The sequence below is a fragment of the Streptomyces sp. NPDC021093 genome (genome assembly GCF_044333135.1).
Classification (GTDB): domain Bacteria; phylum Actinomycetota; class Actinomycetes; order Streptomycetales; family Streptomycetaceae; genus Streptomyces.
Window position 1 is genome coordinate 57,672 of record NZ_JBIRQJ010000004.1, and the last position, 452,124, is coordinate 509,795.

Annotated in this window: 410 protein-coding genes, 10 tRNA genes, 1 other RNA gene, 7 pseudogenes and 1 riboswitch (2 of these 429 running past the window's edge); of the genes and pseudogenes, 230 read left to right on the top strand and 198 right to left on the bottom strand. The window is 70.3% G+C overall.

The features are described 5' to 3' along the window. From ACH4SP_RS12735 to ACH4SP_RS12745, 3 genes are all read left to right on the top strand, one after another. Positions 1-152: the 3' portion of a sensor histidine kinase gene (locus ACH4SP_RS12735; protein WP_398413757.1), read on the top strand. The gene continues 1,204 nt to the left of window position 1, outside the view; the window shows 152 of its 1,356 coding nt (coding positions 1,205-1,356); the start codon falls outside the window, past its left edge; its stop codon occupies positions 150-152. Beyond that, complete coding sequence (locus ACH4SP_RS12740) at positions 149-760, top strand: response regulator (RefSeq protein WP_398413759.1); 612 nt, start codon at positions 149-151, stop codon at positions 758-760. The genes ACH4SP_RS12735 and ACH4SP_RS12740 overlap by 4 nt, the downstream gene beginning before the upstream one ends. Positions 761-783: 23 nt before the next feature. After that, positions 784-859, top strand: a tRNA-Gly gene (locus tag ACH4SP_RS12745). Positions 860-911: 52 nt separating this feature from the next. Here the strand turns inward: ACH4SP_RS12745 and ACH4SP_RS12750 are convergent. From ACH4SP_RS12750 to ffs, 6 genes are all read right to left on the bottom strand, one after another. After that, complete coding sequence (locus ACH4SP_RS12750) at positions 912-1,826, bottom strand: phosphoribosylaminoimidazolesuccinocarboxamide synthase (protein WP_398413762.1); 915 nt, start codon at positions 1,824-1,826, stop codon at positions 912-914. A 165-nt stretch (positions 1,827-1,991) separates the two neighbouring features. Further along, a complete protein-coding gene (locus ACH4SP_RS12755; protein ID WP_398413764.1) occupies positions 1,992-3,470 on the bottom strand; it encodes a N,N-dimethylformamidase beta subunit family domain-containing protein in 1,479 nt (492 codons plus the stop codon). A gap of 286 nt (positions 3,471-3,756) precedes the next feature. Then, positions 3,757-5,634 (bottom strand): hypothetical protein, encoded by a 1,878-nt coding sequence (locus ACH4SP_RS12760; protein ID WP_398415041.1) that lies wholly within the window; start codon positions 5,632-5,634, stop codon positions 3,757-3,759. 567 nt (positions 5,635-6,201) lie between these two features. Beyond that, complete coding sequence (gene purD / locus ACH4SP_RS12765) at positions 6,202-7,467, bottom strand: phosphoribosylamine--glycine ligase (RefSeq protein ID WP_398413766.1); 1,266 nt, start codon at positions 7,465-7,467, stop codon at positions 6,202-6,204. Between the two features lie 842 nt (positions 7,468-8,309). Next, positions 8,310-10,610 carry a DNA polymerase III subunit gamma and tau gene (locus ACH4SP_RS12770; RefSeq protein ID WP_398413769.1) on the bottom strand — a complete coding sequence of 767 codons (2,301 nt, stop codon included), beginning with the start codon at positions 10,608-10,610 and terminating at the stop codon, positions 8,310-8,312. Positions 10,611-10,710: 100 nt separating this feature from the next. Further along, positions 10,711-10,807, bottom strand: an RNA gene (gene ffs / locus ACH4SP_RS12775) — signal recognition particle sRNA small type. Between the two features lie 131 nt (positions 10,808-10,938). Between ffs and ACH4SP_RS12780 the strand changes: the two genes are divergently transcribed. Continuing rightward, positions 10,939-11,023, top strand: a tRNA-Ser gene (locus ACH4SP_RS12780). 73 nt (positions 11,024-11,096) lie between these two features. Here the strand turns inward: ACH4SP_RS12780 and ACH4SP_RS12785 are convergent. Further along, on the bottom strand, positions 11,097-12,068 hold the full coding sequence (locus ACH4SP_RS12785) for a GlxA family transcriptional regulator (RefSeq protein ID WP_398413772.1): 972 nt from the start codon (positions 12,066-12,068) through the stop codon (positions 11,097-11,099). Between the two features lie 71 nt (positions 12,069-12,139). Here ACH4SP_RS12785 and ACH4SP_RS12790 point away from each other — a divergent pair, with 71 nt between their 5' ends. Then, positions 12,140-13,093, top strand: a complete 954-nt coding sequence (locus tag ACH4SP_RS12790) for an NADP-dependent oxidoreductase (RefSeq protein ID WP_398413774.1) — start codon at positions 12,140-12,142, stop codon at positions 13,091-13,093. Positions 13,094-13,281: 188 nt separating this feature from the next. Here the strand turns inward: ACH4SP_RS12790 and ACH4SP_RS12795 are convergent, their stop codons facing one another. Further along, positions 13,282-13,860, bottom strand: coding sequence for a TetR/AcrR family transcriptional regulator (locus ACH4SP_RS12795; protein ID WP_398413776.1), 579 nt, complete (start codon positions 13,858-13,860; stop codon positions 13,282-13,284). Positions 13,861-14,063: 203 nt separating this feature from the next. Between ACH4SP_RS12795 and ACH4SP_RS12800 the strand changes: the two genes are divergently transcribed. Together ACH4SP_RS12800 and ACH4SP_RS12805 are read left to right on the top strand one after the other, a co-directional pair. Further along, positions 14,064-15,281 carry a Cmx/CmrA family chloramphenicol efflux MFS transporter gene (locus ACH4SP_RS12800; protein WP_398413778.1) on the top strand — a complete coding sequence of 406 codons (1,218 nt, stop codon included), beginning with the start codon at positions 14,064-14,066 and terminating at the stop codon, positions 15,279-15,281. Positions 15,282-15,514: 233 nt separating this feature from the next. Then, positions 15,515-16,234 (top strand): sensor domain-containing protein, encoded by a 720-nt coding sequence (locus tag ACH4SP_RS12805; protein WP_398413780.1) that lies wholly within the window; start codon positions 15,515-15,517, stop codon positions 16,232-16,234. 157 nt (positions 16,235-16,391) lie between these two features. Here the strand turns inward: ACH4SP_RS12805 and ACH4SP_RS12810 are convergent, their stop codons facing one another. After that, positions 16,392-17,777 (bottom strand): LPXTG cell wall anchor domain-containing protein, encoded by a 1,386-nt coding sequence (locus ACH4SP_RS12810; RefSeq protein WP_398413783.1) that lies wholly within the window; start codon positions 17,775-17,777, stop codon positions 16,392-16,394. Positions 17,778-18,053: 276 nt separating this feature from the next. Continuing rightward, complete coding sequence (locus ACH4SP_RS12815) at positions 18,054-18,968, bottom strand: LysR family transcriptional regulator (RefSeq protein WP_398413785.1); 915 nt, start codon at positions 18,966-18,968, stop codon at positions 18,054-18,056. A gap of 166 nt (positions 18,969-19,134) precedes the next feature. Here ACH4SP_RS12815 and ACH4SP_RS12820 point away from each other — a divergent pair, with 166 nt between their 5' ends. Further along, positions 19,135-20,637, top strand: coding sequence for an MFS transporter (locus tag ACH4SP_RS12820; protein WP_398415043.1), 1,503 nt, complete (start codon positions 19,135-19,137; stop codon positions 20,635-20,637). On the opposite strand, the gene ACH4SP_RS12825 is transcribed toward ACH4SP_RS12820, so the two are convergent. Further along, on the bottom strand, positions 20,543-21,334 hold the full coding sequence (locus ACH4SP_RS12825) for an aquaporin (protein WP_398413787.1): 792 nt from the start codon (positions 21,332-21,334) through the stop codon (positions 20,543-20,545). The genes ACH4SP_RS12820 and ACH4SP_RS12825 overlap by 95 nt on opposite strands. Before the next feature lie 86 nt (positions 21,335-21,420). Between ACH4SP_RS12825 and ACH4SP_RS12830 the strand changes: the two genes are divergently transcribed. After that, entirely contained in the window at positions 21,421-22,125 is a 705-nt protein-coding gene (locus ACH4SP_RS12830) for a TetR/AcrR family transcriptional regulator (protein ID WP_398413789.1), read from the top strand. A gap of 246 nt (positions 22,126-22,371) precedes the next feature. After that, positions 22,372-23,907 carry a M28 family metallopeptidase gene (locus ACH4SP_RS12835; RefSeq protein WP_398415045.1) on the top strand — a complete coding sequence of 512 codons (1,536 nt, stop codon included), beginning with the start codon at positions 22,372-22,374 and terminating at the stop codon, positions 23,905-23,907. A 113-nt stretch (positions 23,908-24,020) separates the two neighbouring features. Here ACH4SP_RS12835 and ACH4SP_RS12840 read toward each other — a convergent pair whose 3' ends face one another. The 3 genes from ACH4SP_RS12840 to ACH4SP_RS12850 all read right to left on the bottom strand — a co-directional run bounded on the left by ACH4SP_RS12840 (position 24,021) and on the right by ACH4SP_RS12850 (position 25,924). Then, positions 24,021-24,368 (bottom strand): DoxX family protein, encoded by a 348-nt coding sequence (locus ACH4SP_RS12840; RefSeq protein ID WP_398413791.1) that lies wholly within the window; start codon positions 24,366-24,368, stop codon positions 24,021-24,023. Between the two features lie 211 nt (positions 24,369-24,579). Then, positions 24,580-25,029 (bottom strand): DUF6083 domain-containing protein, encoded by a 450-nt coding sequence (locus tag ACH4SP_RS12845; protein WP_398413794.1) that lies wholly within the window; start codon positions 25,027-25,029, stop codon positions 24,580-24,582. A gap of 94 nt (positions 25,030-25,123) precedes the next feature. Next, positions 25,124-25,924, bottom strand: coding sequence for a PIG-L deacetylase family protein (locus ACH4SP_RS12850; protein WP_398413796.1), 801 nt, complete (start codon positions 25,922-25,924; stop codon positions 25,124-25,126). A gap of 75 nt (positions 25,925-25,999) precedes the next feature. Between ACH4SP_RS12850 and sigJ the strand changes: the two genes are divergently transcribed. The 3 genes from sigJ (at position 26,000) to ACH4SP_RS12865 (ending at position 28,823) form a co-directional block, all read left to right on the top strand. Next, complete coding sequence (gene sigJ, locus ACH4SP_RS12855; RefSeq protein ID WP_398413798.1) at positions 26,000-26,887, top strand: RNA polymerase sigma factor SigJ; 888 nt, start codon at positions 26,000-26,002, stop codon at positions 26,885-26,887. Positions 26,888-26,965: 78 nt separating this feature from the next. Next, complete coding sequence (locus ACH4SP_RS12860; RefSeq protein WP_398413800.1) at positions 26,966-28,057, top strand: NAD(P)/FAD-dependent oxidoreductase; 1,092 nt, start codon at positions 26,966-26,968, stop codon at positions 28,055-28,057. A 235-nt stretch (positions 28,058-28,292) separates the two neighbouring features. Beyond that, complete coding sequence (locus ACH4SP_RS12865; RefSeq protein WP_398413802.1) at positions 28,293-28,823, top strand: hypothetical protein; 531 nt, start codon at positions 28,293-28,295, stop codon at positions 28,821-28,823. Here the strand turns inward: ACH4SP_RS12865 and cynR are convergent. Then, complete coding sequence (gene cynR / locus ACH4SP_RS12870; RefSeq protein WP_398413804.1) at positions 28,820-29,770, bottom strand: transcriptional regulator CynR; 951 nt, start codon at positions 29,768-29,770, stop codon at positions 28,820-28,822. The genes ACH4SP_RS12865 and cynR overlap by 4 nt on opposite strands. 204 nt (positions 29,771-29,974) lie before the next feature. Here cynR and ACH4SP_RS12875 point away from each other — a divergent pair, with 204 nt between their 5' ends. The 3 genes from ACH4SP_RS12875 (at position 29,975) to ACH4SP_RS12885 (ending at position 31,718) form a co-directional block, all read left to right on the top strand. Continuing rightward, positions 29,975-30,613, top strand: coding sequence for a carbonic anhydrase (locus ACH4SP_RS12875; RefSeq protein ID WP_398415047.1), 639 nt, complete (start codon positions 29,975-29,977; stop codon positions 30,611-30,613). Positions 30,614-30,651: 38 nt separating this feature from the next. Next, complete coding sequence (gene cynS / locus ACH4SP_RS12880) at positions 30,652-31,134, top strand: cyanase (protein WP_362422837.1); 483 nt, start codon at positions 30,652-30,654, stop codon at positions 31,132-31,134. A gap of 86 nt (positions 31,135-31,220) precedes the next feature. Then, positions 31,221-31,718: a nucleoside deaminase gene (locus ACH4SP_RS12885; RefSeq protein WP_398413807.1), complete on the top strand. Its 498-nt coding sequence runs from the start codon at positions 31,221-31,223 to the stop codon at positions 31,716-31,718. A gap of 226 nt (positions 31,719-31,944) precedes the next feature. On the opposite strand, the gene ACH4SP_RS12890 is transcribed toward ACH4SP_RS12885, so the two are convergent. After that, the gene (locus tag ACH4SP_RS12890) at positions 31,945-32,430 is read right to left on the bottom strand and encodes a VOC family protein (protein ID WP_398413809.1); all 486 of its coding nucleotides are present in this window, start codon (positions 32,428-32,430) and stop codon (positions 31,945-31,947) included. Positions 32,431-32,503: 73 nt separating this feature from the next. Beyond that, a complete protein-coding gene (locus tag ACH4SP_RS12895) occupies positions 32,504-34,063 on the bottom strand; it encodes a helicase HerA-like domain-containing protein (protein ID WP_398413811.1) in 1,560 nt (519 codons plus the stop codon). Between the two features lie 88 nt (positions 34,064-34,151). On the opposite strand from ACH4SP_RS12895, the gene ACH4SP_RS12900 reads away from it, so the two are divergent. Beyond that, entirely contained in the window at positions 34,152-34,448 is a 297-nt protein-coding gene (locus tag ACH4SP_RS12900; protein ID WP_398413813.1) for a type II toxin-antitoxin system VapB family antitoxin, read from the top strand. Positions 34,449-34,600: 152 nt separating this feature from the next. After that, a complete protein-coding gene (locus ACH4SP_RS12905; protein WP_398413815.1) occupies positions 34,601-35,242 on the top strand; it encodes a LytR C-terminal domain-containing protein in 642 nt (213 codons plus the stop codon). Positions 35,243-35,301: 59 nt separating this feature from the next. Here the strand turns inward: ACH4SP_RS12905 and upp are convergent, their stop codons facing one another. Then, on the bottom strand, positions 35,302-35,937 hold the full coding sequence (upp, locus tag ACH4SP_RS12910) for a uracil phosphoribosyltransferase (protein ID WP_383760158.1): 636 nt from the start codon (positions 35,935-35,937) through the stop codon (positions 35,302-35,304). Between the two features lie 120 nt (positions 35,938-36,057). Here upp and ACH4SP_RS12915 point away from each other — a divergent pair, with 120 nt between their 5' ends. The 9 genes from ACH4SP_RS12915 (at position 36,058) to ACH4SP_RS12955 (ending at position 41,837) form a co-directional block, all read left to right on the top strand. Next, a complete protein-coding gene (locus ACH4SP_RS12915; RefSeq protein ID WP_398413818.1) occupies positions 36,058-36,273 on the top strand; it encodes a hypothetical protein in 216 nt (71 codons plus the stop codon). Positions 36,274-36,440: 167 nt separating this feature from the next. Beyond that, positions 36,441-37,007: a hypothetical protein gene (locus ACH4SP_RS12920; protein WP_398413820.1), complete on the top strand. Its 567-nt coding sequence runs from the start codon at positions 36,441-36,443 to the stop codon at positions 37,005-37,007. Positions 37,008-37,063: 56 nt separating this feature from the next. Continuing rightward, positions 37,064-37,492: a tRNA adenosine(34) deaminase TadA gene (gene tadA, locus ACH4SP_RS12925; protein ID WP_398413822.1), complete on the top strand. Its 429-nt coding sequence runs from the start codon at positions 37,064-37,066 to the stop codon at positions 37,490-37,492. 93 nt (positions 37,493-37,585) lie between these two features. Then, positions 37,586-37,675: transfer RNA gene (locus ACH4SP_RS12930), tRNA-Ser, on the top strand. A 521-nt stretch (positions 37,676-38,196) separates the two neighbouring features. Further along, complete coding sequence (locus ACH4SP_RS12935; RefSeq protein ID WP_398413824.1) at positions 38,197-38,358, top strand: hypothetical protein; 162 nt, start codon at positions 38,197-38,199, stop codon at positions 38,356-38,358. Between the two features lie 49 nt (positions 38,359-38,407). Continuing rightward, positions 38,408-38,701, top strand: coding sequence for a Dabb family protein (locus ACH4SP_RS12940; protein WP_398413826.1), 294 nt, complete (start codon positions 38,408-38,410; stop codon positions 38,699-38,701). 222 nt (positions 38,702-38,923) lie between these two features. Next, positions 38,924-39,898 carry a SigB/SigF/SigG family RNA polymerase sigma factor gene (locus ACH4SP_RS12945; RefSeq protein ID WP_398415049.1) on the top strand — a complete coding sequence of 325 codons (975 nt, stop codon included), beginning with the start codon at positions 38,924-38,926 and terminating at the stop codon, positions 39,896-39,898. Between the two features lie 223 nt (positions 39,899-40,121). Next, a complete protein-coding gene (locus ACH4SP_RS12950; RefSeq protein WP_398413828.1) occupies positions 40,122-41,033 on the top strand; it encodes an RNA polymerase sigma factor SigF in 912 nt (303 codons plus the stop codon). 57 nt (positions 41,034-41,090) lie between these two features. Further along, a complete protein-coding gene (locus tag ACH4SP_RS12955; protein ID WP_398413830.1) occupies positions 41,091-41,837 on the top strand; it encodes a hypothetical protein in 747 nt (248 codons plus the stop codon). Positions 41,838-41,874: 37 nt separating this feature from the next. Here the strand turns inward: ACH4SP_RS12955 and ACH4SP_RS12960 are convergent, their stop codons facing one another. Then, on the bottom strand, positions 41,875-42,096 hold the full coding sequence (locus tag ACH4SP_RS12960; RefSeq protein WP_398413832.1) for a hypothetical protein: 222 nt from the start codon (positions 42,094-42,096) through the stop codon (positions 41,875-41,877). Positions 42,097-42,317: 221 nt separating this feature from the next. Here ACH4SP_RS12960 and ACH4SP_RS12965 point away from each other — a divergent pair, with 221 nt between their 5' ends. The 3 genes from ACH4SP_RS12965 (at position 42,318) to ACH4SP_RS12975 (ending at position 46,302) form a co-directional block, all read left to right on the top strand. After that, positions 42,318-42,857, top strand: a complete 540-nt coding sequence (locus tag ACH4SP_RS12965) for a MarR family winged helix-turn-helix transcriptional regulator (protein WP_398413834.1) — start codon at positions 42,318-42,320, stop codon at positions 42,855-42,857. Between the two features lie 15 nt (positions 42,858-42,872). Then, positions 42,873-45,347 carry an MFS transporter gene (locus tag ACH4SP_RS12970; protein WP_398413836.1) on the top strand — a complete coding sequence of 825 codons (2,475 nt, stop codon included), beginning with the start codon at positions 42,873-42,875 and terminating at the stop codon, positions 45,345-45,347. Positions 45,348-45,486: 139 nt separating this feature from the next. Then, entirely contained in the window at positions 45,487-46,302 is an 816-nt protein-coding gene (locus ACH4SP_RS12975) for a YceI family protein (protein ID WP_398413838.1), read from the top strand. A gap of 81 nt (positions 46,303-46,383) precedes the next feature. Here ACH4SP_RS12975 and ACH4SP_RS12980 read toward each other — a convergent pair whose 3' ends face one another. From ACH4SP_RS12980 to ACH4SP_RS12995, 4 genes are all read right to left on the bottom strand, one after another. Further along, entirely contained in the window at positions 46,384-47,229 is an 846-nt protein-coding gene (locus tag ACH4SP_RS12980) for a TetR/AcrR family transcriptional regulator (protein WP_398413841.1), read from the bottom strand. Positions 47,230-47,310: 81 nt separating this feature from the next. After that, positions 47,311-48,912, bottom strand: coding sequence for an MFS transporter (locus ACH4SP_RS12985; RefSeq protein ID WP_398413843.1), 1,602 nt, complete (start codon positions 48,910-48,912; stop codon positions 47,311-47,313). A 73-nt stretch (positions 48,913-48,985) separates the two neighbouring features. After that, a complete protein-coding gene (locus ACH4SP_RS12990) occupies positions 48,986-51,151 on the bottom strand; it encodes an ArnT family glycosyltransferase (RefSeq protein WP_398413845.1) in 2,166 nt (721 codons plus the stop codon). 7 nt (positions 51,152-51,158) lie between these two features. Further along, a complete protein-coding gene (locus ACH4SP_RS12995; RefSeq protein ID WP_398413848.1) occupies positions 51,159-52,490 on the bottom strand; it encodes a glycosyltransferase in 1,332 nt (443 codons plus the stop codon). A gap of 284 nt (positions 52,491-52,774) precedes the next feature. Between ACH4SP_RS12995 and ACH4SP_RS13000 the strand changes: the two genes are divergently transcribed. Then, positions 52,775-53,098, top strand: coding sequence for a hypothetical protein (locus ACH4SP_RS13000; RefSeq protein ID WP_398413850.1), 324 nt, complete (start codon positions 52,775-52,777; stop codon positions 53,096-53,098). Between the two features lie 42 nt (positions 53,099-53,140). On the opposite strand, the gene ACH4SP_RS13005 is transcribed toward ACH4SP_RS13000, so the two are convergent. Both ACH4SP_RS13005 and ACH4SP_RS13010 read right to left on the bottom strand, forming a co-directional pair. Further along, positions 53,141-54,970: a sensor histidine kinase gene (locus ACH4SP_RS13005; protein ID WP_398413853.1), complete on the bottom strand. Its 1,830-nt coding sequence runs from the start codon at positions 54,968-54,970 to the stop codon at positions 53,141-53,143. Beyond that, on the bottom strand, positions 54,963-55,784 hold the full coding sequence (locus tag ACH4SP_RS13010) for a response regulator transcription factor (protein WP_398413856.1): 822 nt from the start codon (positions 55,782-55,784) through the stop codon (positions 54,963-54,965). The genes ACH4SP_RS13005 and ACH4SP_RS13010 overlap by 8 nt, the downstream gene beginning before the upstream one ends. 257 nt (positions 55,785-56,041) lie before the next feature. Between ACH4SP_RS13010 and ACH4SP_RS13015 the strand changes: the two genes are divergently transcribed. Next, positions 56,042-56,941 (top strand): LLM class F420-dependent oxidoreductase, encoded by a 900-nt coding sequence (locus ACH4SP_RS13015; protein ID WP_398413858.1) that lies wholly within the window; start codon positions 56,042-56,044, stop codon positions 56,939-56,941. 33 nt (positions 56,942-56,974) lie between these two features. Here ACH4SP_RS13015 and ACH4SP_RS13020 read toward each other — a convergent pair whose 3' ends face one another. From ACH4SP_RS13020 to ACH4SP_RS13045, 6 genes are all read right to left on the bottom strand, one after another. Then, the gene (locus tag ACH4SP_RS13020) at positions 56,975-57,886 is read right to left on the bottom strand and encodes an amidohydrolase family protein (protein WP_398413860.1); all 912 of its coding nucleotides are present in this window, start codon (positions 57,884-57,886) and stop codon (positions 56,975-56,977) included. A 235-nt stretch (positions 57,887-58,121) separates the two neighbouring features. Continuing rightward, positions 58,122-59,105 carry a Bro-N domain-containing protein gene (locus ACH4SP_RS13025; protein WP_398413863.1) on the bottom strand — a complete coding sequence of 328 codons (984 nt, stop codon included), beginning with the start codon at positions 59,103-59,105 and terminating at the stop codon, positions 58,122-58,124. A gap of 133 nt (positions 59,106-59,238) precedes the next feature. Then, the gene (locus ACH4SP_RS13030; RefSeq protein WP_398413865.1) at positions 59,239-60,228 is read right to left on the bottom strand and encodes a DUF2797 domain-containing protein; all 990 of its coding nucleotides are present in this window, start codon (positions 60,226-60,228) and stop codon (positions 59,239-59,241) included. 59 nt (positions 60,229-60,287) lie between these two features. After that, positions 60,288-60,995 (bottom strand): chitinase, encoded by a 708-nt coding sequence (locus ACH4SP_RS13035; protein WP_398415051.1) that lies wholly within the window; start codon positions 60,993-60,995, stop codon positions 60,288-60,290. Positions 60,996-61,187: 192 nt separating this feature from the next. Continuing rightward, positions 61,188-61,793, bottom strand: a complete 606-nt coding sequence (locus ACH4SP_RS13040) for a hypothetical protein (RefSeq protein ID WP_398413867.1) — start codon at positions 61,791-61,793, stop codon at positions 61,188-61,190. Then, complete coding sequence (locus ACH4SP_RS13045; RefSeq protein ID WP_398413869.1) at positions 61,786-62,535, bottom strand: hypothetical protein; 750 nt, start codon at positions 62,533-62,535, stop codon at positions 61,786-61,788. The genes ACH4SP_RS13040 and ACH4SP_RS13045 overlap by 8 nt, the downstream gene beginning before the upstream one ends. 200 nt (positions 62,536-62,735) lie before the next feature. Between ACH4SP_RS13045 and ACH4SP_RS13050 the strand changes: the two genes are divergently transcribed. Together ACH4SP_RS13050 and ACH4SP_RS13055 are read left to right on the top strand one after the other, a co-directional pair. Further along, complete coding sequence (locus ACH4SP_RS13050) at positions 62,736-64,019, top strand: sensor histidine kinase (RefSeq protein WP_398413872.1); 1,284 nt, start codon at positions 62,736-62,738, stop codon at positions 64,017-64,019. Continuing rightward, positions 64,016-64,675, top strand: coding sequence for a response regulator (locus tag ACH4SP_RS13055; protein WP_398413874.1), 660 nt, complete (start codon positions 64,016-64,018; stop codon positions 64,673-64,675). The genes ACH4SP_RS13050 and ACH4SP_RS13055 overlap by 4 nt, the downstream gene beginning before the upstream one ends. Before the next feature lie 40 nt (positions 64,676-64,715). Here ACH4SP_RS13055 and ACH4SP_RS13060 read toward each other — a convergent pair. Both ACH4SP_RS13060 and ACH4SP_RS13065 read right to left on the bottom strand, forming a co-directional pair. Beyond that, positions 64,716-64,788 (bottom strand) — tRNA-Arg (locus tag ACH4SP_RS13060). A gap of 217 nt (positions 64,789-65,005) precedes the next feature. Next, positions 65,006-65,099 (bottom strand) — tRNA-Ser (locus ACH4SP_RS13065). A 509-nt stretch (positions 65,100-65,608) separates the two neighbouring features. On the opposite strand from ACH4SP_RS13065, the gene ACH4SP_RS13070 reads away from it, so the two are divergent. Then, entirely contained in the window at positions 65,609-70,000 is a 4,392-nt protein-coding gene (locus tag ACH4SP_RS13070) for a PAS domain-containing protein (RefSeq protein WP_398413877.1), read from the top strand. 168 nt (positions 70,001-70,168) lie between these two features. Here the strand turns inward: ACH4SP_RS13070 and ACH4SP_RS13075 are convergent, their stop codons facing one another. From ACH4SP_RS13075 to ACH4SP_RS13115, 9 genes are all read right to left on the bottom strand, one after another. Continuing rightward, positions 70,169-71,815: a long-chain fatty acid--CoA ligase gene (locus ACH4SP_RS13075; RefSeq protein ID WP_398413879.1), complete on the bottom strand. Its 1,647-nt coding sequence runs from the start codon at positions 71,813-71,815 to the stop codon at positions 70,169-70,171. A 167-nt stretch (positions 71,816-71,982) separates the two neighbouring features. Further along, positions 71,983-72,585, bottom strand: coding sequence for a SigE family RNA polymerase sigma factor (locus tag ACH4SP_RS13080; RefSeq protein WP_398413882.1), 603 nt, complete (start codon positions 72,583-72,585; stop codon positions 71,983-71,985). A 245-nt stretch (positions 72,586-72,830) separates the two neighbouring features. Next, on the bottom strand, positions 72,831-73,784 hold the full coding sequence (locus ACH4SP_RS13085) for a DUF1906 domain-containing protein (protein ID WP_398413887.1): 954 nt from the start codon (positions 73,782-73,784) through the stop codon (positions 72,831-72,833). 53 nt (positions 73,785-73,837) lie between these two features. Then, on the bottom strand, positions 73,838-75,004 hold the full coding sequence (locus ACH4SP_RS13090) for a lipid-transfer protein (RefSeq protein ID WP_398413889.1): 1,167 nt from the start codon (positions 75,002-75,004) through the stop codon (positions 73,838-73,840). Then, positions 75,001-75,426, bottom strand: coding sequence for a MaoC/PaaZ C-terminal domain-containing protein (locus ACH4SP_RS13095; RefSeq protein ID WP_398413892.1), 426 nt, complete (start codon positions 75,424-75,426; stop codon positions 75,001-75,003). The genes ACH4SP_RS13090 and ACH4SP_RS13095 overlap by 4 nt, the downstream gene beginning before the upstream one ends. Continuing rightward, entirely contained in the window at positions 75,423-76,547 is a 1,125-nt protein-coding gene (locus ACH4SP_RS13100; RefSeq protein ID WP_398413895.1) for an acyl-CoA dehydrogenase family protein, read from the bottom strand. The genes ACH4SP_RS13095 and ACH4SP_RS13100 overlap by 4 nt, the downstream gene beginning before the upstream one ends. Next, the gene (locus tag ACH4SP_RS13105; protein ID WP_398413897.1) at positions 76,528-77,640 is read right to left on the bottom strand and encodes a bifunctional MaoC family dehydratase N-terminal/OB-fold nucleic acid binding domain-containing protein; all 1,113 of its coding nucleotides are present in this window, start codon (positions 77,638-77,640) and stop codon (positions 76,528-76,530) included. Before ACH4SP_RS13105 ends, ACH4SP_RS13100 begins: the two co-directional genes overlap by 20 nt. An 8-nt stretch (positions 77,641-77,648) precedes the next feature. Beyond that, a complete protein-coding gene (locus tag ACH4SP_RS13110; RefSeq protein ID WP_398413899.1) occupies positions 77,649-78,875 on the bottom strand; it encodes an acyl-CoA dehydrogenase family protein in 1,227 nt (408 codons plus the stop codon). A gap of 217 nt (positions 78,876-79,092) precedes the next feature. After that, positions 79,093-79,404: a hypothetical protein gene (locus tag ACH4SP_RS13115; protein WP_398413901.1), complete on the bottom strand. Its 312-nt coding sequence runs from the start codon at positions 79,402-79,404 to the stop codon at positions 79,093-79,095. 316 nt (positions 79,405-79,720) lie between these two features. Between ACH4SP_RS13115 and ACH4SP_RS13120 the strand changes: the two genes are divergently transcribed. Next, the gene (locus tag ACH4SP_RS13120; RefSeq protein ID WP_398413904.1) at positions 79,721-80,689 is read left to right on the top strand and encodes a bifunctional DNA primase/polymerase; all 969 of its coding nucleotides are present in this window, start codon (positions 79,721-79,723) and stop codon (positions 80,687-80,689) included. Between the two features lie 83 nt (positions 80,690-80,772). Here ACH4SP_RS13120 and ACH4SP_RS13125 read toward each other — a convergent pair. Together ACH4SP_RS13125 and ACH4SP_RS13130 are read right to left on the bottom strand one after the other, a co-directional pair. Beyond that, positions 80,773-80,859: transfer RNA gene (locus ACH4SP_RS13125), tRNA-Ser, on the bottom strand. A 1,034-nt stretch (positions 80,860-81,893) separates the two neighbouring features. Further along, on the bottom strand, positions 81,894-83,555 hold the full coding sequence (locus ACH4SP_RS13130; protein WP_398413906.1) for a S1C family serine protease: 1,662 nt from the start codon (positions 83,553-83,555) through the stop codon (positions 81,894-81,896). 320 nt (positions 83,556-83,875) lie between these two features. Here ACH4SP_RS13130 and ACH4SP_RS13135 point away from each other — a divergent pair, with 320 nt between their 5' ends. The 3 genes from ACH4SP_RS13135 (at position 83,876) to ACH4SP_RS13145 (ending at position 86,529) form a co-directional block, all read left to right on the top strand. After that, on the top strand, positions 83,876-84,697 hold the full coding sequence (locus tag ACH4SP_RS13135; protein ID WP_398413908.1) for a glycerophosphodiester phosphodiesterase: 822 nt from the start codon (positions 83,876-83,878) through the stop codon (positions 84,695-84,697). A 73-nt stretch (positions 84,698-84,770) separates the two neighbouring features. After that, complete coding sequence (locus ACH4SP_RS13140) at positions 84,771-85,376, top strand: ATP-binding protein (protein ID WP_398413910.1); 606 nt, start codon at positions 84,771-84,773, stop codon at positions 85,374-85,376. Positions 85,377-85,560: 184 nt separating this feature from the next. Continuing rightward, a complete protein-coding gene (locus ACH4SP_RS13145) occupies positions 85,561-86,529 on the top strand; it encodes a DUF5926 family protein (protein WP_398413912.1) in 969 nt (322 codons plus the stop codon). 200 nt (positions 86,530-86,729) lie between these two features. On the opposite strand, the gene ACH4SP_RS13150 is transcribed toward ACH4SP_RS13145, so the two are convergent. Together ACH4SP_RS13150 and ACH4SP_RS13155 are read right to left on the bottom strand one after the other, a co-directional pair. Next, positions 86,730-87,341 (bottom strand): hypothetical protein, encoded by a 612-nt coding sequence (locus tag ACH4SP_RS13150; RefSeq protein WP_398413915.1) that lies wholly within the window; start codon positions 87,339-87,341, stop codon positions 86,730-86,732. A 173-nt stretch (positions 87,342-87,514) separates the two neighbouring features. After that, positions 87,515-88,201, bottom strand: a complete 687-nt coding sequence (locus ACH4SP_RS13155) for a bifunctional DNA primase/polymerase (RefSeq protein WP_398413917.1) — start codon at positions 88,199-88,201, stop codon at positions 87,515-87,517. A gap of 469 nt (positions 88,202-88,670) precedes the next feature. On the opposite strand from ACH4SP_RS13155, the gene ACH4SP_RS13160 reads away from it, so the two are divergent. Both ACH4SP_RS13160 and ACH4SP_RS13165 read left to right on the top strand, forming a co-directional pair. Beyond that, a complete protein-coding gene (locus ACH4SP_RS13160; protein WP_398415054.1) occupies positions 88,671-90,146 on the top strand; it encodes a PP2C family protein-serine/threonine phosphatase in 1,476 nt (491 codons plus the stop codon). Between the two features lie 142 nt (positions 90,147-90,288). Then, positions 90,289-91,773, top strand: coding sequence for an aminopeptidase P family protein (locus tag ACH4SP_RS13165; protein ID WP_398413920.1), 1,485 nt, complete (start codon positions 90,289-90,291; stop codon positions 91,771-91,773). Between the two features lie 110 nt (positions 91,774-91,883). On the opposite strand, the gene ACH4SP_RS13170 is transcribed toward ACH4SP_RS13165, so the two are convergent. Then, positions 91,884-92,339: an ATP-binding protein gene (locus ACH4SP_RS13170; protein WP_398413923.1), complete on the bottom strand. Its 456-nt coding sequence runs from the start codon at positions 92,337-92,339 to the stop codon at positions 91,884-91,886. 250 nt (positions 92,340-92,589) lie between these two features. Between ACH4SP_RS13170 and ACH4SP_RS13175 the strand changes: the two genes are divergently transcribed. From ACH4SP_RS13175 to ACH4SP_RS13225, 11 genes are all read left to right on the top strand, one after another. Continuing rightward, entirely contained in the window at positions 92,590-93,447 is an 858-nt protein-coding gene (locus ACH4SP_RS13175) for a hypothetical protein (protein WP_398413925.1), read from the top strand. Positions 93,448-93,626: 179 nt separating this feature from the next. Continuing rightward, positions 93,627-94,379 (top strand): YcnI family protein, encoded by a 753-nt coding sequence (locus ACH4SP_RS13180; protein WP_398413927.1) that lies wholly within the window; start codon positions 93,627-93,629, stop codon positions 94,377-94,379. 38 nt (positions 94,380-94,417) lie between these two features. Then, on the top strand, positions 94,418-95,086 hold the full coding sequence (locus ACH4SP_RS13185; RefSeq protein ID WP_398415056.1) for an SCO family protein: 669 nt from the start codon (positions 94,418-94,420) through the stop codon (positions 95,084-95,086). Then, a complete protein-coding gene (locus tag ACH4SP_RS13190; RefSeq protein ID WP_398413929.1) occupies positions 95,083-95,643 on the top strand; it encodes a copper chaperone PCu(A)C in 561 nt (186 codons plus the stop codon). Before ACH4SP_RS13185 ends, ACH4SP_RS13190 begins: the two co-directional genes overlap by 4 nt. Before the next feature lie 17 nt (positions 95,644-95,660). Continuing rightward, a complete protein-coding gene (locus tag ACH4SP_RS13195; protein ID WP_398413931.1) occupies positions 95,661-97,937 on the top strand; it encodes a copper resistance CopC/CopD family protein in 2,277 nt (758 codons plus the stop codon). A 5-nt stretch (positions 97,938-97,942) separates the two neighbouring features. Beyond that, entirely contained in the window at positions 97,943-99,313 is a 1,371-nt protein-coding gene (gene efeB, locus ACH4SP_RS13200) for an iron uptake transporter deferrochelatase/peroxidase subunit (protein WP_398413934.1), read from the top strand. Between the two features lie 227 nt (positions 99,314-99,540). Continuing rightward, the gene (gene pheA / locus ACH4SP_RS13205) at positions 99,541-100,476 is read left to right on the top strand and encodes a prephenate dehydratase (protein ID WP_398413936.1); all 936 of its coding nucleotides are present in this window, start codon (positions 99,541-99,543) and stop codon (positions 100,474-100,476) included. Positions 100,477-101,028: 552 nt separating this feature from the next. Then, complete coding sequence (gene serS / locus ACH4SP_RS13210; protein WP_398413938.1) at positions 101,029-102,306, top strand: serine--tRNA ligase; 1,278 nt, start codon at positions 101,029-101,031, stop codon at positions 102,304-102,306. After that, the gene (locus ACH4SP_RS13215; RefSeq protein WP_398413940.1) at positions 102,303-103,142 is read left to right on the top strand and encodes an HAD family hydrolase; all 840 of its coding nucleotides are present in this window, start codon (positions 102,303-102,305) and stop codon (positions 103,140-103,142) included. Before serS ends, ACH4SP_RS13215 begins: the two co-directional genes overlap by 4 nt. A gap of 244 nt (positions 103,143-103,386) precedes the next feature. Beyond that, positions 103,387-104,061 (top strand): FadR/GntR family transcriptional regulator, encoded by a 675-nt coding sequence (locus tag ACH4SP_RS13220; protein WP_398413943.1) that lies wholly within the window; start codon positions 103,387-103,389, stop codon positions 104,059-104,061. A 95-nt stretch (positions 104,062-104,156) separates the two neighbouring features. Then, a complete protein-coding gene (locus ACH4SP_RS13225; protein ID WP_398413945.1) occupies positions 104,157-105,428 on the top strand; it encodes a CynX/NimT family MFS transporter in 1,272 nt (423 codons plus the stop codon). Positions 105,429-105,546: 118 nt separating this feature from the next. On the opposite strand, the gene ACH4SP_RS13230 is transcribed toward ACH4SP_RS13225, so the two are convergent. From ACH4SP_RS13230 to ACH4SP_RS13245, 4 genes are read right to left on the bottom strand one after another with little or no spacing between them, the layout of a single operon-like run. After that, positions 105,547-106,266 carry an ABC transporter permease gene (locus tag ACH4SP_RS13230; protein ID WP_398413948.1) on the bottom strand — a complete coding sequence of 240 codons (720 nt, stop codon included), beginning with the start codon at positions 106,264-106,266 and terminating at the stop codon, positions 105,547-105,549. Positions 106,267-106,281: 15 nt separating this feature from the next. Further along, a complete protein-coding gene (locus ACH4SP_RS13235; protein ID WP_398413951.1) occupies positions 106,282-107,193 on the bottom strand; it encodes an ABC transporter ATP-binding protein in 912 nt (303 codons plus the stop codon). Beyond that, positions 107,190-108,101, bottom strand: coding sequence for an ABC transporter permease (locus ACH4SP_RS13240; RefSeq protein ID WP_398413954.1), 912 nt, complete (start codon positions 108,099-108,101; stop codon positions 107,190-107,192). Before ACH4SP_RS13240 ends, ACH4SP_RS13235 begins: the two co-directional genes overlap by 4 nt. Continuing rightward, positions 108,091-109,125: an ABC transporter ATP-binding protein gene (locus tag ACH4SP_RS13245; protein WP_398415059.1), complete on the bottom strand. Its 1,035-nt coding sequence runs from the start codon at positions 109,123-109,125 to the stop codon at positions 108,091-108,093. Before ACH4SP_RS13245 ends, ACH4SP_RS13240 begins: the two co-directional genes overlap by 11 nt. 301 nt (positions 109,126-109,426) lie before the next feature. Here ACH4SP_RS13245 and ACH4SP_RS13250 point away from each other — a divergent pair, with 301 nt between their 5' ends. From ACH4SP_RS13250 to ACH4SP_RS13280, 7 genes are all read left to right on the top strand, one after another. Next, positions 109,427-110,293 (top strand): M24 family metallopeptidase, encoded by an 867-nt coding sequence (locus ACH4SP_RS13250; RefSeq protein ID WP_398413956.1) that lies wholly within the window; start codon positions 109,427-109,429, stop codon positions 110,291-110,293. Between the two features lie 2 nt (positions 110,294-110,295). After that, a complete protein-coding gene (locus tag ACH4SP_RS13255; RefSeq protein ID WP_398415061.1) occupies positions 110,296-112,074 on the top strand; it encodes an SDR family oxidoreductase in 1,779 nt (592 codons plus the stop codon). Between the two features lie 80 nt (positions 112,075-112,154). Further along, on the top strand, positions 112,155-113,042 hold the full coding sequence (locus tag ACH4SP_RS13260) for a metal-dependent hydrolase (RefSeq protein WP_398415062.1): 888 nt from the start codon (positions 112,155-112,157) through the stop codon (positions 113,040-113,042). 145 nt (positions 113,043-113,187) lie between these two features. Beyond that, a complete protein-coding gene (locus tag ACH4SP_RS13265) occupies positions 113,188-114,132 on the top strand; it encodes a MerR family transcriptional regulator (RefSeq protein WP_398413958.1) in 945 nt (314 codons plus the stop codon). Positions 114,133-114,267: 135 nt separating this feature from the next. Then, complete coding sequence (locus ACH4SP_RS13270; protein ID WP_398413960.1) at positions 114,268-114,834, top strand: RNA 2'-phosphotransferase; 567 nt, start codon at positions 114,268-114,270, stop codon at positions 114,832-114,834. A 22-nt stretch (positions 114,835-114,856) separates the two neighbouring features. Next, complete coding sequence (locus tag ACH4SP_RS13275) at positions 114,857-115,762, top strand: LLM class flavin-dependent oxidoreductase (protein WP_398413963.1); 906 nt, start codon at positions 114,857-114,859, stop codon at positions 115,760-115,762. Positions 115,763-115,938: 176 nt separating this feature from the next. Beyond that, positions 115,939-116,832 (top strand): HAD family hydrolase, encoded by an 894-nt coding sequence (locus ACH4SP_RS13280; protein WP_398413965.1) that lies wholly within the window; start codon positions 115,939-115,941, stop codon positions 116,830-116,832. Positions 116,833-117,012: 180 nt separating this feature from the next. Here ACH4SP_RS13280 and ACH4SP_RS13285 read toward each other — a convergent pair whose 3' ends face one another. From ACH4SP_RS13285 to hisC, 5 genes are all read right to left on the bottom strand, one after another. Next, positions 117,013-118,731 carry a GAF domain-containing protein gene (locus ACH4SP_RS13285; protein WP_398413968.1) on the bottom strand — a complete coding sequence of 573 codons (1,719 nt, stop codon included), beginning with the start codon at positions 118,729-118,731 and terminating at the stop codon, positions 117,013-117,015. 105 nt (positions 118,732-118,836) lie between these two features. Then, a complete protein-coding gene (gene cydD / locus ACH4SP_RS13290; RefSeq protein ID WP_398413970.1) occupies positions 118,837-122,355 on the bottom strand; it encodes a thiol reductant ABC exporter subunit CydD in 3,519 nt (1,172 codons plus the stop codon). 44 nt (positions 122,356-122,399) lie between these two features. After that, entirely contained in the window at positions 122,400-123,401 is a 1,002-nt protein-coding gene (cydB, locus tag ACH4SP_RS13295) for a cytochrome d ubiquinol oxidase subunit II (RefSeq protein WP_398413972.1), read from the bottom strand. A 16-nt stretch (positions 123,402-123,417) separates the two neighbouring features. Continuing rightward, a complete protein-coding gene (locus ACH4SP_RS13300) occupies positions 123,418-124,926 on the bottom strand; it encodes a cytochrome ubiquinol oxidase subunit I (protein ID WP_398413974.1) in 1,509 nt (502 codons plus the stop codon). 244 nt (positions 124,927-125,170) lie between these two features. After that, positions 125,171-126,277, bottom strand: coding sequence for a histidinol-phosphate transaminase (gene hisC / locus ACH4SP_RS13305; RefSeq protein ID WP_398413975.1), 1,107 nt, complete (start codon positions 126,275-126,277; stop codon positions 125,171-125,173). Between the two features lie 369 nt (positions 126,278-126,646). On the opposite strand from hisC, the gene ACH4SP_RS13310 reads away from it, so the two are divergent. From ACH4SP_RS13310 to ACH4SP_RS13320, 3 genes are all read left to right on the top strand, one after another. Next, positions 126,647-127,768, top strand: a complete 1,122-nt coding sequence (locus tag ACH4SP_RS13310; protein WP_398413978.1) for a LacI family DNA-binding transcriptional regulator — start codon at positions 126,647-126,649, stop codon at positions 127,766-127,768. 217 nt (positions 127,769-127,985) lie between these two features. Then, on the top strand, positions 127,986-129,191 hold the full coding sequence (locus ACH4SP_RS13315; protein ID WP_398413981.1) for a metallophosphoesterase: 1,206 nt from the start codon (positions 127,986-127,988) through the stop codon (positions 129,189-129,191). A 181-nt stretch (positions 129,192-129,372) separates the two neighbouring features. Then, a complete protein-coding gene (locus ACH4SP_RS13320) occupies positions 129,373-130,209 on the top strand; it encodes a hypothetical protein (protein ID WP_398413983.1) in 837 nt (278 codons plus the stop codon). A 124-nt stretch (positions 130,210-130,333) separates the two neighbouring features. On the opposite strand, the gene thiC is transcribed toward ACH4SP_RS13320, so the two are convergent. Next, positions 130,334-132,100, bottom strand: coding sequence for a phosphomethylpyrimidine synthase ThiC (thiC, locus tag ACH4SP_RS13325; RefSeq protein ID WP_398413985.1), 1,767 nt, complete (start codon positions 132,098-132,100; stop codon positions 130,334-130,336). Further along, a riboswitch (TPP riboswitch) is annotated at positions 132,093-132,228 on the bottom strand. It overlaps the preceding gene by 8 nt. Before the next feature lie 95 nt (positions 132,229-132,323). Between thiC and ACH4SP_RS13330 the strand changes: the two genes are divergently transcribed. After that, on the top strand, positions 132,324-133,655 hold the full coding sequence (locus ACH4SP_RS13330) for a YibE/F family protein (RefSeq protein WP_398415064.1): 1,332 nt from the start codon (positions 132,324-132,326) through the stop codon (positions 133,653-133,655). Between the two features lie 135 nt (positions 133,656-133,790). On the opposite strand, the gene ACH4SP_RS13335 is transcribed toward ACH4SP_RS13330, so the two are convergent. The 4 genes from ACH4SP_RS13335 to ACH4SP_RS13350 all read right to left on the bottom strand — a co-directional run bounded on the left by ACH4SP_RS13335 (position 133,791) and on the right by ACH4SP_RS13350 (position 136,152). Next, positions 133,791-134,225, bottom strand: coding sequence for an SsgA family sporulation/cell division regulator (locus ACH4SP_RS13335; protein ID WP_398413987.1), 435 nt, complete (start codon positions 134,223-134,225; stop codon positions 133,791-133,793). A 99-nt stretch (positions 134,226-134,324) separates the two neighbouring features. Next, on the bottom strand, positions 134,325-135,173 hold the full coding sequence (locus ACH4SP_RS13340; RefSeq protein ID WP_398413989.1) for an IclR family transcriptional regulator: 849 nt from the start codon (positions 135,171-135,173) through the stop codon (positions 134,325-134,327). A gap of 161 nt (positions 135,174-135,334) precedes the next feature. Next, positions 135,335-135,562, bottom strand: coding sequence for a DUF5326 family protein (locus tag ACH4SP_RS13345; RefSeq protein ID WP_398413992.1), 228 nt, complete (start codon positions 135,560-135,562; stop codon positions 135,335-135,337). Between the two features lie 272 nt (positions 135,563-135,834). Continuing rightward, the gene (locus ACH4SP_RS13350) at positions 135,835-136,152 is read right to left on the bottom strand and encodes a cupin domain-containing protein (protein ID WP_362413358.1); all 318 of its coding nucleotides are present in this window, start codon (positions 136,150-136,152) and stop codon (positions 135,835-135,837) included. A gap of 90 nt (positions 136,153-136,242) precedes the next feature. Between ACH4SP_RS13350 and ACH4SP_RS13355 the strand changes: the two genes are divergently transcribed. The 4 genes from ACH4SP_RS13355 (at position 136,243) to ACH4SP_RS13370 (ending at position 139,516) form a co-directional block, all read left to right on the top strand. Continuing rightward, positions 136,243-136,623 (top strand): phage holin family protein, encoded by a 381-nt coding sequence (locus ACH4SP_RS13355; RefSeq protein ID WP_398413995.1) that lies wholly within the window; start codon positions 136,243-136,245, stop codon positions 136,621-136,623. A gap of 5 nt (positions 136,624-136,628) precedes the next feature. After that, the gene (locus ACH4SP_RS13360) at positions 136,629-137,798 is read left to right on the top strand and encodes a cystathionine gamma-lyase (protein WP_398413998.1); all 1,170 of its coding nucleotides are present in this window, start codon (positions 136,629-136,631) and stop codon (positions 137,796-137,798) included. 282 nt (positions 137,799-138,080) lie between these two features. Next, the gene (locus ACH4SP_RS13365) at positions 138,081-138,977 is read left to right on the top strand and encodes a LysR family transcriptional regulator (protein ID WP_398414000.1); all 897 of its coding nucleotides are present in this window, start codon (positions 138,081-138,083) and stop codon (positions 138,975-138,977) included. A gap of 59 nt (positions 138,978-139,036) precedes the next feature. After that, on the top strand, positions 139,037-139,516 hold the full coding sequence (locus tag ACH4SP_RS13370; protein WP_398414002.1) for an NUDIX domain-containing protein: 480 nt from the start codon (positions 139,037-139,039) through the stop codon (positions 139,514-139,516). Here the strand turns inward: ACH4SP_RS13370 and ACH4SP_RS13375 are convergent. Continuing rightward, a complete protein-coding gene (locus tag ACH4SP_RS13375; protein ID WP_398414004.1) occupies positions 139,513-140,769 on the bottom strand; it encodes a globin domain-containing protein in 1,257 nt (418 codons plus the stop codon). The two genes, ACH4SP_RS13370 and ACH4SP_RS13375, sit on opposite strands and share 4 nt — an antisense overlap. Before the next feature lie 424 nt (positions 140,770-141,193). On the opposite strand from ACH4SP_RS13375, the gene ACH4SP_RS13380 reads away from it, so the two are divergent. From ACH4SP_RS13380 to ACH4SP_RS13390, 3 genes are all read left to right on the top strand, one after another. After that, positions 141,194-142,075 (top strand): GNAT family N-acetyltransferase, encoded by an 882-nt coding sequence (locus tag ACH4SP_RS13380; protein WP_398414007.1) that lies wholly within the window; start codon positions 141,194-141,196, stop codon positions 142,073-142,075. 298 nt (positions 142,076-142,373) lie between these two features. Beyond that, positions 142,374-142,832: a MarR family winged helix-turn-helix transcriptional regulator gene (locus ACH4SP_RS13385; protein ID WP_398414009.1), complete on the top strand. Its 459-nt coding sequence runs from the start codon at positions 142,374-142,376 to the stop codon at positions 142,830-142,832. 18 nt (positions 142,833-142,850) lie between these two features. Continuing rightward, on the top strand, positions 142,851-143,408 hold the full coding sequence (locus ACH4SP_RS13390; protein WP_398414012.1) for a GNAT family N-acetyltransferase: 558 nt from the start codon (positions 142,851-142,853) through the stop codon (positions 143,406-143,408). A 127-nt stretch (positions 143,409-143,535) separates the two neighbouring features. Here ACH4SP_RS13390 and ACH4SP_RS13395 read toward each other — a convergent pair whose 3' ends face one another. The 4 genes from ACH4SP_RS13395 to ACH4SP_RS13410 all read right to left on the bottom strand — a co-directional run bounded on the left by ACH4SP_RS13395 (position 143,536) and on the right by ACH4SP_RS13410 (position 147,787). Then, positions 143,536-144,960, bottom strand: coding sequence for a serine hydrolase domain-containing protein (locus ACH4SP_RS13395; RefSeq protein WP_398414014.1), 1,425 nt, complete (start codon positions 144,958-144,960; stop codon positions 143,536-143,538). 132 nt (positions 144,961-145,092) lie between these two features. Continuing rightward, on the bottom strand, positions 145,093-145,764 hold the full coding sequence (locus ACH4SP_RS13400) for a hypothetical protein (protein WP_398414015.1): 672 nt from the start codon (positions 145,762-145,764) through the stop codon (positions 145,093-145,095). Continuing rightward, positions 145,754-147,067, bottom strand: a complete 1,314-nt coding sequence (locus tag ACH4SP_RS13405; protein WP_398414017.1) for a MerR family transcriptional regulator — start codon at positions 147,065-147,067, stop codon at positions 145,754-145,756. The genes ACH4SP_RS13400 and ACH4SP_RS13405 overlap by 11 nt, the downstream gene beginning before the upstream one ends. A 123-nt stretch (positions 147,068-147,190) precedes the next feature. After that, the gene (locus ACH4SP_RS13410) at positions 147,191-147,787 is read right to left on the bottom strand and encodes a dihydrofolate reductase family protein (RefSeq protein WP_398414019.1); all 597 of its coding nucleotides are present in this window, start codon (positions 147,785-147,787) and stop codon (positions 147,191-147,193) included. 900 nt (positions 147,788-148,687) lie between these two features. On the opposite strand from ACH4SP_RS13410, the gene ACH4SP_RS13415 reads away from it, so the two are divergent. Together ACH4SP_RS13415 and ACH4SP_RS13420 are read left to right on the top strand one after the other, a co-directional pair. Further along, complete coding sequence (locus tag ACH4SP_RS13415) at positions 148,688-149,056, top strand: hypothetical protein (RefSeq protein ID WP_398414022.1); 369 nt, start codon at positions 148,688-148,690, stop codon at positions 149,054-149,056. After that, complete coding sequence (locus ACH4SP_RS13420) at positions 149,056-150,006, top strand: radical SAM/SPASM domain-containing protein (protein ID WP_398414024.1); 951 nt, start codon at positions 149,056-149,058, stop codon at positions 150,004-150,006. Before ACH4SP_RS13415 ends, ACH4SP_RS13420 begins: the two co-directional genes overlap by 1 nt. A 158-nt stretch (positions 150,007-150,164) precedes the next feature. Here the strand turns inward: ACH4SP_RS13420 and ACH4SP_RS13425 are convergent, their stop codons facing one another. The 6 genes from ACH4SP_RS13425 to dnaB all read right to left on the bottom strand — a co-directional run bounded on the left by ACH4SP_RS13425 (position 150,165) and on the right by dnaB (position 158,912). After that, the gene (locus ACH4SP_RS13425; RefSeq protein ID WP_398415066.1) at positions 150,165-150,542 is read right to left on the bottom strand and encodes a LysR family transcriptional regulator; all 378 of its coding nucleotides are present in this window, start codon (positions 150,540-150,542) and stop codon (positions 150,165-150,167) included. Between the two features lie 156 nt (positions 150,543-150,698). After that, the gene (locus ACH4SP_RS13430; RefSeq protein WP_398414027.1) at positions 150,699-153,308 is read right to left on the bottom strand and encodes a TniQ family protein; all 2,610 of its coding nucleotides are present in this window, start codon (positions 153,306-153,308) and stop codon (positions 150,699-150,701) included. Beyond that, complete coding sequence (locus tag ACH4SP_RS13435) at positions 153,305-154,420, bottom strand: AAA family ATPase (RefSeq protein ID WP_398414029.1); 1,116 nt, start codon at positions 154,418-154,420, stop codon at positions 153,305-153,307. The genes ACH4SP_RS13430 and ACH4SP_RS13435 overlap by 4 nt, the downstream gene beginning before the upstream one ends. Further along, positions 154,417-156,549, bottom strand: a complete 2,133-nt coding sequence (locus ACH4SP_RS13440) for a helix-turn-helix domain-containing protein (protein ID WP_398414032.1) — start codon at positions 156,547-156,549, stop codon at positions 154,417-154,419. The genes ACH4SP_RS13435 and ACH4SP_RS13440 overlap by 4 nt, the downstream gene beginning before the upstream one ends. Continuing rightward, on the bottom strand, positions 156,546-157,253 hold the full coding sequence (locus ACH4SP_RS13445) for a TnsA-like heteromeric transposase endonuclease subunit (RefSeq protein ID WP_398414034.1): 708 nt from the start codon (positions 157,251-157,253) through the stop codon (positions 156,546-156,548). Before ACH4SP_RS13445 ends, ACH4SP_RS13440 begins: the two co-directional genes overlap by 4 nt. A 195-nt stretch (positions 157,254-157,448) precedes the next feature. Then, complete coding sequence (dnaB, locus tag ACH4SP_RS13450) at positions 157,449-158,912, bottom strand: replicative DNA helicase (RefSeq protein WP_398415068.1); 1,464 nt, start codon at positions 158,910-158,912, stop codon at positions 157,449-157,451. Between the two features lie 490 nt (positions 158,913-159,402). On the opposite strand from dnaB, the gene ACH4SP_RS13455 reads away from it, so the two are divergent. After that, positions 159,403-160,740, top strand: a complete 1,338-nt coding sequence (locus ACH4SP_RS13455; RefSeq protein ID WP_398414036.1) for an MATE family efflux transporter — start codon at positions 159,403-159,405, stop codon at positions 160,738-160,740. A gap of 161 nt (positions 160,741-160,901) precedes the next feature. Here the strand turns inward: ACH4SP_RS13455 and rplI are convergent, their stop codons facing one another. From rplI to rpsF, 4 genes are all read right to left on the bottom strand, one after another. Further along, a complete protein-coding gene (gene rplI, locus ACH4SP_RS13460; RefSeq protein WP_398414038.1) occupies positions 160,902-161,348 on the bottom strand; it encodes a 50S ribosomal protein L9 in 447 nt (148 codons plus the stop codon). Positions 161,349-161,366: 18 nt separating this feature from the next. Beyond that, a complete protein-coding gene (gene rpsR / locus ACH4SP_RS13465) occupies positions 161,367-161,603 on the bottom strand; it encodes a 30S ribosomal protein S18 (RefSeq protein ID WP_003967857.1) in 237 nt (78 codons plus the stop codon). A 43-nt stretch (positions 161,604-161,646) separates the two neighbouring features. Further along, positions 161,647-162,246, bottom strand: a complete 600-nt coding sequence (locus ACH4SP_RS13470; RefSeq protein ID WP_398414041.1) for a single-stranded DNA-binding protein — start codon at positions 162,244-162,246, stop codon at positions 161,647-161,649. Between the two features lie 87 nt (positions 162,247-162,333). Next, positions 162,334-162,624: a 30S ribosomal protein S6 gene (rpsF, locus tag ACH4SP_RS13475; protein WP_055610618.1), complete on the bottom strand. Its 291-nt coding sequence runs from the start codon at positions 162,622-162,624 to the stop codon at positions 162,334-162,336. Between the two features lie 266 nt (positions 162,625-162,890). On the opposite strand from rpsF, the gene ACH4SP_RS13480 reads away from it, so the two are divergent. From ACH4SP_RS13480 to ACH4SP_RS13490, 3 genes are all read left to right on the top strand, one after another. After that, positions 162,891-163,205 (top strand): hypothetical protein, encoded by a 315-nt coding sequence (locus tag ACH4SP_RS13480; protein ID WP_398414044.1) that lies wholly within the window; start codon positions 162,891-162,893, stop codon positions 163,203-163,205. Between the two features lie 120 nt (positions 163,206-163,325). After that, a complete protein-coding gene (locus ACH4SP_RS13485) occupies positions 163,326-164,447 on the top strand; it encodes a lipid II:glycine glycyltransferase FemX (RefSeq protein ID WP_398414046.1) in 1,122 nt (373 codons plus the stop codon). A 95-nt stretch (positions 164,448-164,542) separates the two neighbouring features. Then, on the top strand, positions 164,543-165,574 hold the full coding sequence (locus tag ACH4SP_RS13490; protein ID WP_398414048.1) for an alanine racemase: 1,032 nt from the start codon (positions 164,543-164,545) through the stop codon (positions 165,572-165,574). Positions 165,575-165,744: 170 nt separating this feature from the next. On the opposite strand, the gene ACH4SP_RS13495 is transcribed toward ACH4SP_RS13490, so the two are convergent. Together ACH4SP_RS13495 and ACH4SP_RS13500 are read right to left on the bottom strand one after the other, a co-directional pair. Then, the gene (locus ACH4SP_RS13495) at positions 165,745-167,229 is read right to left on the bottom strand and encodes a glycosyltransferase family 87 protein (RefSeq protein WP_398414050.1); all 1,485 of its coding nucleotides are present in this window, start codon (positions 167,227-167,229) and stop codon (positions 165,745-165,747) included. A 311-nt stretch (positions 167,230-167,540) separates the two neighbouring features. Beyond that, positions 167,541-170,252 (bottom strand): transglycosylase domain-containing protein, encoded by a 2,712-nt coding sequence (locus ACH4SP_RS13500; protein WP_398414052.1) that lies wholly within the window; start codon positions 170,250-170,252, stop codon positions 167,541-167,543. Between the two features lie 389 nt (positions 170,253-170,641). Between ACH4SP_RS13500 and ACH4SP_RS13505 the strand changes: the two genes are divergently transcribed. From ACH4SP_RS13505 to ACH4SP_RS13515, 3 genes are all read left to right on the top strand, one after another. After that, positions 170,642-171,376 (top strand): helix-turn-helix transcriptional regulator, encoded by a 735-nt coding sequence (locus ACH4SP_RS13505; RefSeq protein WP_398414054.1) that lies wholly within the window; start codon positions 170,642-170,644, stop codon positions 171,374-171,376. A gap of 49 nt (positions 171,377-171,425) precedes the next feature. Beyond that, a complete protein-coding gene (locus tag ACH4SP_RS13510) occupies positions 171,426-172,508 on the top strand; it encodes an inositol-3-phosphate synthase (protein ID WP_398414056.1) in 1,083 nt (360 codons plus the stop codon). Positions 172,509-172,597: 89 nt separating this feature from the next. After that, the gene (locus tag ACH4SP_RS13515) at positions 172,598-173,893 is read left to right on the top strand and encodes an MFS transporter (RefSeq protein ID WP_398414058.1); all 1,296 of its coding nucleotides are present in this window, start codon (positions 172,598-172,600) and stop codon (positions 173,891-173,893) included. A gap of 75 nt (positions 173,894-173,968) precedes the next feature. Here the strand turns inward: ACH4SP_RS13515 and ACH4SP_RS13520 are convergent, their stop codons facing one another. Continuing rightward, positions 173,969-175,435 carry a CCA tRNA nucleotidyltransferase gene (locus ACH4SP_RS13520; RefSeq protein ID WP_398414060.1) on the bottom strand — a complete coding sequence of 489 codons (1,467 nt, stop codon included), beginning with the start codon at positions 175,433-175,435 and terminating at the stop codon, positions 173,969-173,971. A 182-nt stretch (positions 175,436-175,617) separates the two neighbouring features. On the opposite strand from ACH4SP_RS13520, the gene ACH4SP_RS13525 reads away from it, so the two are divergent. The 7 genes from ACH4SP_RS13525 to trxA all read left to right on the top strand — a co-directional run bounded on the left by ACH4SP_RS13525 (position 175,618) and on the right by trxA (position 185,121). Then, positions 175,618-177,927, top strand: coding sequence for a DUF6049 family protein (locus tag ACH4SP_RS13525; RefSeq protein ID WP_398414062.1), 2,310 nt, complete (start codon positions 175,618-175,620; stop codon positions 177,925-177,927). Positions 177,928-177,971: 44 nt separating this feature from the next. Beyond that, positions 177,972-180,122 carry a murein biosynthesis integral membrane protein MurJ gene (gene murJ / locus ACH4SP_RS13530; RefSeq protein WP_398414064.1) on the top strand — a complete coding sequence of 717 codons (2,151 nt, stop codon included), beginning with the start codon at positions 177,972-177,974 and terminating at the stop codon, positions 180,120-180,122. Between the two features lie 120 nt (positions 180,123-180,242). Beyond that, the gene (locus tag ACH4SP_RS13535; protein WP_398414067.1) at positions 180,243-181,988 is read left to right on the top strand and encodes a protein kinase family protein; all 1,746 of its coding nucleotides are present in this window, start codon (positions 180,243-180,245) and stop codon (positions 181,986-181,988) included. A gap of 31 nt (positions 181,989-182,019) precedes the next feature. Next, on the top strand, positions 182,020-182,724 hold the full coding sequence (sigM, locus tag ACH4SP_RS13540) for an RNA polymerase sigma factor SigM (RefSeq protein ID WP_398414070.1): 705 nt from the start codon (positions 182,020-182,022) through the stop codon (positions 182,722-182,724). Further along, a complete protein-coding gene (locus ACH4SP_RS13545) occupies positions 182,721-183,641 on the top strand; it encodes a hypothetical protein (protein WP_398414072.1) in 921 nt (306 codons plus the stop codon). Before sigM ends, ACH4SP_RS13545 begins: the two co-directional genes overlap by 4 nt. 125 nt (positions 183,642-183,766) lie before the next feature. Then, positions 183,767-184,741 (top strand): thioredoxin-disulfide reductase, encoded by a 975-nt coding sequence (gene trxB / locus ACH4SP_RS13550; RefSeq protein WP_398414074.1) that lies wholly within the window; start codon positions 183,767-183,769, stop codon positions 184,739-184,741. Positions 184,742-184,785: 44 nt separating this feature from the next. Further along, positions 184,786-185,121: a thioredoxin gene (gene trxA, locus ACH4SP_RS13555; RefSeq protein WP_398414077.1), complete on the top strand. Its 336-nt coding sequence runs from the start codon at positions 184,786-184,788 to the stop codon at positions 185,119-185,121. A gap of 70 nt (positions 185,122-185,191) precedes the next feature. On the opposite strand, the gene ACH4SP_RS13560 is transcribed toward trxA, so the two are convergent. The 9 genes from ACH4SP_RS13560 to rpmH form a co-directional block, all read right to left on the bottom strand. Next, positions 185,192-185,809, bottom strand: a complete 618-nt coding sequence (locus ACH4SP_RS13560) for a GNAT family N-acetyltransferase (RefSeq protein WP_398414080.1) — start codon at positions 185,807-185,809, stop codon at positions 185,192-185,194. 303 nt (positions 185,810-186,112) lie between these two features. Then, complete coding sequence (locus tag ACH4SP_RS13565) at positions 186,113-187,228, bottom strand: ParB/RepB/Spo0J family partition protein (RefSeq protein WP_398414082.1); 1,116 nt, start codon at positions 187,226-187,228, stop codon at positions 186,113-186,115. Continuing rightward, positions 187,225-188,301, bottom strand: a complete 1,077-nt coding sequence (locus ACH4SP_RS13570) for a ParA family protein (RefSeq protein ID WP_398414085.1) — start codon at positions 188,299-188,301, stop codon at positions 187,225-187,227. Before ACH4SP_RS13570 ends, ACH4SP_RS13565 begins: the two co-directional genes overlap by 4 nt. 251 nt (positions 188,302-188,552) lie before the next feature. Further along, the gene (gene rsmG / locus ACH4SP_RS13575; RefSeq protein ID WP_398414088.1) at positions 188,553-189,272 is read right to left on the bottom strand and encodes a 16S rRNA (guanine(527)-N(7))-methyltransferase RsmG; all 720 of its coding nucleotides are present in this window, start codon (positions 189,270-189,272) and stop codon (positions 188,553-188,555) included. A gap of 99 nt (positions 189,273-189,371) precedes the next feature. After that, on the bottom strand, positions 189,372-189,890 hold the full coding sequence (locus ACH4SP_RS13580; protein ID WP_398414089.1) for a protein jag: 519 nt from the start codon (positions 189,888-189,890) through the stop codon (positions 189,372-189,374). A 14-nt stretch (positions 189,891-189,904) separates the two neighbouring features. After that, entirely contained in the window at positions 189,905-191,164 is a 1,260-nt protein-coding gene (yidC, locus tag ACH4SP_RS13585) for a membrane protein insertase YidC (RefSeq protein ID WP_398414090.1), read from the bottom strand. 3 nt (positions 191,165-191,167) lie between these two features. Continuing rightward, positions 191,168-191,527: a membrane protein insertion efficiency factor YidD gene (gene yidD / locus ACH4SP_RS13590; protein ID WP_398414092.1), complete on the bottom strand. Its 360-nt coding sequence runs from the start codon at positions 191,525-191,527 to the stop codon at positions 191,168-191,170. Then, positions 191,524-191,925: a ribonuclease P protein component gene (gene rnpA, locus ACH4SP_RS13595; protein ID WP_398414093.1), complete on the bottom strand. Its 402-nt coding sequence runs from the start codon at positions 191,923-191,925 to the stop codon at positions 191,524-191,526. The genes yidD and rnpA overlap by 4 nt, the downstream gene beginning before the upstream one ends. A gap of 18 nt (positions 191,926-191,943) precedes the next feature. Next, positions 191,944-192,081: a 50S ribosomal protein L34 gene (gene rpmH / locus ACH4SP_RS13600; RefSeq protein ID WP_015797593.1), complete on the bottom strand. Its 138-nt coding sequence runs from the start codon at positions 192,079-192,081 to the stop codon at positions 191,944-191,946. 396 nt (positions 192,082-192,477) lie between these two features. On the opposite strand from rpmH, the pseudogene ACH4SP_RS13605 reads away from it, so the two are divergent. The 13 genes and pseudogenes from ACH4SP_RS13605 to ACH4SP_RS13665 form a co-directional block, all read left to right on the top strand. Next, a pseudogene (locus ACH4SP_RS13605) lies at positions 192,478-192,810 on the top strand (chromosomal replication initiator protein DnaA); the annotation flags it as partial. Positions 192,811-192,897: 87 nt separating this feature from the next. Then, a pseudogene (dnaA, locus tag ACH4SP_RS13610) lies at positions 192,898-194,322 on the top strand (chromosomal replication initiator protein DnaA); the annotation flags it as partial. 931 nt (positions 194,323-195,253) lie between these two features. Beyond that, positions 195,254-196,384, top strand: a complete 1,131-nt coding sequence (gene dnaN, locus ACH4SP_RS13615; protein ID WP_398414096.1) for a DNA polymerase III subunit beta — start codon at positions 195,254-195,256, stop codon at positions 196,382-196,384. 132 nt (positions 196,385-196,516) lie between these two features. Beyond that, positions 196,517-197,398 (top strand): phosphogluconate dehydrogenase (NAD(+)-dependent, decarboxylating), encoded by an 882-nt coding sequence (gnd, locus tag ACH4SP_RS13620; protein WP_398414098.1) that lies wholly within the window; start codon positions 196,517-196,519, stop codon positions 197,396-197,398. 63 nt (positions 197,399-197,461) lie between these two features. Beyond that, positions 197,462-198,583: a DNA replication/repair protein RecF gene (recF, locus tag ACH4SP_RS13625; protein WP_398414102.1), complete on the top strand. Its 1,122-nt coding sequence runs from the start codon at positions 197,462-197,464 to the stop codon at positions 198,581-198,583. 11 nt (positions 198,584-198,594) lie between these two features. Beyond that, positions 198,595-199,164, top strand: coding sequence for a DUF721 domain-containing protein (locus tag ACH4SP_RS13630; RefSeq protein ID WP_398415070.1), 570 nt, complete (start codon positions 198,595-198,597; stop codon positions 199,162-199,164). A gap of 352 nt (positions 199,165-199,516) precedes the next feature. Continuing rightward, a complete protein-coding gene (gene gyrB, locus ACH4SP_RS13635; protein ID WP_398414104.1) occupies positions 199,517-201,637 on the top strand; it encodes a DNA topoisomerase (ATP-hydrolyzing) subunit B in 2,121 nt (706 codons plus the stop codon). 42 nt (positions 201,638-201,679) lie between these two features. Beyond that, positions 201,680-204,295 (top strand): DNA gyrase subunit A, encoded by a 2,616-nt coding sequence (gene gyrA, locus ACH4SP_RS13640; RefSeq protein ID WP_398414106.1) that lies wholly within the window; start codon positions 201,680-201,682, stop codon positions 204,293-204,295. 93 nt (positions 204,296-204,388) lie between these two features. Further along, entirely contained in the window at positions 204,389-205,048 is a 660-nt protein-coding gene (locus tag ACH4SP_RS13645) for a DUF3566 domain-containing protein (RefSeq protein ID WP_398414108.1), read from the top strand. 84 nt (positions 205,049-205,132) lie between these two features. Next, a tRNA-Ile gene (locus ACH4SP_RS13650) sits at positions 205,133-205,206 on the top strand. 158 nt (positions 205,207-205,364) lie between these two features. After that, positions 205,365-205,499 carry a DLW-39 family protein gene (locus tag ACH4SP_RS13655; RefSeq protein WP_003958712.1) on the top strand — a complete coding sequence of 45 codons (135 nt, stop codon included), beginning with the start codon at positions 205,365-205,367 and terminating at the stop codon, positions 205,497-205,499. Between the two features lie 595 nt (positions 205,500-206,094). Then, a complete protein-coding gene (locus ACH4SP_RS13660) occupies positions 206,095-206,736 on the top strand; it encodes a hypothetical protein (RefSeq protein ID WP_398414110.1) in 642 nt (213 codons plus the stop codon). Further along, positions 206,736-208,109, top strand: a complete 1,374-nt coding sequence (locus ACH4SP_RS13665) for a hypothetical protein (RefSeq protein ID WP_398414112.1) — start codon at positions 206,736-206,738, stop codon at positions 208,107-208,109. Before ACH4SP_RS13660 ends, ACH4SP_RS13665 begins: the two co-directional genes overlap by 1 nt. A gap of 99 nt (positions 208,110-208,208) precedes the next feature. On the opposite strand, the gene ACH4SP_RS13670 is transcribed toward ACH4SP_RS13665, so the two are convergent. Together ACH4SP_RS13670 and ACH4SP_RS13675 are read right to left on the bottom strand one after the other, a co-directional pair. Further along, positions 208,209-209,708 carry a protein kinase gene (locus tag ACH4SP_RS13670; protein ID WP_398414114.1) on the bottom strand — a complete coding sequence of 500 codons (1,500 nt, stop codon included), beginning with the start codon at positions 209,706-209,708 and terminating at the stop codon, positions 208,209-208,211. A gap of 58 nt (positions 209,709-209,766) precedes the next feature. Continuing rightward, positions 209,767-210,315, bottom strand: a complete 549-nt coding sequence (locus ACH4SP_RS13675) for a DNA-binding protein (RefSeq protein ID WP_398414116.1) — start codon at positions 210,313-210,315, stop codon at positions 209,767-209,769. 160 nt (positions 210,316-210,475) lie between these two features. Between ACH4SP_RS13675 and ACH4SP_RS13680 the strand changes: the two genes are divergently transcribed. Beyond that, positions 210,476-210,548, top strand: a tRNA-Ala gene (locus ACH4SP_RS13680). Between the two features lie 74 nt (positions 210,549-210,622). Here the strand turns inward: ACH4SP_RS13680 and ACH4SP_RS13685 are convergent. Next, on the bottom strand, positions 210,623-211,333 hold the full coding sequence (locus ACH4SP_RS13685; protein WP_398414118.1) for a DUF5324 family protein: 711 nt from the start codon (positions 211,331-211,333) through the stop codon (positions 210,623-210,625). Positions 211,334-211,643: 310 nt separating this feature from the next. Here ACH4SP_RS13685 and ACH4SP_RS13690 point away from each other — a divergent pair, with 310 nt between their 5' ends. Continuing rightward, positions 211,644-212,174, top strand: coding sequence for a peptidylprolyl isomerase (locus ACH4SP_RS13690; RefSeq protein ID WP_398414120.1), 531 nt, complete (start codon positions 211,644-211,646; stop codon positions 212,172-212,174). A 19-nt stretch (positions 212,175-212,193) separates the two neighbouring features. Beyond that, a complete protein-coding gene (locus tag ACH4SP_RS13695) occupies positions 212,194-213,108 on the top strand; it encodes a rhomboid family intramembrane serine protease (RefSeq protein WP_398414122.1) in 915 nt (304 codons plus the stop codon). Positions 213,109-213,419: 311 nt separating this feature from the next. On the opposite strand, the gene crgA is transcribed toward ACH4SP_RS13695, so the two are convergent. Next, on the bottom strand, positions 213,420-213,677 hold the full coding sequence (crgA, locus tag ACH4SP_RS13700) for a cell division protein CrgA (RefSeq protein ID WP_362413041.1): 258 nt from the start codon (positions 213,675-213,677) through the stop codon (positions 213,420-213,422). A 147-nt stretch (positions 213,678-213,824) separates the two neighbouring features. Here crgA and ACH4SP_RS13705 point away from each other — a divergent pair, with 147 nt between their 5' ends. The 6 genes from ACH4SP_RS13705 (at position 213,825) to ACH4SP_RS13730 (ending at position 218,557) form a co-directional block, all read left to right on the top strand. Next, positions 213,825-214,634 carry a DUF881 domain-containing protein gene (locus tag ACH4SP_RS13705; RefSeq protein WP_398414124.1) on the top strand — a complete coding sequence of 270 codons (810 nt, stop codon included), beginning with the start codon at positions 213,825-213,827 and terminating at the stop codon, positions 214,632-214,634. 37 nt (positions 214,635-214,671) lie between these two features. Further along, complete coding sequence (locus tag ACH4SP_RS13710; protein WP_398414125.1) at positions 214,672-215,388, top strand: class E sortase; 717 nt, start codon at positions 214,672-214,674, stop codon at positions 215,386-215,388. Between the two features lie 57 nt (positions 215,389-215,445). After that, positions 215,446-215,625: a hypothetical protein gene (locus tag ACH4SP_RS13715; RefSeq protein ID WP_398414127.1), complete on the top strand. Its 180-nt coding sequence runs from the start codon at positions 215,446-215,448 to the stop codon at positions 215,623-215,625. After that, positions 215,622-216,266 carry an aminodeoxychorismate/anthranilate synthase component II gene (locus tag ACH4SP_RS13720; protein ID WP_398414129.1) on the top strand — a complete coding sequence of 215 codons (645 nt, stop codon included), beginning with the start codon at positions 215,622-215,624 and terminating at the stop codon, positions 216,264-216,266. The genes ACH4SP_RS13715 and ACH4SP_RS13720 overlap by 4 nt, the downstream gene beginning before the upstream one ends. Then, positions 216,263-217,723 (top strand): class E sortase, encoded by a 1,461-nt coding sequence (locus tag ACH4SP_RS13725; RefSeq protein ID WP_398414131.1) that lies wholly within the window; start codon positions 216,263-216,265, stop codon positions 217,721-217,723. The genes ACH4SP_RS13720 and ACH4SP_RS13725 overlap by 4 nt, the downstream gene beginning before the upstream one ends. A gap of 96 nt (positions 217,724-217,819) precedes the next feature. Then, positions 217,820-218,557: a class E sortase gene (locus ACH4SP_RS13730; protein ID WP_398414132.1), complete on the top strand. Its 738-nt coding sequence runs from the start codon at positions 217,820-217,822 to the stop codon at positions 218,555-218,557. Between the two features lie 129 nt (positions 218,558-218,686). Here the strand turns inward: ACH4SP_RS13730 and pknB are convergent, their stop codons facing one another. From pknB to ACH4SP_RS13760, 6 genes are all read right to left on the bottom strand, one after another. Then, complete coding sequence (gene pknB / locus ACH4SP_RS13735) at positions 218,687-220,696, bottom strand: Stk1 family PASTA domain-containing Ser/Thr kinase (RefSeq protein ID WP_398414134.1); 2,010 nt, start codon at positions 220,694-220,696, stop codon at positions 218,687-218,689. A gap of 233 nt (positions 220,697-220,929) precedes the next feature. Then, entirely contained in the window at positions 220,930-222,390 is a 1,461-nt protein-coding gene (locus ACH4SP_RS13740; RefSeq protein WP_398414136.1) for a peptidoglycan D,D-transpeptidase FtsI family protein, read from the bottom strand. Further along, positions 222,387-223,799: an FtsW/RodA/SpoVE family cell cycle protein gene (locus ACH4SP_RS13745; RefSeq protein WP_398414138.1), complete on the bottom strand. Its 1,413-nt coding sequence runs from the start codon at positions 223,797-223,799 to the stop codon at positions 222,387-222,389. Before ACH4SP_RS13745 ends, ACH4SP_RS13740 begins: the two co-directional genes overlap by 4 nt. Positions 223,800-223,814: 15 nt before the next feature. Then, positions 223,815-225,323, bottom strand: a complete 1,509-nt coding sequence (locus ACH4SP_RS13750; protein ID WP_398414140.1) for a Stp1/IreP family PP2C-type Ser/Thr phosphatase — start codon at positions 225,321-225,323, stop codon at positions 223,815-223,817. A gap of 150 nt (positions 225,324-225,473) precedes the next feature. Then, positions 225,474-225,995, bottom strand: a complete 522-nt coding sequence (locus ACH4SP_RS13755) for an FHA domain-containing protein (RefSeq protein ID WP_398414142.1) — start codon at positions 225,993-225,995, stop codon at positions 225,474-225,476. Between the two features lie 10 nt (positions 225,996-226,005). After that, complete coding sequence (locus tag ACH4SP_RS13760) at positions 226,006-226,860, bottom strand: FhaA domain-containing protein (RefSeq protein ID WP_398414144.1); 855 nt, start codon at positions 226,858-226,860, stop codon at positions 226,006-226,008. Between the two features lie 310 nt (positions 226,861-227,170). On the opposite strand from ACH4SP_RS13760, the gene ACH4SP_RS13765 reads away from it, so the two are divergent. Next, positions 227,171-227,253, top strand: a tRNA-Leu gene (locus ACH4SP_RS13765). Between the two features lie 122 nt (positions 227,254-227,375). After that, complete coding sequence (locus ACH4SP_RS13770) at positions 227,376-229,082, top strand: glycosyltransferase (RefSeq protein ID WP_398414146.1); 1,707 nt, start codon at positions 227,376-227,378, stop codon at positions 229,080-229,082. Between the two features lie 122 nt (positions 229,083-229,204). On the opposite strand, the gene ACH4SP_RS13775 is transcribed toward ACH4SP_RS13770, so the two are convergent. Continuing rightward, positions 229,205-229,678 (bottom strand): MarR family winged helix-turn-helix transcriptional regulator, encoded by a 474-nt coding sequence (locus ACH4SP_RS13775; protein WP_398414148.1) that lies wholly within the window; start codon positions 229,676-229,678, stop codon positions 229,205-229,207. A gap of 98 nt (positions 229,679-229,776) precedes the next feature. On the opposite strand from ACH4SP_RS13775, the gene ACH4SP_RS13780 reads away from it, so the two are divergent. The 4 genes from ACH4SP_RS13780 (at position 229,777) to ACH4SP_RS13795 (ending at position 233,968) form a co-directional block, all read left to right on the top strand. Then, positions 229,777-230,934, top strand: coding sequence for a hypothetical protein (locus ACH4SP_RS13780; RefSeq protein ID WP_398414150.1), 1,158 nt, complete (start codon positions 229,777-229,779; stop codon positions 230,932-230,934). A gap of 190 nt (positions 230,935-231,124) precedes the next feature. Beyond that, positions 231,125-232,597: a DUF2252 domain-containing protein gene (locus ACH4SP_RS13785; RefSeq protein WP_398414152.1), complete on the top strand. Its 1,473-nt coding sequence runs from the start codon at positions 231,125-231,127 to the stop codon at positions 232,595-232,597. A 100-nt stretch (positions 232,598-232,697) separates the two neighbouring features. After that, positions 232,698-233,540 carry a hypothetical protein gene (locus ACH4SP_RS13790; protein WP_398414154.1) on the top strand — a complete coding sequence of 281 codons (843 nt, stop codon included), beginning with the start codon at positions 232,698-232,700 and terminating at the stop codon, positions 233,538-233,540. Positions 233,541-233,623: 83 nt separating this feature from the next. Then, on the top strand, positions 233,624-233,968 hold the full coding sequence (locus ACH4SP_RS13795) for a rhodanese-like domain-containing protein (RefSeq protein ID WP_398414156.1): 345 nt from the start codon (positions 233,624-233,626) through the stop codon (positions 233,966-233,968). Positions 233,969-233,999: 31 nt separating this feature from the next. Here ACH4SP_RS13795 and ACH4SP_RS13800 read toward each other — a convergent pair whose 3' ends face one another. The 6 genes from ACH4SP_RS13800 to paaA all read right to left on the bottom strand — a co-directional run bounded on the left by ACH4SP_RS13800 (position 234,000) and on the right by paaA (position 238,940). Beyond that, positions 234,000-235,136, bottom strand: coding sequence for an acyl-CoA dehydrogenase family protein (locus tag ACH4SP_RS13800; RefSeq protein WP_398414158.1), 1,137 nt, complete (start codon positions 235,134-235,136; stop codon positions 234,000-234,002). Positions 235,137-235,322: 186 nt separating this feature from the next. Next, positions 235,323-236,387 (bottom strand): 2Fe-2S iron-sulfur cluster-binding protein, encoded by a 1,065-nt coding sequence (locus ACH4SP_RS13805; RefSeq protein WP_398414160.1) that lies wholly within the window; start codon positions 236,385-236,387, stop codon positions 235,323-235,325. Beyond that, positions 236,388-236,930, bottom strand: coding sequence for a 1,2-phenylacetyl-CoA epoxidase subunit PaaD (paaD, locus tag ACH4SP_RS13810; RefSeq protein ID WP_398414163.1), 543 nt, complete (start codon positions 236,928-236,930; stop codon positions 236,388-236,390). After that, complete coding sequence (gene paaC, locus ACH4SP_RS13815; RefSeq protein WP_398414166.1) at positions 236,924-237,649, bottom strand: 1,2-phenylacetyl-CoA epoxidase subunit PaaC; 726 nt, start codon at positions 237,647-237,649, stop codon at positions 236,924-236,926. The genes paaD and paaC overlap by 7 nt, the downstream gene beginning before the upstream one ends. After that, positions 237,646-237,945, bottom strand: coding sequence for a 1,2-phenylacetyl-CoA epoxidase subunit PaaB (gene paaB / locus ACH4SP_RS13820; RefSeq protein ID WP_398414167.1), 300 nt, complete (start codon positions 237,943-237,945; stop codon positions 237,646-237,648). Before paaB ends, paaC begins: the two co-directional genes overlap by 4 nt. After that, positions 237,942-238,940, bottom strand: a complete 999-nt coding sequence (paaA, locus tag ACH4SP_RS13825) for a 1,2-phenylacetyl-CoA epoxidase subunit PaaA (protein WP_398414168.1) — start codon at positions 238,938-238,940, stop codon at positions 237,942-237,944. Before paaA ends, paaB begins: the two co-directional genes overlap by 4 nt. Before the next feature lie 121 nt (positions 238,941-239,061). On the opposite strand from paaA, the gene ACH4SP_RS13830 reads away from it, so the two are divergent. The 4 genes from ACH4SP_RS13830 to ACH4SP_RS13845 all read left to right on the top strand — a co-directional run bounded on the left by ACH4SP_RS13830 (position 239,062) and on the right by ACH4SP_RS13845 (position 242,841). Beyond that, positions 239,062-239,736, top strand: a complete 675-nt coding sequence (locus ACH4SP_RS13830) for a DUF5819 family protein (RefSeq protein WP_398414170.1) — start codon at positions 239,062-239,064, stop codon at positions 239,734-239,736. Between the two features lie 107 nt (positions 239,737-239,843). Beyond that, positions 239,844-241,067: an HTTM domain-containing protein gene (locus ACH4SP_RS13835; RefSeq protein ID WP_398415071.1), complete on the top strand. Its 1,224-nt coding sequence runs from the start codon at positions 239,844-239,846 to the stop codon at positions 241,065-241,067. A gap of 52 nt (positions 241,068-241,119) precedes the next feature. Then, positions 241,120-241,797, top strand: a complete 678-nt coding sequence (locus ACH4SP_RS13840) for a TrmH family RNA methyltransferase (RefSeq protein ID WP_398415073.1) — start codon at positions 241,120-241,122, stop codon at positions 241,795-241,797. Positions 241,798-242,034: 237 nt separating this feature from the next. Next, positions 242,035-242,841 (top strand): hypothetical protein, encoded by an 807-nt coding sequence (locus tag ACH4SP_RS13845; protein WP_398414172.1) that lies wholly within the window; start codon positions 242,035-242,037, stop codon positions 242,839-242,841. 79 nt (positions 242,842-242,920) lie between these two features. Here ACH4SP_RS13845 and paaN read toward each other — a convergent pair whose 3' ends face one another. After that, on the bottom strand, positions 242,921-244,624 hold the full coding sequence (gene paaN / locus ACH4SP_RS13850; RefSeq protein WP_398414174.1) for a phenylacetic acid degradation protein PaaN: 1,704 nt from the start codon (positions 244,622-244,624) through the stop codon (positions 242,921-242,923). A 137-nt stretch (positions 244,625-244,761) separates the two neighbouring features. Here paaN and ACH4SP_RS13855 point away from each other — a divergent pair, with 137 nt between their 5' ends. Then, positions 244,762-246,288: a 3-hydroxyacyl-CoA dehydrogenase gene (locus tag ACH4SP_RS13855; protein WP_398414176.1), complete on the top strand. Its 1,527-nt coding sequence runs from the start codon at positions 244,762-244,764 to the stop codon at positions 246,286-246,288. Next, a complete protein-coding gene (locus tag ACH4SP_RS13860; RefSeq protein ID WP_398414178.1) occupies positions 246,285-246,893 on the top strand; it encodes a TetR/AcrR family transcriptional regulator in 609 nt (202 codons plus the stop codon). Before ACH4SP_RS13855 ends, ACH4SP_RS13860 begins: the two co-directional genes overlap by 4 nt. Positions 246,894-246,933: 40 nt before the next feature. Here the strand turns inward: ACH4SP_RS13860 and ACH4SP_RS13865 are convergent, their stop codons facing one another. After that, positions 246,934-247,491: an Lrp/AsnC family transcriptional regulator gene (locus ACH4SP_RS13865; RefSeq protein ID WP_398414180.1), complete on the bottom strand. Its 558-nt coding sequence runs from the start codon at positions 247,489-247,491 to the stop codon at positions 246,934-246,936. Between the two features lie 197 nt (positions 247,492-247,688). On the opposite strand from ACH4SP_RS13865, the gene pdhA (ACH4SP_RS13870) reads away from it, so the two are divergent. From pdhA (ACH4SP_RS13870) to ACH4SP_RS13900, 7 genes are all read left to right on the top strand, one after another. Next, positions 247,689-248,828: a pyruvate dehydrogenase (acetyl-transferring) E1 component subunit alpha gene (gene pdhA, locus ACH4SP_RS13870; protein WP_398414182.1), complete on the top strand. Its 1,140-nt coding sequence runs from the start codon at positions 247,689-247,691 to the stop codon at positions 248,826-248,828. Continuing rightward, on the top strand, positions 248,825-249,856 hold the full coding sequence (locus tag ACH4SP_RS13875; protein WP_398414184.1) for an alpha-ketoacid dehydrogenase subunit beta: 1,032 nt from the start codon (positions 248,825-248,827) through the stop codon (positions 249,854-249,856). Before pdhA (ACH4SP_RS13870) ends, ACH4SP_RS13875 begins: the two co-directional genes overlap by 4 nt. 17 nt (positions 249,857-249,873) lie before the next feature. Then, a complete protein-coding gene (locus ACH4SP_RS13880) occupies positions 249,874-251,376 on the top strand; it encodes a dihydrolipoamide acetyltransferase family protein (protein ID WP_398415075.1) in 1,503 nt (500 codons plus the stop codon). Positions 251,377-251,455: 79 nt separating this feature from the next. Further along, on the top strand, positions 251,456-252,361 hold the full coding sequence (locus tag ACH4SP_RS13885) for an NTP transferase domain-containing protein (protein ID WP_398414186.1): 906 nt from the start codon (positions 251,456-251,458) through the stop codon (positions 252,359-252,361). Next, the gene (locus ACH4SP_RS13890; RefSeq protein WP_398414189.1) at positions 252,358-253,830 is read left to right on the top strand and encodes a molybdopterin molybdotransferase MoeA; all 1,473 of its coding nucleotides are present in this window, start codon (positions 252,358-252,360) and stop codon (positions 253,828-253,830) included. Before ACH4SP_RS13885 ends, ACH4SP_RS13890 begins: the two co-directional genes overlap by 4 nt. A 31-nt stretch (positions 253,831-253,861) precedes the next feature. Continuing rightward, positions 253,862-254,968 (top strand): potassium channel family protein, encoded by a 1,107-nt coding sequence (locus tag ACH4SP_RS13895; protein ID WP_398414191.1) that lies wholly within the window; start codon positions 253,862-253,864, stop codon positions 254,966-254,968. An 88-nt stretch (positions 254,969-255,056) separates the two neighbouring features. Then, a complete protein-coding gene (locus ACH4SP_RS13900) occupies positions 255,057-256,037 on the top strand; it encodes an NAD(P)H-quinone oxidoreductase (RefSeq protein WP_398414194.1) in 981 nt (326 codons plus the stop codon). Between the two features lie 165 nt (positions 256,038-256,202). Here the strand turns inward: ACH4SP_RS13900 and ACH4SP_RS13905 are convergent, their stop codons facing one another. The 6 genes from ACH4SP_RS13905 to ACH4SP_RS13930 form a co-directional block, all read right to left on the bottom strand. After that, positions 256,203-256,742 (bottom strand): bacterial proteasome activator family protein, encoded by a 540-nt coding sequence (locus tag ACH4SP_RS13905; protein ID WP_398414196.1) that lies wholly within the window; start codon positions 256,740-256,742, stop codon positions 256,203-256,205. 99 nt (positions 256,743-256,841) lie between these two features. Further along, the gene (locus tag ACH4SP_RS13910) at positions 256,842-259,727 is read right to left on the bottom strand and encodes an FtsX-like permease family protein (RefSeq protein ID WP_398414198.1); all 2,886 of its coding nucleotides are present in this window, start codon (positions 259,725-259,727) and stop codon (positions 256,842-256,844) included. Beyond that, positions 259,724-260,533, bottom strand: coding sequence for an ABC transporter ATP-binding protein (locus ACH4SP_RS13915; RefSeq protein ID WP_398414200.1), 810 nt, complete (start codon positions 260,531-260,533; stop codon positions 259,724-259,726). Before ACH4SP_RS13915 ends, ACH4SP_RS13910 begins: the two co-directional genes overlap by 4 nt. 70 nt (positions 260,534-260,603) lie before the next feature. Continuing rightward, entirely contained in the window at positions 260,604-261,305 is a 702-nt protein-coding gene (locus ACH4SP_RS13920) for a PadR family transcriptional regulator (protein ID WP_398414203.1), read from the bottom strand. 83 nt (positions 261,306-261,388) lie between these two features. After that, a complete protein-coding gene (locus ACH4SP_RS13925) occupies positions 261,389-261,706 on the bottom strand; it encodes a hypothetical protein (RefSeq protein ID WP_398414205.1) in 318 nt (105 codons plus the stop codon). Between the two features lie 478 nt (positions 261,707-262,184). Continuing rightward, the gene (locus ACH4SP_RS13930; protein WP_398414207.1) at positions 262,185-263,804 is read right to left on the bottom strand and encodes a protein kinase; all 1,620 of its coding nucleotides are present in this window, start codon (positions 263,802-263,804) and stop codon (positions 262,185-262,187) included. A gap of 397 nt (positions 263,805-264,201) precedes the next feature. On the opposite strand from ACH4SP_RS13930, the gene ACH4SP_RS13935 reads away from it, so the two are divergent. Next, a complete protein-coding gene (locus ACH4SP_RS13935) occupies positions 264,202-265,881 on the top strand; it encodes a protein kinase (RefSeq protein ID WP_398414209.1) in 1,680 nt (559 codons plus the stop codon). 24 nt (positions 265,882-265,905) lie between these two features. Here ACH4SP_RS13935 and ACH4SP_RS13940 read toward each other — a convergent pair whose 3' ends face one another. From ACH4SP_RS13940 to ACH4SP_RS13950, 3 genes are all read right to left on the bottom strand, one after another. Beyond that, a complete protein-coding gene (locus tag ACH4SP_RS13940; RefSeq protein ID WP_398414212.1) occupies positions 265,906-266,955 on the bottom strand; it encodes a phosphotransferase in 1,050 nt (349 codons plus the stop codon). Between the two features lie 35 nt (positions 266,956-266,990). Next, a complete protein-coding gene (locus ACH4SP_RS13945; protein WP_398414214.1) occupies positions 266,991-267,410 on the bottom strand; it encodes a pyridoxamine 5'-phosphate oxidase family protein in 420 nt (139 codons plus the stop codon). A gap of 151 nt (positions 267,411-267,561) precedes the next feature. Further along, positions 267,562-268,224, bottom strand: a complete 663-nt coding sequence (locus ACH4SP_RS13950) for a response regulator (protein ID WP_398414217.1) — start codon at positions 268,222-268,224, stop codon at positions 267,562-267,564. Positions 268,225-268,550: 326 nt separating this feature from the next. Here ACH4SP_RS13950 and pdhA (ACH4SP_RS13955) point away from each other — a divergent pair, with 326 nt between their 5' ends. Genes pdhA (ACH4SP_RS13955) through ACH4SP_RS13965 form a run of 3 tightly spaced genes read left to right on the top strand, consistent with a single transcriptional unit; the run spans position 268,551 to position 272,177 of the window. After that, a complete protein-coding gene (pdhA, locus tag ACH4SP_RS13955) occupies positions 268,551-269,714 on the top strand; it encodes a pyruvate dehydrogenase (acetyl-transferring) E1 component subunit alpha (protein WP_398414218.1) in 1,164 nt (387 codons plus the stop codon). Positions 269,715-269,717: 3 nt separating this feature from the next. Beyond that, positions 269,718-270,698 carry an alpha-ketoacid dehydrogenase subunit beta gene (locus tag ACH4SP_RS13960; protein WP_398414220.1) on the top strand — a complete coding sequence of 327 codons (981 nt, stop codon included), beginning with the start codon at positions 269,718-269,720 and terminating at the stop codon, positions 270,696-270,698. 12 nt (positions 270,699-270,710) lie between these two features. Next, positions 270,711-272,177, top strand: a complete 1,467-nt coding sequence (locus ACH4SP_RS13965) for a dihydrolipoamide acetyltransferase family protein (RefSeq protein ID WP_398414222.1) — start codon at positions 270,711-270,713, stop codon at positions 272,175-272,177. 72 nt (positions 272,178-272,249) lie between these two features. Here the strand turns inward: ACH4SP_RS13965 and ACH4SP_RS13970 are convergent, their stop codons facing one another. Next, the gene (locus tag ACH4SP_RS13970; protein WP_398414224.1) at positions 272,250-272,447 is read right to left on the bottom strand and encodes a hypothetical protein; all 198 of its coding nucleotides are present in this window, start codon (positions 272,445-272,447) and stop codon (positions 272,250-272,252) included. Between the two features lie 255 nt (positions 272,448-272,702). On the opposite strand from ACH4SP_RS13970, the gene ACH4SP_RS13975 reads away from it, so the two are divergent. From ACH4SP_RS13975 to ACH4SP_RS13985, 3 genes are all read left to right on the top strand, one after another. Next, a complete protein-coding gene (locus ACH4SP_RS13975; protein WP_398414225.1) occupies positions 272,703-273,176 on the top strand; it encodes a hypothetical protein in 474 nt (157 codons plus the stop codon). A 107-nt stretch (positions 273,177-273,283) separates the two neighbouring features. Beyond that, positions 273,284-273,925, top strand: coding sequence for a GntR family transcriptional regulator (locus tag ACH4SP_RS13980; RefSeq protein WP_398414227.1), 642 nt, complete (start codon positions 273,284-273,286; stop codon positions 273,923-273,925). After that, complete coding sequence (locus ACH4SP_RS13985; RefSeq protein ID WP_398414230.1) at positions 273,922-275,229, top strand: nitrate/nitrite transporter; 1,308 nt, start codon at positions 273,922-273,924, stop codon at positions 275,227-275,229. The genes ACH4SP_RS13980 and ACH4SP_RS13985 overlap by 4 nt, the downstream gene beginning before the upstream one ends. Positions 275,230-275,277: 48 nt before the next feature. Here ACH4SP_RS13985 and ACH4SP_RS13990 read toward each other — a convergent pair whose 3' ends face one another. Continuing rightward, on the bottom strand, positions 275,278-276,108 hold the full coding sequence (locus ACH4SP_RS13990) for a maleylpyruvate isomerase family mycothiol-dependent enzyme (protein WP_398414232.1): 831 nt from the start codon (positions 276,106-276,108) through the stop codon (positions 275,278-275,280). Between the two features lie 191 nt (positions 276,109-276,299). Between ACH4SP_RS13990 and ACH4SP_RS13995 the strand changes: the two genes are divergently transcribed. Beyond that, positions 276,300-277,097 carry a carbon-nitrogen family hydrolase gene (locus ACH4SP_RS13995; RefSeq protein ID WP_398414234.1) on the top strand — a complete coding sequence of 266 codons (798 nt, stop codon included), beginning with the start codon at positions 276,300-276,302 and terminating at the stop codon, positions 277,095-277,097. A 107-nt stretch (positions 277,098-277,204) separates the two neighbouring features. Here ACH4SP_RS13995 and ACH4SP_RS14000 read toward each other — a convergent pair whose 3' ends face one another. From ACH4SP_RS14000 to ACH4SP_RS14015, 4 genes are all read right to left on the bottom strand, one after another. Continuing rightward, on the bottom strand, positions 277,205-277,699 hold the full coding sequence (locus ACH4SP_RS14000) for an LURP-one-related/scramblase family protein (protein ID WP_398414236.1): 495 nt from the start codon (positions 277,697-277,699) through the stop codon (positions 277,205-277,207). Positions 277,700-277,730: 31 nt separating this feature from the next. Further along, positions 277,731-278,351: an NADPH-dependent F420 reductase gene (locus ACH4SP_RS14005; protein WP_398414238.1), complete on the bottom strand. Its 621-nt coding sequence runs from the start codon at positions 278,349-278,351 to the stop codon at positions 277,731-277,733. A 94-nt stretch (positions 278,352-278,445) separates the two neighbouring features. Further along, positions 278,446-279,333: a GNAT family N-acetyltransferase gene (locus ACH4SP_RS14010; RefSeq protein WP_398414240.1), complete on the bottom strand. Its 888-nt coding sequence runs from the start codon at positions 279,331-279,333 to the stop codon at positions 278,446-278,448. Positions 279,334-279,374: 41 nt separating this feature from the next. Further along, on the bottom strand, positions 279,375-279,899 hold the full coding sequence (locus ACH4SP_RS14015; RefSeq protein WP_398414243.1) for a GNAT family N-acetyltransferase: 525 nt from the start codon (positions 279,897-279,899) through the stop codon (positions 279,375-279,377). 749 nt (positions 279,900-280,648) lie between these two features. On the opposite strand from ACH4SP_RS14015, the gene ACH4SP_RS14020 reads away from it, so the two are divergent. The 5 genes from ACH4SP_RS14020 (at position 280,649) to ACH4SP_RS14040 (ending at position 286,205) form a co-directional block, all read left to right on the top strand. Further along, positions 280,649-281,173, top strand: coding sequence for a hypothetical protein (locus tag ACH4SP_RS14020; RefSeq protein WP_398414245.1), 525 nt, complete (start codon positions 280,649-280,651; stop codon positions 281,171-281,173). Between the two features lie 80 nt (positions 281,174-281,253). Beyond that, a complete protein-coding gene (locus ACH4SP_RS14025) occupies positions 281,254-282,099 on the top strand; it encodes a DUF4097 family beta strand repeat-containing protein (RefSeq protein WP_398414247.1) in 846 nt (281 codons plus the stop codon). Positions 282,100-282,332: 233 nt separating this feature from the next. Then, positions 282,333-283,493, top strand: a complete 1,161-nt coding sequence (locus ACH4SP_RS14030) for an ATP-binding cassette domain-containing protein (protein WP_398414249.1) — start codon at positions 282,333-282,335, stop codon at positions 283,491-283,493. Then, positions 283,490-284,281 (top strand): ABC transporter permease, encoded by a 792-nt coding sequence (locus ACH4SP_RS14035; RefSeq protein ID WP_398414252.1) that lies wholly within the window; start codon positions 283,490-283,492, stop codon positions 284,279-284,281. The genes ACH4SP_RS14030 and ACH4SP_RS14035 overlap by 4 nt, the downstream gene beginning before the upstream one ends. An 85-nt stretch (positions 284,282-284,366) precedes the next feature. Beyond that, complete coding sequence (locus tag ACH4SP_RS14040) at positions 284,367-286,205, top strand: NHL domain-containing thioredoxin family protein (protein WP_398414255.1); 1,839 nt, start codon at positions 284,367-284,369, stop codon at positions 286,203-286,205. A 70-nt stretch (positions 286,206-286,275) separates the two neighbouring features. On the opposite strand, the gene ACH4SP_RS14045 is transcribed toward ACH4SP_RS14040, so the two are convergent. From ACH4SP_RS14045 to ACH4SP_RS14065, 5 genes are all read right to left on the bottom strand, one after another. After that, positions 286,276-289,806 (bottom strand): BTAD domain-containing putative transcriptional regulator, encoded by a 3,531-nt coding sequence (locus ACH4SP_RS14045; protein ID WP_398414258.1) that lies wholly within the window; start codon positions 289,804-289,806, stop codon positions 286,276-286,278. Positions 289,807-289,918: 112 nt separating this feature from the next. Continuing rightward, positions 289,919-290,146 (bottom strand): DUF6458 family protein, encoded by a 228-nt coding sequence (locus ACH4SP_RS14050; protein WP_398414260.1) that lies wholly within the window; start codon positions 290,144-290,146, stop codon positions 289,919-289,921. Positions 290,147-290,293: 147 nt separating this feature from the next. Beyond that, positions 290,294-291,586 (bottom strand): M18 family aminopeptidase, encoded by a 1,293-nt coding sequence (locus tag ACH4SP_RS14055; protein WP_398414262.1) that lies wholly within the window; start codon positions 291,584-291,586, stop codon positions 290,294-290,296. Positions 291,587-291,711: 125 nt separating this feature from the next. Next, positions 291,712-292,434: a hypothetical protein gene (locus tag ACH4SP_RS14060; protein ID WP_398414264.1), complete on the bottom strand. Its 723-nt coding sequence runs from the start codon at positions 292,432-292,434 to the stop codon at positions 291,712-291,714. A gap of 89 nt (positions 292,435-292,523) precedes the next feature. Continuing rightward, a complete protein-coding gene (locus ACH4SP_RS14065; protein ID WP_398414266.1) occupies positions 292,524-294,350 on the bottom strand; it encodes an acyl-CoA dehydrogenase in 1,827 nt (608 codons plus the stop codon). 289 nt (positions 294,351-294,639) lie between these two features. Between ACH4SP_RS14065 and ACH4SP_RS14070 the strand changes: the two genes are divergently transcribed. From ACH4SP_RS14070 to ACH4SP_RS14085, 4 genes are all read left to right on the top strand, one after another. After that, entirely contained in the window at positions 294,640-295,131 is a 492-nt protein-coding gene (locus ACH4SP_RS14070; RefSeq protein WP_398414268.1) for a hypothetical protein, read from the top strand. Positions 295,132-295,364: 233 nt separating this feature from the next. Continuing rightward, on the top strand, positions 295,365-295,859 hold the full coding sequence (locus ACH4SP_RS14075) for an SseB family protein (protein ID WP_398414271.1): 495 nt from the start codon (positions 295,365-295,367) through the stop codon (positions 295,857-295,859). 118 nt (positions 295,860-295,977) lie between these two features. Continuing rightward, positions 295,978-296,934 (top strand): pirin family protein, encoded by a 957-nt coding sequence (locus ACH4SP_RS14080; protein ID WP_398414273.1) that lies wholly within the window; start codon positions 295,978-295,980, stop codon positions 296,932-296,934. A gap of 881 nt (positions 296,935-297,815) precedes the next feature. Next, positions 297,816-298,958, top strand: coding sequence for an AI-2E family transporter (locus tag ACH4SP_RS14085; protein WP_398414275.1), 1,143 nt, complete (start codon positions 297,816-297,818; stop codon positions 298,956-298,958). Here ACH4SP_RS14085 and ACH4SP_RS14090 read toward each other — a convergent pair. After that, on the bottom strand, positions 298,919-301,024 hold the full coding sequence (locus ACH4SP_RS14090; protein WP_398414277.1) for a SpoIIE family protein phosphatase: 2,106 nt from the start codon (positions 301,022-301,024) through the stop codon (positions 298,919-298,921). The two genes, ACH4SP_RS14085 and ACH4SP_RS14090, sit on opposite strands and share 40 nt — an antisense overlap. A gap of 243 nt (positions 301,025-301,267) precedes the next feature. Here ACH4SP_RS14090 and aspS point away from each other — a divergent pair, with 243 nt between their 5' ends. The 3 genes from aspS to ACH4SP_RS14105 all read left to right on the top strand — a co-directional run bounded on the left by aspS (position 301,268) and on the right by ACH4SP_RS14105 (position 303,753). Then, entirely contained in the window at positions 301,268-303,034 is a 1,767-nt protein-coding gene (aspS, locus tag ACH4SP_RS14095; RefSeq protein WP_398414280.1) for an aspartate--tRNA ligase, read from the top strand. 102 nt (positions 303,035-303,136) lie between these two features. Then, positions 303,137-303,364: a FitA-like ribbon-helix-helix domain-containing protein gene (locus ACH4SP_RS14100; RefSeq protein ID WP_398414283.1), complete on the top strand. Its 228-nt coding sequence runs from the start codon at positions 303,137-303,139 to the stop codon at positions 303,362-303,364. Next, positions 303,361-303,753, top strand: a complete 393-nt coding sequence (locus tag ACH4SP_RS14105; protein WP_398414286.1) for a type II toxin-antitoxin system VapC family toxin — start codon at positions 303,361-303,363, stop codon at positions 303,751-303,753. The genes ACH4SP_RS14100 and ACH4SP_RS14105 overlap by 4 nt, the downstream gene beginning before the upstream one ends. Positions 303,754-303,763: 10 nt before the next feature. Here ACH4SP_RS14105 and ACH4SP_RS14110 read toward each other — a convergent pair whose 3' ends face one another. The 3 genes from ACH4SP_RS14110 to ACH4SP_RS14120 form a co-directional block, all read right to left on the bottom strand. After that, complete coding sequence (locus ACH4SP_RS14110) at positions 303,764-305,686, bottom strand: serine/threonine-protein kinase (protein WP_398414288.1); 1,923 nt, start codon at positions 305,684-305,686, stop codon at positions 303,764-303,766. A 171-nt stretch (positions 305,687-305,857) separates the two neighbouring features. Beyond that, positions 305,858-307,468, bottom strand: coding sequence for a methionine--tRNA ligase (metG, locus tag ACH4SP_RS14115; RefSeq protein ID WP_398414290.1), 1,611 nt, complete (start codon positions 307,466-307,468; stop codon positions 305,858-305,860). 95 nt (positions 307,469-307,563) lie between these two features. Next, positions 307,564-309,147, bottom strand: coding sequence for a VWA domain-containing protein (locus ACH4SP_RS14120; RefSeq protein ID WP_398414292.1), 1,584 nt, complete (start codon positions 309,145-309,147; stop codon positions 307,564-307,566). A 291-nt stretch (positions 309,148-309,438) separates the two neighbouring features. Here ACH4SP_RS14120 and ACH4SP_RS14125 point away from each other — a divergent pair, with 291 nt between their 5' ends. Then, on the top strand, positions 309,439-309,786 hold the full coding sequence (locus ACH4SP_RS14125; protein WP_398414294.1) for a DUF6344 domain-containing protein: 348 nt from the start codon (positions 309,439-309,441) through the stop codon (positions 309,784-309,786). A gap of 113 nt (positions 309,787-309,899) precedes the next feature. Here the strand turns inward: ACH4SP_RS14125 and ACH4SP_RS14130 are convergent, their stop codons facing one another. Next, positions 309,900-310,709: a TetR/AcrR family transcriptional regulator gene (locus ACH4SP_RS14130; protein ID WP_398414296.1), complete on the bottom strand. Its 810-nt coding sequence runs from the start codon at positions 310,707-310,709 to the stop codon at positions 309,900-309,902. A 179-nt stretch (positions 310,710-310,888) separates the two neighbouring features. Here ACH4SP_RS14130 and ACH4SP_RS14135 point away from each other — a divergent pair, with 179 nt between their 5' ends. From ACH4SP_RS14135 to ACH4SP_RS14145, 3 genes are all read left to right on the top strand, one after another. Next, entirely contained in the window at positions 310,889-312,511 is a 1,623-nt protein-coding gene (locus ACH4SP_RS14135) for an MFS transporter (protein WP_398414298.1), read from the top strand. A 173-nt stretch (positions 312,512-312,684) separates the two neighbouring features. Then, the gene (locus tag ACH4SP_RS14140) at positions 312,685-314,769 is read left to right on the top strand and encodes a PhoX family protein (RefSeq protein WP_398414300.1); all 2,085 of its coding nucleotides are present in this window, start codon (positions 312,685-312,687) and stop codon (positions 314,767-314,769) included. A 175-nt stretch (positions 314,770-314,944) separates the two neighbouring features. Beyond that, positions 314,945-315,373: a hypothetical protein gene (locus ACH4SP_RS14145; RefSeq protein WP_398414302.1), complete on the top strand. Its 429-nt coding sequence runs from the start codon at positions 314,945-314,947 to the stop codon at positions 315,371-315,373. Between the two features lie 13 nt (positions 315,374-315,386). On the opposite strand, the gene ACH4SP_RS14150 is transcribed toward ACH4SP_RS14145, so the two are convergent. The 6 genes from ACH4SP_RS14150 to ACH4SP_RS14175 all read right to left on the bottom strand — a co-directional run bounded on the left by ACH4SP_RS14150 (position 315,387) and on the right by ACH4SP_RS14175 (position 322,331). Continuing rightward, the gene (locus ACH4SP_RS14150; protein WP_398414304.1) at positions 315,387-317,039 is read right to left on the bottom strand and encodes an alpha/beta hydrolase; all 1,653 of its coding nucleotides are present in this window, start codon (positions 317,037-317,039) and stop codon (positions 315,387-315,389) included. A gap of 322 nt (positions 317,040-317,361) precedes the next feature. Further along, positions 317,362-319,158, bottom strand: coding sequence for an FUSC family protein (locus ACH4SP_RS14155; RefSeq protein WP_398414307.1), 1,797 nt, complete (start codon positions 319,156-319,158; stop codon positions 317,362-317,364). A 278-nt stretch (positions 319,159-319,436) separates the two neighbouring features. Beyond that, positions 319,437-319,682, bottom strand: a complete 246-nt coding sequence (locus ACH4SP_RS14160; protein ID WP_398414309.1) for a DUF2630 family protein — start codon at positions 319,680-319,682, stop codon at positions 319,437-319,439. Positions 319,683-319,780: 98 nt separating this feature from the next. After that, positions 319,781-320,824 carry an endonuclease/exonuclease/phosphatase family protein gene (locus ACH4SP_RS14165; protein WP_398414312.1) on the bottom strand — a complete coding sequence of 348 codons (1,044 nt, stop codon included), beginning with the start codon at positions 320,822-320,824 and terminating at the stop codon, positions 319,781-319,783. Between the two features lie 83 nt (positions 320,825-320,907). Next, positions 320,908-321,420 (bottom strand): hypothetical protein, encoded by a 513-nt coding sequence (locus ACH4SP_RS14170; protein ID WP_398414314.1) that lies wholly within the window; start codon positions 321,418-321,420, stop codon positions 320,908-320,910. Between the two features lie 5 nt (positions 321,421-321,425). Beyond that, positions 321,426-322,331 carry a hypothetical protein gene (locus tag ACH4SP_RS14175; RefSeq protein WP_398414316.1) on the bottom strand — a complete coding sequence of 302 codons (906 nt, stop codon included), beginning with the start codon at positions 322,329-322,331 and terminating at the stop codon, positions 321,426-321,428. A 200-nt stretch (positions 322,332-322,531) separates the two neighbouring features. Between ACH4SP_RS14175 and ACH4SP_RS14180 the strand changes: the two genes are divergently transcribed. The 3 genes from ACH4SP_RS14180 (at position 322,532) to ACH4SP_RS14190 (ending at position 324,988) form a co-directional block, all read left to right on the top strand. After that, positions 322,532-322,963, top strand: coding sequence for a hypothetical protein (locus ACH4SP_RS14180; protein ID WP_398414318.1), 432 nt, complete (start codon positions 322,532-322,534; stop codon positions 322,961-322,963). Between the two features lie 166 nt (positions 322,964-323,129). Continuing rightward, positions 323,130-324,122 carry an ATP-binding cassette domain-containing protein gene (locus tag ACH4SP_RS14185; RefSeq protein WP_398414320.1) on the top strand — a complete coding sequence of 331 codons (993 nt, stop codon included), beginning with the start codon at positions 323,130-323,132 and terminating at the stop codon, positions 324,120-324,122. Next, positions 324,119-324,988, top strand: a complete 870-nt coding sequence (locus ACH4SP_RS14190) for an ABC transporter permease (RefSeq protein WP_398414323.1) — start codon at positions 324,119-324,121, stop codon at positions 324,986-324,988. Before ACH4SP_RS14185 ends, ACH4SP_RS14190 begins: the two co-directional genes overlap by 4 nt. A 4-nt stretch (positions 324,989-324,992) precedes the next feature. On the opposite strand, the gene ACH4SP_RS14195 is transcribed toward ACH4SP_RS14190, so the two are convergent. Both ACH4SP_RS14195 and ACH4SP_RS14200 read right to left on the bottom strand, forming a co-directional pair. Then, positions 324,993-325,397 (bottom strand): hypothetical protein, encoded by a 405-nt coding sequence (locus tag ACH4SP_RS14195; RefSeq protein ID WP_398414325.1) that lies wholly within the window; start codon positions 325,395-325,397, stop codon positions 324,993-324,995. A gap of 11 nt (positions 325,398-325,408) precedes the next feature. Next, the gene (locus tag ACH4SP_RS14200; protein WP_398414327.1) at positions 325,409-326,320 is read right to left on the bottom strand and encodes a hypothetical protein; all 912 of its coding nucleotides are present in this window, start codon (positions 326,318-326,320) and stop codon (positions 325,409-325,411) included. A 366-nt stretch (positions 326,321-326,686) separates the two neighbouring features. Between ACH4SP_RS14200 and ACH4SP_RS14205 the strand changes: the two genes are divergently transcribed. From ACH4SP_RS14205 to ACH4SP_RS14230, 6 genes and pseudogenes are all read left to right on the top strand, one after another. Then, on the top strand, positions 326,687-326,974 hold the full coding sequence (locus tag ACH4SP_RS14205) for a hypothetical protein (protein WP_398414329.1): 288 nt from the start codon (positions 326,687-326,689) through the stop codon (positions 326,972-326,974). Then, complete coding sequence (locus tag ACH4SP_RS14210; protein WP_398414330.1) at positions 326,946-327,470, top strand: DUF6879 family protein; 525 nt, start codon at positions 326,946-326,948, stop codon at positions 327,468-327,470. The genes ACH4SP_RS14205 and ACH4SP_RS14210 overlap by 29 nt, the downstream gene beginning before the upstream one ends. Positions 327,471-327,485: 15 nt before the next feature. Continuing rightward, positions 327,486-328,334 carry a helix-turn-helix domain-containing protein gene (locus ACH4SP_RS14215; RefSeq protein ID WP_398414332.1) on the top strand — a complete coding sequence of 283 codons (849 nt, stop codon included), beginning with the start codon at positions 327,486-327,488 and terminating at the stop codon, positions 328,332-328,334. An 87-nt stretch (positions 328,335-328,421) separates the two neighbouring features. Beyond that, positions 328,422-328,631 carry a hypothetical protein gene (locus ACH4SP_RS14220; protein ID WP_398414334.1) on the top strand — a complete coding sequence of 70 codons (210 nt, stop codon included), beginning with the start codon at positions 328,422-328,424 and terminating at the stop codon, positions 328,629-328,631. Then, positions 328,628-328,909 carry a hypothetical protein gene (locus tag ACH4SP_RS14225; protein ID WP_398414336.1) on the top strand — a complete coding sequence of 94 codons (282 nt, stop codon included), beginning with the start codon at positions 328,628-328,630 and terminating at the stop codon, positions 328,907-328,909. Before ACH4SP_RS14220 ends, ACH4SP_RS14225 begins: the two co-directional genes overlap by 4 nt. Before the next feature lie 27 nt (positions 328,910-328,936). Then, positions 328,937-329,131, top strand: a pseudogene (locus tag ACH4SP_RS14230) (NUDIX domain-containing protein); the annotation flags it as partial. Between the two features lie 28 nt (positions 329,132-329,159). Here the strand turns inward: ACH4SP_RS14230 and ACH4SP_RS14235 are convergent. Together ACH4SP_RS14235 and ACH4SP_RS14240 are read right to left on the bottom strand one after the other, a co-directional pair. Then, entirely contained in the window at positions 329,160-331,277 is a 2,118-nt protein-coding gene (locus ACH4SP_RS14235) for an ATP-binding protein (protein WP_398414337.1), read from the bottom strand. A gap of 104 nt (positions 331,278-331,381) precedes the next feature. Continuing rightward, positions 331,382-332,308, bottom strand: coding sequence for a PP2C family protein-serine/threonine phosphatase (locus ACH4SP_RS14240; protein ID WP_398414339.1), 927 nt, complete (start codon positions 332,306-332,308; stop codon positions 331,382-331,384). 588 nt (positions 332,309-332,896) lie between these two features. Between ACH4SP_RS14240 and ACH4SP_RS14245 the strand changes: the two genes are divergently transcribed. From ACH4SP_RS14245 to ACH4SP_RS14255, 3 genes are read left to right on the top strand one after another with little or no spacing between them, the layout of a single operon-like run. Further along, positions 332,897-333,208: a hypothetical protein gene (locus ACH4SP_RS14245; RefSeq protein WP_398414341.1), complete on the top strand. Its 312-nt coding sequence runs from the start codon at positions 332,897-332,899 to the stop codon at positions 333,206-333,208. Between the two features lie 43 nt (positions 333,209-333,251). Then, complete coding sequence (locus tag ACH4SP_RS14250; protein ID WP_398414343.1) at positions 333,252-333,593, top strand: ArsR/SmtB family transcription factor; 342 nt, start codon at positions 333,252-333,254, stop codon at positions 333,591-333,593. Between the two features lie 10 nt (positions 333,594-333,603). Further along, positions 333,604-334,305, top strand: coding sequence for a cation transporter (locus tag ACH4SP_RS14255; RefSeq protein WP_398414345.1), 702 nt, complete (start codon positions 333,604-333,606; stop codon positions 334,303-334,305). Positions 334,306-334,525: 220 nt separating this feature from the next. On the opposite strand, the gene ACH4SP_RS14260 is transcribed toward ACH4SP_RS14255, so the two are convergent. From ACH4SP_RS14260 to ACH4SP_RS14270, 3 genes are read right to left on the bottom strand one after another with little or no spacing between them, the layout of a single operon-like run. Continuing rightward, the gene (locus ACH4SP_RS14260) at positions 334,526-334,948 is read right to left on the bottom strand and encodes a universal stress protein (protein WP_398414347.1); all 423 of its coding nucleotides are present in this window, start codon (positions 334,946-334,948) and stop codon (positions 334,526-334,528) included. A gap of 54 nt (positions 334,949-335,002) precedes the next feature. Next, a complete protein-coding gene (locus ACH4SP_RS14265) occupies positions 335,003-335,626 on the bottom strand; it encodes an FMN reductase (protein ID WP_398414349.1) in 624 nt (207 codons plus the stop codon). Then, a complete protein-coding gene (locus tag ACH4SP_RS14270) occupies positions 335,623-336,759 on the bottom strand; it encodes an LLM class flavin-dependent oxidoreductase (RefSeq protein WP_398415076.1) in 1,137 nt (378 codons plus the stop codon). The genes ACH4SP_RS14265 and ACH4SP_RS14270 overlap by 4 nt, the downstream gene beginning before the upstream one ends. A gap of 227 nt (positions 336,760-336,986) precedes the next feature. On the opposite strand from ACH4SP_RS14270, the gene ACH4SP_RS14275 reads away from it, so the two are divergent. The 4 genes from ACH4SP_RS14275 (at position 336,987) to ACH4SP_RS14290 (ending at position 341,272) form a co-directional block, all read left to right on the top strand. Continuing rightward, the gene (locus ACH4SP_RS14275; protein ID WP_398414351.1) at positions 336,987-337,643 is read left to right on the top strand and encodes a hypothetical protein; all 657 of its coding nucleotides are present in this window, start codon (positions 336,987-336,989) and stop codon (positions 337,641-337,643) included. Continuing rightward, entirely contained in the window at positions 337,630-338,838 is a 1,209-nt protein-coding gene (locus ACH4SP_RS14280; protein ID WP_398414353.1) for a hypothetical protein, read from the top strand. Before ACH4SP_RS14275 ends, ACH4SP_RS14280 begins: the two co-directional genes overlap by 14 nt. Positions 338,839-339,287: 449 nt before the next feature. Next, positions 339,288-339,995: an ABC transporter ATP-binding protein gene (locus tag ACH4SP_RS14285; RefSeq protein ID WP_398415078.1), complete on the top strand. Its 708-nt coding sequence runs from the start codon at positions 339,288-339,290 to the stop codon at positions 339,993-339,995. Beyond that, on the top strand, positions 339,992-341,272 hold the full coding sequence (locus tag ACH4SP_RS14290) for an ABC transporter permease (protein WP_398414355.1): 1,281 nt from the start codon (positions 339,992-339,994) through the stop codon (positions 341,270-341,272). The genes ACH4SP_RS14285 and ACH4SP_RS14290 overlap by 4 nt, the downstream gene beginning before the upstream one ends. A 116-nt stretch (positions 341,273-341,388) precedes the next feature. Here ACH4SP_RS14290 and ACH4SP_RS14295 read toward each other — a convergent pair whose 3' ends face one another. Next, a complete protein-coding gene (locus ACH4SP_RS14295) occupies positions 341,389-341,922 on the bottom strand; it encodes a DinB family protein (RefSeq protein WP_398414357.1) in 534 nt (177 codons plus the stop codon). A 134-nt stretch (positions 341,923-342,056) separates the two neighbouring features. Here ACH4SP_RS14295 and ACH4SP_RS14300 point away from each other — a divergent pair, with 134 nt between their 5' ends. Next, on the top strand, positions 342,057-342,281 hold the full coding sequence (locus ACH4SP_RS14300) for a hypothetical protein (RefSeq protein WP_398414359.1): 225 nt from the start codon (positions 342,057-342,059) through the stop codon (positions 342,279-342,281). A 25-nt stretch (positions 342,282-342,306) separates the two neighbouring features. On the opposite strand, the gene ACH4SP_RS14305 is transcribed toward ACH4SP_RS14300, so the two are convergent. Both ACH4SP_RS14305 and ACH4SP_RS14310 read right to left on the bottom strand, forming a co-directional pair. After that, positions 342,307-343,050, bottom strand: coding sequence for an ANTAR domain-containing protein (locus ACH4SP_RS14305; protein WP_398414361.1), 744 nt, complete (start codon positions 343,048-343,050; stop codon positions 342,307-342,309). Between the two features lie 87 nt (positions 343,051-343,137). Beyond that, positions 343,138-343,707, bottom strand: coding sequence for an ANTAR domain-containing protein (locus ACH4SP_RS14310; protein ID WP_398414363.1), 570 nt, complete (start codon positions 343,705-343,707; stop codon positions 343,138-343,140). A 373-nt stretch (positions 343,708-344,080) separates the two neighbouring features. Here ACH4SP_RS14310 and ACH4SP_RS14315 point away from each other — a divergent pair, with 373 nt between their 5' ends. Together ACH4SP_RS14315 and ACH4SP_RS14320 are read left to right on the top strand one after the other, a co-directional pair. Continuing rightward, entirely contained in the window at positions 344,081-344,482 is a 402-nt protein-coding gene (locus ACH4SP_RS14315; protein ID WP_398414365.1) for a DUF1801 domain-containing protein, read from the top strand. A 98-nt stretch (positions 344,483-344,580) separates the two neighbouring features. Beyond that, complete coding sequence (locus ACH4SP_RS14320; protein WP_398414367.1) at positions 344,581-345,318, top strand: class I SAM-dependent methyltransferase; 738 nt, start codon at positions 344,581-344,583, stop codon at positions 345,316-345,318. On the opposite strand, the gene ACH4SP_RS14325 is transcribed toward ACH4SP_RS14320, so the two are convergent. Next, positions 345,270-345,719 (bottom strand): nuclear transport factor 2 family protein, encoded by a 450-nt coding sequence (locus ACH4SP_RS14325; RefSeq protein ID WP_398414369.1) that lies wholly within the window; start codon positions 345,717-345,719, stop codon positions 345,270-345,272. The genes ACH4SP_RS14320 and ACH4SP_RS14325 overlap by 49 nt on opposite strands. A 108-nt stretch (positions 345,720-345,827) precedes the next feature. Here ACH4SP_RS14325 and ACH4SP_RS14330 point away from each other — a divergent pair, with 108 nt between their 5' ends. Further along, entirely contained in the window at positions 345,828-346,193 is a 366-nt protein-coding gene (locus ACH4SP_RS14330; RefSeq protein WP_398414371.1) for an iron chaperone, read from the top strand. Between the two features lie 57 nt (positions 346,194-346,250). Here ACH4SP_RS14330 and ACH4SP_RS14335 read toward each other — a convergent pair whose 3' ends face one another. Further along, complete coding sequence (locus ACH4SP_RS14335) at positions 346,251-347,210, bottom strand: helix-turn-helix transcriptional regulator (RefSeq protein WP_398414373.1); 960 nt, start codon at positions 347,208-347,210, stop codon at positions 346,251-346,253. 130 nt (positions 347,211-347,340) lie between these two features. Between ACH4SP_RS14335 and ACH4SP_RS14340 the strand changes: the two genes are divergently transcribed. Then, positions 347,341-347,727: a VOC family protein gene (locus ACH4SP_RS14340; protein WP_398414375.1), complete on the top strand. Its 387-nt coding sequence runs from the start codon at positions 347,341-347,343 to the stop codon at positions 347,725-347,727. Between the two features lie 41 nt (positions 347,728-347,768). On the opposite strand, the gene ACH4SP_RS14345 is transcribed toward ACH4SP_RS14340, so the two are convergent. Together ACH4SP_RS14345 and ACH4SP_RS14350 are read right to left on the bottom strand one after the other, a co-directional pair. Further along, the gene (locus tag ACH4SP_RS14345) at positions 347,769-348,290 is read right to left on the bottom strand and encodes a GNAT family N-acetyltransferase (protein WP_398414377.1); all 522 of its coding nucleotides are present in this window, start codon (positions 348,288-348,290) and stop codon (positions 347,769-347,771) included. A 249-nt stretch (positions 348,291-348,539) separates the two neighbouring features. Beyond that, positions 348,540-348,917, bottom strand: coding sequence for a VOC family protein (locus tag ACH4SP_RS14350; RefSeq protein WP_398414380.1), 378 nt, complete (start codon positions 348,915-348,917; stop codon positions 348,540-348,542). Between the two features lie 159 nt (positions 348,918-349,076). On the opposite strand from ACH4SP_RS14350, the gene ACH4SP_RS14355 reads away from it, so the two are divergent. From ACH4SP_RS14355 to ACH4SP_RS14365, 3 genes are all read left to right on the top strand, one after another. After that, positions 349,077-350,216, top strand: a complete 1,140-nt coding sequence (locus ACH4SP_RS14355) for a M23 family metallopeptidase (protein WP_398414382.1) — start codon at positions 349,077-349,079, stop codon at positions 350,214-350,216. Between the two features lie 30 nt (positions 350,217-350,246). Then, positions 350,247-350,819 carry a GNAT family N-acetyltransferase gene (locus ACH4SP_RS14360; protein ID WP_398414384.1) on the top strand — a complete coding sequence of 191 codons (573 nt, stop codon included), beginning with the start codon at positions 350,247-350,249 and terminating at the stop codon, positions 350,817-350,819. A gap of 260 nt (positions 350,820-351,079) precedes the next feature. Further along, the gene (locus ACH4SP_RS14365; protein ID WP_398415080.1) at positions 351,080-351,682 is read left to right on the top strand and encodes a CatB-related O-acetyltransferase; all 603 of its coding nucleotides are present in this window, start codon (positions 351,080-351,082) and stop codon (positions 351,680-351,682) included. Positions 351,683-351,770: 88 nt separating this feature from the next. Here the strand turns inward: ACH4SP_RS14365 and ACH4SP_RS14370 are convergent, their stop codons facing one another. The 6 genes from ACH4SP_RS14370 to ACH4SP_RS14395 form a co-directional block, all read right to left on the bottom strand. Continuing rightward, positions 351,771-352,226 carry a tellurite resistance TerB family protein gene (locus ACH4SP_RS14370; protein WP_398414386.1) on the bottom strand — a complete coding sequence of 152 codons (456 nt, stop codon included), beginning with the start codon at positions 352,224-352,226 and terminating at the stop codon, positions 351,771-351,773. 245 nt (positions 352,227-352,471) lie between these two features. Further along, positions 352,472-353,227: a hypothetical protein gene (locus tag ACH4SP_RS14375; protein WP_398414389.1), complete on the bottom strand. Its 756-nt coding sequence runs from the start codon at positions 353,225-353,227 to the stop codon at positions 352,472-352,474. 274 nt (positions 353,228-353,501) lie between these two features. Next, on the bottom strand, positions 353,502-354,830 hold the full coding sequence (locus ACH4SP_RS14380; RefSeq protein WP_398414391.1) for a cation:proton antiporter: 1,329 nt from the start codon (positions 354,828-354,830) through the stop codon (positions 353,502-353,504). A gap of 14 nt (positions 354,831-354,844) precedes the next feature. Next, complete coding sequence (locus ACH4SP_RS14385; RefSeq protein WP_398414393.1) at positions 354,845-355,342, bottom strand: cation:proton antiporter regulatory subunit; 498 nt, start codon at positions 355,340-355,342, stop codon at positions 354,845-354,847. A 230-nt stretch (positions 355,343-355,572) separates the two neighbouring features. Further along, the gene (locus ACH4SP_RS14390; protein ID WP_398414395.1) at positions 355,573-355,830 is read right to left on the bottom strand and encodes a Rho termination factor N-terminal domain-containing protein; all 258 of its coding nucleotides are present in this window, start codon (positions 355,828-355,830) and stop codon (positions 355,573-355,575) included. A gap of 40 nt (positions 355,831-355,870) precedes the next feature. Next, complete coding sequence (locus tag ACH4SP_RS14395) at positions 355,871-356,293, bottom strand: ATP-binding protein (protein WP_398414397.1); 423 nt, start codon at positions 356,291-356,293, stop codon at positions 355,871-355,873. A 248-nt stretch (positions 356,294-356,541) separates the two neighbouring features. Here ACH4SP_RS14395 and ACH4SP_RS14400 point away from each other — a divergent pair, with 248 nt between their 5' ends. Next, a complete protein-coding gene (locus tag ACH4SP_RS14400; RefSeq protein WP_398414399.1) occupies positions 356,542-356,745 on the top strand; it encodes a hypothetical protein in 204 nt (67 codons plus the stop codon). Here ACH4SP_RS14400 and ACH4SP_RS14405 read toward each other — a convergent pair. Continuing rightward, on the bottom strand, positions 356,718-359,207 hold the full coding sequence (locus ACH4SP_RS14405) for an ATP-binding protein (RefSeq protein ID WP_398414401.1): 2,490 nt from the start codon (positions 359,205-359,207) through the stop codon (positions 356,718-356,720). The two genes, ACH4SP_RS14400 and ACH4SP_RS14405, sit on opposite strands and share 28 nt — an antisense overlap. Positions 359,208-359,277: 70 nt before the next feature. Then, complete coding sequence (locus tag ACH4SP_RS14410; RefSeq protein WP_398414403.1) at positions 359,278-361,722, bottom strand: ATP-binding protein; 2,445 nt, start codon at positions 361,720-361,722, stop codon at positions 359,278-359,280. Between the two features lie 351 nt (positions 361,723-362,073). On the opposite strand from ACH4SP_RS14410, the gene ACH4SP_RS14415 reads away from it, so the two are divergent. Together ACH4SP_RS14415 and ACH4SP_RS14420 are read left to right on the top strand one after the other, a co-directional pair. Next, a complete protein-coding gene (locus tag ACH4SP_RS14415; RefSeq protein WP_398414405.1) occupies positions 362,074-363,270 on the top strand; it encodes a YsnF/AvaK domain-containing protein in 1,197 nt (398 codons plus the stop codon). Positions 363,271-364,115: 845 nt separating this feature from the next. Then, positions 364,116-365,624 (top strand): alpha/beta hydrolase, encoded by a 1,509-nt coding sequence (locus ACH4SP_RS14420; protein WP_398414408.1) that lies wholly within the window; start codon positions 364,116-364,118, stop codon positions 365,622-365,624. Positions 365,625-365,709: 85 nt separating this feature from the next. On the opposite strand, the gene ACH4SP_RS14425 is transcribed toward ACH4SP_RS14420, so the two are convergent. The 5 genes from ACH4SP_RS14425 to ACH4SP_RS14445 form a co-directional block, all read right to left on the bottom strand. Continuing rightward, a complete protein-coding gene (locus tag ACH4SP_RS14425; RefSeq protein WP_398414410.1) occupies positions 365,710-366,246 on the bottom strand; it encodes a hypothetical protein in 537 nt (178 codons plus the stop codon). 187 nt (positions 366,247-366,433) lie between these two features. Continuing rightward, positions 366,434-367,294, bottom strand: a complete 861-nt coding sequence (locus ACH4SP_RS14430) for a sulfurtransferase (protein WP_398414412.1) — start codon at positions 367,292-367,294, stop codon at positions 366,434-366,436. A gap of 8 nt (positions 367,295-367,302) precedes the next feature. After that, complete coding sequence (locus ACH4SP_RS14435) at positions 367,303-367,746, bottom strand: cytidine deaminase family protein (RefSeq protein WP_398414414.1); 444 nt, start codon at positions 367,744-367,746, stop codon at positions 367,303-367,305. A 57-nt stretch (positions 367,747-367,803) separates the two neighbouring features. Continuing rightward, the gene (locus ACH4SP_RS14440) at positions 367,804-368,469 is read right to left on the bottom strand and encodes a permease prefix domain 1-containing protein (RefSeq protein WP_398414416.1); all 666 of its coding nucleotides are present in this window, start codon (positions 368,467-368,469) and stop codon (positions 367,804-367,806) included. Then, a complete protein-coding gene (locus ACH4SP_RS14445) occupies positions 368,466-368,840 on the bottom strand; it encodes a PadR family transcriptional regulator (RefSeq protein WP_398414417.1) in 375 nt (124 codons plus the stop codon). Before ACH4SP_RS14445 ends, ACH4SP_RS14440 begins: the two co-directional genes overlap by 4 nt. Positions 368,841-368,946: 106 nt before the next feature. Here ACH4SP_RS14445 and ACH4SP_RS14450 point away from each other — a divergent pair, with 106 nt between their 5' ends. Continuing rightward, a complete protein-coding gene (locus tag ACH4SP_RS14450; RefSeq protein WP_398414419.1) occupies positions 368,947-369,501 on the top strand; it encodes a hypothetical protein in 555 nt (184 codons plus the stop codon). Positions 369,502-369,663: 162 nt separating this feature from the next. On the opposite strand, the gene ACH4SP_RS14455 is transcribed toward ACH4SP_RS14450, so the two are convergent. The 4 genes from ACH4SP_RS14455 to ACH4SP_RS14470 all read right to left on the bottom strand — a co-directional run bounded on the left by ACH4SP_RS14455 (position 369,664) and on the right by ACH4SP_RS14470 (position 372,545). Beyond that, the gene (locus ACH4SP_RS14455; protein WP_398414421.1) at positions 369,664-369,858 is read right to left on the bottom strand and encodes a hypothetical protein; all 195 of its coding nucleotides are present in this window, start codon (positions 369,856-369,858) and stop codon (positions 369,664-369,666) included. Positions 369,859-369,861: 3 nt separating this feature from the next. Then, positions 369,862-370,242, bottom strand: coding sequence for a hypothetical protein (locus ACH4SP_RS14460; protein WP_398414423.1), 381 nt, complete (start codon positions 370,240-370,242; stop codon positions 369,862-369,864). A gap of 18 nt (positions 370,243-370,260) precedes the next feature. After that, on the bottom strand, positions 370,261-371,163 hold the full coding sequence (locus ACH4SP_RS14465; RefSeq protein ID WP_398414425.1) for a LysR family transcriptional regulator: 903 nt from the start codon (positions 371,161-371,163) through the stop codon (positions 370,261-370,263). 71 nt (positions 371,164-371,234) lie between these two features. Then, positions 371,235-372,545 (bottom strand): MFS transporter, encoded by a 1,311-nt coding sequence (locus tag ACH4SP_RS14470; RefSeq protein WP_398414427.1) that lies wholly within the window; start codon positions 372,543-372,545, stop codon positions 371,235-371,237. A 306-nt stretch (positions 372,546-372,851) separates the two neighbouring features. On the opposite strand from ACH4SP_RS14470, the gene ACH4SP_RS14475 reads away from it, so the two are divergent. The 3 genes from ACH4SP_RS14475 to ACH4SP_RS14485 all read left to right on the top strand — a co-directional run bounded on the left by ACH4SP_RS14475 (position 372,852) and on the right by ACH4SP_RS14485 (position 381,373). Continuing rightward, the gene (locus ACH4SP_RS14475) at positions 372,852-373,505 is read left to right on the top strand and encodes a DUF2975 domain-containing protein (RefSeq protein ID WP_398414429.1); all 654 of its coding nucleotides are present in this window, start codon (positions 372,852-372,854) and stop codon (positions 373,503-373,505) included. Between the two features lie 145 nt (positions 373,506-373,650). Next, complete coding sequence (locus ACH4SP_RS14480; RefSeq protein ID WP_398414432.1) at positions 373,651-374,031, top strand: hypothetical protein; 381 nt, start codon at positions 373,651-373,653, stop codon at positions 374,029-374,031. Positions 374,032-374,434: 403 nt separating this feature from the next. Continuing rightward, a complete protein-coding gene (locus ACH4SP_RS14485; protein WP_398414434.1) occupies positions 374,435-381,373 on the top strand; it encodes a GEVED domain-containing protein in 6,939 nt (2,312 codons plus the stop codon). 207 nt (positions 381,374-381,580) lie between these two features. On the opposite strand, the gene ACH4SP_RS14490 is transcribed toward ACH4SP_RS14485, so the two are convergent. Next, complete coding sequence (locus tag ACH4SP_RS14490) at positions 381,581-382,429, bottom strand: PIG-L family deacetylase (protein ID WP_398414436.1); 849 nt, start codon at positions 382,427-382,429, stop codon at positions 381,581-381,583. A gap of 534 nt (positions 382,430-382,963) precedes the next feature. Between ACH4SP_RS14490 and ACH4SP_RS14495 the strand changes: the two are divergent. From ACH4SP_RS14495 to ACH4SP_RS14540, 10 genes and pseudogenes are all read left to right on the top strand, one after another. Next, a pseudogene (locus ACH4SP_RS14495) lies at positions 382,964-383,196 on the top strand (transposase); the annotation flags it as partial. A gap of 286 nt (positions 383,197-383,482) precedes the next feature. Continuing rightward, on the top strand, positions 383,483-384,499 hold the full coding sequence (locus tag ACH4SP_RS14500) for a helix-turn-helix domain-containing protein (protein WP_398414438.1): 1,017 nt from the start codon (positions 383,483-383,485) through the stop codon (positions 384,497-384,499). Between the two features lie 152 nt (positions 384,500-384,651). After that, the gene (locus ACH4SP_RS14505; protein WP_398414440.1) at positions 384,652-385,104 is read left to right on the top strand and encodes a flavin reductase family protein; all 453 of its coding nucleotides are present in this window, start codon (positions 384,652-384,654) and stop codon (positions 385,102-385,104) included. Between the two features lie 246 nt (positions 385,105-385,350). Continuing rightward, complete coding sequence (locus ACH4SP_RS14510) at positions 385,351-386,676, top strand: aminotransferase class V-fold PLP-dependent enzyme (RefSeq protein WP_398414442.1); 1,326 nt, start codon at positions 385,351-385,353, stop codon at positions 386,674-386,676. 11 nt (positions 386,677-386,687) lie between these two features. After that, positions 386,688-387,092, top strand: coding sequence for a MerR family transcriptional regulator (locus ACH4SP_RS14515; RefSeq protein ID WP_398414444.1), 405 nt, complete (start codon positions 386,688-386,690; stop codon positions 387,090-387,092). A gap of 137 nt (positions 387,093-387,229) precedes the next feature. Further along, positions 387,230-388,450, top strand: coding sequence for an MFS transporter (locus tag ACH4SP_RS14520; protein ID WP_398414446.1), 1,221 nt, complete (start codon positions 387,230-387,232; stop codon positions 388,448-388,450). Between the two features lie 301 nt (positions 388,451-388,751). Next, positions 388,752-390,254, top strand: coding sequence for an FAD-binding oxidoreductase (locus ACH4SP_RS14525; protein ID WP_398414448.1), 1,503 nt, complete (start codon positions 388,752-388,754; stop codon positions 390,252-390,254). 16 nt (positions 390,255-390,270) lie between these two features. After that, positions 390,271-391,551 (top strand): GNAT family N-acetyltransferase, encoded by a 1,281-nt coding sequence (locus ACH4SP_RS14530; protein ID WP_398414450.1) that lies wholly within the window; start codon positions 390,271-390,273, stop codon positions 391,549-391,551. Between the two features lie 95 nt (positions 391,552-391,646). Continuing rightward, the gene (locus ACH4SP_RS14535; RefSeq protein WP_398414452.1) at positions 391,647-392,879 is read left to right on the top strand and encodes an acyl-CoA dehydrogenase family protein; all 1,233 of its coding nucleotides are present in this window, start codon (positions 391,647-391,649) and stop codon (positions 392,877-392,879) included. 5 nt (positions 392,880-392,884) lie between these two features. After that, positions 392,885-394,426, top strand: a complete 1,542-nt coding sequence (locus ACH4SP_RS14540; protein WP_398415082.1) for an amino acid permease — start codon at positions 392,885-392,887, stop codon at positions 394,424-394,426. Positions 394,427-394,505: 79 nt separating this feature from the next. Here ACH4SP_RS14540 and ACH4SP_RS14545 read toward each other — a convergent pair whose 3' ends face one another. Continuing rightward, positions 394,506-394,796, bottom strand: coding sequence for a hypothetical protein (locus tag ACH4SP_RS14545; protein ID WP_398414454.1), 291 nt, complete (start codon positions 394,794-394,796; stop codon positions 394,506-394,508). 56 nt (positions 394,797-394,852) lie between these two features. Between ACH4SP_RS14545 and ACH4SP_RS14550 the strand changes: the two are divergent. The 4 genes and pseudogenes from ACH4SP_RS14550 to ACH4SP_RS14565 form a co-directional block, all read left to right on the top strand. Continuing rightward, positions 394,853-395,059, top strand: a pseudogene (locus tag ACH4SP_RS14550) (site-specific integrase); the annotation flags it as partial. 700 nt (positions 395,060-395,759) lie between these two features. Beyond that, on the top strand, positions 395,760-397,388 hold the full coding sequence (locus tag ACH4SP_RS14555; RefSeq protein WP_398414456.1) for a hypothetical protein: 1,629 nt from the start codon (positions 395,760-395,762) through the stop codon (positions 397,386-397,388). Next, a complete protein-coding gene (locus ACH4SP_RS14560; protein ID WP_398414458.1) occupies positions 397,389-397,784 on the top strand; it encodes a hypothetical protein in 396 nt (131 codons plus the stop codon). It begins immediately after the preceding gene. A 1,517-nt stretch (positions 397,785-399,301) separates the two neighbouring features. Next, complete coding sequence (locus ACH4SP_RS14565) at positions 399,302-400,345, top strand: phosphotransferase (protein WP_398414460.1); 1,044 nt, start codon at positions 399,302-399,304, stop codon at positions 400,343-400,345. On the opposite strand, the gene ACH4SP_RS14570 is transcribed toward ACH4SP_RS14565, so the two are convergent. The 11 genes from ACH4SP_RS14570 to ACH4SP_RS14620 all read right to left on the bottom strand — a co-directional run bounded on the left by ACH4SP_RS14570 (position 400,315) and on the right by ACH4SP_RS14620 (position 408,313). Beyond that, positions 400,315-401,373, bottom strand: a complete 1,059-nt coding sequence (locus ACH4SP_RS14570) for a glycosyltransferase (RefSeq protein WP_398414462.1) — start codon at positions 401,371-401,373, stop codon at positions 400,315-400,317. The two genes, ACH4SP_RS14565 and ACH4SP_RS14570, sit on opposite strands and share 31 nt — an antisense overlap. 7 nt (positions 401,374-401,380) lie before the next feature. After that, positions 401,381-401,995, bottom strand: coding sequence for a dTMP kinase (locus tag ACH4SP_RS14575; protein ID WP_398414463.1), 615 nt, complete (start codon positions 401,993-401,995; stop codon positions 401,381-401,383). Then, complete coding sequence (locus tag ACH4SP_RS14580; protein WP_398414465.1) at positions 401,992-402,906, bottom strand: PIG-L family deacetylase; 915 nt, start codon at positions 402,904-402,906, stop codon at positions 401,992-401,994. The genes ACH4SP_RS14575 and ACH4SP_RS14580 overlap by 4 nt, the downstream gene beginning before the upstream one ends. 14 nt (positions 402,907-402,920) lie before the next feature. Next, complete coding sequence (locus ACH4SP_RS14585; RefSeq protein WP_398414467.1) at positions 402,921-403,652, bottom strand: glycosyltransferase; 732 nt, start codon at positions 403,650-403,652, stop codon at positions 402,921-402,923. Beyond that, positions 403,649-404,536 (bottom strand): phosphotransferase family protein, encoded by an 888-nt coding sequence (locus ACH4SP_RS14590; RefSeq protein WP_398414469.1) that lies wholly within the window; start codon positions 404,534-404,536, stop codon positions 403,649-403,651. The genes ACH4SP_RS14585 and ACH4SP_RS14590 overlap by 4 nt, the downstream gene beginning before the upstream one ends. A gap of 32 nt (positions 404,537-404,568) precedes the next feature. Beyond that, entirely contained in the window at positions 404,569-405,456 is an 888-nt protein-coding gene (locus ACH4SP_RS14595) for a glycosyltransferase family 8 protein (protein ID WP_398414471.1), read from the bottom strand. 50 nt (positions 405,457-405,506) lie between these two features. Further along, positions 405,507-405,716, bottom strand: coding sequence for a hypothetical protein (locus tag ACH4SP_RS14600; protein WP_398414473.1), 210 nt, complete (start codon positions 405,714-405,716; stop codon positions 405,507-405,509). Continuing rightward, on the bottom strand, positions 405,713-406,156 hold the full coding sequence (locus ACH4SP_RS14605; RefSeq protein WP_398414475.1) for a hypothetical protein: 444 nt from the start codon (positions 406,154-406,156) through the stop codon (positions 405,713-405,715). The genes ACH4SP_RS14600 and ACH4SP_RS14605 overlap by 4 nt, the downstream gene beginning before the upstream one ends. A gap of 181 nt (positions 406,157-406,337) precedes the next feature. Then, the gene (locus tag ACH4SP_RS14610; RefSeq protein WP_398414477.1) at positions 406,338-406,643 is read right to left on the bottom strand and encodes a hypothetical protein; all 306 of its coding nucleotides are present in this window, start codon (positions 406,641-406,643) and stop codon (positions 406,338-406,340) included. Beyond that, complete coding sequence (locus tag ACH4SP_RS14615; protein ID WP_398414478.1) at positions 406,640-407,542, bottom strand: helix-turn-helix domain-containing protein; 903 nt, start codon at positions 407,540-407,542, stop codon at positions 406,640-406,642. The genes ACH4SP_RS14610 and ACH4SP_RS14615 overlap by 4 nt, the downstream gene beginning before the upstream one ends. Positions 407,543-407,650: 108 nt before the next feature. Then, a complete protein-coding gene (locus ACH4SP_RS14620; RefSeq protein WP_398414480.1) occupies positions 407,651-408,313 on the bottom strand; it encodes an HAD-IA family hydrolase in 663 nt (220 codons plus the stop codon). Between the two features lie 307 nt (positions 408,314-408,620). On the opposite strand from ACH4SP_RS14620, the pseudogene ACH4SP_RS14625 reads away from it, so the two are divergent. After that, positions 408,621-409,443 (top strand): annotated as a pseudogene (locus ACH4SP_RS14625) (DUF317 domain-containing protein). Positions 409,444-409,660: 217 nt separating this feature from the next. Here ACH4SP_RS14625 and ACH4SP_RS14630 read toward each other — a convergent pair. The 5 genes and pseudogenes from ACH4SP_RS14630 to ACH4SP_RS14650 form a co-directional block, all read right to left on the bottom strand. Then, positions 409,661-410,050 carry a hypothetical protein gene (locus ACH4SP_RS14630; RefSeq protein ID WP_398414481.1) on the bottom strand — a complete coding sequence of 130 codons (390 nt, stop codon included), beginning with the start codon at positions 410,048-410,050 and terminating at the stop codon, positions 409,661-409,663. A gap of 97 nt (positions 410,051-410,147) precedes the next feature. After that, on the bottom strand, positions 410,148-411,842 hold the full coding sequence (locus ACH4SP_RS14635) for a relaxase/mobilization nuclease domain-containing protein (RefSeq protein ID WP_398414483.1): 1,695 nt from the start codon (positions 411,840-411,842) through the stop codon (positions 410,148-410,150). Positions 411,843-411,846: 4 nt separating this feature from the next. Next, a complete protein-coding gene (mobC, locus tag ACH4SP_RS14640) occupies positions 411,847-412,125 on the bottom strand; it encodes a plasmid mobilization relaxosome protein MobC (protein WP_398415084.1) in 279 nt (92 codons plus the stop codon). A gap of 971 nt (positions 412,126-413,096) precedes the next feature. After that, a pseudogene (locus tag ACH4SP_RS14645) lies at positions 413,097-413,854 on the bottom strand (hypothetical protein). Between the two features lie 5 nt (positions 413,855-413,859). Further along, positions 413,860-414,702 (bottom strand): helix-turn-helix domain-containing protein, encoded by an 843-nt coding sequence (locus tag ACH4SP_RS14650; RefSeq protein ID WP_398414485.1) that lies wholly within the window; start codon positions 414,700-414,702, stop codon positions 413,860-413,862. A gap of 860 nt (positions 414,703-415,562) precedes the next feature. Here ACH4SP_RS14650 and ACH4SP_RS14655 point away from each other — a divergent pair. Both ACH4SP_RS14655 and ACH4SP_RS14660 read left to right on the top strand, forming a co-directional pair. Next, positions 415,563-415,784: an excisionase family DNA-binding protein gene (locus tag ACH4SP_RS14655; RefSeq protein WP_398414487.1), complete on the top strand. Its 222-nt coding sequence runs from the start codon at positions 415,563-415,565 to the stop codon at positions 415,782-415,784. Beyond that, on the top strand, positions 415,784-416,995 hold the full coding sequence (locus ACH4SP_RS14660) for a tyrosine-type recombinase/integrase (RefSeq protein WP_398414488.1): 1,212 nt from the start codon (positions 415,784-415,786) through the stop codon (positions 416,993-416,995). The genes ACH4SP_RS14655 and ACH4SP_RS14660 overlap by 1 nt, the downstream gene beginning before the upstream one ends. Before the next feature lie 43 nt (positions 416,996-417,038). Here ACH4SP_RS14660 and ACH4SP_RS14665 read toward each other — a convergent pair whose 3' ends face one another. Then, positions 417,039-417,452 (bottom strand): arsenate reductase ArsC, encoded by a 414-nt coding sequence (locus ACH4SP_RS14665; protein ID WP_398414491.1) that lies wholly within the window; start codon positions 417,450-417,452, stop codon positions 417,039-417,041. Positions 417,453-417,527: 75 nt separating this feature from the next. Here ACH4SP_RS14665 and ACH4SP_RS14670 point away from each other — a divergent pair, with 75 nt between their 5' ends. The 3 genes from ACH4SP_RS14670 to ACH4SP_RS14680 all read left to right on the top strand — a co-directional run bounded on the left by ACH4SP_RS14670 (position 417,528) and on the right by ACH4SP_RS14680 (position 420,355). Next, the gene (locus ACH4SP_RS14670) at positions 417,528-417,833 is read left to right on the top strand and encodes an ArsR/SmtB family transcription factor (RefSeq protein ID WP_398414493.1); all 306 of its coding nucleotides are present in this window, start codon (positions 417,528-417,530) and stop codon (positions 417,831-417,833) included. After that, the gene (gene arsB / locus ACH4SP_RS14675) at positions 417,833-418,918 is read left to right on the top strand and encodes an ACR3 family arsenite efflux transporter (RefSeq protein WP_398414495.1); all 1,086 of its coding nucleotides are present in this window, start codon (positions 417,833-417,835) and stop codon (positions 418,916-418,918) included. The genes ACH4SP_RS14670 and arsB overlap by 1 nt, the downstream gene beginning before the upstream one ends. A gap of 114 nt (positions 418,919-419,032) precedes the next feature. Further along, positions 419,033-420,355, top strand: a complete 1,323-nt coding sequence (locus tag ACH4SP_RS14680) for a hypothetical protein (protein ID WP_398414497.1) — start codon at positions 419,033-419,035, stop codon at positions 420,353-420,355. Between the two features lie 17 nt (positions 420,356-420,372). Here the strand turns inward: ACH4SP_RS14680 and ACH4SP_RS14685 are convergent, their stop codons facing one another. Together ACH4SP_RS14685 and ACH4SP_RS14690 are read right to left on the bottom strand one after the other, a co-directional pair. Continuing rightward, entirely contained in the window at positions 420,373-420,864 is a 492-nt protein-coding gene (locus tag ACH4SP_RS14685; protein ID WP_398414499.1) for a GNAT family N-acetyltransferase, read from the bottom strand. After that, positions 420,861-421,223 (bottom strand): ArsR/SmtB family transcription factor, encoded by a 363-nt coding sequence (locus tag ACH4SP_RS14690; protein ID WP_398414501.1) that lies wholly within the window; start codon positions 421,221-421,223, stop codon positions 420,861-420,863. Before ACH4SP_RS14690 ends, ACH4SP_RS14685 begins: the two co-directional genes overlap by 4 nt. Positions 421,224-421,338: 115 nt before the next feature. Here ACH4SP_RS14690 and ACH4SP_RS14695 point away from each other — a divergent pair, with 115 nt between their 5' ends. Continuing rightward, a complete protein-coding gene (locus ACH4SP_RS14695; protein WP_398414503.1) occupies positions 421,339-422,739 on the top strand; it encodes an FAD-dependent oxidoreductase in 1,401 nt (466 codons plus the stop codon). A gap of 141 nt (positions 422,740-422,880) precedes the next feature. Here ACH4SP_RS14695 and ACH4SP_RS14700 read toward each other — a convergent pair. Beyond that, positions 422,881-422,954 (bottom strand) — tRNA-Gly (locus ACH4SP_RS14700). A gap of 414 nt (positions 422,955-423,368) precedes the next feature. Here ACH4SP_RS14700 and dcd point away from each other — a divergent pair. Together dcd and ACH4SP_RS14710 are read left to right on the top strand one after the other, a co-directional pair. Beyond that, complete coding sequence (dcd, locus tag ACH4SP_RS14705) at positions 423,369-423,944, top strand: dCTP deaminase (protein ID WP_398414505.1); 576 nt, start codon at positions 423,369-423,371, stop codon at positions 423,942-423,944. Positions 423,945-423,952: 8 nt separating this feature from the next. Further along, complete coding sequence (locus tag ACH4SP_RS14710) at positions 423,953-424,456, top strand: phosphoribosyltransferase (RefSeq protein WP_398414507.1); 504 nt, start codon at positions 423,953-423,955, stop codon at positions 424,454-424,456. 113 nt (positions 424,457-424,569) lie between these two features. Here ACH4SP_RS14710 and ACH4SP_RS14715 read toward each other — a convergent pair whose 3' ends face one another. The 3 genes from ACH4SP_RS14715 to ACH4SP_RS14725 all read right to left on the bottom strand — a co-directional run bounded on the left by ACH4SP_RS14715 (position 424,570) and on the right by ACH4SP_RS14725 (position 428,917). Continuing rightward, complete coding sequence (locus ACH4SP_RS14715; protein ID WP_398414509.1) at positions 424,570-425,571, bottom strand: Yip1 family protein; 1,002 nt, start codon at positions 425,569-425,571, stop codon at positions 424,570-424,572. 269 nt (positions 425,572-425,840) lie between these two features. Beyond that, positions 425,841-428,108 carry a (Fe-S)-binding protein gene (locus ACH4SP_RS14720; RefSeq protein ID WP_398414510.1) on the bottom strand — a complete coding sequence of 756 codons (2,268 nt, stop codon included), beginning with the start codon at positions 428,106-428,108 and terminating at the stop codon, positions 425,841-425,843. Positions 428,109-428,350: 242 nt separating this feature from the next. Further along, positions 428,351-428,917 (bottom strand): sugar transferase, encoded by a 567-nt coding sequence (locus ACH4SP_RS14725; RefSeq protein WP_398414512.1) that lies wholly within the window; start codon positions 428,915-428,917, stop codon positions 428,351-428,353. 147 nt (positions 428,918-429,064) lie between these two features. Here ACH4SP_RS14725 and ACH4SP_RS14730 point away from each other — a divergent pair, with 147 nt between their 5' ends. From ACH4SP_RS14730 to ACH4SP_RS14755, 6 genes are all read left to right on the top strand, one after another. Then, a complete protein-coding gene (locus ACH4SP_RS14730) occupies positions 429,065-429,217 on the top strand; it encodes a hypothetical protein (protein WP_398414514.1) in 153 nt (50 codons plus the stop codon). A 13-nt stretch (positions 429,218-429,230) separates the two neighbouring features. Beyond that, complete coding sequence (locus ACH4SP_RS14735; RefSeq protein ID WP_398414516.1) at positions 429,231-430,379, top strand: LCP family protein; 1,149 nt, start codon at positions 429,231-429,233, stop codon at positions 430,377-430,379. Between the two features lie 209 nt (positions 430,380-430,588). Then, entirely contained in the window at positions 430,589-432,448 is a 1,860-nt protein-coding gene (gene dnaK / locus ACH4SP_RS14740) for a molecular chaperone DnaK (RefSeq protein ID WP_398414518.1), read from the top strand. Then, positions 432,448-433,104 carry a nucleotide exchange factor GrpE gene (gene grpE / locus ACH4SP_RS14745; RefSeq protein ID WP_398414521.1) on the top strand — a complete coding sequence of 219 codons (657 nt, stop codon included), beginning with the start codon at positions 432,448-432,450 and terminating at the stop codon, positions 433,102-433,104. The genes dnaK and grpE overlap by 1 nt, the downstream gene beginning before the upstream one ends. A gap of 35 nt (positions 433,105-433,139) precedes the next feature. After that, on the top strand, positions 433,140-434,318 hold the full coding sequence (dnaJ, locus tag ACH4SP_RS14750; RefSeq protein WP_398414522.1) for a molecular chaperone DnaJ: 1,179 nt from the start codon (positions 433,140-433,142) through the stop codon (positions 434,316-434,318). A gap of 7 nt (positions 434,319-434,325) precedes the next feature. Further along, complete coding sequence (locus ACH4SP_RS14755) at positions 434,326-434,775, top strand: heat shock protein transcriptional repressor HspR (protein WP_398414525.1); 450 nt, start codon at positions 434,326-434,328, stop codon at positions 434,773-434,775. 59 nt (positions 434,776-434,834) lie between these two features. On the opposite strand, the gene ACH4SP_RS14760 is transcribed toward ACH4SP_RS14755, so the two are convergent. Both ACH4SP_RS14760 and ACH4SP_RS14765 read right to left on the bottom strand, forming a co-directional pair. Continuing rightward, positions 434,835-435,026 (bottom strand): DUF397 domain-containing protein, encoded by a 192-nt coding sequence (locus ACH4SP_RS14760; RefSeq protein ID WP_398414527.1) that lies wholly within the window; start codon positions 435,024-435,026, stop codon positions 434,835-434,837. 10 nt (positions 435,027-435,036) lie between these two features. Next, positions 435,037-435,918 carry a helix-turn-helix domain-containing protein gene (locus ACH4SP_RS14765; RefSeq protein WP_398414529.1) on the bottom strand — a complete coding sequence of 294 codons (882 nt, stop codon included), beginning with the start codon at positions 435,916-435,918 and terminating at the stop codon, positions 435,037-435,039. 245 nt (positions 435,919-436,163) lie between these two features. On the opposite strand from ACH4SP_RS14765, the gene ACH4SP_RS14770 reads away from it, so the two are divergent. Both ACH4SP_RS14770 and ACH4SP_RS14775 read left to right on the top strand, forming a co-directional pair. Continuing rightward, entirely contained in the window at positions 436,164-436,574 is a 411-nt protein-coding gene (locus ACH4SP_RS14770; protein ID WP_398414531.1) for an ATP-binding protein, read from the top strand. Positions 436,575-436,638: 64 nt separating this feature from the next. Next, positions 436,639-437,271, top strand: coding sequence for a hypothetical protein (locus ACH4SP_RS14775; protein WP_398414533.1), 633 nt, complete (start codon positions 436,639-436,641; stop codon positions 437,269-437,271). On the opposite strand, the gene ACH4SP_RS14780 is transcribed toward ACH4SP_RS14775, so the two are convergent. Then, the gene (locus ACH4SP_RS14780) at positions 437,252-437,848 is read right to left on the bottom strand and encodes a hypothetical protein (RefSeq protein WP_398414535.1); all 597 of its coding nucleotides are present in this window, start codon (positions 437,846-437,848) and stop codon (positions 437,252-437,254) included. The two genes, ACH4SP_RS14775 and ACH4SP_RS14780, sit on opposite strands and share 20 nt — an antisense overlap. Positions 437,849-437,987: 139 nt before the next feature. Next, positions 437,988-438,125, bottom strand: a complete 138-nt coding sequence (locus ACH4SP_RS14785) for a hypothetical protein (RefSeq protein ID WP_398414537.1) — start codon at positions 438,123-438,125, stop codon at positions 437,988-437,990. A 956-nt stretch (positions 438,126-439,081) separates the two neighbouring features. Between ACH4SP_RS14785 and ACH4SP_RS14790 the strand changes: the two genes are divergently transcribed. The 17 genes from ACH4SP_RS14790 to ACH4SP_RS14870 form a co-directional block, all read left to right on the top strand. Beyond that, a complete protein-coding gene (locus tag ACH4SP_RS14790) occupies positions 439,082-440,437 on the top strand; it encodes a YcaO-like family protein (protein WP_398414539.1) in 1,356 nt (451 codons plus the stop codon). An 8-nt stretch (positions 440,438-440,445) separates the two neighbouring features. Further along, positions 440,446-441,075, top strand: a complete 630-nt coding sequence (locus ACH4SP_RS14795) for a TOMM precursor leader peptide-binding protein (protein WP_398414542.1) — start codon at positions 440,446-440,448, stop codon at positions 441,073-441,075. Further along, positions 441,072-442,739, top strand: a complete 1,668-nt coding sequence (locus ACH4SP_RS14800; RefSeq protein WP_398414544.1) for a hypothetical protein — start codon at positions 441,072-441,074, stop codon at positions 442,737-442,739. The genes ACH4SP_RS14795 and ACH4SP_RS14800 overlap by 4 nt, the downstream gene beginning before the upstream one ends. Then, positions 442,736-443,533 (top strand): nitroreductase family protein, encoded by a 798-nt coding sequence (locus ACH4SP_RS14805; RefSeq protein ID WP_398414546.1) that lies wholly within the window; start codon positions 442,736-442,738, stop codon positions 443,531-443,533. Before ACH4SP_RS14800 ends, ACH4SP_RS14805 begins: the two co-directional genes overlap by 4 nt. Continuing rightward, entirely contained in the window at positions 443,530-443,715 is a 186-nt protein-coding gene (locus tag ACH4SP_RS14810; RefSeq protein ID WP_398414548.1) for a thiocillin family RiPP, read from the top strand. Before ACH4SP_RS14805 ends, ACH4SP_RS14810 begins: the two co-directional genes overlap by 4 nt. A gap of 32 nt (positions 443,716-443,747) precedes the next feature. Beyond that, positions 443,748-443,921 carry a thiocillin family RiPP gene (locus tag ACH4SP_RS14815; protein WP_398414550.1) on the top strand — a complete coding sequence of 58 codons (174 nt, stop codon included), beginning with the start codon at positions 443,748-443,750 and terminating at the stop codon, positions 443,919-443,921. Positions 443,922-443,997: 76 nt separating this feature from the next. Then, the gene (locus ACH4SP_RS14820; protein ID WP_398414553.1) at positions 443,998-444,171 is read left to right on the top strand and encodes a thiocillin family RiPP; all 174 of its coding nucleotides are present in this window, start codon (positions 443,998-444,000) and stop codon (positions 444,169-444,171) included. Positions 444,172-444,337: 166 nt separating this feature from the next. After that, on the top strand, positions 444,338-444,511 hold the full coding sequence (locus ACH4SP_RS14825) for a thiocillin family RiPP (protein WP_398414555.1): 174 nt from the start codon (positions 444,338-444,340) through the stop codon (positions 444,509-444,511). Between the two features lie 43 nt (positions 444,512-444,554). Further along, entirely contained in the window at positions 444,555-444,734 is a 180-nt protein-coding gene (locus tag ACH4SP_RS14830) for a thiocillin family RiPP (RefSeq protein WP_398414557.1), read from the top strand. Between the two features lie 67 nt (positions 444,735-444,801). Continuing rightward, positions 444,802-444,984, top strand: coding sequence for a thiocillin family RiPP (locus tag ACH4SP_RS14835; protein WP_398414559.1), 183 nt, complete (start codon positions 444,802-444,804; stop codon positions 444,982-444,984). A gap of 255 nt (positions 444,985-445,239) precedes the next feature. Next, the gene (locus ACH4SP_RS14840) at positions 445,240-446,295 is read left to right on the top strand and encodes a hypothetical protein (RefSeq protein ID WP_398414561.1); all 1,056 of its coding nucleotides are present in this window, start codon (positions 445,240-445,242) and stop codon (positions 446,293-446,295) included. Further along, positions 446,292-448,775, top strand: a complete 2,484-nt coding sequence (locus ACH4SP_RS14845; protein WP_398414563.1) for a hypothetical protein — start codon at positions 446,292-446,294, stop codon at positions 448,773-448,775. The genes ACH4SP_RS14840 and ACH4SP_RS14845 overlap by 4 nt, the downstream gene beginning before the upstream one ends. Beyond that, positions 448,772-449,656 carry a lantibiotic dehydratase C-terminal domain-containing protein gene (locus ACH4SP_RS14850; protein WP_398414565.1) on the top strand — a complete coding sequence of 295 codons (885 nt, stop codon included), beginning with the start codon at positions 448,772-448,774 and terminating at the stop codon, positions 449,654-449,656. Before ACH4SP_RS14845 ends, ACH4SP_RS14850 begins: the two co-directional genes overlap by 4 nt. 133 nt (positions 449,657-449,789) lie before the next feature. Then, positions 449,790-450,809, top strand: coding sequence for an ABC transporter ATP-binding protein (locus ACH4SP_RS14855; protein WP_398414567.1), 1,020 nt, complete (start codon positions 449,790-449,792; stop codon positions 450,807-450,809). Further along, the gene (locus ACH4SP_RS14860; RefSeq protein ID WP_398414569.1) at positions 450,809-451,567 is read left to right on the top strand and encodes an ABC transporter permease; all 759 of its coding nucleotides are present in this window, start codon (positions 450,809-450,811) and stop codon (positions 451,565-451,567) included. The genes ACH4SP_RS14855 and ACH4SP_RS14860 overlap by 1 nt, the downstream gene beginning before the upstream one ends. A gap of 50 nt (positions 451,568-451,617) precedes the next feature. Beyond that, positions 451,618-452,055 carry a hypothetical protein gene (locus tag ACH4SP_RS14865; protein WP_398414572.1) on the top strand — a complete coding sequence of 146 codons (438 nt, stop codon included), beginning with the start codon at positions 451,618-451,620 and terminating at the stop codon, positions 452,053-452,055. Continuing rightward, positions 452,052-452,124: the 5' portion of a winged helix-turn-helix domain-containing protein gene (locus tag ACH4SP_RS14870; RefSeq protein ID WP_398414573.1), read on the top strand. Its footprint extends 260 nt past the window's final position; the window shows 73 of its 333 coding nt (coding positions 1-73); its start codon is at positions 452,052-452,054; its stop codon lies beyond the right edge, outside the window. The genes ACH4SP_RS14865 and ACH4SP_RS14870 overlap by 4 nt, the downstream gene beginning before the upstream one ends.

Consider the following 452,124-nt stretch of genomic DNA (forward strand, 5'->3'; position numbering starts at 1 on the left):
CGCTGACGGCTCCTGACGGCCCCGCATCACGTACCCGTACGGAAAAGGAAGTCGAGGGCATGGCCCAGGAATCGAGTACGCCCGCCACAGGCGGCGCGGCGAGGCTCTCCAGGCGGTTCAGCCGCTCCGGCGCGGGGGCGGGTGCCGCATGAGCGCCGTACGCGTTCTGCTCGCCGACGACGAGCACCTCATCCGGGGGGCGCTGGCCGCGCTGCTCGCACTGGAGGACGACCTGGAGGTGGTGGCCGAGGCGGCCACCGGGCCCGAGGCGCTCGCCATGGCGCTCCAGCACCGGCCCGACGTGGCGGTGCTGGATCTTCAGATGCCGGGTCTCGACGGTGTGGCGGTGGCCACATCCCTGCGGACCGGGCTGCCCGACTGCCGGACCATGATCGTGACCAGTCACGGGCTGCCGGGACACCTCAAGCGGGCGCTCGCCGCGGGCGTGCGCGGCTTCGTGCCGAAGACCGTCAGCGCCCAGCGGCTGGCCGAGATCATCCGTACCGTACAAGCCGGAAACCGGTATGTGGACCCGGAGTTGGCGGCCGACGCGATCGCGGCCGGGGACTCGCCGCTGACCGTCCGCGAGGCCGAGGTGCTGGAGCTGGCGGCACACGGGGCGCCCATCGCGGAGATCGCCGAGCGGGCCGCGCTGAGCCAGGGAACCGTACGGAACTACCTGTCGTCGGCCGCCTCGAAGCTGGGGGCGGAGAACCGTCATGCGGCAGTGCGTCTCGCACGGGAGCGGGGTTGGGTATAGTTGGCCTCGCGCCACGGCGCAACGCGGACGTAGCTCAGTTGGTAGAGCGCAACCTTGCCAAGGTTGAGGTCGCCAGTTCGAACCTGGTCGTCCGCTCCAGATAGCCAGAAGGCCCCGGTCATTGCGACCGGGGCCTTCTGCGTACGTACCGCTAGGACCAGCTCTGGCCGGTCAGGCGCTCGTACGCCTCGATGTACTTGGCGCGGGAGGCGTCCACGATCTCCTGCGGGAGCGGGGGCGGCGGGCTCGAAGACCTGGGGTCCCAGCCGGAGGTGTCCGAGGTCAGCCAGTTCCGGATGAACTGCTTGTCGAAGGACTGCTGCACCCGGCCCGGCTCCCAGTCGTCGGCCGGCCAGAAGCGCGAGGAGTCCGGGGTGAGGACCTCGTCGGCGATGACGAGGCGGTCCTCACCGCCCTCCACCGTCTCGTACCCGAACTCGAACTTGGTGTCGGCGAGGATGATGCCCCGGTCGCGGGCGATGTCCCGGGCCCGGCCGTACACCGCGAGGGTCGTCTGGCGGAGCTGGGCGGCGGTGTCCGCTCCGACTTCGCGGGCCACCTCCTCGTAGCTCACGTTCTCGTCGTGGTCGCCGACGGCGGCCTTGGTGGCGGGCGTGAAGATCGGTGCGGGCAGCTCCGAGCCGTTGACCAGGCCCTCGGGCAGGGCGAGGCCGCAGACCGTACGGGACTCCTGGTACTCGACCAGGCCCGATCCGGTCAGATAGCCGCGGGCCACGCACTCGACGGGGACCATGCGCAGCGACTTGCAGACCAGGGTGCGGCCGGCCCAGTCGGCCGGGGCGCCCGCGGGCAGGTCGGTCGACAGGACGTGGTTGGGGACGAGGTCCGCGAGCTGGTCGAACCACCACAGCGAGAGCTGGGTGAGGACTCGGCCCTTGTCGGGGATGTCGGTGGGCAGCACCCAGTCGAAGGCGCTGGTGCGGTCGCTGGCGACCATCACGAGGTCGCCCGCCTCGTTCTGGTACAGGTCGCGCACCTTGCCGGTGTGCAGATGCACCAGGCCCGGCACCTGCTGGGGCTCGGGCTTTACTACGAATCCGGACACGGTTCCTCCCCGTGGTTGTTGCCAATCGGTCTTGATTCTCCCGTACGCGCGGGGGAAGCCCCCGGTCAGGGTGGACGGGGCGCGCGGAACGGTTCCGTACGGATGTGCTTCGGTGCCGGTGCTCGTACGTCCGGCCGGGGTCAGGTGCCCTTCGTCCGGCCGGGGTCAGGTGCCCTTGGCGATGCGGTCCAGGAGGTTCGCCGTCGCCTTCTGGACGCGGGGGTCGACGTGCCCGGGGCGGTCCAGTGCCGGGGACCACGCGAAGGTCCCTGACGCGAAGACTAGGGCGCCGCTGGGGGCCCGGTACAGGGACGTCTCCTGGTGGCGCAGGGCACCCTCGCCGTCCCGGTACGGGGAGTGGGCGAGGAGGATGCGGCCCCGGTGCTCGGGCAGCGCGGTGCGCGGGAAGTAGCGGTCGGCCTCGCCCGCGACCAGGCCCTCGATCTCGTCGCCCTCGCCGGCCCCGGTGCCCTCCCACAGCCAGTGCTCGGCGTTCCGCACGACGAGGGAGCTCGGCTCGGGGACTCTTCCCGCGTACTGGATTCCCATCAGCTGCTGCTCGGGGCGGCCCGCCTCGCGCCACAGGGCGGTCTTGCCTGGGCCGCGGCGCTTGAGGCAGGAGAGGAAGCGGTCGGGGACGCCGGAGGGGGCGGGGGCCAGCTCGACCTGCCAGTACATGGTGTTCGCCGACAGGAAGACGAGGGAGGTGCCCTGGTCGCGGGCGCGCTCGGCGGCCCTGCGCATGGGGACGGACCAGTACTCGTCGTGGCCGGGGAAGATCAGGCCGCGGTAGCGGGAGGTGTCGATGCGGCCGGCGTGCAGGTCGCGGGCGTCCGCGTAGGCCAGGTCGTAGCCGTAGCGCTCGGCCCAGCGGATGAAGTCGTAGGCGTGCCCGACGTGCAGGGGCAGGCCCTGGCCCGCGTACGGGCGGTCGAAGGAGACGGTGGTGGCGGCGTCCTCCTCGCCGAGCAGCCGGCCGCGCTCGTCCCACGCGTGGTAGAGGCTGGCGCCGGTGCGACCGTCCTCCGGGTAGAGGTTGTACGCCTGCCAGGTGATGTCCGGGAGCAGCAGCAGGTAGTCGGCGGCGCGGTCGTCGCGGACCGTGAAGGGGACGTGCGTGCGGTGGCCGTCGGCGCTGGTCAGCACGGCGACGTAGGCGCCGAGGCTCCAGTACTCGGGGATCTGGAGGCGCCAGGACTGCCACCAGTGGTGGCAGGAGACCGTGCGGTCGGCGGCCAGCGGGGCGGGCTGGACGATGCCGGAGAGGCGGGGGCTGGTGTCGACCTTGAGGGCGCCGGCGCCGCTGTAGTGGCCGATCCGGTAGACGTACGCGGAGAACTCCTGCGGCGGGTTGACCGTGACGTGGAAGTCGACGGAGCCGCCGGGCGAGACGGAGCCCGACGAGGTGAAGCCTTTGATCTGGCAGTTCACGTCGTCGGCCGCGCGGGGGCCCGAGGTGCGGCGGGGCGGCGGGACCTTGGCACCGGTGGCCGGATCCAGCTCCGCGTACCAGGGGACGACCGTGCCGTCCGCGTCGAGGTACTGGTCGCCGCCGCGCAGCCAGGGCAGCGGGCCCTGGCCGAAGGGGTCCGAGACGGCGTGCGCGAGCGCCCCCGATTCCCAGCGAATCTGCTCCGCCCCCACGTCACATCCCTCCCTCGGCCCCCCGAGCCCTCAGCGGTCGTCCGGACCGACAGTGGTGCGTCGGCTGTCAGCTCCAGGACCCCAGCACATCACATAACGCACGCACTCCGTCACCGTTCGTCGCGAATTGGCGTGAAACGGAACCCCTTACTCCGTTCGTGGGACCTGTCGGCGGTTCTGCGCGGGACCTGTCGGTGGCTCTGCGGGGGACCGTCGGTGGCCCTGCGCCGGGGACTTGTCGGCGGTTCCGCGCGGGACCCTGCCGACGGCTCCGCGTACACCCCGTTCACACCAGCCGTACGGGCTTCTCCGGCCGTACGCCGGTGTCGGCGAGCCAGCCGCGCAGCGGGCCCGGGTCGCCGTCCTCGACGAGGCTGAGGACGGGGCCCGTGAGGTCGTTGCGACGCTTGCCCTCGACGAGCAGGGTGGGGCCGTCCAGCCAGTCCAGGCCCGGGGCGGCGCCCGCGGTGTCGACGGCGGCGCAGCAGACCATCGCGGTGACGTGGTCGGCGAGCAGGTCGCGGCCGGTGCGGGGCGGCTGGATGGGGAAGACCGGCAGCGGGTCGCCGCCCCAGGAGCCGCCGTCCTGGAACTCCTGGCCGTCGCCGAGGACGACCGGCGCGGGCGGCGCGGCCGCCGCTTCCTCGCGGGCCGCCTCGGCGGTGATCCCGGCGGCGAGGGCGTCGGTGCGCTCCTCGTCGCTGCGGCCGTCGTCGGGGCCGGGGGCGCCGGTGTGGGTGACGGTCTCGGCGGCGAGGTGGTCCATGACGCGGGCCAGGGTGGGGCCCGTACGGTCGCCGCCGGAGCGGCGGACACCGAGGGTGTCGAGGACGCGGTGCAGCCGGGCGGCCTCCGTACGCCACTTCCGGTCGACGACCTCCTCCGGATACGCCTGCCAGTCGACCGGGGACCAGTCGGGGCCCGGGGTGGCGGGGCCGCCGTGGAAGAGGCGGGCGGCCAGCAGGGAGGTGGCCTCGTCGACGGCGCCCGGCTCCTCCAGGAGGTCGCAGGCGGGGCGCTCGCCGAGCCGGGAGGCGAACTCGTCGGCGAGGCGGTCGCGGCGGGAGAGCTCGGTGAGGGCGGAGACCACTCCGGCGTCGAGCCGGGAGGGCCAGCGGCCCATCCGCCAAGCGGGCAGCGCGACCCGGGTCAGCAGCCGGTCCCAGCCCGCATAGGCGAGGCCGACCTGATCCTGGGCGACGATCCGCAGCCCGTAGTCCACGGCCTGGGCGCGCTCGGACGCGGCGGCGGCGACGCCCCGCTCCAGCTGCGTGATGTGCTCGCGGCAGGCCGCGAGGAGGATCCGGGAGATCCGGCCGAGGGGCGCCAGCGCGATCCGCCGCACCACTCCCCCCGGGCCCCGGGCCGGCTTGACGGCGACCGCGACGGCCGCGTCCAGGCCCCGTACGAAACGGCGGGCGGCGGCTATGTCGGGGTGCGCGGAGGGGCCCGTACCGGCGACGACCGGGGCGAGGACGGCGCGCAGCTCGGCGACGCGCATCCACCACAGGAAGGGCGAGCCGATCACCAGGACCGGGGCGGTGGGGGCGGATGCGGGCCCGGACACGGACCCGGAGGCCGTGGACCCGGAGGCTGTGGACCCGGGGGCTGTGGACCCGGAGGCTGTGACCCCGGACGCCGTGACCCCGGACGCCGGGGCGCCGGGACCGGAGGCCGGGGCGGTGGGCCCGCTGCGTATGGACTCGGCCGGCCGGGACCGCGCATCGGCGCGCCGGGGCTTCGGGCGGCCCGCCGCGCGCACGGCGGCGTGCGAGCGGTCCTCCAGCCAGCTGTCGCAGTCCGGGGTCAGGGCTATCGCGGACGGCGCGGGAACGTCGAGCCGCTCGGCCAGGTCCCGCACGAGGCGGTAGAGATCGGGGGCGGAGGCCTCGGAGAGCTCCACCGTGGGCGTCACGGCGGGCCGGGCCCGCGTCACGACAACGGCGACCGTCAGGCCGACCAGCAGCGTCACGAGCGCGACACCGGACACCGCCCAGCGCGCCACGTCCCAGCCCGCGCCCGCGAGCCGCCCGGACACTCCGCCGACCAGCAGCACGACGGCCACGGCCGCCGGCAGCAGGGCCAGCGCCAACGCCCGGCTGCGCACCCGCAGCACGGCGAGCGCACGCTCCCGCGCGGCTTGCGCCCCCTGCTCCGTACCCAGGACACCCGAGGCACGCGACGCACTCGAACCACCGGAACCTGAAGAACCGGGCCGAGAATCGGGGCCAGTGGAACTGGCACCGGAATCAGACACACCGGACACGACCGGATTCACCCCCTCTGCCCTGATCGCCCTGCTGGCTCTTCCCTGGGGTACTCACTCCCCCACTGTGGCACCCGCCACTGACATCGCAATGTCGGTGGGCCAAGTGCCGGAACGCTTGCGCGGCACCCTAGTTGGGGCTTCGGCACGAGTCATCCGGATGGGCGAGCCGTCACCCGATGGAATGGCTTTGGGTAAAGGTGCTGGCTTCCGGGGCGAAGCCGGGATTCGGGTACGAGGCCGGGCGCGGAGCCGGGTCCGGGTTCGGATTCGGGTACGGCTTCGGGTACGGAGCCGGGACGCGCGCCCGGGTACGCGGCGGGGCGCACGCCCGAGCACGCGCGGGCCCGGTACGGGTCCTGGCATCGGGCCTGGCACGGAACCGGGCGCGGGGGCACGCGCCCGGACACGTTTCAGCCGGGACCCGGTCGGGCCCCGGCTGAAACGTGTCCCGCTCAGTCCCGCTCAGTCCTGCGCAGCGTCCCGTGCGGCCTGCGCCGCGATGTCCGTACGGTGCTGCGAACCGTCGAGCCGGATCCGCTCCACCGCGCGGTACGCCCGCTCGCGCGCCTGGGTCAGGTCGGCGCCCGTGGCGGTCACCGACAGCACCCGCCCACCGGCGCTCAGCACGGCGCCGGAACCGTCCCGCTTGGTGCCCGCGTGGAGGACGAACGCCTCGGGGGCGTCCTGGGCCGCCACGTCGGCGAGGCCCTCGATGGGGTCGCCGGTGCGGGGCGTACCGGGGTAGTTGTGCGAGGCGATGACGACGGTGACGGCCGCGTCGTCGCGCCAGGCCAGCGGCGGCTGGACGTCCAGCGTGCCGTTGGCGGCGCCGAGCAGGACGCCCGCGAGGGGGGTGCGGAGCCGGGCCAGTACGACCTGGGTCTCGGGGTCGCCGAAGCGGGCGTTGAACTCGATGACCCGCACGCCGCGGCTCGTGATCGCAAGGCCCGCGTACAGCAGCCCGGAGAACGGCGTGCCACGGCGCCGCAGCTCGTCGACGGTCGGCTGGAGCACGGACTCCATGACCTCGTCGACGAGCTTGGGGTCGGCCCACGGCAGCGGCGAATAGGCGCCCATGCCACCGGTGTTGGGGCCCTCGTCGCCGTCGAGCGCACGCTTGAAGTCCTGCGCGGGCTGCAACGGCAGCACGGTCACTCCGTCGGTGATCGCAAAGAGCGACACCTCGGGACCGTCCAGGAACTCCTCGATGACGACGCGCTCGCAGGCCAGCGCGTGCGCCCGCGCCTGGGCCACGTCGTCCGTCACGACGACGCCCTTGCCGGCCGCCAGCCCGTCGTCCTTGACGACGTACGGGGCGCCGAAGGCGGCGAGCGCGGAGTCGATCTCCTCCGGCGTCGTGCACACGTAGCTGCGCGCGGTGGGCACCCCGGCCGCCGCCATCACGTCCTTGGCGAACGCCTTGGACCCTTCCAGCTCGGCGGCCTCCTTCGAGGGGCCGAAGACCGGAATCCCGGCCTCCCGCACGGCGTCGGCGACGCCCGCGACGAGCGGGGCCTCCGGGCCGACGACGACGAGACCGGCGCCGAGTTCGGTGGCGAGGCGCGCCACGGCGGCCCCGTCGAGGGCATCGACCGGGTACAGCTCCGCCACTTCCGCAATGCCGGCGTTGCCGGGGGCGCAGTAGAGGGCGGTGACGTCGGGGTCGAGGGACAGAGAGCGGCACAGGGCGTGTTCGCGGGCGCCGCCGCCGATGACGAGGACCTTCACGGAGTGCAGCCTAGGGCCTGCGAGGGGGACGAAGTCGCACGGGGTTGGAGTTACCGCCCATGGGGGTGCGGGGACGGGCTTGTTGTTTGCTACGACGGGGGTGGGGTCGCCGACTGCGAGAGGGGCGGGGCGATGGCTGCAGCGAGGGGCAGGGCGATGGCTGCGGCGCCGGTGGGTCGGTGCCCTGGTCAGGGGCTGCACGGGCCTGAACGAGGGCCGTACGGGACCGCATGGGACATGCGTCGCCCTGGGGTCGCATGGGACCGCACGGGAGCTGCGTCGCCCTGGGACCGCGTGGGACCGCGTGGGACCGCACGGGAGCTTGCTGTCGCCCTGGGGTCGCCCGACTCCCTGCGTCGACCCCCTGCGTCGGCCGTCGGCCGTGCATGGGCCTGGGCCCGGTTGTGTGGAAGCCCGCGTCGGCCTCGGGCGGATCGGCGGAGGCCCCGCGCCAGCCTCGGAGCTGGATGCGTGGAGGCTCCGCGTCGACCTCGGGCGGTTCCACGGAGGCCCCGCGTCGGCCTCGGGCAGTTCGGCGGAGGCTCTGCGTCAGCCCTGTGCCGCACAGGGCCAGCCGTACGACGGTTCTGCGTCGTTCTCGGGCCTGGCCGTGCGCAGGTACAGGGCCGGTTCTCAGGCTTGGCCCGTCGTCCCCAGGCCGCCCGGCTCAGTCCCGCGCAGGCCCCGCTCAGTCCCGCGCAGGCCCGCGTCAGCCTTGGCCGATCGGGCTCCGGCTGCCCCGGCCCTGCGTGGGTCCAGGCCACTCAGGACCGGCCCGAGACGCCCCGCGCCGGCCTCCCGGCTCGCTGCTCCCGGCTCCCGGGCCCACGGGCCCGGCCCCGTCACTCGTTGACGAACTCCTCGACCACCGTCGCGCCCAGCTCGCGCACGATCAGGTCGTGACCGGACAGCGCCGAGTCGACCAGGTCCGGATCGTCGTCCTCCGGTACGTCGTCCTCGGCGGAGACCGGCGGGCGCTCCTGGACGGCGCTGTGCTGCGGCGCAGCGGCGGGCGGCGGCGTGGGTGCCTGGTACTGCCCCTGCAGAGGCTGCGCGGCCGGCTGCTGCTGCGCAGCCTGCTGAGGCGCCGACTGCGGTACGGGAGCGCCGGCCTGCGGTGCCGCTGCCTGCGGCGGACGCGGGGCGGCCGGGGCCGCGGGGGCGCTGCCGCCGAAGCCGCCACCGCCACCGCCACCGAAGCCGCCACCGCCGCCTCCGTACCCTCCGGGAGGACCGGCGGGCGGCATTCCGCCGCCCCCTCCCCCACCACTCGCGTCGACGACGGACTCGATCCGCCACTGCACCTGGAAGGACTCGGCGAGGACCTGCTTGAGGACGTCCTCGCTGCCGCTGCTCGCGAAGTTGTCGCGGGCACCGGCGTTGATGAAGCCGACCTGGAGGGTGGTCCCGTCGAAGCCGACGACCTGGGCGTTCTGACTGAGCAGGATCCAGGTGAAGCGGCGCTTGTTCTTCACGGCCTCCAGGATCCCGGGCCACATGTTCCGCACCTGGGCGGCGCCCTGTGAAGCGGCGGCGCTGGGCGCCGCCTGGGCGGGGGCCGCACCGGCCGGTGCGGACGGTGCGGCCGCCGGAGCCTGGGCCTGGGGCGCGACGGGCTCGGGCCGTCCCTGTCCCGGCGCGGAGGCGGTCGGCCATCCGCCGGGCCGCCGCGCGGGGGCGGCGGCGGGCGGCGGAGCAGCGGGCGCCGGGGCCTCGGGTGCGGGTGCGGGAGCCACGGGGGCGGCAGCCTGCGCCGGCGCCACCGGAGCCTGGGCGTCCGGAGCCTGGGCCATCGGGACCTGGGGCATCGGCGCGTGAGCTGCCGGAGCCATCGGCGCGGGAGCACCCGCACCACCGCCTCCCGGCGCCCCCGGCACTCCCTGCCCTCCGGGTGCCCCCTGCATCCCGTGCGCCTCGGGTCCAGGCACGTACCCCATGGCGGGCATCCCCGGCATGGCCCCGCCGGGGACGAACCCGCCCCCGGCGCCGGTCCGCTCCAGCCGGTCCAGCCGCGCCTGCACGGACCGCTCGTCGTCGAACGCGGCGGGCAGCAGCACCCGCGCGCAGATCAGCTCCAGCTGCAGCCGCGGCGAGGTGGCCCCGCGCATCTCCGTAAGCCCGGAGTTGACCAGATCGGCGGCCCGGCTCAGCTCAGCGGCCCCGAAGACGGACGCCTGCGCCTGCATCCGCTCCACGACGTCGGCGGGGGCGTCGATCAGCCCCTTCTCCCCGGCATCGGGCACGGCCGCCAGGATCACCAGGTCCCGCAGTCGCTCCAGCAGGTCCGCCACGAACCGCCGCGGATCGTTGCCCCCTTCGATGACCCGGTCCACGACCTCGAAGGCCGCCGCCCCGTCCCCCGCCGCGAACGCGTCCACCACGGAGTCCAGCAGCGACCCGTCCGTGTACCCGAGAAGCGCGGTGGCCATGGCATACGTCACACCGTCGTCGGCCGCCCCGGCCAGCAGCTGGTCCATCACGGACATCGAGTCACGCACTGACCCGGCCCCCGCCCGGACGACCAGCGGCAGCACGCCGTCCTCGACCGAGGCGTTCTCCTTGCCGCACACCTCGCCGAGGTAGTCCCGCAGCGTCCCCGGCGGCACCAGCCGGAACGGGTAGTGGTGCGTACGCGACCGGATGGTCCCGATGACCTTCTCGGGCTCGGTCGTCGCAAAGATGAACTTCAGGTGCTCCGGCGGCTCCTCGACCACCTTCAGCAGGGCGTTGAAGCCCGCCGAGGTGACCATGTGCGCCTCGTCGATGATGTAGATCTTGTACCGGCTGCCGGCCGGCCCGAAGAAGGCCTTCTCCCGCAGGTCACGCGCGTCATCCACACCACCGTGCGAAGCGGCGTCGATCTCGATCACGTCGATCGACCCGCGCCCGTTCCTCGCCAGGTCCTGGCAGGACTGGCACTCGCCGCAGGGCGTGGGCGTCGGCCCCTGCTCACAGTTCAGACAGCGCGCCAGAATCCGCGCGCTGGTCGTCTTTCCACAACCCCGCGGCCCGCTGAACAGGTACGCGTGGTTGACCCGGTTGTTCCGCAGGGCCTGCATCAGCGGGGCAGTGACATGCTCCTGCCCGATGACCTCGGCGAACGACTCGGGGCGATAGCGGCGGTACAGCGCAAGGGACGACACACATACGAGGTTATCGGGACCCACTGACAACCAGTCCCGCCCCGAGCCCCGGGACACCCCACCGAAACCGCGGAACCCCTGACGGAAAGCCCCCGGGGAACGCAAAGACCCCCCACGCACCCGCCAGAGCCAACCTACCCTTGCTGCCTTCCGGCCCTGGGGGAGTTCAGTCAGATAGCGCCACGTGAGGGGCTGAAGCCCACCCTAGCCGATCCCCTGCCCCAAAAACGACCCGGTCCCACCTGCGGATCCCTCCGGACGCCCGTCCCGACCCCCTCCCCGGGAACGCGGTCGCAAGCACTCCCCAACGTCTTGTATTGTTTGCGGCGGAGGATTCGCCTAGTGGCCTAGGGCGCACGCTTGGAAAGCGTGTTGGGGGCAACCCCTCACGAGTTCGAATCTCGTATCCTCCGCAGGCAGAAGGCCCGGACCGTGTGAACGGTTCGGGCCTTCGTCTTTTCCCGTCCATGTCGCCCGGCGGGAGGGTCAGTCGCCGTCCGCGGCTTGAAAGGTGCGGCGGTACGCCTGTGGTGAGACGCCGATCGCGGTGTGCAGGTGCTGGCGCAGCGAGGCGGCCGTCGCGAATCCCACCTGTCCGGCGATCTGCTCGACGGGCAGGTCGCTGGACTCCAGCAGCTCCCGTGCCCGGGCGACGCGTTGGCGGGTCAGCCACCGTCCCGGGCTGATCCCCACCTCGTCCCGGAACCGGCGGGCGAAGGTACGCAGGCTCATCCGGGCATGCCCGGCGAGGTCGGTCAGCGTCAGGGGCTCGGCCAGCCGTCCGAGCGCCCAGTCCCGCGTCGCCGCGGTCCCGGTCTCGGACGGCGCGGGTACCGGCTGCTCGATGTACTGCGCCTGCCCGCCTTCCCGCCACGGCGGGACCACGCACCGCCGCGCGACCCGGTTCGCCAGCTCGCTGCCGTGGTCCTTGCGTACGAGGTGGAGGCACACGTCCACGCCGGACGCGGCCCCGGCCGAGGTGAGGACGTCGCCGTCGTCGACGAAGAGCACGTCGGGGTCGAGTGCCACCCGCGGGTACAGCTCGCGGAACCGGTCCGCCAGGCTCCAGTGCGTCGTGGCCGGGCGGCCGTCGAGCAGCCCGGCCGCGGCGAGAGTGAAGGCGCCGGTGCAGATGGAGACGGTGCGGGCGGTGGCCGGGATCAGCGCGAGGGCGTCGGTGACCGCCGCCGGGAGCTCCGCCGTGGTGGGTGGCGGACCGTACGGCGGGATGATCACCGTGTCGGCGGTGCGCAGCGCCTCCGGCCCCTGTCTGGTGTTGATCTCGAAGTCGGCGCAGGTGCGTACCGGGCGGCCGTCGACGGTGCAGGTGACGACCTCGTAGTGGTCGTCCGCCGTGCCGAAGACGCGCTGGGGGATGCCGAGTTCGAAGGGGTAGACCCCGTCGAGGGCCAGGACGACGACGCGGTGCACCGGCCGGACGCGGCGTTCGGTTGCCATGGCACGATTCTATCGGTTAATGGCATTCAGGCCACTGCTGCCGGGCGCGGGCGGGCGGCAGGCTGAGGTCCATGAACGACATCACCACCATGCGCGCGATCAGCCAGGACGTCCTCGGCGGCCCCGAGGTGCTCAAGGAGGTCCGGTTGCCGCGACCGACTCCCGGGCCCGGCGAGGTACTCGTCCGGGTACACGCGGCCGGGGTCAACCCGACCGACTGGAAGCACCGTTCCATGGCCGGGCTCATGCTCGGCGAGCCGCCGTTCGTCCTCGGCTGGGACGTCTCCGGGGTCGTCGAGGAGGCCGGGCTCGGCGTCACTCTCTTCAAGCCCGGCGACGAGGTCTTCGGCATGCTGCCCTACCCCTACGGGCACGGTTCGCACGCCGAGTACGCCACAGGACCCGCCCGCGCCTTCGCCCCCAAACCCGCCGGCATCGACCATGTGCAGGCCGGCGCCCTGCCGCTGGCCGCACTCACCGCCTGGCAGGCGATCGTCGACACCGCGCACGTCCGGGCCGGGCAGCGGGTGCTGATCCACGCGGCGGCCGGCGGCGTCGGCCACCTCGCCGTACAGATCGCCAAGACCCTCGGTGCGTACGTCATCGGCACCGCGAGCGCACCCAAACACGACTTCGTACGCGGCCTCGGCGCCGACGAGGTCATCGACTACCGCAGCACGGACGTCACCGAGGCCGTCCGCGACGCCGACGTCGTCGTGGACGCCCAGGGCAGCGAGCACGCCGTCCGCTCACTGCGCAGCCTGCGCCCGGGCGGCCTCCTGGTGTCCCTGCGCCCCGACGGGCACCCGGCACTGGCCGCGGAGGCGGACCGGCTCGGCGTGCGCGCCCAGGCCATGCTGGTCGAAGACGATCACGCCGGGATGCTGGCCGTCGCCCGGCTCGCGGCCGACGGCCGACTGCGCGCCGAGATCGCCGGCACGTTCGAGCTGGCGGATGCGGCGAAGGCACACGCTCTCGGCGCCACGGGCCGCACCGCGGGGAAGCTGGTACTGACCGTCCGGTGAAGAGGGCAAGCGGTCGCCGGGGGTGGGACGCCTCGGGCAAGCGGTCGCCTGGTGGGACGCCTCGGGCGACCGCCCGCCGCACGCCTCCCACGGAGCTCGCGGTCGGCGCTGAGCCCCGAGCCGCACGCCTCCCACGGAACTCGCGGTCGGCGCCGAGCCCGGGCCGCGCGCCACTCCGCCGGATCCGCTCAGAAGGTGGACAGCATGCCGTCCACCACGTTCAGCAGGGCCTGCCGGTCGCGGCGGACCCTGGCGAGCACCCGCAGGCCGTAGTAGCCGCTCAGCACTTGACCCGCCAAGGTCCGGGCGTCATGCGCCTCGGTGATCTCGCCGGTCCGCTGTCCGCCGGTGATGGCTTCGCACAGAGTCTCCTCGACGGCGGTGAAGTGCCGCAGCACCTCCTCCTTCACCGCGGGGTCCGAACTGGCCTTCTCGACGGAGGCGTTGATGGCGAAGCACCCCGGGGTCTCAGGGTCCGCGAGATCGGCGTCGATCGCCCGGACGATCATTTCCCGGAGTCGGCTCTTGACCGGTCCCGGCCCCTGCAGGAGAGCGGCCTGCTCCACCCTGGTGGTGTCGTAGTAGTGGCGCAGGGCTCGCAGATACAACTGCCGTTTGTCTCCGAAGGCGTTGTACAGACTCGACTGGCCCAGGCCGGTGCACGCGGCCAGGTCGCGGGTGGATGTCTCCTCGTAACCCTGCCGCCAGAACGTGTCCATGGCAGCCGCGAGCGCGTGCGTCTCGTCGAACTTTCTGGGCCTGGCCATGCTCACACCCTAGATGTTTTAGAGCGTTCGCACAAAAACCTGCCACGAGGCCCCAGCACCTCGGCAACCGGCGCCACCGCCAGGAGAGTTCGAGGCGGCGCGGCAGCCTTGAATAGTTTTGAATCATGCGCTCCAAAACCGTGTTAGCGTCGCCCCCTGACCGTCGGTACCCGCTCTCATCACCCCACGACTGGAGGCGCTCCATGCCCCTGGCCATCTACGTACTCGGCCTGGGAATCTTCACCCAGGGCACGTCGGAGTTCATGCTGTCCGGACTGCTCCCCCACATGGCCCACGACCTCGGCGTCTCCATTCCTGACGCCGGTCTGCTCATCTCTGCCTTCGCGATCGGAATGGTGGTCGGCGCGCCGCTCCTGGCCGTTGCGACCCTCAAGTGGCCTCGCCGCACAGCCCTGGCGGTCCTCCAAGCGGTCTTCATCGCCGCCCACGTCGCCGGAGCCCTGGCGCCCGGTTACGGGGTGCTCTTCGCCACCCGCGTCATCAGCGCCCTCGCCTACGCCGGCTTCTGGGCCGTTGCCGTCGCCACCGCCGTCGCGCTCGTTCCGGCCCACGCCAAGGGCAAGGCCGTCGCCGTCGTCGCCTCCGGCCTGACCCTCGCCACCATCGTCGGTGTGCCCGCCGGGTCGTTGCTCAGCCAGTTCTCCGGCTGGCGCGCCGCCTTCTGGGGCGTCGCGGCCCTCACCCTGGTGAGTCTGCTGTGCTCCCTGTTCGCCGTCCCCGGAGGCAAGGGTGCCGCAGACGAACAGCGCACGATCCGCAGCGAACTGAAGGCCATGGCCCGCCCGCAGCTCTGGCTGTCCTACGCCGTGACCGCCTTCGCCTTCGGCGCGGTCATCGTCACCTTCAGCTACCTCGCCACGCTGCTCACCGATGTCACCGGCCTGTCCGAAGGCTGGGTGCCCGTCCTCCTGGCCCTCTTCGGCGTGGGCGGCCTGATCGGGATGGCCATCGGCGGCAAGGTCGCCGGGACCCATCCGATCCGCACGCTCGTCCTGGGTACCGGAATCCTGGTACTGGCCTCTGTGCTCCTGGCCCTTACGGCGAGGAACACGGTGGTCACCGTCCTCCTGGTCTTCGTCCTCGGCCTGGTCGGCTACGTCACCAATCCCGTCCTGCAGTCGCGAGTGTTCGTCGTGGCACCCGGCGCGCCCACCCTCGTCGGCGCGACCAACACCTCTGCCTTCAATGTCGGAAACACGCTGGCTCCCGCCCTCGGCGGCACGGCCATCAGCGCCGGCCTCGGCTACGCCTCCGTCGCATGGGTGGGGGCCGCCCTCGGCGCCGTCGCGCTCCTCGGCTCCCTCTGGGCAGGCCACCTCCAATACCGCGGCCGTCGCTCCAGCGGCATCGTCGCCCAGGGTGCCGTGCACCAGGAAGAGCCGGCCACGACCCGCGTCTGAGGGAGGAGAACGCGGCGCTGCGCGGAGAGGACGCCGAGTTGCGGCAGGAGCCGGAACCGCACCGCCCGTCGGGGGGCTAGCACCACCCCCGATCGGCTGGGCCGCCCCATGCCGTCGGGCGGGCGTTTCCGGGATCGTTTGATCCATCAGCTGCTCCGGCAGCCACTCCGCCAGACACTCCGTCAGCACGGAACGTTGCGAGACGTCCCCACCGCGATGATTCGAGGCCCGCCATGACCGCCGTCACCACCGCCCCGCTCTCCTACCGCTACGACAGCGACGCCGGTTCCGCGCCCGCCGCGCCCCGGGTCGGCTTTCTGCGGGGGCCGTTCGCCGCCGCCACGTACCGGGAGATCGGGTACACGCTCACCTCGCTTCCGGTGGCGGTCGGCGGGTTCGTGTTCGCCGTCGCGATGTTCTCGACGGGTGCCGCGCTCGTCGTCACCGTCCTCGGGCTTCCGGTGCTGGCCGCGATGCTGGCCGGGGCGCGGGGGCTGGGGGCGGCGGAGCGGGTGCGGGCGCGGCACGGGCTCGGGCTCGACGTGGCGGACCCCGGGCCGCTGGCCGCTTCGGAGCGGGGCGGCTTCTGGGGTGCGATGCACCGGCGCCTCTCGGACGTGAAGGGGTGGCAGGCGCTGCTGTTCCAGTTCGTGATGTTCCCGTGGCGGGTGTTCAGCTTCGTGACGACGGTGGTCTTCCTGGCCGTGGGCTGGGCGGTCGCGCTGCTGCCCGCGTACAACTGGGTCTTCCCGCGGTACGTGGACGGCTGGAGCGGCTACCGCGTCTACGACTACACCGCCGGCGGCGTCCACCACACGTACGACATCTCCTCGCCCCTCCAGGTCGCCGCGGTGTCGCTGCTCGGCCTGCTGATCGTCTTCCTCACGCCGAAGCTGGTGCGGGCCCTGACGAACGTGGACCGGGCGGCGGTGCGGGGGCTGCTCGGGAAGTGAGTTACGGGGGCAGGGGTGGAGGGGTCCGGGCCGCGGGGATGCGGTCCGGGCCCCTCCGTGCGTGCGGGGAGCGGGCGCACGAGAGGCGGGGAGGGCCGGTTCTCCGGTCCTCCCCGCCTCCTTCCGTCCTGCCAGGGGCTACTGCCCCTTACCGGCGTCAGCCCTGCTGGTCCGCCTTCCGGCGGCGCACGACGAAGACCGCGCCCGCGCCGAGCACGATCGCCGCACCCGCCGCGAGGGCGAGCTGCGAGGTGCCGTCGGCGCCGGTCGAGGCGAGGTTCCCTGCGTCGGTGCTCACCGGGACCGTGGACGTGCCGCCCTGCGGGGTCGGGACCTGGGTGTTGCCCTTGACCGGGGTGGACGTGGCGTCGTCGACCTTGCCGGGCTTGCTGCCCGCGGCGAGGATCGAGAAGGAGTACTCCTTCAGCTCGTTGCCGCCGCAGGAACCGTTCTCGTTCCAGTAGTCACCGGCGACGAAGGCGATGCCGTCGGCGGCCGGGGCCTTCTTGTCGACCGTCAGCCGCAGCTTCAGGTCGGCGGACTTGCCGGCCTTCAGATTGGTGACGGTGCCCGCGTACTGGGCCTCCCCGACGTCCTTCCAGTCGGAGGAACCGGCGCCTGCGGACTGCAGGTGCAGCAGGTTGCCGATGTCGTTGTAGTCGCTCTTGCTGCCGCCGTAGACCACGGCGAACGGCTTGACCTCGTCGAAGTCCTTCCGCGTGGTGTTGGTGACGCGGAGGGTGAAGTTCACCGTCGTACCGGCGACGACCTTGGACGGCAGGCCGACCAGCGTGGAGCTGAGCGACGCGTCGACCTTGCACTCCTCGTCGACGGGCGGCTTCGTCGGGTCCGGCGTCGGCGGCTTGGTCGGGTCCGTCGGGTCCGGGCTCGGCGTCGGCGGCTTCGTCGGGTCGGGCTTGCCCGCCTCGGCCTTGGCGTCGGCGAGTGCCTTGTCCGCGGCCGTCTTCACGGCCAGGGCCTTGTCGGCGGTGGTACGGGCGACGTGGATCCGTCGCGACGCGGCGACCCGCGCGTCGTCCGCGGCCGTGTCGGCCTCGGTGTACGCCTTGTCTGCGGCCGTCTTGGCGTCCGCCGCCTTGACGGCTTCCTCCTGCGCGGTCTTGAGCGCCTGCTGGAGGGGGGCCTTGTCGGCGTCGGTGGCGTCCGTCGGCAGCGCGTCGAGGGCCGCCTGCGCCTCGGTGACCTTCTTGTCCGCGGCGGTCTTGGCGTCCGCGGCGTCCTTGGCCGCCTTCTTCGCCTCGGCCGCCTTCACCAGGTAGGGCATGTCCGGGTTGTTGAGCTCGGCGAGCGCCGCCGCGACGATGACGTCCCGGTCGGCGACAGCGTCGTCGTACGCCTTCTTCGCGTCGGCGGCGGCCTTTTCGAGCTTCTCCAGCTCGGCCGGGGTGGGCTTGGCCTTCTGGCCCTGTGCCTGCCCGGCCGTCGGCGCTTCCGCCGCGAAAGCGGGCGCGGCCGCGAGGAATACGACGGGCGTGGTGACCGCAGCGGCCACAGCCGTCGCGAGAATGCGGCGAATCTTCAACTGAAGCCCTTTTCTGGGTAAGGGAGATGAGAGAAAGAGAAAGCGGAAGAATGCGAAGAGCGGGCGCCGCTGCGGGGTTCTGCTCACGCGGGCGGCAGCAGGCAAGATCGTACGACTGGAATTCCGGCCGGAGAAGGGGAATTACCGTCCGGTACGGAAAGCCGGTCAGAGTGCGGCGGAACGAATGCCGCCAAGATGGACAGTTGCCCACGGCCCCGGAGTTTTCTCTGTGAGGTGTTTCACAGCCCGGGGAGCGGGAGGGGGGACGGGCCGCGCTCAGATCGCGCGCGCGACCTCCTGCGCCGCGCGGGCGACCTCCTGCGCCGCCCGTACGAAGGTCCGCAGTGCGCCCGTCTCGTCGCCCGCCCGCCACACCAGCCCGTGCCCGACCGGCTCCGCGTCCGCGAAGGGCACGAAGCAGATGCCGGGGCGCGCGTAGTACGTCGCCGTGTGCGCGGCGGCCAGCAGCGCGCCCCTTCCGGCCGCCACCAGCACCAACGCCTCCTGCATATTGGTCACCGCGGGGCCGCGCGCGATGGCCAGGCCGCCGGGCGTACGGCTCGGCGCGAGGTACTCCTGCCAGTAGTCCGGCAGTTCGCCGAGCGCCGGCAGGAGGGGCACTCCGGCCAGGTCCTCCAGGGAGAGCGAGGCGCGCGCGGAGAGCGGGTGCCCGGAGCCGATCGCCAGCACCCTCTGCTCGGTGAGGAGCGGGGCCGCGCTCGTCCCCAGATCGGCTTCCCTGGCCGGGAATTCCGTCAGTTGTACGTCGAATTCGCCGCTGCGCAACTGTCCGTACGGGTCGGCGAGCGGCACGTCGCAGATTTCCAACGCCAATTGGGGGTGACTGATCCGCAGCGCGTCTGCCGTCTTCATGACGATTTCCCCGGCCAGTGGATTGGAGAATCCGACGTTCAGGGTCGCGTCGATCCCGCGGGCGGTCTCGACCGCCCTGGCGAGGGCCTCGCCGATCGCCCGGTGGTGCGGTTCCAGGTCGCCGCGCAGCTGTCGGCCGAGCGCGGTGAGCCCGACCCTGCGGCTCGTACGGACGAAGAGCGGTGCGCCGACGCGCCGCTCCAGACGGCTGATCAGCTGGCTGACGCGGGCGCGGGAGAGGTGCATGCGGTCGGCGGTGCGGCCGAAGTGCAGTTCCTCGGCGAGAAGGAGGAAGCATTCGAGTTCGTCGCGTTCCATGGGTTTCTCCTGCGCTCGGCGGGGCGGATCAGCGGATCGACGGGCCCGTCCGATCGGTAAGCCCAGTTGAACGAACGTTGCTTTCTTCGGCATTGTTCCTGGTCTGCGCCCCGCCGAAGGTGAACGAGTGACCACTTCACCCGCTCTCCGAACCAATTCCCTCTCCATGTCCACCCGCCAGTGGGGCGTTCTGCTCGTCCTGTGCGGAGCGATCTTCCTCGAAGGCATCGACATCGCCATGCTCAATGTGGCGCTGCCCTCGATCCGGGCCGATCTGGGGCTCTCCACCGGCCAACTGCAGTGGGTGATGAGCGCGTACGTCCTCGGCTACGGCGGCTTCATGCTGCTCGGCGGACGGGCCGCCGACCTCTTCGGGCGGCGCCGGATGTTCGTGCTGTGGCTCGGTGTCTTCCTGCTGTTCTCCGGGCTCGGCGGACTCGCCACCGAAGGCTGGATGCTGGTCGCCGCCCGCTTCGTGACCGGGATCGCGGCGGCCTTCATGACCCCGGCGGGGCTCTCCATCATCACCACCGGGTTCGCCGAGGGGCCGCAGCGCAACAAGGCGCTGCTCTTCTACTCCGGCACCGCGGCGGGCGGCTTCTCCATCGGGCTCGTCGTGGGCGGGCTGCTCACGGTGCTCGGCTGGCGCTGGGTGTTCTTCGCACCCGTCGTGCTGTCGGCGCTGATCCTGGTGGCCGCGCTCGCGCTCGTACCGAAGACGCCCCGTCCGGAGCACCCGGGCCGGGGAGCGGGGCAGCGCCTCGACCTCGCGGGCGGGGTCACCGTGACCGCCGGGATCGTGACGCTGGTGCTCGGGGTGGAGCGCGCCGCGCACACCACCCCCGGCTGGACCGCGGCCACGCTCGGCGCGGGACTGGCCCTCCTCGCGGGCTTCGTCGTGATCGAGCGGCGGGTGGAGCGGGCGGGCGGCACCCCCGTCGTACGTCTTGGCATCTTCCGCTCGGGGAAGGGCGCGCTGGTCCGCGTCAATCTCTCCGGGCTGCTCCTGGCGGCCGGCTTCTTCGGATTCCAGTTCCTGGCCGTGCTCTACCTCCAGGAGCTGCGCGGCTGGTCCACGCTGGAGACCAGCTTCGCGATGCTCGTCGTCGGACTGGACGCGGTGCTTTCGCCGACGCTCACCCCGCGGCTGGTGGCGCGGTTCGGCAACGCCCGGGTGATCTTCGGCGGGGTGCTGGCGGCGGCTCTCGCGTACGCGCTGTTCCTGCCGGTGGCCGCGGACTGGACGTACCTGGCGATGTTCCCGAGCATGCTGCTGCTCGGGCTGGCGTTCTCGCTGACGTACGGGCCGATGACGATCGTGGCGACCGAGGGCGTCGACGAGGCGGAGCAGGGGATGGCGGGCGGGCTCTTCTACACGTCGTTCCAGTTCGGCGCCGCGCTCGGCCTTTCGACGGCCACGGCGGTCAATGTGGCCGCCACGAGCGGCAGTTCACCGGCCGAACTGCTCGACGGGTACCACGCGGCCTTGTGGGTGCCGCTCGGTGCGGCGGTGCTGGGGGCGGCCGTGGGCGCCTTCGGACTCCGCAACCGTACGGGGCGGGAAGCCGGCCGCGTCATCCCGCCGTCGCCTGCGGGAGCTCCGGCCGGGCACGATGCTCCGGCAGCGCACAGTGCTCCGGCAGCGCACGGCGCCTCCGCCGCCCGCTGATCAGATACGCCCCCGCCGCGAGCAGCGCACCGAGCACCGGGGCCACCAGGTACGTGGCCAGGTGCGCGGTGTGCCCGGAGAGCAGGGCCGGGCCGAACTGGCGGGCCGGGTTGACCGAGCCTCCGGTGACGGGGCCGAGCCCGACGATCGCCGCCGCGACGCTGCCGCCCATGAGGAGGGGCAGCGCGCGGGCGAGGCGCGGGACCCCCGGTGCGTACGCCGCGAGCAGCGTCATCGCCGCCATCGCGGCGGCCTCAAGGGCCGGTACGGCCGCCCCGCCCCAGGCCCCGTGCCACGCCTCGCCGGGAGCCACGGCGGCGGCGTCCGCGGCCGGACCCCACACCGCGCGCCCCAGGAACGTACCGAGTGCGGAACCCACCAACTGGGCGGCCACAAAAGGGAGTACGGCCCGGCCGGGGAACGCGCGCAGCGCCCACAGGCCGACGGTGACCGCCGGATTGAGGTGTCCGGCGGTCACCCGCTGGAGGGCGGGCGACATCACAAGGGCGATCACCGCACCGACGACGAGCGCGACCGCCGTCAGCCGGAGGGTGGGGTCGGGCACGGCCGCCACCGCCGGGGAATCGGCGACCAGCAACCAGCGGACGGCGGTGACGACGAGAAGGAGGAGGGCGGCGGTGAGGACCAATTCCCAGCAGGCCTGGCGCAGTGTGAACGCGCCGTGTTGAGTTGCCACCCGAGGAGTGAAGCGGATGACTATCCGGTTGGCAAGAGCCATGTCGAGAGAAGTGGATAACTGTCCGGTTCGGGTACGCTCCCGCCATGCGCGAGCCCGAGAGCGATCCCGCCCCCGCCACTCGTCCCGCCCCCACCACTCGTCCTGACCCCACCACTCGTCCCGCCCCCGCAGGTCACCCCGCCCTCCCGCGGGCCGACCGGCCCCCCGCCGAGCGCGCCGACGCCGCCCGCAACCGGCGCAGGATCCTCGACGCCGCCGCCCGGATCGTGGCCGACAAGGGCCCCGACTCCCTCACCATGAACGCGGTCGCGCACGCCAGCGGCATCGGTGTCGGCACCGTCTACCGGCGCTTCGGGGACGTACAGAAGCTGCTGTACGCACTCCTCGACGACCGGGAGCAGCAGTTCCAGGAGGCCTTCATGAGCGGCCCGCCGCCGCTCGGCCCCGACGCGCTGCCCGCACCGCCGACCCCGCCGGCCGTCCGGCTGCGCGCCTTCCTGTACGCGCTCGCCGACCGGGTCGCCGAGCAGCAGGAAATCCTGCTGGCCGCGGAGAGCGCATCGCCGCGCGGCCGGTACAACGGCGCCCCGTACCTGACGCTGCACACCCATGCCGCGATGCTGGTCGGGCAGGTCCAGCCGCGGGCGAACGCCGCCCTGGTGGCGCACCTGCTGCTCGCGACGCTCTCCCCGAGCCTGATCCAGCACCTGCACGAGAGCCGCGGGGTGACGGCGGCACAGATCAAGGACGGCCTCGACCAGCTCCTGTCGCTGCGGCTGGATCTCTGACTGCGGACCGGCAGCCCCCGTTTGTGTGTGCCCCCACGTGCCCCAACTGGGGTCGCACACAGTCCGAGTGACACAAGAGCGCCATTCGGCCGACCTCGCGCGCCTGCACGGGAGCCAGCCAGCAGAATCCCAGGGTGAGTTGTGGCACAGGCATTCCCAGACGCCCCCGAAGTCGCTAGCTTCCCCTCACATTTTGTTCGCATCGAGAGGACTCCTGTGAACGCTTCATCCCGCAGTCGCAGAGCCGTGGCCGCCGTCGCGTCCCTGGCGATCGCCACGCCGCTCCTGCTCGCCGCCGCCTCCCCGGCCACCGCACAGCGCAGCGGCTCCGACCCGGCGAAGGATGCCGCCAAGCTCGCGAAGAAGCTGGTGGCGGACTCGTCGGGGGAGGGCGCGTACCAGCACCTGAAGCAGTTCCAGGCGATAGCGGACTCGGCGGGCGGCCACCGTGCCGCGGGCTCGCTGGGCCACGACGCCTCGGGGGCGTACGTCTTCGGCCTGCTCAAGAAGGCGGGCTACGACGTCCACTACGAGAAGTTCGACTTCACGTACATCGAGACGCAGGCGGAGAAGCTGACCGTCGACACCCCGGCGCCCCGCACCGTCGACATCATCGCGATGTCGTACACGAAGTCCACTCCGGTCGGTGGCCTGAAGGCGTCGGTCGCGCACGTCCCCGTCGACGCGACCACCGGCTGCGAGGCCGGTGACTACGCGGCCGGGTTCACCGGCAAGATCGCCCTGATGAAGCGCGGCGGCTGCTCGTTCGCACAGAAGCAGGCCACCGCGGCGACGGCGGGCGCGGTCGGCGCGATCGTCTACAACAACGAACCCGGCACCCTCAACGGAACCCTCGGCACCCCAGCCGACGCCAAGCTCCCCACCGGCGGCATCACCCAGGCCGACGGTGAAGCGCTGGCCGCCGACATCGCCAAGGGCCCGGTCACGGTCACCCTGGACATCCGCCAGATCCAGCAGGTGAAGACCACCCGCAACGTCATCGCCGAGACCAAGGGCGGCAACGCGGACCGGACCGTCATGCTGGGCGCGCACCTGGACTCGGTCACCGACGGCCCCGGCATCAACGACAACGCGTCGGGCTCGGCGGGCCTGATCGAGGTCGCCCTCAAGCTCGCGAAGGCGACGAAGGACGGCAAGAAGCCCGCCAACAAGGTGCGTTTCGCCTGGTGGTCGGCGGAGGAGCTGGGCCTGCTCGGCGCCGAGGACTACGTCGCCAAGCTCACCCCGGAACAGCGCAAGAAGGTCGCGCTCTACCTGAACTTCGACATGATCGCCTCGCCGAACTTCGGCCAGTTCGTGTACGACGGCGACGACTCGGACAACACCGGTTCGGGCCCGGGTCCTGAAGGCTCCGCCCAACTCGAAAAGGGCATCAACGACTTCCTCGACAGCAAGAACTTCCCGCACGAGGGCACCGACTTCAGCGGGCGCTCCGACTACGGTCCGTTCATCGAGGTCGGCATCCCGTCCGGCGGCACCTTCACCGGCGCCGAGGGCGTCAAGACCCCTGCCCAGGCCGCCAAGTTCGGCGGTGAGGCGGGCGTCGCCTACGACAAGTGCTACCACTCGAAGTGCGACGACCTCAGCAACATCAACAAGAAGGCGCTCGACATCAACGTCGACGTCATCGCGCACGCGGTCGGCACCTACGCGCACGACCTGAGCTCCCTCTCCAAGCCGGTTGTCCCGAAGCCGACGACCGGCGGTGACAGCGGCAGCGGCGGCCACGGGGGTCCCGGCCACGACGCGCTGAGCAGCTAAGCAACTGAGCAGCCGAACGACCGAGCGCCGGACCGGCTGAACAGCTGGAGCTGAAGCAGCTGATCCGCCCGTGGCTCGCAGGGCGGGTGGGGGTGTGTCCCCACCCGCCCCGCTCAGGCCGCCAGCCCCAGCACCAGGGCCCCGACCACCGGCGCCGCGTACACCAGCGGGAACGGGATGTGCGCGTACCAGCGGGCCCGGACCACCGTGACGACCGCCCCGGCGAAGTACAGGACGAGCGCGACCTGGGCCGCGATCCCGACCGCCGGCACCGCAAGCCCCACCAGCAGGCCGACCGCGCCCGCCGCCTTGGCCGCGGCCAGCCGGGGCAGCCATGCCTGCGGGACGCCGTAGTCCTTGATCGGCTCCACGGCCCACTTGGCACCGAGGGCGGCCGAACCGGCCGAGAAGCCGACCATGACAGCGGCGACGACGGTCACGACAACGTAGGTGGTCGACATGGCGGGGGCTCCTCATCAGGCGTGCTCCGCAGCGGACTCGGTCCCGCTCCGGCCGGGCCGCTCGGCCCGTACACCCCTATGACTCGCCGCCCCGCGGAAGTGTGACCGCCCGGCGCGAAAAACTTTTGCGAGCCCCGCACCGGCCTCGCAGACCCCGCACCGCCCCCTGCGCCACCGCCGCCGAAGCCCCCGCCACCTGCGCCACCACCCCCTACGCCACCGCCGCCGAAGCCCCCGCCGACCTCGCCGGGCACCGGTCGAAGTGGCTGATCCGGCAGGTGTCCGCCGGTATCGCCGAACCCAGATTGACGGCCGTCCCGTCACCCGCGATCCGCCACCGCTTGCCCGCCGGAACGGAACCCACGACCCGCTCCCCCGGCTCGATCAGAATCCACTTCCCGCGCACCGTCCGGTGCCACTCGGCCGCCGCCCCGCACCGCTTGCACGACGTGCCCCCGGAGGTGCGCGGATCGGGCACGGCCCGCAACTGCCGTGCCGCGGAGCCGATTTCGATCGCGGTGCTCGCCAGCACCTCGGCCAGCAGCACCGGCTCGCGCCCACCGTCGGCCCGCTCGCACGCCGCACACACGGCCCGCCCCAGCGCCGGACGCCACCTGCCCTGCGGCCCGCCGCACGCCTCACACCCGTACGAAGAAATCATGACCCCCACCCGCAAACCACGTCGTTTACAGCTGACGTGAAGAATGCTTCCACAGGGGTCTGACAATCAGTCCTGACAGCAGCAACTCCGCAGGTCAGGACCGGTCCACCGGCACCCCGCCCGGTGCCCCGCCCAGCTCCACGAACCACTCCCGTCCCAGCAGCGCCCCGAACACCCCCGTCGGCATCCGCACCAGCGCCCGGAACGCCCCCGCGCTGCGCCCCGTGCCCCACACCTGCGACCGGTGCGCGGCCAGTGCCGCCTGCTTCCGGGCCGCGTAGCGGCGGGCGTCGACGGCGTGGGTGACGGCGGCGCGCGGGGTGTACTCGACGCGAAGCCGCGCGGTACGGAAGCCGCGGGGCGAGCGCAGCAGGGCCGTCAGCCGGAGCAGCCTGATCGGTGCGGTGCGCGGGATCGCCGTCGCCAGCACCCTTGCCACCCCGGCCAGTTCGGCAGCGGCCCGGCCCACCCCGTGCGCCCTTACGTGATCCCGGTGGCCGTAGCCGCCGCCCTCGTCGTGGATCAGCAGCAGGTCCGCGCGCTCCTCCCGGAGGATCGCGGCCAGGCGCTCGGCGGCCTCCTGGGCCGGGGCCCGCACGAACCGCTGCCGGTCCGGCGGGTCCGGGTACAGGTCCTTGCCGTGGCCGCTGTCCGCGTATCCCAGGTGCGCGACCCGGGACGCACCCAACGCCGCCCCGCTCGCGCGGAGTTCGGCCAGCCGCGGCGCCTCCTCCCGTACCGAACCCCTCACCTCCCCCCGTACGGAACCCATCTCCCCGTCCGTCGCGGACACCAGCACCACCCGGTGCCCCTCCGCCGCCGCGCGGGCCAGCGTGCCCCCCGCGTGCAGGACCTCGTCGTCGGGGTGGGCGAAGAACGCTACGAGTGTGGCCATGGGGTCCATCCTGGCAAAGCCGCCCCGCCCCTTACCCTCATGAGGACCAGCCCCGCAGACCCGGGAGTGCGAACCATGGCGGACCAGGCCCAGTTCGAGCAGCACCGCAGCCACCTGCACGCGGTCGCCTACCGCATCACCGGGTCCGTCTCCGACGCCGACGACGCCGTGCAGGAGGCCTGGCTGCGCTGGCACGCGCTCGACGACGGGACCGCCGCCAACCCCCGTGCGTACCTCACCACCACCGTCAGCCGCATCTGCTACGACCAGCTGACCTCCGCCCGCGCCCGCCGCGAGCGGTACGTCGGGCCGTGGCTGCCCGAGCCGCTGGTCACCACCCCGGCCGCCGACGGACCCGAGGAGCGCGCCACCCTCGACGAGTCCGTCAGCACCGCCATGCTCACCGTGATGGAGAGCCTCACCCCGGCCGAGCGCACCGCCTTCGTACTGCACGACGTCTTCGACGTGCCGTTCCCGGAGATCGCCGGCGCACTGGACAAGTCCCCCGCTTCCGTACGGCAGTTGGCGTCACAGGCGCGCAAGCACGTACGGGACGCGAAGCCGCGCCGGTCCGTCGCGCGCGCCGAGCACCGGCGGGCCGTGGACACCTTCCTCGCCGCCGTCACCGGGGGCGGCGACCTCGACGCGCTGCTCAGCGTCCTGGACCCGCAGGCCGTCTGGCGTTCCGACGGCGGCGGCCTCGTCACCGCGGCCCGCAAGCCGATCTTCGGCGCGGACAGGGTCGCGATGGTCGCCCAGCGGCTCTACCGCGCGTTCGACCCGGCGACCATGCGCCTGCTGACGTACGACGTGAACGGAGCGCCCGGACTCGTCCTGGACGGCCCCGTGATCGGCCAGCAGGGCGTGCTGGCCTTCACCGTCGGCGAGAACGGCCTGATCACCGGCATCGACGTCGTCGTGAACCCGGAGAAGCTCCGCCACCTGGACTTCCACGCGCTCTAGCCCGGGGGCCCGCACCCCGTCACGAGCCCTGTGACGGGCATCACCTCACACTTCCCGCCGCCGCGTCGTCCCCCGTACATGAACACCTTCGAGCAGGCCCAGCAGCGCATCGTCGTCATCGGCGCCGGATACTCCGGCCTCATGGCCGCCCTCCGGCTGTCCCCGCACGCCCAGGTCACCCTCCTGGACCCCGTCGGCCACCTCACCGAGCGCGTCCGGCTCCACGAGGTCGCCGCCGGGCGCCCCGAGTCCGAGGTCACCCACCCCCTCAACGCCCGCTTCCTGCGCCACACCCGCATCACGCACCACACCGGCCGCGCCGTCTCCCTCGACCCCGCCGCGCGCACCGTCACCACCGACACCGGCCTGGTCCTCCCGTACGACCGCCTGGTGTACGCCCTCGGCTCCACCACCCGCCTCCCCGACCGCTCCGAACGCCTCTTCACCGCCGAGTCCGCCCCGGCCCTGCACAAGCGGCTCCTCGACGGGCCCGGCCGACTGGCCGTCGTCGGCGGCGGGTTGACGGGCATCGAGATGGCCGCCGAACTCGCCGAGCGGCACGGCCGCGACTGGCAGGTCCGGCTGCTGACCTCGGACACGCTCGCCCCCGGCCTCTCCGTGAAGGGCCGCGCCCACCTCCGTACGACGCTCGCCTCGCTCGGCGTACGCGTCGAGGAGGGCCACCGCATCAGCGACCCGGACACGGTGGACGCCGACGCCGTCGTCTGGTCGGCGTCGATGGTCCCGAACACCGGCCTCGCCGCCGACGCAGGACTCGCCCTCAACTCCGTCGGCCGCATCGACGTCGACGCCGCGCACCGCTCCGTCTCGCACCCGGAGATCTACGTCGCGGGAGACGCGGGCGGCACCCACCGGATGTCCTGCCAGGCCGCACTGCCCATGGGGTCGCGGATCGCGACGTCGATCATCGCGGAGGGACGCGGAAAGGGACCGGTCGCCCACCCCGTCTCGTTCGTCCTCCAGTGCGTCAGCCTCGGCAGGCGCAACGGGCTCGTGCAGTCGGTCCGCAGCGACGACTCGCCCCGCGAACTCGTCCTCACCGGGCGGCCCGCCGCCTTCGTGAAGGAGCAGATCTGCGCCTCCACCGTCAAGACGATGTCCTTCGCGGCCCGCAGGCCGGGGGCGATCCCGCTGCAGCCGGGCTTCTGACCGGGGCATGCGCGGACGACGGCGTACGCGCGAGGACGGCGTACGCGCGAGGACGGCGTACGCGCGAAGACGGCGTACGCGCGAAGGAGGACATGCATCCACCCAAAGGGGCATACCAAAGTCACAACGGCCCCACCCATCGGCTGATGGCCGCCCTCCCACCAGTGGCTAGGCTTGAAACCCCAGCGGGCACCCGATGTGCCCTTCCACGGGGCAAGCCCACGGGGGAGCCGAGATGAGCCACAACCACCCACCGAATCCGACGGTGTTGGGGTACTCCCGCACCCGGCTCCTGCGCATCCTGGTCGGCTTCCCGGCCGTCGGACTCGGCATCGGCTTCCTGCTGCCCGCGCTCGCCCGCTGGACGGACAGCTCGGCGGCCGGACCGCTGCGCAAGGTGTTCGCCGCGCTCGGGAGCCTGGACCAGCCCTGGCAGATCGCGCTGTGCGCGCTCGCGGCCACCGCGCTCGGAGTGCTCGCCGCCTACGTCGCCGTCGCCGACTCGACGCGGGTGACCGTCACGGACGCCTCGCTCGGCATCGAGCCGCGCGACGGCAAGAAGGCCAAGGCCCTGGCACGGGCGGACGTGGCGGACGTGTACCTCGACGGCCGGGACCTCGTGGTCCTCGACGCGGCGGGCCGGCAGCTGGCCCGCACCCCGCGCCAGGCCTCCCGGCACGCACTCGCCCAGGCGTTCCGCGCGCACGACTACCCGTGGCACGACTCCCGGCCGGGCGCTTCCACCCGCACGCCGGTGGCCGCTTAGGCGCCTGCCCGCACTCCGGGGGCTGCCGCACCGCCGTCCCGCACGCCGGTGGCCGCGTAGCCGCTCTCCCGTACCCACTCCACCAGCCGTTCCTCGAACGCCCGCGCCGCCGCGCTCCGGTACGCCGACTCCCGGCGCAGCAGCGCGGCCGTCCGCACGGGCAGCGCCGGCTCGACGGGGACGCGCCGCAGCCGGTCGTCATCGGCGGCGATGGGCGCCGGGAGCACGGTCGCCAGACCGCCCCTGCCGACGACCTCGACCAGGACGCTGAGCGAGTTCGCCTCGACCGCGATGCCGGGGCGGACCCCCTGCCCCTCGAAGTACGCGTCGACGTGCCGACGGGTCGCGAAGTCCCCGCTCAGCAGGGCGAGTCGATGAGCGGCGAGCGACTTCAGCGGGACCACGTCCAGCTCCGCGCACGGATGGTCCACCCCCACCACCAGCCCCAGCGCCTCCTCGAACAGCGCCGTCGCCGCGACCCCCGCCGTGTGCTCGCCCTCGAATCCGATCCCCAGATCGAGCCGGTCGTCGAGCAGTTCGGCCTCGATGCGCGCCTGCGTCATCTCCCGTACGTCGAGCGAGATCCCGGGGTGGCGCGCACAGAAGTCCGCCACCAGCGGACCCGCCAGATACGTCGTGAACGTCGGGGTCATCGCCACCCGCAGCGTCCCCCGCGACAGGTCCCCCACGTCCAGGACCGCCCGCTCGCCGGCCGCCAGGTCCTGCAGCGCCCGGCGCGCGTACGCCGCGTACGCCTCGCCCGCGTCGGTGAGCCGCACCGAGCGCCCGGAGCGGTCGAGCAGCTGCACCTTCAGCGCCCGCTCCAACTGTTTGACCTGCTGTGACAGCGTCGGCTGCGAGATGTGCAGGGCCTCGGCCGCACGCGTGAAGTTCGCGTGCTCGGCGACGGCGAGCAGATAGCGGAGATGCCGCAGTTCCAGAGCCATGGCCTCGACTATAGATGCCATCTATCACTTACAGCGACAGCAACTCTTGGACTCTATAGGTCCAGCTCATGCATGGTGGAGCACATCGGACAACAGCCCGATGAAACGGTCGAAAGACCCGAGCCAGTCGCAAGGAGTGATCCCATGAGTGACCCTGTGAGCGATCCCGTGAGCGATCCCGTGAGTGACCCCATGAGCGACCCCATGGAGGAGATCGCCGCCGGATTCCAGCGCTTCCGGCGCGAGGCCTTCCCGCCCAGAGCGGAGCTCTTCCAGCGGCTGGCCACCACCCACACCCCGAACGCCCTGTTCATCGGCTGTTCGGACGCCCGGGTCGTCCCCGAGCTGATCACCCAGCGCGAGCCGGGCGAGCTGTTCGTCATCCGTACGGCCGGGAACCTCGTCCCGCCGTACGGCCAGGGCGCGGACGGCGTCGCCGCCAGCATCGAGTACGCGGTGAACGCCCTCGGCGTCGCCGACATCATCGTCTGCGGCCACTCCGCCTGCGGCGCGATGACCGCACTCGCCACCGGCACCGACATGTCGGGGCTCCCCGCCACCGCCACCTGGCTGCGGCACGCGGACGCCTCCAAGGCGCTGCTGGACGCCGCCCCCACCGCGCCGGACACCGCCGCACCCGGCACCGGTGACCGCGTCACGGCCCTGGTCCGCCAGAACGTCCTCGCCCAGCTCACCAATCTGCGCACCCACCCCTCGGTGGCCCGCGCACTGGCCCACCACGAGGTCACCCTGCACGGCTGGGTCTACGACATCGGCTCGGGCCGCATCGAGACCCTCGACGCCACGACGGGGGCGGCGACCCCGCTGACCGCGGGCGTCTGACACCCCCTCCCCACCCCACGTACGAAGGAAGAGAAACCATGAACAACCTCCACGCCCAGGCCGACCAGAACTCCCGCCAGCAGCTCACCGTCGCCGCCATCGAGGCCAAGACCCGCCGTGACCTGTCCTGGAAGGAGATCGCCGAGCCGACGGGCCTGTCTGTCGCCTTCGTGACCGCCGCGCTCCTCGGCCAGCACCCGCTGCCTGCCGACGCCGCCCGTACGGTCGCAGGCCTGCTCGGCCTCGATGACGACGCCGTGCTGCTGCTCCAGACCGTTCCGATGCGCGGCAGCATCGTCGGCAACGGCGGCATCCCCACCGACCCGACCATCTACCGCTTCTACGAGATGCTCCAGGTCTACGGCACGACCCTGAAGGCCCTGGTCCACGAGGAGTTCGGCGACGGCATCATCTCGGCGATCAACTTCAAGCTGGACGTGAAGAAGGTCGCCGACCCCGAGGGCGGCGAGCGCGCGGTCATCACGCTGGACGGCAAGTACCTCCCGACCAAGCCCTTCTGACCGTCCACCGGGGCGGACCGTTTCACGTGAAACAGTCCGCCCCGGCCCCTCTTGGTACGCCCCAACTCCCCTGGAAGGAAACGCACATGGACTTCGCCCGGCGCACCATCGACCTCGCCCGCGCCAACGTCGCCGAGGGCGGCCGCCCGTTCGCCACCGTCATCGTCCGGGACGGCGAAATCGTCGCCGAGAGCGGCAACAAGGTCGCGCAGACCGGTGATCCCACGGCCCACGCCGAGATCCTCGCCATTCGCGAGGCGTGCACGAAGCTCGGCACCGAGCACCTCACGGACTGCACGATCTACGTCCTCGCCCACCCGTGCCCGATGTGTCTCGGCTCCCTCTACTACTGCTCGCCGGCCGAGGTCGTCTTCCTGACCACTCGCGATGCGTACGAGCCGCACTACGTGGACGACCGGAAGTACTTCGAACTCGGCACGTTCTACGAGGAGTTCGCGAAGCCGTGGCAGGACCGCCGGCTGCCCATGCGGCACGATGCCAGGGAGGCGGCGGTCGACGTCTACCGCGACTGGCAGGCACGCAACGGGGGCGAGCGGCGGGTCCCGGGGACGCCGACGGCCTGAGCGGGAGATGGGGCGGGGCGTGGGGGCGGGGCACACCCGTGCGGGTAGGTGGTCTTCGTGCGGGCGCATCGTGGCTGATCGCGCAGTTCCCCGCGCCCCTGAGTTGCTCTCCTTTAGCCCCCTTGAGCGTTACCGCCGTGCTCGAACGAAGTTGAGAGCTTGGGGGAGGGTGGGCAAGGGGGCGGCCCTCCACTCGGAGCCCCTCCCCCCGACCGCACGCCCCGTCCTACTCCCCCGCGTGCGCCCTCCGTACCGCCGCGATGTCGATCTTCTTCATCTCGTACATCGCCCGTGTCGCCCGCGCCGCCTTCTCCTGGTCCGGGTCGCCGATCAGATCGATCAGTTCCACCGGGGCCACCTGCCACGACACCCCGTACTTGTCCTTCAGCCAGCCGCACTGGCTCTCCTCGCCGCCGTCCTCCGTCAGCCGGGCCCAGTAGTGGTCGACCTCCGCCTGGTCCGTGCAGTCGATCTGGAAGGACACCGCCTCGCTGAACCGGAACATCGGCCCGCCGTTCAGCGCGACGAACCGCTGCCCGTTGATCTCGAACTCGACGGTCACGACCGACCCGGCAGGCCCCGGACCTGCCTCGTTGTAGCGCAGGGTCCGCCCGCGCGACCCGTCCTTGAAGACCGACAGATAGAAGTCCGCCGCTTCCTCCGCCTTGTCGTCGAACCACAGACACGTGGTGAAACCTCGCGCGATGCTCATCCCGTACTCCTCACCAGAAGTGAATCCGGAAGTGAATCCGTCTGTCTGTTAAGACTGCCGTCGGGCCGGAAACTCACCGGCGCCGGCGCGAAGTCCCGAAGATGGACCGGCTGATCTCCCGTCCCAGCTGCGTCCCGATCGACCGCGCGAGCGACTTGAACATCCCGCTCCCCACCACCTGCTCCACCAGCGACGGATCGTCCCGCACCGGGGCGGCGGCCTCCGGAGCAGCCGGGGCCGAGGCCGGGGCCGCGGCCGCCGGGGCCTGGAGCTTCTCGTACGCCGATTCCCTGTCGATCGCCTGCGCGTAACGCCCGTACAGCAGCGACGACTTGACCGCCCGGTCCAGCGCCTCGTCCCCCACGGGGCCCATCAGCGACTGCGGCGCCCGCAGCCGTGTCGCCGCCACCGGCGTCGGCGCACCCTGCTCGCTCAGTACGGTGATCACCGCCTCGCCCGTCCCGAGCCCGGTCAGCACCTCCTCCAGGTCGTACGGCGAGTTCGGGAAGGTCCGCACCGTCGCCTTGAGCGCCTTCGCGTCGTCCGGTGTGAAGGCCCGCAGCGCGTGCTGCACGCGGTTGCCGAGCTGGGCGAGCACGTCCGCGGGGACGTCCTTGGGGGTCTGGGTCACGAAGAAGACGCCGACGCCCTTGGAACGGATCAGCCGGACCGTCTGCGTGATCGACTCCAGGAACGCCTTCGACGCCCCGTTGAAGAGGAGGTGTGCCTCGTCGAAGAAGAAGACGAGCTTGGGCCGGTCCAGGTCGCCGACCTCGGGGAGCCCCTGGAAGAGGTCCGCGAGCAGCCACATCAGGAAGGTGGAGAAGAGCTGCGGACTGCGCTGCACGGCGGCCAGTTCGAGGACCGAGACCAGGCCCCGCCCGTCCGGCGCCTGCCGCAGCAGCTCGCTCGTGTCGAACTCCGGCTCCCCGAAGAACTCCCCCGCCCCCTGCTGCTCGAAGGCCGTCAGCGCCCGCAGGATCACCCCGGCCGTCACCGTCGACAGGCCGCCGATCCCCTTCAGCTCCGGCTTGCCCACGTCGGAGGTGAGGAAGGCGACGACCGCGCGCAGGTCCTTCAGGTCCACCAGCTCCAGACCCTTGGAGTCCGCGTAGTGGAAGATCAGCCCGAGCGACTGCTCCTGCGTCTGATTGAGCTGGAGCACCTTCGACAGCAGTACCGGGCCGAAGCTGGTGACCGTCGCCCGCAGCGGGATCCCGGGCCCGATCCCGCCCAGCGCGTAGAACTCGCACGGATGGCCGGTTCCGGCCCACTCCTGCCCGACGGCCGCAGCCCGCTCCCGTACCTTCTCGTTCTCCTCGCCCGGCGCCGAGATCCCGGACACGTCGCCCTTGATGTCGGCGAGGAAGACGGGCACGCCCTGCGCCGACAGCTGCTCGGCGATCAGCTGCAGCGTCTTCGTCTTCCCGGTGCCCGTCGCGCCCGCGACGAGCCCGTGCCGGTTCAGCATGGTGAGCGGGATCCGGATCTGCGCCTCGGGCAGACAGACCCCGCCCCAGAGCAGCGCACCGAGCTCCAGGGTGGGCCCGGTGAAGGCATATCCAGCCGCGATAGTCGTCGCCTCGGCACCCAAAGCACTGTCCGTGTCACCGGAGGGGGTACTTCCGCTCATCGTTTGCTCCCGTTCTGGTGCTGAATACGACCTTTGCATCCCTCCCTCATGGCTGCGCCCGGAGCACCTTCCCCGGTAGGCTTTCCGTGTGATCTTCAAGCGCATCGGAAACGGCCGGCCGTATCCCGACCACGGCCGGGAAAGCACCCGGCAGTGGGCGGATGTCGCGCCGCGCCCGGTCCGCCTCGATCAGCTCGTCACCACCAAGGGCCAGCTGGATCTGGAGACCCTCCTCGCCGAGGACTCCACCTTCTACGGAGACCTCTTCGCGCACGTCGTGAAGTGGCAGGGCGACCTCTACCTGGAGGACGGGCTGCACCGCGCCGTCCGCGCCGCGCTCCAGCAGCGCCAGGTGCTGCACGCCCGCGTCCTCGAACTGGTCTGACCCGATCGGGTCAGACCCGAACTGGGCCGATCCACAAGGGACTTCCCGGCCACGTGGCAGTCGGGTGTCCCATTGGCCCTTTTGGGTCGGTGATTGACCCATTCGTTGATCATTTAGTACGCATTCCCTCCGGACCGCACTACGCTGCGCCCATGAGCATGCTGACTCCCCCCGGCATGGGCGGAAAGTACCGCATTACGGGTAACGCCTATCCCCGGATGCGCCGTCCCCACCGCCGCCGCAGGATCGCCCTCCTGGCAGTGGCGGCCGTCGTCGCGCTCAGCCTGGCCGGCTGGGGAACGATGCAGCTCATCGACGTTTTCACCGGCGGTGAGAAGAAGGCCGTGGCCGGCGCCAAGCAGCCCGACTGCAAGCCCGCCGCGACCACCCCCGCGATCCCGGCGAAGAACGCGAAGAGCCTCCCCAAACCGGCCGCGGTCAAGGTCGTCGTCTACAACGCGACCGGCCGCAGCGGCCTCGCCAAGCAGGTCGCGAACGAGCTGGCGAAGCGCGGCTTCAAGATCGTGCGGTTCGAGAACGCGCCGAAGGAGTACGACAAGAAGGTCAAGGGAACCGGCCTGCTGATCGGCGCCCCCAAGTCCCTCGAAGCGCAACTTCCGGTCCTCGGCACCCAGTTGAAGGGCGCCGAGAAGAAGGCCGACTCCCGCGGCGGGGAGGAGGTCGACCTGGTCATCGGCAACGCCTTCAAGTCCCTGGACGCGAAGAAGGACGCGGACCAGGCCCTGGTCGCCCTGACCAGGCCCGCGCCCGCGCCCTCCGGCAGCAAGTGCTGAACGCGCGTCGCCGCGCGCAGGAAGCACGTAGAACGCGCGTAGGACGCGCGTAGGGGGAACTAGTCGGCGGTGCCGTACATCCGGTCGCCCGCGTCGCCGAGCCCCGGCACGATGTAGCCGTTCTCGTTCAGCCGCTCGTCGACCGAGGCCGTCACGACGGTCACCGGCGTCCCCGCCAGCTCGCGCTCCATGACCTCCACGCCCTCCGGCGCGGCGAGCAGCACGACCGCGGTGACGTCGTCCGCACCGCGCTTGATGAGCTCCTGGATGGCCGCGACGAGCGTGCCGCCGGTCGCCAGCATCGGGTCGAGGACGTACACCTGGCGGCCGGAGAGGTCCTCGGGCATCCGGGTCGCGTACGTCTCCGCCTGGAGGGTCTCCTCGTTGCGGATCATGCCGAGGAAGCCGACTTCGGCGGTCGGCAGCAGCCGAACCATGCCGTCGAGCATGCCCAGACCGGCCCGCAGGATCGGGACGACCAGGGGGCGCGGGTAGGACAGCTTGACGCCCGTGGTCGGGGTGACCGGCGTCTCGATGTCGACCTGCTCGGTGCGCACGTCCCGGGTGGCCTCGTACGCGAGCAGGGTGACCAGCTCGTCCGCGAGGCGCCGGAAGGTAGGGGAATCGGTGCGCTTGTCGCGCAGCGTGGTGAGTTTGTGCGCCACCAACGGGTGGTCGACGACGTGTATCCGCATGTTTCCACAGTAACCGGGCGTGCCGGACGCGTGCCCGTCGCGGCCCCCGCTCGCATCATCCCGGCGACCGGAGGGAAGGTGAACACGTACCAACCACGCCTCATCAGGACGGTGCGGTCCATGACGCAGCAGCAGCCGGAACAGGACACCGCCCGCGCCGGGCAGGAGCCGGAACAGCAGCGGGCGCAGGAGAGCGACGCGGCCCGCAGACGGCGACGCGCCCAGTTCCTGCGCGAACTGAACGAGGCCAAGGAGCTGCGCGACCGCGTCCAGCCGAGGCGGGCCCGAGCGGCCAGAATGCGCCAGCAGATGCGGATGCGCACCTTTCGCTGGTAGCCCTGCGACCCCCTCGTACACCCCCGCGCACGCCTCACCCACCGGACTGATGCACGACGCAAGCACAGAAGACCTCTCGCTCGGCCGCGGTTTCTGCCACGATTCCGATTGGGCGGGGCCGTCTGAGCGCCGCTGAATCGTCACCTCTGACCAGTGGGAGAGTCACGGTGTACTTCGCCGCACTGCTCGCGCGCACCGAAGACGGATGGGAAGCGAGCGACACGGAGCTCGACGACGTGGAGTCCTTGTCGGACCTCGTCGAACTGGCCCGCGAGGGCTCGGCCGACGACGACATGGTCCTCGTCTTCATCGAGCAGGAGGACGCCTGGTTCGGCGTCGTCCGCGTGGAGGAACTGGAGGACCCCCGGATCTACGTCTCCGACGCAGCCGCCGCGGCCCGTTCCTCGTACGGAGAGATCCTCACCAACGAACTGCTCGGCACCGACGGGGAAGACCTCGCCGCCGACCTGGACTCGCTGGACCTCGACGGCACCGAGGACGGCGAGAGCGACCCGCCGGACCCCGGAGTCTCCGGGGCCGCGGAGTCCGAAGCCGAAGAAACCGCCCTCGTCCCCGCACAGGCGGGTCCCGTTCCGACGGGCCCCGTCGGGGACCGGCAGATCCTGGCCGACCTGGGCATGACGGAGAAGGAGCTCCTCGCGCTCGACGGCGATGCCCTGTCGGACATCGCCGATGCGCTGGGGGCCGCGGAGATCCTGGAGGCCGTGCGCTAGTGCAGGAGGTTTCACCAGTTCCGTACGACCCCGTCCGGGATCCGTGGCGTACGGCCATGACGCATGCCCTGGCCGAGGCGGCAGCGGCGGCGGAGGCCGGCGACGTGCCGGTCGGCGCCGTTCTGCTGTCCCCGGCCGGGGAGGTGCTCGCCACCGGGCACAACGAGCGCGAGCTGCACGGCGACCCGACGGCCCACGCCGAGGTGCTGGCGATCCGCCGGGGCGCCGAGCGGCTCGGCGAGTGGCGGCTGCGGGGCTGCACCCTGGTGGTCACCCTGGAGCCGTGCACGATGTGCGCGGGCGCGATCGTCCAGTCCCGCGTGGAGCGGGTCGTGTACGGGGCGCGCGACGAGAAGGCCGGCGCGGCGGGCTCGCTCTGGGACCTCGTACGGGACAGGCGGCTCAACCACCGGCCCGAGGTGATCGCGGGCGTACGGGAGGACGAGTGCGCGGCGCAGCTGACGGCGTTCTTCCGCGACCGGTGACGGGACCGGTGACGCGACCAGTCACGGAACCGGCGACGGGAGCTGCGGTTATCGGTTTCCGAGCACTGCCTCCGGTGGGCTAGACTCTGTCTCGGTAGCGTGTCCGAGTGGCCTAAGGAGCACGCCTCGAAAGCGTGTGATGGTGCAAGCTATCCGTGGGTTCAAATCCCACCGCTACCGCCATCGAAGAAAGCCCCTCCGGGAGACCGGAGGGGCTTTCTTCATGCCCGCGATGCCCGCAATACCTGCGATGCCCGCGATGCCCGCGCACGAGAAGCCGACGGGCCGCAGAAAGCCAGCAGCCCCGGCCTTGGGGGAGGCCGGGGCTGCTGGTGGTTCAGGTGGATGAGGACGGGGGAAGCGGCATCGGGGGGACAAGCCGCTTCCCCCGATGAGAACGGTCCTCAAAGTCCGGCCGCAGTCAGGGGAGTGAGCGGCGCGGACCCCGCAGTGAGGTCCCGTTCCTCGCCCGGTGGATTCCTGCCAGATCCCTCCGGGCTCATGGACAATCCTGCGCCCCGTACAACCAGGACATCCCCGCCGAAAGGCCCGCAAGGGCAGGTCGTTGGTCCTTAAAGCATGAGTGAAGAACTGCGGAGTTCTCCGAAAGGTGTCGGTGAGTGCCCGCGTTCCGCCACTTGAGTTGCAGGTCGTACGGTTAGACTCTCGCGACTGATCGGCGGACCACAGGGGAGGGTCTGGGCGTGGACATCAAGAAGGCCATTCTGTACATCTTGATCGTTTTCGTGCTGTACACGATCATCGTCTCCCCCGAGAAGGCCGCCAACATGGTCGGGCTAGGCTTCCAGGGCCTGTCCGACGCGGCCCAGGGCATCGGCACGTTCATGACCAACCTCGTGAAGTAGCACCGTCCGCCGGACAAGTGGCCGCTCCTCATCCCCCAAGGAGTGCCCCGTGATCCGCCATCTGGTCCTCTTCAAGCTCAACGAAGGCGTCTCCCGCGACGAAGAGCGCGTGCAGGCCGGCGTCAAGGCGTTCGCCGAACTCGAAGGCCTCGTTCCGGAGCTGGAGTTCTGGGAGTGCGCCTGGAACATCACGGACCGCCCCATCGCGTACGACTTCGCCATCAACTCGGCCGTCGCGGACGCCGATGCGCTGAAGCGCTACATCGAGCACCCGGCCCACCAGGCCGCCGCAGGACAGTGGCGCGAGTTCGCCACCTGGGTCATCGCGGACTACCCCTTCTAGTCCGCCCACCGCGTCCCGGCACCCCCGGAGCGCACCGAGGAAACGCCCGGCCCCGCATCTCATCGATGCGGGGTTTTTGCATGCCTATGCCCCAACTTGCCCTCAACACGGCGTTATACGGTGCTTGCACACAGTGCACATGTCTTGTGATGCTATGACCGCTTTTGACGGATGAGTTAAGCGAAGTGTCCAGGTAGCGACCGAAAAAGGGGTGGCGTGACTGTGCCGGCCAGTACTGCTCCGCAAGCGCCGCCCCACCAGGGGACCTCCCCCGAAGCGGCACCCGCCCCCGGGACACCGCCCCGGGCCGCCTCCGGGACGCCCCTCCGGTCCGACCCCGGGGCGCCGCTCCGGTCCGAATCCGGGACGCCGCTCCAGGAGACCCCGCTCGTCGAGACCCCCGAGCGGATCCCCGGCACCCCCGCCGCCCGCACCCGGGGCGCCGACACCCGGGCCCTCACCCAGGTGCTGTTCGGTCAGCTCAAGGGCCTGACCCCGGGCTGCGGGGAGCACTCCCGGGTACGGGCCGCCCTCATCGAGGCCAACCTCCCCCTCGTCCGGTACGCCGCCGCCCGCTTCCGGTCCCGCAACGAGCCGATGGAGGACGTCGTCCAGGTCGGCACCATCGGGCTGATCAACGCGATCGACCGCTTCGACCCGGACCGCGGCGTCCAGTTCCCCACCTTCGCGATGCCGACCGTCGTCGGCGAGATCAAGCGGTACTTCCGCGACAACGTCCGCACCGTGCACGTGCCCCGCCGCCTCCACGAGCTGTGGGTGCAGGTCAACGGCGCCACCGAGGACCTCACCACCGCCCACGGCCGGTCCCCCACGACCGTCGAGATCGCCGAGCGCCTCAAGATCACCGAGGAGGAGGTGCTCGCCTGCATCGAGGCGGGGCGCAGCTACCACGCGACCTCCCTCGAAGCCGCCCAGGAGGGCGACGGCCTGCCGGGCCTGCTCGACCGCCTCGGCTACGAGGACCCGGCCCTCGCCGGGGTCGAGCACCGGGACCTCGTCAGGCACCTCCTCGTACAGCTCCCCGAGCGCGAGCAGCGGATCCTGATGCTGCGCTACTACAGCAATCTGACGCAGTCCCAGATCAGCGCGGAGCTGGGCGTCTCCCAGATGCATGTGTCACGGCTGCTGGCCAGGAGCTTCGCACGGCTGCGATCCGCAAATCGGATCGAGGCGTAACCCTCACGGGTAGAACCAGCTGGAACCTGCGGGGGGCAGAAAAGCCGCAGACCCCCTCTTTCCTGCATGTATTTGTCGACTTGGCGCTACAGCGTGTTGCCGACATGTGACATTCTGCTGGAACCGCGTTTGCCGCAGCTCCGCCTCCGGTATTCAGGTGGAGGCTGCTTCCTCCGACGGGAAGCGTCTGCCGCTACCGTCCGCGACCCTAAGAGGGGGTGGCATGTCCGTAGAACAGGGCAGTTCGAAGGTGCTCATCAAGGATGCGCCCGACATGCTCGACCGTGCTCCGGCGATCCCTGCGATTCCGGTCCAGTCGGTGCCCGACCAGGCGCCGTCCGCCTCGGCGCCGCCGATCGTCACCCAGCCGGAAGCACTCGACACCCGCACGCTGTCCCGCTCCCTGTTCCTGCGGCTCGCCGTCCTCGACAAGGACAGCCCGGAACGCACTTACGTCCGCGACACCCTCATCGAGCTCAACCTGCCGCTCGTGCGGTACGCCGCGGCCCGCTTCCGGTCGCGCAACGAGCCGATGGAGGACATCGTCCAGGTCGGCACCATCGGCCTGATCAAGGCGATCGACCGCTTCGACTGCCAACGCGGCGTGGAGTTCCCGACGTTCGCGATGCCGACGGTCGTCGGTGAGATCAAACGCTTCTTCCGCGACACGTCCTGGTCGGTCCGGGTGCCGCGCCGCCTTCAGGAGCTGCGTCTCGCCCTCACCAAGGCCAGCGACGAGCTCGCCCAGAAGCTGGACCGCTCGCCCACCGTGCCCGAACTCGCCGCCGTACTGGGCGTGTCCGAGGACGACGTGGTCGACGGCCTCGCGGTCGGCAACGCGTACACGGCCTCCTCGCTGGACTCCCCGTCCGCCGAGGACGACGGCGGCGAGGGCTCCCTCGCGGACCGCCTCGGGTACGAGGACACCGCCCTGGAGGGCGTCGAGTACCGCGAGTCGCTGAAGCCTCTGCTGGCCAAACTCCCGCCGCGCGAGCGCCAGATCATCATGCTGCGGTTCTTCGCGAACATGACGCAGTCGCAGATCGGCGAGGAGGTCGGCATCTCCCAGATGCACGTCTCCCGGCTCCTCACCCGCACCCTCTCGCAGCTCAGGGAAGGGCTGATCGCCGACTAGCACCTCAACCACCTTCCCACCCTGGTTATTTGACGGAGCGTCAGCCAGACTGGCGCGATGCGACGTCAGGGTGTGGCAGTAGGGTCCTGTGCGGTCGCGCTGTGCCTGGGCGGCCTGCTGGCCGTCGGTGGTGACGGCGGGTCCGACAAGGGATTCGTCGCGGTGGGTGCGGCCGGAGCGGGGCCCGAGGGGGCGCCGACGAAGGCCGTACCGCCGGAGGGAAGGGTCGAGCTGGTGCCGCTCGACCCGACGGCGTCCGACTCGCCGTCGGCGCGCAGTGCGCCGGACCCCTCAACGCCGGGCTCCGGCGGGCAGAGCGCCGACACCGCCCAGCGTCCGGGGAACGCTCCCGCGGGCCGTCACAGCGGCAGCAGCAGTGGTACGCCCGGCCCTGGACGCACCACCCGGCCGCCGGAATCGACACCCCCGCGGTCCGGGCCCTCGCAGCCCGAGCCCCCGCAGCCCGGGACGTCCCGGCCCGAGCCCCGGCCGCCCTCGCCCGCCGCGCTCACGGTGGGCTCGCCGGTGCGCGCCGATGCGGACCGGCGGTGGTGCGAGAAGGTGACCGTCGCGCTGCGCAACTCCGGTGGAACCGCGGTGCGTTCGGGGACCGTCACGTTCGCGACGCACATCATCGGCGCGCTCGGGATCGACTGGGGGACGCGTATGTCGTCCCAGCCGCTGCCCGGACCCATCGGGCCGGGAGCGGCCAGGAGCGTGGCGTACACCGTCTGTGTGGATGCCTGGCGGGTGCCGCTGGGAATGCACGTGGAGACCCGGCGGACCACCGCCACCTGGAAGTAGCGGACGTGAAGACGGAAGAACGTAAGGAAGAAGAGGGTCAGCCGAGGGCGAGCCAGGCCACCGCGGCCAGCACGACCACGACGGCGACGACGGCGACGATCAGCCCGGTCTTCGGGCCCGAGGCCTGTGCGGCCGGCTGCGAGCGGCCCTGCTGCGCGGGCTCCTCGTCCACGAACGCGCGGAACATCTGGGTGCTGCCCGCCGGGTCGTAGCTGCCCTCGGGACCTTGGCCCTGGGGGGCGTGGGGGTTGTGTGCCATGCGCGAGACCCTAGCGAAGGTGGGCCCCTCGGCGACACCCCAAGCGCCCATATGTCCTGAGCTGCGGCTTTACACGCCCCGGCGGGGTCCTTGACCGGCCGATCAGGGAGCCTTTTGGATTCCTTTGCCCCAGAGGCCCGAAATTAACTTGTCTGAAGCAACCATCTACTCATATGGTTGCCCTAAGCAACAAGATACGGATGAAGATTCAAGGAGGTGCCGTGGCCGCACAGAGCCAGTACGAGGAACTGGCCCGCCAGCTCAGCGCCTTCGGAGCGGTGAAGCGAGGGCTGGCCCGCATCCTGCCCCTGGAGTGCCCACCCGCTTCCGCCGCCGTCCTCACCCTGCTCGACCGGAACGGCGAGATGCGGCTCAGCCGGCTCGCCGAGCTGATGGCCATCGACATGTCGGTGACCAGCCGGCACGTCGCCCATGTCGCCGAACGAGGCTGGATCGACCGCTCGCCCGACCCGGACGACAAGCGGTCCCGGATCCTCCGCCTCACTCCGGCCGGCAAGTCCGTCCTGGACGAGCTCTCCCGGCACACCACCGAGTTCCTCGCCGACACCCTCGGCGACTGGTCCGACGAAGAGGTCGGACAGCTCAACGCGATGCTCGCCCGCCTGCGGAGCAGCTTCGGCGACTGCCGTTCCTGGACGCCGGTGCCGCTCGACTGCACCGCACTCACCGCTCCGGGCGGCGCGCCCAGCACCTCGGACGCCGCACCCACGACTTCCGCGATACCCGCAACACCTGCGTAAAGGACAAGGATTCCATTGGCTACGACCACACCGACCGGTGTGCGGGGCGGCCACGCCAAGCACGGGGCGCCCGCCCCTGCCTCCGACAGTGCCGCACCGATGACACACCGCCAGATCATGGAAGCCCTCGCGGGCCTCCTGCTCGGCATGTTCGTCGCGATGCTGTCGTCGACGATCGTGTCGAACGCCCTCCCCGAGATCATCCGCGACCTCGACGGCACCCAGAGCGCTTACACCTGGGTCGTCACCGCCGCCATGCTGTCGATGGCGGTCACCACCCCCATCTGGGGCAAGCTGGCCGACCTGTTCAGCAAGAAGCTGCTGGTCCAGATATCCCTGGTGATCTTCGTGATCGGCTCGGCGCTGGCCGGCCTCTCGCAGGACACCGGGACCCTGATCGCCTTCCGGGTCATCCAGGGCATCGGCACCGGCGGTCTGGTGGCGCTCTCCCAGATCGTGATCGCCGCGATGATCCCGCCGCGCGAGCGCGGCCGCTACTCCGGCTACATCGGCGCCACCTTCGCGGTCGCCACCGTCGGCGGCCCGCTGCTCGGCGGCGTCATCACCGACACCTCGTGGCTCGGCTGGCGCTGGTGCTTCTACGTGGGCGTGCCGTTCGCGGCCATCGCCCTGGTCATCCTGCAGAAGACCCTGAAGCTCCCGGTCGTCAGGCGCAAGGTCAAGATCGACTGGTTCGGCGCGTTCTTCCTGGCCGCATCGGCGTCGCTGCTGATGATCTGGGTGACCCTCGCGGGCAAGAACTACGACTGGATCTCCTGGCAGACCTATCTGATGGTCGGCGGGTCGATCGTGCTCGGCGCGATCTTCATCCTGGTCGAGTCCAAGGTCGCCGAGCCGCTGATCCCGCTGCGCTTCTTCCGCAACCGCACCATCGCGCTCACCGCGGCGGCGAGCCTGTTCGTCGGTGTCGCGATGTTCGGCTCGACGGTCTTCATGAGCCAGTACTTCCAGCTCGCCCGGGACAAGTCGCCGACGATGTCCGGCGTCATGACCATCCCGATGATCGCGGGCCTGTTCATCTCGTCCACGGTCTCCGGCGCGGTCATCACCAAGACCGGACGCTGGAAGGGCTTCCTGGTCGGCGGCGGCGTCGGCCTGGTCGCAGGCCTCGGGCTGCTCTCCACCATGGCGTACGACACCGACTACTGGCAGGTCGCCGTCTACATGGCGGTCCTCGGCCTCGGCCTCGGCATGATGATGCAGAACCTGGTGCTCGCCTCGCAGAACCAGGTCAAGCCGCAGGACCTCGGCGCGGCCAGCTCGCTGATCACCTTCACCCGCACCCTGGGCGGCACGCTCGGCGTCTCCGCACTCGGCGCGGTCCTCTCCACCCGGATCACGCACTACGTCGAAGAGGGCCTGGCGAAGGCGCACATCCAGCTGCCGCCCGGCGGCGGCTCCGGCGACGGCATCCCGGACATGGACAAGCTGCCTGCCCCGATCCGGACCGTCATGGAGAGCGCGTACGGCGACGGCATCGCGGACCTGTTCCTCTACGCCGCCCCGATCGCCCTGGTCGGTCTGATCATGGTGCTGTTCGTCAAGGAGGTCGCCCTGAAGACCTCGCACGACGGTGAGATCCCCACCGGACCGGCCCAGGCCGAGACGCCGGTGGAGAGCGCGGCCGATGGCCTCGCGGGAGTCACCGCCGGCATCGCCGAGGAGGCACCCGTGACCCAGCCGCTGCCGGTCGGCCCGCCCACCGGACGCACCCTGCACGGCTCGGTCCGTACCGCCGAAGGCACCTCGGTACGCGGCGCGGCGGTCACGCTGATCTCCCTCGCGGGACGTCAGCTCGGCCGTGCGGTGGCCCAGAACGACGGGCGCTACGCCCTGGACGCTCCGGCCGCGGGCTCGTACGTCCTGATCGCCTCGTCCGACGGCTTCCAGCCGCAGGCGTCGACGGTCACCGTCGGGGACGAACCCGTCGCGTACGACATCCTGCTCTCGGGCACCAGCGGCCTCAGCGGCGCGGTGCGCAGCGCGGCCGACGGGACGGGTGTCGCGGACGCGATGGTCATCGTGACCGACGTGCGCGGCGACGTCCTCGCCACCGGCAAGTCCGGTGACAGCGGCGAGTTCGTCTTCGGCGAGCTGGTCCCGGGCTCCGTGACCATCGCGGTCAACGCGGCCGGGTTCCGCCCGATGGCGCTCCCCGTGGAGATCGGCGGCCAGGGCGTCACCCGCGTCGAGGCGGTCCTCCAGGCGGGCGCCCTGGTCCAGGGGACGGTACGGGCGGGTGCCGCACGGCGGCCGCTGCCGGACGCACGCGTCACGCTCATGGACGCGGCCGGGAACGTGGTCTCCACCTCGACCACCGGTGACGACGGCGCGTACGCCTTCACCGACCTGGACGCGGGCGAGTACACGGTCATCGCGACCGGCTACCCGCCGGTGGCGGGCAACCTCACGGTGGCGGGGCGCGGCGTGGACGCGCACGACATCGAACTCGCCCACCCGGGCGAGTAGTCCAGACCTCCGGCACGGGGCGCTCTCCGAGCGGAGGAGCGCCCCGGAGCCGGGGACACAGGGGGCGGCAGGCAGGGGACGGCCTGCCGCCCCCTGCTTTTGTTTCGTACGTACGAGGAAGAAGCAGGCAGGTATCGGTATGGGACTTCGCGCACAGGTACGGACCCGGGACGGCTGGGCCGTGCAGCACGCCGTGGTGACCGTCACCGACATGACGGGCGCCCAGGTGCTGCGGGCCGCGGCGGACGGGGACGGGGCCGTGGTGGACGCGGCGACGCTGGCACCCGGCCCGTACACGGTCATCGTGACCGCCGTCGGATACGCACCCGTCGCCTCGACCGCGCTGGTCACGGCGGCCGGCCGGATCGACGCGGGCAACGTGGTGCTGACCCGGCAGGGCGGGGTGGAGCTGCCGCCGCCCGGCGTGTGGACGATCGACCCCGTCCACTCGTCGGTGGGCGCGGTCGCCCAGCACCTGGGGATCTCCAGCGTGCGCGGCCGGTTCGACGAGTTCGGCGGGCGGATCGAGATCGCGGAGGACGTGGAGAAGTCGCGGGTGGAGGCGGTCATCTCGTCGTCGTCCGTCGACACGGGGAACGGGATGCGGGACGGGCACCTGAAGTCGGCCGACTTCCTGGACGTCGAGAGGTACCCGGAGATCACCTACCGGAGCTCGGGGCTGGTCCCGGCCGGGCCCGACCGGTGGACGGTGAAGGGCGAGCTGTCGCTGCACGGAGTGGTGCGGGAGGTGGACCTGGACCTGAGCTACCTCGGTACGGGACCCGACCCGTGGGGCGGCGTACGGGCCGCCTTCCGCGCGACGGCGGACCTGCGGCGCGACGACTTCGCGATGAACTACAACCAGGTGGTGCAGGCGGGCATCTCGGCGATCGGCGCGACGCTGAGGGTGGAGCTGGATGTGCAGGCGGTGCAGGGGGAGCTGCCGCAGGGGTAGTTGCCCGGGGGTGCGGGGGCAGGTGGGGATGGTGGTCGTCGTGCGGGTGCGTCGTGGCTGGTCGCGCAGTTCCCCGCGCCCCTAAATGCCTGCCCCCTGGCCCTCTTGGGCAGCGGGGCCACCCTCCCCGCCCATCGCCTCGATTCCCGCTACCAGTACGTCGAGGGCCACCTCGAAGTCCCGGCCGTACATCTCCGCCACCGTGCCGCCGCCCCGTGCCTCCATCACTTCCGACGCCCTGCGGAACAGTTCGGACGACTCGATCTCCCCGGCGATCATTCCCATCGCCTGCTGGTAGAACGCGTCCGTGGACATCCCCAGCTCCGCCGCCCGCCGGTAGAACTGCCCCTCGCTGTTGGCGTATCCGTACACGAACTGGAAGACGGCGGCGAGCGATCCGCCCTGCCGTTCCAGCGGCACCCCGCTCTTGGCGATCAGGCCGAGTGAGGCGGTGGAGAAGCGCATCATGTTCGGCCCGATGTTGAGGAAGCGGCTCATCAGCGGGGCCGCCCAGGGGTGGCCGATCAGCATCTCCCGGTAGCTCTGGGCGAGTTGGCGCAGCTGGTCGCGCCAGTCGGAGTCGTCGCCCGGGTCGGGCAGCGTCAGTTCGCCGGTCACCCGGTCCAGGGCGAGTTCGAGGAGGTCGTCCTTGGTGGCGACGTACCAGTAGACGGACATCGCCGTGACGTTCAGCTCGGCGGCCAGGCGGCGCATCGAGAACTTGGTGAGGCCCTCCGCGTCGAGCAGCTCGACGGTCACGGCGGTGATCTTCTCCCGGTCGAGCGCGGGGGCGGCGGGATCGGCCTTGCGGCCCCCGCCGGCGCCGCCACGTCCCGTACCGCTCCCGCCCCCGCTCCGCGGCGTCTTCGCGTCCAGCCACACACTGCTCTGTCCAGGCTTCTTGACGCGGTCGGCCGCGGGCACCATGGGACACACTCCTCGGTTCTGCTCCGTCGGGCGGGACGGACCGTGTTGTTCCGGTTCGTCCCGCCGATGGTATGCCGAGGACTACTCGGGCGGTACGGGTGCGGAGGGCGCACTCCGCCGGTCAGAGAGCTCCTCCGCGCCCTCCCCCGCGCTCCGGCCCGCGCCCTGCTCCATGCCCTGCACCGCCGCGTCGTGCGCCTCCGCCCGCTTGAGCAACAGCGCCGCCAGCAGTCCGCCCGCGAGCACCGCCGCCGACCCCACCAGCTGGCTGGTCTCCAGGCCCGAGGCGAACGCGTCCCGGATGCGCCCGCGCTCCTGCGTACTGCCCGCCGCCGCCAGCGCGGCGGGCAGCGACACCGCACCGGCCGCGGCCGGAACGAGCGCGGCGAAGCGGGAGTTGAGCACCGCGCCGAGCACCGCGACCCCGAGCCCGTTGCCGAACTCGGCGACCGTGCCGTTGACCCCGGCGCCGACCCCGGCCTTCTCCGGCGGGATCGCGCTCATCAGGGCGTTGGCCATGGCCGGGCCCGCCAGCGCGGCGCCCACGCCGATCAGCACGAGTCCCGCCAGCATTCCCTGGTAGCCACCGCCCCCGAGGACGGCGATCGCCGCGAGTCCCGCGGCCACGCACGCCATGCCGAGCGCGATGGTCCGCGGCGTGCCCCACTTGGCCAGCAGCCGCGCGCCCACGCCCGCCAGGTTCAGTACGACGACGGTGACGGCCAGCGGCGCGGTCCGCAGCCCGGCCTCCAACGGCCCGTACCCGAGGACGAATTGGAGGTGCTGGGTCAGCAGGTACAGCGATCCCGTCATGCCGAACGCGACCAGGATCGAGCCCGCGACCGCCCCCACGAAGCGCTGGTTGCGGAAGAAGTGCATGTCGAGCATGGGGTACGGAACCCGCAGCTCCCACCGGACGAAAGCGGCCAGCGCGACGACCCCGACCGCCCCCGAGACCAGCACCTGTCCCGACGACCAGCCGTGCTCGGGCCCGGTGATGATCACGTACACCACCGCGGTCATGCCGACGGTGGACAGCAGCGCACCCAGCAGATCGGGCCGGTCACCGGCCGGATTCTTCGATTCCGGTACGAGCGCGAGGACCGCCACCAGTGCGAGCAGCGCGACCGGGATGTTGAGCAGGAAGATCGCGCCCCACCAGAAGTGGTCGAGCATGAACCCGCCGATCAGCGGCCCGCTCGCGAAGCCGAGCATGGCGACGGTGGTCCAGATCCCGATCGCCTTGACCCGCTCGGAGTCGTCGAAGATCTGGACGACGACGGCGAGGGTGGTCGTCATCAGCAGTGCGCCGCCGATGCCCATGCCGGCTCGCGCGGCGATCAACTGGCCCGCGCTCTGGGCGAGTCCGGCCGCCAGCGAGCCGATGCCGAACAGCGCGAGACCGGTGGCGAGCAGCTTCTTGCGCCCGTACCGGTCGGCGGAGCTGCCCGCGGTGAGCAGCAGTCCGGACTGGACGAGCGCGTACGCGTTGATCATCCACTGGATGTCGGTGCTGGACGCCTTGAGCTCGGTGGTGAGGGAGGGGATCGCGACGTTCAGGACGGTGTTGTCGAGCAGCACGGTGAGCTGGGCGAGGCAGATGACCCCGAGGATCAGCCAGCGCTGCGGGTGGCCGCCCCCCTGTCGATCGGGCGGCTTGTTCGCGGCGGTCGGCGCCTTCATGGGAATGCTCCTCTACGGTGTAAAGCTATTTGCTCTACACCGTAGAGGAGCTGCTCGCGCATCGTAAAGCGGATTAGCGGGAGAGGGGCTCCGTCAGGTCGTAGAGGGTGGTCCCGCCTGCGGAAACCTTGGTGAAATTGGCTTCGACCCAGGTGCTGATGGAGCTGCTGACAGAGGTGGCGCTCCCGCCGCCGGGGCCGGCGGCTCGGCCTACTCCCTCTGTGCTGTTGCCCCGGGCGCCGTTGCCCCGGGCGCCGCCTCCGTCGCCGCTCGCGAGGAAGTAGTGGATCTTCCCTTCGCGTACGTACGTCTGGAACGCGGCCAGGGTCGGCGACGGGTCGCTGCCGTTGAAGCCGCCGATGGCCATGACGGGCTCGCGGGTGGCGAGTTGATAACTGGCGGCGTTCTGGGAGCCGATGGCGGCAGCCGCCCAGGTGTAGTCGTCGGCGTGCGCGGTGAGGAGGGCCTGGACGGCGGGGTCGACGTGCTGGCCGTCGAGGAGGCCGTTCATGGGGGCACCCGTGCCTCCGCCGGTACCGGTGCCCCCGCCGCGCTCGGGGATGCCGTGCTGCCCGGTGGGCGGGGCTTGCCCGGCGGGCGGGGCCTGGCCGGTGGGCGGGGCCTGGCCGCCCTGGCCCGCACTGCCCCCCGGTGGCCCGTTCCCGTCGCCCAGCCACAGGCCCCGGCCCTCGCCGCCCGCGAAGCGCATGCCGCCCGGACCGCCCGGACCGCCCGGCCCGCCCATGCCTCCCCGGGTCGACGGGCCGGCCGTCACGATCGAGCCCGTGTGACCGGTGCCGACCGTCTGCGCCGCGTACGCCGCCGGGCCCGCGAGGGCGGTGGCGAGGCCCAGACCGGCCGCGCCCACGGCGACGTACCGCACCGTCCTCCGTTCCACGAACCGGCCGGGCAGCAGGCCCACGGCGAGCAGCCCGAGTGCGGCCAGTGCGCCCGCGACGAGCAACACCCCGCCCAGCCAAGGGAGATGGCCGGGAGTGCGGCCGAGCAGGACGTACGCCCAGTAGGCCGTCACGCCGACCGTCGCGGCCAGCGTCAGCGCCGCGGCCGGGGTGCGCCGCTCCTCCCAGAGGACGCTCGCGCCCATGCCGACGAGTGCGGCGACGTACGGGGCGAGCGCCACCGTGTAGTACTCGTGGAAGATCCCCGCCATGAAGCTGAAGACGGCGGCGGTCATGAGCAGCGCCCCGCCCCAGGCGAGGAAGGCGGCGCGCGCGGTGTCGGTGCGGCGGGCCCGCCATGTCACCACGAGCCCGGCGACGAGCAGGATCAGCGCGGCGGGCAGCAGCCAGGAGATCTGGCCGCCCACGCTCGTACCGAACATCCGGAAGATCCCGGACTCGCCCCACATGCCGCCGCCACCGCCGCGCGGGCCGCCGCCGCCGACGCTCCCGGCTTCGTCGCCGTTGATCCGGCCGAGGCCGTTGTAGCCGAAGGTGAGCTCCAGGAAGGAGTTGCTCTGGGAGCCGCCGACGTACGGGCGCGAGGAGGCGGGCCACAGCTCGACGAGGGCCACCCACCAACCGGCGGAGACGATCAACGCGACGCCTGACAGGGCGAGTTGTCCGATGCGTCGCCGAATCGCCGTGGGCGCGCAGACCGCGTACAGCACGGCCAGCGGCGGCAGGATCAGGAACGCCTGGAGGGTCTTGGTCAGGAACGCGAGGCCGACCGCGACGCCCGCCCACACCAGCCACTTCGTCCGCGCGTCCTCCAGCGCGCGCAGCACGCAGTACACGGTGACGGTCATCAGCAGGGCGAGCAGTGCGTCCGGGTTGTTGAAGCGGAACATCAGCGCGGCGACGGGGGTGAGGGCCAGGACCGCACCGGCGAGGAGTCCGGCGCCGTACGAGAAGCGACGGCGGACAGCCGCGTACAGGACGGCGACCGTACCGACCCCCATCAGCACCTCGGGCACCAGGATCTGCCACGACCCGAGCCCGAAGAGCCGGACGGACAGCGCCATCGGCCAGAGGGCGGCCGGGGGCTTGTCGACGGTGATGGAGTTCGCGGCGTCGGACGAGCCGAAGAAGAAGGCCTTCCAGCTCTCGGAACCGGCCTGGACGGCGGCGGAGTAGAAGGAGTTGGCGTAGCCGGAGGAGGAGAGGTTCCAGAGGTAGAGGGCGGCGGTGGCGAGGAGCAGAACGGCGAGCCCCGGCCGCACTCGGCGGCGCAGCGCGGTCACTCGGCGGCGCAGCGCGGTCAACTGTGGGTGTTTCACGGTGTGTTCAGTTCCTCTCGGAGGCGTTCCCGGCTCGGGAGCCGTCCGGGGTCGGGCGCGCCGCCTCGGGGAAGACCCAGGCGCGCAGCAGCAGGAAGCGCAGGACGGTGGCGGCGAGGTTGGCCGCCACGAGGACGGCGAGCTCGCTGTGCGGCGATGGCGACCCGGTCGCGGCACCGAGCGCCGCAAGAGAGCCGCTGGTCAGGGCAAGTCCCATGGCGAAGACCACGAGCCCCTGCGCCTGCTGCCTGACCGCACGACGGCGCCCGCGCACCCGGAAGGTGAAGCGGCGGTTGGCGGCGGTGTTGGCGAGGGCGGACACCAACAGAGCGGCCACATTGGCGAGTTGAGGACCGACGCCCGTGCGCGCGGCCGCGTAGAGACCGAGATAGAGCAGGGTGCTCAGCGCCCCCACACAGCAGAACCCGATGAGCTGGCGCGCCAACCCCCTTGGCACGGCGGCGATTTCACGGTCCCTCGGGTCGTCCCCGAAGGGCCGGGCCAGCCGGTCGAGCGGCAGCGCGCCGACGGCCAGCGCCCGCCCCACCCGCCAGACCCCCTTGAGGTCTTCGACGGCGGTACGGAGGATCCGTACGCTCGACTCGGGGTCGTCGACCCAGTCGACCGGCACCTCGTGGATCCGCAGTCCGGCCCGCTCGGCCAGCACCAGCAGCTCCGTGTCGAAGAACCACCCGGTGTCCTCGACCATCGGCAGCAGCCGCCGCGCCACGTCCGCGCGGATCGCCTTGAACCCGCACTGGGCGTCGCTGAAGCGCGCGGCCAGCGAGGACCTCAGGATGAGGTTGTACGTACGGGAAACGAACTCCCGCCGCGGCCCGCGCACCACGCGCGCGCCGCCCGCGAGCCGGGTGCCGATCGCGAGGTCGGAGTGCCCGGACACGAGCGGCGCGACCAGCGGCAGCAGCGCGTTCAGATCCGTCGACAGGTCCACGTCCATGTAGGCGAGCACGGGCGCGTCCGACGCCTCCCACACCGCCCGCAGCGCCCTCCCCCGCCCCTTCTCCCCCATCCGCACCCAGGCGACCCCGGGCAGCTCGCGGGCGAGGCGGGCGGCGACGGCGGCGGTCCCGTCGGTACTGGCGTTGTCCGCGACGGTGATCCGGAAGGGGTACGGAAACGACCCCGCGAGGTGCGCCCGGACCCGCCGCACACACGGCTCCAGGTCCCGCTCCTCGTTGTGCACGGGAATGACGACGTCGAGCAGCGGCGTCCCGTCGGCCGTGGCACCCATGGGATGCCGGGCGGGCAGCACTGGCTGCTCGGGCAGCGCCGACTGTGCGGGCAGCTCCCGGGGCGAACTTCTCGTGACTGGCCTCATGGAGGAAGAGGCTGGTCAAGGCTGCTGTCGTGAGCGTGTGTTGGGGCTGTGGGCGGGCTGTGAGTCTCGGATCCTCATGTGTCATGTGGGGTCCGTGGCCGGGTCCGTGGCGGGATCCGTGGCGGCGTCCGTGGCGGGAAAGCGATCGCTCGATGGGGTGGTCGGGGTGTCGGGGCGTGTGGCGAGGGGGAGGTTGCGCGAGGACCTGTGGGACCGAACGGCGATCGTCGGTACGGACGCATCGCGACAGCGGGCGGGCTCTCGCCCGCCGGGAGGATTCACACATGCGCGCACTCGCACGCCTCGGACGCGTCACGCTCACCGCCGCCGCCACGCTCGCCCTGGTCACCGGCCTGTCGACCGGCGCCCAGGCAGCCACCGGCGACTTCACCTACACCAACGTGCACGGAGACGACTTCGTGAACGACAACCCCGAGAACGGCGAGTGCTTCCTCCTCATCGGGGGCGCCGTGCACGCCGTCAACTCCACGGACACCCGGGCCACCGTGTACCTCGACCGAGGCTGCGAGGAGGGGCCCTCCGAGCTGGCGCCCGGCACAGCCCGGGACTTCGGCGACCCCCTCCCGCACAGCGTCATGTTCGGCTGACCCAACTCCCCGGACGGCCCGGCCGCGCACACTCGTCGGCCCTCACTCCACCGGCAACTCCACCGGCAGCCGCACTGGCAGCCGCACCGGCAGCCACACCGAGAACACTGTGCGGCCCGGCACGCTCTCCACGGCCACCTTCCCGCCGTGCGCCTCCACGACCGCCCGCACGATCGCCAGCCCCAGCCCCGTTGATGACGGGGACGCGGGTGACGCGTTCGCTGCGGTGCGGGCCGCCGCACCCGATTCCGCCGGCACCCTCGCCCGTGACACGTCCCCTCGCGCGAACCGCTCGAACACCCGCCCCACCAGCTCCGGAGCGACCCCGGGCCCGTCGTCCCGCACCTCGACGAGGGCCCAGCCCGCCGAACCTGCCTGACCTGCCGAACCTGCCTGACCTGCCTGACCTGCCTGACCTGCCTGACCTGCCTGACCTGCCGAGCAACCCTCCGGACCCACGGCCTCCCCCCGCACCCGCACCCGCGCCGTGACCCGTGTCCCCGCCGGCGTGTGCGTGCGCGCGTTGGCCAGCAGGTTGACCAGCACCTGCTGGAGGCGGGCCGGGTCACCTCGTACGACCACGGGCTCGTCCGGCAGCTCCAGCCGCCACACGTGCTCCTGCCCGGCGGCCCGCGCATCGCTCACCGCGTCCACCACCAGCGGTACGAGATCGGTGCTCTCCCAGGAGAGCGATGCTCCGGAACTGGCGCCCGGACGGACCTCCGCCCCCGCGTCCAGCCGCGCCAGCAGCAACAGGTCCTCCACCAGCCCCGTCATCCGCGTCGCCTCCGACTCGATCCGCCCCAGCGCATGCCGCGTGTCGGGCCCGGCGGCCACCGCCTCCCGGCCCCTGCGCGTCAGCTCCGCATAGCCCCGTATCGAAGCGAGCGGCGTCCGCAGCTCATGGCTCGCGTCGGCGACGAAGCGCCGTACCCGCGTCTCGCTCTCCTGCCGGGCCGCCAGCGCCGAACCGACGTGCCCGAGCATCCGGTTGAGCGCCGCCCCGACCTGCCCGACCTCGGTACGCGCATCCGCCTGTGCCTGCGGTACGCGCTCGTGGAGCGCCACTTCGCCCCGGTCCAGCGGCAGTTCGGACACCCTGGTCGCGGTCGCGGCGATCCGCCGCAGCGGGCGCAGGGCGGCGCCCACCAGCGCGTTCCCCGCGAGCCCCGCGGCCACCAGCGCGGCGAGCGTCACGCACACCACGACGACCACGAGCGTACGTACGGTCTCCTGCACGCCCTCCAGCGGAAACCCGAGCGCGACGTCCGCCCGCTGGCCGTCGGCGTCCGTCCCGGTCCCGGTCCCGGTCAACCCGTAGCCCAGTCCCGGCCCCGGTCCCGGCCCAGAGCCAGGCCCAGAGCCAGGCCCAGAGCCAGGCCCCGGTCCCGGTCCCGGTCCCAGCACCGGCCCGTTCCGCGCGATCACCCGGTACTCGCCGAGCCCCGGCACCGTCACCGTGTGCGGCTTGCCGTCCCGGGCCACGCCCGCCAGCGCCTTCACCTGGGCGGCGTCCAACCGCTTCAGGTGCGCATCGAGCCGCGTGCCCCCCGCGTCCACGCTCCGGGCCCCCGCCCCGTCCCGCAGCCCGACGGTGTCGAGCGGTTGTCCGGGCGCGGCCACGAACTGCAGCCCCCGCCCGTGCTCCCGGTCCAGCGCCGCGTTCAACTGCTCGTCCACCTGGTGCTCCAGGTACGAGTGCAGGGCGACGGACGTCACCACCCCGATCACCGCCGCGACCACCGCGATCAGCGCGACGCAGGACACCACGAGCCGGGCCCGCAGCGACAGCCTCCGCCCGCGCCGGAAGGCCGGCCCGCGCCCGAGCACCCGTCCGAGCGCCCGTCCGAGGCGCCGTACCACCTCACCCACCCGGTTTGATCAGATAACCGGCCCCGCGCCGCGTGTGGATCATCGGCGTACGCCCAGCGTCGATCTTCTTCCGCAGATACGAGATGTAGAGCTCGACCACGTTGGCCTGGCCCCCGAAGTCGTAGTTCCACACCCGGTCGAGGATCTGCGCCTTGCTGAGCACCCGCTTCGGGTTGCGCATCAGAAACCTCAGCAGCTCGAACTCGGTCGCGGTGAGCCGCACCTCGTCCTCGCCCCGCCACACCTCGTGGCTGTCCTCGTCGAGCCGCAGGTCGCCCACCGTCAGCTCCGAATCGGGCCGGGCCACCTGCCCCCGGCCGCCGGTCCGCCGGATCAGCCCGCGCAGCCGCGCCACGACCTCCTCCAGGCTGAACGGCTTGGTCACGTAGTCGTCGCCACCGGCCGTGAGCCCGGCGATCCGGTCCTCCACCGCGTCCCGCGCCGTCAGGAACAGCACCGGCACATCGGGCAGGTACTCCCGTACCCGCCGCAGCACGGACAGCCCGTCCATGTCCGGAAGCATCACGTCCAGTACGACGGCGTCCGGCCGGAAGTCGCGCGCGGTACGCACCGCGGTCGCCCCGTCCCCGGCGCTGCGGGTCTGCCAGCCCTCGTACCGCAGCGCCATGCACAGCAGCTCGGAGAGCGGCGCCTCGTCGTCCACCACCAGCACCCGTACGTCACCGCTGCTGTCGAACCCGCTGGGGGTACTGGTTCGAGTGCTGCTGCGGGTACTGCCGCGTGTACCGCCGCGAGTACCGCCTTGGATACCGCTGTGGGTCTCGCCCGCCCGGGGTGCATTCGCTGTCCGCATACGGTCACCCTGACCGGGACCGGTGAGAGCACTCTTTCCCGTTCCTGTGAATCTGCTGAGAAGTCGACGTGGCCGGCGCACCCGGACGAGAAGCCGGGCCGCACGGACGGGAAACCGGGGCCGCACGGACGAGAAGCCGGGCCGCACCCGGCCGGGAAGCCGACCCGCACCCGTACGGGAAGCCGGGCCGCGCGGAGCGGAAACCCACACGTCCCGGATTCGCGGAATAGCCCCGCCGACCTCCCCGTTGCCCCCACATGACTTCCGACTCACCTGCCTCCCACACCTCCCGCCACACCCGTACGTACGGCCGCCTCGGCATCTGGAGCGCCGCCCTCCGCCCCACCACTCCCGAGGGCCGCCTGGAACTGACCGATGCGGTCACAGAGTTGGAGGACCTCGGTTACGGCACGGTGTGGACCGGTGGCAGCCCGTCCCTGGACGACGCCGCCCCGCTCCTTGAGGCGACGAGCCGGATCAAGGTCGCGACGGGCATCCTCAGCATCTGGGAGCACACGGCGGAGTCGGTCGCCGCGCAGATCGCCGAGTTCGAGACCCGGCACCCCGGCCGTTTCCTGCTCGGGCTCGGCGTCAGCCACGACGCGCTGGCCCCGCAGTACGCCCGCCCGTACTCGGCGATGGTCGCCTACCTGGACGCGCTCGACGAGGCTCCGCAGCCCCTCCCCGCCGAGCGCCGGATCCTGGCCGCCCTCGGCCCGAAGATGCTGAAGCTGGCCTCGTCCCGCGCGGCCGGCGCCCACCCGTACCTCGTCACGCCGGAGCACACGGCCCAGGCGCGCGAGGCGCTCGGCCCGGACGCGTTCCTCGCCCCTGAGCTCACGGTCGTCCTCGACCCGGACCTGGACCGGGCCCGCACGGTCGCCCGTACGATGCTCGGCTTCTACCTCCCGCTCCCCAACTACACCAACAACCTCCTCCGCCTCGGCTTCACCGAGGCCGACTTCGAGAACAACGGCAGCGACCGCCTCCTCGACGCCCTCTTCGCACTGGGCGACGAGGACCGCGTACGGGCGAAGGCGGAGGAGTTCTACGCGGCGGGCGCCGACCACCTGGCGCTTCAGGCCCTGACCACGGACGACCGGCACGAGGCCCTTCCCCGCGCCGAATGGCGGGCCCTGGCCAAGGCGCTGCTCTGAGAGCTTCGAGGAATCGACCAACGGCCCCGGGGATCAGCTCAGCCCGAACAGCCGGGCCCCGTTCTCGTAACAGACCGCCCGCAGCCATTCCTCGCCCAGCTGGAGCCGCTCCAGCGACTCCAGCTGGTGCAGGTAGCCGTACGGGATGTTGGGGAAGTCGCTCCCCAGCAGCACCCGGTCTCCCAGGTCCCGCAGCCGCCCCAACTCCCGCGGGGGGAACGGCGAAATCCGCTCGCTGAAGTCCGTGAACGACATCGTCGTGTCGAGCCGCACCTCCCCGTACCGCTCCGCCAGGTCCAGGAAGTCGGCGTACTCGGGCATCCCCATGTGCGCCACGATCAGCCGCAGCCGGGGATGCCTCTCCAGCAGCTCCCCGACCGGCCCAGGACCGGTGAACTTCCCGGGCATCGGCCCGGACCCGCAGTGCATCACCACTGGAATCCCGGCCTCCGCCAGCAGCCCCCACACCGGCTCCAGCAGCGGGTCATTGGGGTCGTACGCCCCCACCTGCACATGCGACTTGAAGACCCGGGTCCCACCCTCCACGGCCCGCCGCACATACCCCTCGACCCCCGCCTCCGGGAAGAAGGTCGCCGTCCGCAAGCAGCCTTCCGTACGCGCCACGAAATCCTCCCCCCACCCGTTCAGCCACTCCGCCATCCCGGGCTTGTGCGGATAGAGCATCGAGGTGAACCCCACCACCCCGAACTCCCGCAGCAGCGCGACCCGTTCCTCTTCCTCGTACCGGTACGTGATCGGCCACTCGACCCCGGGCATCGGCCCTTCGGCATCGATCCCGACGGCATCGAAGTACGCCCACACCTTCTCCAGCACCCGCTCGGGCATGAAGTGCGTATGCACATCCACCAGCCCCGGAACCCCGAGCCGCCCCCAGAACGCCCGCACCTGCGCCGCTTCATCTGCTGCTGCTGCCGTCGTCGTCATGTCCGGCACGGTACGTGCGCGACACAAATACCTGAAGTTGCAAGTTATCCACAGGGGTTGACCTGCGATCTTGCGCAACGTGTCTGCTGAGCAGACACGTTTATCAAGATCACGAGGACGAGAGCGTGCTTCAGAAGCACACTCTCGTCCTCGTCCCACAACAAGTCCGGTACGGTACGACAGGGCCCGAAGCCGCAACTTCGATTTGCGGCTTCGGGCCCGTTTCTCGCACTGCCTACACGAGCACGTAAACCGGCGCACCGTCCTGCGCACAGCCAACTTGCCGGATGCACTGATGCTTGATCAGCATCCTCAGACAGGCATGCACACGAGCCGTCGAGAGCCCCGTACGCGCCGCGATCTCTTCGAGCCTGTACCGCGCCTCACCGCCGATGAGCGCAGGCGCGATGTACGCCGCCACCGCGTGGACGTCTTCGGTGACCACCAACTTCCGTCGCCGCCACACATCGAGAAGCTCCTGCGGCGTAACCCCCGGCTCCCGCTCAGCTTCCTGCCTCTGCTCACCGAGAGAACCCAGCGTCTGCGCAATCTGATGCAGCGCGTCCGCCATGGACTGCTGGGCCCGGCAGGTCTCCTCCTGAGCCCGCGCGATCTCCGTCAGCAGCTCATTGGTCCGACGCGCATGCCCGACACTCTCCGCCTGCATGGCCACCAGCGCCTCGTCGGCCCGAAGGTTCCGCTCCTCCAGCCGCACGATCGCGTCGATGACCTCGGGCGGCATGACGTACGCCGTCCCACCGCTCGGTGCAGGCTGCATCGGCGCCGGTTCGAGAGAGTACGAACCGTCTCGCTGGATGGTCGCGATAACTTCCACGACCCAGTTCCTAAACGGCTCTGCCTCCCGCTTCGTGCACCCGTTGACAAGCTGGATCAAACCTCGAAGATTCACCATCCTCATCGATCTTTTGAGCCCGTGACCTGCAATCTTGCGTGAACCGTCGAGTGGTTCGACGGTTTGCGCAAGATCGCCGAGCGTAGTTGCGTAGTCTTTCGACACCGCATAGAGCAGTGCATCCCTGGTGTTCGTGTATCCCAGATTGGCTGCCACATCGACCGCCGGGAACCAGTGTGTCCCATCCGGCAACGTCACCCTCCGCACCCGCGCACCAGTCGCCGCGTACACGAAGTCACCAATGTCGATCGCGTCCTGCCGCTGCACCGTCGCCTCTTCCGACGGCCCGTTCTCCTGCTCGTACATCGAGCATCACCTCCACCCGGAAGCTGACACATCCGTCAAGCCAACTGGCGTGAAACCAGCCGAAGTTCACCCGATAGGCGACAGGAACCTCTCATTCCGCCCCAGCAACTCCCGCACCCCAACCAGCCCCCCCTCAGAACAACCCCTCCTGCACCCCCGTCTCCCTCTCCTTCTCCACGCCCTTCACCGGCACCGTCACCCCACCCCCCACATCCCCCCGCTCCAACCGCCACCCCGCCAACAACCGACTGTCCACAACCACAACCCCCGCAGCCCCTACCGCCCCCGCACCCACCACCTCCAGATGCAGATCCGGCCCCGCCACAGCCACCACCCGCCCCGCCACACTCCCTCCACTCACCAGCTCACGCACCACACCCACCACGTCCGCCGCCCCCGCCAACCCCGCCGGCCCCTCCAACCCGAACACCCCCGCATGATCGACCACCTCGCACCCGACCACCCCCAACGCCTCCGGCCACCCCGTCAGCCCCACCGCCCGCGCATGCAACTCCCGCACCTCCGCCGCCCGTTTCTCCGCCACCGGCAGCGCCGCCCGTACCGCACGCTTCTTCGCGTACGAGATCCGGTCGGGCACTCCCAGCCCCGCCCGCAGCAACTCCTCGCAGCGCCGCGCCGCCATCAGCGGCCCCCGCCCGAGCCAGCTGAACGTCACCGCCCCCTGCTCCAGCAGCCGCGCCGGCCCCCGGTCCTCCCGGGTGATCCCCACCTTGACCATCCCCGGCCCGAACCACGCCAGGTACACGGCATACGGGCGCGGATCGTCAGCCATCGTGTCGGCCGCCACCGACCTCGACCGGTCCAGCCGCGCGCAGTCCGCACACTGCGCCTGCGTGGCCCGCCCCGCCACCGCCGCCGCGTACGGGCACGGATTGCCCCGCACCCCCACGCACCGCCGCTCCCCGACCACCCGGAAGCCGATCCCCCGCCCGTACGCGTTCCCACCGCCGCCCGCCACTGGCCCGTACGACAACGGACTGACCGGCCCGCCGACCGGCCCGGCCCCGCCGGAACCCGCCCCCGGCTCCCACCGCAGCCCGGGCACGCCGCCCGCCCAGCTCACCCCCGCACTACGCCACTGCCGCGCCCGTTCCCTCTCCATACCGCCAGTGTGGCCCCCACCACTGACAACGCCCCCGAAGCAGCCCGCACCCCGCTCCCTCAGCAGCTCACGCCCCGCCCCGGCCGCGCATGCAGCACCCGTACGAACTCCCGGTACAGCCCCACCCGGTGCGCCACCTGCTCCGGCTTCCCGCCCCCGCACTCGGGCCCGTTCAGACTCCGGATCGTCTCGCCGAAGCCCTTCCCCCGCACCATCGCCTGATGTCCGGTGTACTCGCCCATCCCCTGCTGGGTGTTCCAGTACCAAAGGGCCGTCATCCAGGCCACCTCGGGATCCTGCTCCACCAGCCACGGGTTGTTCAGCAGGTCGATCCCCAGGGCGTCGCCCGCCGCCTTGTAGTTGAAGTTCCAGCTCAGCATGATCGCCCCGCGCCCGTAGTAGGCAGCGCGTCCCGCCGGGCATCCGTACGGCCGGGTGTCGTCGCAGAAGACCGGATACGTGTCCGTGTTCTGCGCCACCACGTAGAACAGCCCGCCCGTCTCATGGCTCACGTTCGCCAGGAACGCCGCCGCCTCCCGCCGCCGCGTCTCCCTGCTCCCGGTCCGCGCGAACCCCGGATACGCCTTGGTCGCCTCGACCAGCCCCTCGTACGTGAAGAACGAGTTCCGCTTCGGGAACATCCGCTCGAACTGCGCCTCCCCGACCACGAACCCCCGACCCGGCCCCGCCCTTGACCCCAGCCCCGGCCGCCCGCGCTCCGCCGCTCCTGCCTGCCCCGGCAGCACCACGAACATCACTCCGCACATCGCCAGCAGCCACACCAGCCCGGCCCGTACCCGTACTCGTACCCGTCGCCTCGACACGGCCAGATCACTCCTCGAAAACGAAGGGAGAGCAGAAAAGGTCCAGACCATTGTGCGGAACATGCCAAACATACGGAAGGGGTACGACGAGAAGCCCCCTCCCGGCCCCTCGCCGCACCCGCACCCGCACCCGCACTACCCCCGCGCCACTTCCTCCCCAGCGCCCCGCCGCCTGCGCCTCCAGTACGCCACCGTCACCACCGCCAGCAGCGGCCCCCACAGCAGCAGCGGCGCGTAGCAGGCCGTCATCACGACCGCCTTGCCCCCGCTCGGCGCCCCCTGAGTCGACATCTCGGCGTCCCACGAGAAGGCCATGGACCACGTCACCACCGTCACCGCGGCCGCTCCCAGCCCGCCTGCCGCCGCAGCCGCCACCGCCGGAATCCGCCGCCCGCCCAGCCACGGCACCCACTCCGGCAGCATCTCTCCCCAACGCCGCACCAGCCCCAGCGTCAACAGCGCCAACGCCTCCGCGAACAGGCTCAGTCCGACCAGATAGAAGGACTCGACCCCGGGGAAGAACTCCGGGTCCAGCACCCCGTCCCGGAACCCCGAGTCCCACCCAAGCGCGATCGCCACCCGCCACAGCCCGGACGGCAGCACCGCCAGCACCGCGCCGTGCGCCGCCCACCGCACCCCGCGCGACACCCGCGGCTGCGTCTCCCGGCCGCCCACGCCGGCCTGCCCATTCCGTACGTGCGGTACGTACGCCCTCTCCGCCGCACTCGACCCGCTAGCCACGACGCTGCACCCCCGCCGCACCCTGCGCTCCGGCCACTCCTTGACCGCCCTTGGCCCCCTGCCCGCCCTGAGCCCGCTGCGCCCCCCGCGCGCCCGGGAACTTCGCCAACTCCGCGTGCACGACCCGGAATCCACCCTTGAGCACCGTGGTGAACGGCGCCGGTGCCATGCAGGTCCCCACCCGCGAGATGGTCACGTTCCCCTTCTCGTCGAGGGTCTCGGTGTCGATGTTCGCCGCACCCCACGAGAACCCGACCCGGTCCGGCTCCCCCTTGCCGCCCTGCTGCACGCTGATGCCGATCCGCGTACCGCGCGGCATCGCCGGGGTGTCGGCATCGACGACAGCGGTGAGAGTGGCCGTACGGCCACTGGTGACCAGGCAGTCCACCGTCGCCTCGGCCGCCACCGGCTTGCTCCCGGCCGGCGCCGCGTGGCTGAACCTCACCACCCCTTCCGCATCGGTGGCCATCCCGCTCGGAATGCCCGGCACCGGCTTGCTGAAGGGAACCGACCGCGCATGCACGCTGAAGCGGATGTCGTCCTGCAACGACTCGATGTAGGCCGCCCGCGCCGCCCCGTTCACACTCGCCCTGCCACCCTCCGCACCCACAAGGGCACCGGCCGCCGCTGGGGCACTTGCCGCCTCAGAGGACCCGGCCGCCACAGCTCCGCCCGGCGCCGCCACCCCCATCGCCCCGACCAGCACAACCCCTGCCACCCCGGCCGCAACCACAGCTCTCATCACCACGAACTCCCTTGTCCCTGCGGCCTCTTGCCGCTCTCCTGCTGTTCTCCTGCCTGCCCCTCCAATCTCCTCCGCCGCCCCGCCCGTTCCTATCCGCCGATCGGCACAGATCCCGAGGTCAGAGCGCGGTCCGCCCCCTCACTCCCTCTGCCGATCGGCAGAGGGATCCGCCGTGCCCCTCCCCGTACGCTGACCGCATGGGGGACACCTTCGATCACACAACAAGCCTGCTGGGTACAGGGATTGACGCCGCAGCCGTACTGCTGGCAGCAATCGCTCTCGTACGCACGGGACGGCCGCTGGCCCGCCTCCGCGTCACGGCCGCACCGGACACGTCCGGCACGTCCGGCCCACCCGGCACGTCCTCCGCCCCCGTCCCCGCCCCACGCGCCTCCGTACCGGATCCGTCCGTACTCACCGCCATGTGCGCGGCCCTCTCCCTCCTCTCCTCCTTCGCCCTCGCCTCTCCTGGACCGGAAGCAGAAGCCGGTTCGCTCTGGAAACTGGTGACAACGGCCCTGCTCCTGCCCCTGATCGCGGCCGTCGCCCGCTGGTCACGCCCGCGGGAGATGCGCCCCACCGTGGCCCTGGCAGCCCTGGCGATCGCCCTGTGGCCGCTCCCTCTGGCCGACATCTCCTCCGTACTCGAAGGCGCCGGCATCGCGGCCTTCTGGCTGCTCCCCGCCCTGGCCGCCCTCGCGTTCGGCAGCCACTTCCGGCGCCAGGAGAAGCTCCGCCGGCGCGCGGTCACCGAGGCCCGCCACGACCAGCGGCGTCAGCTCTCGCGGGACCTGCACGACTTCGTGGCCCACGACATCAGCGGCATCGTCGTCCAGGCCCAGGCGGCCCGCTTCGTCGCGGCCACCGACCCCACCCAGGCCGTACTCGCCCTGGAACGCATCGAGAAGGCCGGCCTGAACGCCCTGTCCGCCATGGACCGCACCCTGGACATGCTCGACCCCACGCCCCGCCCGGCAGGCGCCACCGCCCCTCTCCCCACCGTCGCCCAGCTCCCCGCCCTCACCGCCGACTTCACCGCGGCAGGGCCCACCCCGGCACACCTCCACATGCCCCAGGACCTCCCCGAATCCCTGCCCAGAGAGACGGGCGCGGCCGCGTACCGGATAGCCGTCGAGGCCCTCACCAACGTCCGGCGGCACGCCCCGTCCGCCACCCGCGCGGACATCACCCTCACCCGGGGCCCCTGCACCCTCGAACTGCGCATCACCAACGACACCGGCCCCCACCGCGTCGCCCGCCCCCTCCGCCCCAGAGCCCGCCCGCACCGGCACGGCGGCCGAGGCATCCCCGCCCTCACCGAACTCACCCGCGCCCTCGGCGGCACCCTCACCACGGGCCCCCACCCCGTCGACCACCCCACCGGCTGGCACCTCACAGCCGTACTCCCCCTAACCCCCCTGCAACCCCAGACAGCCCAGACAGCCCAGACGCCTCAAGCACCCCACCCGGAGCACAAGTGATCCGCATCCTGCTCGCCGACGACCAGGCCGACATCCGCACGGGCTTCCGCCTGATCCTCGACTCCCAGCCGGACATGACGGTGATCGCGGAGGCCGCCGACGGCACCACCGCCGTCGACCTGGCCCGTTCGCTCCGCCCCGACCTGGTCCTGGCCGACATCCGCATGCCGGGCCTGGACGGCCTGGAAGTCACCCGCCGACTGACCGGCCCGGACGCGGTGGACCCCATCCCCGTACTCGTCATCACCACGTTCGACCACGACGACTACGTACGTACGGCACTGCGCGACGGCGCCTGCGGCTTCCTCCTGAAGCGCTCGGGACCCGCTCTTCTGATCGAGGGCGTACGCGCCGCCATGTCAGGCGACGTCCTGATCAGCCCCCAGATCACCGTCCGCCTCCTCCAGTCCCTCACCCCGCCCCCGCCCGAGGCCCCCGCACCCACGCCCAGCCGGCCGTCCCCGCTCACCCCCCGCGAGGAAGAAATAGCCCGCCTGGTCGCCGAAGGCCTCACCAACGCGGAGATCGCCGCCCGCCTCTTCATCACCCCGGGCACGGCCAAGACCCACATCGCCAACATCCAGTCGAAGCTCAAGGCCCGCAACCGCGTCGGCATCGCCGCCTGGACCTGGCAGTCCGGCTCCACCCGCACATGAAAGAAGCCCCCCGGACGATGTCCGGGGGGCTTCTCGGCTGTGCACTCGGCAGGATTCGAACCTGCAACCTTCTGATCCGTAGTCAGATGCTCTATCCGTTAAGCTACGAGTGCTTGTCGCTGTGCTTCCGGGCCGTTTTCCGCCCCGTCGGCGTTGCAAGAAGAACATTACATGACCTGCGCCGTCATGCGAAATCCATTGCGTTCACCCGGCCCCACCTGCGCAAACACCCCCAGGAACCGCCCCGGCGGCAACTCCGGCAGCAGCCCTGGGAACGACATCCGGGAACGACCGAAGCCCCGGTCCTGGTGGACCGGGGCTTCGACGTGCTGGCGGAGGCGGAGGGATTTGAACCCTCGATGGGCTTTAAGACCCAAACCGCATTAGCAGTGCGGCGCCATAGACCGGACTAGGCGACGCCTCCAGCACGACCCACGTACGCCATCGCCTGCGCGATCGCGAGTAGGTGCGTTGCAGATGATGGCACAGCATTGCGCGGTGTCACCAATCGCACCCCACGGTACTAGGCGACCGGGCGCCAGGGCAAAGCACTTCGGCAGACGACTTCGGCGGCTGATTTCCACCGAGGACTTCCGTGCGCGACCTCGCGGCATCCGCACGGGACCCGGAGATCCACTCCGCACCGGTCCAAGATCCACCCCTGTCGCCGGGCCAAGATCCACTCCTTGTCGCACGAAGATCCACTCCTTGTCGCACGAAGATCCGTACCGGACGGCGTGAAGATCTGCTTCCTGGGCAGGCACAGCTCCACAGCAGCTCCCCCTCTCATCCGCCGTCACGCCCGTATTCCCAGCCTTTAGACTCCTTCCAGTGACAACGCGCGGCCCGAGGGGAAAATTGGGGCCGCCGGAGGGTCGCCGACCGGGCGGGATCGCCTGGGCAAGGTGCAGTAATCAGGGAGGAACCGTCGTTGTGAGCAGCAGGCCATCCCGAGGCGCTGCTCGCCTCGCAGCGATACTCGACGCGCTCCCCGACGGGCTGCTGCTCGTCAATTGCAACGGAACCGTCGTCAACGCCAACACCATCGCCCTGGAGACCTTCGAGACCCCGGGCACCGCGCTCGTCGGGCGCGGGCTGCTCGACCTGCTGCCGGAGTTCGACTCCAAGCTGATCCCGGGATCGATGCGCCGTCCCGACAACGCGGACGCCCAGGGGCGCACCAAGCCGACCCGGATGACCGCGCGGCGCACCGACGGGAGCGCGTTCCCCGTCGAGGTGACCAGCGCGAACCTCGCGGACGGGCGGGACGCCTTCTCGGTGGACCGGCCGGCCGGTGCCACTTCACTGACCGGGGACGAGCTCCTGATGCTCGTCGTACGGGACCTGTCGGGCACCGTCGACACCGAGGCCGAGCTGGCCCGTTCGCAGCGGCAGACCGAGATGATCCTGCGCGCCGCGTCCGAGGGCGTGGTGGGCACCGACAACGACGGACGGATCGTCCTCGCGAACCCGGCCGCCGCGCAGATACTGGGATTCCGGGCCAGCGACCTGGGCGGCAAGGAGCTGCACGCGCTCGCCGTGCACTCGCGGGCCGACGGGACGCCGTTCCCGTACGAGGAGTCGCCGCTCGCCGACACCCTGAAGTCCGGGCGCAAGCACCGGGTGCGCGGGCAGGTGCTGTGGGCGAAGAACGGCAAGCAGGTGCCGGTCGACCTGACGACCGCTCCCGTGCGCGACGGGGAGCAGCTGGTGGGCGCGGTGATGACGTTCACCGACCGCCGGCCCTACGAGGAGCAGATCGCCCAGCACGCCGAGGAGCTGGACCGGCAGGTCGCCCAGCATGCCGAGGAGATCGCCCAGCGCACCGAGGAACTGGACGCGACGCGTGAGCGGTACGACGCGGAGGCCGCGCTCGGCCGGGAGCGGTTCGAGGAACTGGCCGGGCAGCACGCCCAGTTGAGCGCCGTCCTGGGCGGCTCGCTGCGCGGCCCGCTGGAGGAGCTGCGCGGCGAGCTCGGCACGCTGGCCGCCGACCCGGCAGGACAGCTGTGGCCCGAGGCCAACCAGGTGCTGCACCACCTGGCCGCCGGGTACGCACGGATGACGACGCTCGTCGACAACGTGCTGGGCTTCCAGCGTCTTGTCGCCGGGACCGAGCCGCTGGTCAAGACGAACGTGCTGGTGGACGGGGTCGTCGCGGCGGCCGTCGAGGGTGCGGTCGAGCTGATCGGTCCCGGGCGCGCCCAGTTCGCCGTGCACGCGCCGCCGATCGAGGCCGAGGTGGACGGCGGGCGGCTGGCGACGGCGCTCGCGCACCTGGTGGCGGACGTGGCGGGGGTGGACTCCACCGGCAAGGCTCCGGCCGCTGCGGCGGGCGGGGGTTACGTCGACTCGACGATCGTGGTGGCCGCCGCGCAGCGCGGCGAGGTCGTGCGCTTCGAGGTGCGCGGGCCGTACGCGGGCGGCGACCCGGTGCACGAGCCGATCGTGCGCGGCATCGTCGCAGCGCACGGCGGCGTGCTGCAGACGCACGAGGTGCCGGGCATGAGCGGCAGCGCGTACGTCCTGGAGGTGCCGTTGGGGGCGGGCTCGGGGGCTTCGGCGCCTGCTCCGGCCTCGGCTCAGGCTTCGGCTCCTGCTCCGGCTCCGGCCTCGGCTCCGGCTCAGGCCCCTGCCGCCCAGGACGTCCCCCAGGATTCCGCCCGGGATTCCGCTCCGAGCGCCGGTGGTGCCGGGAACGGTCCCGGTGCGACGGCCGCGGTGCCTGCCCAGCAGGGCAGCGGACGGCGGGCCAGGCGGGCCTCGACCGACGCGTTCCTCGACGCGGACGGAAGCGACGGCCGCACCGGCGGGAACTCCGGTGAGCCCGGTGCGGAGGCGGAGACCGCCGCCTCGCAGGCCGCTCCGAGCGGACGGCGGCGCGCACGGCGCGGGCCGGCCGACGAGCACCAGCAGCAGGAACTGATCCCGGCACAGGGCACGGGCGAGGGATCCGGCGGCACGGGCGGCGGTACGGGCCGCAGGCGCGGGCGGCCCAGCCCGGCCGAGGGACCGGGGAGCGGCGGCGGAAATCCGTCGGCGCCCACCGGTGACGCCGGTACGGGCGCAGCCGCGGGCGCAGCCGCAAGTGCGAGCACGGGTACGGGCCGGGGTACGGGCGCGGGCTCAGCCGGTCACGCCGGTGACGGTCGGGCTCTGGCGCTGCCCGCACCCGCGAAGCCGTCCGGCGGTCCGGCGGAGGGTTCCGTGGTGACGGCCGAGGAGGGCGCGGCCGGACGTGCGGCGCTGAGGGACACCGTGCCTCCGCAGGGAGTGCCCCAGGTAGTGCCCCCGACCCAGGGCGTTCCTCCGCAGGGACTTCCCGCGCAGGCCGCCGAGACGCAGGCCCCTGCGGGCCGCCGCGACGGCGGCGCGATGCCCGCACTGCCTCCCGCGAGCCCGAGCGCGAGCGTGGGCCATGCAGGTCAAGCAGGCCAAGCAGCCCAAGCAGGCCCATCGAACCGGACGGGCCATGCGGGCCAGGACGTTCCCGCCGACCCGGCCGGTGCGCCGGTGCCGGGGAGCGGCAGCAGCCAGGCAGGACAGACCGGCCAGGCGGCCCAGGCGGCCCAGTCCGGTGTCTCGTACGGCCGACGGCCGCCGGGCGTCGAGGCATCCGCCATGCCGGGCACCGGAATTCCCCCCGCAGGCACTGGCAACGGCCCCGCGAGCAGCGGTGATCCGTCCGCCGACGACACCTCAGGGCACGGCCAGGTGTTCGCCACCGCGGGCGCCGCACAGGGCCAGAGCCAGTCCCAGGGCCAATCCCAGGGCCAGTCCCCGAGCCAGGGCGGCCAGCCCGGCGTGGGCACCGGCGCCCCCGGCGGCCGTCGGGCCCGACGGGCGCTGGCCACCGCTCCGGCCGCCGAGGCGGAGAGCGCGCGCAGCCCGTTCGCGCTGCCGCCCGCCGAGGCGGACCGTAACCCCGGCCGCTCCGGCGACGTACCGGCCCAGGCGCCCAACGAGCAGGCGGCGCACGGCGGCTGGCCCACGCCCACCGCCAAGGTCGCCAATCCGGAGCCGCAGCCACTGCCGCAGCCCCAGGCACAGCCGTACACCCCGTCCCAGCCGCAGCCGTTGCCGCTCCCGCAGCCCTCCGAGTCAACGCACTCGACCCAGGGCCGCGCCTTCAGCGTCCGTACGCTCGGGCAGGGCATGCCGTTCGCGCAGCAGATCGCACAGCAGCAGAACCAGACGCTCGGCTCCGGCCGCCGCCGCAGGCTGGCCACGCCGTCGGAGGCGGAGCGCCCGGCAGCAGCGGCGATCGCGCCCCCGGCCGAGCCCGGCGCCCGCCCGCACCCGCAGGGCAGCCCCCCGCAGGACCCGGCCGGTGCTCGGCCGGGCGCGCAGACAGGCGCGTACGCGAGCGGCGGTGCGTACGAGAGCGGCGCGGGCGGCACCCCGCCCTCCGGCACCGCACCCGCGGGTGCCGCATCCACCGGCCCGGACGCACCGCAGCTCATCCCGACGGCCTCCGAAGGGCGTGCGTACGCCATAGAGGCCCCCGACGAGGGCAGCGAGGGTCCTGAGCCGCTGGACGGTCCCGGCGGGGCCGTAGAGGTCGCCAACCGGCCCGTCCCGCGGCCCGTGGACGACGAGCTGCCCCCGGAGCCGCTGGACAACCCGCGCAGGCTGCTGGTGTGGCCCGCCCCGGACACCTCCACGGAGCAGGCGCTCAGCGACCGGGGCTACCGGCCGGTGATCGTGCACTCCCGCGACGAGGTCGACGCGCAGATCGCCGCCTTCCCGGCCGCGCTGTTCGTGGACCCGCTGACCGGGCCGATCACGCGTACCGCGCTCCAGTCGCTGCGTCAGGCGGCCGTGGCCGCCGAGGTCCCGGTGCTGGTCACGGCGGGTCTGGGGCAGGCGACCCGGGAGGCGGCCTACGGCGCGGACCCGGCCGTCCTCCTCAAGGCGCTCGCCCCGCGCGACAGCGAGCAGCACCCGCCCCGGGTCCTGCTCATCGAGGAGCACGAAGAGATCGCGCTCGCCCTGACCGACACCCTGGAGCGGCGCGGCATGCAGGTCGCGCGTGCCGCGACCGACACGGAGGCGGTCAACCTCGCCACCCAGATGCGGCCGAACCTGGTCGTCATGGATCTGATGCTGGTGCGCCGCCGCCGGGCGGGCATCGTCGACTGGCTGCGCGCCAACGGGCAGTTGAACCGCACCCCGCTGGTCGTCTACACCTCCGCGGGTCTCGACCAGGCGCAGCTGCCCCGGCTGTCCTCGGGCGAGACGGTCCTCTTCCTCGCGGAGCGGTCCACGAGCAACGAGGTGCAGGGCCGGATCGTGGACCTGCTGGCGAAGATCGGCACCAACTGATCCATCGGTACCAACTGATCCACGTGTGCGGGTGTTTCACGTGAAACACCCGCACACGGCGAAGGGGTCTGTTTCGAAGGGGCCTGTTTCACGTGAAACAGGCCCCTTCGCCGTCCGTACTGCCGCCCACAGGCGCGTGACGTCCCGCTAGAGCTGCGTGACGTCCCGCTACAGCTGCGTGACGTCCAGCTCGCCGTCCGCGTAGCTCTTGCGGATCACCTTCTTGTCGAACTTGCCGACGCTCGTCTTCGGCACCGCAGGGACCAGCGCCCAGCGCTCCGGCAGCTGCCACTTGGCCACGCTCTGCGCGAGGAAGTCACGCAGGTCGGCGTACGAGGCGGTGGCGCCCTCCTTGAGGACGACGGTGGCCAGCGGGCGCTCGCCCCACCTGTCGTCCGGGACGGCCACGACCGCCGCCTCGGCGACCTCGGGGTGGGCCATCAGCGCGTTCTCCAGGTCGACGCTGGAGATCCACTCACCACCGGACTTGATGACGTCCTTGGCCCGGTCGGTGAGGGTCAGGAAGCCGTCCGGGCTGATCACGCCGACGTCGCCGGTCTTCAGCCAGCCGTCCGCGCTGAACTTGTCGTCGGGGCGGAAGTCCTCGCCGTTCGCGCCGCCGTAGTAGGCGCCCCCGATCCACGGGCCGCGCACCTCCAGCTCACCGGCCGACTCGCCGTCCCACGGCAGCGCCTCGCCCGCCGGGCCGCTCAGCCGGGCCTCGACGCCCGCCGGGAGACGGCCCTGCGTGACGCGGTAGGGCCACTCCTCCTCGGCGGTGAGCCCGGCCGGCGGGTGCGCCATCGTGCCGAGCGGCGAGGTCTCCGTCATGCCCCAGGCGTGGCAGAGCCGGACGCCCAGCCGGTCGTACGCCTCCATGAGGGCCGGCGGACAGGCCGCACCGCCGATGGTCACCTCTCGCATCGAGGTGAGGTCGCGCGGGTTGGCGGTGACCTCGGCGAGCAGGCCCTGCCAGATGGTGGGGACGGCGGCGGCGTGCGTGGGGCGCTCGCGCTCGATCATCTCGGCGAGCGGGGCGGGCTGCAGGAAGCGGTCGGGCATCAGCATGTTGATGCCCGTCATGAAGGTGGCGTGCGGCAGGCCCCAGGCGTTCACGTGGAACTGGGGCACCACGACCAGGGTGGTGTCCTTGTCGGTCAGCCCCATCGACTCGGCCATGTTGACCTGCATGGAGTGCAGGTAGATGGAGCGGTGGGAGTACGCGACGCCCTTGGGGTCGCCGGTGGTGCCGGAGGTGTAGCAGAGGGCGGCGGCGGAACGCTCGTCGACGTCCGGCCAGTCGAAGGTCGTCGGGCGGTCCGCGAGCAGCTCCTCGTACTCGTGGACGCGCGGCGTGCAGCCGTCGAGCAGCGTCCGGTCGCCGGGGCCGACCACGACCACGTGCTCAAGGGTCGGCAGGTGCGGGAGGAGCGGGGCGAGCAGCGGGAGGAGGCTGCCGTTGGCGATGACCACGCGGTCGGCGGCGTGGTTGACGATCCAGATCAGCTGCTCGGCCGGAAGCCGCAGGTTGAGGGTGTGGAGCACGGCGCCCATGGAGGGGATCGCGAAGTACGCCTCGACGTGGGCCGAGTTGTTCCACATGAGCGTCGCCACCCGCTGGTCGCCGACGACCCCGAGCTCGTCGCGCAGGGCGTTCGCGAGGCGGGTGGCGCGCTCACCGATCTCCGCGAAACTGCGGCGTTCCGGCTCCGCCTCCCCGGTCCACGTCGTGACCTGCGACTTTCCATGGATGGTCATCCCGTGCTTCAGGATGCGGGTCACGGTCAGCGATACGTCCTGCATGGTGCTGAGCACGGCGTCCTCCCGGTGGGCGCGCGAAAAGGCACAAAGGGCACGGGGAAGCGAATGTCACCCGTGCGTGTGCCGCCGATTCTGCGCGCGTACCCGGCGGTATGTCACTACCTGGAGGTAACCAAAAGAAAGGCAGAATTCGCGAGTTCGCGGCGGTCAGCAGGCCGGGATCAACGGACCGGGGTCAGCTCCGGGTCCTCGCGCAGCTTGCCCAGCGCACGGGAGACCGCGCTCTTGACCGTACCGACGGAGACGCCGAGGACCTCGGCGGTCTGCACCTCGCTCAGGTCTTCGTAGTACCTGAGGACGACCATGGCGCGCTGCCGGTCGGGGAGCTTCATGACCGCGCGCCACATCGCGTCGTGCAGCACCTGCTGCTCGGCGGGGTCCGGGGCGGGCGCGGTGGAGCCGGTGCTCGGCTCGGGCAGCTCCTCGCAGGCGAACTCGTCGACCTTGCGCTTGCGCCACTGGGAGGTGCGGGTGTTGACCAGCGCCCGGCGCACGTAGCCGTCCAGGGCACGGTGGTCCTCGATGCGCTCCCAGGCGACGTACGTCTTGGTCAGCGCGGTCTGCAGCAGGTCCTCGGCGTCGCACGGGTTCGCGGTCAGCGAGCGCGCGGTGCGCAGCAGGACGGGCCCGCGGGCCCGGACGTAGCTGGAGAACGACGGGTAGCCGGTGAAGGAGGAGGCGTGCCCGGTACGTCCGGGGCTCACGGTGTGCCCGGCGTGCCCGGTGGCGGCCTTCGATGCGCTGGTGCAGACAGGCGTGGTCATGTGTTCCACGCTATGAGCGGGGACCGCTCAGGGGATCGGCCCCAGGTCCCGAAGGCATGTCCGCCTCAGGTTGTAGGGGTGGGGCAGGCCCCACCTCCTGAAGGTGGAGGGGGGCCCTGGGGATGTCAGGGTCGGGCCTCACCCTCGCAGGGCCCCACCCTCGCAGGGCCTCACCCCCACAGACCTTGGCTCCCCGGCCCTGGCTCCCTGACCTGGCGCCCCTGCCCCCTCCCGCTCCCCGGCCCTCACTCCCAGGTGCGGGCCACCAGGGCGTCGACCCGGTTGCGGTCGATATTCAGGCGGTGCCCGCCCCGCGTCTCCTTGACGTTGCCCGCGTACTGGTGGACGCGACGGTGCGGCGCCCAGGCGCGGGGGTGCAGCGAGGGCTCTCCCGCGACCGACGGCTTCTTTCCCCAGCGGGCGAACCAGAGAACCGTCGGCAGGTCACCGACCCCCGCCTTCCTGGCCCGTTCCAGGTGGCTGATGCCGGAGTCGGCGCTGCTGTAGTAGCCGGGGAAGTAGCGGTGCTTGCGGACCTCACGGTTCCAGGCGCGGACGAAGCTCAGGGTGCGCTCGGCACAGCCGCGGTTGCCGATGTCGTACGCCTCCATGTCGAGGTAGAGCGTGCTGCCGGGGATCATGCCGTGCCACTTGGCCCGCCGCACCGCGTCCTGTCCCTCGGCGGTGCCCTGCCGCCACGGGGCGCTGCCGATGGCGTACCCGCGCTTGTGCTTCACCTCCACGCAGGGCGCCTGGGAGCCGACGTAGACCGGGAGCAGGAACCAGCCCATCCGGTCGACCGACTTGATCCACTGCCTGTTGAGGTTCTTCTGCCGGGGGCAGCCGCGCGCCCGGCCGCCGAAGTAGACGCCGACGGCCCGGTACGGGGAGGCCCGGCGCCAGGCCCTCATGGTGGCCAGGGAGGGGGCCTCGCAGGTGTCGAAGGCCCAGCCCTTGAAGTGCACGGGCCGGCCGGAATACGGCTTCGCCTCCGCGGGCCGCGCGGACGGAGCGGGCCGGGAAGAGGGAGCGGGCTGTCCGGACAGAGCGGGCCGCGCGGACGGAGCCGGCCGGGCCGCAGCCGGCCCGGGTGCGGGCAGCACCGTCGTGGCGAGGAGGGCGAAGAGCACCGTTGCCGGCCCGAGCAGCCGACCCGGAGGGCATTTTCGTACGTACGCAGAACCAAAGAATCTGTACATATGGTGAGTTAACGGTCATTCAGCCGCCGAGTCCACGACTCACGCCGGGCCGGTCAGCAATCCGCACCCAGGATCAACCCGGATGTGGGAACGCCGGTGCCCGCCGTCACCAGCGTCCGGGCCGCACCCGGCACCTGGTTCACCGACGTGCCGCGCACCTGCCGGACGGCCTCCGCGATCCCGTTCATCCCGTGCAGGTACGCCTCGCCGAGCTGCCCCCCGTGCGTATTGAGCGGCAGCGCGTCCGCCGCCACGAACCCGGCCGCCTCGCCCGGCGCGCAGAACCCGAACTCCTCCAGCTGCATCAGCACGAACGGGGTGAAGTGGTCGTAGAGGATCCCCACGTCGATGTCGGACGGCGCGAGCCCGGACGACTGCCACAACTGACGCGCCACCACTCCCATTTCCGGCAGGCCCGCCAGGGTGTCCCGGTAGAAGCTGGTCATCTGCTCCTGCCCGCGCCCGGCGCCCTGAGCCGCGGCGACGATCACCGCGGGCGGCTGTGCGAGGTCCCTGGCCCGCTCGGCGGAGGTCACCACGATCGCCTGACCGCCGTCGGTCTCCTGACAGCAGTCGAGCAGCCGCAGCGGCTCCACGATCCATCGCGAGGCGGCATGGTCGGCGAGCGTGATCGGCTTCTCGTAGAAGTACGCGGCCGGATTGCGCGCCGCGTGCCGCCGGTCGGTGACGGCGACGTGCCCGAACGCCTCCGGGGTCAGCCCGTACGTGTGCAGATAGCGCTGCGCCGCCATCGCCACCCACGACGCGGGCGTGAGCAGCCCGAACGGCAGCGCCCAGCCGAGCGCGGCCCCCTCCGCGGACGGCTCCCGCCGCTGCACCCCGGAACCGAACCGCCGCCCCGAACGTTCATTGAACGCCCGGTAACAGACGACGACTTCGGCCACCCCCGCCGCCACCGCCAGCGCCGCCTGCTGCACGGTGGCGCAGGCCGCACCGCCGCCGTAGTGGATCCGGGAGAAGAAGGACAGCTCGCCGATCCCGGCCGCCTGCGCGACGGTGATCTCGGGGCTGGTGTCCATGGTGAAGGTGACCATGCCGTCGACGTCGGCGGGGGTGAGCCCGGCGTCGTCGAGGGCCGCGTGCACCGCCTCCACGGCCAGCTTCAGTTCGCTGCGCCCGGAGTCCTTGGAGAACTCGGTCGCCCCGATCCCCGCGACGGCGGCCCTCCCGCCGAGGCTGTCGGCCCTGCGGATGCTCATACGGACCCCTCCCGGGCAGCGACCGGCCCGTCGGAGGCTGCGGGCCCGACCCGCACCGTGCCGGTGACGTGGTGGCCGATGCCGTTGGTGCCGACGACACGGACCTCCGCCGTGCCCGCGGCCTCGTCCGCCTCCGTGACCGTGCCCCGCAACACCATCGTGTCTCCGGGGTAGTTGGGCGCGCCCAGCCGGATCCGTACCGCACGCAGCCGAACCTCCGGGCCGAGGCTGTCCGTCACGTACCTCCCCACCAGGCCGTTCGTCGTCAGGATGTTCATGAAGATGTCCGGCGACCCCTTCTCCCGTGCGGCCTCGGCGTCGTGGTGCACGTCCTGGTAGTCGCGGGAGGCGACGGCCCCGGCCACGATCAGGGTGCGGGTCACCGCTATCTCCAGCGGCGGCAGTTCCTCTCCGGCCTTCATGCCCCGGTCCCCTCCTCCATCAGCAAGTCGCCCAGTTCCTCCAGCACTTGGCCGCCGCCTCCCAGATATGCGTCGAGCTGCCGCCCCCACAGGAAGTGCCGGTGCACCGGGTACTCCACATCGGCCCCCACGCCGCCGTGCAGATGCTGTCCTGCGTGCACCACCCGCCGGCCCGCCTCCGACGCCCACCAGGCGGCGGTGAGCGCATGCGTCGCATGGGGCAGGGCCTGGTCGTACCGCCAGGCCGCCTCGTACGCGGTGACCCGGATCGCCTCGGTGTCCATGTGCGCGTCGGCGGCACGCAGTTGGACCGCCTGCTTGGTGGACAGCGGCCGCCCGAACTGCTCGCGCTCCGAGGTGTACGCCACGGCCCGCGCCACCGATCCCGCGCACACCCCGGCCTGCAGCCCGGCGAAGGCGATCCGCGCCGCGCCCCTGATCCGCTCGTACGCCTCGGGGCCAGGGCCGCCCAGCCGTTCGCCCCGTGCCCCGCTCAGCGTGAGCCGCCCCGCCGACCAGGGCGCGGTGGTCCCGACCGGGTCGACGGCGACCCCCGCACTCCCCGTCCGTACGATCCACAGCCCCCGGTCGGCGTCCGGCACCACCACATGGGTGGCGTCCAGCAACCACGGCACCACGGGCACGGTCCCGGAGAGCACGGCCTCGCAAGGCACGGCCTTGGAAGGCCCACTCCCGGAAGGCACGGCCCCGGAAGACGTACTCCCGTGCGAGTTTTCTCCCGTAGCCACCCGAACGGGTCCGGCGCCGGTGGCTGAAAACGCACCTACCGCCACCACGGAGCCGTTTCGCAGCCCAGGCCCCATCGTTTCCCGCTGCTTTTCCGTCCCGTACGCGCTCAACGCGAGCAGCCCGCAGACAGCCGTGGCCGCGAAGGGCACCTGGGCGGTGGTGCGTCCCTGTTCCTCCAGCAGCAGCACCAGGCCCAGCAGACCGATCTCCTCGACCGCTTCGAGCAGTCCCGCCTCGCCCAGCCACTTCCACAGTTCGGCGTCCGTGCCCGTACCGACCGCCGTCAGCCGCTCGTGCGTCGACAGATCGCCGAAGATCCGCGCCGCCAGGTCCCGCGCGGCCTGCTGCTCCTCAGTCGGTGTGAAGTCCATCCGCCTCACCTCCGTCCGTGAACGGCCGGAACACCGGAAGCTCCAACTCCGCGTCGAAGCGGTGGAACTCCGCCCGCACCCCCATCCCGATCCGCACCTCGTCGGGCGCCACCCCGACCACGTTGCTGATCATCCGCACGCCCTCCGCCAGCTCGACCAGCGCCACCGCATAAGGAGGGTCGAAGGCCGGGAACGCCGGATGGTGCATCACCACGTACGAGAAGACCGTCCCCTCGCCGCTCGCCTCGACGGTGTCCCACCGTGCGCAGCCGCACGCGTTGCACCCCGGCAGCCACGGGAACCGCAGCGTCCCGCACTCCTCGCACCGCTGGATCAGCAGCCGGTGCGCGGAAACACCTGCCCAGAAACCGGAGTTGTCCCGGTTGACCACCGGCCGGGGCCGCAGCGCGGGCTTCTCCTGCTTTGCTTTCCGGTCCGCAGCCTCCCGGTCCGCAGCCACCTGGTGCACTGCCCCCCGGTCCGCAGCCACCTGGTGCACTGCCCCCCGGTCCGCAGCCACCTGGTGCACTGCCCCCCGGTCCGCAGCCGGCTGGTGCACTGCCGCCCGGTCCGCCGGCGCCGCTTTCCGTTGGGCGGGCGCGTACTTGAGAATCCGGAAGCGGTGCGTCCCCGCCAACTCCCCCGCCCCGTACACATCCATCCGCGTCGTGACGAAGTACCCGCTGCCCAGCTTCGTCGTCTTCCGCTCCGACACCGACTCGATGACCGCGTCGAAGGTGATCCGGTCCCCCGGCCGCAGGTCCCGTACGTACTCCTGCTCGCAGTCGGTCGCCACCACCGACGTGCAGCCCGCGCCGTCGAGCAGCGCGAACAGGCCTTCGTACGCCGACGAACGGTCGGTGTGCCCGGACAGCCCGCCCATCGTCCAGGCCTGGAGCATCGTCGGCGGAGCTATCGCCTCCGGCCCCGTGTACGCCGGGTTGCCGTCCCCCGTCGCCTCGCACCAGTGCCTGATCATCGGCTCGTTGACCAGGTCCTTGCCCACTCCCGAGGTGGCCGCCGCCTGCCCCTCGTACTCCTTCAAACGCACCAGCAGTCCGTCGAGTTCCCCGGTCCCGGGCTGTTCTCTCACCGCTTCCCTCACCGCTTCCCCCTCCTCATCCCGAGCCGCATCGTCGCGACGATCTCCCGCTGCACCTCGCTGACCCCGCCACCGAACGTGTTGATCTGCGCCGCCCGGTTCATCCGCTCCAGCTCCCCGTCCCCGAACACCCCCGGCGACCCGCCCCTCACCACTCCGGCGTCGCCCACGACCTCCTGGCACATCTGGTACACCGCGACGGCGTTCTCGGTTCCCACGAACTTCACGCCGCTCGCGTCGCCGGGTGCCAGCGCGCCCGCGCCCACGTCCCCGACCAGCCGCCAGTTCAGCAGCCGCACCATCGAGAGCCGGGCGTGCGCCTCGGCCAGCCGGGCCCGTACCCATGCCCTGTCACCAGGCCTTTCGCCCGTACCGGGGTCCGGAGTGCGGGCGTACGCCAGCGCCTCGGCACAGGCGTCCTCGGCCTGCATCCCGATCGCGGCGAGAGCGACGCGCTCGTGGTTGAGCTGGTTAGTGATCAGCCCCCAGCCGCCGTTCTCCTCCCCCACGAGGTTCCCCGCGGGCACCCGGATCCCGTCGTAGTACGTGGCGGTGGTGGTCAGCCCGCCCACCGTCTCGATCGGCGTCCACGAGAAGCCGGGGGCGTCCGCCGGCACCAGGACGATCGAGATGCCCTGGTGCTTGGGGGCCTCAGGATCGGTCCGGCAGGCGAGCCAGATCCAGTCCGCGTTCTGGGCGTTGCTGGTGAAGACCTTCTGCCCGTCGATCAGCCAGTCGCCGTCGCTGCCACCCTCTTCGGTGCCACCCTCCGCACTGACGCCCTCTTCGTTCCCGCCCGCCGCACTCCGGCCCGCCCGAACGGCCCGGGTACGCAGCGCCGCCAGGTCCGTGCCGGCCTCCGGCTCGCTGTACCCGATGGCGAAGACGAGTTCACCGCGCAGGATCCGCGGCAGGAAGAAGTCCTTCTGCTCCTGGGTCCCGTACTTCATCAGGGTCGGGCCGACGGTGTTGAGCGTGACCATCGAGACGGGGGCGCCCGCCCGGTACGCCTCGTCGAAGAAGACGAACTGCTCGTCGGGGCCGCGCCCCTGGCCCCCGTACTCGACGGGCCAGCCGATCCCGAGCATCCCGTCGGCGCCGATCCGTCGCAGCAGGACCCGCTGTGCCTCCGGTTCGCCCGGCGACCCTTCCGGCATCACATCGCGGAAGTACGAACGGAGTTCGGCGCGCAGCCGCTGCTGGCGCCCGGTCGGTGCGAGGTGCACGGCGATGCCCTCCGGCGGGTCGTCCGGACGTACGGAAGGAAGGTGAGAAGGAAGGTACGACGGAATGTTTCTGACTGTCCGTCAGATACTCCTGCCCTGTCAAGGTCACCGACGCACCCCGCTCCGCACGCGGAAATGCCTGTGCGGCGGCGCCGAAGCACCGCCGCACAGGCATTCATTCACCCCGCAGCACAGACCCCCATCAGGCCGCGCAGTACTACCAGAGCTCGGTGAAGTTCACCGCGACGTTCTCGTTGCCCTGCTGGATGGAGGTGAAGCCGGAGCCGTTCACGCTGGCGGTGTTGTTCTGGTTCGAGGCGCCCGCACCGGTTGCCACCTGCTGCGTGGTGGTGGAGTTGCCGTTGTTGGTGCCGCCCACGCCGGTGCCGCTCTGCGTGGCCACGGTCGCGTTCGATCCGTCGTCCGCGAAGGAACCGTTGTCCGCGGCGGCAACACCCGTGAAGAGGGCGGCAGCGAGGGGAAGCGCGGCGACAGCGGCGATGACGCGGGCGTTACGGATGCTTGCCATGTCAATTCCTCCAGGAACTGTTAAATACGGCTGGTTCCGAGGAAGTTGGCCGACTGCCTCGGTGGTGGTGACGACGTCGCTGCATCAGAATCACCTACCGAATCCCCGGCGAACCACCCACAGCCCACTTATTCGCTCGCAAGCGTGAGGTTTTGTCGATAAACCCCCAACCTCACCCCAAAAGCCCCATGGAACGGCCAAATGGCCCATGGAACCCAGCGGCCGCCCAGTGACCCCATACGAGGAATCGTTCCGGCAGCTTTTCGGCCAACTTTCCCCGCTTCCCTTATTCGAACATTCGTACGACTATGGAGTCATGGCCACTCCAGACCGGCTCACCGCCACCCTGGCCCTCGCACACGCCCTCTCCGCAGCGGAGCGCGGGCTCCCCGTCATCCCCCTGTCGCGTACGAAACTCCCGGCCCTGCGCTCCCCGCACCACGACGAGCGCACAGCCGCAGGCCCGCACGGCACCCGGCCCGACCCGCCCGCCCTGCCGACCCCATCCGCCCTGCCGACCCCGTCCGACCCTCCTGCCCAACCCGCCCCGCCGTGCCGCGGCGAGTGCGGCCTCCCCGGCCACGGCGTCCACGACGCGTCAACCGATCCGGCCGTCGTCCGCGCCCTGTTCGCCGCCGCCCCCTGGGCCACCGGCTACGGCATCGCCTGCGGCCGGCCCCCGCACCACCTGATCGGCATCGACCTGGACCCCAGGCCGGACACCGACCCCGACGCGGCTCTCCAACGCCTGGCCCGCACACACCTGTTCACGGTCCCGCCGACGGTCACCGTCCTGACCCCCTCCGGCGGCCGCCACCTCTGGCTCACCGGCCCGGCGGGCGTCACCGTCCCCAACTCGGCGAGCCGCCTCGCCCCCGGCATCGACGTCCGGGGCGCCGGCGGCTACCTGGTCGGCCCCGGCTCCCTCACCTCCCACGGGGTCTACCGTCTGGCCCCCGGCACCGCCCACCTCCCGGCGGCCCCCTGTCCGCCCGCGCTCCTCACCCTCCTGACCCCCCGCCCCCGCGGCCACCGCAGGCCCCCACCACCGCCGTTACCCGGTGCGGACCGGGGCCGCGGCCTCGTCGAATTCGTCCGCACCGCCCGGGAGGGCCAGCGCAACACCCGCCTCTTCTGGGCCGCCTGTCGCGCGCACGAGAACGGAATCGGCGAGCTCCTCACCGACGCCCTCATAGAGGCGGCGCTCCAGACGGGCCTCACCCTCCAGGAAGCCCGCTCCGCCATCGCCTCGGCGGCCCGCCTCACCACGGGCACGCGCGCGTAACGCCCCACGCGCACGCGTACCCGAGCGCCCGCATGCGAAAGGGACGCCCGGAAAGATCCGGACGCCCCTTCGGCGTACTCCCGCGGTGGGTGTGGGATTTGAACCCACGGTGACATCGCTGCCACGACGGTTTTCAAGACCGTTCCCTTAGGCCGCTCGGGCAACCCACCTCGGCCCCGCCGACCTGCGGCGGAGCGCCTACAGCGTACCGGCTGCGACGGTCGGGGGCGGCCGTCAGCCCACCCCTGGTCCACCAACCCCCGAACCCGCCCGTCCCGATGACGCCGGAAGAGGGGCTCCTGAAGCCTCGTCGACAGAGGTCACCAAGATCAACTTTTCGCCATGATTCGCCACCCCCACACCCTCCCACCTGGACCTCTTTGCCTCCCCATTACGTTAACGCTCGCTAACTGAGCCCAGAAACCCAGCCAGTACGGGGCACCCGTTCGAGTCGTCCCGCTACATTGACTGGCATCGCGCGACTGCAGCTCATCGGTCGTCCAAGACCGTCGCGAAGTTGCGCGGCTCCCTTGTGGCGAAGGCCTGGCCCCGGTTGCCCCCGGAGCCAGGCCAGTCACACGGGCGTGGGCCCGGTCGAGCACACGACGGCCGGGCCCACATCAGGAGCCCTTCCGACCGGGTCTGCCCCTCCTGCGCGGTCAGCGCACGAACGGCACAATGCAGCCCGCAATCGTTCCAGCCACAGCGAGGGCGTCCAGGGCTAATCGAATCCACCACTGGTGACGCCGAAACCATCTCGGTACTTCAGGCTGGTCCATCAACTCACCTCCTGTCTCTCTCAGTCCCCCCTGCTTCTCGCGGAAGCAGAAGGGGCGTGGAGAGGCAGGACCGAGTCTTCGTAGCGGAGGCTATCGCGTAGTCGTGACGCCCCCCGGCGGCTTCGGCTATTCGCCAGGGTTCGCCACACAGGCGAATCAATGGCCCTACACTTCTGCGCGCGAGTGGACACATGAGTCGTCCCCGGCCACCAACACACCGCACGCAACGGCAACTTCTGGTCCGGTACCGGTCCGGTACCGGTTCGCCCCTTTGTCCGCACCCTGGTCCGCACGCCCTGGTCCGCACGCCCGGATCAGCGTCGGTCGAGCAGTGATCCGAAGCGGGACAGGGATCAGAAAGAGGCGGGGTGCCGGACCTGGTCCGGCACCCCGCCTCGTCCCGCCTCAGCGGACGGCCGCGCCGCTCAGCTGTCGCCCTCGCGCGCCTGCAGGGTCACTTCCGCCGTGGACTGCTTGCCGGCGCGCGTGTAGGTCAGCTTGACCTTGTCGCCGGGCTTGTGGGTCCAGATCTCGCTGATCAGGGTCGGGCCGCTGTCGATGACCCGGTCCCCCAACTTCGTGATGACATCACCGGGCTTGAGGCCGGCCGCCGCTGCCGGGCCGCCGGGGGACACCGCGGGGGTGTTGCCGGTGCCCTGGTCGGCGATCCTGGCGCCGTTGCCCTTCTCGGCCATCCCGACCGTCGCGCCGATCATCGGGTAGACCGGCTTGCCCGTCTTGATGAGCTGCTGGGCGACCGTCTTGGCCTGGTTGATCGGGATCGCGAAACCGAGGCCGATGGAACCGGACTGGCCACCACCGCCACCGCCGAAACCGCCGCCGGGCACGGACTGGATCGCCGAGTTGATGCCGATGACCGCGCCGCGCGAATCGAGCAGCGGGCCGCCGGAGTTGCCCGGGTTGATGGAGGCGTCGGTCTGCAGGGCGCTCATGTACGACGCCTTGCTGCCCTGGCCGTCGCCCGAGGCGACCGGGCGGTCCTTGGCGCTGACGATGCCGGTGGTCACGGTGTTGGAGAGACCGAAGGGGGCGCCGATGGCGATCGTCGAGTCGCCGACCACGACCTTGTCCGAGTCGCCCAGCGGGAGGGGGTTGAGGTCGCCGGCGTTCTTCAGCTTGATGACGGCGACGTCGTAACCCTGTGCCCGGCCGACGACCTCCGCGGCGTACTTCTTGCCGTTGGAGAATGTGACGGACAGCTCGCCGCCCTCGGCCGCCGAGGAGACCACGTGGTTGTTGGTGAGGATGTGGCCCTGCTTGTCGTAGACGAAGCCGGTGCCGGTACCGCCCTCGCCGCTGCCGCTCTGCGCGTCGATCGTCACGACGGAGGGGAGCGCCTTGCCCGCCACGCCCGCGACGCTGCCCGGATCGCGCTTGAAGTCCTGCGGGTTGCCCGCGGCGGAGATGGTGGTGGAGCCGCCGGGGGAGTTGGCCTCGCGGTTCGCCGCCCAGTAGCCGACGCCGCTGCCCACTCCGCCCGCGACCAGCGCGGCGACCAGAACGGCGGCGATCAGCCCGCCGCGTCCCTTGCGCTTGGGGCTCGGGGCATCGGCGGCCGGGGGAGCACCCCAGGGGTCGCCACCGCCACTGTTGCCACCGCCACTGTTGCCCGGGGCGCCGTGACCGTATCCGTGGGCGCCGCCACTGTTGCCGTACGAGGGGAACGTCGGCGGAGGCGGCGGCCAGGCCGCGGCGGGAGCCTCGGCGGGGTACGGGGCGGAGGCGTGCGGAGCTGGGGCGTGCGGGACAGCAGTGTGCGGAGCTGCGGCCTGCGGAGCCGCGGCCTGCGGCGCTGGAGCGTGCTGGGCGACAGGCTGCGCGGCGCCAGGAGCGGGGACGGGAGCAGGGGCAGGAGCAGGAGCCGCAGGGGCAGACGCGTCCGCGGGGGCGCCCGCAGAGGCAGGAGCGGCCGCAGGCATCGGCGCAGGCGCCTGCGGGGTCGCCTGCGGGGTCGCCGGAAGCTCCGCCGTGGGCTCCGGGGTACCCGGCTCCGCCACCGGAGCGGGAGGCGGCGGCGGTGCGGACGGGGCGGCCGGTACCGCAGTGCCCTCGTTCTCGGTGCTCACAGCTCTCTCCTCGGTTCCACGTCGTCCTGGGTCTGCATTGTCTGGTGTCGGGATTGCCCGGTTCCGTTGTCCCGCTGTGCAAGTGTGTGCCGTCAGCTTTTCCCACGGCACGTCAGAGCACTGTAAGCGGGACCTGTGCGTCCGCTCGCCATCCTTTATTCCGGACCAATGGGACGCATCCCGGGGCCTCCTCAAAGAGGCCGATCGGCCGCCGAACCGTCGGCGTTCAGCCACTGTTCGGCCGTCGGACCGGCCCCGGCGGCCCTCCGCTCCGCACTGCTTCGCGTACACCTGCCCCGGGTCGGTGACACCATGTCGCGGTGACCCACGCACGACAGCAGACCATCCAGGTAGTCGCCCACCGCGGAGCCTCCGAGGAGGAACCCGAGCACACCCTGGCCGCGTACCAGAAGGCCATCGAGGACGGGGCGGACGCCCTGGAGTGCGATGTGCGCCTGACCGCCGACGGCCATCTCGTCTGTGTGCACGACCGTCGGGTGAACCGCACGTCGAACGGCCGCGGCGCCGTCTCCGCCCTCGAACTGGCCGATCTCGCCGCCCTCGACTTCGGCTCCTGGAAGGGGAGCGAGGAGAGCATCGAGCGCCCGGACCGGGACCCGGGACGCGGCGAACTCACCTCCGTACTGACCCTGGAGCGGCTCCTGGAGCTGGTGGCGGACGCCGGCCGTCCGCTCCAGCTGGCCATCGAGACCAAACACCCCACCCGGTGGGCGGGCCAGGTCGAGGAGAAGCTCCTGGCGATGCTGAAGCGGTTCGGCCTCGACGGTGCGCCGAAGGAGCCCGACGCGCCCGCGCCGGTACGGATCATGAGCTTCTCTGCCCGTTCGCTGCACCGGGTGAGCCTCGCCGCGCCGGCCATCCCCACGGTCTACCTGATGCAGTTCGTGACGCCCCGGCTGCGTGACGGACGGCTCCCGGCAGGCGCCCGGATCGCGGGCCCCGGCATGCGGATCGTGCGCAATCACCCCGGCTACATCGCCCGGCTGCACCGCGCGGGCCACCGGGTGCACGTCTGGACGGTGAACGAGCCGGAGGACGTCGAACTGTGCGTACGCCTCGGAGTGGAAGCAATCATCACCAACCGCCCGAAACAGGTACTCGCCCAACTCGACCGCGCCTAACCCTCCTCCTCACTGCGCGAGACCCATTACTGGGAGTGCACCGGCGCATCCGTACCGTATTCGATCGTTACGAGTGCATCACTGGCCAACGCTTGGCCGGTTTCCGGTCCAGGCCATTGGGGAATTCACACGGTGGCGTGGGGCGAAGGAGGTCTCGGGGGTGGCGTTGATGGAGGCACAGGAGGTGCCCACGTCGTCGTGCATGGCCATTCCGCATGGCCCTGCCGGCGTGGGGGCGGCCAGACACCAGATGCGTGCGGAGTTGCGCACAAAAGGGGTGTCCGATTCGGTCGTTGATGATGCAGTTCTGATCCTTTCCGAACTACTCAGCAATGCCTGCCGGCACGGCAGGCCACTGGGCACGGCAGCGGAGGTGGGCGACGGCGACGTCCGAGCGGCATGGGGCGTCGATCCGACAGGCCGGCTGACGGTGGAAGTGACGGACGGCGGCGGTCCGACCCGCCCGGTTCCGGCCACTCCCTCGGTCACCGCACGGGGCGGCCGCGGGCTGAACATCATCAGCGCGCTCGCCCAGGACTGGGGCGTACGGGACGACAGGGCGTCCGGCGAGGTGACGGTCTGGGTGGTGCTCGACGGAGGCCACCGGCACAGCGACTTCGCTACGCGCGTCGCCCCACCGTCGCTCGACTTCGCCGTCCCCCTCGACGAACTGGGCTGACGTACGAAGCCGGGCCGGCATACGGACACGGAGTCGCTGACGTACGGACGCGGACGCCCTCACATACGGACACAGAGGCGTCGGCGTACGTACGACAGGGAGCGCGTACGCATCCGGAGAGGTCCGCTCCCCATTGCGGCTAGGCTCGCGCCGACACCGCACTGCCGCAAGGGGAGAAGCACGCATGGCCAAGAAGCGCCCGCAGACCAAGGCCGCCAAGCCGCAGACCGCCAGCAACGAGCCCGTGCCGGTGGTCGGGGCGCGCGAGCCCTGCCCGTGCGGCTCCGGCCGCCGCTACAAGGCGTGCCACGGCCGCGCCGCGTCGCACGCCGTGACCGAGCTGGTCCAGCGCCCCTTCGAGGGCCTGGCCGGCGAGTGCGACTGGGTCGCCCTGCGCGAGCTGGTCCCGGCCGCGACCGTCGAGCTGAAGCTCAAGGGCGGGCTGCCCGACGGCGTCCCCTCCATCACGCTCGCGACCGTCCTGCCGATGGCCTGGCCGGCGCTGCGCCGCGAGGACGGTTCCGTGCTCCTCGGCCTGCAGAACGACACCCCGTCCGGCGACCTGAGCCGCGATCTCGCCGACACCCTCAAGAGGGCGCTGTCCGCCGAGCCCGGCAACCCGGTCGCCGCCGACAAGGCGCCCGCCGACGGACCGCGCCTCCAGGACCTGCTCGACCCCGACGCCGCGTTCGCGCCGGACGTGCACACGGGCTTCGAGTTCTGGGTGCCGGACAGCGCCAACGCCGACGCCGAGGTCACCGCCTCGCTGGAGCGCGCCAACTCCGCCGCCATCCCGACCGTACGGCTGACGGGCGTGGACGCCGCCTACTGGTGCGAGACCCCGGAGAAGAACCACCTGCGGTGGGCCATGCCGCACCCCGAGGAGAAGCTCCTCGACGCACTGGCCCGGCTGCAGGCCTCGGGCAACGCCTCGCTCGGCGACGACACCCGCCTCGTCGGCTCGTTCCGCGCACACGGAATCATCGTCCCGGTCTGGGACCTGCCGAGCGCGATGACGGCCGAGGAGTGCGAGAAGCCGGCCGCCGAGTTCGCCGAGCGGCTCGCCGCCGCGCTCGCCGCCGACGCGCCGCTGACGGCCGAGGAACGGCGCGCACGCGGCGGCCTCACCAACCGCCAGGTGACCCTCAGCTGAGTGCCGCCGTTGCACGTCGCACAACGGGACGGAGGGGACATGGTGACTCCGGTCACAACTCCCCGTACTGACGGGTAAATCCCTGTCTGAATACACGAGATCGAATTTGCGAACAGCAGATCTCTTGTTACCGTTCTAGGAGCCCGGTCGCTGGTGCATCCCCCGTCGCCAGCGATCGGGCCTTTCACTTTCCCGCCCCGTCAACGGGCAGCGGGGGCGGCCGAGTTGCTTCCGGACCGCAACAGCAGCGGACCGTCGTCCGGACCTGCGAATTCCGAAACCGCCGTGTACTTCCACGGCTCAGCCTTCTGCGGCTCGGCCTTCCCCTGCCCGGCACTCCCCGCGCCCCCCGGTTCGTGCGGCGTCTCGCACGAACCCGGCTCGTCGCCCGCGCCCACCGAGCAGTGCATCCGTACGGTGCGCCCGGCGGGGGCCATGAGCGTGAGCACGGCGACCAATTCTTCCCCCGTCGCGTTCCGGTAGTACGTACGCGCCCAGGTGTCGCTCCCCTCCGCCAGTACGCACGTCTGCGCCTCCACGCCCTCGGGAGAGGCCACCTCCGGGCCGCACTGCGCGTGCGCACGCCCCGGCAGCCCGGCCCGCTGCTCCGCCACGTGTCCCGGAGCCACGCGTCCCGGAGTTTGTCCGGACAAAGCTTCCCCGCGCTGCCGTGCCTTCTGATCGTCCGTTACGGAGGCGAGCACGCCCTCCACGGGATCGGCGCCCTCCCCTTCCGAACCCGCGGGCCCTGCCGACGCCACCGCCAGCGGCAGCAGAACGGTGAACACCACGACGGCCGAAAGCCCGATCATGCGGATATTCAAGGGGAGCCCCCACCTGTCAACTGCCGGAAATTCGTGACGGTGGGCCGAAGATATCGACGGATGGCGCGCGCCTTGTCGGCCGCGCGCCCAATTCCGCTGAACTCCCGCCGTCTCACACCCTTACGAGTGAGGCGCGTACCCGGTCGCCTGCCGACGGCGCGTCAGTACGCGAGCCTGCTCCCGCCGCCCGGAGCACCGCTGCTCGCCGTCACCAGGGCGTCCAGCACCGTCTCCACGTCCGGCAGCCACGGCCGCCCGTCCCGGCCGACGGCGGGCTCCCGCTCCCACCGCACCGGTCCCGCACCGGTCTGCGAGGCGGGCAGCACCAGATAGCCGCCGTCCCCGTGGAACCTCAAAGAGGAGGGGACGTGGTCCTTCGCGTACAGCAGCTCGCCGAGCCGCTCCAGGGAGTACGGGTCCACCAGCAGCGACCACCGGGTGGGCGTCGCCACGACCGGACCCAGCCGCACCCCCATCCGGTCCAGCGCCACCAGCGCCCGCGCGCCGGCCAGCGCCGGGAGGCTGAGCGCACAGGGGGCGCGGCCCCCGGTGGCCAGCACGACCGGCGCGTCCGGGCGCTTCTCCCACCACCAGCGCACCATGCGCGCGTCCGTGGTGGCCGCCAGCAGGCCGGGGTCGAAGGGGTGCGCGCCGGGCACCACGCACTCGGGGTCGGGGCAGGCACAGCCCTGGGCCGCACCGCCGCGGCCACCGTCCAGGGCCAGCCCCACGCCCGGGATGACCGGCCACTGCCACGCGGTGGCGCAGGTCAGCGCCGTACCGGGTGGGGCGGGCCGCTCACTTCGCCGGAACCGGAGCCTGCGTCGCCTTCCGGGGATCTCGCGCATGGGCGCTCGTTCCTTTCCGTTGAACGCCGAGGTCCACATCGCACCATGTGTGCATCACTTCACTGCGCGTGCATAGAAACTGAACAGACTGACACTGAACAGACTGCGGTACGGCAACCCCTTGGGGGACCGAGCGCGGAGCTGGCGGGGGGTGGCGCGCACGAGGCGCTTACCCGTCCCGTGGGACGTCGCCAGAGCTTCCGGTGGTGCTTTCGCTGTGCTTCCCCACCGCTCGGGGACCGTGCCGGGCCCACAGCGGATAGGACGCTCGCGCCCGCCGCCGGGTTCCAGGTCGACGGCGGCACGGCCGCAGTCCCCCGGTCATCACGGAGTCAGATACCCAGCACGGCTGATATGACGCGCTGTCGAGCGGCCTCAGTCGACCGCAAATGTCTGCCGGTGAGTGCATTTTCGCGCCAAGTTGGCTTTCCTCTGTTTCCTCAGGGACACCATGAATCCCGGGATGACAATGCTGGACATCGCCTTACATCTGCGTGTAGATGTGGATCCATTGATAGCGGCGCAGAATGACATGGGGGTTTGCGATGCTATTGAGCGAAACGCACCAGGCGGAAAGCCGGCTGACATGAGCGCCCCGAACGTGCCGAAAGTGGCTGGAATCGATCCTCTGGTTCCACCCCCAGCGCAGACTTCCGCGCCCGCGGGAGCAGTGATCCAGGACCGGCTGGCCGGCTGGGTCTCCGACCTGACAACCCTTCACGAACTCACCGAACGCCTGGTGGGCACCGGTGCACTCGACGAGGCGCTGCACGAAGTGGTGCGCGCCGGCGCCGCTCTCGTCGGCGCCCGCCGCGGCCTCGCCGCCCTGGAACCGGCCGACGGCCTCGGCCCCACCAGCACCGTGGGCCTCGGCCTCGCACACGCCGATCTCGGCCACATCGAAACGGTGCCGCGCGGCTCGACCCCCTACGGCCGCATCCTCGACGGAACCGCCGGGACCGGCCCGGACGCGGAGACCGGGGGCTCCAGCCCCGACCTGCTGCACGAGGAGGGTCTGGACCCGCTGCACCGCGAGGTCGCCGCCCGCCTCGGCTACGCCGCCAGCTACGCACTCGCGCTGACCGGCCGCTCGGGCCGGCTGGGCGCGGTCGTGTGGCTCTACGACGAACCCGCCGAGCCCGTCGAGCGCCAGCGCCACCTGGTCGGCCTCTACATCCGGTACGCCGCCGAGCACCTGTCCCGGCTGCTGGAGCTGGAGCGGGCACGCGCGCGCGTGGCGACGCTCACCGAGGAACTGCTGCCCAGCCGGCTGCCCCGGGTCCCCGGCGTGCAGCTGGCGGTGCGGCACCGCGCGGGGCCGCACGGCGGCGGCGACTGGTACGACGCGCTGGCGCTGCCCGAGGGGGCGCTCGGGCTGGTCGTCGGCTCGGTCACCGGGTCGGGCCCCAGTGCGACCGCCGCGATGGGGCGGCTGCGGGCGAGCCTGCGGGCGTACGCCGTCATAGAGGGTGAGGACCCGGTCGCCGTACTGTCCGACCTGGAGCTGCTGATGCGGCTGACCGAGCCGGCCCGCTCGGCCACCGCCCTGCTGGCCTACTGCGAACCGGCCAAGCGGAAGATCGTGCTCGCCGGGGCGGGGCACAGCCCGCCGCTGATCGTCGGCGAGCGGCGCACCGAGTACGCGGAGACGTCGCTGTCGGCGCCGCTGAACATGCTGTCGTGCTGGGAGGCGCCCAGCGTGGAGATCAGCCCGAACCCGGGCGAGACCGTGCTGCTCTACACCGACGGGCTGCTGCACCGTACCGGCGACCCCATGGACCGGGCCTTCGCCCGGCTGCACGCGGCGGCGGCCGGGGTGCCCAAGTCGATCCGCGACGACCCGGGCGCGATCGCCGACCACGTCCTGCGGACGGTGTTCCCCGAAGGGCTGGACGAGGCGGGCCCCGCGGAGGACATCGTGCTGCTCGCGGCGCGCTTCGACTGAGGTCCCGGGGCGCCCCGGACCCGGCCGGAGAATGATTTCTCACAGTTATCCACAGGCTGGGGAGCACCGGTCCGCACGGACATACGATGGAGGGCCAGGAGGCGGGAAACCCCTGGCCCTGTGTCGTATGAGGAGACGTGTCGTGTCTGAGGAGCTCAAGCCGGAGACCCCGGAAATCGTGGACGGCGAAGCCGAAACCACCGAGGAAGAGCCCATCAAGCAGCGCAAGAACGGGCTGTACCCGGGTGTGTCCGACGAGCTCGCCGAGAACATGAAGTCCGGCTGGGCCGACACCGAGCTGCACGGCCTGGAGCCGATCGCGCAGGCGCAGCACACCGCCGCCCGCCGCGCCGCGCTCTCCGCGCGCTTCCCCGGCGAGCGCCTGGTGATCCCCGCGGGCAACCTCAAGACCCGCTCCAACGACACCGAGTACGCCTTCCGCGCCTCCACCGAGTACGCGTACCTGACCGGTGACCAGACCCAGGACGGCGTCCTGGTCCTGGAGCCCACCGAGTCCGGGCACGACGCGACGATCTACCTGCTGCCCCGCTCCAACCGGGAGAACGGCGAGTTCTGGCTCGACGGCCAGGGCGAGCTGTGGGTCGGCCGCAGGCACTCCCTCACCGAGGCCGAGCAGATCCTGGGCCTGCCCGCCAAGGACGTCCGCGAGCTGCCCGAGGCGCTGCGCGAGGCCACCGGCCGGGTGCGCAACGTCCGGGGGCACGACGCCGGCATCGAGGCCGCCCTCGCCGACAAGGCCACCGCCGAGACCGACGCCGAGCTGCGCGTCTACCTCTCCGAGGCCCGCGTGGTGAAGGACGAGTTCGAGATCGGCGAGCTGCAGAAGGCCGTCGACTCCACCGTGCGCGGCTTCGAGGACGTCGTGAAGATCCTCGACAAGGCCGAGGCCACCTCCGAGCGCTACCTGGAGGGCACCTTCTTCCTGCGCGCCCGCGTCGAGGGCAACGACATCGGCTACGGCTCGATCTGCGCCGCAGGCCCGCACGCCACCACCCTGCACTGGGTGCGCAACGACGGCGACGTCCGCTCCGGCGACCTGCTGCTGCTCGACGCCGGCGTGGAGACCCACACCCTCTACACCGCCGACGTCACGCGCACGCTGCCGATCAACGGCACGTTCTCGCCGCTCCAGAAGAAGATCTACGACGCGGTGTACGAGGCCCAGGAGGCCGGCATCGCGGCGGTCAAGCCCGGCGCCGCCTACCGCGACTTCCACGACGCCTCGCAGCGCGTGCTCGCCGAGAAGCTCGTCGAGTGGGGCCTCGTCGAGGGCCCGGTCGAGAAGGTCCTGGAGCTGGGCCTGCAGCGCCGCTGGACCCTGCACGGCACCGGCCACATGCTCGGCCTGGACGTCCACGACTGCGCCGCCGCGCGCACCGAGGCGTACGTCAACGGCACCCTGGAGCCGGGCGTCTGCCTGACCGTCGAGCCCGGCCTGTACTTCCAGGCGGACGACCTGTCCGTGCCGGAGGAGTACCGGGGCATCGGCGTCCGCATCGAGGACGACATCCTGGTCACCGAGGACGGCAACCGGAACCTGTCGGCCGCGCTGCCGCGCCGCTCCGACGAGGTCGAGGCGTGGATGGCCGCGACCAAGGCCAAGTAGGGCCGTACGCCCAGGGGTTGCACCCGTGCCATGGGTACGCCCGTGCCATGGGGTGCGCCCGCGAGGTGTTCCCGTGGGTTCGGTTCAGGGGGCGCGTTGCCCGGGGTCCGTCAGGACGCCTGGAGCAGCGCGCCCTCGCGCCATTTCAGGATCTTGTCGAAGCTCACCACCGCGCCCCGGCCCGGCCGGTTCCGGAAGTGCACGTGGTCGGCGAGCTGCTCGATCAGGCGGAGCCCCCGGCCGTTCTCGCGGGTGTGCGCCACGGGCTGCGCGGCGCGGCCGCGACGCCGCCCGGAAGGAAAGCCGGGGCCCGAGTCGGTGACCTCGATCCGGCACTTCTCGCCGTCCAGGTACGCCGTCACCCGGTACTCCGCGGAGTACGGGCCCGAGGTGTGGTCGCCGCCGTGCTCGACCGCGTTCGCACAGGCCTCGCTGAGCGCGACCGACAGGTCGTAGGAAATGTCCGGGTCGACACCCGCGGTCTCCATGGCACTGAGCAGAAGACGGCGGGCGAGCGGAACGCTCGCGGCTTCCCGCCGCAAGTGGAGTGACCACCAGATGCTCATGCTCCAGCCTCCTGGCTGCGGCTCGACATACGAGTACGTATTGCCGCAAGTGGCGGTCCGTAAGCCAGTCACGGGTGTGAGAGCGCTCATTCGGCGGATGTACGCACTCTGCACGCCGGTGTATACGGGACCGCGTTCCGACCGGCCGCGGGCCGTGCCGGTGGCCCGCCCCGGGTCACGTAACGGACCATAGGGAGCTTCCGGACCTGCCGGGTCCGGTACGGGGTCGCAGTGCGATGATGGCTCCGCCATGTCACAGCCGGTCGCCTCGCGCGACGCACACAGCCGGGTCGCACAGCGACTCGCCAGGGCCGCGGTCTTCGCCGCGGTCTGCGTCGTGCTGTCCGCGACCGGGCACGTGCTGGGCTCCACGGCGACCGTGCCGTGGTGGACGCTGGCCGTGGCCTTCACCGTGGTGTTCGCGCTGGCCGCACCGCTGGCCGGGCGGACGCGTTCGCTGCCGTCGATCACCTTCGCGTTGACCGCGGGTCAGCTCGGTCTGCACGCCCTGTTCGGACTCGGCCAGAACCACGCGGCCGCCCCGACGGGCGGCGACCAGGGCCCGCTGGGCCCGCTCGCCGCCAACCTCATGTGCGGCGGCGGTACCGGACTCGACGAGGCCCAGGCACGCGAAGTCCTGGCCACGGCGGGACTCGGCCCGGCACCCGGCGCACACCCGGGGCACGGCCTGCCCCCGTCGTACGACGCCTACGGCGATCTCGGTACGGGCGGCGGACAGGGCGGCGCCGGCACGGCAGCCGACTGTCTGCACTCGCTGGTCCCCAACCTCCCCATGCTCCTCGGCCACGTGCTCGCGGCACTCGCCACCGGCTGGCTGCTGCGCCACGGCGACCTCGCGCTGCGGCGGCTCGGCCGGCTCTCCGCGTACGGCGCGGAGGAAGTCGCGGCGGGGGCACTCGTACGGTCGCTGCGCGCCGCGCTCACGCTGGTGCACGCCCTGCTGTCGGGGCTCCTGGGAGTCCCCTCGGGCGGGCCGCGCACGGTGCCCGCCGCCTTCCGCACCCCGGTGCGGCTGGAGGGGCGGGCGCTGCAGCACTCGGTGAGCAGGCGCGGGCCGCCCTCGTCGGCGTACGCCCTCATCGCCTGACGCGGCCCCCCTCGTACTCGTACGACAGAGACTCGTACGGCGCTCGTACAGCCACGCTCGTACAGCGCTCGTACCTCCAGAGACTCGTACGGCAGGACAGGAGCGGGTCGCGGATCCGGTGCGCCTCAAAGAGGTGCGCCCCTCACCCGATTCGCTTCTGACTTGTGGGGTTCACAGCCATGACCGCAATCCGTCGTACCACCCGTCTGTCCCGTCTCGCCGCCGTCGGTGTCGCCTCCACGGCGTCCGTGCTGCTGCTCGCCGGGCCCGCCTTCGCGCACGTCAGCGTGCAGCCCGTCGGCCCGGCCGCCAAGGGCGGCTACGCCACCGTCAACATCAAGGTCCCCAACGAGCGCGACAACGCCTCGACCGTGAAGCTCGAAGTGACCTTCCCGGTCAAGGACCACCCGCTCACCTCCGTGATGCCGCAGCCCATCCCCGGCTGGACCGTGCAGGTCGAGAAGGCCAGGCTCGACAAGCCGCTGAAGGTGCACGGCAAGGAGATCAAGGAAGCCGTCGAGAAGATCACCTGGACCGGCGGCAAGGTCGGCCCCGGTGAGTTCCAGCAGTTCCCGCTCTCGCTCGGCCAGCTCCCCGAGGACGCCGACAAGCTCGTGCTGAAGGCCGTTCAGACGTACGACAACAAGGAAGTCGTGCGCTGGATCGAGGAGCCCAAGGAGGGCCAGCCGGAGCCGAAGACCCCGGCGCCCGTCCTCAAGCTGACCGCGCCCGCGAGCGACGGGCACGGCGCTCCGGCCGCCGACGACAAGGCGGCCTCGGCCGCCAAGGGCGGCGACAGCGACAAGAAGACCACCGCTGCCGCGGCCGACAGCAGTGACACCACCGCCCGGGTGCTCGGCATCGTAGGCATCATCGTGGGTGTCGCGGGTGTGGCCTTCGGTGTTCTCGCCGGCCGCCGCCGCGCCGCCTGACCCACCCTTCCTCAAGCTCCAGGATTTCCATGCGTTCCATGCGTAAGAAGAAGAACGTGCTGGTCGCGGCGGCTCTCGTCGCCGCGGCCGCGCTGACCCTGTCCGCGTGCGGCGGCAGTGACACCCCGGCCAAGAGCGGCAACCAGCCGCTCGTCGAGGCCCCGCCGACCAAGACGAAGGCCGCGACGGTCCTCGACCGTCCGTACACCAAGCCGAACCTGGTCCTCAAGGACACGAACGGCAAGGAGTACGACCTGCGGGAGGCCACCAAGGGCAAGCCGACGCTCATCTACTTCGGCTACACCCACTGCCCCGACGTGTGCCCGCTGACGATGAGCAACATCGCGGCCGCCTACAAGAAGCTCCCCAAGGCCGATCAGGAGAAGCTCCGGGTCGTCTTCGTCACCACCGACCCGGAACGGGACACTCCGAAGGAACTCGGCAAGTGGCTCAAGGGCTCGGGCAACGCGGACTTCATCGGGCTGACCGGTGACTTCCCGACCATCCAGGCCGGGGCACGACAGCTGGGCGTCAGCATCGAGCCCTCCACCACGGACAAGGACGGCAACGTCACGTCCATGCACACCAAGCAGGTCATCGCGTTCTCGCCGAAGAACGACTCCGGCTACCTGCTGTACACCGACCAGGCATCCGCCGACGACTACACCGCCGATCTCCCGAAGATCGTCAAGGGAGAAACCCCGTGAACCGCCGCACCATCCGCACCGCCCGCACCGCTCGCACTGCCCGCACCACCCGCCTCACGTCCCTCGCCGTCATAGCCCTCGCGGGCTCGCTCGCGCTCACCGGCTGCAACGGCGAGTCGGCGGACAAGGCCGACAAGACCGCCGCCGCGAAGACGACGGCTCCGGCTGCGGACAGCAAGCCGAAGCTCGAAGTCACCGGCGCCTTCATGCCGGAACCCGCCATGGCCGACATGGCCGGCGGCTTCCTCACCGTCAAGAACAGCGGCGCGGTCGCGGACAGGCTGACGTCCGTCACCGCCACCGGCTTCTCGGGCAAGGCGGAGATCCACGAGACGACGAAGGACGGAAAAATGCAGGAGGTGAAGTCCTTCGACGTGCCCGCGGGCGGCAAGCTCGACCTCAAGCGCGGCGGCAGCCACATCATGTTCCTCGACGTGAAGAAGAAGCCGAAGAAGGGCGACAAGGTCGCCATCGAGCTGCACTTCGAGAAGGCCGGCACCGTCAAGGTCGACATGCCGGTGGAGGCCGCCACCCACAACCCGCAGCAGCACCACTGAGGGGCTGAGACCACACCATGACGGACACCGCCCCGCGCTTCGGGACCCCGCCGGCCTGCACCGCCGTCGGGCCCCCGGCGACCGCCGCGGTTGCCGGGGCTCCGGCGACCAGCACGGTTGCCGGGGCTCCGGCGACCAGCACGGTTGCCGGGGCTCCTGCGACCACCGCAGCAGTACGTGTGCTGCTCGTGGCCGTCGCCCTGTTCGGCGCGCTGCTCGCGGGCATCGGCCCTGCCGCCGCGCACGCCGCGCTCACCGACAGCAACCCGAAGGACGGGGCGGTGCTCCCCACCGCCCCCAAGGACGTCACCCTCAACTTCTCCGAGCAGATCTCGCTCGGCGAGGACGCCATCCGCGTCCTCGACCCGTCGGGCAAGCGCGCCGACACCGGCGAGGTCCTCGACCTGTGCAGCGGAGACGCCATCAAGTACGGCGTCGCGCTGCACAGCGGCCTGCCCGACGGCACCTACACCGTCGCCTGGCAGGCCGTCTCCGCCGACAGCCACCCCATCTCGGGCGCCCAGACCTTCTCCATCGGCGCCCCGTCGAAGAGCAGCGTCGCCCTGCCCGACCAGGAGGCCGGGGGCGGCGCGGTCGGCGTGCTCTACGGCATCGCCAGGTACGCCGCCTACGCCGGTTTCATCGTGCTCGTCGGCGGTGCGGCCTTCGTACTGGCCTGCTGGCGGCGGGGTGCGGCCGAGCGGCCGATGCAGCGGCTGGTGGTGCGCGGCTGGCTGGTGCTGGCCGCGGCGACGCTGTTGATGCTGCTGCTGCGGGCCCCGTACACGGGGTCGGGACAGCTGTCGGGAATCTTCGACCTGGCCGCGCTCAAGGCCGTACTGACCACCAAGACCGGTGCGGCGCTGGTGTCGCGGCTGCTGCTGCTCGGCGCGGCCGCGCTGTTCGTGGCCGTCCTGTTCGGGGCGTACGCGAAGAAGACCGGTGCCGTCGGTGATGACGGCGGCCACGGCAACGGCGACGGTGATGACGGCGACGACGAGGACTCCTCGCGGAAGGACCTCACCTTCGGCCTCGCCCTCGGCGGCGGGGTCGTCGCGGCGGGCATCGCCGCCACCTGGGCCATGTCCGAACACGCCTCGACGGGCATCCAGCCGGGCCTCGCGATGCCCGTGGACGTGCTCCACATGCTGGCGGTCGCCGCCTGGCTGGGCGGCCTGGCCGCGCTGCTGGTCGCCCTCTACCGGTCGCCCGCCCTGGAACGCACGGCGGTACGGAACTTCTCCCGCCTCGCCTTCGGATCGGTCGCCGTGCTCGTCGTGACCGGGGTCTACCAGTCCTGGCGACAGGTCGGCTCCTGGAAGGCACTCGTCGACACGGCGTACGGGCAGCTGCTGCTCGCGAAGATCGCGCTGGTCGCGGTCATGGTCGCCGGTGCCTGGTTCTCGCGCCGGTGGACCGGGCGGATGGCGGAGGGCCCGGCCCCGGAGGCCGAGGCCGAGGCCGTACTGGACGCACGGGAGGCCCGGGGCGCACGACAGGCTCGGGACGCCCGGGAAGCTCGGGGAGCACGGGGAGGGCGGCAAGCACGGGGAGGGCGGCAAGCCGGGGACACCCGGGAGGCTCCGGCCCGGGGCGCGAGGACGAAGCAGCAGACACAGCCCGAGCCGGTGACCGTGCCGGCCTATCCCGGCTCTGGCTCGGGCTCGGGCTCGGGCTCGGGCTCCGGCTCCGGCTCCGGCTCCGATCCCACCCCTGACCCCGCGCGCGCCGCCCAGCTCGCCCGGCAGCAGGCCGCGATGAGCACCGCCCGCGCCAAGCGGGTCCGCGACGCCGACCCGGAGCGGTCCGGACTGCGCCGGTCCGTCCTCCTGGAGGCCGGGGTCGCAGTCGTACTGCTCGCCGTCACCACCGTCCTGACCAGCACCGAACCCGGTCGTACGGAACTCAAGGAGGCGGGCCGCGGCAACACCGCCGCCCCCGCCGTACCGAACCGCCCCGTCGATCTGAACATGCCCTTCGACACCGGCGGCGAGGGCGGCAAGGGCACCATCCGTCTGCAGATCACCCCCGGCCGCACCGGCAGCAACGCACTGCACGTCTGGGCGAACTCGCCGGACAACAAGCCGGTGGACGCCCCCGAGCTGAAGGTCGACCTCACCAACGAGGACAAGCAGATCGGCCCGCTGCCCGCGGTGCCCGACAAGCTCGCTCCCGGACACTGGAGTGCGAGCGGCGTGCAGATCCCGATGGCCGGAACGTGGAAGATCGAAGTGACGATCCGGACCTCCGACATCGACCAAGTGACCGTGAACCAGAACGTCAAGATCGGCTGACCGGCGTGACCGACACCCCTTCCTCTCCCAAGAAGTCCCTCAAGAAGTCCCCCAAGAACTCGCGCACGAACTCTTCCGGGAACCCGCCCGAGAGCTCGCCCGCGAACCCGACCGCGAACTCTTCCGAGACGCCCCCCGGCATCTCGCGGCGCCGGCTGATGGGTACCGCGGGCGCGGCCGGAGCCGCCGGGCTCGTCCTGGGCGCGGCGGGCGGTGCGGGCGCCGCTTCCGCACTCCGGGGGGACTCGGCCGACGGCCCCGGCCCGCTGACCTCCGTCGGAACGACCGAGGAGATGTTTCACGGGAAACATCAGGCCGGAATCACCACTCCGCTTCAGGCCCGCGGCCATCTGATCGCCTTCGACCTGGCCCCCGGGGCAGGCCGCAAGGAGGCCATGGCGCTGCTGCGCCGCTGGTCGGAGGTGGCGAAGCAGCTGATGGCGGGCAGGTCGCTGGCGGGTGCCGACACCGGGGTCGCGTACGACGCGGGGCCGTCCTCCCTCACCGTCACCTTCGGCTTCGGCCGGACCTTCTTCGACCGTACGGGCCTGACCTCGAAGCGCCCGGTGGAGCTGGACCCGCTGCCGGACTTCTCCTCCGACCAACTCGACGCCCGCCGCAGCAACGGCGATCTGTGGGTACAGATCGGCTCCGACGACGCCCTGGTCGCCTTCCACGCGCTGCGCGCCGTGCAGCAGGAGGCGGGCGAGGCAGCCCGGGTGCGCTGGCAGATGAACGGCTTCAACCGTTCGCCCGGCGCGACCGCCGCCCCGATGACGGCCCGCAATCTGATGGGCCAGGTGGACGGAACGGGCAACCCGAAGCCCTCCGAGCCCGACTTCGAGAAGCGGCTCTTCGTACCGGAGACCGGCGGCCCGGCGGGTCAGGAGTGGATGGCGGGCGGCTCGTACGCCGTCGTACGACGCATCCGCATGCTCCTCGACGACTGGGAGAAGCTGCCGCGGGGCGATCAGGAGGCGGTCATCGGGCGGCACAAGAAGGACGGCGCCCCGCTGACCGGCGGCGACGAGTTCACCGAGCCCGAACTCCAGAAGGTGGGGACGAACGGCAAGCTGATCATCGCCTCCGACGCACACTCCCGGATCTCGGCGCCCGAGCAGAACGGGGGCGCGGCGATGCTGCGGCGCCCGTTCTCGTACCACGACGGCATCTCGGCGGACGGGGTGCCGGACGCGGGGCTGCTGTTCATCTGCTGGCAGGCGGACCCGATGCGCGGGTTCGTGCCGGTGCAGCGGAAGCTCGACCGGGGGGACGCGCTGTCGAAGTTCATCCGGCACGAGTCGAGCGGGCTGTTCGCGGTACCGGGCGGGCCGCGCGAGGGCGAGTACGTGGGACAGCGCTTGCTGGAGGGGTGAGGCTCCCGGGGCGGGAGCCCCCGGGAGGCGGAAGGCCCCGGGGGGGGCGGAAGGCCCCGGGGGGGGCGGAAGGCCCGGGGGGGGCGGAAGGCCCGGGGGCGGGGACTTGAGCCTCACGGTGGCCGGGGCTCGGACCTCGGGGCGGCCGGGGCTCGGGTGCCCGCAGGGGCGGGTGGTGACCGTGAGACAGCTGCGCCGTGTCCCATACGGCCCATTAGGGTGACCGCATGTCAGCGACGCGCTACGCCTACCTTGGCCCCGAAGGCACCTTCACCGAGGTCGCCCTCCGTACGCTCCCCGAGGCCGCCACCCGTGAGCTCGCCCCGATGCTGTCGGTGCCGGCCGCACTGGACGCCGTACGCAACGGAGAGGCTGCGGCCGCACTCGTCCCGATCGAGAACTCCGTGGAGGGCGGCATCACCGCCACCCTCGACGCGCTGACCTCGGGCGAGCCGCTGATGATCTACCGCGAGGTGCTGCTGTCGATCCGCTTCGCGCTGCTGGTACGCCCGGGAACGAAGCTCACCGACATCAAGACGGTGACCGCACACCCGGCCGCCCAGCCGCAGGTCCGCAACTGGATCAAGGCCAATCTGCCGGACGTGATGTGGGAGTCGGCCGCCTCGAACGCGGACGGGGCCAGGCTGGTGCAGGAGGGGCGGTACGACGCCGCTTTCGCGGGCGAGTTCGCGGCGGCGACGTACGGGCTGGAGCCGCTGGTCACCGACATCCACGACGCGGTGAACGCGCAGACGCGCTTCGTGCTGGTGGGCCGCCCGGCGCGGCCGGCGGCGCCGACCGGGGCGGACAAGACGTCGGTGGTGATCTGGATGGGTCCCGACCACCCGGGTGCACTGCTCGAACTGCTCCAGGAGTTCGCCGTACGGGGCGTGAACCTCATGCTCATCCAGTCGCGGCCGACAGGTGCGGGAATCGGGAACTACTGCTTCGCGGTGGACGCGGAAGGTCACATCTCGGACCGACGGGTGGGCGAGGCCCTGATGGGACTGAAGCGGATCGCGCCGAAGGTGCGGTTCCTGGGGTCGTACCCGAGGGCCGGGGTGGCGGTGGAGGACGTGCCCGAGCTGCGGCACGGGACGTCAGACCGGGAGTTCACGGAGGCTTCGGACTGGCTGGCGCGGTGCCAGGACGGGCGGGCCTGAGAATCGGCCCCGGCCGGACCGGGATCCGGGGACGGCCGGCCCGACAGCGGGGACCGGCCGGGCCTGAGGACAACTCCAAAGTTATCCACAGGGTGCGGTTGCTACCTGGGGACAAGTCGACAACACAACGCGACATGGTCGACAAATCGGCCCAGTGAGTGCTCTTCCTTCCACAGGTCGACAGGCCCGACCGTGTCACCCCAATTGACTTGATCAACTCTTTAGGGGGAGCAATTCCCACTCGAATGAGCGCGTGGGGGGTGTTTAGGGAGGGAATCCATTGCCCCGGATGCCCCTTTCGGAGCGATCCATTCCGGCATCCACAGATCTTTCGCACACCCTGTGGATAACTTGACGGAGCCCCACCCTCCTGTGGACAAGGCGCAACCCAACTCCCCCTCCGCGCAAGGGAAAAGAGCCGTGATGCCCGATTCCGCACCACGGTCTCACCGAATCCCCATTACGGGCAATACGGGCAAATAGCGCACTGCGGAAATAGTGCTCACCAATATCAAGGTGAGGGGCGCAGGCAGGCACCGGTAGCCTGGTGGGGTGATTGACCTTCGCCTGCTCCGTGAGGACCCCGACCGTGTTCGCGCCTCCCAGCGCGCCCGTGGAGAGGACGTCGCGCTCGTCGACGCCCTGCTCTCCGCCGACGAGCGGCGCAGGTCGTCCGCCGTCCGCTTCGACGAGCTCCGCAACGAGCAGAAGACGCTCGGCAAGCTGATCCCCAAGGCCACCGGCGACGAGAAGGCCGAGCTGCTGAAGCGCACCGGCGAGCTCTCGGCCGCCGTGAAGGCCGCGGACGCGGAGCAGAACGAGGCGGCAGAAGAGGCACAGCGCCTGCTGCTCCAGCTCGGCAACATCGTCCACGAGGACGTTCCGGTCGGCGGCGAGGAGGACTTCGTCCTCCTGGAGACGCACGGCACGATCCGCGACTTCGCCGCCGAGGGCTTCGAGCCCAAGGACCACCTGGAGCTCGGCGAGGCGCTGGGCGCCATCGACGTCGAGCGCGGCGCGAAGGTCTCCGGCTCGCGCTTCTACTACCTCACCGGTGTCGGCGCACTCCTCGAACTGGCCCTGGTCAACGCGGCGATCGCGCAGGCCACCGAGGCCGGCTTCATCCCGATGCTGACTCCCGCGCTGGTCCGCCCGCGCGCCATGGAGGGCACCGGCTTCCTCGGCCAGGCCGCGGAGAACGTGTACCACCTGGAGAAGGACGACTACTACCTCGTCGGCACCTCCGAGGTCCCCCTCGCCGCGTACCACATGGACGAGATCATCGACGCGGACAAGCTGCCGCTGCGCTACGCGGGCTTCTCCCCCTGCTTCCGCCGCGAGGCCGGGACGTACGGCAAGGACACCCGCGGCATCTTCCGGGTGCACCAGTTCGACAAGGTCGAGATGTTCTCCTACGTGAACCCGGAGGACGCGGAGGCCGAGCACACGCGTCTGCTGGAGTGGGAGAAGCAGTGGCTGACCGCCCTTGAGCTGCCGTTCCAGGTGATCGACGTGGCGACCGGCGACCTCGGGTCCTCGGCGTCGCGGAAGTTCGACTGCGAGGCCTGGATCCCGACGCAGGGCAAGTACCGCGAGCTGACCTCGGCGTCGAACTGCAACAGCTTCCAGGCGCGGAGGCTCTCGGTCCGGATGCGCGACGGCAAGAAGGTCCAGCCCCTCGCCACGCTGAACGGCACGCTCTGCGCGGTCCCGCGCACGATCGTGGCGATCCTGGAGAACCACCAGCTGCCGGACGGTTCGGTGCGGGTCCCCGAGATCCTGCGTCCGTACCTGGGCGGCCGCGAGGTCCTGGAGCCGATCGCCAAGTGAGCACTGCCGCCCCTGCCGGTTCGGACGCCCCCGCTCCGTTCCCGTACAAGCTGATCGCGACCGATCTCGACGGCACGCTGCTGCGTGACGACCAGACGGTGTCGCAGCGCACGCGTGACGCACTCGACGCGGCCTGCGCGGCGGGCGCCGCGCACATCGTGGTGACCGGCCGGTCCGTCGCCTGGACCAAGCACATCTTCGAGGACCTCGGATACGAGGGACTCGCGGTGTGCGGGCAGGGCGCGCAGGTCTACCACGCGGGCGAGCGGCGGCTGCTGACCTCGGTGACGCTGGACCGGCAGCTCGCCGGTCTGGCGCTCTCCAAGATCGAGGCGGAGATCGGTCCGCTGGCGCTGGCCGCCAGCCGGGACGGGATGGACGGAGAGGTGCTGATGGGACCCGGCTACCGGGTGCACGAGGGCCCGCTGCCGTACGTTCCGTTCGAGGACCCCGCCGAGGTGTGGGCTGCTCCGCTGACCAAGCTGTACATCCAGCACCCGGGTCTGTCCGACGACGCTCTCGCCCAGGTCGCCCGGGCGACGGTCGGGAACCTGGTGGACGTGGTCATGGCCGGCGAGGGGGTCGTGGAGATCCTGCCGCTGGGGCTGAGCAAGGCGACCGGTCTGTCGCTGGCCGCGCGCCGGTTGAAGCTGAAGGCATCGGACACGATCGCCTTCGGTGACATGCCGAACGACATCCCGATGTTCGGCTGGTCGGCACACGGTGTGGCCATGGCGAACGCGCACGACGAGCTGAAGGCCGTCGCCCACGAGATCACCGCGTCCAACGAGGACGACGGGATCGCCGTGGTGCTGGAGAACCTGCTCAAGCGCTGAGTTCTTGGGAGGCGGGGGCGGGGACGGCGCTTCAGCGCTGACCCCGCCCCCACTCGTTTCCCGGGCCGTCCCGGCCCCACCCGGCCCAACCTGAGCCAACCCGGACCAGCCCGGACCCTGCCGAGGCTGAAGCCTCGGCCCACCCTCGCCCATTTACAGGGTGCGTACATCTACTTGTCCATTCAGTTGTAGGATGACTGGGCAACCGGGTGAATCATTCTTTGCGAGAGTGGGCGGCGACGCGATGGCACTTCAGGCGGCGGGGCGGAAGTCCCTGGTGGACTCGATCGTGGAACAGCTCCGCGACCAGCTCACCGACGGCGAGTGGTCCGTCGGCGACCGGATCCCCACCGAGCACGTCCTCGCCGAGCAGCTCGGCGTCGGGCGCAACACCGTCCGCGAGGCAGTACGCGTGCTGGTGCACGCCGGACTGCTGGAGTCACGGCAGGGCAACGGCACGTTCGTCCGCTCGACCGCCGACCCCGCGGCTGTCCTGCGCGGCATGCAGCACGCCGACGTCCTCGACGTACTGGAACTGCGCGTGGCCCTGGAGGCGGAGGCCGCCCGGCTCGCCGCCGTACGCCGCGACGAGGACGACCTGCGTGCTCTGCGGGCGGCCCTGGCCGAGCTGCACGAACAGGGCGACCGGGCCGCCGACGCCGACCTCGCCTTCCACCGGGGCATCGTCGAGGCCACCCACAACGCGGCCTTCAGCGAGGTCTACCGCTTCTTCTCCGCCCAGGTGCACGAGTCCCTGGTCACCTCGCTCGGCGACCACGAGATGCCGCCCATCGACCTGGCCGCGCACGCCGCCCTGGTCGATGCCGTCGAGAGCGGCGACCCGGCGGCGGCGGAACAGGCCGCGCGGGCACTCCTCCAGGTGCCGATCGACGTGATCCGCAGCCTCGTCGGACGCTGAACTCCTCCTTCCCCCACCCAGTTGTCACCCCCTCCTGCTTCGAACCGACTCGAACCACTTCGAACCGACTCGAACCGCTTTGAAAGGTGCTTGCCTTGTCACGCCCGGATGCCGATCAACTCCTGCTGGACGCCGAGGCCGACGTCCGGCCCACTCCCCAAGGGGTCGCCGCGCGGCGGGCGTTGCTGGCGCATCCGGTTCTGCTCATGGTCGGCATCGTGCTGGCCTCGCTCAACATGCGGGCGGCACTCGCGAGCGTGTCCCCACTGGTGGGCGAGATCAGCGACAGCTTCGGCCTGTCGTCGACGGCCACCAGCCTGGTGACGTCCGTGCCGGTGCTCTTCCTCGGCGTCGGCGCGATGATCGCCCCCTGGCTGGGCCGGCGGTTCGGCACCGAACTGGTGCTGTTCGGCGCCCTGTTGCTGCTCGGTGCGGGCATCCTGGTCCGGATCGTGCCCTCGACGGCGGCGCTGTACGGCGGCGGTCTGCTGATCGGTGTCGCGATATCCCTCCTCAATGTGCTGATGCCCGGCCTGATCAAGCGGGACTTCCCCGACAGGGCCGCGTCGATGACGTCGGTCTACACGGGCTCGATGATCGCCGGTGCCACCGTCGTGGCTGCCACCTCGGTGCCGTTGGAAAAGGCCTTCGGCGGTAGCTGGGAGGCGTCGCTGGCGTTCTGGTCGCTGCTGGCCGCCGTCGCCGCGGTGGCCTGGCTGCCTCAGGTGCTGATCTCCCGCGGCCGTACCGGACACGAGGTACGGGTCGCCCCGGCCGCCGCCGCGGGAACCGCCCCGAAGAGCCTCTGGCGCTCGGCGCTGGCCTGGCAGGTCACTCTCTTCATGGGCCTCCAGTCGCTGTGGTCGTACGTCCTGATCGCCTGGATGCCGACGATCTTCACGGATCACGGGATGAGCCGCTCCACGGCCGGCGTCATCTTCGCGTTCAACAATCTGATCCAGGTCGCGGGCGCCTTCGCCGTACCGCTGCTGGCCGGGCGGATGCGCAGTCAGCGTCCGCTGGTCGCTCTCGTCGCCTCTCTCGTCGCGGCCGGCTATGTCGGCCTGATGGTGGCCCCGGTGTCCGGGGCCTGGCTGTGGTCGGCGATCCTCGGCGTCGGCCAGGGCGGCGCCGTGGGTCTCGCACTGACGCTGATCGTGCTGCGCAGCGGAGATGCGGCGACGGCGGCGCGGCTCTCCGGGATGGCGCAGACGATCGGCTATCTGCTGGCCGCCGTGGGCCCGCTGGCGGCGGGCGCCGTGTACCAGATGACCGGCAGCTGGACGGTGCCGATCGCCCTGATGCTGGGCGTGTGCACGGCGGCTCTGGTGGTGGGTCTCTTCGCGGCCAGGGACCGGAAGGTCTGACTTTCCAGATGTCAAGGTCCAGAGGCTCAGGGCCTGTTCGGTGAAACGGGAGCGCCCCCGGTTCGTATGTGAAATACGAACCGGGGGCGTTTCCCGTTCCCGAAAGAGCCGCTTTCGGCTATTCGTCACCCGCAAGAGTGAGCGAGCGCAGCTTCTGGCCCGCGTACCAGGTGGCGAGGCCGGTGACCGCGACCAGCAGGATCACCGCCGTGGGAAGCCCGACGTCCGAGGTGATCGTGCCGTTCGTGCCGATCCTCTCGGCCAGGGAGAGGGCCCACTGCTGGATGCTGAGGGTCCGCGCCCCGGGCACCAGGCTGCCGAACAGGGCCTCCCACACCAGCGCGTACACCAGGCCGAAGACGACCGCGTGCCGTGAGACGGTGCCCAGGAGCAGGAAGACCGCGCTGTAGGCGACGGAGGCGACGAGGGCCGCGATCGTGTAGGCGATCGCGATCTGGCCGCCGTTGCCGTTGAGGATGAGGCCGGCGATGAAGGTGGGGATCGCGGAGAAGGCCATGGTGACGGCGATGGCGACGATCAGCTTGGTGGAGATGATCGTGGGCCGCTTCACCGGCTTGGACAGCAGATAGACGATGGAGCCGTCGTCGATCTCGGGGCCGATCGCGCCCGTACCGGCGATGACGCCGATCAGCGGGACCATCGTGGCGAGCGCGAAGCCGCCCAGGACGTTGGCGGCGACGCCGTCGTCCACGCCGACGAGCACCCGCACCGCGACCGCGATGACGATGAGCAGGGCGGGCAGGACGAAGAGGATGGCTGCCCGGCGGCGGCCGAGGAGGGCCCGGTAGGTGAGCCGGGCGACGGTGGGTTCGTACATCGCAGCAAGCTCCTTTCAGGCCGTGACGAGGTAGGAGAAGACCGATTCGAGGGACTCGTCGGAGGGCTGCACCGTGAACAGGCGGATGCCGTGCGCGCGGGCGACCTTCGGGAGCAGCTCGGTGAAGCGGCCGAAGTCGACGGCCTGGATGCGCAGCGCCCGTTCCGTGTAGTCGACTTCGATGCCGGCCGTGGACGGGTCCGCGATGAGGGCGGCTGCCAGGGCCCGGTCGTCGCCTGACCGTACGAGATAGCGGTGCGGGCGGTCCGTCATCAGCCGGCGGATCTTGCGGAAGTCGCCCGAGGCGGCGTGCCGCCCGGCGACGATCACCTCGATGTGCGAGGCGAGCTGCTCGACCTCCTCCAGGATGTGCGAGGAGAACAGCACGGTGCGTCCCTCGTCGCCCATCCGCCGCAGCAGGTCCATCAGCTGCATGCGCTGGCGCGGGTCCATGCCGTTGAACGGCTCGTCGAGCAGCAGGACCGACGGGTTGTGGACCAGGGCGGACGCCATCTTCACGCGCTGGCGCATGCCCTTGCTGTACGTGGCGATCTTGCGGTCCTGGGCGTACTCCATCTCGACCGTGGCGAGCGCGTGCTGGGCCGCCCGGTCGTCCAGGCCGTGCAGTTCGGCGTTGGCGACGACGAATTCGCGGCCGGTGAGGAAGTCGTACATCGCTTCCCGCTCGGGGACGACACCGATCTCCTTGTAGACGCTCTCGTTGCGCCAGATCTGCTTGCCGTCGAGGGTGACGGTGCCGTTGGAGGGGGCGAGGAAGCCGCCCATCATGTTGATCAGGGTGGACTTTCCGGCGCCGTTGGGGCCGAGGAGGCCGGTGACGCCCGGGCCGATGGTCATGGTCACGTCGTTGACTGCGACCACGTTCCCGAACCAGCGGGAGGCTTTGGTGATCTCGATGGTCGTCACAGTCCGACCTTCCGGTAGCGGCGCATCAGGACGGCGTACGAGCCGGCCACGAGCGCGAGGACGACCAGCAGATAGACCACGCCCGCTCCGGCGCCGGGGCCGGTTCCGCCGGGGAAGGCGGAGGTGGCGCCGAGGAAGGCGGTCTGAACGCCGTCGATGAGGGTGATGGGCGAGAACAGGCCGAGCCATTCGACCGCGCCCGTCGCCTCCTGGGTGTCGGCGATGGCCTGGACGGTCGAGACCGCACCGTACGAAATGGTCAGCAGGGCAATGACGGCAGCGACGCCGAAGCCGCGGCGCGGGGTCAGTGCGGCCATCACCAGGCCGAGCCCGGCGAACAGGACGGACAACAGTGCCACGGACACCAGCCCCTGGCCGAAGCCCTTGGTCTGGTCTCCGAAGTCGAACTCGGCGAGGAGCGCGCCCACATAGAGGATCACCAGTGGGGCCGCGGTCAGGACGAACAGCGCGGAGGCCATCGCACCGAACTTGGCGAGGACGTAGTCCCTGCGTTCGATCGGCCGGGAGAAGTACAGCGGCACCGACTTGAAGCGCAGGTCGCGCGAGACGGTCTGGGGGGCCTGCGCCGCCAGATAGAGACTGATGACGGGCTGGAGGAAGATCGCGAACGCCGTGTAGGACACCGGCAGTTTGGTCATGGCGCCTGCGGGCGCGGCCACCGCGACCGCGACGATGATCGCCGCGACCAGGACCATCACGCCGAACAGGATCATCGGCAGCACCTTGGACTTGGCGCTGCGGCCCAGTCCGTACGCCCCGCGCAGGGACTGCGAGTAGAGCGACCGGCGGGCGTACGCGCGGCCGAGGCGGGGGCCGTCGTACTTGCGGTAGCCGATGTTGTGGATGCGCGTCGGGTCGGCGCCCGGCGGCGTGAGTTCAGTTGCCATCGTGGCCGCCTCCCTTCTGCATTTCGGCCCGCTGGGCGCCCCGGGGGGTGCCTGCGGGAGGTGCGTTTCCTGCTCCGGATGCTGCTCCGGACGGCTCCAGGGCCGCGTCGGCGGACTGCTCGGTGTGGAAGACCTCGGCGATGTGGTGGCGGCGCTGTTCCATCCGCACCAGGCCGATGCCCAGGTCGGCGACCGTGTCGCGGACCAGGTCGTACGTGGCGTCGCCCTCGCCCTCGACGAGGAGGATGTGGCCGGCACCGGGCAGGCCCTGCTCCTCGGCGGCGTGCAGCTTGGCGCCCGCCGCGGTGAGCGCCTCGCGCAGCGCGCGCGTGCCGTCGGGGTGGGCGTCGGAGTCGGTGACCTCGACCGCAAGGGTCGTGGTGGTCTGGGTGAAGTCACTGGTCGAACTGGACCGCAGCAGCGCTCCGCCGTCGATGACGACGACGTGGTCGCAGGTGCGCTCCAGCTCGCCCAGGAGGTGCGAGGTGACCAGGACCGAGATCCCGAAGTCGGTGTACACGCGGCGGATCAGGCCGAGCATCTCGTCGCGGCCGACCGGGTCGAGGCCGTTGGTGGGCTCGTCCAGGAGGACCAGCTGCGGGTCGTGGACCAGGGCCTGGGCCAGCTTCACCCGCTGCTTCATGCCCGTCGAGTAGCCGCCGATGGGGCGGTAGCGCTCCTCATAGAGGCCGACGTGGCGCAGGGTGTCGGCGGTCCGCTCGCGGGCGGCGGTCGGGGGGAGCCCGGACATGCGCGCCATGTGGACGACGAACTCGGTGGCCGAGACGTCCGGCGGCAGGCAGTCGTGCTCGGGCATGTACCCGACGCGCTCGCGGATCTCGGCGCCGCTGGTGGCCACATCGAGGCCGAGCACCGCTGCCCGGCCCTCCGTGGCGGGGTTCAGACCCAGCAGAATCTTGATCAACGTGGACTTGCCGGCTCCGTTGGCACCCACCAGGCCCGTTACTCCGGGCCCGATGTCCAGGGAGAGCCGGTCGAGTGCGGTCACCCGGGGGTACCGCATGCTCAGGGATTCGGTCGCGATCACATTGGTCACAACTTCGAAGGTAGTGGCGCGGGCCACATCAGACGTCAGCCCTGGCGGTTGTTCCTGCCTCCCTCTCTGGTCGTACGGACCCGTAGGGGGCAGCAGTACCAGGGGTTGAGGGGATGACCGACGAGGGGCCCCGGGTCGACCCACGGGTTGATTGTGCGGAGTTATCCACAGGTCCGTGTGCACACCCCTTGACGTAGCCGCCGGGCATTGTCACATTCATCAGTGTCAAGTTACGGACGCGTACCGCTACACGGGACGGACGGGTGGCATGACCTCAGCAATCTCAGAAGTCTCCAGCACGCAGGGCGAATCGACCGCGGAACTGCGGGGGTTCAGAGAAGTGCAGCGCCTGGCCTACGAGTGCGCCGAGGCCGTCTCCGCGCAGCTCAAGCCGGGAGTGACGGAGCGCGAGGCGGCCCGGATGCAGCGGGTGTGGTTGCACGAGCGCGGGGTGCGCGACTGGTTCCACCTGCCGTTCGCGTGGTTCGGGGACCGTACGGCGTTCACCGGCTTCCGGATACCGCTCCAGTTCTTCCCGACGAACCGGAAGCTGGAGGCCGGCATGCCGTTCATCCTCGACATGGCGCCCGTCCACAAGGGCTTCACCGCGGACATCGGGTACTCCGGCTGCCTGGGCCTCAACCCCGTGCACAACAGGCTGCTGGCCGACCTGGAGGGCCACCGCGCGCTGATCCTGGAACAGGTGCGTGAGAAACGCACGCTGCGGGAGATCTACGAGAACGTCGAGCAGCTGATGGTCCGGCAGGGATACGCCAACCGGCACCGCGCCTACCCGTTCGGCGTGATCGCCCACAAGGTCGACCGGGTGAAGGAACGGCGCTGGTCACCACATGTGTTCGGGTTCGGCACGCAGTCGCTGAAGGGACTGGCGGGCGACGCGCTGCACGGGCACCGGGACGGCTGGTCGCCGCTGTGGAGCCCGTACAAGTTCTCCGACCACCCGCCGCAGCCGGGCCTGTGGGCGGTGGAACCGCACCTCGGTTTCCGGGGTACGGGCGCGAAGTTCGAGGAGATCCTGGTCGTCACCGACTCCCGTGATCCCGAGCAGAGCGCGTTCTGGCTGGACGACGACCTGCCGCACGTGCGGCGCTGGGCCGAGGAGAAGGCGGCATGACGATGGGGACGACCGGACTCGAAGGGGCGCGCGAGCGCCGGGTGCGGACCGGCGGGATCGAGCTGTGCGTCGCGGAGCTGGGCGATGCGGCGCAGCCGACCGTACTGCTGGTGCACGGCTACCCCGACAGCAAAGAGGTGTGGACCGAGGTCGCGACACGGCTGGCGGAGCGCTTCCACGTGGTGCTGTACGACGTGCGCGGGCACGGCAGGTCTTCGGCGCCCAAGCCGCTGCGCGGCGGCTTCACGCTGGAGAAGCTGACCGACGACTTCCTCGCGGTCGCGGACGCGGTCAGCCCGGACCGGCCGGTGCACCTGGTGGGACACGACTGGGGCTCCGTGCAGGGCTGGGAGTTCGCCACCGTCAAGCGCACGCAGGGGCGGATCGCGTCCTTCACGTCCATGTCCGGACCCTCGCTGGACCACTTCGGGCACTGGATCAAGAAGCGGATGTCCCGGCCGACCCCGCGCCGCGCCGCCCAGCTCCTCGGCCAGGGCGCCAAGTCCTGGTACGTGTACATGCTGCACACCCCCGTGCTGCCGGAACTGGCCTGGCGGGGGCCGCTCGGCAAGCAGTGGCCGAAGATCCTCCAGCGGATGGAGAAGGTTCCGGCCGGCGGGTACCCGACGTCGTCGCTGCCGCAGGACGCGGCGCACGGCGCCTGGCTCTACCGCGACAACGTCCGCGCCCGGCTGCGCAGGCCGCGCGCGGACGCGTACGCCCACGCGCCCGTCCAGCTGATCACGCCGACCGGCGACATCTTCCTCTCGGAGCGGCTATACGACGAGCTGGAGCTGTGGGCACCGCAGCTGGTGCGCCGCACCCTTCCGGCCAAGCACTGGGTGCCGCGCACCCGGCCGGACCAACTTGCCTCCTGGATCGCCGAATTCGTGACGGCGAACGAGGACAGCGCCGCCGGGGTGGCGCCGCGCGAATCGGTGGCGACCGGGAAGTACGCCGACCGTTTCGGCGGACAGCTGGTCCTGGTGACCGGTGCGGCCAGCGGCATCGGGCGGGCAACCGCCTTCGCGTTCGCCGAATCGGGGGCGCGGATCGTGGCCGTGGACCGGGATGCCGAAGGCGCGTCCCGGACCGCCGAACTGGCCCGGCTGATAGGGGCGCCGGACGCCTGGCCCGAGGTCGTCGACGTCAGTGACGCGCAGGCCATGGAGAAGCTGGCGGAGAAGGTCGCCGCCGACTACGGCATCGTGGACGTACTGGTCAACAACGCCGGGATCGGCATGTCCGGCTCCTTCATGAACACCTCGGCCGAGGACTGGAAGAAGGTCCTGGACGTCAATCTGTGGGGCGTCATCCACGGCTGCCGCACCTTCGGCAAGCAGATGGCCGAGCGCGGTCAGGGCGGCCACATCGTCAACACCGCGTCCGCCGCCGCGTACCAGCCCTCCAAGGCACTGCCCGCGTACAGCACGTCGAAGGCGGCGGTGCTCATGCTCAGCGAGTGCCTGCGCGCCGAGCTGGCGGGCCAGGGCATCGGCGTCAGCGCGATCTGCCCCGGCCTGGTCAACACCAACATCACCGCCACCTCGCGCTTCACCGGGGTGTCGGAGGAAGAAGAGAAGCGCAAGCAGAAGCGGTCGTCGCGGCTGTACGGGCTGCGCAACTACCCGCCGGAGAAGGTCGCCGAGGCCGTCCTGCGCGCGGTGGTGAAGAACCAGGCCGTCGTCCCGGTGACGCCGGAGGCGCGCGGCGCCCACCTCATGTCCCGCTTCACGCCGAAGGCGCTGCGTGCGATCGCCCGATTGGAGCCGCCGCTGTGAGCACCGACCCCGAGACCGGCTACGAGAACGGCTCCGAACCCGGCGGTAAAACCGGCTACGGGACCGAGGCCGGCTACGTTATCGCCCCCCGCCGGGTCTCCTTCGACTGGCACGAAACGCCGCTGCACTGGATACCGGACGAACCGACCGCCACGCACGTGATCAATGTGCTGCATCTGCTGCTGCCGGCCGGTGAGCGCTGGTTCGTGAAGGTGTTCAAGGAGGCGCTGCCACTGGTCCGCGACCCGGAACTCCTCAAGCAGGTGAAGGGGTTCATGGGCCAGGAAGCCACGCACAGCGTGCAGCACAGCTACGTCCTGGACCACCTGGCCGACCAGGACCTGGACACCAGTGCGTACACCGGGCACGTCGACTTCCTCTTCGAGAAACTCCTCGGCGAGACGCCGCCGTTGGGGGCTCCGATACCCACCCAGGAGTGGCTTCGCTTCCGGCTCTCGGTCGTCGCCGCGATCGAGCAGTTCACGGCGGTGCTCGGCGACTGGGTGCTGCATGCGGAGGGCCTGGACCGGGCGGATCCCGATCCGGTGATGCTCGACCTGCTGCGCTGGCACGGTGCGGAGGAGGTCGAACACCGGGCGGTGGCCTTCGACATGTACCAGCACTGCGGCGGCGAGGGCCTGCCCCGGTACGCCCGCCGGATCGAGGGCATGGTGGTGGTCGCACCGGTGATGCTGTGGCTCTGGGCGTGGGGTGCTTCGTACCTCGTACGGCACGACCCGCAGCTCGCGGGACGGCTGCGCTATTCGCTGCGGGAGCACAACAGGGCGGTCGCCAAGGGGCTCCTGCCGACCTGGCGGGATCTGGGTGCGGCGATACCCCGGTACTTCCGGCGGTCGTACCATCCCTCGCAGGAAGGCTCGCTGCGCAAGGCCGTCGAGTATCTGTCGACCTCGCCGGCGGCGCGTGCTGCGGCGGGGGCGGTGGGCAGGGCGGCGCTGCGGTCCTGAACCGGCCGACACGGCTGACGCCCGGGGGACACGGCTGACGCCGGGGGACACGGGTCCACGCTGGCCGGCACCGGTCCGCACCGGCGCTGGCCGACGCCAGCCCGACGCCGACCGACACCGGTCCACGCCGGAGAAGGAAGTGATCATGTCCGGACAGCAGGCGGAGGCCGAGTACCGCATCGAGGACCTGGCGCACCGCAGCGGTGCCACGGTCCGTACGATCCGCGCCTACCAGGACCGGGGCCTGCTTCCCCGGCCCGAGCGGCGCGGCCGGGCCAATGTGTACGGGGACACCCACCTGGCCCGGCTGCGGCAGATCGCCGACCTCCTGGACCGCGGCTACACCCTGGCCAGCATCAAGGAGCTGCTGGAGGCGTGGGACGCGGGCCGGGGTCTGGGCGGGGTGCTCGGGCTGGTCGCCGAGGTGGGCGGGCCCTGGACCGACGAGGAGTCGACCCGGATCACGCGGGCCGAGCTGGACGAGCGGTTCGGCGGCCGACCCGACGACGCGGCGGTGGCGGAGGCGGTCGAACTGGGCGTGCTGGAAAGGGTTCCGGGCTGCGACGACGAGTTCCTGGTGCCGTCGCCGCAGGAGCTGGCGGTGGCCGCCGAGCTGTACGCGGCGGGGGTGCCGCTCAAGGCGATCTCGGGACACCTGTGGGAACTGCGTGGGCAGGTGGAGCACATAGCGGCCCGATTCCTGGAGTTCACCACCGAGCACGTCTTCGCCCGCTACCTCGGACACCGGCCGCCGACGGACTCGGACGCGGCGGAGGCGGCTGCGCTCGTACGGCGCCTGCGTCCGCTCGCACAGCAGAGCGTGGATGCCGAACTTGCCCGGGCCATGAGGCTGTTCGCCACCCGGCACCTGCAGCAGCACCTCGGTTCGGCGCCCGCCCCGGAACCCGGCGACCAGTCCCGCACACTCGCCCTTCCGGCGGGAACGATTGCCGCAGTCCAGGCGTTGGTTGGGGCAGAGAACGCTGCGGCATTCGTCGCAGCGGCCACAGAACGAGAGCTCCAGGCAAGGACCTTGGACTCGCTCACCTCAAGACAACTCAATCGTGCGAATGTTGACAAACTATCCTAAAACGGACGCAAGTTATCCACAGATCCTTCATTTCCGCTGTGGAAAAGACCAGTTGGCTGTGGATTACTTCGAACTGCCGGGCTGCCAGGCCGAATTCAGGTGCGGTCGTCGCCTCTCTTCGGAGATTCTGACCGGATGAATGAGCACCGCATCATCAAGGTGTCGAAGTACCTCTCGAAGCATCTGCGGCACCAGCCCGAGCGCATCGGTCTCACCCTCGACGACCACGGCTGGGTGGAAGTCGAGACGCTGATCCGGGCCGCCGCCGAGCACGGCTTCCGTCTCACCCGCGCCGAGCTGGACCACGTCGTCGCCACCAACGACAAGAAGCGCTTCGCGGTTCGGAACGACGACCCGCTGCGCGGCACCCTGATCCGCGCCAGCCAGGGGCACACGGTGACGGGCATCGACCTGGCCCTTCCTCCGTCCGAACCCCCCGGCTACCTCTTCCACGGCACCCACCCCCGGGCCGTGGAAGCGATCCGCACCGAGGGCCTGCGCCCCATGAACCGGCACGACGTCCACCTGTCGCCCGACCGGGAGACCGCCACCCGTGTCGGGGCCCGCCGGGGCCGGCCGGTGGTGCTGTCCGTGGACGCCGGGGCGATGCACCGCGCCGGACATGTCTTCCGGGTCAGCGCCAACGGGGTCTGGCTCACGGCACACGTACCGGCCGGGTTTCTGCGCTTCCCGGGGACGTAAGCAGGCCCCGTACAGTCGGATCATGCGTCTGAGCACTGTGATTCTGCCGATCCGCCGCTGGCACGAGGGCGGCAAGGAGGTGTGGCAGCGGGCCGAGGAACTCGGTTTCCACACCGCGTACACCTACGACCACCTGTCGTGGCGGGTGCCGTTCCGGGAGGGCCCCTGGTTCGGAGCGCTGCCCACGCTGACGGCCGCCGCGTCCGCCACCGAGCGGCTCCGGCTGGGCACGCTGGTGACCTCGCCGAACTTCCGGCACCCGGTGACCCTGGCCAAGGAGCTGATCTCTCTCGACGACATCAGCGGCGGGCGGGTCACCCTGGGTATCGGCGCGGGCAGTGCGGGCGGCTTCGACTCGACGGCGCTCCTGCCCGAAGGGGCGCAGCCGTGGACACCCCGGGAGCGGGCGGACCGGTTCGCCGAGTTCGTACCGCTGCTGGACCGGCTGCTGAGCGAGGAAGCCGTGTCGTACGACGGCAAGTTCTGGTCGGCGGGGGACGTACGGAACATCCCCGGGTGCGTACAGCGGCCGCGGCTGCCGTTCGCGGTGGCGGCGACGGGGCCGCGCGGGCTGAAGCTCGCCGCGAAGCACGGACAGGCGTGGGTGACCACCGGTGACCCCAAGCTCTTCGAGAACGGCACCCCGGACGAGTCCCTGGAGGCCATCCGGGGGCAGATCACGAAGCTCGGTGCGGCGTGCGAGGCGATCGGTCGGGACGAGGGGGAGTTGGGCAAGACCCTGCTGACCGGGTTCACGCCGGACCGGCCGCTGGAGTCCCTCGACGCGTTCGTGGACTTCGCGGGGCGCCATGCGGAGCTGGGCTTCGACGAGATCGTGCTGCACTGGCCGATCGCGGACACGCAGTTCGCGGCGGACGAGAAGGTGTTCGAGCAGATCGCGGGGGAGGGGCTCGCACAGCTGGGGTGACTGGGCTGGGCAGGGACAGGCGGTGGCGGACCAGCGGTCCCGCTCCCGCCCTGCCCCTGCCCCTGCCCCTGCCCCTGCCCCTGCCCCTGCCCCTGCGGAGCCTGCCGCTCCGGATGTGTGCCCTCAGATGTGCACCCTTTCGCACGTCCGTGCGTTTCATGCGAGAGGATGAAACGGTGACCTCAGCTACCGCCCCCCGCCCCCGCCCGGCCGACGGCGCCGGTACCGGCCCCGGCGCAGCCGCGCCCACTCCCGTGCGCCTGATCGCCACCGACCTGGACGGCACCCTGCTGCGCGACGACAAGTCCGTCTCGCCGCGCACCGTCGCCGCCCTCGCCGCCGCCGAAGCAGCCGGCATCGAGGTCTTCTTCGTGACCGGCCGGCCCGCCCGCTGGATGGACGTGGTCAGCGCACACGTGCACGGCCACGGCCTGGCGATCTGCGCCAACGGTGCCGCCGTCGTCGACCTGCACGCGGGCGGCGAGCTGATCGAGGTCCGCCCCCTGGAGAGAGCCGACGCCCGCGCCACCGTTACCGCGCTGCGCGCCGCCGTTCCGGGCACCTCCTTCGCCGTGGAGCTGACCACCGGAATCCACTACGAGCCGGCCTACCCGCCCTTCCAGTTCGACCCGGCCGCGAGCATCGCCTCCGCCGAGGAACTGCTGCACGAGGAGGTCCCCGGCAACGGCGACCCCGTGATCAAGCTGTTGGTGCACCACCCCTCGCTCGCCCCGGACGACTTCCTCGACCTGGCACGGGCTGCGGTCGGCGACCTCGGCTCGGTCACCCGCTCCAGCCCGACCGCGCTCCTGGAGATCAGCGGCCCTGGCGTCTCCAAGGCGAGCACTCTGGCCCGCTGCTGCGCCGAGCGGGGCATCGCCCCCGAGGAGGTCGTGGCCTTCGGCGACATGCCGAACGACATCGAGATGCTGGCCTGGGCTGGGCGTTCGTACGCCATGGGCAACGCCCACCCGGCGGTCCTGGCCGTCGCCACGGGCCGTACCGCCCTCAACGAGGAGGACGGCGTCGCGGCCGTCATCGAGCAGATCCTGGCGGAGCGCCCCCAGTAGCGGCACACGGGGCGAGCGGCGGCAACGCCTCGGGCCGGGCAGCGGCGCACACGGGTCCGGTGCCTGCAGCACCTCGGGCCGGGGATCAGCCGCAGGCACCGTAAGCGATACGCGATAAGCAGTAAGCGGTAAGGGGCGTACTCCTGGGAGCACGCCCCTTACCCACACCCGCCTCGCTCTCTAGAGCGGCGCCTCCCAGACCACCGCCGTCCCTCCGCCCCCGTCGCCCAGCCCCGGCCCGTACGAGCTGGAGCCTCCCAGTGCCTCCGCCCTCCGGCCCAGGTTGCGCAGCCCGCTGCGGCGCCCGCCCTCCGGGATGCCGACCCCGTCGTCCGCCACCGTGAGCCGTACCGCGCGCCGGCCGTCCTCCAGGGTGACCGTGGCGTCGACGACGACCTCGATCCGTGACGCTTCGGCGTGCCGGAACGCGTTCGACAGCGCCTCCCGCAGCGCCGCGATCAGGTTCTTGCCGGTCAGCTCGCCGACCAGCGCGTCCACCGGCCCGACGAAGTGGTGCGCGGGCTTGAAGCCCAGCGGCACCGCCGCCATGTTGATCTCCCGCAGCACCCTGGTGCGCAGCCCGGACGGCGCCTCGGCCGGTCCCTGCTGGAGCGCGAAGATCGCCGTCCGGATCTCCTGGATCGTCACGTCCAGCTCGTCCACGGCCTTGCCGACGCCCTCCTGCACCTCCGGCACGACCGACCTGCGCTGTGCGCCCTCCAGCATCATCCCCGTCGCGAACAGCCGCTGGATGACGAGATCGTGCAGGTCACGGGCGATGCGATCACGGTCCTCGTACACCGCGAGGCGTTCCCGGTCGCGCTGCGACTCGGCCATCATCAGCGCGAGCGCCGCCTGCGAGGCGAACTGGGTGGCCAGGATCCGCTCCGCCTCGGTGAACGGCTTCCCGCCCCGCGCACGCGGTGTGGCGAGTGCGCCCAGCACCCGGCCGCCGCTGTGCAGCGGCAGCAGCATGCTCGGCCCGTACCGCCCGGACAAGTCGGTGATCATGCGCGGATCGGTGGCGGAGTCGGTGACGAACACGGAGTCGCCGCCCAGCAGCAGCGCCACGATCGGACTCTCCGCCGGAACCACCTTGCCCAGCGAGTCCGCGGGGTCGTCGGCGGACACCGCCGCGATCTCCAGGCCACCCTCCTCGACGGGCAGCAGCACCATCCCGGCCGCCGAGTCCGCCAGCCGCCGCGCCTGCTCGGCGACCACGGTCAGCGCGTCGTCCACGTCGCCCCCGGACAGCAGCGCCGTCGTCACGGCCACCGACCCGTCGATCCACCGTTCCCGCTGGCGGGCCGCCTCGTACAGCCGGGCGTTGCCGATGGCGATCCCGGCCTCGGTGGCCAGCACCCGCAGCATGTGCAGGTCATAGTTGTTGAACTCGCCGCCGCCGTTCTTCTCGGCGAGGTAGAGGTTGCCGAAGATCTCGCCCTGCACCCGGATCGGTACACCGAGGAAGGTCCGCATCACCGGGTGGTGCGCGGGGAAGCCCGCGAACCGGGGGTCCGCCGTCAGGTCCGCGAGCCGTACCGGCTCCGGATCCATGATCAGCGCCCCGAGCAGCCCCTTGTGCCCGCCGGGCAGCTGCCCGATGGTCGCCGCCTCCTCCGGGGTCACGCCGTACGTCACGAAGTCGGAGAGCCCGTCGCCCTCGTCGTCGACGACCCCGATCGCCGCGTACCTGGCATCGGCCAGCTCGGCCGCGGTCTCGCAGATCCGGTCCAGGGTGGAGTGCAGTTCGAGGCCGGAACCCACCGACCGCATCGCCTCCAGCAGCTGCGGCACCCGCGCGGTGAGCTCGGTCGACAGCCCCTGCAGACTGCGGGTCGCCTCCGTCGCTGCGTCTAGGGGGTCCTGTGGGGCGGGCGAGTCCTGCTGCACTGACATGCCCTTGAGACTAGTTAGTCCTATTTAAAGGGGAAAGTCGACCAGCGGGCGTTTGGACCGCTTACGCCACTGACGGAAACCACCTGCGCCACCGGCGCAAGCCGCCTACCCGGCCGACACAGCCGCCCGCGCCACCGACTCCGCCGCCCTCTCCCGCTCCAGCATCCGCCGCAGCGCCCCGTCCTCCCCGGCCAGCGCCGCGAAGGTGCCGCGCTGCACGACGCGGCCCCCGTCCAGCACGACCACCTCGTCCACGTCCTCAAGACCCTGCAGCCGGTGCGTGATCAGCACCGTGGTCCGGCCCTCGGTGGCGGTCAGGAGGTCGGCCGTCAGCGCGTCGGCCGTCGCCAGGTCCAGGTGCTCGGCCGGTTCGTCCAGTACCAGGACGGGGAAGTCGGCCAGCAGCGCCCTGGCCAGCGCGAGCCGCTGCCGCTGCCCGCCGGACAGCCGCGCCCCGTGCTCGCCGACCAGGGTGTCGAGCCCCTCGGGCAGGGCCTCGACCCAGTCCCGCAGCCGGGCCCGCCCGAGCGCGTCCAGCAGTTGTGCGTCGTCGGCATCCGTCCTGGCCAGCCGCAGGTTCTCCCGTACGGAACTGTCGAAGAGGTGCGCGTCCTGCGCGCACAGCCCCACGATCCGCCGTACGTCGTCTCCGTCGAGCGAGTCGGCGGCCACGCCTCCGACCGTGTACGTGCCCTCCGCCGCGTCCAAGAACCGCAGCAGCACCTGCGCGAGGGTCGTCTTCCCCGCCCCGCTCACCCCGACGACCGCGACCCGCTTCCCGGCCTCCAGCGTCAGGTCCACCCCGGTCAGCGCGTCCCGCTCCTGCCCCGCGTACCGGGCGGACAGCCCCCGTACCTCCACGGGGAAGGGCGACGCGGGCGCCACCGCGGCCGTCTCCGGCTCCCGTACGGGTACGGGCGCGTCCAGCACCTCGTACACCCGCTCCGCACTGCGCCGCACCCGCTGCCGGTACTGCACGGCCAGCGGCAGCCCGGTCACCGCCTCGAACGCGGCCAGCGGCGTCAGCACCACCACGGCGAGCTGCACCCCGGCCAGCCGCCCGTCCGCCACGGCCTGTGCGCCCACCCATGCGGCCCCGACCACGGTCAGCCCGCACACCAGCGCCGAAAGCCCCCCGCCGAGCGCGGTCGCCGACGCCCCGCGCGAGGCGATCCGCGTCAGCACCGCATCCGCGTCCCGTACGGCGGCGAGACGACGCCGCAGCGCGCCCGCCACCGTCAGTTCGCCCACTCCACCGAGCAGATCGGCCACCCTTACGGCCAGCGCGCCCCGAGCCGGAGCCAGCTGCCGCTCCGCCCGCCGCGCCGCCGCACCGCTCACCAGCGGCACCACCACACCGGCGGCCAGCAACCCGACGGCCAGCACCGCACCGGCCTCCGGCAGCATCCAGCCCGTGAACCCGACGGCCGCCGCACTCACCACGACGGCGGCCCCGGCGGGCAGCGCCCACCGCAGCCAGTAGTCCTGCAGCGCGTCCACATCGGCGACCAGCCGCGACAGCAGGTCCCCCCGCCGGGTCTCGCGCAGTCCGGCGGGCGCGATCCGCTCCAGCCGCCGGTACACGGCGACCCGCATGTCCGCCAGCATCCGCAGCACCGCGTCGTGCGACACCAGCCGCTCCGCGTACCGGAACACAGCCCGCCCGATACCGAACGCCCTGGTCGCGGTGACCGCCACCATCAGATACAGCACCGGAGGCTGCTCCGAGGCCCGCGAGATCAGCCACCCGGACACCGCCATGAGCCCCACGGCCGAACCGAGCGCCAGGCTCCCGAGGAGCAGGGCGAGTCCGAGCCGCCCGCGCTGCTCGCCCGCGTCCTGCCGCACCCGGCGCAGCGCACCGCCTGCCGCGCCGCGGGCCCTCGGCCCTGTTTCACGTGAAACATCGTCGGCCGACGCCGGAGCCGGCTCCCCCGACGACCGCACACCCGCTCCACGTGGAGCGGGCACGGAGCCGCCCGGAGCGGCATCCGCCGCCGCCAGCTCCACCACCCGGTCCGCCACCGCCAGCAGCGCCGGCCGGTGCACGACCAGCAGCACGGTCCGCCCCACCGCGAGCCGTCGCACCGCCTCGACGATGCCCGCCTCGGTCTCGCCGTCCAGCGCGGCAGTCGGTTCGTCGAGCAGCAGTACGGGCCGATCGGCGAGGAACGCCCGCGCCAGCGCGAGCCGTTGCCGCTGCCCGGCGGAGATCCCGGCCCCGTCCTCGCCGAGCAGGGTCTCGGCACCCTGCGGCAGCGCGGTCACGAAGTCGTACGCCCCGGCGTCCCGCAGCGCCTCCAGCACGGCCGCGTCATCGGCCTCGGGGCGCGCCAGCCGTACGTTCTCGGCGACGGTCCCGGCGAAGAGGTGCGGCTTCTGAGGCACCCAAGCCACCCGCTCCCGCCACTTCTCCGGGTCCACGGTCGCCAGGTCGGTGTCCCCGACCAGCACCCGTCCCCGTTCCAGCGGTACGAACCCCAGCACCGCGTTCAGCAGCGTCGACTTGCCGACGCCGCTCGGCCCGACGAGGGCAACGGTCTCGCCCTCCCCGACCTCCAGGGACGCCGCTTCCAGCGAGGCCGCCGCACGCCCTTCGTGCCGTACGGTCACACCCTCCACCCGCAGCGCACCGGAGACCGGCGCATCGGCCGAGCCGCCCGCCGGCAGCCCGGTCTCCAGCACCGCGAAGATCTCCTCGGCGGCCGACAGCCCTTCCGCGGCCGCGTGGTACTGCGCCCCGACCTGTCGCAGCGGCAGATATGCCTCCGGCGCCAGGACGAGGATGACCAGCCCGGTGTACAGGTCGAGTTCACCGTGCACGAGCCGCATGCCGATGGTGACCGCGACCAGCGCCACCGACAGGGTGGCCAGCAGTTCCAGGGCGAACGACGACAGGAAGGCGATCCGCAGCGTCTTCATGGTGGCCCGCCGGTACTCACCGGTGATGGCCCGGATCGACTCGGCCTGCGCCTTGGCCCGCCCGAACACCTTGAGCGTCGGCAGCCCGGCGACCACGTCCAGGAAGTGCCCGGACAGCCGTGACAGCAGCTTCCACTGCCGGTCCATGCGGGACTGGGTGGCCCACCCGATGAGGATCATGAAGAGCGGGATCAGCGGCAGCGTCACCACGATGATCGCCGCCGACACCCAGTCCTCGGTGACGATCCGCGCGAGCACCGCGACGGGCACGACGACCGCGAGCCCCAACTGCGGCAGATAGCGCGCGAAGTAGTCGTCCAGGGCGTCCACGCCCCGCGTGGCCAGCGCGATGAGCGAACCCACCCGCTGTCCGTCCAGCCACCCGGGCCCGAGACCGGCCGCCCGTTCCAGCAGCCGCCCCCGCAGCTCGGACTTGACCGCCGCGCTCGCCCGGTGCGCGGCGAGCTCGGTCAGCCAGGCCACCAGCGCCCGCCCGAGGGCGACAACCGCCAGCAGGATCAAGGGGGTCCGCAGCCCGCCGGACCCCAGGCCGTCCTCGAAGGCCCCGACCACCACCTCGGCGATGAGCATCGCCTGGGCGACGACCAGGCCCGCCCCGGCGAGCCCGAGGACCACCACCGCCCCGAGGAAGAAGCGGGTGGCACGGGCGTACCGGAGCAGACGCGGGTCGATCGGTTTCACGTGAAACATCCCCCACTAGGGACCACTAAGGAACGGGAACGGCATCAGTGCGAGTCGGCGATGTGCTGCGTGCCGATCCGCTTCCGGAACACCCAGTACGTCCAGCCCTGGTAGAGCAGCACGACCGGAGTGGCGATCCCCGCGCACCAGGTCATGATCTTCAGGGTGTACGGACTGGACGAGGCGTTGGTGACGGTGAGGTTCCAGGCTTCGTTCAGCGAGGACGGCATGACGTTCGGGAAGAGCGTCAGGAAGAGCATCGCGACCGCGGCCGCGATGGCCACACCCGACAGGGCGAACGCCCAGCCTTCCCGCCCGGCCGCCGTGCACGCGATGGCCACGACGAGCGCCAGAGCCGCCACGACCAGCGCGACGAGGCTGCTGGTGTCGCCCTTGTCGACCTGGGTCCAGATCAGGAAGACCAGCGCCAGTACGGCGGTCAGCACACCCAGTCGCAGGGCAAGCGCCCGTGCCCGCGTCCGGATGTCACCGAGCGTCTTGAGTGCCGCGAACACCGCACCGTGGAAGGTGAACAGCGTCAGTGTGACCAGGCCGCCCAGCAGGGCGTACGGATTGAGCAGGTCGAGGAAGTTCCCGACGTACTCCATGTCCCCGTCGATCTTCACGCCCCGCACGATGTTCCCGAAGGCCACGCCCCACAGGAAGGCCGGCAGCAGCGAGGTCCAGAAGATCGCGTGCTCCCAGTTGGTCTGCCAGCGGTCCTCGTCCCGCTTGTGCCGGTACTCGAAGGCGACTCCGCGCACGATCAGGCAGACCAGGATGAGCAGCAGCGGCAGGTAGAACCCGCTGAAGAGGGTGGCGTACCACTCGGGGAAGGCCGCGAAGGTGGCACCGCCCGCAGACAGCAGCCACACCTCGTTGCCGTCCCAGACGGGCCCGATGGTGTTGATCAGGACCCGTCGTTCCTTGCGGTCCTTGGCGAGCAGCTTGGTCAGTACGCCGATCCCGAAGTCGAAGCCCTCCAGGAAGAAGTAGCCGATCCACAGGACGGCGATGAGCACGAACCAGACGTCGTGGAGTTCCACAGCAGTTCCCCAGTCCTCAGTACGAGAAGGCCATCGGCCGGTCGGGATCGCGGTCGTCGCCGCCGATCTTCGTGGGCGGGTTGAGGTCGGCCTCGGTGAGCTCCGGGGGTCCGGCCTTGACGTACTTCACGAGCAGCCTGACCTCGATCACGGCGAGGACCGCGTACAGCAGGGTGAAGACGATCATCGAGGTGAGCACCTCGCCCTGCGAGACGCCGGGGGAGACGGCCGCCGAGGTCTTCAGGACGCCGTAGACGACCCAGGGCTGACGGCCCATCTCGGTGAAGATCCAGCCCCACGAGTTGGCGATCAGCGGGAAGAGCATGGTCCACAGGGCGACGACCCAGTAGAGGGACGCGAGACGTGGACTGAGTGCCTTCTTGCGGAAGAGCACCAGATTCGGCACTTCGTCCTCACCCGTCCGCAGACCTGGTGGCAGCAGGAACTTCTTCCTGGTCAGCCACAGCCCGAGCAGGCCGAGGCCGAAGGACGCCATGCCGAAGCCGATCATCCAGCGGAAGCCCCAGTAGGCGACGGGGATGTTGGGCCGGTAGTCGCCGGGCCCGAACTTCTCCTGCTCGGCCTTGTTGATCTCGTTGATGCCGGGGACGTACTCGGTGAAGTTGTTGTGGGCGAGGAAGGACAGTATTCCGGGGATCTCGATGGCGACCCGGTTGTGGCCCTTGTCGACGTCACCGATCGCGAAGATCGAGAACGGCGCGGGTCCCTCGCCCTCCCACAGGGCCTCGGCGGCCGACATCTTCATCGGCTGCTGCTTGTACATGACCTTGCCGAGGGTGTCGCCGCTGATCGCGGTCATCAGCCCCGCGATCACCACGGTGACCAGGCCGAGCCGCAAGGACGTCCGCATGACCTGGATGTGCTTCTTGCGCGCCAGGTGGAAGGCGGCGATGCCGACCAGGAACGCGCCGCCGACCAGGAACGCGGCGGTGATGGTGTGGAAGAACTGGGTGAGCGCGGTGTCCTGGGTGAGCACCTTCCAGAAGTCGGTGAGCTCCGCCCGCCCGCGCTCCTCGTTGATCCGGTAGCCGACCGGGTGCTGCATCCAGGAGTTGGCCGCCAGGATGAAGTACGCGGAGAGGACGGTGCCGATCGACACCAGCCAGATGCAGGCGAGGTGGATCTTCTTGGGCAGCTTGTCCCAGCCGAAGATCCACAGCCCGATGAAGGTCGATTCGAAGAAGAACGCGATCAGCGCTTCGAAGGCCAGCGGCGCACCGAAGATGTCGCCGACGAAGCGCGAGTAGTCGGACCAGTTCATGCCGAACTGGAACTCCTGCACGATGCCGGTGACCACCCCCATCGCGATGTTGATGAGGAAGAGCTTTCCCCAGAACTTGGTCGCCTTGAGGTACTTCTCCTTGTTGGTCCGCACCCAGGCGGTCTGCAGGCCGGCGGTGAGCGCGGCGAGCGAGATCGTCAGGGGGACGAACAGGAAGTGATAGACGGTGGTGATACCGAACTGCCATCGCGCCAGGGTCTCTGGCGCCAGAGCCAGCTCCACGTCGTCTCTCCTTACGTCGCCGAAGCCACATCCGCATTCACGGGCACGGTCACAGCGGCAGTTTGCCCCTTTAATCCCATGAATCAGGGGACGAACAGGGACACGCTTGTGAACGCGTTCACATTCACAAGCATTATGTCGCACGGCCATTCGGAAGGATCCAGGGGGGTCCCCCCAAAAAGCCGATGCCCCCACAAGCCGCTTCACGGCTCACAGGGGCACCAGGCACACCACGGCGACAGCGCTACAGCTCCTTGCGGAACGCCTCCGCCGCCTTCAGGAACAGGTCGTTCGCCTCGGTCTCACCGATCGTCACCCGCACGCCCTCACCGGCGAACGGCCGCACCACGACACCCGCCCTGTCGCAGGCCGCCGCGAAGTCGGTCGTACGCTCCCCCAGCCGCAGCCACACGAAGTTCGCCTGCGTCACGGGCACCGTCCAGCCCTGCCCGGCCAGCGCCTCGTACACCCGGGCCCGCTCGGCGATCAGCGCGTCCACCCGCTCCAGCAGCTCGCCCTCCGCGCGCAGCGACGCGACGGCCGCCTCCTGCGCGATCTGACTCACGCCGAAGGGCACCGCCGTCTTGCGCAGCGCCGCCGCGACCGGCTCGTGCGCCACGACGAAGCCGACCCGCAGCCCGGCCAGTCCGTACGCCTTGGAGAAGGTCCGCAGCACCGCGACGTTCGGCCGGTCCCGGTAGAGCTCGATGCCGTCCGGCACCTGCTCGTCGCGGATGAACTCCCGGTACGCCTCGTCCAGCACGATCAGGACGTCCTTCGGCACCCGGTCCAGGAAGCGCTCCAGCTCGGCCCGGCGGACCACGGTGCCGGTGGGGTTGTTGGGGTTGCAGACGAAGATCAGCCGGGTCTTCTCGGTGATCGCGTCGAACATCGCGTCCAGGTCGTGCACGTCGCCGTCGGTCAGCGAGACCTTGACCGACGTCGCACCGCTGATCTGCGTGATGATCGGGTACGCCTCGAAGGACCGCCAGGCGTAGATCACTTCGTCGCCCGGGCCCGAGGTCGCCTGCAGCAGCGACTGCGCGACGCCGACCGATCCCGTGCCGGTCGCCAGGTGCGAAACGGGCACGGCGAAACGGACCGCCAGCTCCTCCATCAGCCCCGTGCAGGCCATGTCCGGGTACCGGTTGAGGTCACCGGCCGCAGCGATCGCACGCTCCATCACACCCGCGAGCGGAGGATAGGGGTTCTCGTTGGAGGACAGCTTGTACGCCGCCGGGCCGTCGGTGTCGGCGGCCGCGGCCGGCTTGCCGGGCTTGTACGTGGGGATGCCGTCCAGCACCGCGCGCAGCTTGGGGCTCGTCGCGCTCGTACCGCTCGTCTCGCTCACTTAAGGTCCTCCTCGACCGTACGTACCACCAATACTGCTCACCCTATGAGGATTGGGCGGCGCTGCGAAGGGGCCGCAGAAGTCCGTCCCGGGCGGCGCGACAGACAGGGGGCGCGCCCCCGCTCTCCGCACGCGCCGGTGGCTCACGCCGTGGCGCGCGTCCCCCGAAGTGGTGAGTTGAGACCTCTTCGAGACCTCGGGCAGATGCCGGACGTACGCCGCCAGCCACCGGACTCCAAGGCTCCAATCCCCCTAACTCCCTTGGCTTCCAAGGTCATTGACCACATTTCCCTGTGCAGAAACGTGCCTGTCAATCCGCGCATATGCGCCGACGCCAACCGGCCCTCTGCGCCCTACTATCGGGTCGCCATGACAGCAGCAGGGAAGCATCAGGTGAGCCGGACCGAGACACCCCGGCGAGGCAGTCGGCCAGGACGTGCAGGCATCCGGGATGTTGCCGCCGCGGCCGGTGTCTCCATCACGACTGTCTCCGACGCCCTCAACGGCAAGGGCCGGCTCCCGGACGCCACCCGCCGCCACGTCCGCGAGGTCGCCGAGCGGCTGGGCTACCGCCCGTCCGCAGCGGCCCGCACGCTCCGTACCGGTAAGTCGGGCCTCATCGGCCTGACCGTCACCACGTACGGGGATGAACCTTTCACCTTCACCGAATTCGCGTACTTCGCGGAGATGGCCAGAGCCGCGACCTCGGCCGCGCTCGCCCGCGGCTACGCCCTCGTCATCCTCCCCGCCTCCTCCCGGCACAGTCCCTTCGACGTGTGGCAGAACGTCGCACTCGACGGGACCGTCGTCATCGACCCCTCCGACGAGGACCAGGTCGTCACCGAACTCATGCGCCAGGGGCTGCCCGTCGTCTCCGACGGCCGCCCGGCCGGGACCCTCCCGGTCACCGCCTGGGTCGACAACGACCACGAGGCCGCCGTACTCGAACTCCTCGACCACCTCGCCGACGCCGGCGCACGCCGCATCGGCCTGCTCACCGGCACCACCACCGACACCTACACCCGGCTCTCCACCACCGCCTACCTGCGCTGGTGCGAGCGCGTCGGCCAGGATCCGGTGTACGAGTCCTACCCCGCCCACGACCCGTGCGCGGGCGCCGTCGCAGCCGACCGGCTGCTCGCCCGCCCGGACCGCCCGGACGCCGTGTACGGACTCTTCGACCCCAACGGCACCGACCTGCTGGCCGCCGCCCGCCGCTACGGGCTGCGGGTCCCCGAGGACCTGCTTCTCGTCTGCTGCTCCGAATCGACCGTGTACGCGAGCACCGAGCCGCCCATCACGACCCTCTCGCTGAAACCCCGCCGCATCGGCACCGCTGTCGTCCAGCTCCTCATCGACGCCATCGAGGGACTGGACACCGGACAGCCCGTCGAGCAGGTGATACCGACCGAACTCATCATCCGTACGTCCTCCCAGCGGCGTCCCCCGCGCACCACCGTGAGCGCCCCGCGCTCACCCTCGGCGGACTGACCGACGGACCCGTCGGGGCGGCAGCGGAGTGCCGCCCCGAAATCAACACCGGGACCGATCTCCGCAATAGGGACGAAACAACCGGTGAACTGGGGGTGTACCCGGATTCACCACCCCTGGTGCCTCACACAGCGCGGGCCGCATTCCTATGATGGGCGCACGACACGGCGGACCACCCGAGACCAGGTGGGCCCCCAGGGTGTACGGCGGTGCGACGGTGGTGGAGGGGTCAATGACTCAGGGGGCCGGTCAGGGACCCGCGGTGCGTACGGCGACGTTGCGGGATTTCCGGGTACCTCCCTATGCCCAGGCTCCCGTCGCTTCGTACGACGCCAAGCAGGCGTACGACAGCAAGCAGGCTTTCGACGCCAAGCAGGCGCTCGACGGCGCGCAGATGCACGACGCGGAGCAGGCGTACGGGCCGGAGCAGTCGTACGACACCGAGCAGGCGTACGAGGAGGGCGACGAGCCCGAGGGCTACACGCCCACCCAGCGCGACCTCCCGGTGATCCGCAGGGAGGACCGCGGCGGCGGGCCGGGCGACACCCAGCGCATCCCGCAGCCCGACTTCGAGGAGCGTCCCGACGGCGAGGGTCTCGGCCCGCTGTTCGTTGTCGGCGACGTGCACGGCTACCTCCTGGAGCTGCTGGACGCCCTGCACGAGCAGGGCCTCATCGACGACGAGGGCCACTGGGCGGCCGGCAACGCCCGCCTCTGGTTCCTCGGCGACTTCACCGACCGCGGCCCGGACGGCATCGGCGTCATCGACCTGGTGATGCGGCTGTCCGCCGAGGCGGCGGCGGCCGGCGGCTACTGCAAGGCCCTGATGGGCAACCACGAACTGCTGCTGCTGGGTGCCCGCAGGTTCGGCGACACCCCCGTCAACTCCGGCGCGGGCACCGCCACCTTCCAGGCCGCCTGGCTGCTCAACGGCGGCCAGAAGCACGACATGGAGCGCCTCCAGGACGTCCACCTCCAGTGGATGGCCCGCCTCGACGCGGTGGCCCTGGAGGACGGGCATCTGCTCACCCACTCCGACACGACCGCCTACCTCGACTACGGCTCCACCATCGAGGACGTCAACGACACGGTTCACGCCATCCTCACGCGTAACGACGCGGACGAGTGCTGGGACGTCTTCCGGAAATTCACCAAGCGTTTCGCGTTCCGTGACGAAGGCGGCTCCGACGCCGTACGGGAACTGCTCGACGCATATGGCGGCGAGCGCATCGTCCACGGTCACAGCCCTATCCCGTACCTCCTCGGCGAGGTCGGCAACGAGGACTCCGGGGACGGAGAGGGCAGCTCGGGGCCGGTCGTCGAAGGTCCGCACGTCTACGCCGACTCCCTGGCCATCGCCATGGACGGCGGCGTGACCATGGCCGGAAAACTGCTGGTGGTCCAACTCCCGCTGGGTGACTGAGCGTTACGGGGGTGTACGCGCGCCCGGCGCGCACGCCCCCACCGCCGGGCCAATTTCCGCAAACCCCCTGTCACCCCGTGCCGTAACCGCTCTACCATCGGGTTATCCGTAGCAGGCTCTCCTCCGTTTCCGCCCAACCGCCCACCGAAGCGGGCAACCCGGCCCTACGGAGCATCGGGGGATGCACATGAACAGCGCTCCGCACCTGCTGACCGAGGACCGCCCGGAGTTCGAGCGGACCCTCGACGAAGCACTGCGCACCGCGCACGAACGCCCGGATCTCGCCGCGCTGGGACAGCGGCTGAACAGCGAGCAGTTGCGCACCATGGCGCTCAGCGCCAGCGCGATAATCGCCGCTCACGCGTCGGCCGAGTACGACCACTACGTCAAGGCGCGCGAGGAACTGCGCGCACCTGCCGTCCCCACTCCCGGCACCCTGCTCACGCCCGGAGTCGGAGAGAACGCGGAGGCCACCGGTGCGGGCGCGGTCGCCGTCGTCGCCGTCCTCACGCCCGTACTGGCCGGGATCGCGGCCGTGGTGCTGCTGCTGGTCGGCTATCTGCTGAGCATGCTCGACCCGGCACCGGCCATCGCCGAGGCGCTGTTGACCGCCGGCTGGGTGTTCGGCGCGCTCACCGCGGCGGGGCTGCTCGGCGCGGCCGTCGGGCTGCTGTTCACCGCACTGCGCAACGGCTCGACCGCTTTCCAGGTCGGCCACCGGGATGCGGGCAGCGAGGAGGTCGACCGGGCCAGGGAAGCCTGGAAGGAAGCCCTGCTGGAGCGGGGCGTCGTCCCGTTCCTGCGCGACGCCCTCGCCAATCCGCCCGAGACCGCGCCCGCCGTCCCCGATCCGCCCCGGCAGAACCGCATCCCCGGTCTGGGGTACTCACGGCCCGACTTCGGCAGCCCCAGCGAGCACAGCGGCACCAACGGCAACGGGCACAAGACCCGCCCCAGCTACTCCAGCCCGGACTTCTCCAGTCCCGACTACGGCGGCCCGGACCACAAACCGGAATGACCGGAGTGGTCCGGAGCCGTCAACTCCGTTGTCCTGGTACTCAGTCCGTCACGGAGGTGTTCGGTCCGCGATCGGCAGACCGTGCTCGCCCGGGGGTGCCCCCGGACCCGGCCGGACGACCTGCTCAGTCCGCGATCGGCAGGTAGACCCGGTTGCCGGCCTCGGCGAACTCCTTGGACTTCTCCGCCATGCCGGCCTCGATCTCCTCCGCCGTCCCCCCGTGCTCACGCCGGATGTCGTGCGAGATCTTCATCGAGCAGAATTTCGGCCCGCACATGGAGCAGAAGTGCGCCGTCTTCGCCGGTTCGGCAGGGAGTGTCTCGTCGTGGAACTCCCGGGCCGTGTCCGGGTCGAGGGCCAGGTTGAACTGGTCCTCCCACCGGAACTCGAACCGGGCGTCGCTCAGCGCGTCGTCCCACTCCTGCGCACCCGGGTGGCCCTTGGCGAGGTCCGCCGCATGCGCAGCGATCTTGTAGGTGATGACGCCGGTCTTCACGTCGTCCCGGTTGGGCAGCCCCAGGTGCTCCTTGGGGGTCACGTAGCAGAGCATCGCGGTGCCCCACCAGGCGATCATCGCGGCGCCGATGCCGGAGGTGATGTGGTCGTAGGCGGGGGCCACATCGGTCGTCAGCGGGCCGAGCGTGTAGAACGGCGCCTCCTCGCAGATCTCCTGCTGAAGGTCGATGTTCTCCTTGATCTTGTGCATCGGGACGTGTCCCGGGCCCTCGATCATGGTCTGTACGTTGAAACGCTTGGCGATCGTGTTGAGTTCCCCGAGCGTCTTCAACTCCGCGAACTGCGCCTCGTCGTTGGCGTCCGCGATCGAGCCGGGCCGCAGCCCGTCGCCCAGTGAGTAGGTCACGTCGTAGGCCGCGAGGATCTCGCAGAGCTCCTCGAAGTTCTCGTACAGGAACGACTCCTTGTGGTGCGCCAGGCACCAGGCCGCCATGATCGACCCTCCGCGCGAGACGATGCCCGTCTTGCGGCGCGCCGTCAGGGGTACGTACGCGAGACGCACGCCCGCGTGGACGGTCATGTAGTCCACACCCTGCTCGGCCTGCTCGATGACCGTGTCCTTGTAGACCTCCCAGGTCAGGGCCTCGGCACGGCCGTCGACCTTCTCCAGCGCCTGGTAGAGCGGGACGGTGCCGATCGGGACGGGTGCGTTGCGCAGGATCCACTCGCGGGTGGTGTGGATGTTGCGGCCGGTGGACAGGTCCATGACCGTGTCGGCACCCCACTTGGTCGCCCAGGTCATCTTGTCCACCTCCTCCTCGATGGAGGAAGTGACCGCGGAGTTGCCGATGTTGGCGTTGACCTTCACCAGGAACCGCTTGCCGATGATCATCGGCTCGATCTCCGGGTGGTTCACGTTCGCGGGAAGCACCGCGCGACCTGCGGCGATCTCCTCCCGTACGACCTCGGGGGAGACGTTCTCCCGGATCGCCACGTACTCCATCTCCGGCGTGATCTCCCCGCGCCGCGCGTACGCGAGCTGGCTGACCGCTGCCCCGTCGCGGCCCCGGCGGGGCTGGCGCGGGCGGCCGGGGAAGACCGCGTCGAGGTTCTTCAGGCCCCCGCGCGGGAACGTGTGCTTGATGCCGTCGTCCTCGGGGCGGACCGGGCGGCCCGCGTACTCCTCGGTGTCACCGCGCCCGATGATCCAGTTCTCGCGCAGCGGGGCCAGGCCGCGCCGCACGTCCGTCTCGATGTTCGGGTCGGTGTACGGGCCGGACGTGTCGTACAGCGTCACGTCCTTCCCGTTGGTCAGGTGCACCTGACGGACCGGCACCTTCAGGTCCGGGCGCGATCCTTCGACGTACCCCTTGTGCCAGCCGGGCGTGCGCCCGTCCTGGGCGGAGGCAGGCGTGCGTGCATCCATCGTGGTCATGAGACCTACTCCCTACGCCGGCATTACCCGGTAACAGGTTCGGCGGTCGACGCAGCCTCTTCCGTACGTATGTGTACGGAGGTCAGCGCCCTCTCAGCCCGGTGCTCCGAGCTCCCGCGTGTGCAAAGGTGCCCCCACGCTAACGCCATGCCGGGCGCGCTGAACAGAGGGCCCCCCTCGTTCTTGCGATGATCGGGCGGTGACCCCACCACAGCCGCCGTCCCTGCCGACGCCCCCAGAGACCCCACCCCCACCTGCTCATTCGCACGGCCACAGCCACAGTCACGGCCCTGCGGCACCGGTCTCCAAGCACTTGCGCAAGGTGATCGCGGCGGTGCTGATTCCCTTCGCCACCGCGGTACTCGTCGGGCTCGCGATCCTGTGGCCGGGCGGCGCACCGGCCCACGAGCGCACCGGGGTGGGCTTCGACCGGCAGACCGAGCAGGGCACTGTCGTGAAGGTCGACACCATCGACTGCAAGGGCGCCAACGTCGCCCCGACGCCGGAGCAGCCGCAGCCGCAGGCGCAGGCCGACCCGTCGTCACCACAGAGCGGCGACGGCACCAAGGACGACTGCAAGAAGGCGACGGTCGAGGTCGTCACCGGCGCGGACAAGGGCCGCACCTTCACCGAGATCGTCCAGCCCAGCGCGTCCCGGCAGCTGAAGCAGGGTCAGGGAGTCGTCGTCGCGTACGCCCCGGACGCGCCCCGCGAGCTCCAGTACTCCGTCACCGACGTGGACCGGAAGTTTCCGCTCACCCTGCTCGCCGGGATCTTCGCCCTCGCGGTCGTCGTCGTCGGCCGGCTGAAGGGCGTCATGGCGCTGGTCGCGCTCGTCGCGTCCTTCGCGATCCTGACCCTGTTCATCCTGCCCGCGATCCTCCAGGGCTCGAATCCGCTGATCGTGGCGGTGGTCGGGGCCAGCGCGATCATGCTGATCGCGCTCTACGCCTGTCACGGACTCACCGCGCGCACCTCCGTCGCCGTCGTCGGCACCCTCATCTCGCTGCTGCTGATCGGACTGCTCGGCTCGCTGTTCATCGGATGGGCGTTCCTGTCCGGCAACATCGACGACAACACCGGCCTGATCCACACCCTCTACCCCTCCATCGACATGAGCGGCCTGCTCCTCGCGGGCGTCATCATCGGCTCGCTCGGCGTCCTCGACGACGTGACGGTCACCCAGACCTCCGCCGTCTGGGAGCTGCACCAGGCCGACCCGACGATGGGCCCGCGCGCCCTGTACCGGGCGGCCATCCGCATCGGCCGCGACCACATCGCCTCGGTCGTCAACACCCTTGTCCTCGCCTACGCGGGCGCCGCCCTCCCTCTGCTGCTGCTGTTCTCGATCGCCCAGAGCAGCGTCGGTACGGTCGCCAACAGCGAGCTCGTCGCGGAGGAGATCGTCCGCACCCTGGTCGGCTCGATCGGCCTGGTGGCCTCCGTGCCGGTGACCACCGCGCTCGCCGCCCTGGTCGTCTCCGCCGACCGCTCGGGTGCCGCCTCCAATCCGGCGCCGGTACGCGGCGGACGCGGAAGGCGCCGCAAGGGCTGAGGCGGGCCGGGGACACATGACGGAGCGGCGGCCGGGTCTCCCCGGCCGCCGCTCCGTGTCGTCTCCGCGTGCTCTCGGCCCGCGCTCCTGGCCGCGCTCCTGGCAGCGCCCAAACCGCGTTCCCGGCCCGATTTCTCAGCCCGCGTTCTCCTCCGCCAGGATGCGGCCGAGCTCGCCCTCCAGGCACCCGGCATAGTCACTCTGCGTGTGCTCCTGGCCGAGCGGTACGAGCTTGTCGGTGCGGTCCAGGAACGCCACGAGGGGCGCCGCACTCGCCCTGAACAGCGCGCGGTCACCGCCGACCTGAAGCCTGATGTGCACATCGGCGAGTTCGTCGGGATCGGACGGCGAGATGTGCACATCGCCCTCTCCACAGGCCTCGTTGATTCCGTCGACCAGCAGCTCGCGGCCAAAAGCCCAGGTCACAGGCGCATCGCCGGGCAAGTGGAAGGTCAGTCGGATCGCGTAGGGATCCTTCGACTGGTACATGAGCTCCACCGGAATACGAAAGGAGAGCTCCTCCGAGACGAGGAAGCTCATCATGACCTCTGCCTGAACCGACTCGCGCATCGCCAACCCTGCCGTAGAAGAAAGTGGCCGGAACGATCCCTTCCGTCCCTCTTGACGCCATCGTGCTCGAAGCAGTAACAGATCACAAGGAGTGAGTTTTCAGATACTGATAGAGAACATGAGCGAACGGACCACCTCGCCGATTTCTCCGCGCAACCGTTCGATCGCGGGGCCCAGCCGGGCCTCCTGAGCGAGGGGAACGGAGATCGCCATCACCGCCGCCGTCGGCCCGATCGTGATGGGCACCGCCGCACACGCGGACCCGAGCACGTACTCCTGACGCTCCTTCACCGTCTGCATCCGCTCGACTGCCGCCAGCCGCTCCAGCAGGGACGAGCAGTCGCGCACCGTGTAAGGCGTGATGGCCTCTACGGGATACCGGTCGAGGTGGTCGAGGCGGGACCCGGTGTCCAGCTGGGAGAGCAGGCACTGGCCGATCGCATGCGCATGGGCCGTTTCGCGGAAGTCGGCCCACTCCTCGACGGCGGGATGGGCGGAGCTCTGGGTGAGGGCCGTCACTTCGATCTCCCCGTCGCGGTAGACCCCGAAGTACACGGCAACGCCGAGCGTGTCGCGCCAGCGCTCCATCGTCTCGGTGATCATTTCGCTGCGGACCTGACCGGGCCTCCCGCGCCCGAGCCGCCCCGCGGCGGCCCCGAGCACGAAAACACCCTGCTCACGACGGAGGTATCCCTCGTGGGTCAGGGTGCGCAACAGGTGGTAGGCGGTGGGCAGCGGCAGGCCCGCCTCACGGGCGAGCTGCTTGGCGGGGGCGCCGTCCGGGTGGTCACTGACGGCTTCGAGGAGGTGCAGGGCGCGCTGCACCGAGCCGATCAGGGTGGGGGTGGAGGTGGGGCCTGCAGCAGGGGCGGCAGGTGCGGGTTCGGTGGCGGGCACGGCAGGTGGGGGTACGGCGGCCTGCCGGGCCGTGGGCTGGGCCGTGGCCATGGTTCGCTCCCGGGGTCCCGAGGGGCAGTGCGGTCGCCGGGGAGCGGGAGTCCCGGGTGACGGCAGCGGTTTTTCACCCTAACTGCCTTGCCCGGGGCCTCAGTTGCTTTCACGTGTCAGATTCCCCCCGGCGGGCTAACGCCCGCACGGGAAACCAGTACCTACCAACCGCTGCTCGAAGAGTCGCCCGACGAGGACGACTTGAAGCGCCGTACGACGTAGATCAGTCCGCCGACCAGTGCCACCAGCACCAGCAGCTTGAAGAGCAGGCCGATCAGCGTGCCGATCGCGGCCAGGATCGCGCCGCCGAACACCAGCAGGACGAGGGCCGGTATCGCCACCCACTTCACCCAGCCCGGCAGGCTCGCGAACATCTCTCGTGCAGCCATCTTCTTGCCTTCCTTCGGTCCGGTTCCTGCCCGGATCTGCGGTGTTTCCCTGCCTCCGATGCTAGGCGGCGGACCACCCCGACCGGGGGCCGCGCAGCCCTTGAAGACCCCTGATCCGCCCCCTAGGGAACCCCGGGGTCCCGTGCGGGGACGTTTCACGTGAAACATCCCCGGGACGGGGAAGCACTCTCGGCCTCAGCTCTCCGGCAGGGTCAGCTGCGGCGTCCTCGACTGCGGCAGGGTCAGCTGCGACGGGCTCGACTGCGGCGGCCTCAGCTCTCCGGCGGGGAGAAGACGACCAGCACCCGCAGGTCCTCCGAGATGTGGTGGAACTTGTGCGCCGTCCCGGCCGGCACGTAGACCACGCTGCCCCGCGCGATCTGCGACGTCTCCATGCCCACGGTGATCGCCGCCCGGCCGCTCACCACGAAGTAGATCTCGTCCTCGCTGTGCGGCTGCTGCGGGTCGGTGTCGCCCGCGTCGAGCGCGTACAGGCCGGCCGACATGTTCCTCTCCTTGAGGAACTGCAGATACGCGCCGTCGTTCGCGGCACGCTCCGCCTCCAGCTCGTCCAGTCGGAATGCCTTCATGCCCCATTGCTCCTCGCCGCACGCGAATGCCGTGCCGCTCCGGCACCGCCCGCACTGATTTCCCCGATCATGTCTGCCACGATCAGACACATGATGAATTTTGCAGTCAAGACGATCGCCAACGCGGTCGCCCTCTGGGTAGCCGTGTGGCTCGTTCAGGACATCACCCTCACCGGCGACAGCACCGGCCGCAAGGTGGGCACGCTCATCGTCGTCGCCCTGCTGTTCGGGCTGGTGAACTTCCTGGTCAAGCCGGTGGTGAAGCTTCTGTCCTTCCCGCTGTTCGTGCTCACGCTCGGCCTGTTCACGCTCGTCGTGAACGCACTGATGCTGCTGCTGACGTCGTGGCTGGCCGACAAGTTCGACCTCGCCTTCCACGTCGAGGGCTTCTGGACCGCCGTACTCGGCGCCCTGATCATCAGCGTCGTCTCCTGGGCGCTCAACATGATCCTCCCCGACGGAAGGGACTGACCCGCATGCCGATGTCCGCCGAGGACGGTGACGGCACCCGGTCCGTACGAGCCGGACTGCCCGACCCCGCGGCGTACGAACCGGCCCTCCCCGGCCCGGTGTTCGCCGCCCACTTCCACCTGCCGGGCGAGCCGAAGGGTCCGTACACCTACGGCCGCGACGAGAACCCCACCTGGACCCATCTGGAGCGGGCGATCGGCGAGCTGGAGGCTCCCCCTTCGGAGAACGGAGGCGACGCCGCGCACACGGTCGTCTTCGCCTCCGGGATGGCCGCGGTCTCCGCCGTGATCCTCTCCCAGGTGCAGGCCGGGGACACCGTCGTCCTCCCCGCCGACGGCTACCAGGCGCTGCCACTGGTGCGCGAGCAGCTGGAGGCGTACGGGGTGAGCGTGCGCACCGCACCCACCGCGGGGGACGCGCAGCTCGCCGAGCTGGCCGGGGCACGGCTGCTGTGGATCGAGTCCCCGTCCAACCCGGGGCTCGACGTCTGCGACATCCGCCGGCTCGTCGACGCCGCGCACGAGGGCAACACCCTGGTCGCCGTCGACAACACCCTCGCCACGCCGCTCGGGCAGCGCCCGCTCGACCTGGGCGCCGACTTCTCGGTGGCCAGCGGCACCAAGGGCCTCACCGGCCACGGCGACCTGCTGCTGGGATACGTGACCTGCCGCGACGCCGAACTCGCGGCGCGGGTACGGCGCTGGCGCAAGGTCGTCGGTGCGATACCCGGCCCCATGGAGGCCTGGCTCGCGCACCGCTCCCTGGCCACCCTGCAGTTGCGGGCCGACCGGCAGGGCACGAGCGCCCTGGTACTGGCGACGGCGCTGCGCGGCCATCCGTACGTGAGCGGGCTCCGCTACCCGGGGCTGCCCGAGGACCCGTCGTACCCGGTCGCCTCGCGGCAGATGCGGCGCTTCGGGTGCGTGGTGTCCTTCACGCTGCCCGACAAGGCGTTCGCGGAGCGGTTCCTGGAGGCACTGCGGCTGGTCGACGACGCGACGAGCTTCGGCGGCGTACGGTCCACGGCCGAACGGCGCGGACGGTGGGGCGGCGACGCCGTACCGGAGGGATTCATCCGGCTGTCGGTGGGCGCGGAGGACGTGGACGACCTGACCGTCGACGTACTGCGGGCGCTGGAAGCGGCCGGCGGACCACTGGATGCGGCAGCCATGTAAGTAGCTTTGCGTAGCCGCATGACGTAGAACGGACGGTCCGAGCCTCCCCCCTCGTGGCTCGGACCGTCCCGGTTCTGCGCGCGAAGAACCGCCTGCACAAGGCTAGTTGACTCTGCGTCAGTGTCCAATCACGCTAGCGACAGAGACCTATCGACATATTTATACTGCGTCCTCACAGGACACCGGCGGGGACCGGACCACGGCGCCTGGACGGCGGGACCAGAGGGCGGACGTACCCCCGGACCCTGCAGCCCGGACACCGCGCAACGCGGAAGGCATGACATGGATCTGGCCCTGCTGCGCACCTTCGTGACGGTCCACCGGGCCGGGTCCTTCACCCGGGCCGCCGCCCTCCTCGGGCTGTCCCAGCCCGCCGTCACCGGCCAGATCCGCACACTGGAACGGCAGCTGGGCCGCCCGCTGTTCCTGCGCAGGGCCCGCGGCGTCACCCCCACCGCCATCGGCGACGAACTCGCCCACCGCGCCGCCCCGCACCTCGACGCCCTCGTCGAGATCACCGAGACCGGCCTCGACGACCAGTCCGGCGTACGCACCCTCCATCTGGCCGGACCTCCCGAGTTCACCTCGCTGCGCGCCCTGCCCGCCCTGTCCCCCCTCACCGCGCACGGCCTGGCACTGCGCGTCTCCTTCGGCAGCGCCGAGGAAACCCTGGAGGGCCTCGCCGCCGGCCACCACGACCTGGCCCTCACCACCGACCGGCCGCGCGGCGGACTCCTCAGCGCCACCGCTCTCTGCGACGAGGAGCACGTCCTGGTCGCCGCCCCCCGCTGGGCCAAGCACCTCACCCCCGAACTCCTGGCCGACAAAGGGGCCGTCGTCCTGGAACACCTCCCCGTCGTCGAGGTGCACGAGAGCCTGCCGCTCGTCGCCCGCTACTGGGCCGCCGTCTTCGACACCCCGCCCGCCGCCGCCGGCACCGTCATCGCCCCCGACCTGCGCGCCGTCCTGCAGGCCACCGCCGCCGGAGCGGGCCTCGCCGTACTGCCGCGCTACCTGTGCGAGGACGAACTCGCACGGGGGGACGTGGTCGCCCTGTACGACCCGGCGGTGCCCCCGCTGCGCACCTACTTCCTCGCCGTACGCACCGGCACGCTCGCCCAGCCACACCTCGCTCGGGCGCACGAATGGCTGCTGCGCGCTGCCGGTGACTGGAGCTGAACGGGAGCCGACAGGTGCCCGGGAGTTTCGGGAGGGCTCCGGCGGGCCACGTTATTGCCATGACCGAACGTCCCGTGGTCAAGCGCACCGCACGCGCCGTCCTCCTCGACGGCGACCACCTCGTCCTCATCAAACGCACCAAGCCCGGCGTCGATCCGTACTGGGTGACCCCCGGCGGGGGAGTCGAACCCGAGGACCACACCGTCGTCGACGCCCTGCACCGGGAGGTGGACGAGGAACTCGGCGCGAAGATCACCGACGTGGTGCCCTGCTTCGTCGACACCGTCGAGCACATCGCGGGCAACGCGGGTGCGGGCGTCAAGGTGCAGCACTTCTTCGTCTGCCGGCTCGCCTCCATGGACCCCGCGCTGCGGCACGGCCCGGAAGTGGACGAACCACTGGGTGACTACGAGATCGTCCGCGTCCCCTTCAGCCGGGTCGGCATCGCCGCCGTCCACCTCGTGCCGCTGTCGCTGCGGCACTACCTGGACGGCAACATCGAGGGCGTACGGGCACTGCTCGCACGCGATCTGGGCTAGGGCCCGTCCTGGCCGCCCGCCGCGACGAGCTCCTCGATCGAGTCGTGGCGTATCCGGCTGCCCGGTATGCCGACCGTGCGCAGCGCGTCCAGGCCGCTGCGGATCATTCCGGGCGGGCCCGACAGATAGGCGTCGTACGCGGTCCAGGGCCCGAACTGCCGTACCGCGTCCGGGAACTGGGAGCGGTCGTCGACCACCGGGCGCACCGAAAGCCACGAGTGGGACCTCTGCAGGCGCATCATCGTGTCGATGTCGTACAGGTCGTAGTCGGTGCGCGCCCCGTAGAACACCTCGACCGGCCGCCGCTCCCCATGCTCCGCAACGTCCTCCACCAGCGCCTTGATGGGCGCGATGCCGGTGCCGCCGCCGATGCACAGCAGCCCGCTGTCGGTGGTGTGGTCGACGGTCATCGAGCCGGACGGCGGGCCCAGCCGCAGCACGTCCCCGGGGCGGGCCCGGTGCACCAGCGCGTTCGACACCCAGCCGGCCGGTACCGCCTTCACGTGCAGCGTCAGCAACCCGTCCGCGCGCGGGGCCGCCGCGAACGAATAGTGCCGCCATATCCGCGGCCACCACGGCGTCTCCAGGCTGGTGTACTGCCCGGCCAGGAAGGGGTACGGCTGGTCCGGGCGCAGCGTGACGACGGCTATGTCGGAGGTGCGCAGGTCGTGCGCGACGACCTCGGCGTGCCACCACGCGGGGGAGCGCAGCTCGCTCTCCGCCGCCGCGTCGATCATGACCTGCGAGATCTTCGTGTACGTACGCACCCAGGCCGCCTCGGTCTCCGGGTCCCAGACCGCCTCCGCGTACCGGGCCAGCGCCCCGATCAGGGCCTCGCCGACCGCCGGGTAGTGCGCGGCCTGCGTGCCGTATTTGCGGTGTCCGGAGCCGAGCTGCCGCAGGTACTCCTGCAACACGTCCGGGGTGTCCATGTGCTCGGCAGCCGTGAGCAGCGCCTTGAACAGCCGGTCGCGCTGGGTGTCCATCGCGGGCGGGAACAGCGGGCGCAGATCGGGGTACCGGACGAACAGCAGCGCGTAGAAGTACGAGGTCGCCCGGTCGGCGACGGGCTCGACCACCGCCAGCGTGCGCCGGACCCGGAGTGCGTCGGGGGAGGGCCGGGCAGCCGGAGGGGACAGCGTCACCTCGGACCCCGCCGGAGGCGTGGGGGCGAACCAGCCGCTGCCCGCATCGGCGGCGCCGTTGCTGTCGGTGCCGTTGCTGTCGGCCGCCGTGGTGGTCGGAGCGTCCATTCTGTGCCTCGCCTCGAACGTCATGTGGTCGCGCTTCTCCCTCATTGAGAGCAAGGCGGAAAAGGCTGCGCTTCGGCCGCAGTTCCCGTCGTCGCAGCGTGTCAGCCCGTCCCTCGAAACGGGCCAAGACCGGGAAGTCCTGGTTTCCGATCTCTCCTTACCTCTAGGCTGCTTTCGCCCCATGCCTGTGACCCCTCGGTCCGTGGCAGCGCATTCCCAGGAACACGGGCACCATTCCTTCTGGGCCCCCGCACGAGCCCGGACGCGATGTTTCACGTGAAACACACCGCATGAACCGCATGACCCGGTTACGGGCTTTGGAGATTCAAAGCGCCGTTTCACGTGATTCGAGCGGTGTTTCACGTGAAACGGCTTCCGTTAAAGCGCTGGACGAACGCTCTCCGCGTACACCAGCCTGGCGACCATGCCCACGCCCCTCACCGAACTCCCCGTCCGTCGTCTGACCCTGCAGGACCTCACCGCCTGCGCCGACCTGGGCGAGGACCGGGACTGGCCCCGTACGGAACACAAATGGGGCCTGCTGCTCACCGCGGGCACCGGCTACGGCATCGACGACCCCGAGGCGCCCGAGGGCAAGGGCCTGATCGCCGCCTGCACCCTCACCTCGTACGGCACGGGTGCACCGCACGACCCCTCGTACGCCGTGATCGGCATGGTCCTGGTCGCCGAGCGGTACGGCCGGCAGGGGATCGGCCGCCGGCTGGTCCGGCACGCTCTGGCCGAGGCGGGCCGGGCCCAGGTCTCGCTCTCCGCCACCCCGGCAGGCCAGGGGCTGTACGAGCAGCTCGGCTTCACCGTCGCGAGCAGCGCCGAGATGCTCCGCGGCCACTTCCGCCCCTCGGGCCCGCCGCCCTCGGTGGCCACCCGGCCGGCCACCCCCGGCGACCTCGCCGCGATCATCCGGATGGACACCGAGGTGTTCGGCCACGACCGCACCGCCATGCTCGCGAGGCTGCCCGCCTTCGCCGACCAGCTCCGCGTAGCCGAGGACCAGGACGGCCTCCTCGGTTACGCCGCCGCCTGGCCGGACCGTGACACCCACACCGTGGGCCCGCTCATCGCCCGGGACACGGACACCGCGAAAGCGCTGGTCGCCTCCCTCGCCACCGGCACCGACCGCCCCCTGCGCATCGACGTCGACGTACGTCACGAAGACCTGCGCGGCTGGCTGAGCGCCCACGGCCTGGCCCCGGTCCTCTTCAACACGGTGATGTCGTACGGCGCCCCCGCGCTTCCGGGCGACTTCCGCCGCCATTTCGCCCCGCTGGCGACCGCGTCGGGCTGACGGGCGGACGTCGTCGCCCATCGGCCGCGCGCGCCCACGTCGGCCAGTCGACGCCGGTCAGTCGGCGCTGCCCCATCGCCGCTGATCAGTAGGCGCTGAATCGGTCGGCGCTGCCCCACCGGTGCTGATCGGTCGGCGCTGATCGGTCGGCGCTGATCGGTCGGCGCCGACTAATTGCACACGCGGGATATTGCGGCTGTCGCCTATCCTGGAGAGCGGGCAGCATCCCCCTGCCGCCCACTCCGCCCGTAGGAGCCGCCCGCTCCGCCCATCGCACAAGGGGACGAGGAGACACCGGATGACCGCGACCGACCCCGCACTCACTGCCCTCGCCCAGGGCTGGTGCGCCCTCTCCCTGCTGCACAGCCGCATCGAGGCCCACATCGAGAAGGCCCTCCAGGCCCGCCACGACCTCAGCGTCCGCGAGTACTCGCTCCTCGACGTCCTCAGCCGCCAGCACAGCGGTCCCGGCGGCCACCTCCAGATGCGCCAGGTCGCCGAAGCCGTCCTCCTCAGCCAGAGCGCCACGACCCGCCTGGTCACCCGCCTGGAAGACCGCGGCCTGCTCACCCGATACCTCTGCGACACCGACCGCCGCGGCATCTACACCGATGTCACCGACACCGGCCGGACCCTCCTCGCCCAGGCCCGCCCCACCAACGACACCGCCCTGCGCGAAGCCCTCGACGCCGCCGCCGAGAACCCCGAACTCGCCCCCCTGGTACGCACCGTGGAAGAGCTGCGCACCCCGGCCTGACCTGCGTAACCTGCGCCCATGACCTCTCAGAACAACCGGGCGCACAGCCCGGCGGACGACTCGGCGGACGCCAGGACGCACAGCCCGGCGGACGCCCCGGCCGACGCCAGGACGCACAACCTGCCGGACGGCCTGGTGATACGCCCGACGACCGAAGCCGACCTGCCCGCGGTCGTCGCGATGCTCGCCCACGACCCGCTCGGCACGCAGCGCGAGTCCCCCGACGACCTCGCCCCGTACGTCGAGGCACTGAAGCGCCTCGACGCCGACCCGAACCAGCTCGTCGTCGTCGCCGAACGCGCGGGCCGTATCGTCGGCACCCTCCAGCTCACCCTGATCCCCGGTCTGTCCCGCAAGGGCGCCACCCGCTCGGTCATCGAGGCCGTGCGCATCCACGCGGACGAACGCGGCAGCGGCCTCGGCACCCGTTTCATGGAGTGGGCGGTCGAGGAATCCCGTGCCCGGGGCTGCCAGCTGGTGCAGCTCACCTCCGACGTCAGCCGGAAAGAAGCCCACCGCTTCTACGAGCGGCTCGGCTTCACCGCTTCCCACGTGGGCTTCAAACTCCAGCTCTGACGCGTCCGGCACGGGGGCGAAGGCCGGCCCTGTCACGTCGGCCGGCCCCCGTGGCCCGCGCATCGGGCCCGACACCGCAGGAAGAAGTCGCGGCGAAGCAGTTGCGGCGTCGGGCCCACCGCGCGTCCTACCCGACACCCCGCCATCCGCGCGCGTCCACCCCGCCCGGAACCGGCGCCTCAGGCTCGTACACCTCCCGCGTGAAGACGAACGACCCCAGGTCGAGGTGGCTCACCGACCCGTCCTCCGGCCGCCGCACCACCCGCAGCGTCTCCCCCGCGTAGTACCCGTCGAGCCCGACCCACGTCCCGTCCGGCCTCGCCAGGAAGCGCGAGCCGCGCCCCGCGCGGCCGTCCAGCCGTTCCAGCGACAGCCCGCGATCGGCCAGCAGCCGCAGGCCGTAGGAGTACGTGCCCCAGTACCAGGCCCCGGTCAGCCCCAGCAGCTCCTGGTCCACGCCGTCCTCCGGCAGCGGACGCCACTCCGGTGCGATACCCGGCTCCGCCTCGGCCACGAGGCACAGGAGCTCGGCCGCCAGTACCCCCGCCTGCAGCCCGGACGTCGCATTGGCCAGCGCGGAAGCTGCCATTCCGTCCGCCACGCTCACCCACAGCCCGGCCACGAAGCCGGGCAACGAGCCGCCGTGTCCCACCAGTTCCCGCCCGCCGGCATTGATCACCTGCAGCCCGAGCCCGTACGTGCCCGACCAGCCCCCGGCCTCCAGCGGCGCCGCCGGCGTCCGCATCTCCCGTACGGAGTCCGCACTCAGCACCCGCTCGTCACCCGCGACCAGGAAGGCGCCGAACCGGCACAGGTCCCCGGCCGTCGACCACAGTTGCCCCGCAGACGCCATCAGCCCCAGGTCCACCACCGGTTCCGGAAGCAGTACGTCCGCCCAGGGGTGCACCGCCCATCCCTCCGCATACGGTGCCTGCGGCTGCGCACTCGTCCGTGTCAGCCCCAGCGGCTCCGTGATCTCCTGCCGCACCGCCTCCGCCCACGGCACTCCGCGCACCGCCTCGATGAGCGAACCGAGCAGCGTGTAGCCGGGGTTGGAGTAGTGGTGCACCTGCCCGGCCGGATGCGGACGCGCCCCTTCCGTATGTACGTCGCCCAGGACGTCGACCAGCTCGGGGCGCAGGTCACCGGGCGTACGCTCCCACCACGGACCGGGCGTCTCGGCCGCCAGACCGGCGGTGTGGCCGAGGAGTTGGAAGATCGTGGCGTCGCCCACGCCCGTGTCCGGTACGTACTTCTCCAGCGGGTCAGCGAGATCCAGCAGCCCCTCGTCACGCAGCCGCATCACCAGCACCGCAGTGAACGTCTTGGTGATCGACCCGATCCGGTACTGCGTCTCCGCATCCGCCGTCCGCCCGTCCGCCGACGCCCCGCGCGCGCCGCTCCACACCACCTGCCCCTCCCGTTGCACGGCCGCCGTCAGCGAGGGAGCCCGACCGGTCGCCTGAGCGGCGGCGATGCGGTGCAGCAGAGAACGGCGGGTGGCCGGAAGGAGATCAAGGACGTCGGGGACGGTATGTGCGGGAGTAGTCATACGCCACAACTACCTCTCCGCACACTCTTCGTCGAATGCATTCCGAGCCTCGGCAGCATCACCGCGCTTCGCCGATGCCGAGGCCGACACCGAGGCCGACACCGAGGGCGATGCCGACACCGATACCGAGGGCTATGCCGAAGCCGGTACCCGTTCCAGCTCACCCATGGCCCGTTCCAGCAGCACCTGCTCCCCCTCCGGCAACCACCGCCCCGCATGCACCATCCGCAGCACCAGTACGAGCCGTTCCCGGTCGGCTGCCGTCCCCAGATTCCCGAGGTGCGCGGGGAGCACCAGCCCCAGCGCCTTGAGCTCAGCCCGCGCGCACCACAGCGTCACCAGCTCGCTCAGCGGACTGCCTGCACTGCCCTCACCGCCCGCCGGACCCTCCGCCTCCGCTCGCAGTCCCTCCGCGATCGCGAAACGCATCCAGTCCCGGTACTGCCCCTCCGGCACCGCGTCGATGTGCTCCGCCGCCCGCACGTAGTGCTCGTGCGACGGACCGCCGTCGGCCAACTCCCCGTACGACTTGGCCATATTGAGGTGCAGCGACGCATAGAAACCCGCGACCCGCCCGTCCCCCACCCGGTCCGCCCGGTCCAGGCACTCGCGGTTCCACCGCAGCGTCTCCTCGGGCGAGGACTGCTGCCGCGCCAGGTAGTGCGCGGCCACGCAGGCGTCGTAGTCGTCGCCTGCGCTCTCCCACGCCCGCACGAAGAGCCGGCGCGCCTCATCAGCCCGGCCCTCCGCCTCCGCCCGCATCCCCCGCATGCACAGCGCCACTACCGGATTCTCAACGTCCACGGCACTCACCAGCCCTTTCGTCGCCGCCCAGCGCGTCCTCGACCTCGGCTTCGCACTCGTCCTTCACCGGCATCACCAGCGTCGTAAAACTCCCCTGGTCCGCCGACCGCACCAGCACCGGTTCCACCGCCGACGCGATCTCCAGGAGTACGTCAGGCCCGACCCCGGCATCGAGCGCCTGAAGCAGCACCTCCGCATCGAACGCCACGCGCACCGCCCCCGGCCCGGTCCCGGCCACGTCCAGCACCACCGCACGCAGCACCTCCCGCCGGCCCGCGCCCCGCACCTCGCAGACCAACTCCCCCTCCGCACCGGACCTGAGCACCACAGGACCGCCCCCACTTGCAAGAACGCCCCGCAGCGCGGCCCGCTCGACGATCACCCGATGACGCACCTCGGAAAGCCCCTCCAACACCATCCGGTACTGCGGGAAATCCCCTCCCGTGTACGGCGCCAACTCCCGCCACTCACCGGCCTCCCCGGCCGCACCGGACTCGTCCACCTCTCCAGCAGCACAGCCACCGCCCGCACCTGCAGCACCGCCACCGGCCACCCGGACCCGCGCGCTCCGCCCGCCGCCACCGGTCTCCCACTCGACCTCGGCCGCCCTCAGCGCCCACGCCCCGATCTCACGGAGTTCCTCCGCGCCCACCAGCACCCGGGCAGGCCCGCCCTCTGCCGACGCTGCCCTCAACACCCGTACGACCAGCCGGTATCGGTCCGTCGCCACCAGCCGCACCTCGTCCCCGTCCCCGTCCCCGTCCCACTCGACCAGTACGCACCCGAGCACGGGGAACTCCTCCCGCAGCGCCCCCGAAGCGACCGCCGTCACCACCTGCCGTACGGCGCTGGCCAGTTCGGCCCCTCCCAACCGAACGGAAGCCACCCCTCCGCCCACCGGGCCCCCGGCAACCGGAGCACCTTCCTCCGCCGCATCCGGCAGCCCCCGCAGAATCTCCTCGATCAACGCTCCCGCCGCCCGGGCCACGTCCCGGGTCCGCCGCGCGTGCCCCCGCAGCACCTCCCGCGCGTCGTCCGGCGCACCGTCCAGCACCACCGCCGCGTCCACCAGCGGCACCCCGGCCTCCCTGAGCCGCCGCACCAGCACCGCGCGCGCCACCTGCTCCGGCCCGTAGAACCGGTATCCCGTACCGCTGTCCACCCGTGCCGGGCGCAGCACACCACAGTCGTCGTAGAACCGCAGCGCGCTCGGCGCCAGTCCCACCCGCCGCGCGAACGCGCCGATGCTCAGCAGCGCCGCGAAATCACCGACACCGCCGCCGTCCTCTGCCATCTCTGCCATGTCCGTGATTGTCGACGTTCAAGTCACCTGAAGGTCAATTCCCGCAGGTCAGAGCGGTCCGCACACAACAGGAGGGCCGACGCCACGACAGGCGTCGGCCCTCCTCCCCGCTCGGTCCCTCCGCTACCCCTGAGCGACCGGCCGGTACGTGCACACGTGCACTCCCGCCTCACTGACCACCGTCGAAACCAGCTCCAGCGTCCGCAGCCCACTGTCGGTCGGGAAGATCGACTTCCCGCCGCCGAGCAGCACCGGCATGACGATCAGCCGCAGCTCGTCGACCAGCCCCTCGCTCAGCAGCATGCGCACGAGCTCGGAACTCCCCATGACCACAAGGTCCCCGTCCTCGGAGCCACGCAGCTCCCGGATGCGGGCGACCGCCTCATCGCCGGGTACGAGCCTGCTGTTCTCCCACGTCAGGTCGTCCTTGCCGAGCGTCCGCGAAACGACGTACTTCGGCAGAGAGTTCATCCGGTCGGCGAACGGATCGCCCGCCCGCTCCGGCCACGCCCCCGCCATCGTCTGCCACGTACGGCGTCCGAACAGCAGCCCCTCGGCCTTGCTCATCGCACTGTCGAAGGCACCGCCCACCACCTCCGGGTCGAAGAACGGGTGCGACCAGCCGCCGTGCGCGAACCCGCCGTCCTCGTCCTCCCCGGGACCGCCGGGCGCCTGTACGACGCCGTCCAGGCTGATGAACTCACTGATGACGATGCGCATGGTCCCGATCCTCTTCCGCTGCTGGGTGGCTACGGCAATGGAGACTGCCGCGCCGCCCCGGAATCATCGGCCCCGCCAGCCACGACGTCAGTGATCCACATCACTCGTAGCCGCGGTGCCCCTGTAGGGTCTCGACGCTCGTGTCGGATGCAGTCCTCTTGACCTGCGGGTTCGTCCGCAGTCTCACGACGTGTCGGACGCTGGAGTCTCACGCCCGTGTCGTCTCCTCGAAGATCCGCGCCGGGCGGCTCGGGTCGCCGGTCCACTGACCTGGGCGGCCTCACGGCCGGTGTCGAATCCGACGTCGATCCAACACGGGATTTGAGATCCCACAAGCGCATAGGCCCGCATTCGGAATGTCCCGTTCCGTCGTGACGACCTGGCCTTTCCTGACCATCTCATTCAAGAGACACGGCACTTCAGTCTCACGAGTATCACCCCTCGACGAGTTCCCGCGAGCCTCCCAGTAGGGCTGAGTACGGATCTCATGTACGCAAATTTTTCCCCGTCCCGCCTGTGCGGAACTCGCGAGCTGACAGTCAGGCCTGAACCATCTCCGGCCGTACGTGGATCCCTCTTTGATCCCTAAACCGTTCTCCCCTTGTCACCGCTCACCTGGTCGTCGAGGCATCCACTGAGGATAGTCAGCAGAGCGACAAGCCCACGCGCACCATAGTTACACAGCAGGCCCAACAGTCTGCCCTGCCACAACGCACGAATCAGAAGGCACTGGCCTCTCACTTAATATCGATCATTCATGAGGCCCGCCAGTAAACTGGCGGGCCTCATGAATGATCGATATTAAGTCAAGTTCTCAAATTAGTCTTTGTCGAGGCCTATGAGCCTATTGACGCGCACAGTCAGGAGTGGAACGCTCCTACTATCGTCAATCAACGGGACGTGGTCACCGTGGACTTGGGAAGTTTCACTCAAAAGTTCCAGCAGGATAGCTTGTTGCGCACGCAGGTGGCCGGCGCGCTGGCCAGTCGCCTACGCGCTGATGGCATCACTAGCCGGGATGCTGGATTGAATCTCCACTCCACATCCGATGGAGCTATCTCCGAACTCACTATCGGCATGAACAGTAATGACCCGTTAGTGCAACTCCAAGTTGCGAACGCAGCACTCGAAGTATTGCGCGAGAATGGCGTCACGGATCTGAACGGAATAAGCGGCTTGGACCCCTTGGTGAATCCGCGCGCCTGGAACGTCATCTACAAGGACGGCGGATGGATCATTAACGGACGACGCGGTCGGATCGCTAACTGATGGATCCTAAGCGTAATACCCCACTCACCCCTGGTGCAGTTAGGCGGCATACGCTTGCTATAGCGGTTACAAACCGTTGCCCACTGCGCTGCGATTTCTGCTGCGTCCCTCCCGGCCCGGGCGATCTTGAACATGATTTAATTCTTGACCTGATTGACCAGGCCGGGGAAATGGGTGTCTTTCGTAATATTGGATTTACGGGCGGGGAGCCGCTCATTCGCCGTAAGCTCATACTGGAAGCCGGATTAAGGTCTCACGAAAGAGGGATGACGTGGGGGGTTACAACCGGCATGGGCTGGGCACGCAACGCCGATCACGCAGTTACGGTTGCGACTGAGTTAATCGAGTCCAGGATTGCTAATATTACTGTCAGCGCTGACGCCTCGCATCTTATCCAGCGAGACCCTGCTCCTGTGGAGAAGTTTATCCGCGTATGCATTGAAGCTGATGTACAGGTAACGGTTAGCTGTACATCAAACAATCCAGACCCACCACCCCCTCTGGATATTCCCGACTCCGCCGTTGTGGATTTCCATTACGTCTCCCCAACGGGATACGCGAAAGGCTGGGAAAGTGGCCACGCTGGCCGATTTGACCTGCGAAGGTCAAATTGCCCCATGAAGGAGGGCTTGACTCTCTCCGTATGGCCGGACGGTTCGGTTTATCCCTGCTGCTCGACCTATGTAGTCAATAAGGAGCGAGCTTTGATTGTGGGTAATATTCGGGATGCCCAATTGAGTGATGTCTTGCAGCGCGCCTTGTCTGATCCGTACCTCGCTACCATTCGCGAAGTCGGGTTTGCGGGGCTCATCGTACTTACAGCAAGTGCCGTTCAGTGGGGTGATCTAGCTTTAGCCGAAAAGCTCGACCCCTGCCATCTTTGCTCGGCCGTTTCTGCGCACCCCGAGACGCTTTCAACGATTCGTGCAACTATCGCTCAAAGTCTGTGATGAGCGCCCTTCCTCTTCAGCTGCATGATGACTACCCTCAACGAAAAATGGACATCAAGGATGGGCGCTTAAAAGTGCCTGCAGGTTCCAATTTCGGATTTCCCCTGCGCTGACCTTTTTCGTCGCCTCGTTCCAGCCGCTGCCCTAGGCGGATGGTCTCACTCCGCTGTCCCTTTGCTTGGGATTGCCTCTCTGATCGCAGCGATCACTTTGACTCCGAAATGAGTTAGTTGCATAGGGTGGGCACGCTGAGAACGGGTACGAAGGGGGCCACCAAGGTCCCGTTCGAGTCTGAGAACTTGAGTAACCAGGACTGTCAGGTGGATCCGGAGCTCTGCAGCTGCTGCACTCAAAGTGGGGTATTTAGATGCAGCTGCGAAGCGGGGGAACCGTTCCCAAGCATTGGCGCCGGTTCGGGCGGGTCGAAGAATATCGGGAATAGTCTCGGCAAGAGCCTTAGCCTGCAGCGCGTCGGAATGGCTCGCGCCGCCGCGGGGACGCAGAGGGATGCCCAATTCCTGGGCCTGCCGATTCATGTTCGCGGCGCTTATCCCCTTTTCGTGGGCGAGGTCAGTCAGGGTGCGGGAAATGGGAACCTGCAAAGCTATAGGGTCTCGCGATTCCTGTCATAAGGCATCTCGCTGACCAGCAGGTTCTCCGCCTGTCTCAGGTCGTGGCCAGGTCTTCCTGTCTCAGGAGGTGTGGCATTTCCTCACCAGCGTGGCGTTTTCCGGTGGCTGCATTACGGCGAGCGCTTCAAGCACGGCCTGTCCGTCCGAAGTGACTTGGAGGGCCTCACCTCGCCGTGGCCTGGTGTGTAGTCGGAATCCTAGGTCTGCTTCCAGTCGGCTGATCTGGAGCGAAAGAACCGCCTGCCTCAGGCCGAGTTGACCTGCGGCTTCGGTGACGGTCCGGTGTTTCATCGCTTCCTGGAATCGGTGAAGCCGGTCCCAGCTGCGGCGATCTGCAAGGGCTGGCCGCAGGATCGCTGGAACGGAAGCAAGCTCGGCCGGCCCCATGATCTGTCGCCCTCCGGGCGGACGCAGTTCGATGCCGAGCGCCCTGGCCCGGCGTCCCACTTCGGTTGGGCTGATCTTGAGTTCGGCTGCGATATCTGCCAGCGAACGACCGTGGTTGCCGTACTGCTCTCCGAGCCACTCCTCGTTGATGGCACCTCGGCCCGGGCGGGGAAGAGCGAGGAGACCTGTCTGCTTGAGTCGGTCGCGGACAGTTGACCGAGGGAAGCTTGTCTCGGCGCTGATCTTCCTGATCGACTTTCTCTCGGTGAGGTAGGCGCGTCGCAGGAAGTCCTCGCTCAGTTCCTTCTGTGAGCGGCGTCGTGACTGCGCTGCGGCGAGCCGGGTTCTGGGTGAGCGCGTGCTCTGCCGCTCTGCGCTGGTCCTGCGTCGCGGGGGCCGCGGGGTGAGGGGCGGCTGCGTCTCAAAGATGAACCGAAGGTATTCGAGCGGAACCTCCATTTGCTCGGCTGCGAGCATGGGTCTGATTCCTCCTGCGCAGATCAGGCGGTGTGCGTGTTTCACCTGGGCGTCGTCGGCCTCCTGATGCAGCGGGAGGTCCAGGCCGAGGTGAGCTGGCGGTTCCCAGACGGGCGGTTCTCCGTCGATGCCCTTTGATCGCAGGTAGTTGACGGCGTACTCGTCGAGAGCGTTCAGCAGCGGGGCGGTGAGGGCGAACGGGACCGCCGCGAGCATGGCTTCCTGTGCGGGGGTCGTCACCTGCAATGGGCCTGGTGCTTGCCGATGATGGCTTCCGGTGAGCCTTTGGTAGAGGTATCGGCGCATGACCAGCTCCCGGGTCTGTGTCCCTGGATGCGTGTTGGTGTCAGCGCAGATGTCCAACCAGGTCGTGGTGGGAAGAAGATCGGTACTGACCGTGGTGCGGCGTCGTTCGTAGTCGATCGGGCAGGAACCGCCGTCCAGATGCTCGGCGATAGAGCAGAGGACCGGCAGGGCGGCTTTGTGGCCTCGCGCGAGTTTGGTGAGCATGTAGTGGACGTCGGGGTGCTCCTGGTCATGGAGCATGTCGATCAAGGGGTCGAAGCGGCGGAGCGACCATCCGGGCAGCAGTAGCGCAACGGAGAGTGCGGCCCGGAATCGGATGATCCGTCGGCCGGCTTCGGGCAGAAGCCTCACGGTCCATCCGCGCCAGAGGAGTTGGGGAATTTGATGAGACCGCTCTGCGATGACCTTGTCGGAACGCAGGGGTGGCCTCGGCTGCAACGTGCATGATCGGTAGCGGAGTCGCTCAACAGTGCTGAGCCTGCTGTCCATCGCCCGCCAGATTGCCTGTTGCAGCTGTGGGGAGTGCTTGCGCCACCTCTTGTGCACCTCGCCCGGGGGCATGAGGTCGAGGGCCGTGTCATCCCGGTCCAGGAGGTCACGGAGGACAGCCAGACTGTGATCAGACATGGGGTGCCGAAGAATCTTGGTTGCTCGGGTGAGGCTGCCGGCCGCCACCGCTGCAGCGTTCGGGGAGAACTGACCGTCGCCCTGGTGGTCTTGGCATGCCTGCTCGATGTGCTCTCCGAGGCCCTCAAAGTCACCGGGGGCGGCCCGCCGCAGGGACCAGGACGCCAGTGCCCGGAGGTCTTCGAAGGCGATCCGCATTTCTGGCCCCGGGTCTCCTGCCTCACGGTTCTCGATCTTCAGCAGCAGACTGTTGATCCACTCCTGGGCGGCCAGGACCGGGCTGTCCGTGGGGACATGGACGGCTGGAGCTTGGGCGAGATCTTTCCGGCAGTACGGGTCTGACCTCTGCAACGAGGTCGAGCAGTGGCGTGGTGGCACGTCCCGATAGAGCGAGATCCTCCCGTGCCGGGGGCGTTGATCGCAGCCAGGGCACTCGTGTGCGAGCAGAAGACGGTGCTGGGTGCAGGCGAAGGCCCAGGGCAGGCGCCAACGCAGCAGCCAGCGGCCATCCCGTTCTCGCAGGCACGGCGGGCAGTAGCGTGAGCCGCTCCGGCCCCACAACTGCATCCGGATCACCGACCGTCGATCGCGGTGGAGAAGAAGGGCCTGCTGGTCGTACTGACGCAAGGTCATCGCGTGCAGTTGGTCCACCGACAGTCCGCTCGCGGTGGCCGCTGGTTCTGCTTCTTCTGGCCGGAGGAACAGGGTGTGGTCGGGGATCGAGCCGCGGTGTCGGCGATGCAGGCCCAGTGCAACAAGGATCTCGCGGAAGTCGACCATGCTGCGCTGAGCCAGCGCCTCCAGCCAGGAGTCCAAGGGTTCACCGGGCAGAGGGGCCAGGCGGATCGGAAGAGTTCGCAGGTCAGACCTCATGCGGCGGTGCGGCTCGCTCGCGGGCGGCTGGTCAGGCGGCGGCTTTCCAGGGCAGCTTCGAGTTCCTTGCGGGCATTTTCAGAAGCCTCGTCGTTCTTCACTCCATCGAGCAGGTCCCGGTCAAGGTGTTCGGTGCCGCTGCGGACCGCTCGCTGGCACCCGCGATTGATCAGTGTCATGAGCGAGCCGATGTGGCCGGTGCTGCGAGCGAAGAGGTAGTCGGACAGATCGTCCGCGAGCATGCCGGGGTGCTTGTCGGCCAGCACCACCCGTTTCTCCAGGGCCAGCAGCATCTGCCGCCATTCGAGGCGGCCGGCTTCGGAGTCGATGGTGAAGGGCCGCATTCCCAGGCGGGTCGTACGACGGCCGGTCTGGGCCAGGACGGTATCCCCGGAGGGAGTCCCCTCGCTGAAGAGGCCCTTGTCGGCAAGTCCAACGCCGATCATCAACAAGGTCACGGGGAACTCGTTGGCGATCCACTTCAGGTGGTTGCTGACCTCGATGCCGCTGGTCTTGCGCCATTTCAGGAAGTGCAGATCATCGAGTGCAAGGACGCGCACTTCGCAGGACAGCACGCAGTCGAGGGCCCGATGGCCGAACTGGGTGGCCGTTCCGCGGTTGCGGCCCGCGTGGCCGAAGTACTCCAGGATGGCCCGGTTGAGGTCCTTCATTCCGGTGTTGCCGGTCAGTCCGACCCGGCAGACCGGAAGCCGTTCGTGCCCCTGAGCCGTGTACTCACCGTTCTCGGCGATCTCCCGGTGGTGGAACTCCCGGAGGAAGGCCAGCACCGATGTGGTTTTCCCCAGGCCGGGGAAGGCATCGACGGCCACAGCTCCTTTGGCCTTGTCGCCGTCCTGGAGATTGCTCTCGACGATGTCCCACAAGTCCTCTTGGAGTGCCGCGAGTTGCGGGGTCTTGATCGGGCCGAGGTTGGCATGCCACTCGCGCCGCAGGCGGTTGTAGGCAGCCCTCGCCGCGGCACTCAGGGCTTTCAGTTCGGCCCTGGTGAGCAGTTCAGGCTGTTCCCGCCGCGGAGCATTGGCGAACGTCTTGAAGTCTTCTTTCCGCGACAACGCGAGATTGCCCAAGCTCAGCGGCTGCCCGTCGGTCACACGTCCTCCAGTGCATCGGCATAGAAGTCGTCCTCGTCGAGAGCGTCTTCAAAGTCAGCTCCGTCGTCGTCGCCCACCTCGACCACGGACTCCTGCTCTTGGGTCCCTTCTGCCGGATCGTCGTCCTGGCCCAGGGCCTTGCGTACGGACGGAAGAGAGACAACCGCCTCCGGCTCGGTGCCGGGCAGGTCGATGGCGGCCTGTTCACGTGAGAGCCGCAGGGCCATGCGCCGTTCGGCGAGCGTGGTCCCCAGCCCGAGGTTCCAGCGTTCCAGCAGGTCGGCGACGGCGAGCCGGTCGTCGGGGTAGCGGTATTTCGCAGCGGCCAACTTCCGCGCGAACGCCAACGCGTCCTCGCTCAGCGGCATCCGCGCCGACGGCGCGTGTTCCCACGTCAGGGTGTGCCACTCGCGGGTGGTGGGGTTGCGGAAGTAGATCCGGGTGATGTCGTCCGGGTCCGCCTGGAACGGCCAGCCGTTCTTCACCGGACCGTCGTAAGGGCTGCGGATTCCCGGCTCGGGCAGCCCGGGGCCGCTGTAGCGGCGGCGGCCAATCTCGACGCCGTAGTGCTGGACCGTGCGCCACTCGGTCTTCAGGAACTCGAAGGCGAGATCCCGGTCACGGGGGACCTCGATGTAGCCGGCCCTGGCCATGCCGTGCTCGAACATCTTCGCCGGGGACATCCGCAGCCCCGGCAGCCCCGGATCGACCAGACTGGAGTGCGGCCTGCAGTGATAGACCGCCGCCGTCCACTCCCGGACGATCGCTTCGAGCTCGTCGAGGAAGAAGAACGCGTCGTCCTCCGGACTCTCGCCCCGCGAGTAGATATCGGGGCCCTTGTAGCCGGGCAGCACCTGCAGCAGCCCCTCCCGCAGGGTGCGGAAGTAGCGCTCGATCGGGCCTTTGTCGCGGCCCGTTCGCAGTCGAGCCGGTTGGATCGAGATGCCCATCCGGCGGCAGACGCTGGTCAGATGCTCCGAGACGTAAACCTTGCCGTGGTCGACCACCAGCGTCTCGGGAACCAGGGGCGGCGAGGCGAGGCCCGGCCCGGTGGCGCCCTCGACATCGACCAGGACGGTGCGGGGGATGCCGTGCTCGGGCCAGACCGCGTGCCGCGGCCAGTCCCGCCCCGCAGGGCGGGGCCGGAACGACTGGAAGAGCACCGCGCTGATATCCACCGCCTTCGTCGAGACCGGCGTGAGGCGGATCCCGGTGATGCAGCGGGTGTACCAATCCATCCCGACACTCAGCTCGGCCTGCACCCACTTGAGCGTCAGCGGATCAAGCGCGAAGACGTCCAGGCGGGTGGAGTCCATCAGCAGATACTCGCCCGGCCGCGTCGGCCGCAGCTTCCCGTACGGACCCTCCGGACGACCGGCGATGTCCCGGTTCCGCTTCGTACTCAGCCGGAACAGCGGATGGCGCCGCTCCAGCTCCTCCAGCAGCCGAAACGCCGTCGCCCGACTCGGCTGCGGCACCACCCCCTCGCCGAACCGCGCGATCACCCGAGCCCGGGTCCGCGCGATCACCATCGTTCGCGACGGCCTCGACTGGTCGGTGTGCTCGACCATCACCTCCACCGCGGTCTCCACCCACCGGTCATCAACCGAGGTCTGTGACCGCTCCGACCACATCCTCCTCGGCGCAAGCCCGGCCTCGCCGTGCTGGAGAAATCCAGCGACCCAGCGCTCAATGGTGCGGACCGTCACGCCAACTTCCGCCGCCTTGGCCGCCTTCCTCGCCTCCATCGGCACTGCCGTGGCGTAGCCGTCCCTCGGCTCGTCGCCAGCCGCCAACTCCCCGGTGCCGGAGCGATAACCGGTCAACACCTCACGGACGTGCCCAGCTCGGTCCAGGACCTTCTGCTTCTCCTCCGCATCGAGCTGCCCGAGGACAACGGAGGCGATCTCACCCTCGTCGTCCGCCGATGGCCCCGGGGCGTCAGGACTGATCGCAGCACGGTCAGAGAACAGCAGTTCTTTGAGCGACAGCCGCAGAAGCCGCCCGTGACCATCTCTCAGGACGACTTCGTTGCCTGCTGTGGTCGCGGCCATCTCCACCACCTCGACGGATTCTCCGTCGTAGCGGAAGCGCGTACCGACTCCGACTCGAGTCGCTGCCCTGCTCACGCTGCCCTCTTCAGAATGTGCGAAGGGCCGAGCGGTCGGTCGAGATTGGTGACGAGATCCTGCGTCCAGAGCAGATGGTGAATAGCGGCGTGGACTTGAGGCTCCGGGTGATCTGGCAGACATACTCTGGCCTGCCCCAGAAGGAGCCCGTCAAGGTTCGCATCGCGGAGCTCTTCCAAAATCTCGGGGCTGAATAGCCAGTCTCTGCGGTAACCCGCCAGGAACCGGATGTTCTCCAGCTCTGCGGCCTGAGGCTCACTCCAGACCTCGTACTTCCATCCCCGAGACTCCACCGTCTGCCGGGTCCAATCGAAGGTGAACGCCACCTCCGGCCTGGACAACCGGTACAGCGGCTTGACGTCGACCACCACCGGAACCTGCCCGGTAAGCAGGAGATAGTCCGGAATGTGACGGCGTACCTTTCCCTCCATCACCGTCTTCAGCAGGAACGGCTGGGCCACGATGCCGCGTACGGACGGATCGAAGTCGGCGAACAGCAGCCTTGAGAGCTCCAGTCGCGACTCGTAGATCACGTGGTCGCGCGTCGTCGATGACCAGTAGATACCCGAGTAGTGCTTCTGGCCCCTGTACCAGCGGAACGTCCGCCACGGAGAAGCCGACTGGAGCGACCCCGCCGCCACGGACTCCCAGGAGTGCTCTTCAACCCTGCCACCGTGCCCACGAAAGCTGACCATCGCTTCCATACCCACCCCGGGTCGGAGTTGCCGTTTACAGCACGATGCCCCCGCCAGCACTCCGACAGGAGCACACGCGCAACGCTTTCACTCGAACGAGGTATGGGTGCGACCTGCAAATCTCAGACCTGTGTCGGATCCGACTTCAATCCGACATCAGTCGTGAGATTCCGACACGAAATCTGAGACCCTACACCCGCGGGATCAGGTCTGTGCCATGTCCACGAACCGCGAGTAGTGGCCCTGGAAGGCCACCGTGATCGTCGCCGTCGGACCGTTACGGTGCTTGCCGACGATGATGTCCGCCTCGCCCGCGCGCGGCGACTCCTTCTCGTACGCGTCCTCGCGGTGCAGCAGGATCACCATGTCCGCGTCCTGCTCGATCGACCCGGATTCACGCAGGTCGGAGACCATCGGCTTCTTGTCCGTACGCTGCTCGGGGCCACGGTTCAGCTGGGACAGCGCGATCACCGGCACCTCCAGCTCCTTCGCCAGCAGCTTCAGGTTTCGCGACATGTCCGAGACCTCCTGCTGGCGGCTCTCGCTCCGCTTGGAGCCACCGGCCTGCATCAGCTGGAGGTAGTCGATGATGACCAGCTTGATGTCCTGCCGCTGCTTGAGCCGACGGCACTTGGCGCGGATCTCCATCATGGAGAGGTTCGGCGAGTCGTCGATGAACAGCGGGGCCGCCGAGACATCGGGCATCCGCCGGGCCAGCCGCGTCCAGTCGTCGTCCGTCATCGACCCGGAGCGCATGTGGTGGAGCGCCACCCGCGCCTCTGCGGACAGCAGGCGCATCGCGATCTCGTTGCGGCCCATTTCGAGCGAGAAGATCACGCTCGCCATGTTGTTCTGGATCGAACAGGCCCGTGCGAAGTCCAGCGCGAGCGTCGACTTTCCCATGGCGGGACGGGCCGCGATGACGATCATCTGGCCCGGGTGCAGACCGTTCGTCAGCGAGTCCAGGTCGGTGAAACCGGTCGGCACACCGGACATCTGGCCGCTGCGCGAGCCGATCGCCTCGATCTCGTCGAGCGCGCCCTCCATGATGTCGCCGAGCGGTGCGTAGTCCTCCGACGTGCGCTGCTCGGTGACGGCGTAGATCTCGGCCTGCGCGGAGTTGACGATCTCGTCGACGTCGCCGTCGCCCGCGTATCCCATCTGCGTGATCTTCGTACCGGCCTCGACGAGGCGGCGCAGCACCGCCCGCTCGTGGACGATCTCCGCGTAGTACTCGGCGTTGGCGGCCGTCGGCACCGACTGCACCAGTGTGTGCAGGTACGGGGCGCCGCCGACCTTGGTGATCTCGCCGCGCTTGGTGAGCTCGGCGCTGACCGTGATCGGGTCGGCGGGCTCGCCCTTCGCGTACAGGTCGAGGATGGCCTGGAAGACGGTCTCGTGCGCGGGCTTGTAGAAGTCGTGGCCCTTGAGGACCTCCACGACGTCCGCGATGGCGTCCTTGGAGAGCAGCATGCCGCCGAGCACGGACTGCTCCGCGTCCAGGTCCTGCGGCGGAACGCGCTCGAAGCCGCTGCCCCCGCCGCCGTCCCAGCCACCGGCCTCGGAGCCTCTGTCGTGCCGGTCGTCACGGCCGCGTCCGCCGTCGCCGTTCCGCTTGCGGGCGGGCAGACGGTCACCGGGACCGCTGTCGGCCCAGGGGTCGTCCAAGGGCTCGGAAATCGTCACCGGGCCCACCTCCTCCCGTCCGCTCCGCGGACCTCGCTGTGCCACTCTTTCTTACGGCACGGCTCTGACAAATGAGACGCCCGACTTCCGCTTCCGGCACATCAAGTCCAGTGGTTTCCCGGGGTACCTGTGAACGCCGGAAGACAGGGCGGGCGCCGGTCCACGGTAGGCCCGCGGGCACCGTCAGCCAATCTGGTTATCCACAGGGCCTGTGAGAAACCGACGACTTGCTGTGGAGAACTCGCCAGAACCTGTGCACGGACCGGGGGACAGCACTGTGGACAAGTTCACAGCACTCCCCACATCACCCATCTGACCTGCGGAAACACCATCCACCGGCTGTGGGGGAGAAAAACTTTCGAAGCCGGGCCAAGATCACTTCAAACGGCGCACACCCGGACCCTCAGGGCAACGATCAGTAAGGGTCTCTATGCCCTTGTATCTCTTACCTGTGGAAGATTAGATTGAGGCCATGACACAGGCTCCCGCGGCATCGAAACCAGGCCGCCGCCGGCACGACCGCGAGATCGTCGCCCTCGCCCTCCCTGCCTTCGGCGCACTGGTCGCCGAGCCCCTGTTCCTGATGGCCGACAGCGCGATCGTCGGCCACCTCGGCACCCCCCAGCTCGCCGGGCTCGGCATCGCCTCGGGCCTCCTCACCACCGCGGTGAGCATCTTCGTCTTCCTCGCGTACGCGACCACGGCCGCCGTCTCCCGTCGCGTCGGCGCCGGAGACCTCGCCGCCGCCATCCGCCAGGGCATGGACGGCATCTGGCTGGCCCTGCTCCTCGGCGCCGTCGTCATCGCCGCCGTCCTGCCGGGCGCCCCCGGCCTGATCGACCTCTTCGGCGCGTCCGACACGGCCGCCCCGTACGCCATCACGTACCTGCGGATCTCCAGCCTCGGCATCCCCGCGATGCTCGTGGTCCTGGCCGCCACCGGCGTACTGCGCGGCCTCCAGGACACCAGGACCCCGCTCTACGTCGCGATCGGCGGCTTCGTCGCGAACGGCATCCTCAATGTGCTCCTGGTGTACGGCTTCGGGCTCGGCATCGCCGGGTCGGCGTGGGGCACCGTGGCCGCCCAGTGGGCGATGGCCGCCGTCTACCTCGTGGTCGTCGTCCGCGGCGCCCGCCGCCACGGCGCCTCGCTGCGCCCCGACGCCGCCGGAATACGCGCCTCGGCCCAGGCCGGGGTGCCGCTCCTCGTCCGTACGCTGTCGCTGCGCGCGGTGCTGATGATCGCGACCGCGGTCGCCGCCCGCATGGGCGACGCCGACGTCGCCGCCCATCAGATCATCCTGACCCTGTGGAGCCTGCTGGCCTTCGCCCTGGACGCGATCGCGATCGCCGGGCAGTCCATCATCGGCCGCTACCTGGGCGCGGGCGACAAGGAGGGCGCCCGGGCGGCCTGCCGCCGCATGGTCGAGTGGGGCATCGCGGCCGGTGTGGTGCTGGGCATTCTGGTCGTACTCGCCCGCCCGCTCTTCGTCCCGCTCTTCACCAGTGACCAGGTCGTACGGGACACCCTGCTGCCCGCGCTCCTGGTGGTGGCCATCAGCCAGCCGATCTCGGGGGTGGTCTTCATCCTGGACGGCGTGCTGATGGGCGCGGGCGACGGCCCGTACCTGGCCTGGGCGATGCTCGCCACGCTCGCGGTGTTCGCCCCGGTGGCGCTGCTGGTCCCCAAGCTGGGCGGCGGCCTGACGGCACTGTGGTGGGCGATGGTCCTGATGATGGCGGTCCGGATGGCCACCCTGTGGTGGCGGACCAGGTCGGGCCGCTGGATCGTCACGGGCGCCACCCGCTGACGTACCACAGGGGCATGTTTCACGTGAAACGAGCGCGGGGCCACGGCGAGGAAGCCGCCGCGAACCACTGCTGTTTCACGTGAAACAGAGAAGGGCCGCATCCCCTGGGGGATGCGGCCCTTCCTTCTGCTCAGACCTTCTCAGGCCGGGGCGTGCTGCACTCAGGCAGCGACGACCTCGACGCCGAGCTTCGCGGCCACGTCGTCGTGCAGGCGCACGGAGACCTGGTGCGAACCGAGGGTCTTGATCGGGGCGCCGAGCTCAACACGACGCTTGTCGACCTTCGGACCACCGGCGGCGACGATCGCGGCAGCGACGTCGGCGGGGGTCACGGAGCCGAAGAGACGGCCGGCGTCGCCGGAGCGAACGGCCAGGCTGACCTTCGTGCCCTCAAGCTTGGCCTTGACCTCGTTGGCCTGCTCGATGGTCGCGATCTCGTGGATCTTGCGGGCGCGGCGGATCTGCGCCACGTCCTTCTCGCCACCCTTGGTCCAGCGCAGCGCGAAGCCACGGGGAACCAGGTAGTTGCGAGCGTAGCCGTCCTTGACGTCGACGACGTCGCCGGCGGTGCCGAGGCCAGAGACCTCGTGGGTCAGGATGATCTTCATCTGTCGGTCACCCTTCCCTTATCGCGCGGTGGACGTGTAGGGCAGCAGCGCCATCTCACGGCTGTTCTTCACAGCCGTGGCGACGTCACGCTGGTGCTGCGTGCAGTTGCCGGTGACGCGGCGGGCACGGATCTTGCCGCGGTCGGAAATGAACTTCCGCAGCATGTTCGTGTCCTTGTAGTCCACGTACTGGGTCTTGTCCTTGCAGAACGCGCAGACCTTCTTCTTAGGCTTGCGCACAGGCGGCTTCGCCATGGTGTTTCTCCTGTGTGATCAAGAAGTGGGAGTTCGAGCTGCCCTAGAAGGGCGGCTCGTCCGAGTAGCCACCGCCGCTGCTGCCGGAGTTGCCGGAGTTTCCACCCCAGCCACCCCCGCCCTGCTGCGGCTGTCCACCGGCCGGCGCGCTGGAGGCCCAGGGGTCGTCGGAGGGAGCTCCGCCGCCCTGCTGGCCGCCACCGGAGCCGCCGCCCCAGTTGCCGCCGCCACCCTGCTGGCCGCCACCGCCGCCGTACCCGCCGCCCTGGCCGCCGCGACCGGTGGTCTTGGTGACCTTGGCCGTGGCGGTCTTGAGGCTGGGGCCGACTTCCTCGACGTCCAGTTCGTAGACCGTGCGCTTGATGCCCTCACGGTCTTCGTAGGACCGCTGCTTCAGCCGGCCCTGCACGACGACGCGCATGCCTCGCTGGAGCGACTCCGCGACGTTCTCCGCCGCCTGACGCCAGACCGAGCAGGTGAGGAACAGGCCATCGCCGTCCTTCCACTCATTGGTCTGCTTGTCGAAGATGCGGGGAGTGGACGCGACACGGAACTTCGCGACCGCCGCACCGGACGGGGTGAAGCGCAGCTCGGGGTCGTCGACGAGATTGCCGACGACCGTGATGACGGTCTCGCCTGCCATGGGTGAACCTCTCGGCGGGGATTGCTGCTGGCTGCTGTGGTGCTGCTGGTGGGTGCTACTCGAACCCGATTACCGCTGAACGGAAGTTCAGTGGGTCTCGGGGCGGAGGACCTTGGTCCGGAGGACCGACTCGTTCAGGTTCATCTGTCGGTCGAGCTCCTTGACGACCGCAGGCTCGGCCTGCAGGTCGATGACCGAGTAGATGCCCTCGGGCTTCTTCTTGATCTCGTAGGACAGACGACGACGGCCCCAGGTGTCGACCTTCTCGACCTTTCCGTTGCCCTCACGGACGACGGAGAGGAAGTTCTCGATCAGGGGGGCGACAGCGCGCTCCTCAAGATCGGGGTCGAGGATGACCATCATTTCGTAGTGACGCATGTAGAACCCACCTCCTTTGGACTCAGCGGCCACGGTCGTTCCGTGGCAGGAGGGTCGTGATGCGTGCGCAACGGTATCGGCTGCCACTGACAATCCCGTGGGAAAGAACCCGCGGAGACGTTTGGGGCAGGGATGACACCGGTGCAGACCGTCCAGAGTACCCGTAGAGAGGCTTCCGGTTGAAATCGGGCCCCGGGGGGACGCAATCTGTACACATCGGGTGTGAGCGGCGCTACAGTGCGCCGCCTTCTGCCAGGAGGTGCCTCATGGCACAGGCAATGCGACGCAGCTCGTCCATCTCTCTCTTCGCGACCGACGGGAAACCTCATCCGCTCCAGGACACCCTGATGGGGGTGACGCTGGTACTGGGTGTGCTGGCGCTGGTGACGGCGATGTTCCACAACCTCCACCTGGTGAGTTCCTGGGCGGGACTGATCGGAATCCTCACCGGCGGGTACGCGATGTACGTGTCCGCGACGACCCGCGAGAGGTTCGTGACGATCCTCGGTCTGGGCGCCTCGGCCGTCGGCTTCTTCCTCGGCATGGCACACGGCGGGCTCTTCGGCGGCGTCCTGGGCTGACACCGGCTCCGATCCCGGCCGGACAGGGCCGGGCGGGGCGCTCCTTCGGCCCAGTAGGCTTCGGCGCGAGAGCCGGAGCCCCTGACCCCATGGGGACACACCTGCCGAGGAGCGCCCCGCATGACGAGCCTGACCCTTCGGACCATCAGCCGAGAGCAGCATCTGGCGTACATCCAGAGCCTGCCCGCGGCGAGCCACATGCAGGTTCCGGCATGGGCCGACGTGAAGGCGGAATGGCGCTCGGAGAGTCTGGGCTGGTTCGACAGGACCGGCGAGCTGGTCGGCGTCGGCCTGGTGCTGTACCGCCAACTCCCCAAGATCAAGCGGTACTTGGCGTACCTTCCCGAGGGCCCGGTCATCAACTGGTACGCCCCGAACCTGGACGACTGGCTGCAGCCGATGCTGGCGCACCTGAAGCAGCAGGGTGCGTTCTCGGTGAAGATGGGCCCGCCCGTGGTGATCCGCCGCTGGAACGCGGCGGCCATCAAGTCCGGCATCCAGGACCCCGATGTGAAGCGCCTGCGGGACGTGGAGGCCACCCACATCGAGCCGCGCGCCTTCGAGGTCCAGGACCGGCTGCGGAAGATGGGCTGGCAGCAGGGCGAGGACGACGGCGCCGGTTTCGGCGACGCGCAGCCCCGCTACGTCTTCCAGGTGCCGCTGGCGAACCGTTCGCTGGAGGAGGTCCACAAGGGCTTCAACCAGCTGTGGCGCCGCAACATCAAGAAGGCCGAGAAGGCCGGTGTCGAGGTCGTCCAGGGCGGTTACCAGGACCTGGCGGAGTGGCAGCGGCTGTACGAGATCACCGCGGTCCGCGACCACTTCCGGCCGCGCCCCCTGGAGTACTTCCAGCGCATGTGGTCGGCCCTCAACACCGAGGACCCCAACCGGATGCGGCTGTACTTCGCCCGCCACAACGGGGTGAACCTTTCCGCAGCCACGATGCTGGTCGTCGGCGGGCACGTCTGGTACTCCTACGGCGCCTCCGACAACATCGGCCGCGAGGTCCGGCCGTCGAACGCGATGCAGTGGCGGATGCTCCGCGACTCGTACGCGATGGGCGCCTCGGTCTACGACCTGCGCGGCATCTCCGACTCGCTGGACGAGACGGACCACCTCTTCGGCCTGATCCAGTTCAAGGTGGGTACGGGCGGCGAGGCCGCCCAGTACCTGGGCGAGTGGGACTTCCCCCTCAACAAGCTGCTCCACAAGGCGCTCGACGTCTACATGTCGCGCCGCTGATGGCCGGGCCCCCGCGGCCCGCGTACGTTTCAAGTCCCCGACACACCGCAGCTCTCTGACACACCGCAGCAACGGGAAAGGTTCCGGACCGGCTCATGGCGCTCACTCTCTACGTCGACACCGCGCGCTGGCGGGCGCACCAGAAGTCCGTGATCGAGCAGTTCCCGGGCCTGGTTCCGGTCTGCAAGGGCAACGGCTACGGCTTCGGGCACGAACGTCTCGCGGAAGAGGTGACGCGCTTCGGCTCGGACATCCTCGCCGTCGGGACGACGTACGAAGCGGCCCGCATCAAGGACTGGTTCAGCGGCGACCTGCTGGTACTGACCCCGTTCCGACGGGGCGAGGAGCCGGTGCCACTGCCGGACCGTGTGATCCGTTCCGTGTCGTCCGTGGACGGGGTGCACGCCCTGGTGGGCGCCCGGGTCGTCATCGAGTGCATGAGCTCGATGAAGCGGCACGGGGTGAAGGAGTCGGAGCTCGCACAGCTGCACGCCGCGATCGAGGACGTACGTCTGGAGGGGTTCGCGCTGCATCTGCCGCTGGACCGTACGGACGGTTCGGACGCGGTCGAGGAGGTCATCGCGTGGATGGACCGGCTGCGTTCGGCACGACTTCCGCTGCACACGATGTTCGTCAGCCACCTGAGGGCGGAGGAGCTGGCACGGCTTCAGCAGCAGTTCCCGCAGACGCGGTTCCGGGCGCGGATCGGTACGCGGCTGTGGCTCGGCGACCACGACGCGACGGAGTACCGGGGTGCGGTGCTCGACGTGACGCAGGTGTCCAAGGGCGACCGGTTCGGCTACCGGCAGCAGAAGGTGGCGTCCGACGGCTGGCTGGTGGTCGTCGCGGGCGGTACGTCGCACGGGGTGGGCCTGGAGGCGCCGAAGGCGCTGCACGGGATGATGCCGCGGGCCAAGGGTGTGGCCCGGGCCGGTCTGGCGACGGTGAACCGGAACCTGGCGCCGTTCGTGTGGGCGGGCAAGCAGCGGTGGTTCGCCGAGCCGCCGCACATGCAGGTGTCGATCCTCTTCGTGCCGTCCGATGCGACGGAACCGAGGGTGGGCGAGGAGCTGGTGGCTCATCTGCGGCACACGACGACGCAGTTCGACCGGCTGGTGGACCGCTGAGCCCTGCCGGCCACCGAGCCCGGCAGAAACTGGGTCCTGCTGGGCCCGAGCCCTCCCGGGACGCCATGTTTCACGTGAAACAGTGACAAGGGCCGCCTCGCACGGAAACGTGCGGGCGGCCCTTTCCCGTACGGACGGGTGGTCCCGGTCGGTACGGACGGACGGTCCGGTCAGTCGGACGCGGCGCTGCCGCCCTGCTGGGTTCCCCACTGGACGCGTGGACCCTGGACCTGCTGTGCCGTGTACGTGGGCCGACGGGCGGCCTGGCCGAGGGCGAAGGCGTCCGGGGCTCTGTCGAGTACGCCGCCCGAAGGGTCGTCGGAGCCGTCGCGCCGTACGACGTCCCGTTCGGGCAGGAGGATGTCGCGGACGACGACCGCGCACACGTACAGCGTGCCCAGCAGGTGCAGGGCGATGGCGAGTTGGTATCCGTCGGTGGGCAGCCCCTGCCGCTTGTCGCCGCTGGTGGTGAAGGCGAGGTACATCCAGATCCCGAGGAAGTACATGACTTCGCAGGCCTGCCACACCAGGAGGTGGCGCCAGCGGGGCAGGGCGAGGGCGGCGAGGGGGATGAGCCACAGGACGTACTGCGGGGAGTAGACCTTGTTGGTGAGGATGAACGCGGCGACGACCAGGAAGGCGAGCTGGGCGAAGCGCGGGCGGCGCGGGGCGGCGAGGGTGAGCCAGCCGATACCGGCGCACAGCAGGAGCATCAGCAGGGTGGCGTAGGTGTTGACGTCCGTGACCTCGAAGGGCTTCCCGGTGCGCTGCGTGATGATCAGCCAGAACGAGCCGAAGTCGATCTGCCGTTCCTGGCTGAAGACGTAGAACTTCTTCCAGCCCTCGGGCGCCAGGAGCATGACGGGCAGGTTCACCAGCAGCCAGGAGCCCGCGGTGCCGAGCACCGCCGCCCCGAACTCCCGCCACTTCCCGGCCCGCCAGCAGAGCAGGAACAGCGGCCCCAGGAGCAGTACGGGATAGAGCTTGGCGGCGGTCGCCAGCCCGATGAGGATGCCGAAGGCGAGCGCCCTGCCGCGTGACCACATCAGCATCGCCGCGGCGGTCAGGGCGATGGCGAGGAGGTCCCAGTTGATGGTGGCGGTGAGGGCGAGGGCCGGTGCGAGGGCGACGAGAAGTCCGTCCCAGGGACGCCTGCGGTGGGTTCGGGCGACGCAGACGGCGATGACGACGGCGCAGATCATCAGCATGCCGCAGTTGACGAGCCAGTAGATCTGCTCGCGGTACTGGAGGGTGCCGCCGGCCGGCGTCAGCCAGGAGGCGACTTCCATGAACAGGCCGGTGAGGACCGGGTATTCGAGGAAGTTCATGTCGCCGGAGAGCCGGTCGAAGTAGGGCACCAGGTTCTCGGAGAAGCCGCGTCCGACGAAGAGGTGCGGGATGTCGGAGTAGCAGGCGTGGGTGTACTGGGAGCTCGTGCCCTGGAACCAGGCCCAGTTGTAGCAGGGCAGTTTCTGGACCATACCGAGGGCGAACATGCCGATCGCGGCGAGCGCGACGACGCGCACCGGGGTGAGCCGGCTGCCGCCGAGTCTGGCCCACCGGCCGATGGGCCCGCCGATGAGCTCACTGCCCGCGGCGGCGACTTCGTCCTGCCGCGTGGGGGGTACGGGCCGGTCCTCGTGCACGCTCGTCATGCGGGACATCCTGCCGTACGGGTGTGTGAGCGGTGGGACGGACGGCTAGGCGGGGACAGCGGCCAGTGCCTCGGGCAGGTCACGCCCCGGCGCGACTCGGGCGGCCTGGGCACCCGAACGGCCCGAGCAGCCTCCCGAGCAGCCCGAGCGGCACGAGCGGCACGAACAGCCCGAGCAGCCCGAGCGGCACGAACAGCCCGAGCAGCACGAGCGGCACAAGCGGCCCGAACACGGCGGAGGGCCGCCGCACCGTACTGCTCGGTGCGACGGCCCTCCGTGGGCCTGCTGCATGGCCGGGGCACTGCCAGGGGCTACTCGGAGCCTCCGATGAGGCCGCCGCCCCCGTTCCCGCCGCCGTTTCCGCCGCCGTTCTGACCGCCGTCCTGGCCGCCCCCGGGCGGTGGCTGGGTCTCTGTCGGCGGGCGGCCCGGGTCCTGGCCGCCGTTCTCACTGCCGTTGTTGTCGCCCGTACCGCCGTTGCCCTGGTGGCACTCCCAGTCGAAGGGGTCGCACTCCTCGCCGCCACCGCCGGGCGTCTCCTGGGGGGACGTCTCCGCCGGGGGAGGCGTCTTGGACGGCTTCTCGGACGGCTTCTCCGAGGGCGCCTGGGTGGGCGGGGCGGTCGGTGTGGGCTCCGGGCTCTTGGCGCCGCCGCCCCAGACCGTCTCGCCGATGGGCTCGGGAACGGGGAACGTCGACGGGGTCGTGCCCTTGAGGGCATCGACCATGTAGTCGTGCCAGATCTGGGACGGGAAGGACGCTCCGTGGATCTTCTTCTCGCCGCCCGTGCCGAACATCTCCAGGAAGGCGCGCTGCTTGCTCTCCGCGTTGTCGTCCAGCCGGTACATGTCGATGGCGGTGGACAGCTCCGGCGTGTAGCCCACGAACCAGGCCGACTTGTTGCCGTCGGTGGTGCCGGTCTTGCCGGCGACCTCACGCCCGGGGATCTTCGCGTTGGAGCCGGTGCCCTTGTCGACGACGTTCTTCAGAACCTCGGTGACGTTGTCGGCGACGTTGGAGGGGATCGCGTCCGGATTGGACTTCTTCTTGTGCTGCCAGATGGTCTGCCCGCCCTTCTTCACTTCCTTCACCGAGTACGGCTCGTTCTGCTCGCCGCTGGCCGCGAAGGTGGCGTACGCACCTGCCATCCGGATGGCGCTCGGGTCGGAGATGCCGATGGAGAAGGACGGGTTATCACCCTTGGCGAGGCTGCTTTCCAAGAGCCCTGAGTCCATCGCCGTCGTCCGTACCTTGTCGATACCCACGTCCATACCGAGTTGTACATAGGGCGAGTTGGCAGAGACCCGCATCGCTTCGCGCAAGTCGATAGGACCGTACGACTCGTGGCCGTCGTTGGTCTGGAGCCACTCCTCGTCCTTCTCGTTGCGCCAGATCGACCCGTTGTACTGCTTGATCTTGAGCTTGTCGTCGCCGTTGTAGACGCTCTTGGGGGAGACGAGGGTGCGCTCGGTGGAGTTCTGGACCTTGGGCCCGCCGGGGTCGCGCTTGCCGTGCTGCATGGCCGCTGCCAGTACGAACGGCTTGAAGGTCGAGCCGACCTGGGCGCCTGTCTGGTCGGCGTTGTTGGTGAAGTGCTTCGTGGCGTCCGTGCCGCCGTAGACGGCGACGATCGCACCGTCCTTGGGGCTGACCGAGGCACCGCCGAACTGAACGTGCGTGTCGTACTTCGGGCGCTTCTTGGGGTCGATCTTCTTGTCGTAGACGCTCTTCACGGCCTTCTCCAGCCGATCCACCTTCTCCTTGTTGAAGGTGGTCTGAATGACGTAGCCGCCCTTGGACAACTTCTCCGCGTCGATGCCCAATTCGTTGTTGTTGATGAAGTTCGCCTTGGCGAGGTCGACCAGGTAGCCGATCTGGCCGCTCAGCTGGGCGTTCTTCTTGAGCGGCTGGACCTTCGGGAACTCCGGGTACTTGTCCCGCTGCTCCTGGGTCAGGCGCTGGTCCTTCACCTCTTCGTTCAGGATCCAGCTCCAGCGGTCCTTGGCCCTCTTCAGGTTCTTCGCCGGGGTGGCCTCCGGATCGATCGCCTCCGCGCCCGCAGGGTCGAAGTAGGTCGCACCCTTGAGGACCGCTGCCAGGAAGGCGCACTCACTCGGGTTGAGATCGTCGGCGTCCTTGTCGAAGTACGCACGGGAGGCGGCCTGAAGGCCGTACGCACCCCGCCCGTAGTACGAGACGTTCAGGTAGCCCGCCATGATCTTCTCTTTGCTGAGCTCGTCTCCCACCTTGATGGAGACGAGGAGCTCCCTGACCTTGCGCCCCAGGGTCTGCTCCTGATCGAGCATCGAGTTCTTGACGTACTGCTGGGTGATCGTCGAGCCACCCTGGGTGTTACCGCCCTTGGCCATGTTGGCGACTGCCCGCAGGATGCCCATGGGGTCGACCCCGGGGTCGTCCTCGAAGGTCTTGTTCTCCGCGGAGATCACCGCGTTGCGCATGGCTTCCGGGATCTTTTCGTAGGCCAGTTCCTGGCGATTGAACTCACCACCGGTGGCCACCATGGGCTTGCCGTTGTCCCAGAGGTACACGTTGTTCTGCGCCGTGGCCGTGGCATGCACCTCGGGGATGCCCACCATGGCGTACGCGATACTTCCCGCCGCCATCAGCGCGCCGACGAAGCCGACGCACAGCCCCGTGACCTGCTTCCACGACGGCACGAACCGCTTCCACCCGTACTTCGCGGAGCGCGGGTAGTCGATGAACCTCTTCTTCTGCGGCTGTCCGCCCCTTCCGCGGCCGCGCCCGGGACCCTCTTGGTCGCCCCGGCCGCCACCTCCGCCTCCGCGGCGTCCTCCGCCGCCACCGCCCCGCTGGGCGGCGCGGCGGGCCTCGGCCCTTCCTCCGTAGGAAGGCTCCTGCCCGTACGAGCCTGACGGCGTCCCGGCGGCGGTGCCGTGGGACGACGGGGCCGCGCGGCGGCCCGAAGGCTGTTGGGCGGCTTTCCTGGCCGCGGCACGACCGCCACCTTGCGGTTGCGGAGGCTTGCGACGGTGCTCGCTCATCGAACGACTACTCCTCGGGCAGGCGAGTTCGCCTGGAAGCGGCAGTTGAGTTCCGGTCCCCCCGAAATGCGGACGCGCCCTCCCACAGGCCCGCCCTAGCAACTCCCGGAAACACGACGCCCCCTTGCGTCACGCGGCTCCCGGTGTTTTGCATGCCGCACAGACTACGCACGCTCAAAACACTCCCAGTGCCGATGTTCACCCCAAATCAGGCAAGTCGCGTCCCACGAATTGATGATGTGACGCCGTTCACCATGACTGGCCTTGTCGCGGACGGACCGCCGTTCTATCGTCTGGATGTATCGAGTCGATACATCGGCCCGGCATAAGTTCGGCATAAGTGCAGGACAGCGGGCAGGACTTAGCACGGAGAGCAGGGGAGGCGAAGGATGAGCAGGCGCTCCGGCATCCTCGAATTCGCCGTTCTCGGCCTCCTCCGTGAGTCCCCGATGCACGGGTACGAGCTGCGCAAGAGGCTCAACACCTCACTGGGGGTCTTCCGGGCCTTCAGCTACGGCACGCTCTATCCGTGCCTCAAGTCGCTCGTCATCAACGGCTGGTTGATCGAGGAGCCGGGCAGCGCCCCCGAGGACGCGCTCGCCGCCTCGCTCGCAGGTCGCCGAGCCAAGATCGTCTACCGGTTGACGGCGGACGGTAAGGAGCGCTTCGAGGAACTGCTCTCGCACACCGGCCCGGACTCCTGGGAGGACGAGCACTTCGCGGCCCGTTTCGCCTTCTTCGGGCAGACGGAGCGCGAGGTGCGGATGCGGGTCCTGGAAGGGCGCCGCAGCCGGCTGGAGGAGCGTCTGGAGAAGATGCGGGCCTCCTTCACCCGCACCCGTGAGCGCCTGGACGACTACACGCTCGAACTGCAGCGGCACGGCATGGAGTCCGTGGAGCGCGAAGTGCGCTGGCTGAACGAGCTGATCGAGAGCGAGCGGGCGGGCCGGGATCAGCGCCGATCCGACGACGATCCCGTTTCCGGCCTGCCGCACGACGCCACGTCGTCCGGCAGTACACCCGGTGACCGCACAGCCGGTGACCGCACATCAGGTGACACGGGCGGCCTGCCCCGGCACGGGGGTACCACCCCGCCGGATCCGTCCGACGACACCGCCAACTGAAGCCTGCACTCCGCAGGCCTCGTCGAGAACACACAGGGAGCAACCGTCAATGGGTTCCGTTCGCGTAGCCATCGTCGGCGTGGGCAACTGCTCTGCGTCGCTGGTCCAGGGCGTCGAGTACTACAAGGACGCTGACCCGGACAGTCGCGTGCCCGGTCTGATGCACGTCCAGTTCGGCGAGTACCACGTCAAGGACGTGGAGTTCGTTGCCGCCTTCGACGTCGACGCCAAGAAGGTCGGCCTGGACCTCGCGGACGCCATCGGCGCCAGCGAGAACAACACCATCAAGATCTGCGACGTGCCGTCCACCGGCGTCACCGTCCAGCGCGGCCACACCCTCGACGGCCTGGGCAAGTACTACCGCCAGACCATCGAGGAGTCGGAGCAGGCACCGGTCGACGTCGTCCAGGCGCTGAAGGACGCTCAGGTCGACGTCCTGGTCTGCTACCTCCCCGTCGGTTCCGAGGACGCGGCGAAGTTCTACGCACAGTGCGCCATCGACGCCAAGGTCGCCTTCGTCAACGCCCTCCCGGTCTTCATCGCCGGCACCAAGGAGTGGGCCGACAAGTTCACCGAGGCGGGCGTCCCGATCGTCGGCGACGACATCAAGTCGCAGGTCGGCGCCACCATCACGCACCGCGTCATGGCGAAGCTCTTCGAGGACCGCGGTGTGCGCCTGGAGCGCACCATGCAGCTGAACGTCGGCGGCAACATGGACTTCAAGAACATGCTGGAGCGCGACCGTCTGGAGTCCAAGAAGGTCTCCAAGACGCAGGCCGTCACCTCGCAGATCCGCGACCGCGACCTGGGCGCCGACAACGTCCACATCGGCCCGTCCGACTACGTGGCCTGGCTCGACGACCGCAAGTGGGCGTACGTCCGCCTCGAAGGCCGCGCGTTCGGCGACGTTCCGCTGAACCTTGAGTACAAGCTCGAAGTGTGGGACTCCCCGAACTCCGCGGGCGTCATCATCGACGCGGTGCGCGCCGCGAAGATCGCCAAGGACCGCGGCATCGGCGGCCCGATCCTCTCCGCGTCCTCGTACTTCATGAAGTCCCCGCCGGTGCAGTACTTCGACGACGAGGCCTACGCCAACGTCGAGAAGTTCATCAAGGGCGAGGTCGAGCGCTAGGCTCCGCCACCGTCGTCCACGAGGAGGGGCCCCGGACATCAGTTGTCCGGGGCCCCTCCTCGTGGTCCCCGTGTGTGACCCTTGCTCGCATGTCCGTCGTGCGTGATCTGCGGGTGCTGCTGCGCCTTCCCGACTTCCGGCGCCTGCTGAGCGTGCGGCTGCTCTCCCAGTCCGCGGACGGCGTCTACCAGGTCGCCCTCGCCACGTACGTCGTCTTCTCCCCGGAGAAACAGACCTCTCCCGCCGAGATCGCCTCCGCCATGGCGGTGCTGCTGCTGCCGTACTCGGTCGTTGGCCCCTTCGCCGGAGTCCTCCTCGACCGCTGGAACCGCCGTCAGGTCTTCCTGTACGGCAATGTGCTGCGGGCCGTCCTCGCCGCGTGCACCGCGCTGCTGATCGTGGGCTCCGCACCGGACTGGATCTTCTACGCCTCCGCCCTGTCGGTCACCGCCGTCAACCGCTTCGTCCTGTCGGGGCTCTCGGCCGCCCTGCCGCGCGTCGTGGACACCGAGCGGCTGGTGATCGCCAACTCCCTGTCACCGACCGCCGGCACCCTCGCCGCCGCCCTGGGCGGCGGACTCGCCTTCGGTGTACGGCTGCTGGGCCCGGACTCCGACGCCGTGGTCGTCCTCCTGGGGGCCCTGCTCTACCTCTGCTCGGCCCTGGCCTCCCTGCGCATGGGCCGCGATCTCCTCGGACCCGAACCGGAGTTGAGAAAGCCCCGGCTGGGTGCGGCACTCGCGTCCACGGCCCACGGTCTCCGCGACGGCCTGCGGCACCTGGCCGCACACCGGTCCGCGGCCCGTGCCCTGGCCGCGATGACCGTGCTGCGCTTCTGCTTCGGCGCCCTGACGGTGACCGTCCTGATGCTGTGCCGGTACGCGTGGAGCGAGACATCCGTCCGGGGCGACGGCACGGACGGTCTGGCGCTTCTGGGGCTTGCCGCAGGTGTCTCCGGCGCCGGCTTCTTCGCCGCGGCGGTGCTCACCCCGTGGGCGGCAGGGCGGCTGGGACCGTACGGCTGGATGGTGGTGTGTGCCGCGTCGGCCGCCGTGCTCGTACCGGCGCTGTGGCTGCCGTTCTCCCCCGGACCGGTCCTGACCGGCGCCTTCTTCCTCGGCCTTGCCACCCAGGGCTCGAAGATCGCCACGGACACGGTGGTGCAGTCCTCGGTGGACGATGCCTACCGGGGCCGGATCTTCTCCCTCTACGACGTGCTCTTCAACGTCGCCTTCGTGGGCGCGGCAGCAACAGCGGCTCTGGTCCTGCCGCCCGACGGACGTTCGGCCGCCCTGGTCTGCGGAACCGCGGTGCTCTACGCCGGGGTGGCGCTGGCACTGGCCCGCTGGAACCGGCTCACGCACAGCGGGCGGTGTTTCACGTGAAACACCGCCCGCCGCCGACTCCCACGGTGTGAAACCAGCCGGGAGAACCGGCGATGTTTCACGTGAAACAGGGGCTCAGCCCTGACCGGCCCACCACTCCTTGAGCGCCGCGACCGCGTCGTCGTACTCCATCGGGCCGTTCTCCAGACGCAGTTCGAGCAGGAACTTGTACGCCATCCCGATCTCCGGTCCGGGGCTGATCCCCAGGACCTCCATGATCTGGTTGCCGTCCAGGTCGGGCCGGATCGAGTCCAGCTCCTCCTGCTCCTGGAGCTGCGCGATGCGCTCCTCCAGCCCGTCGTACGCCCGGGAGAGAGCGGCGGCCTTGCGCTTGTTGCGGGTGGTGCAGTCCGAGCGGGTCAGCTTGTGCAGCCGGTCCACCAGCGGGCCGGCGTCCCGGACGTACCGGCGCACGGCGGAGTCGGTCCACTCGCCTGTGCCGTAGCCGTGGAAGCGCAGGTGCAGCTCCACCAGCTTCGACACGTCCTTGATCATGTCGTTGGAGTACTTCAGCGCGGTCATGCGCTTCTTGGTCATCTTCGCGCCGACCACCTCGTGGTGGTGGAAGGAGACCCGGCCGTCCTGCTCGAAGCGCCGGGTGCGCGGCTTGCCGATGTCGTGCAGCAGCGCGGCCAGCCGCAGCACCAGGTCCGGGCCGTTCTCCTCCAGGTCGATGGCCTGCTGCAGAACGATCAGGGAGTGCTCGTAGACGTCCTTGTGCCGGTGGTGCTCGTCGCTCTCCAGCCGCAGCGCGGGCAGCTCGGGCAGCACGTGGGCGGCGAGCCCGGTGTCGACGAGCAGGGAGAGGCCCTTGGCCGGGTGGGCGGAGAGCAGCAGCTTGTTGAGCTCGTCACGCACCCGCTCGGCGGAGACGATCCCGATGCGCTCGGACATCGCGGTCATCGCCGCGACGACCTCGGGAGCCACCTCGAAGTCGAGCTGCGCGGCGAACCTGGCGGCGCGCAGCATGCGCAGCGGGTCGTCCGAGAAGGAATCCTCCGGAGTCCCCGGGGTGCGCAGCACCTTCGCCGAGAGGTCTTCCAGACCGCCGTGCGGGTCGATGAACTCCTTCTCCGGGAGCGCGACCGCCATCGCGTTCACGGTGAAGTCCCGGCGGACGAGATCCTCCTCGATGGAGTCGCCGTAGGACACCTCGGGCTTGCGCGAGGTCCTGTCGTACGCCTCGGAGCGGTACGTGGTCACCTCGACCAGGAAGCTCATGTCAGCGTCTCCGACGCGGGCGTCCTTCTGGCACCCCACGGTCCCGAAGGCGATCCCCACCTCCCACACGGCGTCCGCCCACGGCCGGACGATCTTCAGTACGTCCTCGGGGCGGGCATCGGTGGTGAAGTCCAGGTCGTTGCCGAGCCGGCCCAGGAGCGCGTCCCGGACCGAGCCGCCGACCAGGGCAAGACGGAAGCCCGCCTCCTGGAATCGGCGGGCGAGGTCGTCGGCGACGGGTGAGACCCGCAGCAGTTCGCTGACTGCGCGGCGCTGCACCTGGCTCAGGGCGTTGGAGTTGTCTTCGTTGGCGTTCGGCACAACAGAAAAGGGTACGTGCCCCCGCCGGGCGGAGTGTCATCGTTTTCTCAGAGCCCTGAGAGACTCTTCCGATCATGTGGCGCAGTCCGCGGCACTTCGCTGCGGCGCGCATCGTTACCATGCGTGGACGCAGCAACCGGAGAACCATCAACGGCAGCCAACGACGAGGGACGGGCGAGCGCGTGGCCGAGGCGGCAGACTTCCAGGGGATGAATCCTTCTCCTGCCCGCCGATGGGTACGGCGTGCGGCATCCCTCATGGCCGGTGCCCCGCTGCTGGCCGGTCTGACACAGCTGCCGGCAGCCCCTGCCGCGTACGCGGCCGAGGACGCCACGGGGTCACGCACCGTCGACGTCGCGCTCAATTCGCTGACGCCCAGCGCCCCGGTGAAGGGCGACACGGTCACTGTGTCGGGGACGGTCACCAACAAGGGCAGGGAGACCGTCACCGAGGCCCGGGTCGGGCTGCGGGTGGGCAGCAGGCTCGGCGGCCGCACCCAGATCGACGCCGCGGCGGCCCGTACCGACTACTCCGAGGGCAGTGAGCCCGAGGAGCTGGAGACGTACGTCGTCAAGATTCCGAGGCTGCCCGCCGGTATCAGCACCGACTTCACCCTCGCCGTCCCCGTCGACAAGCTGGGACTCGACGACGCGGGCGTCTATCAGCTCGGTGTGACGCTCTCGGGGAAGACGGCGGGGGAGAACAACGAGCGGGTCCTGGGTGTCGAGCGGACGTTCCTGCCCTGGCAGAACGACGGCACCAAGAAGAAGACGCAGCTCACCTACTTGTGGCCGCTGATCTCCACGACCCGGCTGACCGCCGAGACGGGCTCCGACGAGCAGCAGACCCCCGTCTTCGAGAACGACGACCTCGCCAAGGAGCTCGCCCCCGGCGGGCGGCTGGGGCAGCTGGTCCAGCTGGGCGACGAGCTGCCCGTGACCTGGGTCATCGACCCGGACCTGCTCGCCACCGTCGACGCGATGGTGAAGGGCTACACGGTCAAGGACAAGGCGACCGGCACCAACGTGCCGGGCAAGAGCCAGGCAGTGGCCAAGCAGTGGCTGAACTCGGTGGAGAAGGCCGTACAGGACCAGAAGGTCGTGGCGCTGCCCTTCGCGGACCCCGACCTGGCGTCCCTGGCACACCGTGGCAAGAACGTCCCCGGCTCGCTGAACCAGCTGCAGCGGGCCACCGAGGCCGCCCGGATCACCGTGGACTCGATCCTGCACGTCAAGGCGTCCACCGACTTCGCCTGGCCGGTCGACGGAGCCGTCGACCCCTCGATCGTGAACACCGCCACCTCGGCGGGCGCCCACAACGTGATCGCCCGCAGCGACAGCCTGCGGGAGATCGGCGGGCTGCTCTATGCGCCGACCGCGGCCCGCCCGATCGGCGCCGGCCGCACCGCTGTGGTCGCCGACGCCCGGCTCTCCACCGCTTTCCAGGGCGACATGTCCAGGGCGGAGAACTCCACGCTGGCCGTCCAGGAGTTCCTCGCCCAGACACTGGCACTGACCCAGCAGGACGAGGACAACCAGCGCAGCACCGTCGTCGCCCCGCAGCGGATGCCGAGCGTCACCCAGGCCCAGTCGATGGCCGCCGCCCTGCGCGCGCTGGACTCCCAGCGCTGGACCCAGCCGCTCGACCTGATGGCCGCGGCGAAGGCCAAACCGGATCCCGGCGCGACGACCCAGGTGCCCGGCTCGTCCTCGTACCCGAGCAGGCTGCGGGACCAGGAACTGCCCACCACCGCCTTCGAGGACATCAAGGCGACCCAGAGCACGCTGGACCACTTCAAGGTGGTGCTGACCCGCCCGGAGCGGGTCGTCACCCCCTTCGGCAACGCCATAAACCGCGAGATGTCGACGTCCTGGCGCCGCAACGACGCCGCGGCGGGCGTCTACCGGGAGGACGTCCAGCGCTATCTGGACAACCTCACCAGCGAGGTCAACCTGATCGAGAAGTCGACCGCGACCCTTTCGGGGCGCAGCGCGACGATCCCGGTGACAGTCCAGAACAAGCTCGTGCAGGACGTCGACCACCTGGTGCTGCGGCTCCAGTCGACCAAGCCGACCCGCCTGAAGCTCGGCGAGGGCGAGGGCCATGCGGTCACCGAGCAGCCGATCAAGGTCAGGGGCGGGCACAGCCAGTCCGTGAAGATCGCGACGACGGCGAACGCCAACGGCAAGGTGCCGGTGATCGCCCAGCTGTTCACCGAGGACGGCACTCCGTACGGCCCCGAGATGCGTTTCACGGTGAAGGTCAACGAGGTCACGCCCACGGTGATGCTGGTGATCGCCGGCGGGGTGCTGCTGCTCGTACTCGCCGGCATCAAGATGTACTCGCAGCGCAAGCGCGCGGCGGCCCGCGGCGAGGGGCCGGACAGTGGCGCATCCGACGGTGAGAACCCCGAGCAGCCGAGTGACCCGACCCCGGACACCGGTCCGGAAAGCGGGGAGCCGTCGGCCCCGGGTGAGAAAGTGGACCGTTGAGCGATGTCGTGGCCGTCGGCCGGGGACGATGAGGTGGGGTTGCAATGAACGCGCCGTACGACGGTGATCGCGGCCAGCGCGCGGGCGGCGATGCGGCGGGCCATGCGCCCGCGCAGCAGCCCGCGCCGCCCGCCCAGGACGACCCGTACATGCAGTCCGCGTACGACCACGACCCCTACCGGTCTCAGGACATCTCCGCGCAGGACCCGGTGACGGAGGCGCTCTACGACCGCGCCTCCCACCCTCCGCCGCCGCCCGGCACCTATCAGGACACGCAGCCGCTGTACCAGCAGCCCGCAGCGTCCCCCTACGCGCCGAACCCGAGGGTGTGGGCCCAGACCCCGCCGCCCGAGCCCGACGGTCCTTCGCGCCACCTGCCGTACGGGGACGACGCCCGCACGGTGCAGTTCACCGGCATCGACGACCTGGTGACCCGGGCGAGCGAGGACGACCAGCCGGAGAAGGACGCGTTCGCGCACCTCTACCGCGACCAGCAGACCCCGGGAGTGCCCGCCCCCGCGGCCCCCGAATCGCCCGTCGCCCCGGCCGCCGTACCGAAGAAACCCGCCGGCCGTGCGGCGAGCCTGATGAAGTCCAGTGCGGTCATGGCCGCGGGCACCATGGTCTCCCGTCTCACCGGCTTCATCCGCTCCGCCCTGATCATCGCCGCGCTCGGCGCCGGCCTGCTCGGCGACACCTTCCAGGTCGCCTACCAGCTGCCGACGATGATCTACATCCTGACCGTCGGCGGCGGCCTCAACTCCGTCTTCGTCCCGCAGCTCGTACGCGCCATGAAGGACGACGCCGACGGCGGCGAGGCCTACGCCAACCGCCTGCTGACCCTCGTCACCGTGGCCCTCGGCGCACTGACCGCCCTCGCGATGGTCTTCGCACCCCTGCTGGTCCGCTTCCTGTCGGTGCCGATCTCGGGGAACCCGGAGGCCAACGACGTCGCGGTCACCCTGCTGCGCTACTTCCTGCCCACGATCTTCTTCATGGGCGTCCACGTGGTGATGGGGCAGATCCTCAACACACGCGGAAAGTTCGGCGCGATGATGTGGACCCCGGTCCTCAACAACGTCGTCATCATCAGCACGCTCGGCATGTTCATCTGGGTCTACGGCACCTCGGCCAACTCCGGGATGACGGTGGCGACCATCCCGCCGGAGGGCGAACGCCTCCTGGGCATCGGCGTCCTGCTCGGCCTCGTCGTCCAGGCCCTCGCGATGATCCCGTACCTGCGCGAGACCGGCTTCAGGCTGCGCCCCCGCTTCGACTGGAAGGGCCAGGGCCTCGGCAAGGCCGCCAAGCTCGCCAAGTGGACGATCCTGTTCGTCCTCGCGAACCAGGCGGGCGCCATCGTCGTCATCCAGCTCGCCACCGCCGCCGTCGGCAAGGAGGGCAACGGCATCGGCTTCGCCGCCTACGCCAACGCCCAGCTCATCTGGGGTCTGCCGCAGGCCATCATCACCGTCTCCCTGATGGCCGCACTGCTGCCGCGGCTGTCGCGGTCGGCCAACGAGGGCGACGCGGGCGCGGTCCGCGACGACATCTCGCAGGGGCTGCGCACCACCGCCGTCGCCATCGTCCCCATCGCCTTCGCGTTCCTCGCCCTGGGCGTGCCGATCTGCACCCTGATCTTCGGTTCCTCGGGCATCACCCCGGCCACAAACATGGGCTACATGCTGATGGCCTTCGGCCTCGGCCTGATCCCGTACTCCGTGCAGTACGTCGTGCTGCGCGCCTTCTACGCGTACGAGGACACCCGCACCCCCTTCTACAACACGGTCATCGTGGCCGTGGTCAACGCCGGAGCCTCCGCGCTCTGCTACTTCGTCCTGCCGGACCGCTGGGCCGTGACCGGTATGGCCGCCTCCTACGGAATCGCCTACTCGATCGGCGTCGGTATCGCCTGGCAGCGGCTGCGCAAGCGGCTCGGCGGCGACCTGGACGGTGCGAACGTCCTGCGTACGTACGCACGTCTGGCAATTGCTTCGGTTCCGGCAGCCATGCTTGCCGGTGCAGTGGGGTATGCGCTCTCGCAAGCCCTCGGCCAGGGGGTTTTCGGCTCTCTCGCTGCTCTGATCGTGGGCGGGGCAGTCCTGCTCGGAGTTTTCTTCGCCGCCGCGAAGAAGATGCGCATCGCGGAGCTGAATGCCCTGGTCGGCATGGTCCGCGGGCGCCTTGGCCGCTGAGAATCAGGTACGTCCGCACAACCATCGCCCGCCGCCGTGTGTCGTGCACAGCAGCGGACTGTGGGCACAATTGGCAGGGCTGCTCAGCAGCGCGCAACGGATGGGGAGGCAGGAACGACGGTGGCGGAACGTAGCACGGCTGCCGTCGACGTGGCCGACAACAGCGGTGACGGTCCCTCTCCCGCCCCCGGCGGGAAGGCATCGTCTGCCACTGATGCGGACAGGGCCACGGCCGACGGGGTGGCAGAAGGCCAGGACACACCGGACATGAGCACGCAGGACGAGGCGGGCCAGAAGAAGGGCACCGAGACCCCCATCGTCGCGCCCGAGCTGCACAGCGGCCACAAGCTGGCCAGACGGTACCGGCTCGAGGAGTGCGTCACCCGTCTGGACGGTTTCAGCAGCTGGCGTGCGGTCGACGAGAAGCTGCGGCGGGCCGTGGGCGTCCACCTGCTGCCCGCCGACCACGCCAGGGCCCGCTCGGTGCTCGCCGCGGCCCGCTCCTCCGCGCTGCTCGGCGACCCCCGCTTCGTGCAGGTCCTGGACGCCGTCGAGGAGAACGACCTCGTCTACGTGGTCCACGAGTGGCTGCCCGACGCCACCGAACTGACCGCCCTGCTCGCCTCCGGGGCGCTGGAGCCGCACGACGCGTACCAGCTGGTCAGTCAGATCTCCCAGGCCATGGCCGCCGCACACCGGGAGGGCCTGTCGCACCTGCGGCTCACCCCGAGCGCCGTCCTGCGCACCTCCACCGGCCAGTACCGGATCCGCGGCCTCGCGGTGAACGCAGCCCTGCGCGGCATCACCTCCGAGCGCCCCCAGCTCACCGACACCGAGGCGATCGGCGCCCTGCTGTACGCGTCGCTGACCCAGCGCTGGCCGTACGAGAGCGACGCCTACGGCCTCACGGGGCTCCCCAAGGGCATCGGGCTGATCGCCCCCGACCAGGTACGGGCCGGCGTCCACCGGGGCCTCTCCGAGCTCGCCATGCGGGCCCTGGCCAACGACGGCGCCACCGCCTCCCGCCAGGAACCGCCCTGCACGACCCCCGACGAGCTGGCCAAGGCCGTCGCCGCGATGCCCCGCATCCGCCCGCCGGAGCCGGCCTTCACCCCGCGCCCCGACTACCAGCGCACCAACTACCAGCAGGGTTCGTACGGCCGCCCGCAGTCCCACACGGCCGCCACGCAGGCGGTGGCGCCCGTGCCACCGCCGCCGCTCCAGAGCCGCACCGGCAAGGCACTCAAGTGGAGTGTGGCAGCGCTGCTCATCGCAGCGATCGGCCTGGGCAGCTGGCAGCTCGCCGACAATCTGCTGGACCGACGCGGCAAGAACGACGACACCCAGACGCAGACCGATCCCAAGAGCAACGAGGGATCGAAGGTCGTCGTGCCCAAGCCGCTCGCCATCGAGGACGCCGCCGAGTTCTATCCCGACGGCAAGCCGCAGGCCACCGGCGACGTGGCGAACACCTACGACGACGACAGCAACTCGTACTGGCGCACCAAGTGGTACCTCGACGGCCCCGACCTGGTTCCCTCCGTCAAGAAGGGCGTGGGCATCGTCTACGACCTCGGCGCGGAGAAGAACGTGGCCGAGTCGTCGATAGCGCTCCGGTACCCGGGAGACCACACCACGATCACCCTGTATGCGACGGACTCGCTGTCCACGTCCGGGGACGTCGACTCGATGCAGAAGATCGCCACCACGACCACCAAGGGTTCGAAGGCCTCGATCAAGGCAAAGAAGCCGGTGAAGACGCGCTACGTACTGCTCTGGATGACGGCCATGCCCAAGGCCGGCCAGGAAGGCTACAGCGGCGCGGGCTACAAGCAGGCCATAACCGATGTGAAGTTCTCAGGCTGACTCAGCCGTCAGGGGAGAGGGGGGCTCACCGTTGGACGACGACACGCTGCGCGATGCCGACGACCAGGATCTCCTGGCCCGGCACGTCAAGGGGGACCCGGACGCCTTCGGCGAGCTCGTACGCCGGCACCGCGACCGGCTGTGGGCGGTTGCCCTGCGCACCCTGGGCGACCGCGAGGAAGCCGCCGACGCCGTCCAGGACGCCCTGGTGTCCGCCTACCGGGCCGCCCACACCTTCCGCGGGCAGTCCGCCGTCACCACCTGGCTGCACCGAATAACGGTGAACGCCTGCCTCGACCGCGCCCGCAAGGCCGCCTCCCGCAAGACCTCGCCCGTGGACGACACCGAGCGCCTGGACCAGCTCCTGGAGCCCCACGAGTCGGCCGAGGCCCCCGCCGAGCGCCAGGACCTGCACCGCGAACTCCTGGCGGCGCTGCGCACCCTGCCCGCCGAACAGCGGGCCGCGCTGGTCCTCGTGGACATGCAGGGATATCCGGTGGCCGAGGCCGCCCGTGTCCTCGACGTACCGACCGGAACCGTGAAAAGCCGCTGCGCACGCGGCCGGGCCAGACTCCTTCCCCTCCTCACTCATCTGCGCACCGGTACCAGGGGTAGCGACGACTCCGGAGGGGGAAGGAACCGGAGGCCGGGGACATCCGTCCCACCGGCAACGGAACCTAGGGACGCAGGGCCGAACGGTCCTGCCGCTGTGAAGGGCGGAGGTGGGCGCACGTGACATCCACGACCGGCACGGCTCAGCACCCGGATGTCGCGGAAATCGCCGACCTCGCGGAGGGACTGCTGTCGCCGTCCCGCACCGAGGACGTACGGCAGCACCTCGACGGCTGCGGTCTCTGCGCCGACGTACAGCTCTCCCTGGAGGAGATCCGCGGACTGCTCGGCACCCTTCCCGGGCCGCAGCGGATGCCCGCGGACATCGCAGGGCGGATCGACGCGGCCCTGGCTGCCGAAGCTCTGCTGAACTCCACGGCATCCGGCGACATGGCGCACGAAGCGGACCAGTCCGTCGACGTTTCACGTGAAACATCGCCCACGCCCGTGCCCCGGACCGCCGACCGCCCGGCTGCCGACCAGAGGCCCGACCGCCCGGCCGGCCGCCCCCGTGCCACGACGGGCCCCGGCCGCCCCGCGTCCCGCAGGCCCCGCCGACGCACCGTGTGGAGCGCGGTCCTGGGCGCCGCCACGCTGGGCCTCGGAGTCCTGCTCGTGCAGTCGTTCCAGTCCGCTCCGAACCAGTCGGGCAAGGACGCCGTGTCCGCCGCCCGGAGCCAGCAGTTCTCCGGCGCCCCGCTCCAGGGCCGAGTACAGACACTGCTGGGCACATCACGGCTGGAGGGCCTGCACACCCCCAAGGAGAAGAACGCCCCGTCGGTCGACATCAAGGAGAGCCCCAACTCCACGAAGCAGTCCCTCGGCATCCCTTCCTGCATCCAGAAGGGCACCGACCGCACGGACACGCCGCTGGCCACCGATCAGGGCACGTACGAAGGAAAGCAGGCGTTCCTCGTGCTGCTGCCGCACGCCTCCGACAGCTCCCTGGTCCAGGCGTACGTCGTCGACGCGGCCTGCGTCGACGCCGCACCCACCGGCAAGGGCGAACTGCTGCTGACGCACGCCTACCCCCGTCCCTGACACACGCGCCCACGCGCTCGTCCGTCTCGGGAATGCCAGGCCCGTAGTATCCGTTGGGTGGGGTGAAAGGTTCAGACCGGGCCCCGGTTGGCAGTAGGCAGTCTGCAGAGACGAGGAAGAAACCCGTGAGCGACGTCCGTAATGTGATCATCATTGGCTCCGGGCCGGCCGGTTACACCGCCGCGCTGTACACCGCGCGTGCTTCGCTGAAGCCGCTGGTGTTCGAGGGCGCCGTCACCGCCGGCGGCGCGCTGATGAACACCACCGAGGTCGAGAACTTCCCCGGCTTCCGGGACGGCATCATGGGCCCGGACCTGATGGACAGCATGCGCGCCCAGGCCGAGCGTTTCGGTGCCGAGCTGATCCCGGACGACATCGTCTCGGTCGACCTCACCGGCGACATCAAGACCGTCACCGACACCGCCGGCACCGTGCACCGTGCCAAGGCCGTGATCATCTCCACCGGTTCGCAGCACCGTAAGCTCGGTCTGCCCCAGGAGGACGCGCTCTCCGGACGCGGCGTCTCCTGGTGCGCCACCTGCGACGGCTTCTTCTTCAAGGACCACGACATCGCCGTGGTCGGCGGCGGCGACACCGCGATGGAAGAGGCCACGTTCCTCTCCCGCTTCGCCAAGTCCGTCACCATCGTGCACCGCCGTGACACCCTGCGCGCCTCCAAGGCGATGCAGGACCGCGCCTTCGCCGACCCGAAGATCAAGTTCGCCTGGGACAGCGAGACCGCGTCCCTGGAGGGCGACCAGAAGCTCTCCGGCCTGACCCTGCGCAACACCAAGACCGGCGAGACCTCCCCGCTCGACGTCACCGGCCTGTTCATCGCCGTCGGACACGACCCGCGCAGCGAGCTCTTCAAGGGCCAGGTCGAACTGGACGACGAGGGCTACGTGAAGGTCGAAGCCCCCTCGACCCGCACCAACCTGACCGGTGTCTTCGCCGCGGGCGACGTCGTCGACCACACCTACCGCCAGGCCATCACGGCGGCCGGCACCGGCTGCTCCGCCGCGCTCGACGCCGAGCGCTACCTCGCTGCGCTCGCCGACAGCGAGAAGGTGGCCGAGCCGGAGAAGACTCCCGCCGCCTGACCCCCGTTCCACCCCCACACCCCAGAGAAGTGAAGGAGGCCGCCGTGGCCGGCGACCTGAAGAACGTGACCGACGACTCCTTCGACGAGATCGTCCTCAAGAGCGACAAGCCTGTCCTCGTCGACTTCTGGGCCGCCTGGTGCGGTCCGTGCCGCCAGATCGCGCCGTCCCTCGAAGCCATCGCGGCCGAGCACGGCGACAAGATCGAGGTCGTCAAGCTCAACATCGACGAGAACCCGGCCACCGCTGCCAAGTACGGCGTCATGTCCATCCCGACGCTGAACGTCTACCAGAACGGCGAGGTCGCCAAGACGATCGTCGGCGCCAAGCCGAAGGCCGCGATCGTCCGCGACCTGGACCCCTTCATCGGCGAGCAGTAGTCCGCCGCTGTTGTTTCACGTGAAACGGTGAGGGCCCACCCCGTGTCGGGGTGGGCCCTCACCGTTTCCGCTACAGCGGCCGGAGCACCGGGTCCTTCTGGACCACACCCAGCAGCTTGTCCAGCGCCAGCTCCACGTCTTCCTTCCAGGAAAGCGCCGTACGCAGCTCAAGCCTCAGCCGAGGATGCGTCGGATGCGGCCGCACCGTCTTGAATCCGACCGCCAGCAGATGATCCGCGGGGAGCAGACAGCCCGGTTCCTTCCAGTGCGCATCGCCAAACGCTTCGATCGCCTTGAAGCCCCGCCGGAGAAGGTCCTTGGCGACCGTCTGCACCATCACCCGCCCGAGCCCCTGCCCCTGGAACCCGGGCACGATCAGAGCCGTCATCAGCTGCGCCGCATCGGGAGACACCGGGCTCGTCGGAAAGGCCGTCGCACGTGCCACATACGCCGGCGGCGCGTACATCACGAAACCCACCGGGACCTCGTCCACATAGACCACCCGGCCGCAGGACCCCCACTCCAGCAGGACGGCCGAAATCCAGGCCTCCTTCTCCAGCTCGGCCCTGCCCGCCCCTACCGCTGCTTCCCCACGGACGGGATCGAGCTCCCAGAAGACGCAGCCGCGGCACCGCTGGGGAAGATCCGCAAGGTTGTCCAGCGTGAGCGGTACGAGCCGACGCCCCATGAAGGCTGTTCCCCACTTTCCTCGCCTGCCGCACCACGAGCGGCGCTCAGTGCGCTCCGCTCCCGGATCAGGCTCCCGACGAACCCGCCGACAGCCCCAAGTCCCAGCCCTGCAGTCACCAGTCGGCCCCGGCTCACCGTTCGCATGGCTCCGCCCTCCCAGAGGTGGATCACAGTGGATGCGCCGTACCACCAAGCATCGTATCCACCGGGCAATCGGACGGATACCGACGACAAGCGAAGGGCGGGGGTGTTCCGGCCATTGCCGCAACACCCCCGCCCTTGAGCACAGTTCGTGGAGGTCTCAGCTCTCCCCGTCCTGCCCGTCCTGCTCGGTGAGGCTCTTCTCCAGGACGCGCCCCTCGCCGGGAGCGAGGGTGCCCAGGATCCGCTCCAGGTCCTCCACCGACGCGAACTCGACGGTGATCTTCCCGCGCTTCTTCCCCAGGTCGACCTTCACCCGCGTCTCGAACCGGTCCGACAGCCGCGACGCCAGATCCGACAGCGCGGGAGCCATCAAGGTGCCCGCCCTCGGCCCCTTCGGCTTCGACTCGCTCTTCGGCTTGGAGTTCATCAGCTTGACGATCTCCTCCGTCGTACGCACCGAGAGGCCTTCGGCCACGATGCGCTTGGCGAGGACGTCCTGCTCGTCGGAGTCGTCCAGCGTCAGCAGGGCCCGTGCATGACCGGCTGACAGCACACCGGCCGCCACCCTCTTCTGCACCGGCGCCGAAAGCCTCAGCAGACGCAGCGTGTTGGAGACCTGCGGGCGCGAACGACCGATCCGGTCGGCAAGCTGATCGTGCGTGCAGCCGAAGTCCTTCAGCAACTGGTCGTACGCGTTGGCTTCTTCCAACGGGTTGAGCTGAGCCCGGTGAAGGTTCTCCAGCAGTGCGTCAAGGAGAAGCTTCTCGTCCTCGGTCGCCCGGACGATCGCGGGAATCCGCTCCAGCCCGGCTTCCTTGCACGCCCGCCAGCGCCGCTCGCCCATGATGAGCTCGTAGCGTTCCGCGCTCGTCTGCCGTACGACGACCGGCTGGAGGAGACCCACCTCCTTGATGGAAGTGACCAGCTCGGCAAGGGCGTCCGTGTCGAACACATCGCGCGGCTGCCGGGGGTTGGGGTTGATCGCCCGGATCGGCACCTCGGCGAAGTACGCACCGGCGGGCGCCTCCATCGGCTCCGCCGCAGCGCGCTCGGGCTCCCGCTCCTGCGACGGCACCGATGTTTCACGTGAAACATCGTCCGACGGCAGCGCGGTCACCTTCGCCGCAGCCACCCCACGCTCGGCCGTCAGCACCCCCGGCCCGGACACCGGCGCTGCCGGAGCCGATTCGGAGGCAGGCGTCTGCCTCTCCTGCGGACCCTGCGGGAACAGCGCGCCGAGCCCGCGTCCCAGTCCTCTAGGTCGATTGCTCATTGGACACCCTCCGCCATGCTGTGCTGATTGTTCTGGTCGACAGCATGGGCGTGCTGCGCCTCGTAGAAGACACCGGCCCCCCGCAGCGCGATCTCCCGCGCCGCTTCGAGATACGACAACGAGCCGCTGGAGCCCGGGTCGTAGGTGAGCACGGTCTGCCCATAGCTGGGAGCCTCCGAGATCCGGACGGACCTCGGGATGCTGGTCTTGAGGACTTCCTTGGCGAAGTGGCTGCGCACTTCCTCCGCCACCTGCGAGGCGAGCCGGGTCCGTCCGTCGTACATGGTCAGCAGGATCGTCGACACATGCAGTTCGGGGTTGAGGTGCCCGCGCACCAGTTCCACGTTCCGCAGCAACTGGCCGAGACCTTCCAGCGCGTAGTACTCGCACTGGATAGGAATCAGCACTTCCTCACCGGCGACCATCGCGTTGACCGTCAGCAGCCCCAGGGACGGCGGGCAGTCGATGAGGACGTAGTCCAGCGGCTGCTCGTACGCCTGGATCGCACGCTGGAGCCTGCTCTCCCGCGCCACCAGGGACACCAGCTCGATCTCGGCACCGGCCAGATCGATGGTGGCCGGTGCACAGAAGAGACCCTCGACGTCCCGGACCGGCTGGACCACGTCCGACAGCGGCTTGCTGTCGATCAGAACGTCGTAGATCGAAGGAACTTCGGCGTGATGGTCGATTCCCAGCGCCGTGGAGGCGTTGCCCTGCGGATCGAGGTCGATCACCAGAACCCGCGCACCGTGCAGGGCGAGCGAGGCAGCGAGGTTGACCGTCGTCGTGGTCTTCCCCACGCCGCCCTTCTGGTTGGCGACCACCATCACACGTGTCTGCTCAGGCCTCGGCAGCCCCTCGCCGGCGCGGCCGAGAGCGTCTACCGCCAGTTGGGCAGCACGACCAATGGGGGTGTCGTCCGGCAGGGACGATGTTTCACGTGAAACATCGTCTCCCGCCGCTTCGGTACGGGGGCCGGGGACCGGATCGGTCATCGGTCCCGCGATGTTGGCGTCGGACCGCAAGGATTCACTCTCCTCGACTTCAGGCTCGTAATGCTCAGAGCCTGTCACGCTTTGGGGGTCATGAACCAGTGAGGCCCGTTCTCCTGTGGAAGAACCCGCCCTTGTGGACAACCCCATGGCCCTTTCGGGTCTCGATTCGTGCGGAGTGGCAGCCGCACGACCCCGGCTGATGATTCCTTGCAGCAGCGAGCGACGTTTCACGTGAAACACGATGCACGGGCGGACTCACCAGGAGACCCCGACACTCCGCGCCGTGTACGTACGGCACCTTGTATGGAGCATCCCGGGACGTCAGCCGTTCAGCGGCGGCGCCGCGCCCTGCCCGTCCGCGCGGCCTTGGCCCGCTTCGCCGCGAACCGCACACCGCCCGGGCTCTCCCCGACCTCGACGCGCACCACCGTGGAGAGCGGATCCACCACTCCCTCGCCGACCTGCAGCACCTCGGTCTTCACCACACCGAGCTTGCTGAGCGCGGCCCGCGCACCCTTGAGCTCCTCCTCTGCGGTGTCGCCCTTGAGCGCGAGCATTTCGCCGTACGAACGCAGCAGCGGAACACCCCAGCCGGCCAGTCGGTCCAGCGGGGCCACCGCGCGCGCGGTCACCACGTGCACGGGCTCCACCTTCCCCATGACCTCCTCGGCACGGCCCCGTACCACCGTGACGTGGTCCAGGCCCAGCAGCTCGACGACCTCCTGAAGGAAGTTCGTACGCCGCAGCAGCGGCTCAAGCAGGGTGATCTTCAGGTCAGGACGTGCCAGCGCGAGCGGGATTCCGGGCAGACCGGCCCCCGACCCCACGTCGCACACAGAGATGTTCTCGGGCACGACCTCCGAGAGCACCGCACAGTTGAGCAGGTGCCGCTCCCACAGACGCGGCACCTCGCGCGGGCCGATCAGCCCACGCGTGACTCCCGCGTCCGCGAGCAGCTCCGCGTACCGAACGGCCTCCGGAAAGAATTCACCGAATACTGCCTTGGCTACTTCCGGGGCCTGGGGAAGCTCCGCTGCTGCCTCCGTCACGGGGACCGTCCTTCCGTACCGCACTGTGGTGGCTGACTATCAGGCTGACAAAGATCGGCCCCGCCTGCGAACAGACGGGGCCGAAAGGCAATGATCCGGTCAGGCCGGAAGCACAACGACGAAGCGCTGAGGCTCCTCGCCCTCGGACTCGCTGCGCAGACCCGCCGCGGCGACCGCGTCATGCACGACCTTGCGCTCGAACGGCGTCATCGGGTCGAGCTTCACCGGAGCGCCCGAGGTCTTGGCCTCGTCCGCCGCCTGGGCCCCGATCTCCGCGAGCTCCTCGCGCTTCTTGGCCCGGAAGCCCGCGATGTCCAGCATCAGCCGGCTGCGGTCACCGGTCTCGCGGTGCACGGCGAGACGGGTCAGCTCCTGAAGCGCTTCGAGCACCTCGCCGTCACGGCCCACGAGCTTCTGCAGGTCACGGCCGCTGGAGTCACTGATGATCGAGACAGCGGCCCGGTCGGCCTCGACGTCCATGTCGATGTCGCCGTCGAGGTCGGCGATGTCCAGCAGACCTTCGAGGTAGTCGGCCGCGATCTCGCCCTCCTGCTCCAGGCGCGACAGCGTGTTGGTGCCCTCGGCGGGCGCGGAGGAAGTGGTGGTGCCGTCCGTCACGGGAGGACTCCTTCTTACTTCTTGGACGGGTGCTTGGGCCGCTGCGGACCCTTGCGCTGCCCGGACTTGGCTTGGCGTGCGGAACCGGCGGGCTTGCCGGCCGTGGGCTTGGCGTCCTGCGCCTCGTCCTTCTTCTCCAGGGAAGTCTTGGAGTCGGAGTCCTCAGAGGCCTTGGCGGCCGTGCCCTGCTGCGCGGTGGCGGACTGACGCTTCGCCTTGGTCTGGCGCTTGGGCTGCTGGCGCTTCGCGAGGGAGGCGCCGCCCTCGGCCTCGGCGACCGCGGTGGTGCTCTTCACGACCGTGCCGTCCGGCTCCGCCGCCAGGCCGGCCTTGGCCAGACCGTTGATGAACTTGCGCTCCACGTCGTTGCGGTCGGGCCCCTTGGCGACGATCACCTTGACGACGTTGCGCTTGCGCCGGGCCTTGACCTCGCCCGTGGCCACCGTGCTCTTCAGCAGACGCTGCAGGTAGGAGTCCTGAGCCTTGCTGCCAGGCGTCGGGTTCTGGTTGATGACGTACATCTGCTGGCCCATGGTCCACACGTTGGTGGTCAGCCAGTAGACGAGCACACCGACGGGGAAGTTGATGCCCATCACCATGAACATCACCGGGAAGATGTACATCATCATCTTCTGCTGCTGCATGAACGGCGTCTTGACCGTGAGGTCGACGTTCTTCGTCATGAGCTGGCGCTGCGTGAAGAACTGCGACGCCGACATCATCACGATCATGATCGCGGTGACGATCTTGACCGAGGTCGCCGAGGCATCGAGGCTGGCGATCTTGTCCGCGCTGTCCATGAACTTCGCGGCTAGCGGTGCACCGAAGATGTGCGCCTGACGGGCGCTCTCCAGCAGCTGGTCGTTGATGACGCCGATCTTCTTGCCGTCGGCGATGCTGGAGAGCACGTGGTACAGGGCGAAGAAGAACGGCGACTGCGCCAGGATGGGAAGGCACGAGGAGAGCGGGTTGGTACCCGTCTCCTTGTACAGCTTCATCATCTCTTCGGACTGACGCTGCTTGTCGCTCTTGTAGCGCTCCTGGATCGCCTTCATCTTCGGCTGGAGCACCTGCATGTTCCGCGTCGACTTGATCTGCTTCACGAAGAGCGGGATCAGGCAGATACGGATCAGCACCACGAGGGACACGATGGAAAGGCCCCAGGCCCACCCCGTGTCCGGGCCGAAGACGGCCCCGTACACCTTGTGGAACTGGACGATGACCCAGGAAACAGGCCAGGTGATGAAGCTGAACAGACTGGCAATCGTGTCCACTAATCAGGCTCCTTGAGCATTGGGCGAGGTCTCTGCGGCCGGGCTCGGGGTGTCGGGGGCCGATCCCCGAGAAGACACGCCAACGGCGGACTTCTCGCCCTTGCTACCGCGCCACGCGTCGCGCAGCGCTTCGTGCCACCGCCGCCGGGTGCGCGGCGGGACATGGTCCACACCACCGGGCGACCACGGGTTGCACCGCAGGATGCGCCAGGCGGTGAGGGCAGTTCCCTTCACCGCACCGTGCCGGTCGATGGACGTGAATCCGTAGTGGGAACACGACGGGTAGTACCTGCAGACCGGCCCGAGCATGGGGCTGATGGTCCACTGGTACAGCTTGATGAGTGCCAGCAGCGGATACTTCATCGCGTGCCTCTCCCCCGACCTTCGGTATGGGGAGCCCCGCCCAGCAGCCGCTGCAGAGCGGCGTCCAGGTCTCGGGCCAGCTGTGCGTGGTCGGCGTCACCCGCTCCGGGCAGCGCCCGTACGACCACCAGGCTACCGGGGGGCAGCTCGGCGATCCTGTCGCGCATGAGGTGGCGCAGTCTCCGCTTCACCGCGTTGCGTACGACAGCGACGCCAACGGCCTTGCTCACGACGAAACCCGCACGCGTCGGGGGAGAGTTCTCCCCTGCCGCGTGCGGGTCCGTTGCACCGCTACTGCGTAGGTGGACGACAAGAAGCGGGCGGCCTGCGCGGCGCCCTCGTCGTACCGCGGTCGCGAAGTCCTCGCGCCGCCTCAGCCGATTCTCGGTAGGCAGCACGTCATGATCCGAACGGGATCAGGCGGACAGTTCGCTGCGGCCCTTGGCACGGCGGTTCGCCAGGATGGCGCGGCCGGCGCGGGTACGCATGCGCAGACGGAAGCCGTGGGTCTTGGCACGACGGCGGTTGTTCGGCTGGAAGGTGCGCTTGCTCACTCGGGGGCTCCAGAAATGAATCGGGGGTGGCGAACACATCGCCTGGCTGTCACCGTGCGCCCACGAGGAAGCTCGCAACGCTCTCAGTGCACCGCTTCACGATCATTGACCATGATCTTTGCCCATCGGAGGCAGGCGGCAGCAGCCATCGACAACTCGACCTGGTTACGGTACGCGCGGCTACGCCATCCGGTCAAACCGGGGCTTCCCGGAGCAGCTCTGTGCACAGCCTGTGGACAACAACTTGAACCGCGTGAGCTGCCACGACTACCGTGGCCAAACCTGGATTCGGGCTTTCGTAAGCATGCGGCTCATCTGTCCGTGCCTGCCCAGCCTGTCCGTCCCGTCCCGTCCCGAGAACCACACCTTCGTGGGACCTGTGAGAGAGCGTGCCCTGTGGCTGACGTACCTGCCGATCTTGCCGCAGTGTGGCCACGCGTGCTGGAGCACCTGCTCGGCGAGGGCCAGCAGGGCTTCGAGGCCAAGGACAGACAGTGGATCGAACGCTGCCAGCCGCTCGCGCTGGTCGCGGACACCGCCCTCCTCGCCGTGCCGAACGAGTACAGCAAGCAGGTCCTGGAGGGCCGGCTCGCCCCGCTCATCAGCGAGGCGCTGAGCCACGAGTGCGGCCGCCCGATCCGCATCGCCATCACTGTGGACGACTCCGTCGGCGAGGCCCCCGCGCCCCAGCCCATGCGGCAGCAGCCCCAGCAGCAGCCCCCGTACCAAGGACAGCAGCAGGGCCAGCAGCACGACGACCCGCAGCAGCGTGACGTACGCGACCACCGCGATGCACGCGACGGCAGGGACGCGCGCGACACGTACGACTCCTACGGGCGCCGCCAGCAGGACGACGGCCTGCCCACCGCCCGCCCCGCCTATCCCGAGTACCGCCAGCAGTCGCGCCCCGCGCCCGGCGCCTGGCCCGGTGAGCAGCAGGACGACCACGGCGGCTGGCAGCAGCCCCGGCTCGGCGGGTTCCAGGAGCGCGACTCCTACTCCCGGCCGCCGCAGCACGACTACCGCTCCCAGCTGCCCGACCGGCAGTCCTACGACCAGCAGTCGCAGTACGACCACCAGCGCCAGGAACGCTCCGAGCGCCAGGACCAGGGCCCGCGCCACGGCGGCGGCCAGAACCTGCCGGCCGCCAGCGGTGCGCCGGGACCGCTCGCCGCGCAGCCCGCGCCGGCGCCGGGACCCGGTGAGCCGCAGGCGCGACTGAACCCGAAGTACCTCTTCGACACCTTCGTCATCGGCTCGTCGAACCGGTTCGCGCACGCGGCCGCGGTCGCCGTCGCCGAAGCGCCCGCGAAGGCGTACAACCCCCTCTTCATCTACGGGGAGTCCGGGCTCGGCAAGACGCACCTGCTGCACGCGATCGGCCACTACGCCCGCAGCCTCTACCCCGGCACGCGCGTGCGGTACGTGAGCTCGGAGGAGTTCACCAACGAGTTCATCAACTCGATCCGCGACGGCAAGGGCGACGCCTTCCGCAAGCGCTACCGCGACGTGGACATCCTGCTCGTCGACGACATCCAGTTCCTCGCGAGCAAGGAGTCGACGCAGGAGGAGTTCTTCCACACCTTCAATACGCTGCACAACGCGAACAAGCAGATCGTGCTGTCCTCCGACCGGCCGCCCAAGCAGCTGGTCACGCTGGAGGACCGACTGCGCAACCGCTTCGAGTGGGGTCTGACCACCGACGTACAGCCGCCGGAGCTGGAGACGCGGATCGCGATCCTCCGCAAGAAGGCCGTGCAGGAGCAGCTCAACGCTCCGCCGGAGGTACTGGAGTTCATCGCCTCCCGCATCTCGCGCAACATCCGCGAGCTGGAGGGGGCGCTGATCCGGGTCACGGCCTTCGCGAGCCTGAACCGGCAGCCGGTGGACCTCGGTCTCACCGAGCAGGTGCTGAAGGACCTCATCCCCGGTGGCGAGGACGCCTCGCCCGAGATCACCGCGCCGGCCATCATGTCGGCCACCGCGGACTACTTCGGTCTGACGGTGGACGACCTGTGCGGATCGTCGCGCAGCCGCGTGCTGGTGACGGCCCGGCAGATCGCGATGTACCTGTGCCGCGAGCTCACGGACCTCTCGCTGCCGAAGATCGGCGCGCAGTTCGGCGGCCGCGACCATACGACGGTGATGCACGCGGACCGCAAGATCCGGGCCCTGATGGCCGAACGCCGCTCCATCTACAACCAGGTCACCGAGCTCACCAACCGCATCAAGAACGGCTGAAAGAGCCGGTCTTACGTCCGCCGCTACGTCTGCGAGGGCGCCGGGAGAAGCATTCTCCCGGCGCCCTTTTCTTCGTCCCGACGTCGTCCCGGCGTCGTTTCGAGGCCTCCTGGGCCTCGTCCGGAGCGTTGTCCCGGGGCTGTTGATACCCGCTCGAGACCCCTCGCTGTTCGAATTCGGCCCCGCGGGCTGGAGTTCTCCACAGATCCTGGGACGATGTTCCGTCCACACCCTGGGGACTGTGAAGTTGTCCCGATTATGTCCACAGGGGCGGTTGCTGAGACTTCATCACACCAGGTCAGGTGCTTGTGGAATTGTGGCAAACCTTGGTCCACAGCCTGTGGACAAGATTTTCTTCCACAGGGGTCCGGCCGAGTTGTCCACGGGCGGCCCACAGGCTCCGGGCTCTTGTCCCCAGCTTCTCCACACGGCTGTCCACTGTTCGGCAACGCAACACCCCCTCTCACCGGGTCGAGTGAAAGGCGTCACACCAAGGGGGTCGGTTGGGCTGTGGGGAAGGTGGGTAAAGCTGGGGACACAGCTGTGGGGAAGTCACCCCTGCCTGTGCATCGGGTGTGCAGAACTTTTCGCCGTCCACAGAAACGGCAGGTTGTCCACGGGTTCCGCCCACAGGCGCGGTGGACAAAAAAGTGGGTCTGAGCTGCGAAAACGGGGTTATCCACGGTTTCCACAGGCCCTACTACTACTCCCACTAAGAGTTAGCCCAGAATCCGCATCGAAGAAGGCCCTGTGCACAACTCGGCCCGGATGTTCCTGACGGCTCTCGCCACGACTTGACCGGCAGCCGCACCGACTGTCGGTGGCGTGCGTCAGACTGGTCCCCGGTGAACTTCCCCGGCCGATGCCGGGAGACACCGGTCAGACGAAGAAAGCCAGCAGGGCGAGCCAGCAACAGCAGGAGGCGGTTCCGGTGAAGATCCGGGTGGAGCGCGATGTACTCGCGGAGGCGGTGGCCTGGACGGCCCGCAGCCTCCCGGCCCGTCCGCCGGTGCCCGTCCTCGCGGGCCTTCTGCTGAAGGCCGAGGAGGGCGCGCTGAGCCTCTCCGGCTTCGACTACGAGGTGTCGGCCCGTGTGTCGGTCGACGCCGAGGTCGAGGAGGACGGCACGGTCCTGGTGTCCGGCCGACTGCTCGCCGACATCTGCCGGGCACTCCCCAACCGGCCGGTGGAGATTTCCACAGACGGTGTACGGGCGACCGTGGTCTGCGGATCCTCGCGATTCACACTCCACACCCTCCCTGTGGAGGAGTACCCGGCGCTGCCGCAGATGCCGACCGCCACGGGCACCGTCCCCGGTGAGGTCTTCGCATCCGCCGCCGCCCAGGTCGCCATCGCTGCCGGCCGTGACGACACGCTGCCGGTGCTGACCGGTGTGCGCATCGAGATCGAGGGCGAGACGGTCACGCTGGCGTCGACCGACCGCTACCGCTTCGCGGTCCGCGAATTCCTGTGGAAGCCGGAGGACCCGGACGCGTCCGCGGTCGCCCTGGTGCCCGCCAAGACGCTCCTGGACACCGCCAAGTCGCTGACCAGCGGTGACACGGTGACGATCGCGCTGTCCGGCTCGGGCGCCGGTGAGGGCCTGATCGGTTTCGAGGGCGCGGGCCGCCGTACGACGACGCGTCTGCTCGAAGGCGACCTGCCGAAGTACCGGACGCTCTTCCCGACGGAGTTCAACTCGGTCGCCGTCATCGAGACCGCCCCGTTCGTCGAGGCCGTCAAGCGTGTGGCGCTGGTCGCCGAGCGGAACACTCCGGTCCGGCTGACCTTCGAGCAGGGCGTGCTGATCCTCGAAGCGGGTTCCAGCGACGATGCACAGGCTGTGGAGCGTGTCGACGCCAACCTCGACGGCGACGACATCTCGATCGCCTTCAACCCGACGTTCCTGCTGGACGGCCTGAGCGCGATCGACTCCCCGGTCGCACAGCTGTCCTTCACGACCTCCACCAAGCCGGCGCTGCTCAGCGGCCGCCCGGCCGTGGACGCCGAGGCGGACGACGCGTACAAGTACCTGATCATGCCGGTGCGGCTCTCGGGCTGATCCCACTGGACTGCGGTGGAGGCCCGGGGCCCAGGTGGCGCCGGGCCTCACGTGCCCCTCGGGCCATCCGCACATGCCGGGCGTAGGCTCGGACCTTGGGTACGAATCGCCTCGAAGGTTAAGGAATCTCTGATGGAGCTCGGTCTCGTCGGCCTCGGCAAGATGGGCGGCAACATGCGCGAGCGCATCCGCCGCGCAGGTCACACCGTCATCGGTTACGACCGCAACGCGGACGTCGCGGATGTCCACAGCCTGGAAGAGCTTGTGGGCAAGCTCAAGGGGCCGCGCGTGGTCTGGGTCATGGTCCCGGCCGGTGACGCCACGCAGTCCACGATCGACGCGCTGGGCGAGCTGCTCTCCCCCGGCGACGTGGTCGTCGACGGCGGGAACTCGCGCTGGACGGACGACGAGAAGCACGCAGAGGAGCTGAAGGCCAAGGGCATCGGCTTCGTCGACTGCGGCGTCTCCGGCGGTGTCTGGGGCCTGGAGAACGGCTACGCGCTGATGTACGGCGGCGACGCCGACGACGTGGCGAAGGTGCAGCCGGTCTTCGACGCGCTCAAGCCCGAGGGCGAGTTCGGCTCGGTCCACGCGGGCAAGGTCGGCGCCGGCCACTTCGCGAAGATGGTCCACAACGGCATCGAGTACGCCATGATGCAGGCGTACGCCGAGGGCTGGGAGCTCCTGGAGAAGGTCGACTCCGTCACGGACGTGCGCGAGGTCTTCCGCTCCTGGCAGGAGGGCACGGTCATCCGTTCCTGGCTGCTGGACCTGGCGGTCAACGCCCTGGACGACGACGAGCACCTTGAGGGCCTGCGCGGATTCGCCGCCGACTCGGGCGAGGGCCGCTGGACCGTCGAGGCCGCCATCGACAACGCCGTGCCGCTGCCCGCGATCACGGCCTCCCTGTTCGCGCGTTTCGCGTCGCGTCAGGACGACTCCCCGCAGATGAAGATGATCGCCGCGCTGCGCAACCAGTTCGGCGGCCACGCGGTCGAGTCGAACAAGAAGTAGGCACAGCAGAAGTAGCCCCGCAGGGGCAGCGAGGCACAGTCGGGGGAAGGTCGGCGCACCACCATGCACGTCACGCATCTGTCGCTGGCCGACTTCCGCTCGTACGCCCGGGTCGAGGTTCCGCTCGACCCGGGCGTCACCGCGTTCGTGGGGGCGAACGGACAGGGCAAGACGAATCTCGTCGAGGCGGTCGGCTATCTCGCGTCCCTCGGCAGCCACCGGGTGTCCTCGGACGCTCCGCTGGTTCGGATGGGCGCCGAGCGGGCGGTGATCCGGGCGGCCGTCACACAGGGCGAGCGGTCCCAGCTGGTCGAGCTCGAACTCAATCCGGGCCGCGCCAACCGTGCCCGAATCAACAGGTCGTCGCAGGTCAGGCCGCGTGACGTGCTCGGCATCGTACGAACCGTCCTGTTCGCGCCCGAGGACCTCGCCCTGGTGAAGGGTGACCCCGGTGAGCGCCGGAAGTTCCTGGACGAGCTGATCACGGCGCGCTCGCCGCGCATGGCCGGGGTGCGGTCGGACTACGACCGCGTGCTCAAGCAGCGCAACACCCTCCTCAAGTCCGCGGCGATGGCACGGCGGCACGGCGGCCGGTCGATGGACATGTCCACCATCGACGTGTGGGACCAGCATTTGGCGCAGGTCGGTGCGGAGCTGCTCGCGCAGCGGCTTGACCTGATCGCGACGCTTCAGCCGCTGGCCGACAAGGCGTACGAGCAACTCGCGCCCGGTGGCGGTCCGGTGGCGCTGGAGTACCGCAGCTCGGCGCCGGGTGAGGCGCTGTCGCGCGAGGACCTGTACGGGCAGCTGATGGAGGCGCTCGCCGGGGCGCGCAAGCAGGAGATCGAGCGGGGCGTGACACTGGTCGGCCCGCACCGGGACGAACTGCTGCTGAAGCTGGGCCAGTTGCCCGCGAAGGGCTATGCGAGCCACGGGGAGTCCTGGTCGTACGCGCTGGCGCTGCGGCTGGCTTCGTACGATCTGCTGCGCGCGGAGGGCAACGAGCCGGTGCTGGTCCTCGACGACGTGTTCGCCGAGCTGGACGCACGCCGCCGGGAGCGGCTGGCGGAGCTGGTGGCCCCGGGTGAGCAGGTGCTGGTGACGGCGGCGGTGGACGACGACGTTCCGGGAGTGCTGGCAGGGGCTCGTTACGCGGTCGCCGACGGTGCGGTGGCCCGGCTGTGAGCGGCAAGGACGTGAGCGGCAGGGACAGGAGCGGGTCCGCCGCGCCGGAACCGAAGTCCGGTTCGGGCCCGGGGGCGCCGGAGTCATCGGGCGTGGATCTGGCCCGTCAGGCGCTGGCCGCGGCGAAGGAGCAGGCCCGCGCGCGAGGTGCGGCGGCGCAGCAGAAGAAGACGGTGCGCCGGGGCGGCAGTCTGCGGTCGGGGTCGGGAGTGGACGGCCGCGACCCGCTGAAGCTGGGTGCGGCGCTGGACCGGCTGAAGACCGAGCGGGGCTGGGAGATGCCGATCGCGGTCAGCGGGGTGATGGGGCGCTGGAAGGACATCGTCGGGCCGGACGTCGCCCAGCATTCGGAGCCGCTGAAGTACGACGAGGACGAGCGGGTCCTGGTGGTGCGGTGCGATTCGACGGCGTGGGCGACCCAGCTGAAGTGGATGATTCCGGACCTGCTGCGGCGGCTCAACGGCGAGCTCGGCCGGGACACCGTACGGCTGATCAAACTGCAGGGGCCGAATGCTCCGCAGCGCCGGTACGGCCCGCTCCGGGCGCCGGGGAGTACCGGTCCCGGCGATACGTACGGGTAGGGCTGGTCCGTCCATGTTTCACGTGAAACATGACGAGGATGTTTCACGTGAAACCGAGCGGTGGGAGTGAGGCGTCCCTCACCGTAGCGGGAGGTTGACAGCTCGAAGCGCTGGATGCCGGTGTGAGCCGCCTGGAGCCCCTCCCCGGATATGGGGAGTAGGTCGGCCCCGGTTCGGGGCGGCACATGCGGACTCAGGTACCGGCAAACCCCCATTCATGTCCGCGCTACCGGTAGACTGATGAGTAGTCCTCGCTTGTTTCGCGGGGTACGTCGACTCACACAGAACGACGCAGCCGCTCCTGCCTGCCTGGGGATGGGGATTCCCCCAGCCGACGGCAGGGGATGGGCCTGTGCTGTGCCAGAAAGGGCGCTTCGTGGCCGATTCCGGCAACCCCAACGAGATCAGTCCGTCCACTGCCGGCGAGGACGGCGAGGGCACCTCCACCGAGGCAGTGTCTTCCGCTGCCGTTTCCTCCGGAGGCACCAACTCCGAGGTCACCGCGTCGTACGACGCCAGTGCGATCACAGTCCTGGAAGGCCTGGACGCGGTCCGCAAGCGACCCGGCATGTACATCGGCTCGACCGGTGAGCGTGGCCTGCACCACATGGTGCAGGAGGTCGTCGACAACTCCGTCGACGAGGCCCTGGCCGGGCACGCGGACTCCATCGACGTCACGATCCTGGCCGACGGCGCCGTGCGCGTCATCGACAACGGCCGAGGCATCCCGGTGGGCATCCACCCCGTCGAGAAGAAGCCGGCCGTCGAGGTCGTGCTCACCGTGCTGCACGCGGGCGGCAAGTTCGGCGGCGGCGGCTACGCGGTCTCCGGTGGTCTGCACGGCGTCGGCGTCTCCGTGGTGAACGCGCTGTCGTACAAGCTGGCCGTGGAGATCCGTACGGACGGCTACCGCTGGACGCAGGAGTACAAGGCGGGCGCCCCGACCGCGCCGCTGGAGCGGCACGAGGCCACCGAGGAGACCGGCACCTCGGTCACGTTCTGGGCCGACCCCGACATCTTCGAGACCACCGAGTACTCCTTCGAGACGCTGTCGCGGCGTTTCCAGGAGATGGCGTTCCTGAACAAGGGACTGACCATCAAGCTCACGGACGAGCGGGAGTCCGCGAAGGCCGTCGCCGGTGCGGACACCCCCGAGACCGCCGACGACGAGCAGGTGCGTACGGTCACGTACCACTACGAGGGCGGCATCGTCGACTTCGTGAAGTACCTGAACTCGCGCAAGGGCGAGCTCATCCACCCGACCGTCATCGACGTCGAGGCCGAGGACAAGGAGCGGATGCTCTCGGTCGAGATCGCGATGCAGTGGAACTCGCAGTACAGCGAGGGCGTGTACTCGTTCGCGAACACGATCCACACGCACGAGGGCGGAACGCACGAAGAGGGTTTCCGTGCGGCGATGACGGGTCTGGTGAACCGGTACGCCCGCGAGAAGAAGTTCCTGCGCGAGAAGGACGACAACCTCGCCGGTGAGGACATCCGCGAGGGTCTGACCGCGATCATCTCGGTGAAGCTGGGCGAGCCGCAGTTCGAGGGCCAGACCAAGACCAAGCTGGGCAACACGGAGGCCAAGACCTTCGTGCAGAAGGTCGTGCACGAGCACCTCAACGACTGGTTCGACCGCAATCCGAACGAGGCCGCGGACATCATCCGCAAGGCGATCCAGGCCGCCACGGCCCGTGTCGCCGCCCGCAAGGCGCGCGACCTGACCCGCCGCAAGGGCCTGCTGGAGTCGGCGTCGCTGCCGGGCAAGCTCAGCGACTGCCAGTCCAACGACCCGACGAAGTGCGAGATCTTCATCGTCGAGGGTGACTCCGCCGGCGGTTCGGCGAAGTCCGGCCGCAACCCGATGTACCAGGCCATCCTGCCGATCCGCGGCAAGATCCTGAACGTCGAGAAGGCGCGCATCGACAAGATCCTCCAGAACACCGAGGTCCAGGCGCTGATCAGCGCCTTCGGCACCGGTGTGCACGAGGACTTCGACATCGAGAAGCTCCGCTATCACAAGATCATCCTGATGGCGGACGCCGACGTCGACGGTCAGCACATCAACACGCTGCTCCTGACGTTCCTGTTCCGCTTCATGCGGCCGCTGGTCGAGGCGGGTCACGTGTACCTGTCGCGTCCGCCGCTGTACAAGCTCAAGTGGAGCCGCGACAACGTCGAGTACGCCTACTCCGACCGTGAGCGCGACGCGCTCCGCGAGGCGGGTGAGCAGCAGGGCAAGCGCATCAAGGAGGGCGACCTCCAGCGCTTCAAGGGTCTCGGTGAGATGGACGCCGAGGAGCTGCGCATCACCACGATGGACGTCGACCACCGTGTGCTCGGCCAGGTCACCCTGGACGACGCGGCCCAGGCCGACGACCTGTTCTCGGTGCTGATGGGCGAGGACGTCGAGGCGCGGCGCTCGTTCATCCAGCGCAACGCCAAGGACGTTCGCTTCCTCGACATCTGAGTCGGTCCGTCGCTGACCGCTTCGAAAGGATTTTGACCAGCAATGGCCGACGAGAACACCCCTGTCACCCCTGCTCCCGAGGATCAGACCGTACGGATCGAGCCCGTCGGGCTTGAGACGGAGATGCAGCGCTCGTACCTCGACTACGCGATGTCCGTCATCGTGGCGCGTGCACTCCCGGACGTACGGGACGGGCTGAAGCCCGTGCACCGCCGTGTCCTGTACGCGATGTACGACGGCGGCTACCGGCCCGAGAAGGGCTTCTACAAGTGCGCCCGCGTCGTCGGTGACGTCATGGGTACGTACCACCCGCACGGTGACTCCTCGATCTACGACGCGCTCGTACGTCTGGCGCAGCCGTGGTCGATGCGGATGCCGCTGGTGGCCTCCAACGGCAACTTCGGCTCCCCGGGCAACGACCCGGCGGCAGCCATGCGCTACACCGAGTGCAAGATGGCGAACCTCTCCATGGAGATGGTCCGCGACATCGACGAGGAGACCGTCGACTTCACGGCCAACTACGACGGCCGTAACCAGGAGCCGACGGTTCTGCCGGCCCGCTTCCCGAACCTGCTGGTCAACGGCTCGGCGGGCATCGCGGTCGGTATGGCGACGAACATTCCGCCGCACAACCTGCGCGAGGTCGCCGCCGGTGCCCAGTGGTGCCTGGAGAACCCGGAGGCCTCGCAGGAGGAGCTCCTGGACGCCCTGATGGAGCGCATCAAGGGCCCCGACTTCCCGACCGGCGCCCTCGTGGTGGGCCGCAAGGGCATCGAGGAGGCGTACCGGACGGGCCGCGGCTCGATCACGATGCGCGCCGTGGTGGCGGTCGAGGAGATCCAGAACCGGCAGTGCCTGGTCGTCACGGAGCTTCCGTACCAGACCAACCCGGACAACCTGGCGCAGAAGATCGCCGACCTGGTGAAGGACGGCAAGGTCGGCGGCATCGCCGACGTCCGTGACGAGACCTCGTCGCGCACCGGTCAGCGCCTGGTCGTCGTGCTCAAGCGCGACGCGGTCGCCAAGGTCGTGCTGAACAACCTGTACAAGCACACCGACCTGCAGTCGAACTTCGGCGCGAACATGCTGGCGCTGGTCGACGGGGTGCCGCGCACGCTGTCGCTGGACGCGTTCATCCGGCACTGGGTGACGCACCAGATCGAGGTCATCGTCCGCCGTACGAAGTTCCGCCTGCGCAAGGCGGAGGAGCGGGCGCACATCCTGCGCGGTCTGCTCAAGGCGCTCGACTCGATCGACGAGGTCATCGCGCTGATCCGCCGCTCGAACACGGTCGAGATCGCCCGTGAGGGCCTGATGGGCCTGCTGTCGATCGACGAGATCCAGGCGAACGCGATCCTGGAGATGCAGCTGCGCCGCCTGGCCGCTCTGGAGCGACAGAAGATCGTGGCGGAGCACGACGAGCTCCAGGCCAAGATCAACGAGTACAACGCGATCCTGGCCTCGCCGGAGCGCCAGCGCGCGATCGTCAGCGAGGAACTGGCCGTCATCGTCGACAAGTTCGGCGACGACCGGCGCTCCCAGCTGGTGCCCTTCGACGGCGACATGTCCATGGAGGACCTGATCGCCGAGGAGGACATCGTCGTCACCATCACCAACGGTGGCTACGTGAAGCGCACGAAGACCGAGGACTACCGGTCGCAGAAGCGTGGCGGCAAGGGCGTCCGGGGCACGAAGCTGAAGCAGGACGACATCGTCGACCACTTCTTCGTGTCGACGACGCACCACTGGCTGCTGTTCTTCACGAACAAGGGCCGGGTGTACCGGGCGAAGGCGTACGAGCTGCCCGACGCCGGCCGGGACGCGCGCGGTCAGCACGTGGCGAACCTCCTCGCGTTCCAGCCGGACGAGAAGATCGCGCAGATCCTGGCGATCCGGGACTACGACGCGGCGCCGTACCTGATCCTGGCCACCAAGGGCGGCCTGGTGAAGAAGACGTCGCTGAAGGACTACGACTCGCCCCGTTCGGGTGGCGTCATCGCGATCAACCTGCGGGAGACCCCCGACGGCAGCGACGACGAGCTGATCGGCGCGGAGCTGGTGTCGGCCGAGGACGATCTGCTGCTGGTCAGCAGGAAGGCCCAGTCGATCCGGTTCACGGCGACGGACGACGCACTGCGTCCGATGGGCCGTGCCACGTCCGGTGTGAAGGGCATGAGTTTCCGCGAGGGCGACGAACTGCTCTCGATGAATGTGGTCAGGGCCGGTACGTTCGTCTTCACCGCAACCGACGGCGGGTACGCCAAGCGCACGCCCGTCGACGAGTACCGCGTCCAGGGCCGTGGCGGCCTGGGTATCAAGGCCGCCAAGATCGTGGAGGACCGGGGTTCGCTCGTCGGTGCGCTGGTGGTGGAGGAGACGGACGAGATCCTCGCCATCACGCTCGGCGGTGGTGTGATTCGTACGCGAGTCAGCGAAGTCAGGGAGACGGGCCGTGACACCATGGGCGTCCAACTGATCAACCTGGGCAAGCGGGATGCCGTCGTCGGCATCGCCCGCAATGCCGAGGCCGGCCGTGAGGCCGAAGAGGTCGACGGAATCGAAGGTTCCGAGGCCGATGCGGACGGTGCGGTCACTGCCACGGCCGCTGCCGAAGTCGTCGAGGGCGCCGAGCCCTCGGCAGGGGAGCACGAGGAGTAGGTCGTGAGTGGAGCCACGGGCACCGGAGGAATCGCTTCCGGGGCTGGAGCACCCGGTGCCCGTGGCTCTGCCGCGGACTCCCAGGGGGGAACTGTGACGGACACCCGGGGGCCGCAGCCCCAGCAGAACTACGACGGGTACGCAGCCGGGCCGCTGCCCGGCGAGCGGGACCAGCCGGGCCAGGGGCCCGGGTCCCAGCCCTACCACCCGCCGCAGGCCTACCAGGCGGCTCAGGGCGCCCAGCAGGGCGGCGGTGCCACCCAGGGCGGCCAGCGCGGCCCTGCCGCCCAGGGACAGGGCGGCGGCGGTACGCAGGGCGGACAGACCGGGGCCGTGCGGCGGCCCCGTACCGGTGCGCGGACGACGCCTCGTACCCGCAAGGCACGGCTGCGGGTGGCGAAGGCCGACCCGTGGTCGGTGATGAAGGTCAGCTTCCTGCTGTCGATCGCGCTGGGCATCTGCACGGTGATCGCGGCGGCCGTGCTGTGGATGGTCATGGACGCCATGGGCGTCTTCGCGACCGTCGGCGGCACGATCAGTGAGGCGACCAGCTCGACGGCCGGCTCCGGCGAGAGCAGCGGTTTTGACCTCCAGTCGTTCCTGTCGCTGCCGCGGGTGCTGATCTTCACGTCGGTGATCGCGGTGATCGACGTGGTGCTGGCGACGGCGCTGGCGACGCTGGGCGCCTTCATCTACAACCTGTCGGCAGGTTTCGTGGGCGGTGTGGAGCTCACGCTCGCCGAGGACGAGTAGGACCTCGCGGCGGGGGGCGGAGAACCGATTTTGGCACTGCCCCCCACGTGCGCTAATCTTCAGAAGTCAGCGCGCGAGCGCGGCGGGGCTATAGCTCAGTTGGTTAGAGCGCATCCCTGATAAGGATGAGGCCACAGGTTCAAATCCTGTTAGCCCCACAGAAACCGGTTGGCCCGGACGAGGAAGTTCTCGTCCGGGCCAACCGCTTTTGTGCGTCCGGGAGTTGAACCCCCCGGTAGGTCACCGATCGGTATCGGCCGGTGTGTATAGTCGGCCGCCAAAGGTCTCCTACGTCAAGGAAAGACGAGGTCGCGCGGTGAAGAAGCTTCTCCTGGTCGCACTGGCCGCCATTGGCGGGCTCCTCGTGTACCGCCAGATCCAGGCGGATCGCGCCGAGCAGGATCTGTGGACGGAGGCGACTGACTCCGTGCCCGCAGGTTCGGGTGTGTGAGCTCCAGTAGTCAGAGTGCAGGGCCCCGGTCGCTGATGCGGCCGGGGTTCTTTGCTGTGTAAAGGGCTGTGTACGGGGGGTTTGGCGAGGCGCCTGTTGCGGGAACGTGATGCAACTTCCTTATGTTCGCCTGTGCAAATCACTAGCTTGCGAGAGCAAACTTGGTGGGATGGGGGGCTCGGGTGAGGGTGTGGACGGCAGTCGCTGCGGCCGCCGACGTTTCACGTGAAACATCCGGCGTCCACCGTGGTGGACGGGCTGCCGGACGGGTATCCGACCGGGCTGAGGGTGTACGAGGCGGACCGGCCAAGGGATGCGCGGACACCCGCCTCGTACGGCCCGTGCGGAGACTCGACCGGGAGGCGTTGAAGCGCGCCGTGAACGGCGTGCGGCCCCCAAGGGGCCACTCCCGTCGGGCTGTCCCTCCAGAAGGCCGCACAGGACCTTCCAAGGGCTTCTGGCGGGTCGACCGGGCAGCGCACCGCCCTGTTGATCTCCGCCGGCCAGTGACACCGCACCGGCCCTGACGCCAGGTCAGTACCTCGACACGATCGGGCCGGGCGGGACCCGCTGCGGCGCGACCGACCTGGACGCCGTGTCCACCGTGGACTTCTCGGCGACCGCGGTGCCGCAGCCGGGTGCCGCGGTGGACACCCTCGACGGGCTGAAGACCTGTATCGAGTACGACGAGAACAGCGCTTGCGGGAACAGCACCGAGCACTTCCTGCAGAACGAGGTCGCCACACCGCTGACCTCGGCCGTCGCCCGGGTACCCAGCCGGAGCGGCACCGGCTTCAACGACGCCCGGCAGATCGGCACCGGGGTGTGGCGCGACCGGATCCTGCTCTCGCAGACCCTCTGGTACAAGGTGCCGGCGGGCTGGGGACAACAGGTGCGCCACGACGTGGAGTTCGCCAACGAGCCCACGGTCGCGAGCCTGGGCACCGTGCCGGCCGCCTGGACCAACCGCTACGAGTCGCACCCCCGCACCGTCCCCGTGGACGAATGCTCAGGACCCCGGCACGACGCGCCTCTTGTGGAGGGGCGGGCCGATCGCGCATCGGACCCCTCCGGGGAATCGGTCACCCGGGCGGACAGCCCCGGGGCGGGCGGGGCAGGATGGTTCGGCACCGCGATCGCCGCGGTGGCGGGCGGGACGGTCGTGGTGGGCGCCGGGGCCGTGCTCCTCGCGACGCGGCGCCGGACGGCGGCGAACACGACAAGGAGTGGCTCGTGATGAGGCAGCGCAGCAGAGGCCGGGGGCTCCCGGGCCCCCGGGGCCTGGGCAGGACGCTCGCCGGGTTGGCGGCGCTGTGCGCGGTGGTGGCACTGCCGGGGCAGGCGCTGGCGGCGGACGGATACGCCCCGTACGCCTTCGACACGGCGGCCGAGCCGGTCAAGGGGGCCGCGAGCACGGCGGACGCACCGGCACTGACCGCCGGATCGACGTACAAGGACAGCATCGGGCCGAAGGGCAAGCTGTACTACCGGCTCGACCTCGACGCCAAGAGCAACGCGTACGTGTCCGCCGTCGCCGTGCCCAAGAACGGCTCCAAGGTCGGGATCGGCGACGACCTCAAGGTGTCGGTCCTCGACCGCAGCAGCAGTTCCTGCGACTCCGGCGACAGCGTGGGCTTCGGGTCGGCCGATTTCGCCCGGCCGATCAGCACCTACGCGGCGCGGACGATCGAGGAGGGCTCCAGCAGCTGCCAGGAGGCCGGTACGTACTACGTGCTCGTCGAGCGGTCCACGGCGGCCACCTCCGCGCCGGAGGACTGGGCCCTGGAGATCCGCTTCCAGTCCGAGCCAGGACTGAAGGCGGCAGGGCCGACCGCGGCACCCGAGATCTGGCCCAGCACCTCTCCCGCACCGCCCTCCGGCGGGCCGCAGAAGCGCCACGGCGGGACGGGCTTCAACGACGCCACCGGGCTGAGCACCGGCGAGTGGCGCGACGAGATCAGGCCCGGACAGTCGCTCTTCTACCGGGTGCCCGTCGACTGGGGACAGCAGGTCTTCTCCGACCTCGACCTGCACAGCGCAGCCGGGGCGAAGAGCGGATTCGTGGGCAGCGCCGTCTCCTTCGACCTGTACAACCCCGCACGCGGGTTCGTGCAGGACGCGAGCTCGATGTCGTACGACGGCAAGCAGAAGACGGCGGCGATGGATCCGCTGCCGCCCGTGGCGTACGAGAACCGCTTCAACTCCAGCAGCGGCGAAGGGGACATGCAGCTCGCGGGCTGGTACTACCTGCGGGTCACGCTGAGTCCGAAGGTCGGCACGACCTTCGGGGACAAGCCGTACGGGTTGACGCTGCGGGTCAGCGTGAAGGGCGACAAGAGGCAGGGGCCCGCCTACGCGGGGGCCGCCGGGGACTTCGGGGTCTCCGAGGACGACCGGGACGCGGCGGCCAGCGGGCAGAGCGGCCCGGAGGCCGCACAGAGCAGCACGATGCAGATCGTCGCGGCGGCCGGGATCGGTACGGGCACCGTGCTCGTCCTCGGACTCGGGGCGTGGACGCTGCTGGCGCGGCGCCGGACGGGTGCGGAGCCCGTACCTGCACCGGTACCCGCACCGCAGCAGGGGTACGGGCCGCCTCCGGCCTCCTGGTAGGAGGGGCCGACGGGGGCCCGGCCGGTCCGGTCCGTGCGGACCGGGCGGAGTCGGGTCAGGTCCGGATCAGGTCCGGATCAGAGCCGGACCAGGGCCGGATCAGGTCTGGGTCAGGGCCCAGATGCCCACGGCGAAGCAGATCAGCGCGAGCACCAGCACCGGGACCGTCACCTTCGGGGGCGGTCCCGGCCGCTTCTGCGCGGCCGGTGCCCAGACCGGGGCCTGCGGCGGAGCGGGTGTGTTCTGCGGGGGCAGGGAGGCGTACGGAACCGGTGCCGCAGGGGCGGGAACGCCGGGACCCTGCCCGGTGTACCGAGGGGTGGGCGGCATCTGGTGGTCGACCGCGGCGGTCGGTGCCTGGGACGGGCCGGGGGCCGGACCGGGGGCCGGACCGGGGAAGGGCGGAGCCGTGTGGGCGGGCATGCCGGAGGAGGACGCGGCAGGCGTCGGAGCCGACGCAGCCGACGCAGCCGGGGGCTGGGCCGGGAAGGAGTGGGGAGCGGCCTGGGCCTGCTGCGGGGGCGGAGCGAGGTGGAAGCTGCCGGTCTGCGACATGGCCGCCTGCTGCGGGGAAGGGGCTTGGCCGGGGTGGGGCGAATGAACGGACTGGGCCTGGCCGTTGTGGCCCTGGGCGGGGAGCGGGGAGGGCTCCTGAGCGGGGAGCGGGGCGGGATCCTGGGCGGGGCCCTGGTCCTGGGTCTGCCGGGGCGGGGCGGTCGGCTCCGGGCCGGAGGGGCCGAAGCCCGGCGGCAGCGGGCCGATCTGGTCGAAGACCTCGACCGGGTCCTCGTCCGGGGAGGCTTCGGGGATCATCTCGACGGCTGCGGTCAGCGCCTTGCGCGCCCCCGTGGCCGTACGGAACCTGGCCTGCGGGTCCGGCTGGAGCATTCCCGCGACGACCTGCCACAGGGGCTCAGGCACGCCCTCCGGGGCGGTGGGGGTCCCGTACGAGGCGAAGTGCTCGATGAGCGCCTTGGAGTCCGGCTTCTGCCCCTGGAGCAGATAGAGGGCGACCAGGCCGACCGCGAACAGGTCGGCGGGGAAGTCCGGTTCGGCGCCGAGCATCTGCTCGGGCGCGAAATAGCCGGGGGTGCCGACGACGTAGTCGGTCTCGGTCAGGCGGGGTTCGCCCTTGCGCATCGAGATGCCGAAGTCGGAGAGCCGCAGGTGCGGGCGGCCGGTGCCGGTCGCCTCCAGGAGGATGTTCGCGGGCTTGATGTCGCGGTGCACGACCCCCTCCGCGTGCACCGTGGCGAGCCCGGCGAGGAGCTGGTCCAGGAGGGTGCACACGAAGCGGGGCGGGAGCGGGCCGTAGTCCCCGATGAGGTGGGCGAGCGAGCCACCGCTCACCAGATCCATCGTGAACAGGACCTTGTCGTCGTCCGCCGCCCAGCTGGCAGGCGCCAGGACGTGCGGATGATCGATGCGCAGCGCCTGCTCGCGCACGAAGCGCAGCAGGGTGTGGGCATCGCTCTGCTGAAGCACCTTGGCCGCGACGTAGCGGCGCCTCCGGTGGTCCCAGGACCGCCAGACCGCGCCCATTCCGCCGCGCCCGATCGGGTCGATCAGCTCGTACCGGCCCGCGAATATCTCACCCATGTGCTGCGCCCGCTCCCGGTCCGCTTCGTGTTGCCGCCCGTGCCCCTGCCGGCGGCCGTCAGCTCTGATGTGCCTCGTAGTGCGCGACGGCCTCCGCGGTGCGCCCGGCGCCGTACACCCGGAGGAACTCTGCCAGTTCCGGGTGGTCCGCGGCGAGGGAGTCCGCCGCGTGGATGATGTCCCCGGCCCCCGCCACCGAGCGCAGCAGCGACTGGATCTCGCGCACCACGCGCCGGACCGTCGGCGCGCCCGAGCTCGCCGTCGTCTGGCTGGTGGCGTTGAGGACGGATCCGCCCTGGGACTTCTTGATCTCCTCCATGCGATCGGTGGCCTCCCCCGCGCTGACGCTTCCGTCGGCCACCTGGCCGGCCAGATCCTGCAGCGCCTGGACGCGCTGGACCACGGCCGGGTTGCCGATCTTGGCGCGCTGGCCGCTCATCAGCTGGGACAGCATGGGCGCGGACAGGCCCAGTACGGCGGCGAGCCGGGCCTGATTGAGCCCCAGATCGTCGATGAGCCGACGGAAGAGCGCCCCCAACGGCTCCCCGTACCAACTGCGCTGAAGCTCCCTGGCTCTTGCCGCGGCTTCCTGTTGTGCTGCGTCCATCTGCGTCTCCCCTTCGCTGCTGCGAACCTCGCGGAGCATCTTACGGAGAGTGGTCGCGGACGGGGAGTCCCAATCTGTTTGCGGAATTGCGGGGGTCACCCGCTATTCTGGTGTGCGTCGGTTCCCGCGTGCTGTCTGCCGGGTGCCGGTCACCCTTTTCGGGGCCTTAGCTCAGTTGGTAGAGCGCTGCCTTTGCAAGGCAGATGTCAGGAGTTCGAATCTCCTAGGCTCCACAGCAGAAGACCCCCTGACCTGCTTCTTCGCAGGTCAGGGGGTCTTCTTTCGGTTTCGGGCTCTCGACGGCCGGTCAGCGGTCCTTCGGGTCCGCCGCCTCGGCCTCGGCCTGCTTGGCCTGGACCTCGGGGTCGAGGACGTCCTGGTCGCTGCCGTCGACCGAGGTCAGCGGGGTGCGGTCGTGGACCTCGGTGGCGGCCGGGGGTTCGACCAGCCAGTCCGGGTTGGCCTGCTTGTCCCACCATTTCCAGGCGGCGAACGCACCGCCCGCCAGCAGACCCAGCACCGCCAGTCGCTTGGCGAGACGCCCCGAACGGGCCCGGCGCTCGTGCTTGCGGACCAGCTTCTGGACCTCCTTCGGGGAGACCTGGCCGCGCAGTGCGGCCAGGGCGGCCGTGCTGCGGGCCGCCGCCTCGTCCCGTACCGGCTGAGCTGCCGCGACCGCGTGCTCGACGCGCGGGACGGTGTAGTCCGCGGCCTGCCGGGCGGCCTTCCTCGTCACGAGCGCGGCCTTGTGGGCCGCCTCGTCCACCCGGGCCGGAACATGGGTGCGCGCCTGCTCGATATGGGGCGCGAGACGTGCCTCGTACTGGGCGCGGGCCTGTTCTGCCGCTTGGTGGGTGGCGTGCGAAACCCGGGGCGCGAGCCGAGTCCTGGCTTCGTGCGCGTAGTGCACGGCCGTGTCCTTGGCCGTGCCCGCGTAGGGCGCCACCACTTCGGCGGCGTGTCGCACGCTGTCCTTCGCCGCACCGGTCGCGCTGCGCACGCTGTCCTTACGGGTCACGGAAATCCTCCTCCTCGGTGGCGCTTCGTCGATGCGCCTTTCCACCCAAACCGAAATCATGCCCGGCACAGGTACGTGCGGCACGTGCGGAAGGGCATCCGGGTCATGAACGAAGATCATGGGGCAAATACGGTGCAAGGGGAACTGCGGACGACAATGCCACGCTTCACCGCTGATCGCCCCGGTTCCGTACGGACTCGTCCGAAGAAAGCCGGTCGTCGGGCAGGCAGGCCGGTACCCCGTGCGAGGATTTCGGCGCATGCCCGCCGGACCACTCGGCGGGCGCCAGGACCCAGTGGAAGGCAGGCCCGTGGCCGAGCAGCTTTACGCCACCCTCAGGACGAGCCGGGGCGACATCGAGATCCGGCTGCTGCCGAACCACGCTCCCAGAACGGTCCGCAACTTCGTCGAGCTCGCCCGGGGCGAGCGCGAGTGGACCAACCCGGAGACCGGGGAGAGGACCACGGACAAGCTGTACGACGGCACGGTCTTCCACCGCGTGATCAGCGGGTTCATGATCCAGGGCGGTGATCCGCTCGGGAACGGCATGGGTGGTCCGGGGTACGAGTTCGCCGACGAGTTCCACCCCGAACTCAGTTTCAACAAGCCGTATCTGCTGGCGATGGCCAATGCCGGGCCCGGTGGCACCAACGGGTCGCAGTTCTTCATCACCGTCGAGCCGACCGTGATGCTCAACCGCAAGCACACCATCTTCGGCGAGGTCGCCGACGAGGCCAGCAAGAAGGTCGTCGACGCCATCGCCCGCGCCGAACGCCACCCGCGCACCGAGCGCCCCGTCGAGGACATCGTTCTGGAAACAGTCGTCGTTTCGACGCGCTGACATCGTGACAATGGATGGCATGGACCAGCCGCCGAAGAGCCCGGACCCGCAGCCCGCCGACGCAGACGGATCGATTCCTCATTGCTACCGGCACACCGACCGGGAGACCGGGATCCGGTGCACCCGGTGCGAGAAGCCGATCTGTACCGACTGCATGGTCGACGCCTCCGTCGGCTTCCAGTGCCCCGACTGTGTACGGAACGGGTCGGGCACCGGGCACGCCCCCACCGCCAACCGGCCGAGGAACATCGCAGGCACCGCCGTCCGCAGCGGTGACCCGCGGCTCGTTACCAAGATCCTGCTGGGGCTGAACCTGGCGGTCTTCGCCCTCGTGCTCGTGCCCGGCACGGGGGACCGGATCGTCAGTGACTTCTTCCTGCTCGGAGCATGGCCGGCGCCGCCGGACTTCGTCTTCGAAGGCGTCGCGGCGGGTGAGTGGTACCGGCTGGTCACGTCGATGTTCCTGCATCAGGAGATCTGGCACATCGCCTTCAACATGCTGGGGCTCTGGTGGCTCGGCGGCCCGCTGGAGGCGGCGCTCGGACGGGCCAGGTTCACCGCCCTGTACGTCCTGTCAGGGCTCGCGGGCAGTGCGCTGACCTATGCGATCGCCGCACCGAACCAGCCCTCGCTCGGCGCCTCCGGAGCGATCTTCGGGCTGCTCGGCGCCACCGCCGTCCTGATGAAGCGCATGAACTACGACATGCGGCCCGTCATCGCCCTGCTCGTCATCAACCTGATCTTCACCTTCGCCGGCAGCAACATCGCCTGGGAGGCGCACATCGGCGGCCTCGTCGCGGGTGTGCTGCTCACGCTCGGGCTGATCGCGGCGCCGCGGGAGAAGCGGAACCTCGTGCAGTACGGGACCTTCGGCCTGGCCTTCGTCCTGGTCCTGGTGACGGTGCTGGTCAGAACGGCCACGCTCACCGTGTGACGGGGCGCAGGGACGGACCTCTGGTCCCGGCTCTCCCGGTCCTCCGGCCCCGGCCCCCGTGCGTTGTCCACAGCGCGTGGCGACAGCTGTGCATTCTGTGGGGAGACGGGGGAACAACTGAGCCCCTTGTCGCTGAGCTGGGTTTTCCCGGCCAGGACAAGGGGCGGCAGTGAGGTGCGGAGTGAGGATGCGATCACACTGGCGTCAACAGCGTGAGAGTTATCCACAGATCGTCGTAACTTTTCCTCAGGTGTGGATAACGCTGTGGACAGTTCTGGGCAGTGCTTGCGGGGCGGGCCCCGGAAGTGCCCCTACTTCCACTGCGTGGAGACACCGAAGCCGGCGGCGATGAAGCCGAAGCCGACCACGATGTTCCAGTTCTCCAGACTCTTGATCGGCAGATCGCCCTCGGTCACGTAGAACAGCACGATCCAGGCGAGACCGATGAGGAACAGCGCCAGCATCACCGGCGCCACCCAGCTGCGGCTCGTCAGCTTGATCGCGGTTGCCTGCTTCGCGGCGGGCGGAGGCGTGAAATCAGCCTTCTTGCGGATACGTGACTTCGGCACGAGGGACTCTCCTGTCGATGCGCTGCGTTACCGCGCAGGGAACTGTGGCGTGACGCCAAGGGGCAGGCGGGAGCCGTCAGGGGAAACACTGCCTCCCCCGGGCGTCCGTTAGCGTAGTGCTTCCGCGGCGTCGAAGGAGATAAGGGTATGAGCAATTCTGCCGACTCCCCGGACGAGTCCACGGAACGGGCCGCGGAACGGTCCACGGACCGGCCTGCCGCACGGCGTCCCGCGCTGCGCCCGGTGCGCCTGCTCACCGCAGGCGTCTTCGCCCTCGCCGGGCTCATCTTCGTCACGAGCTTCAACACCGCCAAGGGCACCAACATCCGCACCGACGACTCGCTGCTGAAGCTCTCCGACCTCACCCGGCAGCGCAGCGAGAAGAACAAGGCGCTGGAGAAGTCCACCGGCGCCGTCCGCAGCGACGTCGACGCCCTCGCCCGGCGCGACGACGGCAGCACCCGGGCGGAGGACGCCAAGCTCGGTGCGCTGGAGAAGGCCGCCGGAGCCGAGAAGCTCACGGGCCAGGCCCTCACCGTCACCCTCAACGACGCCCCGCCCGGAGCCACCGCCAACCCGGGCTACCCCAAGCCGCACCCCAACGACCTGGTCATCCACCAGCAGGACCTCCAGGCCGTCGTCAACGCCCTCTGGCAGGGCGGCGCCCAGGGCATCCAGATCATGGACCAGCGCCTCATCTCCACCAGCGCCGTCCGCTGCGTCGGCAACACCCTGATCCTCCAGGGCCGCGTCTACTCGCCGCCGTACACCGTCACCGCTGTAGGTGACCGCGGCAGCCTCAAGAGGGCGCTCACGGCCTCCCCCGCGCTGCAGAACTACCAGCTGTACGTGAAGGCGTACGGGCTCGGCTGGAAAGTCGACGAGCACGAGGCGATGACTCTGCCCGGCTACTCGGGCACAGTGGATCTCCACTACGCGAAGCCCGTGCAGCAGTAGCCGCAGCGGTCACGGGTGACGGGAAGGGGGCCACGCCGTGTCCGTGTCCGTTTCCTCGCGCCTGGTCGTCAGGACCTTCAGCGAGCTCTGCATCACCGTCGGCGCCGTCATCGTCCTGTTCGTCGTCTACGTGCTCTTCTGGACCGGTGTGCAGGCCGCCGGAGCCTCCGACGGGCAGATCGACGCCCTGCGGGACGAGTGGTCGCACCGGCCGGCCGCCACCGCGGCCACCCCCGCCCCCACGGGGTCCGCCGCACCGGCGCCGCCCGCCCCGCCCTCGTACCGCGAGGGGAAACCCTTCGCCGTCATGTACGTGCCCCGGTTCGGCAGGAAGTGGGACTGGCCCGTCCTGGAGGGCACCGGCAGCGGAACCCTGAAGAAGGGCCTCGGCCACTATGCGGGCACGGCGCGCCTCGGCGAGACGGGCAACTTCTCCGTCGCGGGACACCGCAGGACCTACGGCGATCCCTTCAAGGACTTCCCCGAACTGCGGCCGGGCGACGCGGTGGTGCTCAGCGACGGCACGACCTGGTTCACGTACCGCATCGACAGGCTGCCGTACCTGACCGTGCCGAGCGATGTCGGGGTCGTGGACCCGGTGCCGCGGAAGGCCGGGTTCGACGGGCCCGGACGCTATCTCACCCTCACCACCTGCGACCCCGAGTGGGGCAGCAGCCACCGGCTGGTCGCATGGGCACATCTTGATGCGACGCAGCCCGTGAGCAAGGGCAGGCCGGCGGCTTTGACCGGCTGACCCCACCTGCTTGCGGCCGCCCTTTAGTCTGGGTCACGACCGAACGGAAGGGGCAGCATGTACGGCTGGATCTGGCGGCATCTGCCGGGCAACGCATGGGTGCGGGCGTTCATCTCGCTCGTCCTGATCCTCGCGGTGGTGTACGTGCTCTTCCAGTACGTCTTCCCGTGGGCGGAGCCCCTGCTTCCGTTCGGTGACGTGACGGTTGACGGAGAGAACGGGACGAACGGCACATGAGCGCGCGCATTCTGGTCGTCGACAACTACGACAGCTTCGTCTTCAACCTCGTCCAGTACCTGTATCAACTGGGCGCCGAGTGCGAGGTGCTCCGCAACGACGAGGTCGAGCTGAGCCACGCCCAGGACGGTTTCGACGGCGTACTGCTGTCCCCCGGGCCCGGTGCGCCGGAGCAGGCGGGCGTCTGCATCGACATGGTCAGGCACTGCGCGGAGACCGGCATTCCGGTCTTCGGCGTGTGTCTGGGCATGCAGTCGATGGCGGTGGCGTACGGAGGCGTGGTCGACCGGGCCCCGGAACTGCTGCACGGCAAGACGTCGCCGGTGCTGCACGAGGGCGCCGGGGTCTTCGCCGGGCTGCCGTCGCCCTTCACGGCGACGCGCTACCACTCGCTCGCGGCCGCACCGGAGTCCGTTCCGGCCGAGCTGGAGGTGACCGCGCGGACCGCCGACGGGATCGTGATGGGGCTGCGCCACCGTGACCTTCCGGTCGAGGGCGTGCAGTTCCACCCGGAGTCGGTGCTGACCGAGTGGGGTCACCTGATGCTGGCCAACTGGCTCGTGCAGTGCGGCGACGCCCAGGCCGTGGAGCGGTCGGTGGGGTTGGCTCCGGTGGTGGGTGCAGGTAAGGCTGCCGCGTGACGGCGCTCCGTCCCGAACACGATGCCGCCGACGCGCCTTACGAGTACGAGTACGACCCGCAGCAGCAGGCGTACGGGGTGCAGCAGTACGGCGGACAGGGTGATTTCGGGGCGGACGCCCTCGGTGCGGCGGTGGACCGGCTCGCGGACCCGCTGAACGACCCGCTGCCGGGACAGGAGCAGCCGGGCCGGGTGCGGGAGCCGTACGACCCGTACGACCCGTATGCGGGGCAGCAGGGGGCCGTACAGCAGCCTCCCTACCAGGAGCAGCAGTACGGGCAGACGCCGTATCAGTATCCCCAGTACTCCCAGGCGCAGGCGCAGTACCCGGAGCAGCAGTACGAGCAGCCCCTTCAGCCTCAGCCCCTTCAGCCTCAGCCCCTTCAGCCTCAGCCCCTTCGGCCCGGTCCCCGGCCCGAGGAGTGGTACGACCCCGAGGGGTACCGGCGCGACTGGTACGGGCCGCAGCAGGAACAGGAACCACAGCAGGCACAGGCGCCGCAGCAGACCTACGTACAGCCCGGGCCGCAGACGTACGTACGGCCCGAGCCGTATACCTATGCGCCCGAACAGCCTGCGGACGACGAGACGTTCGCACTGCCGACGATCACGCAGACGCCGCGCCGGCGCCGAATAGTCGAGCCCGAGTCCGAGCCTCAGCCCCAGCCCGATTTCGATCCGGACCTCGGTCCCGGCCCCGCTTCCGCCCCCGGCCCCGAGCCCGGTGGTCGTGCCGGGCGCCGCCGGGGGGCCAGGGGCAGTGCGCCGGTGCGCAAGGACAGCACGGGGGTGGTCGTCAGCCGGTTCGTCGGGGAACTGTTCATCACCTTCGGTGTGGTGATGCTGCTGTTCGTGACGTACCAGCTGTGGTGGACCAACGTCCGGGCCGGGATGCAGGCCGACGGGGCCAGGCACAGCCTCCAGGACGGCTGGGCGAAGGGCGGCGCGAAGCCGAAGGCGGCCGGGGCGTTCGAGCCCGGGCAGGGCTTCGCGATCATGCACATCCCGAAGCTGGACGTGAAGGTTCCGGTGGCCGAGGGCATCGACAAGCACAAGGTGCTGGACCGGGGCATGGTCGGTCACTACGCGGACGGCAAGCTGAAGACGGCGATGCCGGCCGACAAGCAGGGGAACTTCGCGGTGGCGGGGCACCGCAACACGCACGGCGAGCCCTTTCGCTACGTCAACCGGCTGGTGAAGGGCGACAAGATCGTCGTCGAGACGCAGGACGCGTTCTACACGTACGAGATGACGTCGATGCTGCCGCAGACGTCGCCGGCAAATGTCTCGGTCATCCGGCCGGTGCCGCCGGGTTCCGGTTTCACCAAGCCCGGGCGGTACCTCACCCTGACGACGTGCACGCCCGAATTCACCAGCACGTACCGCCTGATTGTCTGGGGCAAGATGGTCGACGAGCGGCCCCGGAGCAAGGGCATGCCGGCGGCGCTCGACGGCTGAGAGCGGTCGGGAGAGCAGCCGAGAGCGGCTGAGGGCGGTTCGGTGACCGGCGGAGACCGGTCCGGGCCGGCGACCAGGACATGAGGGACGGGTGCGGTGGCAGCGAGGACCGAGCGGGACGAGCGGACGGAAGGGGACTCCGCGCCGCCGCGTCGGGTCTCGCGTGCGCGGGGGCGGATCGCGGGCGCGATCAGTGTCTTCGGTGAACTGCTGATCACCGCGGGGCTGGTGCTCGGCCTCTTCGTGGCGTACTCGCTGTGGTGGACGAACGTGCTGGCCGACCGTGAGGCGGGCCGGCAGGGCGACGACGTGCGGCACAACTGGGAGAGCAGTGCGCCCGGTGCCCTCGACACCAAGGACGGCATCGGCTTCCTGCACGTGCCCGCGATGAAGAACGGTGAGGTGCTCGTCAGGAAGGGCACCGAAACCAAGGGGCTCAACGCGGGTGTCGCGGGCTACTACACGGACCCGGTGAAGTCCGCCTTCCCGTGGGACAAGCAGGGCAACTTCTCGCTGGCCGCGCACCGGGACGGGCACGGGGCGAAGTTCCACAACATCGACAAGCTGAAGAACGGCGACTCGATCGTCTTCGAGACGAAGGACAACTGGTACGTCTACAAGGTGTACGCGGCCCTGCCGGAGACGTCGAAGTACAACGTGAAGGTGCTGGACCCGGTCCCGAAGGAGTCGGGCAGGACAGGACCCGGCCGCTACATCACGCTGACGACGTGCACGCCGGTCTACACGTCGAGGTACCGCTATGTGGTGTGGGGCGAGCTGGAGCGCACGGAGAAGGTGGACGCGAAGCGGACGCCGCCGGCGGAGCTGGGGTAGCAGTACGCGGGTTCCGGACGGCTTCGTGGGCTTCACACGGCCTCGTGAGTTCTGCGCGGTACGGCGAAGGGCCCCCGGCACGGTGTGTGCCGGGGGCCCTTTCGCGTTTCGCCGTGGCGGCGCGTGCGGCTAGTTGCCGAAGATCCCGCCGCCGTGGTCGCCTCCGCCGCCTCCGCCGATGGCGGTCACGGTCACCGCGGAGCCCTTGGCGACCATGGTGTTGCCGCCCGGGGTGACGGCCATGACCCTGGCGTCGTCCTTGTCGCTCCCGCCGGGACCGGGCTGGACGGTCAGGCCCAGGCCCTCCAGGATGCCCTTGGCCTCGCCGTAGGTCTTGCCCACGAGGTCGCCCGGGATCTGTACCTGCTCGCCGGGCGGCGGGGTCTCCTGCTGCTTGGGCTTGGCGACGATCAGGGTGATCGCGGTGCTGGGGAGAGCCTTGCCCTTGACGCTCTGGCTGATGACGGTGTTCGGCGTCTTCTCGGACTCCTGCTCGGCCTTGCTCACCGTCTCGAAGCCGAGGTTCTTGAGGGTCTGCTCGGCGGCCTCGTACGTCTGACCGGTCAGGTCAGGAACGGTCAGCTGCTTCTTCTTGGCGATGGTGATGGTGACGTCGGAGCCCTTCTCCGCGGACTCACCGCCCTTGGGGGACTGCCTGATGACCGTGCCCTCGGCCTGCTCGGACGACTCCTCCTGCTCGACCTTGGGGACGAAGCCGTCGCTGCGCAGGCGCTTGGAGGCCCGCTCCTGGCTCTGCTCCACGACGTCGGGGATCTTGACCTTGGGGGCGCCGGTCGAGACGACGACGTCGATGGTGTCGCCCTTGTTGATCGTGCCGTCGGCGGGCGTCTGGGAGCAGACGTTGCCCTTTTCCTGGTTCTCGCAGGGCGCGTCGGTGCGCTTGAGCAACAGGTCGACCCTCTTGGCCGACTGTTGCGCGTCGGCGAACTTCTGCCCGACGAGCTTGGGCACGTCCATGGCCTGGGGCTTCTTTTCGCCGTTGAACAGCGAGTTGCCGATGAGGACGGCGCCGACGAGGACCAGGATGCCCGCGACGACCAGCAGGATCGTCGAGGTGTTGCTCTTCTTGGGCTGCTGGCGGCGACGGCCCGCCGGCTCGTCGTAGCCGCCGTTCCCGTTGCCGTAGCCGTCTCCGCCGTTGCCGACGGGCGGCATCATCGCCGTCTGGCCGCCGCCCTGACCGGCCTGGTGCAGGGCGGTGGTGGGCTGGTCGTTGCCGCCGTACCCGTCGTAGCCGCCGTACCCGACCGCGCCGAGGGCGGCGGTCGCGGCCACGGGGCGGCCGTCGAGGCAGGCCTCGATGTCGGCACGCATCTCGTCGGCCGACTGGTAGCGGTAGTCGGGGTCCTTGACCAGGGCCTTCAGGACGATGGCGTCCATCTCGGGCGTGATCTCGGGGTCGAAGTTCGACGGGGCCTGCGGCTCTTCCCGTACGTGCTGATAGGCGACCGCGACCGGTGAGTCCCCGATGAAGGGGGGACGTACCGTCAGCAGCTCGTAGAGCAGGCAGCCGGTGGAGTAGAGGTCGGACCGTGCGTCGACCTGCTCGCCCTTGGCCTGCTCCGGGGAGAGGTACTGGGCGGTGCCGATGACGGCGGCGGTCTGGGTCATCGTCATGCCGGAGTCGCCCATGGCGCGGGCGATGCCGAAGTCCATGACCTTGACCTGGCCGGTGCGCGTCAGCATGACGTTGGCCGGCTTGATGTCACGGTGGACGATCTGGGCGCGGTGCGAGTACTCCAGGGCCTGGAGGATGCCCACGGTCATCTCCAGGGTGCGCTCGGGGAGCAGCTTGCGCCCGGAGTGCAGGAGTTCGCGCAGGGTCGACCCGTCGACGTACTCCATCACGATGTACGGGATGGAGACGTTGTCGACGTAGTCCTCGCCGGTGTCGTAGACGGCGACGATCGCCGGGTGGTTGAGCGACGCGGCGGACTGGGCCTCACGGCGGAACCGGGCCTGGAAGGACGGATCGCGGGCGAGGTCCACCCGGAGCGTCTTCACAGCGACGGTGCGGCCGAGCCGGGTGTCCTGGGCGATGTAGACCTCGGCCATGCCACCACGGCCGAGCACCGAGCCCAGCTCGTACCGGCCGCCGAGGCGACGCGGCTCTTCCATAGCTAATCCAGCCCTCTCCGTCTGTCCCGACCGCACCCGTGCGTGGTCCGGCGGTGTGCTGTTCGCGCATACGGTACCGGGCGGTCCGCACCCGTTCGGCCCGAGACCGTCACCTGATACCTGACCGGTACGTCAACGTGCGCGAATGGGACGGGGTGGTGACCGGGGTCACTCCGGACCCCGGTCGCGGGTGGGGATGTTTCACGTGAAACATCCCCGTCCCCCGGTCCGGCCTACTTCGCGCGGTCGAGTACTGCCTGCATGACGTTCTTGGCGATGGGGGCGGCGAGACCGCCTCCGGAGATGTCACCGCGGGCCGCTTCGCTGTCTTCGACGACCACGGCGACGGCGACCGGGGATCCCTTGTCGGTCTTGGCGTAGGAGATGAACCAGGCGTACGGGTCGCCCTCGTTGTTCACGCCGTGCTGGGCGGTGCCGGTCTTGCCGCCGACGGTGACGCCGTCGATCTGGGCCCTCTTGCCGGTGCCGTCCTTGACGACCGTCTCCATCATCTGCTGGACCTTCTGCGCGTTGTCCGCAGAGAGCGGCTGGCTCATCTCGACCGGGTCGGTCTGCTTGATGACGTCCAGGTTGGGGTCGGTCAGCTTGTCGACCATGTACGGGGTCATCAGCTTGCCGTCGTTGGCGATGGCGGCGGTCACCATGGCCATCTGGAGGGGGGTGGTGGCGGTGTCGAACTGGCCGATGGAGGAGAGCGCGGTCTGCGAGGGGTTCAGCTTCTTGGGCCACACGCTCGCGTTGGAGCGGACCGGGGTGAACTGCTCACTGTTGAAGCCGAACTTCTCGGCCGTCTCCCGCATCTTGTCCGCGCCGACATCGGAGCCGAGCTTGCCGAAGACCGTGTTGCAGGACCACTGCAGCGCGACCCGCAGAGTGGCGTCCTTGCAGGGGATGTCGCCCTCGTTCGGCAGGGGGGTCGTGGTGCCGGGCATGATCCACGGCAGCGGCGTGTCGGTCTTGTCGTCGATGTTCGTGACCTTGCCGTGCTCCAGTGCCGCGGCTGCCGTCACGACCTTGAAGGTCGAACCCGGCGGGTAGGTCTGGCGCAGTGCCCGGTTGAGCGAGATGTCGTCCGGGTTGACCTTCTTGTCGAGCTTCTTCCACTCCTCGCCGTCCGCCATGCCGGCGATCTTGGACGGGTCGTACGAGGGGGTGCTCGCCAGCGCGAGGATCTTGCCGGTCTTCGGGTCGAGGGCGGCGACGGCGCCCTTCTTGCCCATCAGGCCCTTGTAGGCGGCGCGCTGCGCGTCGCCGTTGAGGGTGGTGACGACGCTGCCGCCCTTCTTCTCCTCGCCCGAGAACAGGGAGAGCGTCCGGTCGAAGAAGAGACGGTCGTCGGTGCCGGTGAGGATGCCGTCGTTGAGCTTCTCCAGCTGGGTGGCGCCGTAGACCTGCGAGGCGAAGCCGGTGACGGGGGCCCACATGGGGCCGTCCTTGTACGTGCGCTTGTACTTGAGGTCGCCGTTCTTGGCCTCGACGGAGCCGGTGATGGCCTTGCCGTCGACGACGATGTCGCCGCGCGGGTGGGCGTAGCGCTCGACGAGGACGCGGCGGTTGTCCGTGTGGCTCTTGAGCTTGTCGCCCTGGACGTACTGGACCCAGTTGACCCGTACGAGCAGTGCGAGGACCAGGATTCCGCAGAAGATGGCAACCCGGCGCAGGGGCTTGTTCACGGTCGGACCACCTGGGTCATCTCGGCGTCGGGGGACGGTGCGGGGGCGGGGGCGGGGCGCCGCGCGGTGTCGCTGATGCGCAGCAGGATGGCCACCAGCGCCCAGTTGGCGATCACGGAGGAACCGCCCTGCGCGATGAACGGCATGGTCATGCCGGTCAGCGGGATGAGGCCGGTGACGCCGCCCGCGACGACGAAGACCTGGAGGGCGAAGGCGCCGGAGAGCCCGATGGCGAGGAGCTTGCCGAAGGGGTCGCGCGCCGCCAGCGCCGTACGGATGCCGCGCTCGATGAGCAGGCCGTACAGCAGGATGAGCGCCATCAGGCCGGTCAGGCCCAGTTCCTCGCCGATGGTGGCGAGGATGTAGTCGCTCTTGGGGGCGATGCCGCCGATGAAGCGGGAGTACCCCTGGCCGAGTCCGGAGCCGAACAGGCCGCCGGACCCGAAGGAGAACATCGACTGGGCGGTCTCGGTGACCAGGCCGCATTCGCCCTGTACGCACTTCGTGGCCAGCGGGTTCAGCCAGTCGTTGACGCGGGACTGGACGTGCGTCGCGAAGGTGGCGACGCCGACCGCGCCCGCGGCGCTGAGGGTGAGACCGAAGACGACCCAGCTGGTGCGCTCGGTGGCGACGTACAGCATGATCACGAAGAGGCCGAAGAAGAGCAGCGAGGTGCCCAGGTCGGTCTCGAAGATCAGGATCATCAGGCTGAGCGCCCAGATCGCGAGGATCGGGCCGAGGTCGCGGCCGCGCGGCAGGTACATCCCCATGAAGCGGCGGCTGGCCAGGGCGAGCGCGTCCCGTTTCACCATGAGATAGCCCGCGAAGAAGATCGCGATGATGATCTTGGCGAACTCGCCGGGCTGCAGCGAGCCGAGGCCGGGGATGGTGATCCAGATCTTCGCGCCGTTCACGCCGGGGAAGAACATCGGCAGGATCAGCAGCACGAGGGCCACGACCATCGAGATGTACGTGTACCGCTGGAGGACCCGGTGGTCCTTGAGGAGCAGCAGAACGCCCAGGAAGAGCGCGACGCCGACGGTCGACCACATCAGCTGCTTGGCCGCCATCGGCCCGCCGAGCGCGGCGGTGGTGATCGACGGCTCCTGGTCGAGCCGCCAGATGATCACCAGCCCGAGTCCGTTGAGCAGGGTCGCGATGGGCAGCATCAGCGGGTCCGCGTACGGGGCGAACTTGCGCATCATGAGGTGCGTGATGCCGGCGAGGAGGCTGAGCCCCACTCCGTATCCGAGCATGCCCGCGGGCAGGGTGCCTTCCTTGGCGAGCCCCACGTTGGCGTACGCGAAGACCGGGATGGCGACGGCGAACGCGAGCATGACCAGCTCGGTGTTGCGCCTGCTGGGTGCTTCGATCGCGCCGATGGTGGTCGTGTTGGTGACAACGCTCATGGTGGTGTGGGCCCCCTACGGTGTGGCCGGCTTACCGCACTGCGAGGCCAGTTCCTGCTCTTCCTCGGAGAGGGTGGGGCCGGGAGCGGGGGCGCTCGGAGTGGGTGTGGCTGCGTTCGGCGGCGTCTTGGCGCCGTTCTTGGCGCCCGGCGTCTTGCCGGGGTCGGGCTGGGCCGGCGGCTTCGGCGGCGGAGCGGTGCGCTGCTCGGACTTCTTCTTGCAGGCGGACGCCTGGAGCGCGAGCTTCTCGATCTTCTCGCGCGCCTGGGCGAGGTCGCCGGCCGGCAGCGTGTTCTTGACCTCCTTGGACTGGAAGTCCGGGAGGTACTTGAGTTCGATCTCGGGGTGGTCCTTCTCGATCTTCGAGAGAGAGACCCACGGAAGGTCCTGGTCGACGCCCCGGTAGAGCGCGACGTGCTCGCTGCTGGCACCGACGTAGTACTGGGTCTGGGTCCAGCGGTAGCCGCCGTACAGACCGCCTCCGACGACGGCGAGCGCCAGCGCGAGGTACAGCGATCTCTTCAGCCACTTGCGGCCCGGGGACTTCACGAAGTCCTCGCCGTTGTACATGTCGAAGGTGTCGTCGGGGAGGCTTCCGCCGTACCCGCCGCCGCTGCCCGCGGGACCGAAGCTGCCCGAGGGCGGCTGCGGCCGGGGGGACGGCGTGGGGCGGCCGAGGCCGGCCGCCCGGCCGGCTGGGGTCTGCATGGCGCCGCTGTCGTGGAGCTGGATCTGGTTCTCGGCGACGGCGCCGACGATGACCGGGGTGTCGTTGAGCTGCCCGGCCAGGGTGTCGTTGCCGTCGACGTCCAGGACGTCGGCGACGATGCAGGTGATGTTGTCGGGGCCGCCGCCGCGCAGTGCCAGCTCGATGAGGTGCTGGACGGTCTCCTGCGGGCCCTGGTAGCTGGCGAGCGTCTCCTCCATCGTCTGGTGGGAGACGACGCCGGACAGGCCGTCGGAGCAGATCAGATAGCGGTCGCCGGCCCGCACCTCACGGATGGAGAGGTCGGGTTCGACGTGGTCGCCGCTGCCCAGCGCGCGCATCAGCAGGGAGCGCTGCGGGTGGGTGGTGGCCTCTTCCTCGGTGATGCGGCCCTCGTCGACGAGGCGCTGCACCCAGGTGTGGTCCTGCGTGATCTGGGTGAGGACGCCGTCGCGCAGCAGGTACGCGCGAGAGTCCCCGACGTGTACGAGGCCGAGGCGCTGGCCGGTCCACAGCAGGGCGGTGAGCGTGGTGCCCATGCCCTCCAGCTGGGAGTCCTCCTCGACCATCATGCGCAGCTGGTCGTTGGCCCGCTGCACGGCGGTGCCCAGGGAGGTCAGGATGTCCGACCCGGGCACGTCGTCGTCGAGCTGGACCAGCGTGGAGATCACCTCGGAGGAGGCGACCTCGCCGGCGGCCTGACCGCCCATGCCGTCGGCGATCGCCAGAAGACGGGGACCGGCGTAGCCGGAGTCCTCGTTCCCCTCGCGGATCATGCCCTTGTGCGATCCGGCGGCGAAGCGCAGGGACAGACTCATACGCACCTCGCCCGTCGGCTCCGGGTACACCGGGTTTCGAGCCACACTGCCCACCCTCCGGTCGGGAGCGCGCTCGGGCCCGTGGCCAGGGCGCTGGGGCCCTGTGCCGGGGCCGCTGCGGCTCGCTCGCTCCGCTCGCTCATTGTCGTACTACTTCCGCAGCTCGATGACGGTCTTGCCGATGCGGATCGGTGCGCCCAGCGGAATCGGTTGCGGCGTGGTGAGCCGGTTCCGGTCGAGATAGGTGCCGTTGGTGGATCCCAGGTCCTCGACGATCCAGTTGCCGTCGCGGTCCGGGTAGATCCTGGCATGCCTGCTGGACGCGTAGTCGTCGTCCAGCACGATCGTCGAATCGTGCGCGCGGCCCAGCGTGATGGTCTGCCCCTGGAGCGCCACCGTGGTTCCGGTGAGGCTGCCTTCAGAGACGACCAGCTTGGTCGGGGCGCCGCGGCGCTGGCGTTGCTGCTGCGGCGGGGGTGCGGCCTGTTGGCGCCCCCCGCCGGTGTTCTGCTGCTGGGTACGCGTGTCGGACGCATTGCCGCGGCGTGAGCCGCGTTGCGTGACGCGCGTACCGAACAGGTCGCTGCGGATGACCTGGACGGCCACAATTACGAATAGCCACAGGACAGCTAGGAAACCTAGCCGCATGACCGTCAGGGTCAGCTCTGACATTGCCCCCGCTTCACCCTTCGGCTTGCCGGTAAACGATGGTGGTGCTGCCCACGACGATCCGCGAGCCGTCGCGGAGCGTAGCGCGGGTGGTGTGCTGGCCGTCCACCACGATGCCGTTGGTGGACCCGAGGTCCTGGATCGTCGCAGGCGTGCCCGTGCGGATCTCGCAGTGCCGGCGGGAGACGCCGGGGTCGTCGATCCGTACGTCGGCCTCTGTGCTGCGGCCCATCACGAGGGTGGGCCGGGAAATCTGGTGCCGGGTGCCGTTGATCTCGATCCAGCGCCGGATCTGGGCGCCGGGCATGGGGCCCGGGCCTGCTCCGGGCGTGCGCCGGTCGGCGCCCGGGCCGGGGCGGGCCGGGCCGCCGGGCGGGGCCTGCGGCATGGGCGGTGCGCCGCCGGAGGCCGGGGGCGGGTAGCCGTATCCGCCGCCGCGGGGGGCGGAGGGGGCTGCGGGGCCCGGGTCGGAGGGGGCTGCGACCTGCGAGGTGCTCGAAGCGAGCGTGCGGCTGCGTACCCGGTAGAGACCCGTGTCGAGGTCGTCCGCCTTCTCCAGGTGGACCTTGATGGGGCCCATGAAGGTGTAGCGCTGCTGCTTCGCGTAGTCGCGGACCAGGCCGGACAGCTCGTCGCCCAGCTGACCGGAGTACGGGCTCAGGCGCTCGTAGTCCGGGGTGCTGAGCTCGACGATGAAGTCGTTGGGGACGACGGTCCGCTCGCGGTTCCAGATCGTTGCGTTGTTGTCGCACTCGCGCTGGAGGGCGCCGGCGATCTCGACGGGCTGGACCTCTGACTTGAAGACCTTGGCGAAGGTGCCGTTCACCATGCCTTCGAGCTTTTGTTCGAAACGCTTCAGGACTCCCATGGGGCACCTCCTCCGTCGTTGTCGTCCTGGTACTGCTTACTGATCGTATCCACGCGCCGGGAAAACGGCTGGTTCCCCTTGTCCGCCCAGTCGATGAGTGTCACCCCTCACAAGGGATCGTAGAGGTGGCTTGCTGACAGTGTCCCGCACGCGTGCTTCTCCCTGGAGGAGTGGGTGCCCGAGGACGGCGTTCCACTGGCGGGTCCCCGGAAACTATGCGTGTGAATCCACCCCGACCACCGTGCTAATCTTCTTCTTGTCGCCAGCCAGTCGCACAAACCAGTGCGGGGAATCGAACGACATCACTCATGCGCGAGTGGCGGAACGGCAGACGCGCTGGCTTCAGGTGCCAGTGTCCTTAGGGACGTGGGGGTTCAAATCCCCCCTCGCGCACTTTGAGATTCGGGTCTCACCGTGAAAACGGTGGGGCCCGTTTCTGTATGTCCGTTTACTGGTCCTGCTCTGGCGGTTTCGCTCGTCCGGCTGGGCCGGTGTCTTGCTGGTCGGAGGCGGTTGTGACGCGGTCGAGGCTGTTCGGTGTCGGTGCGCTGGTGCTGACGGGACTGGCAGCGGCGCAGCAGCTGATGCTGGTCGTGGGTCTCGGGGGCTGGCTGCCCGGGTGGCAGCCGTGGCCCTATCTGCTGCTCGCGGCGGTGCTCTGGCTGGTAGCGAAGCCCTGGTGGCTGGAGAACGGGCCGCGCGGCGCCGGAGTTCCCGGGCCCTGGACCCAGCTGGAGAAGTGGCTGCGGCGGATCCCGGCGTGGGCGTACGTGGTCGCGGCCCTCGCCCTGACCGCGGGCGTGTGGGCCTGGCTGCAGGACTTCGAGCCGTACCTCGGTCATGAGGAAGCGGTCTACGCGAACAAGGCGCGCTTCTGGTTCGACGGGACGCCGGATGCGGGATGGGGCGTCTACCGGCCGGTCGGACTGCCCGCGCTGGGCACGCTCGCGCTGTGGCTGACGGGGTACGAGGGATACGCCTCGGGCGGCGGCACGGGCGCGCTGCGGGCGGTCGCGCTCGTACTGGCGCTGGTGATGCTCTGCACGACCTACCTCGTGGCACGCGCGTGGACGTCGCCCCGGCGGGCAGTGGTGGTGGTCCTGGTGCTGCTGAGCGGCCTGGGGTTCCTGCGGCGGGTACCGGAGTACCTGAACGACATCGGGTCGACCGCGTTGCTGCTGATGGTCGTGTTCCTGCTGGTCAGGGCGCAGGAGCGGGCGGGCACGAAGGCGGGTGCGCGGGCACTGCTTCTCGTGCCGTTCGTCGCGCTGGCCGCTTTCTATCTGCGGTACGGAGTGGTGGGCAACCTCCTGGCCGTCGCGCTGGCCGGCGTCCTCGCGTACGGGCCGCGGGCCTGGCTGGCGCTGGGACGGCGGCTGTGGGCGGCGGTCGGGGTGCTCGCGCTGGGTCTCGTACCGCACTTCCTGTACGCGACGGAGCGCACCGGGAAGCCGCTGGGGATGATCCTTTCGGCGACCTCGCAGGCCAACCGGGAGTACGTCGGGGACGGGCTGGTCTATTACCTCAGCGTCTTCCCCTACCGGCTGGCCGGGGACCTGGGCGCGGTGGTGATGGCCGCGGGTGTGTGCGCGGCGGTCGCGGCGTGGCTGCGTGTGCGGCGGGGCGGCCGGGGCGAGGGCGGCGTACGGGCCGACGACCGGCGGCGGGTGTTCCTGGGGGCTGCGGCGCTGCTGGTGTTCGTGGTGCTGGGGGTGGCGACGGACGGGGAGCCGCGGTTCGTGTACCTGCCGGTGACGCTGCTCACGATCCTCGGCGTGCAGGCAGTCGCCGAGCTCACGCGGGCGTGGGCGCCGCGGGTGCTGGTGTGCGTGGGCGTGCTGGCCGGTCTGACGGTGCTCGGCACGGCGCAGGTGGTGGCACACGGGGCGATGCCCGGGCCGTCGTCGCTGGGCGCCTCGACGGTGCCGGTGGCGCGGGCGCTGGCGGCGCAGGACGGGGAGAGCTGTCTGATCGTCACGGGGTACGAGCCGGAGTTCGGCTGGTACTCGGGGTGCGACGCGGTGACGTACCGCCAGTACCGGGGGATGAAGGTGGAGCCGGGGACCCGGGTGAGCTTCGTGCGGTTCGAGAAGGGGCGGCTGCAGCCGGACGCGGCAGGGGTGCGGCAGTTGATCGGCGGGCGTCCGGCGACGCTGCTGCGGATGCCGGCGGCGGACGGCGGGTCGGCGGGGGCGGCAACGGTGTGGAGCGTGCGGTTCTAGTGCCGCCTCTTTGAGGGGGCGGGCGTGCGGGACGACGGGGTGTGTGCTGAAGAGCCGTGGGTGCGGCGCCGGCGCGGCCTCTTTGAGGTGCTGGTGATCGCCGGTGCTGCTGCGGCGGTGCTTCAGCCGCGGCTGTTGTTGTAGCGCAGCAGGTAGGACGCGAAGCGGGCGAGGTCGTCCTCGGACCAGTCGGCGAGGCGTTCCTGGTAGGCGGCGTGGCGGCTGGCGTGGGTGGCGGTGAGGGTGGCCGCGCCCGCCTCGGTGGGGTGCAGGACCTGGACGCGGTGGTCGTCGGGGTCGGGACGGCGTTCCACCAGGCCGAGCCTTTCGAGGACGGTGAGCTGCCGGCTGACGGTGGACTTGTCGAGCATGTAGTGCGCGGCGAGGTCGGTGGCGCGGCAGCCCTGCTGGTCGTGGATGTGCGCGAGGAGCGTGTACGAGACCAGGGGCAGGTCCGGGTGGAGGCGGGCGGCGGTGGCGCGGGCCCGGCGGGCGAAGGCGGTCAGTTCGCGCTCGATGGTGTCGACGGCGGTGCTGCGCCGGGGGCGTTGGAGGTTTTCGGGGTCCTGGGGCTGCTGGGGCTGCTGGGTGGTCATGGGTGTGGTTTGCCCTCCGCTCGATTGGTTGTAGAGTACATCCATCGATGTGGTTGTAATTGCCAACCACTGTGTCGTGTTCCCCCTGGAGTCTGTTGATGTCTGCGTCCCCCACAGGTAAGAGCGGTACGGGAGCGTCGCTGCGGCACGTGCTCGGCCACCTCGTCACCCCGCTGCTGATGTGCATCGGCATGGGACTGGCCTACCTGGGCGCCTTCCACGCCCCGGAACCGCACCACCTGCGGGTCGACGTCGTCGGCTCCGGGCAGAGCGCACAGGTGCTGGCGCAGACGCTGCACGACAAGGGGGCGGGCGCACTCGACGTACGTACCGTCGTGGACCGGTCGGCAGCGCGGTCGCAGCTCATGGACCGGGAGATCTACGGGGCGTACGTACCCGGAGCCGAGCCCGAACTGATGGTCGCCACAGCCGGGTCCGACACGACCGCGACCGTCGTCCAGAAGGTCTTCACGGAGCTGGCGGCGAAGCAGGGAGCGCCGCTCAGGGTGACGGACGTGGCGCCGGTGTCGTCCGGCGACCCGACGGGGCAGGGGCTGTTCTTCCTGCTCGTCGCCCTGAGCATCGGCTCGTACGCATCCGTGGCGGTGATCGGCGGAGCCGGAGCGGTGCTGCCGCTGCGGATCAGGGCGCTGCTCGCCCTCGGCATGTCACTCGTCGTGAGCGCGATCGGGGCGGTCTTCGCGGGCCCGCTCTTCCACCTCGTGGACCAGGGGCTGGCCGGAGTGTGGGCGATGTCGTGGCTGTACACGGCGGGCATCCTGCTGGTCGGCGTCGGGCTGCACACCTTCCTCAAGAGGTGGACGACGCTGGGCGTGATGGTGCTGTTCGTGATGCTCAACTTCACCAGCTCGGGTGGCATCTTCAAGCCCGAGCTCCAGTCCGGCTTCTTCGCCTCCCTGCACTCCTTCTGGAACGGCGCGGGCTTCATCGAGGGTGCACGCGGACACGTGAACTTCGACGGGAACGGTGTGGGACGCAGCGTGCTGGTACTGGCGCTGTGGTTCGTGGCGGGCGCCGCCGTGATGGGCGCGGCGGCACTGGGAGAGGCGGCACGGCGGCGCAGGGAGGCCGCGGCGCCGGCCGGTGCGGAAGTGATGACGGCCGATGCGGAAGCCGGTGCGGCAGCGGGCGTTCCGGCTGGGCGGCCGGCCCTGGCGGGGCGCGGGGCGCACGCGGGACCGGTGGCCTCGGAAGGCCCGGTCGAGGAGGAGTTGGAGGAAGCGGTCGGCGTGTGAGCCGGGCGTGAACGCGAGCGGGCCAGAACGGCCCCGGACCTGGTCCGGGGCCGTTCTTCATACTTTTCCCCGGTTATCCACAGGTGGTTGGAGCACCACATCGACAACGGCGTTACGGTCGTGGGGAATTGATTTCGGGGCCGCGGCAAGCGGCTCCTGGTGCGGTACGGAGCGGGGGAGGCGGCACGTGATGAGCGAGGCCGGAAACGGAGCGGGGACCGGACGGATTCCGGCGGTGGAGGGCTTCGCGCGGCGGGCCTTCCCGGGTACGGGGGAACCGGGAGCCGGGAAGTCGGGCGGGGGCACGCCGGGGGCCGGGCAGCCCGTGTCGCGCAAGCAGGAGGGCAAAGCGCTGCGGGCCAGGGTGCCGCGAGGGGCGCACAGCAGCTTGGTGCTCGACGCGGGACGCCCGGACGCGGTGCGCGCCGTCGAGGAGTCCGGCCGGGGACGCGTCGCCTCCCTGACGCCCCTGCGGGTGGGACGGATGGCAGCCACCCCCTTCTCCTTCCTGCGCGGCGCCGCCGGACTGATGGCCTACGACCTGGCCGGCACGCCCGTCAGCGGGATCGCCGCACAGATATGCGGGGACGCGCACGCCGCGAACTTCGGGCTCTACGGGGACGCCAGAGGCCGCCTCGTCATCGACCTGAACGACTTCGACGAGACCGTCGTCGGACCGTGGGAATGGGACGTCAAACGCCTCGCGACGTCACTGGTACTGGCAGGACGCGAGGCCGGGGCCGACGAGAACACATGCCGGCAAGGAGCGTTCGACGCCGTCGGTGCCTACCGGCGGACCATGCGGCTGATGGCGAAGATGCCCGCCGCCGACGCCTGGAACGCGATAGCCGACGAGGAGCTCGTCTCCCACGCCGACGCCCGCGACCTGCTGGGCACCCTGGAGAAGGTCTCGGAGAAGGCCCGCAGGAACACCAGCGCCCGCTTCGCCGCCCGGTCCACGGAACGGGCCGAGGACGGCAGCCGCCGCTTCGTGGACGCGCCGCCGGTACTGCGCCGGGTCCCCGACGCCGAGGCGGCGGCCGTGGCCTCGGCACTGGGCGAGTACCTGGGCACCGTCGCGCAGGACCGGCTGCCGCTGCTCGCCCGGTACGCGATACACGACGTGGCGTTCCGGGTGGTCGGCACCGGCAGCGTAGGCACCCGGTCGTACGTGGTGCTGCTGCTCGACCACCGGGGCGAGCCGCTGGTGCTCCAGGTGAAGGAAGCCCGGGCGTCGGCACTGGCCCCGTACCTCCCGAAGGCCGGGTTCGCGATACCCGGGCCTGACCACGAGGGCCGGCGGGTGGTGCTCGGACAGAAGCGCATGCAGGTGGTCAGCGACATCCTGCTCGGCTGGTGCACCGTCGACGGACTGCCCTTCCAGGTGAGGCAGTTCAGGAACAGGAAGGGGAGTGTGGACCCGGCTGCGCTGGCAGCCGACCAGGTCGACGACTACGGGCGGATGACCGGCGCCCTCCTCGCCCGCGCCCACGCGCACAGCGCCGACCCGGAGGTCGTCGCCGGGTACTGCGGGAAGAACGAGGAGTTCGACGAAGCCGTCGCCGATTTCGCCGTGGCCTACGCGGACCGCACGGAGGCCGACCACGCGGTCCTCGCGACCGCGGTCAAGAACGGGCGGATCGCGGCGGAGACGGGGGTGTGAGGGGCGGGAGCTGGGGTGGGGGTGAGGGTGGGGTGGGAGGGGGGCTGGGGGGAGGGAGGGGGAGCCCCCCCCAGAGTCGATAGGACCGTAGGCTGGACGGGTGACTCAGGATGCCGCCGGGGGACCGGCTACCCCCAAGGAAGACGTACAGCCCGCCGAGGGTGCGGCCGGTGAGCGGCCCGAGGCGCGGCTGGAGAAGGCGGTGGGGGCTGCCGAGCAGGCGCTGATCGAGTTCGAGATCGCGGTGGACACCTTCCGGATCGAGGTCGAGAACTTCTCCCGCCTGCACCACCAGAAGCTCGGCCCGATGTACACGCGGCTCGACGAGCTGGACGCGCAGATCGCGGAGGCTCGTGCCCGCACGACCGGGGACCCCGAGGACCTGGTGAAGGCGCGGGAGGCGCGGGCGCTGGTCATGCCGATGCCGGGGGTGGAGGAACTGTTCCACGACTGGATGGACTCCGACGGGCTGTCGCCGGAGGCCGCCGCGATGCTGACCGAGCAGCCGGTGCGGCCGCCGGAGCGGGTGCGGCCCAGCGAGGAGGCCCGGAAGGTGTACCGCGAGCTGGTCCGCAAGGCGCACCCCGACCTGGCGCGCGAGGAGGCCGAGCAGGCCCGGCGCGAGGAGTTCATCAGCCGGGTGAACGCCGCCTACGCGCGCGGTGACGAGGCGCAGCTGCGGGAGCTGGCCGAGGAGTGGGCGGCCGGCCCGGTGCCCGAGGTGCGGCGCAGCGAGAGCGAGGAGCTGTACGCGCGGCTGGAGTGGCTGTCGCAGCGCAAGGAGCTCCTGACGCTCGTCGCCCGTGACCTGGAGGAGAGCGCCATCGGGTCGATGCTGCGGATGGCGCCGGAGGACCCGGACCGGCTGCTGGAGGAGATCGCCGAGCAGCTGCTGGCTCAGGTTTCCGAGCGGGAGGCCGAGCTGGCCCGGTGGGTGCAGTAGCGTTCCGGGACGGTTGTGGCGGTGTTGCCGCCGCGGCCGGTGTGAAGGAACTGATCGTGTGCGTACGAGAGAAGGCCTGACCCATGAATTTCGCCTCCATGCCCTCGGTGGACGCCGCGTCGGTACCGGCCGACGGCCTGGTGCTGGACGTCCGGGAGACCGACGAGTGGGCGGCCGGGCACGTCGAGGGTGCGCTGCACGTGCCGATGAGTGACTTCGTCGCCCGGTTCGGCGAGGTCACCGAGGCGGTCGCGGACGGCCGCCGCGCCCATGTGATGTGCCGGGTCGGCGGGCGGTCCGCGCAGGTGACGCAGTACCTGGTGCAGCAGGGCATCGACGCGGTGAACGTCGAGGGCGGGATGCTCGCCTGGGACGGCGCCGGCCGCCCGATGGTCGCCGACGGCGACGCCCCCGCATTCGTACTCTGAGCAGATCTCCGAGTCCTCGGGTGGATGGGTCCTAGCCCAGCGGGTGGGCGGCCAGCAGGTCGCCCAGGGTTTCCTCGTGGGCGGCGGCCGGGCCGAGGGAGAGCTCCAGCTGTTTGGCCCAGGCGTGGTAGCGGTGCAGCGGGTAGTCGGTGTCGGCGCCGAAGCCGCCGTGCAGGTGCTGTGCGGTCTGGACGGTGCGGCGTACGCCGTCGGACGCCCAGATCTTGGCGACCGCGACGTCTCCGGCGAGGGGCAGTGCACCGCCCGCGCCCGTGCTGAGGCGCCAGGCGGCCTGCCAGAGGGTGACTTCCATGGCGCGCAGGTCGATGTAGCGGTCGGCGGCCTGGACGGCGACCGCCTGGAACGTGGCGACGGGGAAGCCGAACTGCTCGCGCTGCGAGGTGTATTCGGCGGACATCGTGAGGACGCGTTCGCCGAGGCCGAGGGCCTGTGCGCAGGTGCCGGTGGTGAGCAGGGCGTGCAGCCACTCCCACGCGGCTCCTTCGGTGATCGTTTCGTGGGGTGCGGTGCGTACGGAGTCCAGGCGTACTTCGGCGAGGAGTTCGCCGCTGGTGGAGACCTGATCGGTGAGTGTGACGCCGGTACGGTCGCGAGGGATCAGGGCGAGTACGGTGCGGCCCTCGCCGGTGTGGGCGGGCACCGCGATCCGGTCGGCGTGCTGCGCCCACGGCACGGCGGTCTGTACGCCGTCCAGGACCCATTCGTCGTTGTCCCGCCGCCGTGCGGTGACGGCGAGCGGGGCGGGGTCGTGTCCAGTGCTGCCGTGGGCGGCGGCCGTCAGGACCAGTTCGCCGCGCCCCACCCGTGGCAGGAGGTCCTCGGCCAACTCCTTTGCCCCGTAGCGCTGTACGGCCAGTGCGACCGCGCTCGTCTCCAGCAGGGGTACCCGGGCGAGGACCTTCGCGGACTCCCGCAGGACGAGGCACAGGGCGATCGGGTCCAGGCCCGCGCCGCCGTGTGCCGGGTCCAGCAGCAGGCTCAGCAGGTCGGCGTCCGCGAGCTTCGCCCACAGGGGCCGGTCGAAGTCGTCGGCGACGGCGCCCGGGGTGAGTGCCGGGCTCGGTACCGCGTCGGGCGCAGCCCCGGCGAAGACGGCCTTTGCCGCTTCGGTGGCCGCCTGCTGCTCCTCGGTGAAGGTGAAGTCCACTGCCTGCCCTCCCGTACCCGTGCACACACTGACGTCTGACGGTGCGTCAAGATAGAACACGTTCTACGGGAAGGGAATGGTGCTGCGGGTGCCGATGCGGGTGCGGAGCTCCGCCCTCGGCCGGGCAGAGCCCCGCCCTCGGCCGCCGCACCCGTGTTTCAGCGGTCGAATCGCAGCGGTCGAACTTCAGCGGTCGAAGTCCAGCTCCACTTCCCCGGTGGCCGGATGGGACTGGCAGGCCAGTACGTATCCCGCCTCGGTCTCCTCCGCCTCCAGTGCGTAGTTGCGGTCCATCCGCACTTCGCCCCGGACCAGGAACGCCCGGCACGTCCCGCACACCCCGCCCTTGCAGGCGTACGGCGCGTCCGCGCGGGCCCGCAGTACCGTCTCGAGCAGCGATTCGCCGTCCTGGACCGGCCAGGTGCCGGACCTGCCGTCGAGCGTCGCGGTCAGGGTGCCGCCCACGGCGGCGGGTACGGTCGCGGCCGGAGCGGCGGAGGCGGGTGCGTCGTCGACGTGGAAGATCTCCTCGTGGATACGGTCCCGGGCGACCCCGAGCCCGCGCAGTGCCCGCTCGGCGCCCTGCACCAGGCCCAGCGGCCCGCACAGGTACCAGCCGTCGATCTCCTCGACCGGCAGCAGCGCCGGGAGGAGCTCGGTCAGTCTCTCCTCGTCGAGCCGTCCGGACGGCAGCCCCGACTGCTGCTCCTCCCGCGAGAGTGCGGTGACCAGCTGGAACCGGTCGGGGAAACGGTCCTTGAGGTCGGCGACCTCCTCCAGGAACATCGTCGATGCCGCCGTCCGGTCGCTGCGGACCAGGCAGAACCGGGCGTCCGGGCGCCGGGCGAGCAGCGTCGCCGCGATTGAGAGGACCGGGGTGATGCCGCTGCCGCCGACGACCGCCGCGAAGTACCCCTTCCGTGGCTCCAGGGTGAACCGGCCCATCGGCGGCATTGCCTCGACGGTGTCCCCGACCAGCAGTTCCTTCAGTGCGTACGTCGAGTAGGCGCCGCCGTCGACGAGGCGGATACCGACCCGCAGCACCGGTTCGGCGGGGGCGAGGGCTGCGGGTGCGCAGATCGAGTACGTGCGCCGGATCTCCTGCCCGTCCACGATCCGCCGCAGCGCCAGGTGCTGCCCCGGCACGTGCCGGAAGGTCTCGCGCAGCTCGGGCGGCACGGCGAGGGTAACGGCCACCGCGTCGTCGGTGAGCCGCTCGATGCCCCGGACCCGGAGCGGGTGGAACGGCATCTACAACTCCTTGAAGTGGTCGAAGGGTTCGCGGCAGGACACGCAGCGGCGCAGTGCCTTGCACGCGGTGGAGGAGAACCGGCTGAGCAGTTCGGTGTCGATGGATCCGCAGTGCGGGCAGCGGATGGCGAGGGACAGGGGTATCGGCTCCGCGACGGCACTGCCGACAGCGCTGCTGCCGACCTCGCGGGTCGTGCGCGGCGGTGCGATCCCGAACGCGGCGAGCTTGCGCCGCCCTTCGGCACTGATGTCGTCCGTGGACCAGGCCGGCGCGAGGACGGTGCGGACCGTCACCTCGGCCATGCCGCCGCTCTCGTGGAGGATCCGCTCGATGTCCGCCGACATCGCCTCGATGGCCGGGCAGCCGGTGTACGTGGGGGTCAGTTCGACTTCTACCCGGCCGGGGCCCGAGACGTGGACGGCGCGCAGTACGCCCAGTTCCGCCAGGGTGAGGACGGGCAGTTCGGGGTCGGGGACCGAGCCCGCCAGGCGGCGCAGCTCCGTCTCCAGCGCGGTGTCCTGCCGTACTTCTCCGGTCACCATGTCGCCCCCGGGTGGCTGCGGTGCAGGTGCTGCATTTCGGCGAGCATCCGGCCGAACGGCTCGGTGTGCAGGCCCTGCCGTCCGGCGCCCGCCATCCATCCTCCGGTGCGCGGTGTCTCGGGCAGGGTGAGGGTGGCCTGCTCCACGACGGCTGTCACGGAGGCCAGCCAGTCGGTCTCCAGTGCCTGCCGGTCGACCCCTTCCAGGCCTTCGACGGGCTGGAACGGCTCGCCGGTGAACCGCCACAGCGCGTCCACCGCCCGCTGCATCCGTCCGTGGCTCTCGGCAGTGCCGTCGCCCAGGCGCAGCGTCCACTGCTCGGCGTGGTCGCGGTGGTACGCCGTCTCCTTGACGGCCTTCGCCGCGAGGGGCGCGAATTCGCTTTCACCGGCCGCCAGCTGTCCGTACAGGAGGTGCTGGTAGGTGGAGAAGTAGAGCTGCCGGGCGAGGGTGTGGGCGAAGTCGCCGTTCGGCTGTTCCACGAGCTGGAGGTTGCGGAAGGAGCGTTCCTCGCGGAGGTAGGCCAGTTCGTCCTCGTCGCCGGCGAGGGAGAGCAGGATGCGGGCCTGGCCGAGGAGGTCCAGTGCGATGTTGGCGAGGGCGACTTCCTCCTCCAGTACGGGGGCGTGGCCCGCCCACTCCCCCAGCCGGTGGGAGAGGATCAGGGCGTCGTCGCCCAGTGCCAGGGCTGCCGTCCGGGAAATCGCTGCTGCGGTCACAGGTGCTTCACCCCGTCCGGGATCTTGTAGAAGGTGGGGTGGCGGTAGGGCTTGTCGCCGGCCGGTTCGAAGAAGGAGTCCTTCTCGTCGGGGGAGGACGCGGTGATCTCCGCGGACGGCACCACCCAGATCGAGACGCCCTCCGACCTGCGGGTGTAAAGGTCGCGTGCGTTGCGCAGCGCCATTTCGGCGTCCGGGGCGTGCAGGCTGCCCGCGTGGGTGTGGGACAGCCCGCGGCGGGAGCGTACGAACACCTCCCACAGTGGCCAGTCGTGGTTGTCGCCGGTGCCGGTCATGCTGCTTCCCCCTTGTGCTGACTGTGCTGACGGTGCTTGCTCGCGTAGGCCGCCGCCGCGTCGCGCACCCAGGCGCCTTCTTCGTGCGCCCGGCGGCGCTGGGTGATCCGCTGGTCGTTGCACGGGCCGTTGCCCTTGAGCACTTCCCGGAACTCGGCCCAGTCGATGGCGCCGAAGTCGTGGTGGCCGCGCTCCTCGTTCCACCGGAGGTCGGGGTCCGGGAGGGTGAGGCCGAGGGACTCGGCCTGGGGGACGGCGATGTCGACGAAGCGCTGGCGCAGCTCGTCGTTGGAGTGGCGCTTGATCTTCCACTCCATGGACTGTGCGGAGTGCGCGGACTCGTCGTCGGGCGGGCCGAACATCATCAGCGAAGGCCACCACCACCGGTCCACCGCGTCCTGCGCCATCGCGTGCTGCTCGGGGGTGCCCTGCGAGAGGGCGAGCAGCGACTCGTACCCCTGGCGCTGGTGGAAGGACTCCTCCTTGCAGATGCGGACCATGGCGCGGGCGTAGGGCCCGTAGGAGCAGCGGCAGATCGGGACCTGGTTGGTGATCGCGGCGCCGTCGACCAGCCAGCCGATCGCGCCGACGTCGGCCCAGGTCAGGGTCGGGTAGTTGAAGATCGACGAGTACTTCTGGCGGCCGGAGTGGAGCTTGTCGAGGAGCTCTTCGCGGCTGGTGCCCAGGGTCTCGGCGGCGCTGTAGAGGTAGAGGCCGTGGCCGGCTTCGTCCTGCACCTTGGCCATCAGGATGGCCTTGCGGCGCAGCGAGGGGGCGCGGGTGATCCAGTTGGCCTCGGGCTGCATGCCGATGATCTCGGAGTGGGCGTGCTGCGCTATCTGGCGGACCAGGGAGGCGCGGTAGGCGTCGGGCATCCAGTCGCGCGGTTCGATCCGCTCGTCGGCGGCGACGGCCGCGTCGAACGCCGCCTGGTGTGCTGCCTGAATCGCCGGGTCCGTCCCCGGCGGGGTCTGCTCTGCCGTCACTGTCGCCATCCTGGCCCCCTGTGCCACCTACCGACCGATCGTTCGGTTCATTGACTTCAATGGTGGGGCGGCGGCCCGTAGGGTGTCAACCTCTGTGGATAACTGGCCGACGCGGGCTGATCGGGGCGGGATGGATTCGTACGACGACAAGGCCGGGATCGCCGGGCTGTCCTTCCGGTCCCAGGTCGTCGCGGCCCTCGCGCTCGCGCTGGTCGCGGTCACCGCCCTCGTCCACCTCGGCATGGTCTTCCTGCACGTCAGCCCGTCCAACACGCTGACCAAGGAGCACGGCGCGGCGGTGGACGCCTGGATCAACCCCGAGTTCGAGCAGAACTGGAAGCTCTTCGCGCCCAATCCGCTCCAGCAGAACATCGCCGTCCAGGCCCGCGCCCAGATCCGGACCAAGAGCGGCCAGTGGCGCACCACCGAGTGGATCGACTTCTCCGCCAGGGACGCCGAGGAGATCCGGAGCAGTCTGCTGCCCAGCCACACCGTCCAGAACGAACTGCGCCGGGGCTGGGACTTCTACGTCGGCTGGCACGACGAGAACAACCGGTCGCTGGGCATGCGCGGCGAACTCGCCGAGCGCTATGTCCGGCGCATCGTGCTGGAGCGGATGTCCGCCCTCGACATGGGCGGGGCCGTCGCCCGCATCCAGGTCCGCTCGCGCACGACCTCGGTGAAGCCGCCGCCGTGGAGCACGGAGAAGGTCGCCACCACCCCCACGTACCGGGTGCTGCCCTGGTGGACGGTGACGCCGGCCGACCTGACGAAGGTCGCGCAAGAGGCAGGAGTGACCAAGTGAGCAGCCTGATCCGCCTTCGCCGGGGCCCACGGCAGGACCCCCAGGATCCCCAGAACCCCCAAGATCCCCAGGACCCCCAGGGCCCCCGGCGGCGCCTTCGGCAGGGACTGCAGACGGGCGTCCAGTACGTCACCGCGGCCGCCCGCGGCCCGTACCAGACGGCGGTCGTCCGTATCGGGTTCGCCGCCACCTGGCTGCTCTTCCTGCTGCGCGAGCTGCCCCACCGGCACGAGCTGTACGGGCCCGAGGGGCCGTGGAGCTGGGGCATGGCGGAGCGGATCATCGCCGACAACAAGGCGTTCTCGGCGCTGATGTGGACGGACAGCCCGCTGTGGTTCGAGTTCGTGTACTTCCTGGCGATCGCGTCGAGCGTGCTGCTGCTGATCGGCTGGCGCACCCGGACGACGTCCGTCCTGTTCATGATCGGCGTGCTGTCCCTGCTGAACCGCAGCGTCTTCATGGGCGACGGCGGCGACAACGTCATTCACCTGATGGCGATGTACCTGGTGCTCACCCGCTGCGGACAGGTGTGGTCGCTGGACGCGCGCAGGGTGCGGGCGGCGGGCGGTCCCGTCGCCGCCGTCGTGCGCGACCGGGTGGGCCCCGCCCTGTGGACGGTGCTCGGCGTCGCCCTTGCGGTGGTGACGTACGCGGGTGTCATGAGCTGGGGCTGGCTGCTGGTCTTCTGGACGTTGCTGCTGGTCCACGCCCTGTGGTGGGCGGTGTGCCGGTATGCGGACGGTGAGCCGCGGCTGCTGATGAATGTCCTGACAAACCTTGTGCACAATGCGGGGCTCCTCGTCATCATGGTCGAGGTCTGTTTCGTCTATGCGACGGCCGGCTGGTACAAGGTGCAGGGCTCGCGCTGGCAGGACGGCACCGCGATCTACTACCCGCTCCACCTGGACTACTTCACGCCCTGGCCGGAGCTGTCCGCGCTGCTCGCATCCAGCGGCACGATGGTGATGCTGGTGACGTACGGAACGGTGATCGTGCAGGTCGCGTTCCCGTTCACGCTGTTCAACAGGCGGGTGAAGAACGTCCTGCTGGGGCTGATGATCGTGGAGCACGCGAGCATCGCGGTGCTGCTCGGGCTGCCGTTCTTCTCGCTGGCGATGATCGCCGCGGACGCGGTGTTCCTGCCGACCGTGTTCCTGGTGTGGCTGGGCGGGCGGGTGGGGCGCGTACGGGACCGGGTGCTGCCCCCGGGCAAGGCCGAGCAGCAGCGTCGTGAGCCCGCCGACGGGCCCGTACGCTCGTGGGGTGAGCAGCGAGAACACCCCTCAGCCCGAACAGAGCGAGCCCCGTCCGAGCGAGCCGGGTCGGAGTGAGCCGGGCCTGAGCGAGTCCCGTCCGAATGGGCCGGGTCCGAGCGAGTCCGGCCTGAGCGAGTCCGGCCTGAGCGAGTCCGGTCCGAGCGAGCCGGTCCAGTACGACGACGGCTTCGGTGACGGGATCGGCGTCGGCCCGCACCCCGGGCCGTGGCCGCAGGGCGAGCGGTACGATCCCGAGCTGCTCGCGCACGGCGACCGGCGGAACGTCGTCGACCCGTACCGGTACTGGACGCGCGAGGCGATCGTCGCCGACCTGGACACCCGGCGGCACGACTTCCACGTGGCCGTGGAGAACTGGGGCCACGACTTCAACATCGGGTCGGTGGTACGGACCGCGAACGCCTTCCTCGCGAAGGAGATCCACATCGTGGGGCGGCGGCGCTGGAACCGGCGCGGGGCGATGGTCACCGACCGCTACCAGCATGTCCGCCACCACCCCGACACCGAGTCGCTGACCGCGTGGGCGGCGGCCGAGGACCTCCCGATCATCGGCATCGACAACCTGCCCGGGGCGGTCCCGCTGGAGCGGACCGTGTTGCCGAAGCGGTGCGTGCTGCTCTTCGGGCAGGAGGGGCCCGGGCTGACGGAAGAGGCGCGGGCGCACGCGTCGATGGTGTGCTCGATCGCGCAGTTCGGGTCGACGCGGTCGATCAACGCGGGGGCCGCGGCGGCGATCGCGATGCATGCGTGGGTGCAGCGGTACGCGGAGGTGCAGGAGCCTTCGTAGGGGCTCTCGTCGGCCCGTGCCCGCGTAAGTGTGACTTTCGGACGAGTGTGTCGTTTACGTCTTCGAGCGGAGCGTCGATCCTGGTTGCGGCAGAAGTGGTGAAGCCGCGCGCGTAGAGCCGGCCCGAGGGCTGACCTTGGACAAGGTCATGTGAACGTCTCTGTCACCGCCCGTAGCTGGTTCCTGCACTGAGGGGTGGTTCGCCGTATTCCTGCGAGCCCCTCGGAGGGCACAGCCATGTACACGGAGCAAGCTCTGCTGGACGCGCGCGAGGTGCGCGCGACCCTGGTGCACCGGACGGACGTCCTCGACGAGGTGAAACGGCTGCCGCTGCTGCCCGACGGCACCCATGTCACCGCGACGCTGCTCGCCGACTACTTCGAGGTCGACGCGGTGGTGCTGCGACGGGTGGTGCGCAAGCATGCCGGGGAGCTGGGGAGTCACGGGTACCGGCAGCTCCAGGGCGAGGAGCTGCGGGCGTTCGTCGCGGTGAATCTTCCGGAATCACGGGCTCCGAGGCGCCAGTTGGGGGTCTTCACCGTCCAGGCCGCGCTGGTGCTCGCGATGGTCCTGGACAGCGGCGAGGTGGCCCGGGTGATCAGGACCGGACTGCTGGAACCGGTGGCGGCGAACGCCGAGGGTGCGGGCGTCGAGGGCGCGGGCGTCGAACGGGGCGTGACGGTGCGCGGGGAGTTCACGGTGGGGTCCGACGGGACGGTGCGCTGCCGGCACGGGGAGATGGCGATGTGCGTCCCGGCGCCGGGCGAGGACGGCGGGCGGCCGTCCGGGCCGTACTACCGCTGTCCGGAGACCGACCGGCACGGGATCAGGGGCGGCCGGGCCGCCCGGCCGTGCGGGAGCGTCACCTTCGTCGATGTCGTCCGGCGGCTGTCCGGATCGGCGGTCCCACAGTGGCGGCCGGACGATTCCGACGGCCGCTGTGACGTGCGACTCTCCGTGGGGGACATCCAGGTGTACGGGTCGGCGTCCGACATCGCCGCTGTTCTGCGCGGGATGGGCGTGGTGGCCGACCCCCGACGCTGATCTTCGCCGTACGGGGAATGCCGTGGCCCTCGCTTGGGGGGCGCGGGTCACGGCATCCGTCCTTGTCCGTACGCCGCCGTCAGGCCTGGCGGCGTACCTCCACCGTCCGGAAACGGTTCGACACGAACGCGCCGTCGCACAGTGCGGCGTTCGCGGCGGGGTTGCCGCCGGAGCCGTGGAAGTCGGAGAACGCGGCGGTCTGGTTGACGTACACCCCGCCCGTCAGGTTGAGGGAGAGCTGCGCGGACTCCTCCCAGCAGACCTCCTCGACGGCGCGCTCCACCTCTGCGGAGGTCGTGTACGCGCCGACCGTCATCGCACCCTTGTCGCGCACGGTGCGGCGCAGGAGGTGCAGGGCGTCGGCCGTGGAGTCGACGGCGACGGCGAAGGACACCGGGCCGAAGCACTCCGACAAGTACGCCGCCTCCGCGTCCGGCTTCGCCCCGTCCAGCTTGACGATGACGGGCGTGCGGACGGTCGCACCGGGGAAGTCCGGGTTGCTGATCTCCCGTGAGGGGAGGGCGACTTCGCCCAGTCCGGCCGCTGCCTCCAGGCGGGACTTCACGTCCGGGTTGACCAGCGCGCCGAGCAGCGCGTTCGCCCGGGCGTCGTCGCCGAGGAGGCCGCCGACCGACTTCGCGAGGTCGCCGACCACCTCGTCGTACGACTTGGCGCCCGCGTCGGTGGTGATGCCCTCGCGCGGGATCAGGAGGTTCTGCGGGGTGGTGCACATCTGGCCGCTGTAGAGGGAGAGCGAGAAGGCCAGGTTGGAGAGCATGCCCTTGTAGTCGTCGGTGGAGTCGACGACGACCGTGTTGACCCCGGCCTTCTCCGTGTAGACCTGTGCCTGGCGGGCGTTGGCCTCCAGCCAGTCGCCGAACCCGGTGGACCCCGTGTAGTCGATGATCTTGATTTCGGGGCGGGTGGCGAGCGTCTTGGCGATGCCCTCGCCGGGCCGCTCGGCGGCGAGCGCCACCAGGTTGGGGTCGAAGCCGGTCTCGGCGAGGACCTCGCGGGCGACCTTCACCGTCAGAGCGAGCGGCAGTACCGCGCGCGGGTGCGGCTTCACCAGGACCGGGTTGCCGGTGGCCAGGGACGCGAAGAGGCCCGGGTAGCCGTTCCAGGTGGGGAAGGTGTTGCAGCCGATGAGCAGCGAGATGCCGCGCGGGACGGCGGTGAAGGACTTCGACAGGTTGAGCGGGTCGCGCTTGCCCTGCGGCTTCGACCAGTCGGCCGCGGCCGGCACGCGGGTCTGCTCGGTGTAGGCGTACGCCACCGCCTCCAGGCCGCGGTCCTGGGCGTGCGGGCCGCCCGCCTGGAGCGCCATCATGAAGGCCTGGCCGCTGGTGTGCATCACGGCGTGCGCGAATTCGTGCGTACGGGCGCTGATCCGGGCCAGGATCTCCAGACAGACCACGGCCCGTGCCTGCGGTCCCGCGTCCCGCCACGCGCCCATGCCCGCGCGCATCGCGGGCAGCAGCACGTCGGCGTCGGCATGCGGGTACGAGATGCCCAGCTCCGGGCCGTAGGGGGAGACTTCGCCGCCCTCGGAGGCGGCGCCGCCCACCCAGCCGTCCGTGCCGGGCTGCTCGCCCAGGTCGAAGCGGGTGTTCTTCAGCGCCTCGAACGCCGCGAGGCCGTCGGCCGCCGCGCTCTCGCCGTACGCCTTCGGGTGCTCGGGGTGCGGGGACCAGTAGGCGCGCGTGCGGATCGCGTCGAGGGCCTGGTCGAGTGTGGGCCGGTGGGTCTCGGTCAGCTGCGTCAGCTTCTGGGGCGACTGCATTTCGCGGACCAACTCCTCGTCGAGCTGGGCTCGGACTGGGCTCGGGTGGACGGACACGGCTAGAGTAACCGAACGATCGGTCGGGACAAGGGGGCCGACGTAAAGCTGTGGATAACTCGTCCGGGAGGATTGGCCGCATGACAGCAATCGAGCGCGCCCGCACCGTCGCCGTCGTCGGCGCCGGGACCATGGGCCAGGGCATAGCCCAGGTCGCCCTCCTCGCCGGGCATCCCGTCCACCTCTTTGATGTGGACGCCGGGCGCACCACCGCCGCGGACGCTTCCGTACGGTCGCGGGTGGAGCGGCTGGTGGAGAAGGGGCGCCTCGACCGGACCGACGCCGACGCGGCGCTCCGGCGGCTGCATCCCGCCTACGACCTGCGTGACCTCTCCGACGCCGCGCTGGTCGTCGAGGCGATCGTGGAACGACTTCCGGTGAAGCAGCAGCTGTTCCGGTCCCTTGAGGAGCTCGTCGCCGCCGACTGCGTGCTCGCCACGAACACCTCCTCGCTGTCCGTCACGGCTGTCGCGGGCGGTCTGGAACGCCCCGGCCGCGTCGTCGGCATGCACTTCTTCAATCCGGCGCCGCTGCTCCCCCTCGTGGAGATCGTCAGCGGGTTCGCCACGGACGACGCCGTCGCCACGCGCGCGTACGACACGGCGCTCGCCTGGGGGAAGAACCCGGTGCGCTGCGCCGACACCCCCGGCTTCCTGGTCAACCGGATCGCCCGGCCCTTCTACGCCGAGGCGTTCGCGGTGTACGAGGAGCAGGCCGCCGACCCGGCCACCATCGACGCCGTGCTGCGCGAGTCGGGGGGCTTTCGGATGGGCCCCTTCGAGCTGACCGACCTGATCGGCCAGGACGTCAACGAGGCCGTCTCGCGGTCGGTCTGGGAGGCGTTCTACCAGAGCCCCAAGTTCGTACCGTCGCTGCCGCAGCGGCGGCTGGTGGAGTCGGGGCGCCACGGACGGAAGTCCGGTCGTGGCTGGTTCTCGTACGAGGAGGGCGCCGCGAGGCCCGAGCCGCACACCGCCGCCCCCGAGGAGGCCCCCGCGCACGTCACCGTCACCGGAGACTTCGGGCCGGCCGCCGAGGTGGTCGCGATGCTTCAGGAGGCGGAGGGCATCGAGGTGAAGCAGCTGACGTCCGGCGGCCCGTACATCGGCCTGCCGGGCGGTGGCCAGCTCGCCCCCGTCGACGGCCACACCTCCGTCGAGTACAGCGACGTCGTGTACTTCGACCTCGCCCTCGACTACCGGGCCGCCACCCGCGTCGCCCTCGCCGCCTCCGCCGACGTCGGCGAGCGCACCCTCAAAGAGGCGGTCGGGCTCTTCCAGGCGCTCGGCAAGGACGTCAGTGTCATCGGCGACGTGCCCGGCATGATCGTCGGCCGTACGGTCGCCATGCTCGTCGACCTCGCGCTGGACGCCGTCGCCAAGGGCGTCGCCTCCGCCGAGGACATCGACACCGCGATGCGCCTGGGCGTCAACTACCCGCGCGGGCCGCTGGAATGGGGCCGCGACCTCACCGGCGACTGGTCCTTCGACCTGCTCACCGCGATGCACGAACGCTGTCCGACAGGGCGCTACGCCCCGTCCCTGGCGCACTACCGGCAGGGGTACGCCGAAGAGGCGACAGCGTCCGCAGAGGAGCACCAGGGATGACCACCGCAGACCGTACGAGCGCAGTGAAGCGGGACACCTACACGCCTGAGACGCTCCTGGCCGTCGCCGTGCGCGTCTTCAACGAGCGCGGCTACGACGGCACCTCCATGGAGCACCTCTCCAAGGCCGCCGGGATCTCCAAGTCGTCGATCTACCACCACGTCTCCGGCAAGGAGGAGCTGCTGCGGCGCGCGGTCAGCCGGGCGCTGGACGGGCTGTTCGCCGCCCTGGAGGAGCCGCAGGCGGTGCGCGGGCGGGCGATCGAGCGGGTCGAGCACGTCACGCGGCGCACCGTCGAGGTGCTGATGGCGGAGCTGCCGTACGTCACGCTGCTGCTGCGGGTGCGCGGCAACACGCAGACCGAGCGGTGGGCGCTGGAGCGGCGCCGCGAGTTCGACCAGCGGGTCGCCGACCTGCTGAAGGCCGCCGCGGCCGACGGGGACCTGCGCGCGGACGTGGACATCCGGCTGGCGACCCGGCTGCTCTTCGGCATGATCAACTCGCTGGTGGAGTGGTACCGGCCGCATCCGGACGGGGCCGCGGAGCAGGACCAGCTCGCGGACACCGTCGTACGCCTTGCCTTCGACGGGCTGCGGACCGACTGACCGGCAGGGCCGACCGGCGGGTCTCTGGCTGCGGTGCGGGTCAGTCCCGCGGCGGGCGCTGCGGCTCCAGGTCGGTCTCCTCGAAGACCAGCAGTGTGCGGGTGCTCAGTACCTCCGGTATGGCCTGGATCTTCGTCAGGACGAGCTCGCGGAGCGTTCTGTTGTCCGGGGTGTGCACCAGCAGCAGTACGTCGAAATCGCCGCTGACCAGAGCGATGTGGGCGGCCCCCGGGAGTGCTTGCAGCTCCTCGCGGACCGTGCGCCACGAATTCTGGACGATCTTGAGGGTGATGTATGCGGAGGCGCCCTGACCTGCCCGTTCGTGATCGATGCGGGCGCTGAAGCCGCGGATCACGCCGTCGTCGATGAGGCGGTTGATCCGGGCGTAGGCGTTGGCGCGCGAGACGTGGACGCGCTCGGCGACCGACCGTATCGAGGCGCGGCCGTCGGCCTGGAGCATGCGCAGGATGTCCCGGTCGATGGAGTCCAGCGGCCTGGGCGGGGGCGTTGGACTGTGGACAACATCGGCGTCGCCACGAAAACCGTCACCCGATCCGGGGACACCTGATCCCGATCCGGCCATTTGTTCAGCTGCCATGTGCCCCCGCCTCCCCGCCATGGACGTCCTGTTCCCATCCCAGGCTGTGCAGAACCGTTTGTCCACAGGGTGATGCCGCCTGTAGCCAAACTGCATCCACGACCGAACAATCGGTAGGTGAGACGCGCCACATTCCGACCAGGGGTGCCGGCGCCCTCGTGACCGTTCCGCATCGCTCCCACGAGGAGGTGTTCGTCGTGACGATTCAAGAGATGCCGGGCAGCACGGCCTACCGGCCCAGCCCTCCCCCGGCCTGGAAGCCCCGCACCGACCCCGCCCCGCTGCTCCCGGACCCCGAGCCGTACCGGGTGCTCGGCACCGGGGCCGCCGCCGGGATCGACCCCGTCCTGATGCGTCGGCTGTACGCGGAACTGGTGCGCGGCCGGAGGTACAACGCACAGGCCACGGCGCTCACCCGGCAGGGCCGCCTCGCCGTGTACCCGTCCAGCACCGGACAGGAGGCCTGTGAGGTCGCCGCCGGGCTGGTGCTGCGCGAGCAGGACTGGCTGTTCCCGTCCTACCGCGACACCCTCGCGGCCGTGGCGCGCGGCCTGGACCCCGTGCAGGCGCTGACGCTGCTGCGGGGCGACTGGCACACCGGCTACGACCCCCGCGAGACCCGCACGGCCCCGCTGTGCACCCCCCTCGCCACCCAGCTGCCGCACGCGGTGGGCCTCGCCCACGCGGCCCGCCTCAAGGGCGACGACGTGGTGGCGCTCGCCATGGTCGGCGACGGCGGCACCAGCGAGGGCGACTTCCACGAGGCGCTGAACTTCGCCGCCGTCTGGCAGGCCCCGGTCGTCTTCCTCGTGCAGAACAACGGCTTCGCGATCTCCGTGCCGCTCGCCAAGCAGACCGCCGCCCCCTCCCTGGCCCACAAGGCCGTCGGGTACGGAATGCCGGGCCGCCTGGTCGACGGCAACGACGCGGCCGCGATGCACGAGGTGCTGACCGAAGCGGTGGAGCGCGCCCGGCGCGGCGGCGGCCCCACCCTGATCGAGGCCGTGACGTACCGCGTGGAAGCCCATACGAACGCCGACGACGCCACCCGCTACCGCGGTGACGCCGAGGTCGAAGCCTGGCGCGACCACGATCCGATCGCACTCCTGGAGCGCGAGCTCACGGAGCGCGGGATGCTCGACGAGGACGGCGTGCGGGAGGCCCGGGAGGCCGCCGAGACGATGGCCGCGGACCTCCGCGCCCGGATGAACGCGGACCCGGTGCTCGACCCGATGGACCTCTTCACCCATGTGTACGCGGAGCGGACCGCTCAGCTCCGCGAGCAGGAGGCCCAGCTGCGGGCCGAGCTGGAAGCGGAAGCGGAGGCCGGGCGATGAACAGCACGATGGCGGGCCCGGTGGCGGGGAAGAAACCCGCCGCGAAGCCCGCGAGCATGGCGCAGGCCCTCCAGCGGGCCCTGCGCGACGCGATGGCCGAGGACCCGACGGTGCACGTCATGGGCGAGGACGTCGGCGCGCTCGGCGGGGTCTTCCGGATCACCGACGGGCTGACCAAGGAGTTCGGCGAGGACCGCTGCACGGACACCCCGCTCGCCGAGGCGGGGATACTCGGGGCGGCCGTCGGCATGGCGATGTACGGGCTGCGGCCGGTCGTCGAGATGCAGTTCGACGCGTTCGCCTACCCGGCGTTCGAGCAGCTCGCCAGCCATGTCGCCAAGATGCGCAACCGCACCCGCGGCGCCCTCCCCATGCCGCTCACCATCCGCATTCCGTACGGCGGCGGGATCGGCGGCGTCGAGCACCACAGCGACTCGTCCGAGGCGTACTACATGGCGACCCCGGGGCTGCACGTCGTCACCCCGGCGACCGTCGAGGACGCGTACGGGTTGCTGCGCGAGGCCATAGCCTCCGACGACCCGGTCGTCTTCCTGGAGCCCAAGCGGCTGTACTGGTCCAAGGCCGACTGGTCGCCGGACGCCCCGGCCGCCGTCGAGCCGATGGGCCGGGCGGTCGTCCGTCGCGCAGGCCGCAGTGCCACGCTGATCACGTACGGGCCCTCGCTGCCGGTGTGCATGGAGGCCGCGGAGGCCGCCACGGCGGAGGGCTGGGACCTGGAGGTCGTCGACCTGCGGTCCCTGGTCCCGTTCGACGACGAGACGGTGGCCGCCTCGGTACGGCGCACCGGGCGTGCGGTCGTCGTCCACGAGTCCGCCGGTTTCGGCGGGCCGGGCGGCGAGATCGCCGCCCGCGTCACGGAGCGCTGCTTCCACCACCTGGAGGCGCCGGTGCTGCGCGTCGCCGGTCTTGACGTGCCCTACCCGCCGCCGATGCTGGAACGGCACCACCTGCCGGGCGTGGACCGGGTGCTGGACGCGGTCGCGCGGCTCCAGTGGGAGGAGTCCTGATGCCACGGGTTTCTGGAATGGCGAGCCTGGAGTTCAAGCTCCCCGACCTCGGTGAGGGGCTGACCGAGGCGGAGATCGTGCGCTGGCTGGTGGAGGTGGGCGACGTCGTCGCCGTCGACCAGCCGGTGGTGGAGGTCGAGACGGCCAAGGCGATGGTCGAGGTGCCGTGCCCGTACGGAGGCGTGGTCACGGCCCGCTTCGGTGAGGAGGGCACGGAACTCCCGGTCGGATCCCCGCTGTTGACGGTGGCGGTCGGCGCGGAGGCGTCGGAGGTATCGGCGGGCGGCCCGGAGCCTGCCGGGCGCGGTGACGGCGATCGTGACGGTGCTGGCGGTGCTGGCGGCGATGACGATTCCGGGTCGGGGAACGTCCTGGTCGGGTACGGCACCACCGCTCCGGCGGCACGCCGCCGCCGGGTTCGTCCTGCGGCGCAGAGCGCCAGCGCTGCGGTGAGGGCCACACAGGTGCCCCGGGTCGCACAGGCCGTCCAGGCCGCACAGGCCGTCCAGGCCACCGGGACACAGGTCGCACAGGCCACGTCGGCCGCTCCAGTGGCTTCCGCCCCGACGGCTCCCGTCGCTCCTGTCGGCGCGCCGCCCGGGCCGCCCGCCGGGCCCGTGCCGGTGGTCTCTCCTCTCGTACGCAGGCTGGCGCGTGAGAACGGCCTCGATCTGCGGGAGTTGAACGGGTCGGGGCCCGAGGGGCTCATCCTCCGCACCGACGTGGAGCGGGCGCTCCGGCCGCCGGAGACAGCCCCTGCCCCTGCCCTCGCCCCCGCCCCTGCCACCGGCCCCGCCCCGGCTCCCGCGCGGGCCGCCTCTGCCGCGACCGCCGAGCGCTTCCCCCTCAAGGGCGTGCGCGGAGCCGTCGCCGACAAGCTGTCCCGCAGCCGTCGCGAGATACCGGACGCGACCTGCTGGGTGGACGCCGACGCGACGGAGCTGATGGCGGCCCGTACGGCGATGAACAGCGTGGGCAGCGGCCCCAAGGTGTCGGTCCTGGCGCTGCTCGCCCGGATCTGCGCGGCGGCCCTCGCCCGTTTCCCGGAGCTCAACTCCACCGTGGACACCGAGGCCCGGGAGATCGTCCGGCTGCCCGAGGTGCACCTCGGGTTCGCCGCCCAGACCGAGCGCGGTCTCGTCGTCCCGGTCGTCCGCGACGCCCACGCCCGCAACGTGGAGTCGCTGGGCGAGGAGCTCGTACGGCTGACCGAGGCGGCCAGGACGGGCCGGCTCACCCCGGCCCAGCTCACCGGCGGCACCTTCACGCTGAACAACTACGGAGTGTTCGGCGTCGACGGCTCCACACCGATCATCAACCACCCGGAGGCCGCGATGCTCGGGGTCGGCCGCATCGTGCCCAAGCCCTGGGTGTACGAAGGGGAGTTGGCGGTGCGTCAGGTCGTCCAGCTGTCGCTGACCTTCGACCACCGGGTCTGCGACGGCGGCACCGCCGGGGGCTTCCTGCGGTACGTCGCCGACTGTGTGGAGCATCCGGCGCTGCTGCTGCGCACCCTCTGAGGCGCCGGGCGCGGCTCCGGCGCCCCGGGCGGCTCCCCTCACCGTCGGCCGCGACGACGGCCCGTACATACTCGGGGGCATGAGTGCCCATGCGTATGACGCCGTCGTGCTGGCGGGCGGGGCCGGGCGGCGGCTCGGCGGGGTGGACAAGGCCGCCGTGCGGATCGGCGGACGGCCCCTGCTCGACCGTGTGCTGACGGCCTGTGCCGGGGCCGGGGCCACCGTGGTCGTCGGGGGCCGCCGCGCCACCGCACGGCCGGTGGTCCGGACGCGCGAGGAGCCGCCGGGCGGCGGGCCGCTCGCCGCGCTCGCCGCCGGGGTCCGGGAGACCGGGGCCGCGCTCGTCGTCGTGCTCTCCGTCGACCTGCCGTTCATCGACCGGGCGACGGTGGACACGCTCGTCGCCACGCTGGAATCGGATCCGCACGCGGAGGCCGCGCTGCTCGTCGACGCCGACGGCCGCGACCAGCCCCTCGTCGCCGCCTACCGGGCGGAGCCGCTGCGCCGCGAACTGGCCCTGCTGGCCACCGAGTACGGGTCCCCGGCCGGTCTCCCGGTCCGGCTGCTCACCGCCGAACTCGCCCTGACCCGGGTGACCACGGCCGCTCCCCTTGCCTCCTTCGACTGCGACACCTGGGAAAACATCGCCGCAGCCCGCGCCCGCATCAGGGAGCATGGGCACGTGCTGGATGAATGGATCACCGCAGTCAAGGACGAACTCGGCCTCGACCTCGCCGTCGACACCCCCCTCCTCCTCGACCTCGCGCGCGACGCCGCGCACGGCGTCGCCCGACCCGCCGCCCCTCTGACGACGTTCCTGGTCGGGTACGCGGCCGGGCGGGCCGGGGGCGAGGGCCCCGAGGCCGTTGCCGAAGCCGTCCGCAAGGCCACCGCGCTCGCGGCCCGGTGGGCGGCGGAGACCTCGGACGAGACCTCCGGAGAGGCCTCTCGGGAGACCTCCGGCGACGGGAACGGCACCGCATGAGCGACACCGACCACGAGATCGACGGAGTCGACCAGGCCCTCGCCCTGGTCAGCCGCGAACAGCCCCGCGAGCAGCTTCGTGACCAAGCCCGTGACCAACCCCGGGGGCAGTCCCGCGATCCCCGGGGGCAGTCCCGCGACCACCCCCGCGAACAGCCCGCCGTCCCCGCACCGGCCGCCGCGTCCCCGGCCTCCGCAGACCACGGACCCGGTGCCTCCGCCGCCTCCGCGACCCCGGCCGCCCCCGCGCATCCCGCCGCCGCCCTCTGGCCCGAGGCCCGCGCCGCCGCTGCCCGCGCCGGGCGCACCGCTCCGGCCAGGCCCCGCCGCGTCCCCCTCGACCGGGCGCTCGGGCAGGTACTCGCCGAGCCCCTCGAAGCGCTCACCGACCTGCCGTCCTTCGACACCTCCGCCATGGACGGCTGGGCCGTCGCGGGCCCCGGCCCCTGGTCCTTCCACGAGGGCGCCGGCCTCCTCGCGGGCCGCGCCGTCCCCGACCCGCTGACCGACGGCGAAGCGGTACGCATCGCCACCGGTGCCCGCATCCCCGCCGAGGCGACCGCCGTCATCCGCAGCGAGCACGCCCGCGCCGACGAGGACAAGCTGCGGCTGTACGCCCAGCGCGAGGTGATTCCCGGTCAGGACATCCGCCCGCGCGGCCAGGAGTGCCGCACCGGCGACCACCTGCTGCCCGCCGGGTCCGTGGTGACCCCGGCCGTCCTCGGTCTCGCCGCCGCCGCCGGGTACGACGCACTACTGACGGTCCCGAGGCCCACGGTCGAAGTGCTGATCCTGGGCGACGAGTTGCTGACCGAGGGACTGCCGCACGACGGCATGGTCCGCGACGCGCTCGGCCCGCTCCTCGCACCCTGGCTGCGCGCGCTGGGCGCCGAGGTCCTGGACACCCGGTGCCTGGGCGACGACCCGCAGGCGCTGCGCAAGGCGGTACTCGGCTCCGAGGCGGACGTCGTCGTCACCACCGGCGGTACCGCCGCTGGACCCGTCGACCACGTCCGGCCGTTCCTCGCGAAGGCCGCCGAGACCGGTGCCGAAATCCTCGTCGACGGTGTGGAGGTACGCCCCGGCCACCCCATGCTGCTGGCCCGCCTCGCCCCCGACACCCACCTGGTGGGGCTGCCCGGCAACCCCCTCGCCGCCGTGTCCGGACTGCTGACGCTGGCCGAACCCCTGCTGCGGGCCCTCTCCCACCGGCCGGTCCCCGAGCCGTACCGTGCGCCGGTACGCGACGAGATCCCCGGCCACCCCGTCTCGACCCGGCTCGTGCCCGTCACCCACCGCACCGGACCCACCGGCGCGGACCATGCCGTACCGCTGCACTACAACGGTCCGGCGATGCTGCGCGGGATCGCCGCCGCCGACGGGCTGGCCGTCGTACCGCCCGGTGGTGCGCGGGCCGGCGACGAGCTGGAAATCCTCGACCTGCCCTGGGCGGAAGGGTGTTTCACGTGAAACAGCCGAAACAACCGGCCCGCACGGAAGGATGTTTCACGTGAAACTGCCCGGCCATGACGCGATGGCGCGAGGTGCGGACGAGCATCTGACGACCGCCCCGGTGAAGCTGCCCAAGCGTGTCGTCGACCGCCCGCTGCGGCAGGTCGCCAAGCGGCTGATGATGGCGCTGGCGGTACTCGCCGTGACCGTCGTCATCGTGTGGATCGACCGCTCCGGTTACCACGACAACTCCGACGGCGGTGTGGATCTCCTCGACGCCGTCTACTACTCGACCGTCACCCTCTCCACCACGGGGTACGGCGACATCGTCCCGTACAGCGACGGCGCGCGGCTCACCAATGTGCTGCTCGTGACGCCGCTGCGGGTTCTTTTCCTGATCATCCTGGTCGGCACCACTCTCGAAGTCCTCACCGAGCGGACCCGCGAAGAGTTCCGGCTGAATCGCTGGAGGTCCCAGTTGCGAGACCACACTGTCGTCATCGGGTACGGGACGAAGGGCAGGTCCGCGATGCAGACGCTCATCGCCACCGGCCTGCGGAAGGACCAGATCGTCGTCGTCGACCCGAGCGCCAAGGTCATCGAGACCTGCAACGCGGAGGGTCTGACCGGTGTGGTGGGCGACGCGACACGCAGCGACGTACTGCTGCGGGCCGAACTCCAGCGGGCCCGCCAGATCGTGATCGCCACCCAGCGCGACGACACGGCGGTGCTGGTCACCCTCACCGCGCGCCAGCTCAACCGGGGCGCGAAGATCGTCGCCGCGGTCCGCGAGGAGGAGAACGCACCGCTGCTGCGCCAGTCCGGTGCGGACGCGGTCATCACCAGTGCGAGTGCGGCGGGCCGCCTGCTCGGCCTCTCCGTGCTCAGCCCGAGCGCGGGCACCGTGATGGAGGATCTGATCCAGCAGGGTTCGGGCCTGGACCTGATCGAGCGCCCGGTCATAAAGAGCGAGGTCGGAAAGAACGTCAGGGAGACCGAGGACCTGGTGGTGAGCGTGCTGCGCGGGCACCGGCTGCTCGGCTACGACGACCCGAAGGCCAGCCCGCTCCAGCTCACCGACCGGGTCATCACGATCGTACGGGCGTCGCCGGGTTCCGAGGGGTCCGACAGCGTACGCGTGACCTCGGCCGAGTAGGGCGGGAAACGGGTCCCCGTGACTCTTCGGAAGGTTCTTCATAAGGGCCTACGGACTGATCAAAGGCAGCGGGGGTAGCCTCGCGGCCATGCATGCGATCACGATCCCTGAACCCGGTGGCCCCGAGGCGCTCGTCTGGGCGGAGGTCCCCGATCCCGTCCCGAACGAGGGCGAGGTCCTTGTCGAGGTCGCCGCGAGCGCCGTCAACCGCGCCGACCTGCTCCAGCGGCAGGGCTTCTACGACCCGCCGCCCGGTGCGTCCCGCTACCCCGGTCTGGAGTGCTCCGGCCGGATCGTGGCGCTGGGCACCGGGGTGCACGGCTGGGCGGTCGGCGACGAGGTGTGCGCGCTGCTCTCCGGCGGCGGGTACGCGCAGAAGGTCGCCGTCCCCGCCGGGCAGCTGCTGCCCGTGCCGGACGGCCTGGACCTGGTGACGGCGGCCGCGCTGCCCGAGGTGGCGGCGACGGTCTGGTCGAACGTCTTCATGATCGCCCACCTGCGTCCGGGCGAGACCCTGCTGGTGCACGGCGGAGCGAGCGGCATCGGCACCATGGCGATCCAGCTGGCCAAGGCGATCGGCGCGCGCGTCGCCGTCACGGCGGGCGGACCGGAGAAGCTGGCGCGCTGCGCCGAGCTGGGTGCGGACATCCTCATCGACTACCGCGAGCAGGACTTCGTACAGGAGCTGCGCAAGGCCACCGACGGCAAGGGCGCGGACGTCATCCTTGACATCATCGGCGCCAAGTACCTCGACCAGAACGTGAAGGCGCTCGCCACCAGCGGCCGTCTCGCGATCATCGGTCTGCAGGGCGGTGTGAAGGGCGAGATCAATCTCAACACCCTGCTGCGCAAGCGGGCCGCGATCACCGCGACGTCGCTGCGCGGTCGCCCGCTGGGCGAGAAGGCGGCGATCGTGGCGGCGGTGCGCGAGCACGTGTGGCCGATGATCGCGGCCGGGCGGGTGCGTGCGGTGGTCGACCGGGTCTTCCCCATGGACCAGGCGTCCGAGGGGCACAAGGCGCTGGACGAGGGCAGCCACATCGGCAAGATCCTGCTCACCGTGAACTGAGCAGCGGCACACGGCGAGGGGCCCGGTTCCGCACGGAACCGGGCCCCTCGCCATGCGTGGGCCTGCACACCCGGGCCCCTCGCCGTCCGTGGGCCTGGCACATCGGGCCCACCGCCGTGCGTGGGCCTGCACACCGGACCCACCGTCGTACGAGACCCGCCAGACCTACAGGTACGGACCGCCCGTACGCGCCGCGGGGTGGCCGTCGTCCTCGTCGTCCTCGTGCGAGGCGCCCGGCGGAAGTGCCCGGCGCATCTGCTCCAGCTGTGCGCGTGCCGCCATCTGCTGGGCGAACAGTGCGGTCTGGATGCCGTGGAAGAGCCCTTCGAGCCAGCCCACCAACTGGGCCTGCGCGATGCGCAGTTCCGCCTCGGACGGAATGGCCTCCTCGGTGAACGGCAGCGACAGGCGCTCCAGTTCCTCGACGAGCTCGGGGGCGAGCCCGTCCTCCAGCTCCTTCACGGAGCTGGCGTGAATGTCCTTGAGCCGCACCCGGCTCGCCTCGTCCAGGGGAGCCGCGCGGACTTCCTCCAGGAGCTGCTTGATCATGCTGCCGATCCGCATGACCTTCGCGGGCTGTTCGACCATGTCCGTCACTGGCACCTCGCGCGACTCGTCGTCACCGCCGCCGAGCGCCATTCCGTCCTGCCCGACGACCAGGACTTGGGGGCTCTCCTGCGACCGTTCACTCCTCGGCATCTCCATGCCGCCATTCTCTCGTACACCTGCATCACAAGTGGGTGTGCCCCCGTGCAAAGGTGATCCACCTTCGTACGGGGGCACAGCCTGTGCGAGATGTTCGGGTCAGGCCTCCGCACGCCGGGCGAGCGCGCCCCGGGAGCGGGTGACCAGGGCGGCGAGCAGCGCCGCGCCGACCGGTACGGCGATCAGGAGCGCGCCCAGGGTCTCCCACGGGACGACGATGGGGATCTCGGTCGTGCCCATGCCGCCGGACCAGCCCTGGTCGAGGTTGGCCTGGGCGTTGGCCGCGTCGGCCCGCCGCTGGTTGAGCAGCAGCCCGATCGCGGGCAGGACGCCCGCCGCCGAGCCGAGGACCACGCCCATCAGGGCGACCGTCCCGCACTGGAAACCGCTGAGGGCGCGTCGTACCCGAGGCGGTGCGCCGACCGCGGCGAGGGTCTTCAGGTCGGGTTCGGCGTCGGCCTGGGCGAGGCCGGTGGCGATGCCGGCCGCACCGATGGTGATCAGTCCGGCGAACACCGTCAGGGCGAGCAGCACGATGCCGGTGCGGCCGGTGTACCCGGACTCGATGTACGGCATCTCGGTGATGCCGATCTTGTCCAAGGCGCCGTTCATGGCCTGCGTCTGCTCGGTGCTGGGCAGCGTGGACGTCGAGAAGAGCAGTCCGTAGGGCACCGTGGTGAACCCGGCGGCCTTGGCCATGGCCGGCGGCATCAGGATCCCCGTGCCGTACGGCTTGACGCTCTCGGGGGCCCGGTGGACCGGCACGTAGGTGAACTTGCCGGGTGCCTCCTTGCCGGCCATCACCGCTTCGTCGGCCTTCTTGCGGTCGGTGATGACCTTGATGCCGACCTTGTTGCTGGTGTTCTCCGTGTAGGCGCGCTCGAAGGAGACGGCCTTGCCCTGCTTGATGGCGTTGACGACGCCGGGGTCGGTGATGCCGAGGACCTTCAGGACCTTCTCGTCACCGACGGTCACTCCGCTGGAGCCGGGGGTGCCGCCGCTGAACACCCGGGTGCAGCGCCAGTCCTTGGCCAGCTTGCGGCGCTCTTCGAGGGAGAAGCGCTCGGCCGGGTCGCTGCCCGGGCTGCCGCCCTCGTGGAGCGGGCAGCGGTTGGCCTTCGGCACGAAGACCTCGTACTGGCCGCACTTGGCGTCGTCGCTGTACTCGGTGCAGTTCTTGCTCCCGATGACGATGCGCTGGACGTCGGCGAGGACGTCGAGCGGCACGTTCGCCTGGATTGCGGAGCGCATGGCGCTCACATCCCGGCCGCCCGCCTCGTCGGTGGTGGCGGACCCGACGCCGTACGGGAGCATCTCCTGGTACTCGGCGCGCTGCTTGGCGTCGCTGCTGGCGGTGTACGTGGCCACCGCGACGGTGCCCGCGACGGCGGCCAGTACCGCGGCCACGGCGGGTGCCGTGCGTCCCCGGTTGCGTACGGCGTCGCGCAGGGCGAGCCGCGGTGAGAGCGGCAGCCAGCTGCCGATCCGCCCGAACAGGCCGACCAGGACCGGGGTCAGGGCCACCACACCCAGCTCGGCGAGGGCGCTGCCGCCTCCGACAATGAGGATGCTGTCGCTGGCCAGGGCCCCGTAGAGGGCGATGGCCGCGCCGACCACGACGGCGATCAGGCCGACGACCGGCAGTACTCGGTTGGCCTTGCGGACTCCGCGCCGCCCGGTGAGGGAGGCCAGCACGGGCTGCCGGGAGGCGGTGACGGCGGGCACGATCGCCGCCATCAGGCCGGTGAACACGGCGAGCAGGGCGATGCCGAGGAGTTCCAGCGGGCGCAGGTCGAAGGCGCCGAACCGCTTGCCGAGGTAGCTCTCCAGAACGGGCTGGAGCGCCAGGGTCAGCGCGATGCCCAGTGCCGTGCCGATGACGGCGGCGGCGACGCCGATGACCAGGCCGCCGGACAGGACGATGGCCCGGATGTGGCGGCGGTCGCCGCCGTTGGCGCCGACCAGGCCGAGCTGGCGGCGCGAGCGGCGGGCGCCCACCGCGAAGGCGGGGCCGGCCAGCAGACAGATCTCCAGGAGGGCGAGACCGACGACGGTGGCGGCCGCGGCGAGGGCGCCGCCCGAACCGCCGGAGGTGTCACGCGGCCCGCTCTGCTTGAAGTAGGGCACTTCGGAGTCGGCGGGCGGGTTCAGGGCGACCGCGCGGGAGAGCACCGTGACGCCCTTGGTGTTGGCCTCCTTGACCATGTTCCACGTGAAACCTGCGCCGCTGCTGCCGAGGTGCACCAGGTACTTCGTCTCGCCACCGGTGGTCGACAGGCCCTGGGCGGTGAGGGACTTGTTCAGCGGGGCGAGGAAGGTGCCGGGCAGCGCGTTGATCTGGTCGAGCTTCAGTTCGTCGGGCACCTCGTAGGCGCCGACGACGGTGAACTCGGTGTCCAGGGAACGGGGCTTGACCTTGTCGCCGACGGACAGGCCGCCCGCTTCCAGGAAGTGGTGGGTCGCGGCGATCTCGCCGGCCTTCTCGGGGAAACGGCCCTCGCCGAGGACCAGCAGGCCCTTCGCCAGCGGGTCGGTCGCCCTCAGCTCGCGCACCTCGGTCTGGAGCAGCCCGTGCCCGGTGCGGATCGGGGTGGTGCCCTTCGTGTCGGTGAGGGTCTTGGCCCCTGCCGGAACGGCCTTCGCGAGGTCCGTCTTCCCGTCGGGGGCGGGCTTGTTCTGGTAGGCCTCCCAGCCGCCGACGGGCTCGTAGTTGTCGGAGCCCAGGGTTCCGTCGTGCGGGTTCTGCACGATGGCGGTCCCGGCCATCCCGCTGTCGGTCAGCAGGGCGTCGGCGCCGCCGAGCCGGCGGTCCATCCGGTCGGCGACGCCCAGTTCGGAGCTGCGCAGCGTCACGTCGACGGCGCTCACGCCGAGGATGGGCAGGGCGATCATGGAGAGGACCAGGATGCTGCGGCCCTTGGAGCGCCAGGCGTCACGGCGGGCGATCCGGATCGCCGCGACCCAGGAGTGGTACCAGCGGTTCACTTGGCGCCTGCCTGCCCGGTCGTTCCGGCGGGGCCGGCGGCGTTGCCGACGGCGAGCAGGGAGTCGGCCTCGGTGCGTACCGTCTCGTCGACGACGGAGCCGTCGCGCAGGAAGACCACCCGGTCCGCCCAGGCCGCGAAGCGCGGTTCGTGGGTGACGAGGATGCCGGCCGCGCCCGCGTCGCAGCGCGCGCGGAGCAGGGCGAGCACGGACTCGCCGGTCTCGGAGTCGAGGGCGCCGGTCGGCTCGTCCGCGAGGACCAGGCGGCGGTCGCCGACCAGGGCGCGGGCGATGGCGACGCGCTGCTGCTGGCCGCCGGACATCTCGTCGGGGAACCGGTCGGCGAGGTGGCCGAGGTTCATCTCCTCCAGGGCGGCGAGGGCGGAGACGCGGGCCTTGCGGGCGGACGTCCCGTCGAGCTCGCGCGGCAGCGACACGTTCTCGGCGGCGGTCAGCGCCGGTATGAGGTTGTAGTCCTGGAAGACGTAGCCGATGCTGCGGCGCCGCAGGGCGGCGAGTTCCTTGCGGCCGGCCTGCGTGATGTCGGTGCCCTCGACGACGACCCGTCCCGAGGTGGGGTTGTCGAGGCCGCCCGCGATGGTGAGCAGGGTGGACTTGCCGGACCCGGAGGGGCCCATGACGGCGACGAGTTCGCCGGGGAAGACGGAGAGGTTCACGCCGCGCAGGGCGTGCACCTCGGTGGCGCCACTGCCGTGCACCCGGGTCAGCTCCTCCAGCTGCAGCACGGGTCGCTGGGACTGCTGTTGCTGGTGGGACTGGTGGGTCAGATGGGACTGTTCGGACATCGGTGTGGGGTCCCCCCTGGGAAGGCCGCCGGGCGCGGGACGCGTGGCGGGAAAGGTGCGGTGTGCGGGGTCAGCGCCGTCCTGCGCGGCGCCGTGGCGCCGGGGCTTCTGGAATGCCCGAGGGCGCCGCAGCGGCGGCGGACATCGGAGTGCCGGTGGTCTTCGGTGCGTCGGCCGCAGGCGGAGTGGCTCCCCGCGCGGCCGATGCGGAGAGCCGGACGAGCCGGGACTCGGAGTGGTCGAGCCAGCGTGCCTCGGCCTCGGTCTGGAAGATCAGCTGTTCCAGTACGAGCAGCCAGGCCACGTCGTCGCGGCCCTCGGCGCTCTCCTGGAAGTCGCCCTGAGCGCTGCCGGACTCCACCGCGATCAGGGCCTGCGCCTTGAGCCGGGTGTAGTCCTGCATGGCTTTCAGGGTGGCGTGCCGCTGGGACTGGATGACGGCCCGGATGTCGACGCCGGGTGCGCCGACGGCCATGGCGAGCTTGATGGCGAGTTCGTCGCGGGGCGGGCTGGTGCGGTCGACGGGCCGCCCGAACCACTGGTGCAGTTCGTCGCGTCCGGCGTCGGTGATCGCGTACAGCGGGTGACCCGCGTCGTCGTCGCCGTGCGGGGCGACCATGCCGTCGCGCTCCAGGCGGCTGAGGGTCGTGTAGACCTGCCCGACGTTCAGCGGCCAGGTGGCGCCGGTCCTGGACTCGAATTCGGTACGCAGCTGGGAGCCGTACCGGGGGCCCTGTTCGAGGAGGGCGAGGAGCCCGTGGCGGATCGACATACTGAGTATGTATACCGAGTATGGACCTGCTGGCAAGTCTTACCGGGGCTCCTGCCTGGGCCGGGCCGCATCCTGGCCGCGCCCTACCGGCGGCGCAGCCGCATCCCCAGGAACCCCAGCCCGAGCCCCACCAGGGCGATTCCGGTTCCCAGCGGCAGGGCTCTGACGCCGGGCGTGTAGGGGCGTGCGGAGGCCTGCCGCAGAGACCTGGGAGGGTGCGTCCCACGTGCCGTTTCAGGGGTACGGGGAGTGGCGTCCTGCGGTCGGGGGGCGGGCGGCGCCACCGGTACGTACGCCGTGACCGGCCGTACCGCTTCCGGTTCCGGCGCCCGGCCGGGACGGACCCGCCCGACCCCGGCCCGCCGCCCGGCGAGCCGCTCGCCGGGGCGGTCCGCGGTCACCGGTGGGTCCGTGGGGGCTGACAGGTCCGTGGGGGCCGACGGGTCCAACGGGGCCGAGGGGGCTGAGGGGGCCGGGGAGTCCGACGGGGCCGGTGCGGGTGGTGCTGCGTACGACGGGGCGCACAGCCCCAGCGAAACCGCGATCCCCAGCGAAGCCGTCACCGCGAGAGCGGTGACCTGTGCACGGACCCTTGGAGCCATGGGTGACCGCCTCCCGTCCGGTACCGCCGAGCCGTCGGACTCAGCGTCACATATGGCAACAGAACGGGCACGCGGGTCGAGCCATCCGGACGCGGCACGGAAGTGGTCCGGACGCGGTTCGGGCGTGGTCCGGAAGCCGCCCGGCAGCGGTCCTGACCGGGCCGGGAAACGGCCCCGACGGGGCAAGGAGGGCAGAAGGACAGAAGGGCAGGACAAGGAAACGGCCCGGCACCCCAGAAGGGTGCCGGGCCGTTCCGGGGAAGGCCGTGCGGGCGGGCTACTTGGCGGGATTGCCCGTCGAGACCGTGAGCTCGATGGTCGTCTTCTCCGGGTCCATCGGCGAGCCCGCGCGCGGGTACTGCTCGATCACGGTCTCCTGGCCCCACTGGTTCTCGTCGGTCGACTTCTCCTGGAACTTCCACCCCGCGGCCTGAAGGCATTCCTTCACGGAGCGGGAGTTCTTGAAGACGAAGTCCGGGGTGTCGACCTTGGCCGGGTCGAGGCTGTTCTCGTCCGGGCTGGTGCACTCCGTGCTCTTGATCGTCTTCGCCCGGTCGGGCCCCTTGAAGCCCTCCTGCTGACCGGCCGCCGGACTGTCCGCCTCCGGGTCCGGCTTGTCCGTCGGCTGCATGGCGAAGATCACGCCGCCGATCGCGAGCAGCGCGACCACGATCGCACCGATGATCACCGGCAGGTTCTTCTTCTTGCCCGGTGCGGGAGAGGGCGTGGGCACCGTCAGCGGGCTCTGCTGCGCGTAGGAGGGCGGCGCGGGCGTCGCGTACCCCTGCTGCGGATATCCGTACGAGCCCTGCGGTGCGGGGGTCGGCATCGGGGTGGGCGTCGCCGGTCCGTACGGGCTCGGGCCCGGGGTCGGCGGCTGGTACGGCATCTGCACGCCGCTGGCCGGGGCCGCGTAACCGCTCTGGTCGACCGGCGGGAAGACCGCCGAGCTGATGCCCGAGCCGCTGTTCCCGGCGGGTCCGCTGCCGGGAATGATCACCGGGGCGGCGCCCGGCTGCACCGCTGCGAGCACGCGGGTGCACTCGTCGGCCATCGCCGCGGCGCTCGGGAAGCGCTCGTTCGGGTTCTTCTTCAGTGCGCGGGCGACGAGCGCGTCGACGGCCGGCGGGATCGTCCGGTTGATGGACGACGGGGCGACCGGCTCCTCCTGGACCTGTGCGTATGCAAGGGCCAGTGCCGAGTCGGCCTCGAACGGCAGCCGCCCGGTGAGCAGCTGGAACAGCATGATGCCGACCGAGTAGAGGTCGGAGCGGGCGTCCACGCCGCGCCCCAGCGCCTGCTCGGGCGAGAGGTACTGCGGGGTGCCGACGACCATTCCGGTCTGGGTCATTGAGGTGACGCCGGACTGCATGGCGCGGGCGATGCCGAAGTCCATGACCTTGACGACGCCGCGCTTGGTCATCATCACGTTGCCTGGCTTGATGTCGCGGTGCACCAGGCCCATCTCGTGGCTGGTCTCCAGCGCCGCGAGCACGTCGGACGTGATCTTCAGGGCCTTGTCGGCGGGCATCGCGCCGTACTGCTGGACGTCGGCCGCCAGGACCGAGCCGAGCGGCTGGCCCTCGACGTACTCCATGACGATGTACGGCATCTGCATGCCGCCGAGCTCGTCCTCGCCGGTGTCGAAGACGGAGACGATGTTGGTGTGCGAGAGCTTGGCGACGGCCTGTGCCTCGCGCCGGAAGCGCTCGCGGAAGGCGGCCTCGCGGCCCATTTCCGCATGCAGCGTCTTGAGGGCTACCTGGCGGTCCAGCGCGGAGTCGTAGGCCAGGTAGACGGAGGCCATGCCGCCTTCGCCGAGCAGGTCGCGGAGCTGGTACCGACCGTTTGCCACCGAGCCGCCGGCATACCGGCCCTGCGTGCCGTCCTGGCTCATGACTGTGCTTCCCCCTCGGCGCGGTGGTTCCGCGTCAGTCCGCTGTGTGTGCTTCTCCGGGTCCCGCTGTGTGCTTCTCCGGGCCCTGCCGGGACAATCCGCGATCATCCCTCATTACCGGCCAAGTCTGCCCGAGGGCATCGACACGTCAAGCCAGGTGCCCGATCCGTGACCGTACGCGCAAGGAAGAGTCTCGGAAGCGTTATCAGCGGGGTGTCCGCTGTGTCGCGAAGGACGGGTAATTTGCACGGGTACAGGCGCAACGGTTTTGATGGCAGGTCCATCTCGCAGCAGGGCTCCCTCGTACGAGGCTGTAGCGTGACGTGGCGGAGAACCCTGTGAACCCCCGCGACGCGATACATGCGCCGGCGCGGACAGATGATGACGGCGAGGACTGATGGCACCCGAATCCGAGGACACCGGCGGTGGAGTGTCTGACCTGCCGGAATCGTTCGGTATGGGCGGACTTGTCGGTGACGGTCGCTACCGGCTGACGCACCGTCTCGGCCGCGGCGGCATGGCCGAGGTCTTCGCCGCGGAGGACGTACGGCTCGGTCGTACGGTCGCGGTGAAGCTGCTCCGTTCCGATCTCGCCGAGGACCCGGTCGCCAAGGCGCGCTTCACGCGTGAGGCGCAGTCGGTCGCCGGGCTCAACCACCACGCGGTCGTCGCCGTGTACGACTCGGGCGAGGACCGCATCGGCGGCAACCTCGTTCCGTACATCGTGATGGAGCTCGTCGAGGGCAACACCATCCGTGACCTGCTGCTCAACGCCGAGGCCCCGGGCCCGGAGCAGGCGCTGATCATCGTCTCCGGCGTGCTGGAGGCCCTCGCCTACAGCCACCAGCACGGCATCGTGCACCGCGACATCAAGCCGGCGAACGTGATCATCACGCACGGCGGCGCGGTCAAGGTGATGGACTTCGGCATCGCGCGCGCCCTGCACGGCGTGCAGTCGACGATGACGCAGACCGGCATGGTCATGGGCACGCCGCAGTACCTCTCCCCGGAGCAGGCGCTCGGCAAGGCCGTCGACCACCGCTCCGACCTGTACGCCACCGGCTGTCTGCTCTACGAACTGCTCGCGCTGCGGCCCCCCTTCATGGGTGAGACGCCGCTGTCGGTGGTCTACCAGCACGTCCAGGACATTCCGGTGCCACCTTCCGAGATGTCGGACGTGGCCCCGCCGGAGCTCGACGGCCTCGCCATGCGCGCCCTCGCGAAGGACCCGGACGACCGGTTCCAGAGCGCGGAGGAGATGCGCGGCCTGGTCCAGTACGGGCTCCAGATGCTCCAGCAGCAGGGCAGCCACACCGGCACGTGGAACACGGGCCCCGTCGAGATGCACGAGTCGGGCTACACCCCGGCGCAGGGCACCGCCGGGACGATGGCGCTGGGCCACCCGCAGCACGGGGAGACCTCGCAGTTCCGGCAGGGCGGCGCGATGCTGCCGCCGAGGAACCCGCACGACGGGTCGTACGACGACGGGTACGGGCCGGAGCGCCCGAGCCGCAGCAAGATGTGGATCTTCGCGATCCTGGCGATCCTCGCGATCGCGGGTGGTGTGGCCTACGCGGTGAACGCGATGGACAAGAAGGACCCCCCGGTCAAGCCGAGCCATTCGCCGTCCGTCAGCAGCACCCCCTCCAGCCCGAAGGACGAGGAGTCCCCCACCGAGGACGACAACACCTCCTCCGGCGACAGCGACTCCAGCTCCAACTCCAGCTCGTCGAGCACCAGCAACAGCGGCGGCACGGGCGGCTACCCGCCCCCCACGACCCCGACCAAGCCCCCGACCAAGGATCCGACCAAGGACCCGACGAAGGACCCGACCAAGCCCCCGACGCCCCCGCCCACCGGCCCGGGCGGCAATGACGGCGGTACGGACCCCAACGGCGGTAACGACGGCGGTACGGACCCCAACGGCGGTAACGACGGCGGTACGGACCCCAACGGCGGCAACGACGGCGGTACGGACCCCGTCGGCGGCAACGACGGCGGCACGGACCCCAACGGCGGCACGGGTCCCGAGGGCAACGCCAACCAGGGTGCCGTGGCGGGCGCCGCCACCCCGTAGGACCCGCCGGGTCCACCACCGGGATCACCCCGCGAAGGCGTCCAGCACGGCTTCGTACTCCTTGGTCCACCAGACCGCCAGGGCCGACGCCGCAGGAAACTGCGGGTCGGCCCTTCGGTCGTGCAGCTGGTAGCGCCAGCGCAGTATCCAGAAGTCGTTGAGCCGCTCCCACCACACCCGGTGCACGGCGGCGGCCAGTTCGGCCTCCCCCGCGCCCGCCGCCCCCCGGTACGCGCGCGCGTAGGCGCGCACCTTCGCCAGCGCCAGCTCCCCGTCGGGCCGGACGAAGAAGATGGCCGCCGCACGGACCGCCTCCTCGGCGCGCGGCTGCACGGCGAGCCGGTCCCAGTCGACGATCGCCGCGGGCTCCGCGTCCCGGTACAGCAGGTTCAGCGGGTGGAAGTCGCCGTGCACCCACCCCGCGCTGGGCTCGGCGCCCGCCGCCGGCCGCCGGTGCGCGTACCGCTCCAGGAGCGTCCGCCGCTCCAGGAGGCGGTGTTCGGCCAGTACGTCGAAGGCGTCCTGCGGGTGCCGCCGGCGGGCCAGCAGCAGCAGTTCGGCGATGGTCTCGAAGCTGTCCGCGGGATCGGCGCTGAGCTGCCCGCCGTCCCGGCCTGCCTCCGCCTCCATCACCTGGTCCAGACACGTGTGCACGACGCCGAGCAGCGTGCCCAGGCGCAGCGATTCGGTCTCGGTGAGCTGGGCGCCGTCGCGGTGGCTGCCGTCGATCCAGGGGTGCAGGGCGTAACAGCGGTCGCCGATCACCGCGACGGTGTCGCCGCCGGTGTCGTGCAGGGGCGGGGCGACGGGCACGCCGAGCTCCTGGAGGCGCTGGGTGGCGCGGTGCTGGCGGGCGATGGCCGGGCGGTCGCCGTCGAGGTGGTGCTTGAGGAAGAAGTCGCCGCGGGTGGTGGCGAGCCGGAAACCGTGGTTCAGCAGGCCCTGGGCGACGGGCTTGCAGGACACCGGCTCGCCCAGGGCCGGGTACCGGCTCAGCAGCCGGTCGACGGGCGGGACGGGCCGGGCGGGTGCGTCGGTGGCGACGGCGGGAGCGGGTACAGATGAGCGCGGCACCCGGCAGATGTTAGATCACGGGAGGTGAGGAGTGCTCACCCTGCGTGCTGAAGGGTGCGGCCGCAGGACCCCTGCAGGGTGTGGACCAGGAAGAACTGCGGATCGATCCGCATGTGGACCGCCTCGAACGGTTTGCCCTCGACCTCGGCCGGGCCGGGTCCGAAGAGCTTCAGGCCGGCGGGGGTGGGCTCGACGATGCGGGCCTCGCCGGTGGCCTGGACGGACCACAGCTGGCTGTCGCCGGAGTTGAAGTTGTCGGTCTCGTACGCGACCACGCTGCCGTTGCAGGCCTGGTGGTAGCCGTAACCGGCGTGCATCCGCAGCAGGATCCCGCCGTCCACGACGACATGGCGGGCGACGGCCAGGAACGGCAGCGCACGCATGCTGGTGGCGACCCTGCCGTACGGCACGGAGGTCAGCAGCTGGATGGCGCGGCGGCTGTCGGAGGTGGGCATGACTTCACTGTGCGCCATGCGACGGGTGCGCCAAAAGAGACCTAGGTCCCGAGAAAAGTCACGAAGTGCCTGATCAGGGGCGTGTGGTTTCACGTGAAACCACTGGTGGGACGTGTTCTTCGGTGTTCTTCGGCGCTTCTTTCGGCCCGCTTCAGCGGCGCTCTTCGGCCTGCATCCTGGCCACGTAGGCGGCGGCCTGGGAGCGGCGCTCCATGCCGAGCTTGGAGAGCAGGCTGGAGACGTAGTTCTTGATCGTCTTCTCGGCGAGGTGCAGCCGCTCGCCGATCACGCGGTTGGTCAGGCCCTCGCCGATCAGGTCGAGGATCTTCCGCTCCTGGTCGGTGAGGTTGGCCAGGCGCTGGTCGCCCTTGACGTTGTTGCCGGCCCGCAGCCGCTCCAGGACGCGGGCGGTCGCCACCGGGTCGAGGAGGGATTTGCCCGCCGCCACGTCCCGTACGGCCGAGAGCAGTTCACTGCCGCGGATCGCCTTGAGGACATAGCCGGACGCACCGGCCATGATCGCGTCGAAAAGGGCTTCGTCGTCCGCGAAAGAAGTAAGCATCAGGCATTTGATGTCCTCGTTCTGCGAACGGACTTCGCGGCAGACCTCCACACCGCTTCCATCCGGCAGCCGAACGTCGAGCACGGCGACGTCGGGGCGCGTCGCAGGGATCCTGACCAGGGCGTCTGCCGCTGTGCCGGCTTCTCCGACGACCTCGATGTCCTCCTCGACGGAGAGCAATTCATGGACGCCACGCCTGACGACTTCGTGGTCATCAAGAAGGAAAACAGTGATTTTGCCTGATTCGCGCACGACGCCATCCTCACACATCAACCCTTCCCGTGCCCGAGGTCACCGGGATAACGTGCCCCTGTTCCGGTGGCCTGCAAGGCTCTGACCAGTGATTGTTCCCGCATTCTTCGATTTACTTGGAAATCCAAGCAAAATCGCAGGTCAAACGGGGTTTCGCAGTTATGCGAAGCACTGGGTAACGTGCTTTAGACAGGCGTTCGCCGGGGCACCTGTCACGCCCTGTCCCGGCCGAGCCGCACCCACCCCGTGCGCGGGTACGGATTCAGGGCGAGCCGCACTGGTCGCCCGGCAGACCCCGGGGGCCGGACCGACGGAGGAGCACGCACGTGACCGTGGAGAGCACTGCCGCGCGTAAACCGCGACGCAGCAGCGGAGCAGGCACCAAGCGCGCCAGCGCCAAGAAGACGCCGCAGGCCCCTGACGAGCCGCAGCTGATCCAGCTGCTGACGCCCGAGGGCGAGCGGGTCGAGCACCCGGACTACTCGATCGACCTCTCGGCCGACGAACTGCGCGGGCTGTACCGGGACATGGTCCTCACCCGCCGCTTCGACGCCGAGGCGACCTCGCTCCAGCGCCAGGGCGAACTGGGCCTGTGGGCCTCGCTGCTCGGCCAGGAGGCCGCCCAGATCGGCTCGGGCCGCGCGCTGCGCGACGACGACTACGTCTTCCCGACGTACCGCGAGCACGGCGTGGCCTGGTGCCGCGGCGTCGACCCGACGAACCTGCTGGGCATGTTCCGCGGTGTGAACCACGGCGGTTGGGACCCCAGCACCAACAACTTCCACCTGTACACGATCGTCATCGGCTCGCAGACCCTGCACGCCACCGGCTACGCCATGGGCGTCGCCAAGGACGGCGCGGACTCGGCCGTGATCGCGTACTTCGGCGACGGGGCGTCCTCCCAGGGCGACGTCGCCGAATCGTTCACCTTCTCCGCGGTGTACAACGCCCCCGTGGTCTTCTTCTGCCAGAACAACCAGTGGGCGATCTCCGAGCCCACCGAGAAGCAGATGCGGGTGCCGCTCTACCAGCGCGCCCAGGGCTTCGGCTTCCCGGGCGTCCGCGTCGACGGCAACGACGTGCTGGCCTGCCTGGCCGTCACCAAGGCCGCCCTGGAGCGGGCCCGCAACGGCGAAGGCCCCACCCTGGTCGAGGCGTTCACGTACCGGATGGGTGCGCACACCACCACCGACGACCCGACGAGGTACCGGGCCGACGAGGAGCGCGCGGCGTGGGAGGCGAAGGACCCCATCCTGCGCGTCCGTACGTACCTGGAGAAGGAGGGGCTCGCCGACGCCGCCTTCTTCGAGGAGCTGGAGGCCGAGAGCGAGACCCTCGGCAAGCGGGTCAGGGAGACCGTGCGCTCGATGCCCGACCCCGACACCATGGCGATCTTCGAGAACGTCTACGCGGACGGGCACGCGCTCGTCGACGAGGAGCGCGCCCAGTTCGCCGCCTACCGGGCGTCGTTCGCCGAGGAGGGCAAGTAAGCCATGGCCGTGAAGAAGCTTCCGATCGCCAAGGCGATCAACGAGTCCCTCCGCAAGGCCCTGGAGACCGACCCCAAGGTCCTCATCATGGGCGAGGACGTCGGTCAGCTCGGCGGGGTGTTCCGGGTCACCGACGGCCTGTTCAAGGACTTCGGGGAGGGCCGGGTCATCGACACCCCGCTCGCCGAGTCCGGCATCGTCGGCACGGCCATCGGCCTCGCGCTGCGCGGCTACCGGCCCGTCGTGGAGATCCAGTTCGACGGTTTCGTCTTCCCGGCGTACGACCAGATCGTCACGCAGCTCGCGAAGATGCACGCCCGCTCGCTCGGCAAGATCAAGCTGCCGGTCGTCATCCGCATTCCGTACGGCGGCGGCATCGGTGCGGTCGAGCACCACAGCGAGTCGCCCGAGGCGCTGTTCGCGCACGTCGCGGGCCTCAAGGTGGTCTCGCCCTCCAACGCCTCCGACGCCTACTGGATGATGCAGCAGGCCATCCAGGGCGACGACCCGGTGATCTACTTCGAGCCGAAGCGGCGCTACTGGGACAAGAGCGAGGTCGACACCGAGGCCATCCCCGGACCGCTGCACAAGGCCCGGGTCGCCCGTGCGGGCACGGACCTGACACTCGCCGCGTACGGCCCGATGGTCAAGGTCTGCATGGAGGCGGCGGCAGCCGCCGCCGACGAGGGCAAGTCGGTCGAGGTCGTGGACCTGCGGTCGATGTCCCCGATCGACTTCGACACCCTCCAGACCTCGGTCGAGAAGACCCGCAGGCTGGTCGTCGTGCACGAGGCGCCGGTCTTCTACGGCGCGGGCGCGGAGATCGCCGCCCGCATCACGGAGCGGTGCTTCTACCACCTGGAGGCCCCGGTGCTGAGGGTCGGCGGCTACCACTCGCCGTACCCGCCGGCCCGCCTGGAGGAGGAGTACCTCCCCGGCCTGGACCGGGTACTCGACGCCGTCGACCGCTCGCTCGCGTACTAAGGGGCCGACCACATGACTACTACTGACACTTCTGTTCGCTACCGCGAGTTCAAGCTGCCCGACGTGGGCGAGGGCCTCACCGAGGCCGAGATCCTCAAGTGGTACGTCCAGCCCGGTGACACCGTCACCGACGGCCAGGTCGTGTGCGAGATCGAGACCGCGAAGGCGGCGGTCGAGCTGCCCATTCCGTACGACGGAGTGGTGCACGAGCTGCGTTTCGAGGAGGGCGTGACGGTCGACGTCGGCACCCCGATCATCACGGTCGACGTGGCGCCGGGAACCGCGGCCCCGGAGGCGCCGGCCGCAGCACCGGCCGCGGCCCCGGCCCCCGCCGAGGAGCCGGAGGAGGACGAGGCGTCCAAGGGCCGCCAGCCCGTCCTGGTCGGCTACGGCGTCTCCGAGTCCTCCACCAAGCGGCGGGCCCGCAGGACGGACACGCCCGCGCCGGAGAAGGCGGCCTACTCCGCCGCCGTACAGGCCGAGTTGAACGGCACGTCGACGGCGGCGCAGGCATCGGCGGCGCAGGTATCGGCGGCGACGGCGGCGCAGCCGGTCGAGGACCGTGCGCGGCCCCTCGCCAAGCCCCCCGTCCGCAAGCTGGCCAAGGACCTCGGCGTCGACCTGGCGACGGTCGCCCCGACCGGTCCCGGCGGGGTCGTCACCCGCGAGGACGTGCACGCGGCGGCAACGCCCGTACGCACCGAGCAGGTTGCGGCCCCCGCGGCGCCGCAGCAGGTCACGGCCGATGTTTCACGTGAAACGGCCGCAGCACGGGAAACGCGCATTCCGATCAAGGGAGTGCGCAAGGCGATCGCCTCGGCGATGGTGAACAGCGCGTTCACCGCCCCGCACGTCACCGAGTTCATCACCCTCGACGTGACGCGCACGATGAAGCTCGTGGCGGAGCTCAAGGAGGACCCCGACAAGTACGGGATGGCGGGCCTGCGGGTCAACCCGCTCCTGCTCGTCGCCAAGGCCTTCCTCGTCGCCATCAAGCGCAACCCGGCCGTCAACGCCGCCTGGGACGAGGCGAACCAGGAGATCGTGCAGAAGGGCTATGTGAACCTGGGCATCGCCGCGGCCACTCCGCGCGGACTGATCGTCCCGAACATCAAGGACGCGGGCGCCAAGACCCTGCCCGAACTGGCGTCCGCCCTCGGTGATCTGGTGGCCACCGCACGCGAGGGCAAGACCTCGCCGGCCGCCATGCAGGGCGGCACGGTGACCATCACCAACGTCGGCGTCTTCGGCGTCGACACCGGTACGCCGATCCTCAACCCGGGCGAGTCCGCGATCCTCGCGGTCGGCACGATCAAGCTCCAGCCCTGGGTCCACAAGGGCAAGGTCAAGCCCCGCCAGGTCACCACCCTGGCGCTGGCCTTCGACCACCGCCTGATCGACGGCGAACTCGGCTCCAAGGTGCTGGCCGACACGGCGGCGATCCTGGAACACCCGAAGCGCCTCATCACCTGGGCGTAGCAGGTCAGTTGTCGCACGGAAGGGCCCACACCGCGCGTGCGGTGTGGGCCCTTTTCCGTGGAGGCGCAGTCCTTACGCCTCCGTCCTGATGTGCTTCCCGATCTTGAAGCCGAGTGCGAACCTGCTCGCACACCGGTGCTCGTTCATCAGCGGCCCTATCCGACGCTGCACCGTGCGTACGCTCAGGGCCAGTTCCCGGGAGATCTGTTCGTCCCCCCATCCCCGTGCGAGCAGTTCGACGATCCGGCGCTCCTCGCGGTGGTGCCTCATGACTCGTATCCACCCCCCGTGGACCAGTGGAATCAAGGTCCCAAGTACCCTCCTCCGTCACGCCTGTTGACGGCAAGGCCAATTTCTGGCCCCGGGGTCGGCCGAATGTTTTCCGCCGTTCGGTTCCCGTGTGGCGGGAAGTCGTCAGGGTTGCCGGAGGTGCTTCTGCTGCCCTCGATGCCCCGCTAGCTTCGGTGGTGCAAGACAGTTCCAACGCACACATCCGTAGCAAGAACACACACAGGGGAGAAAAACGTGTTGAAGCTGCGCATAGCCGGGGTTGCTGTTGCCGGTGTCGCGGGTCTCGGGGTTTCCGCCCTGCCCGCCCAGGCCGCCCCCGTCCAGACGGCCCCCGTCCAGACCGCGCCCGCCGCCGCTCGGGCGGCCCAGCCCACGGCGTCCGTGTCCGTGAACGCGAAGGGCATCACCTGTATCGACCTCTACGGCAACAGGAAGCTGGTCGCGACGGGCTGCTTCCAGTCGAACGGCGACGACATCGGGGTCAGGGACCACCGCAAGGACGGACTGCGCGCGGTCGTCACCTGGCGGACCAACTACGGCCGGTCCGGCAAGTGCCAGGAGACGCGCGGTGGGGGGAAGAGCACGATCTGCAACTACAACATGAAGAAGGGGAAGAAGGTCCAGTTCAAGGTCGATGTGCGCAACGGGGCGAACGGCAGGCCCAAGTACTCCTCGGCGTACTCGCCGTGGCTGAGCATCGGCAAGTAGCGGGCAGGCGGTAGCCCGGACCTGATTCCACGTTCCACGAGCAGGAGGCCCGTCCGACATGCGGACGGGCCTCCTCCTTGCACCCCTGTTGTATCTATGCTGTGCGCATGCCTGCCGCACCTCCTGCCGCCGAACGTGTCTACGACCACATCAAGAGGGGTGTCCTCGACCGCAGCTACGAGGGCGGAACGCTCCTCACCGAGGGCCATCTCGCCGAAGCCGTGGGGGTGTCGCGCACCCCGGTCCGCGAAGCGCTCCTGCGCCTTGAGGTCGAAGGACTGATCAAGCTCTACCCGAAGAAGGGCGCCCTGGTCCTCGCCGTCTCCGCGCAGGAGATCGCCGACGTCGTCGAAACCCGGCTGCTGGTCGAGGAGTTCGCCGTGCGCAAGGCCGTACCGGCGTCACCGCGTCTGATCGCCCGCCTCGAAGAACTCCTCGCGGAGCAGCAGCGCCGTGCGCTCGCCGGGGACCTCGCCGAGGTCGCCGTCACCGACCGCTGCTTCCACGCGGAGATCGTCCGCAACGCCGGCAACCAGATCCTGTCCCGCCTCTACGACCAGATGCGCGACCGGCAGCTGCGGATGGGCGTCGCCGTGATGGAGGCGCACCCGGACCGCATCGCGCTCAACATCGCCGAGCACGCCGAGATGCTGGACGCCATCAGGACGGGCGACGCGGACGCCGCCGCGGCCTGTGTGCGCCGGCACGTCAGCCGGGTCAAGGTGCTGGTCAGGGGTGACGACCGATGAGCAAGTCACCGGCGATGCCACGGCTGCACGGTGATCCGCCCGGCGGCCGCAGGGCCCTCGCCGTCTGGTCGATCGGCGTGGCCGTCTACTTCGTCGCCGTCACCTTCCGCACCAGCCTGGGCGTCGCGGGCCTGGACGCCGCCGACCGCTTTCAGGTCAACGCCTCCGCCCTCTCCACCTTCTCGATCCTCCAGCTGCTCGTGTACGCGGGCATGCAGATACCCGTCGGCCTGATGGTCGACCGGCTCGGCACCAAGAAGGTCCTGGCGCTCGGCGCCGTCCTGTTCACCGTCGGCCAGGTGGGCTTCGCGCTCTCGCCGACGTACGGCACGGCACTCGTCTCCCGCGCGCTGCTCGGCTGCGGCGACGCGATGACGTTCATCAGCGTGCTGCGGCTCGGCACCCGCTGGTTCCCGGCCCGGCGCGGGCCGATGATCGCGCAGGTCGCGGCCCTGTTCGGGATGGCGGGCAACCTCGTCTCGACGCTGGTCATCGCCCGGGCGCTGCACGGGTACGGCTGGACCGCGACCTTCGTGGGCAGTGCGGCGGCGGGCGTGGTCGTCCTCGTACTGACCCTCGTACTGCTGAAGGACCACCCCGAGGGGTACGAGCCGCCCGCCGCCCCGCGCGGGGGCGCCACCTTCGTGCGCCGGCAGATCGCGGCGGCGTGGCGGGAGCCCGGGACGCGGCTCGGGATGTGGGTGCACTTCACGACGCAGTTCCCGGCGATGGTGTTCCTGCTGCTGTGGGGGATGCCGTTCCTGGTGGAGGCGCAGGGGATGTCGCGGGCGGCGGCCGGTGAGCTGCTGACGCTGGTGGTGCTCTCCAACATGGCCATCGGGCTGGTGTACGGGCAGGTCATCGCGCGGCATCACGCCGCGCGCGTGCCGCTCGCGCTGGGCACGGTCGCGGCGACCGCCGTGCTGTGGGGGGCCACGATCGCCTACCCGGCGCCGCACGTGCCGATGTGGCTGCTGGTCACGCTGTGCGTGGTGCTCGGGGCGTGCGGTCCCGCTTCGATGATCGGCTTCGACTTCGCGCGGCCCGCGAACCCGCCGGAGCGGCAGGGCACGGCTTCCGGCATCGTCAACATGGGCGGCTTCGTCGCCTCCATGACGACCCTGTTCGCGGTGGGCGTGCTGCTGGACGCCACCGGCGACAACTACCGCATGGCGTTCGCCTCGGTGTTCGTGCTGGAGGCGGTGGGGCTGACCCAGATCCTGCGGCTGCGCAACCGGACGGCACGGCGCGAGCGGGAGCACCTGGTGGCGAGCCGGGTGGAGGCTGTGCACGTACCTGCGTGAGGGGGCCCCGCGTGAGCGTGTTTCACGTGAAACGTCGCCACGTCGCTCCTACGGCGTGACGGCGAAGTTCCGCAGGATCGCGTCGGCCAGGTCCTGGTCGCCCTCGATCTTGACCCGGTCGGCCACCGCCGCGTACCGCACCCGGCCGCAGGCCAGCCGGTAGAAGGTCTCCCAGTCGAGCGCGATCGTGACGAGCGGGCCGAGCGAGGGGGTGCCGTCCACACTGCCCTGGCCGCGGTCGTCGACGCGGACCGTGCGCAGGAACTCGACCGGGCCGTGGACGTCGAAGACGACTGCCGAGTTCGTGGGCGCGCCCGCGTCCTTGGCGACGACCTTGGGCAGGTTGCGCAGCAGGAAGTCGCGGGTGATGTACGCGCCGGGGGAGTCCAGGTTGCCGGGCTGCTGGAGGGTGGTGCGGAGGTCCTGCTCGTGCACCCACACGTCGAACGCCCGCATCCACAGGGTCATTTCGAGGGTCATCTCGCGCCCGGCGAGCACCGAGCGGATCACGGTGTCGGGGGACCGGGTCTCGTTCCGCAGCTGGCGGTTGCGGCGGATGATCGTGTACTCCAGCTCCGAGGTCATCTCCGGCGCCGTGTGGTGGCGTCGTACGTCGACCTGCACCTCCATGTACCGGGCCAGGTCGGAGGTGATGTGGAACAGGTCGCTCGGCAGCGAGTGGATCGGACGGGGGTCGCCGAGCATCTCGCACTCGGCACCGATGACATGGGAGACCATGTCGCGCACCGACCAGCCGGGGCACGGCGTACGGCGGTTCCACTCGCCCTCGACGAGCGGCTTCACCAGCTCGGATATCGCCTCGATGGAGTGCGACCAGGCGTCGGCGTAGGTCTGCAGGCTGAGATGGTGGACGGTCACGGGACCCCTCGGGCGGTTCAGTGGCGGCGGCGCGGGCGGTGCGGCTGGGTTGCCGTGCGTGCGTGCGGGCAGGTGCGTTCCGGGTGACGGACTTGGACGCTAAGTTACGCTGCCCGAAGGCACCCCGGCAGTGCTTTCGTGTGACGATCGTAGGCCCGTGTTGACGGCTCGAATGCCAGGACGGTGGTAGTGTGCGCGCCTCTCTGCTCCAGATCGATGTAAAAGACGAGGAATCGGTCAATTCCCGTAGGGAGCGGGCTGCTTCGCTGGTGCGGGAGCAACGGGGCAGCGACCTCGTGGTGCTCCCCGAGCTGTGGCCGACCGGTGCCTGGGGGTACGAGGGTTTCGCCGACGAGGCGGAGCCGCTGGAGGGCCCGACGTACGAGGTGATGGCGAAGGCGGCGCGGGACGCCGGGGTCTGGCTGCACGCCGGATCGTTCGTCGAGCGCGACCCGGAGGGGCCCCTCTTCAACACCTCCCTCGTCTTCTCCCCCGCGGGCGAACTCGCCGCCGCGTACCGGAAGATCCACCGGTTCGGCTTCGACGAGGGCGAGGCGGTGCTGATGGGCGCGGGCGGCGAACTGGTCACCGTCCGCACGCCGGACCTGCACCTGGGCCTGGCCACCTGCTACGACCTGCGCTTCCCCGAGCTCTTCCGCGGACTGGTCGACCGGGGCGCGGACACCTTCGTCGTCCCCGCGGGGTGGCCGGCCAGGCGGCGCGGGCACTGGACGCTGCTGGCCCGCGCGCGGGCCGTCGAGAACCAGGCGTACGTCCTGGCCTGCGGCACCGCGGGGACGCACGCCGGTGTCGAGCAGGCCGGGTTCAGCATCGTCGTCGACCCGTGGGGCGAGGTGCTGGCCGAGGCGGGGGCGGGCGAGGAGGTCCTGGTCGTGGACCTCGACCCGGCGCGTCCCGCGGTCACCCGGGAACAGTTCCCGGCGCTCAAGGACCGGCTGCTCGGGCTGGCGGAACCGCGTCGGCCGTAGGCGGACAGGGGGGGGGGGGGCGAGGGCAAGAGAGGGTACGGGCGGGGCTCCGGAACCCCGCCCCCGGCCTCGCCCCCGGCCGACCGGCCCGGTCGGTGCCGGCCGGGTCAGTCCCCGTCCCGCTCCTTCTCCGCCATGCGGATCACGCAGACCGCGACCGCGATGAGCAGGGGCGCGTCCGTGTCCTCCCGTACGACATTGACGGCGTACGTGTCGCGCACCCGGAACCACTTCTTCGAGATGTGCGCCAGGAGTTCGCCGTCGTACTCGATGGCGAACTCCCGGTCCAGCACCCGCCCGCTCACATCGAGTTCGGTGCCTTCGTTGAGCGTGACGCGGTAGTGGTTGCGGATCAGCGACAGCCGCTTCTTGCGTACGGTCGCGAGGGTCTCGCCGTCCCTTTCGAGCCGCATCGCGTCCCGCCAGCTGAGCATCTTCTCCTTGAGCGTGATCAGCACCCGCCCGCCGGGGTCCTTGATCTCCAGGGTGTCCCGGAGCCGGAGGGCCTTGCCGTCGACGAGGAAGGCGTGCTGCCCCTTCTCGTCCTCGATCCAGTAGTCGTCGCCGAGGGAGAAGAGCTTGTCGCGTACGAGGAATTTCATGACATGACGACTACCCGCACCCGGGGCCGTGTCACGCGCGCTGCGGCACGACCTTGATGTTGAAGCCGAAGCTGCCGGTGGTGAGTGCGATGCCGATGAACAGCAGCGCGTAGTGCTCCTGGCCGCGGGCGGTCCGTATCCCGCCGAGGTCAAGCTGGTACGACTCCGGCCAGCCGAGGTCGCCGAGGAGCTGTCCGACGGTCTGCTTGGCGGCCCAGTCGTCCCCGGACAGGAACACGGTGCTGGGTCCTTCGAGCCCCGTCGGGTTCACCATCGCCGTCGAGTCCATCGTGCAGAGTGTCTTGACGACGTGGGTGTACGGGAACTCCTCCTGGATCAGCTCGCCGAGGCTGGTGCCCGGGTGCGTGAGCGTCCAGTCCTCGTTGAACCCGATCGCGATGTCCAGCAGGACCTTGTCCGCGAGGGCGTCCGCGCCGATGCGGCGCAGGAGGGGTAACGAAACATCCCCCGGGGTCGCGTTGACGATCACTTCGCCGTGCGCGACGGCTTTTGCGTGGGTGACGAAGGTGAGGCCGGGGCCCGTCCTCCCGTCGGGTTCGCGCGAACCCAGCAGTACGTCGTGTCCCGTGTCGACGAGCTCGGTCGCGATTGTCCGTGCCACGTTTCCTGTTCCGAGAATTCCGATTCGCATACGGGAAACGTAGGCGGGCCGGTGCGGGCCACGGATCGGTCGTGCGGTCCGGGCCCCTGGTCCTTTGGCCGTAGTCCGCCGGGCTGCCGAGGGCTCAATTCAGGCCGTGGTCGCGGAGTTCGGGGTCGGTCCCGGCCGGCTGGAGGGGCAGGCCGCCCTTGGCGGCGGTCAGTTCGGAGACGGTGCCCTCGGTGGTGTCCTTGAGGACGACGGCGTGCGTGAAGGCGTTCCGGTTCCGCTCCGTGCCGGAGCCGGGGAGCGCGTACGTACGGAAGGCCGACAGGGGCAGGACGGTCACGCCCGGCAGGGCGCCGCGCCGCGACTCGGCGGCGGCGAGCCCGGTCTCCGTACCGTCGGCGGCGATGACGTACACGTGCGCGTCGTGGCCACAGCGCGCGGTCGGCACTTCCCGGCGGGCCCGCGGGCCGGACAGGACGAGGCCGACGACGCGGGGGTCGGCCTCCGCGCGCAGGCGGAAGGCCTCGAACTCAGGGGTGGCGGCGGCTGGGCTGTGGCGTGCGTACGTCAGCCCCGGGCGGCCGTCGAAGTCCGCCCGGCCCGTCGGGACGAAGCCGGTGCGGGAGAGGACCGTGCGGGAGGCCGCGTTGTCGAGGGTGGTCTCGGCGCGGAGGGTGTGGAGGCCGTACCGGGTGGCCGCGAGGGAGCAGAGGGTGCGGACGGTGGCGGTGGCGAGGCCCCGGCCGGTGGCCTTCTCGGCGAGGCGGTAGCCGAGTTCGGCTTCGCCGTCGGCGAGGTCGACGAGGTTGAACCGGCCCAGGATCTCGTGGCCGGAGACCAGCACGTGGAAGGCGATCGCGCCGGTGGCCTGTTCGGCGAGCAGTGCCTCGTGCCGGGCGTCGAAGTCGGCGAAGTAGGCATCGCCCCGGTCGGGGACTGACCCGGCGAAGAAGTCCCGGTTCGCGCGCTCGAAGGCGAGGAGGGCGGGGGCGTGTTCGGCGCGCAGACGCTGGAGCTCGGGCATGGGACGGGGCCTCAGGGGGCGGTCGGGCATGGCGTGGGGCCTCAGGGGGCGGTCGGGCATGGAGTGGGGCCTCCGGGTGCGGTGCGGAAGGCGGTCAGGCCGGGGGCTAGTTCCAGGCCGGTCCACGGGGTGAGGCCGGCCTTCTCCAGGACGCGGGAGGAGGCGGGGTTGTCGAGCGACACCTTCGCGTAGACGGTGTGGACGCCGGGGGCGGTGAGCGCGTGGGTCACGAGAGCGCGGGCCGCCTCGCTGGCGTAGCCCCGGCGGCGGCGGGACGGGGTGACTCCGTACCCGAACTCGACCTTCCCGTCCGTCTGCGGCCAGAACAGGCCGATGGCGCCCACCACTTGACCCGATTCGCGCTCGATCATCTGGCGGTGGCCGTACTCGCCGTACCAGGCGGGGTTCTCCGCGAAGAACCCCGCACGCGCCTTGTCGCCCTCGCCGGGGAAGTCCTCGGCCCACTGCGGGAGACGCTCCCCGGTGCCCATCGCCTCGATCTCCTCGGGGGTCCAGGCGCGGAGGAGGAGACGGTCGGTGGTCAGGTCGGGGATGGCGTGGGACAAGGGAGGACTCCTGGTGACAGGGCTGCGAGGGGTGGCGGCGGGGGCGCGGGCGGGGGCGCGGGCCGGGCTGGTGCGGTACGGATCCTGGCGCCGGACCGCCCGAACCTTTGCAGAGGGGCGGTGCGGGGGCAAGGGAGTTTCGGCGGGACGGCGGGACAGCGGGACGGTGGCCGGTGGTCCTGGCTGGCGCGCCTTGGGGGCGAGGCGGGGGTACGTGGTGCTGGGTGCACGGCGCGCGGCGTGCGGCGGGCGGCGCGCTGTGCACGGTGTCCGGTGTCCGGCGGGTCGGCGTCCATCCGGTGATGCTCGGCGGACCGAAGTCCAAGAGGCAGCGCTCAGCGGTCGGCGGTCGGCGGTCGGCGGTCGGCGTTCGGCGGACCGGCGCCTGGCGGGTGGTGCCCGGTGGGCGGTGTCCAGCGGGATGGCGCCCACCCGGCGGTGCCGGGGGACGGAGTCCAGGACGCGGTGTTCAGCGGACGGTGTCCAGGAAGCCGTGCCCAGCGGGCCAGCACCCCGCCACCCGGCAGCCTGTGCCCCGCCGCCCGCCGCCCGCCGCCAGGCGATGGTGCACCGACCCCGTTCGAGTGGTGCCATGGTGGTGTCATCGTGGCGTGGAGGTAGGCCATTTTGTTGTCGGGGCGGCGCCAAGGCGTGTCAATTTGGAGGAGAAGGGCCAGGTCAGCGTGGTGTGTGCCAAGAGGGAGGCACTCTGGCTCGCCATGGTGCATTGGATGTGCCATGATGGCACCATGGACCTTACGCCCTACGTCGACAACCTCCGGCACGAGCTGGCCGTCGCCGCGGACGCCGGCGGCGACGACGCCCGCGCCCTCGCCGAGCGGCTGACCGCCCCCCTGGAGTCCGCCGCCCGCCTGACCCTGCTCAACGCGCTGTCCGCAGCCATGGGCGAGGTCACGCGGGAGCTGGCGCCGGGCTCGGTCGACGTGCGGCTGCGCGGACTCGACCCGGAGTTCGTGGTGACGGCGCCGCCCGCAGCGGAGCCGTTCCAGGAGGTAAGGGAGCCGGCCGCGGCCCCCGCCGCCGCCTCGCCGCTGCCGCCCGCGGACGCCGACGACAGCGCCACGGCGCGGATCAACTTCCGCCTCCCCGCCCACCTCAAGGCCCACGCCGAGAGCGCCGCGAGCCGAGAGGGCCTGTCTGTCAACGCGTGGTTGGTGCGCGCCGTGTCGGCCGCGGTCGAGGGCGACGTCCGGCCGCGTACGGCCCAGAAGACCCAGACCGTCGGACAGACCATCACGGGCTGGATGCGCTAGCCGCGCCCCGTCCGCACCCCTTCACCGAACCACGCCCCACCAGCGGGGAAGTACCAACGACTCAAGAGGACGGGACAGCCATGCCTTCTTTCGACACTCCCGAACCGATCTCGGTCACGGCGCACGTGGGGGCCGGTTCCATCCGGTTCACCGCGAGCGACCGGTCCGACACCGTCGTCGAGGTCCTGCCCGGCGACGCGAAGAAGGACAAGAAGAACGTGCGGGCCGCCGAGCAGACCGAGGTCTCGTACGTGCGGGGCGTCCTGACCATCAGGACGAAGGAGCGCTACCTGATCGGGCCCACCGGCGCCGTCGACGTGGCGGTCGAACTGCCCCTCGGCTCGCGCGTCGAGGTGACCGGCTCCTGGGTCCAGCTGCTCGGCGAGGGGCAGCTTGGTGAGGTCCGGGTGAAGACCTCGGCGGGCGACGTCCGCCTCGACTCCACGGGTCCGCTGGACCTGACCGCCTCCCACGGCTCGATCACCGTGGAGCGCGTCGAGGGCAAGGCCGAGATCACCACCAGCTCCGGCAGCCTGCGCGTCGGCCTCGTCGAGGGCCCCGCCGTCCTGAAGAACTCGCACGGCAGCACGCATGTCGGCGCCGCCATCGGCGACCTGCGGGTGAGCGGCGCCAACGGCGACATCGACATCGTGCGCGCCGAGGGCTCGGTCACCGCGACCACCGCCCACGGCACCCTGCGCGTCGGCGAAGTCGTCCGCGGCACCGTCCAGTTGGAGACCGGTTACGGCGCCATCGAGGTCGGTGTCCGCGAGGGCACGGCCGCCTGGCTCGACGTCAGCTCCGAGAAGGGGCAGGCGCGCAACACGCTCACCGCGTCCGGGGCACCGGGGGAGTCCGAGGAGACCGTCAAGGTCCGCGCCCGTACCCGCTGGGGCAACATCGACGTCCGCCGCGCCAGGGCCTGAGCGCGCCGGGCGGGTCCGGCACCTGCACCCGCCTGCGGCATGAGCGTGCCGGCCCGGCCCGGCCCGGCTCGGCACCCGAATCCGCCCGGCTCGGCACCCGTATCCGCCCGAGTCTGAGCGCGCCGGCCCGGCGCCCGCGCCCCGACACCTCCGCTCCTTCCGGGCTTCTTCCCGCTTCTTCCCGGCCACTTCGGCCCACATCGGCCCACTTCAGCCTTCTCATGGAGGGTTCCATGTCTTCTTCTGTCATGTCCACGTCCATTCAAGGTGACGTCCGTTCCGCGCAGACCGCCGTCTCCGCGGTCGGGCTGCGCAAGTCCTACGGCGACAAGACCGTCCTCGACGGCATCGATCTGCGCATCCCGGCCGGGACCGTGTTCGCGCTGCTCGGCCCGAACGGCGCGGGCAAGACCACCGCCGTGAAGATCCTCTCCACGCTCATCACCGCCGACGGCGGGCAGGCCCAGGTCGCGGGCCACGACCTCACCACCGACCCCCAGGCCGTACGGGCCGCGATCGGAGTCACCGGGCAGTTCTCCGCCGTCGACGGCCTGATCACCGGCGAGGAGAACATGCTCCTCATGGCGGACCTGCACCACCTCTCCCGCCGCGCGGGCCGCCGCAGCGCCGCCGAACTCCTGGAGCGCTTCGACCTGGTCGAGGCCGCGAAGAAGCCCGCCTCCACGTACTCCGGCGGCATGAAGCGCCGTCTCGACCTCGCCATGACGCTGGTCGGCAATCCGCGGATCATCTTCCTCGACGAGCCGACCACCGGCCTCGACCCGCGCAGCCGCCACAACATGTGGCAGATCATCCGCGAGCTGGTCTCCGGCGGCGTCACCGTCTTCCTCACCACCCAGTACCTGGAGGAGGCCGACCAACTCGCCGACCGCATCGCGGTGCTGAGCGACGGGAAGATCGCGGCCGAAGGGACCGCCGACGAGCTGAAGCGGCTCATCCCCGGCGGTCACGTACGGCTCCGCTTCACCGACCCGGTCGCCTACCGGTCCGCAGCGGCCGCCCTGCACGAGGCCACCGGGGACGACGAGGCGATGTCGCTGCAGATCTCCAGCGACGGCAGCCAGCGCGAGCTGCGCGCCCTCCTCGACCGGCTGGACTCGGCCGGTATCGAGGCGGACGAGCTGACCGTGCACACCCCCGACCTCGACGACGTGTTCTTCGCCCTGACCAGCGGCACCGGCCGCTCCGCGACCGACCGGCCCGCGACGCACCAGTCCCAGAACCAGCCCCAGAACCAGTCCCAGAACCAGTCCCAGAACCAGCCCCAGAACCAGCCCCAGAACCAGTCCCAGAACCAGTCCCAGACCCAGGCCAAGACCCAGTCCCAGAACCAGACCCAGTCCCAGACCCAGGCCAAGGAGGCCGTCCGATGAGCGCCCTCTCCCTCGCCGCACGCGATTCGTCCACGATGCTCCGCCGCAACCTCCTGCACGCCAGGCGCTACCCGTCCCTCACCCTGAACCTGCTGCTCACGCCGGTCGTCATGCTGCTGCTCTTCGTCTACATCTTCGGAGACGTGATGAGCGCCGGCATCGGCGGCGTCGGTGCCGACCGCTCCGACTACATCGCGTACATCGTCCCGGGCATCCTGATGCTGACCATCGGCTCCACCGTGATGGGGACCGCCGTGTCCGTCTCCACGGACATGGCCGAGGGCCTCATCGCCCGCTTCCGCACGATGGCGATCCACCGCAGTTCCGTGATCATCGGGCACGTCGTCGGCAGCGTCCTGCAGGTGCTCGCCAGCCTGCTCTTCGTCGGCGCCGTCGGCGTGGCCATCGGCTTCCGGTCCGTGGATGCCACGGCTCTGGAGTGGCTGGCGGCGTTCGGGCTGCTCGCGCTCTTCGCCCTGGCGCTCACCTGGATCGCGGTCGGGATGGGCATGTCCAGCCCGAACGCGGAGGCGGCCAGCAACAAGGGGATGCCGCTGGTCCTCCTCCCGTTCCTTTCCAGCGCCTTCATCCCGGCCGGGACGATGCCGGGCTGGTTCCAGCCGATCGCCGAGTACCAGCCGTTCACACCCGCCATCGAGACCCTGCGCGGCCTGCTGCTCGGCACCGAGATCGGCAACAACGGGTGGATCGCCATCGCCTGGTGCCTCGGCCTGTCCGTACTCGGCTACTGCTGGACGGCGTCGCTGTTCAACCGCGACCCGAAGTAGCCGGACGGAGCGCACGACCGGCCACCCCGCGAGCGCACCACCCGCCACCCTGCGGCAAGCCACCGCAGGGTGGCAATCTTGAACCATGAACGATGCCGCCCAGGTGCCCACCCCCGCCCCCACCCCCACGCCCGCACCTCGCCGTGCCCGCGTCCGTGCCCCCGAGCTGATCGGCAAGGGAGGCTGGCTCAACACCGGCGGCAAGGAGCTGACCCTCGCCGACCTGCGGGGCCGCATCGTCATCCTCGATTTCTGGACCTTCTGCTGCATCAACTGCCTGCACGTCCTCGACGAGCTCCGCGAGCTGGAGCAGCGGCACAGTGACACCACGGTGATCCTCGGCGTGCACTCGCCGAAGTTCGTGCACGAGGCCGAGCACCAGGCCGTCGTCGACGCCACCGAGCGCTACCAGGTCCACCATCCCGTCCTCGACGACCCCGAGCTGGCCACCTGGAAGCAGTACGCCGTCCGCGCCTGGCCGACGCTCGTCGTCATCGACCCCGAGGGGTACGTCGTCGCCCAGCACGCGGGCGAGGGCCATGCGCACGCCATCGAGCGGCTCGTCACCGAGCTGGAGGCGGAGCACGAGGCCAAGGGGACGCTGCGGCGCGGCGACGGTCCGTACGTGGAGCCCGAGCCGGTCGCCACCGACCTCCGGTTCCCCGGCAAGGCCCTCCTGCTGCCGCGGACGGGCACCCTGCTCGTCTCCGACACCACCCGCGACCAGCTCGTCGAGCTCGCCGCCGACGGCGAGACCGTACTGCGCCGCATCGACGGCACCGAAGCAGGGGCCGGTGCGTTCAACGAGCCGCAGGGCCTCGCCCTCCTCCCCGACGGCCGGGTGATCGTCGCCGACACGGTCAACCACCAACTGAAGTCGTACGACCCGGAGAGCGGCGAGGTCGCCGTACTCGCCGGGACCGGCAAGCAGTGGTGGCAGGGCGAGCCGACCTCCGGGCCCGCCCTCGACGTGTCGCTGTCGTCCCCGTGGGACGTCGCCTGGTGGCGCGGCGAGGTCTGGATCGCGATGGCCGGTGTGCATCAACTCTGGGCGTACGACCCGGAGTCGGGCCGTGTCCGCGTCGCCGCGGGCACCACCAACGAGGGGCTCGTCGACGGCCCGGCGGCCGAGGCCTGGTTCGCCCAGCCGTCCGGCCTGGCCGCCGCAGGGGACCGCCTCTGGGTCGCCGACTCCGAGACCTCCGCACTGCGCTGGGTGGACGCGGAGGACGTCGTGCACACCGCCGTCGGCGCCGGACTCTTCGACTTCGGCCACCGGGACGGCCCGGCGGAACAGGCGCTGCTCCAGCACCCGTTGGGCGTCACCGCACTGCCCGACGGCTCCGTCGCGATCAGCGACACGTACAACCACTCCCTCCGCCGGTACGAGCCGGGCAGCGGTCGGGTCACCACCCTGGCAACGGACTTGCGGGAGCCGAGCGACGCCGTCCTCGTCGGGGACGACATCGTCGTGGTCGAGTCGGCGCGCCACCGGCTGACCCGGCTGCGGCTGCCCGACGAGGCGGTACGGGTGGCGGCCGTCGCCCACCGTACGCAGCGGGCCGCGACCGAAGTCGCCCCGGGCAGGCTCCGGTTGGACGTCGTGTTCCAGGCGCCGAGCGGCCAGAAGCTCGACACCCGGTACGGTCCTTCGACCCGCCTGCTGGTCTCGGCCACCCCGCCCGCGCTGATCGCCGAGGGAGCGGGGACGGGCACCGACCTGGGCCGCGAGATCCTGCTGGACCCGGGCGTCACGGAAGGCGTCCTGCACGTCTCCGCGATGGCCGCCTCCTGCGACGACGATCCGGCGAACGAGTACCCCGCCTGCCATGTCCACCAGCAGGACTGGGGAGTTCCGGTACGGGTCACGGACGGCGGCGAGTCCCGGCTCGCGCTCGTCCTGGCAGGGCTGGACGGCCAGTAGCGGTGCTGCGTACGGGAGTCCGGTCGCCCGTCGTGCGCGCTACGGGCGGCCGGGCTCCCCGTGGTGCGCGCTACGGGCGGCCCGGCTCCCCATGGTCCGCCAGTGCCGCCATCGCCCGCTGGTAGCGGTCCTCGTACGCGGCCCGGTCCCCGGTGATCCGCAGCAGTACGCTCAACGCCCGGCAGGCTCCCTCGTGGAACCCCTCGCGCTCGGCCGTCTGTGCCGCGAGGCAGAGCAGTTCGAGGCCCTCGGGCACCCGTCCGAGCTGGGTCAGCGACTCGCCCTGCGCGGTCCGCAGCAGTACCCGGCGGATCACGCCGACGTCCGCGGGGCCCAGCGCGAGACCGTCCAGGGAGTGCCGCAGGGCGGCCTCCGGTTCGCCCGCGCGCAGGCAGTGGTCGGCCAGCGACTGGAGGGCGAGCATCTCCGTCTGCCGGTCTCCGGCCCGTCGGGCGAGCGCCGCCGCTCGTACGCAGTTCTCCTGCGCCTGGGCGACCGAGCCGCGCCGGCACTGGGCGACGGACAGGTTGACGCGGCCGATCGCCTCGTCCACGAGATCGCCCGTCCGTGCGGCCAGCACCGGCGCCAACTCCAGGTGCGGGTACGCCTCTTCGGTCCGTTCCTCCTCGACCAGCACCCAGCCGAGCAGCGCCCGCACCCGTGACTCGGCCTCCGGGTCGTCGAGCGCGACGGCGGCCGCCAGGGCCACCTCCAGCATCGGCGTCCAGCCGTCCCGCACCCGCCACAGGATGTACGGCCACTGGAGGATCCCCAGCCGCCACACGCGGTCGGCGAGCCCGGACTCAGGACCGTCCGCCGTTGCCGCTGCTGCCGCCGTCGCTGCCGTCATCGCCCCCGCGAGCGCCTCGCGCTCCGCCGCGTACCACTCGATGACCTCGTCGCGGGACGCGAACTGCCGTATCTGTACGGGGCGTTGTATGTCGTCGGGGAGAGAGCAGCACGGGCGGCTGCCCTGCTCGGCGACCGCGTTGGCGGCGAGTTCGGTCAGCAGGTAGTGGTCGAGCAGACGGGGCAGTGCGCCGGGGTCGTCGGAGGTGGAGCGGGCGAACAGGCGGACCAGGTCGTGCAGCGCGTACCGGCCCTGCCCGGGGGTTCCCGACTCCTGCACCAGGTGCGCCGCGGCCAGCCGGTCGAGGGCGGCGGTGGTCTCCGCGACCGGCAGCCCGGCGAGCGCGGCGGCGGCGTACCGGTCGACGGTCGGGCCCGTGTGCGTGCCGAGCCCCCGGAACACCCGTTGGGTGCAGGCGTCCAACTGCTGGAGACTCAGCCGGAGTTCGGCCTCCACGCCCCGGTCCTCGACCTGGAGGAGGGTGAGCCTGCGCTGCTCGTCGGCGAGTTCGGCGGCGTGGCGTTCCAGGGGGCGGTCGGGGTAGGAGGTGAGCCGGGCGGCAGTGATGCGCAGGGCGAGCGGCAGCCCTTCGCAGAGTGCGGCGAGGCGCTGTGCGGCTTCCGGCTCGGCGGCCACCCGCTGTTCACCGAGCACCCTGGCGAGCAGCGCGACGGAGTCGTCGGGGCCGAGCGTGTCCAGTGGCACGGGCCGGGCCAGGTCGCCCGCGATCAGCCCGCCGAGCCGGTTCCTGCTGGTCACGACGGTGACGCAGGCGTCGCCCGCGGGCAGCAGCGGCCGCACCTGCTCCGAGCTGCGGGCGTTGTCGAGTACGACGAGCAGCCGGCGGCCCGTGGTGAGGCGCCGGTAGAGCGCCGCTGCGGTGGCCGGAGTCTCGGGCAGGGCGTACCCCGGAACGCCGAGTGCGAGGAGGAACTCCCTCAGGACATCGGCCGGTTCGGGATCGGCGAGCAGGTCGAAGCCGTGCAGGTCGGCGAAGAGCCGCCCGTCCGGGAAGCTCTCGCGCTGCCCGTGCGCCCAGTGCAGGGCGAGGGCGGTCTTACCGACCCCGGCGGGCCCTGTGACGACGGCGATCGGCGCCTCAGCACCGGCAGTGGCGGTGTCGACCGCCGCGAGATCCGCACCCCGCCCGAGGAAGCCACGGGGGCGACGGGCGAGCAACTCCGGGACGGTGTACGGGACATGGGGCGCGCAGTCGCGTTGTGGAACGGGAGTGCCGGGGGTGAGCGCACAGGGCGTGGGAGTGGGGGTGGGGGTGGGAGCAGGAGCGCCGGGGGTGGGTGCGCCGGGGGTGGGTGCGCCGGGGGTGACGGGGACGGCGTCGGCGGGGAAGGGGGCGGTGAGGTCGGAGTCGGAAGCGGGGCCGAAACCGGGCCCGGCATCGGGGCCGACCCCGGAACCGACCCCGGAACCGGCCCTGGCCCCGGAGTCCTCGGCGGTGTCCAAGGCGGAGCCCACGGCGAGGGCTGTGGTCGTGCGGCCCTGGGCGACCCGTACGGCATCGGCGGGCGCGCCAGAATCGGCGGGCGACCCGGCGGGCAGCGCCGGAACCCCGGGACCGGCCCCGGCCCCGGCGACGTCCGTGGCGTCCACCGTCTCCGGCGCCCGCTGTCCGGACGGATGCCGATCGGCCGGGTGCTGGTGCCGTACGTCCTGGTGCCGTACGTCCTGGTCCTGTACGTACTGGTTCGGCACGTACTGGTTCGGCACGTGCCGTTCCTGGTCGCCCTGTACGCCCTGGCCGGGCACGCGTGCCTCCGCCCCCCGGGGCGCCGTCGCCGTGGTGACCGGACCGGGCAGAGGGCCGGGCCGCCCCGGAAGAGCGCCGCCGGGCGAGGAGCCGCCCACGGCCGGACTCTGCACGCTCGCGGCTTCGTGCGCACGTCCGGGCATCGCCGCCGAGTCCGCCGCATGCGTATGCGTATGTGCGGACGTGTGCGTGGAAGGGTGCGGGCGCGGGTGCGCCTGCGGGCCGCCCGCCGTCTCCTCGATCGCCTCCCCCTGCAGGATCGCCCCGTACGCGTCCTGCAGCGCCCGCCCCGGGTCGACACCCAGTTCGGCCGCGAGCAGGCGCCTGGTGCGGTGGTACCAGTCGAGCGCGTCGGACTGCCTGCCCGCCCGGTACAGCGCCAGCATCAGCGCCGATGCGAGGGACTCGCGCATCGGGTGGGCGACCGCCTCGGCGCGCAGCACTGCCGCCGCACGGCCGTGCTCGCCGAGCGCTCCGTACGCCTCGGCCAGGTTCTCGACCGTGACCAGGCGGGTCTCCTCCAGCGCGTGCGCCGCCGCGAGCAGCTGCTCGGAGGAGACCGTTCCGGTGAGGGCGGGGCCCCGCCACAGGGCGAGTGCCTCACGCAGCATCAACACCGTGTCGGCGGGCTGCCGCTGACGCTTCGCCAGCTGCACCAGTTCCTCGAAGCGGTGCGCGTCAAGGAGCGATTCCGACATCTGGAGGACGTACGCCCGTCCCCTGGTGGCGAGCTCCACCCCGTAGGCCGCCGCCTCGCCGTCGTTCAGCAGTGCGCGCAGCCGCGATACGTGGCCCTGGACGACGGTCCGTGCGTGGGCGGGCGGCGTCTCGTCCCAGATGGTGTCGATGAGCTGGTCGACGGGGACGGCGGTGTTGGGGCGCAGCAGCAGTGCGGCCAGCACGCTGCGGCGCTTGGCCGGGCCCAGCGGCAGCTCTCCGGTCTCGGTGGCGACGGACACCGCGCCGAGCAGCCGGAACTCCACTGATGCCTCCCGATAACACCTGTGAACCCTGTGGTGGACAAGAGGGTCAGACTACCGGGGGAGGTTCCGCAGGCCGGGGGCGATATTGAGGTGTCAGCGCCGATGTGACGCGTCACTCGTAGTGGCGGTAGCGCTCCTCGACCACGCCGCCGCCGACGGGCGGGGTGCCGACGCCGCGCCGCCGCTTGAGGATGCTGGTGAAGACCACGATCCCGATGACGCCGACGAGCATCATGATCACCCCGACCAGGTCGAGGTTGACGCTCTTCATCTCCCAGTCCGTCGCGAAGGTCAGGATGGCCCCCACCGCGACGAGGACGATGCAGCCGCCCAGTCCCATGTCAGTTCGCCTCCGAATGCGCTTGGCCGTGACCGTTCCGGGCCCGGAATCAATCGGACCTCTTGGTACGAGGGCGAGTACCCGGGGCCGGAACGACCATGCGCGGAGGCGGAGTTCAGCCTGCCGGCCGTGGACTCCGCGGTCGGCTCAGCCCTCCAGGAACGCCGTCAGCGCGTTGGCCAGGAGGTACGGGTCGTCGGCCCCGCACAGCTCGCGGGCACTGTGCATGGAGAGGATCGCGACGCCGATGTCCACCGTCTGGATGCCGTGCCGGGCGGCGGTGATCGGGCCGATCGTCGTCCCGCAGGGCATCGCGTTGTTCGACACGAAGTTCTGCCACGGCACCCCCGCCTTCTCGCAGGCCGCCGCGAACACCGCACGGCCGGCGCCGTCGGTGGCGTACCGCTGGTTCACGTTGACCTTGAGGATGGGGCCGCCGTTGGCGCGCGGGTGGTGCGTCGGGTCGTGCCGCTCCGCGTAGTTGGGGTGCACGGCGTGCCCGGTGTCGGAGGAGAGACAGATCGTCCCCGCGACGGCGCGCGCCTTGTCCTCGGGCGAACCGCCGCGGGCGAAGACGGAGCGCTCCAGTACGTTCCCCAGGAGGGGGCCGTCGGCGCCCGTGTCGGACTGCGAGCCGTTCTCCTCGTGGTCGAAGGCGGCGAGCACCGGGATGTACGACAGCTTCTCGTCGCCGCTCGCGACGGCGGCCAGCGCGGCGACGCCCGCGTGCACGGAGATCAGGTTGTCCATCCGGGGGCCGGCCAGCAGCTCCAGGTCGCGGCCCAGGTAGGCGGGGGCCTCGACGGCGTGCGGCATCAGGTCCCAGCCGACGACGTCCTCGGGGTCCACGTCCGCCTCCTGCGCGACGTATGCGATGAGGTCGCCCTCGTGCACCTCGCCCAGGCCCCAGATGGGCTGCATGTGGCGCTGCTTGTCGAGCTTCATGCCCTCGTTGACCTGGCGGTCGAGGTGGACGGCGAGCTGCGGGACGCGCAGCAGCGGCCGGTCGATGTTGACCAGGCGGTACGTCCCGTCGCGCAGGGTCAGCCGGCCGGCCAGACCGAGGTCCCGGTCGAGCCAGGTGTTCAGCAGCGTCCCGCCGTAGACCTCGACGGCGACCTGGCGCCAGCCCTCGTTGCCGGTGTCGGGCAGCGGCTTCACGCGCAGGTTGGGGGAGTCGGTGTGCGCGCCGATGATGCGGAACGGGGTGTGCGCCTGCGCGCCCTCCGGGACGTACCAGGCGACGATCGCGCCGCCGCGCAGCACGTACTTGCCGCCCGTACTGCCGTCCCAGGCGTCGGTCTCGGCCACCTGCCGGAAGCCCACCTTCTCCAGCCGCTCGGCCGCTGCGGCGACGGCGTGGTACGGCGAAGGGCCGGCCGCCAGGAAGGACATCAGGTCGTCGGTGTGTCCGCGATCGAAGCGGGCTGCTGTGCTCATGTGGCCAGGGTAACGAGGCCCGCCGACACCCAGGTCACGGCCGGATACCGGCCTTGGGCAGGTCCGGCGGGGGTCCGATGGTCCGGCGGGGTCCGATGGCCCGGCGGAGCACGGCCCCGGCGGGACTACAGCCCCGGCGGCCGCTCGAACCTTCTGCGCAGGGGCATCCGGCGCTCCCCGCGCGCCACCCTGGGCAGCATCTGCGGGGTGCCCGCCGCGCGCTGCGCCTGGCGGCGGCGGCCCGCGCAGAAGATGCACTCCTCGCCGGGCGGCGCGTCCGGGTCGACGGGGGCGCCGGGGTGCTGTGCGCAGCCGGAGGAATTGCGCGGCCGGGACAGCTCCCGGGCCAGTACGAACGCCCGGTGCAGGGCCTCGGCGAGCGCGCCGAACTCCTCCGGCCTGGAGGCCGTCCCGAGGTTGAACGACCGCTCGTTGACCAGCGCGAACTGTGCGGTCAGCGTGGCGAGGACGGTGCGCTGCGCGGAGCCGTCGGGCAGCCGGGGCGTCTCCTCGGCCGGGGTGGGTGCCCCGCGCTCGGTGAGCCTGCGGCGGTGGTTGCAGATCAGGCAGCGGCCCCAGCCGTCGGGCGCGGTCGGGTCGACGGCGCCGTCCGGGTGCTCCTTGCAGCCGGTGACGTTGCGCGCGGGGGCGAGCTCGGACGCGGTGCGGTACGCGCTGTACAGCGAGTCGGCGACCGGTTCGTACTCGGCGGGGTGGGCGCCGTCGTACAACTCCTTCACCAGGTCGTTCGCCGAGCCGAGTCTGCTGCGCAGCTCCTTGAGCGCGTGCGGGAGCCCGGTCGGGACCGAGTACCCGCTGCCGCCGCCCTGCTGTTCCTGTCCTGCCATGTCACCAAGGTTCGCACGCACCACCGACAACGGGCCGGAGGTGTTTCACGTGAAACACCTCCGGCCCGTTGTTCAGGGGGACGGCGAGACTAGAAAGCGGCCTCGTCCAGCTCCATCAGCTCGTTGTCGACCGACTCGGCCTTCGCCCGCTCGACGCCCACGCCCGGCAGTACGTTGGCGGCGAAGAACTTCGCGGCGGCGATCTTGCCGGTGTAGAAGGCGGTGTCCTTGGCCGAGGCCGTCGCCAGCTTCTCGGCGGCGACAGCGGCACCGCGGAGCAGCAGGTAGCCGACCACGACGTCACCCGACGCCATCAGCAGACGGGTCGTGTTCAGGCCCACCTTGTAGATGGACTTGACGTCCTTCTCGGTGCCCGCGAGGTCGGTCAGCATGGCGCCGACGATGGCCTCCAGGTCCACGGCCGCCTTGGCGAGCTGCTCGCGCGCCCCGGCCAGCTCCTCGCCGCCGGTGCCCACGGCGAGGAACTTCTTGATCTCCTCGGCGAGCTGGTTCAGCGCGGCGCCCTGGTTGCGGACGATCTTCCGGAAGAAGAAGTCCTGGCCCTGGATCGCGGTCGTGCCCTCGTAGAGGGTGTCGATCTTGGCGTCGCGGATGTACTGCTCGATCGGGTACTCCTGCAGGTACCCGGAGCCGCCGAAGGTCTGGAGCGACTGCGCGAGCTGCTCGTACGACTTCTCCGAGCCGTAGCCCTTGACGATCGGGAGCAGCAGGTCGTTCATCGCGACCTCGGCCTTGGCGTCCTCGCCGTTGGCCTCCTTCAGCGCGATCTCGTCCTGGACGCAGGCGGTGTGCAGGACGAGGGCGCGCATGCCCTCCGCGTACGCCTTCTGCGTCATCAGCGAGCGGCGCACGTCGGGGTGGTGCGTGATGGTGACCTTGGGCGCGGCCTTGTCCATGAACTGGGCCAGGTCAGGACCCTGCACGCGCTCCTTGGCGTACTCCAGGGCGTTGAGGTAGCCGGACGAGAGCGTCGCGATGGCCTTCGTGCCGACCATCATCCGGGCGAACTCGATGATCATGAACATCTGGCGGATGCCGTCGTGCTTGTCGCCGATCAGCCAGCCCTTGGCGGGGTGCTGGTCGCCGAAGGTCATCTCGCACGTGTTGGAGGCCTTGAGGCCCATCTTGTGCTCGACGTTCGTGGCGTAGGCGCCGTTGCGCTCGCCCAGCTCGCCGGTCTCCCAGTCGAAGTTGTACTTCGGGACCAGGAAGAGGGAGAGGCCCTTCGTGCCGGGGCCGGCACCCTCGGGGCGGGCGAGGACGTAGTGGAGGATGTTCTCCGACATGTCGTGCTCACCGGACGTGATGAAGCGCTTCACGCCCTCGATGTGCCAGGAGCCGTCCTCCTGCTGGATCGCCTTCGTGCGGCCCGCGCCGACGTCCGAACCGGCGTCCGGCTCGGTGAGGACCATCGTGGAGCCCCACTGCTTCTCCACGGCGATCTGCGCGACCTTCTTCTGCGCCTCGTTGCCCTCCTCGAAGAGGATGCCGGCGAAGGCCGGGCCCGAGGAGTACATCCAGACCGCCGGGTTGGCGCCGAGCAGCAGCTCCGCGTACGCCCAGATCAGGGAGCGCGGGGAGGTCGTGCCGCCGATCTCCTCCGGGATGCCCAGACGCCAGTACTCGGAGTCCATGAAGGCCTGGTAGCTCTTCTTGAAGGAGGCCGGGACGGGCGCGGTGTTCGTCGCCGGGTCGAAGACCGGCGGGTTGCGGTCCGCGTCCTCGAAGGACTCGGCCAGCTCGTTCTCGGCGAGGCGGCGCAGTTCGTCGAGGATGCTCTTGGCGGTCTCGACGTCCATCTCCGCGAACGGGCCGGTGCCGTACAGCTTGTCGCGACCGAGCACCTCGAAGAGGTTGAACTCGATGTCCCGGAGATTCGACTTGTAGTGCCCCATGGCGACGGCTCCGTATAACTCGGGGAGGCAGGATCCTCGTAACTACTACCAGCAAGTAGTCACGATGATGCTACCCACCGGTAATAAGCCGCAACCCCGGACGGCCGGATGTGACGAGGGTCTACTTGCGGACGGGTCGCGTCCGGCGGTGCCCGCGGCCCGCCCGTCGCCGGAGCTGCGCCTTCGCCCGCAGCTACCACACCACCCTGGTCGTCGCGATGACCCTGGCCGACCGGCTGTACGGAACCGGCGGAACCGGCAGGCCCGCCGCACGGAACGGAGCCGCCCGATGACCACGACGAACGCGACCACGGTCGCGATCACGAACGCGACCACGAACGCGACCACGACACTGGCCGTGACCGTGTCGCCTCCGAGCACGGCGGAGGCGACCGTACGGGCGCTCGCGCGGGCGGCGGACTGGCTGCGCGGCGCGATGGACCGGCTCGACCCGTCCGGCGAACTGTTCCGCACGGCGGAGCGGGCCCTGCACGACTGTGCCCAGACCGATCACCCCGTACAGCCGCCTCCCCCTTCCTCCTACCGTCCCGGCGCGGGTGCGTCCCTGCTGCGGGCGGACCGGGTGCGGCTGGAGGAGGCGTGCCGGGCGGCGGAGGCGGCCGACCGGCTGTCGGCCGAGGCCCGTGCGGAACTGGCCGGAACGCTGCCCGCGGTGCTGGTCGCGGCGCTGCGCTGCTACGACCTGGTGTTCGGCCCTGAGCTGCTGCGCGCGGTGTCGGCGCTGCTCGGCCCCGGCGATCCGGCGACCCGGCGGTCCTGAGGGCGGCTGACTTCCTGCTCGCGCAGCAGCAACCGGACGGCTCCTTCGGTGCGTTCGGCGGTGAGATCGAGGCGCTGGCGTCGGCGCAGGAGCCCGCTTCGGCGGACGAGGCGCTGGTCCCGGTGACGGCGGCGTGCGTCCGCGGCCTGCGCGCGGTCGCGGGCCCCGGGCAGCCGCTCGGCCAGGGCCGGTGTCCGTACGGCCGGTGGGGTGGGATCAGTACTCTTGGCCGCATGTATGGCTACGAGCAGAATCCGGGCGCGCAGCAGGGCTACGCCCCGCCGGGGGGAGCCCAGCAGGGTTACGCCCCGCCGCAGCCGCCGCCCCAGCAGCAGGCGTATGCGGAGCAGCCGCTGTACCCCGAGCCGTCGCCGCCCTCGCTGGCCGACGGGGTGCGGGCCTTCACCACCGGGACGCTGTCCGCGGAGGACTTCCAGCAGATCTTCGCCTCGTCGAAGGTCTACTGCCCGCGCGGGGAAGGACCCGGATTCCTGGCACTGCACAACACGCAGCACCCGGTGATCCCGATGTTCACCACGCTGAAGGAGCTGCGCAGGTACGCGGGCAAGGAGTCCAAGTACTTCGTGATCACCGGCGCCGAGGTCATCGACCTCCTCCCGACCGGCTACGGCTTCGTGCTCGACATGGAGGGCGAGCACCGGATGGTGTTCGACGCGAAGGCCGTGGAGCAGATGGTCGACTTCGCGATGCGCCGCATGTACGGCTGATGCACGGCTGACCTGCGCCGTTCCCTGAGCCTGCGCTCCTTGCGGGTGCCCCGCCTTGCAGGAAGTTCAGCCTTCAACTAAGTTGAATGTTGAACATCCCGCCTGGAGGTGGCTCAAGATGCCCGCAGTGACCGTCGAAAACCCGCTGACCCTGCCGAGGGTGTCCGCTCCGGCGGACGCCGTGTCCCGCCCCGTGCTCGCCGTCACGACGGCGCCGAGCGGCTTCGAGGGGGAGGGCTTCCCGGTGCGCCGCGCGTTCGCGGGCATCAACTACCAGTACCTCGACCCGTTCATCATGATGGACCAGATGGGCGAGGTGGAGTACGCGGCCGGAGAGCCCAAGGGCACGCCCTGGCACCCGCACCGCGGCTTCGAGACGGTGACGTACCTGATCGACGGCACCTTCATCCACCAGGACAGCAACGGTGGCGGCGGCACGATCCAGAACGGCGACACCCAGTGGATGACGGCCGGCTCCGGCCTGCTCCACATCGAGGCGCCGCCGGAGTCCCTCGTCCAGTCCGGCGGCCTCTTCCACGGCCTGCAGCTGTGGGTCAACCTCCCGGCCGCGGACAAGATGATGAACCCCCGCTACCAGGACATCCGCGGCGGCCAGGTCCAGCTCCTGACCTCCCCCGACGGCGGCGCGCTGCTGCGCGTCATCGCGGGCGAGCTCGACGGGCACGAAGGACCCGGCATCACGCACACCCCCATCACGATGATCCACGCGACGATCCGTCCGGGCGCGGAGGTCACGCTCCCCTGGCGCTCCGACTTCAACGGCCTGGCGTACGTGCTGGCAGGCCGGGGCACGGTGGGTACGGACCGACGCCCGGTCCACGTCGGCCAGACGGCGGTCTTCGGCGACGGAGGCTCGCTGACGGTCCGCGCGGACGAGTCCCAGGACGGCCACACCCCCGACCTGGAGGTCGTACTCCTCGGCGGCCGCCCGATCCGGGAACCGATGGCGCACTACGGCCCGTTCGTCATGAACAGCCAGGACGAACTCCGCCAGGCCTTCGAGGACTTCCAGGCGGGGAGGCTGGGGAAGGTGCCGGCGGTGCACGGGATGTAGTTGGCGGGGGTCGGGGCGGTGGGCACGGGCTTTCGGGCCCGTGCCCACACTGTTCTTCTTGTCGGGTGCGCTCTCCCGTGCGGCGTGTGAGGACGCACCCCCGCGCACCGGCCACGGCAACCGGGGCCGTGCTGGATCTGCGGCTCCGCCGCACGGACGCGACCAGCCGCCCCGTCAGGGGCGCGGGGCTGCACTGGATTTGCGGCTCCGCCGCACGGACGCGCCCAGCTACGACGCCCACCGGCCCCGTTAGGGGCGCGGGGCTGTGCTGGATGTGCGGCTCCGCCGCGCGGGCGCGATCAGCAGCCCCGTCAGGGGCGCGGGGAACTGCGCGATCAGCCACGACGCACCCGCACGTACAACCCACCCACCCGCCCCGCGGCGAGCGGTTTAGGTGGAGGGGCGGGGAGGGGCCCAATCCGCGAAGCGGCCCACCGGCCCGCACGGGACGCGGTCGCGGGAGCGGGGGTGCGGTCGCGAGGGCGTGCGGTCGGGAGGGTGGGGCTTCGCGTGGGGGCCGCCCCCTTGCCCACCCGTTCCGCCCCCGGGGGGCGGCCCCGCTGCCCAAGGAGGCGGCGGGGGGGGAGAGAGAGCGGGTGAGGGGGCGGTCCCGCTGCCCAAGGAGGCGGGGCGGGAGCGCGCAGGAAGGGTGGCCCCGCTGCCCAAGGAGGCGGCGGCGGGGGGCGCGGGTGAGGGGCGGTCCCGCTGCCCAAGAGGGCGGCGGTATCGGCTGCGCCCAAGGGGGCTGGGGGCGTGTGCCCAAGATGGGTGGCGTGTACCCGAGAGGGCTGGGGTGGGTGTCCGGGGTGTGTCTGACGCACCGTCACCCACCCGGCCCCCCTCAAGGAGCACACCCGCAAGCCCCGTGCTCTCGTTGCCCCATGTCCCCGTCCCCGTCCCCATCCCCGACGTCGCCCAAGTCGTCCCTCCTCCCCGTCCCCGCCCGCCGCCTCGCCGCCTGGTGCGTCGTCGCGTTGCTCGTGGCCGGGGTCGTCGCCGTGGCGGTCTGGCTGTGCATCACCTTCAAGACCGCGGTGACGCCGGTCCTGCTCGCGCTGCTCGGGACGGCGCTGCTCGGTCCGCTCCACCGCCGGCTCATCAAGATGAAGGTGAACAGGTCCCTGGCCGCGGGCCTCACCTGTGCGGCCGTCGTCGCCGTCGTCGGCGGGGCGTCCTGGATCGTCGTGAGCGCCCTCATCGACAGCGGCGACCAGATCGTGGCGTCGGTGCAGCGCGCCGCCACCGATCTCATCGAACGCTTCGGCGGCAAGGGCACGACACTCGGCGACCTCGGTGACAAGGCCCAGGATCTGCTCTCCAAGTTCGGCGGGACCGCCGCGTCCGGGGTGCTCGCCGGGCTCGGCATCGTCGGTGAGATCGTCGCGACCGCGGTCCTCGCGATGCTGCTGATCTTCTTCTTCCTGCGTGACTCCGACCGCGCCGTGACCTCTCTGCGCGGCTTCGCGCCCCGCGACACCGGCGACATGGCCGAGGCGATGGCCCGCCGCGCCTTCGAAGCGGTGGAGGGGTTCATGCGCGGGACGACGTTCATCGCGCTCATCGACGCCCTCTGCATCACCGTCGGCCTGCTGATCCTGCGCGTTCCCGGCGCCGTCGGGCTCGGTGCGCTCGTGTTCGTCGGCGCGTACATCCCCTACCTCGGCGCGTTCCTCTCCGGCGCCGTCGCCATCCTCGTCGCGCTCGCCGACCGGGGCGTGGTCATCGCCCTGTGGGCGCTGGGCGTCGTCCTCGCCGTCCAGGTCCTGGAGGGGCACATCCTGCAGCCGATGATCCAGAGCCGTACGGTCCAGATGCACCCGGCGGTGGTGATGCTGGCCATCACGGCGGGGGCGTCGGTCGCCGGGATCATCGGCATGCTGCTCGCGGTGCCGCTGACGGCTGCCGCGTTCGGCGTCTTCTCCGAGATCCGGAAGAACTACGCGCCCGCGCCCGCACAGGGCTCCGCACAGGACTCCGCACAGGCTCAGACGTCGTCGTACGACACCGGTGGCGCGTCCTCGTAGAGCTCGAACCAGATCGACTTGCCCTCGCCGCGCGGGTCCACCCCCCACTTGTGCGCGAGCATCTCCATCAGCAGCAGCCCGCGCCCCGAAGAGGCCATCTCGCCGGGGCGCCGCTTGTGCGGCAGCTCGTCGCTGGCGTCGGTGACCTCGACCCGCAGCCGGCGCGCCCCGACGGGTCCTGTCGCCCGCGCGGTCAGCAGCGCGTCGCCGTCCGTGTGGACGAGCACATTGGTCACCATCTCGGAGACCATCAGCACCGCCGAGTCGACCTGGTCCTCGTCGGCCCAGTCGTGCAGCAGCTCGCGCAGCTGGCGGCGGGTGCCGGCGATGCGCTCGGGCTCGGCCTGCGCGACGGTCAGCGCGGTGGACCGTACCGACGACGCGGCAGCGGTCGTGCTCTCTCCGTCCCGGCTCAGCAGCAGCAGTGCGATGTCGTCCTCGCGGCGGTCGGAAAGCGGTCCGGTGGTGTGGTGCGAAGGAGGGCCGTGGACCGCCTGCACGAGGTCGTCGGCGAGCGCTTCCAGGTCCAGCTCCCGGTGGTTCTCCATGATCGTACGGAGTCTGGCCCAGCCGGAGTCCAGGTCGTGGCCGCCCGTCTCGATCAGCCCGTCCGTGCAGACCATGAGCGTCTCGCCGGGTTCGAGGGCGAGCCTCGTCGTCGGGTAGTCGGTGTCCGCGTCGATGCCCAGCGGCAGCCCGCCCGCCGTCGTCCGTACGAGAACCGTCCCGTCCTGCATCCGTACGGCGGGCTCCGGATGGCCGGCCCGCGCCAGCTCCACCGTCCCGTCCACCGGGTCGACCTCCAGGTACAGACAGGTCGCGAAGCGCGGGCTGGAGTGGTCGTCCGGGGCGTACGTGTCGGTGATGCCGTGCAGGAAGCGGGACGCGCGCGAGAGCACCGCGTCCGGCCGGTGCCCCTCCGAGGCGTACGCGCGCAGCGCGATCCGCAGCTGGCCCATCAGCCCGGCCGCCCGCACGTCGTGCCCCTGCACGTCGCCGATGACCAGCGCCACCCGCCCGGACGGCAGCGGAATCATGTCGTACCAGTCGCCGCCGACCTGGAGCCCGCCCCCGGTCGGCACGTACCGCGCCGCCACCTTCATACCGGGGACGGCGGGCCCCAGCGTCGGCATCATCGAGCGCTGCAGCCCCTCGGAGAGGGCCCGCTCCGACTCCTCCACCCCGGCCCGCGCGAGCGCCTGCGCCAGCATCCGCGCGACCGTCGTCAGCACCGACCGCTCGTCCGGCGTGAACGCGACGGGGTGCGCGAAGCCCGCCATCCACGCGCCCATCGTCCGCCCCGCCACGATCAGCGGCAGATACGCCCACGATCTGCGTCCGAACGGCTCGGCCATCGGCCAGGTCGCCGGGAACCGTCTCCGGTACTCCTCCGGCGTCGGCAGATAGATGGCCCGCCCGGTCCTCACGACCTCGGCCGCCGGATAGTCCGTGTCCAGCGGCATGTCCCGGAACGGGTCCTCGTCGCCCGGACTGTGCCCGTGGTGCCCGATCGTCGTCAGCCGGTCCCCGGCCACCCCGAACACCGCGAGCCCTTCGGGCGAGAATCCGGGCATCGACAGCGAGGCCGCCACCCGCAGCACCTCCGCCGTGGACCGCGCCTCCGCCAGCGCCCGCCCCGCATCCAGCAGGAACGCCTCGCGGGAGCGCCGCCAGTCGCCCGTCACGGGGGTGCGGGCCGCGGTGCCGGGCGGGGGTTCGGCGACTTCCTGGATGGTGCCGATGAGCTGGTAGTCGCCGCTCTCCGTGGTGAAGGGCCTCGACCGGCTCCGTACCGTACGGAGAACCTGGCGGCCGCCCTCCGCCATGACCCGCAGCCGGGCCTCGGCGACGGTGCCCTCGGCGACGGCGAGAGCGACGATGCCGTCTATCTCGTTCCAGTCGACGGGGTGGAAACGGGCCCGTGCGGCGGACTCGGTGAGCGTGGTCTCCTCGGCGGGCAGGCCGACAAGGCGGGCCGCCTCGGCGTCGAAGACAACGGTCCCGGAGGCGTTGTCCCACCGCCACAGGCCCGTGTCGATCGCGGCCAGCACGTCCTCGGTGCGCATGGGCACATCCTTCCAGGTCGCGCGGGGACCGGCCGCTCGGGGCGAGAGGACCGACGTTTCACGTGCTGCGCCTTCCCGGGGGCAACCCCCGGACCCCCGGCCGAGGGGGCGCGGGCAAGCGGTGTTTCACGTGAAACACGGGTGGGGGCGGGCCCGGAGAACGGGGTGCGCCAGCCCGGTAACCTTGACGGAAGTTGATTCCCGCCTGTCTCGCGAAGAATCTCGCGAAGAATTGGATGAACGATGCAGCATCGGTACAGGTCCCACACGTGCGGCGAGCTCCGCGCCACCGACGTCGGCGCCGACGTCCGGCTGAGCGGCTGGCTGCACAATCGCCGAGACCTGGGCGGCATCCTCTTCATCGATCTGCGCGACCACTACGGTCTGGTCCAGCTCGTCGCCCGCCCCGGCACCCCCGCCAACGAGGCCCTCGCGAAGCTGACCAAGGAGACCGTCGTCCGCATCGACGGCAAGGTCTCCGCCCGTGGCGCGGACAACGTCAACCCCGAGCTGCCGACCGGCGAGGTCGAGATCGAGGTGACCGAGGTCGAGGTGCTGGGCGCCGCGAACCCGCTCCCCTTCACGATCAACGCCGAGGACGGCGTCAACGAGGAGCGGCGCCTGGAGTACCGCTTCCTCGACCTGCGCCGCGAGCGCATGCACCGCAACATCATGCTGCGCTCCTCGGTCATCGCCTCCATCCGCTCCAAGATGGTCGCGCTGGGCTTCAACGAGATGGCGACCCCGATCCTCACGGCGACCTCCCCCGAGGGCGCCCGCGACTTCGTCGTCCCGTCCCGCCTGAACCCGGGCAAGTTCTACGCCCTCCCGCAGGCGCCGCAGCAGTTCAAGCAGCTGCTGATGATCTCGGGCTTCGACCGCTACTTCCAGATCGCGCCGTGCTTCCGCGACGAGGACGCCCGCGCGGACCGCTCGCCGGGCGAGTTCTACCAGCTCGACGTCGAGATGAGCTTCGTGGAGCAGGAAGACGTCTTCCAGCCCATCGAGAAGCTGATGACCGAGCTCTTCACCGAGTTCGGCAACGGCCGCGAGGTCACCTCCCCCTTCCCGCGCATCCCGTTCCGCGAGTCGATGCTGAAGTACGGCAACGACAAGCCGGACCTGCGCGCCAAGCTGGAGCTCGTCGACGTCACGGACGTCTTCGCCGAGTCCGGCTTCAAGGCGTTCGCGGGCAAGCACGTCCGCGCGCTGCCCGTCCCGGACACCGCGAAGCAGTCCCGCAAGTTCTTCGACGGCCTGGGCGACTACGCGGTCGAGCAGGGCGCGAAGGGCCTGGCCTGGGTCCGCGTCGGCGAGGACGGTCAGCTGGCAGGGCCGATCGCCAAGTTCCTCACCGAGGAAGACGTCAAGGCCCTCACGGACCGCCTCGGCCTCGTCCCCGGCCACGCGATCTTCTTCGGCGCGGGCGAGTTCGACGAGGTCTCCAAGATCATGTCGGCGGTGCGCGTCGAGGCCGCCAAGCGTGCGGGCCACTTCGAGGAGGGCGTCTTCCGGTTCTGCTGGATCGTCGACTTCCCGATGTACGAGAAGGACGAGGAGACCGGCAGGATCGACTTCTCGCACAACCCGTTCTCCATGCCCCAGGGCGGCCTCGCCGACCTGGAGGAGAAGGACCCGCTCGACATCCTGGCCTTCCAGTACGACATCGTCTGCAACGGCATCGAGCTGTCCTCCGGCGCGATCCGCAACCACGAGCCCGAGCTGATGCTCAAGGCCTTCGAGATCGCCGGTTACGACCGCGAGACCGTCGAGCACGAGTTCGCGGGCATGCTCCGTGCCTTCCGCCTCGGCGCCCCGCCGCACGGTGGCATCGCCCCGGGCGTCGACCGCATCGTGATGCTCCTCGCCGACGAGCCGAACATCCGCGAAACGATTGCCTTCCCGCTCAACGGCAACGCCCAGGACCTCATGATGGGCGCCCCGACCGTCCTCGACGAGACCCGCCTGCGCGAGCTGAACATCCAGCTGCGGAAGCCGGTCGAGAAGTAGCCGACGGCTGTACGTGACGAGCGCCCCCGATCACTCGATCGGGGGCGCTCTCGCATGTACATTCCCGTTGCTGTAGCGCTACGGCAGCGCTACTTTTGAAGCATGGCTACCGTACAAATCAGGAACCTGGACGACGCCGCCTACGAAATACTGCGCCGGCGCGCGGGCGAGAGCGGGCGGTCGCTCCAGGAGTACTTGCGGATCGAGCTGGAGAAGCAGGCGTTCCGCGCCACGGTCGACGAGGCCCTAGCCCGGGTCCGGGACGGTCTGACCGGCGAGGTCTCGATGGACGACATCGTCGCCGCTCAGCGTGAGGACCGGGAACGTTGATCGTCGTTGACAGCTCTTTCCTCGTGTCCGTCCTCATCGACGCGGGACCCACGGGCAAGGCGTGCGCGGCCCGTCTCTCCGGCGAGGAACTGGTCGCTCCGGAGCTGATCGATCTCGAAGTGCTCAGCGTCTTGAAGCGCTTGCTCCGGTCCGGGAAACTTCCACGGGAGAAGGCCGACAGGGCCGCCGGCGAGTTGCCGGCCTTCCCTGTCCGGCGTGCTTCGTGCCAGGGCCTCGTCCCTCGCCTCTGGGAGCTCCGCGACAACTTCACGCCGTACGACGCGACGTACATCGCCTTGGCGGAGCAGCTCGGAGCGACGCTGGTGACAGGCGACGGGAAGTTCCGGACCGCACCGGGCAAACGCTGCGCCGTCGAAGTCATCCGTTAGCGGTCCCGCCCTACGGCAGCCGCCACATCTGCGCCTTGTTGCCCGGGGTGCAGGCCTCGACGGCCAGTTGGCGGCCCGCGCCGACGTCGGTGACGCAGCCGTCGCCGACGTAGTAGTTGATCTGATGCGCGCCGCCGGCCGCGGGGGTGGTCTTCCAGCCGGTGACGTAGCCGGAGTAGCCGCTCGTCTCGGCGAGTACGGTGCCCGTCTTCTCGTCGTAGGCGGGGGCCTGCTTGAGACCGAGCGCGCTGCCGGCCAGGTTGCAGGCGCGGAACTCGGTGAACTGGTTCCCGCCCAGCACCCACCCGAACTGGGTGTTGCCGCCCGCGACGACCTTGCCGCCGGTGCCGGTGGAGGAGGCGTTGGCGAGCCCCATCCTCCGGCCGGTGCCGACGTTGGTGATCGCACCCCAGCCGTCGCCGCCGCAGTTGGCGGGCTTGCCGTCGGAGGGCGGTGGGGGCGGCGGCTTGGGCTTGTCCTTCGCACCGCCGCTGCCGCTGCCGCCGCCCGCACCGGCGCCGCCCGCTCCGGCCTCCTTGCCGCCCGTAGCACCGCCGGACGCGCCCGCGCCGCCGCCGTTCTGCCCTGCGACGGCGGCCTGCTTGCCGCCGGTGTTCGCACCCTCGGCGGACGCGGCGGAGCCGGTGGCGGGAGCGGAGGGGGTGGTGCCCGGCGTCGAGGGAGGGGTCTTCGGGAGGGGCTGCTTGCCGGGATCGGCGCTGCTCGTGGCTGCGGGGCCCGCGGCCTTGCCGTTCTCCTTGTCCGTGCGGTCCGGCGTCAGTCCGATGTTCAGTACGGTCACGGTGGCCGCCGTCAGTACGACCGGAACGACCACGAGCACGGGCATGCGCTGCCGCTTCCACCACGGAACCGGCGCGGGAACGGTGGCCGTCGTCGGCCCCGACACAAGAACCGGAACAGGAACCGGAACGGGGTCCGGGGCAGTTGCAGGAGCGGGTGCAGGCCCGAACCCAGGACCAGCAGGCACCGCCGGAGGTACGACAGGAGGTATGACAGGCACGACGGGCACGACAGGCACGACGGGCTCGGCCGCGGGCCGAGAGGTCTCCCCCGCACCGGACGCACCGGACACCCCGGCCGCCCCCGCCGCCCTCCGCGCCGCCGCCGCCATCACCGCCGCGTCCGCGTACCGCTCCTCCGGCAGCTTCGCCATCGCCCGCGCGACGAACGCCCGTACCGCCTCGGGAAAGGCCTCGGGCAGCTCCGGCGCAGGCTCCCGGATGTGCTTCAGTACGATCTCCAGCACCGTCTCGCCGGTGAACGGCGGCTCCCCGGTGAGCAGTTCGTACGCCACGACACCCATCGAGTACAGATCGGAAGCCGGTACGGTCGCGATGCCCTCGGCCTGTTCCGGCGCGATGTACAGGGCGGTCCCCAGCACCGCGTGCGACGCGGTCAGGCGGGACGCGGCCTTGCTGTGCGCGATGCCGAAGTCGGTGACGGTCACCCGGCCGTCCGCGCGCAGCATCAGGTTCGACGGCTTGAGGTCCCGGTGCACGATCCCGCCCCGGTGTGCGGCGTGCAGCGCGTCGAGCGCCTCGGCGACGATGCCGAGCGCGCGCCCCACGGGCATCGGCCCCTCGTCCTCGCGGACCTCGTCCAGCGGCTGCCCGTCGACCAGCTCCATCACGATGTACGCGATGCGGTCGTCGCCCTCTTCCGCGCCGGACTGCTCGCCGTAGTCGTGGACGTCGACGATCCCCGGGTGGCTGAGCGAGGCCAGCACCTTGGCCTCGCGCCGGAACCGGGCCGCGAACTGCGCCTCCTCCAGGAGCTTCGGCAGCAGGATCTTCACCGCGACGGAACGTTCGAGCACCCCGTCCTCGGCCCGCCAGACCTCGCCCATCGCGCCGCCGCCGATGCGCTCGCCCAGCGTGTACCGGCCGCCGAGCACGGTCCCCCGCCCCCACATGTCTGATTCCCCCAGAGTTGTCCGTGCTCCGCCGGTCACCGGCCCCCGAAGTCTGCCAGACGCAACTTCCGCCTCCGCAGCAGCACTTGGTACCCCGGAGTAGGACCGGATACGGAGGAGGGGCCCGGAGTCGCGAAGACTCCGGGCCCCTCACCCACGACGTACGTCCGCCTACGCGGCCGGCTTCTCCTCCAGGCGCGGGAACAGCACCGCACCCTTCGTCACCGTCGCGCCGACGGGCAGCTGACCCCAGCTGCCCGCGTCCTGCACCCGCTGGTCGGCCAGCGCGCCGAGCCCGGCCGCCTCCGCACCGAGCGAGTCCCACAGCTTCTGGGACGTCTCCGGCATGACCGAATTCAGCAGTACGGCCATGGCGCGCAGCGACTCGGCCGAGGTGTAGAGGATGGTCGCGAGACGCGCCCGGCCCTCCGCCGACTCGTCCTTGGCGACCTTCCACGGCTCCTGCTCCGTGATGTAGCCGTTGACCTGCTTCACGAAGTCGAAGATCGCCAGGATGCCGGCCTGGAAGTCCAGCTCCTCGCCGATCAGCCGGTCCGCGTCGGCGACGGCCTTCGCGAGGCCCTCCTGCACGGCCTTCTCGGCGTCACCGGAAGCGGTCGCCTCCGGCAGCGTGCCGCCGAAGTACTTCCCGACCATGGCGGCCACCCGGGACGCCAGGTTGCCGTAGTCGTTCGCCAGCTCGGACGTGTACCGGGCGGTGAAGTCCTCCCACGAGAACGAGCCGTCGCTGCCGAAGGCGATCGCGCGCAGGAAGTACCAGCGGTAGGCGTCCACGCCGAAGTGCGAGGTGAGGTCCTGCGGCTTGATGCCGGTCAGGTTCGACTTCGACATCTTCTCGCCGCCGACCATCAGCCAGCCGTTGGCGGCGACCCGCCCCGGCACCGGCAGACCCTGCGCCATCAGCATCGCGGGCCAGATCACCGCGTGGAAGCGCAGGATGTCCTTGCCGACGAGGTGCACGTCGGCCGGGAAGACCGACTTGAACTTCTCCTCGTCCGACCCGTAGCCCGCCGCCGTCGCGTAGTTCAGCAGCGCGTCGACCCAGACGTAGATGACGTGCTTGTCGTCCCACGGGACCGGCACGCCCCAGTCGAACGTCGAGCGCGAGATCGACAGGTCCTGCAGACCCTGCTTGACGAAGTTCACGACCTCGTTGCGGGCGGACTCCGGCTGGATGAAGCCCGGGTTGGCCTCGTAGAACTCCAGCAGCTTCGGGCCGTACTCGCTCAGCTTGAAGAAGTAGTTCTCCTCCTTGAGGATCTCCACCGGCTTCTTGTGGATGGGACAGAGCTTCGTCCCGTCCTCCGCCTCGATGAGGTCCCCGGGGAGCTTGTACTCCTCGCAGCCCACGCAGTACGGACCCTCGTACCCGCCCTTGTAGATCTCGTCCTTGTCGAAGAGGTCCTGGACGAATTCCTGCACGCGGTCGGTGTGACGCTTCTCCGTGGTGCGGATGAAGTCGTCGTTCGCGATGTTGAGGTGCTCCCAGAGAGGCTTCCAGGCCTCTTCGACGAGCTTGTCGCACCATTCCTGGGGCGTGACCCCGTTCGCCTCGGCAGTGCGCATGATCTTCTGACCGTGCTCGTCCGTGCCGGTGAGGTACCACACCTTCTCGCCGCGCTGACGGTGCCAGCGCGTGAGCACGTCGCCTGCGACGGTCGTGTAGGCGTGGCCCAGGTGAGGAGCGTCGTTGACGTAGTAAATGGGGGTCGTGACGTAGTACGCCGCCGCCCCCTGCTTCTCGGTTCCAGTGGCCGCCATGCAGAAATCTTAAGTGTTACGGAGCGGCCTCCTCACCTGCATAAGCGGAGGGCCGCCCCGACCGGGACGGCCCTCGCTCCTGGTGCCCGGGTACGTCAGCCCTTGAGCCACTCCGCCGAACCCGCCAGGAGCCCCTTGTAGAGGGCGGCGTCGGTGAGGTCGGCGGGGGCCGGGCCCGCGTGGAAGAAGGCGGCGTTCGGGACGTCGAGCCTGCGCAGGTAGTCGAAGCCCTTCGCGTCGCTCTCGCCGAAGGCCACGAACTGCCAGAAGAGGGGGAGCCTGGCGGCCTCGGCGAGCGCGGCGGTTGCCGCACCCTTGGCCTCCGGGGCGCCGTCCGTCTGGAAGATCACGAGGGCGGGTCCTTCGTACTCCCCGCTGTTCTTCTCGTAGTGGTCGACGATCTCCTCCACCGCGCGGTGGTAGCTCGTACGGCCCATGTGCCCGAGTCCGGCGTGCAGCGCGTCGATCTTCCCGTCGACGTCGTCGAGGGAGACCGTCCCCGTCCCGTCGATGTCGGTCGAGAAGAAGACGACCGGGACCTCCCCGCTGTCACCGAGGTGCGCGGAGAGCGCGAGCGCCTGCTCGCCGAGCTTCTGGGCGCTGCCGTCCTTGTAGTACGGACGCATGGACCCGGACCGGTCGAGCACGAGGTACACCCGGGCCCGCGCCCCGGTCAGCTCCGCCTTCTTGAGCACGGTCCCGGCGGCACGGTACGCGGCGGAAACCTTGGGCGCGCGGGCCTTGACCTGGGCGGCGGTGAGGGCGGCCGTGGGCTCGGCGGTCGCGGGCTCGGCGGCGGTGACGACCTCGGGCTCCTCCTCGACGGCTACGACCACGGGCTCAGGCTCGCGCTCGACGGCGGCTGCGACCGGCTCAGCCTCGACGGCGACAGCGACCGGCTCGGCCTCGGGCTCGGTGGTGATCGGCTCCGGTGCCACGGCAGCGGTGACCGGCTCCGGCTGTTCCTCGGCGGCAGACGTCACGGCCACGGCCTCGGCCTCCGGCGTCGGCTCCGCGACCGGCTCGGCGGCAGCGGCGATCGGCTCGGGCTCCACGGTGGCAGTGGCGGGCTCGGACTCCGACACCGGCGCTTCCTCGGCGGCAGCCGTCACCGGTTCGGGCTCCACGGCGGCAGCGACCGGCTCGGGGGCGGTGGTGGCGGCCTCCGGCTCCGGCTCGGTTTCCGGCTTCGTCGGTTCGGGCTCAACCTGCTCCGGGGCAGCGGGAGTTGAGGTCGCCCTCTCCTCAAGTACCTCTTCCGGTGCGGGAAGCGGCGCGGCCGCGACCTCGGGTGCCGAGTCGCGGTCCGTCTGGGCCGGAACCTGGCCCTCTGCCGATGCGGCAGCCGGGGCCGTTTCTTCCTTGGCCGCCGACTGGGCCGGCACGTTCACCTCAACCGGTTCGGGCTCCGGGGCCGGCTCCCGCTCCCGTTCCTCCGCCGCAGGCCTCTGTTTGGCCTTGTCGAACGCCTCGGCCACCAGGTCCGCCGCCGGAGAAGGGGAATCCGCCTTCTCCGGGGCCGAGTTGGAGGCCTTCTCCGGGGCATCGGCCGTCTCGACGGCCCCCTGCGTGCGCTCGGCCTGGGACGGCACCGACGGCGTCGACGACACCGCCGAGGATTCGTCCTGCTGTTCCGTTCGGCCGCCAAACACCTTGCGCAGCAAGCTCCGAATGCCCATGGGCGAGGCCTTTCGAGTGAGTGGGGTGCGTTGTATGTCCGTACTGGGGGGATTGATCCCTGACCAGGGGTGACACGTAAGGTTAGCGGCCGTCCTGACACAGCCGGAGCAGCGGCTTCCACGGCCCCCTGGACAACGTTTTTAGCCCTCGATTGCTCCGCACGGGTGGCGTTTGTCCGAAGAACTGCGAATCGGGGTGGCGGTCCGTGCCTTCTCGTGCCTCATCCGCATCATGAGGAAAGTACGAAAACCGGACATCCCGGATTCGACCTTCCTCAAGGGAGCTGTGCCATGAAGACGATGTGGACCGCACTGATCAGCGCGATTGTCGCGCTCCTCGCGATGCTGGGCTTCGCCGCCCCGGCCGCCGCCACTGCCCCGGCCGCCACGGCGGACAACTCCTCCGACGCGCAGCAGTCGCCGGCCTCCGCCGCGCGCCACTGCGACGGGGCGGCGGAACGGACGGTCCAAGCACCGCTCTCCGCACGCTGGTCGGCGGAGCTGCCGACACGCTCCGTGCCGCCCACGATGAAGCAGCGCATCCGGGCCGAGGCGCACGGCGGCTCCCCCTCGGTGCGGCAGGTCCCGGCGCTGGACCGTGCACAGGGTGTCCGCGCCGACTACGAGACGGCCGCCTAGCTCTCCGTACGAGCCAGGCCTCCGTACGAGCCAGCCCTCCGTGCGAGACGGCTCTCGGAATGAGCCAGTCATACGTACGAGCCAGTCCCCCGCAAGACCGGACCGGCCGACTGCTAACCCTCCGTACGAAGCGAACCGAGTCTGAACTCCAGTCCGTCCAGGACGCGTTGAAGTCCGTAGTCGAACTTCTCGTCCCGGACCTGCTCCGGAGTCCTGCCCCGGTAGGCCTCCTGTCCCTCCCGCAGTCGCGGAAGATCCTCCGCGGCCTGTGTCGCGGCGCTGGAAAGGCCCTCGATCCACTCCGGTTCGCTCATGCCACTGCGTGCGATCAGCGACAGGTAGGCGGCCTCCGTGGTCGCGACCCCGATGACGTACGCGAAGACCGTGCTCATGGCCTGATCGGTCTCCTCGCCGGTGAAACCCGCCGACGCGACGATGTCCGCCAGGCGTTCTGACATCCGCATCACGTTCGGCCCCAGGTGGACGAGTCCCACCTGACCCAGTACCGAAGCCATCCACGGGTGGCGAAGCGCCATCGCCCGCATGCTGTACGCGCTGCGGACAGCGGCCTCCCGCCAGCCCAACTCGGCTCCCACGGCCGGGACTTCGAGTTCTCCGTAGATCTCGTCCACGACCAGCTCGATGAGCTCGTCCTTGTTGGCGACATGCCGGTAGAGGGATGTCGCGCCGGCGCCCAGACGGGTGCCGAGCTTCCGCATGCTCAAGGACTCGATGCCGTCGGCGTCCAGCAGGAGCACCGCCTCCGCGACGATCTGCTCCCGGCTCAGCTGTTCCCGCTGCTTGGTGCGCGGGCGCGTCCACACGGACGCGATCGGCTGCGGTGGCTTCTCGCCCGGCTTCCCGCCCGGCTTCTCGCTCGGCTGCTTGTTCGGCTGCTTGTTCGGCTTCTCGCTCGTGGCCATGGCCAGGGCCTCCCTCTCTCTTCCGGTTCCGCTCTGCGGCTCGCGGCTGCTCTCCGCGGCCCACCGTAGCGCACACCGTTTACCCGTTGCGAACACTGTGCGCAGTGCGTACAGTGTTCGCAACGAGAGCACGTCGTACGCAACGCCTTCAACGGGGCGTCGCACAACGGAGGTTGGTCATGGAAGAGATCAAGTCGGCGACGGACACGGCGAGTTCGGCGCGCAACCCGCGCCGCTGGATCATCCTGATGGTGCTGTGCCTGGCCACCCTGGTGCTGGTCATCGACAACATGGCGCTGACCGTCGCAGTCCCCGCCCTCACCGAGGACTTGGGCGCCAGTCCGCAGAACATCCAGTGGGTGCTGGAGAGTTACATCCTGGTCTTCGCCGGACTTCTGCTCACCTCGGGAAGCCTCTCCGACCGGTTCGGCCGGCGCCGGGTGATGATCGTCGGGCTCGGGCTCTTCGGACTCGCCTCGCTGGCAGGGGCGTTCGCCTCCGACCCGGCCCAACTCATCGCCGCACGCACGGTGATGGGGATAGGGGGCGCGCTCGTCATGCCGTCGACCCTCTCCATCCTCATGAACGTCTTCGCCGCCGACGAGCTGCGCAAGGCGATGGCGGTGTGGGGCTCGGTCTCGATGCTCGGCCTGATCGGCGGTCCGGTGCTCGGCGGTGCGCTCGTCACCCACTTCTCGTGGGGTGCGGTCTTCCTGATCAACGTGCCGGTCGCGGTCCTCGCCATCGCCGCGGCGGTCTTCCTGATGCCGGAGTCCAAGGGGCCCTGGAAGAAGGCCGACCCGGTCGGTGCGATCCTCTCTGTCGTCGGCATGGTGGCCCTGGTCTGGACGATCAACGAGCTGCCGAAGGGCGGCCTCTCGCACACCCCGACCCTGATCTCCCTCGCCGTCGCCGTGCTCGGCCTGGCCGCCTTCGTCGGCTGGGAGCTGAAGACCGACGAGCCGATGGTCCCGCTGCGCCTCTTCCGCGACCGCAACTTCGCGGGCGGCAGCCTCTCGCTCACCCTCGTCCAGGTCGCCAACGGCGGTCTGCTCCTGATCGTCACCCAGTACGTGCAGTTCGTCCTCGGCTACTCGCCGACCGAGGCCGGTTCCTCCTTCATCCCGATGGCGCTCGCCGCCCTGGTCTTCAACGGTCTCGGCGCGACGCTCGGCCAGAAGATCGGCAACCGGGCCATGGCCGCGGTCGGCATGACCGTCCTGGCCGGTGGCTTCGTCCTCCTGGGCACGCTCAGCCCGGGTGACGGCTTCGTGCTCCTCGCCGCCGCCATGGTCGCCGTCGGTGCCGGTGCCGGGCTGGCGATGCCCGCCGCGATCACCGCGCTGATGGGTGCGATTCCGGCCGAGCACGCCGGTGTCGGCTCCGCGCTGAACGACACCATCCAGCAGGCCGGTGCGGCCCTCGGCGTCGCCGCCCTCGGCTCGATCCTCACCGCCGGGTACGCGGCCTCGATGCCGGACGCCGCCCCGGCCGCGGCGCGGCACTCCGTCAGCGACGCCCTGGCGCTGGCGGCCCGTACCGGGGACAGCGCACTCGCCCGGACCGCCCGGGACGCCTTCACCTCGGGAATGGGGACGACGTTCCTGGTCAGCGCGGCGGGAGTGCTGGCGGCCGCGGTGGTGGCCTTCCTGATGATGCGGGACCCGAAGAAGTCGGCGGAGCAGGTCGAGTCGGCCGAGCCGGTCGCGGAGACGGCGGCCCCGGCCGAAGGGACTGCGGTTCCGGCCGAGGGGACTGCGGTCCCGGCCGGGGAACAGGTGCCGGCGACCTCCGCCCACTGACCCGAAGGAGGTCACGGTGCCGGTGGTTCTTCCAGTCGGCTGGACTTCACCCCCCGTTCACCCGGCATGCCCCGTGTGCGCCCCGTGCGCCCCCTAATGTCACGGCCGAAAGCCAATCGGTCGGGTGTTCCATCCTGTGCACCACGGCCGCACCATCGGAGGGGACCCGACCCGTGCGCAACCTGCTGCCGCTGCTCAACTCGTCGCCGCACGCCGGCGGACGTTCCGCGCTGACGTGCCGCTACCGCTGCGGTGACGCCTGCTTCCAGGAAGTCCCGAACACCAGCGAGAACGAGTACGTGGGCGACATCATCGCCGGATCGCTGTCCCGCCGCTCGATGATGCGCGCGGCAGCGGTCGTCACCGTCGCCGCGACGGCGGGCGGCGCGCTCGCGGCCGGCGGCACGTCCGAGGCGGTCGCGGCGGACCGGCACCGTCCGGGCAACGGCAACGGCGGCGGTACGAAGTCCTCCGGCGCCAAGGGCCTGCGCTTCACGCCCGTCGCCCCCAACAAGGACGACAAGGTCACCATCCCGGCCGGTTACGAGCAGAACGTCGTCATCCGCTGGGGCGACCCGATCCTGCGCGGCGCGCCCGCCTTCGACCCGGACAAGCAGACGGCGAAGGCGCAGGCCGGCCAGTTCGGCTACAACAACGACTTCCTCTCGCTCCTCCCGATGCGCGGCGAGTTCGGCAGCCGGGAGCGCCAGCTCCTGGTCGCCAACCACGAGTACACGGACGAAGTCCTGATGTTCAAGGGCTACGACGCGGAGAACCCGACCCGCGAGCAGGTCGAGATCGCCTGGGCGGCGCACGGCCTCGGCGTCGTCGTGGTCGAGGAGATGCGCCGGGGCGCGGGCCTGACCGCGGTCCCCCGCCACCACCTCAACCGCCGCATCACGGTCAACACCCCGATGAAGCTGACGGGCCCGGCCGCGGGCTCCAAGCTCCTCCGTACGTCCGCGGACCCGACCGGCACCAAGGTCTTCGGCACCTTCGCCAACTGCGCGGGCGGTACGACCCCCTGGGGCACCACGCTGCACGGCGAGGAGAACTTCAACGGCTACTTCGCCAACGCGGGCGACAACCCCACCGCCACGGACAAGCGCTACGGCATGACCAAGGGCGCGACCGAGCGCAAGTGGGAGCGTTTCGACAAGCGCTTCGACATCAAGCAGGAGCCGCAGGAGTCGCACCGCCACGGCTGGGTCGTCGAGCTCGACCCGTACGACCCGGACTCGACCCCGCGCAAGCGCACGGCGCTCGGCCGCTTCAAGCACGAGGCGGCCCAGCCCCGCCTGACCGACGACGGCCGTCCCGTCGTCTACATGGGTGACGACGAGCGCTTCGACTACCTCTACAAGTTCGTCTCGTCGAAGCGGATGAAGAAGGGCAACTCGCGCGCTGCCCGCGAGCACAACCTCACCCTCCTCGACGAGGGCACGCTGTACGTCGCGAAGCTGACGGGCGACTCCCCGGCCGCCGAGATCGACGGCACCGGCAAGCACCCGAACGACGGCGAGTTCGACGGCACCGGCAGCTGGATCCCGCTGGCCACCGGCTCGAAGTCGCACGTCGCGGGCATGAGCGCCGAAGAGGTGTACGTCTTCACCCGCCTCGCGGGCGACAAGGTCGGCGCCACGAAGATGGACCGCCCGGAGGACGTCGAGCCCTCCCCGCGCACGGGCCGCGTCTACGTCGCCCTCACCAACAACACCGACCGCGGCAAGCCCGGCAAGCCCGGCGCCGACGAGGCCAACCCGCGCAACCTCAACAAGCACGGCCAGATCCTCGAACTCGCCGAGCACTGGGACGACCCGGCGGGCGACTCCTTCTCCTGGCGCCTCTTCCTCGTCGCGGGCGACCCCAAGGACCCCGCCACGTACTTCGCGGGCTTCCCCAAGGACAAGGTCTCCCCGATCTCCTGCCCCGACAACGTCGCCTTCGACGCCCACGGCAACCTGTGGATCTCCACCGACGGCAACCAGCTCGGCTCCCACGACGGCCTGTTCGGCGTCGCCACCGCCGGTGAACGCCGGGGCGAGCTCAAGCAGTTCCTCACCGTCCCGTCCGGCGCCGAGACCTGCGGCCCGCTCATCCAGGACCGCCGCGTCCTGGTCGCGGTCCAGCACCCGGGCGAGCTCGACGGCGCCACCGCGGAGAAGCCGCTCTCGGCATGGCCGGACGGCCCCGGCAAGATGGTCCGCCCGTCGGTCGTCTCGGTCTGGCGCAAGGACGGCCGCGACATCGGGGTGTAGCGCCGATCCGCGGCGGCGTGCGGTGACGCGCGGCGACGTGCCCGGGTCGCGGCCGGTCGGGGGACGGCCGCGACCGGGGCACGGCGTGGCCCTCGCTCCGTACCCCGCGCCTCGTACCCCGCACCCCGTACCCCTGGCTGTTTCCGCAGGTCAGCGGCGGCTTACGCTGCCCGGCATGGAAATGGTGGGGTTCGGGGTGTTCCTGCTGGCGACCTTCGGGGTGCTCTGCGGGTGGCTGGTGTGGCAGCTCGTCGGGCGGTTCCGGTCGATGTTCGGCGGGCTGGTCGCCGAGGGGACGTGCGTGCGGCGGTACTTCACCGAGGGGTCCGAAGGGGGGAGCCACACGCACCACGTGTACGGGTTCACGACGTCGGACGGGCGGTACTGCGAGTTCGAGGAGGACGCGCTCTTCGTGCAGCAGGGGCAGGCGGTGACCGTGCGGTACCGGCTCGGGAAGAATCCGGCGCGGACGGCGACCGTGATGGGGCGCGGCGGGGTGTGGTCGCCGCTGTTCGGGCAGCTCTTCGGGATCACGATCACGGGGGCGTTCACGCTGTTCGGGCTGTTGATGGTGGTGCTCGGGGTGGACAAGCTGGTGGGTTAGCGGGCGTCGGCGGTCAGGCCGCGGGGCAGGTGCCGTTGGTGGGTTTGGCACCGTCGGCGAGGGTGCGGACGACGGCGGCGTTGACGCACGGGTTGCCGTTGAGGGTGGTGCCGTGGAGCTGGCCGGCCACCTTGAGGAGTGCGCCGGGCAGGCGCTTCGCGACCGCTTCCGCGCCGGGGAGCGGGGTGCGCGGGTCGTGTTCCGTGTTGACGATCAGGGGGAGCGGGGCGGTCTTCGCGGTCAGCGGGCCGAGCGGGCCGAGCGGGTCGCGGTCCTCGGCGGGGCGGGGCCATGCGGCGCACGGGACGTACTCGGAGGCGAGCGAGGGGGCGCTCTCCGCCTTCCCGGCGCGCCGGGCGGTGTCCGTGAGCCGGGTGAGGAGTTCCTTGGTGTCGCGCGGCCAGGGGAAGTCCGCGCAGTGGTTGCCGAGGGTGAGGGCGAGCGTGGGCGGGGTGGGTTTGGTGGCAGCCGCGACGTCCTTCGGGAAGCCCTTGGCGGCGTACGCCTTCAGGTCGGCGTAGGGGGTGGCGTCCGGGGTTTCCGTGCCGCCGGGCGTGTTCGCGGGGGGCTGGAGGGCGTCGGCGGCCCTGGCGACGGCGCGGCTGAAGCCGGGCCAGTCGGAGGGGACCACCATGACCGCCTCGGCCGCCTTGAGCAGGTCGGGGGTCCTGGCGGCCACCTGGGCGAGTGGCTTGTCCGGGTCAGGGGCGAGTGCGCACTCGGCGGGTCCTGACACGGTGCACCAGGCGCGGAAGCCCGCGGTGTACGAGCGCAGCTTGGCGGCGGCCTGTGCGGCGGGGGTCTCGCCCTTGGTGCCGGAGGCCGTCTCCAGGTCGAGGACGCCGTCGACGGCGATCTGTGCGCCCGTACGGTCCGGGTCGGCGGTGCCGTCGAGCACGGCGGCCCGGACCCGGTCGGGGTGGTTGTTCAGGTACTCCTGGCCGAGCAGGGTGCCGTACGAGCTCAGGAGCAGGCTGATCTTGTCCTCGCCGAGGGCGAGCCGGATGGACTCCAGGTCGGCGGCGGCGTCGCGGGTGCCCAGGTGGGCGGTCAACTCACCGTACTTGGCACGGCACTTGGCGACGTAGGCCGTCGATGCGCGGGTGACGGCGGTGAGGGTGGCGGGGTCGGCGGCGGTGGCCTTGGCGGGGTCGTCGGTGAGGGCCAGGTCCTTGACCGCCTCGCCCGGTTCGCCGCAGTCCACCGGGGTGCTCGCCCCGGAGCCGCGCCGGTCGAAGCCCACGATGTCGTAGAGGGCGCGGAGCTGGGGCGGGAGCAGGGCGGCCGAGGTGTAGAGACCGGGGAGGCCGGGGCCGCCCGGGTCCATCACGAGCGCGCCGACGCGGCGTTTGCGGTCGGTGGCGGGGAGCCGTGACACCGCCAGTTCGAGCGTCCCCGAACCGGGCTTCGCCGCGTCCACCGGCACCTTCAGCGTGGTGCACTCGCGGGTCGGCTGGCCGGTGAGGGGGCAGTCCTCCCAGTCGGCCTCGGGCGTGGGGACGGGCGGGACGGGAGGGGCGGCCTGGGTGCTGCGGGAGGCCGGGGGTGCGGAGGGGGAGGTGGCGGCGGTGGGGGTGTCGTCGCTGCCGCCGCAGGCGGTGAGGGCGAGGGTGAGGGTCAGGGCGGCGGCGAGGGCCGATCGCGTGAAGCGCGCGCGGGACGGCACGGTGCGGCCCGCTGTCTCGGGGGCTCTCCGCGTCCGACGGCCGGATTCCGCCGCCGTACGCCGCACTGATTCGTGTCGCTCTGCTGGCACTGCGTGCGCCTCTCTCGCTGCTTCTTGTCGGTTCTCGCCCGATTATTGCCGGTTTACTGCTGGTTCTCTCCGGCTCCCTCCGGTTCTGGCTGTTTCCTGCCGTTGCGACCTTGGGGCCAAGGGTGAGCGTGTCCGTGGGGGACCGCATGCGCTGGGCCCCGTATGGGCGATCCGTGGGCGGCCGGGCGCATGGGCGACAGGGGGGCTACGGGTGACCGGCTCGGGCGCGGTCTCACCTCCGGGGGGACGCGATCGCCCGTGCCGCCAGGACTTCCTGGCGCAGTGGGGCGAGCACGTCGTCCGGGCCGGCTCCGTCGCTCGCGGCGCCCGGCAGGTCCGCCCGTACCGACACCAGGGTGGTGGAGCCCCTCAACCCCTCCGACAGCGCGCGGAGTTGGCCGGCGATGGCCGCCACGTCCGAGGGGGCGGGCGGCGGTGCGCCGTGCTCGACGCGTACGTGGGCGGCGGTCGTGGCGTCCACGATGCGCTCGACCGCGATGACCAGCGGCCACCAGGCGGCGGCCCGGCGGCCCATGGGCGGAGGCTCGGTCAGGGCGCGCTGGAACTCCGTACGGACGGACATGAGGTCGCGGTAGAGGCGGCGGCGGGAGTGGGCGCGGGCGACCGTGTCCGCAGCGGAGCGGGCGTCGGCCGGGAAGGCCAGCGCGACGTGGTCGGCCGTGTCGGACACCGCCTTGGCGAGGCGGTCGCCGACCCTCGTGCCCCAGCTCTCGGGCCACAGCAGATAGCCCGCCACCAGCGCGATCCCGCAGCCGATCAGCGAGTCGAGGAGCCGTGGGGCGATCAGGCCGAAGCCCTGCCGGTTGAGGAGGTCGGAGAGGAGCAGGATGACGGGCGTGATGGCGGCGGTCTGGTAGGCGTAGCCGCGCTGCGAGAGGAACGGGATGAGGGCGGCGAGCACCGCCATCACCGGTACGTCCCACCAGCCGCGCGGGATCTGCGAGAGGACGGCCGCCGCGACGACCAGGCCGGCCGCGGTGCCGACGGCGCGCAGCACCGCGCGGGAGAAGACCGAGCCGAAGTCCGGCTTCATGACGAACACGATGGTCAGGGTCACCCAGTAGGAGCGGGGGACGTCGATGAGGGAGACCAGGCACTGGGCGAGCCCGATGCAGGTCGCCAGGCGCAGCCCGTAGCGCCAGGAGGTGCCGGAGCGCAGCACGTTACGGGTGGTGCGGCGGACGCGGACGCGGAGGGACGCGGGGCGGCCGAGCCGGTCGTCGATGTTGTACGGGTCGGGGTCCTCGTCGCGGGCGACCTGCGCGGCGTGGTGCAGGGCCTCGTCGAGGGCGCGGGCGGCCGGGGTGGCGGGGCGCGGGCAGAGCGGGGGACGGGCGGTGTGCGGGGCGCCGTGCTCGATGGCGTCGGCGAGGTTGCGTACCGTCGCGGGGATCTCGGCGGGCAGCGCGCCGCCCTGGAAGTGCACGGCGGGGGCGGCTTCGAGCAGCGGGATCAGGGCGTTGAGCTGGGCCAGGCTGCGGACCAGGGTGCCGCGGCGGCCGTGTTCGCGGGTGCGGCGGGCCAGGATCAGGTCGTACGAGTGGTTGAGGGACGCGGAGACGGCCTGGCGGCGGTCGGCGTAGTCGGGGGTGCCGGCGGCTTCGAGGAGGGCGGCGACCTCGCGGTACACGGACGAGACCGCGACGCGCTCCGGAACACCGCCGCGCCAGGGCCAGCCGAGGAGCGTGAGGAGGAGGACGAGCAGGCCGCCGAGGGTGAGGAGGGCGGGGGCCAGCCACCAGGGCCCCGGCATCGGCAGGCCCGCGCCGACGGTGGCGTTGAGGAGGAGCAGGAGTCCGCAGACGGAGGCCACCGCGCCGATGGAGGAGATCATTCCGGAGATCAGGGCGAGGGCGGTGAGCACGCCGACCGCGACCCAGCCGTGGCCGAAGACGAGCGCGCCGAGGGTGACGCCGACCGCGCCGAAGAGCTGCGGCACCGCGATGTTGAACAGCCGCATCCGGTACGCGTCGGCGGTGTCGCCGATGACGGCGGAGAGCGCCCCCATGGAGACCAGCGCCCCGTACGCCACCCGGTCGAGAAGCAGCCCTGCGACGAGCGGCAGGGCGAGCGCGAGGGCGGCACGGACCAGGGCGGCCCAGGGAATGCCCGGAGAGGCGGGCGCGGGCCGCAGCCCGGCGACCAGCCAGGGCGGGGGGAGGAGGGTGGCGCGGGGGCGGGCGTGCGAGGGCGTGCGGGAGGGAGTGGTGCCGGTGGTGTCCCCGGGGCCGGTGGAGTCCCCGGGGCCGGTGGAGTCCCCGGGGTCGGTGGTGTCCTGCGGGCCGTTCAGCTGAGGTAGCCCTCGACCTCGTCGGGCGGACGGACTGCCGCCTCGTCCGGGTTCTCGCCGAACTCCGACTTGGCGCGGCGCTGGCGCAGCAGGTCCCAGCACTGGTCGAGGTGGACCTCGACGGCCTTCAGCCGCGCCTTCCCGTCGGCGTCGAGGCCCGGAGTGCCCGCGGCGCGACTGCGCAACTCCCGTTCCTCTGCGACCAGTTCGTCGATCCGGCCGATGATCTCGGGGGTGTCCATCCGGTGGCCCGCCTCTCGCTCGCCCTCCTCCCAGGGTGGGCGAGAAAGCCGGGCACCGCATCCGGGCGGGCGGCAATCGGGTCGGCGGGCTTCAGGCCTCAGGTTCCCTGGCCCCCGTGCAGCTCCAGCTCCACCAGGAGCGCCCGGTGGTCGGTTCCCGTGAAGTCCAGGAAGCGCGCGTTACGCACCCCGAATTCCCTGCTCACCAGCACGTGGTCGATCTGCGCCCCCAGCGGCGGCGCCGTCTTCGCGGGCCAGGTCGGCGTGCGGGAAGCTCCCGCGAGCGTCGCGCTGTCGCGCAGCCCCGCCCCCGCGTCGAGCACGCGCCGGAACGCCGCGTGGTCCTGCGACGCGTTGAAGTCCCCCGCCACGATCGTCGGACCGCTCCCCGCCGCGACGTACGCCCGGATCGCCCCCAGTTCGCTCTCCCACCGGTCCACGAGCCGGGGCACCGGCGGCAGCGGATGCGCGAGCTGGAGCCGCACCTGCCGGCCGCCGACGACGGCGACCGCGCCCGGCATGGCCAGCGCGGAGGCGATTCCGGGGGCCGGTCGCAGCGGGTGGGTGCTGAGGATCGCGGAGCCCTCCGCGCCGCTCGCCTCGACGACCTTGCGGTACGGGTACGAGGCCGCCGGGAGTTTTCGGGCGAGGGCACGCGAGCAGGGGTGGTTGCACTCCTGTACGTACACGAGGTCCGGCTTCTCGCGGCGTACGGCGGCGATCAGATCGTCCGTCGCCCCGCCGAACTCGACGTTCGCGGTGAGCACGCGCAGCTGCGCGACGACCGGCCCCCGGCTCGTGTCCAGGTCTCCGTACGGCTGCAGGAACCAGCCGTTCACGGCCGCCAGTACGAGCGCGAGGCCGATCAGCACCGGCCGCCGCGCGAACGCGGCAAGCAGCAGGGCGGCGCCCGTCGGGACCAGCAACCACGGGAGGAACGCCAGGAGTTGGGGGACCGGCGTGATGCCGTCGACGTCGGCGGCCCGGCATCCGACGACCGTGCCCGTACCGGCGACGAGCAGCCCGGCGGCCCATGCGGCGGCCCGCCGCCACCGGTGGGTGACGGCGGGCCGGGCCGGGCCTTCGGCGGGTTCGGGGTGTTCAGGGCGTTCCGGGTCGAGGCGTGCCTCTCGGGTGTCCAAGGAATTCCCCTCACCGATTACTGCTCACCGCGTCTCGCGTACGTCGACGAACGCAGTGTCCCTCAGCGGGGGTGAGGCCGCAGTCAGTGCCGCAGCGCCTTCCCGACCTCCGCCTTGACGTCGCCCTGGAGCGTGCGGTTGCTGCGCGCGGTGGCAGTGGCGTCCTTGCCCGCCGCGACGTCCTTGAGGGTGACGACGACGGTGTCCAGGAGGTTGCCGTCCGCGTCGCGGAAGTTGACCTGGACCAGGTAACTCTCGTTCTTCGTCTGCTTGTTGGTGGCGGTGACCTCGGTGGCGGAGCGGTCGCCTTCGGCCTTCACATCGCCGAGCTTCACCTCGTCCTTGGCGTCGGTGCCGTCCTTGACCTCGGCGAGCTTGGCCGAGGCGGAGGCAGAGGCGGACGCGTACGCCTCCTTGGCCTTCTCCTTGACCTCTCCGGCCTTGGCGGTGGCGCTCGCGGCCACCTCCCCGGCCTTCTGGGTGGCGTTGGAGACGACGTCCGAGGCCTTCGACTTGTCGTCTTCGCCGCAGGCGGAGACGGTCAGGGCGAGGAGGGCGGCGAGAGCGGCGGCGCTGGCTGTACGGATGATCTTCATGCGCGTCACCTTGCGTCGCTGCCCGCTGCATCGCGAGGCGAGTGGGCCGAACGGGTCAGCGGACCGCTCTCCCGCCGCCGCCCCGCCACCCACCACGCTCCCCCGGCCCCCGCAGCCACCACGAGCCCCACGGCCCCCACTGCCCACGCCGTGGTGCGCAGCGCCCCCGTGAGCGTCGAGTACACGGCCTCGGCCGCCGCCCGGCCGACGTCCTGCGGGAGGTCCGTCAGGGCCAGGTTGTGGGCGACGGCGAGGGCGAGCGCCAGCAGCAGCGCCCCGGCCACCAGTGCGAGACCGGCCAGCGCGGTGGTGAGCAGGCGGCGGCCCCGTACGGCGAGCAGGATCGAGCCCACCACCAGCAGCGCGGTCACCGGCGGCAGCCAACGGGCAGTAGGGGCAAGGGTGTGGTAGACGGTGCGCCAGGTGTCGAGCTGGTCGGTCCGCAGGAGGGTGATGTCGGTGTGGACGACCGGGATGCGCCCGGCGAGCGGTACGCCGTCGTCCGTGAGCCGCTGTTTCAGCTCGGCGATGACGGGCGCCAGGTCGAGGGCGACGGTGTCGCCGGAGCCCTTGTCGGCGGTGAGGGCGTTGCGGAGGGCGTCGTGGGTGACGCGGCTGACGGTGTTCCACGCCTTGTCGTACGTATCCGTGCCGGCGAAGGAGCGGGCCGCCTCGCCGAGCAGCCGCTCGGCGCCGTTCTGCAGCGGACCGAGGTCGACCTGCTTCATGATCTCGCTGGTCAGCCGGTCCGTGACCGCTTTCTGTACGTCGGGGTCTTCGGCCAGCGGCGCCATGGTGGTGACGTACCGCCCGGTGTCCTCGATCCCGGCGTCCGCCCACACCGCGACCGCGTTCACCGGTACGAGCAGTGCGACGAGGGCGAGCAGCAGGGGAGGGAGGAATCGGCGCATGGCCCCCAGCCAAGGGCAGCGCCGCGCGGGCCGCGAGCGGGGCGCCGCCGGAACGGTGAGGCGATCCGTGCTCCACCCGTGATCCCCCGCGCCCACCCGTGATCCCCCGCGCCCACCCGTGATCCACTTGCCGGTCCCGGCCGACGGGTGTGACCTGGAGGGGAGCAGGGGGGTCGCTTCGAGGACCGAGGAGTCGTCGGATGGGCGCACACGCAGCAGCACCAGGACATGCCTCACGAGTACCCGGACACACCTCAGGTACCTCACACACCTCAGGCACCGCCCACGCCTCGCGCGCAAGCTGGGGCATCCCCCTCACCCTGGGCGTTGTCTACGGCGTCTACATCGCCTTCATGGCGCGCGGCAGCTCCCCCCTGACCTGGGCGAACGTCGGGCTGGGCGTGCTGTGCGGGGTCATCATGACCGCGATCGCGTACGGCGTCGGCAAGGCCGGCAAGCGCCTCGGCCCCGGCCAGCGCGCGCTCTCGTTCGCCGTGCCCTTCGGGGCGGGGATGGGCTTCCTCTTCAGCCTCGGCGGAGCCAGCATCCTCACCTCGGTGGTGTACGCGCTGGCCCTCTTCGCGGGCATGCTCGTGGCGTCGTACTACGCCTTCTACTCGCACGCACCCTAGGCCTGCCACTCGCGCACTCCCTGCCACCCGGCGGAGGAAAATTGGTCGACATCACCCAACTCCCTTCAGATACGGTCGAGTTGGGTACGAGGGCCACGCATGCCCCGCACTCGGAGTAGAACACCTGTCTGTACTGCACGTGCCGAAGAAGCAGGGGTACGGGAACGTGAGCCACCCAGTCACCACCACCACCTCGGAAATCGCGATCGAAACCACCGGCCTGGTCAAGGTGTTCGGTGAGAACCGCGCAGTCGACGGCATCGACCTCTCCGTCCCCACCGGCACCGTCTACGGCGTCCTGGGTCCCAACGGCGCGGGCAAGACCACCGCGGTCAAGATGCTCGCCACCCTCCTGCGCCCGGACGGCGGCAGCGCCCGTGTCTTCGGCAAGGACGTGGTGAAGGACGCGGACGCGGTACGTTCCCGGGTCAGCCTCACCGGCCAGTACGCCTCCGTGGACGAGGACCTCACGGGCAGCGAGAACCTGATCCTCCTCGCCCGTCTGCTCGGCCACTCGAAGCCCAACTCCCGTTCCCGCGCTGCCCAGTTGCTCGAAGCCTTCGGTCTGACCGAGGCGTCCGCCAAACAGGTCAAGAACTACTCCGGCGGCATGCGGCGCCGCATCGACATCGCCGCGTCCATCCTCAACACCCCCGACCTGCTCTTCCTGGACGAGCCCACCACCGGCCTCGACCCGCGCAGCCGCAACCAGGTCTGGGACATCGTCCGCGCGGTCGTCGCGCAGGGCACCACGGTCCTCCTCACCACCCAATACCTGGACGAAGCAGACCAGTTGGCCTCGCGCATCGCCGTCATCGACCACGGCAGGGTCATTGCCGAGGGGACGAAGGGCGAGCTGAAGGCGTCGGTCGGCTCCGGCTCCGTACACCTGCGGCTGCGCGAGGCGGACCAGCGCGCCGAGGCGGAGCGCATCCTCGCCGAATCCATGAACGCGACGGTCCAACTCGACCCGGATCCGGTCGCGTTGACGGCAACGGTCGACGGCCACAGCAGCGACAGGGGCGCCGCCGAACAGGCCGCAGCCGCACTCGCCGCACTCGCCCGCTCCGGCATCACCGTCGACAGTTTCGCGCTCGGCCAGCCCAGCCTCGACGAGGTCTTCATGGCCCTCACGGACAAGAAGGGGGCCGCGGCATGAGTACGGCACCGACGACCACCACGACCAAGCAGGACGCCGCCGAACTCCTCCTCGAAGCCCCCAAGGTCGACGAACTCGCCGCGCTGCTCGTCGCCAAGGACCGCCCGCCGCGCCCGAGCGCGCTCTCGGCGTCGTTCACCTTCGGCTGGCGGGCGATGCTCAAGATCAAGCACGTACCGGAACAGCTCTTCGACGTCACGGCCTTCCCGATCATGATGGTCCTGATGTACGCCTACCTCTTCGGCGGCGCACTGGCGGGATCCGTCTCCTCCTACATCCAGTTCCTCCTCCCCGGCGTCCTGGTGATGTCCATCGTCATGATCACGATGTATACGGGCGTGGCCATCAACACCGACATCTCCAAGGGCGTCTTCGACCGCTTCCGCACCCTCCCGATGTGGCGCCCGGCCCCGATGGTCGGCTACCTCCTCGGCGACGTCGTCCGCTATCTGATCGCCTCGGTGGTCATCCTGGCCGTGGGCCTGATCATCGGCTACCGCCCGCAGGGCGGCGTGCTGGGCGTGGCGGCCGGTGTCGTCCTGCTCATGATCTTCTCGTTCGCCTTCTCGTGGATCTGGACGATGTTCGGCCTGATGCTGCGCTCCGAGAAGTCGGTGATGGGCGTCAGCATGATGGTGATCTTCCCGCTCACCTTCCTCTCCAACGTCTTCGTCGACCCGAAGACGATGCCGGGCTGGCTCCAGGCCTTCGTGAACAACAGCCCGGTCAGCCATGTGGCAACCGCCGTAAGGGAGTTGATGGCGGGCAACTGGCCGGGCGCGGACATCGCGTGGTCGCTGGGCTGGGCGGCACTGTTCCTGGTGGCGTTCGGGACGGCGACGATGCGGCTCTACAACCGGAAGTAGTGCCTCAGCCCTTGCCGCAGGTCGGCACCACGACGACCTGCCACTCGTCCTCGTACACGACCCGCCCCGGGGCACCGGCCGACCGGACCTCGACGCACTCGACGCCATGGGCGTCCAGGATCTCCAGATATCCGGGAACGCGCGCGATCAGTCCGGTCGAGGTGCTCTTGAACCAGGCGACCGCACCGGGGTTCACGGAGTGGTCGTAGACACTCGGGTCGATGCTCGACGGCTCGGGGTACGCGGCGTCGTACCAGTCGTTGTTGGCCCGCCGGAACACCTCCTGCTCCGGGGTCAGTTTCCCGTCCCTGGCAAGGCCGTTGACCAGCGCGAAGACGCCGGGAAAGTGGCCACGTGGGTGTGGGGCGGTGCCCTGGAACCGTACGTAGCGCGCAGCTTCATCCCTCATGCCGAGGGATGCTACGACGTCGCCGCGAGCCCTCCGTGGCCGCCCAGCATCCCTTCCCTCGGCGGCCACACCTCCCGCAACTGGCGCCGCAGCGTCGCCGCCTTCCCGCGTACGACGTCGGCGGCCAGGCCCTTCCTCTCCGGGACGTACGGCTGGCTGCGGCACGGCCTGCACAGTCCACCCGGCAGCGCCGCCGCCTCACCGGGCACCCCGCACTCCCGGCACTCCAGGATCGGCCTGCCCTGCCGGGGCTCGGGCAGCGGCGGTGGCAGCTTCTTGACCAGCTTCTGCTGCACGAAGGCGAAGGGGCTGAAGACGACGGCCGGCAGGATCATCGCCAGCGAGTTCATCAGCCGTTCCTCGGAGGCCCCGCGCCGGAACCACTCCGCCGCGTACGGGATCAGCTCCACGCACTCGTTGTCGGACAACGGCAGCTTGGGCGCGCGGTGCGAGAGCCGTGACAGCGCCCGGTAGGCGCGCCGCTCCGGCTCCCCAGGTGTGTCGGCGACCTCTTCCGGGTGGTTCTCGGTCTCCTCGTCGGTGAGGTGCGAGCGCCACCAGGCGTCGGGGCGGGCGGTACGGGAGAAGTAGGTGCGGGTGACGCGCAGGGTCCGGCCGTCCGCGTCGACCACGGTGTCCACCTGGTGAAAGAGATGACCTGCGGCTTTGAGGCGGCGCAGCGCGGTTGCGACGGCCATCTGCCCGTACCCGGCGATCTCCTGGGAGAGGGCCTTGATACCGATGTTGGAGCCGTCGGGCAGCCGGTCGATGTAGTACGCGATGGCGGCTTCGCGGTGCGCGAGGTGGTCGAAGTCGCTCGCGGTGCGGGGGAGTTGGTGCGGCGCGGTCCGCTTTCCGTACCCGGGGGCGGACATCGGGTGCGCGGGGCGGGACGGGGCAGGACTAAGCTGTTCGACAGCCATGGTGATCGCCTCACGATCGTTCTGTGGTCAGACCCCCGATGCGGTGTTACAGCACCCTCGGGGGTCGTTCTGTTTCTGTTGCGACGCACAGTACACGCTCGTCACGTCAAGTCGCCACACGGTCACAATTTGCCATCTGGCGTGGTGGGTAAGCGAGTTGGCGCCTCGCGCACACCTGCGCGCCCACGCGTGCGCGTACGTACGCGGGAAAGGGTGGGGGGTGGGGTAGGGCATTGCCGTCCGTCCCCAAGAGAAAGCATCCCGACCACCGGATCTCGGGTCCTTCTCGTGTGCTGCCGCACGGTGGAGAATTCTGTTGAACTTGCCCCGCAAAAGGCGCTCTTGACGGCACTCCCAGGAGGAGTGATGGTCGTGGAAGGTTGTAGAAGCCACGGCGCACCGGAGGCGGCAATGGCCCTGCGGTTCATCTCCAAGGACCCGAACACGGATGGGGCGAACTGCCCTACGGCATGGGTGGACGAGGCAACCCAAGAGCTGGTGTTCCAAGGACGGAAGGCCGATGAGGAGACTCAGGCCGAATGTCTGGAATCGGGTCCGATTCCTGACTATGAAACGGTAGTTCGACTGCCGCTGAGCATGGTGGCCGCAATTCGGGAGGCTTGTGATGTGGCGGAGCGCGCCGCCGTTCGGTGAACTGCTGGAGAGCTGCCAGCGGTCTGCGGTTCACCTGGAGATGCGGGACCACTATGACGACCCGGACGAGAAGCCCCGGGTGGATGCCTGGAAAGCCGGGCATCGCCCCGATCCTGACGATCGCGCGTCGTGGTGGCGTCCGTGGCTGGACATGGTGTCCGAGACTGTTGCCCGAGGGGTGGTGGTTCGTCGGGCCCGGATCGTCTCGGAGCCCGTCAGTGAATACACGCGGTACCTGTACGACGGGACGTTCACGAATGTGGCAGGGGGTGAGCTGATTCGCTGGCTTCCCCGTCGGCGGGCGTCCGACTTGGCGTTGCCCGGCAATGACTTCTGGCTGTTCGACGACCGGCTGGTGCGCTTCGGGTACTTCTCCGGGGAGGGCGCATACCTGGGCGACGACGTGACGGACGAGCCCCATGTGGCGAAGCTGTGCGCCGACGCGTTCGAGGCTGTGTGGGAGCGGGCGACACCGCACGAGGAGTACAGGATCTGACGGCTCGAACCGCCCATGCCTGCGTCTACTTCTACCAGTGTCGAAGCTGCCAGAAAGGCCGTCGCCGACAGGCTTCGCGAGATCCGTAGAGATGCCGGGCTGTATGCCAAGGACGTTGCTGCGCACACCGGTTGGTATGCGTCCAAGGTGTCTCGGCTGGAGAATGGCACCACGCCCCCGAGTGATGACGACATCCGCGCGTGGTGCCGTGCCTGCGGTGCAGAGGACCAGGCCGCCGACGTGATCGCGGCCTCACGTACGGCCGAGAGCGCGTACGTCGAATGGCGGCGGTTGCAGCGCACCGGTCTGCGCCGGCTGCAAGAGTCCTATGTCCCGTTGTTCGAGCGCACACGGGTGTTCCGGATCTACTGCTCCAACGTCGTGCCGGGCCTGCTCCAGACGGATGCGTACGCCCATGCGCTGCTGTCGTCCATCGCTGAGTTCCGGGGTGCCCCGGACGACGTATCCGCAGCCGTGGCCGCCCGCTTGGAACGCTCTCGGGTCATCCGGGAGGGGAACCACCGGTTCGCCCTGCTGGTTGAGGAAGCGGTGCTGCGCCATCGAGTGGGCGATGCGGAAGCCATGGCGGGCCAACTCGGCCACCTGCTCTCGGTGATGGCCCTTCCGGCTGTTTCGCTGGGCGTGATCCCCTTCTCTGCGGAGCGCCGGATGTGGATGGTCGAGACGTTCAGCGTCTACGACGAGGAGCAGGCACAAGTCGAGCTGCTTACGGCACAGGTGAATGTTTCTGCGCCGAGCGAGGTGCGGCAGTACCTCAGGGCATTCGGCGAATTCTCCAAGCTGGCAGTCCACGGGGCGGAGGCGAGGGCGCTGATCACTTCGGCCGTGGACGCGTTGGAGTAACTGCCGTAGAACTCCGTAGAAGTGGCTGGGCATTCGTTCACCGGGCTCTCTAGCGTCGTCTCGTAGCAACACGCGAGGAGACGGCGAATGAGCGACTGCACACGGACTACGTACCGGGTCGACAGCACGGGCAAGCTGGGTGAGGTGGTTGCGGAGGATCCGGCGGGGACCGTGTGGCTCCGGCCGCCCGGCGGTGGGGCCGAGTGGTCCGTGCAGCCGGACGACCTTCGGGTCCCGACGGCGGACGAGCTGAAGACGGCGCGGCTGCTGTCGACCCCGGTGGGGGGTGTCCGGTGAGTGCACACCACGGGGTGCAAGGCCCCCCGCTCGACCTCCCGCTGCCCTCGTTCGCGAACGACGAGCCGCAACCCGCACTCGGCTGCGAGTGCTGCGCCCTCTCGGCCGAGTGGCGGCGCGCCCACACGGACGGCTACGGCCCGCACTACGACCTGTCCAAGCGGGTGGACTGCAACGTCGAGATCCGCAACCACCCGCACAGCCCACCGCTCTTCCACGGGCTGCCGAAAGCCCCGCCCCTGAACGCGAAGGGACTCCGGCAGTGGTGCCGGTCCTGAGGTGACACGTGAACCCCTCGGGCCCCGTTGGCCCAGCATCGCGGGTGCCGCCCGGTGAAGGACTTCCTCGTGGTCAACCCGACGTACAAACCGGGCTGGGACCTCCCGGGCGGCATGTCCGAGGCCAACGAGCCCCCACACGTGACAGCGGTACGGGAGCTCAAGGAAGACGCCGGAACCCTGGATTCGGAGTCGACGGCAGCGCTCCGGCCGCACGACGACGTACCTGTACGACGGCCGCCCGCTGCGGTCAGCCGATCTCGGGGTGCGGTGGGGCGGTCCCGGGTGTGCAGAGGGCATGGGTGATGCCGGCGTCGGGGTCGCTGTCGTAGCCGGCACGGAAGGCGGTCTCGTAGATGTCGTCGCCGATGGCCTGACGGGCCTGCGCCTCGCACGCCTGGCGGGCGGCGACGAGTTCGGGTGCCCCCATCTGGGGGGTACCGAGGGTCTGCCATACCCGGTCGGCGGTGCCGAGGAGCTGGGCGGCTCGCTCGGCGTGCCCGGACGCGACCGTCGCGGAGCCGAGCACGTCGAGGGCCATGGCGATACCGACGCTGTCGTGGACGCGGCGTTTGCCGTTGAGGGAGTCGCGGGCATGAGCTTCGGCCTCGCTCGCCCGCCCCAGGGCCAGCGCGGCGAGGGCGCGGAGGAGGTCGCCCCAGGCGCGGGCATGCGTCTCGCCGCGGTCGTCGCATACGGCGCAGAGACGGTCCGCGACGACCGCGGCCTCGGCGACCTCCCCGAGCTGGATGTGGACGAAGGACCGGGCGACCTGGACAAGGGACCACGCCGCGTCGTAGCGCCCGGGGGACGGCGGGGTGCGCGGCGCCGTGTCGAGCGCCTCGGCCGCCTGCGTCTGCCGACCGCTCAGCGCGAGACAGGTGCCCTCAAGAAGGGCAGCGGCGACCGGGGCGGTCTCATCGGCCTCGTCGGCCGTGACCTTCCGGAAGGCGTCGAGGAGGCGGAGGCCGGTCTTCATGTCACCCACGGTCTGGCCGACCATGCCGCGGGCCCACAGGGCCTTGGCGCGGTCCGGTCCGGGGGCCGGATCCAGGTCCAGGGCCCGGTCGAGGTAGTACTCACCCTCCTGGGCGAAGCCGCAGGCGTACCAGAAGAACCACAGCGCCCCGGCCATCTGCAGCCCGCTCTGCCCGTCCCGCTCGGCGAGGCAGAAATCCAAGGCGGCGCGGAGATTGGCGTGTTCGGTGGTCGTCCGGTCGTGCCAGGCGATCTGTTCCGGCCCCATCCAGGCGGCGTCTGCGGCCTGGGCCAGCGCCCGGAAGTAGTCCCGGTGCCGGTGGCGCAGCGTGGACTCCTCGCCGAGGCCGCGCAGCCAGGCGGCGCCGAACTCGCGGATGGTGTCGAGCATCCGGTAGCGCTCGCCACCGCCGGTCGGCTCCCACATCACGACCGACTTGTCCGTCAGGGAGGTGAGCAGCCCCAAGATCGCCTCCTCGGGAAGGCGCGCGTCGGCGCACACCGCCCGAGCGGCCTCGGCGTCGAAGCCGCCGACGAGGACGGAAAGGCGGGCCCAGAGCAGCCGTTCGGCCGGGGTGCACAGTTCGTGGCTCCAGCCGATCGCGGTACGCAGCGCCTGGTGCCAGGGCGGCTCGGCGTCGTCCACCACCTCGTCGGTGGTGCCCAGGACGGCGAAGCGGTCGTCCAGCTTCTCGGTCAGCTCGGCCACGGACAGGTCTCGCAGGCGGGCCGCGGCCAGTTCGATGGCGAGCGGGAGACCGTCCAGGCAGCGGCACAGGCGTACGAGATCGGGCCGGTTGGCATCGGTGACCTCGAAGCCGGGCACCGCCTCGGCGGCCCGGTCGGCCAGCAGAGCCATCGCGTCCGCACCACCGCATGCCGCGCCCTCGCCCTCGGGCACGGGCAGCGGGTCGACGGTCAGCAGCCGCTCCACGTGGATTCCCAGGGGGCGGCGGCTGGTGACCAGGATCCGCAGCCCCGGCGCGGCCCGCAGCAGCACATCGGCGGCCAGCCCGCACTCGTGGACCAGGTGCTCGCAGGTGTCCAGGACGAGCAGTACCTCGCGCCCCGCCAGGTAGTCGGCCAGCACATCGATCATGGGCCGCGTCGTCTGGTCCACCAGCGCAAGCACCTCGGACACGGCGTGTGCGAGCAGCGCGCCCCGGCGCAGCGACGAGAGCTCCACCCACCACACCCCGTCCCGGAAGGACGGCTGCACCTCGTGCGCGGCCCGCAGCGCGAGTCGCGTCTTGCCCACCCCGCCGACCCCGGCCAGCGTCACAAGCCGGGCGCCTTCGTCGAACACCCGCCGGATCTGCGCCAGTTCCTGCTGTCGGCCGTACAACTCGCCTGTCTCCGGAGGGAGGTTCCCCGCTCCTTGCCGCCGCATGGCCGCACCCTTCCTCGCTCTCCCACTCTGGGAAGGCAGCATGGCGGCTGTGCTCGGGTCGCGGGACGGTCGGGACGAAAGTGACCGGAAGTGTTGCCGCCCGATCACGACCGATCGAGGTTGCCCTGTGGCGCGCTCGGTGCGCCTTCGTTCTTCGGCACGGGGAGTACCGGTCCCGTCAGCAGGTCGGCGGTGGGCTGGACGAGCAGCAGGGTGAGGTCGTCGCCGTGGCCGTCGCCGTCGTGGGCGGCAGCGTGGTGGTCGACGAGGTCGACCAGGTTCGCAAGGGCCTCGTCGAGGGTGCAGGCGCTCAGCGCGGCCCGGACCCGGCGGTCGAGGGCCAGCAGGGTGCCGTGCGCGTCCCGGGCCTCGGTGAGACCGTCGGTGTAGAGCAGCATGCGCTGCTCGGGGGTGAGCAGGACGGCCTGCACGCTCGGCGTGGGCGACAGCCCCAACGGCGGGGAGGAGCAGGGGGGTTCAAGGACCTCCAGGCGCCGGCCCACCAGCAGCGGCGGCGGGTGCCCGCAGTTGACCAGGCGGACCGCGCCGGGCACGAAGTCCGCGAGGAGCAAGGTGACGAAGTCCTCGTCTCCGAGGTCGTCTCGTACGCGGTCGTCGAGGATGTGCGCAAGCCGGACCAGGTCCGGCTCCGTGGCCGCGGTGTGGCGGAAGGCGGCGAGCACCGCCGCGCTGATGCGGACCGCGTCCAGGCCGTGGCCCGTCACGTCTCCGACGATCAGGCGCGGCCCGGACGGCAGCAGTACGGCGTCATGCAGGTCCCCGCCGACCAGGGCGCCCTCGCTCGCGGAGCGGGTCCGTACGGCCGTGGCCAGGCCGCCCAGATCGGTGGGCAAGGGGCGTACGAGAGCACGTTGGGTGAGTTCGGCGACGCGGGTCATGCGGGCAAGGGAGTTCTTGCAGCGCATGCGGTCGTGCGCCATCAGGACCGTCCACAGGCCGTGGACTGCGAGCAGCGGCCCGACGACGAGCAGGGCCCAGTCCAGCAGCGCCTGCTGGACCACGGCACTCACCACGACCCCCGTCTCAATCGCTGTTGCCAGTAGTAGCCATCCACGCTCCGAGAGCATCGCGTGCCTCCGTGGCAGGTTGTCCCTTACCCCGCGCCAAGCCATGCACGTTCCCACACTTGCCCGGGGCACGTGAGGCCCTTCACTCCATCGATCACGGAAGGTGCCCGCCTGTCGGGGCCGTACACGCTCGCGAAGACGGAACCACCAGCTCAGGCGGAGTGTGCAGCACCACGAGTTGACGGAGCGTCAGTATGTGAACACAACCTCGACGCGCTCCGCCTGATCAGGCAGTGACCGCAAGCGTCGCCGGGGAGGAAGTCGCCTGCCGTGGCCGGCGCGGAGGACGGGACGCACCGGCCAACCCCCAACAGTCGCCGGGGCCGCCACCTGCCGATCTTGGTGGGAGGCCCTTGGCGTCCCGGTCCGACATCAACATGGGCGGTCCCGCCCCGGGCCGAACTGCCGGGCCGTGAACGTCACCCGCAGCGGCCTCGGACGTCTCACCCGCCAAGGCTTCCTCGCCCGACCCGGACGAGGCCTCCGGCAGGAACGGACTCAACGCCCTCTGGGGGCGACGTGTAAGGGGTCGTGGACCGACCTTCGAGGAAGGTGCCCTCGTTCGCGAACGACGAGCCGCAGCCCGCACTCGACTGCGAGTGCTGCGCCCTCGCGGCCGAGTGGCGGTGTGCCTGCACGGACGGGTACGGCCCGCACTGCGACCTGTCCGGGCGGGGGGATCTGTCCGATCGGGTGGACCGCAACGTCGAGATCCGCAACCACCCGCACTGCCCGCCGCTGTTCCACGGACTGCCGAAGGACCCGCCCCTGAATGCGAAGGGACTCCGGCAGTGGTGCCGGTCCTGCGGCGGGACGCCCACGCTCTCGTCGCGACAGAGGTAGTTCAGGGTTACCTGAATTCAAGATTCGCTGTACTGTCTGCCGGATGCTGACTCTTGCTTCCGACGTCGAGGTGCTGGCGCGGTTCGGGCGGGCGCTCGCCGAGCCGATTCGGTGTCGCATTCTGCTCGCGCTGCGGGAGGCTCCGGCCTATCCTTCCGAGCTTGCCGATGCCCTGGGGATCTCGCGGACCCGGTTGTCGAACCATCTCGCCTGTCTGCGGGACTGCGGTCTGGTCGTGACCGTGCCCGATGGGCGTCGTACCCGTTACGAGCTCGCCGATGCCCGCCTCGGTCATGCCCTGGGGCATCTGCTGGCCTCCGTGCTCGCGGTCGAGTCGGGGTCCGGTGCGACATGTCCGGACGCTGCCGAGAAGGGCTGCTGCTGAGGTGACCGCGATGTCCCCGGGGCCTTCTGCCGCCCGCCGCGATGTGCTCGCCAGGCGCATACGGCTTCTGGTCGCGGCGACGATCGCCTACAACGTCGTCGAGGCCGTCGTCGCACTTACCGCCGGGACCCTCGCCTCGTCGACCGCGCTGGTCGGGTTCGGGCTGGACTCGGTCATCGAGGTCTCCTCGGCCGCCGCGGTCGCCTGGCAGTTCTCCGCCCGTGACCACGCGGTGCGCGAGGCCCGGGAGAGGACCGCGCTGCGGATCATCGCCGGGTCCTTCTTCGCCCTCGCCGGTTACGTCACCTTCGACGCCGTCCGGGCGCTGGCCGGCACCGGCGAGGCGGACCGTTCGCTGCCCGGCATCGTGATCGCCGCCCTTTCGCTCGCGATCATGCCGTTCCTGTCCACCGCCCAGCGCCGTGCCGGGCGCGAACTCGGTTCCGCCTCCGCGGTCGCCGACTCCAGGCAGACCCTGCTGTGCACCTACCTCTCCGCCGTACTCCTCGGGGGCCTGGTCCTCAACGCCGTTCTCGGCTGGTCCTGGGCCGACCCCTTCGCGGCCCTCGTCATTGCGGCTGTCGCGGTGAGGGAAGGGTGCGATGCCTGGCGGGGAAAGGGGTGCTGCGTACCCGCCCCTCGGCCGGCGGCGGACCCGGCTGCGGATCAGCCGCAGGAAGCCGACGGCTGCGGCTGCGGCCCGGGTCGCTGACGACGGGTGCGACGGGCCGGGACCAGTGATCTCACTGATCTCCTCCGGTGGTGGATCCAGGATTTCGGTGGGGCATCCGGGCGACCGCCGAGAAGGTCGCGTGGAGCTGCTCGAAGCCGGTGGCCGATATCTGTCCCTGACGTGCGCTGTTCCGCTGTCGATGCCGGGGACGGGGTGCACAGGAGCGGTTCGCAAGCGGTGTCGGTGCGGTGGCCCCGTCCTACTCTCCCCGCACCACCGTCACCGGCACCGCCGAGTGCTGCACCACGTGCAGGGAGACGGAGCCCAGCACCGTCGCCTTCAGGCCCGTGTGGCCGCGGGCGCCGACCACCAGAAGGTCGGCGCCCGCGGACCGGGTCAGCAGTGCCTCGGCCGCGTTGCCCTTCACCGTGTGGCACGTGACGGACGTGGCCGCCTGGCTGCCGAGTGCCTTGGTCACGGTGTCGGCGAGGACGTGGGCCGCCTGCTTCTCCGGGTCGTACGTCGCGTTCTCCGGGATCAGGCCGCCCCAGGTCGGGAACTCCCAGGCGGTGACGGCGTCCAGTTCCGCGCCGGTCAGCCCCGCCTGCGTGGCGGCCCACTGCAACGCCCGTACGGACTGCTCCGAGCCGTCCACGCCGACGACGATCCTGCCTGCTGCCATGACTGCCTCCCAGAAGAGCCGACCGACCATTGCGGCAAATCTACGCGAAGTAGATCAATTGAGGCGGAGGTCGGCGAGCTGTTGGGCGAACGGCACGATCTCGTCCGTCCCGGCGTCCGTTCCGGCGTCCGGCCGGGCTGCCCGCTGCCGGAGCTGCGTCGCCAGCTCCGCCGCCGCCCGGGTGATGCGGCCCGGCAGGTGCTCCGTAAAGCTGTCGCCGGTGCCGCCCCAGTCCTCCGAGGCCGCGAACACGGCCGTCGGGAGGACCACCGCCCGCAGGTAGGCGAAGAGCGGGCGGACCGCGTGGTCCAGGGCGAGTGAGTGGCGGGCAGTGCCGCCGGTCGCCGCGGTCAGCACCGGGGTGCCGGTCAGCGCGTCCGGGTCGATCAGGTCGAAGAAGGACTTGAAGAGCCCGCTGTACGAGGCATTGAAGACGGGGGTGACGGCGATCAGGCCGTCCGCCTCCGCCACCGCGTCGATCGCCTCGCGCAGGGCGGCGTTCGGGAAGCCGGTGACGAGGTGGTTCGCGATGGCGGTGGCGAGTTCGCGCAGTTCGACCAAGTGGACCGAGACGTCCGGGAGTTCGGTCCGTACCGCGTCCGTCAGGCGGTCCGCCAGCAGGCGGGTGGACGAGGGGACGCTCAGGCCCGCAGAGACGACGACCAGGTTCGTGGTCATGATGCCGATACCTCCGAGTTCGTGTCCGAGTTCGTGTCCGGGTTCGGGTTCGGGTGCGAGGTGAGTGCCTGGGCGACGCGTGCCGCGTGGGTCGGTCCGGCCGGGACCTGTGCCGGGCGGTCCTTCGCCATCTCCTTGCGCAGTACGGGGACGACCTCCTCGCCGAGGATGTCGAGCTGCTCAAGGACGGTCTTCAGGGGCAGGCCGGCGTGGTCCACGAGGAAGAGCTGGCGCTGGTAGTCGCCGAAGCTCTCCCGGAAGGTGAGGGTCTTCTCGATGAACTCCTGGGGGGAGCCGACGGCGAGCGGGGTCTCCGCCATGAACTCCTCCATGGACGGGCCGTGTCCGATGACCGGCGCGTTGTCGAAGTAGGGGCGGAACTCGCGCTTGGCGTCCTGCGAGTTCTTCCGGATGAAGCCGTGCCCGCCGAGCCCGACGACCGCCTGCTCAGGGGTGCCGTGGCCGTAGTGCGCGTACCGCTCCCGGTAGAAGTTGATCAGCTTCTGGAAGTGGTCCTTGGGCCAGAAGATGTTGTTCGCGAAGAAGCCGTCGCCGTAGTAGGCCGCCTGCTCGGCGATCTCCGGGGAGCGGATGGAGCCGTGCCAGACGAAGGGCGGGACGCCGTCCAGGGGGCGGGGGGTCGAGGTGAAGCCCTGGAGGGGCGTACGGAACTTGCCCTCCCAGTTGACGACCTCCTTGCGCCACAGCTCGTGCAGGAGCGCGTAGTTCTCGACGGCGAGCGGGATGCCCTGGCGGATGTCCTGGCCGAACCACGGGTAGACCGGTCCTGTGTTGCCGCGCCCCATCATCAGGTCCACGCGCCCGTCGGCCAGGTGCTGGAGCATCGCGTAGTCCTCGGCGATCTTCACCGGGTCGTTGGTGGTGATGAGGGTGGTGGAGGTGGAGAGGATGAGGCGCTCGGTGCGGGCGGCGATGTAGCCGAGCATCGTGGTCGGGGAGGACGGGACGAAGGGCGGGTTGTGGTGCTCGCCCGTCGCGAACACGTCGAGGCCGACCTCCTCCGTCTTCTGCGCGATCGCCACCATCGCCTTGATCCGCTCGTACTCGGTCGGGGTGCGGCCGGTCGTCGGGTCGGGCGTGACGTCGCCGACGGTGAAGATTCCGAACTGCATCGCGCTCATCGAGGCCACCTCTGGAGTCTGTTTCCGGCTCTGCCGAGAGTCAGTCTGTTGAATGTTGAACAAACCCGTCAACGGGTGACCCCGGCGAACTATTCCCGCAGCTCAGAACCGCCTGGGGCGGAAGACCTCCGGGCGAACGTCGACGCCCGGGGCGAGGACAACGCGATCGCTATCCGGACCTGACAACTTCTTCATACGGGGTGCGGAGCATGGCGCCCATGCCGACTTCGTTGACTTCGCTGATTCCCGGGAAGCGCTCGCTCGCCGCCGCCGCTGTCCTCGTGTCCTTGTCGCTGCTGACCGGCTGCGGGGGCGGGGGAGGAGGGGGCGACGGCGCCAAGGGCACGGAGGGCAGGTCCGACGTCGCCTCCCTCGACAAGGGGGACAAGGGGGACGAGGGGAAGGGTGCTGACCGCGACGCCTCCGAGAAGGCGAAGTCGCCCGAGGAGGCGAAGCGCGACGCCGCCGAGTCCGGCCGTCCGCAGCGCCGCCTGGACACCTCCGACGAGGAGGAGCAGCGCATGTGGAACACGTACAACTCCTGCCTCAAGGACAACGGCGTCAAGATGCAGCAGGGCATGGTCGTCGGCAGCGGAGAAACCCCCGTGGAGGGCCCGCGCGAGCCCAAGGCGGCGTATGAAAAGTGCCTGATCAAGCTGCCGCTGATGCCGCCGGAGATGGACCCGAAGACCAACCCGCGCTACCAGGACGACTTCACCGAGTGGGTGCGCTGCATCAACGAAGGGGGCGTCGGGGTGAAGGCCCTCGCGGACGGCTCCGGCTGGACCTACACGGGCGACCTGAAGATGCCCGGAGCCCAGGCCCACAAGATCGAGAACGACTGCAAGGTGAAGGCATTCCGTGACAAGGGCTGACACCGGGGGCGAGTACGGGCCCGACGACGAGGGTGTCGGCCGCCCCCGCTCCCGCCGCAAACCCCTCCTGCTCACCGTCGCGGTCGTGGCGCTGGCGGCCGTCGCGGCCGGTGCGTTCGTGCTCGGCGGCAGCGGGAAGGCCGACGGTACGGCCAAGGTCAACATCCCCAGGACGCAGACGGTCGCGGTCTCCCGCGCCGACCTGTCCGACACCAAGGAGATCCGGGGCACCCTCGGTTTCGGTGCCGAGAAGACGCTGAAGAGCGGCAGGAAGGGCCTGATCACGAAGCTCCCCGCGGAGGGCGACACGATCAAGCGCGGCAGGCCCCTCTTCTGGGTCGACGACCGCCCGGTGGTCGCCTTCACCGGCGCCACCCCGCTCTACCGCACGCTGACCCCGCCCAAGGACGCCGGGGCGAAGCCGTTGCGCGGGCGCGACGTGAAGATGGTCGCGGACAACCTGCGGGCCCTGGGCTACGACATCGGGGCCCAGCCGGCGCCCGGGTACGCGACGGGCTCCCCGACGGCCGGGGGCCGCACGGCGGGCGACGAGGGAGAGTTCACCCAGGCACTCTCCGCGGCCCTCAAGCGCTGGCAGAAGCACATCGGCACGACCCCGACGGGCACCCTGGCCGTCGGTGACGTACAGGTACTCCCGGGCGAGGTCCGCATCGGCGCGGTCACCGCGGGACTCGGCGACGAGGCGACCGAACCGGTCCTCACCGTCTCCTCGATGGCGAAGGCCGTCACGGTCCCCGTCGACGCGACGGAGGCGGGCCAGGTGAAGAAGGGCGCCAAGGTCACCGTCGTCCTCCCGAACGGTACGGAGGCGGAGGGCAGGGTCGACAGGATCGGCCGCGCGGCCACCCCGGAAAGGGGAGCGGCCGGAGCGGGCGGCGAAGGCACGCCGAACGCGCCCCAGAAGCTCGACGTCACCGTCCTCCTCTCCGACCGCACGAAGGTCGACGACCTGGACGCGGCGTCGGTCACGGTCCGCTTCACCACCCAGACCCACAAGAACGTCCTGACGGTCCCGGTGGGCGCCCTGACCGCCCTGCGCGAGGGCGGCTACGCGGTCCAACTGGCCCGCACCAACGAGCTGGTGGCGGTACGGACCGGCATGTTCGCCCGAGGCCTGGTCGAAATAACGTCCCCCACCCTCACCGAAGGCACCAAGGTGGTCACCGCCTCATGACGGACGATCCTCTGACGGACGACTCTGTGGCGGTCGGCCCTGTGGCGGTCGGCTCTGTGACGGACGACTCTGTGGCGGTCGGCCCTGTGGCGGTCGGCTCGGGGGCCGCCGCCCCCGCCGCTACCCCCGGTGCGAGCCGTACCTCCACCCCCGGCTCCGCCCCAGCCCCCGCCCCCGCCCTCGGTGCGAACCGCACCCCTGTCCTCGGTTCGGCCCCGGCCTCTGGCGTGAGCTGTGCCCCGGCCCCGGCCCTCGGCGCGGCCCTGGCCCCCGCGTTCTGCTCCGCCCCGGTCCCTGCCCCCGTCTTGGCCAAGGCCCCCGCCCCCGGTGCGAGCCGTACCCCCGCCCCCGCAGGGGACAGCGCCCCGCCCGCGTCGTGCGTCCCTTCCTCACGGCCGTCCGTCGACGACGACACCCTCACGTTCGCCTTCACCGCCCCGGCAGTCCCGCTGCCCAGCGATCCTCCCCCCGGCGGTCCCCCGGTCCTCCGGGTCCGTCACGCCACCAAGTCCTACCCCGGCGGCGTGACCGCGCTCTCCGACGTCTCCCTCACCATCGGCAAGGGCGAACTCCTCGCCATCCTCGGTCCCTCCGGCTCGGGGAAGTCCACCCTGCTCAACATCATGGGCACCCTGGACCTCCCCACCACCGGCACCGTCGAGATCGACGGAGAGGACGTCGCCGGTCTTTCCGACCGTGCCCTCTCCACCCTTCGCGCCCGCCGACTCGGCTTCGTCTTCCAGCAGTTCCACCTCACCGACGGCCTCTCCGCCACGGAGAACGTCGCGACCGGTCTGCTGTACGGCGGCGTCCCCCGCCGCCGGCGCAACGCCCTCGCCGTCGAGGCCCTCCAGCGCGTCGGGCTCGGCCGGCGCGCCCGGCACCTCCCCCACCAGCTCTCCGGCGGCGAACGCCAGCGCGTCGCCATCGCCCGCGCGCTGGTCAACAATCCGGCCCTGGTCCTCGCCGACGAGCCCACCGGCGCCCTCGACACCACCAACGGCCGCGCCGTCATCGACCTCCTGCGCACCCTCAACGCCGAGGGCACAACCATCGCGGTCATCACCCACGACCGCGACATCGCCGCCTCGCTGCCGCGCCGCGTGGAGATCCTCGACGGCCGCCTGATCGCAGACACGGGAAGCCCCCAGCCGTGAAGACGCCCAAGAAGACCGCCAAGACCACCGCAACCAAGGCCGCAACCAAGACCACCGCAACCAAGACCACCGCAACCAAGGCCGCCGCCAAGCCCGTCCGGCTCTCCCCCGGTGACCTGCTCCGCCTCGGCCTGCTCGGCATCCGTACGCGCAGGATGCGGGCCGCGCTGTCCGCCCTCGGCATCTCCATCGGAATCGCCACGATGATCGTCGTGGTCGGCATTCCGGCGTCCAGCCAGAAGGCCCTCATGGCCGAGCTGTCCGCGCTCGGCACCAACACCCTGCGCGCCGAACCGATGCCCGAGCAGAACCCGCCGGTCAAGCTCCCCGAGCAGGCCGTCGGCATGACGGACCGGATCGGGCCCGTCGAGTCGTCGAGCGCCGTCGCCAACACCCATGCCCTGGTGCGCCGTTCGGACCGGGTCAACGAGAACGACACCTCGGGACTCACCGTCCTCGCCACCAAGCTGAACCTCCTCACCACCCTCAAGGGCCGGGTCCAGTCGGGTCGTTTCCTCGACGCGACGACGGCGGGATTCCCGACCGCCGTACTCGGCCACGCGGCTGCCGCCCGCCTCGGGATCCCTGTCGTGGCGGCGGGCGCCGCGCCCCAGGTCCGTATCAACGACACGTGGTTCACGGTCGTCGGCGTCCTCGACGCGATGCCGCTGTCGCCCGACGTCGAGCGCTCCGTACTGGTCGGCTGGGACGCGGCGAAGGCGAAGCTCGGCTTCGACGGCCGTCCGACCGTCCTGTACGCACAGGTCCGCGAGGAGGCGCTTGAAGACGTACGGGCGGTACTCGCGCCCACCCTCCACCCCGAGACCCCGGGCCTGATCCAGGTCAGCCGGCCGTCCGACGCCCTGCTCGCCAAGCGCGCCACGGAGTCGACCTTCTCGGCGCTCTTCCTCGGCCTCGCCGGAGTGGCACTGCTCGTCGGCGGCATCGGCGTCGCCAACACCATGGTCATCTCGGTCCTGGAACGCAGGAAGGAGATCGGCCTGCGTCGCGCGCTGGGCGCCAACAGGGGCCAGATCCGGGGGCAGTTCCTCACCGAGTCGGTCGCGCTCTCCGCCCTCGGCGGCCTGGCCGGCACGGTCCTGGGCGTCGCCGCGACCCTCGGTTACGCCCTCTACCAGGGCTGGCCCCCGGTCGTCCCGGCGGTCGGCGTCGCGGGCGGCATCGGCGGTGCGGTGCTGGTGGGAGTGGCGGCCGGCGTCTATCCGTCCGTACGGGCGGCGAGGCTCCCGCCGACGGAAGCACTCGCCGGTACGTGACCGGCCCCGGCCGGGCGGTCCCCGGGCTCCCCCGGGGCGGTCCCCGGGCTCCCCCGGGGCGGTCCCCGGGCCCTCCGGGGCGGTCCCCGGGGGAGCCCCCCGATTCAGTCCCCGGTTCAGTCCCCGGTCGTCCCGTCCGCCAGCTCCCGCAGGATGTCCAGGTGCCCGTTGTGCCGGGAGATCTCCTCGACGAGGTGCATCAGCACCCAGCGCAGGGTCGGCTGCCGGCCGTCCCTCAGCGGCCGTACGGCGAGGGCGTCCAGGTCGGTCCGGGCGACGAGCGCGTCCCACTCGACGCACTTCGCCGCGTACTCAGCGATCAGCGCGTCCATCGACACCCCGTCCACCACCCGCATCTCGCGGTCGGGGTCCTCGTCGGTCCACGGGCCCTCGTCCTCGCGGCCGAGGAACATCACGTCGAACCACCAGTGCTCGACCCAGCGCAGGTGGCTGATCAGCCCCCACAAGGACATCAGCGGCGACCCGGGCAGCGGGGCGGCCGCCGCGTGCTCGGCGGAGACGCCCGCGCACTTCTCCCAGGCGGTGCGCCGGGCATAGTCGAGATGGTTCGTCAGCGTGGAACGCTCGTCCCAGGCAACGGGCTTGTCGGTACGGGCGGGGGCGTTCGGGTCCGTCTTCTCAGTTGTCATCGAGCGGAATGGTCCCCGTGCCGGTGGCAACTGTCGAGCGATTAACCGGAGCCGGGTCGAGCGAGCCGTCCCCGAAGGGGTGACCCCTGCACGAATCCGCCCCACCGGCCCCCGCGGAGGTGCACGCTGCCGGGATGTCCACACGCACCGGCGCCCGTACCGACGCTCGTACCGAAGCCCGCACCGTCCCCTCCCCGCCGCCGATCCCGCCGACCTGCCCCAACTGCCGTCAGGGCCTGCTCTGGAAGGACACCCGGGCCGAGATTCGGGAGACGGACGAGCACCACTGGCGCTGGTGGTGCGGCAACTGTTCCAAACGCTTCCGCCCCACCGAGGAACACCTGCGCCGCTTCTCCTGAGCCTTCTCCTGAGCCTTCTCCTGGCTCACCGCCCCGGTGCCACCGGGACCAGCCCCTCGTCGACGACCTCGCGCGCCACCGCCGTCAGCCGTCGGCTGTGGCTGCGCGCATGCTTGCGCAGCACCGCGAACGCCTCGTCGACCCCGACCCCCAGCCGGGCGGCGAGGACCCCCTTGGCCTGCTCGATGAGGATGCGGCTGTGCAGGGCGGTGCGCAGCTGGATGCCGGTGGCCCGGTGCGCGCGCAGGGTCTGCTCGTGCACGAGTCCGATGGCGGCGGCGTCGGCGAGCGCCTGCCCGATCCGTACGTCGGGGGAGGTGAGCGGCCCCGGGTCGGTACGGAACAGCAGCAGGCTGCCCAGCCGCTCCCCGCGCAGCCGCAGCGGCAGCGCGCTCGCCCAGGTGTACCCGGCCCGCCGGGCGAGCGGCACGAAGACGGACCACCGGTCGTGCGGTGTCCGGGTGAGGTCGACGCGCGTCAAGTCGCCGGGCGGGGGCGGGGCCGCCCCGAGATGGCAGTCGAGGGCGGGCCCCTCGTCGGCGGCGATGTCGAGGAGTTCGGCGAGTTCGTCCCCCGGGTCGCAGGGTGCGACGGGCCGCAGTGGTTCGCCCTCCGGGGCGAGCAGTACCGCGGCGGCGGTGACGTCGAGTAACTGGCAGCAGCGCACGGACAGTTGCTGAAGAAAATCGATGACGTCGAACTCCTCGACGAGTGTGTCCGCCAACTCGACGAAGGCGTCGGCGAGCGTCAGTTCATGTTCCCGGCTCATTTTCGGCTTCCTCGGTTGCCACAATTGCCCACGGTGTACACGTGCTTCGAGCTCCCCCGTTTGATTTGTCCCGGCCGTTCGGCCTGATCAGCCCCCGCCCCGGCCTCCGCGCGGCTGCGGCCGGTCGTCGGGCAGCCTGAGTCTGCGGGCGACGATGTCGCGGGAGACGGAGACGATAGGCCTGTTGTGTGCGAATGCATAAGCGCGCAATCGGTCAAGGGCGGTTGTGAGTTCCACGCCAAGATCGACACTGAGCATCCCGGTCGCCTGGTGCACGACGGCCCGGTGCAGTCCGCCGGGTCGTTCGCCCTGGACGGGTGCGGGCGCGGCCTCGCCGCCGTGCGGACGCATGGCGGACAGCAGGAACACCGTGAGCGCGTCACAGATCATCAGTGCGGCGTCGACGGCCTCCTCCGCCATCCCCCTGGCTTCCTGCCGGTGCCCGGTCATGGACCCGACCCGGATGGCGCCGAGCCGCAGCGGGAAGGCGAACACGGACTGCACGCCGAGTTCGGTGGCGCCGGGGACGAAGGCCGGCCAGTGGTGGTGCGGCGCGTGCCGCAGATCGCCGACCAGGCACAGCGCTCCGTCCCTGGTGGCCACGGTGCTCGGCCCTTCCCCCAGGGTGAATTGAAGATCGTCCAGTCGTGCGCTCAACTCGCTGCTGTACCAGATCAGTTCGGACGAGTTTCCCTGTGTGGAGACGGATAGTCCGTCCAGCTCAAGCAGTTCGGCACAGCGCGCGGCCCACCCGGGCGAAGGCCCGGGCCCATCGGGATTCAACGAGTCGATCAGCGCTGTCAGTTCACCGGACCTGTACACGTACATGCCCCATCACTCCGAACGCCGCGTCGATGCGCGGGCCACCCGATGTGTGATGCCGCACTCTTCCGAACGGCGTCTCCTTCACTGCATCCCAGAGTGCACGCAATCCCCGGCCCCCTTCAAGCGGACTTGACGAACGGGGCAGTCGTCGGCCGCGGGGGGTCCTTCCGGCGGATCGGGCCGCGCGGGACCTAGGCTCTTGCCCATGACACGACAAGGGCCGGAAGGCTGGGAGTCACTGGTGGAAGCGGCCTCGGAAGAGGTGGCCGGGGTCGCCCGGCAGGCGCGGCAGGCGGCGCGCGCCGCGATCCCCGACGCCACCGAGGAACTGGACGTGTCGGCCCGCCTCCTGGCCTTCACCTTCGTACCCGGTACGTACAAGGGACTGGTGGCGGGACTCGTCCTGCATACCCGGCACGTGAACCTGATGTTCGGCGAGGGCGCGGAGCTGGCCGCCACGCACGCGGCGGGCGCCCTGCTGGAGGGCACGGGCAAGAAGGCCCGGCACATCAAGCTCACCGCCCCGGAAGACCTCCAGGACCCCCGGATCGCGGAACTGCTGAAGGCGGCGGCGGTACGGGTACGGGAGCGGCTCGCGGGGCAGTAGGGAATCCGGCAGCCCAGGGAACTCAGCCTCCGGTGAACGGACTTGAGCGCGGACCGTGCGTCGAATCGAGCGATGATCGCTCTGTACGGTGCACGGTCATGACGCCGAAGACCACCACCCTGCCGCCCCGCCTCCTCCGAGCCCTGGACCGCTTCCACGCCGCCCGGCCGTGGGACCACAACGCCCACTACCACCGGTGGATCCTGCGCCAGCTCCCCGAGCGCTTCGACCGGGCCCTGGACGTCGGCTCGGGCAGCGGCGACCTGGCCCGCAGGCTGGCCGCACGGGCCACGGGTGCCGGTGGTGCTGGTGGTGGTGGCGCCGGTGGTTCAGGTGGCTCGGTGGTGGGGGTCGACGCCGACCCGGCGATGGTCGCCCGCGCGCGGGGGCTCACGCGCGCGGGCGCCCCGCTGACGTTCACCACCGGGGACGCGATGGGAGACGGCATGCCGCCGGGCCCGTACGACGTCATCACCTGTGTCGCCGTCCTGCACCACCTGCCCTTCGCCGAGGCCCTCGCCCGCTTCCGGCAGCAACTCGCCCCCGGCGGAACGCTGATCGTCGTGGGCGTCGCGCGTACGGAGTCGCGGGTGGACCGCCTCATCGGCACGGCCGCCGTGCCCGCGAACGTCGCGATGGCCGTCCTCAAGAACAAGGGCCGCAAGGTGGGGCGACCTGCGGCGATGACGGCCCCCGTACGCCCGGCGGGCATGAGTTTCGCGGAGATCTCCCGGGGCGCCCGCCGGGTCCTGCCGGGCGCCCGGCTGCGCCGCCGCCTGTTCTGGCGCTACACGCTGGTCTGGCACGCGCCGGCGATGGCCCCGGTGTCCCAGTAGAACGGGTGGACCTCGGTGATCCGCCCGTCCACGACCCTGCTCGTCTGCAGCAGCGGAAACGCGAGCTCACGGCCGGTGGCCCGAGCCCTGGCCCGTACCTGGAAGAGGACCACCGCCGTGTCGCCGGTGGCGAGGAACTGCCGGTCCGCGAAGTCGAACGACTCCCAGGTGCGGCTCATCGCGAGGAAGAACCGCTCCAGGCCCTCGTGCCCGCGCCAGGTTCCGCCGTACGGCAGAGAAGCGGCCTGGTGCAGCACCACGTCGGGCGAGAAGAAGGGAGCGAGCAGTTGGAACGAGGCCTTTCCGGGGCCTCCGGCCGAGAGGTAGTCCGCCTCGGCCGCGTACATGCCGGTGAGGACGGACATCGAGTCCGTCGGTGAGGAAACTTCCGGGTTCGTCATGCCGCCAGCATGACGAGACGGGACACCGCGCACCGGCGGCATTCGGACGCCGAACTGCGACGCACGCGCGTCCCTCGTACCCCCTCCCACTCCCCATACCCTCGTGGAATGGTGCAGAGCAGCGCGCGGGACGTGGACGGATACCTGGCCGAGGTGCCCGATGAGCGCAGGGAGGTCCTGACCGGGCTCCGACGGTTGTGCCGGGAGGAACTGGTGGGGTTCGAGGAGGTCATGGCGTACGGAATGCCCGCGTACGAGCGGGACGGCGTGGGCGAGATCGCGTTCGCCAGCCAGAAGCAGTACATCTCCTTCTACCTGCTGCGCACCGACGTCCGCGAGGCGTTCGCCGAGCAGCTGGCCGGCCACGACATGGGCAAGGGCTGCCTGCGCTTCCGCAACCCGGAACGCGTCGACTTCGATCTGCTGCGGAGCCTGCTCAGGGCGACGGCGGCGGCCCACGGCCAGGTCTGCTGACCGGTTGACTGGCTGACCGGCTGACCGGCTGATCGCTCCGGACGCGGCTCGGGCCGGTCAGGCGTTCCGGCCGTTGCTTTCGAAGAGCTCCCGGGTACGGCGCAACAGGGCCTGCCGTACGGCCTCCGGTGCCAGGACCCGCAGGGGTGTGGCCAGGCCGAGGAGGTATCGGGCGAGCCCGTCCGCGTCGGGGCCGCCGACGTCGACGATCGTGACGTCGGGGCCTTCGGACCGGTGCGAACCGACCGTCGAGGGGATCAGCCGCAGCGCCTGCTCCATGGACAGGGGCAGGCGGACCGTCGCGGAGAGCGGATAGGGCCCGGTGGCGACGGAGCGCGACACGAGCTGCGCAGGGTCGGGCGGGTCGACGAGTTCCACCGGGAGCCCGGTCGGCTGCAGCCGGTCGACGCGGTCGGCCCGGAAGGTCCGCCACTGGTCCCGCGCCACGTCCCGGGCGACGAAGTACCACCGGCGTTCGGTGTGGACGAGACGGTACGGGTCGACGTCCCGGAGAGTGGCCCTCCCCTCCCAGTCGCGGTACGACAGACGGGCGCGCTCGCCCCGGCGGCACGCGGCGGCCAGCTCCAGCAGCATGCCGGGCGTGATCTGAGGCTCGTCGGGCCTGGGGGTGTGCACGAAGGCGGCGTCCATCTCACCCAGCCGGTCCGCGATCCGCCGAGGCAGCACCTGCCGCAGTTTCAGCAGCGCGGACAGGGCGGCCTGGTCGCCGCCGAGCGTGCCGCTCAGCGCGGCCTCGCGCAGCCCGACGGCGACGGCGAGTGCTTCTTCGTCATCGAGGATCAGCGGCGGCACCCGGGATCCGGCCCGGAGTCGATAACCGCCCCACGGTCCGGGCTCGGACTCGACGGCGTAGCCGAGTTCACGGAGCTTGGCGACGTCCCGCCGCACCGTGCGGTCGGTGACCGCCATGCGTTCGGCGAGCTCGGCGCAGGTCCACAGGGGCCGGTCGACCAGCAGGGAGAGCAGCTTCAGCAGGCGGGCGGATGCGCTGATCACGCGCGGAAGTTTTCCATATGGCTCAGACATGGCCCAGCCATGACCCAGGGCATGACCAGGGCATGACCAGGGCATGACCAGGGCATGACCAGGACCGAATCCGTCCTGGTCCCGCCGTAGCGTCCTCCCCATGACTCAGGAAAACGTCTCCGCCCCCGCGTTCCGCTACTCGGCCGTCACCTTCGACTGCCAGGACCCGGCTGAACTGGCCCGTTTCTACGGCGAGATACTCGGCCTGCCCGTCGCCTTCTCCACCGACGACTTCGTCCTGCTCGGCCAGGAGGGCACGGCAGGCCTGGGCTTCAACCGGCTGGCCGACTACCGCCGCCCCACCTGGCCGGACCCCGCCCAGGAGAAGCAGGCCCACATCGACCTGGGCGTCGACGACTTGGACACCGCCCAGACCCGGCTGCTCGCCCTGGGAGCCACCCTGCCCGACTCCCAGCCGGACCCGGACCGGTGGCGGGTCCTGCTGGACCCGGCGGGCCACCCGTTCTGCATCTCGACGTTGGTCTGAGGGCGATCCCCGAACCGAGTGCACGCGCGCAGCCCGTGGGATCAGCTCTGTGCGTGGTCCGGGCTCGTGAACCTGAACCGGGCCGTCTTCTCCTCGGTGCTCCAGCGGTGGAAGCCGGCCTTCTCCAGCACTCGGACCGAGGGCGGGTTCGACAGTTCCACGTTGGCGAACACGGTGTGGACGTCCGACGCGGCGAGGGCGAACTCAGCCAGGGCCCGGGTGGCCTCGGGGGCGTAGCCCCGGCCTCGGCGGGAGGCCACGATGCCGTATCCGATTTCGAGGACGCCCTCGCTGGGCGGCCAGAACAGACCGATCGAGCCCACCACCGAGCCGCTCTCGCGCTCGATGATCAGACGGTGGCCGTACTCGCCGAGCCAGGCGGGGAACTGGGTGAAGAGGCCCGCGATCACGCGGTCGCCCTCGGCGGGGAAATCGTCCGCCCAGCGCGCGGACCTGGTGCCGTCGAGGACCGCGGTGGCCTCGCTCGTGGTCCAGGGCCGGAGAGTCAGACGCTCGGTGAGCACGTCGGCGTGGGTGGGCGAAGAGGAGGGAGAGGAAGTCACGTGTTGCTCCTGGGTGTGGGAAACGACCCGGGCCACGCTCTGCTCTGTTCTGCTAGCGCGCGGGCCGGACGAGGCCATGCTGAAGAGGGCCGACGGCAGCCATGTTCATCAACCTCCCCGTCCCGCTGATCACGCGCCTCTCGCGTCGGCGTGAAGGTAGCAACCGCTCCGTGATCCGGGCAACGTATTTCCGGTCCGCCGGTCCGCCGGCCCGCTGACCGGGGACTTTCGCTCGACCAGGGCCGTCCGTCAGGCCGGTTCGATGCGGCGCCTCAGCAGGCAGAACTCGTTGCCTTCGGGGTCGGCGAGCACGTGCCAGGGCTCCTCGCCGGTCTGGCCGACGTCGGCGGGCACGGCCCCGGCGGCCAGGAGGCGTGCGAGCTCGGCTTCCTGGTCGCGGTCGGTGGGGCTGACGTCGATGTGCAGCCGTAGCTGCGCCTTCTTCGGCTCGTCGTTGGGGCTGAGGACGATCGTCGGCTGCGGGCCGCCGAACCCTTCGCGCGGTCCGATCTCGATGGCGCCCTCGTCGCGGTCGAGCTCGACGAAGTCCAGCACCTCGCACCAGAACCGCGCCAGCGCCTCGGGGTCGCGGCATTCGAGCACGAGCTCACTGATGCGGCATGCCATGGACGGAACCTGCTCTCGGTGGGGGGCATGGGCTCTCGCGGTGCGGACGCTTTCGCGACCGTACCGCCCCCGCCTCCATTGCTGCACCGGAGTGACCCTCACGCGCGTTTCCCGGGCCGGTGCGGGGCCGATCGGGTGTCGGGTGGTCAAAGTCGTTCAATGCGACGAGTCGGATTCACACGCAGGTATGCGGTGTCGGTGGCGGTTGCGGGCTGTCTCGTGGTGGGGGCGAGCGGGACCGGGTACGGCGCCGGGCCCGGTTCCGAGGCGGTCGAGGTGGAGCGGCTGTACCGGGAGGCGGCCGCGGCCGTGCAGGCGCACGAGGTGGCGCGGAAGGCCGTGGCCCGGGGGCGGGAGAAGGTCGGGCGGTTGCGGGCCGCGGAGGCGGCCGAGGCGGCTCGGCTCGCTCAACTCCGGGAGGTGATGGGGGAGTTCGCGCGCGGTCAGTACCGGGGGAGCGGGGGCGGGCTCGGGTACACCCTGCTGTTGGTGAGTGCCGAATCGCCCGAGCAGATGATGGAACGCGTGTCGCTGGCCCGGCGCGGTGGGCACGCGACCGCATCGCTGTTGACGCGCGTACGGGAGTCCCGGGCGCGGCTCGCGCGGGACCGGGCGGAGTCGGCGCGGGTGCTCGGGGCGCTGAAGGGCGAGTTCGCCCGGCAGTCGGCGGCCCGGGACCGGATCGAGGGGAAGCTGAAGGAGGCGCAGGAGCGGTTGCGGGCGGCGGAGGCGGCCCGGCGGACGGCGTTCGCGGCGGCTGCTGCGGCCAGGGCGGGGAAGGCGGGTGGCGGGTGGGCGCCGGCCGGCGGGGCTCCCGGGCCCGCGTGCGGGAGCGGGGCGGACGTGGAGCCGCTCGGGTCGCGGCCCCGGAAGCCGAGTGACCGGGCCGGAACGCCGAAGTGGGTCAAGCCCGTTGATCCCGCACCGATGTCGTCTGGGTTCGCCGATTCGGGCGGACGGTGGAGGCACCGGCACACCGGGCAGGACTTCGCCGTGTTCGACGGGGAGCCCGTGCGGGCCGTGGGGGACGGCACCGTCCACTTCATCGGGTGCGGGGACGGCTTCGGGAACCAGGTGATCCTGCGGCACGCCAACGGCTACTTCACGCAGTACGCGCACCTGTCGGTGTTCGGGGTGCGGACCGGGCAGCGGGTGGCGGCCGGGGAGACGATCGGGCTCAGCGGGCGTACGGGCAATGTGTCCGGGCCGCATCTGCACTTCGAGGTGCGGGTGACACCGCAGTTGGGCTCGGGCATCAACCCGCTTCCGTGGCTGCGGGAGCACGGGGTGGCTCTCTGAGGTGTGCGGTACGGGTGATTCCATGGGCGGATGAGTGCTGGTGCGGCCGGTATGGCTGATGTGGTGGTGCGGGGGCGGGCGGACGCCGATCTCGGTGCGTGCGTACGGGCGCTGCGTGCGGTGCATGAAGCGAGCGGGTACCCGCGCAACTGGCCGGTGGACGCGGCGAGTTGGCTCGTACTGGAGGGGGAGCTCGGGGCCTGGGTGGCCCGGGTGGCGGCGGACGGTCGCGTGCTGGGGCACGTCGCGCTGGCGCGGGCGGGGGACGGCGATGTCGCCCCCGGGCTCTGGGGCGGCGAGGAGGAGGCCGTGGTCGTGGGGCGGCTGTTCGTCTCGCCCGAGGCGCGGGGAGCCGGTGCCGGGCGGGCGCTGATGCGCGAACTGGTGCGGGCCGCTCGGGAGCTGGGGGTGTGGCCGGTCCTGGATGTCGTGGCCGACGACACCGACGCCGTCGCGTTCTACGAGCGGATCGGGTGGCGGCGGCTCGGATCGGGTGAGCAGAACTGGGGTGCGGGGGAGCTCGTCGGCGTGCATTGTTATGCCGCGCCGGGAGAGGGCGTGGCGGCGCTCGCCGGGGCGGCTGTGGCACCTGGCGCCGCGTGAGGTCTCCCCGTACCCCGGAAGGTGTCTCGGCGCCGACCCGAACTGCCGTGATCCGAACTGATGTGATCCGAACTGCCCTGATGTCGAACTGCCTTGATGCTGAACTGCCCTGATGCCGAACTGCCGTGCCGAACTGCCGTGATACCGAACGTTCTTGACCCGTACGACCTTGAGCAAGGAGCCACCCCGTGACTGATTCCCACCCCCCGACCTCCCCCGCCGAAGCGCTTCTGCCCACCGATCCCGGGACGCTCCATCCCATGCCGGGCCAGCCGCGTGTCGTGCTGCTCAAGCCGTTGGTGACGTCGCCGCTCATCGAGGTCGGGGAGTACTCGTACTACGACGACCCGGTCGACGCGACCGGCTTCGAGACACGGAACGTGCTCTATCACTACGGGCCCGAGCGGCTGCGCATCGGGAAGTTCTGTGCGCTGGCCACCGGCGTGCGGTTCATCATGAACGGTGCCAACCACCGGATGGACGGCCCGTCCACCTTCCCGTTCCCGTCGCTCGGCGGTGCCTGGGGGCCGCATGTCGACCTGCTGATGGACCTGCCGGTGCGCGGTGACACCGTCGTCGGCCACGACGTCTGGATCGGGTACGGCGTGACCGTCATGCCCGGCGTACGCATCGGGAACGGCGCGATCGTCGCCGCCGGGTCCGTCGTCACCTCCGACGTGCCGGACTACGGGATCGTCGGCGGGAATCCGGCCGGGCTGATCCGCAAGCGGTTCGGTGACGAGGAGATCAAGCGGCTGCTGGCGCTCGCCTGGTGGGACTGGCCCGTCGAGCACCTGACGGAGCACGTGCGGGTGGTCATGGCCGGGAACGTGGAGGAGCTGGAGGCGGTCGCTCCGCGCTGAGGCCGTACAGGTGGGTGCGGCAGGAGGAGGCCGGGTCCCCCCGTGGGGCCCGGCCTCCGTGTGCGTACCTCCAGGAGGAGGGGAGCGGCTACAGGTCGAACTCGTGCGGCGGCAGGTCCAGCGCGAAGCACGCCTCCCGTACGACCGCCTGCTCCGTCTTGTCGAAGTCGCCGTCCGCGCCGCCGATCACGATGCCGATCTGGATGACCGCGCGCGCTTCCGCCGGCTTCTTCTTCGCCTTGGCGATCTCCTGGAGGATGCTCACCTTGCCGAACGCGAAGTCCGCCGTCAGCTTGCCGACGTAGTCGTTGAAGCGGCGCTGGAGGTCGTCGGCGGGGAAGTTCTTCAGGACGTCGTTGGTGGCGATCAGGGTCGCCACGCGCTGGCGCTCGGAGGGGTCGATGGTGCCGTCGGCCGCCGCCACCAGTGCGCACATGGCCATGCTCGCGTCGCGGAACGAGCCGCTCTTCAGCTCGTTCTTCTTCGACTCCAGCTGGCTCTGCATCGTCGAGGCGGTTTCCTTGAGGCGGTCCCACAGGGCCATGAAGTGTCTCCGTCGTCAGGGGCGTACGTCAGGGGTGTACGTCGGGGGCGTGACTGCATAATCTACAGACGTGTAGAACCTAACAGGGAGTGAGCTAAAGGCGCTCTAAGAGCCCCCGGCGGTCCCCTGGAACGGCGAAGGCCCGCGCGGTCGTCCGCGCGGGCCCTCGTCGTTGGTGCCGTGGAGCTGTGCTGCTGTGGTGCTGTGGTGCTGTGGTGCTGTGGTGCTGTCCGGGCCGGTCGGTCCTAGCGGCCCGGTACCGCGGGCACGCCGGGCACTGCAGGAACCGCAGGCACCGCCGGTGCCGCAGCCACGCCGGGCACCGCGGGCACGGCAGGCACTGCGGGCGCCGCAGGTACCGCCGGTACTGCCGGCAGCGGCGGCACACCCGGTACCGCGGGCACCGCGGGAACGCCCGCCACCGGCGGCAGCGGCGGCACGCCCGGAAGCGTCGGGAGCTTCGGGAGGCCCTTCAGGTCCGGGGCCGGGAGGCCGCCGCCGAGCACGATGCTGACCAGGACGTTCACGGTGGCGGTGAGGACCCCCTGGACTGCGGGGACGATCGCCGCCACGTCGCCGCTCGTGATCGCCTTCAGGAGCGCGTCGACCTTGGCCTGGAGGTCCGCCAGTGCCTGCGTCTTCAGGTCGGGCTCGGCGTGGGCCTTGGTCGCGGGGGCCACCTTGGTGAGCGCGTCCAGCGCGTCCTTGACCGCCTTGCCGAGCTTGTCCGCTTCGCCGGCGGGCAGCTTGCCGTCCGGCGCCTTGAGTACGGCGTTCACCAGGTCGGTGACCGGCTTGAGGACGCCACCGGCATCGCCCAGCAGCTTCGACTGTGCGGCGAGCGCATCCGCGCCGGGTACGGGGACGGGTACCGGGGCGGCGGCCTCTGCGGTCACCGCCGGGTTGCTTACGGCCGAGAATGCCGGGCCCGCGGTGCCCAGTACGAGGGCACCGCACACTGCGGTCGAGACGAGAAGGCCGGCTTTCCGGGGCATGCGCATGAAGGGGGTCCTTTCGGAGGTGCGGAGGAGAGCGGAGTGCTCACCTCCACCGTCCGGAGGGTGATGACTTATCGCAATATTTCGGCCACTCAGCGCGAGGAAACAGAGCTGCCCGCCGGGTGGCGGGCAGCTCTGTGACCTTGGATTTCCAAGGAATTCCCGGTGTCACGGGCGGTTGTGAGAATGCGTCTGATCGAGGGACCGGAGGGCCGGGGGCCTCCTCCGTACGTCAGGACCGCGGTCTCCGTACGTCAGGACCGCGCCCTCCGTACGGTCAGGACCGCGACGTCTGCGTCGCCGACCCGGTGGACCCGGCAGCCCCGGCCGACCCGGCTGAACCCGCCGTCCCAGTCGATCCATTCGATCCGACCGACCCATTCGTCCCGGCCGACCCCGTCGACTCCGCCGCGATCATGTCCTCCAGCGTCGGCGGACCTGCGGCCGGTCGCTTGCGTCGGCCCTGTGCCCTCGTGACCAGCGGTTCCGTCCAACGGGCTGCCAGTGGGCCGATGATGACCAGGATCAGTACGTACGCCGTCGCGATCGGCCCGATCCGGGGTTCGGTCGCCACCGCGAGGCCCGCGATCACGATCGAGAACTCGCCGCGTGCGACCAGCGTGCCGCCCGCCCGCAGCCGTCCGCGCGGGCCGATCCCCGCGCGCCGGGCCGCGTACCAGCCCGTACCGATCTTGGTGAGCGTGGTGACGATCGCGAGGAGGAGCGCCGGGAGGAGTACGGGCGGGATGTCCGCCGGGTTCGTCGACAGGCCGAAGAAGACGAAGAAGACGGCGGCGAAGAGGTCCCGGAGCGGGGCGAGCAGCTTGTGCGCGCCCTCCGCGACCTCGCCCGACAGGGCGATGCCGACCAGGAACGCGCCGACCGCCGCCGAGACCTGGAGCTGCTGGGCGATCCCCGCGACCAGGACGGTGAGGCCGAGGACCACCAGGAGCAGCATCTCCGGGTTGTCCGAGGAGACCGCCCGGCTGATGAGGCGGCCGTGCCGGAGCGCCGCGTACAGGACCAGGCCGACCGTGCCGAGCGAGATGAGGAGCGTGACGCTGCCGCCCGCCAGGCCGACGCCCGCGAGCATCGCGGTGAGGAGCGGCAGGTAGACCGCCATCGCCAGGTCCTCCATGACGAGGACGCCGAGGATGACGGGGGTCTCGCGGTTGCCGAGGCGTCCCAGGTCGGTCATGACCTTGGCGATCACGCCGGACGACGAGATCCAGGTGACGCCCGCGAGGGCGACCGCGCCGACCGGGCCCCAGCCGAGGATGAGGGCGGCGACCGCGCCGGGCACCGCGTTGAGGAGGAAGTCGACGATTCCCGACGGGTACTGCGTCTTCAGACTGCTGACCAGCTCACTGGCGCTGTACTCAAGGCCGAGCAGGAGCAGCAGCAGGATGACGCCGATCTCGGCGCCCACGGCGGTGAAGTCCTCGCTCGCGTCGAGCGGTATCAGCCCGCCGTGGCCGAAGGCGAGTCCGGCCAGGAGGTAGAGGGGGATGGGGGAGAGGCCTATTCGGCCCGCGAGGCGCCCGATGATCCCCAGCGCGAGGATGACGGCGCCGAGTTCGATGAGGAGGGCGGTGGTGTTGTGCACGGTTCTCTACGCCCTCAGTCCTCGTCGGCGGTGGCGCCGGAGGCGGTGCCCGCGATGATCTCGGCCAGCGCGTCCACGCCCTCGCGGGTGCCGACCGCCACCAGGGTGTCCCCGATGGCGAGCCGGAAGCCGGGCTCGGGGGACGGGTGCGCGCTGGTCCTGCGCAGTACGGCCACGATCGAGGCGCCGGTACGGGAGCGGGCCTTGGTGTCGCCGAGCACCTTCCCGCCGTACAGCGACTTGGACGTCACCTGGATGTGCTCGGTCACGAGGTCGATGCCGTCGGTGCGCACCGCGTCGATCGGGGCGGCGTCGAGGAGGTGCGCGAGCGCGGTGGCCTCGTCCTGGGAGAGCGGAATCGCCTGCTGGCACGCGTCCGGGTCGTCCTGGTCGTAGAAGCCGATGAAGCGGCGGCCGTCGTGGTGGACGACGACGGAGAGGTGCCGCCCGCCTTCGGTGGTGAAGTCGTACTGGGTACCTATGCCGGGGAGAGTGGAGCGGCGGGTTCCCATGAGGGCCTCCATGGAAGCTCGAATACGCGGGCAAAACTGATCAACTTTAACTTTCCATTACCCTACTCCGCGCAAAGTGGGGGGCTTTGTGCCGGTATACAGCGAAACACGCATCCAGGGTGCGCGAGGGTCCGGGCAGACGTGTGCGGGTCGGGCCCGGTCGTCCGGGCCCGCCCCGCACACGTGCGTATGTACGGGTCGGCTTCGTGCGGGCGGTCGCCTCCGTGCGGTCAACGGCTCCGCAGGGCCTTGATGAGTTCGGCCTTCGTCATGCGGGAGCGGCCCTCGATGCCGATCTTCCTGGCCTCCGCGTAGAGGTCCTCCTTGGAGCGGCCCTCGTACGGTCCGGCCTTGCCGCCCCGCTGCCCGACGGCCCTGCGGGACGTGGCGGCCGCGCTGTTCGCGATGCGGGCGGCCTTCTCCTTGCCCGCGCCCTCGCGGCGCAGCGCCTGGTAGGTCTTCTCGTCCTTGATCTGCGGGTTCGGCATGGAAGAAACACCTCCGGGTGAGGGAGTGGACCTTCTACGCCTACCCCAGGACCAGGTGCACCCGCACCCGCTTGCCGCCCGCAAGCCGCTGGATGTCGTACTTGTGGCAGAGCGCGAGCACCAGTTCCAGGCCGTGGCCGCCGATCCGTTCCGGGTCGGGGGTGCCGGGCTGCGGGAGGCTGGTGTCGGTGTCCCACACGGTGATCTGGAGGCTGCCCCGGTCCGGGCCGTGCCGGTCCACCGACAGGTCGAGGAGACAGGGGCCAGGGGCGTACTTCGCGGCGTTGGTGACCAGTTCGCTGACCACGAGCTTCACCGTGCCGGAGATCTTCGGCGTCACCGGGATTCCGTAGAGGGTCTGGGCCCGCAACAGGAAATCGGCGGCGAAATCCCGTGCCTCACCGATCGTGCCGGGCGCACCGTCGTACGTCGCGCTGGCACTGAAAGGGATGGTCACCGCCATGGTCGCTTCCCGCACCGTCCGCACCACCCGTCTTCTCCGTACACCTGACGACCCCCGTGTTGTCCGGTGCTCTGCTGACGCGCTTTCCCCATCATGGCGTTTTCAGTCATGGGAAGTCCGGGAGATGCGGGGATGAGGGAGGGACGGGGCAGGCGTCGACGGGGCAGGCGTCAATGGGAGGGGGGAGGGGACCGCTCGTCGGAGGGACAGCGCGTTCGTCGGCGCGGGGGCCGGGGAAAACGGCAGCCATGAACCTCATGCACGCCGCGAGCCTCGTCGACAGCTGCGTCGACGGCCACGTCGACAGCCTTCATGTCGACAGCCTCGCCGTCGGTCTCGCCGCGGCCGGTCCCGATCTGCCCGTCGCCGCCCGGGTCGTCCTCGGTCTGGTCCTCGTCCTCGCGCTGCTGAGCGCCGCCGCCCGCTACCGCAGGCCGTCGTCGAAGGACTGAAGCCGGGCCGGCGACGGCTCGTCGGCCAGCGCCGCGATCTGGGTGCGGGACGAGAAGCCCAGCTTGGCCAGGATGTGCTCGACGTGGGCGTCGGCGGTGCGCTTGGAGATGACCAGGCGTTCGGAGATCTCCCGGTTGGTCAGGCCCGCCGAGACGAGGGCGGCGACCTCGCGTTCGCGCCGGGTGAGGTGGTCGGTGAGCTGGTCGGCGAGCGGCCCGGTGACCGGGCCGGTGAAGGGGCCACGGGCGGCGGACCGGCCGGCGCCCCGGCGCGGCGGCGGGGCCGGTGCCGGGACCGGGGACTCGGCCAGCGCCAGCTCGACCACCCGGTCCAGGGGCAGCCGGGCGCCCTGCGCGAAGAGGCGCGCGTACGTCGCCTCGCCCAGCTGCTCGCGTACGGCGGCCTCGACCCGGGCGCGGTCGTCCGGATAGAGGGCGACCCCGATCATCGGGTTGCCGATCGTGCGCCACAGCTCGCCGCAGGCACCCAGCAGCCAGGCCGCGAGGCGGGTGCGGTCCGTACCGGCGGCGCCCCAGGCGAGCAGCTCCAGACAGTTCGTGGTGCCGAAGACGTCCTGGAGTTCGCGGCTGAGCGTCACCGACTCGACGGCGAGGCGGAAGGCCTCCGCCGGGTCGCCGCGCACCCAGGCGGCCATCCCCTTGACGCCCAGGGCCTGGCTCCTGACCATGCACTCCCCCGCGGCGCCGTCGGAGCCCGCGCCGGGGCCCGACGCGATCCGGCGCAGCGCCTCGTCGGCGTGCAGGGTGGCCTCGTCGGCATGGCGCAGCAGGGAGTGCATGTAGGCCCGCTGGTAGTGGTGCACGATCAGGCCGAAGTGGTCGTCCAGCCGGTGCTGCATCACCAGGGAGTCGTCCAGCATCCGGCGCCCGTTCGCCTCGTCGCCGAACAGCCAGCCGACGCCGCCCGCATAGCCGAGGGCCAGGGCGAGGCCCAGCTCGTCACCGGCCTGGGCGGCGACCAGGCGGGCCGCTTCGAAGCCCGTCAGCGCGGGTTCGACGTCGCCCTGCATGGTGGCCAGGAGCGAACCCCACAGGAAGCCCGCCGCGCGTTCCTCGCAGGGTTCCGGTTCGAGCGCGAGGCCCTTGTCGATCCAGTACCTGCCCTCCTTGAACAGGCCCGCGACGGCCCAGAACGGCCACAGCCCGGCCGCCGCCCGCAGCGCGGGCCGCACCCCGTCCGGGCGGGCCAGCGCATGCTCAAGGGCGCTGCGCAGATTGGCCAGGTCGTGGTGCAACTGCCAGTACAGCGGCACCTGTTCTGAGGTGACGATGTGCTCGGCGAAGTGCCGGGCGCGCGCGAAGTAGTGGTCCTGGTGCCGCCGCGACAGCCGTACCCGCTCCGCCTCGGCGCACCGGTCGGCGCCGTACTCGCGGATCGTGTCGAGCAGCCGGTAGCGGGACCCGTCCTCGCCGACCCGCAGGACGACGGACTTGTCGACGAGCCCGACCAGGAACTCCAGCACCTCCGCACGCGGCAGCGCGTCCCCCTCCGGGTGCCCCTCCTCGTCCCCCTCCTCGTCCCCCTCCTCGTCCCCCTCCTCTCCCTCGTCCCCCGCGCAGATCTCCTCGACGGCGGTCAGGTCGAAGGGCCCGGCGAACACCGAGAGCCGTGCCCACAGCAGCCGTTCGGGCTCGGAGCAGAGGTCGTGGCTCCAGTCGATGGCCGTACGGAGCGTCTGGTGGCGCGGGAGCACGGCGCTGCGCCGCCCGCCGGTGAGGAGCTGGAAGCGGTGCTCCAGACGTGCGGTGAGCTGCGCGAGGGGCAGCGCCCGCAGCCGTACGGTCGCGAGCTCGATGGCGAGCGGGATGCCGTCGAGGCGCCTGCACAGGGCGGTGACGTCGGCGCGGTTGCCTGCGTCGACGGTGAAGCCGGGCAGCACGGCTGCGGCCCGCTGCGCGAACAGCGCGACCGCGTCTCCGTTCTCCAACGGCGGTACAGGCAGGGTGTGTTCGCCCGGAACGTCGAGCGGCTGGCGGCTCGTCGCGAGGACGGTGACGCCCGGCACCTCCCGCAGCAGCAGGTCGGCGAGGAGCGCGCACGCGTCGAGGAGGTGCTCGCACGTGTCCAGCACCAGCAGCATCCGGCGCGGCGCGAGGTGCTCCATGACGACGTCGAGCATGTCCCGGCCGGTCTGCTCGGGAAGCCCCAGCGCGTCGGCGACGGCGCCGGGCAGCAGCTCGGGGTCGTGCAGCGCGGACAGTTCGACGAGGACGCCGCCGTCGTCGAACTCGCCCTTCGCACCGAGCGCGGTACGCAGCGCGAGCCGGCTCTTGCCGACGCCGCCGGGCCCGATCAGGGTGACGAGCCGGGACCGGCGCAACAGCTCCCGCACCTGGTGCAGTTCAGCGGTGCGGCCGACGAAGCCCGTCACTTCGAGGGGCAGTGTGCCGGTGCGCCGGGTGTAGCCGAGTGCCATGTCGCCCCCATGTGCGGTGCTCAAGGTGCGTACCGGTGCGGCCCGTCGGGGGCACCGCATCCCAGCGTACGGTTCCGGCTACCGGGAGTCCCGGCTAACTCCGGCCGTCGGAACGCCGCCTGGGCGTGCCGGAGCCAGCGCCCGTACCCGTACCCGCGCCTGGTTCCTTGCCCGGGATGCCGCCGCCCCGCGCGCTGCCGTTCGCTCCGCGCTCCGACGTCCTGGGTCGCGGCAGCCCCCGCCCCTGTGCCAGGGCCGCGATCTGGGTGCGGGACGAGAAGCCCAGCTTGGCCAGGATGTGCTCGATGTGCGCGTCGGCCGTCCGCTTGGAGATGACCAGCTGCTCGGAGATCTCCCGGTTGGTGAGACCGGCCGAGACGAGGGTGGCGACCTCGCGTTCGCGCCGGGTGAGGCTCTCGTACGAGGGCGGCCGGTCGCCGGGACCGGTCGGGTTCAACGGGCGGGTGGCACCGGCCAGGGCCAGCTCCACCGCCTGGTCGAGCGAGAGCTGGGCGCCCTGTGCGAAGAGCAGCTGGAACTCCGCGGGGCCCAGCGCCCCGCGCACCTGCTCCTCCACCCGCGAGTGGTCGTCCTGGTAGATGGCCACGCCGATCATGGGGGAGCCGATCTTGCGCCAGAGCTCGCTGCAGGTGCCGAGCAGCCAGGCGGCGAGACGGTTGCAGCCGGTCTCGGCGGACCCCCAGGCCAGCAGCTCCAGGGAGTTCGTCGCGGCGTAGGAGTCTCTCAACTCCCGGCTGGAGCGCAGTGATTCGCGGGCGAGCCGGACGCTTTCGGGGGCGTCGCCCCTGGTCCAGGCGGCCATGCCCTTGATGCCGAGCACCTGGCTGGTGATCATGCATTCGCCGACGCCGCCGCCGGGGGCCTCGGAGATCCGCCGCAGTGCCTCGTCGGCGTGCGCGTCGGACTCGTCGGAGCGACGTATCAGCGATTGGATGTACGCGCTGGTGTGGTGGTGCACCACCAGGCCGAGCGGGTCGCCGATGCGGAGCTGCCCGGCGAGGGCCTCGGAGGAGGTGCCGCGCCCGTTGGCCTCGTCGCCCGACATCCAGGCGATGCCGCCGATGTAGCCGAGGGCCAGCACCCGGTCGAGTTCGGAGCCGCACGCCTCGGCGATCCGGCAGGTCTCCTGGAAACCCGCGAGCGCGGGCCCGACGTCCCCCTGCATGACGGCCAGCAGGCTCCCCCAGAGCAGTGCCTGCGAGCGCTCCCGCGACGGCTCGTGGTCCAGGGCGAGGCCCTTGCCCAGCCAGTACCTGCCCTCCTTGAGCAGCCCCGCCGTCGACCAGAACGGCCACAGCCTGCCCGCCATCACCAGGGCGGGCCGCACCCCGTCCGGCCGCGACAGCGAGTACTCCAGTGCGCTGCGCAGATCGGCGAGGTCGCGGTGCAACTGCCAGTAGAGCGGCACCTGTTCGGCGGTGAGCAGCATCTCGAAGAAGTACGAGGCGCGCCCCAGGTAGTGGTCCCGGTGGCGCCGTCTGCACCGCTCGCGCTCCGCCTCCGTACACCTGTCGGCGCCGTACTCGCGGATCGTGTCGAGCAGCCGGTAGCGGGCGCCCTCGTCGCCGTCCCGCAGGACGACGGACTTGTCGACGAGCCCGACCAGATGCTCCAGGATCTCCGAACGGGCGAGACTGCCGTGCTCCTCGTCGTCGGAACAGACCTCCTCGACGGCGGTCAGGTCGAAGGATCCGGCGAACACCGAGAGCCGTGCCCACAGCAGCCGTTCGGGCTCGGAGCAGAGGTCGTGGCTCCAGTCGATGGCGGTGCGGAGCGTCTGGTGGCGGGGCAGGGCCGCGCTGCGCCGGCCGCCGGTCAGCACCTGGAAGCGCTGTTCCAGGCGGGCGGCCAGCTGTGCGAGGGGCAGCGCCCGCAGCCGTACGGTCGCGAGCTCGATGGCGAGGGGGATGCCGTCGAGACGGGTGCACAGGGCGAGTACGTCCCCGCGGTTGCCGTCGGTCACCGCGAAGCCGGGGACGACGGCAGCGGCCCGCTGGGCGAACAGCTCGATCGCGTCCTCGTCGCCCAACGGCGGTACGAGCAGGGTGTGTTCACCGGGGACGTCGAGCGGCTGGCGGCTGGTCGCGAGGAGGGTGACGCCCGGCGCCTCGCGCAGCAGCAGGTCGGCGAGGAGCGCGCACGCGTCGAGGAGGTGCTCGCACGTGTCCAGCACCAGCAGCAGACGCAGGTCCTCCAGATGCTCGACCACCACGTCCACCATCACCCGCCCGGACTGCTCGGGCAGCCCCAGCGCGTCGGCGACGGCGCCGGGCAGCAGCTCGGGGTCGTGCAGGGCGGACAGCTCGACGAGTACGACTCCGTCGTCGTACTCCCCCTTCAGGGAGAGCGCGGTACGCAGCGCGAGACGGCTCTTGCCGACGCCGCCCGGCCCGATCAGGGTGGCGAGCCGGGACCGGCGCAGCAGCTCCCGGACCCGGTCGAGCTCCGCGACGCGGCCGACGAAGCCCGTCACTTCGACGGGCAGCGTGCCGGTGCGCCGGGTGTAGCCGAGTGCCATGTCGCCCCCACACGCGGATCTCGATGTGCTCTCAATGTGCGTACCAGTGTGGCTCGTTAGGGCGTCACTGTCAGCGTAAGGACCGCACGGTGACCGGTCGTGACGGTTGCGGGCAAGAGCGCATGCCCCGGCCGGTTCACTCGAACGGAGTACATGGTGGGGAACCCGCCCGATGGCCCCCGAAAGGCCTGCTAAGGCGGGAGGGGCGGCCCCGGCGGGTACGGCGATCGTCCGCCGGGGCGATCACTGCGGTCGCGGGCGGCGCGGCGGTCCCGCGCACTGGACGTATGCGCAGGGCATCGCACTGAATCGGTGCTGCATCGGTGCTGCGCGAAAGGAGAAGAAGAGCCCATGACCGCTCCCAACGGCTACACCCCTGAGGACCTGTCCGGCGCGAACCTGGTCGACGCCGAGGGCAACAAGGTCGGGGCCGTGCAGAAGGTCTACCGAGACGACAGCACCGGGCAACCGGAGTGGGTCACGGTGAGGACCGGGCTGTTCGGCACCAAGGAGACCTTCGTCCCGCTGGCGGGCGCCACCCGCACCGACAACGGTCTGCGGGTCCCGCACAGCAAGGACCTCATCAAGGACGCGCCGCGCATCGACGTCGACGGCCACCTGGACCGTACGGAGGAGGGCACCCTCTACCAGCACTACGGTCTGACGGGCCAGGACGGTACGACGGGCCGGGGCGGAGAGGTGTACGGCGACGGCTTCGTGGCCCGCGAGGCGCCCTCGCAGGACACGTTGACGGACACCGCCACGGACACCGCCACGGACACCGCCGCGGACACCGCCGCGGACACCTCGACGGACCACCACGCGACCGCGTTCGCGGGCACGACGGCGGCGATGGGCACCGGAATGGCGGGCGGCATTGCGGGCGGAACGGCCGGCGGCGCGGCAACGGCCGCAACCCACGCGAGGCCCACCTCCGCCCCCCTCACCACCCCTGCCTCCGCCTCTGCCTCTGCCTCGGGCCGAGTGCAGGCCACCACCCGTCCCCTGGCCGGAGCCGGAACGGGCGGCGCCCGAACCCTGGCGGGCGCGGGCGCACCGACCCGCGGCGCGGCAGCCGACATGACAGGACGCACCGCCCCCGGCACGACCGGCACCAAGGGCCAGACCGAGGAAATCCTGCTCTCCGAGGAGCGGTTGAACGTCGCGACCGAGGAACACGAGAGCGGCCGCGCACAGCTGCGCAAGCGTGTGGTGACGGAGGACGTGACGAAGGCCGTCGAGGTCAGCCACGAAGAGGTACGCGTCACCCGCGTGCCGATCACCGACGAGGAACGCCGAACGGGCCGCACGGCGGCCAACATCGGCGAGGGCCAGGTGGAAGTGGTCCTCCACGAGGAGCGCGCGGTGATGAGCAAGGAGACCGTCCCGGTGGAACGGGTCCGCCTGGAGGTCTACAAGGTGACCGAACAGCAGGAGGTCTCGGGCCAGATCCGCAAGGAAGAAGTCGAGTACGACGAAGGCCTCCGCGCCAAACACGCGGGCAGCCGCGAGAGCTGGACCCCGGACACGGACCACGGCAAGCGCTGAGCGCTCCGCTGGATGTGCCGCGGGGTGCCGTTGCTCATCTGCGGCGCCGTCGTGGCTGGTCGCGCAGTTCCCCGCGCCCCTATGGGGCGCTGCCGAACAGCAGCGGACTTCCCCCGTCCCGCTTGGGGGGGCGGGGCCGGGGCGGCCCTGCCCGCGTCCACCCCCTCGGGACGGGCCCCGGGGCCCGTCCCGGCCCAGGGGCCGGACTCTCAGTCCCGGCCCCTGACCCCCGGCGTCTGGCCCCTGGGCCCGGCCCCCGGGCCCTGGCCTCCGGCCCCCGGCCCTGGCCTCCGGCCCCCGGCCCTGGCCTCCGGCCCCCGGCCCTGGCCTCGGCCCCTGGCCCCGGCCCTGGCCTCGGCCCCTGGCCCCGGCCCCTGGCCTCGGCCCCTGGCCCCGGCCCCTGGCCCCGGCCCCTGGCCCCGGCCCCTGGCCCCGGCCCCTGGCCCCGGCCCCCGGCCCCGGCCCCCGGCCTCGGCCCCCGGCCCCGGCCCCGGCCCCCGGCCCCGGCCCCGGCCCCCGGACTCGGACCCCGGATCCCGGCGTCCGGACCCCCGGGCTCGGCCCGGGGCGAACCCCGGAGTCCGCTTCGGGACCGGCTGTTCGACGTCGGCCGGGCTGAAGATTCGGCCCGGCCGACGTGTGAGGGCATCGGTGACAGCACCGCTCCACAGCCCGCACGCACCAAACCGCCCCACCCGTCCCGGCCCACCTCACCCGTCCCGGCCCACCTCACCCCTGCCGCCCCACCCGTGCCACCCCATCCGCCCCACCCTGTGGCTACCCCCACCCCACACCCGCCAGCCTGCCCGATGGGGCTCGTGCGAGCGCCCAACTAGCTTCAGTGCATGCCCAGTTACCGCACCAAGAGCCTCCTCCTCGCCCTGTCGACGGCCGCCGTCGCCACGTCCCTCTCCATGGCCGGCGGCAACACAGCCGCCGCGACCCCCGCCACTCCCTCCCTCACCTGGACCCCCTGCGTCCAGCCGGGCGGCCCCGCCGCCCAGGAGTGCGCCACCCTTCCCGTCCCGCTCGACTACCGGGACCCCACCGGCCCCCGGCTCTCCCTCGCGGTCTCCCGCATCCGCAGCGACCGCCCCGACAAGCGCCGGGGGGTGCTCATGGTCCTCCCGGGCGGGCCGGGCGGCTCCGGTGTGCAGCAGCTCGCGCCGAAGAGCAAGGCGCTGCTGCCCCGCATGGAGGGCACGTACGACCTCGTCGCTTTCGACCCGCGCGGGGTCGGCGGCAGCACCAGAGCGAGCTGCCAACTCCCGCCCGCCGACCGCCATGTGGTGACCCTGCGGTCCTGGCCGGGACCGGACGGCCGGATCGACGAGAACGTCGACCGTTCCCGCCGCACCGCCGACCTCTGTGCCCGCAACGGCGGCGCCGTCCTCCGCAGCTTCACCTCCGCCAACCAGGCACGGGACATGGATCTGCTCCGGCGCGCGCTCGGCGAGCGGAAGATCTCCACCTGGAGCGTCTCGTACGGGGCGTACGTCTCCGCGGTGTACGCGCAGAAGTTCCCGCACCGCACGGACCGCTGGGTGCTGGACAGCATCGGTGACCCCGACCCGAACCGGGTCGCACAGGGCTGGATGGTGAACACCGGACAGGCCGTCGAGGACCGCTTCCCCGACTTCGCGAAGTGGGCCGCCGACCCGGCGCAGGGCAAGCTGCGACTCGCCCAACAGCCCGGTCAGGTAAGGGAGTTGGTGCTCAGGCTGGCCGCCCGTCTGGACCGCTCCCCGATGGAGTCGACCACGAGCGGCGTCCCCCTCACCGGCAACCGGCTGCGCCAGTCCCTCCACAACGCCCTGTACGGCAACGAGTTCGGGCCGCTCGCCACGATGATCCAGCAGGCCCTCAAGGCGGACCCCGAGGACAGGCCGGTGCTGACGCCCGACGTGTCAGGGCCGCTGCCGGACGAGGACGCGGCCATCACGATGGCCGTCATCTGCAACGACGTGCGCTGGCCGACCGGCCCCGGCACGGTCGACGCGTACCGCAAGAGCGTCGCTGAGAACCGGGCCCGCTTCCCCCTCACCGCGGGCCTGCCCGCCAACATCACGCCCTGCTCGTTCTGGCGGGCCCCGGCCGAGAAGCCCACCCGGATCACCTCTGAAGGCCCCTCGAACGTACTGATGGTCCAGAACCGCCGCGACCCCGCCACCCCGTACTTCGGCGCCCTCAAGATGCGCGAGGCGCTCGGCGACCGGGCCCGTATGGTCACGGTCGAGGACCCGGGCGGCCACGGGGCCTACCTGAAGAACGGCAACGCGTGCGGCGACGACCTGGTGAGCAAGTACCTGACCACCGGAGCGCGGCCCGCGAAGGATGCGTACTGCGGCAAGTAGGGCCATGAGGAAGGGGGTTGGGGCAGCGGGTGCAAAGGAGCCGCCCCCGCTTCTCCAACCCCGAGGCCTACTCCAGCCCCGAGGCCTACTCCAGCCCCGAGACCCGGAACACCGTCCGCGCCGTCTCCCGGTCGATCCGGTCCCCGAGCTGCCGCAGCGCCGTCGTCCCGCACAGCAGCGTGCCGTGCGCGACGCACGCGCGTGCGTCGGTGTCGAGCAGCCGCCACAGCGCCGGATTGGCGACCAGCACCTTGGGGTCGAGCTCGACCCTGCCCCCGTCGGCGTCCCGCAGCACCATCCGCTGCGCGACCCCGTCCGCCCACCGCACCGACACCAGCCGGTCCGTACGGACGACATGCACGCCGAACACCCCGCGGGCGACGAGCCACCCGGCCCCCGCGCTGACCCGTACCGGCACCAGGATCACCAGCAGCAGCCCGGCCAGCCCGGCCCACAGCGCCGCTCGCGGCCAGCTCGCCGAATCGGCACTCACGTCGATCACCAACAGCATCACCAGCAACATCAGGGCGCACCGCACGGCATGCCGTACGTCATCGCCCCACTCGGTGTCGTACGCACGGCTGCCCCCCGGGCCGCACGCCGGTCCTCCCTCGGCTCCCATGAGGGGGAGGCTATGCGGGGGAATCCACCGGGTCGACGGGAGTTGACGCGTCACTGACGAATGCCGTCAAATCCTGGCGAGTACTTGATGTGCGCTTGACGTACTGGAAGCGCTGGCGGCGCTGGCGGCGCAGAAGACACCGGAGGCGCAGGAGTCATGCGGGGCATCCGCAGCCCCACCCGCTCCTTCACGCCTCCCCAGTCACCACCGGCGTCCCCGCCCCCTCCAGCCCCCACTCGCTCCACGACCCGTCGTACACGGAAACGTCCGTACGCCCGGCCAGCTCGGCCCCCAGCGCCAGCACGCACGCGGTCACCCCGGAGCCGCAGCTGACCACCAACGGCCCCTCCACTCCCGCCAGTTCGCGGAACACCTCCCGCAGCTCCACCGCCGGACGCATCCGTCCGTGCCCGTCCTGCAGCTCTCCGAACGGCAGGTTCACCGCCCCCGGCATGTGCCCTCCGCGCAGCCCGGCCCGGGGCTCAGGGTCCGTACCGGCGAACCGCCCACGGCTGCGCGCGTCGAGCACCGTGGTGCGTCCGTCCTCCAGTGCCGCCCGCACCTCGTCCCGCCCAACGAACGCCCCGGTCTTCTCCCGTACGACGAACTCACCGTCAGCAGAAGCGACTTGGGTGACCGGCTGGTCCTCGACCGGCAGGCCGGCCGCCAACCACCTCGGCAGCCCGCCGTCCAGTACGGCGACCCGGTCGAAGCCCAGGGTGCGCAGCATCCACCAGGCGCGTGCACTGGAGTAGATCCCGACCGCGTCGTAGACGACGACCCGCTCGTCGCTGCTGATCCCCAACGCCCGTACCCGTGCGGCGAATTGCTCGATCTCCGGCATGGTGTGCGGCGGCAGGCCGGTCCCGTGGTCCGACATCTCCCCGTCGATGTCGAAGATCCGGGCGCCCGGAATCCAGGGCCCCTTGCGCCGATGCGCGCCCACGGACGCGTCCAGCACCACCGGTCCCGCTGCTCCCGTGTGCGCTGCCAGCCACTCGGCCCCGACCAGCGCCCCGGGCCACGCGTTCCCCGCCGCAGCACTCATGACTGTCCCTACCCCTCTTCCAGCACGGTGCCCGCGCCGTCCTCCGGCGTCCACCGGGTCGCGTACGGCATCAACTCCTCGTTCCGTACGCTCCGCAGGCCGTCCGTGGTCGGCAGGATCACCCGGATCCCGGGATGGAAGTCGAGCAGCACCTGCCGGTCCCGGCCGCACGGGTTCACCGGCCCGCGCCCGCCGTCCCCCACGGCGACGATCGCCACCAGCTCCCGGGCGCCCGAGGCCCGCGCGTTGCCCAGCGCGACCAGCTCGGCGCAGGGGCCGCCGGTGAAGTGGAAGACGTTGATCCCGCCGTGCATCCGCCCGTCGGCACCGCGCACGGCGGCCCCCATGGTGTGGATACCGGCCTCGCCGTCCCCATGGGTGTCGACGATCTCCCGCGCGTAGGCGACGAGCTCCTCTTCATCCGCGGTCAGTTCACGCATCGAAGTCTCCATGCGCGGCATGCTACGGAGCGTACGGGCCGACGGCCTGTGGTTATTTCTCCCGGGCCGCTACTTCAGGGCACAGGCCCGGCACGCCCTGGCCGAGCCCGCGACAACGGCGTGCGACGCCGCGGCAAGCGCACAGGCCACGGCCGTCAGCACCCATTCCTCGGCGAGCACCGACGCACCGGCGAGCGCGAGCGTGGCCACGGCCATCGCCGCGCTCGCGGTGGTCCCCGTCCAGGCGACGGCGACCGGCAGCCGGCGCAGGTCGGGCAGCCACCGTGCGAACGCGCCGGTGGCCGCCAGCGCCACCCCGGCGAGCAGCACCGCACCACCCGCGACCGAGGCCAGCTGAACGGCGACGAAGTGCGCGGCGCGCGGCAAGGCCCCGTCCTGTGCGTGCCCGGCCCTGTTCACCAAGTACCAGCAGGCGACCAGGAAGGGCGCGGTGAGGGCCACGACGCGGGCGGTGTGCCGGGCCTGGGCGACGGTCAGTTCGCGCTGACAGCTCTCGGCCAGCTCACCGACCTCCCCGAACTCCTCCACGGCCCTGTGCACGGCACGCTCGTACGGAACGCCTTCGTGGACGAGCGCCGCCACCGTGTCCCCGAGACCGTCCCGCATCTCCGCGACCAGGCGGGCCTTGGCGCGTACGGGACCGCGCAGTGCGGCGTCGAGCCCGGCGACGTACTCCTCGACGGGGTCCCCGTGCCGCTCGGTGGACACGCTCATGTGGCCAGTCCCCGGGGTGCGGGTGCGGCGGGGTTGAGCGTGGCGGGGTTGAGTGCGGGGTTGAGCACCGATCCGATCGCCGCCGTGAAGTCCTGCCAGGCCGTGCGCTCCTCGGCGAGGAACCGCCGCCCGGCGTCGGTCAACTCGTAACAACGGCGCTTGCGTTGGCCGTCGCCCTCCCACTTGCTGTGCAACAGCCCGACCCGCTCCAGCCGGTTCAGTGCCGGGTAGATGGTCCCGGTCCGCAGTTCGAGTGCGCCACCGCTGCGCTCCTGCACGGCGGTGATGATCGCGTACCCGTGCAACGGGCCGGGTTCGACGACCGCCAGCAGCAAGCCGTCCAGGTGTCCGCGTACCGCATCCTGCTTCATGCGTAGGCAGCCTACACAAGCCCCCGCATCTGTGCTTACCTGCATCCGTGCTTACCTATTGGCAGACAACCTATTGCCAGCAAACTCCCGAAGGGCCGGCCTCCCCATGACGAAGGTGCTCCTCTCCCTCCATGTGCTGGTCGCGATCGTGGCGATCGGGCCGATCACCGTGGCGGCGTCGATGTTCCCCCGTTACGCCAAACCGCCGGCCCCGGAGGGCGGGCCCGTGCGCGGAGACGGCGACGACCACGACCTCCGTACGGCCGCGTTCCTGCACAAGATCTGCCGGGCCTATACGTCCGTGGGCATCGCGGTACCGGTCCTCGGCATCGCGACCGGTGCGGTGATGGGGGTGCTGGGCGATGCGTGGCTGATCGCGTCGATCGTGCTGACGGGCGTGGCCGCGGGCGTGCTGCTGGCGCTGGTGCTCCCGGGCCAGGAGGAACTGCTCGAAGAGCCGGATGCGGAGCCGGTTGCGGAGCCGGATGCGGATGCGGAGAAGGGGACGGAGTCGGGGACAGGGGCGGGGACGGCGACGGATGTGACGACCCGCCGCGCCGCCGCCACCAGGCTCGCCATGACCACCGGCATCTTCAATCTGCTCTGGGGTGTCGTCGTCGTTCTGATGATCGTCCGCCCGGGCTCCACCACAGGGGCCTGACCAGGGTGTCGGTTACCGCCGCTTTCCTCGCCGGTTGAGGCGGGGCGGCAGGGGCGGGGCTTCCGGTGCGCTGTGTGCCGGAAGCCCCGCTCGCGTGTGTTCCGTCTCTCCGTACTCCTGGGGGTGGGCCGGTCGCGCTCCGGCACGTACCCCTGGGGGCGTTCAGCTCCCGCCGTCCACGATGGCGCGCAGATCGGCGAGGTAGACGGCGAAGCGTTCCCGCCCGCTCTCGGAGAGGCCGACGTGGGTGACGCGCTGGACCCGGTTGAGGACGGCGATGATGGCCAGCCGGTTGGGGGAGTGGATGAGATCGGCCAACGCCTCGCGCGGCGGTCGGGCTGCCGTGTCATCCGTCATCGTTCACCGCCTCCAGCGCAGTACGAGGTAGACGGCGGCCGCCAGGGTGGGCGCGGCGGCGGCCACCAGGTGACCGGTCAGCGTGCCGGGTCCGTTGTCGAAGACGAGGCCGGCGCCCGGCAGGGAGAGGGAGACGACGCCGCAGAACCGGACGGCCATCTCCGGCTTGGTGTGGGGCCTCCTGCGCACGGCTACCTCATGGTGGCCGCTCCATCCGAACAGCAGCGTCAGGGCGGCGAGGTACACGCAGATGCCCGCCCACCGGGGCAGATCGCTCTCCAGCGCGACGACAAGACCCGCGTAGAGGCCCACCAGCGTGACCACCCCGATGATGCGTTCACCGAGGGGAGCGGGGCGGGAGAGGTCGGGTGCCGCGTCGATCACGGCCAGCTGGTCGGATGGTTACGCCCCTGCTGGGACCGTCACTTTCGAGCCCTGTACGAAGCCGGACCGCCCGCCGGTCCGGCCCTCCTGCCGCAGTGCCTGGCCGAAGGCCGCCGCGTAGGGGTGGGGGTCGGCACGGGGATAGGCGTACGTGAGGACGGCGGACGGGGCGCCCGAGAGCGGCAGGTACAGGACGTCCGGGTCCGGATGCTGCGCGGCCACCGAAACCGGGAGCACACCGACACCGCGGCGGGCGGCGACGGCGTGCAGGTACTCCTCGATGTTGCCGGTCTCCGCGCCGATCTCGGGGGCGGCGTCGGCCGGCCAGTCCTGCGGGGTGAGCGTGCCGCTGACGGTGTTGACGATGAGACAGCGGCGTCCGAGGTCGCGCCAGGTGACCCGCTCGCGCACGGCCAGGGTGGATCTGCGGGAGACCGCCGCGATGTACGGCTCCCGCAGGATCTCGGTGGTGACCAGTCGCGGATCGTGGACGGTCCCCCAGAGCAGGGCCGCGTCGACGGCGCCCTCGCGCAGCCCGGCGGTGCGGTCGTCCCGGCGCACGGTCTGCACGAGGACGAGATCCCGCTCCTCCAGCGTGGCCTGCGCCTGGCGGCCGCGCTGGAGGGGGAAGCCCCAGGCATAGCCGAGCCGCAGCGAGTGCTGCGGCTCGGCGGGCCTCAGCGCCGTGTCCAGCTGGGGCAGCAGGACCTGGAGATCGGCCTGCAGCCGGCGCCCCTCCGCGGTGAGGCGGGGGTGGCGGCTGCTGCGGTCCACCAGCGTCCGCCCCAGCACCTCCTCCAGGCGCTGGATCTGTCGGCTGAGAGTCGGCTGGGAGATGCCGAGACGGTCGGCGGCCCAGGTGAAGTGCTGTTCCTCGGCCAGCGCGAGGAAACATCGCAAGTGACGCAGCCCGATATCCATGGGGGCAATGCTAGTCAGTTGCAACTGGCTTCCCATATGACTGTTTTCGCAGGTCAGGCGGGTCAGGCTGGTTATGCGGCCTTCTCCCCGCGGCGGACGGCGCCCCGCACCACGGTCAGGTGCAGCACGAGGGCGACCAGGGAGAGTCCGCCCGTCCAGTACGGCAGGGTGGACGGGGCGGCGCCGAGGCCCAGCACCAGGCCGCCGAGCGCGGACCCGATGCCGCTGCCGAGATAGACGGCGGAACTGTTGAGCGAGACGGCGATCGTGGGCTGCTGGGGCTGGGCCGCGATGAGCTGGTGCTGCTGCGGCACTTGTACGGCCCAGCCGGCCGCGCCCCAGATCACGAGCGGGACGATGGCCGCGGCCGCGGCGGCATGAGCGGCGGCGGGCAGGACGAGCTGGCTGGCCACGATGAGCACCAGGACGCAGGTGACCGCGGTGAAGGGACGCCGGGTCCGGTCCACGACGGGGCCGATGAGGAGGCTGCCGATGATGCCGCCCGCGCCCCAGGCCCACATGGCCCAGACCGTCTGATCGGTGTGGGCGGCGTCGGCGAGGAACTCGGCGAGGTAGGTGTAGAGACCGAGGCTGGCGATGCCGCCGAGCAGCGAGACGGTGACGATGCCGGTGACCCGGCCGCTGGCGAGGGCGCGGACCCGCTGGCCCAGCGGGGGCGGCGGGCTCACATCGATCTTCGGCAGCCGCACGATGCCGAGCAGAGCGACCGCGCCCAGTCCGGTGATCAGCCACAACGTGCCGCGCCACCCCATGTGGTCGGCGAGGAGCATGCCGACCGGGACGCCGATGACGGTGCCGATGCTCAGTCCGCCCATGACGGTGGCGAGCGCGCGACCGCGCCGTTCCGGAGTGGTCAGGCCCGCTGCCGTGGCCGCGGCTGTGGGGGAGTACACGCCCGCGCCGATGCCCGCCACCGCGCGGGAGATCAGCAGGACCGCCAGCGAGGGGGCGAGGGCGGTCAGCGCGTTGCCGATGGTGAAGACCACGAGCGCCACGCCGAGCACCACCTTCGCGGACCGCTTGGCCAGGAGGGTGGCGAAGACCGGCCCGCCCAGCGCGTAGCAGAGGGTGAAGACGGTGACCATCTGCCCGGCCGACGAAGCGGAGATGTGCAGATCCGCCGAGACGTGGGGCAGCAGCCCCGCCATCACATAGGCGTCCACTCCCAGCGCGAACGTGCCCAGCGCCAGCAGCGGGATGAACTTGCCACGGCCGCCCTTGGCCTGCGCGGCGCCTGGTGCCTGTGCGGCGCCGCTCTGTGTGCCGCCGCTCTTCGTGGCGCTGTTCTGCATGCCGCCGCTCTGCGTGCCGCTGTTCTCTGTGGCGCCGTTCTGTCTGGCGCTGTTCTGTGTGGCGCTCATCCGAGGCGCTCCAAGTCCGTTTCGGTGCTGATCTGTCGGCCGCGGCGGGAAGCGGACGACCGGTCCGGTCACCACGGCCTTCTCCGCACGCAGCTTGCAAACGAAGGAATTACATACACCGAACCCCCTCCTTACAAGACGATCTCCCGCATCTCTCATGCATTTCCTGTATGGCCGCTGGTAGTTGAGTCGAGTACGGCCCTTGAGATGCCAGTCACACGGCCGAGGTGGGACTCGCCTCGTTGACGGCGCATATCGTTTTTCGATAGCATCGAAAAACGATATGCCGCGGGGAGGCCGAGGAACATGAACAACACGTCCTGGTGGACGAGGGCGAACGACCACATCCTGGAACTGGCCCTGGGTCTCGCCCTGTTGCTGGTGGCGCTCTTCCGCGTCCTCTTCCCGGTACTCGGGATCGCCGACCCGTGGTCGCCGGCGGACTCGCGTACGGTCCGCGTCGACGACGCCGCGCAGCTGCCCGAAGCCGCAGCATCCGGGACCGCAGCATCCGGGACCGCAGTATCCGGAACTGCGACATCCGGAACCGTGACACTGCGCGGCTCCGGCCACGCCGAGCTGGTCCTCACGGACGCCGGGCTCGGGGACCGCCTGCTCCTCGCCCTCCCCGGGGTCGTGGGCGGCCTGCTGCTGATCGCCGTCCTCGCCGTCCTCCTGCGGATGGCCCGCACCTTCCGGGTCGGCGACTTCTTCGTGCCTCGGAACACGTGGCGTCTCACCGCCATCGCCGGTGCCCTCGTACTGATGGGCACCCTCGTCCCCCTCCTCGGCATGATGACCACGAACCTCCTGGTCCGCGGGACACCACTGGCGGAGGCGATCCGGCCCGCCGAGGACTACGCGGTCCTGCCGGTGTTCCTGGCGCTGCTCGTCGGCGCCGTGGCCCAGGCGTTCCACAGCGGAACCCGGCTGCGCGCCGACACCGACGGGCTGGTCTGAGACCGACGCCGGCGCCGGCCTCGGTCACCGCCGACAGGGCGCCCCAGGCACCTTCAACTCCTGCGCGGCGTACAAGACCTGAGTGACTGTCACCTCTCCATGCGCCGCCCACTCCTCCGACCCCGCCACGGCGTAGGGTCCAGGGATGGACACAACGGACCCGGCACCCCGCGTCCTCGTGATCGGGTTCGACCCGTATCGGGTTCCCGGGCCCTGGGATCCCCAGCCGGTGGCCGACGCGATGGAGGTGGGCCTGGCCCGATTCGCCGAGCACGGCGTCGGCGTGGAGACCTGTCTGTTCGGGCTCGACGGCAGCGACGACGTGGCGGCGGTCGTCGCTGCCGCCCTGGCCGCCCGGCCCTGGGAGTGCGTCGTTGTCGGCGGCGGTGTGCGGAAGCCCGAAGACCAACTTGAGCTGTTCGAGCAGGTGATCAACCTGATTCGACGACACGCTCCCGACGCGGCGATCGCGTTCAACACCAACCCGACGGACACCTTCGACGCGGCTGCCCGCTGGATCGCCTGAGCCACTCCTACCCCACCTCGCCAGGATCCGCAGCGCCAGCGAGCGGCGCACGGCTGCCCTCGTCGTCCGCACAGCCCTCGCAGCAGTGAATTCCCACCGGTACGGGCAGGGCCGTTTGTGTACCGGGGCTGGGCCGGACGGGTGGGTATGGCAAGCCAATGATCTGTTTTTCCGTCCGTCTCCTGTGAATGTGCCCGAGAACCGGTGGTCGACCGGAGCGAGGCCAGGGACGTGAGGGCATGGAGAAGACCTTTCGGGCGAGGACGGCAGGTGTGCGTTCTGCCCTGCCGTCGGTCCGACGGCCTTCCCGCACGGAGTCCCAGCGAGTTCTTCGCGATGTCGCAGAAAACAATGGGACGAGGCAGGGGTCATGAGGATGTCGGGCGGAGTTCCATGGAGGGCGGTGTGGGGCAGACGCCCCGCACCGTCCCTGTCGCGCGGAATGCGGACGATGCTGGTGGGCGTCCTCGCGGCGACTCAGCTGGCGGGCCTGGGCACGGGCATGGGCGTGGCGTGGTCCGCGGCGGACCCCGGGGCATCCGCGAGCCCGTCCGCGAGTGCATCGGCGAGCGCCTCGGCAATGCCGGGGCCGAGCGCGAGCCCCGGCGCTGGGCAGAGCCCGACACCGAGCTCCTCACCGAGCCCCTCGTCGACCTCTTCGCCGACCTCCTCGCCGTCGACGCAACCCCGGCACACCGCGGAAGCCAGCCCGGCGCCACGACGCAAGTCCCTGCCCGCACCGGCCCGAAGCACCGGTGACGACGACGGGACGCGCACCAGGGCGCAGAAGGCGGACAGCTACGCGGTCTCCGGCAAGACCGGAACCGGCACCCTGCCCAGCGGCACCACGGTCACCATCACCGCCACCGCCACCGACCAGAACGTCCTCTCCCCGGGCCTGGACAAGGCGACGCCCACCGCGCCCGACGGCCTGGTGGACTCCGGTGCGGTCGGGATCCAGGTGCCCACGGGCGGCAGCACCGACTACGGGGAACGCGGCACGGTCACCTACACGTTCAGCCGCCCGGTGCGTGACCCCCGGCTGCACATCGCCGGCCTCGGCGCGTCGCCGAACACGAACATCCGGCTGCGCCTGACCGGCAGTACACCGGCCGGGGCGGCGCAGACCTGGACCAGGATGGCGGGTTTCCAGGACTGGACGGTCTCCGGCACCCAGATCTCCAACACCCTCGACGGTACGAATGCCGGCTGCGCGTTCACCAGTACGGCGACGGTGGTCAAGGCGGGCTGCGGCACGGTCCGCGTCGACGGCACGGTCAGCAGCGTCACGCTCGCCGTGGACGCCCGTAACACCAAGGGCCAGCAGGAGTCCGACGGCGCACGCTTCATGGCCACCGTCGACGAGGACTTCTCCAACTCCGCCGCTCTGCCCGCGGCCGCGCACACCCTCTCCGACCTGAAGCTCGGCGCCCTGTCGACGGGCGACAGCCCGGACGCGGTGGTCACCGCCCCCGGTGTCAGAGCGGACGACGACGCGGACGGCGTCGCCTCGTGGCCGACCACCGGGTCGCAGAAGGCTGGTGAGCCTTACGCGGTGGACGTGGCGCTCACCTCGCCCTCGGCCTCGATCCTCGCGGGCTGGGTGGACTGGAACGGCAACGGCACCCTGGAGGACGGCGAGCGGGCCGAGGCCGCGCCCGCCGCCGGTGCCACCACCGCCCGGCTGAACTGGACGATCCCCGAGGACGTGAAGGGGGGCACGCATCAGGCCCGTATCCGCCTCGGACACGACGCCACCGACGTGCGCAAGCCGACCGGCTGGGCCGACTCCGGCGAGGTCGAGGACTACACGGCGCAGGTGACCAGGGCCGCAGGACTGGAGGTCGCCAAGAAGGCCGACACCACGACGCCGCGCCTGGGCGACGAGGTCCTGTTCACGGTCTCGGTGACGAACAAGGGCCCGGACGACACCACGAACGTAAAGGTCACGGACAAGCTCCCGGCCGGACTGACCTACGTCTCCGACGACTCGGGCGGGAAGTACGACGCGGCGAGCGGAGTGTGGAGCGTCGGGAACCTGAAGGCGGGGGAGACCAAGAGCTTCAACCTGGTGGCCGACACCACCAGACAGGGCGAGATCGTCAACACCGTGGGGCAGGCCGTCTCCGACGAGCTGAACCCCAGTACGAGCTCCGCCTCGGTGACGCTGAAGGTCGGCCCGGCCGGCGCCTGTCCGAAGATCTCGAACCTGACCAACGGCAGCTTCGAGGCACCGAAGAACACCCAGCCCGTGCAGTTCCGCGGCGACGCCAGCCAGCCGCCCCCGAACGTACCGGGCTGGCTCACCACCGCATCCGACCGCAAGATCGAGACCTGGCGCGGACCGAACCATCCGGCGGGCACGTTCCCGGCGGCCGACGGCGACCAGTGGGCCGAACTCAACGCCAACGAAGTGTCCACGCTCTACCAGGACTTGGCGACCACACCCGGCCTGACCATGCACTGGCGGATGTTCCACCGGGGCCGCAAGGGCGACGACACCATGCAGGTCCGCATCGGCTCGTCGGACGGCCCGCTGACCGCCCAGACGCCGACGGGTGCCTCCTCGCCGAACATCACCACCGGCATGGGCGCCTGGAAGGAGTACCGGGGTACGTACACGGTGCCCGCCGGGCAGCGCATCACCCGCTTCGCCTTCGCCGCCGTCAGCAGCGCGGGCGGCAACGACGCGGTGGGCAACTTTCTCGACGGCGTCCGCTTCGGCACACCGGCCTGCCTGGCACCGAAGAAGTCCGTGGTCAGGACCCCGGACCGGACTCCTTCACAGCCCACCGACATCCTGACCTACACCGTCGAGGCCACCAATGAGGGCGGTTCCGACGCCTTCGACGCCTTCCTGCGCGACCCGGTCCCCGCCAACTCCGACTTCGTCCCCGGCTCCATCTCGGTCACCGGGCCCGACGGGAGTACGACGGCGATCTCGGACGCCGACGGCTACGACAGCGCCAACAACCGCGTCACGGCCCCCATCGGCAGCGGCAACCCGCGCAAGGTGGCGCCCGGCGAGACCTGGAAGATGACGTACCAGGTCAAGGTCGGCAAGGTGCCGGGCGGCAGCAAGGTCGTCAACCAGGCCACGGCGGGCTGGAAGGACACGGCGGGCGCCCAGGACACCACGGAGCGCGAGACCAACACCACCGTCACGGACATCGACTCGACAGTGGACATCAGGGTCGAGGCCAGTGACGCGACGATCGCGCCGGGAGCCAGCGGCGAGATCACCCTGACGACGACCAACGACGGCCCCGACGACGCCGAGGGCGTCAAGACCGTCTACGAGATCCCGCCGGGCACCACGGTCGACACCTCGTCCCTGCCCGCGGGCTGCACCAGTACGGAGAGCGGCCCGGTCACCTGCGTCATCGGCGATCTGGCCGAGGGAGCCAGCGCGAAGCACACCATCACGCTGAAGGTCCCCGCGGACGCCGCACCCGGCACCGTCACGGGCACGGCGACGACCAGCACCACGTCCAACGAACCCGCCGAGTGGCTGGGCAACAACAAGGACACCAACAAGGTCACCATCGGCCGGCGCAGCATCGCGCTGGAGATCAAGAAGACCGCGGCACCCGACCCGGCCACCGTGGGCGACAAGGTCACGTACACCCTCACCACCACGAACAACGGACCGTCCGACGCGCTCAAGGTCAGGATCCAGGACACCGTCCCGGCCCACTTCACCGGCGTCGTCTGGTCGTGCAGGGCCAACGGGAGCACCGACTGCGGCTCCGGCACCGGCCCGGCAGTCGACACCACCGTCGCCAGGATCGAGGCGGGGAAGACGGCGGTCATCACGGTGACCGGCACCCTCCGGACCACCGCGGGCAATGACCCGGTCAGGAACACGGCGACGGCGACGGGCCCCACCGACGCCGATGACACCAACTGCCCCGACAAGAAGGGGCCGTGCGCGCACGAGGACGTGCACGAGCTGGGCACCAAGAGCCTGAAGCTCACCAAGTCGGTCTCGACCAGCGAGCCGCTGCCCGGCCAGGAGATCACCTACACGGTCCGGGTGGAGAACACCGGCTCACTGCCCTATACGGGGGCGTCGTTCGAGGACGACCTGAGCGATGTCATCGACGACGCGACGTACGTCACGGGCAGCGAATCGGCCGACATCGGCACCGCGCGGTACACCGCGCCGAAGCTGACCTGGCAGGGCGACGTTCCCGCCGGGGCCACCGCCACCGTCGTCTACAAGGTGAAGGTCGACTCGCCTCCGCAGGGCAACAAGGTCCTCAAGAACGCAGTCACTTCGGAGGTTCCCGGCACCAACTGCCCGCAGGGTTCGAAGGATCCGGAGTGCACCAGTCCGGGCGGTGAGGTCGCCGACCTGAGGTTCAAGAAGACCTCGGACGCCAAGTCCCCGATCAAGCTGGGCGACAAGGTCACGTACACGGTGACGATGTCGAACGAGGGCAGGGCCGACTACCCGGGCGCCCGGTTCGAGGACGACCTGTCGGACGTCATCGACGACGCGACGTACAACAACGACGAGTCGGCGACGTCGGGTTCGGTGTCGTACGCGGCGCCGAAGCTGACCTGGACCGGTGACGTTCCGGCGGGCGCTACGGTGACGGTCACGTACAGCGTGACGGTGAACAAGCCCGCCACCGGGGACGGCAAGCTCGACAACGCGGTGACGGGCCCGGAGGGCTCCAACTGCGAGAAGGGCTCCACCCACCCGGACTGCAAGACCCCGCCGGGCGGGGGCGACATCGCCGACCTGCGGGTCAAGAAGACGTCCGACGCCGAGTCCCCGGTCAACCCGGGCGACCAGGTCACCTACACGGTCACGGTGTCCAACCACGGCAAGGGCGACTACACGGGCGCCCGGTTCGAGGACGACCTGACGGGTGTCCTGGACGACGCGACGTACGACAACGATGAGTCGGCGACGTCGGGTTCGGTGGAGTACACGGCGCCGAAGCTGACCTGGACCGGTGACGTACCGGCCGGTGCCACCGTCACGGTCACCTACACCGTGACGGTGAAGCTGGGCGGGGACGCGCAGCTGCACAACCAGGTGGTCGCGCCCGACACCAACTGCGCTGCCGATGAGGCCACTTCGGCCCCCGAATGCAGTACGACGCTGGACATGCCCACCGTCGAGGTGTCCAAGAAGGCCGACAAGCAGAGCGCGCGGGCCGGGGACAGGGTCACGTACACCGTGACGCTGAAGAACACCGGCACCACCCCGGCGCTGGGCATGACGGTCCGCGACGACCTCACCGGCGTGGTCGACGACGCGGTCCTGGACACCGCGAGCCTGAAGGCGACCGCGAACCCGGCCGCACCGGTCGACGCGCCCACCTACGACGCCGCGGGCAAGCGGGTCGACTGGGCCGGGGACATCGCCCCCGGGGCGACGGTGACGCTGACCTACACGGTCACCGTGAAGCAGACCGGCGAGCTGGGCGACCACCTGCTGCGCAACGCGGTGACCACCTCGCTGGGCGGCTGCGCGGTCACCCGCCTGAACCGGGCGGCGTGCACCACTGCCACTCCGGTGGCCGCGCTCGCACTGCGCAAGACCTCGGACGCGAAGTCCCCGGTCAAGCCGGGCGACCAGGTCACGTACACGGTGACGCTGTCCAACCACGGCAAGGGCGACTACACGGGCGCCCGGTTCGAGGACGACCTGACGGGTGTCCTGGACGACGCGACGTACAACGACGACGAGTCGGCGACGTCGGGTTCGGTGTCGTACACGGCGCCCAGGCTGACCTGGTCCGGGACCGTCCCGGCCGGTGGCACGGTGACGGTCACGTACTCGGTGACCGTCGACAACCCGATCAAGGGGGACAAGCAGCTCAACAATGCGGTGACCGGTCCTGAGGGGTCGAACTGCGAGCCGGGCTCGAAGGCCCCGGAGTGCACCAGTCCGGGCGGGAAGATCGCCGACCTGCGGATCAAGAAGACGGCGGACAAGAACGACTCGGTGAAGTTCGGCGACACGATCACCTACACGGTGACCGTGTCCAACCCGGGCACGGCCGACTTCCCCGGGGCCACCTGGAGCGACGACCTGAGCGCGGTGCTGGACGACGCCGACTACCAGGACGACGCGAACGCCTCCTCGGGCTCAGTGTCCTACCAGGCACCCAAGCTGACCTGGACCGGCGACCTGCCGGCCGGCTCCACGGCGACGATCACGTACTCGGTCAGGGTCGGGCTCGGCGGCGACGGCAAGCTGCGCAACCTGGTGACCGCCGACCACGGCAACTGCACCCCGCAGCAGGCGGCCACGAACGCCGACTGCCACGTCGTGCACGAGAAGCCCGACGTCAAGGTCGCCAAGAGCGTCGACAAGACCGTGGCCAGGCCCGGCGAGAAGATCACCTACACCGTCACCCTGCACAACACCGGCGGCGTCCCCGCCCGCGGCGTGGACGCGATCGACAACCTGACCAACGTCCTGGACGACGCCACCCTGGACACGGCAAGCCTGACCGCCACCTCCGACCCGACCGCTCCCGTCCCGGCACCGGTCTTCGACGCCACGACCAACAAGCTCACCTGGCACGGCGACATCGGCGCCGGGGCCACCGTCACACTGACCTACACGGTCACCGTGAAGGGCCACCGGGACCTGGGCGACCACCTGATCACCAACACCCTGACCACGTCCCTGGACGGGCACCGCGCGCTGCGCGACGTCCGCCGCATCCACGCCACCACCACCAAGGTGGCCACCATGGAGCCGGCCAAGTCCTCCGACGCGGGCAAGGACGTCCGCCCCGGCGACAAGGTCACGTACACGGTGAAGATCACCAACAAGGGCACCGCCCGCTACACCGGCGGATCCTTCACCGACGACCTGACCCACCTGCTCGACGACGCGACGTACAACAACGACGCCCGCGCGAGCGGCGGCACCGTCGCCTACCAGGCCCCCGAGCTGACCTGGAACGGCGACATCGAACCGGGCGCCACGGTCACCGTCACCTACTCGGTCACCGTACGGCCGCTGGGCGCGGGCGACGGGAAACTCACCAACTGGGTGACGGGCACCAGCCCGGGCGCAGGCTGCCCGGCATCCGGCAACGACCCGGAGTGCAAGACGCCGCCGGTACCGGTCAAACCGACCGACCCGACCGGCCCGACGAAGCCGACTGACCCGACCAAGCCGACCGATCCGACCGGGCCCACGAAACCCACGAAACCCACGAAGCCGACGGGTGGATCCCTGCCCGACACTGGCGCCGGTACCTCGACGGAGTGGCTGACGTGGCTCGGGATGGTGGCAGGCGCGGCCGTACTGACCGGCACCACCCTCGTACTCAGGCGCCGGTCCGCCCACCGGAGCGGCCGCTGACCCTGACAGCCAAGTCCGGATCTTCCGGATCTTCCGGAAGATCCGGAAGGTAGCGAGGACACCGCGGGGCGGTACGGGAAGCAGCCCGTACCGCCCCGCCCCATACGGACGCGCGACGGACGGAATCGACGAACTGAGCGTCAGCTTTCCCGGTCCCCGGTCCCCGGTCGGACGGGACGGGCGGGCCAGCGGCGGATCAGCAGTGGATCAGCGCAGTCCGGCGAAGAGATCGTTCTCGGGTACGGCCGCGCCGGTGGTGTCCTTGACCCGTAGGAAGGTCTCCATGCCCATCAGCTCGCCGAACCTCTCCTTGCCCATCTTGAGGAAGAAGATGTTCTCGCCCTGGCTGGCGTGCGCGGCCAGCGCATCGAACTTCTGGCCGCTGAATCCTGTGGTGTCCACCCACGTGGTGATCTCATCGTCGGGGAGGCCGATCTCGGCCATCGCGGCGGCCTCGGCGGGATCCGGCTCCGGCTCCGGCTCCGGCATGTCCTCCTCCTGGAACTCCCGCATGGTCTCCCCGAACCGCTGCATCGCCGAGCGGGGCATCGTCGTCCAGTACACCTTCGGCGTCAGGCCGGTCATCTCCAGGGCCGCCATGGTGATGCGGTGGGCCTGGATGTGGTCGGGGTGGCCGTAGAAGCCGTTCTCGTCGTAGGTGACGACCACATCGGGCCGGTAGTGCCGCATGAGCTCCGCGAGTCGGGCGGCGCCTTCCGCCACGGGGGTCTGCCAGAAGGAACCGGGAGCGTCGTTGCTCGGCCAGCCCATCATCCCGGAGTCGGCGTAGTCCAGCGTCTCCAGATCGCTGATCTTCAGGACGTCACAGCTCTCCTGGAGTTCTTTACGGCGCATCAGGGCGACGGCCGCCGGATCGTGCCCGGGGTCGCCCGGTTTGACACCCCCCGGCCCGTCACCGCAACCGCCGTCGGTACAGGTCACGAGAACCGTGCGGACGCCTTCCGCCGCGTACCGCGCGAGGACCCCTCCGGTCCCGGTGGCCTCGTCGTCGGGGTGGGCGTGCACTGCCATGAGCGTCAAGGGCCGGTCAGTCATGAAACAGTCCTCCTGCAGAGATACGTCTTGGTCCGAGCGCGCGGCGGTCGTACCGCGATCCGGGGGCCCGGAACCCGGCAGGGCGGACGACCTCGCGCTCTCCGTGCTCCCCACCGGTGCGGCGCCGGCCCCTCGGTCGATGCAACCGCGCCGCACGGGCCGCCTGTTCCCGTACCGGCCGCTCGGCTTTCGAGCAGATCGCACGCGGACCTCGTTCACGTACCTGGCGCAGGGCGCTCGAACCGCCCCGGACAACAACAAAGCCCCGGGCCGCCGGCCTGGGGCTTTCGTGTGTGCTGCGTGGCGCGGGTGACGAGAATCGAACTCGCGCTCTGAGCTTGGGAATCATCCAGTACTTCAACTAGTAAAGGGCCTCTGACCCGGGAATCGTTGCTTCGGGCTTGTGCCGGACGCTGTTGCTGAACCCCGGTATTGACCGCTGTTTGCCGCTCCGACTGGCACGCTATGGCACGAGTCCTGGTACGTGGCTGCGAAGTCGGGTTCGGCCAGGCTGCTGAGGAAGGGTAGCGGGGCATACCCGTAATCCCTGTCCGGGGCGATGGCCGTTCGGTTGTCCCGCAGGCCGGGTCGGTGCCGCTGGTCGAGACAGTCCGCAAGACGGGGCTGGGCGGTTCGATATCGGCGGCGCTGGTGCCGTGGCGCAAGCCGTGGGCGGTGCACGACCCGGGCAAGGACTGCTGGATGTCGCGCTCGCGACGGCTCTTGGCGGAGACTGCCTGGCCGATGCCGCAATGCTGCGGGCCGAAGTGGGCTCGCGGGTGCGGGAGTTGGCCGGGGTAAGCGGCCCGGTCCGCCGAGGGTGGCGCAAGGCTGCCCCCGAAGGCGTGGTGGGGGCTTGCGGAAAACCTTGCCGGAAACTCGTTGGTCGAGTTCTGGCGCGGAACCGTAAACGCCTTGTTCGGGCGATAGCCAACTGACCCCGAGGGCGGCTTTGTTATTCGCGATTCAATCATTCTCGGGTAATTGATCGCATGCTGGTAACATGCGCGCCCGTTTCTACGCTTTTTGGCAAAGGAAGGCAGCGCAAGCACTGTGACCGAATCTCAGGGGCGGCGGCCGGGTGGCTTTGTGCAGGAGTTCTCGACACGGGAGGGGCAACGGGGGACGAGGGTCGACTGGCAGGAGCTGGTGCGGGACTCGTTCGGCGGGGCGCAGGTCGATCCGCTGCGGGGGTCGGAGATCTCCGGGACCATCACACAGTGCAGGCTCGGGGAGGTGCAGGTGTCAACCGTCGACGTCGATCCGCATCTCCTGGTGCGCGACCAGGTGCGTGCGGCGGACCGGAGTTGCCGCTATGTGAGTCTGTGCAGCGTTGTAAACGGGGAGGTGTACGTCGATCAGGACGGGCGGCAGTCGCTGGCCGGGGCCGGGAGCCTGATCGCCTTCGACGGGACGCGCGAGCATGCGTTCATGACGGACGAGCGGCTGCGGATGATCGTACTGCTGCTGCCGCATGACGGGACCGGGCTCACGCCGGGCGCCTCGCGGGCTCTGACCGTGGCGCCGTGGCGTGGTGACCGGGGGGTCGGCGCCCTGCTGCAGCAGATGCTGGGCGGAGTGATGGGGCGGGTCGGGGAGTTGGAGGGCTCCCGCGGGGACTCCGTCGCGGTCGGCAGCAGCATCTCCCATCTGGCGTCCGCACTGTTCGCCGAGCGCCTCGGCGGAGTCCCCGACGAGCAGCCCGGCGGTCCGAACCTGGCCCTCTTCCTGCGGATACAGACGGGCGCCCGTACACAGCTCGGCGATCCCGAGCTCGACTCGGCCGCCCTCGCCCGACGGCACCACATCTCGCTGCGGTATCTGCAGCTGCTGTTCCAGGAGCAGGGAACGAGTCCCGCGCGGTGGATCAGGGAAGAGCGGCTGCGCGGGGCCTACCGGGAGCTGGTTGATCCGCGGTTCGCGCAGCACACGGTCGGGGCGGTCGGGCAGCGCTGGGGGCTGCCGGACGCCTCGCAGTTCAGCCGCCTCTTCCGGGCCCGGTACGGAAGTACGCCCAGTGCCGTTCGGGCTCTGCGCGGTTCCGCAAGTGGCGCTGCGCTTCTCGACTAACCAGCGGTGAGCGCCGCGGCCTAGCGTCGGGAGCGACCACGCAAAGCCCTCTGCCAGGAAGGTCGTTCAGCGCCTTGACGGAACAACTTCTCTCCCCCGCACCGGAGTCCGCCGCCTTTCCGCGGGTCGACCCGGGAGAGTTCCGCTCTCTCATGGCCACGTTCCCGACCGGTGTGTCCGTTGTCACCACCGGCCGTGCGGGGGAGGGGGTATGGGGACTGACCTGCTCCTCCGTGGCGAGTGTCTCTGTCGAACCGCCGACGCTGCTGGTGTGCCTACGGCGCGGCAGCAAGACCCTCGATCCGCTGCTGCGGATCGGGACGTTCGCGGTGAACCTGCTGCACGGCGGCGGCCGCCCCGCAGCCGAGCTGTTCGCCTCCAGTGCCGCGGACCGCTTCGGACGGGTCGAGTGGGAGCTCGACCCGTCCTTCGGGGGTCCGCATCTCGTCGCCGACGCACACTCCATCGCGGACTGCCGGGTGGCCAGGACCCTTCAAGTCGGAGACCACACCGTGGTGTTCGGCGAGGTGTACCGCGTCACTCAGGACGCGGCCGAGGAGGCCGGCCCGCTGCTCTACGGGATGCGGCGATTCGGCGAGTTCTAGACTGCCCCCACACGCAAGGCATTCCAAGGTCGAAAACTTAATATGCCTTCGTTCTACCCGCCTCGCGACGGGTTGAGCCTTGGGTTTCTGTCCTTCGTGTTACGTTGTGCGTCGCTTGCTCGCGGGCATGGCGGCGTCGGCCCGCCGAGGTCGTTCTCTCCTGCTCTTTCCTGCCGGGTTGTTCGATGAGCGTGCTCACTTTCAAGCGGTGTACGGCTTTCCACCCGCAGCGAAGGAGCATTCCCCATGGCCTTGGATCTGGCCCGCCGTCGTTTCGTGCTCGGTTCGGGGGCGGTCGTCGGGGCCGCCGCCGCAGCGTCGGCCGTCGCCTCCACGGGTACGGCTCGCGCACTGCCCCCGAGCGGGCCCGTCTCGTACACGGACCGACGAGGCCGGATCGACTGGCGGGCGGTACGCGACGAATTCCGTCTGGACCGCTCCTGGACGCACCTGGCCGCCTTCCTGCTCACTTCCCACCCGCGCACCGTGCGCCAATCCATCGACCACTACCGGGAGTTGATGGACCGCGATCCGGTGTGGATCTGGGACCACTTCGACGCCGAATCGGCGCGGGTGCGCACCTCGCTGGCCGGCTACACCGGGGGCCGGCCCGATGAGATCGCTCTCACGCCCAACACCACGGTCGGCATCGGCCTGGTCTACAACAGCCTGAACATCCGCCCCGGGCAGGAGATGTTCATCAGCGAGCACGACCACCCGGTGCACCGGTGCACGGTCGACCTGGTGGCCCGTAGGTGCGGGGCGGTGGTGCGGGACGGCAAGCTCTACGACACCCCGGCCAAGGCCTCCGCGACCGAGGCAATGGAGCGGCTGCGCGCGGCCATCGGACCCAAGACCCGTACGGTCGGCGCGACTTGGGTGCACTCCAGCACCGGTGTGAAGCTGCCGATCCCCGCCCTCGCCGAGGTGGTGGCCGAGGCCAACCGGGGGCGGGCGGAGGAGGACCGCTGCTTCCTCGTCGTCGACGGGCTGCACGGTTTCGGCATCGAGGACGCCGACGCGGCGCGCCTGGGCGGGGACTTCTTCATATCCGGCACCCACAAGTGGCTGTTCGGGCCGCGCGGCACCGGATTCGTCTGGGGCCGCCCCGAGGCCTGGAAGCAGCTGTCACCGGTGATCTCGGCGACGTACCCCAAGCACGACCAGAACAGCCCGACCGGGCCGGCAGACATCGCCCCCGGCGCCTATTTCGCCTTCGAGCACACCTTTTCCGTGCCGGCTGCCGTCGACTTCCACCAGAAGCTCGGACGGCGCCCGGTCCAAGAACGCATTCACGGGCTCAGCACCCAGGTCAAGGAAGGGCTCGCCGATATTCCCGGTGTCACCGTGCACACCCCTCTGAACCCGGCCATGTCGTCAGGCATGACCTGTTTCGAGATCGACGGGATCGCACACCAGGAAGTCATCGACCAGCTGAAGGCGCGGCGCATTCGGGCCAGCGTGGCCGCGTACCGTGTCCACTATCCAAGGATCGGCACCGGCATCGTGAATTCTCCCGAGGAAGTCGACCACACGCTCGCCGCCATCCGGGACATCGCCGAACGGAAGTGACGGGGGACGGCATGAAGATCGGTGAGCTGGCCCGCCGCACCGGGGTCTCCACCCGGCTGCTGCGCTACTACGAGCAGCAGCAACTGCTGCACCCGCAGCGCGAGTCCAACGGCTACCGCAGCTATCCGGAGGGCTCGGTAGAGCGGGTCGAGCAGATCAGAGGGCTGCTTCAGGCGGGGCTCTCCACCCAGGTCATCCGAGAGATCGTGCCGTGTTTCATCGGTTCGGGCGCGGCGATGCGGCCCATCATCGATCCCGTACTCGCCGCCAACCTCTCCGTCGAACTGGCCGTCATCGAGCGGCGGATCGACGTCCTGGTACGCAATCGCGATGCCATTCGCGCCTACGTCGACGCGGCGGCCGAGGCCGACCCCGAGAACCCGCACGACGACAGCCGGCACAGACACTGCGGGTAATCCCGTTCCGCCCGACTTGACCTTGACACCAATGGCAAGGCCTACGGTCGCTCACGTGCGCGCCCGCCGACTGCGCCGCTCCTCGCGCAGCCGCTCGCATTCCGCGCACTTCCATGAGATCGAAGGACTTGACCATCATGAAACGCGCCTATCCAAGCTGGCTGTTCCTACTGTTTCTGACTCTCCTGGCCACGGCCACCGATGAATTCATCATCGCGGGTGTGCTCAAGAGCATTGCCGCGGACCTCGACGTCAGCGTCTCGGCCGCCGGGCAGCTGGTGACGGTGTTCGCCGTCGTCTACGCCCTGGGCGCCCCGACACTGGCAGTGATATTCGAGCGATTCGCCAAGCACATCGTCATGGTCGTGGGGCTGAGCGCTTTCGTCGTGGCGAACATCGGTGCGGCCCTCGCCCCCGACTACTGGACGCTGATGGCAGCCCGGGTGGTGGCCGCCCTGGCCGCGGCCGTCGTGACCTCGGCGGCCTTCACCATGACCGCGATGGGCGCGCCGGAGGGCCAACAGGGCCGCTACATCGGCGTCGTCACTGCCGGGATGACGACCGCCCTGTTCACCAGCGTGCCGATCGGCTCCTGGCTGGGCGGCTCGTTCGGGTGGCGGGCGACGTTCTGGCTGATTGCCGGGGTCGGGCTGGTGGCCGCGCTGGGCCTCCTGGTGTCCGCGCCGCGCATCGCGGGCAGCACGCCCGCACCGCTGCGTACCCGGCTCGGCCCGCTGCGCGACCCCGCAGTGCTCCGTCTGATCACGGTGACGTTCCTGCTGGCCGGCGGCGGCCTGATGTTCTACACCTACCTCGGCGAGTTCACCGGCGAACTCGCGGGCGGCTCCTACGGTTTGCTCTCGGTGATGCTCCTCATCGTGGGCGTCGCCGGACTCGTCGGGGCCCTGGTGACCGGGCGGATCACCGACAGCATGGGCCCGGCGCGCACCCTGCGCATGGTCGCCGGTGGCCTGACCGTGGCCCTCGCGCTCGCCGCGGCAGTCGGCTTCGCCGGGCTCGGCAGCCCGGTCGCCGTGGGCATCGTGGTCGCCCTCTACGCGATCTTCGCCTGGGGCTTTCCACCGCCCATCCAGGGCAGCATCCTGCGTACCGTCGGCCCGGAGGTGGGCATGACCGCGCTCGCCCTGAACATCTGCGCCCTCTATCTCGGCACCGGTGCCGCGGGCACCATCGGCGGCGCCATCATCGGGCTCTCGGACGTGAAGTGGCTGCCGGTGGTCGGCGCCGTGATGGTGGCGCTCGCCTTCCTCATCGCGCCGCGCCGTACGCCCGAGCAGGCCACAGGGGCGCAGGCGGACGCCGGCCGGGAGCCGCAGGAGCAGCAGGCGGGCGTCTGAGGGTCGGCACGTGAAGGCGAGCGCCTGAAGGCAGGCACCTGAAGGCAGGCACCCGAAGGCAGGTGCCCGGCTCACCGACCGGCCCTCGCCACGGGTGGTGCGGTCGCCCTTGCGCGGTTGCGCAAGGGCGTCTGCGCGTTCTGCCTAACACCGCATCGGCCGTCACTTCTAGCGTCGGTCCTGACCGGTGGAGATACGTGCCGCCGTACGCCGTGGTGACGTGGCGCTGTGCGTCGTCAGGTACCGCCGTACGTCCCCGTCCCGCCACCGCCGTGCAGACTTCCCAACACAAGGTGTGCCGATGCCCGAGTCCCTCGCGATGCCCGATTCCCCCGCCCCGTACCGGGCCGACCTGCTCAAATCGCTGTCCGCGGCGGCGGAGGCGGTGGGCGAGGACCGGGTGGTCCGCGCCTCCGACGACGGTTCGGTGCCGCTGCCCGCCACGGCGAACGTGAGCATGTTCCCGCCGCGCGAGGTGCACGCCGTGATCCGGCCGCGCAGCGTCGACGAGGTCCGCCAAGTCGTCGCGGCCTTCGACCGGTTCGGGGCGGGGCGCGGCCTGCACGCCGTCTCCACCGGGCGCAACTGGGGCCTCGGCTCCCGCGAGAGCGCCCACGACGGCGTGGTCACCCTCGACCTCGCCGGCCTCGACCAGGTGCGCGATCTCCACACCGAGGACGGCTGGGCCGTCATCGAACCCGGCGTGACCCAACTGCGCCTGGCCCAGCTCCTCGACGGCAGCGACCGCATGCTGAACGTGACCGCCTCCTCCGGCCACACCAGCGTCCTGGGCAACATGGTCGACCGCGGCGTCGGCCTGCGCCACCAGCGCACCCTGGACCTGGCCGGGCTCGAAGTGGTCCTGCCGGACGGCGAGTTGATCCGGGTGGGCTGGTGGCCGCACAAGAACGGAGCCACCGCCGTCAACCCGCAGGGGCTCGGCCCGTCGCCGCTCGCCCTGTTCACCCAGTCCGACCTCGGTGTCGTCACCGCTGCGAGCGTCCGCCTGCTGCCCCGGCCCGAGGCCCAGTGCGTGCTGCGCCTCGGCTTCCCGCACGACCGGCTCACCGCGGCCATCGACGAGCTGCGCCGCTGGACCTCGCAGGGCCTGGTCTCCGGAGTCCTCAAGGTGTACGACCAGGTCGCCACCCAGTCGTACGGCGGCGAGGTCGGCGAGTACCTGGCCCACCTGTGCGTCGACGGCACCGCGCGTTCCGTCGAAGCGCTCAGCCGGGTGATCGCCGAAGAGGCCGCCGCCAGCGGCCTGTTCACCCGGATCACCCGCTCCGACGAGCAGCCGCCCACCGAGGACGACAAGGTCGGCCGGGCCGTCGAGCACGCCTATCGCGGCGACCCCTCGCACAACGAGGCCATGCTGTTCTCCGCCGTCGGCCAGGATGCCGAGCGGGTCGACAGCGAGGGCGGCGGCTGGCTGTTCTTCCTGCCGCTGATCCCGTTCACCGGAGCGTCCGTCACCCACGCCCAGGACCTCCTGGACCAGGTGCACGCCGAGACGGGGGTGCGCCCCGGCTCCACCATCAACGCCCTGGACCCCGACGTCATCGACCTCGTGGTGTCCTTCCGCTTCCCGCGCACGGAGCAGGACGCCGAGCGCGCCCACCGCGCCCTGGACCGTACCTACGAACTGTTCTCGGAGGCCGGATTCCTGCCCTACCGGCTGGACGCCGACCACTCCCAGTGGGTGGACCGGCTCTCGCCCGACGCCGGGGCGCGCACCTTCGCACGCCGCCTCAAGCAGTTCGTCGACCCCAACGGGACCATCGCGCCCGGCCGTTACTCCTGACGGGGGCAGAGCACCAGTGACCGCTGGCACGGCCGTCGACGTACGGCACATCGACGGCGCCGACCTGCCGCAGTGGGTACGCGCCTGGAACACCGGCTATCTGCGGCCGGGAGCCGGGGACGACGACATCGAGTTCCTGTCCGACAGCCTCGCCGGGGACCGCCTCATCGGGGCCTTCGACAAGGACCTGTGCGTGGGCACGTACCGCAGTTCCGCCCAGGAGCTGACCGTGCCCGGCGGCGCCTCGCTGCCCGCCGCCGCCATTTCCAAGGTGAGCGTCGCCGCCACCCACCGCCGCCGCGGGCTGCTCGGCCGGATGACCGAGCAGGACCTGCGCGACACCGCCGACCGCGAGGTGCCGCTCGTCGTCCTCGACGCCGCCCAGTACCCGCTGTACGGCCGCTTCGGCTTCGGACCCGCCACCTCCATGGCCTGGTACGAGATCGACGTGCACCGCGCGGGCATCGACCCCGCCTGGGCGAGCGCCGCCCCCGGCGTACAACTCGTCGACGCGGCCGCCTACGCCAAGCTCGCCCCACAAGCGTACGAACGCTTCCGCACCACGCAGGCCGGAGCACTGCGCCGCGACGACACCTGGTGGCAGGAGGCCACGGGGCAGCGGATCAGCCCCGGTTCCTCCTGGACCGAGCCGTTCTACGCCGTCCACGAGGATCCCGCCGGCGGCGGGATCGACGGCCTGCTCTGCTTCACCGCGGAGGAGACCTGGCAGTCGATGCTGCCCCGGACGCCCTTGTACGTACGGGACTTGGTCGCCGCCACCCCTCAGGCGGAGCGGGCGCTGTTCCGGTACGCGGTCACCGCCGACTGGGTCAGCACCGTCCATCTGCCCTACCGCGCCCCCGACACCCTGCTGCCGCAGTGGCTCGGCAACCCGCGCGCCGCCCGGATCACCGCACTCAGCGACTACATGTGGCTGCGCATCCTCGACGTGCCGCGCGCCCTGGCCGCACGCGGCTACGCCGCCGAGGGCGCACTGGTGCTCCAGGTCGACGACGCGGCGGGACACGCACAGGGCCGTTGGCTCCTGGAGGCCGGCCCCGACGGCGCCGACTGCGCCCGCAGCGCACGCCCGGCCGACCTGCAGCTCGATGTACGAGACCTGGCCCGTCTGTACCTGGGTGAGGAAACGGCCGTACGCCTGGGGCAGTTGGGGCTGGCCCAGGAGCTGCGCCCCGGCGGCCTCGCACGGGCCGACGCGCTGTTGCGCACCGCCCGTCGCCCCTGGTCGCCGCGGGCGGCCACGGGGAACGCGGCGCTGCAGGCGCGTCCCTGCTGACTGCCCACCGGCCGCCCCCGCTGACGGCCGACCGGGCCGGCCGTACCCAGATCGATCCCTCTCCACCGAACCGAAAGCCTGAAAGGCGCCAAGTCATGGCAGACACCGGGTTCCTCGAACCGACGAAGACGACGGAAGACGCGTCGGACACCCGCCAGGGCACCGGCCCCCGCACCGCCGACGAGGTCCTCGACCGCGTACGCAAGGCCGTCCCGGTCCTGCGCGAACGCGCCGCCGAGATCGAGCGTGAGCGTCAACTGCCGGACGATGTAGTGCAGTTGCTGAAGGACGCCGGGGCCTTCCGGATGACCATGCCCCGTTCCTGGGGCGGCCCCGAGCTGACGTCCGTACAGCAGACCGAGGTCATCGAGACCCTTGCCACCGGTGACACCTCCGCCGCCTGGTGCGCCATGATCGGCTCGGACACCGGCCTGTACTCGGGCTACCTGGAGGATTCCGTCGCCCGCTCCATGTTCGCCGACCTGGACACGGTCTGCGCCGGGTTCATCGCCCCCGCAGGCCGGGCCGAGCGGGTTCCCGGCGGCTACCGGGTCAACGGGCGCTGGCCGTTCGGCAGCGGCATCACGCACTCCGACTGGGTGGCCGCCGGCTGCCTCGTCCAGGACGGCGGCACGGTGGAGCAGGACCCCGAGGCGGAGGGGCCGCACTGGCGCATCGTGCTGCTGCCCACGAAGGACGTGCAGATCCTCGACACCTGGTACACCACCGGCCTCGCGGGCAGCGGCAGCCGGGACTACGAGATCACCGATCGGTTCGTGCCGGAGGAGCACACCTTCCACCTCCTGGTGCCGCGCCGCGAAGGACCGCTGCACGCGATGCCCGACGCGCACATCCGCAACATCGCCGGAGTGCCGCTCGGGGTGGCCCGCGCCGCCCTCGACCACGTCCGTGCGCTGGCCGTCGGGCGCATCGACCGGGCGACCGGCGAGCTCTGGTCGAAGGGCTACCGCGTCCAGACCGTCGTGGCCCGTGCCGAGATGGCCCTCGGGGCCGCGCGCAGCGCCGTCTACACCAGCCTGGAGCGCCAGTGGGAGCGCCTCGAAGCAGGCGAGACCCTCACGGCAGACGAACGCAGCGCGACCGTACTCGCCCGCTACCACGCCTTCCACACCGCCCGCTCGGTCGTCTCCGACCTGTACGACCTCCTCGGCGGCTCGGCGATCTACCAGCGGCGCTCCCCGCTCGACCGGTGGATGCGCGACCTGAACACCATCTGCCAGCACGCTGCCACGGGCGACCAGAACCTGCAGGCCGCGGGTGACTTCCTGCTGAACGGCAATCCGCCGAGCAAGCTCATGCACTGGTGAAGCAGATGACCGACGGCGGGACACCGGAGCAGGCGGACCGCCGACCCGCCCTGAAATCCCGGCACTTGACCATGATCGGCCTCGGCGGGGTGATCGGGTCCGGCCTGTTCGTCGGCTCGGGCGCCGGTATCGCAAGCGCCGGACCGGGGATTCTGCTCTCGTTCATGCTGGCCGGGGCCCTGGCCACCCTCGTGATGCGGATGCTCGGCGAACTCGCCGCAGCACTGCCCGACAGCGGATCGTTCTCGGCGTACGCGGAACGGGCGTTCGGCAGCTGGGCAGGGTTCACGGTGGGCTGGCTGCACTGGTGGACCCTGTGCATCGCCATCGCCGCCGAGGCCACGGCGGCGGGCGCGGTGCTGCACGGGCTGGCGCCCGCCGTCCCGCACTGGTGCTTCACGCTGGCCGTGATGTCGCTGTTCACGGTGCTCAACCTCGCCGCGGTGGGCGTCTTCGGGGAGTTCGAGTTCTGGTTGGCGGGCATCAAGGTGGCGGCCCTGGTGGGCTTCCTCGTCCTCGGTGCGCTCGCCATCGCGGGGCTGCTCCCCGGGGTCGAGGCCCCGGGGACCTCCCTTCTCACCGGCCACGGTGGGTTTCTGCCGCACGGCTGGGCCGCGGTCGTCACCGGCTTCGTGACGGTCCTGTTCAGCTTCGGCGGCATGGAGGTCGTGGCCATTGGGGCGGCCGAGTCGCGTGATCCGTCGACCGCGGTGGTACGGGCGGTGCGCGCGACGCTCTGGCGGATCCTGCTGTTCTTCATCGGCAGCATCGCAGTGATCGTGATGCTGCTGCCGTGGGATTCGGCGGCGGAGGGGCGCAGTCCGTTCGTCGCGGTCCTGGACCGCCTCGGTATCCCCGCAGCTGCCGGAATCATGGACGTGGTGATCCTGGTCGCGCTGCTGTCCGCGCTCAATGCGAACCTCTACGCCGCCTCGCGCATGGTCCGCTCCCTGGCCGACCGCGGCGAGGCTCCTCGCAGGATGGCGGCCGTCTCCCGCCGCGGCGCCCCGTGGCCGGCGGTGTTGCTCTCCACCGGCCTCGGCTTCGTCGGCGTGCTGCTGACCTGGCTCTCCCCCGACACGGTCTTCCCGTTCCTGGCCACCTCCATCGGCGCGACCATGCTCTTCGTGTGGCTGGCGATCGTCGGTTCCCAGATCGTGCTCCGTCCCCGCCTCGAACGCGAAGCCCCGCACACCCTGCGGGTACGCATGTGGGGCTTCCCCTATCTGTCCTGGGTCGCGCTCGCGGTGATCATCGCGGGCATGGCCCTGATGGCGACCAGCGATCGGACCCGTCCGCAGCTCCTGTCCACCTCGGTCGTGGTCGCCGTCCTGCTCGCCGTCGCAGCCGCCCGCGCCCGACGTTCCCGGGCCGACCGGGCGGGGAAGACGCACATTCCCGAGGGACCGGCGCGCGCCCCGCTCCAGGAGCCGCACGGTGTCCTCGTCGTCGGCTCCGTTTCCGATGGCGGAGCGGACCTTCACCGGGACCCCAGCCCGAACGGCCTGCGCAGGCGACCACGCGACGGCATCGCTCCCGGCGAGTGACGACGGCCAGGGTGCCGGTACACGTCGTCCGAACCAGTTCCCGGAGGAGGTGATGCGCCGGGGTGCGGTCCGGTGGCGATCACCCTGGGCCTGACCTCCTGCCAGGGCGATGCCGCAGCCGGTTGGTCAGCCCCTCGCATCTCAGCTGGAGCGGGTTCGTCGGGAGAGCAGGAACATCCCCGAAGGCCGATCCGGCATCGTGGTGGGGGACCTTGTTGAGGGCGAGGTCGGCGAGCAGAGCTCCGGCTTGCAGGACGGTGCGGCCGTAGCGGCGGACCATACTCATGGCGAGCCAGGCCGGCCAGCCGTGTTTGCCGCCCGCGGTCAGCGGCAGGGTGATCAGCAGCAGGCCGAGCGCGGAGAGGAGCATGCCGTACGGATGTCGACTTGGACGCGGTGGGCATCTGGGTGGACCGTGCTGAGCCGGAGAAGGCTCCGGACGGGCTGCTTTCGTCGTGAAGCGGGGCAAGCCGTTCCGGCGCTCCACCTTCGGGCGGAAGTGGCACAGGGCCCGCGCTGCGGTCGGCTTGCCGGAGGGGTTCCGGTTCTACGATCTCCGGCACCGGGCACACCCTGTCGACCCGCTCCGGTGCCACGCTGAAGGACACCATGGTGCGTGCCGGCCAAGAAGCTGGACAAGACGATCCGCAAGGTGCGCAAGGAGTCGGCGAAGAAGCGGGGCGATCAGTCATCGGGCACGGATCGGGCACGCGGTACCTGATCCGGTCTACACAACAACAAAGCCCCGGGCCGCTGGCCTGGGGCTTCAAGGTTCGTGCTGTGGAGCGGGTGACGAGAATCGAACTCGCGCTCTGAGCTTGGGAATCACTCTGCACTTCGACTTGAGGATGCCCCCTGACCTGGGAAGACGCCCGCTCGCGGCCATTCCCCCACGGCTCCGGTGAATCCCCTGGTGACCGCTGTTTACCGTTCCTACTGGCACGTTGTGGCACGACACTGTGTGCGGCGCGAATGACAGGTTCGTCCTGGCACTCCCCGGGGTCCGGGTTTCTCGGATGCGTTCGACGTCGACTGATATCGCGGACCAGCGTGCGGGCGTCGGGAAGCGGCTCGGCGGTGGGCGTCATTCAGCCAATCTCTCCTCAGATCACCTAGTTGCGCGCATTGCGGCCTTTGTGGTCTGGCGGCCCTCGCCATTCACCGTGAAGATGCCCGGCGTAGTAGAGGACGGGGGATGGGCATGGCTTGGGGGCTGCGTGCTAGGGAGGGGACGCCATCAGAAGTAGTGGAAGGTCCGGCGGTTCCGACCAACGGGGGCGCGTCGTCGACTGGTGCGGCAGAGACTGCAGGCAGGGAGCCCTCCGCATCGGAGGTGACCCGGCTCCTCTGCCAGGCGGTCTACGCGCGTCCTGACAACGTGATGGCGCTCAGGGGATGGTGGCGCAAGGTTCGGGGAAAGGAAGGATCGCCGAAGAAGCCGCGTCGCAGTGCGCGGAGGCGTATCTATCTGGACGGCAGCGATGACTGCCCTCCCTTGGGCGAGCCGAAGGCGCAGTGGGTCATCGACCATGTGCTGCACGGGCCTCCACTTCCTGTGCCGTCGTACGGGTTCGATCTCGTTCCAGTGATGGCGCACAGCCTCCGGGCGCGCAGGCGGCGGTGGATGCGGCGGATATGGGTTGTCGTCGTGATCGCGTTGACCGGATATGCGATGCCGTGGACGACCGCCGTCTGGGGCGCTGCCGTTCTTCTCGCACTGACGGTGCGGTGGGCTGCACATCGAGCGGCTCGCAGAGGGCGGCTTACCCGCCTGGCACGTTCTCCTCGCTTGGCGTACCTCGTGCTGTGCGCACCATGGGTGCTGGCCTTACTGCCGTACGAGGTCGATGGCGAGCTGCTTGGATTCCGTCTGGGGCTGGGCGTTCTGCCGTTCGTCCTTATGGCCGGAGCGGGGTTGATATACGCGATGGACCGGTTGGTCGCACGGGCGGCCGTGGGCGTACTCGTACGAGAAGGCGTGTCGTCTGACCGTCTGCCGTGGGTCGGTCCGAGAGCCAGCCGCCGGATGTCTGAGACTCGGAAGGACCAGACCCGACCGGAGTTGCCGTACGACTCGATGGAACGCTTCGTCGGTGCCGGGCGTGATGTGTGGGGACCTGTACACATCAACATCCCTTTGCAGGCAAAGGAGCAGGAAGAATCGGTCAAGGAGCTCGGAGACGCGGACCTGTTGCGTCGTGTCGGCCGGGCCTTGAACGAGCTGGGTCGTGGCGCGCGAGAGATTACCGATCCGCTCCCTGGCTTCTCCATGACTGAGGTGGTCGGACTTCCGTCGGCTTTGTGGCTGCAGCGCACTCGTGCAGAAAAGGTGGAGCTTCCGGACCTGAGCGGATTGGGTCGTAGGTCTCCTTCGAGCCGGCCGGATCGGCTCTACCTGCGAGCGCAGTGCATCAGCTGGGATGGGCAGGTCGCGGTCAGCGTGTTCGTCCACGCCGCGCTGGAGGCTGGTGATCTGCGATTGACTGTACGTCCCCACGTCATGACACCCCTCCACAACGAGCTGCGTGGCACTGCCGTGCCGGTCGGCAAGCGCGGAGTGCGCTTGCTCGGGTGGCTGACGGCGCAGTCATTTCTTGACGCTCTGATGGGGCCCGTCGCCCTGTGGCGGCTGGTCGCCAGACTGGGTAATAGGGCCGATGGTCGTACTGAAGAAGCGGATCCGGTCAGCCTGCGCGATCGGTACTCCATGGAAGAGCTCACGGACATGCACCAGAGCGACGATGCCAAGCGGCATGTGGTCCTGATGCAGTCGTGCGTCTTCCGGACCGTCGCCATCTACCTCGACGAGCGGGGAATCGATACCGCCGCCTACGAACAGCAGGTGGCCGCGGTCATCACCAACATTCAGGTCTTCGGCGACAACAACGCCCCCATCCAGAACGTCGCCGGCAACGGCATCAGCAACGTTGGCCAGGACAACAACGCCCAAGGAGGCAATTGAATGGTCGTGGGAAGGCGCCGCCCGGAACCTGAGCAGGGACAGGGCTCAGGCATCAGCGTCGGCGGCAGCAACAACGCCCCGCTTCAAAACGTTGTGGGTCAGAACATCTCTCAGGTGTACCAGCACGCCTCTGTCCGAGGAACGGTCGACATTGAGGCCGTACGTGACCTCCTCGCCTCGTTCCGCTCCAACGTGGAGCTGAACGCGCCGAGCTTGCAGAACGTGGCAGTCCTGCGTGCCATGGCGGACACTGTCGACACTTCGCTGAGTGCACCCGATGAGCAAGCGGGTGCACTGCGCGGGATCGCGCAGGCGTTACCCGCCCTGGTCGCGGGCACGGTGGTTCAGGAAGGTGGGGCAGCGCTCGCCGATGCTCTCGGGTCCCTGCTGGGTTGATTTCGGCGAGCAATGTGCGCCCCAGGGGGATGCTCTCGTGGCTGCGGCGGGCCGGTTTGCCCGGCACTTGCTGTGGTTCGCCGCGTGGGTCAGGGACGTTTCGAATTGGTCTAGACAGTAGACAACGCGCAGCCCAAGTGTGTGAGGGATTTTGCGTGAACGAGCTGCAATTTCAAGGAAGCGATGTGTGCTAGACCCATCGGTGACATGATTGCTGCATGCGGGCTTGGAATCATGCCAGGCGGACCCGTCGTGTAAGGGGTGCCGCCAGTAGCGAGATTGAAAGATTGCAGCAGAGTGTCTCGTTGCTCATCCCAAATCGGCCGATCCCACTGAGAGTTAGACTGGCATTGCGGATATTTGACCGATATCGACGCAGTGTAGTCTTGGTCAGCTTCTTTACTAACTTTGTCATGGGTATCTGGTGGCCAGTTCCTGTAGCAATGTTGATCGATGAGCGGCCGGGTGCGGTGCGTGAAATGTGCACGAGAGTCGCAGGTTTTTTTAAGGTCGCACTTGCGATTGAAGATTCGAGCGCAATGCTCGAATCTCTCATTCGGTTGGCTTTCGGAACGATCTTTGTTTCTGTTTTCTATTTCGTGGTCATGTTTGGTCCGCTCGTACTGTGTTACCGGTTACGGCGCGGGTATGCAGGTCTCCCGATCCCTGGTCGCAGAGCGGTCAGGATGCGTAATCACAGTCTCGTCGTTGCGAGCTCTGCATCCGCTTTGGCTGCTTGCGCCAAAGTAATTGGGAAGGCAGGAGAGCGGAGGGTTACGGTTCTGCATGAACTGGCAGATGAGTTGAGTGTGGTGCGTCGGTCTCTAGGGGGGCTCGCTCGCCTAGACTATGGGCCACGCAACGGAATACGTCGTCGGCGGAAGCGGGTTGGTCTGCACGCACGGAGGATATCGGCAAGGCTTAGGCAATTCGAAAGCCGTGTTGAGACGGTTTCTGATGGCGACATTAAGGAGCTAGCTCAGGCTCTTTTCTTGATGTCGGAGCGCGCCTCGGAGCGACGGTACCTGGAGTTGGTTGAAATGGAATTTCTTGCGGGTTCCCCGGTTCGGGAGCGCGAGTCAGTCCGGTTGGCCATTGGGGCGGGACTTTGCTTGATCCTTTCTAGTGCTTCCGTTGGCATCTTGCATCTACTTGGAATCCCTGAGGGGATTCAGCCCGTTGCGATTGGGGCTTCCGTAGTCATCTCAGCGGTGATCGTCTTCCGAGGAAAGGCGCTCGAAAAGCTGGAATCCTTGGGTTTCATAGGAGGGGGATCTGGTGGGTCTCCAGGGCCCATGTAGACAGGTTTTCCCTCGTTACTTGCCCGGTGAGCTATGGGCTCATCTTCCCGCCCGCAGCGAGGGAACTGCAGAAAAGGGAACTGGGCGGTTCCTGTGTTCACTGTGTACGTGCGGACTTTCGTCTAACGGTGAGAGATCATTACCCCGCTCCTCAAATATGGAGACTGGTCCGCGAGATGCTGCGCTTGTATGGAGCGATCCCGTATTGTTCAAGGCGTGACTGATTCCGTTGCTACAGATAAGGCTGGGATTTCCAGCAGCTCTCTCTCCGGTCTGGCCAGCGCATTCAGCCTTGGGGCAGTGCGCGAGAAGCGCTACCTCGCTGATGGGCTGATGAACGCGAACTGGAAGGTGGACACCGCGGCCGGGGTGTTCGCACTCAAGCGGGTCACCGACGTGTCGCTCGATCGGTTGGTGCGCAACCTTGGGGTGCTGGATGCGCTGGCTGTAGAGGGCCTCCCGGTCAGTGCTCCCGTCCCCACCGCCTCTGGCGCCCTGGTGGCCGAGGTTGACGGTGGTGTCTGGTGCCTCTTCCCGTGGGTAAGCGGAAGCCACCTCCGTGGTGTGGACCTCAGCTTGTCTCAGGCCGCTTCCTTGGGAACGCACCTGGGGCGTCTCCACGAGGGGCTCGGCCGGGCCTGCGGCAGAGGTCTGCTGCCTGCGGTGCCTGAGACGGTGACTTCCGACGTGGCGAGGCCGGAGCGAGCGGTGGAGAAGTCGGAATGGTTGGCCGGACTAGTGGAGGGCAATGGGGCCGGCACCGCTTTCGATACGGCGGCAGCGGCAGCTCTGGAACAGCGACGGGAGCTGATCGGCAAGCACGCGGACCGACGCCCGCAGGACGAGGCCCCTGGGGGCAGGCACGGGTGGACGCATGGTGACGTCCAGTACCGGAATCTGCTGTGGGACGGCGGCGAGCTGACCGCCATCCTCGACTGGGACCGGGTCGGTGTCCGTCCGTACGCCGAGGAGGTCGCGCGGACGGCCCAGGTGCAGTTCGGTGTGGACGGGGTGTTCGACCTCGACCGGGTGTCGGCGTTCGTCGGCGGCTATCGGTCGGTGGTGCCGCTGGAGGCGCCCGCGCTGCTGGACGGCGTGCGGCGGCTGTGGTGGAAGCGGATGACGGACTTCTGGCAGTTGGAGTTCCACTACGACCGCGGTGACTTCTCGTTTGACGAACTCTTCACTGCGGACGAGGCGTTGCTGCACTGGTGGACGGAGCGGCTCGATCAGGTCGAGGGCGCGTTCGTCGCGGGGTAGATCCCAAGCACTGCGAGTTCCGGCAGCTTGGGGCCGGAGAAGCGTGCCGCGTGGCGCTGGGCTTGGTTGCCCAGGGTGCGGTGGTCGGCGGTGTTGATCGCGTGCGCCCAGGCCCGTGGATCTGCGGTGTGTGGGAGGACGATCCCGTGAGGGCCGATCGCTTCCGGGATGCCGCCTCGGTCGCTGCCGATGCTCGGGGTGCCGTGCAGCGCGGCTTCGACGATCACGCGGGGGAACGCGTCCTCCACCGTGGACGGCACCAGCAGCAGGCGGTGGCTTCGGTAGAGGGTGTCCATGTCGTAGGTGCGGGGGACGTAGGTCACGTTCGGGCAGGCGGCGAACTCGGCGGCGGTGTTCCACCAGCCTTCGACCAGCGTGAAGTGCTGGTCGGGCATCACGCGGATGACCTCGTGCAGGAGGGCTGAACCCTTCGGCGGGATCGGGTTGACCATCAGCACCGACCCGGTTCGCGGCACGTGCGCAACCTGCTTGGGCTGTACGAACGGCGGGTGGAGAACTGCGAGGCGAGTGCCGTTGCGCTTAGGCGCTCGACCGAGTACGAACTCCGATACGGCGAGGCCGTATTGAGGGCTGCCATCCAGGACTCTGAGCCCGGTCCTCGATACGGAGTGCAGGATACCTGCGACGAGGGCTGTCGGTCGGGCCTGCTCGGCGATGTCGGCAGCGCCCTCTTGAGAGGTGAACACGAGGTCGGGGCGTAGGTCGGCCAGCAGCTCCTGGAGGGTGAAGGTAACCCGGTCCTGCGGTACGGCGATGCAGTCCACGCCGTTCCACCGGTAGCGGAGAACTCTCTCGGCCTCCTCGTACAGAGAGTGGTGCGTGTTGAGGAGGCTGCGCAATTGAGGGAGTTGCGTGGTCTGGTCCCAAGGGGCCTGGTGTGAGCCCAGGTAGAAGACCTGCCAGCCTGCGGCGGCGAGTTCTTCGGCCAGGAGCTGCTGGGTGACTTCGGCGCCACCGATGAGGAGTGGTGGCGGAGTGCGGCGCCAGGCGAAGAGGGCGGTGGGCATGGGCGGTTCACCTCATCCAGAAAGAGACGAGGGCTTCCACCGCATGGGCGATGTCGTCCCTGCTGGTGTCGGCAGGGAGAACGGTGACCTCGCGGGACACCGGGGGCTGCGCGCGGGCGTGGAAGTAGTCGCAGGTGTGCGTGAGGAAGGCGGGCTCGTGCAGGAAGTAGTCGGGCTCGGCGACTGTGTGGCCTGCGGTCTTGCGACGTAGGGCGAGTGCCTCGGCGGGGACGTCGAAGTACAGCGTGCGGTCGGGGCACAGGTAGGGAAGGACCTGGAGCCGGTCGCGCAGCCGGTGCTGGACGGCGTACCCGAACAAGGCGTCGAGGGCGTGAGCGTGTGCGAGGAGGGTGTCCACGGAGCGGTCGAGGATCACGAATGGCTTCGCGGCGGCGAGGGCCGTACGGACCCGTTCTTCCTCGACGGCCATGAACGTTTCGAAGGCAGCGATCTGTTCGGCGGCGGATGCCGTGCGTGCTGGCGGTACAGCGTCCCGGTGCCCGATCTGCTTGACGTAGCAGTCCGCGATGTAGGCCCGGTCCTCGTAGCCCTGCCTGCGCAGGTGACGTACCGCCGTCGACTTTCCGGCGTACGAGGGCCCTTCGAGTGCGATGACCTTCACATCGACTCCGTCCGGTAGAAGCGTTCCGCGTACGTGCCGGAGCTGCCCAGGAGGTCGGCGGCGACGGTCCAGGCGTGCCGGATCGGGCGGTACATCTTTCGGGCCGGGTACATCTGCGAGCCGTGCATCCGCAGGACGGTGCACTTGTCGAGGACGACCGGGGTGATGTCGACGAGCGAGGGGACGAGCGCCGCCCGAGTACGGGAGCGGAAGAGGTGCTGGTCGCAGCCTGCGAGGGCGTAGGTGGACCAGAACGCCAGGTCCTCCCAGAACCACCGGCACCCGATGCGGACCGCGGCCTCGTGTACGAGCAGGTGGTCGGGGTGGCGGGTGACGGCGGCGGGGGCGAGGAGTTCGGCCTCCGGGTGGGCGGCGACGATCGCGCGGAGCTGCTCGGTGATCTGGTCGAGGCGGTCCTCGTCGTACGGGCGGTACGGAGGGTCCGCGTCCTTGTGGCCGAGTGCGATACGGGTTGCGGCGAGCGGGGCCAGGGCGGCAGCGCCTTCGCGGTCGCGCAGGTGGGAGACGGCGTGCTCAGTGCTGTAGGCGTCCTCGAGGGTGGGGTGGACGCTGGTGGAGCGGGTGAAGACCGTGGCCACGGTGAGGGGGCGGGGGTCGGCGAGGAAGGTGCCGGAGGCGGAGAGTGCGAAGTCGTCGTGGTGCGGTTCGAGTGCGAGGACGGGGCGGCCGGCCGGGCGGCGCAGCTCGATGAAGTGAGGTTGGCCGCTGTGTGGGGCCATCAGCTCGATGACCTGGTGGTCGTGGGCGCGGTGGCGGGTGAGGAACTGATGGGTCCACTGCCGGTGGGCGTGGTCGAGGTCGTCAGGGAACGTGTAGATCCCCGCTGCGTCCGGTACCGGCAGGGCGATCGGTGGCGAGGGCGTGTGGGGGAGTGCGGCTGGGACGTTCATCCGGGGCTCCTGATTCATCGGACGGTGGTCTCGTACCAGTGGCGCCACATGCGTGGGGAGTTGAGCCGGAGGCGGGCGGTGACCGGGTTCTGCCACCACAGCATCCGCAGGCTCGACCACTGGTCGTAGCGGCGGGTGGAGGGGCGTACGCGCAGGTCGTCCAGGATCTTGACCGGGGCGTTGGTGGCGCGGCCGTGGGTGGTCAGGCGGGCGAAGAAGTCGACGTCCTCGCTCATGAGGAGGTCTTCGCGGTAGCCGCCGATCGTCTCGAATGCGGTGGCGGTGGCGAACTGGGCGACTCCTTGTGCGCCGCCGTGGCGGGTGCGGTAGTGGTCCCAGTACGCGCACAGCAGCCGTGCCCCGAGGCGGTCTGGTGTGTAGAGGGGTGGGATCGCTCCGCCGACGGCGCCGGAGTCCATCGCGGTCACGGCCGCCTTGAGGGCCTCGGTGGGTAGGGCGACATCGGCGTCGGTGAAGAACAGCCGGGGGCTGCGTGCAGTGGTCGCACCGGCGTTGCGCACCCGGCTGATGCTGCGGACGGGCTCGCTGATGACACGGACGCCGAAGGAGGCAGCCATGTCGGCGGTGGCGTCGGTGGAGGCGTTGTCGACCACGATCACTTCGCCCCGTTCGCCGCTCGCTGCCTCCCACTGAGCGAGGGATGCGAGGACGGTGGGGAGGTAGCGAGGGAGGTAGGTGGCCTCGTTGTGGGCGGGGATGACGACCGTCAGGCCGGGGATGTTCATCGGGCTCTCCTTCTCGCGTGCGGTGCGTGGGAGTGCCCCAGGTGGGGCCGGAAGAGGTGCGGCGTCCGGCGGGACAGTTCGGCCAGCCGGTAGGACCAGAGGGGCCGGTCGTTGCCGGGGCCGGCATAGGTCCAGCAGCTCACGGTGGCGAAGGCCGCCCATGCTGCGAGGCGGGTGTCGTTCACGGGGTGCGGGTAGGCGCCGAGGAGGGCGTGCCGGTCCCACGGCGCGTGGGCGTCGGTCATGACGAGGGCGTGCGCCAGGTCTGCCTCGCGGTGTCCTGGGGCGGCGTCGGTGAAGTCGACCAGGTGGCGGGTCTGCTGGGTTCCGGCGAGGACCACGTTGTCGAAGTGCGGGTCGCCGTGGCACCACACGGCAGAAGCCCCCTCGTGGGGTGCGTTGGTGATGACGGAGAGCGCGGGTGCGAGCCGGTCGAGTACGTCGGGCGGGCAGCGGCGACCCAGGGAGGCGATTCTCTCGATCGCGGGATTCCCAGGGGCCGTGCCGGAGACTGGTGCCTCGTGCATGCGGCCGAGGAGCGTTCCGAGGTCCCTGAGGGCCTGGGGACGGGGGATGCCGCCCGAGCGCATCGCGGAGCCGAGGGTGTCCGTGCCCAAGTCGGAGGTGATCAGGGCGGTGGCACCTGCGGTGGAGGTGGTGCCGTAGCCGAGCACACTCGGTACGGGCACAGAGGCCGAGACCGAACGTATCGCTGCGGCTTCGGTGTGGGCGTTCCGGCGTGCGGTGTGGGAGTACAGCTTCACGATCACGCTCGGGCCGTAGTGGAGGGCGACCCGGTAGACGGCGGTACGGGAGCTCGTCGCCAGGCGTTCAGCGGCCTTGGCGGGACTTCTCAGGAACAGGCCGCAGGCACGCGAAACCATCGGCGGGACGGCTGGGACTACGGGGGAGGCGTTCATCGGAGCTCCGGCTGCTCGGGGTGGGCGGAGCCCAGGGCGCGGACGTGGCGCATGGTGCGTCGCAGATGCGTGCGGTACTCCCGGACGTCCTCGGTGCGCGGGCAGTCGGCCTGCCACGGCTTCTCGGGGCCCACGAAATGGACGAGGGGCGCGGCGGTGTCTGGGCGCGGGGAGCGGGCGACGACGCGGCGGACCCAGTTGCCGCGTTCGAGGAACCGGCCGAGTTCGAAGCGGTTGTATCTGGCGGCAACCGGTCGGACGCGGCCGGTGTGGAGGAGCCAGAGGTTCAGGGCGTCCTGGTCGTTGTGGTGGATGTGCTGACGCTGCTGGACCAGCGCGTGGCCGACTCCGCGACGTATCCGGGGCAGGTCGGCGACGTGGGCCCACAGCAGGCCGGCGTTGTAGTACGCCCTGCCCTTCAGATGTGGCCAGCGTTCCGCGACACCCGGCAGTGCGTGGCTGTCTCCGACGGACGGGCCGAACTCGTCACGTACAGCACCTACTTCACCCGCGCGCAGGTCGTTCAGCGGTGCGCTCAGGTCGCCTCGTGCGAGAGTGTCGGCATCGACGTAGATCACGTACGGGCGTCGGACGAACGCGGCGGTGAACTCGAACCGCAGGTAGGTGGCGACGCTGATGTACGAGGCGTCGGCCATCCGCGCGGTACGCAGCGGGGAGCGGTGGGCCAGGTCGAACGAGCCGAATCCGACGCGTCGCGCGAGGTGTGAGAGGAGCACCACCTCGGTCGGAGTCAGGTCGAGGGTGAGGACGCGCAGTGCCACGTCCCGACGAGCCCGTGGCGTGAGGCTGTCCGCGAGGGCGGTGACGGCAGCGAGTCCGGGGACGAGGTAGCGCTGGTCGAGGCACAAGCCGAATGCGTACACAGCGGGCTCGCTCTCCTGGGGCAGGGATGGGGATGGGCTGTGGTGGTCGCTCAAGGTGCGTCCCGTCGGCGTGCGGACCGAGATGTTCGGGTCTCCAGCACGTGGAGGGAGTCGGGGTCGTCGGTCTCCCACTGGTGCGCCATGCCGCCCGCCGGTCGGCGCAGGACCCAGGTCCGCTTCTGCTTGATGTCGGTCACGATCGCCTGCTCGCCGGTGCTGTCCCGGACGAGGTCGCCGATCTCCGCACGTACGCCGCTCATTGGACGCCTCCGGGAATGAGGCGCACCCACGGAGTCCAGCCGGCCGCCGCCTCGAAGAGGATGCGGCGGCGCTCGTGCTGGCCGGGCGTGTGACGCGAGGAGCTGTTCGTCGCCTCGGCCAGAAATCCGCCACGATCGCGGATGAGGACGCCGAGAGCGGCGAACTGGGCGGCGTCGGCGGTGACATGCATGGCTCCGGCGACGACGATGCCGCGAACCAGGCCGGACGACAGGGCGTCCGTGATGGCCGACCAGCCCGACCGGGTGTCCAGGGGCATGGTGGGGTCGTTGTCGGACCAGACCCCGGCGACATGCCAGTGGCGGGCCTCGGCGTAGTGGCGAGCGCGACGCTCCGCCTCGTGTACGGCAGGGGGCTCGGCGGCGCAGGAGTAGACGGCGACGGGAACGTGCCCGAGGCCGCCGGACGAGGAGTTCGGCATGTTCCCAGCGTGCTGAGGACGCTCTCCCGCGAACAGGCACGGGCCGTGGCTACGAAGGAAGTTGGGGAGAGGCCGGGATGTCACGCCCCGTACCGGAAGAGCCCACCAGCGAGGTGCCGACTGCCACGGAGCGTGGCAGTCGGCAAGTTCCTGACTACCGAACTACCACGGGTCGTGGCTGTCAGCGCACGCCCAGCGGGACGCCTGCCGCGTGCGCGAGCCCCCGGAGTCGGCCCACGGACACTCCTGCCAGCCGGGAGATGATCACGCCCGGCAGCATCTGGTGCTGAACCCACCCCGGCGCCATGGCGCAGACCGCCTCCAGGGTGTCAGCCGCTCGCTCCCACCTACGGCACTCCACATGGGTCAGGGCGACGTCGAGCCCGTAGCGGGCCCTGGTCGCGAGCGGAACTGTCTCGTCCAGCCGGACGGTGTCCATGAGCCGCAGAGCCCCCGCCGTATCGCCCAGAGCCACGGCGATGCTCATGGCCTGGGTGGCGGCGTACAGCGGACCGTGTACGGCTGGGCGTGGCCTCCGCGCGCGTACTCGCCGCCGAGGCGGGCGCCGACCGCGTGTGCCTGGGACAAGTACTCGCGCGCGGTGTCAGCGGAGGCTCCTCCCCGCGAGGCGGCCACGGCGGCGTTGGTGACGAGCTGCCCGTACACCGACAGCCGGTCGGGGTCGTGCTCGGACATCTTCGGCTCGATCCGGTCGGCCCGGGCGGCGGCGAGCGCGAAGCCCTGTGCCGTACGCCCGTCCCGGAGGTTCACCCAGGCCGTTGTGGCGGCGAGGTGCGCCTCGCGCAGGTCGTCCCCGGCCTGGACCGCGATCTGGCGGCCGTAGGTGAGGGCGGCGTACGCGAGGTCCCGAGAGCCCCAGACGTTCGCGGCCATGCCCGCGGTCTGGAAGACATCGGCCAGCACGCCAGCCGCGGCTTCTCTCTCGTCGGTGCCAGCGGCGTCGTACCGGGCACGGGCCTCCGGCAGCAAGGCGGCCAGCAGGGTGCCGAGTTCGGTGTACCGGCCCGCCCAGTAGGCGTCGTCCGCGTGCTGGACGACGGTACGCAGCTCGTCGACCGTGCCCGGCTCGGTGTCGGTGGGGATGCCGATCGCGGCGTCGTGCGTGGCGGCCGAGAGGGTGCGCAGGGCCGCCCGCTCGTCTCGGTTCATCGAGCGGCGCGGCGCCTGCTGCCCGAGGAGTACGGCGATGTCCGTACCGAGCGCGGAGGCGATGGCCAGCAGGGAGGGGAGAGACGCGGTGCCGCCGCGCTCCAACTTCCGTACGACACCGACCGATACCGCAGCGGCTTCCGCCAGTTGCTCCTGCGTCATTCCGCTGCGGAGGGTCTTGAGTCGTTCAGCGGTGGTGTATTCCGACCATTGCATGGCAGTAACTCCCCGGGCCGATCAAGCCAGGCTTGGACCGTACCCATTTCGCGGTGGGTACGTGCACCCTTTGGAGGAAGGGGAGTTGGTGGACTGGCCGGAAAGCTCCTACACCGGGAGGACCGCGCTCACCCCGAGCAGGCGTTCCAGCTCGTCGACCGTCTTGTCCTCGGTGGTCGCGAGGACGGTGGTGATGCCGAGGGCCTCGGCGGGCGGGAGGTTCACCGGGTGGTCGTCGACGAAGACGCAGGATGAGCCGGGCAGGCCGAGACGGTCGACGGTGAGCTGGTAGATCGCCGGGTCGGGCTTCGCCAGGCCCACCACCTCCGAGACCACGTGGACATCGAAGAGGTCCCAAATGCCAGCCTGCTCATACGGGTTGAAGGGCTCCAGCCCAAAGCTGTTCGACAGAAGCGCCAGCCGGTAGCCCGCGCCTTTCGCGGCTCGGGCGAGTGCTGCCATCCGGCGGGCCGGCGGCACCTTTGCCCAGGCGCGACCCATCAGGTTCTCCGGGGCGACGTGCGTGCCAAGAAGGGCGGCGGTTCCCTCATTCCACTCGGCCTGGCCGATCTGGCCGATCTCCAGGGCCGTGTACAGCCGTCGACCCTCGGGGTTGTCGTTCAGGGTCGCCCGCCAGGCTTCCGCGAGGAGCCCTTCGGACTCGCACCAGGCGCGGTGCACGGGGCGCGGGTCGCCCGTCAGTACCCCGGCGAAGTCCAGGATGAGACCGCGCGGGGTGGGGCGGTGGGCGGTGTCCGTGGGCTGCGGCATGCTGCGGGATTCCTCTCCGTTGACCTCAACGTCGACGCTACAGCGCGGTGTTCCCCTCTCTCGACACCGTCCGGTTCGGCGGAGCCGGGAGTGCAGTTCGCCGGGGGCAGACAGGAAAGATCGGCGAATGACTGGCTATGCGGGGCAAGGGATGTCAACGTAAACGACCTTGCCAGAGCATCTTCAGGTCGGGCGTCCGCAGCACGGCAGCTCGGTCGGCGACAGCAATTCATCGCCGCTTCCGCCGTGGTATTCCACGGCATTTCGCCCCTTCCCGGCGATGGCCTGAAGAGCCCCTTTCGTGCCTTTGGAGGCGCTCCTGAATCCCCATTTTCCGTTTGATCCGTCCCTTGCGACCGGTGTATCTCCCGCGTACTGGGTCGGCCCCCGCCACCTGGCCGGCGACGACGGCCGCCTCTACGACGCCGTCGCGGACAGCCTTTCCGACTTGGGCTGGACGAGCCTGGCGGTCGTCCGAGGGCACCGCGAGCCCGACGAATTGCCGGAAGACCATCAAGTGCTCCGCAGCACCGTGCTGCACCTCAGCCGTGACGCCCTCCGCTGGGCCCAGTGGGTCCTGGCGGACGAGCCGTTTCACCTCGGTGGACTGCCGGTGGCGTGGCAGGTTTCGGCCCGTAAGGACGCGACGAGTCCGCTGGCGGACTGGTCGGCCTACTTTCACCCCCGGCGTGCCAGGTGAGGCCGTCGCCGACTTCCTTGAAGCGCTTGACGCGTGTGACCGGCCCACGGCTGAGTCCGCAGACCATGAGGCGGTCTTGAAGGCGGCCACCGCCCATGGGTGGTTCCGCGATGCCGACGAACCCCAGGCGGGGGCGATGCACCCCACGTTCACGGGCCGACTCGGCTTCGCGGAGGTTCTGTCCCTCGTCCAGGACGGCGACCCCTGTGCCCTCCTGGCCGAGGTGGATGATCCGGGGGCGAGGGGCTGGCAGGTGTGGGCTCAAGCTCGTGAGGGTGCCCCGTATCTGTGGGCCGCGTCGTTCAGCGCGAGCGTGCCGCACGGCTTGGTCGCGGCGTTCGCGGTCTCGCTGAGCTCGACGGCACCGGTGCTGCGGCGAGTGCTGCCGGAGAGCACGCGGGATCAGCTCCTGTGCGCCCCTGCTGGCTGAGCTGAGGTCTGCTCTATGAGCCGGGCCTCCCGAAAGGGAGACCCGGCTTGGCGCCGTTCTGGCACTTGAGCTGGTGTGTATGCCGCAGGCCCGACCGGTGTTTCCGGTCGGGCCTGCGGCATGTGCGGGGCCAAAGCTCACGTCGACGGGTGCGTGGCCCTGAGGGCGCCTTGCGACAGACGGAGTCTTGAAGAGCTGCCCGTTGGCGTGCGGCCGGTCAATCCAGGTCGTGTCCGATGGGCTCTTCGAGTGCGTCGTCGGCGCTGAGGATCTCGGCCAGGTGCTCGAACTCTGCGTAGTCGTCGTCGGTCATGAGGTCGTAGACGCTGCCAGGGAAGTCATCGGGCATCTGGTGTGCGTACTTCATGTACAGGCTGATGAGTGCCTTTTGCATCGTGTGGCGTTCGCTCATCCAGTTGCCTACCGGCTGCGTGTGCGCGACTGCGGTGTCCATCTCCGCCGGGGTGCAGGTGGCAAGCAGGTGGTATTCGGCGGTCGTGAGCGGGCGCCCGTCGCGGTGGTACAGGCAACCGGGTTCGTCGCGGCGGGAGGTGTCCACGTCGGTGAGCAGCACGATGGCGCGGGGTCGTATGTCGGTCTGGGGCATACAGGGGGTCCTTCCGGAGGGGGTGAGGCATCAACTCTCCGGACGATCGCCGGTTCGGCGAACCGGCGATCGTCGGTTATATTCCGCCGCTCGTTGCTCAGCGTCGCTGAGCCGGTGAACGCTGCGGGAGAGGAGTTACGGGCGTCGGACGGGCTGGGAAGCCGGGGTGCTGTGCGGCACCTATGGCCCTGGCTGCTTGGGCCCGGGGGCTGGGTGTGTGACGTTGGCTGAGGCGACGGATGCGCCAGGTCAGCGCGCGGGCAGGGTTATGGGCGTCTTCGAGGGTGCGCTGGCCCAGGGCCTGGCTGAGGATGGTGGCCGCGTTGTGCCCTGCTGCTTCTGCCTCGGCCAGGACGGTGGCGAGCGCTTCCCAGGCGGGGTCGTCGAGGATGCGTTCGGCGTAGTCCGGTACTGCCTGCTGGATGTGGTGGGCGAGGCGGTGCTTCGTCTGCTGGGCGGGGGCACGTCGCGCGAGGCTGGCCAGGGCTGGCTCGGCGACCTGTCCGTAGGCGGCCCGCAGGTGGAGGAGGGCCCGCTCGGCGGCCTCTTCTTGCTGGGCGTTCTGGCGGGTGCGGTGCCAGTGGGCGGCGAACGCCACTGCTGTGAAGATGGCGTCCAGGAGCATGGCGAATCCGGCGCCGTCCTTGTCCTGGGGGTGGTCACGCCAGATGGCCTGGACGCTGCGGCGCAGGACTCGGGTGCTGTCGAGGTCGGCGGAGATACGGGAGCGGGTGGCGCGTTCGAAGGCGATGGCGGCCTGTTGCAGGTCGGCCCTGGCTGAGGCCGGCGCGATGACGGGCAGCAGGTCGAGTGCTGCGCCGAGAGCGACCAGTTGCCCTTGGGCGACATGGGCGTCGGCGGCGGAGAGGTGACGGGGGATGCGTTCGGTGGCGGCGGTGGCTTGGTGCCACGGGTCGCCTGGGCGTGCGGTGACCGGTTCGGGGACGGTGGTGGTGAGGCGTTCGCGGATCCTGGGCAGGGAGAGGTCGGGGGACAGGGTGGATCCTGCGAACCAGAGGGGTTCGCCGTTCTCGTTGGTGTCTCCGGGCAGGGCGAAGTTGCAGCCGAGTGCGTCGCCGGAGGGACCACGTTTGAGGCGTACGTTCACGCCGGTCGCCTCCAGCAGGGCGAAGAATTCCGCCTCACTGTGCGCGGCGGCGACCGCCCTGCGCACCCGTACGCGGAGGACTTCGCGGGCCGTGGTGTCCCGGCCCAGCCGCTTGGCCTTGAAGTGTTCCTTGCTGGTGGGGCGCTTGGCCGCGGTCCCATCGCCCGCTTTCAACCGCCTGAGCCCGTAGTCGATTTCGATCTGACGGGCTTCCTTCTGCACGGCCCGTTTGTCGTGGTTGCGTTGAGGGCGACGTCCGTCTTGGCGCACCAGGGTGGCAGCGATGTGGATGTGGTCGTCCGCGTGCCGTACGGCCACCCACCGGCAGGCTTGTTCGTCGCCGCCGGGGGCGAGGCCGGCGGCGGCCACGATCCTGCGGGCGACCTCCGCCCATTGGGCGTCCGTGAGGATCGGGTCCTCGGGGGCGGCGCGGACGGGGCAGTGCCAGAAGGTGGTTTGCGGTGCGAGGTCACCCAACATCTGCACGGGCTGGTCGAGCTGTGCGGCGAGCTGCTTCTCCACCTCTTTTGGGTCGCGGTGCGGGCTGCGGCCGGGGTCGGGGGCGAAGTCGTTCCAGGATGCCACCAGGTGTGGATCGACGTGCTCGTTCGCCCGCCCCTTGCCGAAGAGGTAGCGGATCAGTCCGCGAGTACCACCCTGACCAAGGATGATCTTGGGTATCACGGGCTCACCGCCCTTCCATCACCCGTGCAACGGCATCGTCCAGCGATTCCACAGATGCCTCGACGCGGTGGAGGATCCGCAGGACGGTGTCGGCTGCGGGCATGTCTCCGTCCTTGTTCAGGTGTCCGGTGAGCTGGTTGAGGTTGTTGCCGACCCATCCGAGCTGCCCGTTCGCGGCGAGCAGCGCTTTTACGGTGGCGCGGTAGTCGGCCACGGCGGCAGTGGGGTCGTCGGCGCGTGCGGCGGCCAACGAGCTCTCGGCGACGTAGCCGCCTGGCGCCATTTGGCTCACGGCGGCAGCGTGTTTGACGAGGTCGAACTCGTGCTCGTTGTAGCGAGGGTGGACGCGGCGCTCGCGCAGCTGACGGTCACGAAGTCGACGACGTGGCACTGACTTGTGCGCGACGGACGACGAGGTTCTGGTCTCTCCCTCGGTCGGCACCCCCGGGCCGACCGATTCCGGTGCCGCCCCGGCGCCGGAAGCCCCCGCTCCCCGTGGGGCGGAGGCCGGGTAAGGACTCCTTACCCGACAACTTGCTGCGCTTGTGCTGCTGCTGGCGGACGACGTGTTCGGGGCGGGTGTGAGGATGGGGCATGGAGCCTCTCGGGTGTGGGTGGCGTGAGGTTGGTGTGGTCCGCATGGGGTGGGGTTCGTGGCCGCAGCGGCGGCTCGACGGTGGACCGTGCGCGGAGTGGCCAGTGGACGGTCCGGTCCGTGACGCGAGTACGGTCCGGGGGACCGGTCTGGGCCACGGCGGTCGCGGTCCGGTCCGCCTCCGGTCCGTTCGCTTCGGTCCGGTCCGCGTGGACCGGTTCCACGGACCGGCGGGGACGGTCCGGCCTGGGGACCGTGCGAACCGGGTTCTGAGGACCGGTCCCGGACCTGGACGAGGCACGGTCCCCGCAGACCGGAGTCAGCCGAAACGGTCCGCCGACTAGCTCGGTCCCCTGGCCTGTTCATGATGTTTTCGGGACCGGTCCCCGCCGCTGACCTGGCCTTTCTGATTGCTTGCTGTCCAGTCCGGCGGTGGTCGGGACCGTCTGGAGGAGGGGACCGTCTCCGGGACCGAGCACGGTCCCCGGACCAGGGCCACGTGCTGCAGGGGACCGTCCCCGGTCCCCGGTCCCCGGGCATGCTGGTCCCGTCGCGGGGACCGACGGTCCGTCAGGGGGACCGTCCTCATGTTGTCCGGGGACCGTCGCGGGGACGGTCCCCGCAGATCTTCGGTCCCGCCGGTCCGGGGGACCGAGGCGTCAGCGCCGTGGTCCCCGCGGACCGCCTGGGGGAGGAGCTGCAACGGGAGCCGGAGAGTTGGGCCGGGCGGTCCCGGTCGTCTGCCGGGTGACTTCCGTAGCGGCCAAGTCCACGCGGGCCGGATGGGCCGTGGCCATGGGTATGTTCCCCCGGGTGCGTCCGTCGAGGTCGGGGCGGCGACGGCAGCAGGACTTGCCCACGGGGGCGCGGCACCACGGGCACGGCACGCCGAGGGCATCGGTCTGCCCCGCAGCGACGGCGGCCTCGCGGGCGGCTCGGTCCGGCCGGAAGCGGGCGAGCTCGCTTCGGGCGGCCGGCGGTAGCACGACCCGATGGTGCGAAGGCGTTCCTTGAGGTCGGCCCGCGTGGTGCCGCCGGTGATCTGCCGGAGCGTTGAGGGCGAAGCCGCACCGGAGGCGACCGCTTGCCGAGTGCCGAGCAGCTCGGCCCGCCAGGCGGCCGGGTCGTCAGGATCGGCGGTGGGGGTCGGGTCGGTGTGCCTGGCCAGGCGGTCCTGCCTGTACGCCTCCCAGCGGCGGCCGACGTCCGAGGGGAGGATCGAGTACGGGGATCTGCGGTAGTGGTCCCGTACCACCTGGCGTACGTCCCAGCCGTGGTCGGTGGTGAAGGGCACGTCGCTCAGCAGCTCGTGCCATTGGGCGATCTGGGCACCCGCTTCACCGGCATCGGTCCGGACGGCGCGGTGGTCGAGGTGGCCGGTGTATGCGAGCAGGGCGGCGATTTCATTATCTTCCAGGGGAGTTACTCCGTTCCGTTCATTTCGTTGAGGGCCGCGCGCAGGGCAGCGGTGTGTGCGTCGGCGCGAGTCATGCCGGCGGCCGGGCCAGAACCGCCGCCTCCGGGGAGAGCGCGCAGGTGAGGGCGACCGGGAGCGGGGGTGTGCTCGCGGGCGATCCAGGCACGCCAGTCGGCGGTCCAGGCAGCGATCGAGCGCGGTGTCCACGCAGCCCTGTACGAACGCCACTTCTCGTCGGCGGCACGCAGCCCGTGCTCACCCAGCCGGGCCAGGTGCCCGTCCTGCTCCAGCCAGGTGCGGGTGGCGTCGTCGACTTCCCACTCGATGGCAGAGGTGAGGGCTGTGCTGCTGCTCTTACCGTTCACCTTCGGTTCTCTACTGTTCTGGGGGCCGGTATCCGTGCCTGCATCGGGTCGGAATCCGTACCCCCCTGGGGTCGAACTCCGGCCCCCGGGGCCGTAATCCGGTCCCTCTTCGACAGGGCCAAAGGGGTCGGATTCCGGCCCGTCGGGGGTCGGAATCCGTTCCCCCTGGGCGCTCGCACCAGGGCTCGCGCCAGCAGCACGCTCGGCGAGGAACCGGGCGGCTTCCGGGAGTTGGTAGTACGTCTCTCCACGAGGCCCCTTGCGGCTGTCGAGCCGCACCAGCTCGCCACTGGCGGTCAGCGCGGCGAGGGCGTCACGTACGGCCGTGCGACTGGCATTCGCGCGCTTCATGAGAGCGGGGACCGAGGCGTACGCGACGCAGCGTAGGTCGATGCACCGATCGGCGATCAGGGTAAGAACCATGCGGGCGGTGCCCTTGCTGCGGCTGTGGTCCCACACCCATGTGCGGGCGTCGTGGCTCATCGAGTGGTGACTCCTACGTCAGGTGAGGGCGCTGGCCCGGTTCGGCGGCGCGCGGAGCGGTGTGGTCCGCAGCCCCGGGCGGGGGATGGCGAAGCCCGTGAAATCACGGAGAGGCGTTCGTGCCCCCGGGCACGGGTGCGCCGGGAATTCTCGCGACCCGGTGTCGGAACTCCGGGCGCCCGAACAAGACAGCCACACGCGCCCGGACAAGTCCAGCATTCCACCGAGAAAGTAAACAGCTCACGGCGAACACGTCGAGCGCGTGCAATAAAACGGTATCCCCAGATCGCCGGTTGACGAAATAGTTAGGGAATTCATCCGGACGAACATGGGCAACTCACCTCGCTTCGGAGGCCAGTTCTCCGTGCCGCTCCGGTCAATCGAGCCGCGCCCCGCGCGCAGGGTGCACGGCCCTGACTCACCAGGTCCGAGTGGGGATGCCGCATCTGACGGCCTGTTATTTCTCCGACCGGCGATTCGCTGCTATATTGCGCAACTTTTCGTTGGATAGGCAGGGTTCGGCGAGGAGTGCGCGGCAATATAGCCGCAGATCGCCGGTTAGCGAAATCGGCGATTCTCCACATCATTGAAGTGGCCAAAGGTGGTCTGCGGGCACGCAAGACCCCCTTCTGACATGAGGGCATGGAATGCGAAGGAATTCGGGCTGCCGCTGTGTAGCCCGTTCCTCCGGCCGACCTGATCCCGAAAACCCCAGGGTGCGGCCAGTACCGCCCCTCCCGCCACTGAACGACACCGGCTCGGCCGAGGGTTACCGCCCCACTCGTCGAGCCAGGAAAGGCCCCTGCTTGCGCCACACGGCGATACCCCACACCTCCGCGCAGTCCCGAACCGCGAAGGAGGTGAACACCAACGACCGCCTTCTCACCGTCGAGGAGGCAGCCGAACGACTCGGCACCGGCGTGCGCTTCATCCGCCGCCTCATCACCGAGCGGCGCATCCGCTACGTCAAGCTCGGTAAGCACGTACGCATCGCGGACAGCGTCCTGACCGCGTACGTCGAGGAGCGGACCGTCGAACCGGTCCGCAGCAACCGCCGCACCGGCTTCGGGCTGGTGGCCTGATGGCACGAGCCCGAAAGAAGACGCAGCGCCGTAGCTTCGGCGCAATCCGCCAACTCCCCTCGGGTCGCTACCAGGCCCGGTACCCCGGATCGGACGGCACGCTTCAGGCGGCCCCGCAGACGTACGAGACCAAGCGTGAAGCCGAGGTCTACCTCGCCCAGGTCCAGGCCGATCAGTCGCGAGGGGACTGGATCGACCCGCAGGCTGGCGAGGAGCTGTTCGCCGCGTACGCCAAGAAGTGGATCGACGAGCGCGGCGTCGCGGCCACGACCGCAGAGCTGTACCGCCGACTCCTGCGCCTCCACCTGGAGCCCACCTTCGGCGACCAGTACGTCAACGCAATCAGCCCCGCCAAGGTCAGGACCTGGCGGGCCGAACGGCTGACGGCGACCGGCGCCACCACGACGGCCAAGTCCTACCGCCTGCTCAAAGCCATCATGCAGACGGCGGTCGGGGACAGCCTCATCCGCCGCAATCCGTGCTTCATCGACGGAGCAGGGAGCGAGTACGCGGACGAGAGACCCGTCGCCACCGTCGAGCAGGTCTTCGCGCTCGCCGAGGCCATCGGTATTCGCTGGCGGCTGATGGTCCTCCTCGGCGCCTTCGCCTCGATGCGGCCGGAGGAACTGGCCGAACTGCGCCACTCCGACATCGACCTCGACACCGGTTCCGTGAACGTGCGGCGGGCCGCTCCGGAGCTGAACACGGGCGAGCGGGTGATCGGCGACCCCAAGTCCCGTGCGGGGAAACGGGAGATCATGCTGCCCGGCTTCATCCTCATCGACGTCCGCAGGCACCTGGAATGGTTCGCGCAGGACGGTCCCGACGGCCTCGTCTTCGTCGGCGAGCGTGGTGCACCCCTCCGGGGTACTACCTTCGGCCGTAAATGGCGCAAGGCCAAGGAGGCGGTCGGCATGCCGAAGGAGTTCCGCTTCTACGACCTGCGGCACACCGGCAACAATCTCGCCGCCGACACCGGCGCCAAGATGAAGGACCTGATGGTCCGCGCGGGCCACTCGACCGAGAAGGCGCAGCTGATCTACCAGCACTCGACTGCGGAGCACCAGCGCAAGCTCGCCGACGCCATCGACTTGGATGTCCGCCGTCAGTACGCGTCGAAGGAGCCGGTCCCCGGCGGCGGATCGTTCGGCACTGTCCACCGGATCGTGCCACCGCTTCCGGCTCCTGCCCAAGGCGCCCGAAGGAGGTAACGCGACGGGGTGCGGTCCGGCACGGTTCTGGGCCGCACCCCGTCTACGCGGTCGCCTCAGGCGCGATCTCGGCGATCAGCCCCTCAACGAGGGTCTTGATCTCGTCCCGGATCGGGCGGACTGCTTCGACGCCCTGGCCTGCGGGGTCGTCGAGCTTCCAGTCGAGGTAACGCTTGCCGGGGAAGACGGGGCAGGTGTCGCCGCAGCCCATGGTGATGCAGACGTCCGACTCCTTCACCGCGTCCACGGTGAGGATCTTCGGGGTCTCGGCGGAGATGTCGATACCGACCTCGGCCATCGCCTCCACGGCGGCGGGGTTCACAGCGGTGCCGGGGTTGGACCCGGCGGAGCGGACTTCGACCCGGTCCCCGGCCAGGTGGGACAGCCAGGCGGCGGCCATCTGGGAGCGGCCGGCGTTGTGGACACAGACGAACAGGACGGACGGCTTGTCGGCCATGGTGAAGGTCTCTCTCGCGGGGCGGCACTCGGCTGCCAGTGGTATCAGCGGGTGGTGATGTGAAAGTATCAGCGCATGCTGACTTCAGTCGACACTGATGTGATCCGGGTGCTGGGTGATTCGCTCCGCCTGAAGATCGTGACCCTCCTCGCTCGCGAGACCCTTTGCACCACGCACCTGGTGCAGGAGACCGGAGCGAAGCAGACCAACCTCTCCAATCACATGAAGGTGCTGCGCGAGGCCGGGATCGTGGACACCGAGCCGTGTGGCCGGTTCACCTACTACAAGCTCAAGCCCGAGGTCCTGGAGGGCCTTTCCATGCAGTTCGCCGAGCTCGCTGCCTCTGCCCGAGGTGCCGCCGAGAACAAGAGGGCCTGCTGATGGCCGCCACGGAACCCGCCACCGCACCGCCCGGTGAGGCGTCGGTCGTCAAGAAGCTCTCCACCCTCGACCGCTACCTCGCCGTGTGGATCCTGCTCGCCATGGCCGTCGGCCTCGGACTGGGACGCCTGGTCCCGGGCATGAACGACGCGCTCGCGAAGATCGAGATCGGCGGCATCTCCCTGCCGATCGCGCTCGGCCTGCTCGTGATGATGTACCCGGTCCTGGCCAAGGTCCGCTACGACAAGCTCGACCGCGTCACCGGCGACCGCAGGCTGATGGTCTCCTCGCTGGTCATCAACTGGCTCGTCGGCCCCGCCGTGATGTTCGCGCTGGCGTGGGTGTTCCTGCCGGACCTGCCCGAGTACCGCACCGGCCTGATCATCGTCGGCCTGGCGCGGTGCATCGCGATGGTCATCATCTGGAACGACCTCGCCTGCGGCGACCGCGAGGCCGCCGCCGTTCTGGTCGCCCTCAACAGCGTGTTCCAGGTGTTCGCGTTCGGGCTGCTGGGCTGGTTCTACCTCGACCTGCTGCCCCGGTGGCTGCACCTGGGCGACGGCCAGGGCCTCGACGTGTCCGTCTGGCACATCGCCCTTAACGTCGTCATTTTCCTCGGCATCCCACTGCTGGCCGGCTTCCTCACCCGCCGCGTCGGCGAGCAGAGGATGGGCCGCGAGACGTACGAGACGAAGTTCCTTCCGCGCATCGGCCCCTGGGCGCTCTACGGGCTGCTGTTCACGATCGTCATCCTCTTCGCGCTCCAGGGGAAGACGATCACCTCGCAGCCGTGGGACGTCGTACGGATCGCGCTGCCGCTGCTGGTGTACTTCGCGGTCATGTTCTTCGGGACGTTCCTCCTTGGCAAGGGCCTCGGCCTGGCCTACGACCGCACCGCCACCCTGGCGTTCACCGCAGCGGGCAACAACTTTGAGCTCGCCATCGCGGTCGCCATCGCCACCTTCGGCGTCACCTCTGGGCAGGCCCTCTCGGGTGTGGTGGGCCCGCTCATCGAGGTGCCCGTACTCATCGGCCTGGTGTACGTCGCTCTGGCCTGGCGGACACGGTTCATCCAACGTCCCTGAAGCACCCCGACGGCGGCATATTTCGACGGGCGCAGACCGTCTGGGGATCTGCGGGAGGAGCAGTTGGGACAAAAGTCCCTTCGTGCTGCGGGGGTTGTCTGTCTAATGTGCGATGTGACCGATCAGCACGCCGCCGCCCTGCAGCACTTCGTGGACACCGCCGATGCCAGCGGGCTCACTCTCATCGTGGACACGCCGCAAGGGCCGCACCTGCGCCGGATCCCTCCAGCGCTCCCACTGCCCACGCATGTCGAGCACGGACCTGGTGCCGAGGCTGCTGCCCAGACTGCAGCGGCCGCCTGGGGCATGCCCGACTTCGTGTTCCAGCAGGCGGACCATGCAGCGAAGGGCTCCGGTCGGCGTGAACTGGGAGACCGTCTGCTTCTTGCCGGGCAGTGGGGTGCGGTGGTCCAGGTCAAGGCCCGCACCGTCGCGCCCAAGCCGGACAGCCTGGAGACGGCATGGATCCAGAAAGTGGCCGCGAAGGCCATACGGCAGGCCAAGGGAACCGTACGGCAGCTGCGCATGGCACCCGCCGTAATGGTCAACGGGCGCGACAACCGTATGGCTGTGGACGGCCACGCGTTTGAATGGATCGCCGTGTTCCTGCTGGACCACCCCGGAGTGCCTGACCAGACAGTGCCGACATGGCAACCGCCGGGCATGCCCGCCATTGCACTGACCCGCCGCGATTGGGACTTCCTCTTCGACCAGCTGCGCTCCACCACGGCGGTGCTCGACTACCTCTTCCGGGCGGCGGCCCTTCCAGCCGTCCCTCTGGGCGACGAGCCCGTGCGCTACTACGAACTCGCTGCCGCCGACGTGGACGCCCTGCCTGCCCCCATGTCCCCCGAAGTCAAGGGCCTCGGTGGAGTCCAGTTCTCCGCGCCACAGCTTCCTCAAGTCCCTGCAGGAGCTGATGGCACCCGCGCGCATCTGATGATCCGCTTCATGCTGGAGGACATCGCGCTCACTCCGCTGGGTGAAACGCTCGACGAAGCAGACCGTTTCACCCTGCTCTCTGCCCTCGACTGGCTTCCGGTGTCGGCGCGGGCCGAGTGGGGGCACCTGCTCCTCGACATGCTCCGCGATGTGCCACGCGTGCCCGAGGAGCACTGCAAGTGGCGCTTTCGGCGGTTGGTCGACGCCGAGGGCACCCGGCAGGTCATCGTGGGAGCCGCCAGCCGTTTCGACTCAGTTGTCCAAGCGGCCTTCTCCGCCTACGTGCAGCTACGGCACGTCGAAGTATGCGAGCACACCAGGAAGGCGGAGCACACCTCCACACTGGGAGTTCTTCTCACCCCACGTCGGCGCGACCGCAGGCGCCTCTGGGACACCACCACCAGCTACACCAGCGGTGAACTGGATATTTCCCCAGAGGACTTGCAGCTCTACCGCGACACATGGAACCAGACCAGCCAGGACCTCACCGGTTGAGCGCCATAACGAGACGCCTACACCACTGTGCTGCGGCGCTCCAGGAGCACGACGTCGCGCCACACGCCGTGGTGGCGGCCAATGCGTTCGCGGGTGCCGATGACCCTGAATCCGGCCCGTGCGTGGACGGCGAGGCTGGCGGTGTTCTCGGGGAAAATTCCGGACTGGATCGTCCAGAGCCTCGCGGCCTCCGTCGACTGCACCAGAGACGTCAGGAGGTGCCCGGCGATGCCGCGGCCCCGGGCGGCGGGATGGACGTAGACGGAGTGCTCGACGACACCCGCGTACGCGCACCGGTCGGAGACCGCGGTCACGGCTACCCAGCCGAGCACCTTGCCGTCGGTGTCCAGCGCGGCGAAGCGGTGTGCGTCCAGTTTCGCGGCGTCGAACTCCGCCCAGGTGGGCGCGGTGGTCTCGAAGGTGGCGTTGCCTTCGTCGATTCCGGCCTGGTAGATCGCCAGGACCTCGTCCGCGTGCGCATCGGTCAGTGGAGCGACGCGGACGGTCATGCGGTGGCCGCGCGGGTGAGGAGCTGGCCCATGGCGGCCAGGACGGACGGCTCGACCCGGTAGTACACCCACGTACCGCGTCGCTCGGAGGCCAGCAATCCGGCCTCGCGGAGCTTCTTCAGGTGGTGGGAGACGGTCGGCTGGGAGACGCCGACGTCGGAGATGTCGCACACGCACGCCTCGCCGCCCTCGTGCGAGGCGACCAGGGAGAACAGCCGCAGTCGCACGGGGTCCCCGAGGGCCTTGAACATGACCGCAGTCCGTTCGGCCTCTTCCGCTGTCAGCGGGCGCTCGGAGAGCGGCGGGCAGCACGGGGTGACGGCTTCCGTTTCCAGCAGCGGCAGCGCCTTCGTAGTCATGCCCTCCATCATCCGTGGAACTTCGACGAATGTCTATGTTGACGGATGTCGATACAGGATGCCAGGGTGAGGCTCATCAAGATATCGACAACCGTCGAATCAAGGGGAGCCTGCTGTGAACGCATCCACCGAAGCCCTGCCCGTCGTCGTGATCGGCGCCGGGCCGATCGGCCTCGCCGCCGCTGCCCAGCTCATCGAGCAGGGGCTTGAGCCGCTCGCTCTGGAGGCCGGACCCACGGCCGCCGCAGCGGTGCGCCAGTGGTCGCACGTCAGGCTGTTCTCCCCCTGGTCCGAAGTCGTCGACCCGGCCGCCGAGAAGCTCCTCGCCCCCACCGGCTGGGTACGCCCAGGCGGAGCGAGCTACCCGTCCGGCGGCGACTGGGCCGACCTCTACCTCCAGCCCCTCGCCGACGTCCTGGGCGACAAGGTCCGTACCGGCGCCACCGTCACCGGCGTCTCCCGCACGGGCCGCGACCGTGTCGTCGACGCCGACCGCGAAGCCCAGCCATTCGTCGTCCATGTCACCCATGCCGACGGCACCGAGGAGCGCGTACTGGCCCGTGCGGTCGTCGACGCCTCCGGCACCTGGAGCACCCCGAGCCCGGCCGGCGGCAGCGGCCTGCCCGCCCTCGGGGAGAAGGCGGCGGCCGACCGCATCGCCTACCGCGTCCCCGACCTCAAGGACCCGGCCGTCCGCGCCCGTTACGCGGGCAAGCGCACCGCCGTCATCGGCTCCGGCGCCTCCGCCTTCACCGCACTCGCCTACCTTGCCGACCTCGCCACGTCCGACGACGGCACAGGCACCCATGGTGTGTGGGTCTTGCGGCGCGGAATCTCCGGGAGCACCTTCGGCGGCGGCGAAGCCGACCAACTCCCCGCCCGCGGTGCCCTCGGCCTCGCCGCCAAGGCCGCCGTCGACAACGGCCACGCCGACGCTGTCACCGGCTTCCGCACGGGAGCCGTCGAGCGGAACAGCGACGGCCGCCTGGTCCTGGTCGGCGAAGACGGCCGCCGCCTGGACCCGGTCGACGAGGTCATCGTCCTCACCGGCTTCCGCCCCGACCTCACCTTCCTGAACGAACTGCGCCTGGGCCTCGACGAGCGCCTCCAGGCCCCCACCGAGCTGGCCCCGCTGATCGACCCCAACCAGCACTCCTGCGGAACCGTCTACCCCCACGGCCACCGTGAGCTCTCCCACCCCGAATCCGGCATCTACCTCGTCGGCATGAAGTCCTACGGCCGCGCCCCGACCTTCCTCGCCATGACCGGCTACGAGCAGGTCCGCTCCGTCGCCGCCGCCCTCGCGGGTGACGTTGAGTCCGCCGACCGGGTCGAACTCACCCTCCCCGAAACCGGGGTGTGCGGTGGAGCCGGGCTCTTCGACGACCCGGCGACGGAAGAGGCCGGTGGTGGGGGCTGCTGCGCCCCCGAGCCCGCGCCGGTGCAACTGGGTGTCGGCGCCCCGTCCGCAGTCGCCAACGAGCAGGCGCCGACGGGCGGCTGCTGCGGATCGTGACAGGTCTCACCACCTGAGTGTGGGGCCCACACGCACCAACCTGACGCCCAGTCAGGGAAGTTATGGCACGCGAATGGCACGCGAGCCCGAAATGGTCTAGACAACAAGGAAGCCCCAGGTCGCTGACCTGGGGCTTTGCGTTGGAGCGGGTGACGAGAATCGAACTCGCGCTCTGAGCTTGGGAAGCTCATGTTCTACCATTAAACTACACCCGCAGAGACGGCCGTTGAGCTGCTGCCGCATCGTCGGACACTGTACCCCATGTCGGGATCCCGGTGGAGGGAGTGGGGTGGTGGAGGTGCGGAGTGCCGCTTGGGTGGGCGTCCTGTATATCCCCTAATGTGGCAGCTTCGTCCACGCGTAGTTTGGGGAAGGGACTTGATGGATCGCACCGTCGTCCGCTGTGCCGAAGGGCACGTGTTCAGCACCTCTTCGTTCCCGTTGCGGCAGCTCGGGGAGGGGCGGATCGGGCCCGGGAGGCTCGTTCGATGTCCTCGGTGTGCGCGGCTTCGGCATGCCGTCCCGGTGGGACAGGAGAAGCGGTAGCGGTAAGTAGCGGTACGTAGTGGTTCAGGCGCGTGGGGCTGTCCGATTGGGGCGGGCCCGCGCGCTCTGCGTATCCTCGGTGGGTGCTTCTCTCAGACAAGGACATCCGGGCCGAGATCGACGCCGGACGAGTACGCATTGATCCGTACGACGAATCCATGGTGCAGCCGTCGAGTGTCGATGTGCGCCTCGACCGCTACTTCCGGGTGTTCGAGAACCACCGGTACCCGCACATCGACCCCGCCGTGGAGCAGGGTGATCTGACTCGGCTGGTGGAGCCGGACGGCGACGAGGCGTTCATTCTGCATCCGGGTGAGTTCGTCCTCGCCTCGACGTACGAGACGATCACGCTGCCCGACAATCTCGCTTCGAGGTTGGAGGGGAAGAGTTCGCTGGGGCGGCTCGGGCTGGTGACGCATTCGACCGCGGGATTTATCGATCCTGGGTTCTCCGGGCATGTGACGCTGGAATTGTCGAATCTGGCGACCTTGCCCATCAAGCTGTGGCCGGGGATGAAGATCGGTCAGCTGTGTCTGTTCCAGCTGAGCTCGTCGGCTGAATTTCCGTACGGGTCCGAGCGGTACGGGTCCCGTTACCAGGGGCAGCGTGGGCCGACGGCCTCGCGGTCCTTCCTCAATTTCCATCGGACGCAGGTGTGATAGCCGGTATGAGTACGAGTGACGTACGAGAGAACTTGACGTACGACGGGTTCGGGCACGCGGTGCGCGAGCTCGCGCAGACGGTCGCCGACGACGGGTACGAGCCCGACATCATTCTGAGCATCGCGCGCGGTGGTGTGTTCGTCGCGGGTGGGCTGGCTTATGCGCTCGACGTGAAGAACATTCACCTGGTGAATGTCGAGTTCTACACCGGAGTGGGGACCACTCTGGAAATGCCGGTCATGCTCGCACCGGTTCCGAATATCGTTGACTTCAGCAATAAGAAGGTTCTTATTGCGGACGATGTCGCTGATACCGGGAAGACGCTGAAGCTGGTGCACGACTTCTGCCTGGAGCATGTGGCGGAGGTGCGCAGCGCGGTGATCTACGAGAAGTCGCACTCGCTCGTGAAGTGCGAGTACGTGTGGAAGCGGACCGACGAGTGGATCAACTTCCCGTGGTCCGTCGAGAAGCCCGTCGTCCGGCGGGCAGGGCAGGTTCTCGACTCGTAGTCGGCAGGCCGCCCGCAGGTGGCAGGTGGCAGGTGGCAGAGAAGTAGGAAGGGCCCGGAGCGAGAGGTTTTCTCGTTCCGGGCCCTTCCTCGTTCCTGCTGTGGGTACGGCCGTCAGATCGTGCCCAGCTTGATCAGCGAGAGCAGGGCGACCAGCTGGATCGCGGAGGCGCCCAGGGCCTTCGGCCAGGGGAGGTCGTGGGACTTGCTGATCATGGAGGTGAAGAGTGCGCCGGCGGCCAGCCAGGTGATCCAGCCGATGATCTGGACGAGGCTGTTGTCGCCGCCCAGGAACAGGGCGAAGAGCAGCCGGGGGGCGTCCGTCAGCGACATGATCAGCATGGAGAGGCCGATGGTGGGCTGCCAGGAGCCGTCGCCGCCCAGCTGGCGGGCGAGCGTGTGCGTCACGGCGCCGAGGACCAGGCCGCAGATGATCATCGCTACGGCGGTCGTGAGGACGTACGGGATGGCGCTGGCGAAGGTGGAGTTGATCGTCTCTTCGCGGGCCTTGTCGAAGCCGAAGACCGCGAGCAGGCCGTAGAGGAACGTGACGATCAGCGCCGGGCCCCAGACCTGGTGGTCGCGCATCTGCCAGAACGTCGCGCCGGGGCGCAGGACGATGCCGGAGATCAGCTGCTTCCAGGGCAGGCGGGGGCCGGACGGCGGGGCGGGGGTGTTGCCCGCCTGGTAGGTGTTGCCGTCGCCGTACGGGTCCTCGTTGACGCTGAAGGCCTGGGTGTGGCCCGGGTTGTTGGCGTACGGGTCGTGGGCGGGTCCGCCCTGGGGGTGCGGGCCCGGGTGTGCGCCCTGGCGGTACGGGTCGTGGCCGTACGGGGGCTGTCCGCCCCGGGGGTCGTAGCCGCCCTGGTGCGGGTCGCCGAAGTACTCCGGCTCGTCGGAGCCCCCGCCTCCGTATCCGCCGTTGCCGTATCCGCCGTGGCCTCTGGGGGCGTCGCCGTAACCGGCGTTCCCCTGGGCCTGCGGCCACTGCTGCTGGCCGTACTGGGGGTGAGGCGGTGCCTGCTGCCCCCCGTACGGCTGCTGCTGCGGTTGCTGCCGCTGCGGTTCCTGCTGCGTGCGGTTGTCCCGGCCGCGTCCGATCCTGAATCCAGCCACGCGAATGAACGTACCCGCTCCGGATGGGCCCAGGGCCAGGCAGCGGGAAAGCGGAGGGCCTTTGCGGCCGAGCTGTGACATCCCCTAGGGGAACCCCGGGGGGCTGTCCGGGGGCTGCCGGAGGGGGTGTTGGAGGGGTGCGGGAGAGGGCCTGTGTGACGTTCTGTGGCGTCCTCTGCGGCCCCGGAACGGCAAAGCGGCCGGTTCCGCCCCCGAGGCAGAACCGGCCGCTCACGCGTGCGTACGGATGTACGGGCGTGCGGACGTACCTACTTCACCGGCTCGGGCTCCGGTGCGTCCGCCGTCTCGTCGGTGTCCGACGGTTCGACCGGGGTCTTCACCGATTCGAGCAGCAGCTGTGCCACGTCGACGACGGTGAGGGACTCCTTGGCCTTGCCGTCGTTCTTCTTGCCGTTGACCGAGTCGGTCAGCATGACGAGGCAGAACGGGCAGGCCGTCGACACGATGTCCGGGTTGAGGGAGAGGGCTTCGTCGACGCGCTCGTTGTTGATGCGCTTGCCGATCCGCTCCTCCATCCACATCCTCGCGCCGCCGGCGCCGCAGCAGAAGCCGCGTTCCTTGTGGCGGTGCATCTCCTGCTGGCGGAGGCCCGGGACGGCGGACATGATCTCGCGCGGCGGCGTGTAGACCTTGTTGTGGCGGCCCAGGTAGCAGGGGTCGTGGTACGTGATGAGGCCTTCGACCGGGGTCACCGGGATCAGCTTGCCCTCGTCGATGAGGTGCTGGAGCAGCTGCGTGTGGTGGATGACCTCGAACTCGCCGCCCAGCTGCGGGTACTCGTTCGCGATCGTGTTGAAGCAGTGCGGGCAGGTCGCGACGATCTTCTTCGACGACTTGGGCTTCTTGGTCGACTCGTCCTCGTCGTCCTCGCCGTAGGCCATGTTGAGCATCGCGACGTTCTCGGCGCCCAGCTGCTGGAAGAGCGGCTCGTTGCCGAGGCGGCGGGCCGAGTCACCGGTGCACTTCTCGTCGCCGCCCATGATCGCGAACTTCACGCCCGCGATGTGGAGGAGTTCCGCGAAGGCCTTCGTGGTCTTCTTGGCGCGGTCTTCGAGGGCGCCGGCGCAGCCGACCCAGTAGAGGTACTCGACCTCGGTGAGGTCGTCGATCGTCTTGCCGACGATCGGCACCTCGAAGTCGACTTCCTTCGTCCACTCGACGCGCTGCTTCTTGGCGAGCCCCCAGGGGTTGCCCTTCTTCTCCAGGTTCTTGAGCATCGTGCCCGCCTCGGACGGGAACGCGGACTCGATCATCACCTGGTAGCGGCGCATGTCGACGATGTGGTCGATGTGCTCGATGTCCACCGGGCACTGCTCGACGCAGGCGCCGCAGGAGGTGCAGGACCAGAGGACGTCCGGGTCGATGACGCCGTTCTCTTCGAGGGTGCCGATGAGCGGGCGCTCGGCCTCCGCGAGGGCGGCGGCGGGGACGTCCTTGAGCTGCTCGGGCGTCGCCTTCTCGTTGCCCTCCATGTCCTTGCCGCCGCCGGCCAGCAGGTACGGCGCCTTGGCGTGCGCGTGGTCGCGCAGGGACATGATCAGGAGCTTCGGCGAGAGCGGCTTGCCGGTGTTCCAGGCGGGGCACTGCGACTGGCAGCGGCCGCACTCGGTGCAGGTGGAGAAGTCGAGGATGCCCTTCCAGCTGAACTGCTCGACCTGGGAGACACCGAAGGTGGCGTCCTCGGCCGGGTCCTCCCAGTCGATCTCCTTGCCGCCGCTGGTCATCGGCAGCAGCGCGCCGAGCGCGACGTCGCCGTCGGCCTTGCGCTTGAAGAAGATGTTCGGGAAGGCCAGGAAGCGGTGCCAGGCGACGCCCATGTCGGTCTTGAGTGAGACCGTGATCATCCAGATGAAGGACGTGGCGATCTTCAGACCCGCGAAGAAGTACGTGAGGGTCTGCAGCGTGGAGAGGTCCATGCCGCGGAACCAGGCGACGAACGGGTACGAGATGAAGAAGGACGCCTCGTAGGAGTTCACGTGGTGCTGGGCGCCTTCGAGGGCGTGCAGCGTGAAGATGCAGATGCCGACGATCAGGATGACCGTCTCGACGAAGTACGCCTGGCCCGTGTTGGAGCCCGCGAAGCGGGACTTGCGGCCCGCCCCGCCCGGCCGGTTCAGCTGCCGGATGACGATCAGGGCCAGGATGCCGAGGGCGGTCATGGTGCCCATGAACTCCACGTACACGTTGTACGGGGCCCAGTCGCCGATGATCGGCAGGATCCAGTCGGCCTTGAACAGCTGGCCGATGGCGTTCACGATCGTCAGGAGCAGCGTGAGGAAGCCCACCGCCACGAACCAGTGCGCGACGCCGACGACGCCCCACTTGTTCATCCGGGTGTGGCCGAGGAACTCCTTGGCCACGGTGACCGCGCGCTGCCACGGGTTGTCGGTACGGGTGCCGGCGGGCACGGGCTGTCCGAGCCGTACGAAGCGATAGATCTGGAAGATCGCACGGCCGAACAGCGCGGCGCCGACAGCCATGAGGACCAGCGACACGATGATCGCGGCGAGTTGCATTTGGGGGCTCCTCGGGCCTGCGAGGGTGGGTAACAGAGGGGCTGGGGCGCTCCGGGAACCCCGGGACCTCAGATGGGATCACTAGCTTGATTACTAAGCGGTAACTTATCCAGTCGAGCTGAGATTACCCACTTATGCCGTCGCACAGTATCCAGGCGGGCGGTGATCTGCGTCGCTCAGGCAACCCTCAGTGGGGGCGGGCTCCTCGTGCGGCCCGTGGCTGGTCGCTGTTCCTGTCGGGGCTACGCCCCGGACCCCTGCACGGCCTGCGCCCGCGCGCCCTCGACCGCCGGACGGGCTCGATGCGCCGTCAGTACCGCGGGGACCGTCCGCGCCAGGATGCCGAGGTCGACGGCGAGGCAGTGCGTGTCGACGTACTCCAGGTCCAGCAACACCATCTCGTCCCACGGGAGTTCGGACCGGCTGCTGACCTGCCACAGCCCCGTCATGCCGGGCAGGACCGCCAGCCGGCCGTGGGTCGGGCTGGTGCGGCCGGAGTCCTGCACCGGCAGCGGGCGCGGTCCCACCAGGGACATCTCGCCGCGTACGACGTTGATCAGCTGGGGGAGTCCGTCGAGGGAGAGGCGGCGCAGCAGCCGGCCGACCGGGTCGGTGCGGGGGTCGGCGCGGAATCTCAGCATCAGGAACGGCTCGCCCCGCAGACCCGCCCGGGGCTGCCGGAGGAATGCGCCGCCGGGCGAGGTGAGTGCCACGGCGGCGTATGCCGTGGCCAGTACGGGTGCGAGCAGGAGCAGGAGGAGCAGGCTCCCGGCCAGATCGAGTGCGCGTTTCGCGGACAGCGACCGCATCGCCGCATCCTTTCGTGGGATCTTTGTCCGACTTCATGCGAATAGTCGGCTTTATGGCTAGGACTCTCGCACGATGAACACCAGTGGACGGCGGCGCCACGCGTGCGCGTCTCGCAGGCCGGCGGAGCTCGGAGAGGTGGTTGTGGCATGCGTGCCGTGGTGACAGGAGGGGCCGGGCGCACCGGCCCCCGTTCGTGCGGGCGGCTGCTCTGCCTGCGCGGCGATGCGTACGGGCGGCTGCTCGGTCTGCGCGGCGACTCGTACGGGCGGCTGCTCGACGCATCGGCGACGGGGGTCTGAGGGGGTGGCACGGATGCCGAAACTGCCCGGACTCGGACCCGGACCCGGACTCGGACTCGGACCCGGACTTTCCGGGCTGCCCGGAGCCACCGCGCTGGCCGCCCTGGTCGTGCGCCTCAGGGCCCGCCGCGCCCTCGGGCTGGTGTGCGGCGGCCTCGCCCTGCTCGTCGGTCTGACCGGGGTCGCGGGCTGGCTCGCGTACCGGAAGGTCGACGGCAACATCCGTACCGACGAGGTGACCGCGGCCGTACTCGCCGAACACGGCGCCGACCGCCCCGCCAAGGGAGAGAGCAAGGCGCAGAACATCCTGCTGCTCGGCTCCGACTACCGGAAGGCGGCCGGCAGCGAGCGCTCCGACACGGTGATGCTGCTGCACCTGGCCGCCGACCGGAAGCGCGCCGAGGTGCTCAGCGTGCCGCGCGACCTGCGGGTGGACATGCCCAGCTGCCGCCGGGACGACGGGAGTTACAGCCTTGAGCAGAACGCCCAGTTCAACTGGGCGTTCCAGTTCGGCGGCGCCGCCTGCACGATTCGTACGCTGGAGAAGCTGACCGGCATCCGGATCGACCATCACCTGATCGTCGACTTCAAGGGCTTCACGAAGATCATCAACGCGGTGGGCGGCGTCGAGGTCGACCTCAAGGAGCCCGAGCACGATCCGAACGTGGGGCTCGACCTCAGCACCGGACGGCACCTGCTGAAGGGCGAGGACGCGCTGAGTTACGTCCGGGCCCGGCAGTACGTGGGGGACGGCAGCGATCTGAACCGGATCGGCCGCCAGCAGGACTTCGTCAACCGGCTCGTGGCCAAGATCCGCGGCAACGGCACCCTCACCAACCCGGCCCGCCTCTACCCGGTGCTGGACGCGGCGACGTCCGCGCTGACCGCGGACTCCGGGCTCGACTCGCTCGGCGAGCTGTACGAGGTCGCGGACAGCCTCAGCGCGCTGCCGCCCGGCGCGCTCACCTTCACCACGCTGCCGCACCACCAGGCGCCCGACCACTGGTACCGGCTCGACCTGGAGCAGCCCGAGGCGCGGCGGGTGTTCGACGCCGTGAAGAAGGACAGGCCGGTGCGCGCCGCGCTGAAGGAGGCGCAGAAGGAGCCGGCCGAGGAGCCGGCCGAGCCGGAGTTCGAGCCGGTCCACGACGAGTACGAGTGACCGGAGTGACGGTGTGGAACGGTCCTCAGGACCCGTCCTCAAGCCGTTCCGTAGGAGAAAGATGCAGGTCAGCGCCCCATAGAGAGGTGTATGAGTGAGATAAGGGCTGACAAGTTGAGTCATGGCGACTCAGGTCTGTTGACTCCTGCGAGTGGGTGATGCATCCTTGAGCCAGATCCACTCAAGTAAGAACTGCAGGAGGAATTGAAATGGCACGTGCGGTCGGCATCGACCTGGGCACGACGAACTCCGTCGTCAGCGTTTTGGAAGGCGGCGAGCCCACCGTCATCACCAACGCCGAAGGCGCCAGGACCACGCCGTCCGTCGTCGCCTTCGCCAAGAACGGCGAGGTCCTCGTCGGCGAGGTCGCCAAGCGTCAGGCGGTCACCAACGTCGACCGGACGATCCGCTCGGTCAAGCGCCACATGGGCACCGACTGGTCGATCGACCTCGACGGCAAGTCCTTCAACCCGCAGCAGATGAGCGCCTTCATCCTGCAGAAGCTGAAGCGCGACGCCGAGTCCTACCTGGGCGAGAAGGTGGCCGACGCGGTCATCACCGTCCCGGCGTACTTCAACGACTCCGAGCGTCAGGCGACGAAGGAGGCCGGTGAGATCGCGGGCCTCAACGTCCTTCGTATTGTCAACGAGCCGACTGCCGCCGCCCTGGCCTACGGTCTCGACAAGGACGACCAGACCATTCTCGTCTTCGACCTCGGTGGCGGCACCTTCGACGTGTCGCTCCTGGAGATCGGTGACGGCGTCGTCGAGGTGAAGGCCACCAACGGTGACAACCACCTCGGTGGTGACGACTGGGACCAGCGCGTCGTCGACTACCTGGTGAAGCAGTTCCAGGGCAACCACGGCGTGGACCTGGGCAAGGACAAGATGGCTCTCCAGCGTCTCCGCGAGGCCGCGGAGAAGGCGAAGATCGAGCTGTCGTCCTCCACCGAGACGTCGATCAACCTCCCGTACATCACGGCGTCCGCCGAGGGCCCGCTGCACCTGGACGAGAAGCTCACGCGCGCCCAGTTCCAGCAGCTCACGTCCGACCTGCTTGAGCGGTGCAAGAGCCCGTTCAACAACGTCATCAAGGACGCGGGCATCGCGCTCTCCGAGATCGACCACGTCGTTCTCGTCGGCGGCTCGACCCGTATGCCGGCCGTGGCCGAGCTCGTCAAGGAGCTCACCGGTGGCCGCGAGGCCAACAAGGGCGTCAACCCGGACGAGGTCGTCGCCATCGGCGCCTCGCTCCAGGCGGGTGTCCTCAAGGGTGAGGTCAAGGACGTCCTGCTCCTCGACGTGACCCCGCTGTCCCTGGGCATTGAGACCAAGGGCGGCATCATGACCAAGCTCATCGAGCGGAACACCACGATTCCGACGAAGCGCTCCGAGATCTTCACGACGGCCGAGGACAACCAGCCGTCCGTGCAGATCCAGGTCTACCAGGGCGAGCGCGAGATCGCGGCGTACAACAAGAAGCTCGGGATGTTCGAGCTGACCGGTCTGCCGCCGGCCCCGCGCGGTGTGCCGCAGATCGAGGTCGCCTTCGACATCGACGCCAACGGCATCATGCACGTCGCTGCCAAGGACCTCGGCACCGGCAAGGAGCAGAAGATGACCGTCACCGGTGGCTCCTCGCTGCCGAAGGACGAGGTCAACCGGATGCGCGAAGAGGCCGAGCAGTACGCGGACGAGGACCACAAGCGCCGCGAGGCCGCCGAGACCCGCAACCAGGCCGAGCAGCTCGTGTACCAGACGGAGAAGTTCCTCAAGGACAACGAGGACAAGGTTCCGGCCGACGTGAAGACCGAGGTCGAGACCGCCGTCACCGAGCTGAAGGAGAAGCTCAAGGGCGAGGACACGGCCGAGATCCGTACGGCCACGGAGAAGGTCGCGGCCGTCTCGCAGAAGCTGGGCCAGGCCATGTACGCCGACGCGCAGGGCGCCCAGGGTGCCCCGGGCGCCGAGGGTGCGGCCCCGGGCGCCGGTCAGGCGCAGGCCGATGACGATGTCGTCGACGCCGAGATCGTGGACGACGAGAAGGACAAGAAGGGCGGCGCTGCCTGATGACGGAGGAGACTCCGGGCTTCGACGAGAAGCCCGACGTCTCTTCCGGCGCGGACGACGCCGAGCCGAAGGCCGCTGAGTCCCCCTCTCCGGAGGAGGGCTCGGCGGCCCCGGCCGACGACGCGAACGCCGCGAAGGACGTCGCACTGACCGCCCAGCTGGACCAGGCCAAGATGGCGCTCTCCGAGCGCACGGCCGACCTCCAGCGGCTCCAGGCCGAGTACCAGAACTACCGGCGCCGGGTGGAGCGGGACCGGGTCACGGTCAAGGAGATCGCCGCGGCGAACCTCGTGACCGAGCTCCTCCCGACGCTCGACGACATCGGCCGGGCCCGGGAACACGGCGAACTGGTCGGCGGCTTCAAGTCGGTGGCCGAGTCGCTGGAGACCGTGGCCGCGAAGATGGGCCTGACGCAGTTCGGCAAGGAGGGCGAGCCCTTCGACCCGACGATCCACGAGGCCCTGATGCACTCGTACGCACCGGACGTCACCGAGACGACCTGCGTGGCGATCCTGCAGCCGGGCTACCGGATCGGCGAGCGTACGATCCGTCCCGCACGGGTCGCGGTGGCCGAGCCCCAGCCGGGCGCTGCCGCCGAGAAGAGCGAAGAGAACACCGAGGACGCTGAGGAGAGCGGTGGCCCCGAAAAGGGCTGACGTGTCGAGGAGTCCGAGAGGAGGGACGTCGAGGAATGAGCACTAAGGACTTCGTCGAGAAGGACTACTACAAGGTTCTCGGCGTCCCCAAGGACGCCACCGAGGCCGAGATCAAGAAGGCGTACCGGAAGCTCGCCCGCGAGTTCCACCCGGACGCCAACAAGGGCAACGCCGAGGCCGAGGAGCGCTTCAAGGAGATCTCCGAGGCGAACGACATCCTCGGTGACGCCAAGAAGCGCAAGGAGTACGACGAGGCCCGCGCGCTCTTCGGGAACGGCGGCTTCCGCCCCGGTCCCGGGGCCGCGGGCGGCGGTTCGTTCAACTTCGACCTGGGCGACCTCTTCGGCGGCGCGGCCGGCGGCGGTGCCCAGACCGGCGGTTTCGGCGGCGGCATAGGGGACGTCTTCGGCGGCCTCTTCAACCGCGGCGGCACGGGGACGCGCACGCAGCCCCGGCGCGGCCAGGACATCGAGTCCGAGGTGACGCTGAGCTTCACCGAGGCCGTGGACGGCGCGACCGTCCCGCTCCGTATGTCCTCCCAGTCCCCCTGCAAGGCGTGCTCCGGCACCGGCGACAAGAACGGCACGCCCCGCGTGTGCCCGACCTGCGTCGGCACCGGGCAGGTCTCGCGCGGCGGCGGTGGCGGATTCTCGCTCACCGACCCCTGCGTGGACTGCAAGGGCCGCGGCCTGATCGCCGAGACCCCCTGCGAGATCTGCAAGGGTTCCGGCCGGGCCAAGTCCTCCCGCACCATGCAGGTCCGCATCCCCGCGGGGGTCACGGACGGCCAGCGCATCCGCCTGCGCGGCAAGGGCTCCCCCGGTGAAAGGGGCGGCCCGGCGGGCGACCTGTACGTGGTCGTGCACGTCGACGCGCACCCCGTGTTCGGCCGCAAGGGCGACAACCTCACCGTCACCGTGCCGGTCTCCTTCACGGAGGCGGCGCTCGGCGGCGAGGTGAAGGTGCCCACCCTCGGTGGTCCCGCCGTCACCCTCAAACTGCCCGCGGGCACGCCCAACGGGCGCACCATGCGGGCCCGCGGCAAGGGCGCGGTCCGCAAGGACGGCACCCGCGGCGACCTGCTGGTCACCGTCGAGGTCGCCGTACCGACCGAACTGAACGACAAGGCCAGGGAAGCCCTGGAGAACTACCGTGAGGCCACGGCGGGCGAAGACCCGCGGGCCGCACTGTTCCAGGACGCGAAGGGAGCATAGGAGAGCCATGGACGGCCGACGACGCACCAATCCTTATGAGTTGACCGACGAGTCACCGGTGTACGTCATCTCGGTCGCCGCTCAGCTCTCCGGTCTGCACCCGCAGACCCTGCGCCAGTACGACCGCCTCGGCCTGGTCTCCCCGGACCGCACGGCCGGGCGCGGCCGGCGCTACTCGGCCCGCGACATCGAACTGCTGCGCACCGTGCAGCAGTTGTCGCAGGACGAGGGCATCAACCTGGCCGGCATCAAGCGCATCATCGAGCTGGAGCACCAGGTCGCCGCCCTCCAGTCCCGCGTCGCCGAACTCTCGGCGGCGGTGGACGGCGCGGCGGCGGCCCTCCAGCAGCGCGAGGCCCAGGTACACGCCTCGTACCGCCGCGACCTGGTCCCGTACCAGGACGTGCAGCAGGCGAGCGCGCTGGTGGTGTGGCGGCCTAAGCGGTCTTCGGACTGAGGCTGTGTCTTGTGAAAGGGGCCCGGGAGCATCTGCTCCCGGGCCCCTTCGTCATACCGTCAGCGGGGGCTGTCCCCGGCGGAGAGGTGCTTGAGCAGAGCGGCGAGTTGACCGGCGGTCGCGCTCAGCACGGTCGCGGGGTCGTCGCTCTCGCGAAGGCGGAGGGTGCCGTCGGGGGTTGCGGCGACGTTGACGCAGTTGCCTTCGGCGCCCCCGCTGAACGAGGACTTCTGCCAGTGGAGAGTGGGCATTCTCTGCTTCCTAGAGGGTGTAGAGCAGGTGCTGGATCAGGGCCAGCGAGTCCTTGGCCTCGTGCGAGGCCGGTGCGGCCTGTGCATCGACCGGAGCGAGCGCATGCTCTGTCAGAGCATCGAACAGCGATTCGTATTCGGCAAGGTGATGGGGCTCCGAGAGATGCAGCGAGGCGATCGGGTGCTCCAGCAGAACGGTGCCCAATTCCTCCACGGCGGGCGTCGAATGCAGGAAGTTGCCCGTGTAGGCGGCGTACACACCCGCTTCGAACGGGAAGACCTGGACGGATACGTGAGGAAGTTGGGCCAGCTCGATGAGGTGAAGCAACTGGGCGCGCATCACGCGTGAGCCGCCGAACCGCATGTGCAGGGCCGCCTCGTGGATCACCGCGTGCACGGTGGGCGCTGTGTCAGACGTGAGGATGCGCTGCCGGTCCATCCGGAAGCCGACGGCGTCGTCGATGGAGCCGTACGCGGGCTTGGCGCTGCCGAGGATCGCACGGGTGTACTCCTCGGTCTGGAGGAGGCCGGGTACGAACAGCGATTCGTGGCAGCGCAGCGCGGTGGCCGTGGACTCAAGTTCCGCCAAGTCCAGGGCCCCTGGCCCGATGCGGTTCTTGTACGCGCTCCACCAGCTTTTGCCGGTCGACTCGGACAGAGTGACCAGCGTCTCCACGTAGGGCTTATTAGTGCACCCGTACGTTTCGCAGAGCGCGAGCAGCCGATCCGTGAGGATCGTGGTCTTCGCCGTCTCGATCTGGCTGAGCTGGGCTCGACCCATGCCGATCCGTGCTGCGGCATCCGCAGCGCTCAAACCGGCCGACTCGCGAAGTCGCTTGAGTTCAAGGCCGAGCCTGCGTTGCCGCTCGCTGATGGTGGTCCGCAGTCCCAAGGGTGTCTCCTCCGACGTTCCGTCAAAGTCTGCCCTGGTCAGGGGAGTTGGTCCATTGAATCTGACGAACAGGTTGAACAATGTAACCCTAATCATCTACCGTGAGTGTGGCGACGGTCACCCAGTGAGGTCGCCTACCGCTCCCGCGCCCGTAAGTCGAAAGCGCACCCGGCACGCGTAAGTGCCGGGCATTGCCATCGCGGAACGGCGCGGACCACTCACTCCGTACGGAGGGACGTCAGGTCATGGATCAGCGCAACCCCGCGCACCGGGAACTCCAACTCACCTACGCCTACAGCCTGTTCATGGACGCGGACGCGATCGCGGCCAAGGTGTGCCGCGACTTCGTGCGCACCGTGCTCCTGGCCCTCCGGCGTACGGACGCCATTGCCTCCGCCGTGCTCTGCACCTCCGAACTGGTGACCAACGTCCATCTGCACACCAAAGGGGCCACCATGATCCGCATCTACGTGGACCCGCTGCGGCTGCGGGTGAGTGTGTACGACGAGGACCCGGTCGTGCCCGCACCCCTCGACCAGGACGGCTGTTGGGGGCGCGGCCTCGTGCTGGTGGCCGGGACGGCGGACGCATGGGGAGTCACGGCGGACCGGGGCGGGCGCTTCGCGAAGGGGGTGTGGTTCGAGCTGGCGGGGTAGTGGGGGTGGCCTGGTGGCAGAAGCCGTACGGTCCTTGACGAGCAGACGAGCAGACGAGTGTGACATGACGACCCTCATCCAACTCATTCCCCGCGAACCGTTCGGACGCGAGGACATCCAGGCCTACGCCGAGGAGAACGACTGGACGCCCGCGGAAGTGAATCAGCCCGAGGGGGCCACCGAGGAACTGGCGTGGGTTCTCGGCCTCGTCGACGCCGACAGCCCCGAGGACACCGAAGACATCGATCCAGTGGTGGTCCACTGGATCGAAGACCACAGCTTCCAGGTCGGCTGCCTCGCGGTCGAGGGAGACCAGAACGAGTCGTTCGCCGAGTGGCTGCGCGGCGAACTGCCGCTTCACTCCGACCAGTCCCTGTCGCACATGACGGCGAGCACCCGCGATGACGTGGCCCTCATGCGTGCTCTGCGCAGGCTGGGCATCAACTACGCGGGAAGAGAGTTCGACAGCGTCTCCTACGACCTGCTGCGCTGGGCACTTCACGACCCTGAGTCGCTGGTCCGGCGGAACGCCCTGCTCGCCGCGTCCGTCATGAACGGGCAACAGCTCGTGCCCCTGCTGACCTGTGTGAGCGAGACCGAGAACGATCCAACGGTCAGGGAGCAGGCCGTGACCACCCTCGACATTGTCCGCGACCGTATCGCCCGCCAGGGCTCCACTAAGGGAGCGCGGCGCTGACCGTGTCGACGATCATCATCCACATCGGCTGGCCGCCGGTGCCGAAGGCCGCGGCGAGGGTGTAGCCGAGGGCGGCGTCGGTGGCCGTCGGGGTCGCGTCGGCCTGCCATTCGGCGATGACCGTTTCGTCGCCGTCGGAGGAGAAGTCGCCGAGGCGGATGCCGTCGCGGGTGAGGCGACTGGAGGGGACGGAGTCGGGCTGGAAGCGGTAGTGGGCGTCGGCGTGCTCGACGTCGACGCGGTACGTCTGCCGGCGGAGCTTGCCCTTGCCGGGGGTGATGCGGGCAGGGGCGCCGTCGACGGTGAGGGTGAGGGCGGCGGGGTCGCGGGTGCCGATGGCGATCAGGGGGTCGGGCTCGGTGGCGGGGTCGCGTTCCAGGACGACGGTGGGGATCTGCTCGCCGTCGACGGTTAGCCGGTCCTGGCCGTCCAGCCGGATGGTGATCTCGCCGAAGAGGGTGTCCACGGTGGGGCCGGGTGGGGTGCGGGGCTCGTTGTCCCCGGTGCTGGCCGCCTTGTCGTTGGCCGCGTGGTCGGTCTCGGGGGCCGTGGGGGGGGGCTTGGCGGTGTCGTTCATGGGGCGGTCCTTCGGGGTGGTTGGAACGGGCGGTCTGGTCAGAACCGGACCTCGGGCGGGCGGAGTTCGGTGGGAGTCCCACGGCAGGGCTCCTGAGGGGGAACCCGGCCGGTAAATCAGTATCGGCGGACAATGCGGATCATGCGGTGGCCAGTTCAGTCGCGGCCGGCTCGCGGTAGAGGTCGTTGCGCTCCAGGAGTTCCTGGTGGCGGTCGTGGTCGCGCACCTGCTCGTCCGCGAAGAGGATCAGCCGGTCGGCGCCTGAAACGGTGGACAACGGTGGGCGGTCAGCAGCACGGTGCAGCTCTCCGCGGCCTGCGAGACGGTACTGGGCGCGATCCGCAGGTGGAAGACCGTCCTGGTGCGGGCGCCGAGCCGGGCCAGGGTGTCCTGCGGGGTGCCTGTCGCCCACTGGTCGATCACGGCGTACGGCTTTGCGTCGGTCAGGCACCGCCGGGCATGCCATCAGCAGTAAGTCCACGAACTGGTGACGCTTCCCGCGCCGGTACGCGGATCAGCCAAGGCCGCCAGTCGGGACGGGCGACCCGCGATCGAGCGGTGCTGACCCGAGGGGGGATTTGGTCAGACACGCGGTGGCGGACTGGTGGCACATCGAAGCTCCGTTGGGCGAGGGCGACTTGGGCAAGGTCATCTGCACAACGTGGCTTCGATGCGTGCGCAGCAGACCACCGAGGCATCGTCATGATGCCGTGGCCGGCACATCCTCTTGATCATCAAGGCTTTGAGGTGCCTGGTACTGCGTATTCAATAAAATAGGACAAAGCTCCCACTTCTAATGAATGCGACACTTTTATGTAAATGCAAAGGTGATGCGATCTGCAGGTAGCTTTACGGGGTCGGCGCAAGTCGATGAGAGATTTATGAATATGAAGGAGGTGGGGATGTTCGCGAAGTTCAGTCAACTTTTTCGCCTTCCATTTCGAGATTCTCTATTTCGTCGAACAGTGCCCCACTCTGCCCGCCGCATGTAAAAGGTTGGAACCGTTCGCGGTGGCGAACCCAAGCCCTGTGCGGTGCCCAACGGAGCCAAACACGACCTCTGCTCTCTCTGGTGACCAGAAGAAGCGCGCCTTCAATGCTCCGGTCTCATGGCGTGAAGCAGACTTGTACTGTCCGGAACGAGGGAATTCATTTGCGGTTTCAACGGATGCGAATGGGAAGACGTCTCGCCTGTGGATTGGCCAGATCTCAGCTGGTCGAGGAGGGTAAGAAATGAGGACGCTCCAGGCGACACCCCAGGGTGCCGCGGTGCCCGAGTCCTTGCGCCGGTTCGGCAAACTGGTGTCGCCATACGGGCTCATATCGAGGCTCACCTGGCTGCCTGTCACAGAGGGCGAGCCGGAATTCGCGGTCTACACCGGATCGCTGGGCGACCCGGGAGCGGTTCTCGCGGCGCAGTCGGAATGGACGCACGATGCTTCCTCCGGCAACTTCGACGGGGCCGGCGGAGCGTTGGACCGCGAGACGGCGGCGCACCTCGCCGCCGCCGAATCGCTGGAGCGGTACTCCTCGTGTGCCTGGTCCCCGAAGGACATGATCTGGGCGACCGCCGAAGAGCTCGGTGAGGACGCCATCCCACCCTGGCAATGGCCGAGCCTCTCCCCAGCTGAGCTGGCCGACCCCCGCTGCGGCCTGGTGCCCACCGACCGGAGCATGCCATTGCGCTGGGTCGAGGGGTGGTCCTTGGCCCGCGGCAGGAAGGTGTACGTACCGGCTGTCCAGGTCTACCTGAAGTGCTCACCGGAGTCGGCCGCGGAGCGATACGTGCACCCGGTTTCCACGGGCTGCGCTACCCATACCGACCCGCTGGCCGCGATAGCCAACGGTTTGATGGAAGTCGTCGAACGGGACTCCATCGCCCTGACCTGGCTCCAGCGCCTCCGGCTGCCCCGCCTTGAGTTTGCGCTCGATGACCTGGCTCCTGAGCACCGGGCGTTCGTCGAACGGGCGGCCAGTCAGAACATCCGCACCCACCTCTTCGACGCCACAACGGACCTCGGCATCCCCGTCATCTACGGGGTGCAGCTCGCCGACCATGACCGCGCTCTCGCCCAACTCGTCGTCGCCACCTGTGACACGGACCCGGGCAAGGCCATCGCCAAACTGCACCGTGAGGCGGCCTCGCTGCGCATCGCGCTGCGCTCCCATGCGAGCCGGCACACGAACCCCCACGACCCGCAGGACATCGTCAGTGTGATCGGTGGCGCGCTCCTCGCCGGGAAACCGGACCAGCGCCACCGGTTCGACTTCCTGCTGGAGGGCGAGCGCCCCACGCGGGCCCTCGCCGACCTTCCGCGCCCCGCGAAGGGAGCGGAGGAGCTGCCGTGGCTGCTGGAGCGCTTGTCCCGGGTCGGATGCGAGGTCGTGGTCGTCGACATCACGACCGACGAGGCCCGCCAGGTGGGTGCGACCGTCGTACGGGTCATGGTGCCGGAGTTGATGCCGCTCTCCTTCGCTCACCGGGCCCGCTACCTAGCCCATCCCCGCCTTTACCAGGCTCCTCGCGCCATGGGTCACCCCGTGCATGACGAGGGCGGCATCAATCCCAATCCGCAGCCCTTCGCATGAGGTGGGTCATGAATCGTCACCTGCTCATACTCGCCTCGGGGACGTTCGGTAAAGACGTCGCACGACGTCTGGAACAGGACCCCCGGAAACGTGGACACGACATCACCCTGATGGAGATTGACGAGGGAACCCACCCGAGTATGTGGCCCCGCGCCGACCTCATCATGCTGGCCACCTCCCATGAGCGGCCTCGTATTGACGAGGCGGCAGACCGGGCAGCCTTCGCCTGGGGCACTCCCTGGTTCGGGGTGCACACCACCGCCACCGAGGTGCTGTGCGGCCCCGTGGTGGTCCCCGGCCGCACGGCCTGTCACCAGTGCTATGTGCGCCGCCGTAACCAGCACCAGCGGCCCGAGTACGGAACCGCCGACACGGGGGATCACCACCCGACCGGCTACCCAGTTCACCACGTCGGTATCGCTGCCGCCTTCGCCCGGCAGGCAGTCGAGGAGGCGCTGCGCATACCGGGCGATGAGGAGGCGGTCGGTGGCACCGTGCGGAAGTTCGATCAGATCACCGGCGCCACCAACAGGGCCATCGTGATCGCGGTGGACCGATGCGCGCGTTGCCGCACCGCTGCCACGGGCGACGACTTGTGGCACCGACTGGTATCGATCACCGAAGGGCGGACAGCGTGAACGACCGATCCATGATGACGGCCGAAACCGTCGGCTCCGCCGCCCGGTTCGACCCGCAGCTGCGCATCCCTCGGCAGCCCCGGTTGCGCCGGGGCCTCGTAGTCAGCACAGAGGCCGACCAGATGGTGGTGATGGGCCCACCCAAGAAACAGCTTTTCCGCGGCAAGTCCGCCACGGGGATGCTGCCCGAGCTGCTCGACCTGCTCGATGGCGAGCGCACCCACGATCAACTCGCGGCAGAGCTCGGGCTGCCCGAAGAGGTGGTGTTCAAGGCACTCTCGCTGCTGTGGACCAGTGGCGTCATTGAAGAAGGTCCGCCCCGGGGGACAAAACGCGAAGCGCTCACGGACGTCGACGACCGCCTTGCCGACTACCTGTCCCGGGTGGGCAGCGCCACCGAGGTGAACCCCTGCTGGGAGGAGGCGGCCACCCGCCTCCGCACTGCCGAGATCCAAGTCTTCGGCGCCCCGGCGCTCGCCGCGCTCCTCCGGGACGAGCTCACCAGTTCCATGCCGGTCAACCTGAGCACGGGTGACACCCCCACCGAGCGGGCGACGCTCGCGGTCTGGGCCGATGCCGGAGGCGGCGGACAGGACGCCGCTCCCGGTACCGGCCTGCACATCCTCGCCGAGCACTGCTGGGACAAGGGCATCCCGTTGCTGCGCCTGAGCGTGCGCGGTCGCCGTGCCGCACTGGGGCCGTTGGTCGACCCCCGGACGACGCCGTGCCTGGACTGCCTGACCGTCGACGATGAGGACGACGACCGCACGGCGGTCGCCGGCGACCACGAACTCGCCGCCGCACTGTTCGCCCGCGATGTGTTCGCCGCGGTCTCCCGGACAACCCCCTCACCGCTGCCGATGCGCTGGCGGCTGGTGGACCTGGAGACCCTTGGCCAGCGAGACACCTCCTCCGCGACCCGACCCGGATGTCCGCGCTGCTCCGTCGCCGATGGGCCGGTTGTGGAACGCGCCGCTCCGGCCACACGCTTCGAGGCATCGGTGGCCATGCCGCCGAAGGAGTTCGCCGACCTCAAGGCCCACCAGATGCACTACAAGCCCTCCAACTTGGCTCTGCAGCGCGTCTCCCGGACCTGGCCGGTCGCCCCCGCCGTCGAGCTTCCGCTGCCCGACCATGACCGGCTCAACCACTCCAACCGGTCGGATTCGCCCCGGGACGCCGTACCGCCCGGGCTGGACACGCTGTCGCTGCTGCTCTCCGTCACAGCAGGGATCAGGGCCGACAACCCCGACAAGGTGGCCCGTTGGACGGCGAGTGGCGGCAACATCGGCTCGGTGACCGCGTACGCCGTCGTCCGCGACGTACCGGGCATTACCCCAGGCGTTTACGGCTACGTCGCTTCTGGCCACCGGCTCGCTCGGCTGTCCTCCCTCGCTGACGCCGTGCCCGGTGACCGACCATTCAGCATCGTGCTGACCGGCGACTTTCCCAAAGTCGCCCGTAAATACTCCGCCTTCGCCCTGCGGATCGTGCTGCTTGACAGCGGCTGTGCCCAGGCCACGGCCCGGGAGACGGCCCACAGCCTCGGCATCGGCTTCGTCCTGCGCCCTCGCTGGGACGACGACGCCATTGCTGCGGCGCTCGGCATCAACCCCGACATGGAACCGGTCACGGCCGTCATCGACCTGGGAGAAGCCACATGAGTAGCCCGCACGACCTCGCGGCCGAACTCCTCACTGCCTTCCGGGCACCCGCCCCCTCGCCCACCGGCACCGCCACCGTGCCGGCACCCGCACGGCCCACGCCTCAGCCGCCCGTACCCCTCGGACCGTCCGTCCGCTTCGCCGCCCGGCAGCAGGACAGGTCGTCCCTGCTCACTGTGCTGGAGAAGCGCCGCTCCGTACGGTTCTTCGGCCCAGACCCCGTCGACGCCTCACTGGTCGCCGACGTGGCTGCCCGGGGTATCGAGGCGGATCTCTTGTCCTGGCCGGACGAAGGGGAACGGGTGCCGCTGCAGATCAACGTCGTCGCCTTCCGGCTCGGCGGCCTGGAGCCCGGCATGTACAGCCTCGACACGGGCAGCGGCACGGAGCGGTCCTACGTCCCGGTCGCACCGCTGCCGGAGGGCGAAGCCCTGCGGGGTCTCACGATCCAGCGGGAGTTCTGCGACTCCGCCGCGATTGTCTCCCTCGCCGCCGACCCCGACCGGGCGAGCGAGCTGCACGGTGCCCACGGCTACCGGACGCTCATGACCCGTGCTGCGGCAGCCGCTTACACGATGTGGCTCGATGCCGTGGCTGTCGGACTCGTCGGCACTGTCTTCGCCGGGTTCATCCCGGCCTCCGTACGGCTGCCGCTGCGCAGCGACGGGGCCAGCCGGCACCAGCTCTTCGCCCTGGCCTTGGGCGGCGCACCCATGCCGCCCCCCATAACTCCGGGGCCGACCGGCCACCGGCGATCCGAGAACCGTCACGGACAGAAGGAAGTGATCCGATGACCGACGCCAGCGCGTGGGTGCTCGACCTCCACAGCGTCGACCTGGGCGACGAGGCCCTGACCATCGAGCAGATCCCCGAGGGCGTGGCGCTGGGCACCTTCAGCACCGCCTCCAGCTCGACCACGGCCAGCTGCCCGGTTAGCAGCGCTGGAAGCATCATGACCGCCAACTGCACCGGCTGAGTCCGGCTCACTCGGAAGAAAGGAAGCACACCATGTCTGAACTGGAACTCTACGTCCTCGACGACATCCTCGGGGATTCCCTCGAGATGGAGACGCTGTCGGACGGCAACGCCCTCGCGTCGGTCTCCACTTCGGGATCGGCTAGCTCAGCCTCCTGCCCGGCGACCACCGCTTCCACCTTCACCTCCTTCTCCAGCTACACGTGACAGGCCCGGAGGTGCCACCGGTACCTCCGCTCCACGCACGTCTCGCACAGAACCTCGTTTGAAGGGAAAACGATCAGTGGACATCAACGAAGACGCGTTCGACCTGTACGCGCTGGACGGCGACCTGTCCGTCGAGGAGCTGCCGCAGGGCAACGCCCTCGGCTGCTGGCTCTCCGCCGCGTCGGCGTCGACCGCGTCCTGCCCGGGGAGCTCGGCTGCAACCGTCGGCAGCGCCTCGACATTCGGCTGACCGTACTCACACGGTCACGCCGATGTCAGGGCGGGGGGCTTTCGGCTCGCCTCCTAACCGGTGACCACTGTCTGTCTCTCCAGCTGCACCTGACAGGCCAGATGGCCCCACCGGCACCTCCGCACCACACACGTCACACGAACCTTTTTCGAAGGGAAAACGATCAATGGACATCAACGAAGACGCATTCGACCTGTACGCGCTGGACAGCGAGCTGTCCTTCGAGGAGCTGCCGCAGGGCAACGCCCTCGCATCGGTCTCCTCTGCGGGGTCGGTCGGCTCGGCCTCCTGCCCAGTGTCCTCGGTCGGCAGCGTCGGCAGCGCCTCGTCGTCCGGCTGAGCGCACCCAGGCGGTCACGCCAACGCCAGAAGGGACATCTCCTGTGAACGAGAACAGCACCGACAAGCTCATCGACCTTTACGCGATGGACGAGGAGCTCTTCGTGGAGGAGCTGCCGCAGGGTAACGCCCTGGGCTCTTTCTCCAGCGCCACCTCGGCGAGCTCCTTCTCCTGTCCCACCAGCTCGGCCAGCAGCGCCACCTCGGCCTCCTGCGCCGGCTGATTCGCTCCGTCCCCGCCAGCCGCCCTCCCGGGCCGGCACCCAAGAAGCAGAGAAGAGGTGACACCCCATGAACGAACAGCACAGCGACCCGCACGTGTTCGATCTCTACGCCTTGGACGGTGAACTGTCCGTCGAGGAACTGCCTCAGGGCAACGCCCTGGGCTCCTTCTCCACCTCGACGTCCGCCGCGTGCGCGTCCTGTCCAGTCAGTTCGGCCAGCAGCGCCACCACGGCGTCGTCGTACGGGTGACCGGCCCCGGCAGGCGGTGCCGTACTGGCTGACACCGTTTCAGCACCTGCCCGCCGGGCTCGGCTCCTCCCTTCCAGCGGTGCCGTCACCGGCGCCGCTGGAAGGCGGCTTTCTCATTGCGCAGCATCCTGCAACGCAGGGCCCGGGGTCAACGGGTCGCGGCCCGTTGACCCCGGGCGTCAAGGAGTACAGGAGAGGTAGACAGTGATCAGTTCGCCACCGAAGCTCCGAGACGAGCTGGAGGTCATCCGCGGGATGGACGACATCCCGCTGATCTTCGATCCGGTCACCGGGAACTACCACCGCATCACCCGTGCCGGCGAGGTGGTGCTCACCTATCTGGACGGCACCCGCACTCGCGACGACCTCATCGCCTTTCTCTCGCGCGCCGACCAGGCGCGCGCCGAAGCGCTCTCCCGGCAGATCGATACTTTCCTCGCCGCCCTGGACAGGAGCGGGCTCCTCGAGGGCTCCGAACCCGAACTGGCCGACAAGTCCCAGAAGGTCGGCCGCGTCCGTACATCCATGCTGATGCCGCGGATCATCCTGACCCGCTCCCTGCCCCGCGTGCTCGAACCTCTGGCCGCAGTACTGCGTGCCGTGCCGGCCAAACTGCTGGTGCTGATCGCCGCACTCGGTGCGCTCGCAGGGTATGCGTTCGGATTCCACACCCTCTTCGCCGCGATGCCACCTCCGCAGGATCTGGCGGGGCCCGCGTTCCTGCTCGCTACCGGCGTGATGCTGCTGTACGTGCTGATGCACGAGACCGCCCACGCCCTGGTTGCCCAGATACTCGGAACGCCCGTCCGCGGACTGGGAGTCGCGCTGCTGTTCTACTTCATGCCGGTCGCCTACGTGGACCGTACGGACGCCTACCGATTCCGGGGACGCGGCGGCCGAGTCACCCTGGCCATGGCTGGCATCCTCAGTGACGGCTGGTTCTGCGCACTGTCGGGAGTGGTCGCCTTGAACTCGGCTGGGATCCTCAGGGACACGGCCGCACTGCTGTTGGGGATGCAGCTCCTGATGCTGATCATCAACCTCAATCCGCTCATGCCCAGCGACGGTTACACGGCTCTCGAAGCAGCGTCCGGACTGACTAACGCCAGGGGGCGCGCATTCGCTTTGCTGCGCCATACCGTCCGGCGCGAGGAACTCCCAGCGCACCTCGCCAAACTCAGCAAGACGGCCCGCCGTGGCCACATGGCGTACGGGCTGTTCTCTGTGGCCTATGTCTGCCTTCTCGCCTACACCATGTTCCACGCTGTCCCGATCACCGTGGACCTCGCTCTTTCGGTGGTGGGCCGATGACCTCCTTCGCTATCTCCCCTGTGCTGCTGACCCGGGTGGCGGGCCTGCCCTCCGACGTACTCGACTTGGTCACCCCAGCCACCCGCAAGCTGTTGGTCGAACACGCCGCCGCCTCGGAGGGACTGAGCGCCTTGGCGCCCGAACTCACGGAGGCTCTCTTCGCCCTCGTCCCCCGGCTCGACGACGACGTGCCGCTGCGCCGCAAGGCCCTGGCTGCCAAGCGGTCGGTCAACCGGCTGGACCCACTGCCCTGGGACGAGGACGTACGACGCAGCCTGATCGAGCGTCTCCCGCCCGCCGAGGCCGCCCTCGTGGACGATTGGGGCCGACTCGTCGGCGAACGGCAGTTACTGCTGGAGCAGTTGGGCTTCCAGCTAGCCAGCGACCGGGACTGGGCCGTCCAGGCTCTGCACCGGACCCTCGAACCTGGTGGGGAAGCTGTAGGCGGCGCTGGAGAGAACAGCTTCGCCGCATCTCTGGCGATCGCCGCGCCCGACTGGATCCGCCACCGCGACCACAAGGCCCGGTCGACGAAGAAGCTGAAGACGCTGTACTCGTACGTCACCCGCGCCGCCGTCAAGACGAGCCCTTTCTCCGGGCTGACCACCGTCGGCGAGGCCGGAGCTGCTGGGCAGGGCAGAGGGGGCAGCCGTACCTCCGCGACCACGGCCTACCTGGCGCTGCGCAGACTGGCGTGCGACCCGTCGACGGCCGGTCTGCTGCGCTACCGCGTCGCGCCCGTGCGCCCCGGGACTCCCACCGAGCCGGAGGGCCTGCTGCTCCACAGCGAGGTGGTCATCACCGAGGGCGTCGTCTGGCGCCATGACCGGGTGGTCGAGGCCGATTACGCCCTGTCCTCGCTGATCGGCCTGCGCTCCGATGCCACGTTCGTCGAACTCCTCGCCGCCATCGGCGGTGCCCGACCCTTCGCCAGGTTTGTCCGGCTGCTGGACGCCGGCATCGTGCAGCCCGTCCCGCCCTGGCGCAGGGGCGCAGCGCCGCTCCCTGCTCTGGCCTCGCTGCTGGAGGACGGCCAGCCCGCTTCACCGATCGGGCGCGGCGATCTGGTGCGGGCCCACACCCTGGGGGACGGTGTGTGGCGGCAGGACACCGAGGGGCGGATCGCCGCGGCCGAGGAGCTGCGGGACCTTACTGGTGGCTGGAACGAGCACAGCGACCGCGGGGAGCGAAAGCCCAGCGGATTGGTTTATGAGGACCGGGAGACCGACTTGGTCCTCCCCGACCCGCTGACCGTCCCCGAGGTTCGGGCCGACCTCACGGCACTGGGCGAGCAGGTGCGGCCGTACCTCTTCCGGTCGCATCTCTACGACTTCCTCCTGGAGCGCTTCACTACCGAGTTCGGCGTCGGCGGTGTCTGCCGCGACCCGCTCGGCTTCCTCATGCGGCTCACTATCGACCGTGATGCCAACCCGCCGCTCGAACGCGCACTGTTCGCGGACATGGCGAGCCGCCGTAACCCGGGGGACCGGGCCTGGCTCCCGGTCGGGCCGACCAGCGCCCCGCCGAACGCCGGAGTCTTCTTCCAGATGGAGGCGGCAACCCAGCCCGATATCGAGGGGGGCCGCTACCGGCTCGTGGTCAACCAGTACGGGGCAGGCACTGGAGGGCTGTTCAGCCGCTTCGGCCAGCTCCTCGGCGATGGCTTCCGTGAACGTCTCGCCGCACACACCGAACGTTGCTGGCCCGGAGCTTCCCGCCGTGAGCTGGTGGTGTGGACCGATTGCAACACCGTGCAGTCCGAATGCGGCGGTATTCTACCGCCGTTGGTGCTGCCGGGCGAGGTCGAGGTCGAGAACGGGATCACCCTAGACGACACCGTGCTTGCCCACGACACCTGCACTGACACGCTGTCCCTGTTCGACCAGAACGGCGGCCCCGTCGGGCTGGCCTACCTGGGACTCATCCCGCAGCATCTGCTCCAGTCCTACGTCCGGCTGCTCGCGATACTCGCCGATCCCTGGGTCAACGGCTCGCCACACTCTGACTACACCATGACGAAGGCCCACGAGCTGGGTCCGCTCTGCGGCGACGGCGTGGTGGAACTGCCTCGCGTCACCGACGGCCCCGGGGGCCGTCTCGTCACCCGCCGCGCCTCGTGGATCGTGCCGGCCTCGGCAATCCCGCGCCCGGAAGGCGGCGAGCGGGGCGAGACCGCCCTCGCCGTCCGGCTCGACGCCCTCCGGCGTGCCCACGGCATTCCCGAGGAGGTCTTCGTGCACCAGCTCGGAGGCGCGGGCAACGCCCTGGGTATGACGGCCGACCGAAAACCGATGTGGGTGTCCTTGGCCTCTCCGCTGTCCGTGGAGGTCCTGCACCACTGGCTCAGCCCGCAGACCAGCCACCTTCGGCTCGTGGAGGCACTTCCCGAGCGTTCCCTGCATGCCCAGCGCGACACCCTCGGTCGGCCTCGGGTCACCGAGCATGTGGCCCTGCTGGCCTGGCCCGAGGAGAACCGATGACGCTGGCACTGGACCGCACAGCCCGAACGGACCGGGGCGTAGAGACGGACTGGTGGTATGTCCGCGCCTACCCCGGACATCCGGACGCAATGGACGAGGCCACCCGGGTACTGATCCCCTGGCTGTCAGCGCTGGCGTCCGAAGAGGCGGCGTCCGCATGGTTCTTCACCCGTTACTGGGACATGAGCGGCCATCACCTGCGGCTGCGCCTCAAGTGCTCCGCAGACGGGATCGACCGCGTTCACGAACGCCTGCCCGAACTGGTCGGGCTGCTGTACGCACTCGACAGACCCACCCCTTCGGCACGCCTCGTGCCGGGCTCCGTGCCGCAGGGGCTGCCGATGGTTAAGCAGGCCCGCTGCTGCCTGTACGCACCTGAACTCGCCAAATACGGTGGCGCGCGTGGGGTGGCCAGGGTGGAGGAGCTCTTCACGGCCTCCTGCCGGTGGTACGACGACCAGCGGATCGGCGCTCTCGACCCGCTCTTTGATCGGGCGGCGCTGGCCGTCTCGTACATGAGCGCGCTCGTACGGGCAGCGCTCCCCGAGCCTCGGGCGCGGACTGCGTTCTGGACCGCCCACCGCCGCCAATGGGGACGGCAGCTACGGATGGCGGCACCTGGCCAGGAGGACCTGCGCGGTCTCCTCGACCGCGCGGCGAGGGGTACGGGGGAGGCCTTGGCGCGCCTCAGCACCCCCCTTCAGGAGAGCACGACACGACACGTCGAAACGGTCGTGCACACCCTCGACGTGGCGATGGCCGACAAGAACCCCGTGCCGAGGGAGGAGTTACTCCTCCACTATCTGCATATGGATCTCAACCGCTGGGGCTTCGTTCCGGCCGAGGAGAGCCTCCTCGGCGTGCTCGCGTCATCCAACTAGTGCCCAAATAAACCTAGTTACCCCTCACGCATCTACTTGCCATGTTGGAAAGTTGATGTCACGCTGGCAACTCAGATGGGCAGCGACACGCACGGCGAGACCTCGATGGAAAACGATGAGAGGCAGATGCGGAATGGCTGAACGAAGCTCGTTACACGACGCGGCGATCCTTCTCGAGAACGTCATCAAGCGATATTCGTCCCCCCACGGGGACGTCGTTGCTCTGGCGGGCATCGACCTCTCCGTGCAGCCAGGGGAGATCTTCGGTCTGTTAGGCCCGAACGGCGCCGGTAAGACCACCACCATCGAGACTCTTGTCGGTCTGCGCCGCCCCACTGGAGGCACTGTTCGGGTCCTCGGTTACGACCCTGTGGCGCAGCGCGACGAGATCCGCAAGGTTGTCGCGATCCAGCCGCAGCACGCCGCTGTGTTCGAGCAGCAGACGGTGGCGGAACTGCTGCAGGTCTGGGCGTCCCTCTACCCCGACCCCGAGACCCCTGCCGCCATCATCGACAGGATGGGCCTGTCGGCCTCGCGCGATGTCCGGGTGGCGAAGCTCTCCGGCGGACAGCGTCAGCGTCTCCTTGTCGGCACGGCGCTCATCTCCCGCCCTCGTCTGCTGGTGCTCGACGAACCATCGACGGGCATGGATCCCAATGCGCGCAAGGAACTGTGGGACGCGATCCGCGTGCACCGTGGCTCCGGTGGAACCGTATTGCTGTCGACGCACTCTATGGAGGAGGCCGAAATGCTCTGCGACCGGGTCGCCGTGCTGCACAAGGGCCGGGTTGCCGCCTGCGGAACGCCGCAGGACCTGATCAGCACCCATGCGCCCGAACGCGAGGTGCACTTCACCATTCCGACCGGCACCGACCTCGCACGGCTGCGCACCGCGCCCGGGGTGTCCCACATCGAGAGCCTAGACTCCGGCGATATCACCCGGGTCGTAGTGCGGACCAGCGACTCCGACGCAGTGTTCCGCCTGCTTGCCGACCCGCTCGGAGCCCGCCACATCCAGATCAAGGAGGCCGGCCTGGAAGCGGTCTTCCGCCTCCTCACCGGAGTCTCCTTCCACGAAGCGGGCGACGGCACGCAACCCCCCGCAGAGCACGACGACGCTCAGCCCACGAAGACGAAAGGGGTGATGGCGTGATGTCCTCGTCCTCCCGTGAGTTGGCCCTCATGCACGCCCGCGAGCTCGTCCGAGACCCCAAGTACTTCTACTTCGCCCTGTTCTTCCCCTTCGGGATGCTGGCTATCTTCCTCGGCCTCGGCTTCGCCATGCCGAAGGACTCCGACGCCCCGGACTTCCTTCAACTCGTCTTTCCGATGGCGATCTTTCTCGCCGTGACCAGCGCTGCCCTGACCGCCACCACCGGACCGCTGGCCAACCTGCGTGCCAAGGGCACCCTCCGGCTCCTGGGCACCACGCCTGTGGGGCGGGCCCGCCTTGTCTTCACGCACATGATCGCCAGGGTCGTCATGGTCACCGCACAGACGGGTGTCCTGCTCGCGCTGGCGGTCGCCCTCGGCAAGGTGGAACCCAGTCGGCTCCCGGCCCTCTTCGGCATCGCCTTGCTCGGCCTCGCCATGTTCGGAGGCATCGGCTACCTGATCGGCGGCCGTTTGTCCTCGCCGGACGCTGCCACCAACGTCGGTACGCTCGTGCAGCTGGCGGCTCTGTTCCTAAGCGGTCTCGCGTTCCCGCTCGAGCTCATGCCCGACGCCGTCCACGCCACGCTGAGCCTGCTGCCTACGTCCTTCTTCGCAGACCTCATGCTCACGCAGATGTCACAGGGCGAACCAACCCACCCGGTGTGGCTGTCCATCCTGGTCGTTGCTCTCACCACCGCCGTGACGGTCGTTCTGGCCATCCGCACCTTCAAATGGGACCAGGGCGAGGCCGCGTAGGTGCGGGACCGCGACCGTATCCTCCACTCCCGTCCTGCAAGGAAGGCACCATGATGGACAAGAAGGAAGCGCGGGAAGCCCTTGCTTCGGCCGACGCACTGGGTTCCCGGATGCGGAGGGGGAACCGACGGCCTGGCCCTGTGGTGTTCCTCCTCGGTCTGGCGATGATGATGATGACAGCCACCTACGGACTGCTGGTCGAGCCCTCCTCGCAGATCGCCATTCCGGTCGTCCTGCTCGTTCCCTTTTTTGCTCTTGTGATCTACACGGCGACACGTCCGGTGATGGCCCGCCATCACCGGACCCTGTATGCCCTCACGACGACGGCAGGCGCCACCATCTACACCCTCACTGTCACCCTCGGCACGGTGTTCTTCTCCGGCGAACCACTCTGGTGGGTACCTGGAGCCGTCCTGTGCGGCGTGCCCTTCTTCGTGGTCGGCGTTCTAGAGCACAAAGCGACCCGCGCCCCCGGGTCCATGCCGTGACGCATCCGCGCAAGGCCCTCGACAACGTGATCCACGCTCCGGTGCGGTTCTCCATCGTCGCTGCGCTGG

Coding starts and splice junctions, on each gene's coding strand:
- ACH4SP_RS14585 (WP_398414467.1), bottom strand. CDS start 403,652: ATGAACATCCCCGGCCTGACGGTCGTCATCCCCGCCCACAACGAGGCC.
- ACH4SP_RS13945 (WP_398414214.1), bottom strand. CDS start 267,410: ATGCCCACCTCCGACAGCCGCCGCGCCATCCAGCTGCTGACCTCCGTG.
- ACH4SP_RS14110 (WP_398414288.1), bottom strand. CDS start 305,686: ATGTGGGGGCGGGGGACCGTGCTCGGCGGCCGGTACACGCTGGGCGAG.
- ACH4SP_RS14510 (WP_398414442.1), top strand. CDS start 385,351: ATGGCCTTGGATCTGGCCCGCCGTCGTTTCGTGCTCGGTTCGGGGGCG.
- ACH4SP_RS13510 (WP_398414056.1), top strand. CDS start 171,426: ATGGGTTCCGTTCGCGTAGCCATCGTCGGCGTGGGCAACTGCTCTGCG.
- ACH4SP_RS13785 (WP_398414152.1), top strand. CDS start 231,125: ATGAGCGAGGCCGGAAACGGAGCGGGGACCGGACGGATTCCGGCGGTG.
- ACH4SP_RS14220 (WP_398414334.1), top strand. CDS start 328,422: ATGAGCGACTGCACACGGACTACGTACCGGGTCGACAGCACGGGCAAG.
- ACH4SP_RS12850 (WP_398413796.1), bottom strand. CDS start 25,924: ATGGCCACACTCGTAGCGTTCTTCGCCCACCCCGACGACGAGGTCCTG.
- ACH4SP_RS13780 (WP_398414150.1), top strand. CDS start 229,777: ATGTCTGCGTCCCCCACAGGTAAGAGCGGTACGGGAGCGTCGCTGCGG.
- paaA (WP_398414168.1), bottom strand. CDS start 238,940: ATGGCGACAGTGACGGCAGAGCAGACCCCGCCGGGGACGGACCCGGCG.
- ACH4SP_RS14395 (WP_398414397.1), bottom strand. CDS start 356,293: ATGGCGGTGACCATCCCTTTCAGTGCCAGCGCGACGTACGACGGTGCG.
- ACH4SP_RS13480 (WP_398414044.1), top strand. CDS start 162,891: ATGGCACAGGCAATGCGACGCAGCTCGTCCATCTCTCTCTTCGCGACC.
- ACH4SP_RS12995 (WP_398413848.1), bottom strand. CDS start 52,490: ATGAGGCCAGTCACGAGAAGTTCGCCCCGGGAGCTGCCCGCACAGTCG.
- ACH4SP_RS13425 (WP_398415066.1), bottom strand. CDS start 150,542: ATGAATCGGCAGGCCCAGGAATTGGGCATCCCTCTGCGTCCCCGCGGC.
- tadA (WP_398413822.1), top strand. CDS start 37,064: ATGACGCATGCCCTGGCCGAGGCGGCAGCGGCGGCGGAGGCCGGCGAC.
- ACH4SP_RS14450 (WP_398414419.1), top strand. CDS start 368,947: ATGACGAAGGTGCTCCTCTCCCTCCATGTGCTGGTCGCGATCGTGGCG.
- ACH4SP_RS13420 (WP_398414024.1), top strand. CDS start 149,056: ATGGATCCTAAGCGTAATACCCCACTCACCCCTGGTGCAGTTAGGCGG.
- ACH4SP_RS13830 (WP_398414170.1), top strand. CDS start 239,062: ATGGATTCGTACGACGACAAGGCCGGGATCGCCGGGCTGTCCTTCCGG.
- ACH4SP_RS13085 (WP_398413887.1), bottom strand. CDS start 73,784: ATGTACAGATTCTTTGGTTCTGCGTACGTACGAAAATGCCCTCCGGGT.
- ACH4SP_RS14855 (WP_398414567.1), top strand. CDS start 449,790: ATGGCTGAACGAAGCTCGTTACACGACGCGGCGATCCTTCTCGAGAAC.
- ACH4SP_RS14480 (WP_398414432.1), top strand. CDS start 373,651: ATGGACACAACGGACCCGGCACCCCGCGTCCTCGTGATCGGGTTCGAC.
- ACH4SP_RS13885 (WP_398414186.1), top strand. CDS start 251,456: ATGAGTGCCCATGCGTATGACGCCGTCGTGCTGGCGGGCGGGGCCGGG.
- ACH4SP_RS13175 (WP_398413925.1), top strand. CDS start 92,590: ATGTCACAGCCGGTCGCCTCGCGCGACGCACACAGCCGGGTCGCACAG.
- ACH4SP_RS14540 (WP_398415082.1), top strand. CDS start 392,885: ATGACCGACGGCGGGACACCGGAGCAGGCGGACCGCCGACCCGCCCTG.
- ACH4SP_RS12875 (WP_398415047.1), top strand. CDS start 29,975: ATGGAGGAGATCGCCGCCGGATTCCAGCGCTTCCGGCGCGAGGCCTTC.
- ACH4SP_RS12975 (WP_398413838.1), top strand. CDS start 45,487: ATGGGACTTCGCGCACAGGTACGGACCCGGGACGGCTGGGCCGTGCAG.
- ACH4SP_RS13560 (WP_398414080.1), bottom strand. CDS start 185,809: ATGGGGCGTCGGCTCGTACCGCTCACGCTGGACAACCTTGCGGATCTT.
- ACH4SP_RS14340 (WP_398414375.1), top strand. CDS start 347,341: ATGACTCAGGAAAACGTCTCCGCCCCCGCGTTCCGCTACTCGGCCGTC.
- ACH4SP_RS12860 (WP_398413800.1), top strand. CDS start 26,966: ATGAACACCTTCGAGCAGGCCCAGCAGCGCATCGTCGTCATCGGCGCC.
- ACH4SP_RS14355 (WP_398414382.1), top strand. CDS start 349,077: ATGCGACGAGTCGGATTCACACGCAGGTATGCGGTGTCGGTGGCGGTT.
- grpE (WP_398414521.1), top strand. CDS start 432,448: ATGACGGAGGAGACTCCGGGCTTCGACGAGAAGCCCGACGTCTCTTCC.
- pknB (WP_398414134.1), bottom strand. CDS start 220,696: ATGGAAGAGCCGCGTCGCCTCGGCGGCCGGTACGAGCTGGGCTCGGTG.
- ACH4SP_RS14825 (WP_398414555.1), top strand. CDS start 444,338: ATGGACATCAACGAAGACGCATTCGACCTGTACGCGCTGGACAGCGAG.
- ACH4SP_RS13270 (WP_398413960.1), top strand. CDS start 114,268: ATGAATGAGCACCGCATCATCAAGGTGTCGAAGTACCTCTCGAAGCAT.
- ACH4SP_RS14570 (WP_398414462.1), bottom strand. CDS start 401,373: ATGCCCACCGCCCTCTTCGCCTGGCGCCGCACTCCGCCACCACTCCTC.
- ACH4SP_RS13430 (WP_398414027.1), bottom strand. CDS start 153,308: ATGAGGTCTGACCTGCGAACTCTTCCGATCCGCCTGGCCCCTCTGCCC.
- ACH4SP_RS14775 (WP_398414533.1), top strand. CDS start 436,639: ATGACGACCCTCATCCAACTCATTCCCCGCGAACCGTTCGGACGCGAG.
- ACH4SP_RS12885 (WP_398413807.1), top strand. CDS start 31,221: ATGGACTTCGCCCGGCGCACCATCGACCTCGCCCGCGCCAACGTCGCC.
- pheA (WP_398413936.1), top strand. CDS start 99,541: ATGTCAGCGACGCGCTACGCCTACCTTGGCCCCGAAGGCACCTTCACC.
- ACH4SP_RS14065 (WP_398414266.1), bottom strand. CDS start 294,350: ATGGGGCACTACAAGTCGAATCTCCGGGACATCGAGTTCAACCTCTTC.
- ACH4SP_RS14535 (WP_398414452.1), top strand. CDS start 391,647: ATGGCAGACACCGGGTTCCTCGAACCGACGAAGACGACGGAAGACGCG.
- ACH4SP_RS13960 (WP_398414220.1), top strand. CDS start 269,718: ATGGCCGTGAAGAAGCTTCCGATCGCCAAGGCGATCAACGAGTCCCTC.
- thiC (WP_398413985.1), bottom strand. CDS start 132,100: ATGACCACGATGGATGCACGCACGCCTGCCTCCGCCCAGGACGGGCGC.
- ACH4SP_RS14810 (WP_398414548.1), top strand. CDS start 443,530: ATGACCGACGCCAGCGCGTGGGTGCTCGACCTCCACAGCGTCGACCTG.
- ACH4SP_RS14470 (WP_398414427.1), bottom strand. CDS start 372,545: ATGAGCGCCACACAGAACAGCGCCAGACAGAACGGCGCCACAGAGAAC.
- ACH4SP_RS13860 (WP_398414178.1), top strand. CDS start 246,285: ATGACCACCGCAGACCGTACGAGCGCAGTGAAGCGGGACACCTACACG.
- aspS (WP_398414280.1), top strand. CDS start 301,268: ATGCAGCATCGGTACAGGTCCCACACGTGCGGCGAGCTCCGCGCCACC.
- ACH4SP_RS14120 (WP_398414292.1), bottom strand. CDS start 309,147: ATGGGCATTCGGAGCTTGCTGCGCAAGGTGTTTGGCGGCCGAACGGAA.
- dnaJ (WP_398414522.1), top strand. CDS start 433,140: ATGAGCACTAAGGACTTCGTCGAGAAGGACTACTACAAGGTTCTCGGC.
- ACH4SP_RS13405 (WP_398414017.1), bottom strand. CDS start 147,067: ATGGCAGAGATGGCAGAGGACGGCGGCGGTGTCGGTGATTTCGCGGCG.
- ACH4SP_RS12815 (WP_398413785.1), bottom strand. CDS start 18,968: ATGGAACGCGACGAACTCGAATGCTTCCTCCTTCTCGCCGAGGAACTG.
- ACH4SP_RS13715 (WP_398414127.1), top strand. CDS start 215,446: ATGTACGGCTGGATCTGGCGGCATCTGCCGGGCAACGCATGGGTGCGG.
- ACH4SP_RS14445 (WP_398414417.1), bottom strand. CDS start 368,840: ATGAAGCAGGATGCGGTACGCGGACACCTGGACGGCTTGCTGCTGGCG.
- ACH4SP_RS12950 (WP_398413828.1), top strand. CDS start 40,122: ATGTCCGTAGAACAGGGCAGTTCGAAGGTGCTCATCAAGGATGCGCCC.
- ACH4SP_RS12785 (WP_398413772.1), bottom strand. CDS start 12,068: ATGGCAACCGAACGCCGCGTCCGGCCGGTGCACCGCGTCGTCGTCCTG.
- ACH4SP_RS13485 (WP_398414046.1), top strand. CDS start 163,326: ATGACGAGCCTGACCCTTCGGACCATCAGCCGAGAGCAGCATCTGGCG.
- ACH4SP_RS14330 (WP_398414371.1), top strand. CDS start 345,828: ATGGTGCAGAGCAGCGCGCGGGACGTGGACGGATACCTGGCCGAGGTG.
- ACH4SP_RS13250 (WP_398413956.1), top strand. CDS start 109,427: ATGACCTCAGCAATCTCAGAAGTCTCCAGCACGCAGGGCGAATCGACC.
- ACH4SP_RS13155 (WP_398413917.1), bottom strand. CDS start 88,201: ATGCGCGAGATCCCCGGAAGGCGACGCAGGCTCCGGTTCCGGCGAAGT.
- ACH4SP_RS14605 (WP_398414475.1), bottom strand. CDS start 406,156: ATGCCGAACTCCTCGTCCGGCGGCCTCGGGCACGTTCCCGTCGCCGTC.
- ACH4SP_RS14360 (WP_398414384.1), top strand. CDS start 350,247: ATGAGTGCTGGTGCGGCCGGTATGGCTGATGTGGTGGTGCGGGGGCGG.
- ACH4SP_RS14055 (WP_398414262.1), bottom strand. CDS start 291,586: ATGAGCACAGCAGCCCGCTTCGATCGCGGACACACCGACGACCTGATG.
- ACH4SP_RS13245 (WP_398415059.1), bottom strand. CDS start 109,125: ATGCGGTACCCCCGGGTGACCGCACTCGACCGGCTCTCCCTGGACATC.
- ACH4SP_RS14420 (WP_398414408.1), top strand. CDS start 364,116: ATGCCCAGTTACCGCACCAAGAGCCTCCTCCTCGCCCTGTCGACGGCC.
- paaB (WP_398414167.1), bottom strand. CDS start 237,945: ATGACCGGCACCGGCGACAACCACGACTGGCCACTGTGGGAGGTGTTC.
- ACH4SP_RS12845 (WP_398413794.1), bottom strand. CDS start 25,029: ATGATTTCTTCGTACGGGTGTGAGGCGTGCGGCGGGCCGCAGGGCAGG.
- ACH4SP_RS13395 (WP_398414014.1), bottom strand. CDS start 144,960: ATGACTACTCCCGCACATACCGTCCCCGACGTCCTTGATCTCCTTCCG.
- ACH4SP_RS13230 (WP_398413948.1), bottom strand. CDS start 106,266: ATGTACGAACCCACCGTCGCCCGGCTCACCTACCGGGCCCTCCTCGGC.
- arsB (WP_398414495.1), top strand. CDS start 417,833: ATGGCCGCCACGGAACCCGCCACCGCACCGCCCGGTGAGGCGTCGGTC.
- murJ (WP_398414064.1), top strand. CDS start 177,972: ATGAACGCGCCGTACGACGGTGATCGCGGCCAGCGCGCGGGCGGCGAT.
- ACH4SP_RS14410 (WP_398414403.1), bottom strand. CDS start 361,722: ATGGCACTCGGCTACACCCGGCGCACCGGCACGCTGCCCGTCGAAGTG.
- ACH4SP_RS12790 (WP_398413774.1), top strand. CDS start 12,140: ATGAACGACATCACCACCATGCGCGCGATCAGCCAGGACGTCCTCGGC.
- rplI (WP_398414038.1), bottom strand. CDS start 161,348: ATGAAGATCATCCTGACCCACGAGGTCTCTGGCCTCGGCACCGCCGGC.
- ACH4SP_RS14670 (WP_398414493.1), top strand. CDS start 417,528: ATGCTGACTTCAGTCGACACTGATGTGATCCGGGTGCTGGGTGATTCG.
- ACH4SP_RS13980 (WP_398414227.1), top strand. CDS start 273,284: ATGCCTGCCGCACCTCCTGCCGCCGAACGTGTCTACGACCACATCAAG.
- ACH4SP_RS13335 (WP_398413987.1), bottom strand. CDS start 134,225: ATGCGCGAGTCGGTTCAGGCAGAGGTCATGATGAGCTTCCTCGTCTCG.
- ACH4SP_RS13310 (WP_398413978.1), top strand. CDS start 126,647: ATGACAGCAGCAGGGAAGCATCAGGTGAGCCGGACCGAGACACCCCGG.
- ACH4SP_RS14075 (WP_398414271.1), top strand. CDS start 295,365: ATGTATGGCTACGAGCAGAATCCGGGCGCGCAGCAGGGCTACGCCCCG.
- ACH4SP_RS12840 (WP_398413791.1), bottom strand. CDS start 24,368: ATGTCGACCACCTACGTTGTCGTGACCGTCGTCGCCGCTGTCATGGTC.
- ACH4SP_RS14780 (WP_398414535.1), bottom strand. CDS start 437,848: ATGAACGACACCGCCAAGCCCCCCCCCACGGCCCCCGAGACCGACCAC.
- ACH4SP_RS12805 (WP_398413780.1), top strand. CDS start 15,515: ATGACCGCCGTCACCACCGCCCCGCTCTCCTACCGCTACGACAGCGAC.
- ACH4SP_RS13875 (WP_398414184.1), top strand. CDS start 248,825: ATGAACAGCACGATGGCGGGCCCGGTGGCGGGGAAGAAACCCGCCGCG.
- ACH4SP_RS12820 (WP_398415043.1), top strand. CDS start 19,135: ATGTCCACCCGCCAGTGGGGCGTTCTGCTCGTCCTGTGCGGAGCGATC.
- ACH4SP_RS13160 (WP_398415054.1), top strand. CDS start 88,671: ATGCTGGACATCGCCTTACATCTGCGTGTAGATGTGGATCCATTGATA.
- ACH4SP_RS13915 (WP_398414200.1), bottom strand. CDS start 260,533: ATGTCCGAACAGTCCCATCTGACCCACCAGTCCCACCAGCAACAGCAG.
- ACH4SP_RS14260 (WP_398414347.1), bottom strand. CDS start 334,948: ATGGCAGCAGGCAGGATCGTCGTCGGCGTGGACGGCTCGGAGCAGTCC.
- ACH4SP_RS14525 (WP_398414448.1), top strand. CDS start 388,752: ATGCCCGAGTCCCTCGCGATGCCCGATTCCCCCGCCCCGTACCGGGCC.
- ACH4SP_RS13115 (WP_398413901.1), bottom strand. CDS start 79,404: ATGGCAAGCATCCGTAACGCCCGCGTCATCGCCGCTGTCGCCGCGCTT.
- ACH4SP_RS13045 (WP_398413869.1), bottom strand. CDS start 62,535: ATGAGAGCTGTGGTTGCGGCCGGGGTGGCAGGGGTTGTGCTGGTCGGG.
- paaN (WP_398414174.1), bottom strand. CDS start 244,624: ATGCAGTCGCCCCAGAAGCTGACGCAGCTGACCGAGACCCACCGGCCC.
- ACH4SP_RS14325 (WP_398414369.1), bottom strand. CDS start 345,719: ATGACGAACCCGGAAGTTTCCTCACCGACGGACTCGATGTCCGTCCTC.
- ACH4SP_RS14455 (WP_398414421.1), bottom strand. CDS start 369,858: ATGACGGATGACACGGCAGCCCGACCGCCGCGCGAGGCGTTGGCCGAT.
- ACH4SP_RS12895 (WP_398413811.1), bottom strand. CDS start 34,063: ATGAGCGGAAGTACCCCCTCCGGTGACACGGACAGTGCTTTGGGTGCC.
- ACH4SP_RS13145 (WP_398413912.1), top strand. CDS start 85,561: ATGGCCAAGAAGCGCCCGCAGACCAAGGCCGCCAAGCCGCAGACCGCC.
- ACH4SP_RS14685 (WP_398414499.1), bottom strand. CDS start 420,864: ATGACCGTCCGCGTCGCTCCACTGACCGATGCGCACGCGGACGAGGTC.
- ACH4SP_RS14195 (WP_398414325.1), bottom strand. CDS start 325,397: ATGAGGGATGAAGCTGCGCGCTACGTACGGTTCCAGGGCACCGCCCCA.
- ACH4SP_RS13320 (WP_398413983.1), top strand. CDS start 129,373: ATGCACATGAACAGCGCTCCGCACCTGCTGACCGAGGACCGCCCGGAG.
- ACH4SP_RS13965 (WP_398414222.1), top strand. CDS start 270,711: ATGACTACTACTGACACTTCTGTTCGCTACCGCGAGTTCAAGCTGCCC.
- ACH4SP_RS14615 (WP_398414478.1), bottom strand. CDS start 407,542: ATGCAATGGTCGGAATACACCACCGCTGAACGACTCAAGACCCTCCGC.
- ACH4SP_RS13370 (WP_398414002.1), top strand. CDS start 139,037: ATGACCGAACGTCCCGTGGTCAAGCGCACCGCACGCGCCGTCCTCCTC.
- ACH4SP_RS14545 (WP_398414454.1), bottom strand. CDS start 394,796: ATGCTCCTCTCCGCGCTCGGCCTGCTGCTGATCACCCTGCCGCTGACC.
- ACH4SP_RS13865 (WP_398414180.1), bottom strand. CDS start 247,491: ATGGCAGCTGAACAAATGGCCGGATCGGGATCAGGTGTCCCCGGATCG.
- ACH4SP_RS14860 (WP_398414569.1), top strand. CDS start 450,809: ATGTCCTCGTCCTCCCGTGAGTTGGCCCTCATGCACGCCCGCGAGCTC.
- ACH4SP_RS14025 (WP_398414247.1), top strand. CDS start 281,254: ATGCCTTCTTTCGACACTCCCGAACCGATCTCGGTCACGGCGCACGTG.
- metG (WP_398414290.1), bottom strand. CDS start 307,468: ATGGCGGCCACTGGAACCGAGAAGCAGGGGGCGGCGGCGTACTACGTC.
- ACH4SP_RS14365 (WP_398415080.1), top strand. CDS start 351,080: ATGCCGGGCCAGCCGCGTGTCGTGCTGCTCAAGCCGTTGGTGACGTCG.
- ACH4SP_RS14180 (WP_398414318.1), top strand. CDS start 322,532: ATGGGCGCACACGCAGCAGCACCAGGACATGCCTCACGAGTACCCGGA.
- yidD (WP_398414092.1), bottom strand. CDS start 191,527: ATGAAGTATCCGCTGCTGGCACTCATCAAGCTGTACCAGTGGACCATC.
- ACH4SP_RS13030 (WP_398413865.1), bottom strand. CDS start 60,228: ATGGAGAGGGAACGGGCGCGGCAGTGGCGTAGTGCGGGGGTGAGCTGG.
- ACH4SP_RS14235 (WP_398414337.1), bottom strand. CDS start 331,277: ATGCGGCGGCAAGGAGCGGGGAACCTCCCTCCGGAGACAGGCGAGTTG.
- ACH4SP_RS14090 (WP_398414277.1), bottom strand. CDS start 301,024: ATGCGCACCGAGGACGTGCTGGCCGCGATCGACACGGGCCTGTGGCGG.
- ACH4SP_RS12830 (WP_398413789.1), top strand. CDS start 21,421: ATGCGCGAGCCCGAGAGCGATCCCGCCCCCGCCACTCGTCCCGCCCCC.
- ACH4SP_RS13035 (WP_398415051.1), bottom strand. CDS start 60,995: ATGTGCGGAGTGATGTTCGTGGTGCTGCCGGGGCAGGCAGGAGCGGCG.
- ACH4SP_RS12740 (WP_398413759.1), top strand. CDS start 149: ATGAGCGCCGTACGCGTTCTGCTCGCCGACGACGAGCACCTCATCCGG.
- ACH4SP_RS13275 (WP_398413963.1), top strand. CDS start 114,857: ATGCGTCTGAGCACTGTGATTCTGCCGATCCGCCGCTGGCACGAGGGC.
- ACH4SP_RS13985 (WP_398414230.1), top strand. CDS start 273,922: ATGAGCAAGTCACCGGCGATGCCACGGCTGCACGGTGATCCGCCCGGC.
- ACH4SP_RS14620 (WP_398414480.1), bottom strand. CDS start 408,313: ATGCCGCAGCCCACGGACACCGCCCACCGCCCCACCCCGCGCGGTCTC.
- ACH4SP_RS13000 (WP_398413850.1), top strand. CDS start 52,775: ATGCGCGCACTCGCACGCCTCGGACGCGTCACGCTCACCGCCGCCGCC.
- ACH4SP_RS13705 (WP_398414124.1), top strand. CDS start 213,825: ATGAGCAATTCTGCCGACTCCCCGGACGAGTCCACGGAACGGGCCGCG.
- ACH4SP_RS14155 (WP_398414307.1), bottom strand. CDS start 319,158: ATGGGGGCGCTCTCCGCCGTCATCGGCGACACCGCCGACGCGTACCGG.
- ACH4SP_RS13340 (WP_398413989.1), bottom strand. CDS start 135,173: ATGGCCACGGCCCAGCCCACGGCCCGGCAGGCCGCCGTACCCCCACCT.
- gnd (WP_398414098.1), top strand. CDS start 196,517: ATGGAGCTCGGTCTCGTCGGCCTCGGCAAGATGGGCGGCAACATGCGC.
- ACH4SP_RS14305 (WP_398414361.1), bottom strand. CDS start 343,050: ATGAGCCGGGAACATGAACTGACGCTCGCCGACGCCTTCGTCGAGTTG.
- ACH4SP_RS13775 (WP_398414148.1), bottom strand. CDS start 229,678: ATGACCACCCAGCAGCCCCAGCAGCCCCAGGACCCCGAAAACCTCCAA.
- upp (WP_383760158.1), bottom strand. CDS start 35,937: ATGCGGATACACGTCGTCGACCACCCGTTGGTGGCGCACAAACTCACC.
- ACH4SP_RS14275 (WP_398414351.1), top strand. CDS start 336,987: ATGCCGACTTCGTTGACTTCGCTGATTCCCGGGAAGCGCTCGCTCGCC.
- ACH4SP_RS14755 (WP_398414525.1), top strand. CDS start 434,326: ATGGACGGCCGACGACGCACCAATCCTTATGAGTTGACCGACGAGTCA.
- ACH4SP_RS13755 (WP_398414142.1), bottom strand. CDS start 225,995: ATGTCAGAGCTGACCCTGACGGTCATGCGGCTAGGTTTCCTAGCTGTC.
- ACH4SP_RS13445 (WP_398414034.1), bottom strand. CDS start 157,253: ATGGAAGCGATGGTCAGCTTTCGTGGGCACGGTGGCAGGGTTGAAGAG.
- ACH4SP_RS13015 (WP_398413858.1), top strand. CDS start 56,042: ATGACTTCCGACTCACCTGCCTCCCACACCTCCCGCCACACCCGTACG.
- ACH4SP_RS14350 (WP_398414380.1), bottom strand. CDS start 348,917: ATGGCATGCCGCATCAGTGAGCTCGTGCTCGAATGCCGCGACCCCGAG.
- ACH4SP_RS13565 (WP_398414082.1), bottom strand. CDS start 187,228: ATGAGCAATCGACCTAGAGGACTGGGACGCGGGCTCGGCGCGCTGTTC.
- ACH4SP_RS14650 (WP_398414485.1), bottom strand. CDS start 414,702: ATGAGCCACGACGCCCGCACATGGGTGTGGGACCACAGCCGCAGCAAG.
- ACH4SP_RS13080 (WP_398413882.1), bottom strand. CDS start 72,585: ATGACCACGCCTGTCTGCACCAGCGCATCGAAGGCCGCCACCGGGCAC.
- ACH4SP_RS12795 (WP_398413776.1), bottom strand. CDS start 13,860: ATGGCCAGGCCCAGAAAGTTCGACGAGACGCACGCGCTCGCGGCTGCC.
- ACH4SP_RS14805 (WP_398414546.1), top strand. CDS start 442,736: ATGAGTAGCCCGCACGACCTCGCGGCCGAACTCCTCACTGCCTTCCGG.
- ACH4SP_RS14215 (WP_398414332.1), top strand. CDS start 327,486: ATGCCTGCGTCTACTTCTACCAGTGTCGAAGCTGCCAGAAAGGCCGTC.
- ACH4SP_RS13505 (WP_398414054.1), top strand. CDS start 170,642: ATGAGCAGGCGCTCCGGCATCCTCGAATTCGCCGTTCTCGGCCTCCTC.
- ACH4SP_RS12980 (WP_398413841.1), bottom strand. CDS start 47,229: ATGGTGCCCGCGGCCGACCGCGTCAAGAAGCCTGGACAGAGCAGTGTG.
- ACH4SP_RS14390 (WP_398414395.1), bottom strand. CDS start 355,830: ATGCCGAACCCGCAGATCAAGGACGAGAAGACCTACCAGGCGCTGCGC.
- ACH4SP_RS14385 (WP_398414393.1), bottom strand. CDS start 355,342: ATGGGAACCCGCCGCTCCACTCTCCCCGGCATAGGTACCCAGTACGAC.
- ACH4SP_RS14415 (WP_398414405.1), top strand. CDS start 362,074: ATGACCGCTCCCAACGGCTACACCCCTGAGGACCTGTCCGGCGCGAAC.
- ACH4SP_RS14840 (WP_398414561.1), top strand. CDS start 445,240: ATGGACGACATCCCGCTGATCTTCGATCCGGTCACCGGGAACTACCAC.
- ACH4SP_RS14815 (WP_398414550.1), top strand. CDS start 443,748: ATGTCTGAACTGGAACTCTACGTCCTCGACGACATCCTCGGGGATTCC.
- ACH4SP_RS13385 (WP_398414009.1), top strand. CDS start 142,374: ATGACCGCGACCGACCCCGCACTCACTGCCCTCGCCCAGGGCTGGTGC.
- ACH4SP_RS13090 (WP_398413889.1), bottom strand. CDS start 75,004: ATGAGCATCCGCAGGGCCGACAGCCTCGGCGGGAGGGCCGCCGTCGCG.
- ACH4SP_RS14300 (WP_398414359.1), top strand. CDS start 342,057: ATGTCCACACGCACCGGCGCCCGTACCGACGCTCGTACCGAAGCCCGC.
- ACH4SP_RS13025 (WP_398413863.1), bottom strand. CDS start 59,105: ATGTACGAGCAGGAGAACGGGCCGTCGGAAGAGGCGACGGTGCAGCGG.
- ACH4SP_RS13220 (WP_398413943.1), top strand. CDS start 103,387: ATGGCACTTCAGGCGGCGGGGCGGAAGTCCCTGGTGGACTCGATCGTG.
- ACH4SP_RS13720 (WP_398414129.1), top strand. CDS start 215,622: ATGAGCGCGCGCATTCTGGTCGTCGACAACTACGACAGCTTCGTCTTC.
- dnaK (WP_398414518.1), top strand. CDS start 430,589: ATGGCACGTGCGGTCGGCATCGACCTGGGCACGACGAACTCCGTCGTC.
- ACH4SP_RS12905 (WP_398413815.1), top strand. CDS start 34,601: ATGAGCATGCTGACTCCCCCCGGCATGGGCGGAAAGTACCGCATTACG.
- ACH4SP_RS13490 (WP_398414048.1), top strand. CDS start 164,543: ATGGCGCTCACTCTCTACGTCGACACCGCGCGCTGGCGGGCGCACCAG.
- ACH4SP_RS14505 (WP_398414440.1), top strand. CDS start 384,652: ATGGCCACGTTCCCGACCGGTGTGTCCGTTGTCACCACCGGCCGTGCG.
- ACH4SP_RS13195 (WP_398413931.1), top strand. CDS start 95,661: ATGACGGACACCGCCCCGCGCTTCGGGACCCCGCCGGCCTGCACCGCC.
- ACH4SP_RS14130 (WP_398414296.1), bottom strand. CDS start 310,709: ATGGCCACGAGCGAGAAGCCGAACAAGCAGCCGAACAAGCAGCCGAGC.
- ACH4SP_RS14440 (WP_398414416.1), bottom strand. CDS start 368,469: ATGAGCGTGTCCACCGAGCGGCACGGGGACCCCGTCGAGGAGTACGTC.
- ACH4SP_RS12960 (WP_398413832.1), bottom strand. CDS start 42,096: ATGGCACACAACCCCCACGCCCCCCAGGGCCAAGGTCCCGAGGGCAGC.
- ACH4SP_RS14210 (WP_398414330.1), top strand. CDS start 326,946: ATGTGGCGGAGCGCGCCGCCGTTCGGTGAACTGCTGGAGAGCTGCCAG.
- ACH4SP_RS13410 (WP_398414019.1), bottom strand. CDS start 147,787: ATGCGCATCGTCATCAGTGAGTTCATCAGCCTGGACGGCGTCGTACAG.
- ACH4SP_RS13180 (WP_398413927.1), top strand. CDS start 93,627: ATGACCGCAATCCGTCGTACCACCCGTCTGTCCCGTCTCGCCGCCGTC.
- ACH4SP_RS14665 (WP_398414491.1), bottom strand. CDS start 417,452: ATGGCCGACAAGCCGTCCGTCCTGTTCGTCTGTGTCCACAACGCCGGC.
- recF (WP_398414102.1), top strand. CDS start 197,462: ATGCACGTCACGCATCTGTCGCTGGCCGACTTCCGCTCGTACGCCCGG.
- ACH4SP_RS13150 (WP_398413915.1), bottom strand. CDS start 87,341: ATGATCGGGCTTTCGGCCGTCGTGGTGTTCACCGTTCTGCTGCCGCTG.
- ACH4SP_RS14295 (WP_398414357.1), bottom strand. CDS start 341,922: ATGACAACTGAGAAGACGGACCCGAACGCCCCCGCCCGTACCGACAAG.
- ACH4SP_RS14125 (WP_398414294.1), top strand. CDS start 309,439: ATGAAGACGATGTGGACCGCACTGATCAGCGCGATTGTCGCGCTCCTC.
- ACH4SP_RS14520 (WP_398414446.1), top strand. CDS start 387,230: ATGAAACGCGCCTATCCAAGCTGGCTGTTCCTACTGTTTCTGACTCTC.
- ACH4SP_RS14435 (WP_398414414.1), bottom strand. CDS start 367,746: ATGGAGACTTCGATGCGTGAACTGACCGCGGATGAAGAGGAGCTCGTC.
- ACH4SP_RS14010 (WP_398414240.1), bottom strand. CDS start 279,333: ATGCCCGAGCTCCAGCGTCTGCGCGCCGAACACGCCCCCGCCCTCCTC.
- ACH4SP_RS13665 (WP_398414112.1), top strand. CDS start 206,736: ATGAGGCAGCGCAGCAGAGGCCGGGGGCTCCCGGGCCCCCGGGGCCTG.
- ACH4SP_RS14560 (WP_398414458.1), top strand. CDS start 397,389: ATGGTCGTGGGAAGGCGCCGCCCGGAACCTGAGCAGGGACAGGGCTCA.
- ACH4SP_RS14515 (WP_398414444.1), top strand. CDS start 386,688: ATGAAGATCGGTGAGCTGGCCCGCCGCACCGGGGTCTCCACCCGGCTG.
- ACH4SP_RS14190 (WP_398414323.1), top strand. CDS start 324,119: ATGAGTACGGCACCGACGACCACCACGACCAAGCAGGACGCCGCCGAA.
- gyrA (WP_398414106.1), top strand. CDS start 201,680: ATGGCCGACGAGAACACCCCTGTCACCCCTGCTCCCGAGGATCAGACC.
- ACH4SP_RS14730 (WP_398414514.1), top strand. CDS start 429,065: ATGCGTGCCGTGGTGACAGGAGGGGCCGGGCGCACCGGCCCCCGTTCG.
- ACH4SP_RS14720 (WP_398414510.1), bottom strand. CDS start 428,108: ATGCAACTCGCCGCGATCATCGTGTCGCTGGTCCTCATGGCTGTCGGC.
- ACH4SP_RS12800 (WP_398413778.1), top strand. CDS start 14,064: ATGCCCCTGGCCATCTACGTACTCGGCCTGGGAATCTTCACCCAGGGC.
- ACH4SP_RS13930 (WP_398414207.1), bottom strand. CDS start 263,804: ATGAGCCAGGACGGCACGCAGGGCCGGTATGCCGGCGGCTCGGTGGCA.
- ACH4SP_RS14020 (WP_398414245.1), top strand. CDS start 280,649: ATGGACCTTACGCCCTACGTCGACAACCTCCGGCACGAGCTGGCCGTC.
- ACH4SP_RS13050 (WP_398413872.1), top strand. CDS start 62,736: ATGGGGGACACCTTCGATCACACAACAAGCCTGCTGGGTACAGGGATT.
- ACH4SP_RS13745 (WP_398414138.1), bottom strand. CDS start 223,799: ATGAGCGTTGTCACCAACACGACCACCATCGGCGCGATCGAAGCACCC.
- ACH4SP_RS13880 (WP_398415075.1), top strand. CDS start 249,874: ATGGCGAGCCTGGAGTTCAAGCTCCCCGACCTCGGTGAGGGGCTGACC.
- ACH4SP_RS13670 (WP_398414114.1), bottom strand. CDS start 209,708: ATGGGTGAGATATTCGCGGGCCGGTACGAGCTGATCGACCCGATCGGG.
- ACH4SP_RS14425 (WP_398414410.1), bottom strand. CDS start 366,246: ATGGGAGCCGAGGGAGGACCGGCGTGCGGCCCGGGGGGCAGCCGTGCG.
- ACH4SP_RS14600 (WP_398414473.1), bottom strand. CDS start 405,716: ATGAGCGGCGTACGTGCGGAGATCGGCGACCTCGTCCGGGACAGCACC.
- ACH4SP_RS13355 (WP_398413995.1), top strand. CDS start 136,243: ATGATGAATTTTGCAGTCAAGACGATCGCCAACGCGGTCGCCCTCTGG.
- ACH4SP_RS14375 (WP_398414389.1), bottom strand. CDS start 353,227: ATGCGCATGCCCCGGAAAGCCGGCCTTCTCGTCTCGACCGCAGTGTGC.
- ACH4SP_RS13935 (WP_398414209.1), top strand. CDS start 264,202: ATGGCACCCGAATCCGAGGACACCGGCGGTGGAGTGTCTGACCTGCCG.
- ACH4SP_RS14035 (WP_398414252.1), top strand. CDS start 283,490: ATGAGCGCCCTCTCCCTCGCCGCACGCGATTCGTCCACGATGCTCCGC.
- ACH4SP_RS14255 (WP_398414345.1), top strand. CDS start 333,604: ATGTCCCCGGGGCCTTCTGCCGCCCGCCGCGATGTGCTCGCCAGGCGC.
- ACH4SP_RS14030 (WP_398414249.1), top strand. CDS start 282,333: ATGTCTTCTTCTGTCATGTCCACGTCCATTCAAGGTGACGTCCGTTCC.
- ACH4SP_RS14400 (WP_398414399.1), top strand. CDS start 356,542: ATGAACCTCATGCACGCCGCGAGCCTCGTCGACAGCTGCGTCGACGGC.
- ACH4SP_RS12865 (WP_398413802.1), top strand. CDS start 28,293: ATGAGCCACAACCACCCACCGAATCCGACGGTGTTGGGGTACTCCCGC.
- ACH4SP_RS14795 (WP_398414542.1), top strand. CDS start 440,446: ATGAATCGTCACCTGCTCATACTCGCCTCGGGGACGTTCGGTAAAGAC.
- ACH4SP_RS14040 (WP_398414255.1), top strand. CDS start 284,367: ATGAACGATGCCGCCCAGGTGCCCACCCCCGCCCCCACCCCCACGCCC.
- ACH4SP_RS13100 (WP_398413895.1), bottom strand. CDS start 76,547: ATGGACTTCACACCGACTGAGGAGCAGCAGGCCGCGCGGGACCTGGCG.
- ACH4SP_RS14465 (WP_398414425.1), bottom strand. CDS start 371,163: ATGGATATCGGGCTGCGTCACTTGCGATGTTTCCTCGCGCTGGCCGAG.
- ACH4SP_RS14475 (WP_398414429.1), top strand. CDS start 372,852: ATGAACAACACGTCCTGGTGGACGAGGGCGAACGACCACATCCTGGAA.
- ACH4SP_RS13455 (WP_398414036.1), top strand. CDS start 159,403: ATGACACAGGCTCCCGCGGCATCGAAACCAGGCCGCCGCCGGCACGAC.
- ACH4SP_RS13020 (WP_398413860.1), bottom strand. CDS start 57,886: ATGACGACGACGGCAGCAGCAGCAGATGAAGCGGCGCAGGTGCGGGCG.
- ACH4SP_RS13905 (WP_398414196.1), bottom strand. CDS start 256,742: ATGGAGATGCCGAGGAGTGAACGGTCGCAGGAGAGCCCCCAAGTCCTG.
- ACH4SP_RS13255 (WP_398415061.1), top strand. CDS start 110,296: ATGGGGACGACCGGACTCGAAGGGGCGCGCGAGCGCCGGGTGCGGACC.
- ACH4SP_RS12955 (WP_398413830.1), top strand. CDS start 41,091: ATGCGACGTCAGGGTGTGGCAGTAGGGTCCTGTGCGGTCGCGCTGTGC.
- ACH4SP_RS13095 (WP_398413892.1), bottom strand. CDS start 75,426: ATGAAGGCCGGAGAGGAACTGCCGCCGCTGGAGATAGCGGTGACCCGC.
- ACH4SP_RS13695 (WP_398414122.1), top strand. CDS start 212,194: ATGGACCAGCCGCCGAAGAGCCCGGACCCGCAGCCCGCCGACGCAGAC.
- ACH4SP_RS14145 (WP_398414302.1), top strand. CDS start 314,945: ATGGAAATGGTGGGGTTCGGGGTGTTCCTGCTGGCGACCTTCGGGGTG.
- ACH4SP_RS14080 (WP_398414273.1), top strand. CDS start 295,978: ATGCCCGCAGTGACCGTCGAAAACCCGCTGACCCTGCCGAGGGTGTCC.
- ACH4SP_RS14270 (WP_398415076.1), bottom strand. CDS start 336,759: ATGCAGTTCGGAATCTTCACCGTCGGCGACGTCACGCCCGACCCGACG.
- ACH4SP_RS14580 (WP_398414465.1), bottom strand. CDS start 402,906: ATGAACGTCCCAGCCGCACTCCCCCACACGCCCTCGCCACCGATCGCC.
- ACH4SP_RS14175 (WP_398414316.1), bottom strand. CDS start 322,331: ATGCGCCGATTCCTCCCTCCCCTGCTGCTCGCCCTCGTCGCACTGCTC.
- ACH4SP_RS13920 (WP_398414203.1), bottom strand. CDS start 261,305: ATGTCGATCCGCCACGGGCTCCTCGCCCTCCTCGAACAGGGCCCCCGG.
- ACH4SP_RS13010 (WP_398413856.1), bottom strand. CDS start 55,784: ATGCGGACAGCGAATGCACCCCGGGCGGGCGAGACCCACAGCGGTATC.
- ACH4SP_RS14590 (WP_398414469.1), bottom strand. CDS start 404,536: ATGGTTTCGCGTGCCTGCGGCCTGTTCCTGAGAAGTCCCGCCAAGGCC.
- ACH4SP_RS13240 (WP_398413954.1), bottom strand. CDS start 108,101: ATGGCAACTGAACTCACGCCGCCGGGCGCCGACCCGACGCGCATCCAC.
- sigJ (WP_398413798.1), top strand. CDS start 26,000: ATGGCGGACCAGGCCCAGTTCGAGCAGCACCGCAGCCACCTGCACGCG.
- ACH4SP_RS13365 (WP_398414000.1), top strand. CDS start 138,081: ATGGATCTGGCCCTGCTGCGCACCTTCGTGACGGTCCACCGGGCCGGG.
- ACH4SP_RS14845 (WP_398414563.1), top strand. CDS start 446,292: ATGACCTCCTTCGCTATCTCCCCTGTGCTGCTGACCCGGGTGGCGGGC.
- ACH4SP_RS14070 (WP_398414268.1), top strand. CDS start 294,640: ATGACCACGACGAACGCGACCACGGTCGCGATCACGAACGCGACCACG.
- ACH4SP_RS13350 (WP_362413358.1), bottom strand. CDS start 136,152: ATGAAGGCATTCCGACTGGACGAGCTGGAGGCGGAGCGTGCCGCGAAC.
- paaD (WP_398414163.1), bottom strand. CDS start 236,930: ATGGTGACCGGAGAAGTACGGCAGGACACCGCGCTGGAGACGGAGCTG.
- ACH4SP_RS13900 (WP_398414194.1), top strand. CDS start 255,057: ATGCATGCGATCACGATCCCTGAACCCGGTGGCCCCGAGGCGCTCGTC.
- ACH4SP_RS14250 (WP_398414343.1), top strand. CDS start 333,252: ATGCTGACTCTTGCTTCCGACGTCGAGGTGCTGGCGCGGTTCGGGCGG.
- ACH4SP_RS14610 (WP_398414477.1), bottom strand. CDS start 406,643: ATGAGCATCGCCGTGGCTCTGGGCGATACGGCGGGGGCTCTGCGGCTC.
- ACH4SP_RS12915 (WP_398413818.1), top strand. CDS start 36,058: ATGACGCAGCAGCAGCCGGAACAGGACACCGCCCGCGCCGGGCAGGAG.
- ACH4SP_RS13845 (WP_398414172.1), top strand. CDS start 242,035: ATGTACACGGAGCAAGCTCTGCTGGACGCGCGCGAGGTGCGCGCGACC.
- ACH4SP_RS12890 (WP_398413809.1), bottom strand. CDS start 32,430: ATGAGCATCGCGCGAGGTTTCACCACGTGTCTGTGGTTCGACGACAAG.
- ACH4SP_RS14735 (WP_398414516.1), top strand. CDS start 429,231: ATGCCGAAACTGCCCGGACTCGGACCCGGACCCGGACTCGGACTCGGA.
- ACH4SP_RS13855 (WP_398414176.1), top strand. CDS start 244,762: ATGACAGCAATCGAGCGCGCCCGCACCGTCGCCGTCGTCGGCGCCGGG.
- rpsR (WP_003967857.1), bottom strand. CDS start 161,603: ATGGCGAAGCCGCCTGTGCGCAAGCCTAAGAAGAAGGTCTGCGCGTTC.
- ACH4SP_RS14135 (WP_398414298.1), top strand. CDS start 310,889: ATGGAAGAGATCAAGTCGGCGACGGACACGGCGAGTTCGGCGCGCAAC.
- ACH4SP_RS14630 (WP_398414481.1), bottom strand. CDS start 410,050: ATGCCCCAGACCGACATACGACCCCGCGCCATCGTGCTGCTCACCGAC.
- ACH4SP_RS13120 (WP_398413904.1), top strand. CDS start 79,721: ATGGCCACTCCAGACCGGCTCACCGCCACCCTGGCCCTCGCACACGCC.
- ACH4SP_RS13970 (WP_398414224.1), bottom strand. CDS start 272,447: ATGAGGCACCACCGCGAGGAGCGCCGGATCGTCGAACTGCTCGCACGG.
- ACH4SP_RS14060 (WP_398414264.1), bottom strand. CDS start 292,434: ATGGCAGGACAGGAACAGCAGGGCGGCGGCAGCGGGTACTCGGTCCCG.
- mobC (WP_398415084.1), bottom strand. CDS start 412,125: ATGGCGCCAGGCGGCTACGTCGCCGAGAGCTCGTTGGCCGCCGCACGC.
- ACH4SP_RS13265 (WP_398413958.1), top strand. CDS start 113,188: ATGTCCGGACAGCAGGCGGAGGCCGAGTACCGCATCGAGGACCTGGCG.
- ACH4SP_RS13750 (WP_398414140.1), bottom strand. CDS start 225,323: ATGAGTCTGTCCCTGCGCTTCGCCGCCGGATCGCACAAGGGCATGATC.
- ACH4SP_RS14760 (WP_398414527.1), bottom strand. CDS start 435,026: ATGCCCACTCTCCACTGGCAGAAGTCCTCGTTCAGCGGGGGCGCCGAA.
- ACH4SP_RS14430 (WP_398414412.1), bottom strand. CDS start 367,294: ATGAGTGCTGCGGCGGGGAACGCGTGGCCCGGGGCGCTGGTCGGGGCC.
- ACH4SP_RS13795 (WP_398414156.1), top strand. CDS start 233,624: ATGAATTTCGCCTCCATGCCCTCGGTGGACGCCGCGTCGGTACCGGCC.
- ACH4SP_RS14850 (WP_398414565.1), top strand. CDS start 448,772: ATGACGCTGGCACTGGACCGCACAGCCCGAACGGACCGGGGCGTAGAG.
- cynS (WP_362422837.1), top strand. CDS start 30,652: ATGAACAACCTCCACGCCCAGGCCGACCAGAACTCCCGCCAGCAGCTC.
- ACH4SP_RS14005 (WP_398414238.1), bottom strand. CDS start 278,351: ATGCGAATCGGAATTCTCGGAACAGGAAACGTGGCACGGACAATCGCG.
- ACH4SP_RS14790 (WP_398414539.1), top strand. CDS start 439,082: ATGAGGACGCTCCAGGCGACACCCCAGGGTGCCGCGGTGCCCGAGTCC.
- ACH4SP_RS13515 (WP_398414058.1), top strand. CDS start 172,598: ATGTCCGTCGTGCGTGATCTGCGGGTGCTGCTGCGCCTTCCCGACTTC.
- ACH4SP_RS14205 (WP_398414329.1), top strand. CDS start 326,687: ATGGTCGTGGAAGGTTGTAGAAGCCACGGCGCACCGGAGGCGGCAATG.
- ACH4SP_RS14315 (WP_398414365.1), top strand. CDS start 344,081: ATGACACGACAAGGGCCGGAAGGCTGGGAGTCACTGGTGGAAGCGGCC.
- ACH4SP_RS14085 (WP_398414275.1), top strand. CDS start 297,816: ATGTCCCCGTCCCCGTCCCCATCCCCGACGTCGCCCAAGTCGTCCCTC.
- ACH4SP_RS14100 (WP_398414283.1), top strand. CDS start 303,137: ATGGCTACCGTACAAATCAGGAACCTGGACGACGCCGCCTACGAAATA.
- ACH4SP_RS13170 (WP_398413923.1), bottom strand. CDS start 92,339: ATGAGCATCTGGTGGTCACTCCACTTGCGGCGGGAAGCCGCGAGCGTT.
- ACH4SP_RS14770 (WP_398414531.1), top strand. CDS start 436,164: ATGGATCAGCGCAACCCCGCGCACCGGGAACTCCAACTCACCTACGCC.
- ACH4SP_RS13360 (WP_398413998.1), top strand. CDS start 136,629: ATGCCGATGTCCGCCGAGGACGGTGACGGCACCCGGTCCGTACGAGCC.
- ACH4SP_RS14000 (WP_398414236.1), bottom strand. CDS start 277,699: ATGAAATTCCTCGTACGCGACAAGCTCTTCTCCCTCGGCGACGACTAC.
- ACH4SP_RS12985 (WP_398413843.1), bottom strand. CDS start 48,912: ATGAAGGCGCCGACCGCCGCGAACAAGCCGCCCGATCGACAGGGGGGC.
- ACH4SP_RS14160 (WP_398414309.1), bottom strand. CDS start 319,682: ATGGACACCCCCGAGATCATCGGCCGGATCGACGAACTGGTCGCAGAG.
- ACH4SP_RS13375 (WP_398414004.1), bottom strand. CDS start 140,769: ATGGACGCTCCGACCACCACGGCGGCCGACAGCAACGGCACCGACAGC.
- ACH4SP_RS14835 (WP_398414559.1), top strand. CDS start 444,802: ATGAACGAACAGCACAGCGACCCGCACGTGTTCGATCTCTACGCCTTG.
- ACH4SP_RS14170 (WP_398414314.1), bottom strand. CDS start 321,420: ATGAAGATCATCCGTACAGCCAGCGCCGCCGCTCTCGCCGCCCTCCTC.
- ACH4SP_RS14710 (WP_398414507.1), top strand. CDS start 423,953: ATGAGTACGAGTGACGTACGAGAGAACTTGACGTACGACGGGTTCGGG.
- ACH4SP_RS13675 (WP_398414116.1), bottom strand. CDS start 210,315: ATGGACGCAGCACAACAGGAAGCCGCGGCAAGAGCCAGGGAGCTTCAG.
- cynR (WP_398413804.1), bottom strand. CDS start 29,770: ATGGCTCTGGAACTGCGGCATCTCCGCTATCTGCTCGCCGTCGCCGAG.
- ACH4SP_RS14725 (WP_398414512.1), bottom strand. CDS start 428,917: ATGCGGTCGCTGTCCGCGAAACGCGCACTCGATCTGGCCGGGAGCCTG.
- ACH4SP_RS13470 (WP_398414041.1), bottom strand. CDS start 162,246: ATGGCAGGCGAGACCGTCATCACGGTCGTCGGCAATCTCGTCGACGAC.
- ACH4SP_RS14265 (WP_398414349.1), bottom strand. CDS start 335,626: ATGACCACGAACCTGGTCGTCGTCTCTGCGGGCCTGAGCGTCCCCTCG.
- ACH4SP_RS13345 (WP_398413992.1), bottom strand. CDS start 135,562: ATGGCTGCACGAGAGATGTTCGCGAGCCTGCCGGGCTGGGTGAAGTGG.
- ACH4SP_RS14865 (WP_398414572.1), top strand. CDS start 451,618: ATGATGGACAAGAAGGAAGCGCGGGAAGCCCTTGCTTCGGCCGACGCA.
- ACH4SP_RS14200 (WP_398414327.1), bottom strand. CDS start 326,320: ATGGCTGTCGAACAGCTTAGTCCTGCCCCGTCCCGCCCCGCGCACCCG.
- ACH4SP_RS14050 (WP_398414260.1), bottom strand. CDS start 290,146: ATGGGACTGGGCGGCTGCATCGTCCTCGTCGCGGTGGGGGCCATCCTG.
- ACH4SP_RS13500 (WP_398414052.1), bottom strand. CDS start 170,252: ATGAGCGAGCACCGTCGCAAGCCTCCGCAACCGCAAGGTGGCGGTCGT.
- ACH4SP_RS13495 (WP_398414050.1), bottom strand. CDS start 167,229: ATGACGAGCGTGCACGAGGACCGGCCCGTACCCCCCACGCGGCAGGAC.
- ACH4SP_RS13185 (WP_398415056.1), top strand. CDS start 94,418: ATGCGTAAGAAGAAGAACGTGCTGGTCGCGGCGGCTCTCGTCGCCGCG.
- ACH4SP_RS13805 (WP_398414160.1), bottom strand. CDS start 236,387: ATGCCGTTCCACCCGCTCCGGGTCCGGGGCATCGAGCGGCTCACCGAC.
- ACH4SP_RS14370 (WP_398414386.1), bottom strand. CDS start 352,226: ATGGCCCTGTGGGACCGCCTCAAGGAAACCGCCTCGACGATGCAGAGC.
- ACH4SP_RS13895 (WP_398414191.1), top strand. CDS start 253,862: ATGTTTCACGTGAAACTGCCCGGCCATGACGCGATGGCGCGAGGTGCG.
- ACH4SP_RS13760 (WP_398414144.1), bottom strand. CDS start 226,860: ATGGGAGTCCTGAAGCGTTTCGAACAAAAGCTCGAAGGCATGGTGAAC.
- ACH4SP_RS14320 (WP_398414367.1), top strand. CDS start 344,581: ATGACGCCGAAGACCACCACCCTGCCGCCCCGCCTCCTCCGAGCCCTG.
- ACH4SP_RS14490 (WP_398414436.1), bottom strand. CDS start 382,429: ATGACTGACCGGCCCTTGACGCTCATGGCAGTGCACGCCCACCCCGAC.
- ACH4SP_RS13390 (WP_398414012.1), top strand. CDS start 142,851: ATGACCTCTCAGAACAACCGGGCGCACAGCCCGGCGGACGACTCGGCG.
- ACH4SP_RS14660 (WP_398414488.1), top strand. CDS start 415,784: ATGGCACGAGCCCGAAAGAAGACGCAGCGCCGTAGCTTCGGCGCAATC.
- rpsF (WP_055610618.1), bottom strand. CDS start 162,624: ATGCGTCACTACGAAATGATGGTCATCCTCGACCCCGATCTTGAGGAG.
- ACH4SP_RS13285 (WP_398413968.1), bottom strand. CDS start 118,731: ATGTCAGTGCAGCAGGACTCGCCCGCCCCACAGGACCCCCTAGACGCA.
- ACH4SP_RS14690 (WP_398414501.1), bottom strand. CDS start 421,223: ATGACTACGAAGGCGCTGCCGCTGCTGGAAACGGAAGCCGTCACCCCG.
- ACH4SP_RS13890 (WP_398414189.1), top strand. CDS start 252,358: ATGAGCGACACCGACCACGAGATCGACGGAGTCGACCAGGCCCTCGCC.
- ACH4SP_RS13380 (WP_398414007.1), top strand. CDS start 141,194: ATGCCCACGCCCCTCACCGAACTCCCCGTCCGTCGTCTGACCCTGCAG.